The sequence below is a fragment of the Streptomyces sp. NPDC089424 genome, assembly GCF_044749345.1.
Classification (GTDB): domain Bacteria; phylum Actinomycetota; class Actinomycetes; order Streptomycetales; family Streptomycetaceae; genus Streptomyces.
Window position 1 is genome coordinate 54,832 of sequence record NZ_JBIVHU010000005.1, and the last position, 379,322, is coordinate 434,153.

The 379,322-nt window shown below is 72.1% G+C and carries 338 protein-coding genes, 1 tRNA gene, 4 pseudogenes and 3 riboswitches (1 of these 346 running past the window's edge); of the genes and pseudogenes, 137 read left to right on the plus strand and 206 right to left on the minus strand.

The window, feature by feature from the left end:
- On the minus strand, nt 1–565 hold the 5' portion of the coding sequence (locus tag ACIP2X_RS22835; RefSeq protein ID WP_401675959.1) for a class II aldolase/adducin family protein. Its footprint begins 200 nt before the window's first position; the window shows 565 of its 765 coding nt (coding positions 1–565); its start codon is at nt 563–565; its stop codon lies beyond the left edge, outside the window.
- Between the two features lie 318 nt (nt 566–883).
- Here ACIP2X_RS22835 and ACIP2X_RS22840 point away from each other — a divergent pair, with 318 nt between their 5' ends.
- From ACIP2X_RS22840 to cobI, 9 genes are all read left to right on the plus strand, one after another.
- Nucleotides 884–2,125 carry an anion permease gene (locus ACIP2X_RS22840; protein ID WP_401675961.1) on the plus strand — a complete coding sequence of 414 codons (1,242 nt, stop codon included), beginning with the start codon at nt 884–886 and terminating at the stop codon, nt 2,123–2,125.
- Between the two features lie 31 nt (nt 2,126–2,156).
- Nucleotides 2,157–2,378 (plus strand): hypothetical protein, encoded by a 222-nt coding sequence (locus ACIP2X_RS22845; protein ID WP_401675963.1) that lies wholly within the window; start codon nt 2,157–2,159, stop codon nt 2,376–2,378.
- 165 nt (nt 2,379–2,543) lie between these two features.
- A riboswitch (cobalamin riboswitch) is annotated at nt 2,544–2,688 on the plus strand.
- 99 nt (nt 2,689–2,787) lie between these two features.
- Entirely contained in the window at nt 2,788–3,738 is a 951-nt protein-coding gene (locus tag ACIP2X_RS22850) for a cobalamin biosynthesis protein (RefSeq protein WP_401675965.1), read from the plus strand.
- Nucleotides 3,735–5,246 carry a cobyric acid synthase gene (locus tag ACIP2X_RS22855; RefSeq protein ID WP_401675967.1) on the plus strand — a complete coding sequence of 504 codons (1,512 nt, stop codon included), beginning with the start codon at nt 3,735–3,737 and terminating at the stop codon, nt 5,244–5,246. Before ACIP2X_RS22850 ends, ACIP2X_RS22855 begins: the two co-directional genes overlap by 4 nt.
- Nucleotides 5,243–8,896, plus strand: a complete 3,654-nt coding sequence (gene cobN, locus ACIP2X_RS22860; protein ID WP_401675969.1) for a cobaltochelatase subunit CobN — start codon at nt 5,243–5,245, stop codon at nt 8,894–8,896. The genes ACIP2X_RS22855 and cobN overlap by 4 nt, the downstream gene beginning before the upstream one ends.
- Nucleotides 8,893–10,893 (plus strand): putative cobaltochelatase, encoded by a 2,001-nt coding sequence (locus ACIP2X_RS22865; RefSeq protein WP_401675971.1) that lies wholly within the window; start codon nt 8,893–8,895, stop codon nt 10,891–10,893. Before cobN ends, ACIP2X_RS22865 begins: the two co-directional genes overlap by 4 nt.
- Nucleotides 10,893–11,501, plus strand: a complete 609-nt coding sequence (gene cobO / locus ACIP2X_RS22870) for a cob(I)yrinic acid a,c-diamide adenosyltransferase (RefSeq protein ID WP_401675973.1) — start codon at nt 10,893–10,895, stop codon at nt 11,499–11,501. Before ACIP2X_RS22865 ends, cobO begins: the two co-directional genes overlap by 1 nt.
- The gene (locus tag ACIP2X_RS22875) at nt 11,495–12,865 is read left to right on the plus strand and encodes a cobyrinate a,c-diamide synthase (protein WP_401675975.1); all 1,371 of its coding nucleotides are present in this window, start codon (nt 11,495–11,497) and stop codon (nt 12,863–12,865) included. Before cobO ends, ACIP2X_RS22875 begins: the two co-directional genes overlap by 7 nt.
- A complete protein-coding gene (cobI, locus tag ACIP2X_RS22880) occupies nt 12,862–13,593 on the plus strand; it encodes a precorrin-2 C(20)-methyltransferase (protein ID WP_401675977.1) in 732 nt (243 codons plus the stop codon). Before ACIP2X_RS22875 ends, cobI begins: the two co-directional genes overlap by 4 nt.
- Nucleotides 13,594–13,604: 11 nt before the next feature.
- Here cobI and ACIP2X_RS22885 read toward each other — a convergent pair whose 3' ends face one another.
- Nucleotides 13,605–14,330, minus strand: a complete 726-nt coding sequence (locus tag ACIP2X_RS22885) for a ZIP family metal transporter (RefSeq protein WP_401675979.1) — start codon at nt 14,328–14,330, stop codon at nt 13,605–13,607.
- Between the two features lie 82 nt (nt 14,331–14,412).
- Between ACIP2X_RS22885 and cobM the strand changes: the two genes are divergently transcribed.
- Genes cobM through cobC form a run of 6 tightly spaced genes read left to right on the plus strand, consistent with a single transcriptional unit; the run spans nt 14,413 to nt 20,673 of the window.
- Nucleotides 14,413–15,231 (plus strand): precorrin-4 C(11)-methyltransferase, encoded by an 819-nt coding sequence (cobM, locus tag ACIP2X_RS22890; protein ID WP_401675981.1) that lies wholly within the window; start codon nt 14,413–14,415, stop codon nt 15,229–15,231.
- Nucleotides 15,228–16,463 carry a precorrin-6y C5,15-methyltransferase (decarboxylating) subunit CbiE gene (cbiE, locus tag ACIP2X_RS22895; RefSeq protein WP_401675983.1) on the plus strand — a complete coding sequence of 412 codons (1,236 nt, stop codon included), beginning with the start codon at nt 15,228–15,230 and terminating at the stop codon, nt 16,461–16,463. Before cobM ends, cbiE begins: the two co-directional genes overlap by 4 nt.
- On the plus strand, nt 16,460–18,133 hold the full coding sequence (gene cobJ, locus ACIP2X_RS22900; RefSeq protein WP_401675985.1) for a precorrin-3B C(17)-methyltransferase: 1,674 nt from the start codon (nt 16,460–16,462) through the stop codon (nt 18,131–18,133). The genes cbiE and cobJ overlap by 4 nt, the downstream gene beginning before the upstream one ends.
- On the plus strand, nt 18,130–18,717 hold the full coding sequence (locus ACIP2X_RS22905) for a precorrin-8X methylmutase (protein ID WP_401675987.1): 588 nt from the start codon (nt 18,130–18,132) through the stop codon (nt 18,715–18,717). The genes cobJ and ACIP2X_RS22905 overlap by 4 nt, the downstream gene beginning before the upstream one ends.
- Nucleotides 18,714–19,628 carry a sirohydrochlorin chelatase gene (locus tag ACIP2X_RS22910; protein ID WP_401675989.1) on the plus strand — a complete coding sequence of 305 codons (915 nt, stop codon included), beginning with the start codon at nt 18,714–18,716 and terminating at the stop codon, nt 19,626–19,628. The genes ACIP2X_RS22905 and ACIP2X_RS22910 overlap by 4 nt, the downstream gene beginning before the upstream one ends.
- Nucleotides 19,618–20,673: an Rv2231c family pyridoxal phosphate-dependent protein CobC gene (cobC, locus tag ACIP2X_RS22915; RefSeq protein ID WP_401675991.1), complete on the plus strand. Its 1,056-nt coding sequence runs from the start codon at nt 19,618–19,620 to the stop codon at nt 20,671–20,673. Before ACIP2X_RS22910 ends, cobC begins: the two co-directional genes overlap by 11 nt.
- A gap of 95 nt (nt 20,674–20,768) precedes the next feature.
- Here the strand turns inward: cobC and ACIP2X_RS22920 are convergent.
- Nucleotides 20,769–21,687 (minus strand): annotated as a pseudogene (locus ACIP2X_RS22920) (SCO1860 family LAETG-anchored protein).
- 299 nt (nt 21,688–21,986) lie between these two features.
- Here ACIP2X_RS22920 and ACIP2X_RS22925 point away from each other — a divergent pair.
- Complete coding sequence (locus ACIP2X_RS22925) at nt 21,987–23,231, plus strand: serine hydrolase domain-containing protein (RefSeq protein ID WP_401675993.1); 1,245 nt, start codon at nt 21,987–21,989, stop codon at nt 23,229–23,231.
- Nucleotides 23,232–23,273: 42 nt separating this feature from the next.
- On the opposite strand, the gene ACIP2X_RS22930 is transcribed toward ACIP2X_RS22925, so the two are convergent.
- From ACIP2X_RS22930 to ACIP2X_RS22945, 4 genes are all read right to left on the minus strand, one after another.
- Nucleotides 23,274–24,359 (minus strand): amidohydrolase family protein, encoded by a 1,086-nt coding sequence (locus ACIP2X_RS22930; protein WP_401675995.1) that lies wholly within the window; start codon nt 24,357–24,359, stop codon nt 23,274–23,276.
- A gap of 81 nt (nt 24,360–24,440) precedes the next feature.
- Nucleotides 24,441–25,214, minus strand: coding sequence for an amino acid ABC transporter ATP-binding protein (locus tag ACIP2X_RS22935; RefSeq protein ID WP_401675997.1), 774 nt, complete (start codon nt 25,212–25,214; stop codon nt 24,441–24,443).
- Nucleotides 25,211–26,047 carry an amino acid ABC transporter permease gene (locus tag ACIP2X_RS22940; RefSeq protein WP_401675999.1) on the minus strand — a complete coding sequence of 279 codons (837 nt, stop codon included), beginning with the start codon at nt 26,045–26,047 and terminating at the stop codon, nt 25,211–25,213. Before ACIP2X_RS22940 ends, ACIP2X_RS22935 begins: the two co-directional genes overlap by 4 nt.
- Complete coding sequence (locus tag ACIP2X_RS22945; protein ID WP_401676001.1) at nt 26,044–26,895, minus strand: transporter substrate-binding domain-containing protein; 852 nt, start codon at nt 26,893–26,895, stop codon at nt 26,044–26,046. The genes ACIP2X_RS22940 and ACIP2X_RS22945 overlap by 4 nt, the downstream gene beginning before the upstream one ends.
- Before the next feature lie 155 nt (nt 26,896–27,050).
- Between ACIP2X_RS22945 and ACIP2X_RS22950 the strand changes: the two genes are divergently transcribed.
- From ACIP2X_RS22950 to thpD, 6 genes are all read left to right on the plus strand, one after another.
- Complete coding sequence (locus ACIP2X_RS22950; RefSeq protein WP_401676003.1) at nt 27,051–28,172, plus strand: pyridoxal-phosphate-dependent aminotransferase family protein; 1,122 nt, start codon at nt 27,051–27,053, stop codon at nt 28,170–28,172.
- A gap of 45 nt (nt 28,173–28,217) precedes the next feature.
- Nucleotides 28,218–28,754, plus strand: coding sequence for a DinB family protein (locus tag ACIP2X_RS22955; protein WP_401676005.1), 537 nt, complete (start codon nt 28,218–28,220; stop codon nt 28,752–28,754).
- A 329-nt stretch (nt 28,755–29,083) separates the two neighbouring features.
- Nucleotides 29,084–29,608: a diaminobutyrate acetyltransferase gene (gene ectA / locus ACIP2X_RS22960; RefSeq protein ID WP_401676007.1), complete on the plus strand. Its 525-nt coding sequence runs from the start codon at nt 29,084–29,086 to the stop codon at nt 29,606–29,608.
- 97 nt (nt 29,609–29,705) lie between these two features.
- Nucleotides 29,706–30,989 carry a diaminobutyrate--2-oxoglutarate transaminase gene (gene ectB / locus ACIP2X_RS22965; protein ID WP_401676009.1) on the plus strand — a complete coding sequence of 428 codons (1,284 nt, stop codon included), beginning with the start codon at nt 29,706–29,708 and terminating at the stop codon, nt 30,987–30,989.
- 45 nt (nt 30,990–31,034) lie between these two features.
- Complete coding sequence (locus ACIP2X_RS22970) at nt 31,035–31,439, plus strand: ectoine synthase (protein WP_401676011.1); 405 nt, start codon at nt 31,035–31,037, stop codon at nt 31,437–31,439.
- 6 nt (nt 31,440–31,445) lie between these two features.
- On the plus strand, nt 31,446–32,336 hold the full coding sequence (thpD, locus tag ACIP2X_RS22975; RefSeq protein ID WP_401676013.1) for an ectoine hydroxylase: 891 nt from the start codon (nt 31,446–31,448) through the stop codon (nt 32,334–32,336).
- Nucleotides 32,337–32,411: 75 nt separating this feature from the next.
- Here the strand turns inward: thpD and ACIP2X_RS22980 are convergent, their stop codons facing one another.
- The 5 genes from ACIP2X_RS22980 to ACIP2X_RS23000 form a co-directional block, all read right to left on the minus strand.
- Nucleotides 32,412–33,464: an aminotransferase class V-fold PLP-dependent enzyme gene (locus ACIP2X_RS22980; RefSeq protein ID WP_401676015.1), complete on the minus strand. Its 1,053-nt coding sequence runs from the start codon at nt 33,462–33,464 to the stop codon at nt 32,412–32,414.
- A gap of 95 nt (nt 33,465–33,559) precedes the next feature.
- On the minus strand, nt 33,560–34,276 hold the full coding sequence (locus ACIP2X_RS22985) for a DsbA family oxidoreductase (protein WP_401676553.1): 717 nt from the start codon (nt 34,274–34,276) through the stop codon (nt 33,560–33,562).
- Between the two features lie 108 nt (nt 34,277–34,384).
- Complete coding sequence (locus tag ACIP2X_RS22990; RefSeq protein ID WP_401676017.1) at nt 34,385–34,993, minus strand: DUF1349 domain-containing protein; 609 nt, start codon at nt 34,991–34,993, stop codon at nt 34,385–34,387.
- Between the two features lie 96 nt (nt 34,994–35,089).
- A complete protein-coding gene (locus ACIP2X_RS22995; RefSeq protein WP_401676019.1) occupies nt 35,090–37,303 on the minus strand; it encodes a S1 family peptidase in 2,214 nt (737 codons plus the stop codon).
- Nucleotides 37,304–37,358: 55 nt separating this feature from the next.
- Nucleotides 37,359–37,850, minus strand: a complete 492-nt coding sequence (locus ACIP2X_RS23000) for a hypothetical protein (protein ID WP_401676554.1) — start codon at nt 37,848–37,850, stop codon at nt 37,359–37,361.
- 532 nt (nt 37,851–38,382) lie between these two features.
- Here ACIP2X_RS23000 and ACIP2X_RS23005 point away from each other — a divergent pair.
- Nucleotides 38,383–41,754: an ALF repeat-containing protein gene (locus tag ACIP2X_RS23005; protein ID WP_401676021.1), complete on the plus strand. Its 3,372-nt coding sequence runs from the start codon at nt 38,383–38,385 to the stop codon at nt 41,752–41,754.
- Between the two features lie 221 nt (nt 41,755–41,975).
- Here ACIP2X_RS23005 and ACIP2X_RS23010 read toward each other — a convergent pair whose 3' ends face one another.
- Nucleotides 41,976–43,505: an aldehyde dehydrogenase (NADP(+)) gene (locus ACIP2X_RS23010; RefSeq protein WP_401676023.1), complete on the minus strand. Its 1,530-nt coding sequence runs from the start codon at nt 43,503–43,505 to the stop codon at nt 41,976–41,978.
- A 149-nt stretch (nt 43,506–43,654) separates the two neighbouring features.
- On the opposite strand from ACIP2X_RS23010, the gene ACIP2X_RS23015 reads away from it, so the two are divergent.
- Both ACIP2X_RS23015 and ACIP2X_RS23020 read left to right on the plus strand, forming a co-directional pair.
- Nucleotides 43,655–44,428, plus strand: coding sequence for an IclR family transcriptional regulator (locus ACIP2X_RS23015; protein ID WP_401676025.1), 774 nt, complete (start codon nt 43,655–43,657; stop codon nt 44,426–44,428).
- Nucleotides 44,429–44,531: 103 nt separating this feature from the next.
- On the plus strand, nt 44,532–45,983 hold the full coding sequence (locus ACIP2X_RS23020) for a peptidoglycan D,D-transpeptidase FtsI family protein (protein ID WP_401676027.1): 1,452 nt from the start codon (nt 44,532–44,534) through the stop codon (nt 45,981–45,983).
- A 40-nt stretch (nt 45,984–46,023) separates the two neighbouring features.
- Here the strand turns inward: ACIP2X_RS23020 and ACIP2X_RS23025 are convergent, their stop codons facing one another.
- From ACIP2X_RS23025 to ACIP2X_RS23075, 11 genes are all read right to left on the minus strand, one after another.
- A complete protein-coding gene (locus ACIP2X_RS23025; RefSeq protein WP_401676029.1) occupies nt 46,024–47,481 on the minus strand; it encodes an NCS2 family permease in 1,458 nt (485 codons plus the stop codon).
- Between the two features lie 131 nt (nt 47,482–47,612).
- Nucleotides 47,613–48,974: an ABC transporter substrate-binding protein gene (locus ACIP2X_RS23030; RefSeq protein WP_401676555.1), complete on the minus strand. Its 1,362-nt coding sequence runs from the start codon at nt 48,972–48,974 to the stop codon at nt 47,613–47,615.
- 103 nt (nt 48,975–49,077) lie between these two features.
- Nucleotides 49,078–50,244 (minus strand): Gfo/Idh/MocA family protein, encoded by a 1,167-nt coding sequence (locus ACIP2X_RS23035; protein WP_401676031.1) that lies wholly within the window; start codon nt 50,242–50,244, stop codon nt 49,078–49,080.
- Nucleotides 50,241–51,143, minus strand: a complete 903-nt coding sequence (locus ACIP2X_RS23040) for a carbohydrate ABC transporter permease (RefSeq protein ID WP_401676033.1) — start codon at nt 51,141–51,143, stop codon at nt 50,241–50,243. Before ACIP2X_RS23040 ends, ACIP2X_RS23035 begins: the two co-directional genes overlap by 4 nt.
- Nucleotides 51,140–52,075 carry a carbohydrate ABC transporter permease gene (locus tag ACIP2X_RS23045; protein ID WP_401676035.1) on the minus strand — a complete coding sequence of 312 codons (936 nt, stop codon included), beginning with the start codon at nt 52,073–52,075 and terminating at the stop codon, nt 51,140–51,142. Before ACIP2X_RS23045 ends, ACIP2X_RS23040 begins: the two co-directional genes overlap by 4 nt.
- Before the next feature lie 104 nt (nt 52,076–52,179).
- Nucleotides 52,180–53,910, minus strand: a complete 1,731-nt coding sequence (araD, locus tag ACIP2X_RS23050; protein ID WP_401676037.1) for an L-arabinonate dehydratase — start codon at nt 53,908–53,910, stop codon at nt 52,180–52,182.
- Nucleotides 53,907–54,815 carry a dihydrodipicolinate synthase family protein gene (locus ACIP2X_RS23055; protein ID WP_401676039.1) on the minus strand — a complete coding sequence of 303 codons (909 nt, stop codon included), beginning with the start codon at nt 54,813–54,815 and terminating at the stop codon, nt 53,907–53,909. The genes araD and ACIP2X_RS23055 overlap by 4 nt, the downstream gene beginning before the upstream one ends.
- Nucleotides 54,812–55,534, minus strand: coding sequence for a GntR family transcriptional regulator (locus ACIP2X_RS23060; protein ID WP_401676041.1), 723 nt, complete (start codon nt 55,532–55,534; stop codon nt 54,812–54,814). The genes ACIP2X_RS23055 and ACIP2X_RS23060 overlap by 4 nt, the downstream gene beginning before the upstream one ends.
- 139 nt (nt 55,535–55,673) lie before the next feature.
- Nucleotides 55,674–56,273 carry a TIGR03086 family metal-binding protein gene (locus ACIP2X_RS23065; protein ID WP_401676043.1) on the minus strand — a complete coding sequence of 200 codons (600 nt, stop codon included), beginning with the start codon at nt 56,271–56,273 and terminating at the stop codon, nt 55,674–55,676.
- A 445-nt stretch (nt 56,274–56,718) separates the two neighbouring features.
- Nucleotides 56,719–57,882: a hypothetical protein gene (locus tag ACIP2X_RS23070; RefSeq protein WP_401676045.1), complete on the minus strand. Its 1,164-nt coding sequence runs from the start codon at nt 57,880–57,882 to the stop codon at nt 56,719–56,721.
- The gene (locus ACIP2X_RS23075) at nt 57,879–58,820 is read right to left on the minus strand and encodes a 5-dehydro-4-deoxyglucarate dehydratase (RefSeq protein ID WP_401676047.1); all 942 of its coding nucleotides are present in this window, start codon (nt 58,818–58,820) and stop codon (nt 57,879–57,881) included. Before ACIP2X_RS23075 ends, ACIP2X_RS23070 begins: the two co-directional genes overlap by 4 nt.
- Before the next feature lie 232 nt (nt 58,821–59,052).
- Here ACIP2X_RS23075 and ACIP2X_RS23080 point away from each other — a divergent pair, with 232 nt between their 5' ends.
- The 8 genes from ACIP2X_RS23080 (at nt 59,053) to ACIP2X_RS23115 (ending at nt 66,807) form a co-directional block, all read left to right on the plus strand.
- Entirely contained in the window at nt 59,053–59,886 is an 834-nt protein-coding gene (locus ACIP2X_RS23080; RefSeq protein ID WP_401676049.1) for an NAD-dependent epimerase/dehydratase family protein, read from the plus strand.
- Between the two features lie 303 nt (nt 59,887–60,189).
- Complete coding sequence (locus tag ACIP2X_RS23085) at nt 60,190–60,957, plus strand: DeoR/GlpR family DNA-binding transcription regulator (protein ID WP_401676051.1); 768 nt, start codon at nt 60,190–60,192, stop codon at nt 60,955–60,957.
- A 124-nt stretch (nt 60,958–61,081) separates the two neighbouring features.
- Nucleotides 61,082–62,452, plus strand: a complete 1,371-nt coding sequence (locus ACIP2X_RS23090) for an ABC transporter substrate-binding protein (RefSeq protein ID WP_401676053.1) — start codon at nt 61,082–61,084, stop codon at nt 62,450–62,452.
- Nucleotides 62,449–63,390, plus strand: a complete 942-nt coding sequence (locus tag ACIP2X_RS23095; RefSeq protein ID WP_401676055.1) for a carbohydrate ABC transporter permease — start codon at nt 62,449–62,451, stop codon at nt 63,388–63,390. The genes ACIP2X_RS23090 and ACIP2X_RS23095 overlap by 4 nt, the downstream gene beginning before the upstream one ends.
- Nucleotides 63,387–64,238 (plus strand): carbohydrate ABC transporter permease, encoded by an 852-nt coding sequence (locus ACIP2X_RS23100; RefSeq protein ID WP_401676057.1) that lies wholly within the window; start codon nt 63,387–63,389, stop codon nt 64,236–64,238. The genes ACIP2X_RS23095 and ACIP2X_RS23100 overlap by 4 nt, the downstream gene beginning before the upstream one ends.
- Entirely contained in the window at nt 64,235–65,224 is a 990-nt protein-coding gene (locus tag ACIP2X_RS23105; protein ID WP_401676059.1) for a zinc-dependent alcohol dehydrogenase family protein, read from the plus strand. Before ACIP2X_RS23100 ends, ACIP2X_RS23105 begins: the two co-directional genes overlap by 4 nt.
- A gap of 67 nt (nt 65,225–65,291) precedes the next feature.
- A complete protein-coding gene (locus ACIP2X_RS23110; RefSeq protein ID WP_401676061.1) occupies nt 65,292–65,513 on the plus strand; it encodes a hypothetical protein in 222 nt (73 codons plus the stop codon).
- Nucleotides 65,514–65,577: 64 nt separating this feature from the next.
- Nucleotides 65,578–66,807 (plus strand): TerD family protein, encoded by a 1,230-nt coding sequence (locus ACIP2X_RS23115; protein WP_401676556.1) that lies wholly within the window; start codon nt 65,578–65,580, stop codon nt 66,805–66,807.
- 360 nt (nt 66,808–67,167) lie between these two features.
- Here the strand turns inward: ACIP2X_RS23115 and ACIP2X_RS23120 are convergent, their stop codons facing one another.
- The 4 genes from ACIP2X_RS23120 to ACIP2X_RS23135 all read right to left on the minus strand — a co-directional run bounded on the left by ACIP2X_RS23120 (nt 67,168) and on the right by ACIP2X_RS23135 (nt 72,841).
- The gene (locus ACIP2X_RS23120; protein WP_401676063.1) at nt 67,168–67,740 is read right to left on the minus strand and encodes a TetR/AcrR family transcriptional regulator; all 573 of its coding nucleotides are present in this window, start codon (nt 67,738–67,740) and stop codon (nt 67,168–67,170) included.
- A gap of 81 nt (nt 67,741–67,821) precedes the next feature.
- Complete coding sequence (locus ACIP2X_RS23125) at nt 67,822–69,411, minus strand: TROVE domain-containing protein (protein ID WP_401676065.1); 1,590 nt, start codon at nt 69,409–69,411, stop codon at nt 67,822–67,824.
- A gap of 341 nt (nt 69,412–69,752) precedes the next feature.
- Nucleotides 69,753–71,198, minus strand: a complete 1,446-nt coding sequence (locus ACIP2X_RS23130; protein ID WP_401676067.1) for an alkaline phosphatase PhoX — start codon at nt 71,196–71,198, stop codon at nt 69,753–69,755.
- A gap of 206 nt (nt 71,199–71,404) precedes the next feature.
- Nucleotides 71,405–72,841, minus strand: coding sequence for a hypothetical protein (locus ACIP2X_RS23135; protein ID WP_401676069.1), 1,437 nt, complete (start codon nt 72,839–72,841; stop codon nt 71,405–71,407).
- Nucleotides 72,842–73,109: 268 nt separating this feature from the next.
- Here ACIP2X_RS23135 and ACIP2X_RS23140 point away from each other — a divergent pair, with 268 nt between their 5' ends.
- A complete protein-coding gene (locus tag ACIP2X_RS23140) occupies nt 73,110–74,936 on the plus strand; it encodes an endonuclease/exonuclease/phosphatase family protein (protein WP_401676071.1) in 1,827 nt (608 codons plus the stop codon).
- 16 nt (nt 74,937–74,952) lie between these two features.
- Here the strand turns inward: ACIP2X_RS23140 and ACIP2X_RS23145 are convergent, their stop codons facing one another.
- The 4 genes from ACIP2X_RS23145 to ACIP2X_RS23160 all read right to left on the minus strand — a co-directional run bounded on the left by ACIP2X_RS23145 (nt 74,953) and on the right by ACIP2X_RS23160 (nt 77,794).
- Nucleotides 74,953–75,696, minus strand: a complete 744-nt coding sequence (locus ACIP2X_RS23145) for an SRPBCC domain-containing protein (protein ID WP_401676073.1) — start codon at nt 75,694–75,696, stop codon at nt 74,953–74,955.
- Nucleotides 75,697–75,737: 41 nt separating this feature from the next.
- Nucleotides 75,738–76,349, minus strand: a complete 612-nt coding sequence (locus tag ACIP2X_RS23150) for an ArsR/SmtB family transcription factor (protein WP_401676075.1) — start codon at nt 76,347–76,349, stop codon at nt 75,738–75,740.
- A 558-nt stretch (nt 76,350–76,907) separates the two neighbouring features.
- The gene (locus tag ACIP2X_RS23155; RefSeq protein WP_401676077.1) at nt 76,908–77,405 is read right to left on the minus strand and encodes a DUF3618 domain-containing protein; all 498 of its coding nucleotides are present in this window, start codon (nt 77,403–77,405) and stop codon (nt 76,908–76,910) included.
- Nucleotides 77,402–77,794, minus strand: coding sequence for a phage holin family protein (locus tag ACIP2X_RS23160; RefSeq protein ID WP_401676557.1), 393 nt, complete (start codon nt 77,792–77,794; stop codon nt 77,402–77,404). Before ACIP2X_RS23160 ends, ACIP2X_RS23155 begins: the two co-directional genes overlap by 4 nt.
- Before the next feature lie 329 nt (nt 77,795–78,123).
- Here ACIP2X_RS23160 and dapA point away from each other — a divergent pair, with 329 nt between their 5' ends.
- A complete protein-coding gene (gene dapA, locus ACIP2X_RS23165; RefSeq protein WP_401676079.1) occupies nt 78,124–79,038 on the plus strand; it encodes a 4-hydroxy-tetrahydrodipicolinate synthase in 915 nt (304 codons plus the stop codon).
- A gap of 21 nt (nt 79,039–79,059) precedes the next feature.
- On the opposite strand, the gene ACIP2X_RS23170 is transcribed toward dapA, so the two are convergent.
- Complete coding sequence (locus tag ACIP2X_RS23170) at nt 79,060–79,296, minus strand: hypothetical protein (protein ID WP_401676081.1); 237 nt, start codon at nt 79,294–79,296, stop codon at nt 79,060–79,062.
- Between the two features lie 302 nt (nt 79,297–79,598).
- On the opposite strand from ACIP2X_RS23170, the gene ACIP2X_RS23175 reads away from it, so the two are divergent.
- Nucleotides 79,599–79,847 (plus strand): hypothetical protein, encoded by a 249-nt coding sequence (locus ACIP2X_RS23175; RefSeq protein ID WP_401676083.1) that lies wholly within the window; start codon nt 79,599–79,601, stop codon nt 79,845–79,847.
- Nucleotides 79,848–80,006: 159 nt separating this feature from the next.
- Nucleotides 80,007–80,906 carry an aminoglycoside phosphotransferase family protein gene (locus ACIP2X_RS23180; RefSeq protein ID WP_401676085.1) on the plus strand — a complete coding sequence of 300 codons (900 nt, stop codon included), beginning with the start codon at nt 80,007–80,009 and terminating at the stop codon, nt 80,904–80,906.
- A gap of 78 nt (nt 80,907–80,984) precedes the next feature.
- Here the strand turns inward: ACIP2X_RS23180 and dapD are convergent, their stop codons facing one another.
- From dapD to ACIP2X_RS23235, 11 genes are all read right to left on the minus strand, one after another.
- Entirely contained in the window at nt 80,985–81,974 is a 990-nt protein-coding gene (gene dapD / locus ACIP2X_RS23185; protein WP_401676087.1) for a 2,3,4,5-tetrahydropyridine-2,6-dicarboxylate N-succinyltransferase, read from the minus strand.
- A 53-nt stretch (nt 81,975–82,027) separates the two neighbouring features.
- Nucleotides 82,028–82,597, minus strand: coding sequence for a TetR/AcrR family transcriptional regulator (locus tag ACIP2X_RS23190; RefSeq protein WP_401676089.1), 570 nt, complete (start codon nt 82,595–82,597; stop codon nt 82,028–82,030).
- Entirely contained in the window at nt 82,597–82,917 is a 321-nt protein-coding gene (locus ACIP2X_RS23195) for a DMT family transporter (RefSeq protein ID WP_401676091.1), read from the minus strand. Before ACIP2X_RS23195 ends, ACIP2X_RS23190 begins: the two co-directional genes overlap by 1 nt.
- Before the next feature lie 106 nt (nt 82,918–83,023).
- Nucleotides 83,024–83,356 (minus strand): metal-sulfur cluster assembly factor, encoded by a 333-nt coding sequence (locus ACIP2X_RS23200; RefSeq protein ID WP_093546390.1) that lies wholly within the window; start codon nt 83,354–83,356, stop codon nt 83,024–83,026.
- Nucleotides 83,353–83,823, minus strand: coding sequence for a Fe-S cluster assembly sulfur transfer protein SufU (sufU, locus tag ACIP2X_RS23205; protein ID WP_401676093.1), 471 nt, complete (start codon nt 83,821–83,823; stop codon nt 83,353–83,355). Before sufU ends, ACIP2X_RS23200 begins: the two co-directional genes overlap by 4 nt.
- Before the next feature lie 16 nt (nt 83,824–83,839).
- Nucleotides 83,840–85,096, minus strand: coding sequence for a cysteine desulfurase (locus ACIP2X_RS23210; RefSeq protein ID WP_401676095.1), 1,257 nt, complete (start codon nt 85,094–85,096; stop codon nt 83,840–83,842).
- On the minus strand, nt 85,093–85,857 hold the full coding sequence (gene sufC / locus ACIP2X_RS23215) for a Fe-S cluster assembly ATPase SufC (RefSeq protein WP_401676097.1): 765 nt from the start codon (nt 85,855–85,857) through the stop codon (nt 85,093–85,095). The genes ACIP2X_RS23210 and sufC overlap by 4 nt, the downstream gene beginning before the upstream one ends.
- A 7-nt stretch (nt 85,858–85,864) precedes the next feature.
- Complete coding sequence (locus ACIP2X_RS23220) at nt 85,865–86,185, minus strand: bifunctional 3-phenylpropionate/cinnamic acid dioxygenase ferredoxin subunit (RefSeq protein ID WP_401676099.1); 321 nt, start codon at nt 86,183–86,185, stop codon at nt 85,865–85,867.
- Nucleotides 86,182–87,405 carry a Fe-S cluster assembly protein SufD gene (sufD, locus tag ACIP2X_RS23225; protein ID WP_401676102.1) on the minus strand — a complete coding sequence of 408 codons (1,224 nt, stop codon included), beginning with the start codon at nt 87,403–87,405 and terminating at the stop codon, nt 86,182–86,184. The genes ACIP2X_RS23220 and sufD overlap by 4 nt, the downstream gene beginning before the upstream one ends.
- Nucleotides 87,406–87,464: 59 nt before the next feature.
- Entirely contained in the window at nt 87,465–88,886 is a 1,422-nt protein-coding gene (gene sufB / locus ACIP2X_RS23230) for a Fe-S cluster assembly protein SufB (RefSeq protein ID WP_401676104.1), read from the minus strand.
- Nucleotides 88,883–89,620 carry a helix-turn-helix transcriptional regulator gene (locus tag ACIP2X_RS23235; RefSeq protein ID WP_401676106.1) on the minus strand — a complete coding sequence of 246 codons (738 nt, stop codon included), beginning with the start codon at nt 89,618–89,620 and terminating at the stop codon, nt 88,883–88,885. The genes sufB and ACIP2X_RS23235 overlap by 4 nt, the downstream gene beginning before the upstream one ends.
- A 219-nt stretch (nt 89,621–89,839) precedes the next feature.
- Between ACIP2X_RS23235 and ACIP2X_RS23240 the strand changes: the two genes are divergently transcribed.
- From ACIP2X_RS23240 to ACIP2X_RS23250, 3 genes are read left to right on the plus strand one after another with little or no spacing between them, the layout of a single operon-like run.
- Nucleotides 89,840–90,763 (plus strand): ABC transporter ATP-binding protein, encoded by a 924-nt coding sequence (locus tag ACIP2X_RS23240; protein ID WP_401676108.1) that lies wholly within the window; start codon nt 89,840–89,842, stop codon nt 90,761–90,763.
- Nucleotides 90,760–91,539, plus strand: coding sequence for an ABC transporter permease (locus ACIP2X_RS23245; protein ID WP_401676110.1), 780 nt, complete (start codon nt 90,760–90,762; stop codon nt 91,537–91,539). Before ACIP2X_RS23240 ends, ACIP2X_RS23245 begins: the two co-directional genes overlap by 4 nt.
- A 47-nt stretch (nt 91,540–91,586) precedes the next feature.
- Entirely contained in the window at nt 91,587–92,612 is a 1,026-nt protein-coding gene (locus tag ACIP2X_RS23250) for a heme A synthase (protein ID WP_401676558.1), read from the plus strand.
- On the opposite strand, the gene ACIP2X_RS23255 is transcribed toward ACIP2X_RS23250, so the two are convergent.
- The 4 genes from ACIP2X_RS23255 to ACIP2X_RS23270 form a co-directional block, all read right to left on the minus strand.
- A complete protein-coding gene (locus ACIP2X_RS23255; RefSeq protein WP_401676112.1) occupies nt 92,567–93,304 on the minus strand; it encodes a nucleotidyltransferase in 738 nt (245 codons plus the stop codon). The genes ACIP2X_RS23250 and ACIP2X_RS23255 overlap by 46 nt on opposite strands.
- Nucleotides 93,305–93,322: 18 nt before the next feature.
- The gene (locus ACIP2X_RS23260; protein ID WP_401676114.1) at nt 93,323–94,429 is read right to left on the minus strand and encodes an amidohydrolase family protein; all 1,107 of its coding nucleotides are present in this window, start codon (nt 94,427–94,429) and stop codon (nt 93,323–93,325) included.
- Between the two features lie 98 nt (nt 94,430–94,527).
- The gene (locus tag ACIP2X_RS23265) at nt 94,528–94,839 is read right to left on the minus strand and encodes a hypothetical protein (protein ID WP_401676116.1); all 312 of its coding nucleotides are present in this window, start codon (nt 94,837–94,839) and stop codon (nt 94,528–94,530) included.
- Between the two features lie 57 nt (nt 94,840–94,896).
- Nucleotides 94,897–95,850, minus strand: coding sequence for a heme o synthase (locus tag ACIP2X_RS23270; protein ID WP_401676559.1), 954 nt, complete (start codon nt 95,848–95,850; stop codon nt 94,897–94,899).
- 386 nt (nt 95,851–96,236) lie between these two features.
- Between ACIP2X_RS23270 and tkt the strand changes: the two genes are divergently transcribed.
- The 5 genes from tkt to pgl are packed head-to-tail and all read left to right on the plus strand — an operon-like array spanning nt 96,237 to nt 102,899.
- A complete protein-coding gene (tkt, locus tag ACIP2X_RS23275; protein WP_401676118.1) occupies nt 96,237–98,324 on the plus strand; it encodes a transketolase in 2,088 nt (695 codons plus the stop codon).
- A gap of 34 nt (nt 98,325–98,358) precedes the next feature.
- On the plus strand, nt 98,359–99,477 hold the full coding sequence (tal, locus tag ACIP2X_RS23280) for a transaldolase (protein ID WP_401676120.1): 1,119 nt from the start codon (nt 98,359–98,361) through the stop codon (nt 99,475–99,477).
- A gap of 4 nt (nt 99,478–99,481) precedes the next feature.
- Complete coding sequence (gene zwf / locus ACIP2X_RS23285; RefSeq protein WP_401676122.1) at nt 99,482–101,011, plus strand: glucose-6-phosphate dehydrogenase; 1,530 nt, start codon at nt 99,482–99,484, stop codon at nt 101,009–101,011.
- Nucleotides 101,008–102,120 carry a glucose-6-phosphate dehydrogenase assembly protein OpcA gene (gene opcA, locus ACIP2X_RS23290; protein ID WP_401676124.1) on the plus strand — a complete coding sequence of 371 codons (1,113 nt, stop codon included), beginning with the start codon at nt 101,008–101,010 and terminating at the stop codon, nt 102,118–102,120. Before zwf ends, opcA begins: the two co-directional genes overlap by 4 nt.
- Nucleotides 102,117–102,899: a 6-phosphogluconolactonase gene (pgl, locus tag ACIP2X_RS23295; protein WP_401676126.1), complete on the plus strand. Its 783-nt coding sequence runs from the start codon at nt 102,117–102,119 to the stop codon at nt 102,897–102,899. The genes opcA and pgl overlap by 4 nt, the downstream gene beginning before the upstream one ends.
- A 57-nt stretch (nt 102,900–102,956) precedes the next feature.
- Here pgl and ACIP2X_RS23300 read toward each other — a convergent pair whose 3' ends face one another.
- The 6 genes from ACIP2X_RS23300 to ACIP2X_RS23325 form a co-directional block, all read right to left on the minus strand.
- Entirely contained in the window at nt 102,957–103,673 is a 717-nt protein-coding gene (locus tag ACIP2X_RS23300) for a DsbA family protein (protein ID WP_401676560.1), read from the minus strand.
- A gap of 115 nt (nt 103,674–103,788) precedes the next feature.
- A complete protein-coding gene (locus ACIP2X_RS23305) occupies nt 103,789–104,628 on the minus strand; it encodes a carbohydrate ABC transporter permease (protein WP_401676128.1) in 840 nt (279 codons plus the stop codon).
- Nucleotides 104,625–105,983, minus strand: a complete 1,359-nt coding sequence (locus ACIP2X_RS23310; protein ID WP_401676130.1) for a carbohydrate ABC transporter permease — start codon at nt 105,981–105,983, stop codon at nt 104,625–104,627. The genes ACIP2X_RS23305 and ACIP2X_RS23310 overlap by 4 nt, the downstream gene beginning before the upstream one ends.
- Before the next feature lie 5 nt (nt 105,984–105,988).
- Nucleotides 105,989–107,314: an ABC transporter substrate-binding protein gene (locus tag ACIP2X_RS23315; RefSeq protein ID WP_401676132.1), complete on the minus strand. Its 1,326-nt coding sequence runs from the start codon at nt 107,312–107,314 to the stop codon at nt 105,989–105,991.
- Between the two features lie 13 nt (nt 107,315–107,327).
- Nucleotides 107,328–108,956: a glycoside hydrolase family 13 protein gene (locus tag ACIP2X_RS23320; protein WP_401676134.1), complete on the minus strand. Its 1,629-nt coding sequence runs from the start codon at nt 108,954–108,956 to the stop codon at nt 107,328–107,330.
- Nucleotides 108,957–109,125: 169 nt separating this feature from the next.
- Complete coding sequence (locus tag ACIP2X_RS23325; protein WP_401676136.1) at nt 109,126–110,397, minus strand: ABC transporter substrate-binding protein; 1,272 nt, start codon at nt 110,395–110,397, stop codon at nt 109,126–109,128.
- A 124-nt stretch (nt 110,398–110,521) separates the two neighbouring features.
- Here ACIP2X_RS23325 and ACIP2X_RS23330 point away from each other — a divergent pair, with 124 nt between their 5' ends.
- From ACIP2X_RS23330 to ACIP2X_RS23340, 3 genes are read left to right on the plus strand one after another with little or no spacing between them, the layout of a single operon-like run.
- Nucleotides 110,522–111,037, plus strand: a complete 516-nt coding sequence (locus tag ACIP2X_RS23330; RefSeq protein WP_401676138.1) for a PadR family transcriptional regulator — start codon at nt 110,522–110,524, stop codon at nt 111,035–111,037.
- On the plus strand, nt 111,034–111,786 hold the full coding sequence (locus ACIP2X_RS23335) for an ABC transporter ATP-binding protein (RefSeq protein WP_401676140.1): 753 nt from the start codon (nt 111,034–111,036) through the stop codon (nt 111,784–111,786). The genes ACIP2X_RS23330 and ACIP2X_RS23335 overlap by 4 nt, the downstream gene beginning before the upstream one ends.
- Before the next feature lie 11 nt (nt 111,787–111,797).
- Nucleotides 111,798–114,080 carry an FtsX-like permease family protein gene (locus tag ACIP2X_RS23340; protein WP_401676142.1) on the plus strand — a complete coding sequence of 761 codons (2,283 nt, stop codon included), beginning with the start codon at nt 111,798–111,800 and terminating at the stop codon, nt 114,078–114,080.
- A 30-nt stretch (nt 114,081–114,110) separates the two neighbouring features.
- Here the strand turns inward: ACIP2X_RS23340 and ACIP2X_RS23345 are convergent, their stop codons facing one another.
- From ACIP2X_RS23345 to uvrC, 12 genes and pseudogenes are all read right to left on the minus strand, one after another.
- Entirely contained in the window at nt 114,111–114,602 is a 492-nt protein-coding gene (locus ACIP2X_RS23345; RefSeq protein WP_401676144.1) for a DUF2087 domain-containing protein, read from the minus strand.
- Nucleotides 114,603–114,704: 102 nt separating this feature from the next.
- A complete protein-coding gene (gene pgi, locus ACIP2X_RS23350) occupies nt 114,705–116,354 on the minus strand; it encodes a glucose-6-phosphate isomerase (protein ID WP_401676146.1) in 1,650 nt (549 codons plus the stop codon).
- A 191-nt stretch (nt 116,355–116,545) separates the two neighbouring features.
- On the minus strand, nt 116,546–116,881 hold the full coding sequence (locus ACIP2X_RS23355; RefSeq protein WP_003957010.1) for an RNA polymerase-binding protein RbpA: 336 nt from the start codon (nt 116,879–116,881) through the stop codon (nt 116,546–116,548).
- Nucleotides 116,882–117,079: 198 nt separating this feature from the next.
- Nucleotides 117,080–117,310 (minus strand): preprotein translocase subunit SecG, encoded by a 231-nt coding sequence (gene secG / locus ACIP2X_RS23360; protein ID WP_365454130.1) that lies wholly within the window; start codon nt 117,308–117,310, stop codon nt 117,080–117,082.
- A 138-nt stretch (nt 117,311–117,448) separates the two neighbouring features.
- On the minus strand, nt 117,449–118,204 hold the full coding sequence (gene tpiA / locus ACIP2X_RS23365) for a triose-phosphate isomerase (RefSeq protein ID WP_401676561.1): 756 nt from the start codon (nt 118,202–118,204) through the stop codon (nt 117,449–117,451).
- A gap of 41 nt (nt 118,205–118,245) precedes the next feature.
- The gene (locus ACIP2X_RS23370) at nt 118,246–119,457 is read right to left on the minus strand and encodes a phosphoglycerate kinase (RefSeq protein WP_401676148.1); all 1,212 of its coding nucleotides are present in this window, start codon (nt 119,455–119,457) and stop codon (nt 118,246–118,248) included.
- Nucleotides 119,458–119,585: 128 nt separating this feature from the next.
- A complete protein-coding gene (gene gap, locus ACIP2X_RS23375; protein ID WP_401676150.1) occupies nt 119,586–120,596 on the minus strand; it encodes a type I glyceraldehyde-3-phosphate dehydrogenase in 1,011 nt (336 codons plus the stop codon).
- Nucleotides 120,597–120,820: 224 nt separating this feature from the next.
- Complete coding sequence (locus ACIP2X_RS23380) at nt 120,821–123,772, minus strand: M14 family zinc carboxypeptidase (protein ID WP_401676152.1); 2,952 nt, start codon at nt 123,770–123,772, stop codon at nt 120,821–120,823.
- Nucleotides 123,773–124,027: 255 nt separating this feature from the next.
- Nucleotides 124,028–125,017, minus strand: coding sequence for a DNA-binding protein WhiA (gene whiA / locus ACIP2X_RS23385; RefSeq protein ID WP_053762310.1), 990 nt, complete (start codon nt 125,015–125,017; stop codon nt 124,028–124,030).
- On the minus strand, nt 125,008–126,075 hold the full coding sequence (yvcK, locus tag ACIP2X_RS23390) for a uridine diphosphate-N-acetylglucosamine-binding protein YvcK (RefSeq protein ID WP_401676154.1): 1,068 nt from the start codon (nt 126,073–126,075) through the stop codon (nt 125,008–125,010). The genes whiA and yvcK overlap by 10 nt, the downstream gene beginning before the upstream one ends.
- Nucleotides 126,072–127,109, minus strand: a complete 1,038-nt coding sequence (gene rapZ / locus ACIP2X_RS23395) for an RNase adapter RapZ (RefSeq protein ID WP_401676156.1) — start codon at nt 127,107–127,109, stop codon at nt 126,072–126,074. The genes yvcK and rapZ overlap by 4 nt, the downstream gene beginning before the upstream one ends.
- Nucleotides 127,106–129,559 (minus strand): annotated as a pseudogene (gene uvrC / locus ACIP2X_RS23400) (excinuclease ABC subunit UvrC); the annotation flags it as partial. The gene rapZ and the pseudogene uvrC, both read right to left, overlap by 4 nt.
- Nucleotides 129,560–129,861: 302 nt before the next feature.
- Here uvrC and ACIP2X_RS23405 point away from each other — a divergent pair.
- The 3 genes from ACIP2X_RS23405 (at nt 129,862) to ACIP2X_RS23415 (ending at nt 132,905) form a co-directional block, all read left to right on the plus strand.
- Nucleotides 129,862–130,857: a hypothetical protein gene (locus ACIP2X_RS23405; RefSeq protein ID WP_401676158.1), complete on the plus strand. Its 996-nt coding sequence runs from the start codon at nt 129,862–129,864 to the stop codon at nt 130,855–130,857.
- A 108-nt stretch (nt 130,858–130,965) separates the two neighbouring features.
- Nucleotides 130,966–131,997 (plus strand): LacI family DNA-binding transcriptional regulator, encoded by a 1,032-nt coding sequence (locus ACIP2X_RS23410; RefSeq protein ID WP_401676160.1) that lies wholly within the window; start codon nt 130,966–130,968, stop codon nt 131,995–131,997.
- A complete protein-coding gene (locus ACIP2X_RS23415) occupies nt 131,994–132,905 on the plus strand; it encodes a carbohydrate kinase (RefSeq protein ID WP_401676162.1) in 912 nt (303 codons plus the stop codon). Before ACIP2X_RS23410 ends, ACIP2X_RS23415 begins: the two co-directional genes overlap by 4 nt.
- Before the next feature lie 67 nt (nt 132,906–132,972).
- Here ACIP2X_RS23415 and uvrA read toward each other — a convergent pair whose 3' ends face one another.
- Nucleotides 132,973–135,999 carry an excinuclease ABC subunit UvrA gene (gene uvrA, locus ACIP2X_RS23420; protein WP_401676164.1) on the minus strand — a complete coding sequence of 1,009 codons (3,027 nt, stop codon included), beginning with the start codon at nt 135,997–135,999 and terminating at the stop codon, nt 132,973–132,975.
- A 224-nt stretch (nt 136,000–136,223) separates the two neighbouring features.
- Between uvrA and ACIP2X_RS23425 the strand changes: the two genes are divergently transcribed.
- Together ACIP2X_RS23425 and ACIP2X_RS23430 are read left to right on the plus strand one after the other, a co-directional pair.
- Nucleotides 136,224–136,934: a maleylpyruvate isomerase family mycothiol-dependent enzyme gene (locus tag ACIP2X_RS23425; protein WP_401676166.1), complete on the plus strand. Its 711-nt coding sequence runs from the start codon at nt 136,224–136,226 to the stop codon at nt 136,932–136,934.
- A gap of 50 nt (nt 136,935–136,984) precedes the next feature.
- Nucleotides 136,985–137,641, plus strand: coding sequence for an MBL fold metallo-hydrolase (locus ACIP2X_RS23430; RefSeq protein WP_401676168.1), 657 nt, complete (start codon nt 136,985–136,987; stop codon nt 137,639–137,641).
- 229 nt (nt 137,642–137,870) lie between these two features.
- Here ACIP2X_RS23430 and aroQ read toward each other — a convergent pair whose 3' ends face one another.
- Nucleotides 137,871–138,344, minus strand: coding sequence for a type II 3-dehydroquinate dehydratase (gene aroQ, locus ACIP2X_RS23435; protein ID WP_401676170.1), 474 nt, complete (start codon nt 138,342–138,344; stop codon nt 137,871–137,873).
- Between the two features lie 102 nt (nt 138,345–138,446).
- Between aroQ and ACIP2X_RS23440 the strand changes: the two genes are divergently transcribed.
- Both ACIP2X_RS23440 and ACIP2X_RS23445 read left to right on the plus strand, forming a co-directional pair.
- A complete protein-coding gene (locus ACIP2X_RS23440) occupies nt 138,447–139,493 on the plus strand; it encodes a S66 peptidase family protein (protein ID WP_401676172.1) in 1,047 nt (348 codons plus the stop codon).
- Between the two features lie 95 nt (nt 139,494–139,588).
- The gene (locus ACIP2X_RS23445; RefSeq protein WP_401676174.1) at nt 139,589–140,872 is read left to right on the plus strand and encodes an MFS transporter; all 1,284 of its coding nucleotides are present in this window, start codon (nt 139,589–139,591) and stop codon (nt 140,870–140,872) included.
- Between the two features lie 9 nt (nt 140,873–140,881).
- On the opposite strand, the gene ACIP2X_RS23450 is transcribed toward ACIP2X_RS23445, so the two are convergent.
- The 6 genes from ACIP2X_RS23450 to ACIP2X_RS23475 form a co-directional block, all read right to left on the minus strand.
- A complete protein-coding gene (locus ACIP2X_RS23450; RefSeq protein ID WP_401676176.1) occupies nt 140,882–141,982 on the minus strand; it encodes a calcium:proton antiporter in 1,101 nt (366 codons plus the stop codon).
- A gap of 166 nt (nt 141,983–142,148) precedes the next feature.
- Entirely contained in the window at nt 142,149–143,147 is a 999-nt protein-coding gene (locus ACIP2X_RS23455) for a TerC/Alx family metal homeostasis membrane protein (RefSeq protein ID WP_401676178.1), read from the minus strand.
- A 241-nt stretch (nt 143,148–143,388) separates the two neighbouring features.
- The gene (locus ACIP2X_RS23460; RefSeq protein WP_401676180.1) at nt 143,389–145,383 is read right to left on the minus strand and encodes a TerD family protein; all 1,995 of its coding nucleotides are present in this window, start codon (nt 145,381–145,383) and stop codon (nt 143,389–143,391) included.
- A gap of 120 nt (nt 145,384–145,503) precedes the next feature.
- Complete coding sequence (locus ACIP2X_RS23465) at nt 145,504–146,082, minus strand: TerD family protein (RefSeq protein WP_401676182.1); 579 nt, start codon at nt 146,080–146,082, stop codon at nt 145,504–145,506.
- Between the two features lie 158 nt (nt 146,083–146,240).
- Nucleotides 146,241–148,391: an excinuclease ABC subunit UvrB gene (gene uvrB / locus ACIP2X_RS23470; RefSeq protein WP_401676184.1), complete on the minus strand. Its 2,151-nt coding sequence runs from the start codon at nt 148,389–148,391 to the stop codon at nt 146,241–146,243.
- Nucleotides 148,392–148,431: 40 nt separating this feature from the next.
- Nucleotides 148,432–149,292: an MHYT domain-containing protein gene (locus ACIP2X_RS23475; RefSeq protein WP_401676186.1), complete on the minus strand. Its 861-nt coding sequence runs from the start codon at nt 149,290–149,292 to the stop codon at nt 148,432–148,434.
- 281 nt (nt 149,293–149,573) lie between these two features.
- Here ACIP2X_RS23475 and ACIP2X_RS23480 point away from each other — a divergent pair, with 281 nt between their 5' ends.
- Nucleotides 149,574–150,455, plus strand: coding sequence for a glycerophosphodiester phosphodiesterase (locus ACIP2X_RS23480; RefSeq protein ID WP_401676188.1), 882 nt, complete (start codon nt 149,574–149,576; stop codon nt 150,453–150,455).
- Between the two features lie 56 nt (nt 150,456–150,511).
- Entirely contained in the window at nt 150,512–151,066 is a 555-nt protein-coding gene (locus tag ACIP2X_RS23485; RefSeq protein ID WP_401676190.1) for a methylated-DNA--[protein]-cysteine S-methyltransferase, read from the plus strand.
- Nucleotides 151,067–151,135: 69 nt separating this feature from the next.
- Here the strand turns inward: ACIP2X_RS23485 and ACIP2X_RS23490 are convergent, their stop codons facing one another.
- Nucleotides 151,136–151,564, minus strand: coding sequence for a VOC family protein (locus ACIP2X_RS23490; RefSeq protein WP_401676192.1), 429 nt, complete (start codon nt 151,562–151,564; stop codon nt 151,136–151,138).
- A gap of 99 nt (nt 151,565–151,663) precedes the next feature.
- Here ACIP2X_RS23490 and ACIP2X_RS23495 point away from each other — a divergent pair, with 99 nt between their 5' ends.
- Together ACIP2X_RS23495 and ACIP2X_RS23500 are read left to right on the plus strand one after the other, a co-directional pair.
- Nucleotides 151,664–152,572, plus strand: a complete 909-nt coding sequence (locus ACIP2X_RS23495) for a pseudouridine-5'-phosphate glycosidase (protein ID WP_401676194.1) — start codon at nt 151,664–151,666, stop codon at nt 152,570–152,572.
- Nucleotides 152,569–153,504, plus strand: a complete 936-nt coding sequence (locus tag ACIP2X_RS23500; protein ID WP_401676196.1) for a carbohydrate kinase family protein — start codon at nt 152,569–152,571, stop codon at nt 153,502–153,504. The genes ACIP2X_RS23495 and ACIP2X_RS23500 overlap by 4 nt, the downstream gene beginning before the upstream one ends.
- Nucleotides 153,505–153,532: 28 nt before the next feature.
- On the opposite strand, the gene ACIP2X_RS23505 is transcribed toward ACIP2X_RS23500, so the two are convergent.
- Nucleotides 153,533–154,327: a methyltransferase domain-containing protein gene (locus ACIP2X_RS23505; RefSeq protein ID WP_401676198.1), complete on the minus strand. Its 795-nt coding sequence runs from the start codon at nt 154,325–154,327 to the stop codon at nt 153,533–153,535.
- Nucleotides 154,328–154,617: 290 nt separating this feature from the next.
- On the opposite strand from ACIP2X_RS23505, the gene ACIP2X_RS23510 reads away from it, so the two are divergent.
- On the plus strand, nt 154,618–155,745 hold the full coding sequence (locus ACIP2X_RS23510; RefSeq protein WP_401676200.1) for a magnesium and cobalt transport protein CorA: 1,128 nt from the start codon (nt 154,618–154,620) through the stop codon (nt 155,743–155,745).
- A 30-nt stretch (nt 155,746–155,775) separates the two neighbouring features.
- Here ACIP2X_RS23510 and ACIP2X_RS23515 read toward each other — a convergent pair whose 3' ends face one another.
- The gene (locus ACIP2X_RS23515) at nt 155,776–156,204 is read right to left on the minus strand and encodes a CBS domain-containing protein (protein WP_401676202.1); all 429 of its coding nucleotides are present in this window, start codon (nt 156,202–156,204) and stop codon (nt 155,776–155,778) included.
- 140 nt (nt 156,205–156,344) lie between these two features.
- Nucleotides 156,345–156,977, minus strand: coding sequence for a uridine kinase (locus ACIP2X_RS23520; protein WP_401676204.1), 633 nt, complete (start codon nt 156,975–156,977; stop codon nt 156,345–156,347).
- Between the two features lie 101 nt (nt 156,978–157,078).
- On the opposite strand from ACIP2X_RS23520, the gene ACIP2X_RS23525 reads away from it, so the two are divergent.
- From ACIP2X_RS23525 to ACIP2X_RS23535, 3 genes are all read left to right on the plus strand, one after another.
- Nucleotides 157,079–157,810 carry a DUF2293 domain-containing protein gene (locus ACIP2X_RS23525; RefSeq protein WP_401676206.1) on the plus strand — a complete coding sequence of 244 codons (732 nt, stop codon included), beginning with the start codon at nt 157,079–157,081 and terminating at the stop codon, nt 157,808–157,810.
- 175 nt (nt 157,811–157,985) lie between these two features.
- Complete coding sequence (locus ACIP2X_RS23530) at nt 157,986–158,465, plus strand: DUF1772 domain-containing protein (protein ID WP_401676208.1); 480 nt, start codon at nt 157,986–157,988, stop codon at nt 158,463–158,465.
- Between the two features lie 107 nt (nt 158,466–158,572).
- Complete coding sequence (locus tag ACIP2X_RS23535; protein ID WP_401676210.1) at nt 158,573–160,060, plus strand: glutamate synthase subunit beta; 1,488 nt, start codon at nt 158,573–158,575, stop codon at nt 160,058–160,060.
- A 44-nt stretch (nt 160,061–160,104) separates the two neighbouring features.
- Here the strand turns inward: ACIP2X_RS23535 and ACIP2X_RS23540 are convergent, their stop codons facing one another.
- A complete protein-coding gene (locus ACIP2X_RS23540) occupies nt 160,105–160,650 on the minus strand; it encodes a carboxymuconolactone decarboxylase family protein (RefSeq protein ID WP_401676212.1) in 546 nt (181 codons plus the stop codon).
- A 47-nt stretch (nt 160,651–160,697) separates the two neighbouring features.
- Here ACIP2X_RS23540 and ACIP2X_RS23545 point away from each other — a divergent pair, with 47 nt between their 5' ends.
- A complete protein-coding gene (locus ACIP2X_RS23545; protein ID WP_401676214.1) occupies nt 160,698–162,110 on the plus strand; it encodes a PLP-dependent aminotransferase family protein in 1,413 nt (470 codons plus the stop codon).
- Between the two features lie 65 nt (nt 162,111–162,175).
- On the opposite strand, the gene ACIP2X_RS23550 is transcribed toward ACIP2X_RS23545, so the two are convergent.
- From ACIP2X_RS23550 to ACIP2X_RS23560, 3 genes are all read right to left on the minus strand, one after another.
- The gene (locus tag ACIP2X_RS23550) at nt 162,176–162,964 is read right to left on the minus strand and encodes an SAM-dependent methyltransferase (RefSeq protein WP_401676216.1); all 789 of its coding nucleotides are present in this window, start codon (nt 162,962–162,964) and stop codon (nt 162,176–162,178) included.
- A gap of 154 nt (nt 162,965–163,118) precedes the next feature.
- Nucleotides 163,119–163,394: a DUF397 domain-containing protein gene (locus tag ACIP2X_RS23555; protein ID WP_218513020.1), complete on the minus strand. Its 276-nt coding sequence runs from the start codon at nt 163,392–163,394 to the stop codon at nt 163,119–163,121.
- Entirely contained in the window at nt 163,395–164,255 is an 861-nt protein-coding gene (locus ACIP2X_RS23560) for a helix-turn-helix domain-containing protein (RefSeq protein ID WP_401676219.1), read from the minus strand.
- Nucleotides 164,256–164,566: 311 nt separating this feature from the next.
- Between ACIP2X_RS23560 and ACIP2X_RS23565 the strand changes: the two genes are divergently transcribed.
- The 3 genes from ACIP2X_RS23565 (at nt 164,567) to ACIP2X_RS23575 (ending at nt 167,844) form a co-directional block, all read left to right on the plus strand.
- The gene (locus ACIP2X_RS23565) at nt 164,567–165,226 is read left to right on the plus strand and encodes an ATP-binding protein (RefSeq protein ID WP_401676221.1); all 660 of its coding nucleotides are present in this window, start codon (nt 164,567–164,569) and stop codon (nt 165,224–165,226) included.
- Nucleotides 165,217–165,651: a hypothetical protein gene (locus tag ACIP2X_RS23570; protein ID WP_401676223.1), complete on the plus strand. Its 435-nt coding sequence runs from the start codon at nt 165,217–165,219 to the stop codon at nt 165,649–165,651. The genes ACIP2X_RS23565 and ACIP2X_RS23570 overlap by 10 nt, the downstream gene beginning before the upstream one ends.
- A gap of 330 nt (nt 165,652–165,981) precedes the next feature.
- Entirely contained in the window at nt 165,982–167,844 is a 1,863-nt protein-coding gene (locus ACIP2X_RS23575) for an ABC transporter ATP-binding protein (RefSeq protein WP_401676562.1), read from the plus strand.
- Between the two features lie 6 nt (nt 167,845–167,850).
- Here ACIP2X_RS23575 and ACIP2X_RS23580 read toward each other — a convergent pair whose 3' ends face one another.
- The 3 genes from ACIP2X_RS23580 to ACIP2X_RS23590 all read right to left on the minus strand — a co-directional run bounded on the left by ACIP2X_RS23580 (nt 167,851) and on the right by ACIP2X_RS23590 (nt 170,381).
- Nucleotides 167,851–168,027 carry a hypothetical protein gene (locus tag ACIP2X_RS23580; protein ID WP_401676574.1) on the minus strand — a complete coding sequence of 59 codons (177 nt, stop codon included), beginning with the start codon at nt 168,025–168,027 and terminating at the stop codon, nt 167,851–167,853.
- 157 nt (nt 168,028–168,184) lie between these two features.
- Nucleotides 168,185–168,874 (minus strand): DUF899 domain-containing protein, encoded by a 690-nt coding sequence (locus ACIP2X_RS23585; protein WP_401676225.1) that lies wholly within the window; start codon nt 168,872–168,874, stop codon nt 168,185–168,187.
- 118 nt (nt 168,875–168,992) lie between these two features.
- The gene (locus ACIP2X_RS23590) at nt 168,993–170,381 is read right to left on the minus strand and encodes an amidohydrolase (RefSeq protein WP_401676227.1); all 1,389 of its coding nucleotides are present in this window, start codon (nt 170,379–170,381) and stop codon (nt 168,993–168,995) included.
- A gap of 136 nt (nt 170,382–170,517) precedes the next feature.
- Between ACIP2X_RS23590 and ACIP2X_RS23595 the strand changes: the two genes are divergently transcribed.
- Nucleotides 170,518–171,459: an endonuclease/exonuclease/phosphatase family protein gene (locus ACIP2X_RS23595; protein WP_401676229.1), complete on the plus strand. Its 942-nt coding sequence runs from the start codon at nt 170,518–170,520 to the stop codon at nt 171,457–171,459.
- Between the two features lie 41 nt (nt 171,460–171,500).
- Here ACIP2X_RS23595 and ACIP2X_RS23600 read toward each other — a convergent pair whose 3' ends face one another.
- Complete coding sequence (locus ACIP2X_RS23600) at nt 171,501–172,280, minus strand: nucleotidyltransferase domain-containing protein (protein ID WP_401676231.1); 780 nt, start codon at nt 172,278–172,280, stop codon at nt 171,501–171,503.
- A 180-nt stretch (nt 172,281–172,460) separates the two neighbouring features.
- Between ACIP2X_RS23600 and ACIP2X_RS23605 the strand changes: the two genes are divergently transcribed.
- Together ACIP2X_RS23605 and ACIP2X_RS23610 are read left to right on the plus strand one after the other, a co-directional pair.
- Nucleotides 172,461–172,868, plus strand: coding sequence for a RidA family protein (locus ACIP2X_RS23605; protein ID WP_401676233.1), 408 nt, complete (start codon nt 172,461–172,463; stop codon nt 172,866–172,868).
- 2 nt (nt 172,869–172,870) lie between these two features.
- Nucleotides 172,871–173,320 carry a GNAT family N-acetyltransferase gene (locus ACIP2X_RS23610; RefSeq protein ID WP_401676235.1) on the plus strand — a complete coding sequence of 150 codons (450 nt, stop codon included), beginning with the start codon at nt 172,871–172,873 and terminating at the stop codon, nt 173,318–173,320.
- Between the two features lie 19 nt (nt 173,321–173,339).
- Here the strand turns inward: ACIP2X_RS23610 and ACIP2X_RS23615 are convergent, their stop codons facing one another.
- On the minus strand, nt 173,340–174,134 hold the full coding sequence (locus tag ACIP2X_RS23615) for a uracil-DNA glycosylase (RefSeq protein WP_401676237.1): 795 nt from the start codon (nt 174,132–174,134) through the stop codon (nt 173,340–173,342).
- Between the two features lie 117 nt (nt 174,135–174,251).
- On the opposite strand from ACIP2X_RS23615, the gene ACIP2X_RS23620 reads away from it, so the two are divergent.
- A complete protein-coding gene (locus tag ACIP2X_RS23620) occupies nt 174,252–175,205 on the plus strand; it encodes an RNA-binding S4 domain-containing protein (protein ID WP_401676239.1) in 954 nt (317 codons plus the stop codon).
- Between the two features lie 69 nt (nt 175,206–175,274).
- Here the strand turns inward: ACIP2X_RS23620 and ACIP2X_RS23625 are convergent, their stop codons facing one another.
- Nucleotides 175,275–175,781: a DoxX family protein gene (locus tag ACIP2X_RS23625; protein ID WP_401676241.1), complete on the minus strand. Its 507-nt coding sequence runs from the start codon at nt 175,779–175,781 to the stop codon at nt 175,275–175,277.
- 116 nt (nt 175,782–175,897) lie between these two features.
- The gene (locus ACIP2X_RS23630; RefSeq protein WP_401676243.1) at nt 175,898–176,596 is read right to left on the minus strand and encodes a class I SAM-dependent methyltransferase; all 699 of its coding nucleotides are present in this window, start codon (nt 176,594–176,596) and stop codon (nt 175,898–175,900) included.
- A 173-nt stretch (nt 176,597–176,769) separates the two neighbouring features.
- On the opposite strand from ACIP2X_RS23630, the pseudogene ACIP2X_RS23635 reads away from it, so the two are divergent.
- A pseudogene (locus tag ACIP2X_RS23635) lies at nt 176,770–177,036 on the plus strand (DUF6343 family protein); the annotation flags it as partial.
- A gap of 129 nt (nt 177,037–177,165) precedes the next feature.
- On the opposite strand, the gene ACIP2X_RS23640 reads toward ACIP2X_RS23635, so the two are convergent.
- From ACIP2X_RS23640 to rpsA, 4 genes are all read right to left on the minus strand, one after another.
- On the minus strand, nt 177,166–177,546 hold the full coding sequence (locus ACIP2X_RS23640) for a tetratricopeptide repeat protein (protein WP_401676245.1): 381 nt from the start codon (nt 177,544–177,546) through the stop codon (nt 177,166–177,168).
- Between the two features lie 73 nt (nt 177,547–177,619).
- Nucleotides 177,620–178,228 carry a dephospho-CoA kinase gene (coaE, locus tag ACIP2X_RS23645; protein ID WP_401676247.1) on the minus strand — a complete coding sequence of 203 codons (609 nt, stop codon included), beginning with the start codon at nt 178,226–178,228 and terminating at the stop codon, nt 177,620–177,622.
- 142 nt (nt 178,229–178,370) lie between these two features.
- On the minus strand, nt 178,371–179,309 hold the full coding sequence (locus ACIP2X_RS23650) for a PAC2 family protein (RefSeq protein WP_401676249.1): 939 nt from the start codon (nt 179,307–179,309) through the stop codon (nt 178,371–178,373).
- Nucleotides 179,310–179,579: 270 nt separating this feature from the next.
- Entirely contained in the window at nt 179,580–181,076 is a 1,497-nt protein-coding gene (gene rpsA / locus ACIP2X_RS23655) for a 30S ribosomal protein S1 (RefSeq protein WP_401676251.1), read from the minus strand.
- Nucleotides 181,077–181,394: 318 nt separating this feature from the next.
- On the opposite strand from rpsA, the gene ACIP2X_RS23660 reads away from it, so the two are divergent.
- Both ACIP2X_RS23660 and hrpB read left to right on the plus strand, forming a co-directional pair.
- The gene (locus tag ACIP2X_RS23660) at nt 181,395–182,255 is read left to right on the plus strand and encodes a class I SAM-dependent methyltransferase (protein ID WP_401676253.1); all 861 of its coding nucleotides are present in this window, start codon (nt 181,395–181,397) and stop codon (nt 182,253–182,255) included.
- A 70-nt stretch (nt 182,256–182,325) separates the two neighbouring features.
- A complete protein-coding gene (gene hrpB / locus ACIP2X_RS23665; RefSeq protein WP_401676255.1) occupies nt 182,326–184,848 on the plus strand; it encodes an ATP-dependent helicase HrpB in 2,523 nt (840 codons plus the stop codon).
- Here hrpB and ACIP2X_RS23670 read toward each other — a convergent pair.
- The 3 genes from ACIP2X_RS23670 to ACIP2X_RS23680 form a co-directional block, all read right to left on the minus strand.
- Nucleotides 184,838–185,830 (minus strand): DUF3068 domain-containing protein, encoded by a 993-nt coding sequence (locus ACIP2X_RS23670; protein ID WP_401676257.1) that lies wholly within the window; start codon nt 185,828–185,830, stop codon nt 184,838–184,840. The genes hrpB and ACIP2X_RS23670 overlap by 11 nt on opposite strands.
- Nucleotides 185,831–185,851: 21 nt before the next feature.
- Nucleotides 185,852–185,986, minus strand: coding sequence for an SPW_0924 family protein (locus tag ACIP2X_RS23675; protein WP_401676259.1), 135 nt, complete (start codon nt 185,984–185,986; stop codon nt 185,852–185,854).
- Nucleotides 185,987–186,133: 147 nt separating this feature from the next.
- Nucleotides 186,134–187,864: a lytic transglycosylase domain-containing protein gene (locus ACIP2X_RS23680; RefSeq protein ID WP_401676261.1), complete on the minus strand. Its 1,731-nt coding sequence runs from the start codon at nt 187,862–187,864 to the stop codon at nt 186,134–186,136.
- A gap of 240 nt (nt 187,865–188,104) precedes the next feature.
- Between ACIP2X_RS23680 and ACIP2X_RS23685 the strand changes: the two genes are divergently transcribed.
- On the plus strand, nt 188,105–188,962 hold the full coding sequence (locus ACIP2X_RS23685; protein WP_401676263.1) for a DUF4184 family protein: 858 nt from the start codon (nt 188,105–188,107) through the stop codon (nt 188,960–188,962).
- Between the two features lie 974 nt (nt 188,963–189,936).
- Here the strand turns inward: ACIP2X_RS23685 and polA are convergent.
- Complete coding sequence (gene polA, locus ACIP2X_RS23690) at nt 189,937–192,663, minus strand: DNA polymerase I (RefSeq protein WP_401676265.1); 2,727 nt, start codon at nt 192,661–192,663, stop codon at nt 189,937–189,939.
- Nucleotides 192,664–192,855: 192 nt separating this feature from the next.
- Here polA and ACIP2X_RS23695 point away from each other — a divergent pair, with 192 nt between their 5' ends.
- From ACIP2X_RS23695 to ACIP2X_RS23730, 8 genes are all read left to right on the plus strand, one after another.
- Nucleotides 192,856–195,135 (plus strand): FdhF/YdeP family oxidoreductase, encoded by a 2,280-nt coding sequence (locus ACIP2X_RS23695; protein WP_401676267.1) that lies wholly within the window; start codon nt 192,856–192,858, stop codon nt 195,133–195,135.
- A 105-nt stretch (nt 195,136–195,240) separates the two neighbouring features.
- Entirely contained in the window at nt 195,241–195,729 is a 489-nt protein-coding gene (locus tag ACIP2X_RS23700; RefSeq protein WP_401676269.1) for a PaaI family thioesterase, read from the plus strand.
- 57 nt (nt 195,730–195,786) lie between these two features.
- On the plus strand, nt 195,787–196,179 hold the full coding sequence (locus ACIP2X_RS23705) for a hypothetical protein (RefSeq protein ID WP_401676271.1): 393 nt from the start codon (nt 195,787–195,789) through the stop codon (nt 196,177–196,179).
- Nucleotides 196,180–197,082: 903 nt separating this feature from the next.
- Nucleotides 197,083–198,309 (plus strand): branched-chain amino acid ABC transporter substrate-binding protein, encoded by a 1,227-nt coding sequence (locus tag ACIP2X_RS23710; protein ID WP_401676273.1) that lies wholly within the window; start codon nt 197,083–197,085, stop codon nt 198,307–198,309.
- 114 nt (nt 198,310–198,423) lie between these two features.
- Complete coding sequence (locus ACIP2X_RS23715; protein ID WP_401676275.1) at nt 198,424–199,356, plus strand: branched-chain amino acid ABC transporter permease; 933 nt, start codon at nt 198,424–198,426, stop codon at nt 199,354–199,356.
- Nucleotides 199,357–199,363: 7 nt separating this feature from the next.
- Nucleotides 199,364–201,190 (plus strand): branched-chain amino acid ABC transporter permease, encoded by a 1,827-nt coding sequence (locus ACIP2X_RS23720; protein WP_401676277.1) that lies wholly within the window; start codon nt 199,364–199,366, stop codon nt 201,188–201,190.
- A 3-nt stretch (nt 201,191–201,193) separates the two neighbouring features.
- Nucleotides 201,194–202,084 carry an ABC transporter ATP-binding protein gene (locus ACIP2X_RS23725; RefSeq protein ID WP_401676279.1) on the plus strand — a complete coding sequence of 297 codons (891 nt, stop codon included), beginning with the start codon at nt 201,194–201,196 and terminating at the stop codon, nt 202,082–202,084.
- Entirely contained in the window at nt 202,081–202,797 is a 717-nt protein-coding gene (locus ACIP2X_RS23730) for an ABC transporter ATP-binding protein (protein ID WP_401676281.1), read from the plus strand. Before ACIP2X_RS23725 ends, ACIP2X_RS23730 begins: the two co-directional genes overlap by 4 nt.
- Nucleotides 202,798–202,878: 81 nt before the next feature.
- Here the strand turns inward: ACIP2X_RS23730 and ACIP2X_RS23735 are convergent, their stop codons facing one another.
- Complete coding sequence (locus ACIP2X_RS23735; protein WP_401676283.1) at nt 202,879–203,547, minus strand: ANTAR domain-containing response regulator; 669 nt, start codon at nt 203,545–203,547, stop codon at nt 202,879–202,881.
- A 99-nt stretch (nt 203,548–203,646) separates the two neighbouring features.
- On the opposite strand from ACIP2X_RS23735, the gene ACIP2X_RS23740 reads away from it, so the two are divergent.
- Nucleotides 203,647–203,732 (plus strand) — tRNA-Leu (locus ACIP2X_RS23740).
- A 69-nt stretch (nt 203,733–203,801) separates the two neighbouring features.
- Here the strand turns inward: ACIP2X_RS23740 and pyk are convergent.
- Nucleotides 203,802–205,232 (minus strand): pyruvate kinase, encoded by a 1,431-nt coding sequence (gene pyk, locus ACIP2X_RS23745; RefSeq protein WP_401676285.1) that lies wholly within the window; start codon nt 205,230–205,232, stop codon nt 203,802–203,804.
- A 202-nt stretch (nt 205,233–205,434) separates the two neighbouring features.
- Nucleotides 205,435–206,154 carry an SIMPL domain-containing protein gene (locus tag ACIP2X_RS23750; protein ID WP_401676287.1) on the minus strand — a complete coding sequence of 240 codons (720 nt, stop codon included), beginning with the start codon at nt 206,152–206,154 and terminating at the stop codon, nt 205,435–205,437.
- A gap of 158 nt (nt 206,155–206,312) precedes the next feature.
- Here ACIP2X_RS23750 and ACIP2X_RS23755 point away from each other — a divergent pair, with 158 nt between their 5' ends.
- Entirely contained in the window at nt 206,313–208,109 is a 1,797-nt protein-coding gene (locus ACIP2X_RS23755; protein ID WP_401676289.1) for a bifunctional metallophosphatase/5'-nucleotidase, read from the plus strand.
- Between the two features lie 31 nt (nt 208,110–208,140).
- On the opposite strand, the gene ACIP2X_RS23760 is transcribed toward ACIP2X_RS23755, so the two are convergent.
- The 6 genes from ACIP2X_RS23760 to ACIP2X_RS23785 form a co-directional block, all read right to left on the minus strand.
- Nucleotides 208,141–209,616 carry a lysine N(6)-hydroxylase/L-ornithine N(5)-oxygenase family protein gene (locus tag ACIP2X_RS23760; protein ID WP_401676291.1) on the minus strand — a complete coding sequence of 492 codons (1,476 nt, stop codon included), beginning with the start codon at nt 209,614–209,616 and terminating at the stop codon, nt 208,141–208,143.
- The gene (locus ACIP2X_RS23765) at nt 209,613–210,971 is read right to left on the minus strand and encodes a pyridoxal phosphate-dependent decarboxylase family protein (protein ID WP_401676293.1); all 1,359 of its coding nucleotides are present in this window, start codon (nt 210,969–210,971) and stop codon (nt 209,613–209,615) included. Before ACIP2X_RS23765 ends, ACIP2X_RS23760 begins: the two co-directional genes overlap by 4 nt.
- 123 nt (nt 210,972–211,094) lie before the next feature.
- Nucleotides 211,095–213,596, minus strand: a complete 2,502-nt coding sequence (pepN, locus tag ACIP2X_RS23770; protein WP_401676295.1) for an aminopeptidase N — start codon at nt 213,594–213,596, stop codon at nt 211,095–211,097.
- Between the two features lie 58 nt (nt 213,597–213,654).
- A complete protein-coding gene (locus tag ACIP2X_RS23775; RefSeq protein ID WP_401676297.1) occupies nt 213,655–214,230 on the minus strand; it encodes a two-component system response regulator in 576 nt (191 codons plus the stop codon).
- Nucleotides 214,231–214,367: 137 nt separating this feature from the next.
- The gene (locus tag ACIP2X_RS23780) at nt 214,368–214,718 is read right to left on the minus strand and encodes a chorismate mutase (protein WP_401676299.1); all 351 of its coding nucleotides are present in this window, start codon (nt 214,716–214,718) and stop codon (nt 214,368–214,370) included.
- 129 nt (nt 214,719–214,847) lie between these two features.
- Entirely contained in the window at nt 214,848–215,642 is a 795-nt protein-coding gene (locus ACIP2X_RS23785; protein ID WP_401676301.1) for a S1 family peptidase, read from the minus strand.
- Between the two features lie 164 nt (nt 215,643–215,806).
- Between ACIP2X_RS23785 and ACIP2X_RS23790 the strand changes: the two genes are divergently transcribed.
- On the plus strand, nt 215,807–216,703 hold the full coding sequence (locus tag ACIP2X_RS23790) for a hypothetical protein (RefSeq protein WP_401676303.1): 897 nt from the start codon (nt 215,807–215,809) through the stop codon (nt 216,701–216,703).
- Here the strand turns inward: ACIP2X_RS23790 and ACIP2X_RS23795 are convergent.
- Both ACIP2X_RS23795 and ACIP2X_RS23800 read right to left on the minus strand, forming a co-directional pair.
- Complete coding sequence (locus ACIP2X_RS23795; protein WP_401676305.1) at nt 216,700–217,620, minus strand: SDR family oxidoreductase; 921 nt, start codon at nt 217,618–217,620, stop codon at nt 216,700–216,702. The two genes, ACIP2X_RS23790 and ACIP2X_RS23795, sit on opposite strands and share 4 nt — an antisense overlap.
- A gap of 1 nt (nt 217,621) precedes the next feature.
- On the minus strand, nt 217,622–218,404 hold the full coding sequence (locus ACIP2X_RS23800) for an SDR family oxidoreductase (RefSeq protein WP_401676307.1): 783 nt from the start codon (nt 218,402–218,404) through the stop codon (nt 217,622–217,624).
- A gap of 85 nt (nt 218,405–218,489) precedes the next feature.
- Here ACIP2X_RS23800 and ACIP2X_RS23805 point away from each other — a divergent pair, with 85 nt between their 5' ends.
- Genes ACIP2X_RS23805 through ACIP2X_RS23820 form a run of 4 tightly spaced genes read left to right on the plus strand, consistent with a single transcriptional unit; the run spans nt 218,490 to nt 221,978 of the window.
- The gene (locus ACIP2X_RS23805; RefSeq protein WP_401676309.1) at nt 218,490–219,245 is read left to right on the plus strand and encodes an enoyl-CoA hydratase family protein; all 756 of its coding nucleotides are present in this window, start codon (nt 218,490–218,492) and stop codon (nt 219,243–219,245) included.
- A gap of 50 nt (nt 219,246–219,295) precedes the next feature.
- Nucleotides 219,296–220,156 (plus strand): CoA transferase subunit A, encoded by an 861-nt coding sequence (locus ACIP2X_RS23810; protein WP_401676563.1) that lies wholly within the window; start codon nt 219,296–219,298, stop codon nt 220,154–220,156.
- On the plus strand, nt 220,153–220,920 hold the full coding sequence (locus ACIP2X_RS23815) for a CoA-transferase subunit beta (protein ID WP_401676311.1): 768 nt from the start codon (nt 220,153–220,155) through the stop codon (nt 220,918–220,920). The genes ACIP2X_RS23810 and ACIP2X_RS23815 overlap by 4 nt, the downstream gene beginning before the upstream one ends.
- Nucleotides 220,920–221,978 carry an NAD(P)H-dependent flavin oxidoreductase gene (locus tag ACIP2X_RS23820; protein ID WP_401676313.1) on the plus strand — a complete coding sequence of 353 codons (1,059 nt, stop codon included), beginning with the start codon at nt 220,920–220,922 and terminating at the stop codon, nt 221,976–221,978. Before ACIP2X_RS23815 ends, ACIP2X_RS23820 begins: the two co-directional genes overlap by 1 nt.
- Here the strand turns inward: ACIP2X_RS23820 and ACIP2X_RS23825 are convergent.
- The 3 genes from ACIP2X_RS23825 to ACIP2X_RS23835 are packed head-to-tail and all read right to left on the minus strand — an operon-like array spanning nt 221,962 to nt 224,562.
- A complete protein-coding gene (locus tag ACIP2X_RS23825) occupies nt 221,962–223,119 on the minus strand; it encodes an acetyl-CoA C-acetyltransferase (RefSeq protein ID WP_401676316.1) in 1,158 nt (385 codons plus the stop codon). The genes ACIP2X_RS23820 and ACIP2X_RS23825 overlap by 17 nt on opposite strands.
- 26 nt (nt 223,120–223,145) lie before the next feature.
- Complete coding sequence (locus tag ACIP2X_RS23830; protein WP_401676318.1) at nt 223,146–223,760, minus strand: TetR/AcrR family transcriptional regulator; 615 nt, start codon at nt 223,758–223,760, stop codon at nt 223,146–223,148.
- Nucleotides 223,761–223,776: 16 nt separating this feature from the next.
- Complete coding sequence (locus ACIP2X_RS23835) at nt 223,777–224,562, minus strand: SDR family oxidoreductase (protein ID WP_401676320.1); 786 nt, start codon at nt 224,560–224,562, stop codon at nt 223,777–223,779.
- 73 nt (nt 224,563–224,635) lie between these two features.
- Between ACIP2X_RS23835 and ACIP2X_RS23840 the strand changes: the two genes are divergently transcribed.
- Both ACIP2X_RS23840 and ACIP2X_RS23845 read left to right on the plus strand, forming a co-directional pair.
- Nucleotides 224,636–225,775: an acyl-CoA dehydrogenase family protein gene (locus tag ACIP2X_RS23840; RefSeq protein WP_401676322.1), complete on the plus strand. Its 1,140-nt coding sequence runs from the start codon at nt 224,636–224,638 to the stop codon at nt 225,773–225,775.
- Complete coding sequence (locus ACIP2X_RS23845) at nt 225,775–226,731, plus strand: acyl-CoA dehydrogenase family protein (protein ID WP_401676324.1); 957 nt, start codon at nt 225,775–225,777, stop codon at nt 226,729–226,731. The genes ACIP2X_RS23840 and ACIP2X_RS23845 overlap by 1 nt, the downstream gene beginning before the upstream one ends.
- Here ACIP2X_RS23845 and ACIP2X_RS23850 read toward each other — a convergent pair.
- The 5 genes from ACIP2X_RS23850 to ACIP2X_RS23870 all read right to left on the minus strand — a co-directional run bounded on the left by ACIP2X_RS23850 (nt 226,715) and on the right by ACIP2X_RS23870 (nt 236,477).
- The gene (locus ACIP2X_RS23850; RefSeq protein ID WP_401676326.1) at nt 226,715–228,349 is read right to left on the minus strand and encodes a cytochrome bc complex cytochrome b subunit; all 1,635 of its coding nucleotides are present in this window, start codon (nt 228,347–228,349) and stop codon (nt 226,715–226,717) included. The two genes, ACIP2X_RS23845 and ACIP2X_RS23850, sit on opposite strands and share 17 nt — an antisense overlap.
- A gap of 101 nt (nt 228,350–228,450) precedes the next feature.
- On the minus strand, nt 228,451–229,176 hold the full coding sequence (locus ACIP2X_RS23855) for a vWA domain-containing protein (RefSeq protein ID WP_401676328.1): 726 nt from the start codon (nt 229,174–229,176) through the stop codon (nt 228,451–228,453).
- Between the two features lie 146 nt (nt 229,177–229,322).
- Nucleotides 229,323–230,786, minus strand: coding sequence for a glutamate synthase subunit beta (locus ACIP2X_RS23860; RefSeq protein WP_401676331.1), 1,464 nt, complete (start codon nt 230,784–230,786; stop codon nt 229,323–229,325).
- Complete coding sequence (gltB, locus tag ACIP2X_RS23865; RefSeq protein WP_401676333.1) at nt 230,779–235,374, minus strand: glutamate synthase large subunit; 4,596 nt, start codon at nt 235,372–235,374, stop codon at nt 230,779–230,781. Before gltB ends, ACIP2X_RS23860 begins: the two co-directional genes overlap by 8 nt.
- Nucleotides 235,375–235,745: 371 nt before the next feature.
- Nucleotides 235,746–236,477 carry a VIT1/CCC1 transporter family protein gene (locus ACIP2X_RS23870; RefSeq protein ID WP_401676335.1) on the minus strand — a complete coding sequence of 244 codons (732 nt, stop codon included), beginning with the start codon at nt 236,475–236,477 and terminating at the stop codon, nt 235,746–235,748.
- Nucleotides 236,478–236,725: 248 nt separating this feature from the next.
- On the opposite strand from ACIP2X_RS23870, the gene ACIP2X_RS23875 reads away from it, so the two are divergent.
- From ACIP2X_RS23875 to ACIP2X_RS23900, 6 genes are read left to right on the plus strand one after another with little or no spacing between them, the layout of a single operon-like run.
- A complete protein-coding gene (locus tag ACIP2X_RS23875) occupies nt 236,726–237,778 on the plus strand; it encodes an ADP-ribosylglycohydrolase family protein (RefSeq protein ID WP_401676337.1) in 1,053 nt (350 codons plus the stop codon).
- On the plus strand, nt 237,775–239,100 hold the full coding sequence (locus ACIP2X_RS23880; protein ID WP_401676339.1) for an ADP-ribosylglycohydrolase family protein: 1,326 nt from the start codon (nt 237,775–237,777) through the stop codon (nt 239,098–239,100). Before ACIP2X_RS23875 ends, ACIP2X_RS23880 begins: the two co-directional genes overlap by 4 nt.
- An 8-nt stretch (nt 239,101–239,108) precedes the next feature.
- Nucleotides 239,109–240,284, plus strand: coding sequence for an ADP-ribosylglycohydrolase family protein (locus tag ACIP2X_RS23885; RefSeq protein WP_401676341.1), 1,176 nt, complete (start codon nt 239,109–239,111; stop codon nt 240,282–240,284).
- A complete protein-coding gene (locus tag ACIP2X_RS23890; protein WP_401676343.1) occupies nt 240,272–241,639 on the plus strand; it encodes an ADP-ribosylglycohydrolase family protein in 1,368 nt (455 codons plus the stop codon). The genes ACIP2X_RS23885 and ACIP2X_RS23890 overlap by 13 nt, the downstream gene beginning before the upstream one ends.
- Before the next feature lie 19 nt (nt 241,640–241,658).
- Complete coding sequence (locus ACIP2X_RS23895; protein WP_401676345.1) at nt 241,659–242,855, plus strand: CaiB/BaiF CoA transferase family protein; 1,197 nt, start codon at nt 241,659–241,661, stop codon at nt 242,853–242,855.
- Nucleotides 242,852–243,679, plus strand: coding sequence for an HpcH/HpaI aldolase/citrate lyase family protein (locus tag ACIP2X_RS23900; protein ID WP_401676347.1), 828 nt, complete (start codon nt 242,852–242,854; stop codon nt 243,677–243,679). The genes ACIP2X_RS23895 and ACIP2X_RS23900 overlap by 4 nt, the downstream gene beginning before the upstream one ends.
- Before the next feature lie 67 nt (nt 243,680–243,746).
- Here the strand turns inward: ACIP2X_RS23900 and lgt are convergent, their stop codons facing one another.
- The 11 genes from lgt to hisI all read right to left on the minus strand — a co-directional run bounded on the left by lgt (nt 243,747) and on the right by hisI (nt 252,594).
- On the minus strand, nt 243,747–244,748 hold the full coding sequence (gene lgt / locus ACIP2X_RS23905; protein WP_401676349.1) for a prolipoprotein diacylglyceryl transferase: 1,002 nt from the start codon (nt 244,746–244,748) through the stop codon (nt 243,747–243,749).
- Nucleotides 244,749–244,843: 95 nt separating this feature from the next.
- Nucleotides 244,844–245,617 (minus strand): DsbA family protein, encoded by a 774-nt coding sequence (locus tag ACIP2X_RS23910; RefSeq protein ID WP_401676351.1) that lies wholly within the window; start codon nt 245,615–245,617, stop codon nt 244,844–244,846.
- Nucleotides 245,618–245,703: 86 nt separating this feature from the next.
- Nucleotides 245,704–246,522: a tryptophan synthase subunit alpha gene (gene trpA / locus ACIP2X_RS23915; protein WP_401676353.1), complete on the minus strand. Its 819-nt coding sequence runs from the start codon at nt 246,520–246,522 to the stop codon at nt 245,704–245,706.
- The gene (trpB, locus tag ACIP2X_RS23920) at nt 246,519–247,802 is read right to left on the minus strand and encodes a tryptophan synthase subunit beta (RefSeq protein WP_401676355.1); all 1,284 of its coding nucleotides are present in this window, start codon (nt 247,800–247,802) and stop codon (nt 246,519–246,521) included. The genes trpA and trpB overlap by 4 nt, the downstream gene beginning before the upstream one ends.
- A gap of 106 nt (nt 247,803–247,908) precedes the next feature.
- Nucleotides 247,909–248,073: a tryptophan biosynthesis modulator TrpM gene (trpM, locus tag ACIP2X_RS23925; protein WP_401676357.1), complete on the minus strand. Its 165-nt coding sequence runs from the start codon at nt 248,071–248,073 to the stop codon at nt 247,909–247,911.
- A 22-nt stretch (nt 248,074–248,095) separates the two neighbouring features.
- A complete protein-coding gene (trpC, locus tag ACIP2X_RS23930) occupies nt 248,096–248,905 on the minus strand; it encodes an indole-3-glycerol phosphate synthase TrpC (protein ID WP_401676359.1) in 810 nt (269 codons plus the stop codon).
- 143 nt (nt 248,906–249,048) lie between these two features.
- Nucleotides 249,049–249,465: a DUF2752 domain-containing protein gene (locus ACIP2X_RS23935; protein ID WP_401676360.1), complete on the minus strand. Its 417-nt coding sequence runs from the start codon at nt 249,463–249,465 to the stop codon at nt 249,049–249,051.
- A 109-nt stretch (nt 249,466–249,574) separates the two neighbouring features.
- Nucleotides 249,575–249,856: an HGxxPAAW family protein gene (locus ACIP2X_RS23940; protein ID WP_401676362.1), complete on the minus strand. Its 282-nt coding sequence runs from the start codon at nt 249,854–249,856 to the stop codon at nt 249,575–249,577.
- 155 nt (nt 249,857–250,011) lie between these two features.
- Complete coding sequence (locus ACIP2X_RS23945) at nt 250,012–250,662, minus strand: TIGR02234 family membrane protein (RefSeq protein WP_401676364.1); 651 nt, start codon at nt 250,660–250,662, stop codon at nt 250,012–250,014.
- 52 nt (nt 250,663–250,714) lie between these two features.
- Nucleotides 250,715–252,193 carry an anthranilate synthase component I gene (locus ACIP2X_RS23950; protein WP_401676366.1) on the minus strand — a complete coding sequence of 493 codons (1,479 nt, stop codon included), beginning with the start codon at nt 252,191–252,193 and terminating at the stop codon, nt 250,715–250,717.
- An 11-nt stretch (nt 252,194–252,204) separates the two neighbouring features.
- Nucleotides 252,205–252,594: a phosphoribosyl-AMP cyclohydrolase gene (gene hisI / locus ACIP2X_RS23955; RefSeq protein WP_401676368.1), complete on the minus strand. Its 390-nt coding sequence runs from the start codon at nt 252,592–252,594 to the stop codon at nt 252,205–252,207.
- A gap of 82 nt (nt 252,595–252,676) precedes the next feature.
- Here hisI and ACIP2X_RS23960 point away from each other — a divergent pair, with 82 nt between their 5' ends.
- Complete coding sequence (locus ACIP2X_RS23960) at nt 252,677–253,312, plus strand: TIGR03085 family metal-binding protein (protein ID WP_401676370.1); 636 nt, start codon at nt 252,677–252,679, stop codon at nt 253,310–253,312.
- Between the two features lie 21 nt (nt 253,313–253,333).
- Here ACIP2X_RS23960 and hisF read toward each other — a convergent pair whose 3' ends face one another.
- The 8 genes from hisF to hisD are packed head-to-tail and all read right to left on the minus strand — an operon-like array spanning nt 253,334 to nt 259,034.
- Nucleotides 253,334–254,089, minus strand: a complete 756-nt coding sequence (hisF, locus tag ACIP2X_RS23965) for an imidazole glycerol phosphate synthase subunit HisF (protein WP_401676372.1) — start codon at nt 254,087–254,089, stop codon at nt 253,334–253,336.
- On the minus strand, nt 254,086–254,490 hold the full coding sequence (locus ACIP2X_RS23970; protein WP_401676374.1) for a RidA family protein: 405 nt from the start codon (nt 254,488–254,490) through the stop codon (nt 254,086–254,088). The genes hisF and ACIP2X_RS23970 overlap by 4 nt, the downstream gene beginning before the upstream one ends.
- A complete protein-coding gene (gene priA, locus ACIP2X_RS23975) occupies nt 254,487–255,212 on the minus strand; it encodes a bifunctional 1-(5-phosphoribosyl)-5-((5-phosphoribosylamino)methylideneamino)imidazole-4-carboxamide isomerase/phosphoribosylanthranilate isomerase PriA (RefSeq protein WP_401676376.1) in 726 nt (241 codons plus the stop codon). The genes ACIP2X_RS23970 and priA overlap by 4 nt, the downstream gene beginning before the upstream one ends.
- Nucleotides 255,213–255,216: 4 nt before the next feature.
- Nucleotides 255,217–255,864 carry an imidazole glycerol phosphate synthase subunit HisH gene (gene hisH, locus ACIP2X_RS23980; protein WP_401676378.1) on the minus strand — a complete coding sequence of 216 codons (648 nt, stop codon included), beginning with the start codon at nt 255,862–255,864 and terminating at the stop codon, nt 255,217–255,219.
- Complete coding sequence (locus tag ACIP2X_RS23985; protein ID WP_401676380.1) at nt 255,855–256,019, minus strand: hypothetical protein; 165 nt, start codon at nt 256,017–256,019, stop codon at nt 255,855–255,857. Before ACIP2X_RS23985 ends, hisH begins: the two co-directional genes overlap by 10 nt.
- The gene (gene hisB / locus ACIP2X_RS23990) at nt 256,016–256,609 is read right to left on the minus strand and encodes an imidazoleglycerol-phosphate dehydratase HisB (protein ID WP_362992372.1); all 594 of its coding nucleotides are present in this window, start codon (nt 256,607–256,609) and stop codon (nt 256,016–256,018) included. Before hisB ends, ACIP2X_RS23985 begins: the two co-directional genes overlap by 4 nt.
- Nucleotides 256,606–257,712 carry a histidinol-phosphate transaminase gene (locus ACIP2X_RS23995; protein ID WP_401676383.1) on the minus strand — a complete coding sequence of 369 codons (1,107 nt, stop codon included), beginning with the start codon at nt 257,710–257,712 and terminating at the stop codon, nt 256,606–256,608. The genes hisB and ACIP2X_RS23995 overlap by 4 nt, the downstream gene beginning before the upstream one ends.
- Nucleotides 257,709–259,034, minus strand: a complete 1,326-nt coding sequence (hisD, locus tag ACIP2X_RS24000; RefSeq protein WP_401676385.1) for a histidinol dehydrogenase — start codon at nt 259,032–259,034, stop codon at nt 257,709–257,711. The genes ACIP2X_RS23995 and hisD overlap by 4 nt, the downstream gene beginning before the upstream one ends.
- A 184-nt stretch (nt 259,035–259,218) precedes the next feature.
- Between hisD and ACIP2X_RS24005 the strand changes: the two genes are divergently transcribed.
- The 3 genes from ACIP2X_RS24005 (at nt 259,219) to ybaK (ending at nt 262,140) form a co-directional block, all read left to right on the plus strand.
- Nucleotides 259,219–260,799 carry an oxidoreductase gene (locus tag ACIP2X_RS24005; protein WP_401676387.1) on the plus strand — a complete coding sequence of 527 codons (1,581 nt, stop codon included), beginning with the start codon at nt 259,219–259,221 and terminating at the stop codon, nt 260,797–260,799.
- Between the two features lie 71 nt (nt 260,800–260,870).
- Nucleotides 260,871–261,608: an LON peptidase substrate-binding domain-containing protein gene (locus tag ACIP2X_RS24010; RefSeq protein ID WP_401676389.1), complete on the plus strand. Its 738-nt coding sequence runs from the start codon at nt 260,871–260,873 to the stop codon at nt 261,606–261,608.
- A gap of 28 nt (nt 261,609–261,636) precedes the next feature.
- Nucleotides 261,637–262,140: a Cys-tRNA(Pro) deacylase gene (gene ybaK / locus ACIP2X_RS24015; protein ID WP_401676391.1), complete on the plus strand. Its 504-nt coding sequence runs from the start codon at nt 261,637–261,639 to the stop codon at nt 262,138–262,140.
- Between the two features lie 168 nt (nt 262,141–262,308).
- Here the strand turns inward: ybaK and ACIP2X_RS24020 are convergent, their stop codons facing one another.
- From ACIP2X_RS24020 to ACIP2X_RS24035, 4 genes are all read right to left on the minus strand, one after another.
- Nucleotides 262,309–263,007 (minus strand): AAA family ATPase, encoded by a 699-nt coding sequence (locus tag ACIP2X_RS24020; protein WP_401676393.1) that lies wholly within the window; start codon nt 263,005–263,007, stop codon nt 262,309–262,311.
- Nucleotides 263,008–263,041: 34 nt separating this feature from the next.
- Entirely contained in the window at nt 263,042–263,863 is an 822-nt protein-coding gene (locus ACIP2X_RS24025; protein WP_401676395.1) for an ABC transporter permease, read from the minus strand.
- 79 nt (nt 263,864–263,942) lie between these two features.
- A complete protein-coding gene (locus ACIP2X_RS24030) occupies nt 263,943–264,917 on the minus strand; it encodes an ABC transporter ATP-binding protein (protein WP_401676564.1) in 975 nt (324 codons plus the stop codon).
- Between the two features lie 186 nt (nt 264,918–265,103).
- Nucleotides 265,104–266,321, minus strand: coding sequence for an NYN domain-containing protein (locus ACIP2X_RS24035; RefSeq protein ID WP_401676397.1), 1,218 nt, complete (start codon nt 266,319–266,321; stop codon nt 265,104–265,106).
- Between the two features lie 235 nt (nt 266,322–266,556).
- Between ACIP2X_RS24035 and ACIP2X_RS24040 the strand changes: the two genes are divergently transcribed.
- Nucleotides 266,557–266,724, plus strand: coding sequence for a hypothetical protein (locus ACIP2X_RS24040; protein ID WP_401676399.1), 168 nt, complete (start codon nt 266,557–266,559; stop codon nt 266,722–266,724).
- A 100-nt stretch (nt 266,725–266,824) separates the two neighbouring features.
- Here ACIP2X_RS24040 and dnaE read toward each other — a convergent pair whose 3' ends face one another.
- Nucleotides 266,825–270,364: a DNA polymerase III subunit alpha gene (gene dnaE / locus ACIP2X_RS24045; protein WP_401676401.1), complete on the minus strand. Its 3,540-nt coding sequence runs from the start codon at nt 270,362–270,364 to the stop codon at nt 266,825–266,827.
- Between the two features lie 212 nt (nt 270,365–270,576).
- Between dnaE and ACIP2X_RS24050 the strand changes: the two genes are divergently transcribed.
- The 4 genes from ACIP2X_RS24050 to ACIP2X_RS24065 all read left to right on the plus strand — a co-directional run bounded on the left by ACIP2X_RS24050 (nt 270,577) and on the right by ACIP2X_RS24065 (nt 275,436).
- Nucleotides 270,577–271,929, plus strand: coding sequence for a DUF2252 domain-containing protein (locus ACIP2X_RS24050; RefSeq protein WP_401676403.1), 1,353 nt, complete (start codon nt 270,577–270,579; stop codon nt 271,927–271,929).
- A gap of 75 nt (nt 271,930–272,004) precedes the next feature.
- Nucleotides 272,005–272,703 carry a hypothetical protein gene (locus tag ACIP2X_RS24055; protein WP_401676405.1) on the plus strand — a complete coding sequence of 233 codons (699 nt, stop codon included), beginning with the start codon at nt 272,005–272,007 and terminating at the stop codon, nt 272,701–272,703.
- A gap of 144 nt (nt 272,704–272,847) precedes the next feature.
- Nucleotides 272,848–273,648 (plus strand): DsbA family protein, encoded by an 801-nt coding sequence (locus ACIP2X_RS24060; protein ID WP_401676407.1) that lies wholly within the window; start codon nt 272,848–272,850, stop codon nt 273,646–273,648.
- Between the two features lie 126 nt (nt 273,649–273,774).
- A complete protein-coding gene (locus ACIP2X_RS24065; protein ID WP_401676409.1) occupies nt 273,775–275,436 on the plus strand; it encodes an alkaline phosphatase D family protein in 1,662 nt (553 codons plus the stop codon).
- 16 nt (nt 275,437–275,452) lie between these two features.
- Here ACIP2X_RS24065 and ACIP2X_RS24070 read toward each other — a convergent pair whose 3' ends face one another.
- Nucleotides 275,453–276,022 carry a dienelactone hydrolase family protein gene (locus ACIP2X_RS24070; RefSeq protein ID WP_401676411.1) on the minus strand — a complete coding sequence of 190 codons (570 nt, stop codon included), beginning with the start codon at nt 276,020–276,022 and terminating at the stop codon, nt 275,453–275,455.
- Between the two features lie 107 nt (nt 276,023–276,129).
- Between ACIP2X_RS24070 and ACIP2X_RS24075 the strand changes: the two genes are divergently transcribed.
- Nucleotides 276,130–277,242, plus strand: coding sequence for a mechanosensitive ion channel family protein (locus tag ACIP2X_RS24075; protein WP_401676412.1), 1,113 nt, complete (start codon nt 276,130–276,132; stop codon nt 277,240–277,242).
- 99 nt (nt 277,243–277,341) lie between these two features.
- On the opposite strand, the gene ACIP2X_RS24080 is transcribed toward ACIP2X_RS24075, so the two are convergent.
- From ACIP2X_RS24080 to ACIP2X_RS24100, 5 genes are all read right to left on the minus strand, one after another.
- On the minus strand, nt 277,342–278,928 hold the full coding sequence (locus tag ACIP2X_RS24080; RefSeq protein ID WP_401676565.1) for a Na+/H+ antiporter: 1,587 nt from the start codon (nt 278,926–278,928) through the stop codon (nt 277,342–277,344).
- 82 nt (nt 278,929–279,010) lie between these two features.
- Nucleotides 279,011–279,478, minus strand: coding sequence for a GNAT family N-acetyltransferase (locus ACIP2X_RS24085; RefSeq protein WP_401676413.1), 468 nt, complete (start codon nt 279,476–279,478; stop codon nt 279,011–279,013).
- Nucleotides 279,475–280,419 carry an RluA family pseudouridine synthase gene (locus tag ACIP2X_RS24090; protein WP_401676414.1) on the minus strand — a complete coding sequence of 315 codons (945 nt, stop codon included), beginning with the start codon at nt 280,417–280,419 and terminating at the stop codon, nt 279,475–279,477. Before ACIP2X_RS24090 ends, ACIP2X_RS24085 begins: the two co-directional genes overlap by 4 nt.
- Before the next feature lie 49 nt (nt 280,420–280,468).
- A complete protein-coding gene (gene lspA / locus ACIP2X_RS24095; RefSeq protein WP_401676415.1) occupies nt 280,469–281,131 on the minus strand; it encodes a signal peptidase II in 663 nt (220 codons plus the stop codon).
- 97 nt (nt 281,132–281,228) lie between these two features.
- Entirely contained in the window at nt 281,229–282,491 is a 1,263-nt protein-coding gene (locus ACIP2X_RS24100; protein WP_401676566.1) for a TraR/DksA family transcriptional regulator, read from the minus strand.
- Nucleotides 282,492–283,457: 966 nt separating this feature from the next.
- On the opposite strand from ACIP2X_RS24100, the gene ileS reads away from it, so the two are divergent.
- Entirely contained in the window at nt 283,458–286,601 is a 3,144-nt protein-coding gene (gene ileS / locus ACIP2X_RS24105; RefSeq protein WP_401676416.1) for an isoleucine--tRNA ligase, read from the plus strand.
- Between the two features lie 203 nt (nt 286,602–286,804).
- Here ileS and ACIP2X_RS24110 read toward each other — a convergent pair whose 3' ends face one another.
- The 16 genes from ACIP2X_RS24110 to rsmH all read right to left on the minus strand — a co-directional run bounded on the left by ACIP2X_RS24110 (nt 286,805) and on the right by rsmH (nt 304,749).
- Nucleotides 286,805–287,998, minus strand: coding sequence for a DivIVA domain-containing protein (locus ACIP2X_RS24110; protein WP_401676417.1), 1,194 nt, complete (start codon nt 287,996–287,998; stop codon nt 286,805–286,807).
- A gap of 53 nt (nt 287,999–288,051) precedes the next feature.
- A complete protein-coding gene (locus ACIP2X_RS24115) occupies nt 288,052–288,336 on the minus strand; it encodes a YggT family protein (RefSeq protein WP_007448661.1) in 285 nt (94 codons plus the stop codon).
- An 80-nt stretch (nt 288,337–288,416) separates the two neighbouring features.
- Nucleotides 288,417–289,058, minus strand: a complete 642-nt coding sequence (locus ACIP2X_RS24120; RefSeq protein ID WP_401676418.1) for a cell division protein SepF — start codon at nt 289,056–289,058, stop codon at nt 288,417–288,419.
- A 129-nt stretch (nt 289,059–289,187) separates the two neighbouring features.
- Nucleotides 289,188–289,907 carry a YggS family pyridoxal phosphate-dependent enzyme gene (locus ACIP2X_RS24125; RefSeq protein ID WP_401676419.1) on the minus strand — a complete coding sequence of 240 codons (720 nt, stop codon included), beginning with the start codon at nt 289,905–289,907 and terminating at the stop codon, nt 289,188–289,190.
- A 6-nt stretch (nt 289,908–289,913) separates the two neighbouring features.
- Entirely contained in the window at nt 289,914–290,645 is a 732-nt protein-coding gene (pgeF, locus tag ACIP2X_RS24130) for a peptidoglycan editing factor PgeF (protein WP_401676420.1), read from the minus strand.
- Nucleotides 290,642–291,835 (minus strand): cell division protein FtsZ, encoded by a 1,194-nt coding sequence (gene ftsZ / locus ACIP2X_RS24135; RefSeq protein WP_401676421.1) that lies wholly within the window; start codon nt 291,833–291,835, stop codon nt 290,642–290,644. The genes pgeF and ftsZ overlap by 4 nt, the downstream gene beginning before the upstream one ends.
- Nucleotides 291,836–292,113: 278 nt before the next feature.
- Complete coding sequence (locus ACIP2X_RS24140) at nt 292,114–292,908, minus strand: cell division protein FtsQ/DivIB (protein ID WP_401676422.1); 795 nt, start codon at nt 292,906–292,908, stop codon at nt 292,114–292,116.
- A 26-nt stretch (nt 292,909–292,934) separates the two neighbouring features.
- On the minus strand, nt 292,935–294,032 hold the full coding sequence (gene murG / locus ACIP2X_RS24145) for an undecaprenyldiphospho-muramoylpentapeptide beta-N-acetylglucosaminyltransferase (RefSeq protein ID WP_401676423.1): 1,098 nt from the start codon (nt 294,030–294,032) through the stop codon (nt 292,935–292,937).
- A gap of 6 nt (nt 294,033–294,038) precedes the next feature.
- Nucleotides 294,039–295,397, minus strand: a complete 1,359-nt coding sequence (gene ftsW, locus ACIP2X_RS24150; RefSeq protein ID WP_401676424.1) for a putative lipid II flippase FtsW — start codon at nt 295,395–295,397, stop codon at nt 294,039–294,041.
- Between the two features lie 108 nt (nt 295,398–295,505).
- On the minus strand, nt 295,506–296,936 hold the full coding sequence (gene murD, locus ACIP2X_RS24155) for a UDP-N-acetylmuramoyl-L-alanine--D-glutamate ligase (RefSeq protein WP_401676425.1): 1,431 nt from the start codon (nt 296,934–296,936) through the stop codon (nt 295,506–295,508).
- Complete coding sequence (gene mraY / locus ACIP2X_RS24160; RefSeq protein WP_401676426.1) at nt 296,918–297,991, minus strand: phospho-N-acetylmuramoyl-pentapeptide-transferase; 1,074 nt, start codon at nt 297,989–297,991, stop codon at nt 296,918–296,920. Before mraY ends, murD begins: the two co-directional genes overlap by 19 nt.
- Nucleotides 297,988–299,403 carry a UDP-N-acetylmuramoyl-tripeptide--D-alanyl-D-alanine ligase gene (murF, locus tag ACIP2X_RS24165; RefSeq protein WP_401676427.1) on the minus strand — a complete coding sequence of 472 codons (1,416 nt, stop codon included), beginning with the start codon at nt 299,401–299,403 and terminating at the stop codon, nt 297,988–297,990. Before murF ends, mraY begins: the two co-directional genes overlap by 4 nt.
- Nucleotides 299,404–299,431: 28 nt before the next feature.
- Nucleotides 299,432–300,952 carry a UDP-N-acetylmuramoyl-L-alanyl-D-glutamate--2,6-diaminopimelate ligase gene (locus ACIP2X_RS24170; protein ID WP_401676428.1) on the minus strand — a complete coding sequence of 507 codons (1,521 nt, stop codon included), beginning with the start codon at nt 300,950–300,952 and terminating at the stop codon, nt 299,432–299,434.
- Between the two features lie 163 nt (nt 300,953–301,115).
- The gene (locus ACIP2X_RS24175; RefSeq protein WP_401676567.1) at nt 301,116–303,074 is read right to left on the minus strand and encodes a peptidoglycan D,D-transpeptidase FtsI family protein; all 1,959 of its coding nucleotides are present in this window, start codon (nt 303,072–303,074) and stop codon (nt 301,116–301,118) included.
- Nucleotides 303,075–303,079: 5 nt separating this feature from the next.
- Entirely contained in the window at nt 303,080–303,691 is a 612-nt protein-coding gene (locus tag ACIP2X_RS24180; protein ID WP_401676429.1) for a septum formation initiator family protein, read from the minus strand.
- Nucleotides 303,692–303,792: 101 nt separating this feature from the next.
- Nucleotides 303,793–304,749, minus strand: coding sequence for a 16S rRNA (cytosine(1402)-N(4))-methyltransferase RsmH (gene rsmH / locus ACIP2X_RS24185; RefSeq protein ID WP_401676430.1), 957 nt, complete (start codon nt 304,747–304,749; stop codon nt 303,793–303,795).
- A gap of 436 nt (nt 304,750–305,185) precedes the next feature.
- On the opposite strand from rsmH, the gene ACIP2X_RS24190 reads away from it, so the two are divergent.
- From ACIP2X_RS24190 to ACIP2X_RS24205, 4 genes are all read left to right on the plus strand, one after another.
- Nucleotides 305,186–305,734, plus strand: coding sequence for a beta-class carbonic anhydrase (locus tag ACIP2X_RS24190; protein WP_401676431.1), 549 nt, complete (start codon nt 305,186–305,188; stop codon nt 305,732–305,734).
- A 242-nt stretch (nt 305,735–305,976) separates the two neighbouring features.
- Entirely contained in the window at nt 305,977–307,014 is a 1,038-nt protein-coding gene (locus ACIP2X_RS24195) for an AAA family ATPase (RefSeq protein ID WP_401676432.1), read from the plus strand.
- On the plus strand, nt 307,014–308,390 hold the full coding sequence (locus ACIP2X_RS24200; protein WP_401676433.1) for a DUF58 domain-containing protein: 1,377 nt from the start codon (nt 307,014–307,016) through the stop codon (nt 308,388–308,390). The genes ACIP2X_RS24195 and ACIP2X_RS24200 overlap by 1 nt, the downstream gene beginning before the upstream one ends.
- Entirely contained in the window at nt 308,387–310,858 is a 2,472-nt protein-coding gene (locus tag ACIP2X_RS24205; protein ID WP_401676434.1) for a DUF3488 and DUF4129 domain-containing transglutaminase family protein, read from the plus strand. Before ACIP2X_RS24200 ends, ACIP2X_RS24205 begins: the two co-directional genes overlap by 4 nt.
- A 167-nt stretch (nt 310,859–311,025) precedes the next feature.
- On the opposite strand, the gene ACIP2X_RS24210 is transcribed toward ACIP2X_RS24205, so the two are convergent.
- The 3 genes from ACIP2X_RS24210 to ACIP2X_RS24220 all read right to left on the minus strand — a co-directional run bounded on the left by ACIP2X_RS24210 (nt 311,026) and on the right by ACIP2X_RS24220 (nt 313,289).
- Nucleotides 311,026–311,421, minus strand: coding sequence for a DUF3040 domain-containing protein (locus ACIP2X_RS24210; protein ID WP_365448555.1), 396 nt, complete (start codon nt 311,419–311,421; stop codon nt 311,026–311,028).
- A 276-nt stretch (nt 311,422–311,697) separates the two neighbouring features.
- Nucleotides 311,698–312,525 carry a methyltransferase gene (locus tag ACIP2X_RS24215; RefSeq protein WP_401676435.1) on the minus strand — a complete coding sequence of 276 codons (828 nt, stop codon included), beginning with the start codon at nt 312,523–312,525 and terminating at the stop codon, nt 311,698–311,700.
- A gap of 188 nt (nt 312,526–312,713) precedes the next feature.
- Nucleotides 312,714–313,289, minus strand: a complete 576-nt coding sequence (locus ACIP2X_RS24220; RefSeq protein WP_401676436.1) for an SAV_6107 family HEPN domain-containing protein — start codon at nt 313,287–313,289, stop codon at nt 312,714–312,716.
- Nucleotides 313,290–313,501: 212 nt separating this feature from the next.
- Here ACIP2X_RS24220 and ACIP2X_RS24225 point away from each other — a divergent pair, with 212 nt between their 5' ends.
- The 5 genes from ACIP2X_RS24225 to ACIP2X_RS24245 all read left to right on the plus strand — a co-directional run bounded on the left by ACIP2X_RS24225 (nt 313,502) and on the right by ACIP2X_RS24245 (nt 319,733).
- Nucleotides 313,502–314,380: an ATP-binding cassette domain-containing protein gene (locus ACIP2X_RS24225; protein ID WP_401676437.1), complete on the plus strand. Its 879-nt coding sequence runs from the start codon at nt 313,502–313,504 to the stop codon at nt 314,378–314,380.
- On the plus strand, nt 314,352–316,436 hold the full coding sequence (locus ACIP2X_RS24230; protein ID WP_401676438.1) for a YhgE/Pip family protein: 2,085 nt from the start codon (nt 314,352–314,354) through the stop codon (nt 316,434–316,436). Before ACIP2X_RS24225 ends, ACIP2X_RS24230 begins: the two co-directional genes overlap by 29 nt.
- 50 nt (nt 316,437–316,486) lie before the next feature.
- Nucleotides 316,487–317,116, plus strand: coding sequence for a TetR/AcrR family transcriptional regulator (locus tag ACIP2X_RS24235; protein ID WP_401676439.1), 630 nt, complete (start codon nt 316,487–316,489; stop codon nt 317,114–317,116).
- A 442-nt stretch (nt 317,117–317,558) separates the two neighbouring features.
- Nucleotides 317,559–318,173: a DUF4126 domain-containing protein gene (locus tag ACIP2X_RS24240; RefSeq protein ID WP_401676440.1), complete on the plus strand. Its 615-nt coding sequence runs from the start codon at nt 317,559–317,561 to the stop codon at nt 318,171–318,173.
- 69 nt (nt 318,174–318,242) lie between these two features.
- Nucleotides 318,243–319,733, plus strand: a complete 1,491-nt coding sequence (locus ACIP2X_RS24245) for a phytoene desaturase family protein (RefSeq protein WP_401676441.1) — start codon at nt 318,243–318,245, stop codon at nt 319,731–319,733.
- Nucleotides 319,734–319,759: 26 nt separating this feature from the next.
- On the opposite strand, the gene ACIP2X_RS24250 is transcribed toward ACIP2X_RS24245, so the two are convergent.
- The 6 genes from ACIP2X_RS24250 to ACIP2X_RS24275 form a co-directional block, all read right to left on the minus strand.
- Nucleotides 319,760–320,701 carry a hypothetical protein gene (locus ACIP2X_RS24250; RefSeq protein WP_401676442.1) on the minus strand — a complete coding sequence of 314 codons (942 nt, stop codon included), beginning with the start codon at nt 320,699–320,701 and terminating at the stop codon, nt 319,760–319,762.
- Nucleotides 320,702–320,757: 56 nt separating this feature from the next.
- On the minus strand, nt 320,758–321,681 hold the full coding sequence (metF, locus tag ACIP2X_RS24255) for a methylenetetrahydrofolate reductase [NAD(P)H] (RefSeq protein ID WP_401676443.1): 924 nt from the start codon (nt 321,679–321,681) through the stop codon (nt 320,758–320,760).
- A 125-nt stretch (nt 321,682–321,806) separates the two neighbouring features.
- Nucleotides 321,807–322,463: a thiamine phosphate synthase gene (gene thiE, locus ACIP2X_RS24260; RefSeq protein WP_401676444.1), complete on the minus strand. Its 657-nt coding sequence runs from the start codon at nt 322,461–322,463 to the stop codon at nt 321,807–321,809.
- 139 nt (nt 322,464–322,602) lie between these two features.
- Nucleotides 322,603–322,968 carry an Rv2175c family DNA-binding protein gene (locus tag ACIP2X_RS24265; RefSeq protein ID WP_004001914.1) on the minus strand — a complete coding sequence of 122 codons (366 nt, stop codon included), beginning with the start codon at nt 322,966–322,968 and terminating at the stop codon, nt 322,603–322,605.
- A 77-nt stretch (nt 322,969–323,045) separates the two neighbouring features.
- On the minus strand, nt 323,046–324,209 hold the full coding sequence (locus ACIP2X_RS24270; protein WP_401676568.1) for an NAD(P)/FAD-dependent oxidoreductase: 1,164 nt from the start codon (nt 324,207–324,209) through the stop codon (nt 323,046–323,048).
- 119 nt (nt 324,210–324,328) lie between these two features.
- Nucleotides 324,329–324,667, minus strand: a complete 339-nt coding sequence (locus ACIP2X_RS24275) for a hypothetical protein (protein WP_401676445.1) — start codon at nt 324,665–324,667, stop codon at nt 324,329–324,331.
- 52 nt (nt 324,668–324,719) lie between these two features.
- Nucleotides 324,720–324,832: riboswitch (TPP riboswitch) on the plus strand.
- Between ACIP2X_RS24275 and thiO the strand changes: the two genes are divergently transcribed.
- The 6 genes from thiO to ACIP2X_RS24305 all read left to right on the plus strand — a co-directional run bounded on the left by thiO (nt 324,829) and on the right by ACIP2X_RS24305 (nt 330,579).
- The gene (gene thiO / locus ACIP2X_RS24280; RefSeq protein WP_401676446.1) at nt 324,829–325,995 is read left to right on the plus strand and encodes a glycine oxidase ThiO; all 1,167 of its coding nucleotides are present in this window, start codon (nt 324,829–324,831) and stop codon (nt 325,993–325,995) included. Its footprint overlaps the riboswitch before it by 4 nt.
- Entirely contained in the window at nt 325,992–326,192 is a 201-nt protein-coding gene (gene thiS / locus ACIP2X_RS24285; RefSeq protein WP_401676447.1) for a sulfur carrier protein ThiS, read from the plus strand. The genes thiO and thiS overlap by 4 nt, the downstream gene beginning before the upstream one ends.
- 2 nt (nt 326,193–326,194) lie before the next feature.
- The gene (locus ACIP2X_RS24290) at nt 326,195–326,992 is read left to right on the plus strand and encodes a thiazole synthase (RefSeq protein ID WP_401676448.1); all 798 of its coding nucleotides are present in this window, start codon (nt 326,195–326,197) and stop codon (nt 326,990–326,992) included.
- 118 nt (nt 326,993–327,110) lie between these two features.
- Complete coding sequence (gene pknB / locus ACIP2X_RS24295) at nt 327,111–329,036, plus strand: Stk1 family PASTA domain-containing Ser/Thr kinase (protein ID WP_401676449.1); 1,926 nt, start codon at nt 327,111–327,113, stop codon at nt 329,034–329,036.
- 34 nt (nt 329,037–329,070) lie between these two features.
- Nucleotides 329,071–329,946, plus strand: coding sequence for a deoxyribonuclease IV (locus ACIP2X_RS24300; protein WP_401676450.1), 876 nt, complete (start codon nt 329,071–329,073; stop codon nt 329,944–329,946).
- A 156-nt stretch (nt 329,947–330,102) separates the two neighbouring features.
- Entirely contained in the window at nt 330,103–330,579 is a 477-nt protein-coding gene (locus ACIP2X_RS24305; RefSeq protein WP_401676451.1) for a DUF4396 domain-containing protein, read from the plus strand.
- 4 nt (nt 330,580–330,583) lie between these two features.
- Here ACIP2X_RS24305 and ACIP2X_RS24310 read toward each other — a convergent pair whose 3' ends face one another.
- Nucleotides 330,584–331,216, minus strand: coding sequence for a sulfite oxidase-like oxidoreductase (locus ACIP2X_RS24310; RefSeq protein ID WP_401676452.1), 633 nt, complete (start codon nt 331,214–331,216; stop codon nt 330,584–330,586).
- A gap of 197 nt (nt 331,217–331,413) precedes the next feature.
- On the opposite strand from ACIP2X_RS24310, the gene bfr reads away from it, so the two are divergent.
- Nucleotides 331,414–331,932 (plus strand): bacterioferritin, encoded by a 519-nt coding sequence (gene bfr / locus ACIP2X_RS24315; RefSeq protein ID WP_385388627.1) that lies wholly within the window; start codon nt 331,414–331,416, stop codon nt 331,930–331,932.
- 9 nt (nt 331,933–331,941) lie between these two features.
- On the opposite strand, the gene ACIP2X_RS24320 is transcribed toward bfr, so the two are convergent.
- Both ACIP2X_RS24320 and ACIP2X_RS24325 read right to left on the minus strand, forming a co-directional pair.
- On the minus strand, nt 331,942–332,187 hold the full coding sequence (locus tag ACIP2X_RS24320) for a bacterioferritin-associated ferredoxin (protein WP_401676453.1): 246 nt from the start codon (nt 332,185–332,187) through the stop codon (nt 331,942–331,944).
- Nucleotides 332,188–332,345: 158 nt separating this feature from the next.
- A complete protein-coding gene (locus ACIP2X_RS24325; RefSeq protein ID WP_401676454.1) occupies nt 332,346–333,698 on the minus strand; it encodes a class II 3-deoxy-7-phosphoheptulonate synthase in 1,353 nt (450 codons plus the stop codon).
- A 97-nt stretch (nt 333,699–333,795) separates the two neighbouring features.
- Here ACIP2X_RS24325 and ACIP2X_RS24330 point away from each other — a divergent pair, with 97 nt between their 5' ends.
- Entirely contained in the window at nt 333,796–333,852 is a 57-nt protein-coding gene (locus tag ACIP2X_RS24330) for a trp operon leader peptide (protein ID WP_401676569.1), read from the plus strand.
- 99 nt (nt 333,853–333,951) lie between these two features.
- Nucleotides 333,952–335,832 (plus strand): anthranilate synthase family protein, encoded by a 1,881-nt coding sequence (locus ACIP2X_RS24335; protein WP_401676455.1) that lies wholly within the window; start codon nt 333,952–333,954, stop codon nt 335,830–335,832.
- Here the strand turns inward: ACIP2X_RS24335 and ACIP2X_RS24340 are convergent.
- The 5 genes from ACIP2X_RS24340 to ACIP2X_RS24360 form a co-directional block, all read right to left on the minus strand.
- Nucleotides 335,784–336,779 (minus strand): 2-hydroxyacid dehydrogenase, encoded by a 996-nt coding sequence (locus ACIP2X_RS24340; protein WP_401676456.1) that lies wholly within the window; start codon nt 336,777–336,779, stop codon nt 335,784–335,786. The two genes, ACIP2X_RS24335 and ACIP2X_RS24340, sit on opposite strands and share 49 nt — an antisense overlap.
- Nucleotides 336,780–336,838: 59 nt before the next feature.
- Nucleotides 336,839–337,867, minus strand: a complete 1,029-nt coding sequence (locus ACIP2X_RS24345; RefSeq protein WP_401676457.1) for a 6-phosphofructokinase — start codon at nt 337,865–337,867, stop codon at nt 336,839–336,841.
- 134 nt (nt 337,868–338,001) lie between these two features.
- On the minus strand, nt 338,002–338,685 hold the full coding sequence (locus tag ACIP2X_RS24350) for a response regulator (RefSeq protein ID WP_401676458.1): 684 nt from the start codon (nt 338,683–338,685) through the stop codon (nt 338,002–338,004).
- Nucleotides 338,682–339,890: a MacS family sensor histidine kinase gene (macS, locus tag ACIP2X_RS24355; protein ID WP_401676459.1), complete on the minus strand. Its 1,209-nt coding sequence runs from the start codon at nt 339,888–339,890 to the stop codon at nt 338,682–338,684. Before macS ends, ACIP2X_RS24350 begins: the two co-directional genes overlap by 4 nt.
- Before the next feature lie 24 nt (nt 339,891–339,914).
- On the minus strand, nt 339,915–340,685 hold the full coding sequence (locus ACIP2X_RS24360) for a lysophospholipid acyltransferase family protein (protein ID WP_401676460.1): 771 nt from the start codon (nt 340,683–340,685) through the stop codon (nt 339,915–339,917).
- A 178-nt stretch (nt 340,686–340,863) separates the two neighbouring features.
- On the opposite strand from ACIP2X_RS24360, the gene ACIP2X_RS24365 reads away from it, so the two are divergent.
- The gene (locus ACIP2X_RS24365) at nt 340,864–341,643 is read left to right on the plus strand and encodes an alpha/beta hydrolase (protein WP_401676461.1); all 780 of its coding nucleotides are present in this window, start codon (nt 340,864–340,866) and stop codon (nt 341,641–341,643) included.
- Nucleotides 341,636–342,262 carry a hypothetical protein gene (locus tag ACIP2X_RS24370; RefSeq protein WP_401676462.1) on the plus strand — a complete coding sequence of 209 codons (627 nt, stop codon included), beginning with the start codon at nt 341,636–341,638 and terminating at the stop codon, nt 342,260–342,262. Before ACIP2X_RS24365 ends, ACIP2X_RS24370 begins: the two co-directional genes overlap by 8 nt.
- A gap of 32 nt (nt 342,263–342,294) precedes the next feature.
- Here ACIP2X_RS24370 and ACIP2X_RS24375 read toward each other — a convergent pair whose 3' ends face one another.
- The 6 genes from ACIP2X_RS24375 to ACIP2X_RS24400 all read right to left on the minus strand — a co-directional run bounded on the left by ACIP2X_RS24375 (nt 342,295) and on the right by ACIP2X_RS24400 (nt 347,343).
- Nucleotides 342,295–343,050, minus strand: a complete 756-nt coding sequence (locus ACIP2X_RS24375; RefSeq protein WP_401676463.1) for an endonuclease/exonuclease/phosphatase family protein — start codon at nt 343,048–343,050, stop codon at nt 342,295–342,297.
- 151 nt (nt 343,051–343,201) lie between these two features.
- Nucleotides 343,202–344,155 (minus strand): ROK family glucokinase, encoded by a 954-nt coding sequence (locus ACIP2X_RS24380; protein ID WP_401676464.1) that lies wholly within the window; start codon nt 344,153–344,155, stop codon nt 343,202–343,204.
- A 55-nt stretch (nt 344,156–344,210) separates the two neighbouring features.
- Nucleotides 344,211–344,732 carry a DUF5304 domain-containing protein gene (locus ACIP2X_RS24385; protein ID WP_401676465.1) on the minus strand — a complete coding sequence of 174 codons (522 nt, stop codon included), beginning with the start codon at nt 344,730–344,732 and terminating at the stop codon, nt 344,211–344,213.
- Nucleotides 344,733–344,789: 57 nt separating this feature from the next.
- Nucleotides 344,790–345,959: an ArsA family ATPase gene (locus ACIP2X_RS24390; RefSeq protein ID WP_401676466.1), complete on the minus strand. Its 1,170-nt coding sequence runs from the start codon at nt 345,957–345,959 to the stop codon at nt 344,790–344,792.
- Between the two features lie 64 nt (nt 345,960–346,023).
- The gene (locus ACIP2X_RS24395; protein WP_401676467.1) at nt 346,024–346,464 is read right to left on the minus strand and encodes an SRPBCC family protein; all 441 of its coding nucleotides are present in this window, start codon (nt 346,462–346,464) and stop codon (nt 346,024–346,026) included.
- A 123-nt stretch (nt 346,465–346,587) separates the two neighbouring features.
- Nucleotides 346,588–347,343, minus strand: coding sequence for a metallophosphoesterase (locus ACIP2X_RS24400; RefSeq protein ID WP_401676570.1), 756 nt, complete (start codon nt 347,341–347,343; stop codon nt 346,588–346,590).
- A gap of 379 nt (nt 347,344–347,722) precedes the next feature.
- On the opposite strand from ACIP2X_RS24400, the gene ACIP2X_RS24405 reads away from it, so the two are divergent.
- Nucleotides 347,723–349,519 (plus strand): AMP-dependent synthetase/ligase, encoded by a 1,797-nt coding sequence (locus ACIP2X_RS24405; protein ID WP_401676468.1) that lies wholly within the window; start codon nt 347,723–347,725, stop codon nt 349,517–349,519.
- 65 nt (nt 349,520–349,584) lie between these two features.
- Here ACIP2X_RS24405 and ACIP2X_RS24410 read toward each other — a convergent pair whose 3' ends face one another.
- Nucleotides 349,585–350,727, minus strand: coding sequence for a glycosyltransferase family 4 protein (locus ACIP2X_RS24410; RefSeq protein ID WP_401676469.1), 1,143 nt, complete (start codon nt 350,725–350,727; stop codon nt 349,585–349,587).
- A gap of 153 nt (nt 350,728–350,880) precedes the next feature.
- On the opposite strand from ACIP2X_RS24410, the gene ACIP2X_RS24415 reads away from it, so the two are divergent.
- Nucleotides 350,881–352,176, plus strand: coding sequence for a glycosyltransferase 87 family protein (locus ACIP2X_RS24415; protein WP_401676470.1), 1,296 nt, complete (start codon nt 350,881–350,883; stop codon nt 352,174–352,176).
- Here the strand turns inward: ACIP2X_RS24415 and ACIP2X_RS24420 are convergent.
- The 9 genes from ACIP2X_RS24420 to ACIP2X_RS24460 form a co-directional block, all read right to left on the minus strand.
- Nucleotides 352,145–352,570, minus strand: coding sequence for a VOC family protein (locus ACIP2X_RS24420; RefSeq protein ID WP_401676471.1), 426 nt, complete (start codon nt 352,568–352,570; stop codon nt 352,145–352,147). The two genes, ACIP2X_RS24415 and ACIP2X_RS24420, sit on opposite strands and share 32 nt — an antisense overlap.
- Nucleotides 352,571–352,580: 10 nt before the next feature.
- Nucleotides 352,581–352,955 (minus strand): helix-turn-helix transcriptional regulator, encoded by a 375-nt coding sequence (locus ACIP2X_RS24425; RefSeq protein ID WP_401676571.1) that lies wholly within the window; start codon nt 352,953–352,955, stop codon nt 352,581–352,583.
- A 128-nt stretch (nt 352,956–353,083) separates the two neighbouring features.
- Nucleotides 353,084–355,477 (minus strand): ATP-binding cassette domain-containing protein, encoded by a 2,394-nt coding sequence (locus ACIP2X_RS24430; RefSeq protein ID WP_401676472.1) that lies wholly within the window; start codon nt 355,475–355,477, stop codon nt 353,084–353,086.
- 117 nt (nt 355,478–355,594) lie between these two features.
- Nucleotides 355,595–356,005, minus strand: a complete 411-nt coding sequence (locus ACIP2X_RS24435) for a VOC family protein (RefSeq protein ID WP_401676473.1) — start codon at nt 356,003–356,005, stop codon at nt 355,595–355,597.
- Nucleotides 356,006–356,081: 76 nt separating this feature from the next.
- On the minus strand, nt 356,082–357,254 hold the full coding sequence (locus ACIP2X_RS24440; RefSeq protein ID WP_401676474.1) for a hypothetical protein: 1,173 nt from the start codon (nt 357,252–357,254) through the stop codon (nt 356,082–356,084).
- Between the two features lie 33 nt (nt 357,255–357,287).
- A complete protein-coding gene (locus tag ACIP2X_RS24445; RefSeq protein WP_401676475.1) occupies nt 357,288–358,310 on the minus strand; it encodes an NlpC/P60 family protein in 1,023 nt (340 codons plus the stop codon).
- Nucleotides 358,311–358,557: 247 nt separating this feature from the next.
- A complete protein-coding gene (locus ACIP2X_RS24450; protein ID WP_401676476.1) occupies nt 358,558–359,592 on the minus strand; it encodes an NlpC/P60 family protein in 1,035 nt (344 codons plus the stop codon).
- A gap of 240 nt (nt 359,593–359,832) precedes the next feature.
- On the minus strand, nt 359,833–361,182 hold the full coding sequence (locus ACIP2X_RS24455) for an NYN domain-containing protein (RefSeq protein WP_401676477.1): 1,350 nt from the start codon (nt 361,180–361,182) through the stop codon (nt 359,833–359,835).
- A gap of 35 nt (nt 361,183–361,217) precedes the next feature.
- Nucleotides 361,218–361,457, minus strand: a complete 240-nt coding sequence (locus ACIP2X_RS24460; RefSeq protein ID WP_356345526.1) for a hypothetical protein — start codon at nt 361,455–361,457, stop codon at nt 361,218–361,220.
- 173 nt (nt 361,458–361,630) lie between these two features.
- On the opposite strand from ACIP2X_RS24460, the gene ACIP2X_RS24465 reads away from it, so the two are divergent.
- Nucleotides 361,631–362,365 carry a rhomboid family intramembrane serine protease gene (locus tag ACIP2X_RS24465; protein ID WP_401676478.1) on the plus strand — a complete coding sequence of 245 codons (735 nt, stop codon included), beginning with the start codon at nt 361,631–361,633 and terminating at the stop codon, nt 362,363–362,365.
- The gene (locus ACIP2X_RS24470) at nt 362,362–362,643 is read left to right on the plus strand and encodes an Lrp/AsnC family transcriptional regulator (RefSeq protein WP_401676479.1); all 282 of its coding nucleotides are present in this window, start codon (nt 362,362–362,364) and stop codon (nt 362,641–362,643) included. Before ACIP2X_RS24465 ends, ACIP2X_RS24470 begins: the two co-directional genes overlap by 4 nt.
- A gap of 565 nt (nt 362,644–363,208) precedes the next feature.
- Here ACIP2X_RS24470 and ACIP2X_RS24475 read toward each other — a convergent pair.
- From ACIP2X_RS24475 to ACIP2X_RS24500, 6 genes are all read right to left on the minus strand, one after another.
- The gene (locus ACIP2X_RS24475) at nt 363,209–364,570 is read right to left on the minus strand and encodes an aminotransferase class V-fold PLP-dependent enzyme (protein WP_401676480.1); all 1,362 of its coding nucleotides are present in this window, start codon (nt 364,568–364,570) and stop codon (nt 363,209–363,211) included.
- Between the two features lie 170 nt (nt 364,571–364,740).
- Nucleotides 364,741–364,857, minus strand: a riboswitch (SAM riboswitch).
- A gap of 84 nt (nt 364,858–364,941) precedes the next feature.
- On the minus strand, nt 364,942–366,006 hold the full coding sequence (gene trpD / locus ACIP2X_RS24480; RefSeq protein WP_401676481.1) for an anthranilate phosphoribosyltransferase: 1,065 nt from the start codon (nt 366,004–366,006) through the stop codon (nt 364,942–364,944).
- Between the two features lie 136 nt (nt 366,007–366,142).
- Complete coding sequence (locus tag ACIP2X_RS24485; protein WP_401676482.1) at nt 366,143–367,780, minus strand: cytochrome bc complex cytochrome b subunit; 1,638 nt, start codon at nt 367,778–367,780, stop codon at nt 366,143–366,145.
- Nucleotides 367,777–368,826 (minus strand): Rieske 2Fe-2S domain-containing protein, encoded by a 1,050-nt coding sequence (locus ACIP2X_RS24490; RefSeq protein ID WP_401676483.1) that lies wholly within the window; start codon nt 368,824–368,826, stop codon nt 367,777–367,779. Before ACIP2X_RS24490 ends, ACIP2X_RS24485 begins: the two co-directional genes overlap by 4 nt.
- Nucleotides 368,823–369,635: a c-type cytochrome gene (locus ACIP2X_RS24495; protein WP_401676484.1), complete on the minus strand. Its 813-nt coding sequence runs from the start codon at nt 369,633–369,635 to the stop codon at nt 368,823–368,825. Before ACIP2X_RS24495 ends, ACIP2X_RS24490 begins: the two co-directional genes overlap by 4 nt.
- A gap of 64 nt (nt 369,636–369,699) precedes the next feature.
- Entirely contained in the window at nt 369,700–370,320 is a 621-nt protein-coding gene (locus ACIP2X_RS24500; RefSeq protein ID WP_365448445.1) for a heme-copper oxidase subunit III, read from the minus strand.
- Nucleotides 370,321–370,512: 192 nt separating this feature from the next.
- Here ACIP2X_RS24500 and ACIP2X_RS24505 point away from each other — a divergent pair, with 192 nt between their 5' ends.
- Nucleotides 370,513–370,914: a hypothetical protein gene (locus ACIP2X_RS24505; RefSeq protein WP_401676485.1), complete on the plus strand. Its 402-nt coding sequence runs from the start codon at nt 370,513–370,515 to the stop codon at nt 370,912–370,914.
- 93 nt (nt 370,915–371,007) lie between these two features.
- Here the strand turns inward: ACIP2X_RS24505 and ACIP2X_RS24510 are convergent, their stop codons facing one another.
- The 4 genes from ACIP2X_RS24510 to coxB form a co-directional block, all read right to left on the minus strand.
- Nucleotides 371,008–372,273: an Ig-like domain-containing protein gene (locus tag ACIP2X_RS24510; protein WP_401676486.1), complete on the minus strand. Its 1,266-nt coding sequence runs from the start codon at nt 372,271–372,273 to the stop codon at nt 371,008–371,010.
- Nucleotides 372,274–372,413: 140 nt separating this feature from the next.
- Nucleotides 372,414–372,812: a cytochrome c oxidase subunit 4 gene (locus tag ACIP2X_RS24515; RefSeq protein ID WP_401676487.1), complete on the minus strand. Its 399-nt coding sequence runs from the start codon at nt 372,810–372,812 to the stop codon at nt 372,414–372,416.
- The gene (gene ctaD, locus ACIP2X_RS24520; protein ID WP_401676488.1) at nt 372,809–374,542 is read right to left on the minus strand and encodes a cytochrome c oxidase subunit I; all 1,734 of its coding nucleotides are present in this window, start codon (nt 374,540–374,542) and stop codon (nt 372,809–372,811) included. The genes ACIP2X_RS24515 and ctaD overlap by 4 nt, the downstream gene beginning before the upstream one ends.
- Entirely contained in the window at nt 374,539–375,498 is a 960-nt protein-coding gene (gene coxB, locus ACIP2X_RS24525) for a cytochrome c oxidase subunit II (protein WP_401676489.1), read from the minus strand. Before coxB ends, ctaD begins: the two co-directional genes overlap by 4 nt.
- Nucleotides 375,499–375,815: 317 nt before the next feature.
- On the opposite strand from coxB, the gene ACIP2X_RS24530 reads away from it, so the two are divergent.
- Nucleotides 375,816–377,192, plus strand: coding sequence for a cysteine desulfurase/sulfurtransferase TusA family protein (locus ACIP2X_RS24530; protein WP_401676490.1), 1,377 nt, complete (start codon nt 375,816–375,818; stop codon nt 377,190–377,192).
- 21 nt (nt 377,193–377,213) lie between these two features.
- Here the strand turns inward: ACIP2X_RS24530 and ACIP2X_RS24535 are convergent, their stop codons facing one another.
- Entirely contained in the window at nt 377,214–378,188 is a 975-nt protein-coding gene (locus ACIP2X_RS24535) for a carbohydrate kinase family protein (protein ID WP_401676491.1), read from the minus strand.
- A 186-nt stretch (nt 378,189–378,374) separates the two neighbouring features.
- Between ACIP2X_RS24535 and ACIP2X_RS24540 the strand changes: the two genes are divergently transcribed.
- Both ACIP2X_RS24540 and ACIP2X_RS24545 read left to right on the plus strand, forming a co-directional pair.
- Entirely contained in the window at nt 378,375–378,584 is a 210-nt protein-coding gene (locus ACIP2X_RS24540; RefSeq protein WP_401676492.1) for a hypothetical protein, read from the plus strand.
- Between the two features lie 114 nt (nt 378,585–378,698).
- Nucleotides 378,699–379,322 (plus strand): annotated as a pseudogene (locus tag ACIP2X_RS24545) (hypothetical protein); the annotation flags it as partial.

A 379,322-nucleotide genomic window follows, 5' to 3' on the forward strand; every position in this document is an offset into this window, starting at 1 on the left:
CGGAGCGGCCGGCCAGCGCGCGGAGCATGTTCTCGGCCAACTCGTCCGTGCCGTAGGTCGCGTAGGGGGCGACGCGGACGGGGCCGCCGAGCGCCCCGGCCATGTAGTGGATCACCGGGAGTTCGGCGACGAGGGTGGAGACGGCGGTGGCGTGCACGGCGTGGGTGTGGACGACGGCGCGGGCGTCGGTGGTGCGGTGGACGGCGAGGTGCATGGGCAGTTCGCTGGTCGGCACGAGGGTTCCGCGCACCTGGCGCCCGTCGAGGTCGACGCCGGTGATGTCGTCCGGCGTGAGCCGGTCGTAGGGGACGCCCGACGGAGTGACCAGGACCGTGTGCCCCACCCGCACCGAGACGTTGCCGGAGGTGCCGACGACCAGGCCCTCGGAGACGGTCCGGCGCGCGGTGGCCACGAGCTCCTCCCAGGCCCGTGCCTCCTCGTCCGGTACCCCGTCGCCCGGCACCTCGCCTCGCTCCGTCCCGGCCGCGTCCGCCGCCTCGGCCGTGTCCCGCGCGTCGTCGGGAGCGCCCGGTGCCTCCCGCTGTTCCCACCGCTGTTCAGCCATGCCGCGATCCTGCCAGGCGGACCTCCGGCGCGTTCCGGCGCGGGCTTGTCGTGGCGGCGCGCCCGCGGGCGGGGCGGCCGCTTCGCACGGGGTGACCAACATCTCTTCGCGGGGGTCGCCGGCCCGGCCGAGGCGGTGCGCGCAGGGCCTGTGGCCGTACGGGGTACGGGGCCGGCGGCGCGGCGCGCGGGCCGAGCCCTCCAGGCGGTACAGGCACCCCCTTTCACGGACACCCACAAGCCCCTCCCAGTTCACCTTTCGTTCACTTGGGTTACCTACGTTCGTCCAGCCAATGACCTCGAAAGATTGCCTGGGTAAATGGAAGGCATCTCGCTGATCCTCGCGATTGTGGTGGTAACCGCTCTCGCGTTCGATTTCACGAACGGTTTCCACGACACCGCGAACGCGATGGCCACCACCATCTCGACGGGTGCCCTCAGACCCAAGGTCGCGGTGGCCATGTCCGCCGTCCTGAACCTGGTCGGCGCCTTCCTCTCCGTGGAGGTCGCCAACACGATCTCCAAGGGCCTGGTCGACGAGAGCGGCATCCGTCCCGAGGTCATCTTCGCCGCACTGGTCGGCGCGATCCTGTGGAATCTGCTGACCTGGCTGGTCGGCCTGCCGTCCTCCTCGTCGCACGCCCTGATGGGCGGCCTGATCGGCGCCACCGTCGCGTCGGCCGGCGTGGGTGCCGTCCACGGCGACGCGCTGGTCACCAAGGTGCTGATCCCGGCGATCGCCGCCCCGCTGGTCGCGGGCGTCGCGGCGCTGCTGGCGACCCGGCTGACGTACCGCCTGGGCCGCAAGGCCGAGGACAAGGCCTCCGCGAAGGGCTACCGCGCCGGCCAGATCGCCTCCGCGGGCCTGGTCTCGCTGGCGCACGGCACCAACGACGCGCAGAAGACGATGGGCATCATCACCCTCGCCCTGGTCGCGGGCGGCACCCTCGCCCCCGACTCCGACCCGCCCCTGTGGGTCATCCTCTCCGCGGGTCTCGCCATCGCGCTCGGCACCTACCTCGGCGGCTGGCGCATCATCCGCACCATGGGCAAGGGCCTGACCGACCTTCAGCCGCAGCAGGGCTTCGCCGCGCAGACCAGCGCCGCGACCGTCATCCTGGCCTCCTCCCACCTCGGTTTCTCCCTCTCCACCACGCACTCGGTCTCCGGTGCGGTGATGGGCGCGGGCCTCGGCCGCAAGGGCGGGGTGGTCCGCTGGTCCACCGCCACCCGGATGTTCGTCGCCTGGGGCCTGACCCTGCCGGCCGCCGCGCTGGTCGGCGCGATCGCCGAGTGGGTGACGGGCTTCGGCCCCTGGGGAACCGCTCTGGTCGCCGTCTTCCTGGTCGGGTCCAGCGCCGCGATCTGGAAGATCTCCCGCCGCGAGGTCGTGGACCACACGAACGTCAACGACGCGGACGGGGAACCGGCCGGCGTGGTGACGACCGCGATGGCCGCCGTGACGCCGCCCCCGGCGGGCACCCCGGCCGAGGACCTCACGGCCACGATCCCCCGGCAGGCCACGGCCTCGGAACCGACGCCCTCTCAGGCCTCGGTCTGAGCTCCCTGATACCGAAGGAAGCAGCACAAGCATGAAGATCGACTGGGCGGCCCTCGGCTCCGTCTTCGGCGTCAGCCTCGTGGTCACGGTGGCTCTGGTGGGCCTGTTCACCCTCGGTGTCACCGCGCTGTCGCGGCGCGAACGGGCGGCCGCGCAGGGCGAGTCGGCGGCGCTGGCGGTGACGGGCGCGTACGCCGCCTTCGCGGCGTGCGCGGCGGCCGTGGGATACGGGATCTATCTGATCGTGGCCTGAGCGCCCCGGTGTTCGAAGCGCCCTGCGCGGTGCCCTCCACGGGCTCCGGGCAGGGCGCTTCGTCGTGCGCGGGGACGGCGCGAGCGGCAGACGGGAGACCCGTGCCGCCGGTGGCGTGTGGGACTCAGCACACTTGCCCCGTCGCAGGTCAACAGCAAGTTGACGGCCGTTCCGGCCCCGTGGTGGACTTCCGGGGCCATGTACGGCGGCAGAAGAGGAAGCCCGGTGTGAATCCGGCGCGGTCCCGCCACTGTGACCGGGGAGGGAACTCCCCGGGAGCCAGGAACTCTCACCGCCGGTCTCGTCGAACCAGGGCGTGGACACCCTGAGTGAGGACATATCGCCATGCTCGGCCGCCAAGTGAGGTCCCGCACCAGGTCTCTGCCCGCCCGCACGGCCGGCTGAGCGCGTGCGTGCCGATCGCGTCTTCGCGTACGGCGCCGCCGCCGGCCTCCTCGGCGACCATGTGCTCGGCGACCCCCGCCGGGGGCATCCGGTCGCCGCGTTCGGGCGGGCCGCCGCCGCGGTGGAACGGGTGCTGTGGCGGGACCACCGCGGATGGGGCGCGCTGCACACCGTCGTGTGCGTGGGCGGCGCCGTCGCCCTGGGCGCCGCGGCCCACCGGGCGGTACGGTCCTCCCCCGCCGCTTCCGTCGCGCTGACCGGCGTCGCCACCTGGGCCGTCGTCGGCGGGACCTCGCTCGCGCGGGAGGCCCGGGCCGTCGGGCACGCCCTGGAGGCGGGGGACGTCGAGGCCGCGCGGGCCCGGCTGCCCCATCTGTGCGGCCGCGACCCGCAGGCGCTGGACGCGCCGGGGATCGCGCGGGCGGTGGTGGAGTCCGTCGCGGAGAACACGTCCGACGCCGTGGTGGGCGCGCTGGTGTGGGGGGCCGTGGGCGGGGTCCCGGGGCTGCTCGGGTTCCGTGCGGTGAACACGCTGGACGCGATGGTGGGGCACAGGTCGCCGCGCCACCGCCGCTACGGATGGGCCAGCGCACGGCTCGACGATCTCGCCGGGTGGCCGGGCGCCCGGCTGACGGCGTCGCTCGCCGTGCTGGCGGGCGGCGACGCGCGAGGTGCCGTACGGGCCTGGCACAAGGACGCCGCGCGGCATCCGAGTCCCAACGCCGGGCCCGTGGAGGCCTCGTTCGCGGGGGCGTTGGGGGTGCGGCTCGGGGGGACGTTGTCGTATGCGGGCCGGGTCGAGCACCGGCCCGTGCTGAACGGTGGGGGGCGTGCGGTGGAAGTCGGCGACATCGAGCGGGCCGTCCGGTTGTCCCGGCGGGTGGGCCGGCTGGCCCTCGGGGCCTGCGCGGCCGGAGTGTGGCTGCGGGGACGGCTGTCGAGGAGGCCGGCGTGAACGGGCGCGGGCTGCTGATCGCCGGCACCACCTCGGACGCCGGCAAGAGCGTCGTCACCGCCGGCATCTGCCGCTGGCTGGTGCGCCAGGGCGTGAAGGTGGCGCCCTTCAAGGCGCAGAACATGTCGCTCAACTCGTTCGTCACCCGCGAGGGCGCCGAGATCGGTCGGGCGCAGGCCATGCAGGCGCAGGCCTGCCGGGTGGAGCCGACCGCGCTGATGAATCCCGTGCTGCTCAAGCCGGGCGGCGAGAGCAGCAGCCAGGTGGTGCTGCTCGGCAGGCCCGTCGGGGAGATGAGCGCGCGGGGCTACCACGGCGGACGGCAGCAGGCGTTGCTCGGGACCGTGCTCGACTGTCTCGCCGAGTTGCGGGGCACGTACGACGCGGTGATCTGCGAGGGGGCCGGATCTCCGGCCGAGATCAATCTCCGGCGGACCGACATCGTCAACATGGGGATCGCCCGCAATGCCGGTCTCCCGGTGCTCGTCGTCGGCGACATCGACCGCGGCGGCGTCTTCGCCTCCTTCTTCGGGACCGTCGCGCTGCTGTCCCGTCAGGACCAGGAGCTGATCGCCGGGTTCCTCGTCAACAAGTTCCGCGGCGACGTCTCGCTCCTCGAACCCGGCATCGACATGCTGCACGGCCTCACCGGGCGGCACACCTACGGCGTCCTGCCCTTCCGCCACGGCCTCGGCATCGACGAGGAGGACGGGCTGAGGGTGTCCCTGCGGGGGGCGGTGCGCGAGTCCCAGGTGGCCGCCCCGGTCGGCGAGGACGTGCTGCGGGTGGCGGTGTGCGCCGTGCCGCTGATGTCCAACTTCACGGACGTCGACGCCCTCGCCGCCGAACCGGGTGTCGTCGTGCGGTTCGTGGACCGCCCCGAGGAACTGGCGGACGCGGATCTGGTGGTGGTGCCCGGCACCCGGGGGACCGTGCGCGCCCTGGAGTGGCTGCGCGAGCGCGGGCTCGCGCGGGCCCTCGTGCGCAGGGCCGCCGAAGGGCGTCCGATCCTCGGCATCTGCGGCGGCTTCCAGGTCCTCGGCGAGCACATCGAGGACGACGTCGAGAGCCGGCGCGGGCAGGTCGACGCGCTCGGAGTGCTGCCGGTGCGGGTGCGGTTCGCCCGAGAGAAGACGCTCACCCGGCCGGTCGGCGAGGCCCTCGGGGAGCACGTCGAGGGGTACGAGATCCACCACGGGGTCGCCGACGTCGAGGGCGGCGAACCCTTCCTGGACGGCTGCCGGGTCGGCCAGACCTGGGGCACGCACTGGCACGGCTCGCTGGAGTCCGACGGCTTCCGGCGGGCCTTCCTGCGCGAGGTGGCCGCCGCCGCGGGCCGCCGCTTCGTGCCGGCGCCCGGCACCTCCTTCGCCGCGCTGCGCGAGGAGCAGCTCGACCGGCTCGGCGACCTGATCGAACAGCACGCGGACACGGACGCGCTGTGGCGGCTCATCGAGTCCGGCGCGCCGCAAGGACTGCCTTTCCTTCCACCGGGAGCGCCCGCATGAGCACAGTGTTGTTGTTGTCCACCGCCGACACCGATCTGCTGGCGGCCCGTGCCTCCGGCGCCTCCTACCGGATCGGCAACCCGACCCGCGTGGACGCCGAGGGCGAGCTGCCCGCGCTGGTCGAGGGCGCGGACATCGCCGTCGTACGGCTGCTGGGCGGCAAGCGGGCCTGGGAGGACGGACTCGCCCGGCTGCGGGCGTCGGGGATCCCCACCGTGCTGCTCGGCGGGGAGTCCGTGCCGGACGCCGAGCTGATGGCCGAGTCGTCCGTGCCGGCCGGAGTCGTGGCCGAGGCACTGCGCTACCTCGTCGAGGGCGGGCCCGAGAACCTCACCGAGCTGGCGCGGTTCCTGTCGGACACGGTGCTGCTGACGGGTGAGGGCTTCGACGAGCCGCGGAAGATGCCGGAGTACGGCGTCCACGGCTCCCGCGCGTTCACCGAGGGCCGTCCGACCGTCGGCGTGCTCTTCTACCGGGCCCACGAGCTCAGCGGCAACACCGCGTTCGTGGAGACCCTGTGCGACGCGATCGAGGCGCGGGGCGCCAACGCCCTGCCCGTGTACTGCGGTTCGCTGCGCGGCGCGGACCCGGGGCTGTACACGCTCCTCGGGAAGGCCGACGCGCTGGTCGCCACCGTCCTGGCCGCGGGCGGGACGCACGCCTCGCAGGCGTCGGCGGGCGGCGACGAGGAGGCGTGGGACATCGGCAGGCTGGCCGAGCTGAACGTGCCCGTGCTGCAGGGACTGTGCCTGACCTCCTCGCGGGACGCCTGGGACGCGTCCGACGCCGCCCTCTCCCCCATGGACGCGGCGATGCAGGTCGCGATCCCGGAGTTCGACGGCCGTCTGATCACCGTCCCGTTCTCCTTCAAGGAGCAGGGCCCGGACGATGTGCCCGTGTACGTGGCCGACCCCGAGCGGGCCGGACGCGTCGCCGGGATCGCCGTACGGCACGCGCGGTTGAGGCACAAGCCGAACGCCGACAAGAAGCTCGCGCTCGTCTTCACCGCCTACCCGACCAAGCACTCGCGCGTCGGCAACGCGGTCGGCCTGGACACGCCCGCCTCCGCGGTGCGGGTGCTGGACGCGCTCCGGCAGGCCGGGTACGGGGTGAGCGCATACCCGGACAACGGCGACGAGTTGATCCACCTGCTCATCGAGGCGGGCGGGCACGACGTCGAGTGGCTGACCGAGGACCAGCTGGCGTCGGCGCCCGCGCGCGTGCCGCTCGCCGACTACCGGGCGTGGTTCGCCGAGCTCGACCCGGAGCTGCGGGAGGCCATGACCGAGGCGTGGGGCGAGCCGCCGGGTTCGCTGTACGTCGACGGGGACGACATCGTGCTGGCGTCCCTGCGGTTCGGGAACGTCGTCGTGATGATCCAGCCGCCGCGCGGCTTCGGCGAGAACCCGATCGCGATCTACCACGACCCGGACATGCCGCCGTCGCACCACTACATGGCGGCGTACCGCTGGCTGGAGAACTCCTTCGGCGCCGACGCCCTCGTCCACATGGGCAAGCACGGCACGATGGAGTGGCTGCCCGGCAAGGGCCTCGGACTCAGCGGCGGCTGCGCACCGGACGCGGTCCTCGGGGAACTGCCGCTGATCTACCCGTTCATCGTCAACGACCCCGGCGAGGGCACCCAGGCCAAGCGGCGCGGACACGCCACCGTCGTCGATCACCTGGTGCCGCCGATGGCCCGCGCGGACACCTACGGCGACCTTGCGAAGCTGGAGCAGCTGCTCGACGAGTACGCGCTCGTCTCGGACCTGGACCCGACGAAGGCACCGGCGGTCAGGGCCCAGATCTGGACGCTGGTCAAGGCGGCCGAGCTCCACCACGACCTGCATGTCGACGAGCAGCCCGGCGACGCCGACTTCGACGAGTTCGTCATGCACATCGACGGCTATCTGTGCGAGATCAAGGACGTGCAGATCCGCGACGGACTGCACATCCTCGGCGGCGGCCCGGTCGGCGAGCCGCGCGTGAACCTGGTCCTCGCGGTGCTGCGTGCCTCGCAGGTGTGGGGCGGCCGGGCGAACGCGCTGCCGGGGCTGCGGGCGTCCCTGGCCGAGCACTTCGGGCTGGTGGAGAAGGAGCTGCTGGCGGAGCCGGGCGCGCCGCTGAAGGTTCCGGTCGAGCTGAGCGACCTCGTCGAGGGCCCGTCCCGTACCGCCGCCGACGCCGTCGACCTGCTGGAGCAGCTGTGCCGGCGGCTCGCGGAGGGGATGGAGGAGCGGGGCTGGGCGGCGTCCGGGAGCGCGGCGCTGGTACGGGAGGTGGTCGGCACCGAACTGCCCGAGGCCGTGGCCGTGCTGGAGTTCGCCTGCGACGAGGTGGTGCCGCGGCTCGCCCGCACGACGGACGAGATCGGCCACATCCTCAAGGCGCTCGACGGCGGTTACGTCCCGGCGGGTCCGTCGGGCTCGCCGACACGCGGACTGGTCAACGTGCTGCCGACCGGCCGGAACTTCTACTCCGTGGACCCCAAGGCCATCCCGTCCCGGCTGAGCTGGGAGGTCGGGCAGTCGCTCGCCGACTCGCTGGTGCAGCGGTACCTCCAGGACACGGGCGCGTACCCGAAGTCCGTCGGCCTGACGGTCTGGGGAACCTCGGCCATGCGCACCCAGGGCGACGACATCGCCGAGATCCTTGCGCTGCTGGGCTGCCGACCGGTGTGGGACGACGCCTCGCGCCGGGTGACCGGGTTCGAGATCATCGGCCTCGGCGAGCTGGGACGGCCCCGCATCGACGTCACCGTCCGCATCTCCGGCTTCTTCCGGGACGCGTTCCCGCACGTCGTCGGGTTGATCGACGACGCGGTGCGGGCGGTCGCCGAGCTGGACGAGCCCGCGGAGTCCAACTACGTACGGGCGCACGCCGACGAGGACACCGCCGCGCACGGCGACCGGCGGCGCGCCACCGCGCGCGTCTTCGGCTCCAAGCCGGGCGCGTACGGCGCCGGGCTGCTGCCGCTGATCGACGCCCGCAACTGGCGCTCCGACGCCGACCTCGCCGAGGTGTACGCCGTCTGGGGCGGGTACGCCTACGGGCGCGGGCTCGACGGGCGGGCGGCACGCGGGGACATGGAGACGGCGTTCCGGCGGATCGCGGTCGCGGCGAAGAACGTCGACACCCGCGAGCACGACCTCGTCGACGCCGACGACTACTTCCAGTACCACGGCGGCATGGTCGCCATGGTCCGGCACCTCACGGGCGCCTCCCCCGAGGCATACGTCGGCGACTCGGCCACGCCCGACCAGGTCAGGACCCGCACCCTCGGTGAGGAGACGCACCGCGTCTTCCGGGCCCGTGTGGTCAACCCGCGCTGGATGGCGGCGATGCGGCGGCACGGCTACAAGGGCGCCTTCGAGATGGCGGCGACCGTCGACTACCTCTTCGGCTACGACGCCACCGCCGGGGTCGTCGACGACTGGATGTACGAGAAGCTCAGCGCGGAGTACGTCTTCGACCCGGAGAACCGCGACTTCATGAAGCAGTCCAACCCGTGGGCGCTGCGCGGCATCACCGAGCGGCTGCTGGAGGCCGCCGACCGGGGGCTGTGGGCGGAGCCGGACGCGGGGACGCTGGAACGGCTGCGGGCGACCTACCTCGAACTCGAAGGCGACCTGGAGGGCGACGACAAGTGAGCACCCCCTTTCCGTTCACGGCCGTCGTCGGACAGGACGACCTGCGCCTCGCACTGCTGCTGAACGCCGTGTCCCCGGCGGTGGGCGGCGTGCTCGTCCGCGGCGAGAAGGGCACCGCCAAGTCGACGGCGGTGCGGGCGCTCTCGGCGTTGCTGCCGCAGGTCCCCGTGGTCCCCGGCTGCCGCTTCTCCTGCGACCCAGCGGCGCCGGACCCGGCCTGCCCGGACGGACCGCACGAGCCCGGCGCCGGGGCCGCCCGGCCGGCCCGCATGGTCGAGCTGCCCGTCGGTGCCTCCGAGGACCGGCTGGTCGGCGCGCTCGACATCGAGCGGGCGCTCGCCGAGGGCGTGAAGGCCTTCGAACCCGGGCTGCTCGCCGACGCGCATCGCGGGATCCTCTACGTGGACGAGGTCAACCTCCTCCACGACCATCTGGTCGACCTGCTGCTGGACGCCGCCGCGATGGGCGCCTCGTACGTGGAGCGCGAGGGCGTCTCCGTACGGCATGCCGCGCGGTTCCTGCTCGTCGGGACCATGAACCCGGAAGAGGGCGAGCTGCGGCCGCAGTTGCTCGACCGGTTCGGGCTGACCGTCGAGGTCGCCGCCTCGCGGGAGCCCGACCAGCGCGTGGAGGTCGTCAAGCGGCGCCTCGCCCACGACGCCGATCCCGCTGCCTTCGCGGGCCGGTGGGCGGCCGAGGAGAGCGCCGTACGGGCGCGGATCGCGGCGGCGCGGGAGCTGCTGCCGTCCGTGCTGCTGGGCGACGGGGCGCTGCGGCAGATCGCGGCGACCTGCGCGGCCTTCGAGGTGGACGGCATGCGGGCCGACATCGTGATGGCCCGCACCGCGACCGCGCTGGCCGCGTGGGCGGGGCGGACCGAGGTGCTGGCGGAGGACGTGCGCCAGGCCGCGCTGCTCGCGCTGCCGCACCGGCGCCGGCGCAACCCGTTCGACGCGCCGGGCCTGGACGAGGACAAACTGGACGAGACGCTGGAGGAGTTCGCGGAGCCGCCCGCGCACCAGGACGACGACGATCCCGACCCCGACGGACCCGGCGGCGGTCCCGGCGGGGGCGGCGGGCAGCCCGACGGGGAGCCGCAGGGCGACGGTGCCGGGGCGCGGCCCGAGGAGTCGGCCGAGGGTGCGCCCGTCCCGTCCGGGGCCGGCGAGCAGTCCGCCGTACGGGCGGCCGAGCCCTTCCGGACCAAGGTGCTGAGCGTGCCGGGGATCGGGGAGGGCACCGCGGGGCGGCGTTCGCGGGCGCGGACGGAGCACGGGCGGACCACCGGGGCCCGGCGGCCGCGGGGGGCGCTCACGGCGCTGCATCTGGCGGCCACCGTGCAGGCCGCGGCGCCGCATCAGCGGGCGCGGGGACGGTCGGGGCGCGGCCTGGTGGTGCGCCGGGACGATCTGCGGCAGGCGACGCGGGAGGGGCGCGAGGGCAATCTCGTGCTGTTCGTGGTCGACGCCTCCGGGTCGATGGCGGCCCGGCAGCGGATGGGCGCCGTGAAGGGTGCCGTGCTGTCGCTGCTGCTGGACGCCTACCAGCGGCGGGACAAGGTGGGCCTGGTGACCTTCCGCGGTACCGGTGCCGACGTCGCGCTGCCGCCGACCTCGTCCGTGGACGCGGCGGCGGCCCGGCTGGAGTCGCTGCCCACGGGCGGCCGTACGCCGCTCGCGGCCGGTCTGCTCAAGGCGCGCGACGTGCTGCGCGTGGAGCGGCTGCGGGATCCGGCCCGGCGGGCACTGCTCGTGGTGGTGACCGACGGGCGGGCCACCGGAGGGCCGGAGCCGGTCGCGAACGCCGGGCGGGCGGCCCGGCTGTTCGGCGCCGACGGGGTCGCCTCGGTGGTCGTGGACTGCGAGTCGGGGCCGGTGCGGCTGGGACTCGCGGGGCAGCTCGCGGCCGAACTGGGAGGTACGGCGGTGACGCTGGAGGCGTTGCGCGCCGACGCCATCGCCGGGCTGGTGAAGGACGTACGCAGGAGGGCCGCGTAATGCCGCAGGGACAACCGAGTGTCGTGCCGGACGACGGACTGACCACGCGTCAGCGGCGCAACCGGCCGCTGGTCGTGGTGCACACCGGCATCGGCAAGGGCAAGTCGACCGCCGCCTTCGGGCTGGCGCTGCGGGCCTGGAACCAGGGCTGGCCGATCGGGGTGTTCCAGTTCGTCAAGTCGGCGAAATGGAAGGTCGGCGAGGAGAACGCGCTGCGGGTGCTGGGCGCCAGCGGCGAGGGCGGGTCCGTCGACTGGCACAAGATGGGCGAGGGGTGGTCCTGGGTCCAGCGGGACCTCCAGGGTGACAACTCGACCAACGAGGAGAAGGCCCGGGAGGGCTGGGAGCAGGTCAAGCGGGACCTGGCCGCCGAGACGTACAAGCTGTACGTGCTGGACGAGTTCGCCTACCCGATGCACTGGGGGTGGGTCGACGTCGAGGAGGTCGTGTCCGTGCTGCGGGACCGGCCCGGGGCCCAGCACGTGGTGATCACCGGGCGCAACGCCCCGCGGGCGCTCGTCGACTTCGCCGATCTCGTGACCGACATGTCCAAGGTGAAGCACCCGATGGACGCCGGGCAGAAGGGGCAGAGGGGCATCGAGTGGTGACGTCCGTGCCGCGGCTGGTCGTCGCCGCGCCCGCCTCGGGGAGCGGCAAGACCACCGTCGCCACGGGGTTGATGGCCGCGTTCGCCGCGCGGGGGCTCGCCGTGTCCCCGCACAAGGTCGGGCCGGACTACATCGACCCCGGGTACCACGCGCTCGCGACCGGGCGGGTGGGGCGCAACCTCGACGCGTACCTGTGCGGACCCGAGCTGGTGGCTCCGCTGTTCCTGCACGGGGCGCGCGGTGGCGACATCGCCGTGGTCGAGGGGGTGATGGGGCTGTTCGACGGTGCCGCCGGGGAGGGGGAGCTGGCGTCCACCGCCCATGTCGCCAAGCTGCTGCGGGCGCCGGTGGTGCTCGTGGTCGACGCGTCCTCGCAGTCTCGGTCGGTGGCGGCGCTGGTGCACGGGTTCGCGTCCTTCGACCCGGAGCTCCGGATCGGGGGCGTGATCCTCAACAAGGTCGCCTCGGACCGGCACGAGGAGTTGCTGCGCGAGGCGCTGGAGTCCGTGGGGGTGCCGGTGCTCGGGGTGCTGCGGCGGGTGGCCCAGGTGGACACCCCCTCCCGGCATCTGGGGCTGGTGCCGGTCGCCGAGCGGCGGCCCGCGGCCGTCGAGGCGGTGGCCGCCATGGCCGCGCAGGTGGAGGCCGGCTGCGATCTGGAGGCGTTGCTGGCGCTGGCGCGCGCGGCGGCTCCCTTGCCGTGTGCGGCCTGGGACCCGGCCGGGGCCCTGGGGGCTCCGCCCGCGAAGGATCCGGGCCCGCGCGTGCCGGTGGCCGTCGCCGGGGGTCCGGCCTTCACCTTCTCCTACGCAGAGCACGCCGAGTTGCTCGCCGCCGCCGGGGCCGAGGTCGTGGTGTTCGATCCGGTGCGCGACGAGCGACTGCCCGACGGCACCCGCGGACTGGTCGTGGGCGGCGGATTCCCCGAGGTGTACGCCGGGGAGCTGTCGGCCAACGAGCCGCTGCGCAAGGCCGTCGCGGCGCTCGCCGAGCAGGGCGCGCCCGTCGCCGCGGAGTGCGCCGGACTGCTGTACCTGTGCCGGGAGCTGGACGGGCAGCCGATGTGCGGGGTGCTCGACGCGGACGCGCGGATGTCGCAGCGGCTGACCCTCGGCTACCGGGACGCCGTCGCCGTGAGCGACAGTGTGCTCGCGCCGGCGGGGACGCGGATGCGCGGGCACGAGTTCCACCGCACGGTCGTCGAACCGGCGGCCGGGCCGGCGCCCGCCTGGGGGGTGCGCGTCCCCCGGCCGCGCGTGGAGGGTTTTGTGGAGCGCGGTGTGCACGCGAGTTTTCTGCACACGCACTGGGCGTCGGCGCCCGGTGTCGCCCGTCGGTTCGTGGAGAGGTGCCGGACGTCATGAGCAGCAGGCTGGTGGGAGTGGGGGTCGGGCCGGGCGACCCGGAGCTGGTGACCGTGAAGGGCGTGGGCGCCCTGCGCGCCGCCGCGCTCGTCGTCGTACCGGTCATGGACACCGGGGAGCGGGGGCGTGCCGAGGCGACCGTGCTGCACTACGTACCCGAGGAGAAGGTGGTCCGGGTCGTGTTCGCGCTGAACGAGCGGACCGACCGGACCCGCCGTGAGGCGGCGTGGGACGCCGCCGGTGAGCGGGTCGCCGGGCTGCTGCGCGAGCACGCCCACATCGCGTTCGCCACCATCGGCGATCCGAACGTGTACTCCACGTTCACCTATCTCGCGCAGACCGTCGCCGAGTCGGTCCCGGGCACCGTCATCGAGACCGTGCCCGGCATCACCGCCATGCAGGACCTCGCCGCGCGGTCGGGTGCGGTGCTGACGGAGGGGACCGAGCCGCTCACGCTGGTGCCGGTGACCGCCGGTGCCGCGGTGCTGAAGGAGGCGCTGAACGGGCCCGGGACCGTCGTCGCCTACAAGTTCGGCCGGCAGGCGGCCGAGGTCGCCGAGGCGCTCCGTGAGAGCGGCCGGCTGGAGGGTGCCGTGTGGGGGTCCGCGCTGGGGCTGCCGGAGGAGTCCGTCCGGCCCGCCGCCGAGCTCGACGGGGCGCCGCTGCCGTATCTCTCCACGCTCATCGCGCCCGCGCGACGCGAGGGTGGGCGGGGCGGCAAGCTGTGACGCTCCCCCGGTCATTCGGCGATGCCCACCACCAGCCAGATGAAGGCCGCTCCCCCGACCGTGCACAGCAGGGTCGGCCCCGCGGCGTGCTTGTGGTGGGCCTCGGGCAGGATCTCGGCGGCGGCCAGATAGAGCAGCGCCCCGCCGAACAGGCCGAGATAGCCGCCCAGTACGGGCTTCGGGATGGTCACGAGGAGGGTGCTCGCCGCTCCCACGACGGGTGCCACGGCGTCCGCGAACAGCATCGCGAGCGCCCGGCGCCGGGCGTTGCCGTACAGGGTCGTGAGGGTGAAGGTGTTGAAGCCGTCCGCGAAGTCGTGGGCGATCACCGCGAGCGCGACCGCCACGCCCATGCCCTCGCCGATCTGGAAGGCGGCGCCGATCGCCACGCCGTCCATGGCGCTGTGCGCGACCATCGCGGCGGCGGCCGTCAAGCCCACCTCGGGCGTGCGCTCGTGCTCGTCGGCGCCGTGCGCCGCGCGACGCGCCGCCAGCAGGCGTTCCACACCGTGGGCCAGCAGGAAGCCGGCCACGAACAGGAGCAGGGCGGCCGGCACGCCGTGCACCTCGGTGCCGGCCGCCGCGAGTGCCTCCGGCAGCAGGTCCATGCCGACCACACCCAGCATCAGGCCGCCGGCCAGGCCCAGCACGAGGTGACGGCGGTCCGTCACGCGCTGCGCCGTCCAGCCACCCGCCAGCGTCATCAGGAACGCGCCCAGCGCGACGAAGACCGCCATGTGCCCTTGCTATCCGATCAGCCCGCGCTCGCGCACATCCGGCCGCACGCGCGTTGACTTCCGTACGAGAGGACTCGAACCCATGGCCGAAGCCCCCACCGGCAAGGTGACCTTCGTCGGTGCCGGCCCCGGCGCCGCCGATCTGCTGACGTTCCGTGCCGCGCGCGCCATCGCCGAGGCCGACGTCGTGATCTGGGCCGCGAGCCTGGTCCAGGCGGAGGTCCTCGAACACGCCCGCGAGGGCGCCGAGATCCTCGACTCGGCGGCCCTGTCGCTGGAGGACGTCGTGGCCGTCTACGAGCGGGCGCGTGACGAGGGCCTGCGGGTCGCCCGCATCCACTCCGGCGACCCGGCGCTGTGGGGCGGCACCCAGGAGCAGGTCGACCGGTGCGCCGCGCTCGGCATCGCGACCGAGATCGTGCCCGGCGTCTCCTCGTTCTCCGCGGTGGCCGCGATCGCCGGGCGGGAGCTGACCATCCCCGAGGTGGCGCAGTCCGTCGTGCTCACCCGGCTCGGCGGCGGCAAGACGCCGATGCCGCCCGGCGAGGAGGTGCGTGAGTTCGCCCGGCACGGCACCACCATGGCGATCTTCCTGTCCGCGGCCCGCAGCGGGCAGTTGGTCCGGGAGCTGCTGGAGGGCGGGTACCCGACGAGCACCCCGGTCGTCGTCGCGTACCAGGCGACCTGGCCCGAGGAGCTGGTCGTCAGGTGCACTATCGGGACGCTGGAGGAGACGGTGAAGGAGCACAAGCTCTGGAAGCACACCCTCTTCCTGGTCGGCCCGGCCCTCGACGCGCACGGCACCCGCTCGCACCTCTACCACCCGGGCCACTTCCACGGCTTCCGCAAGGCCGACCCGGAGGCCCGCCGGGCGCTGCGCGAACGAGGTGCGAGCACGTGATCACGGTCGTCGGCACGGGCACCGGTGCGCCGCTGCCCGACGACGTGGCCGACGGCGCCGAACTGGTCGTCGGCGCGCGGCGCCATCTGGAGGCCGCCCGCCTGCCCGAGCGGGCCGAGCGCATCGTGCTCGGCCCGCTGGCGCCCGCCCTCGACGCCATCGAGGAGTACGTCGCGAAGGACCGGCGGGTCGTGGTGCTGGCGTCGGGGGACCCCGGGTTCTTCGGGATCGTGCGGGCGCTCGCCGAGCGGTTCGGGGCACGGCGGCTCCGGGTCAGGGCGGGTGTCTCGTCCGTGGCCGCCGCGTTCGCGCGCGCCGGGCTGCCCTGGGACGACGCGGTGGTCGTCTCCGCGCACGGGCGGGAGCTGCGGACGGCGGTGAACGTGTGCCGGGCGCGGCCGAAGGTGGCCGTGCTGACCGGGCCGGGGTCCGGTCCGGCCGAGCTGGGCGCGGCGTTGCGGGACGCCGGCCGGGTGCTCGTCGTCGCCTCCGCGCTGGGTGACCCCGCGCGGGAACGGGTGGAGCGGGTGACGCCCGCCGAGGCCGCGGCCCGGGACTGGGGGCCGGCGGTGAACGTCGTGCTGTGCCTGGACGAGCGGCGGGCGCTCACGAGCGTGCGCACCGTCGCGGGCCCCGCCGCGGGACCCGCCGGATGGGCCCTGGACGAGGACGCGTTCACCCACCGGGACTCGATGATCACCAAGTTCGAGGTGCGGGCGCTTGCCCTGGCCCGGCTCGGACCGCGCCTCGGTGACCTGGTCTGGGACGTCGGGGCCGGGTCCGGCTCGGTGGCCGTCGAGTGCGCGCGGCTGGGCGCCGCGGTCGTCGCCGTGGAGAAGGCGGCTGACGGTGCGCGGCGGATCCGGGCCAACGCCGAGGCGCACGGCGTCGACGTGCGGGTGGTGCACGGCACGGCTCCGGAGGTGCTCGCCGGGCTCGACGATCCCGACGCGGTGTTCGTCGGGGGCGGGGGACGTGAGCTTCCCGACCTCGTCGCGCGGTGCGCGCGGCGGGCGCGGCGGACGGTGGTCGTCGCGCTGGCCGCGCTGGACCGGGTGCCGGGGGCGCGCGAGGCGCTCACGGGGGCCGGGTTCACCTGTGACGGGGTGCTGTTGCAGTCCTCGCGGCTCGCGCCGCTGCCGGGCGAGGTGAGCCGTCTCGCGGCCACCAACCCGGTCTTCCTGCTGTGGGGCGTCCGGCCTCCGGCTCGTACCGAAGGAGTTGCTCAGTGATCGGCCTCATCTCCGCCACGGCGGCGGGAGCGGCGGCGCGGGACCGGCTGGCCGCGGCCTGGCCGGACCGGACGCGGGTGTACGAGGGTCCCGTGGGGGACGCCGTGCGGGCCGCGTTCGCGGAGTGCGGGCAGCTGGTGTGTTTCCTGGCCACGGGCGCCGTGGTGCGGCTGGTCGCCCCGTTGCTGGGTGACAAGGCGTCCGACCCCGGGGTGGTGTGCGTCGACGAGGGCGGCCGGTTCGCGGTGTCCCTGGTGGGCGGGCACGGCGGCGGCGCCAACGAACTCGCCCGCGAGGTGGGCGCGTTGCTGGGCGCCGAGCCGGTGATCACCACGGCGACGGACTCCGTCGGTCTGGCCGGCCTGGACACCCTGGGCCTGCCCGTGGAGGGCGCCGTGGCCGCCGTGTCCCGTGCCCTGCTGAACGGCGAACCCGTCGCCCTGCGCGCCGAGTCGGCGTGGCCGCTGCCCGCGCTGCCGGTCGCCGCGGAGGGGGCCCACGTCATCCGGGTGAGCGACCGTGCCCTGGAGCCGGCGGAGGGCGAGGTCGTGCTGCGGCCGCCGTCCCTCGTCGTCGGCGTCGGCGCCTCGAAGGGAGCCCCCGTCGACGAGGTGCTCGCGCTGGTCGAGGGCGCGCTGCGGGAGGCCGGTCTGTCCCCGCGCAGCATCGCCGAACTCGCCACCGTCGACGCCAAGGCCGAGGAGGCCGGGATCGTCGCCGCCGCCGCGCGGCTGGGCGTGCCCCTGGTGACGTACTCCGCGGAGCGGCTGGCGGCCGTGGCGGTCCCCAACCCCTCCGACGCCCCCCTCGCCGCCGTCGGCACCCCGTCCGTGGCGGAGGCCTCGGCGCTGCTCGGCGGCGGTGAACTCCTCGTCCCCAAGCGGAAGTCGGCGATGGCGACCTGTGCGGTCGTACGGCGGCCCGCGCGCGGCCGGCTCGCGGTGGTCGGGCTCGGGCCCGGGGCCCGCGATCTGCTCACCCCGCGTGCCGAGGCGGAATTGCGCCGCGCGTCCGTGCTCGTCGGCCTCGACCAGTACGTCGACCAGATCCGCGACCTGCTGCGCCCCGGCACCCGGATCCTGGAGTCCGGGCTGGGCGCCGAGGAGGAGAGGGCCCGGACGGCGGTCGAGGAGGCCCGCGCGGGACACGCCGTCGCGCTGATCGGCAGCGGTGACGCGGGCGTGTACGCCATGGCGTCCCCGGCGCTGGCCGAGGCCTGCGACGACATCGACGTGGTCGGCGTCCCCGGAGTGACCGCCGCGCTCGCGGCCGGCGCGATCCTCGGGGCGCCGCTCGGGCACGACCACGTCTCGATCAGCCTGTCCGACCTGCACACGCCGTGGGAGGTCATCGAGCGGCGGGTGCGGGCGGCCGCCGAGGCGGACATCGTCGTGACGTTCTACAACCCGCGCAGCCGGGGCCGGGACTGGCAGTTGCCCAAGGCGCTGGCGATCCTGGCCGGGCACCGGGCGCCGACGACCCCCGTCGGCGTCGTGCGCAACGCCTCCCGGCCGGACGAGTCCAGCCGGCTGACCACCCTCGCCGCGCTCGACCCGGCGACGGTCGACATGATGACGGTCGTGACCGTGGGCAACACGGCCACCCGGGAGATCGCGGGGCGTATGGTGACGCCGCGCGGCTACCGCTGGCAGCAGGAGGAGACCCGGTGAACCGTGTGGTCCACCCCATCGAGCAGGAGTCGTTCCGGCGGCTGCGCGCCCGGCTGGACACCTCGCACTTCCCGCCGCTGACCCGGGCGGTGGTGGAGCGGGTGATCCACTCCGCCGCCGACCTGGACTACGCCACGGACCTCGTGACGGCCGAGCCGGACCTCGAGGGGGCGTACCGCGCGCTGCACTCCGGCGCCCCCGTCGTCGTGGACGTCGAGATGGTCGCCGCCGGGATCACCCGGCGCGACACCGTCTGCCGGCTCAGGGACGCCCGCTCCGGTCCGGGGCAGACGCGCTCGGCGCACGCCGTGCGGCTCGCTTACGAGCAGGTCGGTCCCGGCGCGGTCTGGGTGATCGGCTGCGCCCCGACAGCGCTGGAGGAACTGCTGACCCTTCACGCGGATCCCGCGCTGGTGATCGGGCTGCCCGTCGGCTTCGTCGGCGCCGCCGAGTCCAAGGCGGCGCTGCGGGAGAGCGGACTGCCCGCCGTGAGCAACGTGTCCGAGAAGGGCGGCTCGGCGGTCGCCGCGGCCGCGCTCAACGCCCTGCTGTACCACCCCACTTCGTACGAGGAGAAACCGTGACCACCGCGCCGCCCGCCCTGCTCATCGCCGGCCACGGCACCCGGGACGACGCCGGAGCCGAGGCGTTCCGCGACTTCGTGCGGGAGCTGGGGCGCCGCCACCCCGAACTCCCCGTCGCGGGCGGCTTCATCGAGCTGTCCCCGCCGCCGCTGGGCGAGGCCGTGACCGAACTGGTGGAACGGGGCGTACGCCGTTTCGCCGCCGTGCCGCTGATGCTGGTGTCCGCCGGGCACGCCAAGGGCGACATCCCCGCCGCGCTGGCCCGGGAGAAGGAGCGGCACCCGGGGATCTCGTACACCTACGGCCGCCCGCTGGGCCCGCACCCGGGGCTGCTGGCGGTGCTGGAGCGGCGCCTGGACGAGGCGCTGGGCACCGGGGGGCGCAGGCCCGGCGACCGCGCCGACGTGACCGTGCTGCTGGTCGGGCGCGGGTCGACCGACCCGGACGCCAACGCAGAGGTGCACAAGGCGGCGCGGCTGCTGTGGGAGGGGCGAGGGTACGCCGGGGTGGAGACCGCGTTCGTGTCGCTGGCCGCTCCGGACGTGCCGAGCGGCCTGGACCGGTGCGTGCGGCTCGGCGCGCGGCGGATCGTCGTGCTGCCGTACTTCCTGTTCACCGGCATCCTCCCCGACCGGGTGCGGTCGCAGACGGAGGGCTGGGCGGCCGCGCACCCCGAGGTCGAGGTGCGTTCGGCGGACGTCATCGGCCCGGAGCCGGAGCTGCTCGACCTGGTGATGGAGCGCTACGAGGAGGCCGTGCGGGGCGATCTGCGGATGAACTGCGACACCTGCGTGTACCGGATCGCGCTGCCCGGCTTCGAGGACAAGGTGGGCCTGCCGCAGCAGCCGCACTTCCACCCCGACGACGACGGCCACCACCATCACCACGGCGCCCATTCCCATGCCCACTGACGGGCCCGACCTGCGCCATCACGGCGACGCCGAGGTCCGCGACGACGGCGCGGCCCTCGTCGACCTCGCCGTCAACGTCCGCGCGGACACGCCGCCGGCCTGGCTGCGGGAGGTGATCGCCGGCTCGCTGTCGGGGCTCGCCGCCTATCCGGACGGGCGCCGGGCGCGGGCCGCGGTGGCGGCGCGGCACGGGGTCGGCGCGGAGCGGGTGCTGCTGACGGCGGGGGCCGCCGAGGCGTTCGTGCTGCTGGCGCGGGCGCTGAAGGTGCGCCACCCGGTCGTGGTGCACCCTCAGTTCACGGAGCCGGAGGCGGCGCTGCGGGACGCGGGGCACACCGTCGGCCGGGTGCTGCTGCGCGAGACGGACGGCTTCCGGCTGGATCCGTCGGCCGTCGCGGAGGACGCCGACCTGGTGGTGATCGGCAACCCGACCAACCCGACGTCGGTGCTGCACCCGGCCGGCGTCCTCGCCCGGCTGGCCCGTCCCGGACGGACGCTGGTCGTGGACGAGGCGTTCATGGACGCGGTGCCCGGTGAGCGGGAGGCGCTGGCCGGCCGGACGGACGTGCCCGGACTGGTCGTGCTGCGGAGCCTGACGAAGACATGGGGTCTGGCCGGGCTCCGCGTCGGCTACGTCCTCGCGGCACCGGAGACCGTCGGGGAGCTGGAGCGCGCCCAGCCGCTGTGGCCGGTCTCCACCCCCGCCCTGGCCGCCACCGAGGCGTGTGTGGCGCCACGGGCGCTGGCGGAGGCGGCCCACGCCGCCCACCGCGTCGCGGCCGACCGGGCCCACCTGGTGGCGGGGCTGTCGCGCGTGCCCGGCGTCCGGGTCGTGACACCGGCCGAGGGCCCTTTCGTCCTCGTCCGCCTGCCGCACGCGGCCGCGGTACGCCGGCGGCTGCGCGCCCTGGGCTTCGCGGTCCGGCGTGGGGACACCTTCCCCGGACTGGGCGAGGAGTGGCTGCGGCTCGCGGTACGGGACCGGGTGACGACGGGTTCGTTCCTCCGCGCGCTGGAGCGGGCGATCGGGGCTGCGGAGGGCTGATCCGGTCGGCGCGCGCAGGGCGCGTCGGCCCCTGCCGAGCACGGCACGGACCGACGCGCCGGACGTCCCCCGAAGTTCCTCGGCCCCCCGTGGGCTCAGCCGCGGTTGCGGCGGGCCAGGGCGACCGCTCCCCCGCCGGCGACGAGCAGCGCGACCGCGCCACCCGCGATGTACGGCGTCATCGAGTTGCCGCCGGTCTCCGCGAGGCCGGCCTCCGCGGCTCCGCCCTGGGGCTCGACCTCGGTCACGGGGTCGGCGCTCGGCTCGGGCGCCTCCTCCTGCGGCCCGGCGGGCGCCGGCGGCGTCTCGCAGGTCGCCTCGGCCAGGGTCACGGTGCCCTGCACATCGGCCACGTCGAGCTTCAGCGGGTTGACGGACACGTTCAGTTCGAGAGCGGTGGCGGCCGCCGTACGGGAGGTCGTCTCCCGCTGGGACAGGTCCAGGCGCACCTCGCCCACGCCCGGTACCTCGACCTGTGTCGTGCCTCCGGCGGTGAGCGTCACCTTCTTGCCCAGCACCGTGACACCGGCCACGTCCGACTCGGCGACCGGCGCCTTCCCCGCCGCGCAGGTCGCGGTCGACGTGACGGTCTCGACCTCGATGACCGACAGCAGAGGAAGACCGGGCACGTTCAGCCGGGCATCGACGAGCCGGGTGCTGCCCTCCGCCGTCCCGTCGGCCACGGTGGGCCTTGGCCTGCGCGACGTCGGCGCGCAGCACGCTGAACGGCTTTCCGCCGTCGACGCCGTCCAACTGGGCGGTGAGCGCGGTCTTCTCGGCGCTGTGCGGGGCGTGCACCTCGTTGAGGGTGACCGCGAGCGGGACGTCGACGGTCTTGTCGACCAGCGAGACGTTGAGTCCGGTACGCAGGACCAGGGCGCTCGCGCGGCCCTCCTCGGGAGTCGCCTGCGCGGAGCCCGCGCCGGCCACGACCGCGGGACCGGCGGCGAGGACGGCGGCGGCCGCGAGCGCGACCGGACGGCGGGCGGGCATACGGAAGTTGTTTCTGTTCAAGGCGGTGGGACCCCCCGGAAGAGTGACGCTTGGGACTTCGCAAGGATTACGCACCGAGAGTGAACGGGCGGCGATCCTGCGTCACTTCACTCCATCGTGGGGTTTCTGCGAACGAGTTCGATTTCCCGGCACGGGTGTTCCCCGTCTACTCCCCGTCTACTCCCCGTCGGCTGCCCGTCGGCTGCCCCTCCGCACGCCGTCCGTGCTCCGACGGGCGACGCGGCACGAGCGCTCCTATGCTGAGGTGGAAGTGGCCCGGCTTGCGGGGCCCTCTCCCTCGGGGAGCTGGGAGTCAGCCCATGAGGCGCGCGTGCGGACGACTGCGCGGGGGTGCCGTGATCGCCGTGGCGGTGGGCGCGCTCCTCGCTCCGGTCTGCGGCGGCACCGCCCTCGGAGTGCCCAAGGCCGCGGCCCTCGCCGGACAGCCGTCTCCCGCCCCGTCCCCCTCGGACGGCTTCCGGATGCTCACCCCCGAGGTGAAGCGGCAGGTCGACGCGGCCGTGGAGAAGGTGATGCGCGACGCGGACGTGCCCGGCGTGACCGTCGGCATGTGGACCCCCGACAAGGGCAGTCATGTGCGCTCGTTCGGCGTCGCCGACAAGGAGACCGGCCGGCCGATGACGCCGGACCTCTACACGAGGATCGGCAGCGAGACCAAGACGTTCACCGTGACGGCGCTGCTGAAGCTGGTCGACGAGGGCAGGATCGGCCTGGACGACACCATCGGCACGTACGTCGAGGGCGTGCCGAACGGCGACAGGATCACCCTGCGCGAGCTGGCCGGGATGCGCAGCGGCCTCTACAACTACTCGCAGGACCCGGACTTCTTCAAGGCGCTGACGTCCGACCCCGAGCGGCCCTTCACCCCGCAGGAGCTGCTGGACTACGCCTTCCGGCACCCGGTGCTGTTCCAGCCGGGCGAGAAGTTCTTCTACTCCAACACCAACCTGATCCTGCTCGGCCTGGTCGTCGAGAAGATCAGCGGCCGGCCGCTGGAGGAGTACCTCCGGGAGAACGTCACGGAGCCCGCCGGCATGGACAGCACGCTGCTGGCGACGGACGCGGCGTTCCCGGAGCCGCACGCCCAGGGCTACACGGACCAGACCGCCGACGGGAAGGTGGCCGACAGCACCGACTGGAACCCCTCCTGGGGCTGGGCGGCCGGCGCGATGATCTCCACGCTGGAGGATCTGCGCGTCTGGGCACCCACCGTCGCCACCGGCGTCCTGCCCGACGGAAGGACCCTGATCAGCCCCGCCACCCAGAAGCAACGGCTCGACACGCCTCCCACCACCATCCCGGGCGCGGGGTACGGGCTCGGCATCTTCGACGTCCAGGGCTGGATCGGGCACAACGGCTCGCTGCCGGGCTACGAGTCGCTGACCATCTATCTGCCCTCGGCCCGGGCGACCCTGGTCGTGCTGCTGAACACGGACATCGGTCAGGGCGACACGGAGCCCAGCACGCTGTTCGGCGACGCGATCACGAAGATCGTCAGCCCGCAGCACGTCTTCGACCTGCCCGCGCAGCCCTCGGGACGCTGACCGTGGACGCGGGCGGATCCGGGCGGTGGCGGCCCGGCCCGCCTAGCCGACGATCCGCCCGTTGAGCACCACCCACCGCGGGGCCGCCAGCGCCCGCACGTCCTCCCGGGGGTCCGTCCCGTACACCACGAGGTCGGCCGGTGCCCCCTCGTCGAGGCCGGGGCGGCCGAGCCACTCCCTGGCCGCCCAGGTCGTGGCGGACAGGGCCGTCAGCGGGGGGATCCCGGCGGTGACCAGTTCCTCCACCTCGGCGGCCGCCAGACCGTGGGCCAGCGCGCCGCCCGCGTCGGTGCCGACGTAGACCGGGACACCGGCGTCGTAGGCGTCACGGACCGTGTCGTAGCGGCGTTCGTACAGCCGGCGCATGTGGGCCGACCACGCGGGGAACCTGGACTCGCCGCCGTCGGCGAGGGCCGGGAAGGTGGCGATGTTGACGAGGGTCGGGACGATCGCGACGCGGCGCTCGGCGAAGAGGGGGATCAGGTCCGCGGTGAGGCCGGTGGCGTGCTCGATGCAGTCGATGCCGGCCTCGACCAGGTCCTGGAGGGAGTCCTCGGCGAAGCAGTGGGCGGTGACGCGGGCGCCCAGCCGGTGGGCCTCGGCGATGGCGGCCTCGACGGCCCCCCTGGGCCAGCAGGCCGACAGGTCGCCGAGGTCGCGGTCGATCCAGTCGCCGACGAGCTTGACCCAGCCGTCGCCCCGGCGGGCCTCCTGGGCCACGTAGGCGACCAGGTCGTCCGGCTCGATCTCGTGGGCGTAGTTGCGGATGTAGCGGCGGGTGCGGGCGATGTGGCGTCCGGCACGGATGATCTTCGGCAGGTCCTCGCGGTCGTCGATCCAGCGGGTGTCCGAGGGCGAGCCCGCGTCGCGGACGAGGAGGGTGCCGGCGTCGCGGTCGGTGAGCGCCTGCTTCTCCGCGACGTCCCGTGGCACGGCGCCGTGCGCGTCGAGGCCGACGTGGCAGTGGGCGTCGACAAGGCCGGGCAGGGCCCAGCCCCGCAGCGTCCGCACGTCGTGCGCGCCCACGGGGCGGCCGTACGAGATCCGCCCGTCGATCACCCACAGCTCGTCGCGGACGTCCTCGGGGCCGACGAGGACACGGCCCCGGACGTGCAGCACTTCGCTCATGTACCGCACCCTAACGCCGCTCCGTGGGCCGCCTCCCGGCGTGGGTCTCCGTGATCGGCCGCGGGCGGTCCCGGGTGCCCCTCACGGGGCGTCGGCCTCCTCCACGTCCGCCATCGCCGGGTCGAGCAGCCGGGACAGGAAGTGGCGGGTCCGCTCGTGCCGGGGGCGGGTGACGACCTGCTCGGGGCTGCCGTCCTCGACGACCACGCCGCCGTCCATGAAGATCACCCGGTCCGCGACCTCGCGGGCGAAGGTCATCTCATGGGTGACGACCATCATCGTCATGCCGTCCTCGGCGAGCATCCGCATGACCGCCAGGACGTCTCCCACCAACTCGGGGTCGAGGGCCGAGGTCGGCTCGTCGAAGAGCATGACCTCCGGTCCCATCGCCAGTGCGCGGGCGATGGCCACGCGCTGCTGCTGGCCGCCGGAGAGGGAGGAGGGGTAGGCGTCCGCCTTCTCGGCGAGGCCGACCCGCTCCAGGTTCTCCGCGGCCACCTTCGCGGCCTGGGCCTTGCCGCGGCGCAGCACCCGGCGCTGCGGCAGGGAGAGGTTCTCGGTGACCGTGAGGTGCGGGAAGAGGTTGAACTGCTGGAAGACCATGCCGATCCGGCGGCGTGCGGCGTCGATGTCCACGTCCGGGTCGGTGAGTTCGGTGCCGCCGACGAAGACCTGGCCCTTGGAGGGTTCCTCCAGCAGGTTCACGCAGCGCAGCAGCGTCGACTTGCCGGAGCCGGAGGGGCCGATGACGCAGGTGACCTCGCCGTGGGCGATCTCCAGGTCGATGCCGCGCAGGACGTGGTTGTCGCCGAAGGACTTGTGCAGGTCCCGGATCTCGATCTCGGGTCGGCTCATTTCACGGCCTCCTGGGCCTTCGACTCCATACGGCGTACGACGAAGCCGAGCGGGATCGTGATCAGCAGGTAGCACAGTCCGGCGACCAGGATCGGCGTCGAGTTCGCGGTCTGGCTGGCCAGGTCGCGGCCGAACTTGGACAGCTCCCGCTCCTCCAGCGTGACACCGAGGAACAGCACCAGCGAGGAGTCCTTGAAGAGGAGCACCAGTTCGTTGGTGAGCGGCGGGAGGATGATCCGGAAGGCCTGCGGCAGGATGATCGAGACCATCGCGCGTGCCGGGGAGAAGCCCAGCGAACGGGCCGCCTCCATCTGCCCCTTGGGCACCGCCTGGATGCCCGCGCGGAACGTCTCCGCCATGTACGCCGCCGCCACCAGGCCGAGGGCGAGGGCGACCTTGCCGTAGGTGCCGCCGGGGATCTCGACGCCCGGGAAGGCGAGCGGGACGGCCACGCCGATGAAGATGAAGATCAGCAGGGCGGGCAGGCCGCGGAAGATCTCGATGTAGACGCCGGCGACCCAGCGGTAGGGGCCCACGGAGGACAGCCGCATCAGCGCGAGGACCATGCCGAGCACCAGTCCCACGGCGAAGCCGGAGACGGTGTAGAGCACGGTGTTCTTCAGCGCCAGCGTGATGACGTCCGGGAACATCTGCCGGGCGATGTCGCCCTGGGCGAACTGGTTGGCCAGCCGCCCCCAGTCGGCGCCGACCGCGAGAGCGATCAGGGCGCCGACGAAGAGGACGTACTGCGCGCCGCGGGACAGGCCGCGCTTCTGGCGGCGGGTGAGCCCCTTCCTGCGGGGCGCGGCCTCGACCTTGGTGGCGTCGGTCATGAGGCGGTCGGCGACGGGGAGGCGGCGGACTCCTCGTACGGGCCGATCCACTGCTCGTAGAGCTTCTTGTAGGTGCCGTCGGCCTTGGCGCCGGCCAGCGCCTTGTTGACGGCGGCGAGCAGCTTCGCGTTGCCCTTCTTCACCGTGATGCCGTACTGCTCACCGGTGTTGACCTGCTCGGCGACCTGGAAGGCGGAGGCGTTGGCCTTGTCCTTGAGCCAGCCCTGGACGACCGGGTAGTCGATGACGACGGCCTCGACCTGCCCGGTGCGCAGGCCGTTGACGACGGCGTCGGAGGACTCGAAGGAGACCGGGTCGAGGCCCTGGCTCGTCGCGTACTCCTCGCCGGTGGTCTGCGCCTGGGCGCCGACCTTCTTGCCCTTGAGCCCCGCGAAGGAGGTGATGCCGCTCTTCTTGTCGACCAGCACGGCCTGGGTGGCCTCGAAGTACGGGTCGGAGAAGTCGACGTTCTTCTTGCGCTCCTCGGTGATGGTCATGCCGGCGGCGGCCAGGTCGCACTCCCCTGAGTTGAGGAACGCGCCGGTCTTGAAGTTCTCGAACGGCGTGTCGAGGATCTGCTGCTTCACGCCGAGGTCCTCGGCGACCAGGTCGACGAGGGCGACGTCGAAGCCCTGCACCTTGCCGTCGATCTCCGACTGGAAGGGCGGGTACGGCAGGTGGGTGCAGGTGGTGAGCTGGCCGGCCTTGACGAGCTCGACCCCGCCGGCGGCCGTCTTCGTGCCGCCGGCGCCGTCGCCGTCCGACGAGCAGCCGGCGACCAGCACCAGCCCGGCCGTCGCGGTGGTGGCGGCCAGAATGCGGGCCCGGCGCCCGAGGACCGTGTTCACGGGGAACCTCCTGTGAGGGAACTGAATGTTCCGATTATAAGGAGAGCTTTGGGGTGCCCAAAACAATCCGTTGGCCGCGGGCCGGTGCCGCCTGAGAACCGACCGGTGATCGGGGGCCCGTTGGCCGGGCGGTTAGGCTCGACCACGTCGATCCCGTGACCGAAGAGAGCACCGCCGTGACCCACCCCTTCCTGGACCTGGCGCCGCTGAGCGCCGCGCACTTCGCCTCCGTCGAGGACCGGGTGGCCCGGCTGCTGGACACCCGGCAGGACGTCGTGATCATGCAGGGCGAGGCGCTGCTGCCGCTGGAGGGCGCGATCCGGGCGACCGCGGGTCCCGGGACGGTCGCGCTGAACGTGATCACCGGCCCGTACGGGCAGACCTTCGGCGACTGGCTGCGGGACTGCGGGGCGACGGTGCACGACCTCGCGGTGCCGTTCCACACGGCGGTCACGGCGCAGGACGTCCGGGACGCCTTCGCCGAGCACCCGGAGATCGACTTCGTGTCGCTGGTGCACGCGGAGGCGGCGACCGGGAACACCAACCCGGTCGCGGAGATCGGCGCGGTCGTACGGGAGCAGGGTGCCCTGTTCTACCTGGACGCCGTCGCCTCCGTGGGCGCCGAGCCGGTGCTGCCGGACGCGTGGGGCGTGGACCTGTGCGTGATCGGGGCCCAGAAGGCGATGGGCGGGCCCGCCGGGGTGTCGGCGGTGTCGGTGAGCGAGCGGGCGTGGGCCCGGATGGCGGCGAACCCGCGGGCACCGCGGCGCTCCTACCTGTCGCTGCTGGACTGGAAGGAACGCTGGGTCGACGCCGGCCGCAAGGCCCTGCTGCACGCGCCCGCGCAGCTGGAGATGCTGGCGCTGGAGGCCTGCGTCGAGCGCATCGAGACGGAGGGGCTGGAGACCGTGATGGCCCGGCACGCCTCCGCCGCGGCGGCGACGCGCGCCGGGGCCTCGGCCCTCGGCGGCGGTCTGGAGCCCTACGTCCACAGGGCCGCGGAGGCGGCGCCGGTGGCGACGACCCTGCGCACCCCGCCCGGCGTCGTGGCCTCGGAGCTGGTCGCGCGCGCCCTCGCCTCCGACCCGACCCTTCCGCTGGCGGCGGGCGGCGGCGCCCTGGCCAAGGAGATGATCCGCGTCAACCACTACGGCGCCGACGCCACCCCGCGCGCGGTCCGGGCGAGCCTCGCGGCGCTGGGAGCGGCCCTCACGGACGCGGGCCGGCCCACGGACCTGAACGCCTGCCGTCTCGCGGCCGAGCCGGCCTGGCGGTAGCAGGCTCCCCGAACGCCGGCGGGAGGCTCCTGGCATGCTCGGGACATGACTTCCGACACCCCCGCCGAACGCCTGACCCTTCCCGACGGACGGCCCGTGCCCTCCATGACCGGGGACGAGCGGACCATGCTGGAGGAGTGGCTCGACTATCACCGGGCCACGCTGGAGCTGAAGTGCCGCGGGCTGGACGACGCCGCGCTGCGGCTCGCCTCGGCGCCGCCCTCCTCGCTCACGCTGCTCGGCCTCGTGCAGCACCTCGCGGAGGTGGAGCGCAACTGGTTCCAGCGCGTGCTCGCCGGTCTCGACGTGCCGCCGGTCTACGAGGAGGAGACGGGGTACGGCCTGCACCCGGAGCGCGACCTCGGTGAGGCCCTCACGGTCTGGCGCCGGGAGATCGCGCGCGGCCGGGAGATCGCCGCGGGCCGGCCGCTGGACGACACCGGGCGGCTGACGGACGGCCCGCTGGAGGGCATGGCCGTGTCCCTGCGCTGGGTGCTCATCCATCTCATCGAGGAGTACGCGCGGCACAACGGTCACGCCGACATCCTCCGCGAGCGTATCGACGGAGTGACCGGAACTTGAATTCACAGCAATAAGCGAGCATTCTCCGGCCAACATTCCGTATTTCAATCCAGCGTAGCTTCCCGTATCCTTCTGCCCGCTTTCCCTGACCTTAAACGCAAAGATTTCGCGAACGCCGGGCGGTCCTTTCCGGGGAGATCCCGTGAGGGTCACATGGTTGTGACGCGTTACACATCGCGCCCGTTTCACCCCTCTTTGCCCGCATGAAATCGGGCATTTCACCAACTCCTCGCGTGAACACCCGCGCCCGCGCGATAACACATGCCAGGGCTCCACGTAAGCCCCGACGGCCATGCATTTTCAATTCGCGATGGGTAAATTGAATTTGCATGACTGCCGCACAAGCAGACCTGCACATAGACCGCCCGGTGGTGGCCGACGGTGCCGCTTTCTGGCGGCTCGCCAAGGAATCCGGAACGCTCGACCTGAACTCCGCCTACAGCTATCTGCTGTGGTGCCGCGACTTCGCCGGCACCTCGGCGGTAGCCCGCGCGGCCGACGGCGAGGCCGTCGGCTTCGTCACCGGATTCCTGCGGCCGGACCGCCCGGGCACCCTGCTCGTCTGGCAGGTGGCCGTCGACTCCGCACAGCGCGGTCGCGGACTCGCGGCACGCATGCTGGACACCCTGACCGCCCGGGTCGCCGCCGAACACGGCCTGACCTCCGTCGAGACCACGATCACGCCGGGCAACACCGCCTCCGAGCGGCTGTTCGCCTCGTTCGCCGCGCGCCACGACGCCCACATGGAGCGCGAGGTGCTCTTCGGCACCGACCTGTTCCCGGACGGTCCCCACGACCCCGAGGTCCTGTACCGCATCGGCCCGCTGACGCACCTGCCGCGGACCTCGGACTGACCCGCACCCGCGGGCACCACCCGGGCCGGCCCCCAGGCCCCCCTTGCTCTCGTCACGACCCCCCACACTCACCTGTCGCACAGAGGAGCGAATTACCGTGACCATCACCCAGCCCGACCTCAGCGTCTTCGAAACCCTGGAGTCCGAGGTGCGCAGCTACTGCCGCGGCTGGCCCACCGTCTTCGACCGTGCGCGCGGCAGCCGGATGTACGACGAGGACGGCCACGAGTACCTCGACTTCTTCGCCGGCGCCGGCTCGCTCAACTACGGGCACAACAACCCCGTGCTGAAACGGGCCCTGCTCGACTACCTGGAGCGGGACGGCGTCACCCACGGTCTCGACATGTCGACCACCGCCAAGCGCGGCTTCCTGCAGACCTTCCAGGACCTGGTGCTGCGCCCGCGTGACCTGCCCTACAAGGTCATGTTCCCGGGCCCGACGGGCACCAACGCCGTGGAGTCCGCGCTGAAGCTCGCGCGGAAGGTGAAGGGCCGCGAGGCGATCGTCTCGTTCACCAACGCCTTCCACGGCATGTCGCTGGGCTCCCTCGCCGTGACCGGCAACGCGTTCAAGCGCGCCGGTGCCGGCATCCCGCTGGTGCACGGCACGCCGATGCCGTTCGACAACTACTTCGACGGCCAGGTCCCGGACTTCCTGTGGTTCGAGCGCCTCCTGGAGGACCAGGGCTCCGGCCTCAACAAGCCGGCCGCCGTGATCGTCGAGACCGTGCAGGGCGAGGGCGGCATCAACGTGGCCCGCCCCGAGTGGCTGCGCGCCCTCGCCGACCTGTGCGAACGCCAGGACATGCTGCTGATCGTCGACGACATCCAGATGGGCTGCGGCCGTACCGGCGCCTTCTTCTCCTTCGAGGAAGCCGGCGTCGTCCCCGACATCGTGACGGTTTCGAAGTCCATCAGCGGGTACGGGCTCCCCATGTCGCTGTGCCTGTTCAAGCCCGAGCTGGACGTCTGGGAGCCGGGCGAGCACAACGGCACCTTCCGCGGCAACAACCCGGCGTTCGTCACCGCGACCGCCGCGCTGGAGACGTACTGGACCGACGGCTCGGCGATGGAGAAGCAGACCCGTGCGCGGGGCGAGCAGGTCGAGCAGGCCATGATCGCCATCACCGAGGAGAACCTCGCCGACGTCAAGGAGTACCGGGGCCGCGGCCTGGTCTGGGGCATGGAGTTCCACGACAAGGAGCGGGCCGGGCGGATCGCCAGGCGCGCCTTCGAACTGGGGCTGCTCATCGAGACGTCCGGCCCCGAGAGCGAGGTCGTCAAGCTGCTGCCCGCGCTGACCATCACGCCCGAGGAGCTCGACGAGGGCCTGCGGGTCCTCGCGCGCGCGGTCCGGGAGACCTCCCCGTCCGCCGTCTGAGACCCCTCACCACCATTCCGTTCACCTAGGAGGCATCGCACCACCGTGATCGTCCGTTCGTTCAAGGAACTCGAAGGCACCGACCGGCACGTGAAATCGGCGTCCGGCACCTGGGAGAGCAAGCGCATCGTCCTCGCCAAGGAGAGGGTCGGCTTCTCCCTGCACGAGACGGTCCTGTACGCGGGCACCGAGACGTCGATGTGGTACGCCAACCACGTCGAGGCCGTGGTGTGCGTCGCGGGCGAGGCCGAGCTGACCGACCACGAGACCTCCCGGACGTACACCATCACGCCCGGGACCATGTACCTCCTCGACGGCCACGAGCGGCACACGCTGCGCGTCAAGGAGGACTTCCGCTGCGTCTGCGTGTTCAACCCGCCCGTGACCGGGCGGGAGGACCACGACGAGAACGGCGTCTACCCCCTGCTCACCGAACCCGAGGAGGTGTGACCGGCCATGACGACCACCGTCACCGATCTGTACCCCAGCCGCGGCACCACCGAGGTGTCCACCCCCCGCAAGGACCCCGTCGTCTGGGGCACGCCCGGTACCCCGGGACCGATCGACCCGGCCGATCTCCAGTCGTACGAGCGTGACGGCTTCCTCGCCGTCGAGGAGATCATCACCGAGGACGAGGTCGCGGTCTACCGGCAGGAACTGGAACGGCTGGTCGACGACCCGGCGATCCGGGCCGACGAGCGGTCGATCGTCGAGCCGCAGTCCAAGGAGATCCGGTCCGTCTTCGAAGTGCACCGGATCAGCGAGGTGTTCGCCCGCCTGGTGCGCGACGAGCGGGTCGTCGGACGGGCGCGCCAGATCCTCGGTTCGGACGTGTACGTCCACCAGTCCCGGATCAACGTCAAGCCCGGCTTCGGGGCGAGCGGCTTCTACTGGCACTCGGACTTCGAGACCTGGCACGCCGAGGACGGCCTGGCCAACATGCGCACGGTGTCGGTCTCGATCGCGCTGACCGAGAACCACGACACCAACGGCGGCCTCATGATCATGCCGGGGTCGCACAAGACGTTCCTCGGGTGCGCGGGGGCCACGCCGAAGGACAACTACAAGAAGTCGCTGCAGATGCAGGACGCGGGCACGCCCTCGGACGAGGCGCTGACCTCGATGGCGTCGGAGTACGGCATCAAGCTGTTCACCGGCAAGGCCGGTTCGGCGACCTGGTTCGACTGCAACTGCATGCACGGGTCGGGTGACAACATCACGCCGTTCCCGCGCAGCAACGTCTTCATCGTGTTCAACAGCGTGGAGAACGCGGCGGTCGAGCCGTTCGCGGCGCCGGTGCGCCGCCCGTCGTTCATCGGGGCGACGGACTTCACCCCGGTGAAGTGAGCCTCGGCGCCCGAACCGCATGACCGGAGCCCGGCCCCCCTCGTGAGGGGGGCCGGGCTCCGGCCGTGCGGCGGGTCAGCCGGCCAGCACGTCGAGGATCCGGTCCACGTCGGCGGCCGTGTTGTACAGGTGGAACGAGGCCCGCAGATTGCCCGCCCGGCTGGAGACCTGGACGTCCGCGCGCGCCAGTTCCCGCGCCCGGTCGGCGAGACCCGGCACGGAGACGATCGCGGAACCGGGCGCGGGCGCGGCCTCGTGGCCGAGGGCGGCCATCCCCGCGCGGAAGCGGTCGGCCAGCGCGATGTCGTGGGCGTGCACGGCGTCCACGCCGAGCTCCTCGATCAGTTCGAGGGAGCGGCGCAGTCCGGAGTAGGTGAACAGGGCCGGGGTGAGGTCGAAGCGCCTCGCGGAGTGGGCGAGTTCGGTGACCGGTCCGTAGCAGCTGTCCATCGGGACCTCCCCGGCGACCCAGCCCGCCAGCACCGGCGTCAGTCCGGCGAAGTCCTCCGGGACGACGAGGAAGGCCGCCCCGTGCGGGCCGAGCAGCCATTTGTAGCAGGTGACGGCGGTGAAGTCGTAGGCACCCGCGTCCATGGGCAGCCAGCCGGCCGCCTGGGAGAAGTCGACGTACGTCCGTGCCCCGTGGGCGCGGGCCGCCTCGCGCAGCGCGGGCAGGTCGGCGACGCGCCCGTCGGCGGACTGCGCCGCGCTGACGGCGACCAGCGCGGTGCCCGGGCGGACGGACTCGGCGATCCGCTCCAGCGGCACGGCCCGCACCTTGAGGTCGCCGCGCACATGGAACGGGTTGAGGACGGAGGTGAAGTCTCCCTCGGCGGTGAGGACTTCGGCGCCCGCAGGCAGCGAGGCTGCGATCACCCCGGTGTGCGCCGCGACCGAGGCGCCGGCCGCCACCCGCCCGGCCGGGACACCGGCCAGCCGGGCGAACGCTCCGCGGGCGGCTTCCACGTCGTCGAACAGCGGGTCCACGGAACGGCCCTCGGCCCGCAGCCGCGCCGCCTCGTGCAGCGCGGTCACGGTGCGAGCCGGGAGCAGCCCGTTGCTCGCGGTGTTGAGGTAGGTGTTGCGCGGGGCGAACTCGGCACGGACCAGGCTCTCGAAGGTCTCCATGGCTCCACTGTGCGGCCGGGGAATCTCCCCGTCCATCGCGTATTTCTACGGGGAATCCCTAAGGGCCTCTTATGGACCCGGTCTGACCTCGGCCTTCACGCGCGAGGCGGTACCGCGCACCCGTCAGGGCCGCACGCGTCGGCCGCGCCGTCCTCGATCAGCGTCAGCGGGGAGCGCTCGCCCCATGCCTGGGTCAGCGCCCGCTCGAAGACCTCGGTGGGCTGGGCGCCGGACACCCCGTACTTCCGGTCGAGCACGAAGAACGGCACCCCGCCTGCCCCGAGCTGAGCGGCCTCCCGCTCGTCGGCGCGCACCTCGTCGGCGTAGGCCCCCGGGTCGGCGAGCACCTTGCGCACCTCGGCCTCGTCGAGCCCGGCGTCGGTGGCGATCCCCACGAGCCGCTCGTCGTCGTTGAAGACGGACCGCTCCTCGGCGAAGTTGGCCCGGTACAGCCGCTGGATCAGCTCGTCCTGGCGGCCGTGCTCCTTGGCGAGGTGGAGCAGCCGGTGCATGTCGAAGGTGTTGCCGTGGTCACGGTCCCGCGTCCGGTACTCCAGCCCCTCGGCCGCCGCCTGCGTGCCCAGGTTGTCCTCCCCGGCCTGCGCCTGCGCCGGGCTCATGCCGTACTTCTTCGCGAGCATCGTCAGCACGGGCTGCACGTCGTCCTTGGCCCGGCCGGGGTCCAGCTCGAAGGAACGGTGCACCACCTCGACCCCGTCGCGGTGCGGGAAGGCCGCGAGCGCCTTCTCGAAACGGGCCTTGCCCACGTAGCACCAGGGGCAGGCGATGTCGCTCCAGATCTCGACACGCAGGGTCACGGCACTCTCCAGGTCGTACGGCGGCGGAGTCCCTCTCCGCCGGTACGTGAACGTTCAAGAGCTCCCGTTCATTCCCGAGGGCGCCTCGGCCGGCCCGCGCGCTCAGCTGCCGTCGCGCAGCTCACGCGGCCAGAAGGGCCGGAACTCGATGTGGTCGTAGGTCACCACACACCCCTCTCCCATCGGCGACTGCGCCATGAACCCGACAAGGGCGGCGCCCGTCTCCTTCTCCCCGCCCAGCGTGAACAGCCGGACGAAGGTCCACCGCTCGCCGTCCCGGGAGGCGTGGAAGGCGAACGCGCGGCCGGTGCGGCTGACCCGCAGCCAGACGGAACTGCCCTCCACGGTGAAGGAGTTGGCGTCGTCGGAGTGGCCGCGGGTGACCACCGTGCAGACGGTCGGCACGGCCGGGGAGTACTCCAGGCAGAGCTTGGCCCACTCCCGCGCGCCGACGTGGACGTAGAGCACCCCGGCGTCGAAGGCCGCGTTGAAGCCGACCGTCACCCGGGCGATCAGCTGGAAGTCCCCCTCGGGCGCCCCCAGCAGCCGGGGCGCGTCGGCGACGGGCTCCAGCGCCTCCCCGGTGGGCGGCACGAACCGGTCCTGCCGCGCCCCGGCCCATCCGGTGAGCACACCGTCCTCAAAGGCCCAGTTGCCGTCGGGCCCGTAACTGCGCAGGGGAAAGGGCACTTCGGGAAGTTCCATGTCCATGGCCAGATCTTCTCAGAGCCCGGAAGGGGGACTTGGCCAGACATGACGGCGGCACCACCCCGACGCTCGGCGTCGGGGTGGTGCCGCCGGAGTGGGTTACCGCGCCGCGTAGCCGAAGCGGTCGCCGGCTGCCGGGAGGCCGCCCGCGCCGGGCTGGTAGGTCGTGACGGGGGCGACGGCGCCGCCGGCGGTCACGTTCGACAAGGGCAGGGCGTACAGGGTGCCGTAGGTGCTGGGGCCCAGCGGCAGGCCGACGTACAGCTTGGTGCCGGTGTAGCGGATGCTCGAACCCAGCTGCTGGTCGGCGCCGGGCGCGGTGGGGATGCCGTCGCCGTCACCGGCCTCCAGCCACCGGTCGTTGGCGCCCGGGGCGCCCAGCAGGGAGAAGGTGTGCACCGCGCCGGCCTTGGCCGCCGTGCCGATGGCCTCGCCGGGGGCGCCCACGGCCAGCTTCATCGTGGCGGTGGTGCTCAGGGCTCGCGGGGCGGTGTTGATCGCGGTCACGGTGGTGCCCATGCGGTCGCCGGCCTCCCCGGTGCCGGTCACGTCGTCCTCGCCGGTGCCCTGGGAGATGCCGTAGAGCTGGGTGACGGTGCCCGCGGCGGTGACACGGAAGGTCAGGGCGGTGCCGGCATCGGCCTTGGAGACGCCGTCGACGTCGAGGTCCTCACCGGGGGCGCCGACCGCGAGGATCGAGTCGGTGGCGGCGGCCGCGCCGGAGGGGCGGTACGGGGCCAGGGCCAGGGAGTAGCCGAACTGGTCGCCCGCCTCCGCGCCGCCGGAGACGGTGTCGAGGTCCTGGTCGAGCCCGAACTTCGGGGTGGGCAGGCCCGCGGCGGTCAGGGTGTGGCTGAACACCGCCAGGTTGCCGGCGCCGGCGTCCTCGCCGATGGCCTCACCGGCAGCGCCGACGGCGAAGAAGTTGGGGTCGGCCGCGACCGAGCCGCCGAAGCCGTCGTTCGCCTCCGCGCCGCCGGGCACGTCGGCGCTGTCCTGGTGGAAGACGATGCTGGTGGTGCCGTGGAGGTAGAAGGCGGCGCCGGCCTTCGCCAGGCCGCCGACGGCCTCACCGGGTGCGCCGCTGACCAGGAACGGCTTGCCGGCGGCGGTGACGCCGGCCGCGACGGAGTCGCCGAACCGGTCGCCGGCCTGGGCGAGGGCCGTGGCCAGGGAGCCGGCGCCGGAGCCCTCCTCGAAGTGGGTGTTCTTGACCGCGCCGGTGCCGAGGCCCCCCGGGGCGCCGTGCAGGACGTCGACCATGCCGGAGTCGGCCGCGCTGCCGATGTCCTCGGCCGGGGTGCCCACGACCAGGTCGGTGCAGCCGTCCTCGTTCCAGTCGACGGTGTCCAGGGACTCGCCGAACCAGTCGCTGGCCTCGGCGGCGCCGGGAACCCAGTCGAGGTCCTGGTTGATCTCGGCGGTGCCCTTGCCGCCGCCGTAGACGATCCGCACCAGGCCCGCGGCGCCGACCGCGCCGACGGTCGCCCGCGGGTCGGAGATCGCGATGTCCTCGACGCCGTCGCAGTTGAAGTCGGTGGCGCGGACGGCGCCGGTGGTGGAGTTCACCCAGGCGGCGAGGTCGTCGACGCGCGTGACGACGCCGCCTGTGCGGGTCTCGGTGGTGTCGATGCCGTAGCAGCCGCCCTGGTAGGACCGGCTGGCGAGCGCGGCCAGTTGGGCCGTGCCGCCGCTGCCGCGGACCAGCGGGCCGCCGGTGTCGCCCATGCACGCGGCCGTGCCGTTCGTGCCGGTGACCGAGGCGGTCGTGGCGGCCGCGGCGTCGACGGTGAAGGTGCCGGTGTGCAGGCTGAGGGGTGCCCACTCGGTCGCGGTGCGGCCGTAGCCGGCGAGGCCGAGGGTCTCCCCGGCGGTCGGCGCCGTGGTGGCCAGCGAGATCGGGGACACGTTGGTGACGGGGCGGTTGAGGCGGGCCAGTACCGCGTCGCGGTCGGTGCGCGGGACCAGTTCGACGATGTCGCGGGCGGCGCCTGCGGTGCCGGTGAGGTCGGAGCGGCCGATGACGGCGGTGGTCTTCGTGGCCGGCTTGCCGGCGGGCACGGACAGGCTCGTCGCGGGGTCGGCGGCGAAGCAACTGGCCGCGGTGAGCAGCCACTCGCGGTCGACCAGGACACCCGAGCAACCGCGGTCGTGGTCGCCGACGGTGATCTGCGCGGTGTAGGCGTAGGTGGTGTCGGCGGCGGGGACGGCGGGGCCGGTGACGGCGGCGGCGGAACCGGCCGCGAGCGCGGCGGAGCCGAAGGTCAGGGCGGCGGCCAGTGCGACGAGGCGCACGGATCTTGCGTAGGTCATGTGGTGGTTCCCCTGGTGGGTGGTGACGGATCGGGCAGGAGGGCTCGGCGGGGCGCTACTTGGAGGTCCGAAGCTCCAGGAGCGTCCACTCACGGGCCTGCTCGTCCGCGCTCTCGCCCACGGGGGTCCAGGTGTTCTTCGCGATGTCGTACGACTCCTGCTCGGTACCGACCGTCATGTCCGCCTCGGTCGTGTAGTCGTTGCCCCGGATGAGGTAGACGGAGGGCAGCTCCAGGGTCAGCCAGCCGGAGTTCCCCTTGACGTCGAAGCAGACCTTGCTCCGGTCCCGGGCCTGGACCTCCAACTGCCCGGTGCCGCTCGCGCAGTCGGCGAGCGTGATGTGGCCGTCGCCCCGCTTGAGCAGGATGTTCTTCTCGGTGAGGATCTTGTCCGCCTGCGGGTAGTCGAAGTCCTCGACCGCGTAACCCGGAGCCTCGTCGGCCACCGCGGCAGTGCCTGCCGGGGCGTTGGAACCACCGGGGAGGCCGGCCGCCAGGGCGGCCCATGCCAGGGCGCCGACCGCCGCGGTGCCGAGGGCGCGGGTCAGAAATCTCCCGCGTCGTTGCCGTATCGCAAATCGGCTCAGCTGCGCCGCAAATGTGGTGCGCGACTTCATCACTTTCCTCAAATCGTTGCTTCCAAAAAGATGTCCGTAACGTGGTTCAAGGCATGCGTGAAGGAATCGTCTTTCCCCCGTACAAAAGGCCCCCAAAAATTTGGGCAGCCGCCTTCCCCGCTCTATGCCACCTTGGTTCCCCGTCTTTGTCCACTCCGCCAACAGCCGCAAAACGGGCGGCAGTTGAGGGCGAGTTGTGACCCTCGCCACACAACTCCAATGGTTGTAGGGACTCTTGCAAAGAAACGACAAAGAAGCCGTACCGCGCACTTCTCGGACGCATTTCGTTCGCGGCCCCAAATTGATTGCGCGTCGAACGCGCGTTGGTATGGTCACGTCATTGCGCAGGCAACGCATACGCCTCACGGGGGCCACACATGACTGCCCGGGCATGCGGGGGAAGCCTGCCGTGTCAGTGATCGCCGATCTGCCGCACCGGCAGAGACCACGAGGGCAATTTCCTATGCAGACGATTTTCTGGAGTCGCAGACGGCTCCTCGGCTCGCTCGCCGCCGTCACGGCCGCCGCCGCCACACCCCTGGCGTGGACGCCCGTTGCCCGCGCCGCCGGGACACCGGCCACGACGGCCGACCCGCTCACCCTGCCGGACACCGAGCGGGCGAAGGTGGTCAGGGCATGGATGACCGGAGGCCGGGCCACCAAGGCGGCGGCCGCGGACGCGCTCTTCGGCACCGACGCCGACATCCAGGTCTTCCTCGGCCAGACCCTGCCGAGGGTGACGACGGAGGACGACCGCGTCGCGATCGCCGGCTACCTGGCCCGTTCCGGCAAGGGCCTGCGCCGCGAGGCCACCGCCGCGCTCGACGGCGGTGACAGCACCGTCGCCGCCTTCCTCCAGGGCGGATACGAGTCGGCGCTCCTGGAAGACCTCCAGGTCGCCGCCGCCACCCTGTCGGCCACCGGCGGAAAGGCCGTACGGCGCGAGGCGTCCGCAGCCCTGGACACGGGCACGCGCGCGGCGCTGGAGTCCTTCCTGACCGAGGGTCAGTACTCCGCCCGCCTGGAGGACTCGCAGCTCCTGGTCGCCACCATGCTGGTCAACGCCGGACCCGAGGTGCGGAAGTACGCCGACCGCGCCCTGAACGGCACCGCGACGGACATCCAGTGGTTCCTCGACACCGGCCAGCACATCGCGCGTGCCCGCGACCAGGAGAGGGCGACCATCGAGGAGCTCGTCGCCGTCGTCGACCGGGAGGGCAAGCGCGCCCAGGCCGAGACGGACCTCGCCGTCGAGGCGTCCGAGCGGGCCCTGGCCGCCGCGGCCGAGGCGAAGAAGGCGGCGGAGAGGGCCGCCGCCGAGGCCGAGGCCGCGAAGGAGGACGTGCAGAAATCCGCCGCGGCGGCCCGGAAGGCGGCCGGCGCGGCCAAGGGCGCCGCGAACGCCGCCCGTATCGCCATCAACGCCTCCAACGCGGCCGTGAACGCCTCCCGCCGCGCCTCCTGGGCCGCCACGGCCGCCTCCCAGGCCGCCTCGGCCGCCGGCGGAGCCGCGTCCCGTGCCTACAACGCGGCCATCGCCGCTTCCAAGGACGCGGGCAAGACCCAGGCGGCCAAGGACGCCGCGGTCGCGGCCCGCAACTCCGCCGCCAAGGCCCGTACCGCGGCCAAGGCCGCCGACTACGCGCGGGCCGCCTGCGCCCAGTCCGTCGGCGCCAGTGCCTCGGCCGCCTCCGCGGCTCGTAACTCGGCGGCCGCCGCCACCGCCGCCGCGCAGGCCGCCGCCGCGTCCGGAGCCGCCCAGTCGCAGGCCGCCGAGGCCAAGCGCCAGGCCGCCATCGCCACCGCCGCCGCCAACCGCGCCACCAACGCCGCCTCCAGCGCGCAGGCCCTCGCCAACACGGCGGCCTCCGCCGCGCGCGTCGCCCGGGACGCCGCCAACTCCGCCGCCGCCCACGCCGAGAAGGCCGCCGACGCCGTCGACGAGGCCGTGGCGAACGCGGGCAAGGCCATCGACTTCGCGAACAAGTCCACCGCCCACGCCGGCGAGGCCGTCAAGGCCGCCGACACCGCCACCCAGGCCGTCACGGACGCCGTCGCGGTCGCCCAGGCGGCCCGGAGCGCCGAGCTGGCGCGCCTGGAGCAGGAGCGGCTGCAGGGCCTGGACGAGGCCCGGCTGCTGGCCGAGATCGAGACGGAGGAGCAGGCCGAGTACGCGAACAAGCGGGCGCAGGACGCGCAGACCGATCAGGCGATCAAGGACCTGATCAGCGCGGCCGAGAAGGCCCTGTTCACGGACGGCGACCTGTCGCTCGCCGCCACACTGGGCCGCAAGGCCGCCACCGGGCTGCTCGAAGCCAAGGGCGCGTGGACGCGGGAGGCCGCCCAGTTCGCGCTCTCCGGCAGCGACGACGACATGTTCTCCTGGATCGACCTCGACCGGGCGGTCGCCCAGAACCAGGACGACCGCGAGACCGTCCTGTACATCGCCCAGGTGTCCAACCCCGCCATCGCGGCGGCCGCGCACGCGGCGCTGGCCAGCGGCAGCTCCACGGCCGTGGGCGACTTCCTCACCTCCGGCGTGATCCGGGCCTCGCAGGACGACAACCGGGTGCAGATCGGGCGCATCCTCGACCAGAAGCCCGGCCGGGCCGTCACCGAGGCGGCCAACGACGCACTGGACAAGAACACCCCGGAGGCGTTGCAGGACTTCTTCGACCGCACCTACCCCGCCGCCGTCCGGGAGGACGACGCGGTCGAGACCGCGACCTCGGTGGCGAACGGAGGCGACTACACCAAGGCGTACGGGGACGTGGCCCTGGAGGGGCCGACGTGGATGCGCCGGAACTTCGTCCAGGTGGTGCAGTACTCCTCGGCCCAGCTCGACCACGACTCCGCCACCCACGTCGCCGCGATCCAGGGGGCGATCGCCGCCGCGGCCAAAACGGCCTACGCGGCGCAGCAGACCGCGGCACTGGCGTCGCAGGTGGCGGCGACCGCACGCAACGCGGCCGAGGAGGCGCAGGACTGGGCGGACAAGGCCATCGCCGCGGGGGCGAAGGCCGGCCAGTACTCCGACCAGGCCCGGCAGAACGCCGACGCGGCGGACAGGTCGGCCGCGGACGCGCAGACCTCCGCGAACAAGGCCTCGGCTGCCGCGTCGACGGCGCGCAGCGCCTCCCGCTCGGCGAACTACTCCGCGAACAGGGCCATCGACGCGGCCCGTTCGGCCCTGAACTCCGCCTACAGCGCCCAGGCGTCCGCGGCGAGCGCGCGCCAGTCCGAACTCGAGGCCGGCCGGGACGCGGCCACGGCGGCCGCGGCGGCGAACCAGGCGCGCGCCATCGTCGTCCAGAAGCGTCAGGAGGAGGCCCGCGAGGCCGCCCGCGAGGCCGCCGAGAAGGCGCAGGAGGACCGGGACAACGGCAGAAACCCGGCCGACAGCGGCACCCACGACGAGGTCAACGAGAACGGCAGTGGCGGAGACAACGACGAGTGGTACTCGGACGCCGGCTGGTGGGCCGACGCCTTCAACTACGTGAGCATCGGCGCGGGCTTCATCTCCGCCGGCCTCGGTGTCGCCAGCCTCGTCTTTCCCCCGTTCGCGGTCGTCGGTGTCCCGGCCGCCGCCGTCTTCGGCGGCATAGCCATGGGCGCCGGCGCGCTGAGCACCCTGTTCACCGGCATCGAACACGGCTTCACCAGCAGCGAGTTCATGTGGGCCGCGGGCGGCACCGCGCTGAGCCTGGTCACCTACGGCCAGTCCAGGTGGATCACCCCGGTCGCCAAGAGGGTGGCCCCCGCGGTGAAGCGGGTCGCGGAGGAGGGCAAGGAACTGGTCTCCTCGATCACCAGCGGACTGTCGTCGATGTTCTGACGGCCGTCCCGGCGTCCCGGGCGGCCGCACGGGTCCCCCGCCCGGGACACCACGTCGGGTCGCCGCTCGTCGAGGCCGACGGGGCAATCCGTGCTGCCGGCCACTGCCGCCCCGACGGCCGCCGGGCCGGCAGTGGCCGGATCCCGGGCCGTCCCGCCGCGCTCACGCGCGGCGCCGGGTGGCGTTCCCGCTTCGGCGCTCCTTCTCGCTTCGGCCTCGCTTCAGCGCTCCAGACGGCCGTTGAACCGCCGGGGCAGGCCCAGCGGGTTGTCGTCCCGCAGTTCCGGCGGCAGCAGCGCCTCCGGTGCCCCCTGGTACACGACCGGCCGCAGCCACCGCTCGATCGCCGTGCCGCCGACGGAGGTGGACGTCGAGGTCGTGGCCGGGTAGGGCCCGCCGTGGTGCTGGGCCGGCGCCACGGCGACGCCGGTGGGCCAGCCGTTCACCAGGACGCGCCCCGCGAGCGGCGTCAGCTCCGCGAGCAGCTCCGGTCCCCGCCCCTGTCCCGCGGCCTCCTCCGCCGACAGCTGCACCGTCGCCGTGAGGTTGCCCGGCAGCCGGGAGAGCACGGCCGTCGCCTCGCTCTCGTCCTCGTAGCGGACCACGACCGTCACCGGCCCGAAGCACTCCTCCAGGAGCAGGTCGTGCGCCCCCTCCCGAACCAGCTTCTCGGCCGGCACCGTCAGGAATCCCGCGCTGACCGTGTGCTCCCCGCCGGCGCCCGGCGTCACGGGCGACTCGACGCCGTCGAGCGCGGCCCGCTCGGCGACCCCGGCCACGAAGTTGTCGCGCATCCGGTGGTCCAGCAGAACGCCCGCCTCGGTGTTGCTGACCGCCTCGGTCAGCGACTTCACCAGCCGGTCCCCCGCCGCACCGGAGGGCGCGAGCACCAGTCCCGGCTTCACGCAGAACTGCCCGACGCCCAGCGTCATCGAGCCCGCGAGCCCGCCGCCGATCTGCTCGGCGCGCTCCTCCGCCGCCGCCTCGGTGACCAGCACCGGGTTCAGGGAGCCCAGCTCGCCGTGGAAGGGGATCGGGACGGGGCGGGCGGCCGCCGCGTCGAAGAGGGCGCGCCCGCCGCGTACCGAGCCGGTGAACCCGGCCGCCGCGACCAGCGGATGCCCGATGAGCTCCACGCCCGCCTCGAAGCCGTGGACGAGGCCCAGCACCGCGTCGGGTATGCCGTGCTCCCGGGCGGCCCGGCGCAGCACCTTGGCGACCAGCTCGGACAGGCCCGGGTGGTCGGGGTGGGCCTTGACGACGACGGGGCAGCCGGCCGCGAGCGCGCTGGCGGTGTCACCACCGGCGACGGAGAAGGCGAAGGGGAAGTTGGAGGCCGAGTAGACGGCGACGACGCCCAGCGGCACCTTGTGACGGCGCAGGTCGGGGACGGGCGGGGTGGCGGTGGCGTCGGGGTGGTTGATGACGACGTCCAGGAAGGCGCCCTCGTCGACGATGTCGGCGAAGGCCCGCAACTGGTAGCAGGTGCGGGCGAGTTCGCCCGTCAGCCGGACGGGGCCGAGCGCGGTCTCGGCGTCGGCGGTCTCCACGAGTCCGTCCCGCGCCGCCTCCAACTGGTCGGCGGCGGTGCGCAGGAAGGCGGCCCGGACGGTCCGGTCGGCGAGGGCGCCACGGGTGGCGTGCGCGGCACGGACGGTGGTGTCCACCTCCTGGGCTGTGGCCTCCACCGCAACCTGTTCCCGCTGCTTCCCGGTACGGGGGTCGACACTCCAGACTGGTGCTGCTGCCACCGGGGTCCCTCCAGATGTCTTGCCGCAGTACGTACGTGATGCACCACGTCACGGACCAGCGCTGTTCGATATACTGAACGCTGTCTCTGATCGTGAATACGAGGGAGACTATAACTCTGGTTTCCCGTCGAACGAAGGGGTCAAGGGCGATGTCGGCAGCCGAGACAGGCGGCGGGGCGCAGGTCAAGTCCGCGGTGCGGACGGTGGAACTGCTGGAGTACTTCGCGGGGAGTCCCGGCATGCACTCGCTGGCCGCCGTGCAGGAGGCCGTGGGCTACCCCAAGTCGAGCCTGTACATGCTGCTGCGCACCCTCGTCGAACTCGGCTGGGTGGAGACCGACGCCACGGGCACGCGGTACGGGATCGGCGTCCGGGCGCTGCTCGTCGGGACGTCGTACATCGACGGCGACGAGGTGGTCGCGGTGGCCCGGCCCACCCTGGACCGGCTGTCGGACGACACCACGGAGACCATCCACCTGGCCCGCCTGGACGGCACCAACGTCGTCTATCTCGCCACCCGTCAGTCGCAGCACTACCTGCGCCCCTTCACCCGCGTCGGCCGCCGGCTGCCCGCGCACTCCACCTCGCTGGGCAAGGTGCTGCTCAGCACCTTCTCCGACGAGCAGGTGCGCAAGCTGCTGCCGGAGACGCTGCCGGCGCTGACCGAGAACACCATCACCGACCGCGAGAAGCTCATCGAGGAGCTGCACCTGGTACGGGAGCAGGGGTACGCCGTCGACCGCGAGGAGAACACCCTCGGGCTGCGCTGCTTCGGCGTGGCCATCCCCTACCGCACCCCGGCCCGCGACGCCATCAGCTGCTCGATCCCGGTGGCCCGGCTCACCCCCGCCCACGAGCAGCTGGTGAAGGACGCCCTGTTCGACGCCCGCGACCGCCTGACGCTGGCCACGCGCAGGCTGTGACCGGCCCGGCCCGGCCGCCGTGCATCCCGTTTTCTGAGGAGCGGATGAGAAAACGGGACGGAAGGGAACGTTCCGGCCGGTGCCGCTCGTCTTCCACAGCGGAATGAACAGGACGATCAGGCGGGCTGCGGTCTTCACGCTGCTCCTGGTGCTGGTGCTGCTGGTCAGGGCCACCTGGGTGCAGTTCTACAAGGGCCAGGCACTCGCGGACGACAAGGACAACCGACGGAACGCGATCGAGCTGTACAGCGCGCCGCTCGGCAACATCGTCGTGGCCGGCGACTCGGTGACCGGCTCGGCCCGGACGACCGGCGGCGACCTCAGATACAAGCGGACCTACAAGGACGGCGCGCTGTACGCGGCGGTGACCGGCTACAGCTCACAGGTGTACGGCGCCACCCAGCTGGAGGGTGTCTACCAGGAGCTGCTGGACGGCACCGACACCCGGCTCAAGACCGTGATGGACACGGTCACCGACAAGCGTGCCGATCCCGGTGACGTGATCACGACGATCGACCCGGACGCCCAGCGGGCGGCGTACGAGGCGCTCGGCGACAAGAAGGGCGCCGCGGTCGCCATCGACCCGAAGACCGGAAGGCTCCTGGCGGTCGTCTCCACCCCGTCGTACGACCCGTCGGAGATCACCGCGGGCAACTCGGAGGTCTGGACGCGGCTCACCGAGGACGACGAGGACAAGCCGATGACCAACCGGGCGCTGCGCCAGCCGCTGCCGCCCGGCTCCACCTTCAAGCTGGTGGTGGCGGCCGCCGCGCTGGAGGACGGGCTGTACTCCTCGGTGGACGAGAGGACGAAGAGCCCCGACCCGTACCCGCTGCCGCAGTCCTCCAGCAACCTCACCAACGAGAACCCGAACGCACCCTGTGAGGACGCGTCGATCCGGGTGGCGCTCCAGTACTCCTGCAACAACGTCTTCGGCAAGATGGCCGTCGACCTGGGCCAGGACAAGGTCCGGGAGATGGCCGAGAAGTTCGGGTTCAACGACAGCGAGCAGGACGTGCCGGTGCGCGCGTACGAGAGCGTCTACCCGAAGGACATGGACAAGGCGCAGACCGCGCTGTCCGGTATCGGCCAGTTCGACGTGACCGCGACGCCGCTCCAGATCGCCATGGTGTCCGCGGCGCTGGCCAACGGCGGCGAGCTGGTCGAACCGCACATGGTGTCCAGGATCACCGACCACAGCGGCGACGTGCTGGAGGACTACGACGACAACGCCTCCCGCAAGGAGATCGTCAGCTCGAAGACCGCCGAGCAGTTGCAGTCGGCGATGCAGACGGTCGTCGAGGAGGGCACGGGGACGAACGCGCGGATCTCCGGCGCCACCGTCGGCGGCAAGACGGGTACGGCCCAGCACGGCGAGAACAACAGCAAGACGCCGTACGCCTGGTTCACCTCGTACGCCAAGTCCGACTCCTCGGACAAGGAGGTCGCCGTGGCGGTGGTGGTGGAGCAGTCGGACGCGGAGCGCTCCGAGGTCAGCGGCAACGGGCTGGCCGCGCCGGTGGCCAAGGCCGTCATGGAGGCCGCACTGCGGTAAGGGGGCCGGGGGGGGACCCAGCAGGGTCGCCCCCGCCTCGTCACCCGACGCCGAGGAGCTGCTCGATCGGGTCGATCGCGAAGTACACCAGGAACAGCGCCGAGGTCCCCCACAGCAGCCAGTGGACCTCCTTGGCCTTGCCGAGCACCGTCTTGATGACGACGTAGGCGAGGAAGCCCGCACCGATGCCGTTGGTGATCGAGTAGGTGAACGGCATCACGGCGATGGTGAGGAACGCGGGAACGGCGATCTCGTAGCGGTCCCAGTCGATCTGCTTGACCTGGGTCATCATCAGGAATCCGACGGCGACCAGCGCGGGGGCGGCCGCCTGGAGCGGGACGATGGTGAGCAGCGGGGTGAGGAACAGGGCGAGGGCGAACAGGCCGCCGGTGACGAGGTTGGAGAACCCGGTGCGTGAGCCCTCGCCGACGCCGGCCGCCGACTCGATGTAGGACGTGGCGGACGAGGCGGACGCGGCGCCGCCGGCCACGGCCGCCGCGCCGTCGATGAGCAGGACGCGACCGAGATGCGGGACCTTCCCGTCCTCGTCGAGCAGCCCGGCCTCGGCGCTGACGCCGACGACCGTGCCCATGGTGTCGAAGAAGTCGGACAGGATCAGCGTGAAGATCAGCAGCACCACGGTGACCACGCCGACGCCGGGCTCGCTGAACGCGCCGAACAGGTCGAAGTCGCCGATCAGGCCGAAGTCGGGGCTGTCGACGACCTGGTCGGGCCAGGCGGGTGTGGTCAGGCCCCAGGTCTTGATGTCGGCCAGGGAGTCGACGACCATCGCGACGACCGTCATGGTCACGATGCTGATCAGGATGGCGCCCTTGACCCGGCGGGCGAGCAGTCCGACGGTCAGCAGGACGCCGAGGCAGAAGACCAGCATCGGCCAGCCCGTGAGCGTGCCGGTGCCGCCCAGCTGAACGGGCACGGTGGTGTTCGCGGCGTCCGGGATCCGGCTAACGAAACCGGCGTCGACGAAGCCGATGAAGGCGATGAACAGGCCGATGCCGACGCTGATCGCCTGCTTCAGTGCCTGCGGGATGGCGTGCATGACGGCCTCGCGCAGGCCCGTCACCACCAGGACGCAGATCAGCAGGCCTTCTACGACGATCAGGCCCATGGCGTCGGCCCAGCTCATCAGTGGGGCGATCTGGAAGGCGACGACCGCGTTGAGGCCGAGTCCGGCGGCGAGGGCGAGGGGCAGATTGCCGCCGACGCCCATGACGACGGTCATGACGGCGGCCACCAGGGCGGTGGCGGTGGTGAGTTGGACGGGGTCGAGCTGGTGGCCGTACTTGTCCTCGGCGCTGCCCAGAATGAGGGGGTTCAGGACAAGGATGTAGGCCATCGTGAAGAACGTGGCGAGACCGCCGCGTATCTCCTGGCCGACGGTGGAGCCCCGTTCGGAGATCCTGAAGAACCGGTCGACCCCGTTCCCCGGCGCCGACGGCCCACTTGGCCGGTCGGTCGCCTTCTTCAGTTCGGACATGACTGAACTCCCTGACGCCTGAATGATCGATGTACGAACGCTGGCTGGATTGTTCCTACACCCGACCGCTTTCAGGTTTTCCCCGTGTTACGGAATCGGCTTCGTCCGACCTGCCGGGGACGGCCCGCGCACTAGCCCTTCTGCTGCCGCCACTCCTCCTGGGCCTCGTTCAGCTGTCCGGCGAGCGTGTCCAGGAAGTCCCGCGCGCTCATGTCGCCCAGCAGCACCTTCTGGAAGTTGGGCTCGTTGTCGGCCTTGGAGATGGTGTTCCAGTCCGGCAGGTAGTACGGCAGCTGCACGATCGTCGTGGAGCCGTCACCGAGCGCCTGCGCGGCCAGCTTCGTCGGCTCGGCCCGCGAGATCCACGCGTCCTTCGCCGCGCCGGTGTGCGAAGGCACCTGCCCCGCCGTCTCGTTGAACTTCGAGTTCTGCGCGTGCGAGGTCGCGAACTCGATGAACTTCCACGCCGCCTCCTTGTTCCTGGAGGCCTTGAACAGCCCCATGCCGTCGACCGGGTTGGACACCTGCACCCGCTTGCCCCCGGGTCCCGTCGGATGCGGTATCCCACGGAACTTCCCGACGCCCAGCGCCTTCACGTGGTCCTGGTACGAGCCCAGGTTGTGGTGGAGCATCCCGATCGTGCCGGAGTCCCACTGCGCGACCATCTTGGTGAAGTCGTTGTTGAGGTCGGCGGCCGGGGTGACCTTCTTGTACAGCCCGGCGTACTTCTCCAGCGCCGCTACGTTCCTCGGGTCGTTCACGGTGGTCCTCTCACCGCTCCCGTCCCAGAAGGACGTGATCCCCGACTGCCCGTACATCGCGTCCAGGGCCTGGGCGATCGAGCCCGCGCCGCCCCGGATGGTGTACCCGAACTCGTTCCTGCCCGCGGCGGTGAGCTTCCGCGCGGCCGCGTAGAAGGCGTCCCAGGTGGTCGGCTGCGGCAGGCCGGCCTTCTCGAAGAGGTCGGTGCGGTAGTACAGCACGCCGTTGTTGGCGGACGTCGGGATCGAGTAGAGCGTGTCCTCGGCGCCGCCCGCCGCCCTCAGCGAGGTGACCATGTCCTCGTTGAGCTCGCCGTCCAGCGACGATCCGGCGAGCCGCTCGTCCAGCGGCTCCAGCGCGCCCTGCGCCGCGAACCCGGCGATCATGGCGGCGCCGACACCGCCGACGTCGGGCAGTCCGCCGCCCTGGATGGCGGTGTCGACCTTGGACTGGTACTCGGTGGCGGCGATGCCCACGTACTCGACGTCGATGTCCGGGTGCGCCTTCTCGAAGTCGGCGATGATCTCCTTCCAGATGTCGGTGCGGACACCGCCGTTGTTGTCCCAGAAGACGATCTTTCCGGTGCCGCTGCCCTCGGCTCCGCCGTCGCCGCTCGCCCCGCCACCGTCGTCACCGCAGGCGGTGACGGTCAGCGCGAGCACGGCGCCGAGGACGACGACGGTCGGGGTACGACGTCTGCCGGTGCTGTGACTGCGGATGCTGATCTTCATCTTCATCGGTCGGCTCTCCTTGTGAGGGGGACGTCGGATGTCTCGGTCTTCCGGACCGGCGCGGCGGCCCGTTCGCGGCTGGGGTGCCCGTCGGCGTGGCCGGTCATCGGGTGCTCGCCTCGTGCGGGGCGGCCCAGGGCGCCGCGAGTTCCGAGTACAGGGCGAGGGTGTCGGCGGCGGCCTCGACCACCGTCTCGACGCCGGGCACGACCCGCCGGTGCCCGCCGGGCACGAGCCGCCAGGCGGCGTCGGGCAGCGGGGCCGGGTCGGGCGCCAGCCGGATCGCCTCCACCACCCGCATGAAGGCGCCCGTCGCGTCGGGCGGGGCGAGCAGCGCGCTCCCGGCGGTGAGGTGGCCGACCAGGTTCTCCAGCAGGTCGGTGCGGCCGTACACGTACTCCTGCGGGCCCTGGCCGACCCGCTGGAGCAGCACGCGGTCCTGCTTGTACCAGAAGGTGATCCGGCCCCGGCTGCCGTGCACCACGACGTACGGTTCGCGCGGCCGCTCGGCGCACAGGGTGGCGGCGACGGTGACCGGTCGGCCCTGGGCGGTGGTGATCCGGACGCAGGAGGTGTCGTCGGCCTCGATGGCGTTGGCCCGCCACAGCTCGGTGACGATCGTCTCGACGTCCTCGGCGCGGGCGGCCCCCGCCAGGGCGAGGGCGGTGGAGACGGCGTGCGCCAGCGGGTTGGTGAGGGCGCCGTCGACGACGTCGGCGCCGTGCAGCCGCCTCCGGCCCGCCCACGGCGCCCGCCGGTAGTACGCCTCGTCGCGTGCCCACGCCCCGGCCCCGCCGACCCCCTCGAGGGTGCCGATCGCTCCGTCGGCGATCAGTTCGCGGATCGCGGGCAGGGCGTGCGAGCCCAGCGACTGGAACCCGATCTGGCAGGCGACGCCCGCCCCGGCCACCCCGTCGGCCATCCGGCGGAACTCGGCGTAGGAGGGGGCCGGTGGCTTCTCCAGCAGGACGTGGACGCCCCGGCCGGCCGCCGTCAGCGCCAGGTCGGTGTGGGTGGGGATGGGGGTGCTGATCACGGCGACGCGGGCTTTGGTGCTGTCCAGCAGGGCGCCGAGGTCGGCCGACTGGGCGGGGGGTCCGGCGCCGAACTCCTCCTCGGTGAGGGGAGTCGGCTCACAGATGCCGACGAGTCGGACAAGGCCCTCGTCCTGGAGGCGGCGGATGTTGGCCAGGTGCCACCGGCCGTGGCCGCGGGCGCCGGCGAGTACTACGGGTACGGCGGGTACGGCGGTGGCACACACCTCGCTCATCCCTTCACCGCCCCGGCGCTGAACCCGGTGATCAGCCACTTCTGGATGAAGGCGAACACGAGCACCACCGGCACCGCGGCGACGATGCCGCCCGCGGCCAGGGCCCCCAGGTCGACGCTGTCCGCGCTCATCAGGGTGTTCAGGCCGACCGGGATGGTCTGTTTCTGCTGGTTGTTGAGGAACATCAGGGCGAACAGGAAGTGGTTCCAGGAGTGCACGAAGGCGAAGGAGCCGACGGCGATGAGGCCCGGCCGCAGCAGCGGCAGCACCACGACCCGGAAGGCGGTCAGCCGGTCGCAGCCGTCGACCCAGGCCGCCTCCTCCAGGGAGTACGGCACGTTCTTGATGAAGTTGCTGATCAGGATCATCGACAGCGGCAGCTGGAAGACGCTCTCCGCGAGGATGACGCTGCCCAGCGAGTTGATCATCCGGAGCTCGGCGAAGATCTCGAACAGCGGCACCAGCAGCAGCGCGCCGGGCACGAACTGGGAGCAGAGCAGGCCGAGCACGAAGACCCGCTTGACCCGGAAGTCGAACCGCGCGAGCGCGTAACCGCCGGCCAGGGCGACCCCGGTGGTGAGCGCCAGCGTGGCCAGGCCGACGTACACGCTGTTCTGGAAGTAGGTGCCGAAGCCGCGCTCGGTCCACACCTTCTCGAAGTGGTCGAGGGTCATCGGCCAGGGGACGAGGGAGGTGGAGCCCGTCGGGCGCAGGGCGAAGAGCAGGATCCAGTAGAACGGGACGAGGGTGAAGACCAGGTAGAGCGAGAGCGGCAGGTAGATCTGCCAGCGCGGGGCCTCGTCCCAGGCGCGGCGGCCGCGCCCGGCCGGACGCCGCGGCCCGGGCACGGTGCGCCGGACGGGCGGAGCGGCCACGGTGGCCTCGTCGAGGGTGCTCACCTGGCCTCACCTCCGAACTTGCTCAGCCGCAGATAGGCGATCGAGCAGAAGAGCAGGATCACGAACGCGACCGTGGTCAGGGCCGAGGCGTAGCCGAAGTCGTGGCCGTCGACACCGGTGTTGGCGACGTGGAGGGGAAGCGTGGTGGTCACGCCGGCCGGTCCGCCGCCGGTGAGGGTGTAGAGCAGGTCGACGTTGTTGAACTCCCACACCGCGCGCAGCAGCGTGGAGAGCACGATGGCGTCCCTCAGGTGCGGCAGCGTGATGTGCAAGAACTGCCTGAGCCGGCTCGCCCCGTCGACCTCTGCCGCCTCGTACAGGTCCTTCGGGACGGACTGGAGGTCGGCGAGGATGAGGATGGCGAAGAAGGGCACGCCGCGCCACAGTTCGGCGACGACCGCCGCCGGGAAGACCGTGGAGGTGTCCGACAGCCAGCTGGTGCCGTAGGAGCCGACGCCGAGATCCGCGAGGTATCGGGTGACGCCTGTCTGGGAGTTGTAGAGCAGCACCCAGATCACGGAGGTCAGGACGCCGGAGACGGCCCACGGGGAGAAGACGAGGGCCCGCCCGAGCGCGCGGCCCGCGAAGGTCTGGTTGACGATCAGGGCGAGGGCGAGCCCGAGGAGCAGTTGGAGCCCGACCTCGACGACGACCCACTGGGCGCTGAAGACCAGCGAGTCCCAGAAGACCGGGTCCTCGGTGAAGGCGTGGACGAAGTTGTCGAGGCCCGCGAAGCCGTTCCGCCACGGCTTGGTCGGGTTGTACTCCTGGAGGCTGTAGTAGAAGACACTGAGCACCGGGTACGCGATGAAGCCCAGCATCAGCAGGGCCGCCGGGGCGATCAGCAGATACGGCAGTCCGCGCGGCGTGGCGGAGGTACGGCGCCGCCCCGGTGGCGCGGGCGGTTTCGCCACGGCTGCGGCGTGGGCCATGACAGTCTCTCCGTTCTGGGTGGGGCGCGGTGCGGCTCGGTGAAGCGCTTTCCGATCATCGTTCGAGATCTCGACCGCACGGTGCCGCGGCCGGGTTCGTGCCTTCAGCCCGCGTACGGGTCCCGCACCGTGCCCGGTCGGGCGAGGAACGCGAAGTCGCAGCCGGTGTCCGCCTGGGTGATCTGTTCGGTGTAGAGCGCCCCGTAGCCGCGCTCGTACCGCACGGGCGGCGGCGTCCACCGCGCCCGGCGGCGGGCCAGCTCGGCGTCGTCCACGTCGAGGCTCAGGGTGCGTGCGGGGACGTCGAGGGTGATGGTGTCGCCGGTTCTGACCAGGGCGAGCGGGCCGCCGACGTGGGACTCGGGCGCCACGTGCAGCACGCAGGTGCCGTAGCTCGTGCCGCTCATCCGGGCGTCGGAGATCCGCACCATGTCCCGGACGCCCCGCTTCAGCAGATGGTCGGGCAGCGGCAGCATGCCGTACTCCGGCATGCCGGGGCCGCCCTTGGGCCCGGCGCCCCGCAGCACCAGCACGCTGTCCGCCGTGATGTCCAGGGACGGGTCGTCGATGGTCCGCTGCATGGTCCGGTAGTCGTCGAAGACGACCGCGCGGCCGCTGTGCCGGAGCAGGTGCGGCGAGGCGGCGATGTGCTTGATGACGGCGCCGTCCGGACAGAGGTTGCCGCGCAGGACGGCGACGCCGCCCTCGGGCGCGACCGGGTTGTCACGGGGCCGGATGACGTCGTCGTCGTGCACCTGGGCGCCGGCGATCTGTTCGCGCAGGGTGTCGTGCGAGACGGTGGGCCGGTCCAGGTGGAGCAGGTCCGGGATGCGGGAGAGGAACCCGGGCAGGCCGCCCGCGAAGTGGAAGTCCTCCATGAGGTACTTCCGGCCGCCGGGGCGGACGTCGGCGAGCACGGGCACCGTGCGGGCGACACGGTCGAAGTCGTCGAGGGTGAGCCGGACGCCCGCCCGGCCCGCCATGGCGATGAGGTGGATGACGGCGTTGGTGGAACCGCCGAGGCCGAGGACGGTCGTGACGGCGTCCTCGAAGGCGTCGCGGGTGAGGATGGCGTTCAAGGTGCGGCCCTGGTGGACCAGTTCGACGATCCGCAGGCCGGCCGCGGCGGCCATCCGGTCGTGCCCGGAGTCCACGGCCGGGATGCTGGAGGCGCCGGGCACGGTCACGCCGAGCGCCTCGGCGGCGGCGGTGAGGGTGGACGCGGTGCCCATCGTCATGCAGTGGCCGGGCGAGCGGGCCAGACCGCTCTCCAGTTCGGCCAGTTCGCAGTCGCCGATGAGGCCGGCGCGCCGGTCGTCCCAGTACTTCCACATGTCGGTGCCCGAGCCAAGCACCTCGCCCCGCCAGTGGCCGGGCAGCATCGGCCCGGCGGGCACGAAGACGGTCGGCAGGTCGACGCTGGCCGCCCCCATGAGGAGGGCCGGCGTGGACTTGTCGCAGCCGCCCATCAGCACCGCCCCGTCGACCGGGTACGACCGCAGCAGTTCCTCGGTCTCCATGGCGAGGAGGTTGCGGTAGAGCATCGGGGTCGGCTTCTGGAACGTCTCGCTGAGCGTGGCGACCGGGAACTCCAGCGGGAAGCCGCCCGCCTGCCAGACACCCCGCTTCACCGCCTGGGCACGCTCACGGAGGTGCACATGACAGGGGTTGATGTCGGACCAGGTGTTCAGGATCGCGACGACGGGCTTGCCCAGGTGCTCCTCGGGCAGATAGCCGAGCTGGCGGGTCCGGGCGCGGTGGCTGAAGGAGCGCAGGCCCTCCGTGCCGTACCACTGGTGGCTCCTGAGCTCCTCCGGGAGCTTCCTGGCGGTCACGCCGACCACCCGGCGGCGAGGGCGGCGACCTCGGCGCGCCCGCTCGCCGGCAGCCGTCTGCTGGGCGGGCGGACGTCGGGGCGGCACAGCCCCAGGGACGCGAGGGCCTCCTTGACGACCGTGACGTTGTCCGCTGAGCCGTTCGCGGCGCGCAGTTCCTCGAAGCGGCGGATCTGCTCCCAGACCTTCATGGCGGCCGGGTAGTCGCCGGAGCGCAGCGCCTCGATCATGTTCAGCGAGACGGACGGGGCGACGTTGACCAGGCCGGAGGTGAAGCCCGTGGCGCCCGCGGAGAAGTAGGACGGGGCGTACGGCTCGGCGAGGCCGGCGACCCACACGAACCGATCGAGCCCCGCGTCCCGGGCGAAGGCGGCGAAGCGGGCGGCGTCAGGGACGGCGTACTTGACGCCGACGACGTTGGGGCAGGCGTCGGCGAGTTCGGCCAGGCGGGAGCCGTGCAGCCGCGCGTCGCGCAGGTACGGGACCACGCCCAGCTCCGGGACGGCCTCGGCGATCGCGCGGTGGTAGTCGACCCAGCCGTGCTGCGAGACGTAGGGGTGGACGGGTTGGTGGACCATCACCATCCGGGCGCCGTGCTCCCGGGCGTGCCGGGCGTCGGCGACGGCGGTGGGCACGTCGTGGCCGACGCCGGCCAGGACCACCGCGCGGTCCCCGGCCTCGGTGAGGGTCAGCTCGGTGACGAGGCGGCGCTCCCGCGGGGTGAGGGCGTAGAACTCGCCGGTGTTGCCGCCCGGCGTGAGCGTCCTGATCCCGCCGTCGAGCAGTCGCCGCAGCAGGGCGCGGTGGGTGTCCGGGTCGACGGAGCCGTCCTCGGCGAAGGGGGTCACCGGGATCGCCACCACGTCGGCCAGGGCCTCGCGCTGGGTCTCGAAGGCCGTGGTCATGCCGGGCCGCCCTCTCCCCGGGCCCCGGCCCCGGCCCCGGCCGCGACCCCGTCACCGTCACCGGCGTCGGCGTCGGCGTCGGCGTCGGCGTCGGGGAAGGCACGCGCGACGAACGAGGCGATGTGCGCGTGCAGGGCGCGCGCGGCGCCGTCGGCGTCCCCGTCCCGGGCCAGCCGGAGGATCTCCCGGTGCTCGGCGGCCTCCCGCTCCCAGGACGGGTCGGCGGCCCAGGCGACGGCGGAGACGAGGGCGGCCTGGTCGCGGACCTCGTCGAGCATCCGGCCGAGCAGGGGGTTGCCGCAGGGCAGGTAGAGGGCGCGGTGGAACTCCCGGTTGGCCAGGGACCGTTCGGCGGCGTCGGCGGCCTCGTCGGCGAGGGCGAGCGCGGCTGCCGCGGCGTCGAGGGCGGCACCACGCCGTACGGAGCGCCGCAACGCCTCCGGTTCCAGCAGCAGCCGCACGTCGTAGACCTCGCGCGCCATGTCCGCGTCCACCATGCGCACGGTGACGCCCTTGTACTGGCTCATCACCACCAGTCCGGTCCCGGCGAGCGTCTTGAGCGCCTCGCGCACGGGGGTCTTCGACACCCCGAACTGCGCGGCGAGGTCGGTCTCCACCAGGGCCTGACCGGGCGTCAGCCGACCGGTGAGGATACGGCGTTTGATCTCCTCCAGCACGTACTGCGTGCGGGAGGGGATCGGCGTGGGCACAGAGGTCATGCGCGCCTCTCGGATCTCGCGTATCACGTCTCATATATGACGTACGACGTATGACGCGTCGAAGGTAGGAGCGCCCCTGTGGTTCGTCAATGCCTCCGGCACAAGCAGGTCGACCGAGTTCGGCGACACCGACTCGGCGTCACCCGGCGCGGCGCCACCCCGGGTCCCGGCCGCTGAGCCCCACCGCCCGGTCCAGCAGCGGCGCGTCCCGCGGGACGGCGACGACGGGACCGAAGAGGCTCCCGTCGCGGTCCGTCTCCTCGGCCGCCGCGAGCAGGAAGCCGTACGACGCGCGCAACGTCGCCGGGTCCGGTGCGTAGGGCCGGCCGGTGGCCCGGGCCAGGTCCCAGGCGTGGATCAGCAGTTCGTCGGCCGCGATCACCCCCGCGAGATCGCCGGGCAGGTCGACGCCGCCCGCGCGGGTCATCCCGGTCCAGGCGGCCGGGTCGCGCCAGGCGTCGGCGAGTTCGTCGAGGACCTTGGGCAGTTCCTCGCGCCAGTCGGGGCCGACGTCCGGCAGGGCCTGGCCGGGGTCGGTGTCGGTCGTCGGGCCGAGCGCCTTGCGGCCGGCGTCCCGGAAGGCGACGGAGAGCCCCAGCAGGTGCCCCAGCAGGTTGCGCACCGCCATCTTGGGGCACGGAGTCGGGTCGTCGAGCTGTTCGTCGGTCACACCGGCGGCGATGTCCGCGACGATCCGGGTCTGCGGGCCGAGGTCGAAGGGGGTGGTCGGGTCGGTCATCGGGTGCTCCTCGAAGTGGGTCCTGGAGGGTGGACCCACCGCACCCGCGAAAGTCATCGGTCCCGGACCGGGCTCCCACCGCACCCGTGGTGGAAGCGGTCCTGGCCCGACTGCTCACCCGTGGCGGGAGCGTCCTGGCCCGACTCCTCCCCCACCGCCCGCCGCCCGTGCGAAGCATCGGTCCCGGACCGGGCTCCCACCGCACCCGTGGTGGGAGCGGTCCTGGCCCGAATGCTCACCCGTGAAGGGAACGCTCCTGGCCCGGCTCCTCCACCACCGCCCGCTGCCCGTGCGAAGCATCGGTCCCGGACCGGGCTCCCACCGCACCCGTGGTGGAAGCGGTCCTGGCCGGAATGCTCACGCGTGGTGGGAGCGGTCCTGGCCCGGCTCCTCCCCCACCGCCCGCTGCCCGTGCCGGACGGCCCCTCCTGCTCCTGACGCCGATTCAGTTCGCCCTCAGCGCCTCCCGTACCGCCGCGAGGTCGCCGTCCGACGCCAGCCCGGCGTGGTAGAGCCGAAGCTCCGTGGCCCCGGCGGCACGCGCGCGTGCGGCGTCCTCGGCCAGGGTCGCGGGGCGTCCGCCCATCCCGGAGACGACGGTGAAGTTGGCGGCGAGCACGGCGCCCTCGGGGGCCCGCTCGGCGAACGGCGTCAGTGGGCCCGCCCCGCCCGTGCACGGCACGACCACGCCGTCCGCGACGGACAGGATGTGGGCGGGGTCGACGCCCGCGTTGGCACCGCAGTGGTACGACACCGGATCCGCGTGCAGGAGGACCTGGAAGCCCTCGGGTGCGGCGGCGCGGACCGCCGCGACCGCCGCCTCCTGGAGGGTGCGTGCCCTCTCGTCGCGCCACGCGCGCGTGCCGGCCGCCCGGGTCTCGCCGAGCAGCTTTCCGACGCCCGCCCAGCCGCCGTCGGACGGCGCGCCCTGCCACACCGGTTCCAGCGCGGTGCGTACGGCGTCGGCCAGCCGGCCGGGGTCGAGCCCCTGGGCGGCGTAGCCGTCCCGGCAGGCGGGGCAGAAGCACAGCGACATCAGGTACTGGCCGGCGTCCCCGAGGGCGACGCCCGCGATCTTGTCGTGGGCGTGCAGATGGGCGAGGCCGTACCAGCCGAGGGACTCCAGCTCGGTGCCGCGCGCGCCCGGCCGTACGGCGGCCTCCGCGGCCAGTTCGACGAGGTACGCGCGCGTGGCGGGCTGTGCGATGCAGGGCGCCCAGGGATAGCGGTCGCCGTAGGCGTTGACGACGGAGGTGTCCGGGTGCTCGGCGCCCAGCCGGGAGCTGTGCGCGAGGACCACCCACGTGTGCACCTCCAGGCCGGTCTCCGCGAGGGCGGCGGCCGCCTCTCCGTACGCGTCGCCGGGCGCCCAGCCGCCGGCCGGGTAGGGGCGCAGGGGGCGGCCCTCCCAGCGGGCGCCGGCCGGGTAGAGCACGGCGGCGTGCTCGGCGGTGACCACGCGGTGGCGGGGGTGGCGGGGCGTGAGCGCGCGCGTGGAGTGGTAGGCGGCGGCGAGCGTCACCTGGTCCACGCCGAGCGCGGCGATCCGGGCCGGGGCGCCCGGGTCCCCGTTGACGTCCCAGGGGTAGAGGAACGCCGAGGCCCTCACCGGCCCTCCTCCAGCAGCGCGTGGCCGCGCTCGATCAGCTGGGCGAGCTGCTTGACGTGGTCCTCGCCCGGTTCGTGCAGCGGGGGCCGCACCTCGCCCACGTCGAGCCCGCGCAGCCGCACGCCCGCCTTGACCAGGGAGACCGCGTATCCGCGGCCCTGGGCGCGCAGTTCCACGAACGGCCGGTAGAAGCCGTCGAGCAGACGGTGGACGGTGGCGTCGTCACCCGAGGCGAGGGCCGCGTGGAAGGCGAGGGCGATCTCCGGGGCGAAACAGAAGACGGCCGAGGAGTAGAGCGGGACACCGACGGCGCGGTAGGCGAGCTGGGTCTGCTCGGCGGTGGGCAGGCCGTTGAAGTAGAGGAAGTCGCCGGGGACCTCGGTGCGTACGGCGCTCACGATCCGCTGCATCAGGTCCAGGTCGCCGAGGCCGTCCTTCAGGCCGATGATCCCGTCCGTGCGGGCGAGGTCGACGACGGTCTCGGGGGTGAAGACGGCGTTGTCGCGCTGGTAGACGACGACCGGCAGGGCGGTGGCCGACGCGAGTTCCCGGTAGTGCCGCAGCAGGCCCTCCTGGCCGGCGACCACGAGGTACGGCGGCATGGCGAGCAGTCCGTCCGCCCCGGCCCCTTCGGCGATCCGGGCGTAGCGCACGGCGAGCGCGGTGCCGTACCCGGCGCCGGCGACCACCGGCACGCGTCCCGCCGTCTCCTCCACCGCCGCCCGGACGCAGGTCTCGAACTCCTCCGGTGTGAGCGCGTGGAACTCGCCGGTTCCGCAGCAGGCGAAGACGGCCGCGGCCCCGGCCTCGACCCCCTGGCGGACATGGGCGCGATAGGCGTCGAGGTGCAGGGAACCGTCGGGTCCGTAGGCGGTGACCGGAAAGAACAGCGGCCCGCTGGGGACGCTGAGGCGGGCGGCGAGCGGAGGTGGCGTCACAGGCTCTCCAAGGTCCATATTCATGTTTCGCGTCCACATTCCTGAACATGCTCACGCTAAGGTGGCGACCTACGGGGGGTCAAGCAGGTCAACCCCCGATGCACCAGCGGATTCCCTCCCTCCGCGCGCCCCTTGACGGGCGCGGCCCCGCTCCTTAGCGTGTCCACGGATGTGAATTCCGTGCACACATACGGCCGCCCGGTCATGGAGCCCCTGCAAGGAGACCCCGAGAATGCCCGCTCCCCGCAACGCTCCCCGCAACGCCCCCCGCACCGTTCTGCTCACGGGCGCCGCCGGCGGGCTCGGCACCCTGATGCGGGACCTGCTCCCGGCACACGGGTACACGCTGCGCCTGCTCGACCTGCGTCCCGTCGAGGGCGCGCCGGAGGCGATCACCGCGGACCTGGCCGACCGGGCGGCCCTGCGCGAGGCCGTACGTGGTGTCGACGCGATCGTCCATCTCGCGGGCATCTCCCTGGAAGCTCCGTTCGAGAAGATCCTCAAGGCGAACATCGAGGGCACCTACAACCTGTACGAGGCGGCCCGTGAGGAGGGCGTCCCGCGCGTCGTGTTCGCCTCCTCCAACCACGCCGTGGGCTACACCCCGCGCCCCGAGGGCGACGACCCGCTCATCCCGATCGACGCCCCGCGCCGCCCGGACACCTTCTACGGCCTGTCCAAGTCGTTCGGCGAGGACCTCGCGCAGCTCTACTGGGACAAGCACGGCATCGAGACCGTCTCCGTCCGCATCGGCTCCTGCTTCCCGGAACCGACCAGCGTGCGCATGCTCTCGGTGTGGATGAGTCCCGCCGACGGCGCCCGCCTCTTCCACGCCGCCCTGACCGCCGAGAACGTCGGCCACACCGTCGTCTACGGCTCCTCCGCGAACACCCGCCTGTGGTGGGACCTGTCCACCGCACGCGCGCTCGGCTACGAGCCGCAGGACGACTCCGAGCCGTACGCCGAGGGGCTCGTCGCCGAGCAGGGCGAGCTCGACCCGGCGAATCCGGCGCACGCCTGCCTGGGCGGCCACTTCGTGACCGACCCGCCGATCTGGCCGTACTGACGAGATCTCAGCCATGGCAGGGGCGGACGGGCAGGAAACGGGCTCGCCCGCCCCCGCATCCGGGCACACCTCGGGCAACGGGTCAGCGGCACCGTAGGGGGCGCGGGGAACCGCGCGGCCAGCCACAACACACCTGCCGACGACACTCGGCCGCTGCCCGCACGACCGGTCGCGCCCAAGACCGAACGGGCACACCCGGGCACCATCACTCCCCTGACAGACCTGGTCACCACCTCGCACCCGCTGTAGAACTTCCCCACAGGGCCCGAACGGGCAGCGCAGGAGAGAAGGCGGGTGACAGCCATGAACAGAACCGCGGAAGAACGGCAGCGCGAGATCGTGCGCGCCGCGCGGGCAGCCGGCTCCGTCGACGTCACCGCGCTCGCCACCCTGCTGGGCGTGGCCAAGGAGACGGTGCGGCGGGATCTGCGCGCACTGGAGGACCACGGACTGGTCCGCCGCACCCACGGCGGCGCCTACCCCGTGGAGAGCGCGGGCTTCGAGACCACCCTCGCCTTCCGCGCCACCAGCCATGTGCCGGAGAAGCGCCGGATCGCGGCCGCCGCCGCCGAGCTGCTCGGGGACGCCGAGACGATCTTCGTGGACGAGGGGTTCACCCCCCAGCTCATCGCCGAGGCGCTCCCCGCGGACCGGCCGCTGACCGTGGTCACCGCGTCCCTGCCGGTGGCCGGCGCACTCGCCGAGCGGGAGGGGTGCTCGGTGCTGCTGCTCGGCGGCCGGGTCCGCCCCGGCACCCTGGCCACCGTCGACCACTGGACGACGAAGATGCTCGCCGGCTTCGTGGTCGACCTCGCCTACATCGGCGCCAACGGCATCTCCCGGGAGCACGGCCTGACCACTCCCGACCCCGCGGTCAGCGAGGTCAAGGCGCAGGCGGTGCGGGCCGCGCGGCGCACGGTCTTCGCCGGCGTGCACACCAAGTTCGGCGCGGTCAGCTTCTGCCGGTTCGCCGAGGTCGGCGCCCTGGAGGCGATCGTCACCAGCACCCTGCTGCCCACCGCCGAGGCGCACCGCTACTCCCTGCTCGTCCCCCAGGTCATCCGCGTCTGACCACCCGACAGCCCCCTCGACGGGCCCCTCACACCCCGTGATGCCCTTTATCTCCCGCTACATCCGCTATCCCCCTCTACCTACTTCCCTTTTCAGCAACTCCCCACATGTTCAGGAGCGATCCATGCGAACCCAGAGCCGACGGAGGCCGCGAGTCACGCTCGCCGCGGTCGCCGCAGGGACGCTGCTCGCCCCGCTGCTCTCCGGCTGCTGGGTCGGAGCGGGCGGGGCGGGGTCGGGCGGCGACTCGATCAACGTCCTGATGGTCAACAACCCGCAGATGGTCGAGCTCCAGAAGCTCACCGCCGCCCACTTCACCAAGGAGACCGGCATCAAGGTGAACTTCACCGTGCTGCCGGAGAACGACGTCCGCGACAAGATCAGCCAGGACTTCGCCAACCAGGCGGGCCAGTACGACGTCGCCACCCTCTCCAACTACGAGATACCGATCTACGCCCGCAACGGCTGGCTGCGGGAGATGGACTCCTACGTCGCCGACGACCCCGGCTACGACGAGCAGGACGTCCTCGGCCCCATGCGCCAGTCCCTGACCGGCGACGACGGCAAGCTCTACGGTCAGCCCTTCTACGGCGAGTCCTCCTTCCTGATGTACCGCAAGGACGTGTTCGAGAAGGCGGGCCTGACGATGCCCGCGCACCCCACCTGGACCCAGGTCGCCGACCTGGCCGCGCAGGTGGACGGCGCCGACTCCGGCATGAAGGGCATCTGCCTGCGCGGCCTGCCCGGCTGGGGCGAGGTCATGGCACCGCTGACGACCGTGGTGAACACCTTCGGCGGCACCTGGTTCGACGAGAACTGGACGGCCCGGCTCGACTCCCCCGAGTGGCAGAAGGCGACGAAGTTCTATGTCGACCTGGTCCGTGAGCACGGCCAGTCCGGTGCCGCCCAGTCCGGTTTCGCCGAGTGCCTCAACAACATGACCCAGGGCAAGGTCGCCATGTGGTACGACGCCACCTCCGCGGCCGGATCCCTGGAGTCCGCCGACTCCCCCGTCAAGGGCAAGGTCGGCTACGCCCCCGCGCCGGTCGAGAAGACCGACTCCTCCGGCTGGCTCTACACCTGGGCGTGGGGCATCCAGCAGGCGTCCCGCAACACCGACAAGGCCTGGCAGTTCGTCTCCTGGGCGTCCGGCAAGGAGTACGAGCAGCTGGTCGGCGACCGGATCGGCTGGTCGAACGTACCGGCCGGCAAGCGCGCCTCGACGTACGCCGACCCCGACTACCGCGCCGAGGCCGCCGCCTTCCAGGAGATGACGAAGGAGGCCATCGAGGGTGCCCGCCCGAACGACCCCGGTGTGCAGCCGCGGCCCGCCCCCGGCATCCAGTTCGTCGGCATCCCCGAGTTCACCGACCTCGGCACCAAGGTCTCCCAGGAGATCAGCGCGGCCATCGCCGGACGCCAGTCCGTCGACGCGGCCCTGAAGAAGTCCCAGCAGCTCGCCGAGCGCATCTCCGAGGAGTACGAGGGACGATGACCGCCACCACCACGGCCCCCGTGGCCGCGCCACCCGCCCCGACGAGGAACCGCGAGCCGTCGGACCGTCTGCGGGCCTGGGCCACCCGGGCGCCGCTCCTGCCCGCCCTGATCTTCATGATCGCCGTGACCCAGCTGCCCTTCGTGGCCACGCTGGTGATCTCCTTCTTCGACTGGAACGCCCTCTACCCCGACGCCCGTCGCTTCGCCGGCGTCGACAACTACCGCCAGGTCCTCACCGACGCGGACCTGCGCAGCTCGGTGTGGACGACGATCCTGCTGACCGTGACCGTCGTCGTGGTCAGCCTGCTCCTCGGCCTGTTGCTGGCGCTGCTGCTGGACCGCAGGTTCAAGGGCCGGGGCGTGGTGCGCACCCTCTTGATCGCGCCGTTCCTGGTGGTCCCCGTCGCGGCCGCACTCCTCTGGAAGCATGTGCTCTACAACCCCGAATACGGCCTGCTCAACGGGCTGTTGCACTATGTGGGCGGCCCACAGCCCGACTGGATCTCCGACACCCCGCTGCTCGCGGTCGAGGCGTCCCTGGTCTGGCAGTGGACCCCGTTCATGATGCTGATCATCCTGGCCGGACTGCAGAGCCGGGACCCGCAGCAGATCGAGGCCGCCCGGGTGGACGGGGCGAGCGACTGGCAGGTCTTCCGCCACCTCACGCTCCCGCACCTGCGCCGCTACCTCGAACTCGGCGCCCTGCTCGGCTCGATCTACATCGTCCAGAACTTCGACGCGGTCTTCACCATCACGTCCGGCGGCCTGGGCACCGCGAACCTCCCCTACACCGTCTACCAGAGCTTCTACCAGGCCCACGAGAACGGCCTCGCCTCGGCCGCCGGCGTCGTGGTGGTCATCGGCTCCATCGTCATCGCGACCTTCGCCCTGCGCGTGGTGTCGTCCCTGTTCCGCGAGGAGGTGAGCCGCGGATGAGCGGCAACGCCGTACGCGTCCGACGTGCCCCCCGTAAGGGCGCCGGCCTGGGCCTGGTGGCCTGGCTGGCCGGGATCGTCTTCTTCCTGCCCGTCGCGTGGATGGCCCTGACGTCCTTCCACTCCGAACAGGACGCGGCGACCAACCCGCCGTCCTTCGGCGCCGCGCTCACGCTCGACGGCTACCGCGAGTTCTTCGGCGCCGGCGGCGGGGCCAGCCCCTGGCCGTCCCTGATCAACTCGACGGTCGCGTCGGTCGCCTCGACGCTCCTGGTCCTGCTGCTGGCGCTCCCGGCCGCGTACGCGCTGTCCGTCCGGCGGGTGCGCAAATGGACCGACGTGCTGTTCTTCTTCCTGTCCACCAAGATGCTGCCGGTGGTGGCGGGCCTGCTGCCGATCTACCTGTTCGCCAAGAACGCCGGGCTGCTCGACAACATCTGGCTGCTGGTCCTCCTCTACACGTCCATGAACCTGCCGATCGCGGTGTGGATGATGCAGTCGTTCCTGGCCGAGGTCCCGGTGGCCGTGATCGAGGCGGCCCGGGTGGACGGCGCCCGCCTCCCCACGGTGCTGGCCCGCGTCATCGCCCCGATGGCCCTGCCCGGCATCGCCGCCACCGCCCTGATCTGCTTCATCTTCAGCTGGAACGAGCTGCTGTTCGCCCGGGTCCTCACGGGGGTGGTGGCCGAGACCGCCCCCGTCTTCCTGACCGGCTTCATCACCAGCCAGGGCCTGTTCCTGGCCAAGGTGTGCGCCGCGTCGCTCGTCATCTCCCTGCCGGTGCTCGCCGCGGGGTTCGCCGCCCAGGACAAACTGGTCCAGGGCCTGTCGTTGGGAGCCGTGAAATGAAGGCCGCCGTCATCGAGTCCGTGGGCAGGGCCGTCGTCACCGAGGTCCCGGACCCGACGCCCGGCCCGCGCGATGTCGTCGTCGAGGTCGCCGCGTGCGGCCTGTGCGGCACCGACCTGCACATCCTCCAGGGCGAGTTCGCGCCCAAGCTGCCGATCGTGCCGGGACACGAGTTCGCCGGCGCGGTGGTGGCGGTCGGCACCCAGGTCACCGAGGTGGCACCCGGCGACCAGGTGGCCGTGGACCCGTCGCTGTACTGCCACGAGTGCCGCTACTGCCGCGACGGCCACAACAACCTCTGCGAACGGTGGGCCGCGATCGGCGTGACCACGGCAGGCGGCGCCGCCCAGTACGCGGTGGCGCCGGTGGCGAACTGCGTCAAGCTGCCCGAGCACATCCGCACCCAGGACGCGGCCCTCGTCGAGCCGCTCTCGTGCGCGGTACGCGGATACGACGTCCTGCGCGCCCGTCTGGGCGCCCACGTGCTGATCTACGGCTCGGGCACGATGGGCCTGATGATGCTGGAGCTGGCCAAGCGCACGGGCGCCGCGAGCGTGGACGTGGTCGACCTGAACCCGGCCCGGCTGGAGACCGCCCGCCGCCTCGGCGTCACGGGGGCGGCGGCGGGCGCCGACGAGCTGGACCGGCCGCAGGGCTGGGACGTGGTGGTGGACGCCACCGGCAACGCGGCGGCGATCCAGGACGGCCTGGACCGGGTCGCCAAGGCCGGTACGTTCCTCCAGTTCGGCGTGGCGGACTACGCGACGCGCGTGAGCATCGACCCGTACCGCATCTACAACCAGGAGATCACCATCACGGGCTCGATGGCGGTCCTGCACAGCTTCGAACGCGCCGCGGAGCTGTTCGCGAACGGCGTCCTGGACCCGGACGTCTTCATCAGCGACCGGCTGCCGCTGACCAGCTACCCGCAGGCCCTGGAGCAGTTCGCCTCCGGGGTCGGCAGGAAGATCGTGGTCGTGCCGTAGCGGCCCGTGCCGGGGCGGCGCGAAAACGGGTGGGCCCGCAGGCCGTCCGGGCCCTACCCTGCCGCACATGCCCCCGCCACACGGCTTCCGCTACGACGTCCACACGGACGGCACGGTCGTGGTCACCCACCACGGCCGCGCGGCGGCCACCCTGCGCGGCCCGCGCGCCGCCCGGTTCCTCGCCGAGATCGACGCCGGCGACCCGCAGCTCGTCATGGCCCGCTGGACGGGAAACTACCGCCGTGGCAACGAGCGCGCCGCCCGCCTGCACCCCCGTCACCGCCGCTGACCCGATCGGCCGCACGGTAAGGGAACGGTAAAGCGGCCCCGGTCGTTCTCGGGTCATGACCGCTATGACCCCCGGCTCGAACATCCCTCTTTCCACCGCCCGCGTGACGGTGGACGTCGCCGCCCCGGTGCGGCTCGACGTATCGGGCCTGCTGCTCACCGCCGACGGCAAGGTGCGCTCCGACGACGACTTCATCTTCTACAACCAGCCCAGCGGCCCGGGCGTGACCTACCGCTCGGGCGGCGGCACGGCCCCCGACGCCATCACGGTCGACACCACCGCCCTCCCCCCGGGCATCGAGAAGATCGTCGTCACCGCGAGCCCGGACGCGGCGGGCCAGACCTTCCAGGGCGTCGAACCGACGGCCACGATCCGCAACGCCGACGACAACAGCGTTCTGGCCACGTTCACGCCCCCGCAGCTCGGCGCCGAGACGGCGCTGGTGGTCGTCGAGGTCTACCTGCGCAACGGCGTGTGGAAGGCCCGCGCGGTGGGCCAGGGCTACGCCGACGGCCTGGCCGGCATCGCGACGGACTTCGGCGTGTCGGTGGAGGAGCCGGCGGCCCCCGCGCAGCCGGTCGCCCCCGCCCAGCCGGTCGCCCCGCCGCAGGCCCCGATGCAGCCGCCGGTGGCCCCGCCCGCCCCCGCCATGGACCCCCGCATCGCCACACCGCCCGCGCCCCCGGCCGCCCCGCCGGCCCCGGCCCCGGGCGCCGGGAAGATCAACCTCGACAAGGGCCGGGTCAGCCTCCAGAAGAACCAGACGGTCTCCCTGGTCAAGGGTGGCCGCCCGCTGCTCTCCCAGGTCAAGATGGGCCTCGGCTGGGAGCCCGCCTACCGCGGCCGGGACATCGACCTGGACGCCTCGGTCATCGCGTACGGTCCGCAGCGCAACCACATCGACAGCTGCTACTTCGGCAAGCTCCAGATCGTGGGAGGCGCGATCAAGCACTCCGGCGACAACCTCACGGGTGAGGGCGGCGGCGACGACGAGGTCATCGTCGTCGACCTCGGCCGGCTCCCGCAGGAGGTCACCGGCCTGGTCTTCACGGTCAACTCCTTCTCCGGCCAGAAGTTCACCGAGGTCGCCAAGGCCTACTGCCGGCTGATCGACGCGGCCAGCGGCGAGGAACTGGTCCGCTTCGACCTCACCAGCGCCGAGCCGCAGACCGGCGTGCTGATGGCCAAGCTGATCCGCCAGTACTCCGGTGAGTGGGAGATGACGGCCATGGGCGACTTCGTCAAGGCCCGCACGGTCCGCAACATGGTCAAGCCGGCGGCCCAGGCCCTCTGAGCACCCCACCGGCACCGGCGGGCGCCGCCCCACCCGACGCCCGCCCGCGCCGCCCCACCGACCCTCACCAGTCGCCGTAACCACCCGCCGCGCCGCCCCACCAACCCGCACCAGTCGCCGTAACCACCGCCCGCGCCGCCCCACCCGCCTTCACCAGTCCCCGCAACCGCCCGCCGCACCGGCCCTGACCGGTCGCCGTGTCCACCGACCGCGCCGCCCCACCGGGCCTCACCAGCCACCGTGACCACCCGCCGCGCCGCCCCACCGACCCTCACCAGTCGCCGTAACCACCCGCCGCGCCGCCCCACCGACCCGCACCAGCCACCGTGACCACCAGCCGCGCCGCTCCGTCGGCCGGTCTCAGCGCCCCGGGCGCAGGCCCTCCGTCAGGAGGGTCAGGTAGCGCCGCACGTCCGGGCGCCCCCCGCCGGCGAGCTCCGACGCCGTGGCCAGGCCATGTGTCAGGCGCAGGATCTCGACCGGCTCGACGTCCTGGCGCAGGGTCCCCTCGGCCTGTGCCGCCCGCACCAGCCGCTCCGCGGCCGCGGTGAGGCGGGTTCCGCAGGCGGTGGCCACGGCCGACCCGTCACCCGTCACGGCCGTGCCCAGCAGGGACTTCAGCCCCCGCACCTGGATCAGCCCCAGGCCCAGTTCGCCCAGCCACTCCCCCAGCGCCCGCCCCGGCGGGCGCTCCCGCGCGATCTCGTGGGCCCGCAGCGCCAGCGCCTCGATCCGGTCCAGGTAGGCGGCCTCCAACAGCGCCTGCCGCGTGGGGAAGTGGCGGTAGAGCGTGCCGGACCCGACCCCCGCACGCTTGGCGATGTCGTCGAGGGACGCGCCCTCCCCGTGCGCGGCGAAGGCCTCCACCGCCGCCTTCAGCAGCCGCTCGTAGTTGCGCCGGGCGTCCGCACGCATGGGCTTGACCTGCGTCATCCAGCAACTCCTCGCACACCGGAGACCCTGGCCGCATGCTACTTCGCCCTGCCCCGCCCCGGAGCAGGACGCCCACGCCCCTCAGCCGGCCGAACCCCAGGGCCAGTCGGCGTCCCGCGCCGCCTCCAGCAGCGGCACCATCCGGAACGCCGCGTCCGACAGACCCCCGAAGGTGTGCCGGTTCCCCGTCCCGGACGGCCCGTGGCCCGCCCGGTACCCGGCCAGGTTCCAGGTGTAGACCGGCACGTCGGCCGGGACCTGGTCGGTCGGGTCGCCGTGCCGGTGGTGGGTGAACTGCTCGTCGGTGACGATCAGCACCCGGTCGTGCCCGCGGTAGTGCCGGCGCACGGCCTCCGTGGTGTCGGTGCCCCCCAGGTCGCCGAACCGCTCCAGCACCTTCAGCACCGACTCCCCCGTGCAAAACGGCACCGGGTCGCTGCTCGTCCCGAACTCGACGAGGTCCGCGTCCGCCGCCCGCAGCGCGACCGCCGCACCGAAGACCGCCGCCGCGTCGGCCCGGCTGAGCTCCGACCGGTCGGACAGCCGCGAGTAGAACATCGAGCCCGAGCGGTCGACGAGCACCAGCGTCCGCGCCGGCAGCGCGGGCACATGGGCCAGCGAGTGGCCGAGCGCCTGCTCCAGCGGGTACGACCAGCGCAGCGACGGCGCGTGCCGGTACGCGGCCAGGTACCGGAAGGGGAACTGCCGCGACCGTGCGACCTCGGCCGGGTCGCTGATCCGCGCCGCGACCCGCGCGGCGACCTCGTCGGACACCCCGGCCTCGTCGAAGTTGCGCAGGTTGCGCACCAGCGCCATGGCCCCCATGGAGGGGATGACGGCCTCCCAGGCCGCCCGGTCCATCGGTCCCTGGAGCCAGCCCGCCAGCGCCTCCCAGGTCATCCCGGCCGCCGCGAGCCGCTCGGCCCCGTCCGGCCCCGTGACGACCGCCCGCCGCTCCTCGACCGGCAGCGCCATCAGCGCGCGGTGCGCGACGAGGACACCCGCCGAGGCGGGCGGCACGGCCGTGTCCGGGTGGTGCCGGCGGTCCAGCGCGTACTTGAACAGCTCGCCCTGCCACGACTTGTCCGGGTCCGGCGCGGCGTGCACCAGGTTGAGGATGTCGCCGAAGCGGTACCCCTTCGCGGCGGTGTCGTACTTCAGCAGCGCCTTCCCGCCGTAGAGCCGCCGCACGGCGTCGGCGACACCGCGCTTCACCGGCTTGGGGATGTTCCGGCCGTACTGCGCAGTCCAGTAGGCGAGCAACTCGCCGGGCTCGTCGGGCCGCTGGAGCACGGAGTCGACGACCCGGCGGTTCGAGGGGCCCTCGGTCGCGCCGGCCTCCAGCCGTGCCTTCACGTACTCGGCGGCGCCCACGACGGAGGCGGTGCGCATCCGACCGGCGCCGCGCAGCCAGCCGAGCAGGCCGGCGGTCCACGCCGGGTCGGTCACGGCGAGCTCACGCACGAGACGCGCGAACCGGTCGTCGCGGTCGGCGCCGGTCTCGTAGAAGGTCTGCTGGGAGACGAAGTTGGAGACGGCGAGCAGGAAGAGCTCGGAGCGCGCGTCACGCTCCTGGCCGCGGCCGCCCTCGTGGCTGCGCAGCACGCGCCCGGTCGACGTGACCCGCGAGGTCGGCTGCGCCTTGGATGTCCTGGTGTTGAATCGCGCCATGGTGAATTCCCCCGAATTCCGTTCCGTTCGGAAAGGAGGCGCGGCAAGAAGGAGGGTGCCCGAGATCGAAGGGCGGCGACGGACTTGTCAGATGCTCCACCTGTTGAGCTACACCGACCCGTGGTCGATGACGGGATTCGAACCCGCAACCGTCCGATCCGAAGGAAGTAACCGTTGCCTGCGCACCGGGCACCCACCAAGAAGCCGCGCCTCCCGAGATCAAACCGGCGGCGGCGTCGATTCTTTGAAGAGAAGAAGTAGCCGCCGCCTACGCACCGGGAGGTGCGTGACGTCGTGATCTCACTGTAGGAGGCGCGGCGAGTGCCCGGCGAGTGAATTAATCAGCGCTTCTGGCGCTTCCAGGGGCCGTTGATGGCGAGCATGATGCCCGGTTCCTGGATGTTGGCGTACAGGGTCTTTCCGTCGGGCGAGAAGGTGACGCCGGTGAACTCGCTGAATTCGGGCTCCTCCTCGCTGCCGATGTTCAGGTCGTTGCGGGCGATCGGGTAGGTGCGGCCGCTGTCGGTCGCGCCGAACAGGTGCTGGACGCCCTCGCCGTCCTCGGCGATGATCAGCCCGCCGTACGGGGACACGGTGATGTTGTCGGGGCCGTCGAGGGCACCGTCCTTGGACGGGTCGGGGTTGACGCCGAGCAGCACCTTCAGGGTGAGGGTGCGGCGCTTGGGGTCGTAGAACCAGACCTGGCCGTCGTGCTGGACGGGGCTCTCCTCACGGGCGTACGAGGAGACGATGTACGCGCCGCCGTCCCCCCACCACATGCCCTCCAGCTTGCGGGCGCGGGTGACCTCGCCCGCGCCGAACTGCTCGCGCACGGCGACCGTCCTCGCGTCGCGGTCCGGGACGTCCACCCAGTCGACGCCGTAGACGGTGCCGATGCGGGTGGCGCGGGAGAGGTCGTCGACGAAGTGGCCGCCGGAGTTGAAGCACTTGGGGGCCTGGAGGACCCCTGCGTCGTCGGCGAGGGTGCGGAACCGGCCGGGCCCGTAGGCGAAGCCCTTCGGCGGGGTCCAGCGGTAGAAGAGGCCGTTGGGCTCGTCGGCGTCCTCGGTGAGGTAGGCGTGGCCGCGCCGCGGGTCGATGACGACGGCCTCGTGGTCGTAGCGGCCGAAGAACTTCAGCGGCTTGGGCGCGCGGTTGGCGCGCCGGTCGCAGGGGTCGACCTCGAAGACGTAGCCGTGGTCCTTGGTCATGCCGTTCTCGCCGGCCCGGTCGGAGTTCTCCTCGCAGGTCAGCCAGGTGCCCCAGGGGGTGGAGCCGCCGGCGCAGTTGTTCGCGGTGCCGGCGATGCCGACCCACTCGGCGACCCGGCCGTCGCGGTGCACCTCGACGACCGTGCAGCCGCCCGGGGCGGCGGGGTCGTAGACCAGGCCCTCGGTGAGCGGGACGGGGTGGTCGTAGTCGGAGCGGGGGCCGTCCATCTCGTGGTTGTTGACCAGGAGGGTGGTGCCGCGCGGGCCGGCGAAGGCGGCGGTGCCGTCGTGGTCGGCGGGCGTGAACTCGCCCGACTCCAGTCGGGTCCGCCCCGCGTAGGTGAGGATCCGGTACGAGAAGCCGGCGGGCAGGGCGAGGATGCCGTCCGGGTCGGGCAGGAGGGGGCCGTATCCGACGCCGCCGTGCTTCTCGGCGGACTCCTCGCCCGTGGTCTCCGTCTCGGCGGACGCGAGGGCGCCGGGCGCGCTGGAGAGGGCGCCGACGGTGCCCGCGAGGGCGACGCCGGTGCCGGCGATCGCGGTGGTCCTGGCGAAGTCCCTGCGTGTGAGCGACATGCTGTCTCCTGTGACGGGGGGATTGCCGTGGAGGGATGGGGCGGACCTCGGGTCGGCGCAACGGTGACGTCCGGCGGTGAACGCCGTTTGAACACCGTGCGACCGCGCAGGGCCCGCTTCCATGAATCCGTACGACCCGTCGCCGGCCGGCCACGCGAACCGGCCGGAACACCCGGCTTTCTCCCGCCCGTCGGGGCGGGGCGGCGTCAGCCCCCTTGCTGGGAGCGGGCCTTGAAGGCGGCCTTCCGGGCCTCCTTGGCGATCCTCTTGTCCGGGTGGATGCGCCCCATCGCCTCCAGGACGTCCGCGGTGGCCGGGTGGTCGACGCGCCAGGCCGCCGCGAAGAACCCGCTGTGCTGCTCGGCGAGACCCTCGACGAGAGCGCCCAGTTCCGCGGAGTCGCCCTCGGCGGCGAGCTGTGCGGCCAGGGTGTCCACGGTGAGCCAGAAGACCATCGCCTCGGGCGGAGCGGGTACGTCCGCACAGCCGTGCTCGGTCAGCCAGACGCGGGCGAGTCCGCCCAGCTCGGGGTCGTCCAGGACCTCCCGCAGGGCGGGTTCGGCCTCGGCGCCGACGAGGGACAGGGCCTGCTGGCAGCGCAGCCTGCGCAGCGGCGCGCCGTGGTCCGAGCCCCGGGCGGCGGCGAGCAACTCCCGTGCCGCGGCGAGGGATTCACGGCGGGTCAGCCACTGCTCGGTCTCGGCCTGCGCGGCGCGCGGCCCGAAGCCTGCCGTTCCGTCGAGCAGGGCGTCGGCGCCCTTGTCGGCCAGTTCGCCGACGGCGGGTGCGTCGATGCCGGCCTCCAGCAGCCGGGTGCGCAGCCCGTACAGACCGAGCGGGGTGAGCCGGACCATGCCGTAGCGGGAGACGTCGGTGTCGTCGACGGCGCCGGGCTCGTCCGCGTCGTCGGCGTCGGCGTCGGCCATCAGCGCCTCGTCGACCGGCTGGTACTCCACGAGCCCCACCGGTTCCAGCACGCGGAACTGGTCGTCCAGCCGCATCATCGCGTCGGACACCTGCTCCAGGACGTCGTTGGTGGGCTCGGCCATGTCGCCGGGCACGATCACCGAGGCGGCCAGCGCGGGCAGCGGCACGGGCGCGGGGCCGGGGCCGTCCTCGCCGACGGTCAGCAGATAGAGGTTGCCGAGCACGCCGTCGAGGAACTCGGACTCGCCCTCGGGGTCCCAGTCCAGGGTGGCGGGGTCGACCGGGCCGCCCTCGTCCATGGCGCCGAGCAGGTCGTCGAGGTCGGGCACGCTCGCGTCGGCGAGCACCGTCTCCAGGGCGCCCAGCCAGACGGCGAGCACGTCGTGCGGGGAGCCGCCGGTGAGCTGCGTCAGCTCCTCGCCCGCGGTGACCGTGCCGGCCTCCTCGTCGACGATCTCGATCAGTCCCGTGTCCACGGCGACCCGCCAGGCCTCGCTCGCCGACGCGGCCGCGTCGTCGCCACTCAGTCCGAGCGCCTGCGCGGCGGCCGGCAGCTGCTCGTCGACCAGTTGTCCCCCGGCGTCCACGCGGGTGTCGGGCCCGGCCCAGCGGGCGAGCCGCACGGCCCGCGACAGCACCGGCGTGGCCAGCGCGTCACGCGCCAGTTCCGCTTCGGAGGTCAGCCGCACCGGCGGCAGGGGGGAGCTGTCTGACATCGGGGGGATCTCCTAGGCGCCTCGAAGCCGTCGTACGACTCGACGACTCAGCCTAGACGGATTTGGCCCCATGCCGCCCGGTTCATCTCCCCGCCGGGTGCCGTACATGGCCGAAACCTTGACAAGTGCCCTGCCCGCACAGGAAATTGACGCGCGTAGAAATTGGGGGGACAAGTGTTCACTCCGTACCCGGTTTCTACGCGCGTCGCCTTCGTCCGCACGGTCCATCCTCGTCCTGGCGTCCACGTATGTCCCCGGAGGGATCCTCTTGCCGAGCAAGTCTTCCGCGCGCCTCGCCGCGCTCACCGTCGCCGCCGTCTGCTCCGCGGCGTCCACCGTCGTCATCGCCTCGCCCGCGCACGCGGAGGCGGTACGCATCCATGACATCCAGGGCACCACGCGGACGTCCCCGTACGCGGGCCGGCAGGTCACGGACGTGGCCGGAATCGTCACCGGCGTCCGCGGCTACGGCTCCTCGCGCGGTTTCTGGATCCAGGACCCGGCCGCCGACGCCGACCCGGCCACCAGCGAGGGCGTCTTCGTCTTCACCAGCTCCGCCCCGAAGGTCGCCGTCGGCGACTCGGTGACCGTGTCGGGCACCGTGTCCGAGTACGTGCCCGGCGGCACCGGCTCCGGCAACCAGGCCCTCACCGAGATCACCCGGCCGACGGTCACCGTCGTCTCCAGCGGCAACCCGGTGCCGGCCGCCACCGTGATCGACGCGCGGTCCGTGCCGAACGCCTACACGCCGGCCGGCGACCCGGCCGCGAGCGGCTCGGTGGGCGGCCTGACGCTGCTGCCGAAGAAGTACGCCCTGGACTACTACGAGTCCCTGGAGGGCATGAACGTCCGGGTCGCGGACACGCGGGTGGTCGGCGCGACCGACCCGTACACCGAACTGTGGGTCACGGTGAAGCCGCGCGAGAACACCAGCGAGCACGGCGGCTCGGTCTACGGCTCGTACGACGCGCAGAACACCGGCCGGCTCCAGATCCAGTCGCTCGGCGCGGTCGCCGACTTCCCGGACGCGAACGTCGGCGACGTGCTCGCCGGCAGCACCACCGGCCCGCTGGACTACAACCAGTTCGGCGGCTACACGCTCGTGGCCAGCGAGCTCGGCACCCTGAAGCACGGTGGCCTGGAGCGCGAGACGACCCGCGCGCAGCGGCGCGGCGAGCTGGCGGTGGCGACGTACAACGTCGAGAACCTCGACCCGTCCGACGCCACCTTCGAGGCGCACGCCGCCGCGATCGTGAACAACCTGCGGTCGCCGGACATCGTCTCCCTGGAGGAGATCCAGGACAACAACGGCGCGACGAACGACGGCACGGTCGCCGCCGACGGGACGCTGGCCAAGCTGATCGACGCGATCGTGGCGGCGGGCGGCCCGGCGTACGAGTGGCGTTCGGTCGACCCGGTGAACAACGCCGACGGCGGGGAGCCGGGCGGCAACATCCGTCAGGCGTTCCTGTTCAACCCCGAGCGGGTGTCCTTCACCGACCGCGCCGGCGGCGACGCGACGACCGCGGTGGGCGTGACGAAGGTGCGCGGCAAGGCGGCGCTGACGGCCTCCCCCGGCCGGATCGACCCGGCGAACACGGCCTGGACGAACAGCCGCAAGCCGCTGGCCGGCGAGTTCGTCTTCCGCGGCAAGACCGTCTTCGTGATCGCCAACCACTTCAACTCCAAGGGCGGCGACCAGGCACTGACCTCGCAGTACCAGCCGCCTGCCCGGAGCTCGGAGACCCAGCGCCACCTCCAGGCGAGCGCGGTGAACGCCTTCGTCAAGCAGGTCCTGGACATCCAGAAGAACGCCGACGTGGTCACCCTGGGCGACATCAACGACTTCGAGTTCTCCGACACGGTGGAGCTGCTCGAAGGCCGCGGCGAGCTGTGGTCGGCGGTCAAGTCGCTGCCTCGGGACGAGCGTTACTCGTACGTCTACCAGGGCAACAGCCAGACCCTGGACCAGATCCTGATCAGCCCGTCGATCCGGCGCGGCTGCGACTTCGAGTACGACAGCGTGCACATCAACGCCGAGTTCCACGACCAGATCAGCGACCACGACCCGCAGGTGCTGCGGTTCCGCCCGTAGCCGGTCGCGCGCCTCGTCAGGGCCGGCTGAAGACGCCCTTCAGCCAGCCCTGCCACGCGGCTTCGTCCGCCGTGGCGTCGGCGTCCGGGGCGAAGTCGTGCACGGACATGCCGACGACGTGGCCCCAGTGGTTGCGCCCGAAGAAGCGCAGCATCGCGTCGTCGGTGCGCAGGCCGATGAAGTACGGGTTGCGGAAGTCCAGAACGGCGTCGACGGGACGGTCCTCGGGTCCGCGCACCTGGACCCGCGCGCCCTCGGCGGCGTCGTCCGCCAGCCCGAGCGCCCGCCCGACCGTGGCGAGGGCGTCGGGCGCGCCGGACGTCCCGGGCCCGTCGAAGGTGGCGAACGCCGTGATCGGCCGGCCGCCGAAGGCCGTCAGGTACTGGCGCAGGGTGTGCAGGTAGAACTCGGTGTGCTTGCTCGCGCCGTCGTACTGGTTGTCCCAGTCGTCGACGAAGATCCCGCTGTGCACGTACCGCACCCAGGCCCGCCGTCCGCCGTCGCGCGGCTCGACGGTGTAGTCGAGCTGGTTCCGGCTCTGCTCGGAGATCCCCTCGACGTCCTCGACGCGGTTGACGTACCGGTGCGGCGGGTCCCAGGCGACGACCTCCGAGCCGAAGGGCCCCTTGCCGCCCACGCGCGGCTCCGGCGCCTCCATCGGCCACAGCCAGCCTCCGGTGCCGGCGGTGACGGCCTCCCACACCTGCTCGGGCGTGGCGTCGACCTCGAACTCTCGGGCGATCTCGAATTCCTTGGACATGGTGGCTCCTGAGTGGCGGCGGTACGGGGGTACCGGCTCTGCTAACTGTCGATTTCCGGGGCAGATGGCTGGGGCTTGACCGTGGGATGGACGGCCACGACGATCCGGTGGTCCCGGCCGCCCTCGGTGTCCGGGGCGTCGTACTTGTGGATCAGCGCGGTCACGCCCGCCGTCAGCTCCTCGACGAACGCCGCCCGGTCGGCGGCGGAGGCGAAGCGCACCTCGCCGTCCAGCGCGTATGTCGCGAGCCGCTTGCGGGCCTTGGCGGCGCCCGTGATCAGCGTCCCGACGTCCCGTACGAGCCGTGCGCCGAGGGCGAGCAGCCAGTGGGCGGACAGCTGGTCCCGGAAGCGGTCCGGATCGGGCTGCACGGCGGCCAGGGCGAGGGGCGAGATGACGTACGAGGCGGCACTCGCGCGCATCAGCCGCTCGGTGACGTTGCCCTTGCGGCGCTCTCCGGCGAGCTCGACCAGGCCGTGCCGCTCCAGCGCCTTCAGGTGGTAGTTCACCTTCTGGCGGGGCAGCCCCACCTGGCCGGCCAGCATCGCCGCCGAGGCGGGGCCGTCGGCGAGCCGCGCGAGCAGCTCGGCCCGGACGGGGTCCAGACAGACGGCTGCGGCCTCGGGGTCCTCGATCACGGTCACGTCCAGCATGGGTCCACCCTCCCACCGAAAACTTTTTTTGTCCAGACAGTTCGAGTTGTCGGTGGGGATCGTGTCGGGGAGGGGGTGGTCCGGCCGGCGGGGCGTGGTCGTCGCGCGTGCGGCCCCGTCGTCGTGCCTGCGGCTCGGCGCGAGAACGGGCTTCGCGGATGCGGCCCGGCGCGGAGAGGGGCGGCGTGCGTGAGGCCGGGCGTGGGACTGGCGTCGCGCGCGAAAGGGGCGGCGCGCGTGAGGGGCCCGGCGCGGGAACGGCCGTCGCGCGAGGCCCCGCGCGGGAACGGCCGTCGCGCGAGGCCCCGCGCGGGAACGGCCGTCGCGCGAGACCCGGCGCGGGAACGGCCGTCGCGCGAGACCCGGCGCGGGAACGGCCGTCGTGTGAGGCCCCGCGCGGGAACGGGCGTCGCGCGAGGCCCCGCGCGGGAACGGGCGTCGTGTGAGGCGCGGCGCGGGAACGGGCGTCGCGTGCGAAAAGGGCCGGCCGGTGTCTCCACCGGTCGGCCCCGCACGCGCGAACCGCTTCCAGGCGGCGCCACCGGGCGCCGCGCTCGCCTACCGTCCGCCGTGCCTGCGGCGTATCACCGCCGCCGCCACGGCCACCGCACCGGCCGCCGCGCCCGCGGCCAGAACCGGCCCGGGATGCCGCAGCCCGGCCAGGACGAGCGTGCGCACCGGCTGCGGGACGGCAGCGTGCTCGACGGTCTCGCTCGCCTTCGCGGCCTTCCCCTGCACGGCGTGGTTCGCCTTCGCGGCCCTGCCCTGCACGGTGTGCGTCGCCTCGACCGCCTTGCCCTGCACGACATGTCCCGCCTGGGCCGCCTTGCCCTGGACGGCGTGACCGGCCTGGGCCGCGGTGCTGCGCAGCTGGACCGTCATCGCGCCGGCCTTGTCCTTGAGGTCGGCGGCGCGCGCCTTGGCCCGCCCCTTGACGTCCGCCTTGGCGGCCAGTTCCTCGACGGTGTCGCCCAGCTGGCCGCGGGTCTGCTCGATCTGCCGGCGCAGCTCGTCGGGCCCCTTGGCGCCGGTGCCCTGCGTCGTCCTGTCTGTCATCGATGTGCCCTTTCCTTGATCTCCTCGACATCGGCCCTGACGCTGCCGAGAGTCACCTCGGGCGTGGGGGGTGCCGCACGGCGCAGCTGTGCGCGGCCGGTCGCGGCCAGTAGTGCGGCGAGCGCGAAGAGCACGCCCGTGACGATCAGCGCCGCGGCCCAGACGGGCAGCGTCAGCGAGAGCGCGGCGGTGGCCGTGGCGGCGAGGGCGAGCAGCCCGGCGTAGGCGACGGCGCCCGCGGCGCCGAGGAGTCCGCCACCACGGCCCGCGCGCCGGCCCTTCGCGGCCAGCTCCTCCTTGGCGAGGCTCACTTCCTGGCGCACGAGCTGGGAGAGTTGTTCGGTCGCCTGGCCGACGAGTTCGCCCACCGAGTGATGCTCCTCGGTCATGGGCTTGACGTCCGGGATCCCGGTCACGGTGTTCCGCCTCCTCTCGGTTCGGAACTCCCGGGTACCCGCACCGCCCCGCCCTATCCCTGCACCGCGCCCCCGCCCCGCGCCCGGCGCGCCGGTCCGGAACCGGCCGAGGCGGGCCGGCAACGGAACGGCTCCGCCGACGAGTTCGGCGCACCCGACCCGACCGCTCCCCGCCAGTCCGTGCCCCTCCCCACGGACCAGGCCACCCCTCACCCGATCCACAGCCCTGTCCACCATCCCTTATGAATACGTCGTAGAAGATTTAAGTGGAGCTACACGATCGGCGCGCCGACACTACTCTCATGACGAACCCCTCTCCCCTCGCCCCGCCCCTCGCCCCGCCCTTCGGCCGCACCCTCTGCGCGATGATCACTCCTTTCACAGAGGCGGGCGCGCTCGACCTCGACGGCGCGCAGCGGCTCGCCGGCCTCCTGGTGTCGCGGGGATGCGACGGGCTGGTGGTCAACGGGACGACGGGCGAGTCGCCGACCACGTCCGACACCGAGAAGGCGGCGCTCGTCCGGGCGGTCCGGGAGGCGGTCGGGGCGCGCGCGTCGGTCGTCGCGGGCGTCGGCACCTCCGACACCCGCCACACCGTCGAACTCGCCCTGCGGGCCGAGAAGGCCGGCGCCGACGGGGCCCTGGTCGTCACCCCGTACTACAGCCGTCCCCCGCGGGAGGCAGTGGAGGCGCACTTCCGCGACATCGCGGACGCGTCGGGCCTGCCGCTCATGCTCTACGACATCCCGGCCCGCACCGGCACCCGCATCGAGCCGGAGACACTGATCCGGCTCGCGGAACACCCCCGTGTGGTGGCCGTCAAGGACTGCTCGTACGACTTCCTCGGCGCCCAGAAGGTCATGTCCCGCACCGACCTGGCGTACTACGCGGGCTGCGACGAGCACATCCTCGCGCTGTACGCCGTGGGCGCGGCGGGCTGCGTCAGCACCGTGGCGAACGTGATCCCCCGTCACATCGACGCGATACTCGCCGCCTTCGACGCGGGCGACACGGCAGGTGCGGCCCAGGGCCAACGGCAGGCCACGCCGCTGATCGAGGCGATGACGGCGGCCGGCCTCCCCGGCACGGTCACCGCCAAGGCCCTCCTGAACGCCCTGGGCCTGCCGTCCGGCCCCGTCCGCCCGCCCCTGCGCCCCGCGGACCGCCCGACGACGACTGCCCTGCTGTCGGCGTACGGGGCTCTGTCCGCGCCCTGATGCTCCCGGCACTCGCGAGGTTCAACTGGCACCGTTCTCCGTCGTGCGCTCGTTGCCGATCAGCCGGAAGTGCTCCAGCACGTCCTCGGCGGGGTCGTCGACCTGCCCCAGGTTGACCAGCCCGATCCGCGGACCGTTGTGCGATCCCGTGTTGCTCTCGTCGGCGTGCGCGACGCCCGCCGGCAGCCAGCACACCGTCGCCGCGGCCACCACACCGGCCAGCCGACGCGCCACGATCCCCGCCCGCTCGTTCGTCATTGCTCAGTCCTCGTCTCACCGTCGCGGCATCCGACCGGACACCGGGTCCACCGAACTCATCTTCCGAAAGCCACCAAAGGTAACGGACGGTAATCCTTTTAAGTGATCGTCCCGCCCCCCAGTGACGCCCACCCCACCCCTTCACCTGCACCAACAGAAGACCCCCCGCCGACAGACTCACCACCCGACATCAGGTATGCACGAATGCGGAGAGTAATGCTCTGTGCGCGTGCTGGAGGACTGGGCCGAAGATCCAGCCTTGTATTCGCTCCCGCCGTCGGGCGCCGCATAGTGTGCCGCTCATGACCGCGTCGCCTGATCACGTCTCCAGCAGAGAAGATTTGGCCGCCTTCGTCCGTGCTCTCCACCAAAGCCATGCCCAGGAGGGCCCCTCATGGGAGAACCCAGACCTCGCGAGTTTCCTGGAAGCTCTCGCGGCCTGGATCGACGACGCGTGCGGCTGGTACGACGACGCCGGCCGTGACCTTCCTGCCGACGGTGATTGGACCTTCTTCGCACGAGCGCTGCGAGCCGCGACCAACTATGAATAGCGCGGGCCCGGTCTGCCCTCGGTGAAACGCAACGCATGGAGACAACGAAGCCATGGTGTCTGCGACCGTCCGCAAATTCGGTCGACAGGACGGGCCGTGAGGCACTGTCATGGCTTTGAGCGCCCGCCGCACGGAGCGGGCCGGCCGGAGGAGTTGGCCTTGGTGACCGCGGGAACTGCGGACCCTCGCCCGCACATCGATGAGGTACTGGTCAGGCGCCTGGTCGACGCTCAATTCCCGCAGTGGGCAGGGCTGCCCCTCGAGCTGCTCGACCCCGCCGGCTCCGACCACGTGATCTACCGGCTGGGCGAGGAGTTGTCCGTCCGGCTGCCCCGGCATGCCGGAGCGATCGGACAGGCCAGGAAGGAGGCCCGGTGGCTGCCCCGGCTCGCTCCGCACCTTCCGCTGGCCGTCCCGGTACCCGTGGGGGTGGGCGCCCCCGCCTTCGGTTATCCGTGGCCGTGGGCGGTGTCCCGCTGGCTGGACGGCGAGGTGGCGACCGTCGAGGCCCTGGCCGACTCCTCCGGGGCCGCCGTTGCCCTCGCCGACTTCCTGGCCGCCCTGCAGGGGTTCGCACCCGAAGGCGTCCCCGCCGAGGACGGAGGGGAAGACCTCACCGGCCGGCCGTTGTCCGAACGGGACCGTGCGACACGGGCCGCCATCGCCGACGTTGACGGCGTGTTCGATGCCGCGGCGATGACCGAACTGTGGGAGGCGGCGCTGAGCGCCCCGGGATGGGACGGCCCTCCGGTGTGGTTCCACGGCGACTTCCACACCGGCAATCTGCTGACCGTCGACGGCCGCCTCAGCGCCGTCATCGACTTCGGCGGCCTCGCCACCGGCGACCCGGCCCCTGACCTGATGATCGCCTTCACTCTGATGTCGCCCGACAGCCGGGCCGTCTTCCGCGACGCGCTCGGCGTGGACGACGCCACCTGGCTGCGAGGGCGCGGCTGGGCGCTGGCCACCGGCCTGAACGCCTACACGTACTACGCCGCCGTCGACCCCCGGGTCGCCGCGCAGACCACCCGGCAGATCACCCACGCCCTCATCGGCTGACAACGGCAAGGAGCGCCCTCCGGACCGGCCTCGGCCGGGGAAGGGCGCCCGTTCGCCCGTCGCGGCGGCCGGCGGCCGTCAGTTGTGGCTGTGCAGCACCTCGTTCAGGCCGCCCCACTCCGCGTTGTTCGGGCGGGCCTCGACCGTGCCGGAGACGGAGTTGCGGCGGAAGAGGATGTTGGAGGCGCCGGAGAGTTCACGGGCCTTGACGATCTGGCCGTCGGGGAGGGTGACGCGGGTGCCGGCGGTCAGGTAGAGGCCCGCCTCCACGACGCAGTCGTCGCCGAGCGCGATCCCGATGCCGGCCTCGGCGCCGACGAGGGAGCGCTCACCGATGGCGACCCGCTCCTTGCCGCCGCCGGACAACGTGCCCATGGTCGACGCGCCGCCGCCGATGTCGGAGCCGTCGCCGACCACGACGCCCTGCGAGATGCGGCCCTCGACCATGGAGGTGCCGAGGGTGCCGGCGTTGAAGTTGACGAAGCCCTCGTGCATGACGGTGGTGCCCGCGGCGAGGTGGGCGCCGAGGCGGACACGGTCGGCATCGGCGACGCGGACGCCGGCCGGGGCCACGTAGTCGGTCATGCGCGGGAACTTGTCGACACCGAAGACGCTCAGGTGCAGGCCCCGGGCGCGGGCGGCAAGGCGGACGGTCTCCAGGGTGTCGACCGCGACCGGGCCGAGGGAGGTCCAGGCGACGTTGGCGAGCAGGCCGAAGACGCCGTCGAGGTTGGCCTCGTTGGGCTTCACCAGGCGGTGCGAGAGCAGGTGGAGACGCAGGTACGCGTCGTGGGTGTCGAGGGGCTTGTCCTCGACCGAGGAGATGACCGTGCGGACCGCCACGACCTCGACGCCGCGCACCTCGTCCTTGCCCAGGGCCGCGACGCCGTGCTCACCGAGCAGTTCGGCGGTGCGCGCCTCGTCGAGGCGCTCGGTACCGGCCGGTCCGGGTTCGGCGGCCAGTTCGGGCGCGGGGAACCAGGTGTCGAGAACAGTGCCGTCGGCGGCGATCGTGGCAAGGCCGGCGGCCACGGCGCCGGTGGTGCGAGGAGCAGTCGTGTCGGTCATGAGGGCAACCTAACCGGCGGGGGCCCGCCGATGCGAACCAGCGGGGGGATGTCTCAGGTGGCGGGAGGGGTGGCGGCGCCGGCCCCGGGGCGGACGACCCGGCCCAGTACCTGTCGGGCCCACCCCTCGTCGTACGCGGTCCCCGTCAGCAGCACCTGCAGACAGATCCCGTCCATCAGGGCCAGCAGTGCCCGCGCGGTCCCGGGGTCCGTGCGGCGGGCCAGGTGGGCGCCCACCTCCTCGGTCCACTCGGCGGCGACGGGCCTCAGCGCCGGGCGGCGCAGCGCGGCGAGGTACAGCTCGTACTCCAGCTCCACCCCCGTACGGTCCCCCGCGAGCCACTCCCCGAGCAGCGCGGCCAGTTCGGCCGGCAGATCGGCCCGTGGGTCGGTCGGCGACTCGCGCCCGGCGACCAGCCCGGCGAAGCCCTCGTTGGCCTGCCGCAGCGCCGCGACCAGCAGGTCGTCCAGCGTCTTGAAGTGGTAGGTCGTCGATCCGAGCGGCACGTCGGCCTCCGCCGCGACGCTCCGGTGGCTCAGCCCGGCGATTCCCTTGGCGCCGACCACCCGGATCGCCGCGTCGATGATCCGCTGGCGCCGCTCGGGGTCGTAGCGGCGGCCCATCAGTGCGCCCCGCCCAGGTTGAGCACGACGACGCCCGCGACGATCAACGCGATCCCGGCGGCCTTGGCGGTGCTCATCCCCTCGCCCAGGAACAGCATCCCGATGACCGCGATCGCCGCGGTGCCGACGCCGGCCCAGATCGCGTACGCCGTCCCGACGGAGACCGTCTTCAGGGTCTGCGCCAGCAGCGCGAACGCGACGAGGTAGCCGAGAGCGGTGATCAGAGAGGGTCCCAGCCGCGTGAAGCCGTGGCTGTACTTCATGGCGGTGGTGGCGGCCACTTCGGCGGCTATGGCGCCGGCGAGCAGAACGAATCCCATGTGGACGAGGGTACACAACGCTGTGTACGCCCGTACATAACGGCGGGCGCAGAAGTGGCCCCCGGCGATACGCCGAGGGCCACCTCGAAGACCTGCGAGGACGGACTCAGACGTTGAACCCGAGCGCCCGCAGCTGGTCGCGCCCGTCGTCCGTGATCTTGTCCGGGCCCCACGGCGGCATCCAGACCCAGTTGATGCGCAGCTCGCTGACGAGGCCGTCCGTGGCGGACTTGGCCTGGTCCTCGATGACGTCGGTGAGCGGGCAGGCCGCGGACGTCAGGGTCATGTCGACGGTCGCCACATTGGAGTCGTCGACGTGGATGCCGTAGATCAGGCCGAGGTTGACGACGTCGATGCCCAGCTCGGGGTCGACGACGTCCATCAGGGCCTCACGGAGCTCCTCCTCCGAGGCCGGCTTCATCTCCACGGTCTCGCTCATGCCGTCTTCCTTTCGGCGTCGGCGCCGTCACCCAGCGCCTGGGCCGTCGCGTCCTTCCACGCCATCCAGCTCAGGAGGGCGCACTTGACCCGGGCCGGGTACTTGGAGACCCCCGCGAACGCGACGGCGTCCTCCAGGACGTCCTCCATCGCGTCGTCCGGTTCGATCTTTCCCTTCGACTGCATCAGCTCCAGGAAGGTCGCCTGGATCCGCTGCGCGTCGGCGAGCTCCTTGCCGACGAGGAGTTCGTTCAGCACGGAGGCCGAGGCCTGGCTGATCGAGCAGCCCTGGCCCTCGTACGACACGTCGCTGATGGTCGAGCCCTCGTACTTGACCCGCAGGGTGATCTCGTCCCCGCAGGTCGGGTTCACATGGTGCACCTCGGCGTCGCCGTCCCGAAGACCACGCCCGTGAGGGTTCTTGTAGTGGTCCAGGATGACTTCCTGGTACATGGAATCCAGTTTCACCGTTTCAGCACGCCCCTCAGCCGAAGAAGTTCCGTACGTGCTCCAGACCGTCGACCAGAGCGTCGATCTCGGCCGGCGTGGAGTACAGATAGAACGACGCTCGCGTGGTCGCAGGAATTCCGTAGCGCAGGCAGACCGGGCGCGCGCAGTGGTGCCCCACGCGGACCGCGATGCCCTGCTCGTCCAGTACCTGGCCCACGTCGTGCGGGTGGATGTCACCGAGGGTGAAGGAGATCGCGGCGCCGCGCTCCTCGGCCGTGGTCGGGCCGATGATGCGCAGGTCGGGGACCTCCGTCAGGCGCTTGACGGCGTACTCCGTGAGCGCGTGCTCATGGGCGAGGATCTTGTCCATGCCGATCGCGTTCAGGTAGTCGATCGCCGCGCCGAGGCCGACCGCCTGAGCGATCGGCGGGGTGCCCGCCTCGAACTTGTGCGGGGCCGGGGCGTATGTCGAGGAGTGCATCGACACCGTCTCGATCATCTCGCCGCCGCCGAGGAACGGGGGCAGGTCCTCCAGCAGCTCCTGGCGGCCCCAGAGGACGCCGATGCCGGTCGGGCCGCACATCTTGTGGCCGGTGAAGGCCACGAAGTCGGCCTGGAGCGCCTGCACGTCCAGCGGCATGTGGGGCGCGGCCTGCGAGGCGTCGATGCAGACCAGCGCGCCGACCTCCTGCGCGCGGCGCACTATCGCCTCGACCGGGTTGTGGGTGCCGAGGATGTTGGAGACCAGCACGAAGGAGACGATCTTCGTCTTCTCGGTGATGATCTCGTCGATGTTCGACAGGTCGAGCCGGCCGTCGTCGGTCAGGCCGAACCACTTCAGCTTCGCGCCCGTGCGCTGCGCCAGCAGCTGCCAGGGGACGATGTTGGAGTGGTGCTCCATCTCGGTGATGACGATCTCGGTGTCCGAGTCGACGCGGTAGGGCTCGTCGGCCCAGCCCAGCATGTTCGCCACGAGGTTGAGCGACTCGGAGGCGTTCTTGGTGAAGATCACCTCGTCGCGCGAGGGCGCGTTGACGAATTCCGCGACCTTGTCGCGGGCGCCCTCGTACAGCGCCGTGGCCTCCTCGGCGAGCACATGCACACCGCGGTGGACGTTGGCGTTGTAGCGCTCGTAGTACTCGTTCAGGGCGTCCAGCACCTGACGCGGCTTCTGCGAGGTCGCCGCGTTGTCCAGGTACACGAGCTTCCGGCCGTCATGGATCTGTCGGTCCAGGATGGGGAAGTCCTTGCGGATCGCCTCGGTGTCGAGGAGGCCCGGCAGCTGTGTCACGCGGATACGCCACCCTTCGTGTATGCCTCGTAGCCCTCGTTCTCCAGCTTGTCGGCGAGCTCGGGACCACCGGACTCGGCGATCCGGCCGGCCGCGAACACATGGACGAAGTCGGGCTTGATGTAGCGCAGGATGCGCGTGTAGTGGGTGATCAGCAGGGTGCCGACCTCGCCGGTCTCACGGACGCGGTTGACACCCTCGGAGACGACGCGCAGCGCGTCGACGTCCAGACCGGAGTCGGTCTCGTCGAGGATCGCGACCTTCGGCTTGAGCAGCTCCAGCTGGAGGATCTCGTGGCGCTTCTTCTCGCCGCCGGAGAAGCCCTCGTTGACGTTGCGCTCGGCGAAGGCGGGGTCCATGTTGAGACGCTCCATGGTCTCCTTGACCTCCTTCACCCAGGTGCGCAGCTTGGGGGCCTCGCCGCGGATCGCGGTGGCGGAGGTGCGCAGGAAGTTGGAGACCGAGACACCGGGGACCTCGACCGGGTACTGCATCGCGAGGAACAGGCCGGCCCGGGCGCGCTCGTCGACGGACATCTCCAGGACGTCCTCGCCGTCGAGGGTGACGGTGCCGGCGGTGATCGTGTACTTCGGGTGACCCGCGAGCGAGTAGGCGAGGGTCGACTTGCCGGAGCCGTTGGGGCCCATGATGGCGTGCGTCTCGCCCTGCTTCACGGTGAGGTCGACGCCCTTGAGGATCTCCTTCGTGGCGTTGTCGGCCTCGACGGTGACGTGCAGGTCTCGGATTTCAAGCGTTGCCATGGGTACCTCAGGACTCCTGGGTGAGGGAGACGAGTACGTCGTCCCCTTCGATCTTTACGGGGTATACGGGAACGGGGCGCGTCGCGGGGAGGCCGGACGGCTTACCGGTGCGCAGGTCGAACGACGACCCGTGCAGCCAGCACTCGATCTGGCAGTCCTCCACCTCGCCCTCCGAGAGCGAGACGTTCGCGTGGGAGCAGATGTCGTGGATCGCGAAGACCTCGCCCTCGGTGTGCACGAGGGACACCGGCGTGCCGTCGAGTTCCACCCGCTTCGGGGTGTCCTCCTCCAGCTCGCTCAGTGCGCACGCGCGTACGAAGGTGCTCATCCGACCGACGCCTCCAGCTCCTCGTCGATCTTGACCAGCAGTCGCTCCTCGATGTCCGGGACGCCGATCTGCTGGACCAGTTCGGCGAAGAAGCCGCGGACGACGAGACGGCGGGCCTCGTGCTCCGGGATGCCGCGGGCCATCAGGTAGAACAGCTGCTCGTCGTCGAAGCGGCCGGTGGCGGACGCGTGACCGGCGCCGACGATCTCGCCGGTCTCGATCTCCAGGTTCGGCACCGAGTCGACGCGCGAACCGTCCGTGAGGACCAGGTTGCGGTTCATCTCGTAGGTGTCCGTGCCCTCGGCCTTGGCCTCGATCAGCACGTCGCCGATCCACACCGCGTGCGCCGCGTCGCCCTGGAGCGCGCCCTTGTAGACGACGTTCGACTTGCAGTGCGGGGTGTTGTGGGTGACCAGGAGGCGGTGCTCCTGGTGCTGCCCGGCGTCCGTGAAGTACAGGCCGAGGAGCTCCGCCTCGCCGCCGGGGCCGGCGTACTGCACGCGGGGGTGCAGCCGTACGACGTCACCGCCGAAGGTGACGACCACGGACTTGAAGGAGGCGTCGCGGCCGACGAGGGCGTTGTGCTGGGCCACGTGCACGGCCTTGTCGTCCCAGTCCTGCACGGAGACGACGGTCAGCTTGGCGCCGTCCCCGAGGAGGTAGTCGACGTTGGCGGCGAGCACGGCGTCACCGGTGTGGTCGATGACGACGACGGCCTCGGCGAAGGCGCCCAGCTCGATGATCTGATGGCCGTAGGCGACCCCGCCCTCGCCGTGCACCGCGATGCGGATCGGCTCGGTCAGGACCGTCTCCTTGGGGACGGTGACGACCCCGGCCTTCTCGAACGCCGAGTACGCCTGGGCGGCCACGCGGTCCACCGGGGTGCCGGCCTTGCCGAGCCGCGCGTCGTCACGGCCGACGGTCTCGACGACGACGCCCGCGGGGGCCTCGACCTCGATCCGCACGCCGTCGCCGGCGGCGACCGCGGTGCCGTCGTGCAGGCCGCGCAGGCGCTCCAGCGGGGTGAACCGCCACTCCTCCTCGCGACCGTGCGGGACCGGGAAGTCCGTCACGTCGAAGGACGGGGGCGCGCTCATGCGCGAGACGACGGTCGACTCGGCGGCCACCGCGATCTGGCCGGCGGTGGTGCTGCCCATCGGTGGGGGTCCCCCCTGTCCGAGCGGAGTCGAGGACTTGGGGGCGTTCTGAGCCTCAGCCATGGCTGTCGGTCTGCTCTCTTCCTACGTCAGAAATCTGCTGCTGCTTCTGGGGAGGGCGGTCAGCCGACCGCGCCTTCCATCTGCAGCTCGATCAGCCGGTTGAGCTCCAGGGCGTACTCCATGGGCAGCTCCTTGGCGATCGGCTCGACGAAGCCGCGCACGATCATCGCCATCGCCTCGAACTCGCTCAGACCGCGGCTCATCAGGTAGAAGAGCTGGTCCTCGGAGACCTTGGAGACGGTCGCCTCGTGGCCCATGGACACGTCGTCCTCGCGGACGTCGACGTACGGGTACGTGTCCGAGCGGGAGATGGTGTCGACGAGCAGCGCGTCGCAGAGCACGTTGGACTTCGCGCCCGGGGCGCCCTCGCCGATCTCGATGAGACCGCGGTAGGACGTACGGCCGCCACCGCGGGCCACCGACTTGGAGACGATGTTGGACGAGGTGTTCGGCGCCATGTGGACCATCTTGGCGCCGGCGTCCTGGTGCTGCCCCTCGCCCGCGAAGGCGATGGACAGGGTCTCGCCCTTGGCGTGCTCGCCCATCAGGTAGACGGCCGGGTACTTCATCGTCACCTTGGAGCCGATGTTGCCGTCGACCCACTCCATGGTCGCGCCCTCGTAGGCGACGGCGCGCTTGGTGACCAGGTTGTAGACGTTGTTCGACCAGTTCTGGATGGTCGTGTAGCGGCAGCGGGCGTTCTTCTTGACGATGATCTCGACGACGGCGGAGTGCAGCGAGTCCGACTTGTAGATCGGCGCGGTGCAGCCCTCGACGTAGTGCACGTAGGCACCCTCGTCGACGATGATCAGGGTCCGCTCGAACTGGCCCATGTTCTCGGTGTTGATCCGGAAGTAGGCCTGGAGCGGGATCTCGACGTGCACGCCCGGCGGCACGTAGATGAAGGAGCCGCCCGACCACACGGCGGTGTTCAGCGACGCGAACTTGTTGTCACCGACCGGGATGACGGTCCCGAAGTACTCCTTGAAGAGCTCCGGGTGCTCCTTCAGCGCGGTGTCGGTGTCGAGGAAGATGACGCCCTGCTCCTCCAGGTCCTCGCGGATCTGGTGGTAGACGACCTCGGACTCGTACTGGGCCGCGACACCGGCGACGAGGCGCTGCTTCTCCGCCTCCGGGATGCCGAGCTTGTCGTACGTGTTCTTGATGTCCTCGGGCAGGTCCTCCCAGGACTCCGCCTGCTTCTCCGTGGAGCGCACGAAGTACTTGATGTTGTCGAAGTCGATGCCCGACAGATCCGAGCCCCAGTTCGGCATGGGCTTCTTCTCGAAGAGCTTCAGGCCCTTGAGGCGCAGCTTGGTCATCCACTCCGGCTCGGACTTCTTGTCCGAGATGTCGCGGACGACAGCCTCGCTCAGGCCGCGCTTCGCTGCGGCACCGGCTTCGTCGGAGTCGGCCCAGCCGTATTCGTACTTGCCCAGACCCTCGAGTTCGGGGTGGGCAGTCTCCGTGGGGAGAGTCATGCGGGGTTCCTCCCGGCCGTGCTTGCAGTGTTGTCGGACTTGGAAGTCTTGGGGATGAACGTCGTGCAGACACCGTCGCCGTGCGCGATGGTGGCCAGCCGCTGGACATGCGTCCCGAGCAGCTCGGCGAAGATCTCCGTCTCGGCCTCGCACAGCTGCGGAAACTGCTCGGCGACGTGGGCGACCGGGCAGTGGTGCTGGCACAGCTGTTCGCCGGTGGGCGCGCTGCGCGCCGTAGCAGCGTACCCGTCCACGCTCAGGGCCTTGGCCAGTGCTTCGGCGCGCTTGTCGGGGGCGGCCGACTCGACCGCCGCACGGTAGGCGCCCGCCTGGGCGGCCATCCGGGCACGGGCGAAGGCGGCGATGGCCTCGCCGCCGCCCTCGCGCTCGGCGATCCAGCGCAGCGCGTCGGCGGCGAGCTTGTCGTAGGACTGGTCGAAGGCGTCGCGGCCGCAGTCGGTCAGGGCGAACACCTTGGCGGGGCGGCCGCGTGTGCGCGCTCCGTAGACCCGCTGCTCACGCGCCTCGACCACGTCGTCGGCGACGAGCGCATCCAGGTGCCTGCGTACGGCCGCCTGGGTGAGTCCGAGCCGTCCGGCGAGGTCGGCGACGGTCGACGGCCCGTGGTCCAGGATGGATCGCGCGACCCGGTTGCGCGTCGAGCGCTCTCCGGTCGCGAGCTCCTCCTGAGGGGCCCCCGTGGGGGTCTCCCGAGCCTCGCCGACGTTTTTCACAACGCCATTGTTGCGTAATTCCTCAGAGCCTGACAAGCGGCGGCCGATCCGGCGGATGGTGCCCTGCGTCACTTAGGCATACCTAAGCTGACCTGCGAAAACGATCTTTGATCGATCAGATCACGAGCTCAGGGCCGGTCGTGACCCGGCCGCCCCGTCCGGAGGACTTCCCGCACCCGCCCGTCCGGGTGACCGGGCACGTACCTAGACTCTGGACCCATGCGAAGTGAGCCCGTGGTCCAGGTGCAGGCCCTGGTGAAGCGGTACGGCGACAGGACCGCGCTGAACGGCCTCGACCTGGAGGCCCGGGCGGGCGTCACCGCCGTGCTCGGTCCCAACGGGGCGGGCAAGACGACCACGGTCGAGATCTGCGAGGGGTACCGCAGACCGGACGCGGGCACGGTGCGCGTCCTCGGCCTCGACCCGGCGAGGGGCTCAGGCGCGCTGCGGCCCAGGATCGGCGTGATGCTCCAGTCCGGCGGCGTCTACTCCGGCGCCCGTGCCGACGAGATGCTCCGCCACGTGGCCCGGCTGCACGCGCACCCGCTGGACGTGGACGGCCTGATCGAGCGCCTCGGCCTCGGCAGCTGCGGCCGTACGAGCTACCGCCGCCTCTCCGGCGGCCAGCAGCAGCGCCTGGCGCTGGCCATGGCCGTGGTGGGCCGCCCGGAGCTGGTGTTCCTGGACGAGCCGACCGCCGGCCTCGACCCGCAGGCGCGCCGGGCCACCTGGGACCTCGTACGGGAGCTGCGCGCCGACGGAGTCTCCGTGATCCTCACGACCCACCACATGGACGAGGCCGAGCAGCTCGCCGACGACGTCGCGATCATCGACGCGGGCCGCGTCATCGCCCAGGGCTCCCCCGAGGAGCTGTGCCGCGGCGGCGCCGAGAACACCCTGCGCTTCACCGGGCGCCCCGGTCTCGACGTCACCTCCCTGCTCAAGGCGCTGCCCGCGGACTGCACGGCCGCCGAGCTGACGCCGGGCGCGTACCGGGTGGCCGGCAAGGTCGACCCCCAGCTGCTGGCGACGGTGACGTCGTGGTGCGCCCAGCACGGGGTGATGCCGGACCGCATCGCGGTGGAACGGCACACCCTCGAAGACGTCTTCCTGGAGCTCACGGGCAAGGAGTTGCGCTCATGACCACGGCGGCCGAGAACGGCACGTACGCCCCCCGGCCCGGTGCCGCCCCGCTGTCCCGCATGATCGCGGCGCAGGCGGCGCTGGAGACCCGGATGCTGCTGCGCAACGGCGAGCAGCTGCTGCTGACGGTGATCATCCCGACGCTGCTGCTCGCGCTCTTCAGCACCGTCGACATCGTCGACACCGGCGAGGGAAAGGCCGTCGACTTCCTCGCCCCCGGCATCCTCGCGCTCGCGGTGATGTCCACGGCCTTCACCGGCCAGGCCATCGCGACGGGCTTCGAACGCCGGTACGGCGTGCTGAAGCGGCTGGCGTCCTCGCCGCTCCCCCGCTGGGGCCTGATGACCGCCAAGACCGCGTCCGTGCTGGTGGTCGAGGTGCTCCAGGTGCTCCTGGTGTCGGTGATCGCGCTCGCGCTGGGCTGGTCCCCGCAGGGCAGCCCGTTCGCCGTGCTCCTGCTGCTGGTCCTCGGTACGGCGGCCTTCTCCGGGCTCGGTCTGCTGATGGCCGGCACCCTCAAGGCGGAGGCGACGCTGGCCGCGGCGAATTTGGTGTTCCTGCTGCTGCTCGTCGGCGGTGGGGTCGTCGTCCCGCTGGAGAAGTTCCCGGACGCCGCGCAGAGCGTGCTCGGCCTGCTGCCCATCGCCGCGCTCTCGGACGGGCTGCGCGACGTCCTGCGGCACGGGGCGGGGATGCCGTGGGGCGACCTGGGGATCCTCGCCGGATGGTCGGTCGTGGGACTGGCCGCGGCGGGCCGCTTCTTCCGCTGGGAGTAGGACCGATGCGGGACCCTCGTGAAAGCGTGCACAAGCCCGGGCCTACGATGGTCGGCGTGCCGAACGTGACCCCCTCCGACGCCGCAGCCGCCGTGCGCAACCCGCTCGCCTTCATCGCCGCGCGCTGGACCCCGACCTCCCGGACGGTCCGGCGGGCCGCGCTCGCCGCCCTCGTGATGGCGGTGCTCATCGTGGTCACCGGCGGCGCCGTCCGGCTGACCGGCTCCGGCCTCGGCTGCCCGACGTGGCCCAAGTGCACGGACGACTCCCTGACCACGACCCGCGAGATGGGCCTGCACGGCGTCATCGAGTTCGGCAACCGCATGCTGACGTACGTGCTGTGCGCGGCCGTCGGCTGGGCCATCATCGCGGCCCGTGCGCAGAAGCCGTGGCGGCGCGGCCTGACCCGGCTGGGCTGGGCCCAGTTCTGGGTCGTCATGAGCAACGCCGTGCTCGGTGGCATCGTCGTGCTCGTCGGCCTCAACCCGTACACGGTCGCGGCCCACTTCCTCGCCACCACGGCGCTCATCACGGTCGCCGCGGTGATGTGGCAGCGCGCCCGGGAGGGCGACGGGGTGCCGCGCCCGCTGGTCGGCCCGGCCGTGCGGCAGCTCGTGTGGTGCCTGGTCGCCGCGAGCGTGCTGCTGATCGCGGTCGGCACCGTGGTCACCGGCGCGGGCCCGCACGCGGGCGACTCCAGCGACGTGCCGCGGATGCCGGTGGACTGGGAGACCGTCAGCAAGGTGCACGCGGTCCTGGCGTGGATCGTGGTGACGCTGACCTTCGCGCTGTGGTTCGTGCTCAAGGCGGTCGGCGCCCCGCGCGCCCCGCTGCACCGCACCCGCGACCTCTTCCTGGTCCTGCTCGCCCAGGGCGTCATCGGCTACGTCCAGTACTTCACCGACCTGCCCGAACTCCTCGTCGGGCTGCACATGCTCGGCTCCTGCCTGGTATGGATCGCGGTGCTGCGCGTGGCCCTGGCGCTGCGCGAACGCCCGGCGGACCTCCCGGACGAGGCACCGGCCGCTCAGGAGTACGCCGCCACCAGCGCGTCGATGGCCGGTCCCAGGTAGTTCCGGGTCAGCTCGCCCCGCCGCGCCGCCCAGCCCGGCGCGGGCGGCGCGGGATCCCCGTACCGGCGCTCCCGGACGTCCTCGACCACCGCCTCGGGTGCCCCGAGACCGGGCAGCGTCTCCAGCGCCTCCCGCTTGGAGATCAGCCGCCCCTCGCGCAGGGTGACGGTCGCCCGGGCGAAGGTCGTCAGGCCCACGTCCACCCAGACGTCCTGGGTCCACAGCCCCGCCCGGCGCACGGCGGGGCGCCAGAACTCCCGCTGGTCGCGCACGACGAACTCGTCGAGCTCCGGGTCCGGCACGGGCGCCAGCAGCTCCGCCGGCGCCGGGCCGTGCAGCACGCGGCCGAAGGCGTGCAGCTCACGTCGGGTCACGGGGGTGACCGGGCGCCGCATCAACCGCCGGTGCGCCCAGGTGAGATGGGGCCGCCGGGAGTCGCGCGAGGTGCCCGGCGTCAGATAGCTGCAGTGCAGCCCGTCCGCGAGGGGCTCGGCACGCAGCCGGCTGTGCAGTGTCGCCACCCGCCAGGCGAGCACCGGCGTCACGGGCCGCGGCAGCACTGCGATCAGGTCGAGGTCGCTGCGGCCTTCCTGGTAGTCGCCCCCGGCGAGCGAACCGTGCGCCCACACGGCGAGCGGCCCGAGCGGCGAGAGCCCGGCGAGAAAGCGGTCGAGCAGGTCCTCGGTCGGCATCCGCCCAGTCTCCACAGCTCAGTCGAGGCCGTACACCCTGCGTGCGTTGCCCGCCGCGATCAGCCCCGCGACGCGCTGAGCGTCCGTCAGGGACCAGGCGCCCTCGGTGACCCAGGCGCCCAGGACGCGCGCGAGCGCCTCACGGAACAGCCGGGCGCCCACCACGTGCAGCTCGGGCAGCCCCTGGGCGCCGCTGGAGAAGAGGATCTTGCCGAAGGGGGCCAGTTCCAGGATCTCGGCGAGGACGGTGGCGGCGCGCGCGCCGGTGCGGACCAGGGCGGCGCCGGAGTCCGCGTAGACGTGCGGGAAGACACCGGCGAGGTGGGCGGCGTGCCGGTGGTACGGGTAGCCGTGCAGCAGGACCAGGTCGGTGCCGAGGCCCGCCGTCGCGCGGACGAAGTCGGTCAGCAGCACCGGGTCGGTGCGGTCGATGCGCAGGCCCGGCTCGCCGAGGCCGGCGTGCAGTTGCAGGGGCAGACCGGAGGCGACCGCGATCCACAGCAGATGCCGCAGCAGCACCGGGTCGCTCAGCTCCCCGCCGACCCGGCGGCCGGCCAGCCAGCGGCCCGCGGCACCCCGGACCTCGCCCGGCCCCGGCGGTTCCGGCGCGAGCGCGAGACCGTGCCGGACACCCGCGACGGAGGTGAAGGCGGCGGCGTGCACGGCGGCCCCGTGCACCGACTCGGCGAGGTTCGCCAGGAAGGACTCGACGGTGCCGGAGGTGTCGGCGACCTGTTCGGCCAGCAGTTCCAGGCGGACGACCTCCCGCGCCTCGGCGGTGGCGGTCGAGGCCATCTCGGTGGGTCCGGTGAGGTCGCCGGGCAGTCCGGTGTCGACGAGATACGTGGTGATGCCGGTGCCGCGCAGCAGCCGCCGGGCGGCCTCCAGCACGCCGAGCTCGCGCCGCCGGGCGAGATAGCGGGCGGGCGGGCAGTGCGGCTCCAGGCCGAGCAGCGGGGGGCACCAGCGGCGTACCGCGAAGCCGGTCTGGGTGTCGAAGAGGGTGGTGCCGGGGGCGGGCGGGCCCTCGGTGCGGGCCAGCTGGGCCTCGAAGGTGCCGAGACCCAGCTCCGTTCTCAGCACGCCATGGCAGTACTGGTCCACGAGGGACGGCGTTTCGATCATCCGGACTCCCGGGACTGGACCACGTACTCCTACGAGTCCTAACGGGTGAACCGGGTGTCAGGTGTTGCGTGCGTCGCGCCCCGTGGGAGGAGAGCTCGTCAGCCGCCGATCTGGATGCCGGCCATCCGCTTCCACTCGTACGGACCGGTCCTCACCTTGGCGGCGAACTCGCCGTCGAAGGCCTCGTGCACGGTGAGCCCGGACTGCCGCACCGCCTTCTCGGCGGTCTCGTACGACGGTGCCACGAGGTCGCCCCAGCCGCCGTCCTCGCCGACCAGCACGATCCGGGCCCCGCGCTCACCGAGGTAGGCGACCTGGGCCTCGGCGCCTCCGTGGGCCTTGGCGAAGGCGTCGATCCGCTTGGCCAGCCGGCTCACCCGGCGCTCGTCCACCTGCTGCGTGTCTCCCATGACCACGATGCTACCGGTGAGTAGCCAGGTCGGAAAGAGCGGGCCCGGCGCCGGAAGCTAGCGCAGGAAGGGGTCGACCGCCACGGCCACGAAGAGCAGCGACACATAGGTGATCGACCAGTGGAACAGCCGCATCTCCTTGAGCTTCCCGCCGGTCACCTCGGCCTTGGCCCGGTTCTGCAGGGCGTGCGCCTCCCACAGCCACCAGCCGCCGGCCGCCAGCGCGACCAGTGTGTAGAACCAGCCCGTGTAGCCGAGCGGGGTCAGCAGCAGCGAGACGGCGACCATGACCCAGCTGTAGAGCACGATCTGCCGGGCGACGACCTTGTTGGAGGCGATGACCGGCAGCATCGGCACGCCGACCCGCGCGTAGTCGTCCTTGACCTTCATCGACAGCGGCCAGTAGTGCGGCGGCGTCCAGAAGAAGATGACCAGGAAGAGGATGAACGGCGCCCAGGAGAGCGAGTTCGTCACGGCGGACCAGCCGATCAGCACCGGCATGCAGCCCGCGATGCCGCCCCACACGATGTTCTGCGAGGTACGCCGTTTGAGGAGCATCGTGTAGACGACGACGTAGAAGAGGAGGGCTCCAAGGGCCAGCCAGGCGGACAGCCAGTTGACGGCGAGGCCGAACAGCAGCGTGGAGGCGATCGCGAGGGCGACGCCGAAGGCCAGGCACTCCCGCGGACCGACCATCCCGGTGACCAGCGGACGCTGCGACGTGCGGTCCATCAGCGCGTCGATGTCCCGGTCGATGTACATGTTGAGCGCGTTGGCGCCGCCCGCGGAGAGATACCCGGCGAGGCAGGTGACGAGCACGAGACCGAGGTCGGGAACGCCCTGCTCGGCGAGGAACATCACCGGCACCGTGGTGATCAGCAGCAGCTCGATGATCCGCGGCTTGGTCAGCGCCACGAACGCCTTGACCCGGGCCCCGAACGGCCGGTGAGTCGGGCCCTGGCTCGTCCCGATTACCCCCGCAGGACGGGATTCAACGGCCGTCACGCACACCCCTGACAGAGACATCCCAGCAAGCCTGAACCGTGTGAAGTCCGGGTAAAGGCTCGCGCGTACCACGCCACTGTAGACGTTGCCCATACCGCGACCTTCGCGGGGGTGGGGTCGTGTTGGACGGCGTGCTCCGAGGCCCGCTCGCAGGTGCGCCGGGAGCGTCGATTGAGCAGTCGGATGAGCGGCTGCGTATTCACTTGCCGAATACGGAACGACCCGGTCGGGAGGCGGATCGACGACACTCCCGGCAGTCTGGAATCACTCGAAAAAACGCACGTTCTTACGGGGGTAGGCTCGTCAGCGGCCGGTGGGCGCCAAGTGCACCGGCAGCCGGTGTGCGTCGAGGACACCGGCCTTCGACATGTGGAGAGGAGCCCTGACCCAGGGTGAGCACCAAGCCGACCACCACAGACCTCGAGTGGACCGAGCTGGACCAGCGGGCCGTCGACACCGCCCGCGTCCTGGCCGCCGACGCCGTACAGAAGGTCGGCAACGGCCATCCCGGTACGGCGATGAGCCTGGCGCCTGCCGCCTACACCCTCTTCCAGAAGGTGATGCGGCACGACCCGGCGGATGCCGACTGGGTCGGGCGGGACCGTTTCGTCCTGTCCGCCGGGCACTCGTCCCTGACCCTCTACACCCAGCTGTACCTGGCCGGCTTCGGCCTGGAGCTGGACGATCTGAAGGCCTTCAGGACCTGGGGCTCGAAGACCCCGGGCCACCCCGAGTACGGCCACACCGTGGGCGTCGAGACCACCACCGGCCCGCTCGGCCAGGGTGTGGCCAACGCGGTCGGCATGGCGATGGCGGCCCGCTACGAGCGCGGTCTGTTCGACCCGGAGGCGGCCCAGGGCGAATCCCCGTTCGACCACTTCATCTACTGCATCGCCGGTGACGGCTGCCTCCAGGAGGGCATCTCCGCCGAGGCCTCCTCCCTCGCCGGCCACCAGCAGCTCGGCAACCTCGTGCTGCTGTGGGACGACAACCACATCTCGATCGAGGGCGACACCGAGACCGCCGTCTCCGAGGACACCGTCAAGCGCTACGAGGCCTACGGCTGGCACGTCCAGCGCGTGGCCCCGAAGCCCGACGGCGACCTGGACCCGCACGCCCTGTACGACGCGATCGAGGTGGCGAAGCAGGTCACCGACCGGCCGTCGTTCATCGCGATGCGCTCGATCATCGCCTGGCCCGCCCCGCACGCGCAGAACACCGAGGCCGCGCACGGCTCGGCGCTCGGCGACGAGGAGGTGGCGGCCACCAAGCGCGTCCTCGGCTTCGACCCGGAGAAGACCTTCGAGGTCTCCGACGAGGTGCTCGGCCACACCCGGCAGGCGCTGGAGCGGGGCCGGACGGCGAAGGCCGAGTGGGACAAGTCGTTCCAGGTGTGGCGCGACAACAACCCGGAGCGCGCCGCCGAGTTCGACCGGATCGCCAAGGGCGAGCTGCCCACCGGCTGGGAGGAGAAGATCCCGGTCTTCGAGGCGGGCAAGGGCGTCGCGACCCGTGCCGCGTCCGGCAAGGTGCTCCAGGCGCTGGGCGCCGTGATCCCCGAGCTGTGGGGCGGCTCCGCCGACCTCGCCGGCTCGAACAACACGACGATCGACAAGACCTCGTCCTTCCTCCCGGCGGACAACCCGCTGCCGGAGGCCGACCCGTACGGCCGCACGATCCACTTCGGCATCCGCGAGCACTCCATGGGCGCGGAGCTGAACGGCATCACGCTGCACGGACACACCCGTGTCTACGGCGGCACCTTCCTCGTCTTCTCCGACTACATGCGCAACGCCGTGCGCCTCGCGGCGCTGATGCACCTGCCGGTGACGTACGTGTGGACGCACGACTCCATCGGTCTCGGTGAGGACGGCCCGACGCACCAGCCCGTCGAGCACCTGGCGTCGCTGCGCGCCATCCCCGGTCTGAACGTGGTCCGCCCGGCGGACGCCAACGAGACCGCGATCGCCTGGCGCGAGATCCTGGGGCGCTACACCAAGGAGTACGGCAAGGGCGCCCCGCACGCCCTCGCGCTGACCCGGCAGGGCGTGCCGACGTACGAGCCCGATGAGGACGCGGCGCGCGGCGGTTACGTGCTGTTCGAGGCCGAGGGCGGCGCGCCCGAGGTCATCCTCGTCGCCACCGGTTCCGAGGTGCACGTGGCCGTCGAGGCGCGTGAGCAGCTCCAGGCCGACGGCGTGCCGACCCGGGTGGTCTCCATGCCGTCCGTGGAGTGGTTCGAGGAGCAGGACCAGGGGTACCGGGACAGCGTGCTTCCCCCGTCCGTGAGGGCTCGCGTCGCTGTCGAGGCGGGGATCGGCCTTACCTGGCACAAGTACGTCGGGGACGCCGGCCGCATCGTCTCCCTGGAGCACTTCGGTGCTTCGGCCGACGGCAAGGTCCTCTTCCGCGAGTTCGGTTTCACCGGCGAGAACGTGGCCGCGGCGGCGCGGGAATCGATCGCCGCCACCCAGCGCTGACGCTCATATACGACACGTAGGAGATGCAATTTCCATGACAGACGCACTGAAGCGCCTCTCCGATGAAGGCGTCGCGATCTGGCTGGACGACCTGTCGCGCAAGCGCATCACGTCCGGCAACCTCGCCGAGCTGATCGACCAGCAGCACGTCGTGGGCGTCACCACCAACCCGACGATCTTCCAGAAGGCGATCAGCAGCGGCGACGGGTACGAGCAGCAGCTCACCGACCTCGCCGCCCGCAAGGTCACCGTCGAGGAGGCCGTCCGCATGATCACGACGGCGGACGTCCGCGACGCCGCCGACATCCTGCGCCCGGTCTTCGACGCCACCGGCGGCAAGGACGGCCGGGTCTCGATCGAGGTCGACCCGCGCCTCGCGCACCACACCCGTGCCACCGTGGCCGAGGCCCGCCAGCTGGCCTGGCTGGTGGACCGCCCGAACACCCTGATCAAGATCCCGGCCACCAAGGCGGGTCTGCCGGCGATCACCGAGACGATCGGCAACGGCATCAGCGTCAACGTCACGCTGATCTTCTCGCTGGAGCGCTACCGCGAGGTCATGGACGCCTACCTCTCCGGTCTGGAGAAGGCGAAGGAGCGGGGTCTGGACCTCTCCAAGATCCACTCGGTGGCCTCCTTCTTCGTGTCCCGCGTGGACACCGAGATCGACAAGCGGATCGACGCGCTCGGCACCGACGAGGCCAAGGCGCTGCGCGGCAAGGCCGCCGTCGCGAACGCCCGCCTCGCCTACCAGGCGTACGAGGAGGTCTTCTCCTCCGACCGCTGGAGCCCGCTGGAGAACGCCGGCGCCAACAAGCAGCGTCCGCTGTGGGCGTCGACCGGCGTGAAGGACAAGGCGTACAAGGACACCATGTACGTCGACGACCTGGTCGCCCCGAACACCGTGAACACCATGCCGGAGGCCACCCTCTTCGCCACGGAGGACCACGGCGCCATCACGGGCGACACCGTCGCCGGGACGTACGAGCAGGCCCGCGCCGACCTGGACGCGGTCGAGCAGCTCGGGATCAAGTACGACGACGTCGTCCAGCTCCTGGAGGACGAGGGCGTCGAGAAGTTCGAGTCGTCCTGGATCGACCTGCTGAAGTCGACCGAGGCGGAGCTGAAGCGCCTCGCCCCCTCGGAGGGCTGACACCTTGTCCTCCCCCGGAGCGAACCCGCTCCGTGACCCCGCAGACCGACGGCTCCCGCGTATCGCGGGGCCGTCGGGCCTGGTCATCTTCGGCGTCACGGGTGATTTGTCACGAAAGAAGCTGATGCCCGCGGTGTACGACCTCGCGAACCGGGGTCTGCTGCCGCCGGGCTTCTCGCTGGTCGGGTTCGCCCGCCGCGAGTGGGCCAACGAGGACTTCGCGGAGGTCGTCCACGACGCGGTCAAGGCACACGCCCGTACGCCGTTCCGTGAGGAGGTCTGGCAGCAGCTCATCCAGGGGATGCGCTTCGTCCAGGGCACCTTCGACGACGACGACGCCTTCGAGCGCCTGCGCGCCACGATCGACGAGCTGGACAAGGCGCAGGGCACGGGTGGCAACTTCGCCTTCTACCTCTCCGTACCGCCGCGCTCGTTCCCGGCGGTCATCCAGCAGCTGAAGAAGCACGGGCTGGCCGACCAGAAGGGCGGCTCCTGGCGCCGCGCGGTGATCGAGAAGCCGTTCGGCCACGACCTCAGGTCGGCCGAGGAGCTGAACAAGGTCGTCCACGAGGTCTTCGCCCCGGACCAGGTCTTCCGGATCGACCACTACCTCGGCAAGGAGACCGTCCAGAACATCCTGGCGCTGCGCTTCGCCAACACCATGTTCGAGCCGATCTGGAACCGGTCCTTCGTGGACCATGTGCAGATCACCATGGCCGAGGACATCGGGATCGGCGGCCGGGCCGGGTACTACGACGGGATCGGCGCGGCCCGCGACGTCATCCAGAACCACCTGCTCCAGTTGCTCGCGCTGACCGCGATGGAGGAGCCCTCCTCCTTCGACGCGGACGCGCTGGCGGCGGAGAAGACCAAGGTGCTCGGCGCCGTGAAGCTGCCCAAGGACCTGGGCCGCTCCACCGTGCGCGGGCAGTACGCGGCGGGCTGGCAGGGCGGCGCGAAGGTCATCGGCTACCTCCAGGAGGACGGCATCGACCGCGGGTCGCTGACCGACACGTACGCGGCCGTCAAGGTGGAGATCGACAACCGGCGCTGGGCGGGCGTGCCGTTCTACCTGCGCACGGGCAAGCGCCTGGGCCGCCGTGTCACCGAGATCGCGGTGGTCTTCCAGCGTGCCCCGCACTCCCCCTTCGACACGACGGCGACCGAGGAGCTGGGCCAGAACGCGATCGTCATCCGCGTCCAGCCCGACGAGGGCGTCACCGTCCGCTTCGGCTCCAAGGTGCCCGGCACCTCGATGGAGATCCGGGACGTCTCCATGGACTTCGCGTACGGCGAGTCCTTCACGGAGTCCAGCCCGGAGGCCTACGAGCGGCTGATCCTGGACGTCCTGCTGGGCGACTCGAACCTCTTCCCGCGTACCGAGGAGGTCGAACTGTCCTGGCGGATCCTCGACCCGATCGAGGAGTACTGGGACAGCCACGGCAAGCCCGCGCAGTACCCGGCCGGCACGTGGGGGCCCGTCGAGGCGGACCAGATGCTCGAACGAGACGGACGGAGCTGGCGCCGGCCATGAAGATAGACCTCACCGACACCACGGCCAGCAAGATCAACAAGGCGCTCGTGCAGGGCCGCCGCGCCATCGGCACGCCCGCCGTCGGCATGGTCCTCACGCTGGTCGTGGTCACCGACGAGGAGAACGCCTACGACGCCCTGAAGGCGGCCGGCGACGCCTCGCGCGAGCACCCCTCGCGCACCCTCGTCGTCATCCGCCGCGTCTCGCGCAGCCCCCGGGACCGCACCCGGTCCCGCCTCGACGCCGAGGTGCGGGTGGGCGCGGAGGCGAGCACCGGGGAGACGGTCATCCTGCGACTGCACGGCGAGGTCGCCGACCACGCGCAGTCGGTGGTGCTGCCGCTGCTGCTGCCGGACGCCCCCGTCGTCGTCTGGTGGCCGGTCGACGCGCCGCTCGACCCGGCCGGGGACGCGCTGGGCGCGCTGGCCCAGCGCCGGGTCACCGACACCCACGCGGCCGAGCAGCCGGTACGGGAGCTGTCGGCCCGCGCCGACACCTACGCGCCCGGCGACACCGACCTGTCGTGGACCCGCATCACGCCGTGGCGTTCGATGCTCGCGGCCGCCCTCGACCAGGTCGTCTGCGAGGTCAGGTCCGTCGAGGTGGAGGGCGAGGAGTTCAACCCGAGCTGTGAGCTGCTCGCCATGTGGCTCGCGGACCGGCTGGACGTCCCCGTCCGGCGCTCGCTGTCCGCGGGCCCCGGGCTCACCGCGGTCCGCATGGACACCGACTGCGGGCCGATCGCCCTCGACCGCGCCGACGGCTCGCTGGCCACGCTGTCCATCCAGGGCCAGCCGGACCGTGCGGTGGCGCTGAAGCGGCGGGACACGGCGGAGCTGATCGCGGAGGAACTGCGGCGGCTCGACCCGGACGACACCTACGCGTCGGCGCTGCGCTTCGGGGTGGAACGGCTGCACGCCCCCGCGCAGCCCACCGCGCCGGAGCCGGCGACCCGGGACGAGGCGCCCGCCGAGGGGGAGTCGCCGGCCAAAGGAGACGCCCCCGACGACACGGCGGAAGCTGTCCCGGCTCCCGTCGAAGCCGCTGCGAAAGCGCCCGCGCAGGACGCGACGGCGGCGGAACCGGTGAAGAAGGCGGCGGCGAAGTGAGCACACCCCAACTGGTCGTCCACCGCGACAAGGAACTGATGGCGCAGGCCGCCGCGGCCCGGCTGATCACGAAGATCGTGGACGCCCAGGCCTCGCGCGGCACCGCGTCCGTCGTCCTCACCGGCGGCCGCAACGGCAACGGCCTGCTGGCCGCGCTCGCCGCCGCGCCCGCCCGGGACGCCATCGACTGGTCCCGCCTGGACCTGTGGTGGGGCGACGAGCGCTTCCTGCCCGAGGGCGATCCGGAGCGCAACGTCACCCAGGCCCGCGAGGCGCTCCTCGACTCCGTCCCGCTGGACCCGAAGCGCGTGCACGCCATGCCCGCGTCGGACGGCCCGCACGGCACGGACGTGGAGGCGGCGGCGGCCGCCTACGCCGAGGAACTGGCCGGGGCGGCCGTCCCGGAGAACCACGCCCCGGTCCCGACGTTCGACGTCCTGATGCTGGGCGTCGGCCCGGACACCCATGTGGCCTCCCTGTTCCCGGAACTCCCGGCGGTACGGGAGACGGACCGCATGGTGGTGGGCGTCCACGGCGCGCCCAAGCCGCCACCGACCCGCGTCACCCTGACCCTGCCGGCCATCCGCGCGGCCCGCGAGGTGTGGCTGCTGGCGGCCGGCGAGGACAAGGCGAACGCGGCGGCGATCGCCCTCTCGGGCGCCGGTGAGATCCAGGCTCCCGCGGCGGGCGCCCGCGGCCGCGCCCGCACCCTGTGGCTCCTGGACTCGGCAGCGGCTTCCCAGCTCCCGCGGTCCCTGTACCCACCGGCTTCGCCCTGACGGACACATGACGACGCCGGGCCCGCCGTACGGTGGCGGACCCGGCGTCGTCGCACGTCAGGGCGACTCCTCCGGGAACTCGTACTCCCGCCAGGCACCGGGGTCGTGCCGGACCTCGGCCAGGAGGTCGGCGAAGACGGCCCCGTCGAAGAGCACCCCGTTGTACTCGGTCGGAATGCGCACGTCGTTGATGACGGCGGTGGGGGTGCCCGGGCCCTGGGGCTCCTCCTTGCCACCGGCGCGTTCGTAGGCCTTCTCGGAGGCGGTCACGAAGGCGCGGTACTTCATGCCCCGCACGGCGGAGTCGAACGCCGGGCCGCGCAGCCCCTCGACCTGACCGGCCAGTTCGAGCAGCCGGGCGTCGGTGAAGCCGTCGACGCTCTCCTCGGGCTGGTGGGCGTAGAGCACCTCGTGGTACTCGGCGAACCTTCCCTCCTCCAGCGCCGCCCGCAGTGCGTTGACCGCCTTCTTCGAGCCGCTGCCGCCGACCCGGTCGTCGAGGAAGGAGGCGAGGGTGTACTCGGTCACCGCGTCCTTCAGCACGACGACGTCCCGCAGCCCCGGGCCCGCTCCGGAGGTCTCGAACTCCTCGCAGACCGGGCAGCGCGGATCCTCGTAGAGGCGGACCACGACGGCGGCGGACGGATCCCCGACCACGATGGTCGTGCCGTCCGCCGCCAGCTTCTCCGGCACCTCCTCCAGGCTTCCGTACGGCACTCTCCGTTCGCCGCAGCCCGCCAGCGACATGCCCAGCACCATCACGGCCGCCGCCACAGCGGTCACCGCACTTCTCTTCCCCACCCTGTGCACCCCTTGTCTCCCCTTGCGTCAGCGGGAGAGTAGGCGAACAGGTGACCGACGCGCACAGGATTTCCGGGCCGGCCCAGCCCTACTTGACCGACCCCGCCATCACCCCCTGTACGAAGTGGCGCTGGAAGGCGAAGAACACCGCCACCGGGACGATCAGGGAGACGAACGCGCCGGGGGCCAGGACGTCGATGTTGCTGCCGAACTGGCGGATCTGGGACTGGAGTTCCACCGTCAGGGGCTGGGAGGAGCTGTCCGCGAAGAGGAGGGCCACCAGCATGTCGTTCCACACCCACAGGAACTGGAAGATGGCGAGGCTGGCGATGGCGGGCCGGCCCACCGGGAGGATCAGGCGGGTGAAGATGCGCCACTCGCTGCCGCCGTCCATCCGGGCCGCCTCCAGCATCTCCTTCGGTATCTCGGCGAAGTAGTTGCGCAGCAGGAAGACCGCGAACGGCAGTCCGTAGGCGACATGGAAGAGGACCACGCCGGGGATCGTGCCGAACAGGCCCAGCTGGCCGAAGAGTTTGGCCACCGGGAGCAGGCCGATCTGGACCGGCACCACCAGCAGGGCGACCACCAGCAGGAACAGCGGCTCGCGGGCGGGGAAGTCCAGCCAGGCGAAGGCGTATCCGGCGAGGGCCGCGACGACGACGACCAGGAAGGTCGTCGGCACCGAGATCAGCACCGTGTTCCAGAACGCCTGCGTGATCCCGGAGTTCTTCAGCAGCGCGGAGTAGTTGTCGAAGGACAGCTGGCCGGGACTGGTGAACACCGTCCACCAGCCGCCCTTCGCGGTGTCCTCGGCGGACCGCAGCGACGACAGGAACAGCCCCGCCAGCGGGGTGAGCCAGATCAGGCCCACCACCACGAGGAAGGCCTGCACCAGGCTGTTGCCGAGGCTCCGGCGTACGGCGTTCATCGCTGGCTCCTTCGGAAACGGCGGACGTTGAAGACCATCGCGGGGACCACCAGGAGCAGCAGCAGGACGCCCAGCGCGCTGCCGAGCCCCTGGTCGTTGCCGCCGCCGAAGGACACCAGCCACATCTGCGTCGCCAGCACGGTCGCGTCCTCCTGCACCGGGCCGGGCGCGATGATGTAGACGAGGTCGAAGACCTTCATCACGTTGATCACCAGCGTCACGAACACCACCGTCAGCACCGGCGCGAGCAACGGCACCGTGATCTTCCGGAAGATCTGCCACTCGTTGGCGCCGTCCATCCGCGCCGCCTCCAGCGCGTCCCGCGGCAGCGCGGACAGGCCCGCGCCGATCAGCACCATCGCGAAGCCGGTCCAGATCCACAGGTACGCCCCGATGATCGCCGGTGTGACGAGTGCCGGGCCGAGCCAGGAGACGCCCTCGTAGGGCGGCGCGAAGTTCGAGGCCGGGAGCCGCACGGTGTACGAGCCCGCCTCCAGCCCCTCGAAGCGGAAGGAACCGTCCGACGCGGTGGTCGCCGTGGCGGCCGTCCCGCCGTCGCGCACCGCCTCGACCGCCATCTCGGGCAGCCCGCTCTCCTGCCGGTCGACGCGGCCCTGCTCCCCTCCCCCGCCGGGCGTGAAGTCCAGGTACACGACGCCGCGCAGCTCGCCGGGGCCCGCCTTCTGCCCGGCCGCCCGGTACGCGGGCTCCGCGCCGCCGGGCAGGTCACCCGGCAGCACCCCGACCAGGCCGAGCGCCACCGTGTCGCCCGGTGAGACACCCGCGCCGGTGCGGTACGCCCCGTCGGCCTCCTTGGTCATCCCCTGGCCGTCGCGCGCCCGCGCGGTCGGGTAGGACGACGTGCCCTCGAACGCGTCGTGCACGGAGACCACGGCGGCGTTCAGCACGCCCTTGTCCGGGTCCTCGTCGTAGGCGAGCCGGAAGATGATGCCGGCGGCCAGGAAGGACACCGCCATCGGCAGGAACAGCAGCAGCTTGAAGGCCGTGGCCCAGCGGATCTTCTCCGTCAGGACGGCCAGGACCAGCCCCAGCCCGGTCAGCAGCGTCGGCGCCACGACGACCCAGATCGCCGTGTTGCACACCGCCTTGAGCGTCGCCGGGTCGCGGAACATCTCCGTGTAGTTGTCGCCGCCCACGAACCGGGTGCCGGACGCGTCGAAGAAGCTGCGGCCGACGGAGAACAGCACGGGGTAGACGACGAGCGCGCCGAGCAGGAGCAGCGCGGGCAGGACGAAGAGCAGGGCGACGACCGGCCCCCGCCGCCGCCGGCGCCGGGCGTTCCCGGCACCGGCGGCGGCCGGGGGGCTCGCCTCTTTCACGAGCGTTGCGGTCATGGCCGTCAGTTCCCGTACGCCTTGACCGCCGCGGCCTCCAGCTCGGCGGCGGTGCCCTTCGGGTCGGCGGGGTCGCGCAGGAAGTCCTGGAGGATCTTCCACTCGCCGGCGCCCTTGGTGCCGCCGAAGGCCGCCGGTGCCTGGTCGGACATGTCGAAGCGGACCGAGTCGCCCGCGCCGACCAGGGACTTGGCGGTGGCCCGGGTGACGTCGTCGCCGTAGGAGGCGAGGTCGACGGCCTTGTTCGGGGACAGGAAGCCGCCCGCCTCGGCCCAGACCGCGGCGGCCTCGGGGGTCGCCAGGTACTCCAGCAGCTTCATCCCGGCGTCGGCGTTCTTGCCGTCCTTCAGGACGACGGCCGCGTCGCCGCCGCTGACGACCGGGGCCTCACCGCCGCCGACCGGCGGGAACGGGAAGAAGTTCGCGTCCTCGCCGATGGCCTTGCCGAACTGGTCCTTGGCGACACCGGCCACGAAGTCGCCCTCGTAGACCATGCCGGCCTCGGGCTTCGGCCCGAACACCTTCTCCACCGAGCCGGGGAAGTCGGTGTTCAGGGCGCCCTTCTGGCCGCCCGCGAGCAGCTGCTTGTCCTGGAACAGCTTGCCGAGGGTCGTCAGCGCCTCGACCACGGACGCGTCCGTCCACTTCAGTTCGTGCGCGGCGAGGGCGTCGTACTTCTCGGGGCCGGCCTGGGAGAGGTAGATGTTCTCGAACCAGTCGGTGAGCGTCCAGCCGTCCTGTCCGGCGACGGAGAACGCCGCGAGCCCGGAGTCGGAGACGGTCTGCCCGGCCTTCAGCATCTCCTCGTAGGTCTTCGGCGGCTCGACCCCGGCCTGGGCGAGGGCGTCGGGGCTGTACCAGACGGTCGACTTGTGCGCGGCCTTGAAGTACAGGCCGTACAGCGTGCCGTCGACGCTGCCGTAGGTCTTCCAGACGTCGGCGTAGTTGGTGCCCACGGACGTCTGGGCGGTCTTGGACAGCGGCTTGAGCCAGCCCTCCTTCGCGAACTGCTGGAGCACGCCCACCTGCGGGACCATCACCACGTCGGGGGCGTTGCCGCCCTCGATCTTGCTGCCGACGACGGTGGAGACGTTGTCACCGGTGGACACGAACTGGGTCTTCGCGCCGGTCTTCTCGGTGAAGGCGTCGAGCACCTTCTGGAAGTTCTCCTGCTCGCTGCCGGACCAGACGCCGGCCACGCTGACCGTCTGGCCGCTGAGCGCCTTGTCACCGCCGCCGGCCGCGACCGGGCCGCCGCCGCAGGCGGTCGCGCCGAGCGCCAGGACGAGCGCGGTGCAGCCGGTGAGCAGGGTGGTACGTCGTCGCATCATCGTTGATGTCCCTTCAGGGGGTGGGAGTTGACGAGGGTTCGGTGATCCACCAGACGGCGGTGGAGCCGGGCAGCACCCCGGCGTCCGGGCAGGGCCCGCTCGCCAGCAGGGGGGTGCCGGCGACCGGCGCGGGTGTGGGGGCCGTGCCGAAGTTCACGGCGCAGACCAGGTCGTCGCCGCGGACGAAGGCCAGGACGCCCGGCGGGGTCTCCAGCCAGCGCAGCGTGCCCTCGCCCAACTGGGCCAGCGAGGAGCGCAGTTGCAGGCCGTCGCGGTACAGGTGCCAGAAGGAGCGGGTGTCGGCGAGGGCCCGGTCGGTGGCGTGCTCGGCGAACCACTCCGGCTGCGGCAGCCACGGCTTGACGCCCTCGACGCCGGAGGTGAAGCCGAACGGGGAGGCCTGTCCCGACCAGGGCAGCGGCACCCGGCAGCCGTCGCGGATCCGGGCCCGGCTGCCGGTGCGGTGGAAGATCGGGTCGGTGAGCACGTCGTCGGGCAGGTCGACGACCTCGGGAAGGCCCAGCTCCTCGCCCTGGTAGATGTACGCGGCTCCGGGCAGCGCCAGCATCAGCAGCGCGGCGGCGCGGGCGCGGGCGGCACCGAGGCCGCTGCCCTCGGTGGCCGGTTCGCCGTAGCGGGTGACGGTGCGGACCTGGTCGTGGTTGTTGAGGACCCAGGTCACCGTGGAGCCGGTCCCGGCGATGTCCTGCATCGCCTCGGAGATGACCTTGCGGAAGGCGTCCGGGTTCCAGGGCGCGCCGAGCAGGTCGAAGAAGAAGGCCTGGTGCAGTTCGTCGGGGCGGACGTACAGCGCGTGTTCACGGGCGGTGGGCACGGACACCTCGCCGACGAGGAGGCGTTCGACGCCGTCGCGGGCGGCGTACTCGTCGCAGGTCGCGCGCCACCGCCGCCAGACGTCGTGCACCTCGGGCCGGTTCCAGGCGAGCGGGTTGACCGAGTCGCGGGTGCGGGCGTCGGCCTCCGGGTCCGGGGAGTCGGGCAGCTCGGGGTGCTTGTAGAGGCCGGCGGCCACGTCGATGCGGAAGCCGTCGACGCCGCGGTCGAGCCAGAAGCGCAGGGTCCGGTCGAACTCGGCGCCGATCTCGGGGTTGCGCCAGTTCCAGTCGGGCTGCTCGGGCGTGAACATGTGCAGGTACCACTGGCCGTCGGGCACCCGCGTCCAGGCGGGGCCGCCGAACATGGCGTGCCAGTTGTTGGGCGGTTCGGCGCCGTCCTCGCCGCGGCCGTCGGCGAAGTGGAACCGGGCGCGGGCGGCGCTGCCGGGCGGCGAGGCGAGGGCCTCGCGGAACCAGGGGTGCTCGCTGGAGCAGTGGTTCGGGACGATGTCCAGCAGCACCTTGACGCCCAGGCGCCGGGCGGCGCGCACCAGCAGGTCGAACTCGGCGAGGTCGCCGAACAGCGGGTCGACGTCGCAGTAGTCGGCCACGTCGTATCCGTGGTCGTGCTGCGGCGAGGGGTAGAAGGGGCTCAGCCAGATCCCGTCCACGCCGAGCTTCTTCAGGTACGGCAGTCCGGTCCGGACGCCGGCGAGGTCGCCGATGCCGTCTCCGGTGCTGTCGAGGAAGCTGCGGACGTAGACCTGGTAGATCACCGCGTCCCGCCACCAGTGGTGCTCGTTCAACCCATCGATCCATCTCTACGAGTGCAGCGGTTATGCATGCATGTTAAGTAGGGATGTCGCGCGAGTGTCAACGAATGGACGCAAGCTACCGTGGAGTTGGCTTGAGCATAAGGGGATCTACTCGGGCATTGCGGGCCCAGTTGAGATGTCCGCGTTACCTAACGGGTAACTATCGGCCGGAGGTGGCGGCGAGCTCGCGCGCCAGCCGTCGCACCGCGCCCCCGGGCGTCTCCCGGCCGTTCATCGCGTCGTGCACGACCGCCTGCACCACCAGGCTGACCTGGTCGTAGCGCGGGCTCTTGGGGCGCGGCGCCGCCGCGAGCACGCTCGCGCGCAGGGTCGGCAGGTAGGGGAAGTCCCGGATCAGCGCCGGGTCCTCGTAGAGCGCGGCCCGTACCGGCGGCAGCGCGCCGCGCGTGAGGACCTGGCGCTGGACCGGCTCGCTCGTGAGGTACGCCATCAGGCGCGCGGCCGTGTCCGGGTGCCGTGTGTGGCTGCTGACGGCCAGGTTGGAGCCGCCGAGCACACTCGTGCCGGGCCCGTCGGGTCCGGGCAGGGGCACGGCGCCGACCTTGCCGGCCAGCGGAGAGCCGGCGGCCGAGGCGGCGGCGTAGGCGTACGGCCAGTTGCGCAGGAACAGCAGACTGCCGTCGAGGAAGGCCTGTTTGGACTCCTCCTCCTTGTAGGTCAGCGCCTGCCGCGGGATCCAGCCCTCGCGGACGCCCCGGGAAAGGAAGCCGATGCCCTCGCGGGCCGCGTTCGAGTTCACGGTGACGCGTTCGCCCTCGTCGCCGAGGATCGTGCCGCCCGCCGAGTACACGGCCTCCGCCGCGTTGACGGTGAGGCCCTCGTAGGGCAGGAACTGCCCGGCGTAGCCGTCCAGGCCGTACTCCGGCGCGATGGTCCGCGCGGCCCGCTCCAGTTCGGCCCAGGTGCGCGGCGGCGGGACGCCCGCCTCGGCGAGGACGTCCTTGCGGTACAGCAGCAGCCCGGCGTTGGTGACGTACGGCACCGCGTACAGCCGCCCGTCGTAGGTGGCGGTGTCGACGACCGGGGGCAGGAAGGTGCCGAGCGGGAAGCGGTCGCGGGGCAGCGGACGGATCCAGCCGGCCGCCGCGAACTCGGAGGTCCAGGCGACGTCGATGTTGAGGACGTCGAAGCGGCCGCGGGAGCCGCCCCGGAGGTCGGTGATCATCTGTGCGCGGGTCTCGTCGGCGGAGTCCGGCAGTTCGACGAGCGTGACCTTCTCGGCGGGGTGGGTGCGGTTCCAGTCCTGGAGCAGGGGACCGAGATAGCCGGTGAGGTCGCCGGCGGTGGCCAGGGTGAGGGGCCCACGGCCGCCCGCCGGGCCGTCGTCGGCGCGGGCGCCGGAGGTGACGTAACCGGTCAGTACGACGACCAGGACGAGGAGGCCCCTACCGGCGGCGTCCATCCACCGCATAGGTTCCTCCCTGTACCGAGGCGACGGGCCCCTTCGCCCGGAGTCAGTCGCCATGTATACCTGTTAGGTATGGGCGATACTAGGGCGTGGAGCACAATGAGCGGACGCGAGGAGGAGAGCACGAGTGCGCCTGCCCCTCCTGGCACTCCTCGCGCGCGGACCGGCCCACGGCTACGAGCTCAAGCAGGACCTTGAGCAACTGCTGGGTGCCGCGTACCCTCAGCCGAACATCGGCCAGATCTACGTCACCCTCGCCCGGCTGGAGAAGTCGGGACTGATCGAGGGCGAGGAGATCGAGCAGTCGAACCGGCCGAACAAGAAGATCTACCACCTCACCGACGCCGGGCGGGAGGCGCTGCACGCCTGGTACGAGGAGACGGCCGACGAGCCGCGGGTCCGCGACGAGTTCTTCATGAAGCTCGCGCTCGCCCCGCAGACCGGGCTGGCCGACCAGATCGCACTGATCAACAAACAGCGGCGCCAGTATCTGAACACCATGCGCAGCCTGTCGAAGCTGGCCGCCACCGAGAACCGGGACAACCGCGTCGCCCAGCTGCTGATCGAGGGCGCGATGCTGCATCTGCAGGCCGACCTCGACTGGTTGGAGCGCTGCCAGGAGGAACTGGAGGAGCAGGAGTGAGCGAGCACCGTCCCACTCCGCTGCTGCGTGCCGAAGGCCTGGTGAAGACGCATCACGGCGAGGGAGCCCCGGCGCATGCGGTGCGCGGGGTCGATCTGTGCGTGGCGCGCGGGGAGTTCGTGGCCGTGACCGGCCCGTCCGGCGCCGGGAAGTCGACGCTGCTGCATCTGCTCGGCGGGCTCCAGCGACCGGACGCCGGCAGCATCTGGCTGGACGGCGAGTGCACGGACGCCTACGGCGAAGCGCGCTGGGCCGTGGAGCGCCGGCGGCGCATCGGGATCGTCTTCCAGTTCTTCAACCTGGTCTCCGACCTGTCGGTCGCGGACAACGTCGAGCTGCCCGCGCTGCTCGCCGGGGTCCCGCCGAAGCGCGCGCGGGCCGAGCGCGAGACACTGCTGGCCGAGCTCGGGCTGGACGGCAAGCAGCGCAGCATGCCGGGCGAGCTGTCCGGCGGTGAGCAGCAGCGGGTCGCGCTGGCGCGGGCCCTGGTCAACCATCCGCCGCTGCTGCTGGCGGACGAGCCCGCGGGCAGCCTGGACAGCCGGGGCACCCGCGAGGTGATGCGGCTGCTGTCCCGCTTCCACCAGCGGGGGCAGACCATCCTGCTGGTCACCCACGACGCCCGGCTGGCGAGCGCCGCTGACCGGGTCATCAGCTTCTTCGACGGACGCATCGCGGACGACGCGGAGCTGACCGGCGCCCCGTCGCGCCGGGTGGGGGCGTCCGGGGTGCTGGAGCTCAGGGACTGAGGCGGCGGGCGATGCGAGCGACCCTGCGCTGGGTGCACTCCGATCTGCGGGCGCACCGCGGAGAGGCGCTGTTCCTGGTGCTCGCGACGGCCGGCGTCGTCGCCTCGCTGCTGCTGGCGACGGCGCTCTTCGGCTACGCGACCAATCCCTGGCAGCGCGTGTTCACGCAGTCCCGGGACGCCCACGTGTGGATCCACACGGCCCCCTCCGCCGACGCGGGCGAGCTCTCGGGCCTCGACGGCGTGGACTCCGTCGCTGGCCCCTATCCCACCGAGTCCGCCACCCTCGCCGCCCGCGGCATCCGCGCCTCGGTCGAACTGCGCGGCTCCACCACGGACCCCGCCGACGGGCGCCCGCTGGTCACCGCGGGCCGGTGGCTGGACGGCGCGCACCCCGACGGCGTCGTACTGGAGAGCCGGCTGGCGCGCGCCCTGCTCGCCGAGCCCGGCGACGTCGTCGCCCTGCCGGGCACCGCGCGCACGCTCACCGTCGCCGGGATCGCCGACAGCGCCGAGCCGCGCTACCGCCCCGGCGAGCGGCCCGGCCTGGTCTGGGCGCTGCCGTCGGCCGTGCGCGCCCCGGACGGCGAGGTGACCGGGCTGCGCCTCGCGGATCCGGACGAGACGGACTACGCCGTCCAGCGCGCCGTCACGGTGCTCGGGGCCGGGGCGGTCAGCGAGGTCTCCACCTGGCAGCAGGCGCGCTCCGAGGCCCAGGGCGACACCCGGCTGCTCGGCCAGGTGCTGGGCCTGTTCGGGCTGGGTGCCCTGCTCGCCGCCGGGCTCGCCGTGCACGGCGCGATCGGCACCCGGATACGGGGGCATCTGCGGGACATCTCGGTGCTGAAGGCGATCGGCTTCACGCCCGGGCAGGTCGTCCGGGTCTTCCTGCTCCAGCACGTGGCGTACGCACTGCTCGGTGCGGTGGCCGCGGCCGCGCTGACCCAGACCCTGGGCGGCCGGATACCCGGCCGCCTCGGGGACGCGATCGACGTGTGGCAGGGGCTGCCGGGGCACACCGCGGCCCTGGCCGGCATACCCGCGGCGGCCGTGCTGTTCATCGCCGCCACCACCGGACTCGCCGCGTGGCGGGCCGGACGGGTGCCGCCGGTGCCGGTGCCCCGGAGCGCCGCCCCGGCCGCCGGACGGCTGTCGGGCCCGGCACGCGGCGCGCTGGGAGTACGGCTGTCCCCCGCGCTGGTCCTCGGCTGGCACAAGGCGTTCGCCCGCCGGCCGCGCACACCGGCCACCGTCGCCCGGCTGGCGCTGCCGCTGCTGCTGATCGTGGTCGCGATGAGCGCGTGGACCACCATCGACCGCTTCCACAGCAGGCCCGAGCAGGTCGGACTCGCCGCCGACCTCACCGTCCGCCCGGACCGCGAGATCGGTGACGACGAGGTGCGCTCCCTGCTCGGCCGTGACCCGCGGATCGCCGCCGCCCACCCGGGCGTCGAGGTGGCGGCGCTGGTGCCGGGCCAGACGGGCACGATCGCGCTGCGCGGGCTCGGCACCCGTGCGGATCCCTACCCGTACGCCTTGGCCGAGGGCCGCCCGGCGCTCGGCCGGGACGAGGCGGTGGCCGGACAAGGGCTGCTCGACCTGCTCGGCGTACGCGTCGGCGACTGGGTGCGCATGACCGTGGGCGACCAGCCCCAGATCCTGCACATCGTGGGCCGCAGCATCGAGCCGGAGAACGCCGGCCGGGTCATCTCCACCTCGCTCGACACCCTGCGCGAGAACGACCCCGAGCTGCGCCCCGCCCTCTACGAGCTGCGGCTGCGGCCCGGGGCCGACGCGCACGAGGTGGCGGGCGACCTGGCGACGGCCGCGGGCGGCCATCTGGACGTGCACGCCGTGCCCGATCCGGTCGACGGGCTGTCGTCGCTGCGCGGAGTGGTGCTGGGCCTGATCGCCGTGCTGGCCCTCATCGGGATCGTCGAGCTGCTCACCGTCATCGGCGGCACCGTCCGCGAGGGCGAGCGGGACCTGCTGGCGCTCAAGGCGATCGGCCTCACCCCACGGCAGATCACCGGGATCACCGTCACGGCCACCGCCTGCACCACTTTGATCGCGGTCCTGCTCGGCACGGCCCTGGGCCTGCCCCTGGCGCGCTGGCTGATCGACGCCCAGGGCAGCTCCAGCGGCATCGGCGCGGGCATCGCGCAGGGCCCGTCGCCGGGTCTGCTGCTGCTGTTCGGTACGGCCGCCGTCCTCGGCGCGGCCGCCCTCGCCGCCCTGCCCGCGACCCGCGCGGCCCGCCGTCGCCTCGCCGACACGCTCAGCGCGGTCGCCTGAGAGGCACGGACCCCGCGCTCGGGGGTCGCGTCAGGGGGTGAGCGCCGTGGCGCGGCGGTAGCTGCTGCCGTCGCGCTCGCGTACCAGCAGGCCGTTCTCGACGCAGTAGCGGCGCAGCGCGGACGTGTCGTCATGGACGGTGCGGAAGGCCTCGTTGACCTCACGCTCGGTGTATCCGCGGTCGGCGGCGAAGAGGGTCTCGGTCAGATGCTCCAGCAGTTCACGGCGCACGACCGGCCGGACGGGGATCGACGTCAGCCGCCCGTGGGCGAAGAACCCGGTCAGGCGCCGGGGCACACCGCTCTGCGCGGGCTCGGCGGGCCGGGCACGGCGGAAGACCGCCGGGTCGGCCTTCAGGGAACCGTCGGGCAGGCGCTCCACGAGCCCCGACGAGATCAGCCGTCCCAGGTGCCGGCGCGCGGCGGGAGAGTCCTCCTCGCGGGGCGGCAGGTCCTCCAGCACGATCCGGGCGTAGAGCTTCAGCCGTTCCGGGTCGGCGAGCGCGGCCATGAGCTGGTCCATGGTGAGTGGTGTCCTTCCGGCGGGTGACGGGCCGGAGCAGTGTCACCCGCCGGAAGCCGGCCGCGCATCCGCTTTTGCGTCCGCGCGGACCGGTCGCTTCGCTCAACGGCCGCGCAGCTCGCGGTACTTGGCGACCAGTGCCGTCGTGGAGGCGTCCAGGCCGGGCACCTGCGCGCCCTCGGTCAGGGCGGGTTCGACGCGCTTGGCGAGGACCTTGCCGAGCTCGACGCCCCACTGGTCGAAGGAGTCGATGTTCCACACGGCGCCCTGCACGAACACCTTGTGCTCGTAGAGCGCGACCAGCTGGCCGAGCACCGACGGGGTCAGCTCGCGGGCCAGGATCGTGGTCGTCGGGTGGTTGCCCTGGAAGGTCTTGTGCGCGACCAGTTCGTCGGGCACGCCCTCCGCGCGGACCTCCTCGGGCGTCTTGCCGAAGGCCAGCGCCTGGGTCTGGGCGAAGAAGTTGGCCATCAGCAGGTCGTGCTGGGCCTTCAGCTCCTCGCGCAGCTCGGCGACCGGCTCGGCGAAGCCGATGAAGTCCGCCGGGATCAGCTTGGTGCCCTGGTGGATCAGCTGGTAGTAGGCGTGCTGGCCGTTGGTGCCGGGCGTGCCCCACACGACCGGGCCGGTCTGCCACTGCACCTCGCGGCCGTCCCGGCCGACGGACTTGCCGTTGGACTCCATGTCGAGCTGCTGGAGGTAGGCCGTGAACCTCGACAGATAGTGCGAGTACGGCAGCACGGCGTGCGACTGGGCGTCGTGGAAGTTGCCGTACCAGATGCCCAGAAGCCCCATCAGCAGGGGCACGTTGGCTTCGGCCGGCGCGGTGCGGAAGTGCTCGTCGACGAGCCGGAAGCCGTCGAGCATCTCCCGGAAACGGTCCGGGCCGATGGCGATCATCAGCGACAGGCCGATCGCGGAGTCGTACGAGTAGCGGCCGCCGACCCAGTCCCAGAACTCGAACATGTTGGCCGTGTCGATGCCGAACTCGGCGACCTTCTCGGCGTTCGTCGACAGCGCCACGAAGTGCTTGGCGACGGCGGTCTCGTCCTTGAGGGCGGCCAGCAGCCAGGTCCGCGCGGAGGTGGCGTTGGTGACCGTCTCGATGGTGGTGAAGGTCTTGGACGCGATGACGAACAGCGTCTCGGCCGGGTCCAGGTCGCGGGTCGCCTCGTGCAGGTCGGCGCCGTCGACGTTGGAGACGAAACGGACGGTCAGCTCGCGGTCGGTGAAGGCGCGCAGCACCTCGTAGGCCATCGCGGGGCCGAGGTCGGAGCCGCCGATGCCGACGTTGACCACGTTGCGGATCCGCTTGCCGGTGTGGCCGGTCCACTCCCCCGAGCGGACGCGCTCGGCGAAGCCGGCCATCTTGTCCAGCACGGCGTGCACACCCGGCACGACGTTCTCACCGTCGACCTCGACCACCGCGTCCCGCGGCGCGCGCAGCGCGGTGTGCAGCACGGCCCGGTTCTCGGTGGTGTTGATCCTCTCGCCCCGGAACATCGCGTCCCGCAGCCCGAAGACGTCCGTGGCCACCGCCAGCTCGCGCAGCAGCCGCAGCGTCTCGTCGGTGACGAGGTGCTTGGAGTAGTCGACGAACAGGTCACCGACCTGGAGCGTGCAGCCCGTGCCGCGCCCGGGGTCCGTCGCGAACAGATCCCGCAGATGGGTGTCCGCGAACTCCTCACGGTGCTTGGCCAGAGCGGTCCACTCGGGTGTCTGATTCAGCCTGGTACGGCCGTCTGCGTTCATGGTCCCAACCTAGTTGATCAGGGGTGGACGTGAGCTGTCGTCGCGTCGTCGTGCCGTGCAACAACAAGTACGTCCCCCACGACCCCAGGTGTCAGCGGTGTCAGCGGTGACCGCGGTGTCGACGGTGCCGTCGATCCGGGGACCAAGCGGATCCGGCCGGGCACCGTGGGGTGCCCGGCCGGGTCCGACTTCTAGATCTCGCCTCGCAGTTTGGCGAGCGCCTCGGCGAGGATCGCCTCGCCGTCCGCGTCGCTGCGGCGCTCCCGCACATAGGCGAGGTGCGTCTTGTAGGGCTCGGTGCGCGGCGGGTCCGGGGGGTTGTCCCGGTCCTGACCGGCAGGGAAGCCGCAGCGCGGACAGTCCCAGGTGTCGGGAACCTGCGCGTCGCTGGCGAAGCTGGGCTGCGTCTCGTGCCCGTTGGAGCACCAGAAGGAGATGCGCAGACGGGGCGCGGACTCGCCCCGCTCGGCTTCGCCCATCGGCCCCGCCCCGACCCGGCTTCCTCGGATCGCGTTGCCACTTGCCACGGTCGTAACTCCCTGCGTGATGGTGCCGCGAAGCGAGTCGGCGTTTCGCTTCGCTGCGAGCGCCTCAGTCTACGTAAGGCCCAACGCGCGTCCAGTGATTGGAGTTACAACCCCCCACCTAGACGCACGCCCCATGATAGGCCGCGCTCTGCTGCGCGTACCGAACATGGGGCGTTACGTGCGAAACGCGTGGGCGGTTCAGTTGTTGATCTTCATCATGATGCCCAGCACGACGATGCACGCGAACCACAGCAGACCGACCACCAGGGTGATCCGGTCGAGGTTGCGCTCGGCGACGGAGGAGCCGCCGACGGACGACTGCATGCCGCCACCGAACATGTCGGAGAGGCCGCCGCCCTTTCCCTTGTGCATCAGCACCAGCAGCATCAGCAGCAGGCTGAAGACGATCAGGGCGATCGAGAACCCCAAAACCACGGCTGGACCAACTTCCTCGGAAACGGATGAACGACGGGGGCACAGCGTTTACAGCCATGCCCCCGCAAGGGTACGACGGATCGTCGCTACCGCCTACTCACTGATCGGCCGGGAGCCGAGTCGGTGGCCGGCTCACTGGTCGCGGAAGCGCACGATCTTGACGAACTCGTCCGCGTCCAGCGAGGCGCCGCCGACCAGCGCGCCGTCGATGTCGGCCTGCGCCATGATCTCGGCGACGTTCCCCGACTTCACGGAGCCGCCGTACTGGATGCGGACCTTGTCGGCCAGGTCCTGGGTGTACAGCTCGGCGATCTTGCCGCGGATGGCGGCGCAGACCTCCTGGGCGTCCTCGGCGCCGCAGACCTTGCCGGTGCCGATGGCCCACACCGGCTCGTAGGCGATCACGATCGTCTCGGCCTGCTCGGCCGGGAGACCCTTCAGACCGCCCTCGACCTGGGCCAGCGTGTGCGCGACGTGGTCGCCCGCCTCGCGCACCGCCAGCTCCTCGCCGACGCACATGATCGGCGTCAGGTCGTGCTTGAAGGCGGCCTTGACCTTGGCGTTCACCAGCTCGTCGGTCTCGCCGTGGTACTGGCGGCGCTCACTGTGGCCGATCGCGACGAAGGTGCACTTCAGCTTCGCCAGCATGGAGCCGGAGATCTCACCGGTGTACGCGCCGGAGTCGTGGACCGAGAGGTCCTGGGCGCCGTACTTGATCTTCAGCTTGTCGCCGTCGACCAGGGTCTGCACCGAGCGCAGGTCGGTGAAGGGCGGCAGGACGGCGACCTCGACGGCCTCGTAGTCCTTGTCGGCCAGGGCGAAGGCGAGCTTCTGGACGTGGGCGATGGCCTCGAGGTGGTTGAGGTTCATCTTCCAGTTGCCCGCCATCAGCGGCGTGCGCCCGGAAACATTTGATGCAGCCATCGGGGTCAGTCCTCCAGTGCGGCGAGGCCGGGGAGCGTCTTGCCCTCGAGGTATTCGAGGGAGGCGCCGCCACCGGTCGAGATGTGGCCGAATGCGCTCTCGTCGAAGCCCAGGGTGCGCACGGCCGCGGCGGAGTCGCCGCCGCCGACCACCGTGAAGCCCGGGGAGTCGAGGAGCGCCTGGGCGACCGCCTTGGTGCCCTCGGCGTAGTCGGGATGCTCGAAGACGCCCATGGGGCCGTTCCAGAAGACGGTGGCGGCGTCGGCGAGCTTCGAGGCGTACAGCTTGCGGGTCTCCGGACCGATGTCCAGGCCCTCCTGGTCGGCCGGGATGGCGTCCGCGGCGACTGTCGTGGGGTGGGCCGGAGCCTTGGTCTTCAGGTCCGGGAACTCGGGGGCGACCAGGACGTCGACCGGCAGGACCAGCTCGACGCCGTTCTTCTCGGCCCGCTCCATGTACTCCTGGACGACCGGGACCTGGTCCTGCTGGAGCAGGGAGATGCCGACCTCGTGCCCCTGGGCCTTGAGGAATGTGTACGCCATGCCGCCGCCGATCAGCAGGCGGTCGGCCTTGCCGAGCAGCTGGTCGATCACGGCGAGCTTGTCGGAGACCTTGGCGCCGCCGAGGGCGACGACGTAGGGCCGCTCCACGTCCTGGGTGAGCTTCTTCAGGACGCCGACCTCGGTGGCGATCAGGTGGCCGGCGTAGTGCGGCAGCCGGGCCGGGAGGTCGAAGACCGAGGCGTGCTTGCGGTGCACCGCGCCGAAGCCGTCGCCGACGTAGACGTCGGCGAGGGCGGCGAGCTGGTCCGCGAAGGCGGCGCGCTCGGCGTCGTCCTTGCTCGTCTCGCCGGCGTTGAAGCGCAGGTTCTCGATCACCGCGACCTGGCCGTCGGCGAGGGAGGCGACGGTGGCCTGCGCGGAGTCGCCGACCGTGTCGGTGGCGAACGCGACGTCGGTGCCGAGCAGTTCGCCGAGCCGGGTGGCGGCCGGGGCCAGCGAGAAGGCGGGGTCCGGGGCGCCCTTGGGGCGGCCCAGGTGCGAGGCGACGACCACGCGGGCGCCCGCCTCGGCCAGCGCCTTGACGGTGGGCAGCACGGCGCGGATGCGGCCGTCGTCGGTGATGGCGGTGCCGTCCAGCGGCACGTTGAGGTCGGCGCGGACGAAGACCCGCTTGCCGGCCACACCGTCCGAAAGAAGCTCGTCGATCGTCTTCATGAAGGGGCTCCTGGGAAGGGCTCTCGATACGAGTGGGCTGGGCGATCCGTACGCGAGTCAGGGCTCGGGCGGCGCGGCGTGCGCTGCCCGAGCCCTGTCCTCACATCAAGATGCCCGCGAGAAGCTGCTCAGAGCTGGTTGCCGACGAAGACCGTGAGGTCGACGAGGCGGTTCGAGTAGCCCCACTCGTTGTCGTACCAGCCGAGGATCTTCACCGTGTTGCCCTCCTGGACCATGGTCAGGGAGGAGTCGAAGGTGCAGGAGGCCGGGTCGCTGACGATGTCCGAGGAGACGATCTCGTCCTCGGTGTAGACCAGGTAGCCCTTGAGGTCGCCGTCCTCGGAGGCCTTCTTGAACGCGGCGTTGACCTCGTCCTTGGTGACCTCGCGCTGCAGGGTCACGACCAGGTCGGTGGCCGAGCCGGTCGGGACCGGGACGCGCATCGCGATGCCGTCGAGCTTGCCCTTGAGCTGCGGCAGGACCAGGGCGGTGGCCTTGGCGGCACCCGTCGTGGTCGGGATGATGTTCTCGGCGGCGGCACGGGCGCGGCGCAGGTCCTTGTGCGGGAAGTCCAGGATGCGCTGGTCGTTCGTGTACGCGTGGACCGTCGTCATGAGGCCCTTGACGATGCCGAAGTTCTCGTCGAGCACCTTCGCCATCGGCGCCACGCAGTTGGTGGTGCAGGAGGCGTTGGAGATGACGTGGTGGTTCGCCGGGTCGTACTTGTCCTGGTTGACGCCCATCACGATGGTGATGTCCTCGTCCTTGGCCGGGGCCGAGATGAGGACCTTCTTCGCGCCACCGGCGAGGTGCTTGGCGGCGTCGTCCTTCTTGGTGAAGATGCCGGTCGACTCGATGACGATGTCGACGCCCAGCTCGCCCCACGGGATGTCGGCGGGGTTGCGCTCGGAGAGCACCTTGATGGTGCGGGCGCCCACGGTGATCGTGTCGGCGGTGTGCGTCACCTCGTGCTTCAGACGCCCCAGGATGGTGTCGTACTTGAGCAGGTGAGCGGTGGTCGCGGTGTCACCCAGGTCGTTGACAGCCACGATCTCGATGTCAGCACCCTGCTCCAGCAGCGCGCGGAAGTAGTTACGACCGATGCGGCCAAAGCCGTTGATGCCTACGCGGATCGTCACGAACCGATCTCCTCGTTGGTACGCCGGCCGTTGATGCCGGCGAGCTGTATGGGATGTCCCCGACCGCCTACGACCCTACCTCCCCGCAGCCCCTGTGGTGACATCGAGATGGCCCATACACGGCAGGGCGGTCCGTACCCGTCAGTAGGGGTACGGACCGCCCGGTCCGTGCGAACGGATCACCCGATGTGACTACGGATGGTGTGCCGTCACGGACCCTCTGTTCAGCGGTCGAGCGCGGCGAGCGCCGACCGGATCAGGGCGCGGCGGTCGGCCGCCCCGGGGACGTGTTCCAGACCGAAACCGAGCAGCACCGTGTCCTCCGTGGTGACCGCTCCATATGTCTTGAACAGCTCTCCGGACAGACCCCAGTCCGTGACCACCGCCGGACTGCCCGCGGGCGGTCCGGCGGTGGTCCAGGCACCGAGCGAGGTCTCGAAGCCGTCGGTCTGCCCCGCCGTGCCGCCGATGACGACGGCGGCGTTGTCGGCCAGGACGCCGCGGCCGCCGGAGCCGGGGTCGGTGACGTAGCTGAGGGAGAGCTCGACCGTCTTGCCGGCGTAGGGGGAGAGGTCGAACTCGACCTGCTGCCAGCCGTCGGCGGAACCGGTGAAGCTGTTCCAGGCGCCGCTGGTCCCGAAGGGCGCGCAGCCGTCGGCCCCGAGGGTCAGGTACCGCTTCAGCGCCGGGTGGGCCTGGAGGAAGAACCCGGCCTCGCACTCGGTCGGAACCGCGGTGCCGGTGGCGCCGTTCTTCTCCGGGAGCGTGGTCCAGTCGTCGGCCCCGGCCGTGTGGGCCTCCAGCACGGCGTGGTCGTAGCCGGCCTCGGTGTCCCACAGCAGCCGGGTGCGCAGCGTGGGAGCCTCGGCCGCGGTCACGGAGGTGAGGTCGACGGTGCGGGTCAGGCGGTTCCAGGCGTAGTCGGAGTGCGTGACGGCGGCCATGGACGCGCCCTCGTAGGGGCCGTACGGATTGACGGTCCCCGGGTACTGGCCCGCGCCCTCGCTCGCGAACTGCGGGAAGGTCTCGACGGACAGGGTGTCGGAGGTGACGCCGAAGGATCCGGCGGTGTTCAGCGGGTTGCCGGGCGCGTCGCCGAGCGTGGCCGTGACGCCGCCGAGCGCGCCGGTGCCGGTGAAGCCGGTGACGGCCGGGAGGGACGTACGGGTGTAGGCGCCCAGGTAGTACTGGCTGAAGTCGTTCGACAGGGTGCCCCCGCCGAGGTCGACGGAGCCGCCGGCCGTCTCGCCGGCCTCGATCAGCCTGCCGCCCTCGTTGAGGAAGGCGCGCAGCTGAAGCTGGGTGGCGACGCCCGGACGGACGGCTCCGGTGTAGTGGACGACGGTGTCGAAGTGCGACAGCACGCCGAGCGCGTCCGGTGCGCCCTGGGTCGCGACGTCCCAGACGGCGGCCCGCTCCCCGTTGGCCTTGAGCGCGTCGACGTACGTCTGCGCATGCGTCGCGGCCGTGCCCTCCTCGGCGACGACGAGGACGTCGGCGCGCGGCCGTTCGGCGATCGTGTAGGTGAAGTGCTCGCTCGTGGTGGCCTTCCCGGAGCGCGTCTCGCCGGAGAACCAGACCTCGACCTCGTCCCCGGGCACGCCGTCGGCGACCTTCGCCCGGTACTCGTCGAAGTAGAGGTTGTCCTCACCGCCGTACGTCTCGCCGCCCTGCCAGGCCCGCAGCCGCATGTCGTGCGTACGGCCGCCGTTGACGCGGTACTTGAGCTCCTTGTCGCGCACGGACTTGCGCGCCACGACGGAGACCTCCTGGTCGGCGCCGCGCGAGTACGACGTCGTGAACGCCGCCGGGGTGAAGTCGGGCGCGTCCACGCCGACCGACGACCTGGGCTGGTCGGGCCGCGCGGCGGACTCGGCGACGGAGAGCGCGAACGGGACGTTCTTGACGAACTCCTGCTGGATCAGCTTCTCGTCGTCCGGGAAAGTGAAGATCGACTCGCAGTCGGCCGGGTTCCAGGCGTCGTCCGGGTCGACGTTCGAGACGGTCTGGCAGGTGGACATCTCCGGGGTGAACATCGCCGTGCCGTGGACGTTGGCCGCGTGGCCGTCCGCCTCGCCGTTGGTGGTGTACAGCTCGGAGGAGAGCTGGGGGTGGTAGCCGGGGATCGCGGAGTTGTCCGGCGTACCCGCGAGGGACTTGTAGAGGACGTCGTCCGGGGTCGGGGTGGCGACCTGCCAGCCGACGCCGTAGAGCAGGAGCTCGGCGGCGGAGTGGTAGTTGATGCCGTACTCGAAGCCGATCCGCCGTTCGAAGGCGTCCAGCGCCTTGGTCTCGGGCTCGGAGTTCGGGCCGGGGCCGCGGTAGGTCTGGCTGGTGGGCTGGGGGGACGAACCCTCGTCGTCGTAGCCCCACTTGTAGGCGAAGTTGCGGTTGAGGTCGACGCCGTCGCCGATGGTGTACGCGCCGTCGCCGTTGTTGTCCCGCATGTTCTTGCGCCACTGGCGGTCGCCGTCGGCGTGGTGCGTCCAGTCGTAGCCGTCGGGGTTGGCCGAGAGCACGAACCACAGTTCGGTGGTGTCGACGATGTTCCGGACGCGCTTGTCGGTGGCGTACTTGTCGAGGTAGTGGTGCATCAGCCGGCGGGTCATCTCCGGCGTGATCCACTCGCGCGCGTGCTGGTTGGAGACGTAGAGGACGGAGGGCTTGGCGCCGTCCTTGGTCTTCTTGGCGTTCTTGGTGAGCTTCAGGGCGAGGATGTCCTGGCCCTGGAGGGTCTTGCCGATGGAGACGACCTTGGTCAGGGACGGATGCTCCTGCCCGGTCCGCAGGATCTCCTCCTGGAGGTTGCCCTTGCCGCTGTACGGCCGGAAGACCCCGTCGCCGGCGGCGGCCACGCGTGCGCGTGCCTTCGCCGAGAGCTTGTGCTCGGTGAGGTCGACGCCCTGCCGCTCCAGCTTCTCGGCCTGCTTGTCGGTCAGGTAGACCTCGACGGTGGCGGTGCCCTTGTCCGGGATCTGTTCACCGAGTTCGTGACTGTCCTGCCCGGTGGCGAGCAGCAGGGGTACCTGCTGCCGGGTGACGTCGGCGCGGAAGACCTTGACCTCTTCGGCGTCCGGTCCGGACGCCTTGTCGTCGGCCTGTGCCGCGGGCGCCAGGGTGAGGCCGCCCAGCAGGAGCACGCCGGCGGCGAGGATCGATCTCGCTCTTCGTCTCATGAGCCCCCCTTGCGGTGGTTCGCCACAGTGGCGAATGGATGCCAGGCTCATGACAGATCATGGTCAAGTCAAGAGCGCATCAAAGGAGTTGAGTGCGCGGCCTCCCCGCTGCGGGGAGGCTGAGGCGGTCGTGAACGCCGGTGCCGGGGAGGACGGGCCGGTCGTGCGCGCCGGTGCCGGAGAGCGTGCGGCGGTCGTGACGCCGGTGCCGGGCCTGCCGGGGCAGGGAGCGGCACCGGTGAGTCCGACCCGGCGTCACCCGGCGAGATTGTCCGCCAGTTCCTCGCTGAGGTTCGCCTCCGTGCCCGGGATCCCCAGGTCCGACGCCCGCTTGTCGGCCATCGCCAGCAGCCGGCGGATACGGCCCGCGACGGCGTCCTTGGTCAGCGGCGGGTCGGCGAGCGCGCCCAGCTCCTCCAGCGAGGCCTGCTTGTGCTCCATGCGCAGTCGGCCGGCGGCCGCGAGGTGCTCGGGGACGTCGTCGGCGAGGATCTCCAGCGCACGCTGCACCCGGGCACCGGCGGCGACCGCCGCGCGGGCGGAGCGCCGCAGGTTGGCGTCGTCGAAGTTGGCGAGCCGGTTGGCGGTGGCCCGCACCTCGCGGCGCATCCGCCGCTCCTCCCAGGCCAGCACCGACTCATGGGCACCGAGCCGGGTCAGCAGCGCGCCGATCGCGTCACCGTCACGGACGACCACCCGGTCGACGCCGCGCACCTCGCGGGCCTTCGCGGCGATCGACAGCCGGCGGGCGGCGCCGACCAGGGCCAGCGCGGCCTCGGGACCCGGGCAGGTCACCTCAAGGGAGGAGCTGCGGCCGGGCTCCGTGAGCGAACCGTGGGCCAGGAAGGCCCCGCGCCAGGCGGCCTCCGCGTCGCAGGTGGCCCCCGAGACCACCTGCGGGGGCAGACCCCGGATCGGACGGCCCCGGCCGTCGACGAGGCCCGTCTGCCGGGCCAGCTGGTCGCCGCCCGCCACGACCCGCACGACGTAGCGCGAACCGCGTCGCAGACCACCCGGAGCCATCACGATCAGCTCCGAGCTGTGCCCGAAGATCTCCAGGATGTCCCGCTTGAGCCGCCGCGCCGCCATCGCGGTGTCCAGCTCCGCCTCGATCACGATGCGCCCGCTGACCAGGTGGAGGCCGCCGGCGAACCGCAGAATGGCGGAGACCTCCGCCTTCCTGCAGCAGGTCCGGGTGACGGGGAGCCGGGAGATCTCGTCCTTCACCGCTGCCGTCATCGCCATGGGCCGATCCTTCCATGCATCCGAAAAATACGGTCGTACGCGGCGGCCAGCAGCTCCGGGTCGTGCCGCGGAGTACCGTCCCTCCGGGCCACCGGTGCCAGCTCGACCGCGGCACCGAAACGCTTGGCGGCGTCGGTCAGTGAGTCGCGGTCGGGCACGGCGGCCTCGTCGGCCAGCACCACGTCCAGGGCGAGTTTAGGGGCGTGTCGTCCCAAAACCTCCAAATGACGCTGCGGGGAGAAGCCCTCGGTTTCTCCGGGCTGCGGCGCGAGGTTCAGCGAGAGCACCCGGCGGGCCTTCGTCTCCGACAGCGCGTCCAGCAGCTTGGGGACGAGCAGGTGCGGGATGACTGAGGAGAACCAGGAGCCGGGCCCGAGCACCACCCAGTCCGCGTCCAGGACCGCCTCGACGGCCTCCGGGACGGCGGGCGGGTCGTTGGGCACCAGGTGCACGGACTGCACCTCGCCCGGGGTGAGGGCGACGGTCGCCTGCCCGCGCACGGTGTCGATGTCCTCGGGCCGCTCCCGGTCGTGCCCCTTGACCAGCGCCTGCAACTCCAGCGGGACGGCCGACATGGGCAGCACCCGCCCGTGCGCGCCGAGCAGCTTGCCGACCAGGTCGAGCGCCAGGACATGGTCGCCCAGCTGCTCCCACAGGGCGACGATCAGCAGGTTGCCGACCGCGTGCCCGTGCATCTCGCCACCGGACTGGAAGCGGTGCTGGATGACCCGGGCCCAGGTCTGGCCCCAGTCGTCGTCGCCGCACAGCGCCGCCAGGGCCTTGCGCAGATCGCCGGGCGGCAGCACGCCCAGCTCGTCACGGAGCCGGCCGCTTGAGCCGCCGTCGTCGGCCACGGTGACGACGGCGGTGAGGTCGCCGGTGATCCGGCGCAGCGCGGCCAGCGAGGCGGACAGCCCCATGCCCCCGCCCAGGGCCACCACCTTGGGCTGGGTGCCCCGGCGGCGCGCCCGGGCACCCCGGGGCTCGGTGAGCCGGCCGCCACGCCCCTCGGGGGTGACCTTGCGCAGCCGGCTCAGCCGCAACGTACGTCCCGTCATTCCCGTCCCATGTCCCGGTGCACGACCACCGTCTCCACGCCCTCGGCCGCCAGGCGCGCGGCGAGCTTCTCCGACATCGCGACCGAGCGGTGCTTGCCGCCCGTACAGCCGACCGCGATGGTCACGTACCGCTTGCCCTCGCGGCGGTAGCCGGTCGCGATCAGCTGGAGCAGCTCGGCGTACCGGTCGAGGAACTCCTTGGCACCGGGCTGGTTGAAGACGTAGCCCGACACCTCCTCGTTGAGGCCGGTGAAGGGGCGCAGCTCCGGCACCCAGTGCGGGTTGGGCAGGAAGCGGCAGTCGACGACGAGGTCCGCGTCGACCGGCAGACCGTACTTGTAGCCGAAGGACATGACGGTCGCCCGCAGCTCGGGCTCCTCCTCGCCCGCGAACTGGGCGTCCATCTTGGCGCGCAGCTCGTGCACGTTCAGGCTGGAGGTGTCGATCACCAGGTCGGCGTCGCCGCGCAGCTCGCGCAGCAGCTCGCGCTCGGCGGCGATGCCGTCGACGATCCGGCCGTCGCCCTGCAGCGGGTGCGGGCGGCGCACCGACTCGAAGCGGCGCACCAGGGCCTCGTCGGAGGACTCCAGGAAGACGATCCGCCGGGTCACCCCGCGCGTGTCGAGGTCGGCGAGGGACTCGCGCAGATTGTCGAAGAAGCGCCTGCCGCGTACGTCGACGACGACCGCGATCCGTGCCACGTTGCCCTGCGAGCGGGCACCGAGCTCCACCATGGTGGGGATCAGCGCGGGGGGAAGGTTGTCGACCACGAACCAGCCGAGGTCCTCCAGGCACTTCGCGGCCGTCGAGCGGCCGGCTCCGGACATGCCGGAGATGATCACCAGTTCGGGGATGGCCGCCTCGGTGGCCCCGCCCGCCTCCCCGGCCGTGCCCGCCTGCGCCCCGTCGTTGCCCGCCTGCGCCGCGTCGTCCTGAGGCGCGTCGCTGCGGCTGCGTTCCTCGTCGGTCACCTTGTGGGATTCCTCGGGTTCCTGATCTCGCCGGTCCGTGGACTGCTTCTCGTGCTCGGTCATCTCTCCTGCCCCCGTCGCTCGTCCGGGGCGCCCGTGGGTACGGGCGCCCCTGGAGCACCCGCCGTCGTCCCGGGTGCGCCGTCTTCCACGTCATCCATGATCTCTCCAGTCGCCGTGTTCACGGCGGGTGCGGCCGGGGCCGTGCGGGCGAGTGCCGCGGCGATCGTCTCGGCCGTCTTGCGACCTATGCCTGGAACCTCGCAGATCTGGTCGATTGTCGCGGACCGCAGCTTCTTCACCGAACCGAAGTGCTTGATCAACGCCTGTTTGCGTGTCTCGCCGAGCCCGGGGACGTCGTCCAGGGGACTGGAACGGATGCGCTTGGCGCGCTTGCTGCGCTGGTAGGTGATCGCGAACCGGTGCGCCTCGTCGCGGACGCGTTGCAGCAGGTAGAGGCCCTCGCTGCTGCGGGGGAGGATCACCGGGTCGTCGTCGCCGGGCAGCCAGACCTCCTCCAGGCGCTTGGCGAGGCCGCACACGGCGATGTCGTCGATGCCCAGCTCGTCCAGGGCGCGCTTGGCGGCGGCCACCTGCGGCCGGCCGCCGTCGACGACGACCAGCTGCGGGGGGTAGGCGAAGCGCTTGGGCCGGCCGTCGTCCTCGGTGAGACCGCCGGCCAGGGGGGCGTCGCCGAGGGGGTCTTCTGCGCCGCCGCCCGCGAGCACGACCGTGCCGCGGTCGCGGGGGGCACCGTTCGCGCCGCCGGCCCCGACCGCCCTGGAGCCGTCCGCGTCGACGGGCAGGACGCCGTCCGTGTCCGAGCGCAGGACGCCGTCCGTGTCCGCGGGCAGGGTGCCGTCCGCCGACGCGGGCACGCGACCGCCCGTGTCGTCAGCCGGGGAGCCGTCCGCGTCGGAGGGCACGCGGGCATCCGCGCCGACAGGCCAGGAGCCGTCCGCGTCCTTGGGCAGGGAGCCGTCCGCGCCGGAGAACACGCGGGCATCCGCGCCGACAGACCCGGAGCCCTCCGCGTCCACGGGCAGGGCGCCGTCGGCAGGGGTGGTGCTGTCGGTGAGCGGGGGCTCGGCGTCGGCCCACTCCCCCGTCCGCTCCTTCTCGGCGAGGTAGCGCCGGAAACGGCGCGTGATCACCTCGCGCATCGAGCGCACGTCGTCCTGCCCGGCGAAGCCCTTGATCTGGAACCGGCGGTACTCGCTCTTGCGCTGCAGGCCGTCCTCGAAGACGACCATGGACGCCACCACGTCGTCGCCCTGGAGGTGCGAGATGTCGTAGCACTCGATCCGCAGCGGGGCGCTGTCGAGGTCCAGGGCGTCGGCGATCTCCTCCAGCGCGCGCGAGCGCGTGGTCAGGTCGGAGGCCCGCCTGGTCTTGTGCAGCGCCAGCGCCTGCAGGGCGTTGCGCTGCACGGTCTCCATCAGGTCCTTCTTGTCGCCGCGCTGCGGGATGCGCAGCGAGACGTTCGAGCCCCGGCGCACGGTCAGCCACTCCTGGACCGGCGCCACCGGCTCGGGCAGCGCCGGGACGAGGACCTCCTTGGGGACCGCGTCGCCCGTCTCCTCGCCGTAGAGCTGCTGGAGGGCGTGCTCGACCAGGGCGCCGGTGGTGATCTCCTCGACCTTGTCGGTCACCCAGCCGCGCTGGCCGCGCACGCGCCCGCCGCGGACGTGGAAGATCTGCACGGCCGCTTCGAGCTCGTCCTCGGCCACGGCGATGAGATCGGCGTCGGTCGCGTCGGCGAGCACGACCGCGTTCTTCTCCATGGCCTTCCTGAGGGCCTCGATGTCGTCGCGCAGCCGGGCCGCCCGCTCGTACTCCAGGTCCTCCGCCGCCTGCGCCATCTGCTTCTCCAGGCGGCGCAGGTACGTGCCCGTGCGCCCCGTCATGAAGTCGCAGAACTCCTCGGCCAGCTCCCGGTGGTCCTCCTCGGAGATCCGGTCGACGCAGGGCGCGGAGCACTTGCCGATGTAGCCGAGCAGGCAGGGCCGCCCGGTGCGGCGGGCGTTCTTGAAGACACCCGCCGAGCAGGTGCGCACCGGGAAGACGCGCAGCAGCAGGTCGACCGTGTCCCGGATGGCCCACGCGTGCCCGTACGGCCCGAAGTAGCGCACGCCCTTCTTCTTGTGGCCGCGCATCACCTGCACGCGCGGGTACTGCTCGTTCATCGTCACCGCGAGGTAGGGGTAGCTCTTGTCGTCGCGGTACTTGACGTTGAACCGGGGGTCGTACTCCTTGATCCAGGAGTACTCCAGCTGCAGGGCCTCGACCTCCGTGGACACCACCGTCCACTCCACGGACGCGGCCGTGGTGACCATGCTCCGGGTGCGCGGGTGCAGGCCGGCCAGGTCCTGGAAGTAGTTGGCCAGGCGCTGGCGCAGGCTCTTCGCCTTTCCGACGTAGATCACCCTGCGGTGCTCGTCACGGAACCGGTACACCCCGGGGGTGTCCGGGATGTCTCCCGGCCTGGGGCGGTAGCTGGAGGGATCGGCCATGTCTCACACCCTACTGGCGAGCGGTGACACTCCGGTGAGCCTGTGGACAACGCCCCTCGCGGTGCCGGGCCGCCCGGTGGACGACGGCCCGCGGGGCACCGGTCGAACCTCGGCCACGAGCACACCACGGTTGGGCTGCAGGTGTTGTCGAGGCATGGTCAACACGCTTCAATGCGGAGGAACTCGGGCCGGTGAACGGCGGCGTACCGATGTGAAGGCGGCCTGCCGCCGCCCGGGTGCCCCGGACGACCTGCGCGAACGGTCTGACCAGCCGTCGTGATCCAGCACAGAAAGGCCCCTGCATGCCGCACGCCACACCGCACGCGGACGTCGTCCCCGCGGACCTGGACACCGACCTGCGCGCCGAACCGGGCACGGAACTGGACACGGCCCTGCGCGGCGGCCCCTTCCACGTCGCGCTGCGCGCCGCGATAGCCGCCCGGGGGCTGCCGCTGCAGCGGGTGCAGCATCACCTGACGCGGTACGGGGTGAAGGTCGGCGTCACGAGCCTGAGTTACTGGCAGCAGGGCGCCCGCCGCCCGCAGCGCCCCGAGTCGCTGCGCGCCGTACGGGCCCTGGAGGAGATCCTCCAGCTCCCGGAGGAGTCACTGATCCGGCTCCTCGCCGAACCGGCCGACGAGCCCGGGTCCGCGCGCCGCCCCGAGGGCCGCTCCTACCGGTCCCTCGTCGAGGCCTCGGACGTCCTCGGCCGTCTGCTCGCCGAGCTGGACGCCCCGCTCGACGGCGGCCTGCACATGCTCGGGCACCACGAACAGGTGCGGATAGGGCCGCGCCGCGAGCTGCTGGGGCGCGAGTCGCACCACATCGTGCGCGCGCACCAGGAGGGCGTCGACCGCTTCGTGGCCGTGCACCACGGCGACCCGGGGTGCGCACCGGAGCGGACGCGTGTGCACGCTCTGGAGAACTGCCGTACCGGTCGCGTCCGTTGGGACCGTGAGACCGGCATCCTGGTCGCCGAGCTGCTCTTCGACACCCGGCTGCGGGCCGGTGACACCTTCCTCTTCCGCTTCGCCGTGGAGGACGGCACGGCGGGGGTGTCCCGCGAGTACCTGCGCGCCTTCGGACCTGCGGGCGGTCAGTACGCCCTCCAGGTGCGGTTCGACGCCCAGGCGCTGCCGGTGCGCTGTCACCGCTTCGCCCAGCACTCGGCGGCGGCGCCGCGCAGCGGTCACCAGGACCTGCCGCTGACCGGCCGGCACCACTCGGTGCACCTGGTGGAGCCGAGGGTGCGGGCCGGGATCGTGGGGATCGGGTGGGAGTGGGACAGCTTGACGTAAACGTTTGCGCAAGCGTTTACGTGCGTCGCCGGATGGGATACGGTCCCCGCCAGGAAGGGCTCGGCCGGAAAGGGCACGGCCAGGAAGGGCAGGCCACGAGGAGGCCCCATGGCGACGATGGCGGACGTGGCGCGCAGCGCCGGAGTCTCCGTGGCCACCGTCTCCCATGTGCTGAACGGCACCCGGCCGGTGCTCCCGCGGACCCGGCAGGCCGTCCTGGACGCCGTCGACCGGCTCGGCTACACCCCCAACACCCTGGCCCGCTCCCTGGTGACCTCCCGCACCCGCTCGATCGGGCTCGCGGTCTCGGCCGTCAGCAACCCGTACTTCACCGAGATCCTCCAGGGCGTCGAGGCGACCGCCCTCGAAGAGGGCTACGGCCTGCTCATCGCCGACCCGCACGAGGACCCCCGGCACGAGCGCAAGGTCGTCCAGCTGCTGCACGAGCGACGCGTGGACGGCCTGATCGTCGCCCCCTCCCCCTCCCCGCGCGAGCTGCTCTCCTACCTGCACCGGCACAAGGTGCCCACCGTGCTCCTGGACCGTGTGGTGGACGATCCGGCGAGCGGCACTCCGCGCTTCGACCAGGTCTGCGCGCGCGGCACGGAGCCGGTGACGAGCCTGGTCACGCATCTCGCGGAGCTCGGCCACCGCCGCATCGGCCTGGTCGCCGGCCGTCGCGGGCTGAGCACCACCGCCGAACGGATCACCGGGTACCGGCACGGGCTGGCCGCCGCCGGTCTCCCCCACGACGAACGCCTCGTCGCGCACGGCGACTCCGAATCGGCCGCCGGGGAGCGCGCCACCGCCGCCCTGCTCTCCCTGGCCACGCCGCCCACGGCTCTGGTCACCGCCAACAACGCCATGACCATCGGCGCCCTGCACGCGTTGCGCGCCCGGGGCCTGTCCGTGCCCGACGACATCGCGCTGTGCTGCTTCGACGACTTCGCCTGGGCGGATCTGTTCTCCCCCCGGCTCACCGCGATCGCCCAGCCCAGCAAGGATCTGGGCGCCCAGGCCGTGCGCATCCTGCTGGAACGCCTCGCCGCTCCGGACCGGCCCGCCCGGACCGTGCGGCTCCCCTGCACCTTCGTCCACCGCACGTCCTGCGGCTGCCCCGAGAAAGGACCCGACTCGTGATCGTCGTAGCCGGTGAGGCCCTGATCGACCTGGTACCGCAGGGCACGGGTGCCCTGGCCGGCCTTCGGCCCGCCCTCGGCGGCGGCCCGTACAACACGGCCGTGGCCCTCGGCCGGCTCGGCTCCCCCACCGCGTTCTGCTCCCGCACCTCCCGCGACGCCTTCGGGGAGGCCCTGCTGGACGGGCTGCGCAAGGCGGGCGTGGACGTCTCGGCGGTGCAGCGAGGCCCGGAGCCCACCACCCTCGCCGTCGCGACGATCGACGGGAACGGCTCGGCCGCCTACTCCTTCTACGTCGAGGGCACCGCCGACCGCCTGTTCGCGGTTCCGCAGGGCCTGCCGGCCGCCACCCGCGCGGTGTCGTTCGGCACGTGTTCGCTGGTCCTGGAACCGGGGGCCGGCGCCTACGAGACGCTGATGCGCACCGCCGCCGCGCAGGGCGTGTTCACCACGCTCGACCCCAACATCAGGGCGGGACTGATCCCGGACGCGGACGCCTACCGGGCGCGGTTCCTCGGCTGGCTGCCCTCGGTGACCCTGCTCAAACTCTCCGAGGACGACGCGGCGTGGCTGGGCGGCACGCCCCGCGAGTGGCTGGCGGCGGGACCGTCGGCGGTGGTGATCACCCGGGGCGGTGACGGGCTGACCGTCTTCACCCGGGACGGTGGGGAGCACTCCGTGCCGGGCGAGCGGGTCGACGTGGTGGACACGATCGGCGCCGGCGACACGGTCAACGCGGCCCTGTTGCACGGTCTGGCGGCCGGGAACGCCCTGTCCCGCGAGGCCCTCGCCACCCTGGACGCCGACGCGTGGAGGCGGCTCCTGCGTTTCGCCGCCCGCGCCGCGGCGATCACCTGCTCGCGGGCGGGCGCCGAACCGCCCTACGCCTCGGAGCTCGGCGAGTTGTGACAGGCACGACGAAGGGGCGGTGACCGGCGGGCACTTCCCGCGGTCACCGCCCCTTCGTATCCGTCTCTCAGGCCTTCCGGGCCCGCGTCGTCTTCTTCGCGGGCGCCTTCTTGGCCGCTCCGGCCGCCGTCTTCGCGGCCGTGTTGTTGACCGCCTTGGCCGTGGCCGTCCTCTTCGCGGGCGCCTTGGCCGCCACCGTCTTCCTGGCCGCCGCCTTGCGCGGCACCTTCACCGCGGCGGCGTCACTGATCCGGTCGGCGCCGAGGATCTCCCGCAGGAACTTGCCGGTGTGGCTGGTGGACACCGCGGCGACCTCCTCGGGCGTGCCCTCGGCGACGACGAGGCCGCCCCCGGCGCCGCCCTCGGGACCCATGTCGACGAGCCAGTCGGCGGTCTTGATCACATCGAGGTTGTGCTCGATGACGATGACCGTGTTGCCCTTGTCGACCAGGCCGGACAGCACCTTCAGGAGCTTGCTGATGTCCTCGAAGTGCAGACCGGTGGTCGGCTCGTCGAGGACGTAGACCGTGCGCCCGGTGGAGCGCTTCTGGAGCTCGCTGGCGAGCTTCACCCGCTGGGCCTCACCGCCGGAGAGGGTCGTCGCCGACTGGCCGAGCCGGACGTAGCCGAGGCCCACGTCGTGCAGGGTCCTCAGGTGCCGGGCGATCGCGGGGACGGCCTCGAAGAAGTCGAGCGCCTCCTCGATCGGCATGTTCAGGACCTCGGCGATGGACTTGCCCTTGTAGTGGACCTCCAGGGTCTCCCGGTTGTACCGCGCGCCGTGGCAGACCTCGCACGGGACGTACACGTCCGGGAGGAAGTTCATCTCGATCTTGATCGTGCCGTCGCCCGCGCAGTTCTCGCAGCGGCCGCCCTTGACGTTGAAGGAGAAGCGGCCGGGCAGGTAACCGCGGACCTTCGCCTCGGTGGTCTCGGCGAACAGCTTGCGGATGTGGTCGAAGACACCGGTGTACGTCGCCGGGTTGGACCGCGGAGTGCGGCCGATGGGCGACTGGTCGACATGGACGACCTTGTCGACGAGGTCGTCACCGTCGACGCGCGTGTGCCGGCCGGGCACGTTCCTCGCGCCGTTCAGCTCGCGGGCGAGGTGCGTGTACAGGATGTCGTTGACCAGCGTCGACTTGCCGGACCCGGACACGCCCGTGACAGCCGTGAACACGCCGAGCGGGAAGGACACGTCGATGTCCTGGAGGTTGTTCTCCCGGGCGCCGTGCACGGTGAGCCGACGGGTGGGGTCGAGGGGCCGGCGGATGTCCGGCAGCGGGATGGACTTCTTCCCGGAGAGGTACTGGCCGGTCTGCGACTCCGCGTTGGCGAGCAGTCCCTTCAGGGAGCCGCTGTGCACGACCTTTCCGCCGTGCTCGCCCGCGCCGGGGCCGATGTCGACGACCCAGTCGGCGACCTTGATGGTGTCCTCGTCGTGCTCGACGACGATGAGCGTGTTGCCCATGTCGCGCAGCCGGACCAGGGTCTCGATCAGCCGGTGGTTGTCCCGCTGGTGCAGGCCGATGGACGGCTCGTCGAGGACGTACAGGACGCCGACGAGGCCGGAGCCGATCTGCGTGGCCAGGCGGATGCGCTGGGCCTCGCCGCCGGACAGGGTGCCGGCCGCGCGGTTCAGCGAGAGGTAGTCGAGGCCGACGTCGACCAGGAAGCGCAGCCGCTCGTTGACCTCCTTCAGCACCCGCTCGGCGATCTTCTTGTCGCGGGCGCTGAGCTTCAGCTCGCCCAGGAACTCCGCGCAGTCGCTGATCGACATCGCCGAGACCTCGGCGATCGACTTCCCCATGATCGTGACCGCGAGGACGATCGGCTTCAGGCGGGTGCCCTCACAGGTGGGGCAGGGCACCTCGCGCATGTAGCCCTCGAAGCGCTCACGGCTGGCGTCGGACTCGGCCTCGCTGTGCCGGCGCTTGACGAAGGGGACCGCGCCCTCGAAGGGCGTGGTGTAGACCCGCTCGCGGCCGTACCGGTTGCGGTAGCGGACCTCGATCTGGGTCTTGTGGCCGTACAGCAGGGCCTTCTTGGCGCGCTGCGGCAGACCCGCGAACGGGATGTCCGTGCGGAAGCCGAGCGCGTCGGCGAGGGCGCCGATCAGGCGGCCGAAGTAGTCCTTGGTGTGCCCGTGCGACCAGGGGTGGATCGCGCCCTCGTCGAGGGACTTGTCCTCGTCCGGGACGATCAGCTCGGCGTCGACCTCCATGCGCGTGCCGATGCCGGTGCACTCGGGGCAGGCGCCGAAGGGAGAGTTGAAGGAGAAGGAGCGCGGCTCCAGCTCCTCGAAGGACAGGTCGTCGTACGCGCAGTACAGGTGCTCCGAGTACATGCGCTCACGCTCGGGGTCGTCCTCGGGGAGGTCGACGAAGTCGAGCACGACCATCCCGCCCGACAGGCCGAGCGCGGTCTCGACGGAGTCGGTGAGGCGGCGCTTGGCGGAGTCCTTCACCGTGAGGCGGTCGATGACCACCTCGATGGTGTGCTTCTCCTGCTTCTTCAGCGTGGGCGGGCTGGAGAGCTGGATCGTCTCGCCGTCCACCCGCGCGCGGCTGTACCCCTTGGTCTGGAGATCGGCGAAGAGGTCGACGAACTCGCCCTTGCGCTCGCGCACCAGCGGGGAGAGCACCTGGAAGCGGCTCCCCTCCGGCAGCTCCAGGACCTTGTCCACGATGGCCTGCGGCGACTGGCGGGCGATCGGGCGGCCGCACTCGGGGCAGTGCGGCTTGCCGATGCGCGCGAAGAGCAGCCGGAGGTAGTCGTAGACCTCGGTGATGGTGCCGACCGTCGAGCGCGGGTTGCGCGAGGTCGACTTCTGGTCGATGGAGACCGCCGGGGACAGACCCTCGATGAAGTCGACGTCCGGCTTGTCCATCTGACCGAGGAACTGGCGGGCGTACGAGGAGAGCGACTCCACGTAGCGCCGCTGGCCCTCGGCGAAGATGGTGTCGAAGGCCAGGGAGGACTTGCCCGAACCCGACAGGCCCGTGAAGACGATGAGCGAGTCACGAGGCAGGTCGAGCGAGACGTTCTTCAGGTTGTGCTCGCGCGCGCCACGGACGATGAGACGGTCGGCCACGCCGGTCCGCACCTTTCTTGAGAGAAGTGACAGGGGCGGGGCCCCCGTGCTTTCTCAGACTAGGGGGAGCCACTGACAACGCCGGTCGGATTCCCGGAGTGCATAACAATCCCCGGCTCTCCAGCATGCCCGACGCCACCGTCGACCTTATAGCACGTGCATTCGATTTACGGCCGGGGTTCACCGCCTTCACCCGAAGGAGTGGCGGGGCTAGGGTCGGCGTCATGACTGATCACGTGCGTGACCTGGCGTCTGTACGGGACGCGACGGAACGGCTGCTCACCGCAGCCGCCAAGCTGGACAACGCCGCTGTGACCGAACCGTCACGGCTCCCCGGCTGGAGTCGCGCCCATGTCCTCGCCCACCTCGCCCGCAACGCGGACGCCCTGGTGAACGTTCTCGAAGGCCGCCCCATGTACGTCTCCGGGGACGCCCGCGACGCCGACATCGAGCGGGACGCCCCGCGCCCCCTGGACGTCCAGCTCGCCGACGTCCGCGAGAGCGGCGACCGCTTCCTTGCGGCGGGCGCCGTGCCCGCCGACTGGTCGCGCACGGTGGCACTGCGCAACGGCGTGACCGACCCCGCCTCGCGGGTGCCGTTCCGGCGCTGGATCGAGGTCGAGCTGCACCACGTGGACCTCGGCATCGGCTACGAGCTGGAGGACCTGCCTGCGGAGTTCACGGAGCGGGAGATCGACTTCCTCGCCCACCGGTTCGCCGGCCACCCCGACGTGGCGCCCACCCTCCTGACGGACGGCACGCGCACATGGCGCACGGGCCGGGAGGCGCGCGCGGAGCGGGCGGCCGGCGCGGCGGAGGCCGGGGTCACCGTCACGGGCTCACCGGCCGGCCTCGTGGGCTGGCTCGCAGGGCGGCGGGACGGCTCCGGGCTGACCGTCGAGGGGGGTCCGCTGCCGTCGCTGCCCCCGTTGTAGAGACGCCGATCCCCTGCTCGCCGTACGCCTGCCGCCCTAGACTGATCGGCATGACGTACAGCGGACAGGTGACGGTCGGTGGCCCGGCGGACGTGCACGAGCTCAAGGACCTGATGATCACCAAGATCGCGGTGGGCCCGATGAACAACAACGCCTATCTGCTGCGCTGCCGGGCCACCGACGAGCAGTTGCTGATCGACGCGGCCAGTGACGCGCACTCGCTGCTCGGCATGATCGGTGACGACGGCATCGCGTCCGTCGTCACCACGCACCAGCACGGCGACCACTGGCAGGCGCTCGCCGAGGTCGTCGCGGCCACGGGAGCGCGCACCCACGCCGGCCGCGCCGACGCCGACGGCATCCCGGTGCCGACCGACGTCCTGGTCGACGACGGCGACACGATCCGGGTGGGGCGCGTGGAACTCACCGCCCGCCATCTCGTCGGGCACACGCCGGGCTCGATCGCCCTCGTTTACGACGACCCCCACGGGCACCCGCACGTCTTCACGGGCGACTGCCTCTTCCCCGGCGGCGTGGGCAACACCCGCAAGGACCCCGAGGCGTTCGCCAGCCTGATCCACGACGTCGAGACGAAGATCTTCGACGCGCTCCCGGACGAGACCTGGGTCTATCCGGGGCACGGCGACGACACCACGCTCGGCGCGGAGCGGCCGCATCTGCCCCAGTGGCACGCGCGCGGGTGGTGAGGCCCGGACCCCTCCGGACGCCCGGCGGTTCCCCCGGGGCGTGACCCGATCGGCGCGCGCCCCGTGTGAACGCCGCGCACGCGCCGGTGCCTTGCGCGCGCTCCCCCGGCGCGCGGTGGCACGGTCAACTGGGAGCAGCCCCGCGCGGGACGACGGCTTCCGCGCGGTATCGGGCCGCCGGTCCCCTCGTTCCCCGCCCTCGGCCGGCGGCCCGGGCGTCCTCCACCTGCTAGGCGTCGGCCTGTGCCGCCCCGGCCAGGGCCGCGACCCGCTCCACCCCGAACACGTACCCCTGGACACCGCACCCCGCGATGACCCCGTCGGCGCGCAGCGAGACGTACGAGTGGTGCCGGAACGACTCCCGCTGATGGATGTTGGAGATGTGGACCTCCACCACAGGCATGCCGTCGCAGGTGTTGAGGGCATCCAGGAGGGCGACGGACGTGTGCGAGTAGGCGCCGGGGTTGATGACGATCCCGCAGTGGTGGAGCCGCGCCTCGTGGATCCAGTCGACCAGCTCGCCCTCGTGGTTGGACTGCCGGAGGTCCACCGTGCCGCCGTGCGCGGCGGCGGCCTTGGCGCACAGCGCCTCGACGTCGGCAAGGGTGTCGGAGCCGTAGATCTCCGGCTGACGCTGCCCGAGAAGGTTCAGGTTGGGCCCGTTGAGGATCATGATCGGGGCGTTGGCCAGGGTGCGGGGCACGGTTCCTCCGGTCCGGTCGGGGTCGGGCGGCCCGCGAGGACCGCTGCTCGCACCCGGTTTATCACGGTGCGCCGACACCACGACCACTCGTAGCCTCCGGGCATGACCGCACCCGCGTACCCTCCCAAGCCGTCGCCCGGTGACCGGATCGCCGTGATATCCCCCTCCTCCGGCCTCCCGGGTCTCCTCCCGCTCCCCTTCGAACTGGGGCTGGAGCGCCTGCGCGAGGAGTACGGCCTGGAACCCGTGGAGTTTCCGGCGACCCGGAAGATGGGCTCGACCCCCCGGGAACGCGCCGACGACATCCATGCCGCGTTCGCCGACCCGGACATCAGGGCGGTCATCGCCTCGATCGGCGGGGACGACCAGATCACCGTCCTGCCGCTGCTCGACCGGGAGTTGATCCGGGCCCGTCCGAAGCCCTTCTTCGGGATGAGCGACAACACCAACCTGCTCGCCTTCCTGCGCACCTGCGGCATCGTCGGCTACCACGGGGCATCCGTGATGGCCGAGCTGGGCCGCCCCGGCGCCATGCACCCCCAGACCGCCGAGTCGCTGCGCGCGGCGCTGTTCACCTCCGGGCCGTACGAACTGCGGCCCGCGAAGCGCTGGCGTGACGTCGGCCGCGACTGGGCGGACCCGGCGACCTTCGACGCCGAACCCGAGACGCGGCCCGGCGACGGCTGGACCTGGGTCAACCCCGATCGCGTCGTGGAGGGCCGGAGCTGGGGCGGCTGCCTGGAGATCGTCGGCTGGCTGCTGATGGCCGACCGCGAGATCGCGCCCGACCTCGCGGAGTACGAGGGCGGGGTGCTGTTCCTGGAGACCTCGGAGGAGATGCCGAGCGCCGAGGAGGTCTTCCGCACGCTCAGGAACATGGGCGAGAGAGGTCTCCTGCGACGCTTCCCGGCCCTGCTGATGGGCCGTCCCAAGACGTGGTCCTTCGACCGCCCCCACACACCTGAGGAAGGGGCGCGTTACGCGGCCGCTCAGCGCGAGGCCGTACTGCGCGCGCTGCGGATGTACGCCCCCGACATGACGGTCGTCCTCGACGTGGACCTCGGCCACACGGACCCTCAACTCGTGATCCCGTACGGGGGCCTGATCCGCGTCGACGGCCCCGCCCGGCGCATCACCGTGACCTACTGAGGCCCGCCCCGCACCACCGCACGCCCCCGTAACCGGTCGTCACCGTGGGTAGTTGACGCGGCATGCAAGACGTACGCTCCGTAAGGGCACCTTCCATGCTGCGGCTCGCGGCCGCCTCGCTCGCCGGGACGGCCATCGAGTTCTACGACTTCTTCGTCTACGGGACGGCTGCGGCGCTGGTCCTCGGACCCCTGTTCTTCCCGACCTTCTCGCCGCTGGCGGGGACGCTCGCCGCCTTCGCCACGTTCGGCGTCGGCTTCGTGGCGCGGCCGCTGGGATCCGTGCTGTTCGGGCACATCGGGGACCGGTACGGACGGCGGCCGGTCCTGGTCGGCTCGCTCCTGATCACGGGGGCGTCGACGGTCGCCGTGGGCTGCGTGCCGACGTACGACGCGATCGGTGTGGCCGCTCCGCTGCTGCTGCTCGTCCTGCGGTTCGTACAGGGGCTCGGGCTCGGCGGTGAGTGGGGCGGGGCCGTACTGCTGACCGCCGAGCACGCGCCGGCCGCCCGGCGTGGGCTGTGGTCGAGCTTTCCGCAGATGGGGCCGCCGGTGGGCTTCGTGCTGGCGAACGGCGCGGTGCTGACGCTGTCGGCGACGCTGACCGACGCCCAGTTCGCCGCGTGGGGCTGGCGGGTGCCGTTCTGGGCCGCCGGTGTGCTGGCCCTGGTGGGGCTGTGGCTGCGCTCGTCGCTCACCGAGAGCCCCAGCTTCCTGGAGCTCGACGACCGCGCGCGCGTGCCGCTCGCCGAGGTCGCGCGCGACCACTGGCGGCTGGTGCTGCTCACCGCCGGCGCCCTCGCCGTGGGCTACGCGATCTTCTACGCCGTGACCACCTGGTCGCTGGCGTACGCGGCGGAACGGCTCGGGGTCAGCCGCACCGTCATGCTGACCTGCATCATGGCCGCGGTGGTGCTGAAGGGCGCGCTGACGCCGCTGGCGGCGGTGCTGGGCGACCGCTACGGGCGGCGGCCCCTGTGCCTGATCGGGTGCACGGCGGCCGTGCTGTGGATGTTCCCGATGGTCGCGCTGCTCGCCACCGGGGCCCCACTGCTGATCTTCCTCGGCTTCCTGGTGGCGCTGCTCGCCTTCGTCACGATGTTCGGGGTGATCGCCGCGTATCTGCCGGAGCTGTACGAGCCCCGGGTGCGCTGCACGGGTGCCGCCGTCGGCTACAACCTCGGCGGCGTCCTCGGAGGCGCGCTCACCCCGATCGCGGCGACGGCGCTGGCCGAACAGGGCGGCCGGGTGCCGTGGGGCGTGGCCGCCTATCTGACCGGCATCGCGCTGCTCAGCCTCGGCTGCTTCGCGCTGCTCCCCGAGACCCGGCCGCGGGCCGAGACCGTGGCGCCTGCCGAGGCTGAGCCGGCCACCGGCTGACCCCGGCCGCTACGGGTTGACCGCCAGCTCCAGATAGGCCACCAGGATCACCAGGTGGACGCCGCCCTGCAACGGTGTGGCCCGCCCCGGGACCACCGTCAGGGAGGCGACCACCACGGTCAGTGCGAGCAGCACCATGTGGGTCGGGCTCAGGCCGAGGACGAGGGGTCCGGAGAGCCAGATGGACGCCAGGGCCACGGCGGGGATCGTCAGGCCGATGCTGGCCATGGCGGAGCCGAGCGCGAGGTTGAGACTGGTCTGCACCCGGTCGCGGCGGGCCGAGCGCAACGCGGCGATGGTCTCGGGGAGCAGCACCAGCAGCGCGATGATCACACCGACGACGGCGTGGTCCATGCCGGCGTCCGCCACCGCCGCCTCGATCGTCGGGGACACTCCCTTGGCCAGGCCGACCACTCCGACCAGCGCGAGCAGCAGCAGTCCGAGGCCGGCCGAGGCCTTGCGGGTGGACGGTGCGGCGGCGTGGGTCTCCGCGGTGATCACCTCGCCCTCGTGGGTGATGGGGAGGAAGTAGTCGCGGTGCCTGATGGTCTGGGTCGCCACGAACAGTCCGTAGAGGATCAGCGAGGACACCGCGGCGAAGGTGAGCTGCACACCCGAGAAGCGGGGACCGGGCTCACTGGTGGTGAACGTCGGCAGCACGAGGCTGAGGGTGGCCAGCGTGGCGACCGTCGCGAGGGCCGCGCCGGTGCCCTCGGGGTTGAAGACGGCCGTGCGGTGGCGCAGCGAGGCCACGAGGAGGCTCAGGCCGACGATGCCGTTGCAGGTGATCATCACGGCCGCGAAGACCGTGTCCCTGGCGAGGGTCGCGCTCTTGTCGCCGCCGTCGGCCATCAGGGCGAGGATCAGCGCCACCTCGATGACCGTGACGGCGACGGCGAGGATGAGGGAGCCGAAGGGCTCGCCGACCCGGTGGGCGACCACCTCGGCGTGGTGCACGGCGGCGAGGACCGCGCCCGCGAGCACGACCGTCATCAGCACGGTCACCCCGGCCGGCACGTACCGGCCCCAGGTGAAGATCAGGAGGACCGCCGCTAGCACCGGCACCACGGACGTCCACCCACGGGACAGCGACGCGAGCCGAGCGATCATGCGGTGATCGTCCCAGAAGGGCCAGAACCTCGCATTCCGGCCAGGAGCGGAGGGGCTACGGCCGTGAGCAGGGCACTACGGCCGGGATCGGAGGACGACACACAGGAGCGGTGCCCGGCTCTCGCCGAGCACCGCTCCCGGTGTTGCAGTCAGGCGACCGGCACGGTCAGACGTCGACGCTGTCCTTGGACGCGCCCTCGCCACGCTCCTGCGCCTCCGCCGCCGCCTGCTTCCGCGAGGCCATCAGGCTCGTGATCGTCGTGACGATCAGGACGGAGCAGATCACGCCGAGCGAGACCGGAATGCTGATCTCGGGGACATGCACCCCGGACTCGTGCAGGGCGTGCAGCACCAGCTTGACGCCGATGAAGCCGAGGATGATCGACAGGCCGTACGACAGGTGGACCAGCTTCCTCAGCAGGCCGCCGATCAGGAAGTACAGCTGCCTGAGGCCCATCAGCGCGAAGGCGTTCGCGGTGAAGACGATGTACGGGTCCTGCGTGAGGCCGAAGATCGCCGGGATGGAGTCGAGCGCGAACAGGACGTCCGTGGTGCCGATGGCCAGCATCACGACCAGCATCGGGGTCATGACCCGCTTGCCGTTCTCCTGGATCCACAGCTTGGTGCCGTGGTAGCGGTCGGCCACGCCGAAGCGGCGCTCGGCGGCCTTGAGGAGCTTGTTCTCCTCGTACTCCTCGTCCTGCTCTTCGGCCCGGGCCTCCTGGATCAGCTTCCAGGCGGTCCAGATCAGGAAGGCGCCGAAGAGGTAGAACACCCAGGAGAAGCTGGCGATGATCGCGGCGCCGGCGGCGATGAAGATCGCGCGGAGCACCAGGGCGATGAGCACACCGACGAGGAGCACCCGCTGCTGGTACTGCGAGGGCACCGCGAACTTCGCCATGATCAGGACGAAGACGAAGAGGTTGTCGACGCTCAGCGACTTCTCGGTGATGAATCCGGCGAAGAACTCGCCGGCGGGCTGTCCCCCGCCGAAGATGAGCAGTCCGAGGCCGAAGAGTCCGGCCAGCGCGATCCAGACGGCGGTCCAGATCCCGGCTTCCTTGATCGATACGTCGTGGGGCTTGCGCCCGATGAAGAAGTCGACCGCGATGAGCGCGGCCAGTCCCACGATGGTCAGGACCCACAGGGTCACGGAAACATCCACTGCGCCTCCGGCAGTACATAACGGCGAACAGTCAGGTCAGCGTCGTCGCTGCCGGAGGTCTCTTCCACCCACAGGGGGCCGACGCCCCGGGATCTGGCCTGATCCGTATTGACGGGTACGCCGCAGTAGTCAGGGAGTACTCCCCTCCGCACGAACGACAGTACCCCAATCACCAAGGAAAGGTAAAGCGCAGGGCAAAGTAAAGACCAAGTTAAGGCCAAGTCCGCAGGTCAGGGGTCCTTTACCGATGCTTGGTACGAGCGGCCACGACCCGGTCGAGCACATGCTGGAGCACCCTGCTCCCGGGGGGCACCGACGACGGCTCGTACGTCCAGGCGTGACCCACCCACGGGTCGGCCAGGTGGTCGTCGGGCACCGGGGTCAGACGCAGCAGCGAACGCCACAGCGGGTCGAGCAGCGGCCCGTAGGCGGTGGCGTCCTCCCGGTCCGCAACCATCATGAGGTGCACGCCGACGGCCGGGCCCTCGTCGGCCAGGTAGCGCAGCTGGGTGACGGCCCGGTCGTCGAAGCCGTGCGGGAAGTCGTTGACCACCACCAGGTTCTGGGAGGTGTCGAAGCCCGGCGGGAGCGCGTCGGCCGCACCGCCGCGCACCGCCATCTGCACCAGGTCGACCCGCTGCGTGAGCGCGCCCAGGACGTCCGCCACACCACCGGCACCGACCGCGGGCGGCGCCGCCAGCACCCCGCTCTGCACGAGCGGGACCAGCGTCTGCGCGCCCGAACCCGCGGGGTCGATGACGTACACGGTGAACTCGCCCGCCGGATGCACGGCGAGCAACCGCGCCACGTGCGCCACCGCCGACTCCATCGCGAGGCGCTTCAGGTCGTGCGCGTCGTGGAACATGCCGTCGGACGAACCGGAACGCCCGCTGTCGATCCACAGACCGCGCTCCAGCGGCAGCCGGATCAGCATCGGGACGCGCAGCTCGGCGCTCTCCGGCAGATACAGATCGCCCAGCCGCAGCGCCATGGGCATCTCCATCGGCACGCGGTACCCGTGCCAGACGGGGTTGTCCCAGCGGGCGAAGGCCGGTGGCAGCGCGGGCTCGACGACGTCGGACTCCGCGGTCAGCTGGGCGACGTCACGGTCGAAGGCCTGCCGGGCCTCGTCGACGAGCGTGCTGTGCCGGGCCCGGGCCGCCTCACGCGCGGCGTCGGCCTGTCCGCCGATCCGGCTGCGCGGGTCGGACAGGACCGCTTCCAGCTCCTTGTCCATGCGCGACTCGGCGAAGTCGACGGCGCTGCGGTACGCGGCGGCGCTGCGGGCCAGGTCCTCGAACATGCCCCAGACCTGGTTGTACAGCCGCTCGTCCATGGACCAGCCGGTCGCGTCGCCCGCGACGGGCCGGGCAGGCTGACCGGGCGCCGCGGGGGGCGCGACCGGCGGGGGCGGTGGCGGCGCCGAGTTCCGGCGGCGCGGGTGGTTGTAGTCGATCGGGCCGCCCGCGGGCACGGACGGCTCGGTGAGGGCCGAGGGGTCGGCGGGCGTGGACGGGTCGGCGGTGGATCCTCCCGGGTAGCCCGTGCGTCCCGGGGTGGTGCCCTGCGGCGTCTGCGTGCCGTAGGGCGAGCCGCCCTGGTCCTGGCCACGGCCGGGCGCCGCGGCCTGGCGGGTGCGGTCGCCGTCCGCCGTACGGGGCGGGGGTGCCGCGACCGAGCGCGCCAGGCCCTGGGCGACCGCGTCGTTGATCGCGGCGGCGAGCTGGTGCGCCTGCGGCACGCCCTGGTCGGCGAAGAGCTCGGCGAGGCCGCCGGCGTAGCCCTGGCCGACGGCCCGCACCTTCCAGGCGCCCTGGCGGCGGTAGAGCTCCAGGGCGACCACGGCCGTCTCAGCCTCCAGGCCGGTGATGGTGTAGCTGGCGACCTCGGTGCCGTCCAGCCCGGTGACCGCGACGAAGGGGGCGGCCACCGCGCCGAAGCGCGTCGGCCCCCCGGCGCCGGTGGGCAGGGCGAGCAGCACGTGCACGCGGTGGACGCTGTCCGGCAGCGCGCCCAGGTCCACCGCGAGACGGTGCTCCGCCGCCGCCTGGCGGGGGACCTCCAGGCCCGGCAGCGTGGGCGTGCCCGGGTGCACGACCCGCTCCGTGTCCCCGACCTTGCCCTGCTCGTCGCTGAGCGTGGCCACGGCCACGATCGGCTTGCCGGCCGAGACCCTGATTTCCAGGCGGGCCTGGGAGAGCGGATGGTTCTGCCCCCGCACCAGCTCGGCCGTCATCGCCTCAATCCCCCTGTGTAGCTGTCGTCGTGGTGTGCCGCTTGCCCGAAGCCCCCCGGGCCCGTGGCCTCGAAGCCCCCGAGTCCTGCCTCGAAGCCCCCGGGCCCTTGCCTCGGAGCCTCAGAGGAGAGGCAGGACCGACGGCATCAGGTCCTGGAAGGTACGGCCGTTGGCCGGGGTGCCGAGGGCGGTCATGGACCACCCGGTGCCGGAGCGGTGCACCTTCGCCATGATCTGGGCCGTGTAGGCGCCGCCGCCGGCGAGGGTGTAGCGGGCGAGCTCCTGGCCGTTGGTCTCGTCGACGAGGCGGCAGAACGCGTTCTGCACCTCCTGGAAGGTCTGGCCCGTGAACGAGTTCACGGTGAAGACGATCTGGTCGATGTGGACCGGCAGGCGCTGCAGGTCGACGAGGATCGCCTCGTCGTCGCCGCCCTGGCCCACGCCACCGACGAGGTTGTCACCGGTGTGACGGACCGAGCCGTCGTCGCTCACCAGGTGACGGAAGAAGACGACGTCGACCGGCTGCTTGTCCGCGAACAGGACGGCCGAGGCGTCGAGGTCGATCTCCCGCGTGCGCGAGCCGAACAGGCCACGCCGCGGGGCCGCCTGCCAGCCGAGACCCATGCGCACCGCGGTCAGGGTGCCGCCGTCGTTCTTCTGCAGACTGATGGCCTGACCCTTGGTCATGTTGACGGTCACGCGCTGATTCCCCTCTCGAGCATTCCCCTGTTGCCGCGAAGCCGCGGATGACGAGCACCATACGCAGGGCCACTGACAGCGACGTACTCCGGTCCGCACTTTGTGTCGGTCTTGCAACACAGCAGCCGCGGCGAGGTCACCCCGGTCCCACCGGCCCGTCAGGCCAGGCCGGCCTCCCGCATCTGGCGCAGTTCCTTCTTCATCTCGGACACCTCGTCGCGCAGCCGCGCCGCGATCTCGAACTGCAGGTCGGCGGCGGCGGCCCGCATCCGCTCCGTCAGCTCCTCGATCTGCCCGGAGAGTTCCGCGGCGGGGCGGTCGGTCGGCACGGTCTCCTTGGCCTTGCCCTTGCCGCGCCCCGCGGGCTTCGCGTCCTTGACCGCGTGTTCCTTCAGGGAGGGCACGGGTGCCCTGGTGCCGCGGCCGTCCTTGCGGGACTGGCGGTACCCCGTGCCGAGCAGCTGCTCGGTGTCGACGTCCTCGCGCGCGATCTGCGCGACGATGTCGTTGATCTTCTTGCGCAGCGGCTGCGGGTCGATGCCGTTCGCCGTGTTGTACGCGACCTGCTTCTCCCGGCGGCGGTTGGTCTCGTCGATGGCCCTCTCCATCGCCGGGGTGATCTTGTCGGCGTACATGTGGACCTGACCGGAGACGTTGCGCGCGGCACGGCCGATGGTCTGGATCAGCGAGGTGCCGGAGCGCAGGAAGCCCTCCTTGTCGGCGTCCAGGATGGCCACCAGGGAGACCTCGGGGAGGTCGAGGCCCTCCCTGAGGAGGTTGATGCCGATCAGGACGTCGAACTCGCCCGCGCGCAGCTCCCGCAGCAGCTCGACGCGGCGCAGGGTGTCCACGTCGCTGTGCAGGTAGCGGACGTGGATGCCGAGCTCCAGGAAGTAGTCGGTGAGGTCCTCGGCCATCTTCTTGGTGAGCGTGGTGACCAGGACGCGCTCGTCCTTCTCCACACGCGTGCGGATCTCGTGCACGAGGTCGTCGATCTGGCCCTCGGTGGGCTTGACCACGACCTGCGGGTCGACCAGGCCGGTGGGCCGGATGATCTGCTCGACGACACCGTCGGAGCGGGACAGCTCGTACTGGCCGGGAGTCGCCGACAGGTAGACGGCCTGGCCGATGCGCTGCTGGAACTCCTCCCACTTCAGCGGGCGGTTGTCGAGCGCGGAGGGCAGCCGGAAGCCGTGGTCCACGAGGGTGCGCTTGCGGGAGGCGTCGCCCTCGTACATCGCGCCGATCTGCGGCACCGTGACGTGCGACTCGTCGATCACGAGGAGGAAGTCCTCGGGGAAGTAGTCCAGCAGCGTGTTCGGCGCGGAACCGGGCAGGCGGCCGTCGAAGTGCATCGAGTAGTTCTCCACGCCGGAGCACGTGCCGATCTGGCGGAGCATCTCGATGTCGTAGGTCGTGCGCATCCGCAGCCGCTGGGCCTCCAGGAGCTTGCCCTGCTTCTCCAGCTCGGCGAGCCGGTCGGCCAGCTCCTTCTCGATGTCGTTGACGGCCCGCTCCATGCGCTCGGGGCCGGCGATGTAGTGGGAGGCCGGGAAGACGTAGAGCTGCTCGTCGTCGCTGACGATCTCGCCGGTGAGCGGGTGCAGCGTGGACAGCGCCTCGATCTCGTCGCCGAACATCTCGATGCGGACGGCCAGCTCCTCGTAGACCGGGAAGATCTCGATGGTGTCGCCGCGGACCCGGAAGGTGCCCCGGGTGAAGGCCATGTCGTTGCGCGTGTACTGGATGTCGACGAAGCGGCGCAGCAGCTGGTCGCGGTCGATCTCGTCACCGACGCGCAGCGGCACCATGCGGTCGACGTACTCCTGCGGCGTACCGAGGCCGTAGATGCAGGACACCGAGGCGACGACCACGACGTCGCGACGGGTGAGCAGCGAGTTGGTCGCCGAGTGGCGCAGGCGCTCGACCTCCTCGTTGATCGAGGAGTCCTTCTCGATGTAGGTGTCCGACTGCGGGACGTAGGCCTCGGGCTGGTAGTAGTCGTAGTACGAGACGAAGTACTCGACCGCGTTGTTCGGCAGGAGCTCGCGGAACTCGTTCGCCAGCTGGGCGGCCAGCGTCTTGTTCGGTGCCATCACCAGGGTGGGGCGCTGGAGCTTCTCGATCATCCACGCGGTGGTGGCGGACTTGCCGGTGCCGGTCGCGCCGAGGAGCACGACGTCCTTCTCGCCGCCTTCGATGCGCCGGGCGAGGTCGGCGATGGCCGCCGGCTGGTCGCCGTTGGGCTGGTAGGGACTGACGACCTCGAAGGGCGCCACCGTGCGTTCGATGCTGGAAACGGGCCGCATGCCATCAACCGTACGACCCCCCACTGACAACGGGCTCCGATCAGCGGTTCTGCGGGGTGCGGGAGCCGGTGCGGGCCGGGGGCCGGCGGGTACGGAGCATGATCCGGCGGGTCTGGTGCGGCACGTGGGCCGGGACGCCGGGCTTGTGCTCGGGGAGCGGCCGGGCGGGCTTCCCCATGATCATCAACGGGTCGAACAGGACGACGACGCCCGCGAGGCACAGCAGGGCGAGCGGGCCGACCAGCATCGGGGCGAGGAGCGCGGCGGGCGCGGCGCCGGTGGCGGGCTCGGCGGTGCCGTGCACATGGACCTTGAGGGCCGCCATGCCCGTGTAGTGCATGCCGCTGACGGCGAGCCCCATGACCAGGCTGGCGCCCACGCTCCACAGGAGCCCCCTGACCTGCCCGGCGGCCCACAGGGCGGCGGTGGCGGCGACCATGGCGATGAGCACGGAGGCGGCGACGGTGACCGTGTTGTACTCCAGCTTCCCGTCGAGCTCCAGGCCGGCCATGCCCAGGTAGTGCATGGACGCGATGCCGAGGCCGGTGACGGTGCCGCCGGTGAACAGGGCGGTGCCGGAGGCGCCCCGGTAGCCGACGATGAAGATCCCGACGCCCACCATCAGGATGGCCACGCCCAGGCTGGCGTACGTGAACGGCTTGTCGTAGTGGATCGGGGCCTCGTGGACGGTGAAGCCCATCATCCCGATGAAGTGCATGGTCCAGACCCCGGAGCCGATCGCCAGGGAGCCGAGGGCGAGCCATGCGGGGCGCCAGGAGCCGCCCACCAGCAGGGCCCTGGTGGTGCAGCGCAGGCCCAGGGCGCCACCGAGGCAGGCCATGACGAAGGCCACCAGCGGTGTGACGAGGCCGTAGCTGAATCCGTCGACCGTGCCCTGCATGCGCGGCTGCCTTTCCGCCCCGTTCCGTCCCGGAACACTGTGAAATGCTCCCCCTCCCAGAACCGCCCGAGCGGTCAGGGTTGAGGCAGAGAGTATGACTCGCACCGGAATGGTCGAACGACTTTCCGGCAAAGAAACACGGCTCTGCCCCAGTTGTGCCGTACCCGTGAGTACTCGCGGGCAACTCCGTTCAATCTGTGTCCATCCTGTACCCCTCCGGCGTTGGCTCTCCGCTGCCACGGTGAACCCCTTCCGTGACCGGTTCGACGCGAGGAGTACGCATGCACGCGCGCGCAGTTGCCGCCACGACCACGGCGCTGCTGGGCAGCATCGCCGTGCTGTTCCCGGCCGACGGCGCCGCGGCCGACGGCGAGGGCGCCGCTGCCTCCCCCCTGGTGCTGGCCCACCGGGGTGCTTGCGCCCACGCGCCGGAGAACACCCTGGCCGCCGTCGACCGGGCCGCCGAGCTGGGCGTCGAGTGGGTCGAGAACGACGTGCAGCGCACCAAGGACGGCGAACTGGTGGTCGTGCACGACGACGTCCTGCGGCGCACCACCGACGTCGAGCAGGTGTTCCCCGGCCGTGCCCCGTGGCGGGTCGGGGACTTCACCGCCGCCGAGATCGCGCGTCTGGACGCGGGGAGCTGGTTCGGGTCGGACCACGCGGGCGCGCGCGTGCCGACGCTCACGGAGTTCCTGCGCCGCCTCGATCACCACGGCCAGAAGCTGCTCCTGGAACTCAAGCGGCCGGAGCTGTATCCGGGCATCGAGCGGGAGACCCTGAGGGTGCTCGCCGACGAGGGATGGCTGGACGAGGAACACCTGGCGGACCGGCTGATCGTGCAGAGCTTCGACCTGGACAGCCTGCGCACCCTGCACGGGATCGGGCCCGGCATGAGGACGGGCTTCCTCGGTACGCCGTCCCTCGCGCAGGTGCGGGACCACGCGCGCTTCGTCGACCAGGTCAACCCCTCCCACGAGTCCCTGACGGCCGACTACGTCCGCGCCGTGCGGTCGATCACCGGTGCGCACGGCAGGCCGCTGGAGGTCTTCACCTGGACCGTCGACGACGCCGCGACGGCCCGCAAGGTCGCCGCGTACGGCGTGGACGGCGTCATCACCGACCGGCCCGACGTCGTCAGGGACGCCCTCGCCCGGCAGTGACGCTGCGCCGCTCGCGGCGGGCGGGCGTTGTCGGTGGCGGGCCGTACCGTGGGCGCATGGACAGCCATGGGCAGTACCAGCAGCAGGTCGTGTGGGCCGTCGTCGACGCCGACATCGGTCCGTTGCTGCTGGCCGCGACCGGCCAGGGCCTGGTCAACGTCGTGTTCCACGCCACGGACCCGGTCCGCGACAAGGCGCTCGGCCGGCTGGCGTCCCGGCTGGGCGCCGAGCCGGTCGAGGCACCCGGCTCCCCGCTGCTGAGCGAGGCGATACGCCAGGTCCGGGAGTACCTCGCGGGCGAGCGCCACGCCTTCGAGCTGCCGCTCGACTGGTCGCTGATCTCGGGCTTCCACCGCGAGGTGCTGAGCGAGCTGGCGTCCGGCGTGCCGTACGGCTCGGTCGTCGGGTACGGCGACCTGGCGGGCCGGGTCGGCCAGCCCGGCGCCGCGCAGGCGGTGGGGACGGCGATGGGCGCCAACCCGCTGCCCGTGGTGGTGCCCTGCCACCGGGTCGTGGAGAGCGACGGCGGCATCGGCGGGTTCGGCGGCGGTCTGGAGACCAAGCGGAAGCTGCTGGCGCTGGAAGGCGTGCTGCCCGAGCCGCTGTTCTGAGACGCGTCGGGGCCCGCGGCGGGCCCCCTCGCGGGCCTCTCAGGCGTAGTGCGGCAGCGGGCCCCTGTCTCAGGCGTAGTGGCGGGCCTCGAAGAAGTTGCCGTCCGGGTCGCGGAAGTAGAAGTTGCGCCGGGCGTTGCCGCGGGCGCCGAACGAGTCGTGCCCCACGTCCGTCATCGGTACCGCGCGTTCCTCCAGCCGGTCGCGCAGGGCGTCGAAGTCGTGCTCGGGCAGGGCGAGGCAGACATGGTTGACGGGGTGCCCGGAGCTGTCCGCCGCCCCGGGGAGCATCGTCATGCGCTCCGCCGCACCCAGCGGCATGAGGTCGATGATCGTCTCGTCGTTCACCCGCACCGAGGGAAAGGGCACCCGTCCCGCGGCGAACTCGGTGAGCCTGACCGGCTCCAGACCGACCGCCTTCGCGTAGAAGTCGGCGGCGGCGAGGGGATCGCGCACCCAGAGGACGACGTGGTCGAGACGTGCCGTGTTGTCGGTCATGCCCCCAGGCTGGTGCCGTCCCGCACCGGCCGCAAGGGTTTGACGGCACGCCCCGCCCGCCAGAGATGAGGGAGGAGCGAACTGACAGGAGGCGGACGCGTGACGCTGGTGGTGTCCGAAGAGGTGCGGGAGGCGGTCCAGGCACGCCGGCCCGTGGTGGCGCTGGAATCCACGATCATCGCGCACGGGCTGCCGCGGCCACGGAACCTGCGGGTGGCGCTGGAGCTGGAGGAGGCCGTACGGCAGGAGGGGGCCGTGCCGGCCACCATCGCCGTGCTGGACGGGCTGCCCCGGGTCGGCCTGGACAAGGAGCAGTTGGAGCGGATCGCGAACGAGGACGGCATCCGCAAGCTGGGCCACCGTGACGTGCCGCTCGCGGTGGCGGCCGGGGCGAGCGGGGCGACCACGGTGTCCGCGACGGCGCTGCTGGCGGCGCTGGCGGGCGTGCGGGTGTTCGCGACGGGCGGGCTCGGCGGGGTGCACCGGCAGTGGACGGTGACGCAGGACGAGTCCGCCGATCTGGGCCTGCTGGCGCGTACGCGGATCACCGTGGTGTGCGCGGGCGTGAAGTCGATCCTGGACGTGCCGGCGACATTGCAGCGTCTGGAGACGCTGGGCGTGGCGGTGGCCGGGTACAGCACGGACCGCTTCCCCGGCTTCTACCTGTCGGACTCCGGGCACCCCGTGGAGTGGACGCTGGACAGCCCGCGGCAGGTGGCCGACGTGATGCGGGCGCAGGACGCGGTCGGCGGGCCGCAGTCGGCGCTGGTCGTGGCCAACCCGGTGCCGGAGGCCGAGCAGCTCGATCCCGTCCTGCACGCGCGGGTGCTGGAGGACGCGCTGCGCGCGTGCGAGGCGGAGGGCGTCACCGGACAGGCCGTCACCCCGTTCCTGCTCGACCACCTGGTGCGCCACACCGACGGCGCCTCGCTGAGCGCCAACCTGGCCGCGGTGCGCGGCAACGTGCGGCTGGCGGCGCGGATCGCGGCGGCCTGGGCCGGGGCGTGAGCGGGACGGGTCCCGGGGCGCCCGGCGGCGGGCTGCTGGTCGTCGGGGACGTGGTGACGGACGTCGTGGCCCGGCACCGGGGGCCGCTGGCCGCCGGCACGGACACGGCCGCCGTGATCCGGACACTGCCCGGGGGCGCGGGCGCCAACGTGGCCTGCTGGGCGTCCCATTGGGGCTGCGCGGACGTAAGGCTGCTGGGGCGGGTCGGACCGGACTCGGCGGTCTGGCACGAGCGGGCGCTGACCGCCGCGGGGGTCCGTGCCCAGTTGGTGGTCGACCCGCAGGCGCCGACCGGGACGGTGATCTGCCTGGTCGACATGGACGCCGCCGCCGAGCGGACGTTCCTCACCCACAGCGCTGCCTCGTTGCGGCTCGGCCCCGGGGACTGGTCGGACGCCCTGCTCGACGGCGTGGCGTGGCTGCACCTGTCGGGCTATCTGCTCTTCTCCGCGACCGGCCGGGAGCTGGTGGCGGTGGCCCTGGCGGCGGCACGCGCGCGTGGGGTGCCGGTCAGCACGGACCCTGCGTCGGCCGGGTTCCTCGTCGAACTGGGGGTGGACCGATTCCTCGCGCTCACCGACGGCGTGTCGGTGCTGCTGCCCAGCCGGGACGAGGCCTGCCTGCTCACCGGGCTGCCGGACGCGGCCGACGCGGCGGCGAAGCTGAGCCGTCATGTGCCGCTGGTCGTCGCCAAGCAGGGCGCGGACGGCGCGCTGGTGGCCCGCTCCGGCACCGTACACGCCCACGTCCCCGCCGTTCCGGCCACACCCCGGGACACCACGGGTGCCGGCGACGCCTTCACCGGGGCCTTTCTCGCCGCCCTCGTCGCGGGCGCCGAGCCGGAGGCGGCCGCGGAGCAGGGCTGCGCGGCGGGGGCGCGTGCGGTGGAACAGGTGGGCGGGCGGCCGCCGGTGGGACCGCCGGACCGGTGAGCGCGGGCCCCCACGCACCCGCCCGCCGCTACCCCTTGCGCCCCCACGCCGAGATCATCGGAGCCGCCGCCAGATCGATCGTGCCGGACGCGACGGCGGTCAGGTGCTGTTCGACGTCCTGGTCGGTGGCGAACCTCCCGGCGACGAGGTCGCCCCGCACCTGACGGACCGTCGCGGCCTCCAGGTCGGCGCAGGCCGGCGCCGCGACCGGGAAGTACGCGTCGGCCTCGACACGCACCATGCCGGACTCACGGAGCAGACGCGGCAGCGCGCGGCCGCCTGCGAGGTCGGTGCCCTGACCGGCGAGCAGCCGGTGCAGGCCCTGTCGCATCCGGTTCGCCAGCTGCTCCTCGGGGCCCTGCTCGTCGGGGCAGGTCAGGGGTTGCAGACTGTGGTCGACGTCCTCGACGAGCAGCCGGCCGCCGGGTCGCAGCGCCTTGACCATCGACCGCAAGGTCCGCCGACGGTCCGTCACCCGGACGAGGGCGAGCCTCGCGTGGACCAGGTCGAAGCCCTCCCCCGGCGGCTCCTCCTCGTTCACGTCGTGCACGCGCCGCTCGACCGGCGAGCGTGACGGCCCCGGGGCCCGCGCGCCGTCGGTGTCGGTCACGACGACCTTGCCGGTGGGACCGACCTTCTTGGCGAGCCACGACTCGACCGAGGAGCCGCCCGCGACCTCCCAGCAACGCCAGCCGGGCCCGACGCCGAGCGCTTCGAAGTGCCGGAACGTCGTCGGGTCGAAGAGGCCGGCGAGGGCGTCGGAGATCGAGACCACCCGGGGCCGGCGGCTGTCGGGCCGATAGCTGTTCTCGGTTAGCGTCATACCCTGATCATCCCACTTGTCCTACTTGTCCGAAGTGCTTGACGCTCCGGCGGGACACGTCCACTACGACATGTGGTCTACGGCGCGTCACCTCACCGCCGCCCGCGGCGAGGACCGTGGCGGCGACGGCCACGAGGGCCGGACCGAGGGGTCAACTCCCTTCGTCCACAGCCGGGAACCAAGCGGAATCAGGGCTTTCCACAGGCTTACCCGCTGCTCACGCGGTCCTGGCACACTGGCGCCAGGGGCGCAGGAATGCGGCGCGAGAGGATCCACGCGAGGAGATGCAGATGTCCATGGCAGGGAATCTGCGGAAGGTCACGGGCCTGGACAGGGTCGGCGGCCTGCGCAAGGTCGCCCGGCTGGCCAGGAGGCGCCGACGGGTCGACCTGAGCCACCCGGCGCGGTCCCCGCTGGGCTCCTCGGTGGTCAACTGCGTGGCCTACGAGGAAGGGAGCCGGCTTCCCCTCGGCGGCGACCTCGTCGACACGGTGAGCCGGGTGCGCAAGAACGGGGAGGGTTTCGTCTGGCTCGGCCTGCACGAGCCGACCGACCAGGAGTTCGCCGGCATCGCCGAGCTCTTCGACCTGCACCCGCTGGCCGTCGAGGACGCGATCGAGGCCCACCAGCGCCCCAAGGTGGAGCGGTACGGCGAGACGCTGTTCGCGGTGTTCAAGTCGGTCTGCTACGTCGAGCACGAGGAACTCACCGCCACCAGCGAAGTGGTGAACACCGGCGAGATCATGGTGTTCGTCGGCCAGGACTTCGTCATCACGGTGCGGCACGGCCGGCACGGCTCGCTGGGTCCGCTGCGCGAGGAGCTGGAGGCCGATCCCCACCAGCTCACCAAGGGCCCGTCCGCCGTCCTGCACGCCGTCGCGGACCACGTGGTGGACGAGTATCTGAACGTCATCGACTCCGTGCAGGCGGACATCGAGCAGGTGGAGACGGACGTCTTCGCGGAGAACGGCGCACGCGCGGACCCCGGCCGCATCTACCAGCTCAAGCGCGAACTGCTGGAGCTGAAGCGGGCGGTGGTCCCGCTCGGCCGACCGCTGCTGGACCTCGCCGACCGGCCGATGCGGGTGGTGGAGCCGGAGATACAGGCCTACTTCCGCGACGTCTCGGACCACCTGATGCGCGCCACGGAGCAGATCGCCGGGTTCGACGAGCTGCTCAACTCCATCCTGCAGGCCCATCTGGCGCAGGTGACGGTCGCGCAGAACGAGGACATGCGCAAGATCACGGCGTGGGCCGCGATAGTCGCCGTGCCCACGATGGTCTGCGGGGTCTACGGCATGAACTTCGATCACATGCCCGAGCTGCACTGGAAATACGGTTACGGCATGGTCATCGGCGTCATATCAGTGGCCTGCCTGGCCCTCTACCGTGGATTCCGGCGCAACGGCTGGCTGTGACCGACCGGTGCGGGTGAGGAAGGCCGACGGTCAGCGGCTCGCGCTCCGGGCGTAGACCCGCTCCGCCCAGGAGGCGATCTGGTCCTCCGTCAGGTGCTGGGCGAGATCGGCCTCGCTGATCATGCCGACCAGGCGCTTGTTCTCGATGACGGGCAGCCGGCGGATCTGGTGGTCCTCCATCTCCTGGAGCACCTCGCCGACGTCGGCGCTCGCGTCGATCCAGCGCGGAGTGCCGTGCGCCATCTCACCTGCGGTGATCTTGGACGGATCGTGCCCCATGGCGACGCAGCCGACCACGATGTCGCGGTCGGTCAGGATGCCGCAGAGCCGTTCGTTCTGGTCGCTGATGGGCAGCGCCCCGACGTTCAGCTCACGCATCAGCTGGGCGGCGCGGTCCAGGGTCTCGTGAGCGGGGATCCACTGGGCGCCCCGGTGCATGATCTCTCCGGCGGTGGTCATGGGGTACCTCCCGGTGCCGGACGGCCGGCGCGGCGCCGGACACACCGCTAGTCCCGGCGCCTTCATTCTCGTCGGGGCGTCCGGCGCACGCACCCGGGAGCGGCGGGACGCCGGGGCCCTGGTGCGGGAGCTCCGGGCGCTCATCCGCTCCACGCCGGGCGGCGCGGGTCGTCGGCCCGGACGAGGACGTCGGCCGTCCCGGCGGGGTCGGTCTCCTGCTCGTAGCGCTCGAAGGCGGGCAGGGTCCAGTGGGCGGCCTCGGGGGTGCGGCGGCGCAGGGCGCCCGCGGAGAGCAGGAGATGAACGGTCAGGTCGAAGGGGAACCAGTGCCGCAGCAGGAGGGGGCCGTGCAGCAACAGAATGCCGCCGGGCGGCAGTTGGACGTAGGGGCTGCGGGTGGCGCGGTCGGTGACCGGGTCGAGCAGGTCGGGCAGGACGCGCCCGTCGCCGCCCGCTTCGAGAGGTCCGAACACCTCGCGCCACAGGGCGCCGGTGTCGAACCAGCCGTCGTAGTAGGCGTCGACGTCCTGGTGCCCGTGCTCCAGGCGGACGGAGGCCGGGCGCAAGAAGCCCTCCGTGCCGACGGCCAACGAGGGGCGGCCGCGGGCGCGCAGGGCCTCGTGGACGCGCGCGGCGAGGTCTCCCGGGGCGGACGCCGGGGCGCCGTCGAAGGCGATGCGTGGCCAGGGGCTGCCGTCGGCCGGCGTCAGGTCGAGGAGGCGTTCGGCGAGGCGGTCGACGAGCCGGTCCCAGGTGATCGCTTCGAGTCGCACACCCCCATGATTACGGACGCGCCGGTGGTGGCGGACAGGGCCGCCGGACCGGGCCCGGCCGCGGTGCGTGGAAGCCGGTGGACCGTGGGAAGGAAGCGGGCATGGCCCTGCGCGTGACTCCCTCGTCGACCGGCGGCGGGACCGGGCTCCTCACCGGCTCCGGTACCGCTCCCGTCGTCATCCAGTCGCTGAAGAAGAAGCGGTGCGCCCGGTGCCGGCGTGGACCGCTGTCGCTGCTCGTCATGGAGGACGGCGCGCCCCGGTGCCTCCACTGCGCCGACCTCGACCACCTGGTGTTCCTTCCGCGCGGCGACACGGCGCTGACGCGCCGGGCGCGCGAGGAGAGCTCGCTGTCGGTGGTCGTCGTGCGGTTCAACCGGCGCAGGAGCCGGTACGAGCGGCAGGGCGTCCTCGTCGAGGAGTCCGGGCTCACCCGTGCCGAGGAGCGGTGCCTGGCCGACGCGGAGGCGCGCCGCAGACGCCGGGCGCGGGACGCACGGCGCAGGGCGGTGGAGGACTCGCGGTTCGCGGAGGCGTTCGCGTCGGAGATCCTGCGGCTGTTCCCGGGGTGCCCTGAGCAGCGGGCCCGGGCGATCGCGGCGTACGCGTCGCGGCGGGGCAGCGGGCGGGTGGGACGGTCGGCGGCCGGGCGGGCGCTGACGGAGAGCGCGGTGACGTCGGCGGTGGTGGCGGCGGTGCGGCATGTGGACACCCCGTACGACCAGCTGCTGATGAGCGGGGTGCACCGGTACGAGGCGCGGCGCAGGATCGCGGCGACCGTGCAGACGGTGCTGCGGGAATGGCGGGAGGCCGGGCTCGACTCCGTCGGGTGAGTGCTGGAGTCCACCACTCACTCGGCTCGACGCGGGCCCCCTTTCCTGGACGCTCGCGTATGGGCCTGCGGCGTCGAGGAATGGTCCGGGCCGGCGGGGCGGGATTCACTGAGGGGCAGCGGGGACGACCGGGGTGCCGGTCGGGCCAGGGGACGAGGTCGAAGGAGTGGGTGACGTGATCGACGGGCCGTACTTCGTGCTGACGGTCGTGGGGCTGCTCGGGGCGGGACTGGTGGCGGGGGTGTTCTGCGGCTTCTCCACGTTCGTGATGCGGGGGCTGGCGTCCCTGCCGCCCGCGCAGGGCGTCGCCGCGATGAAGGCGATCAACGTGACGGCGTTGCGGCCGCCGTTCATGGCCGTGTTCCTGGGATCGACGCTGGTCTGCGCGGTGATCGCGGTGGTGACCTTCGTGCTGTGGCCGCAGGACGGCGCGGTGGAACTGCTGGTAGGCAGCGCGCTGTATCTGTTCGGGTGCTTCGGGGTGACCGTGCTGGCGAACGTGCCGCGCAACAACGCGCTGGTCAAGGTGGAGGCGGGCACCGGGGAGGCGGCCGCGTACTGGCCGGCGTACGTGCGCGAGTGGACGGCGTGGAACCACGTGCGGACGGTCGCCGCCGCCGGGGCGGTGGTGGCGTACCTGCTGGCCCTCGTATGAGCCGCCGGCCGGGGCCCTGCGCGGGGGGCCTTCGGGACGTATCGTGGCCGAAAGGGTGCCGCCGATGACGTACGGCCCGTCGTACCCCGATGCAAGGAAAACCGGCCATGGCCGATCCCAAGGGTTTCATGACCACGCCCCGCCAGGAGTGGCCCAGGCGGCCGGTCGAGGAGCGGGTGCGGGACTGGCACGAGGTCTACGTCCCCGGGGCCCTCCTCCCCATCATCAACCAGCAGGCGGACCGCTGCATGGACTGCGGCATCCCCTTCTGCCACGAGGCGTGTCCGCTCGGCAACCTCATCCCAGAGTGGAACGACCTGGTCTCCCGGGACGACTGGCGGGCGGCGAGCGACCGGCTGCATGCCACGAACAACTTCCCCGAGTTCACCGGGCGGTTGTGCCCCGCGCCCTGCGAGGCGGGCTGCGTGCTCGCCATCAACCAGCCCGCGGTCACGATCAAGAACGTCGAGTGCGCGATCGCCGACCGGGCCTGGGAGGAGGGCTTCGCGCGGCCGAGCCCCCCGGACCGGCTGAGCGGGCGGACGGTCGCGGTGATCGGCTCGGGGCCCACGGGGCTGGCGGCGGCGCAGCAGCTGACGCGGGCGGGGCACACCGTCGCCGTGTACGAGAAGGACGACCGGGTCGGCGGGCTGATGCGGTACGGCATTCCCGAGTTCAAGATGGAGAAGCACCACCTGGAACGGCGGCTGGAGCAGATGCGGGCCGAGGGGACCAGGTTCCGTCCGTCGACCGCGGTCGGGCGGGACGTCGGGGCGGCGGAGCTGCGCTCGCGGTACGACGCGGTGGTGATCGCGACCGGCGCGACGGCGTGGCGGGAGCTGACCGTACCGGGGCGCGAGCTGGCCGGTGTGCATCAGGCCATGGAGTACCTGCCGCTGGCGAACCGGGTGTGCGAGGGAGATCTGGAGACCTCGCCGATGTCCGCGGCCGGACGGCACGTCGTGATCGTCGGCGGTGGCGACACGGGGGCGGACTGTCTGGGGACCGCGGTTCGCCAGGGCGCGGCGTCCGTGACACAGCTGGACATCTACGCCTTGCCGGGGGCCGAGCGGGACGAGGACGCGGAGCCCTGGCCGACGTACCCGAAGATCTACCGTCTCTCGCCGGCGCACCAGGAGGCCGGCGAGCTGCGCACCGCTCCCGCGGCGGACGCCGACGCGCGCCTGTTCGCGGCGTCGACGCTCCGCTTCTCGGGGGACGCGCAGGGGCGGGTCCGGTCCCTGCACCTCGTGGAGGTGGACGCGCGACGGCAGCCGGTCTCCGGATCCGAGCGCGTGCTGCCCGTCGACATGGTGCTGCTCGCGCTGGGCTTCTCCGGGCCCGACCGGGAGGACGGGCTCGTCGACCAGCTGGGCCTCGCGATGGAGCCGCGCGGCACGATCGCCCGGGACGCCGGGTTCGCGACCAACGTCCCGGGGGTGTTCGCCGCGGGCGACGCGGCGCGCGGGCAGTCGCTCATCGTGTGGGCCATCGCGGAGGGGCGCGCGGTGGCGGCGGCCGTCGACCGCTATCTGACGGGGAGTTCGGCGCTGCCGGCGCCCATCGGGCCGTACGACCGGCCGATGGTGGTGTGAGGAGCCCGCCCCCCGAGCCGCCCCCGCCCCCCGAACCGGCGCTGTCAGCGGCGCCGTTCGTCCGTGCCCGCCACCTTCGCCGTGGCCAGTGCCACCCGGTTCCAGGTGTTGATCGCGCAGATCAGGGCGATGAGCTGGGCCAGTTCCCGGTCCTCGAACAGGGCCGCGGCCTCGGCGTGGACGTCGTCGGGGACGCCCGCGTCGGCGACCATGGTCAGCGCGTCGGTCAGCGCCAGGGCGGCCTGCTCCTCAGCGGTGAAGAAGTGCCGGGCCTCGCGCCAGACGGCGACCATGTGCAGCCGGTCCTCGCTCTCACCGGCCCTGCGGGCGTCGTTGGTGTGCATGTGCAGGCAGTACGCGCAGTGATTGAGGTGCGAGGAGCGGATCTGGATGAGCTCGACGAGCGCCGGATCGAGGCCCTGGCGCGCCGCCGCGTCGAAGCCGACGAGGGCGCGGAAGGCCTGCGGGGCGGACCTGGCGAAGTCGAGGCGGGGCCGGGCGGTCGGGGTCGTGGTAGCGGCCGGGACCGGCGTGCGGGTCGCGTTCGTCGTGCTCGTCTTGTCCGTCGTGTTCGTCGTGTTCGTCGTCATGCCATGAAACCTACGGGCCGCAAAGACCGGCTGTAGGGTGCATTTCCATGGCAGAAACGTGGGTCAATTCCGCCCGAGGCATCGGCGCCGACCTGCACGTGGAGCTCGACGGTCCGGGCGGCCGCCGCGCCGCTCTCATCCGCGCGCTACGGGACGCCGTACGCAGCGGCCGGCTCGTCCCCGGCACCCGTCTGCCCCCGTACCGCTCGCTCGCCGCCGACCTCGGCGTCGCCCGCAACACGGTGGCCGACGCCTACGCGGAACTCGTCGCGGAGGGCTGGCTGACCGCCCGTCAGGGTTCGGGCACCCGCGTCGCCGAGCGGGCCGAGCCCCTGAAGGGCGGCACCCGGGTCGCGCGGAAGGCGCCCACGCGCGCGGGTGGCCCCCGGCACGACCTCCGTCAGGGCACGCCGGACGCGTCCGCCTTCCCGCGCGCGGCCTGGCTCGCCTCGTACCGGCGGGCACTTCAGCAGGCGCCCAACGAGGTGTTCGGGCCGGGCGACCCGGCCGGCCGGGTCGAACTGCGCGAAGCGCTCACCGAGTACCTGGCACGCGCGCGGGGAGTGCGCACCGCGCCCGGCCGCATCGTGATCTGCTCCGGTTTCGCGCACGCGCTGCGGCTGCTGTTCGGGGGCGGCGTCCTGCGCGGCCCCCTGGCCATCGAGGCGTACGGACTCGCCTTCCACCGGGAGTTGCTGACGTCCACCGGCGTGCGCACGGTCCCGCTTCCGCTGGACGAGGACGGGGCCCGCGTCGATCTGCTCGCGCGCGAACGGGGCGTGCTGCTCACGCCCGCCCACCAGTTCCCGACCGGCGGCCCCCTGCACGCCACGCGTCGGGCCGCCGTCGTCGACTGGGCACGCGCGCGGGGGACCGTGGTGCTGGAGGACGACTACGACGGGGAGTTCCGCTACGACCGCCGCCCCGTCGGCGCCGTCCAGGGCCTCGACCCCGAGCGGGTGATCCTCGTCGGCTCGGTCAGCAAGAGCCTGTCACCGGCGCTGCGGCTCGGCTGGATGGTCCTGCCGCAGCGGTACGTCGACGGCGTCCTCGCGGCCAAGGGCGAGCGGGAGGCGTGGGCGAGCGTCCTGGACCAGCTCGGTCTCGCCGACTTCATCACCACGGGGTCGTACGACCGTCATGTGCGCCGGATGCGCCAGCGCTACCGCGCCCGCCGGGACCGGCTCGTCGCCGCGCTCGCCGAGCACGCCCCGCACATCGAGGTCACCGGCGTCGCGGCCGGCCTGCACGCGGTGCTGCGGCTGCCGCCGGGCACCGAGCGGTCCACGGTCAAGGCGGCCGCCTGGCAGGGCGTCGCGCTCGACGGCCTCGACGCGTTCCGGCACCCGCGGACCGCGACGAGCGCGGGGGACGGCCTGGTCGTCGGCTACGCGACGCCCTCGGAGCACGCGTACGGGGCGGCACTGGACGCACTGTGCGGCCTGCTGCCGCCCCCGTGAGGGGGCCGGATCTGACACCGCTCGCGCCTGCTGCCGCCCCGTGACGAGGGCCGGACGTGACCCGCTTACGCCTTCCGTCCCACCGCGCCGTACCCCGGGATCACCCCGTCGTCCTGGCCCGGCACCGGTTCCCCCAGCTCGGGGCGCCATTCGGGCACGACCACGACACCCGGCTCCACCAGGTCCAGCCCGTCGAAGAACCCGGAGAACGCCTCCCGCGAGCGCAGCGCCAGCGTCACCCCCGCGGCCCGGAGCTGCTCGGTGGCCGCCGCGGACTCCTCCGGAGTGAAGTCGGCGGTGGCGTGGGTCATCATCAGGTAGCTGCCGGACGGGAGTGCGGACAGCAGCTCCGAGACCAGCTCGTGTGCGCCGTCCTCGTCGGGGACGAAGTGCAGCAGCGCGACGAGGGAGAGGGCCACGGGCCGGCTGAGGTCCAGGACCTTGCGGGCCCCGTCGATGATCGTGGCCGGATCCCGCACGTCCGCCTGGAGGTACTCGGTCACGCCCTCGGGCGTGCCGCGCAGCAGTGCCTCCGCGTGGGCCAGCACGATCGGGTCGTTGTCGCAGTAGACCACGCGCGCGTCCGGCGCGACGGCCTGCGCGACCTGGTGCAGGTTGGGCTCGGTCGGTATGCCCGTGCCGATGTCGAGGAACTGCCGTACGCCGTTCGCGGCCAGCCAGCGCGTGGCCCGGTGCATGAAGGCGCGGTTGACCCGCGCCATGACCGGCACCCGGGGGTCCAGGGCCAGCATCTGCCGGCCCATCTCCTCGTCGACGGGATAGTTGTCCTTGCCGCCGAGATACCAGTCGTACATCCGTGCGGGATGGGGCTTGCTGGTGTCGATCCCGGTCATGAGGCGCTCCGTGGGCGTCGTCGGTCGTGATGTGTGATCAATTCAGCACCAACATAAGGCAGTTGAACAAACAACAGGAGACAGGGGACAAGAGACGGGGGGCAAAAGGCGGGGGGCAAGAGGCCGGGAGGCAAGAGACAGGACACGGAGTCCGTCAGGACAGCAGGAAGTCCGCCTCCCCCGCCTTGGCACCCTCGATGAACGCGGTCATCTCGTCGGAGGTGTAGATCAGCGCCGGCCCGTCGGGGTCGGTGGACTGCCGGACGGCGATACGGCCGTCGGCGAGCTTCATCGCCTCCAGGCAGTTGCCCCCGTTGCCGCCGCTCCACGGCTTGTGCCAGCCCTCGCTGCCCAGTTCCCGGGCGGGCATGCCGTTGTAGATCCGCTCGGCGCGGACCCGCGGCCTGGGCTGGGACGTGATGCGATCCATTCACAGCTCCTTGCGGAGATCCTCGAGGATCTCCTTCGTGCGATGTGCCGTGGCGGCCTGCGCCGCCATGCGGTCCATGACCTCCAGGTGGGTGGCCACCTCGACGCGCGCGTCCAGGTAGACGGCGCCGGTCAGGTACTCGCTGTAGACCATGTCCGGAAGTTCGGGCACGGCGAACCGGAACAGCACGAAGGGCCCGTACGTGCCGGGGTGCGGCCCCGTCGCGAAGGGGGCGACCTGCAACGTCACGTTGGGCAGCTTCGTCGCGTCGAGCAGTCTTCCGATCTGGGCACGCATCACCTCCGCACCGCCGACCGGGCGGCGCAGCACGGTCTCGTCCAGCACGGCCCACATCCTGGGCGCGTCCGGGCGGGTGAGCAGGTCCTGGCGCTGCATACGCAGGGCGACGTGTCGCTCGATGTCCTCGGGCCTGGTCTGGCCGACGGCCCCCGATCTCAGCACGCCGCGCGCGTAGTCCTCGGTCTGCAGGAGTCCGGGCACGAAGTGCGGGTCGTAGCTGCGGATGAGGGAGGCGGCCCCCTCCAGGCTGACGTACATCGAGAACCAGCCGGGCAGGATGTCGTGGAACCGCTGCCACCAGCCGGGCTTGTTGGCCTCCTCGGCCAGCTGTACGAACGCCTCGGACTCGTCGTCGGGGACCCCGTAGGCCTTCAGGAGCAGTTGGAGGTACGGGATCTTGAGGGATACCTCGGCCGTCTCCATCCGGCGGATGGTGGCGGGGGCGACGCGCAGGACACGGGCCGCTTCCTCGCGTTTGATCCCGGCGCGTTCGCGCAGGTCGAGCAGGCGCCTGCCGAGGACGACCTGGCCGACCGTCGGCGCCGACCGGGGCTCGCTCACGCCCCACCTCCGCTCATCGCATCCCTGACCACTCGAACCCTGACAACCGCGCGATCCGCAGGGATCCCCCACTCGTCCGGGACCCGTCCGGGACTCATCCCGTATCAATCCCGTACGAATCCTGTACGAATCCCGACAGCCCAGCGGCGCCATTCGAAGATCTATTCGAAGGTCGGGGCCGACCTCGCAGATCTCAACTGGCGCCGCATCACATGCTGTTGCGAGCAGTGTGCCACGACCACTCGCCGCGTCACACAGCACTCTGCAATTTTCAGAGTGACACTTGCCAAGTTGTTCGCGACAGGGCGATAGTGGCAAGCGTGATTCCGTCCGTGCCCTTAGGAACAGACGCCACCGCGGGCCGCTTCGGCCTCGGTGCCCCTGGAGGTCCCTCCGCTCGCACCGGTGCGAGAGCGGGGGAGGCAGTCGATCCCTTCGGGTCCGCCGCCGAGCGCCGGTTCCGCTTCGAGCTCGCCGCGCATCCGGGTTCTCCCGCGCGGGCCAGACGGCTGACCCGGAACCGGCTGACCGGCTGGGCCGTGTGCGAGGACACCTGCGACACGGCCGCGCTGGTGGTGTCGGAGCTGGTCACCAACGCGATCCTGCACACCGCGAGCGACATCGTCGTCTGCGAGCTGCACGACGAGGAGGACCTGGTGCGCATAGCCGTGCGTGACCAGGGGTGTGCCACCGGTGAGCCCCACCCGACCCCGGCCAGGGCCGAGGAGGAGCACGGGAGGGGACTGCTCCTCGTCGACGCGCTCGCCCGCGCCTGGGGCGCCCATGAGAGCGGCTTCGGGCTGCTGGTCTGGGCCGAGCTGCCGCGCCAGGCCGACGCCGCGCGCGGCGACCTCGGCTGGGGCGCCCGCCCCAAGCCGGATACGTCCGGCGGCTCGGACGAGGACGACGACGAGGCGCACGCGCGCGTGCGCCGCCCGGCGAACGGTGAAAAGGGGACCGAATGGGTGTGACGGCCGCTCCCGGCGGACAGGCGCTCACCCTGGACACGCTGGTCCGCCTCGGCCGGGGACTGCGCAGGCCGGAGGCACCGTCGCTGCGGCTGTCCGTGCCGGACGGCATGACCGCTCCCCTGGGCTGCGACGCGGTGCAGGTGCCCGCGCGCTTCGGCCCGCTCGTCCTGCCCCGCCTCCCGCGCGTGGGCTGCGTCTACGCCGACGACGCGCACTGGTGGTGGCTGGTCCCGTCCGACTCGGACTACGCCCTGGAGTGGCCCGCGCCCGCGCGCTACGCGGCCGGCGCGCTGGTTCCCGAGACCCCCCGCCTGATCCACCGGCCCGACGGCACCCTCCCCTACACCCCGCCGATCCCGCTCTACCTGGCCCTGTGCCGCATCATCGGGACGGCGCCCAGCTGGTCGCGGGCGATCACCGCGTAGGGCTCCGCCGCGGGTCCAGGTCGGGTGGGCTCGCCGGACCAGGATCTCTCGGCCCCGGCTGCTTCCCGCGCCACCGGCGTACGCCCCCCGCTCGGCCGCCCCGCGCGACCCCTCCCCCGTGCGCCCCCGCCTCACGGCCCGCACCTCCACGCACCCGGGCGTACGCCCCCGCCCCCCACCCTGCGCCCTGCCCAGTCGCCGACCGTGCCGCGATAGTGGCCGTTCGTGCACGTTCGGGGGAGGTCGACCGTGGGGACGAGAGGCGGCGTGGGCGAGCCGGAGGTGTCCGAGTCGGAGCGACTGCTGTTCGGCGGCCCCCTCCGCTACGACATGGGCTGGAACCAGCACGCGGACGCCTTCCTGGAGCTCAGCTTCCGGGCCATGATCACGCGGATGCCCGCCCTGCTCGCCGCGAGCCTGCGGCTGGCCCGCCAGGCCGACCCGGGTGCCGCGCGGATCGTGCTGGCGGCCGAGGTGGGCCGGGGTCTGGCCCAGGCGGTGAGCCTGTTCGCCGTCAACAGCGTGCTGAGCGGGCTGATGGGCTCCGGCCCCATGGAGGACCGGCTGCGGGGCGCCGTCCCCGCGCTGACCGCCATCGCCGTCGTCCTGCTGCTCGGCGCGCTGCTGCGGGCGGCGTCGACGTACGCCACCGGCCGTCTCGAGCCGAAGGTGGAGCGCGTCGCCACCGAGCGGTACCTGGAGCGGGCCGCGGCCGTGGAGCTCGCGGCGATCGAGGACCACGCCTTCCACAAGCTGCTGGACACGGCCCAGTACGGGGCCTCCTCGGCCCGCCGCATGATCATGTACGGCACCCGGGTGGTGAACGCGATGATCTCGCTGGTCGCCGCGGCCGGCGTCCTCACCGTGCTGCATCCGCTGCTGCTCCCGCTGCTGGTGACGATGACGCTGCCCAGCGCCTGGAGCGCGCTGACCAACGCCCGCCGCCGCTACGAGTCGTTCCACACCTGGGTGCAGCACGCGCGCGCTGGTCACCTGATCAGCGGCCTGCTGACGGAACCGGGAGCGGCGCCGGAGATCCGGGTGCACGGTCTTGGCCCCTTCCTGCTGCGGCACTTCCGGGCGATGTCGGAGGCGGCGGAGGCGGAGCAGGCCAGGCTGGCACGGCTCGCGGCCCGCACCGGGCTGATCGCGGCGGCCTGGACGGGGCTCGCCACGGTGGCGACGTACGCCACCCTGGGCGGACTGCTGCTCGCGGGGGCGATGTCCCTGGCGGTGGCGGGCACGGCGGTGATCGCCGTCCGGACCGGCTCGGCGAGCCTGGAGACGCTCGTGCTGGAGATCAACCAGTTGCACGAGGAGGCCCTCTTCGTGGGCGATCTGGAGCGGCTGTACGTCGAGGCCGCCGAACGGGCGATCCCGGTCGGCGGCGCGGCCCTGCCGGAGGACCCGCGGGAGATCCGCTTCGAGAACGTCACGTTCCGCTACCCGGGTGACGCCACCCGCCCCGCGCTCGACGACGTCACCCTGACGCTGCCGCTGGGCGGCATCATCGCGCTGGTCGGCGAGAACGGCTCCGGCAAGACCACCCTGGTCAAGCTGCTCGCCGGGCTCTACAAACCCGACCGGGGCCGGATCCTGTGGGACGGCGTCGACGCGGCGACCGCGGACCGGCACCGGCTGGCGGAGCGGGTCGCGATGGTGGCGCAGGACTTCAAGCGGTGGCCGTTCACCGCCCGGGTGAACGTGGCCGTCGGGCGCCCCTCGGCGCCGGTGACCGAGGAGCGGCTCGCGGCGGCGGTGGCGGAGGCGGGCGCCGAGGACGTCGTCGCGGATCTGCCGCGCGGTCTGGACACGCTGCTGGCCCGCAACTTCAGCGGCGGGCACGAGTTGTCCGGCGGTCAGTGGCAGCGGCTCGGCATCGCCCGGGCGGCGTACCGGCGGGGCAGCATCCTGATCGTCGACGAACCGACGGCGGCCCTCGACGCCCGGGCCGAACTGGAGGTCTTCGACAAGATCCGCGCGTTGGCCGGGACCGGCCAGACGGTTGTGCTCATCACCCATCGGCTGGCGTCCGTACGCCATGCGGACCTGGTGCACGTGCTGGACGAGGGCCGGCTCGTGGAATCGGGAACTCCGCAGGAACTGCTCGCCAAGGGCGGTGTCTACGCGGAGCTGTACGGCTTGCAGGCCGAGCAGTTCACGATGCGGGCGCCCGCGCCGAAGGCGGGCTGACCCTGCTCACTCCGCGCCGTCGCCGCCTCGGACGATCACCAGGAACGTGTCCGTCGCGAGGTCCATCACGACCTCGGCCGGAAGTCCCTCCGAGCGACGCGCCTGCGCGAACTCCTCCGCCGGCCACGAGCCTCGCGGGCCGCCTGCGGGAAAGCGTTCGACCACCGTTCGCCCGTTCATCATCCTGCACCTCCAGAAAGCGTCGTACTTGTAGGAGTTAACGCCTTCGGAAGGGAAACCGCCTCGCCAAGTGACACGACTGAGACGTAGTTGACACTCGTTCACCGTTGGATGTGAGAACGGTATCGCCGGGTTTCCGCGTTTATCGTTACCCTCCGCTTCACTCCTCGTACTCATCGTGATAACGAATCCGTTCGCTGCCCGCGGGGGCCCCGAAAACCGACGCGCGCCCCTTGGGCTCCTCCCACTCCTCCTGCCGGCCCAGGGCCGTGAGGTCGAGGAAACTGGTGGTCGAGCCGAGCCCGTCGAGCCCGCGCTCATACGTCGAATAGGTGTGGAACACCCGGTCCCGGTCCCGCAGGAAACAGCTCACACCGGGCCGCTCGACAAGTTCACCCTCGTGCACCAGCGTCGCCTCGAAGTCGGCATTGAAGTCGTTGCCGTGCGACGAATACCAGGGCAGCGTCCAGCCCATCCGTGCCTTGAACGGGAGAATTCTCGTGTACGGCGCCCGCGACACGGCGGCGAACGTCGTCCCGCGCGCGTGGAGATGCGCCAGATGGCCCACCTGGTCGAGGAACGCGGAGCAGCTGCGGCAGCCCGCCTCCCATTCGGGCGCGAACATGAAGTGGTAGACGACGAGCTGCTGCCGACCCTCGAACAGGTCGAGGAGGGTGGCCTTTCCGTCGCCTCCCTCGAACACGTACTCCGTGTCGGTCTCCACCATCGGCAGCCGACGGCGCTCGGCGTTGAGCGCGTCCCGCGCGCGTGTGGCCGCCTTCTCCTTGAGAAGCAGTTCCTGACGCGCCCTGCGCCAGTCCTCGCGCGCGGCGATCTCCGGAAGCGACATGGCCCCTCCTGTGCAACGGTCCCGTTGCGTGTGGTGACCGGCGGACGGAGCGGAACTCATCGCCGATCCCCGAAATTTTTCGGGAGGTTTCCCGGGCCGGGTGGCGGAGGCCGGCGCGTCAGGTGTCGTACTCCTGGATACGGCGTCCGTGGCCGCGCTCGACCAGCGCGGGCGTCCGCGCGCGCAACTCCTCCACGACCGCCCCCACGTCCAGCGTCAGCAGCTCGCGGTCCCGCATCAGGACCCGGCCGTCGACGACGGTCGTGCGGACGTCGGCGGAGCGGGCGCTGTGCACCAGGGTCGCGGCGAGGTCGTGCACGGGCTGGGTGTGCGGGCCGCTGAGGTCGACCAGGACGAAGTCGGCGCGCCGGCCCGGGGCGAGGGAGCCGACGGTGTCCCCGAGGCCGACCGCGCGGGCGCTCTGCAGCGTGGCGTGGTGCAGTGCCTGACGCGCGGTCAGCCAGCGCGGGTCGCCCTCGGCCGACTTCTGGACGAGGGCGGTGAGCGCCATCGACTCCCAGACGTCGAGGGAGTTGTTGGAGGCGGCGCCGTCGGTGGCGAGGCCCACGGGGATGCCGAGGGCGCGCAGGGCACGTACGGGTGTGGTGGTGGGCCAGCCGAACTTCAGGTAGCCGCGGGGTGCGGTGGCGACGGCGATCCGGCCGCCCGCGCGCTCCAGCAGCGGCAGGTCACGGTCGAGGATGCCGGTGCCGTGCGCGACGAGCAGGTCGGTGTCGAGCAGTCCGGTGCGCTCCAGGACCCCGATGGGGGTGACGCCGTGCCGGGCCAGGCTGGTGTCGGTCTGGTCGCGGTTCTCGGCGGCGTGCAGATGCACGGGCAGGTCGTGGGCACGGGCGAGGACTGCGGTCGCGGCGAGGTCGGCGTCGTCGACGGTGTAGGGGGCGTGCGGGGCGAGGGCGGTGGTGATGCGGCCGTCGGCACGCCCCCGGTTGCGCAGCGCGAAGTCGAGGCTGCGCTCGCGCCCTTCGGGCCCCTGCGAGGAGAAGAAGGCCTCGCCCAGATGGGCGCGCATCCCGCACTCCTCGACGACGGCGGCCACCGCGTCCATCGTGAAGTAGTGGTCGGCGAAGCAGGTGACGCCGCCCCGGATCATCTCGGCGCAGGCCAGCCGGGCGCCCAACTCCACGTCCCGCTCGGTGAGATTGGACTCGACGGGCCAGACGACGTCGTTGAACCACGCCTCGGTGGGCAGATCCTCGGCGAGGCCGCGCAGGGCGACCATCGGGGCGTGGGTGTGGCAGTTGACGAGGCCGGGGAGCGCGACCTGACCGGTGGCGTCGATGCGCTCGACGGCCGGCAGATGCCGCACGGCGCCGGCGGTCGTGACGGACTCGACGACTCCGCCGCGTACGACGACCGCGGCGTCCTCCTCGAACCCGATCCGTTCCTGGGCGTCGTGCACGAGGACGGCGCACCCCGTGACGACGAGGTCCGCGGGGGCTGCCGCGCGCGGGCCGACGGGATCTTCCGCGGGAGAGGGCGTCATCCCGCCAACGTACGACGCGACCGCCGGGGCACGTGAAGTGAACGGCGCATCACGTCGCGGGTCTGTCCAGGAAGCGCGCGTGCGGGCACGCTGGCCTGGACCACAGACGTCGTCCGGCCTCTGAAAGGAGCCCGGCATGCTGCTCGGCACCTGGAACCTGGAGAACCTGTACCGGCCCGGCGGGCCGTACGGCCCCAAGGACAAGGCAGCCTACGAGACCAAGCTCGCCGCTCTCGCCGACGTGATCGCCGAACTCGACCCGGCCCTGCTCGGCGTACAGGAGGTCGGGGATCCGGACGCCCTGGCGGACCTGGCCGGGATGCTGGCCGGAAACTGGCACATCGCCCTGTCCGCACACGCCGACGGCCGGGGCATCCGGGTCGGCTTCCTCAGCCGTACGCCCATGGTGGTGCTCTCCGACACGACGGGGTTCCCGGCGCCGCTGCGGCCGGTGCAGGCGGACGACTCCGGGCCGGAGGTGGCCGCGGCGGGACGGGGCCTGCTCGCGGTGCGCGCCGGTGAACTGTCCGTCGCGGTGGCACATCTGAAGTCGAAGCTGCTGTCCTACCCCGACGGCCGCTTCCACCCCCGCGACGAGGGCGAACGCGCCCGCTACGGCGCCTACGCCCTGTTCCGGCGGACCGCCGAGGCGACCGCGCTGCGCGCCCTGGCCGACAAACTGCTGGCGGGCGACGGGCGGACCCGGGACGTGCTGGTCCTCGGCGACCTGAACGACGAGGCACAGGCGGCGACCACCCAGATCCTGCACGGCCCGCCCGGTTCGGAGATCGGCACACCCGGCTTCAAGGCGGCCGACAAGGGCGACGCCGCCCGGCTCTGGAACGTGGCGTCGCTGATCCCCGCCGAACAGCGGTTCTCGCGCGTCAACTCCGGCCGCCGCGAACTGATCGACCACGTGCTGTGCAGTCACCGGTTGGTCCGCCGCGTGACGGAGGCGGGCACGGGCCTGCCGGGCTCCAACCCCCCGACCCTCCCGTCCGTGGGCCCGGACCCGACGGAACGCCGAGGCGTGGCGGGCTCGGACCACGCACCGGTGTGGATCCGACTCGGCACCTGAGAGCCGGACACCGGCACGGGCACGGATGTCCGCGGTGAAGATCACTGACCGTGAGCAGCCTCCTCGAAGAGCGCCTCGGCCCGCCCGATCGCGCTCATGAGGGTGTCGCGATCGCGTCCCGCCGCCAGGGACGCGATCACGTCGTCCACGATCCGCAACCCGGCCCGGTCCAGCAGGCGTTTCTCGTTGGTCACCCACTCACCCCGTGCCGCCAGCACCGCGTGGCCCGTCTGTACGGCTGCCGTGGCGAGGGCGCCGGTGGTTTCGGTGAGTCGGGCCGCCGGGGCGTGGTGGGCCTTGGCGTAGGCGAGGGTGGCGCGGGCGGTGCCGTACCAGCGCCGGCTCGCCGTGCGGCGCAGTTGTTCCGGGTACGGGACCGGAGTCGGCACCTGTCCGCGCAGGGCCTGGTTGATCGCCAGTTCGGCGACGACCAGATAGGTGGGGATGCCGGCGAGATGGAACAGCAGTGGCTCCACCCGGAACCGGCCCTGCTCGGCCTCCGCCAGCTCCCGCTCCACGACGTCGAGGTCGCGGTAGTGGACGTCGACCCGCCGCCCGTCGATCGTGAGCCACGCGCCGCCGTTGAACACTCCTCCGCCCCACTCGCCGACCTCGGACACCTCTCCTTCCCAGCCGAGGGCCCGGAGGTCGGCCGGGTCGAAGGGACCGCGGTAGTAGACGGCCAGGTCCCAGTCGCTGTCGGGTCGGTGGGTTCCCTGGGCACGGGAGCCGCCGAGGGCCACCGCCCGGACGGTGGGGAGGGAGGCGAGGCGGTCGGCGGTGGTGTCGAGGAACGTGGTGTCGTCGGTCGGGGTGGGCATGGGCGCAGCGTACGGAGTCGCGAGCCACCGTTCCGAGAAATTGGGGTGCGTGCGCCGGTGCGGACGCGGATGATCGGCGGGTCGGTCGCCGAACGCCCGTGCGCCGGGCTCCGGTCGGCCGGTGTCCAAGGGCAGTAGCTGTACGCCCGTACACCCCCCGTCGACCTCAGGAGCGAGCACGTGATCAAGCGCGTCACCGTCCCCTCCCTCTTCCCTCCCCCCACCTACTCGCACGCCTCGGTGGTCGAGGCCGGAACGAACCTCGCCTTCCTGGCCGGGGCCGTACCACTGGACGCCGACGGCAAGCTTGTCGGAGAGGGGGACGCCGTGCGGCAGGCGCGGCAGGTGGTCGCCAATCTGGAGGAGCAACTGCATGCCGTGGGAAGCGACTTGGCCCACGTGCTGTCGACCGAGGTGTACGTCGTGAGCGGGGAGCCCGCGATGCTGTCCGCCGTGTGGGAGGTCGTCGAGGCCTCCGGGCTGAGCGCCGGTCCGCATTCGTCGACCCTTCTCGGGGTGGCCTGTCTCGGGTACACGGGACAGTTGGTGGAGATCACGGCCACGGCCGTCGTCCCCGACGGGTCCTGAGGGTGAGCCGGGTCGCGTTCCGCCGTGCCGTGGCGGCCGATGCCGGGGCCGCGGCCGACGTCTGGCTGCGGTCGTTCGCCGCCGCGTTGCCGACGGTCGTCCGCCCGCGCTCCGACGACGAGGTGCGCTCGCACTTCCGGCACGTGGTGGTACCGCTGCGGGAGACCTGGGTCGCCGAGACCGCGGAGGGCCTCATCGGCGTCATGGTGCTCGACGGCGACCAGCTCTCCCAGCTGTACCTCGATCCGGACTGGCGCGGCCGGGGCGTCGGGGACCGCTTCTTGGAGCTGGCCCGGCAGCGCCGCCCGCACGGCCTGACCCTGTGGACCTTCCAGGTCAACACCCCCGCCCACCGCTTCTACGAGCGCCATGGATTCGTCGCCGTCGAACGCACCGACGGCAGCGGCAACGAGGAGAGCGAGCCGGACGTCCGGTACGTGTGGCGGCCCTGACGACGGACGGCCCCTCCCGTCAGCTCCCGCCCGTCCCGGGCCGTCGGTCGCGCACGGCCAGGCCCGCCGTACGCCCCGCCTCGCTCAGCACGTCCCTCAGCATCTTCGGGGTGAGACGGCCGGTGAAGGTGTTGCGCTGACTGACGTGGAAGCAGCCGAAGAGGTCCAGGGCAGGAGGTCGGCCGGGGGGTGGGGCGGAGGCGGCGGGGTCGTCAGTGCCTTCCGCCTGCGCGGCCAGCCTCACCCGTGCGCCGTGCCCGAAGGCGGGCCTGGGTCGCGGCACCGTCCAGCCCGCCGCCGCGAACGCCGGCAACGCCGCTTGCCACCCGAAGGCGCCGAGCACGACCACCGCCCGCAACGTCGGCCGCAGCAGGCCCAGTTCCTGGACCAGCCAAGGCCGGCAGGTGTCGCGTTCCCCGGGCGTGGGCTTGTTGGCGGGCGGCGCGCAGTGCACGGGCGAGGTGACGCGCACGCCGTACAGTTCCAGGCCGTCGTCGGCCGTCACCGACGTGGGCCGGGACGCGAGCCCCACGTCGTACAGCGCCTCGTACAGCACATCCCCGGACCGGTCGCCGGTGAACATCCGGCCGGTGCGGTTGCCGCCGTGTGCCGCCGGGGCGAGACCCACGATCAGCAGCCGGGCGTCCGCCGGGCCGAAGCCCGGCACCGGGCGTCCCCAGTACGTCCAGTCCGCGAAGGCGGCGCGCTTGGTACGGGCCACCTCCTCACGCCAGGCGACCAGCCGAGGGCAGGCCCGACAGTCCGCGATCCGCTGATCGAGGCCGGCGAGACCGGCGGGGGCGCTGCTCTCCATGCGTCCACCGTAGATCCGTGCCCCGATGCCGTGTCGACCGCCTCGGTCGCCGCCCAGGGCCCGGGCCGGAGGAAAAGCCCTCCAGCGCACCGGGCCAGGGGGGCTAAGGTCGGTGGCATGGCTTCCGATCGCATGGACGAGGCGGGCAGCGGCGGGACCAGCCGGTACACGCCGGACGAGACCCCGGCCCCGACTCCCGCCCCGGCTCCGGCCCACGAACCTGCCCCTGGGACTTCCCGGACCCGAGAGGGCCAGGCCGGCGCGCGGACCCAGGCCTCCCCCGCGGAGCAGGCAGCCCCGGACGACCAAACCGTCCTGGAGGACCAGGGCGCCGCAGAAGATCAGGACGCTTCAGAGGCTCAGGGCGCCGACGACGCCCAGGCCGCCGCCGCGACCGCCGCGGCGATCGCCGCCGCACAGGCCGCCGGTCCGGCCAACGGCGAGAGCGTCCGCATCGACAGCTGGATCTGGTCCGTACGGCTGGTCAAGACCCGCTCCCAGGGCGCGGCGGCCTGCCGTGGCGGGCACGTGCGGCTGAACGGTGAGCGGGTCAAGCCCGCCCACGCGGTACGCGTCGGCGACGAGGTACGGCTCCGGCAGGAGGGCTGGGAGCGTGTCGTCGTCGTCAAGCGGCTGATCCGCAAGCGGGTCGGCGCCCCGGTCGCCGTCGAGTGCTACATCGACAACAGCCCGCCGCGTCCGCCCCGCGACGTCCTCGCCCCCGCCGGTGTCCGAGACCGCGGCGCGGGTCGCCCGACCAAGCGCGACCGCCGCGAACTGGAGCGCCTGCGGGGACTGGGCGGCCTAGGTGGCCCAGCGGTTCCAGGTGGGCCGGGCGGCCCGGGTGGATCGGGTGGATCGGGCGGGCTGGGTGGTTCTGGTGGCCTCGGAGGCGCCGGTGGCCGGGGAAAGCCGGGCGGCAAGGGCGGTCCCGGCGGTCGCGGCTCGATCGGGCTGGGAGGAGGCCTTGGCGGACTCGGGACACTGGGCGGCACGGGCGGGCTCGGAGGCGGTCCGGGCAGCGGCTCCGGCCGGCCGGGAGGTCGCGGCGGCCGTACCGGAGGGCGCTGACCTACGCCGTCGCCCCCTCGTCACCTGCGTCATCCGCCACCCCGCATCCCCGCTGCCCCGTCGTCCTCGTCACCCTCGTCGCCGCAGCATCCGCAGCAGCTCCGTGTTCTGTCCCCGCCGCGCCCAGGCGATCAGGGCGAGCGGCACCAGCAGGATCACCGGTGTCGCCGCGTTCTGCCCGTCGAACACCGTCAGCTGCGTGAGGAACGCGCCCACCATCAGCGCGCCCAGCGAGATCGCCGCGACGGACTGAAGTGGCCGCACCAACAGGGCGACGGCACCGGCCAGTTCCAGGACGCCGATGGTGTACATCCCCGCGTCGCCCCAGCCCATGTCGGCGAAGGTCCCCGTGGCAGAGGAGTGCGCGATCAGCTTGGGCAGCGCGCTCGCGGCGGCGTAGAAGAGCGCGAGGACCACCTGGAGGGCCCGCAGGGCGATACGGGCCCGCCGCCCGCGAGCGGTCGCGGACTCGGCCACCACGACGGACGAACCAGCGGCCGAGGCAGAAGCTGACGCAGCGGGTATGACGGACGCGCTGGACGCGACGGAGGCTACGGATGCGGTGGTCTCGGACATGGGGTTCTCCTGTGCGAAGCGGGGTGCGTTGCTGTCACAGGGAAAGACCCACCGCACGTCCGGAACTCATCGCCCGTCGGCCGGAATCCCGCTCACCACTTCGTCCGCCCCCCGTTTCAGCCCCCTTGCGCCGCCACGGCCTTCACCCACACCCGATCCTCCGTCAGGTACGCCTCGACTCTCAGGCCCGCCTCCCCCAGCGCGGCCTCGAACTCCTCCTTGGTGAGCGGCCGGGCCCGGAACGTCTGTGTCCACGCCGCGTCCGGGAAGTCGTACTCCGCGTGCACCGAGTTCGTGCCGTCACCGACCGGCTCCGAGGACACGATCCGCACGGTGAAGCCACTCGGGTCGACCCGCTCACGCGGCACGTTCGTGTGGTAGTCCTCGCCCTCCCGCTGGATCAGCACGCAGCCGCCGTCCGCGAGATGCCGCACGCAGGTCCGCAGCAGGCCACGCCGCACCTTCTCGTCCCCGCTGTTCACGAGGAACGACGCCAGCAGCACCGCGTCGAACTTCTCCCCCAGGTCCAGCTCCTCGATGGGGCCGCATATCGTGCGCGCCCCGCGCACGCGTTCCAGCATGTCCGGTGACTCGTCCACCGCCGTGACCGTGTAACCCCGCTCCAGCAGCGGGTGAGTCATCCGGCCGACCCCGCAGCCCAGCTCCAGGATGTGCGACCCGGCCGGCACCACGCCGGCGACGACCTCCGGCTCGTCCCCCACCGGAAGCCGTGAGTAGAGCTCGACGGCGCACCCGTCCGGCGTGATCGCCCCCGGTCCCGTCCCCTGATGTCCCGTTCGCATTTTCAGCTCCATGCCAGCCCAACGGCCCACCTCCGCACAGCCGTTCCCCCTCACCCGTGGTTCACCCGTTCGAGTGAGCGCACCGGTCACACCGGGCCGGGCCTCCTGCCAGGCGAGCCTCACGCCTCGGCAACCGCGTGCCTGGAGTACGGACGCACCGGAGAGTACGTTGCGAGTGAGGAGTGATGACCCCGATGCGAACGGGCAGTGAGCCGGCGACCGCGCGCAGTGCGCTGCGGGCGCGGTTCTGGCTGAGCGTGTGGGGGCTGGCCTGGGCGATCTTCGGAACGGTCGCCTTCCTGCTGGTCGGCCGCCCGGGCTGGGCCATCGCCTGCGGCGTGCTCTGGCTGGTGATCACCATCGATCTGGCGGTCATCGTCCGGCACATCCGCGAGGGACCGCACTTCCAGCCGGGCCGGGACGTCCCGCCCTACCGGCCGGTGGAGGGCCGCACGGTGCCACCCACAGACACCTCGGGCACCAGAGGCACCAGAGGCACCAGCAACACCGGAGACAACAGAGACGACGGAGACACCAAAGACGTCTGATCCAACCCGGACGCCTCAGACAGGCCGGCCGACCTACCCGTCGAACCGCGCGGCCTTCAGATACTCCGGATTCGGATCCAGCGCGGCCGCCAGCCGGAAGTGCCGCTTCGCCTGGTCGGGCCGTCCCTGCCGCTCATAGGTTCGGGCGAGTGCGAAGTGCGCGAACGCGTTGTCCGGCTCGCGCTCCAGGACGATCGTGAACTCGAGCTCCGCGGGGCGCAGTTGCGCGGCGGCGAAGAAGGCGCGGGCCCGCAGCAGCCGGGCCGCCGTGTTCTCGGGGTGGGCGGCGATCACGGGGTCGAGCAGCTTCACCGCGCCCCGCGGATCGCGCGCGGCGAGCAGCTGCTCGGCGGCGCGGTAGTCGATGACATGCGTCTCCGGCGAACGTCCGGTCGAACCGCTGGTCTCGGGCACGGCAAAGTCCTTCCCTTACTGCACCGATTCAACGCCCGCTCCCCTGGCCACTATTCCCCGGGGCACCTGCCGGTCACCCCTGAGAGGCGTGTGCCCGGCGGACCAGCTCCGCCCACACCTCCGTGACCCGCTCCCGCAGCTCCGCCAGCGGGACCTCGTTGTCGATCACGATGTCCGCGATCCGGAGCCGCTCCTCGCGCGTCGCCTGGGCGGCCATACGCGCGCGGGCGTCCTCCTCGGTCATGCCCCGCAGCCGTACGAGCCGGTCGAGCTGGGTCTCGGGTCCCGCGTCGACGACGATCACCAGGTCGTACAGCGACGCCAGGCCGTTCTCGGTGAGGAGCGGTACGTCGTGGACGACGACGGCGTCCTCGGCGGCCGCGGACTCCAGCTCACGGGACCGGGCTCCCACCAGTGGATGCACGATCGAGTTCAGGACGGCCAGCTTCTCCGGGTCGGAGAAGACGATCGAGCCGAGCTTCGGCCGGTCCAGGCCGCCTTCCGGTGCGAGCACCTCCCCGCCGAAGGCCTCCACCAGTGCCGCCAGACCGGGAGTGCCCGCCGCGACCACCTCGCGCGCGATGCGGTCCGCGTCGATCAGCACGGCTCCGCACTCCACCAGCAGCCGCGACACCTCGCTCTTGCCGGCGCCGATCCCGCCGGTCAGGCCCACCTTCAGCATGAGCGGAAGCTTAGGCCCTACCGGTGCCGGTACAGCCGGCCGGTGCGGATACGGCCGGCAGGTGCGGCGGCACCCACCAGCACCGAAGCACCCTGCTCAACGCCTCCTGCCCGGACACCCTGCGGCACGGCCACCGACCGCCTCAGTTCTCCCCTTCACGCTCCGCCAGGAACCGCTCGAACTCCTGCCCGATCTCGTCGGCGGACGGGATCTCCACCGGCTCGGCGAGCATGTTGCCGCGACTCTCCGCCCCCGCGACCGCGTCGTACTGGTGCTCCAGCCCCCGTACGAGGGCGGTGAGTTCCTCGTCGCCCTCCTGGACCTGCCGGTCGATCTCCGTCTGGGTGCGGTGGGCTTCCGTGCGCAGCGAGTGCGCGATGCCGGGCAGCACCAGCCCCGTGGCGGCGGTGATGGCCTCCAGCACGGTCAGCGCGGCGTCCGGGTAGGCGGAGCGGGCGATGTAGTGCGGGACGTGCGCGGCGACGCCCAGGACGTCGTGCCCGGCCTGCATGAGGCGGTACTCGACGAGGGACTCGGCGCTGCCGGGCACCTGGGCCTCGTCGAAGGGGCTGCGGTAGCCCGGTACGAGGTCCGTGCGGTTGCCGTGCGGGGTGATGCCCACCGGGCGGGTGTGCGGGACGCCCATCGGGATGCCGTGGAAGTTCACGGCGAGGCGGACGCCGAGGCGTTCCGCGATCTGGTCCACGGCCGCCGCGAAGCGCTCCCACTCCACATCCGGCTCGGGACCGGACAGCAGCAGGAAGGGTGCCCCGGTGGCGTCCTGGACGAGCCGCACGGCGAGCGTGGGCTCCTCGTAGTCGGTCCAGCGGTCGCGCTTGAAGGTCAGCAGCGGGCGTCGGGCGCGGTAGTCCACGAGCCGGTCGTGGTCGAACCGGGCGACCACCTGGTGGGGCAAGGCGTCGAGGAGCCGGTCGACGATCTGGTCGCCGGTCTCGCCCGCGTCGATGTATCCGTCGAAGTGATAGAGCATGACAAGGCCGGCCGACTCCTGGGCGAGCGCCATGTCGACGACGGCCAGCCCCTTCGGCTCCCACGTGTACAAACCCTGCGGATCAAGCACAGTGACCGCTCCTCCTCGTGTCCGTACTCGACAACGCCACCCACCGGACGGGCATTCCCGCGCGCCGCGCCAAGATCAGGGCAAGCCGAAGCCGGCGAACGCGTCGACGAAGGAGCCGAGTTCGCGCCCTCGAAGACACCGAGGACCCAGGCCACGGACACCAAGGCCCCGGCCAGGCGATGCCGACGCCCCCGGCCCGGGCAACACCAAAGGGCCCGTACCACGAAGGTACGGGCCCTTGGCTATCGGCTAAGCCTCAGCGGTGAGCGTTCAGCTCTGGCCGCCCGCCAGCTTCTCGCGCAGCGCGGCAAGCGCCTCGTCCGAGGCAAGCGCGCCGGAGTTGTCCGGGCCCTCGGAGGAGTACGAACCGCCGGACGCGGCCGGAGCCGCACCCGCCGCGTCGCCGCCCTCGGCCGCGGCAGCGGCGTCGGCCTCGCGGGACTTGATGACCTGCTGCTGGTGCTGCTCGAAGCGGGTCTGCGCCTCGGCGTACTGGTGCTCCCACGCCTCGCGCTGGGTCTCGTAGCCCTCGAGCCAGTCGTTGGTCTCGGGGTCGAAGCCCTCCGGGTAGATGTAGTTGCCCTGGTCGTCGTAGGACGCGGCCATGCCGTACAGGGTCGGGTCGAACTCGACCGTGGCCGGGTCGGCACCGAAGGCCTCGTTGGCCTGCTTCAGCGAGAGGCTGATGCGACGGCGCTCGAGGTCGATGTCGATGACCTTGACGAAGATCTCGTCGTTGACCTGGACGACCTGCTCCGGGATCTCCACGTGGCGCTCGGCCAGCTCGGAGATGTGGACCAGACCCTCGATGCCCTCGTCCACGCGGACGAACGCACCGAACGGAACCAGCTTCGTGACCTTGCCGGGCACGACCTGGCCGATCTGGTGGGTGCGGGCGAACTGCTGCCACGGGTCTTCCTGGGTCGCCTTCAGCGACAGGGAGACGCGCTCGCGGTCCATGTCGACGTCGAGGACCTCGACGGTGACTTCCTGGCCGACCTCGACAACCTCGGAGGGGTGGTCGATGTGCTTCCAGGACAGCTCGGAGACGTGGACCAGACCGTCGACGCCACCCAGGTCCACGAAGGCACCGAAGTTGACGATCGAGGAGACGACGCCGGAACGGACCTGACCCTTCTGGAGGGTCGTGAGGAACGTCTGGCGGACCTCGGACTGGGTCTGCTCCAGCCAGGCACGGCGGGACAGGACCACGTTGTTGCGGTTCTTGTCCAGCTCGATGATCTTGGCCTCGAGCTCCTTGCCCACGTAGGGCTGGAGGTCGCGGACACGGCGCATCTCGACCAGGGAGGCCGGGAGGAAGCCGCGGAGGCCGATGTCGAGGATGAGACCACCCTTGACGACCTCGATGACGGTACCGGTGACGATCCCGTCCTCTTCCTTGATCTTCTCGATGGTGCCCCAGGCACGCTCGTACTGGGCGCGCTTCTTCGAGAGGATCAGGCGGCCTTCCTTGTCTTCCTTCTGGAGGACAAGGGCCTCGATCTCGTCACCGACGGCGACGACCTCGTTGGGGTCGACGTCGTGCTTGATCGAGAGCTCGCGGCTCGGGATAACGCCTTCGGTCTTGTAACCGATGTCGAGCAGGACCTCGTCCCGGTCGACCTTCACGATGACGCCGTCGACGATGTCGCCGTCGTTGAAGTACTTGATCGTCTCGTCGATCGCGGCGAGGAAGGCTTCCTCGTTACCGATGTCGTTGACCGCTACCTGCGGGGTGGTGGCGGTGGTCTCGGTGCTGCTCGTCATGTGGGAAAGGGCTCCGGTACGGACATTGAAGTCGTAGGTACTGCTTACGCCGGGAGCCCGTTTCGCTCTGCAGAAGCCGGACAGCCAAGGAAGCGCTCCACCGGGAAAGGTGGCAGCGCCTCGACAACCGAGGGGACATACAACAGATGCGAGCGCAGCCTGCTACGTCTGAGGTGCGCAGGCCCGCAGCGCAACTTGTAGCATACGGGGGCAGCCGGACAGGGTCAATGCGCGAAGGCGCACACCCGGGGCGGATCACCCCATAACCGGCACAAAACCTGTCGCCTGAGGCCACGCGGGCCGTGAAGCGCCCCTCCCGTGACACCCCCGGGACGGGTTGGACGGCAGATTACGACGAGGGAGCCGATCATCCAAGAGCCGGAAGCGTTCGAGCCGGAAGCCACCCGGCGTACCGCGGATGTCACGGAGAGCGCCCGGGCCAACCGGGGCTGGTGGGACCGCAACGCGGACGAGTACCAGACCGAGCACGGCACGTTCCTCGGCGACGACCGTTTCGTGTGGGGCCCCGAGGGGCTCGACGAGGTGGAGGCGGAGCTGCTCGGCCCGCCGGAGGAGCTCAAGGGGAAGCACGTCCTGGAGATCGGCGCCGGCGCGGCCCAGTGCGCGCGCTGGCTGGCCGCGCAGGGCGCCCACCCGGTCGCCCTGGACATCTCCCACCGCCAGCTCCAGCACGCGCTGCGCATCGGCGGGGCGTTCCCCCTGGTGTGCGCCGACGCGGCCGCCCTCCCCTTCGCGGACGCCTCCTTCGACCTGGCGTGCTCGGCGTACGGGGCGCTGCCCTTCGTGGCGGACCCGAGGATGGTGCTCCGCGAGGTGCGGCGGACCCTGCGGCCGGGTGGCCGCCTGGTGTTCTCGGTGACCCATCCGATCCGCTGGGCGTTCCCGGACGAGCCCGGTCCCGAGGGGCTGAGCGTGTCGGGGTCGTACTTCGACCGCACGCCCTACGTGGAGCAGGACGACCAGGGCCGGGCGGTGTACGTCGAGCACCACAGGACGCTCGGCGACCGTGTCCGGGACGTCGTGGCGTCGGGGTTCCGGCTCGTGGACCTGGTGGAGCCGGAGTGGCCGACCTGGAACACCTCCGAGTGGGGCGGCTGGTCGCCGCTGCGCGGGAACCTGATCCCCGGCACGGCGATCTTCGTGTGCGAACGGGACTGAGACCCACTCCCTCCTGCCCGACCCCTCCCGCGCGCGGGAGGGGTCGCGCGGTCGTACGACACTGGGGCGCGTGATCCGTTACGACGCCCTGGACGCGCTGCCCGTACGTACCGCTCTCCCGCCTCTGCGCGAGGCCCTGGACGGGCACGGCACGGCCGTCCTGGTCGCGCCGCCGGGCACCGGGAAGACGACGCTGGTGCCGCTGGCGCTGGCGGGGCTGCTCGGCGAGGGGACGGCCCGGCGGGTGGTCGTGGCCGAGCCGCGTCGGATCGCGGCCCGGGCGGCGGCGCGGCGGATGGCCTGGCTGCTGGGTGAAGAGGTCGGCGAGCGCGTCGGCTGCACGGTGCGCGGGGAACGCGTCGTCGGGCCGCACACGCGCGTGGAGGTCGTCACGACCGGTGTGCTGCTGCAACGGCTCCAGCGGGACCAGGAGCTCGGCGGCGTCGACGTGGTGATCCTCGACGAGTGCCACGAGCGGCATCTGGACGCGGACACGGTGGCGGCGTTCCTGTGGGACGTACGGGAGGCGCTGCGGCCGGAGCTGCGGCTGGTGGCCGCGTCGGCGACGACCGACGCGCAGGGCTGGGCCCGGCTGCTCGGCGGCGCCCCCGTGGTCGCGGCGGAGGGCGCCTCGTACCCGGTCGAGGTGGTGTGGGCGCCGCCCGCGCGCCCCGTACGGCCGCCGCACGGCATGCGGGTCGATCCGGCGCTGCTCGGCCATGTGGCGGCGGTGGTGCGGCGGGCGCTCGCCGAGCGGACGGGGGACGTGCTGTGTTTCCTGCCGGGGGTCGAGGAGATCGCGAGGGTCGCCGGGCAGCTCGGGGACCTGGGCGACGTCGAGGTGCTCCAGGTGCACGGGCGGGCGCCGGCGGCCGTGCAGGACGCGGTGCTGGCGGCGGGGGCCCGGCGCCGGGTGGTCCTGGCGACGGCGGTGGCCGAGTCGTCCCTGACGGTTCCCGGGGTGCGCGTGGTCGTCGACGCGGGGCTGGCGCGTGAGCCGCGGGTGGACCACGCGCGCGGGCTGAGCGCGCTGACGACGGTACGGGCCTCGCAGGCGGCCGGGCGGCAGCGGGCGGGGCGGGCCGGGCGCGAGGCGCCGGGGGCCGTGTACCGGTGCTGGGCGGAGGCCGAGGACGCGCGTCTGCCGCGCTTCCCGGCGCCGGAGATCCGGGTGGCCGACCTGACGGCGTTCGCGCTCCAGGCGGCCTGCTGGGGCGATCCGGAGGCGTCCGGGCTGGCGTTGCCGGACGCGCCGCCGGCCGGTGCCATGGCGGCCGCGCGCGGCGTGCTGCGCGCCGTGGGGGCCGTCGACTCCGGCGGCCGGGCGACGGAACGGGGGCTGCGGCTGACCCGGCTGGGGCTGCACCCGCGGCTGGGTCGCGCCTTGCTCGACGCGGCCGCGGAGGTCGGGGCCGAGCGGTCCGCCGAGGTCGTCGCCCTGCTCAGCGAGGAACCCCCTCGGGAGTACGGGGACGATCTCGCCACGGCCCTGCGGGCCGCGCGGCGTGGCGGTGACGCCTATGCGGGCCGGTGGCGTGCCGAGGTCCGCAGGCTGCGCGGACTGCTCGGCGAGTCAGCCGGACCGCCCGCCCGTCGCCCCCGGCCGGCGGACGGGGACGTCGACGCGGTGGCCGCCGGGGTCGTCGCCGCCCTCGCCTTCCCCGAGCGGGTCGCCAAGGCGGAGGGCGGGTCGTATCTCATGGTCTCGGGGACCCGGGCCGAGGTCGGGGAGGCCTCACCGCTGCGGGGCGCGTCCTGGCTCGCGGTCGCGGTGGCCGACCGGCCCCTGGGCAGGGGGCACGCGCGTGTGCGGCTCGCCGCCGAGGTGGACGAGGGGATCGCCGGCTCGGCCGCGGGGGCGCTGCGCACCGAGGCGCAGGAGGTCCACTGGGCCGACGGCGATGTCGTCGCGCGGCGGGTCGAGCGGCTCGGGGCGGTGGAGCTGGCGGTGCGTCCGCTGTCCGAGGCGGCCCCCGGCCTCGTACGGGACGCGCTGGTGGAGGGGTTGCGGCGGGAGGGGTTCGGGCTGCTGCGGTGGTCCCCGGACGCGGAGGTGCTGCGGCTGCGGCTGCGCTTCCTGCGGACGCACCTCGGGGAGCCGTGGCCGGACGTGTCGGACGAGGCGCTGCACGCGCGCGTGCAGGAGTGGCTGGAGCCCGAGCTGAGCCGGGCGCGGCGGCGGGGTGATCTGGCCAGGATCGACGCCGGGGAGGCGCTCGCCCGGTTGCTGCCCTGGGCCGGTGGGGAGGCGGCGCGGCTCGACGAACTCGCCCCCGAGCGGATCACCGTGCCGAGCGGGTCCAGGATCCGGGTGGACTACGGGGATCCCGAACGGCCCGTCCTGGCCGTGAAGTTGCAGGAGATGTTCGGGGCGCAGAGGTCGCCCGTCCTCGCGGGGGTCCCGGTGACGGTGCATCTGCTCTCCCCCGCCGGACGTCCGGCCGCCGTCACCGCCGACCTGGCCTCCTTCTGGCGGGACGGCTACAAGGGCGTACGGGCGGAGCTGCGTGGCCGATACCCCAAGCACCCGTGGCCCGAGGACCCGGCCACCGCCGAGCCCACCCGGCACACCAACGCGCGGCTCAGGCGGTGACCGGTTCCGCTTCCGTCGTCCGTCCGGGGGCGGGGCCGGCGGGGCGGCGGGCACGGGCCTCCAGGTACAGGGAGAGGGTGAGCAGCAGGACGCCGAGCGTCAGAAAGCCCCAGGGCAGGTACGAGGTCAGCAGCAGGACGAGGGTGCGGTTGGAGTCGACCAGGTCCACGGTGTGGTCGATGTAGTCCTCGCGCATCTTCACGTGGCCGGCGAACGCCGTGACCCTGTCGCGGTCGCCGAGCAGGGTGCCGCCGCGGAGTTCCTCCTTGTGGATCTCCTCGCCGTAGACGGGGGCGCCGGTCAGTGGCTCCACCCAGAACTTGCGCACCGTGGTGTACCAGCGCGTCGTGCCCGTCGCGGCGACGGACTCGGGGGTGATGCCCGCCACGGGCATGACCTTGGGGAAGGGGACCTTCGTCCACGGGATCGTCTGCTCGAAGTAGTAGACCTCGACGCCGCGGAACGTCCGGGTGCCCTTGTAGTGGATGGGCGCGGTGACCCGTGCCTGCGCGTCGAAGTACTCGTAGTTCCGTTTCTCCGTCAGGAACGGCCACTTGAACTCGATGCCCTCCCGCCGGACGGGGTCGCCGTCGACCATCTCCCCGGTGGCGTGGACGGGTTCCTGGGTGTGGGCGTCGAAGATGTACCGCTCGGGGATCCGGGAGACCATCTCGCCGTCGGGGCCCTGGACGTAGGACAGGCCGTCCCAGACGACGACGTCGCGTCCCGCCGTCCGTTCGATCCGCTCGGATGCCTCCACGTTGCCCTTGAGGGTCTGCACGATGGTGACCTCGGGGACCTTGCGGGCCCGCATGGTGCCGTAGTCGAGGAGGGTGGCGTCCTTCGCCTCCAGGACCATCTCCTGGTACTGGTTCGGCGGGATCTTGGCCAGGCGCGGGAAGGCGTACCAGCGCAGCAGGGGGGAGAGCGCCGCGAAGAACACGGCGAGGGCGAGCAGTACGAGGCTGGTCCTGCGGCGCATCTCGGTCTCCCTCCGCCGGGGTCACGGGTGTGCGGGCACCGTCGTCAGCAGCGGTTTCGGGGAGGTCCCGCCCGTCGGCGCGCCCATGGCCGTGATCGTGAGCACCAGGGCGACGGCGACGGCGAGACCGGTCGCGGCGGCGATCAGGGCGCGCATGCGTGCCTCCGGACGAGCTGGAGCTGATAGTTCGTCAGATCCGGCACCGTAGCAACGAGCGGGCGAGAAGAGAACACGTCGCACACGACGGCGGCGCCCCGCCCTTTCGGGAGGGGCGCCGCCGTCGGGTGCGTGCGGAGCGGGGAGCTAGGCGCTCGGGGACGCCGACTCGCCGGTGCTCGGGGACGGGCTGGGCGAGGGCGTCTCGGCCGCCTTCACGTCGAGCAGGACGTTCAGCGTCGCTCCGCCCTCGGTGGTGAGGCGGAGCATGTACGCACCCGCGTTGTCGTCCGCGTACAGCTTGGGCAGCTTCAGCAGGCCGTTCGCGTCCGTCTCCAGGCCCGTGAGGGTGCGCACGGGATTGCCCTCGGCGTCCTTGAAGTACGGGCCCTTGTCGTTCTCGGTCGGGTCGAGCACCGACTTGATGAGGGTGGCGGTGACCGCCACGCCGTCCGCCGCGGCGCCCTGGTACGTCGCCTTCACCTCGACCTGGTCGGCGAACTCGCCGCCCACCGGGCAGGTCAGGGGCGCGTCACCGGTGCGCGCGAGGGCGTCCGCGGCACGGGCCGTGACGGTCGCGGTGTAGTCGACGCCGGGGACGGACCGGCCGACGACCGTGGCCCGCACGGTGAACGAGCCGGTCTTCTCGCCCGCCTTCAGCGCGGGCGCGACGGCGACACCCGCGGTGCCCGTGACCACGGTGGCGACCTTCTCACCGCCGGTGAAGGTGGCGTCGGTGTCGCCGGCGATCGTGAAGCGGACCCGCACCTTGGCGACGCCCTTGCCCACCTTGCTCTCGGCGCGGGTGCTGACCCGCTCGGCGAACGCGTCTCCCGCCATCGCCGTGAGCTGCGCGGTGCCCCCGTCCTCCAGGTGGTGCACCGTGTCGGTGGCGGTCGGCGGGGTCACCGGCGGCTTGGGCTCCGGCGGGGTGGAGGGCTCGCCCGACGGCGGCCTGGACGACGGCGGCTCGGGCGACGGGCTGTGCGAGCCGGTCCCGGGGTTGCGCGGCGGCGTGGGCGACGGGCTCGCCCCCGGTACGTCGCTGCGGTTCCCGGGCAGGGGGCCGGTGCCGTCGGGGACCTCGTGCGTGCCCTTGCGGTAGAACTCCAGCCAGGACAGGACGGTGTTCAGGTAGTCCGTGGAGTTGTTGTAGCTGAGGATCGCCCGGCGCAGGTCGTCGTCGGCGGAGAGGTCCCAGCCGAAACGGCACAGGTAGTGACCGGCGGCGAGGGCGGCGTCGTAGATGTTGTTCGGGTTCGCGGCCCCGTCGCCGTTGCCGTCGCGGCCCGCCCAGGCCCACGTGGAGGGGATGAACTGCATCGGGCCCACGGCCCGGTCGTACGTGTGGTCGCCGTCGAACGCGCCGTTGTCGGTGTCGCTGATGTGCGCGAAGCCCTCGCCGTTCAGCGCGGGGCCGAGGATCGGGGTGATCGTGTTGCCGGCGGCGTCGACGTTGCCGCCGCCCGCCTGGCCCGACTCGACCTTGCCGATCGCGGCGAGGAGTTCCCAGGGCAGGTTGCAGCCGGGCTTGGATTCGCCCAGGGCGGCCTCCGCCTTCTTGTAGGCGTCGAGGACGGTCGCGGGGATGCCCGCGGCGGCGTCGCCCGTGACGGCCGGGTCGGCGGTGGGGCCGACGGTGGGCGCGGGACTCGGGCTCTGCAGCGGCGGCAGGTCCGTGTAGTACGGCGAGTTGCCGGTCGCGCTCTCGTCCGTGACCGTGTCCGGCGAGGGCTGGGTGCCGGTGGTGCTCTGTCTGCCGGCGTCGTCGGTCTCGACCCCCGGGGCCTGGGAGGCGACCAGTGCCGCCGCCACAGCCGCCGCGACGGCGGTGTTCGCCGCGCCCTTGCGAAGCCTCCTGCCGAAATGCGCCGCCATGAAGTGAACCCCTCCCGTGGGCGCCCGAGTCGCCCGCATATGCCCTGTTGCCACCGCTCCGTCGACGCCGCACTCCCCGAACGTCAACCCGTGCGACCCTACGGCAACTTAGTTCGCGCGGTCACCCGTTCCCGCCTGCTCTTCACCGCTTGGCCATACGGCGTTGGGGCCGCGGCCCCGCACCGGGACGACGTGCGCTCACGGATACTGGGACGTCAACGCACGTCGTGGGGAGCACCCTTGCCGTTCACCCTCAGTCATGCGGCAGCCGTGCTGCCCGTCGTCCGCCCGGACGGAACCGGCCGTGGCGCACTGGTGCCGGCCGTGCTCGTCGCCGGGTCCTTCGCGCCCGACATGACCTATTACCTGGCGAGTGCGCTGTCCGGCGCGATGGAGTTCGGCGCGGTGACCCACTCCTTCGCGGGGGTGTTCACGGTCGACGTGATCATCGCCTGGGCGCTGGTGTGGCTCTGGCTGCTGGTGCGCGAACCCCTGGTGGCGCTGCTGCCGAGCCGCCGGCGGCGCCGGGTGGCCGCGCTCGTGCGCTGCGGGGCGCCGCGCGGGCGCGTACGGCCCGCTCTGGTGGCGCGGTGGTACGTGTCCGCCGTGCTCGGCGGGCTCACGCACGTCGTCTGGGACGCGTTCACGCATCCCGGCCGGTGGGGGATGCGGCTGTTCCCGGTGCTGGGCGAGGAGATCGCGGGCGCGCCGCTGTACTGGATCCTCCAGTACGGCGGTTCCGCGGTGGCCGCCGTCGTGATCGCCGTGTTCGTGGCGGTGGCGCTGCGGCGGACGCCCGCGGCCGAACCGGTGGGGGTTCCCGTGCTGCCGGCCCGGGACCGGTGGCTCGCCGCGCTGGTGATCGGCGGGTGCGCGCTGCTCGCGGCGGCCCATCGGGCGGCGCGGTGGTGGGCGTACTGGGGGTCCTCGGCCAAGCCCTGGGAGCTGATCCCGACGCTGTGCTTCGGCGCCGGGGCGGGGCTCGCGCTCGCGGTACCCGCGTACGCGGTGGCCGTGCGGCTGTGGCGGCCGGCTCGCGCCGCTAGCGATTCGGGAGGCGGCGGCAGGGAGCGGGACCGGAGCCGTCAGGGGGCTTGATCACTCCCGCGGCGGTGGGGAGTGGCGCGACGAACACGGTGAACGTGCGTGGTGGGCGCGGGGCGCGGGGCAGCAGGGTGAGGCAGAGGGCCAGGTAGCTGCGGGCCAGGTCGGCCCACAGGCGCCACGCAGCGGTGTCGCAGGGCCGGACGGCGGCGGTCTTGCGTCTCTCCCAGTCGACGGCGGCGCGGCGGCGGAGATCCCCCGCGGCGTGGCACAGGGCCCTCACCGGGCCCAGAGGGATGCGGGCGGTGCTTGCGCCGGGTGCGTGCGGCGGGGGCGCGGGCGGGGGCTGAGCCGGGGCCGTCCGGCGGCTGAGCATGCGTATACCCATGGCGGCATCTTGACGGGCGCGAGCACCGCGGGGCTTTTCCGCGGGGGCCACGCGGGTGAAGGCCTCTCCGAGGAGGGGGCGAGGAACGGGGCTCCGGGCGGAGCCCCGCTGGGGCGGCCGGGGGCCGCCGCGGGACGACCGGGCGGGGCTCTGGGGGCGGAGCCCCGCACGGGCAGCCCGACGCCGCCGCCGGACGACCCGAGCGGGGTCCGGGGCAGGGCCCCGCGCGGGCAGCTCGACGGCAGCCGCCGGACGACCCGAGGGGGGGTTCTGAGGCAGCGGGCCCCGCACGGGCGGCCCGAACGCCGCCTCCGGACGACCCGGGCGGGGTTCTGGGGCGGCTGGAAGCTTCCGCGGGACGACCCTCCGGGCGGGGTTCGGGGCGAAACCCCCGCGCAGGCGGCCGCAAGCCGCCGCCGGACAACCCACCCAGCGGGGAGCCAGGGCAGAGCCCCGCTGGGGCGGCCGGGAGCCGCCGCCGGACAACCCGAGCGGGGTCCGGGGCGGGGCCCCGCACGGGCGCCCGACGCCGCCGCCGGACGACCCTTCCGGGCGGGAATACAGGGCGGGCCCTCCGCGCAGGCAGCCGCAGCACGCGAACGATGCCTCCGGCAGACGCGCCGGAGGCTGCGGTGGGCCGCTAGTGCGCTGCCGACTCCCAGTCGGGTCCCACGCCGACCGAGACGTCCAGCGGTGCCCGGAGCTCCACCGCGCCCGCCATCTCGCGGCGGACCAGCGCCTCCGCCGCCTCGCGCTCGCCGGGGGCGATCTCCAGGACGACTTCGTCGTGCACCTGGAGGAGCAGACGGGACCGGAGCCCGGACTCGCGCAGCGCGTCGTCGACCTTGAGCATCGCGATCTTGACGATGTCGGCCGCCGTGCCCTGGATGGGCGCGTTGAGAGCCATCCGCTCGGCCGCCTCGCGCCGCTGGCGGTTGTCGCTGTTGAGGTCCGGCAGGTAGCGCCGGCGCCCGAAGAGCGTCGCCGTGTACCCCGTCGCCCGAGCCTCGTCGACGGCGCGGCGCAGATAGTCCCGCACGCCGCCGAACCGCTCGAAGTACGCGTCCATCAGGGCGCGGGCCTCCGCCGCCTCGATGTTCAGCTGCTGGGAGAGGCCGAAGGCCGACAGCCCGTACGCCAGGCCGTACGACATCGCCTTGATCTTGCGGCGCATCTCCGCGTCCACGGCCGTCGCCTCGACCGCGAACACCTGCGAGGCCGCCGTGGTGTGCAGGTCCTCCCCGGACGTGAAGGCCTCGATCAGGCCGGCGTCCTCGGACAGGTGGGCCATGACGCGCAGCTCGATCTGGCTGTAGTCGGCCGTCATCAGCGACTCGTACCCCTCGCCGACGACGAAGCCGCGGCGGATGGCCCGGCCCTCGTCCGTGCGGACCGGGATGTTCTGCAGGTTGGGGTCGGTCGACGAGAGCCGGCCCGTCGCGGCGACCGTCTGGTTGAACGTGGTGTGGATCCGGCCGTCACCGGCGACGGTCTTGATCAGGCCCTCGACCGTGACCCGCAGTTTCGCCTGCTCACGGTGCCGGAGCATGATCACCGGCAGTTCGTTGTCGGTCTGCGTCGCGAGCCAGGCCAGGGCGTCGGCGTCGGTGGTGAAGCCGGTCTTGGTCTTCTTCGTCTTCGGGAGCGCCAGCTCACCGAAGAGGACCTCCTGGAGCTGCTTGGGCGAGCCGAGGTTGAACTCGTGCCCGGCCGCCGCGTGCGCCTCCTTCACGGCCTGCTGCACCGCACCGGCGAACATCTGCTCCATTGCCTCCAGGTGGGCGCGGTCGGCCGCGATGCCGTGGCGCTCCATCCGGGCCAGCAGGGCGGAGGTCGGCAGCTCCATGTCGCGCAGCAGGTCCGCCGCCCCGACCTCGGCCAGCCGGCCCTCGAAGGCCTCGCCCAGGTCGAGCACGGCACGGGCCTGGATCATCAGCGCCTCGGCCTCGGCACCGTCGTCCGCGCCGAAGGCGAGCTGTCCGTCGGCCGCGGCGGCGGGGGCCAGCTCTCGGTGCAGGTACTCCAGGGACAGCGCGTCCAGGTCGAAGGAGCGGCGTCCCGGCTTGACCAGGTACGCGGCGAGCGCGGTGTCCATGGCGACGCCCTCGATGGTCCAGCCGTGCTCGGCGAAGACCCGCATGGCGCCCTTGGCGTTGTGGAAGACCTTGGGCCGGCCGGCATCGGCCAGCCAGGCCGCGAACGCCTTCTCGTCGGCCTCGTCCAGCTCGGCCGGGTCGAACCAGGCGGCCGCTCCCCCGGGCGCGGCGAGCGCCACCTCGGCGACCGAGCCCGCGCCCAGGGCCCAGGTGTCGACGGTCGCGACGCCGAGCGCGCCCGTGCCGTGCTCGGTGAGCCACGGCGTCAGCTCGCCCGTGCCCAGCACCGTGCCGTCCAGCTCCACGCCCTCCGTGACGACCGGCGTCGTCTCGGCCTCCTCGGCGCCCGGGTCGACGCCGAAGAGCCGCTCGCGCAGCGAGGGGTTCCTGATCTCCAGGGTGTCCAGCACCATCGCGACGCTCTTGCGGTCGTAGGGCGCGCGCGCGAGGTCGGTGACGGTCCTCGGCAGCTCCACCTGCCGCTCCAGCTCGGTGAGCCGGCGGTTCAGCTTCACCGCCTCCAGGTGGTCGCGCAGGTTCTGCCCGGCCTTGCCCTTGACCTCGTCGACGCGCTCGACCAGTTCCGCGAAGGAACCGAACTGGTTGATCCACTTCGCGGCGGTCTTCTCGCCGACGCCGGGGATGCCGGGCAGGTTGTCCGACGGGTCGCCGCGCAGCGCCGCGAAGTCGGGGTACTGGGCGGGCGTCAATCCGTACTTCTCGAAGACCTTCTCCGGGGTGAACCGGGTCAGCTCGGAGACGCCCTTCGTCGGGTAGAGCACCGTCGTGTGCTCGGAGACGAGCTGGAAGGAGTCGCGGTCGCCGGTGACGATCAGCACCTCGAAGCCCTCGGCCTCGGCCTGCGTGGCGAGCGTGGCGATGACGTCGTCCGCCTCGTACCCGTCGATCGCGAAGCGCGGGGCGTGCATCGCGTCCAGCAGCTCGCCGATCAGCTCGACCTGGCCCTTGAACTCGTCCGGGGTCTTGGAGCGGTTCGCCTTGTACTCGGTGAACTCCTCGGAGCGCCAGGTCTTGCGGGAGACGTCGAAGGCCACCGCGAAGTGCGTGGGCGCCTCGTCGCGCAGCGTGTTGGCCAGCATCGACGCGAAGCCGTAGATCGCGTTCGTCGGCTGGCCCGTCGCGGTCGTGAAGTTCTCCGCGGGGAGCGCGAAGAACGCGCGGTACGCCAGCGAGTGCCCGTCCATGAGCATCAGGCGCGGGCGGCTGTCGCCGGAGGTGCTGTCGGTCTTCTTCGCTGCTGTCTCTGCCACGTCCCCGATCCTGCCACGCCCCACCGACAGTCGGCCCCGGCCTCCCGCCGCGTACCGGAGAGGGAGGCCGGGCCCTGCCGGGTACCGGGGCGAGGGTGATCGCGTTCCCCGGGACCGGCCTCCCCCGCTGTCATCGCCACGTGCGAGGATCGGAGACATAGCTCACACGTGCTAGGCGAAGGAGAGCGGGCGATGGCAACGAAGCCGCCCAAGGCCGACCCGGTTCAGGACGCGCCGCAGGTCGCCGAACCGCAGCACGCGGCGGCCGGGCTCCCGGCGATCGGGCACACCCTGCGCATCGCCCAGCAGCAGATGGGTGTGCGGCGTACCGCGCTGACGCTGCTCAGCGTCAACCAGAAGGACGGCTTCGACTGCCCCGGCTGCGCCTGGCCGGAGCCGGACCACCGCCACAAGGCGGAGTTCTGCGAGAACGGCGCGAAGGCGGTCGCCGAGGAGGCCACCCTGCGCCGGGTCACCCCGGAGTTCTTCGCGGCGCACCCGGTGGCGGACCTCGCGCACCGCAGCGGCTACTGGCTCGGCCAGCAGGGCCGTCTCACGCACCCCATGTACCTGCCGGAGGGGGCCGAGCACTACGAGCCGGTCTCCTGGGAGCGCGCCTTCGACATCGTCGCCGAGGAGGTCACCGCCCTCGCCTCTCCCGACGAGGCGGTCTTCTACACCTCGGGGCGCACCAGCAACGAGGCCGCGTTCCTCTACCAGCTCTTCGCCCGCGAGCTGGGCACGAACAACCTGCCCGACTGCTCGAACATGTGCCACGAGTCGTCGGGCTCGGCCCTGTCGGAGACCCTCGGCATCGGCAAGGGCAGCGTCCTGCTGGACGACCTCCACCAGGCCGATCTGATCATCGTGGCCGGCCAGAACCCCGGCACCAACCACCCGCGCATGCTCTCCGCCCTGGAGCGGGCGAAGGCGAACGGCGCGCGGATCATCAGTGTCAACCCGCTGCCCGAGGCGGGCCTGGAGCGGTTCAAGAACCCGCAGACGCCCAAGGGCCTCACCAGCGGCTCCGCCCTCACCGACCTGTTCCTGCAGATCCGCATCGGCGGCGACCAGGCCCTGTTCCGCCTGCTCAACAAGCTGATCGTCGAGACCGAGGGCGCCGTCGACGAGGAGTTCGTCCGCGAACACACGCACGGTTACGAGGAGTTCGCCGCGGCCGCCCGGGCCGCCGACTGGGACGAGACGCTCACCGCGACCGGCCTGGACCGGCAGCGGATCCAGGAGGCGCTCGACATGGTGCTCGCCTCGCGGCGCACCATCGTCTGCTGGGCCATGGGACTCACCCAGCACAAGCACTCCGTGCCCACCATCCGCGAGGTGGTCAACTTCCTGTTGCTGCGCGGCAACATCGGCCGTCCCGGCGCGGGCGTGTGCCCCGTGCGCGGTCACTCGAACGTGCAGGGCGACCGCACCATGGGCATCTTCGAGCGCCCGGCACCCGCCTTCCTGGACGCCCTGGAGCGGGAGTTCGGCTTCGCTCCCCCGCGCGAGCACGGCTTCGACGTCGTACGGGCGATCCGGGCCCTGCGCGACGGCGAGGCGAAGGTGTTCTTCGCCATGGGCGGCAACTTCGTCTCGGCCTCCCCGGACACCGATGTCACCGAGGCGGCGATGCGGCGCGCCCGCCTCACGGTGCACGTGTCGACGAAGCTCAACCGCAGCCATGTCGTCACCGGCGCGCGGGCGCTGATCCTGCCCACCCTCGGCCGCACCGAGCGCGACCTCCAGGGCGGCGGCGAGCAGTTCGTGACCGTCGAGGACTCCATGGGCATGGTGCACGCCTCCCGCGGCCGTCTGGAGCCCGCGAGCGGCCATCTGCTGTCCGAGCCGGCGATCGTGTGCCGGCTGGCCCGCCGGGTGCTCGGCGAGGAGAGCGCCACGCCGTGGGAGGAGTTCGAGAAGGACTACGCCACGATCCGTGACCGGATAGCGCGCGTGATACCGGGCTTCGACGACTTCAACGCGCGCGTGTCCCGTCCCGGCGGCTTCGCGCTGCCGCACGCGCCGCGCGACGAGCGGCGCTTCCCCACGGCCACCGGCAAGGCCAACTTCACCGCCGCGCCGGTGGAGTTCCCGAAGCTGCCCGCGGGCCGGCTGCTGCTGCAGACGCTGCGCTCGCACGACCAGTACAACACCACGATCTACGGCCTCGACGACCGCTACCGCGGCATCAGGAACGGCCGCCGGATCGTGCTCGTGAACCCCGAGGACGCCCGCGAACTCCAGGTCGCCGACGGGTCGTACGTCGACCTCGTCGGCGAGTGGACCGACGGCGTGGAGCGGCGGGCGCCCGGCTTCCGGGTCGTGCACTACCCCACCGCGCGGGGCTGTGCGGCCGCCTACTACCCCGAGACCAACGTGCTCGTCCCGCTGGACGCCACCGCCGACGTCAGCAACACCCCGGCCAGCAAGTCGGTCGTGGTCCGTCTGGAACAATCGGCGACCGACTGAGCGTTTGCTCAGCAGGGCGCGCCGGATCGCGGCGCGCCCGACGACGGGGCGTCCGGCGACACGGACGCCGACGAGGACGCCGAAGACGAAACGGAGCCGGTCCCGATGGGCGAGCAGCACCAGGTGAAGTTCCCGCAAGAGGTCATCGACGAGTACGCGGCACTCGGCGTGGACCTGCCCGCCCTGTTCTCCGCCGGGCATCTGGGCACGCGGATGGGCGTGCAGATCGTGGAGGCCTCGGCGGACCGGGTCGTCGGCACGATGCCCGTCGAGGGCAACACCCAGCCGTACGGCCTGCTGCACGGCGGCGCGTCGGCCGTGCTCGCCGAGACCCTGGGCTCGGTCGGCTCCATGCTGCACGGCGGCATCTCCAAGATCGCCGTGGGCGTCGACCTGAACTGCACCCACCACCGCGGCGTCCGCTCCGGCCTCGTGACCGGCGTCGCCACGCCCGTGCACCGGGGCCGCTCCACCGCCACGTACGAGATCGTGATCAGCGACGAGGACGGCCGCCGGGTGTGCACCGCCCGGCTGACGTGCCTGCTGCGCGACGCCGGCCCGAAGGACGCCGACCGGGTGCGCACGGCGGGCTGACACGTCCCGGCTCCCGTGCCGTTGCCCGTCCGGCACGCGGCGCCGTAGCGTCGGCACATGGCAGCGGGAAGACCCACCCGACCGACGGCCCTGTGGCCGGCACTGCTGACCGGCGCGCTCCTGACGGGCTGCGCCGGTCCGGCCTCCGGCTCTCCCGCCGTACCGCCCGCCGCGGCCTCCCCGCGCACCACCCCGCCCGCCGAGGTGTGCGCCCGGATCATCACCCACTGGTCCCGGGAGGTCCTCGACGACGGCACGTACGGCGACTACCAGTCGATGGGCCTCTCGAACGGGCAGTACGAGATCCTGCGTGACGTCGTCGACGCCGCCCGCGCCGAGCGGCGGCGCCAAGGCCGGGCGGCGGCCGAGCAGTTGATCGGGCGTCAGGCACGTGAGCGCTGCGCCGAGCGGTACCGCGACGGCATTCCCACCGCGGGGCCGTGGAGTTGAGCGGCGTGGGCCCGGTCGAGCCGGGCGAGGGCACGCGCGCGTGGGAGCCGGCGCCGGCCCCCTCGGTCACCGGGCGTCCACGGGGACACGTCGTGCGGTGGTGCGCACGGCACCGCCGGGCCCTCCTCGCGTCCTGCGCGGTCACCGCCCTCGCGGCCGCCGGGGTCCTCCTGCACGCCACCCGCCCCGAGGTCCCGCCCCCGGCGGAGCCGCCACCCCCGTCCCAGACGGTCCACTTCGCCTACGTCGGTCCGCTCCCCGCCGGTGAGCCCGCCGTCGCCTTCCGCTTCACGGTGGCGGTGACCGCGCGCTACGGCCCGCCCGTGACGGTGACCCGGATAAGCCAGCCGTACGAGGGACTTTCCGTGACGGCGAATCCCCGTGCGCCTTTCCGTATACAGACCGGAATCCGGCACAAGCTCGAGCTCGCCATGAGGGTCACCGATTGCGGAAAAGTGCCGCGGAACGCCGGACTCCCTTTCCTGGATGTAACCCTGCGTAATACGCACGCAAGAGAAGTACACAGTTTCATCCTGGGTGAGCGCTATGCGCAAGACCTCTCGATCGCCCTTCAAGTAGCCTGCGGCAACAACTCCTTGCCATCACCAAACATCGAGAACACTCCTGATGGAGAGCGGGCAGTCCTGCACGTCTCATCATGCGGACTGGGCGAATCGGCCGGAATTCCGCGCTTCCACCCGCTCAGTACCGCTCTGCATTACGTCGTGTCATAACAAGAGCGTCACAGCCTTGGCCAGACTCTCCTCCACGTTCCCTGCACACGCTTAGAGTCACGGCCAGTCACCGCGCCGTCGGAATCGACGTCACTGGGCATCTCTTCGGCCCGAGCGCTCGACTCGGCGTCTTCCACGGGGAAGCGCCGCGCCAGGGAAAGGACTGATCGTGCGTCAACGTTCGCTCATCGCCATGACCGCCGCTCTGGCGGCGGGAGCGCTCACTCTCACCGCCTGCGGTTCGCGTGACGGGGACGGCGGCTCGGACTCCGGCGGCGGCACCACCGTCGTCATCGGTATCGACGCCCCGCTGACCGGCGACCTGTCCGCTCTGGGTCTGGGCATCAAGAACTCCGTGGACCTGGCCGCCAAGACGGCCAACAAGGAGAAGTACGTCGAGGGGGTGACCTTCAAGGTCGAGGCCCTCGACGACCAGGCGCAGCCCTCCGCCGGCCAGCAGAACGCCACCAAGTTCGTCGCGAACAAGGACGTCCTCGGTGTGGTCGGCCCGCTGAACTCCTCCGTGGCCGAGTCCATGCAGAAGGTCTTCGACGACGCCAAGCTCGTGCAGGTCTCGCCGGCCAACACCAACCCGGCGCTGACCCAGGGCCCGGACTGGCAGACCTCGAAGGCGCGTACGTACAAGTCGTACTTCCGCACCGCGACCACGGACGCCATCCAGGGCCCGTTCGCCGCGCAGTACGTCTACAACGACGCCAAGAAGAAGAAGGTCTTCGTCATCGACGACAAGAAGACCTACGGCGCCGGCCTCGCGGCCACCTTCTCCGCGGAGTTCGAGAAGCTCGGCGGCAAGGTCGTCGGCACCGAGCACATCGACCCCGAGACCAAGGACTTCTCGGCGGTCGCCACCAAGGTCAAGGCCGCCGGCGCGGACGTCGTCTACTACGGCGGCGAGTACCCGCAGGCCGGCCCGCTCAGCAAGCAGATCAAGGCCGCGGGCGCCAAGATCCCGCTGGTCGGCGGTGACGGCATCTACAGCGCCGACTTCATCAAGCTGGCCGGCGCCAGCGGCACCGGCGACCTCGCCACCTCCGTCGGCGCCCCGGTGGAGGACCTCCCCTCCGCCAAGGAGTTCGTCGCCAACTACGAGGCCGCGGGCTACAAGGAGGCCTACGAGGCCTACGGCGGCTACTCCTACGACTCGGCCTGGGCCATCATCGAGGCCGTCAAGCAGGTCGTCGAGGGCAACAACGGCGAACTGCCGGACGACGCCCGCGCCAAGGTCACCGCGGCCATGCAGGGTGTCACCTTCGACGGTGTGACCGGCAAGGTCTCCTTCGACGAGTTCGGTGACGCCACCAACAAGCAGCTCACCGTGTACTCCGTGGAGGACGGCGCCTGGAAGGCCGCCAAGTCCGGCACCTACGAGGGCTGATCCCCACCCGCACCACTTGACCGAGCCGCGCGGGGCGCTGCATCACTGGCGCCCCGCGCGGACTCGCATCCGGCCCCCTGTCGACGAATCATCCGAAGTCTCGGAGGACATGCGGTGAACGAACTGCCGCAGCAGCTGGTCAACGGCCTGCTACTAGGATCCATGTACGGGCTGGTCGCCATCGGCTACACGATGGTCTATGGCATCGTCCAGCTCATCAACTTCGCCCACGGCGAGATCTTCATGATGGGTGGCTTCGGCGCCCTCACCGTCTACCTGTACGTGCTGCCCGACGGCACGTCCCTCTGGGTGGCGCTCCCGCTGATGCTCATCGGAGGCATCATCGTCGCCGTCCTTGCCGCCGTGGGAGCGGAACGGTTCGCCTACCGCCCCCTGCGCACGGCCCCACGCCTGGCGCCCCTCATCACGGCCATCGGCCTCTCCCTCGCGCTGCAGCAGGCGGTGTGGGCCTGGTACCCCGACGCCCGCTCCGCCATCACGTTCCCGCAGATCCACGGCGGCCCCTTCGAGCTCGGCAGCGTCACGATCCAGACCGGTGACGTCTTCCTGCTGGTCGCGGCCCCGATCAGCATGGCGATCCTCGCCTACTTCGTGATGAAGACCCGCACCGGCCGCGGTATGCAGGCCACCGCGCAGGACCCGGACACGGCCAAGCTGATGGGCATCAACACCGACCGCATCATCGTGGTCGCGTTCGCCCTCGGTGCCGCGTTCGCCGCCGTCGGAGCCGTCGCGTACGGCCTCAAGTACGGCGAGGTCCAGTTCCGTATGGGCTTCATCCTCGGCCTCAAGGCCTTCACCGCCGCGGTCCTCGGCGGTATCGGCAACATCTACGGCGCCATGCTCGGCGGCCTGGTCCTCGGTGTGGCCGAGGCCCTGTCGACCGCCTACATCTCCGACATCCCGGGCATGGAACAGTTCGGCAGCCAGTCCTGGGCCAACGTCTGGGCGTTCGTACTCCTCATCCTCGTACTCCTGTTCAGGCCCCAGGGTCTGCTCGGCGAGCGCGTCGCGGACAGGGCGTGATCCACCGATGACCACACAGACCACAGCACCGGAGACCCCTCGCCAGGTCGACGCCGGCCACCACGCCGGACTCATCGGAATCCCCCCGCAGGCCGGTCGCGCCCTCGCCACCGCCGGTGGTGTCCTGACGATCGTCTCGACCTTCCTCGCCTGGACCTGGACGTCCGAGTTCCCCGGTGACCTCACCGTCTACGGCTACCCGGGCGGCCTCCAGGTCCTCGTCCTCATCGGCGGGCTCCTCACCACCGTGTTCGGCCTCGCCTCCTACGGCGTCAAGGGCCTGGGCTGGCTCACCCCCGCCGGCGCCGACAGCGCCCTGAAGCTGTCCGCGCTGGGCGCCTTCGCCACCGTCTGGTACACGATCATCGCGATCACGGTCCAGCTCGGCGGACTGGTCAACCTCGAACCCGGCGCCTGGGTCGCGGGGGTCGCCACCCTGGCCGCCGCGCTCGGCGCGTTCGCCCTGCCGTTCACGTGGCCGGACCGGGAACCGGCGGACCCCGAGGACACCGCCCAGGAGCGGCTGCGCCACCGTTGGCGGCACGGCTTCGCCGTCTTCAAGGCCTCCCTCGCCACCGGCCCCGCGACCCCGGCGCGCAAGCTGCCGGCGTACGCCGAGATCCTCGTCATCGTCGCGGCGCTCGCCCTCGGCCTGATCGTCTTCACGTACGGCATCGGCACCGAGTACGACGAGCTGTTCGTCGGCTTCCTCATCACCGCCGGCTTCGGCTTCGCCGCGGCCGCCAAGGCCGGCCTCGTGGGCCGCGTCTCGGCGCTCACCGGCAAGCACCGCAACGTGACGATGATCGGCGCGTTCGTCGCGGCGGCCGCCTTCCCGTTCACCCAGTCCGACGACCAGTACGCGACGATCGGCGTCTACATCCTGATCTTCGCCACCGTCGCCCTCGGCCTGAACATCGTGGTCGGCCTCGCGGGCCTGCTCGACCTCGGTTACGTCGCCTTCCTCGGCGTCGGCGCGTACACCGCGGCGATGGTCTCCGGCTCGCCCTCCTCGCCGTTCGACATCCAGCTGCCCTTCTGGGCCTCGGCGTTGCTCGGCGCCGCCGTCGCCATGGTCTTCGGCGTCATCATCGGCGCCCCGACCCTGCGCCTGCGCGGCGACTACCTCGCCATCGTGACGCTGGGCTTCGGTGAGATCTTCCGGATCACCGTCCTCAACATGGACGGCACCTCCGGCCCGGACATCACCAACGGCTCCAACGGCATCTCGTCGATACCCAACCTCAACATCCTGGGCTTCGACTTCGGCCAGGAACACACCTTCGCGGGCTTCACCATCGCGCGGTTCGCCAACTACTTCCTGCTGATGCTGCTCATCACGCTGGTCGTCGTGATCGTCTTCCGGCGCAGCAGCGACTCCCGCATCGGCCGCGCGTGGATCGCGATCCGCGAGGACGAGACCGCCGCCCTGGCCATGGGCATCAACGGCTTCCGGGTCAAGCTCATCGCCTTCGCCCTCGGCGCCGCGCTCGCCGGTCTCGCGGGCACGGTGCAGGCACACGTGACCTACACGGTCACGCCCGAGCAGTACCAGTTCGCCCACGTGGTCCCGCCCAACTCGGCGTTCCTGCTGGCCGCGGTGGTCCTCGGCGGCATGGGCACGATCAGCGGTCCGCTCGTCGGCGCCGCGCTGCTCTACCTCATCCCCGCCAAGCTCCAGTTCCTCGGCGACTACCAGCTCTTCGCCTTCGGTCTCGCGCTGGTCCTGCTGATGCGCTTCCGTCCGGAGGGGCTCATCCCCAACCGGCGCCGCCAGTTGGAGTTCCACGAAGAGACGGAAGCACCCACAGTCCTCAGCAAGGCAGGGGCCTGACCCATGACAACCGACACCATCACCACCGGGGAGACGGTCCTCGACGCCCGCGGCGTCACCATGCGGTTCGGCGGTCTGACCGCCGTCCGCGGCGTCGACCTCCAGGTCAACAGCGGCGAGATCGTCGGCCTCATCGGCCCCAACGGCGCCGGCAAGACCACCTTCTTCAACTGCCTGACCGGCCTGTACATCCCCACCGAGGGCGAGGTCCGCTACAAGGGCACCGTCCTGCCGCCGAAGTCCTTCAAGGTGACGGCGGCGGGCATCGCCCGCACCTTCCAGAACATCCGTCTGTTCGCCAACATGACGGTCCTGGAGAACGTGCTCGTCGGCCGCCACACCCGCACCAAGGAAGGCCTCTGGTCCGCGCTGCTGCGCGGCCCCGGCTTCCACAAGGCCGAGGCCGCCTCCCGCGAACGCGCCATGGAACTCCTGGAGTTCGTCGGCCTCGCGCCCAAGGCGGAGCACCTCGCCCGCAACCTGCCCTACGGCGAGCAGCGCAAGCTGGAGATCGCGCGGGCACTGGCCAGCGAGCCGGGCCTGCTGCTGCTCGACGAGCCCACGGCGGGCATGAACCCGCAGGAGACCCGGGCCACCGAGGAACTGGTCTTCGCCATCCGCGACAAGGGCATCGCCGTCCTCGTCATCGAGCACGACATGCGGTTCATCTTCAACCTCTGCGACCGCGTCGCCGTGCTCGTCCAGGGCGAGAAGCTCGTCGAGGGTGACAGCGCCACCGTCCAGGGCGACGAGCGGGTCGTCGCCGCGTACCTGGGCGAGCCGTTCGAGGGCGACCCGGGCACCGCCGAGGTGGCGGAGGTCGAGGCCGCCGAGGCACAGGCCTCCGGGCCCCAGGCCGACAGCACGTCGTCCGGCAAGGAGAACGACCGATGACCGCACTGCTCGAAGTCGAGGACCTCCGGGTCGCGTACGGCAAGATCGAGGCCGTCAAGGGCATCTCGTTCAAGGTCGACGTCGGCGAGGTCGTCACCCTCATCGGCACCAACGGCGCGGGCAAGACCACGACCCTGCGCACCCTTTCGGGCCTGCTCAAGCCGGTCGGCGGGCAGATCCGCTTCAACGGCAAGTCGCTGAAGAAGACCCCCGCGCACCAGATCGTCTCGCTCGGGCTGGCCCACTCTCCCGAGGGCCGGCACATCTTCCCGCGCATGACGATCGAGGACAACCTGCGCCTCGGCGCGTTCCTGCGCAACGACAAGCCCGGTATCGAGAAGGACATCCAGCGCGCCTACGACCTCTTCCCGATCCTCGGGGAGCGGCGCAAGCAGGCCGCCGGCACCCTCTCGGGCGGTGAGCAGCAGATGCTGGCGATGGGCCGCGCCCTGATGTCCCAGCCGAAGCTGCTCATGCTGGACGAGCCGTCCATGGGCCTCTCGCCGATCATGATGCAGAAGATCATGGCGACGATCGCCGAGCTGAAGTCGCAGGGCACGACGATCCTGCTGGTCGAGCAGAACGCGCAGGCGGCCCTGTCGCTGGCGGACCACGGCCATGTGATGGAGGTGGGCAGCATCGTGCTGTCCGGCTCGGGCCAGGACCTGCTGCACGACGAGTCGGTGCGCAAGGCGTACCTGGGCGAGGACTAGTCCTCCGGCGCCCTCGGCGCGTACGACGAGGCCCGCGTCCCCTGGTCGACAGGGGGCGCGGGCCTCGTTCCGCTCGTGGGCTCAGCCCTGGTCGGAGCTCTTGGCCGCCTTCTTCTCCGCGGAGTCCTCGATGACCGCCTCGGCGACCTGCTGCATGGACATCCGCCGGTCCATGGACGTCTTCTGGATCCACCGGAACGCGGCCGGCTCGGTCAGCCCGTACTCGGTCTGCAGGACCGACTTCGCGCGGTCGACCAGCTTGCGCGTCTCCAGCCGCTGGCTGAGGTCGGCGACCTCCTTCTCCAGCTCCTTCAGCTGCGTGTACCGCGAGACGGCCATCTCGATGGCCGGGACGACGTCGCTCTTGCTGAACGGCTTCACCAGGTACGCCATGGCACCGGCGTCCCGGGCGCGCTCGACGAGGTCGCGCTGCGAGAAGGCGGTGAGCATGAGGACCGGCGCGATGGACTCCTCGGTGATCTTCTCCGCCGCGGAGATACCGTCCAGCTTGGGCATCTTCACATCGAGGATCACCAGGTCGGGGCGGTGCTCCCGGGCCAGCTCCACGGCCTGCTCACCGTCACCGGCCTCGCCGACCACCGTGTAGCCCTCCTCCTCCAGCATCTCCTTGAGGTCGAGCCGGATCAGGGCCTCGTCCTCGGCGATGACGACTCGGGTCGTCAGCGGAGGCACGTGCGACTTGTCGTCTTCGGGCACGTGGGCGGGCTGGGGCGACTCGGGGGCGGTCACGGGGGCTCCTTGGTGCGGGCCGGCGAGTACTGCTGCGTATGCAGCCTACCTAGAGGCGGCGACCTGCGGTGACCCGGTATGCTTCCGTCAGCCGGTCCTGCCGGGTTGGTGGAATGGCATACACGGATGTCTCAAACACATCTGCCCGTGAGGGCTTGCGGGTTCGAATCCCGCACCCGGCACCACGAAATCAGGCGGAGACTCACCCACGGGTGGGACTCCGCCTTTTGTCACCTCGGACCTGGCGCGCGGGCCTAGCGCGCGGTCTCGCCGATGTGGTGCACCCGGACCAGGTTCGTGGTTCCCGTCTTTCCGGGGGGCGAGCCGGCCGTGATGACGATCGTGTCGCCGGGCCGGCAGCGGCCGTACCTGGTCAGCAGTTCGTCCACCTGAGCGATCATCGCGTCCGTCGAGTCCGCGTGCGGGCCGAGGAAGGTCTCCACACCCCACGTCAGGCTCAGCTCCGAGCGGGTCGCGGGCTCCGGCGTGAAGGCGAGGAGCGGGATCGGGGAGCGGTAGCGGGAGAGACGGCGGGCCGTGTCGCCGGACTGGGTGAAGGCGACCAGGAACCGGGCGCCGAGGAAGTCACCCATCTCCGCCGCCGCCCGGGCGACCGCGCCGCCCTGGGTGCGGGGCTTGTTCAGCTCGGTCAGGGGGGAGAGGCCCTTGGCGAGGATGTCCTCCTCCGCCGCCTCGACGATCTTCGCCATCGTCCGCACCGTCCCGACGGCGTACTTCCCGACGCTGGTCTCCCCGGAGAGCATCACCGCGTCCGTGCCGTCGATGACGGCGTTGGCGACGTCGCTCGCCTCGGCGCGGGTGGGCCGGGAGTTCTCGACCATCGAGTCCAGCATCTGGGTCGCCACGATCACCGGCTTGGCGTTCCGCTTGGCCAGTTTGATCGCGCGCTTCTGGACGATCGGGACCTGTTCGAGCGGCATCTCGACGCCCAGGTCGCCGCGGGCCACCATGATGCCGTCGAACGCCGCCACGATGTCGTCGATGGCGTCCACGGCCTGCGGCTTCTCGACCTTGGCGATCACCGGGAGGCGGCGCCCCTCCTCGTCCATGATGCGGTGGACGTCCTCGATGTCGCGGCCGCTGCGGACGAAGGACAGGGCGATGACGTCGAAGCCCGTGCGCAGGGCCCAGCGCAGGTCGGCCTCGTCCTTCTCGGAGAGCGCGGGGACGGAGACCGCGACGCCGGGGAGGTTGAGCCCCTTGTTGTCGGAGACCATGCCGCCCTCGACGACCTCGGTGTGCACCCGGGGCCCGTCGACCTCGGTGACCTGGAGGCACACCTTGCCGTCGTCGACGAGGATCCGCTCTCCGGGGGTGACGTCGCCCGCCAGGCCCTGGTACGTGGTTCCGCACGACTGCCGGTCGCCTCGCGCGCCGTCCTCGACGGTGATGGTGAAGGAGTCGCCGCGTTCAAGGAGTACAGGCCCTTCGGTGAAGCGGCCGAGCCGGATCTTCGGGCCCTGAAGGTCGGCGAGCAGCCCGACGCTGCGCCCCGTCTCGTCGGAGGCCTTGCGTACGCGCTGGTAGCGCTCCTCGTGCTCGGCGTATCCACCGTGGCTGAGGTTGAATCGGGCGACGTCCATTCCGGCGTCGACCAGTGCCTTGATCTGGTCGTACGAGTCGGTGGCGGGGCCCAGAGTACAGACGATCTTTGCTCGGCGCATGGTTCGAGCCTAGGCCTTACCGGCGGGTAGACAATTGGCCCGGCATGACTACTCAACAACCTTTGCGTGAAGGGGTGTTGACAAGTGTTGAATTGTGCATGGGTGCGCTCCTATGAGCATTTCGCAGCCCAGCCGCCTTTCCCGGTCGCATATTGGCCATGCACCGGTCAGGTATTCACTCAGGTCTTTTTTCCGAATTTCCTCACAGCCGAGGCGGCACCATGGTGAATCGGGCGTTGACCTGGGCGTGAACATGCTGCCGCTGGGGTTCGAGGTCGAGCGGTGCCGCGGCCGCGTCCTCGGCGGCCGCGGCGTAGGCGACGGAACGCATACGGCCGCTCGGGGCCGCCGGATAGGGCTGCGGGCTCTCGGCGCCGATGTCGGCGAGTTCCACCAGCGCCGACAGGGTCGTGCCGAGCGCGTCGGCGTATTCACGGGCGCGCTGCACCGCCTCACGGACGGCCTGCCGGCGGGCGTCGCGGTGGGCGGGCGAGTCGGGGCGCAGCGCCCACCAGGGCCCGTCCACACGGGTGAGGTCGAGGTCGGCGAGGCGGGAGGTGAGCTCGCCGAGGGCGGTGAAGTCGGTGAGCTCGGCGGTGACGTGGACGACGCCGTGATAGGTGCGGATGCGTTCGCCGCGCCCGTGCTTGGTGAGCTCCGGGGTGATGGAGAAGGCGCCGGTCTCCACCCGTTCCACGGCATCGCCGTAGGACTTGACCAGGTCGAGGGCGCCGGCGTTGCGGCGGGTGAGGTCGTCGAGCGCGGAGCGCCGGTCGCGGCCGCGCGCGCTCACCGTGATGCCGATGCGGGCGATCTCGGGGTCGACCTCCAGGCGGGCCTCACCACGGACGGCGATACGCGGAGCGTCGGGGGTCCCGTAGGGGACGGCGGGCTGCTGGGGTTCCTCGGCGGGTGAGGTCATACGTCCCACTGTGTCACCGCTCGCAGGGCGCGACTCCGGCCGGTCACCAGATCGCAACGTCCTGGGCCTGTCGGTGATGGTCATGTCCGGGTCAGAATCTACGCGCGTTGTTGTTCCAGACCGACGTTGTGGATCCAGACCGACCGGGAGTGCTGCACATGCCGTTGAACCGCCGGAAGTTCCTGAGGAAGTCCGCCGTGGCCGGGGCGGGGGTGGCGGTCGCCGGCGCGGCGACCGTACCCGCGCAGGCGGCACCGGCTCACGGGAAGCACCCCAAGCGGTACTCCTTCACCGTCATGGGCACCACCGACCTGCACGGCCACGTCTTCAACTGGGACTACTTCAAGGACGCCGAGTACACCGACACCGCGGGCAACGCCCAGGGCCTGGCCCGGGTCTCGACCCTGGTGAACCAGGTGCGCGAGGAGAAGGGCCGCCGCAACACGCTGCTGCTGGACGCCGGGGACACGATCCAGGGCACCCCCCTCACGTACTACTACGCGAAGGTCGACCCGATCACCGCCGAGGGCGGCCCCGTGCACCCGATGGCGCAGGCGATGAACGCCATCGGCTACGACGCCGTGGCGCTCGGCAACCACGAGTTCAACTACGGCATCGAGACGCTGCGCCGGTTCGAGCAGCAGTGCCGCTTCCCGCTGCTCGGCGCCAACGCCGTCGACGCGAAGACCCTGCGGCCCGCCTTTCCGCCGTACTTCATGAAGACCTTCCGGGTGCCGGGCGCCCCGCCGGTCAAGGTCGCCGTGCTCGGGCTGACGAACCCGGGCATCGCCATCTGGGACAAGGCCTTCGTGCAGGGCAAGCTGGTCTTCCCGGGCTTGGAGGAGCAGGCGGCGAAGTGGGTGCCGAAGCTGCGTTCGATGGGCGCCGACGTGGTCGTCGTCTCCGCGCACAGCGGCTCCTCGGGCACGTCGTCCTACGGCGACCAGCTGCCGCACGTCGAGAACGCCGCCGCCGAGGTGGCCCGGAAGGTGCCCGGCATCGACGCGATCCTGGTCGGCCACGCGCACGTGGAGATCGAGGAACTGCTGGTCACCAACGAGCGCACCGGCAGGACGGTCGTCCTGTCCGAACCGCTGTGCTACGCCGAGCGGCTCACGCTGTTCGACTTCGAGCTGGTCCTCGACAGGGGCAGGTGGCAGGTCGGGTCGGTCAAGGCGTCGCTGCGCAACGCGAACACGGTCGAGGACGACCCGCGGATCACCCGGCTGCTCGCGGACGAGCACGCGAAGGTCGTGGAGTACGTCAACCAGGTCGTCGGCACCGCCACCGCGACCCTGACGACGGTGGACGCCCGCTACACGGACGCGCCGATCATCGACCTCATCACCACGGTCCAGGAGGACGTGGTCAAGGCCGCCCTGGCCGGCACCGGGCACGCGTCGCTGCCGGTGCTCGCGCAGGCGTCGCCGTTCTCCCGGACGTCCGAGATCCCGGCCGGCGAGGTGACGATCCGGGACCTGTCGAGCCTGTACGTGTACGACAACACGCTGGTCGCCAAGCTGATGACGGGCGCGCAGCTGCGGGCGTACCTGGAGTACTCGGCGGAGTACTTCGTGCGGACGGCGGCCGGCGCGCCGATCGACGTGGACAAGCTGACCAACGCGGGCGGCCGCCCGGACTACAACTACGACTACGTGTCGGGACTGACGTACGAGATCGACATCGCCCAGCCGGCCGGGTCGCGGATCCGGAACCTGTCCTTCGGCGGTGCCCCGCTGGACGACGCCCAGCAGTTCGTGCTGGCGGTGAACAACTACCGGGCCAACGGCGGCGGCGCGTTCCCGCACGTGGCGTCGGCGCCGGAGCTGTGGTCGGAGTCGACGGAGATCCGCACCCGGATCGCGGAGTGGGTGACCGCCAAGGGCGTGCTGGACCCGAAGGACTTCGCGTCGGTGGACTGGAAGCTCACCCGGGACGGCACGCCGGTGCTCTGACCGCCGCGCCGGACCGGCCCTTCGGGGTGCGTCAGGTCCCGTCCCGCAGAGGGGTGAGCGTGCCCGGGTGCCGGGCGGGCGGGACCTGGGAGCGCTGCGGCTCCAGGCCGAAGCTGGTGAACGCGGTGCGGTGCGGCAGCGGGTACGGCTCCTTGCCGGTCAGCGCGTTGAGGATGGAGGCGCTGCGCCAGGCGGCGAGGCCCAGGTCGGGGCTGCCGACGCCGTGGGTGTGCAGCGAGGCGTTCTGGACGAATGCCGTGCCGGTCACGGAGGGGTCCAGGACCAGGCGGAACTCCTCGTCGATCCGGGGGCGTTCGCGGCTGTCGCGGCGCAGATAGGGGTCGAGGCCCGCGAGGAGGCGGTCGAGGGAGCGCTCGCGGTATCCCGTGGCCAGCACGACGGCGTGGGTGGTGAGCCGGGAGCGGGTGCCCTGCTGGATGTGTTCCAGGTGCAGCTCGACCTGGGTGGTGGCGATCCGGCCGGCGGTGCGGACCAGGACGCCGGGGGTGAGTACGGCGTCCGGCCAGCCGCCGCCCAGGTTGCGCCGGTAGAGCTCGTCGTGGATGGCGGCGATGGTGCCCGCGTCGATCCCCTTGTGCAGCTGCCCCTGCGAGGCGACGAGTTGCTCGCGGACCGGCTCGGACAGGGCGTGGAAGTAGCGCGTGTAGTCGGGGGTGAAGTGCTCCAGGCCGAGCTTGGAGTACTCCATGGGCGCGAACGCCTCGCTCCGGCCGATCCAGTGCAGCCGCTCACGGCCGGCGGGGCGGTGCCGCAGCAGGTCGAGGAAGACCTCGGCGCCGGACTGCCCCGACCCGACGACGGTGATGTGCTCGGCGGCGAGCAGCTCGGCGCGGTGCTCGAGGTAGTCGGCGGCGTGGATCACGGGCACGCCGGGCGCCTCCACGAGGGGCGCGAGCGGATCGGGGACGTGGGGCTCGGAGCCGATGCCGAGCACGATGTTCCTCGTGTAGGTGCGGCCGAGGGACTCGCCCTCCCCGTCGGCGTCGAGCTGGGTGAAGTCGACCTCGAAGACGTCGCGGTCGGCGTTCCAGCGCACCGCGTCGACCTGGTGGCCGAAGCGCAGCCCGGGCAGGTTCTCGCTGACCCAGCGGCAGTAGGCGTCGTACTCGCTGCGCCGGATGTGGAAGCGCTCGGCGAAGTAGAACGGGAAGAGCCGCTCGCAGCTTCTGAGGTAGCTGAGGAAGGACCAGGGGCTGGCGGGGTCGGCGAGCGTGACCAGGTCGGCGAGGAAGGGGACCTGGACGGTGGCCCCGTCGACCAGCAGCCCGGGGTGCCAGTCGAAGGCGGGACGCTGCTCGTAGAAGACGGCGTCGAGCTCGGCCAGGGGGTGGGCGAGTGCGGCGAGGGAGAGGTTGAACGGGCCGATGCCGATGCCTACCACGTCACGCGGGGCCTGGGATTCGTGGGACACCGCGTGCGCGGCGGCGTACGGGCTCACGTGCGCGGTGGCCTGCGGCGGGGTCGGCGGGTTCGTCGGGCGGGTCATCGGGGGGTGTGTCCTTCCACCAGGGTCAGGAGGGCGGCCAGGTCGGCCGGCCGGGTGCGGGGGTTCAGGAGGGTGGCCTTCAGCCAGAGCCGGCCGTTCAGCCGGGCGCGGCCGAGGACCGCGCGTCCCTGGCCGAGGAGGTCTCGGCGTACGGCCGCCACGGCGTCGTCGGTGGCGCCGGCGGGCCGGAACAGGACCGTGCTGATGGTGGGCCGGTCGTACAGCTCGAAGCCGGGGTGCGCGGCGATCAGCCCCGCCAGCTCCTCGGCGCGCTCGCACACCTGGTCGACGAGCGCCCCGAGCCCGTTGCGGCCGAGGCCGCGCAGCGTGACGGCGATCTTCAGGATGTCCGGGCGGCGGGTCGTGCGCAGGGAACGGCCCAGCAGGTCGGGGAGGCCGGCGTCGGTGTCGTCCGGCGCGTTCAGGTAGTCCGCGCGCTGGTGCAGACCGGCCAGGTCATGGCCGTCCCGGACGGTGAGCAGACCGGCGGCGATCGGCTGCCAGCCGAGCTTGTGCAGGTCGAGGGTGACGGTGTCGGCGGCGTCGAGGCCGTCGAGCCGGTGGCGGTGCCGTCGGCTGAACAGCAGCCCGCCCCCGTAGGCGGCGTCGACGTGCAGCCGGGCCCCGTGCGCCCGGCACAGGGCGGCGATCGCGGGCAGCGGGTCGATGAGCCCGGCGTCGGTGGTGCCCGCGGTGGCGGCGACCAGCACCGGGCCGGCAAGACGGGCGAGGGCCTCGTCGAGGGCGGCCGGGTCGAGGGTGCCTGCCGGGGCGGGGACGGTCACGGGCGCGGGCAGGCCGAGCAGCCAGGCGGCGCGGGTGAGCGAGTGGTGGGCGCCGGTCCCGGTGACGAGCTGCACGGTGCCGCCGTGCGCCTCGCGGGCGAGCAGCACGGCGAGCAGGTTGGACTCGGTGCCGCCGGTCGTGACGAGGCAGTCGGCGGCGCCGGTCTCCGCCGCGAGCGCCCGCGTGACCAGGGACTCCAGGGCGGAGGCGGCCGGGGCCTGGTCCCAGGAGTCCAGGGAGGGGTTGAGGACACCGGCGGCGAGGTCGGCGGCGGCGGCCAGGGCGAGCGGGGGGCCGTGCAGATGGCCCGCGCACAGGGGGTCCGCCGGGTCGGCGGCGCCCTCGGCGAGCGCCTGCACGAGCACGCGCAGGGCGTCCGGGTCGCCCTCGTCCGGCAGGACGTCCCCGAGCGCGTCCCGCATCCGCGCGGTGACCGCCCGCGGGCCGCCCGCGGGGAGCGGGCCGCCGCGTGCCCGGCCGCCGGCGGCCAGCGCGTCGAGCACGGTGCCGAGCAACGGCCGCAGGGCGCCCGGGCCGTCGGGGCCGGAGGCGAGGGGCGGCGTGGGCATGGACCCAGCTTGTACGCGGATGCGGCGACGCGCCCGAAACGTACCGGCAGAACGACCCGAAAGAGGGTACGTACGTGGCGTGTGCGTGTTCCCCCGCCACGAGGGACGGTCCGGGGGCCGGCGTCAGGGCCTGCGGTCGGAGCCGGCCGCCTCCCGCACGCGCAACGCGCGCGCCAGGTCGTCGAGTTGGTCGGTGAGCTTGCGGCGCAGCGCGGGCACCGGGTCCGCCGCGCGCAGGCACTCCTCGCCCAGGCGCAGCGTCTCGGGGTCGACGGCGTGGGCGGGGAAGGCCCAGGCGCCCGCCGCCTCGGCGATGGCCGGGCCGCGACGGGCCGCAACCGCGACGGCGTCCTCGTAGTAGCGCGGCACGTACTCCCTTACGAGGTCGGTCTGTTCGGGCTGCCAGAAGCCCTGGGCGGTGGCCTTGAAAAGGTAGTTGGACAGTTCGTCGTGGGTGAACATGGCCTCCCACGCCGTCCGCTTGGCCTGGGCGTCGGGCAGGGCGGCGCGGCAGCGGGCGGCGCCCTCCTGGCCGGTGGCGCTGGGGTCGCGGGCGAGTTCGGCGGCGATGGCGGCCTCGTCCGTCGCGCCTAGCACGGCCAGCCGGCCGAGTACGCGCCAGCGCAGCTCGGGGTCGAGCTCGGGTCCGCCGGGGACGATGCCGTCGGCGAGCCAGGCGGCGATGGTGTCGGGGTGCGCGGCGACGTCCACGAAGTGGCGGACGGCGAGCAGCCGCAGGCCCGGGTTGTCGCCGTCCTCGGTGCGGCGCAGCAGGTCGCGGCAGAGGGCGGAGAGGGCGGCCCCGGCGGCGGGGCGCTCCTCGGGGGTGAGGTAGCGGCCGGCGATCTGGCGGGCGCAGAAGTCGAGGACGGCCTGGACGAGCGCGAGGTCGGTCTCGTGGGGCAGGTGCGCGCGGGCCGTCTCCAGGTAGGTGGCCGGGGGCAGTTCGGCGTCGCGGACGGCGTCCCTGAGGGCGTTCCACACCACGGCGCGGGTGAGCGGGTCGGGCAGGCCGGACAGCGCGTCGCGCACCGTCCGGAAGGACCGCGTGTCGAAGCGGACCTTGGCGTAGGTGAGGTCGCCGTCGTTGAGGAGCAGCAGCGCGGGGCGCTTGCCGACGGGGCGGTCGCCGGTGTCCGGGACGTCGAGGTCGAGCCGTTCGCGCAGGACGAGGCGGCCCTCGTCGCCGAGGTCGTGGTCGTAGAGGCCGACGGCGACGCGGTGCGGGCGGCTGCCGTGGTGGTCGACGGTGAGCGCGCAGACGCCGTTGTCGCCGCTGGTGATCCGCGGGGTGAGGGTGTCGACGCCGGTGGTGCGCAGCCAGGCCGCGGCCCAGGCGTGCACGTCGCGCTCGGTGGTGGCGGCGAGCGAGTCGATGAAGTCGGCGAGGGTGGCGTTGCCGAACCGGTGCCGGGCGAAGTGGGTGTTGATGCCGGCGAGGAAGTCCTTCTCTCCGAGCCAGGTGACGAGCTGGCGCAGGGCGGAGGCGCCCTTGGCGTAGGAGATGCCGTCGAAGTTGAGCAGGGCGGCGGCGGTGTCGTCGACGGACTCGGGGGCGACGGGGTGCGTGGAGGGTCGCTGGTCGGCGTCGTAGCCCCAGCCCTTGCGGACGACGCCGAACTCGGTCCAGGCGCCGAGGAAGCGGGTGGCCTCGCCGAGCGTCTGGTAGCCCATGTACTCGGCGAAGGACTCGTTCAGCCAGATGTCGTCCCACCACCGCAGGGTGACGAGGTCGCCGAACCACATGTGGGCCATCTCGTGGGCGATGACCATCGCCCGGGTCTGGCGTTCGGTCTCGGTGACGGCGGAGCGGTAGACGAAGTCGTCGCGGAAGGTGACCAGGCCCGGGTTCTCCATGGCACCGGCGTTGAACTCGGGGACGAACGCCTGGTCGTAGGAGTCGAAGGGGTACGGCTCCTCGAACTTCTCGTGGTAGCGGTCGAAGCAGGCGCGCGTGACGTCGAGGATCTCGTCGGCGTCCGCGTCGAGGTACGGCGCGAGGCTGCGGCGGCAGTGGATGCCGAAGGGCAGGCCGCGGTGTTCGGTGCGCACCGTGTGCCAGGGCCCGGCGGCGACGGCGACGAGGTAGGTGGAGATCGGCGGGGTCGGCGCGGCCCGCCACACGCCGCCGCTGTGCGCGGTGATGCCGTTGGACAGCACGGTCCAGCCCTCGGGCGCGGTCACCGACACCTCGAAGACGGCCTTCAGGTCAGGCTGGTCGAACGCGGCGAAGACGCGCTGCACGTCGTCCAGGAACAGCTGGGTGTAGACGTACGTCTCGCCGTCGGTGGGGTCCGTGAAGCGGTGCATGCCCTCGCCGGTGCGGGAGTAGCGCATGGCGGCGTCGACGCGCAGCTCGTGGTCGCCGGCGGCGAGGTTCTTCAGGGGCAGGCGGTTGCCGTCGAGGCTCTCGGGGTCGAGGGGCTGTCCGTCCAGGGTCACCGAGCGCAGCTCTGCGGGCTTCAGCTCGACGAAGGTGTCCGCCTCGGTTCGCGCGGTGAACCCGATCACCGTGCGGGAGTCGAAGGTCTCGTCACCCGCTGTCAGGTCGAGGTCGACCCGGTAGTGACGGACGTCGAGGAGCTGGGCACGGGTCTGCGCTTCGTCGCGCGTGAGTACGGACATGGATCACATGCTGCCTGATGCCGGTGACGGCAGGACAGGGGCGGGCGGTTCCGGGTGGCTACGTGTGGTCCTGCGTCGGCGCCGCCGACCCGCGCCGGTCGCGCTGGACGGGCAGGCGTGCGCCCGGTTCCTCCGGTTGCGCCGCGGACTCCTCGGCCGCCGGTGAGCCCCCGTGCGCCCGGCGGCGCCCGCGCTCCCGCGGCCGGTCCAGGGCGCGCAGCTCGCGGATCTCGCGCTCCAGGGCCTGGTGGCGCTGGTGGGCGTCGTAGAGGTAGCGGACCTTGGTGCGCAGCGCCCAGGGGTCGACCGGCTTCATCAGCAGGTCCGCGACGCCGAGGCCGAAGGCGGTGGAGGTCAGCTCGTGGTCCGCGCCGTAGCCGGTGAGCAGGACGACCGGGATGTGCTGGGTCTGCTCCAGGCGGCGCAGGTAGCGCACCACGTCCAGCCCGCTGACGCCGGGCATGCGCACATCGAGCAGCAGCAGGCCGACGTGGCCGCGGAGCACCTGTTTCAGCGCCTCGTCCCCGCTGATGGCGCGGCCCAGGTCGTAGCCGAGCGGGGCCAGGGCGCTCTCCAGCGCGTACAGCGTGTCCTCGTGGTCGTCGACGATGAGGATCTTGGCGTCCGACCCCATGCCCGAACTCCCTCCGGCGTGGAGTCCAGAGTATGCGAGGTGCTGACGGGGAGTGGCGGCCGGTTGACGATCAGTGCAGGGCGCGGGGCGCACCGGCCGGACCGCGCGCCGGCCGGTGGCGGCCGTGTTCGCCGAGGTCAATCGGCTGCCGGGGGCGCGGCGTTCGCGGTGTCCTCGGCGATGCGCTCGTGGTGCCTGATCACTTCGCCGATGATGAAATTGAGAAATTTTTCAGCGAATCCGGGGTCGAGCTTGGCGCTCTCGGCGAGGGAGCGCAGGCGGTCGATCTGCCGTGCCTCGCGGGCCGGGTCGGCGGGCGGCAGCCGGTGCAGGGCCTTGAGGCGGCCGACCTGCTGGGTGCACTTGAACCGCTCGGCGAGCATGTGGACGACGGCCGCGTCGATGTTGTCGATGCTGTCACGCAGCCGGGAGAGCTCCTCGCGGACGGCCGGGCCCACGTCACCGGGGGTGGTGTTGCTGGTGGTCATGGGCGCCCACCCTACGCGGCGGGCGGCCGCTCCAGGTCGCCGTCCTCGCCGCCGACCTGGAGGGGCGCGGTGCCGAAGGAGTGTTCGGTGGACCCCCGGCACGCGCCGCCGCCCCACCGAACCGCCGTCCTACAGCGCGCTCGCGGCCCGGGCTATGTCCGCCGCGAAGTGGCTGACCTCGGTGTAGACACCGGGGACGCCGGAACGGGCGCAGCCGTCGCCCCAGCTGACGATGCCGACCTGGATCCACTTGCCGGCGTCGTCCTTGCGGAACATGGGGCCGCCGGAGTCACCCTGGCAGGTGTCGATGCCGCCGCTCTGGTAGCCGGCGCACAGTTCCTCCGTGCTCGTCAGGCGGCTGCCGTAGTGCCACTTGCAGGCACGGTCGGTGACGAAGGGCACCGAGGCCTTCTGGAGCTTGGTGGTGCCGGTGTTCGCGCCCTCGCGGGTGTCGCCCCAGCCCGCGATGGTGAAGGTGCCGCGGTTGTAGCGGTTGGTGGTGGCGATCTTCAGCGTGGGCTTGTCGATCGGCCGGGCGAGCTTGATCAGCGCCCAGTCCTTGCCGACGCCGTTGTAGCCCGGCGCCACCTTGACCTTGGTCGACTTGACCTTGATCGCGGCGGCGGAGTTGAGGTCGGCGACGCCCGCGGTGACCGTGATGCGGGTGTTGTTGCCGGAGCCCTCCATGCAGTGGGCGGCGGTCAGGACCACGTCCTTCTTGTAGAGCGCACCGCCACAGCCCATCGAGAGGTGGACCATGAACGGGAACTCGTTCTGTACGGCGGGCTTGCCTCCGATGACGCGGGTGTCCGCGGCGTGCGCGCTGACGGGCTGGAGGCTGGCGACCGCGAGAGCGACGGCACCGGCCGCCGCGGCTCTTTTGGCCAGGGTCAGACCGCTTCTCGTCGTCGCGTTATGGGTCAACGTACTTCCCTTCGTGGCGGATTGAGCGGCTCGCCAGTATGAAGATCGGGCCGCCGCGGTGACAAGGACTGATCTCACGCGGGACCCGCGCAACCCGTCGAGCGAAATTCCGCTCTCTCCCTCGTAGAGTGGAACCGGGTTCACGGCGTCTTGGGGGTACGGGCGTGGCGAACGACGGACCGGTCGAGCACGGCTACCCGCACCTGGAGACGGTGCGGGCCGCCGTGACGGCGCTGTACAGGCGCTTGTCCTACGACGGGATCCAGACGTTCGGGGTCAGTGTCCTGCCGGCCGACGTGGCCTTCTGCGACACCGACGACCTGTATCTGGGCGCCCAGCGCGTGGCCCGGGAACTGGTGAGGCACTACCGGCTGCCGGACGCCCGCCTGATCGTCAGCTTCCGCGAGATGCAGTACGCGGCGAACGTCGAACTCACCGCGGGCCCCGAGTACTTCGTGGAACTGAACGATCGGTTCCGCACCCACCGCCGGGACATCGGCGCGGCGCTCGCACACGAGATCATGCATGTCTACCTGCATCGCCTGGACCTGTCGTTCCCCGGCACGCGCGACAACGAGATCCTCACGGACACGGCGACGACGTACCTGGGCGCGGGCTGGCTGCTCCTGGACGCCTACCGGGAGGACGCGGACTCCAGCCAGAAGCTCGGCTATCTGACCCCCGAGGAGTTCGGGTACGTCCTCGCCAAGCGCGCCCTGGTCTTCGATGAGGACCCCTCGCCGTGGTTCACCAGCCCGCAGGCGTACACGGCCTACGTCAAGGGCATGACGCTGGCCCGTCACGACGAACAGCAGCCACCGCTCACCGCGGCGGGCTGGGCCGGCCGCCGCCGCTACGCCCGCGACCGCCGCCACGCCCAGAGCCGCCACACCCCGACCGGCCCGCCGGGCTCGCCGTACGCCTTCTCCCCCGACGCCGACGGCCCGCTGCGGGTGTCGTTCCCCTGCCCCACCTGCCACCAGCGGATCCGGGTGCCGGTGCGCGGACGGGTGCGGGCGCGGTGCGCGCTGTGCCGGTCGGTGCTGGAGTGCGACACCTAGAGGGTGGTGGCGCCGTACACCGGTGCGGGTGTGCGGGAGCCTGCCAGCAGTTCCCGTACCACCTGGTCGAGTTCGGCCACGTGCCAGCGGGCCCCCTTGTCGGCGGTGGGCCCCGGACGCCAGCCCTCCATCACGGTGATCCGGCCGCCCTCCGTCTCGAACACCCGGCCGGTGACGCCCGCGCTCGCCGCGGAGCCCAGCCAGACGACCAGCGGGGAGACGTTCTCCGGAGCCATCGCGTCGAAGCCGCCGCCCGGCGCCGCCATGGCCGCGGCGAAGGTCCGCTCCGTCATCCGGGTACGCGCCGCCGGGGCGATGGCGTTGACCTGCACGCCGTACCGGGCCAGCTCCGCCGCCGCGACCAGGGTCAGCCCGACGATCCCGGCCTTGGCGGCGCTGTAGTTGCCCTGCCCGACCGAGCCCAGCAGCCCGGCCCCGCTGCTGGTGGCGACGATCCGGGCCTCGGGCGTGCGGCCCGCCTTCGCCTCGGCCCGCCAGTGCGCGGCGGCGTGCTTCAACGGCAGGAAGTGCCCCTTGAGATGGACGCGCAGGACGTCGTCCCAGTCGTCCTCGTCCAGGTTGACGAGCATCCGGTCGCGCAGGAAGCCCGCGTTGCCGACCAGCGTGTCGAGCCGGCCGTACGTCTCCAGCGCGGTCCCGATCAGTGAGGCGGCGCCCTCGGTGGTGGCGATGTCACCGGCGTGCGCGACGGCCTCGCCGCCCACCGCACGGATCTCGGCGGCCACCCGGTCGGCCGGACTGCCGGCGCCGGGGCGGCCGTCCAGCCCGACCCCGAGGTCGTTGACGACGACCCGTGCCCCCTCGGCGGCGAAGGCGAGCGCGTGCGCCCGCCCGAGCCCCCGGCCGGCCCCGGTGACGACCACGACGCGCCCTTCGCACATGCGGCTCGCGCTCATCTCATCCCTCCTGAGGGTTTCCGTGGGCGGCGGCGTCCAGGAAGGCGGGGCGCTCGCCGCCGCCATGCACCTCCAGGCCGGCCCCGCTGATGTACGACGCGGCGTCCGACGCCAGGAACACGGCGGCCGCCCCGACGTCGGCCGGTGCGGCGAGCCGGCCGAGCGGAACCGTGCGGGCGACGGCGGCGACGCCCTCCTCGCCGCCGTAGTGCAGATGCGACAGGCCGGTGCGCACCATGCCGACGACGAGCGTGTTCACCCGTACGTCGGGCGCCCACTCCACGGCCATCGAACGGGCGAGGCTCTCCAGCCCGGCCTTGGCGGCGCCGTACGCGGCCGACCCGGGTGACGGCCTGCCACCGCTCACGCTGCCGATCATCACCACGCACCCCCGCGCCCGCCGCAGGTGCTCGTACGCGGCGAGCGACGCGGTCAGCGGGGCGAGGAGGTTCAGCTCGACGACCCGGGCGTGCCGTTCGGCGTCGACGTCGGTCAGGAGCCGGTACGGCGTGCCGCCGGCGTTGTTGACGAGGACGTCGAGCCGGGGCAGGGCGGCGAAGAAGTCCCGCACGGCGGCGGGCTCCCGCAGGTCGAGGGGGACGAACCGGGCGCCCGCCACGGGGACCTCGGGCGGCCGTCGGGCGCAGGTCACGACCTCGGCGCCGGCCTCGGCGAAGGCCCGCGCGATCCCGGCGCCGACCCCTCGCGTGCCGCCCGTGACGACGACGGTCCGGCCGAGGAGCTCGGGCGACCGCGGACTGTCCACAGGGTCGGTGTTGTCCACAGGGGCTCCCCCGCTGAATCGGCGGCTGCTAGCTTCGAGGCGTCACACCTAACAAATGTTTGGTGGAAAGGTAGCTGATGCGGCCATGGGTGTCTCCACCTCGTCCCCGGAAATGGGGATCTGCGTCGTCACGGTCGACTTCCCCCCGGTGAACGCGCTGCCGGTGCACGGCTGGTACGCCCTGGCGGACGCGGTGCGCACCGCCGGGCGGGACCTGGGCGTCCGCTGCGTCGTGCTGACCGCCGAGGGGCGCGGCTTCAACGCGGGGGTGGACATCAAGGAGCTGCAGGCACGGGGCTCCGACGCCCTGCTCGGTGCCAACTCCGGCTGCGCGGAGGCCTTCGCGGCGGTGTACGAGTGCGAGGTCCCGGTCGTGGCGGCCGTGCGGGGCTTCTGCCTCGGCGGCGGCATCGGGCTCGTGGGCAACGCGGACGCGATCGTGGCGAGCGAGGACGCCGCCTTCGGCTTGCCGGAGCTCGACCGGGGCGCCCTCGGAGCGGCCACGCACCTGGCCCGCCTGGTCCCGCAGCACCTCATGCGCGCGCTGTACTACACCTCCCGCACGGCGAGCGCGGCCGAGCTGCACGCGCACGGCTCGGTGTGGCGGGTGGTGCCGGGTGCGCAACTGGACGCCGCCGCCCTGGAGCTGGCCCGCGAGATCGCCGCGAAGGACGGCCGGCTGCTGCGCCTCGCCAAGGCGGCGATCAACGGCATCGACCCCGTCGACGTGCGGCGCAGCTACCGGTTCGAGCAGGGCTTCACCTTCGAGGCCGGCCTCAGCGGGGTCGCGGACCGGGTGCGGAGCACGTTCGGTACGGCAGGGAAGGAGGAACCGCAGTGACGTCGACCGCGGCAGACAAGGCCGACAAGGCAGACAAGGCCGACAAGACGATGCGCGCCGACGAGGCGGTGAGCCGCCTGGAGAGCGGCATGACCCTCGGCATCGGCGGCTGGGGCTCGCGGCGGAAGCCGATGGCACTGGTCAGAGCGCTGCTCCGCACCTCCGTCACCGATCTCACCGTGGTCTCCTACGGCGGCCCGGACGTCGGCATGCTCGCCGCCGCCGGCCGGATCCGCAAGCTGGTCGCGGCGTTCACCACCCTCGACTCCGTCCCGCTCGAACCGCACTACCGCGCGGCGCGTGAGCGTGGGGCGTTCGAGCTGATGGAGATCGACGAGGCGATGTTCCTGTGGGGACTGGAGGCCGCGGCGAACCGGTTGCCGTTCCTGCCGGTGCGGGCCGGGATCGGCTCGGACGTCATGCGGGTCAACCCCGCTCTGCGCACGGTCACCTCGCCGTACGACGACGGGGAGACGTTCGTGGCCATGCCCGCCCTGCGCCTGGACGCGGCGCTGGTCCACGTGAACCGCGCCGACCGGCGGGGCAACGGGCAGTACCTCGGCCCCGATCCCTACTTCGACGACCTGTTCTGCGCGGCGGCCGGGGCGGCGTACGTCTCGTGCGAGCGGATCGTGGACACGTCCGAGCTGACGAAGGAGGCGGCGCCCCAGACATTGCTCGTCCCCCGGCACACGGTGACCGGTGTGGTGGAGGCCCCCGGCGGCGCCCACTTCACGTCGTGCGCGCCGGACCACGCGCGGGACGAGGCCTTCCAGAAGCACTACGCCACCACGCCCTGGCCGGAGTTCGCCGCGCGGTTCCTCACCGGGGACGAGCGGGCGTACCGCTCCGCCGTCGACGCCTGGCACGAGGAGACCGGCGGGCGTCCGCGCGACGAGGAGCGCTCATGAACCCGGCGACGCCCGTGCCCGCTGCCGCGCCCGTCCCGGCGCCGACCCGCGCCGAGTACTGCGTGATCGCCTGCGCCGAGGCCTGGCGCGGTGCCGGTGAGGTGCTCGCGAGCCCCATGGGCCTGATCCCCTCCCTCGGCGCCCGGCTCGCGCGGCACACCTTCGCCCCCGACCTGCTGCTCACCGACGGCGAGGCGACGCTGGTGGACGCCGAGGGCAGCACCGAGGGCTGGCTGCCCTACCGCCGGCACCTCACCCTCGTCACCGGCGGCCGCCGGCACGTGATGATGGGCGCCGCCCAGATCGACCGTTTCGGCAACCAGAACATCTCCTGCGTCGGCGACTGGGCCAAGCCGGCCCGGCAGCTGCTCGGGGTGCGCGGCGCGCCGGTCAACACGCTCAACAACCCGACGAGTTACTGGATCCCGCGGCACTCCCGCCGGGTGTTCGTGGAGCGCGTCGACATGGTGTGCGGAGTCGGCCACGACCGCGCCGCCCGCCATCCGGAAACGGCCCGCTTCCACCGTCTGGGCCGGGTCGTCTCGAACCTGTGCGTGCTCGACTTCGCGACCCCGGACCACTCGATGCGGCTCGCCTCCCTGCATCCCGGAGTGAGCGTCGAGGAGGTCGTGGCGGCGACCGGCTTCGCGCTGACGATCCCGGCCGAGGCAGCGGCGACCCGCACGCCCACCCCGGACGAGCTGCGTCTGATCCGCGAGGTGCTCGACCCGGCAGACGACCGGGACCGGGAGGTGCGGGCCTGATGGAGACGGCGTTCACCAGGCTGGTCGGCGTACGGCACCCGATCGTGCAGACCGGGATGGGCTGGGTCGCGGGCCCCCGCCTGGTCTCCGCGGCGGCGAACGCGGGAGCGCTGGGCGTCCTGGCGTCGGCCACGATGACGCCCGACCGGTTGCGCGAGGCGATACGGGAGGTCGGGGCGCGCACGAGCGCCCCCTTCGGGGTCAACCTGCGCGCGGACGCGCGGGACGCGGCCGACCGGGTGCAGATCATGATCGAGGAGGGGGTGCGGGTCGCGTCCTTCGCCCTGGCCCCCTCACGTGACCTGATCACCGCCCTCAAGGAGGCCGGCGTCGTGGTCGTCCCCTCGGTCGGCGCGCGCCGGCATGCCGAGAAGGTCGCGGCGTGGGGCGCGGACGCGCTGATCGTGCAGGGCGGTGAGGGCGGCGGGCACACCGGGGAGGTGGCGACGACGGTGCTGCTGCCGCAGGTGGTGGACGCCGTGGACATCCCGGTGGTGGCGGCCGGCGGCTTCTTCGACGGGCGCGGGCTGGTCGCGGCGCTGGCCTACGGGGCGGCGGGCGTGGCCATGGGGACACGGTTCCTGCTCACGTCGGACTCGACCGTGCCGGACGCGGTGAAGGCCAGGTATCTGGCGGCCGCCGTCCGGGACGTCACGGTCACGACGGCGATCGACGGCCTGCCCCACCGGATGCTGCGCACCGATCTGGTCGACGCCCTGGAGAGGTCCGGCCGGGCCGGCCGGCTCCTGCGGGCCGTCCACCGCGCGGCCGGCTTCCGGCGGATCTCGGGTCTCACCTGGCGCCGGATGCTCCAGGACGGCCTCGCCATGAAGCGGGGCAAGGACCTGACCTGGAGCCAGGTCCTGCTGGCCGCGAACACGCCGATGCTGCTGAGGGCGTCCATGGTGGACGGCCGGACGGATCTCGGGGTCATGGCCTGCGGCCAGGTCGCCGGGGTCATCGACGACCTGCCCTCGTGCGCGGAGCTGGTGGAGCGGATCACCGAGGAGGCGGAGGCGGCGCTGAAGTCCCTGGAGGTGCTCAGACCCGCTCGATGATCGTCACGTTGGCCTGACCGCCGCCCTCGCACATCGTCTGCAGCCCGAACCGCCCGCCCGTGCGCTCCAGTTCGTGCAGGAGTGTGGTCATCAGCTTGGCGCCGGTCGCGCCGAGCGGATGGCCCAGGGCGATCGCGCCGCCGTTGACGTTGACCTTGCCGGGGTCGGCGCCGGTCTCCTTGAGCCAGGCCAGGACGACGGGCGCGAACGCCTCGTTGATCTCGACGAGGTCGATGGCGTCGAGAGTGAGTCCGGTCTTCTTCAGTGCGTGCGCGGTGGCCGGGATGGGCGCGGTGAGCATGCGGATCGGGTCCTCGCCGCGCGCCGACAGATGGTGGACGCGCGCCCGCGGCGTCAGCCCGTGCTCGCGCACCGCCCGCTCCGAGGCCAGCAGCAGCGCCGCCGCGCCGTCGGACACCTGCGACGAGCAGGCGGCGGTCACCGTGCCGCCGTCGACGACCGGCTTCAGCGCGGCCATCTTCTCGGCCGAGGTGTCGCGTCGCGGCCCCTCGTCGACGGACACGCCCGCGCAGGGCACGGTCTCGCGGGCGAAGCGCCCCTCGTCGATCGCGCGCACCGCCCGCCGGTGCGAGCGCAGCGCGAACTCCTCCTGCTCCAGCCGGCTGATCCCCCACTTCGCGGCGATCATCTCGGCCCCGGCGAACTGGTTCACCGGCCGGTCGCCGTACCGCGCGCGCCAGCCCTCGCTGCCCGCGAACGGGCCCTCGGTGAAGCCGAGCGGCTCGGCGGCCTGCCGGGTGGCGTAGGCGATGGGGATCTGCGACATGTTCTGCACGCCCCCGGCCACCACCAGGTCCTGCGTCCCGGACAGCACGGCCTGCGCGGCGAAGTGCACGGCCTGCTGCGAGGACCCGCACTGCCGGTCGACGGTCACGCCCGGCACCTCCTCGGGCAGTCCGGCCGCCAGCCAGCAGGTCCGCGCGATGTCCCCGGCCTGCGGCCCCACCGTGTCCAGGCACCCGAGGACGACGTCCTCGACGGCCGCGGGATCCACGCCGGCCCGCGCGACCAGTTCCCTCAGCACATGCGCGCCCAGATCGGCCGGGTGGACCGCGCCGAGCCCTCCCCCGCGCCGTCCGACGGGCGTGCGGACCGCTTCGACGATGTAGGCCTCGGCCATGGCGACTCCCCAGCAAGATCTGCGAGTTATGTGCGTACGGCGATCCCGTCCAGCACCATCGACAGGTACTGCCGGGCGATCTCCTCCGGGCTGTGCTGTCCGCCCGGCCGGTACCAGGACGCGGCGACCCACACGGTGTCCCGCACGAACCGGTAGGTGAGCCGGACGTCGAGGTCGTCCCGGAAGACCCGGTCGGCGACCCCGCGTTCCAGCGTGGACAGCCACGCCTTCTCGAACTTGCGCTGCGACTCGGCGAGGAACGCGAACCGTTCCTGGGCCGCCAGTTGCCTGGACTCCTTCTGGTAGATCGCGACGGCCGCGCGGTGCCGGTCGATCTCCCGGAACGACTCCGTGACCAGTGCCCGCAGCGTCTCGCGCGGCCCGAGCCCGGCGTCCAGGACGGTGTCGTAGCCGTCCCAGAGCTCGTCGAGGAAGGTGCGCAGGATCTCCTCCAGCATCGACTCCTTGGAGTCGAAGTGGTAGTAGAGGCTGCCCGCGAGCATGCCCGCGTGGTCGGCGATGGTCCGGACGGTGGTGGCGTTGTACCCCTGTTCGGCGAAGACCTCGGCGGCGGTGCGCAGGAGTTCGTGGCGGCGCTCCGGCGCGGAGGCGGTCACCTGGGGGTTCTTCTTGGTCGGCACGGCACCCATTGTGGTCCTAGGGGTGCTGGCTGCTGACGGAGACGACCTCTCCGGTCAGGTAGGAGGAGTAGCCCGAGGCCAGGAACACGATCACGTTGGCCACCTCCCAGGGCTGCGCGCAGCGCCCGAACGCCTCGCGCGCGGTGAGTTCCGCGAGCAGTTCGGGGGTGGTCACCTTCGCCAGGTGCGGATGCAGGGCGAGGCTCGGCGCGACGGCGTTGACCCGCACCCCGTACTGCGCGGCCTCGATCGCCGCGCACCGGGTCAGCGCCATCACGCCGGCCTTCGCGGCGGCGTAGTGGGCCTGCCCGGCCTGGGCCCGCCAGCCGACGACGGAGGCGTTGTTGACGATCACACCGCCGGTCGCCCGCATGGCGCGCAGGGCCGCCCGCGTGCACCGGAACGTGCCGTTCAGCGTCACGTCGAGCACGCGGGACCACTGCTCGTCGGTCATGTCGACGAGCACCGAGGTGCCGCCGAGTCCGGCGTTGTTGACGACGACGTCCAGCCGTCCGTGCTCCGCCACCGCCCTGTCGAACAGCGCCCTGACCTGTGCCTCGTCGGTGACGTCGCAGGGCTGCGCGGCGACCGACCCCGCGCCGAACCGCGCGGTGAGGGCGGCCTCGTGCTCCTTCAGCCGGCGCGTGTGGGCGTCGCTGATCAGCACGCGCGCGCCCTCCTCCAGGAACCTGCGCGCGGTCGCGCCGCCGATCCCGGCGCCCGCCGCCGCGGTGACGACGGCGCTGCGCCCGCTGAGGAGACCGTGCCCGGGCTCGTACGCCGGAGTCTCGACGTCTGTCATGGGCCCACGCTAACCTACCAAACACTTGTTAGGGAAGAATCCGGGGAGCGGGAACGCAGGGAGGGAGGCGACCGTGGACCTCACGCACTCCGCCGCCGACGAGGCCTTCCGCGCCGAGGCGCGCGCCTGGCTCGACGTCCATGTGCCGCGCACGCCGCTGCCGTCGCTGGAGACCGCCGAGGGCTTCGCGGCGCACCGCGCGTGGGAGGCCGAACTGGCCGCGGACCGCTGGTCGGTCGTCGACTGGCCCGAGGAGTTCGGCGGCCGGGACAGCGGGCTCGTCCGGTGGCTGCTCTTCGAGGAGGAGTACTACGCGGCGGCCGCCCCGGCGCGCGTCGGCCAGAACGGCATCCACCTGCTGGCCCCCACCCTCTTCGCCCATGGCACGCGGGAGCAGCGGGCCCGCGTCCTGCCGCCGATGGCCTCGGGCCGCACCGTCTGGGCGCAGGCGTGGTCGGAGCCGGAGGCGGGCTCGGACCTCGCCTCGCTCACGTCGCGGGCCGACCGCACCGACGGCGGCTGGCTGCTGTCCGGCCAGAAGACCTGGTCCTCCCGGGCGCCCTTCGCGGACCGCGCGTTCGGGCTGTTCCGCAGTGAGCGGGACACGCCCAAACCTCATCAGGGTCTGACGTATCTGATGTTCGACCTGCGCGCGCCCGGTGTCACCGTCCGCCCGATCGCCCGGCTGGACGGCAGGCCGGCCTTCGCCGAGCTGTTCCTGGACGAGGTCTTCGTCCCCGACGAGGACGTCATCGGCGAGCCCGGTCGGGGTTGGTATGTCGCCATGTCGACAGCGGCCAACGAACGTGGCCTCACCCTCCGTTCGCCGGGGCGCTTCCTGGCCGCCGCCGACCGCCTGCACCGGCTGTGGCGGGCCGCGGGCAGCCCCGCCGCCACCCGCGCGCGGGTGGCCGACGCGCTGATCGGCGCCCGCGCCTACCAGCTCTTCACCTTCGCCGCCGCCTCCCGCTTCCTGGACGGCGAGCCGCTGGGCGCGGAGTCCAGCCTGAACAAGGTGTTCTGGTCGGAGTACGACATCGCGCTGCACGAGACCGCCCTCGATCTGCTCGGCCCCGAGGGCGAGCTGGCCGGCACCCCCTGGTCCGAGCCGTACGTCTTCGCCCTGGCCGGCCCGATCTACGCCGGGACCAACGAGATCCAGCGCGACATCGTGGCCGAGCGCCTGCTGGGCCTGCCGAAGGGGCGCCGCTGATGCGCTTCCTCCTCGATTCCGAGCACCGCGCCTTCGCCGCCTCCCTGGACGCCCTGCTCACATCGGCCGACACCGCCCGCGTGGTGCGGGACTGGAGCCGCGGCGACCCCACCGGCGGACGCGCGCTGTGGTCCCGGATCGCCGAGGCGGGCGTCTTCGCGCTGGCCGTGCCCGAGGAGTACGACGGGCTGGGCCCCCGCCCGGTGGAACTGGCCGTCGCCTTCGTGGAGTTGGGCCGGCACGCCGTCCCGGGCCCATTGGTGGAGACGGTCGCGGCGGCCGCGCTGCTCACGGAACCGGCCCTCGCGGGGCGCTTCCTGCCGCCCCTCGCGGCGGGCGCGACGATGACGACGCTGACACCGGCGGGCGGCCCGTACGCACTCGACGGCGACGCGGCCACCACCTGTCTGGCCCTCACTCCCGAGGGCCTGCGCCTCTCCCCCGGCCCCGCCGCTCCCGTCCGCCCCTCCATGGACCCGGCCCGCCGTCTCACCGCCCTCCTCCCCGGCGGTGAGCTGCTCTCCCCCGCCCCGCCCGTCGAACAGGCCGTCACATGGGCGCGGCTCGCCACGGCCGCGCAGGCCCTCGGCGTGGGCCTCACGCTGCTGGAACGGACCGTCGCGCACGTCCGGCGGCGCACCCAGTTCGGTGTCGCCGTCGGCTCGTTCCAGGCGGTCAAGCACCGGCTGGCCGACGCCAGGATCGCCCTGGACTTCGCCCGTCCGCTGCTGTTCGGCGCCGCGCTGACCATGGACCCCGCCGACGTGGCCGCGGCCAAGGTCACGGCGTGCCGGGCGGCGTACACCACGGCCCGCACGGCGCTCCAGCTGCACGGCGCGATCGGCTACACGGCGGAGTACGACCTGTCCCTGTGGCTGACCAAGGCACGGGCCCTGCTCGGTGCCTGGGGCGGCCCGGACGAGTGCCGGGACGTCGTCCTCAGTGCCCGCGCGTGATCTCCCGGTACTCCTCCGGGGTCGGCTTCGGGATCTGGCTGTCGGGTCCGAACATGGCCCGGGCCAGCCGGGCGCGCACCCGCTGGGAGACGGTGACGGGACGCCGCACACCGTTCGCGTCGACGCGCGGCCCGATCTCGTACGGCGGCTGCTGCTCGTGCTGGGTGAGGGTGTGCCGGTCGGCCTGACTGAGGGGCTCGTGGACCTCGACGTACTCGCCGTGCGGCAGCCGCTTGATGGTGCCGGTCTCCCGGCCGTGCAGCACCTTCTCGCGGTCCCGGCGTTGCAGACCCAGGCAGATGCGCTTGGTGACGACGAAGGCCAGAACCGGCGCGGCGAAGAAGGCGATCCGCACGAACCACGTGATGGCGTTGATCGACAGATGCAGATGGGTGGCGACGATGTCGTTGCCGCCGCCGATCAGGCACACCACGTACAGGGTGAGCCAGGCGACGCCGAGGCCGGTGCGGACGGGGGTGTTGCGCGGCCGGTCCAGGAGGTGGTGCTCGCGTCGGTCGCCGGTGATCCAGGCCTCGATGAAGGGATAGACGCCGATGGCGGCCAGGATCAGCGGAAAGAGCATGAAGGGGATGAAGACGCCGAGGACGAGGGTGTGCCCGCCGAGGTCGATCTCCCATCCCGGCATCACCCGGATCAGCCCCTCGGAGAAGCCGAGGTACCAGTCGGGCTGGGCGCCGGTGGTGACGAGGTCGGCGCGGTAGGGGCCGAACGCCCACACGGGGTTGATCTGCGCCAGTCCGCCCATCATCGCGAGCACGCCGAAGACCAGGAAGAAGAAGCCGCCGGCCTTGGCCATGTAGACCGGCAGGAAGGGCATGCCGACGACGGACCTCTCCGCACGGCCGGGGCCGGGGTACTGAGTGTGCTTGTGGTAGAAGACCAGGATCAGATGGGCCACCACCAGGCCCAGCATGATCCCGGGCAGCAGCAGCACATGGATCGGGAACAGCCGCGAGATGATGTCGTGGCCCGGGAACTCGCCGCCGAACAGGAAGAACGCCACGTACGTCCCCACGATCGGGATCGACAGGATGGCGCCCTGGGCGAAGCGCAGGCCGGTGCCTGAGAGCAGGTCGTCGGGGAGCGAGTAGCCCGTGAGACCGGTGATGACGCCGAGCAGCAACAGGGTCCAGCCGAAGACCCAGTTGACCTCGCGGGGCTTGCGGTAGGCCCCGGTGAAGAACACCCGCATCATGTGCACGAGCATCCCGGCGACGAAGACCAGGGCCGCCCAGTGGTGGATCTGCCGGATCAGCAGGCCGCCGCGGACGTCGAAGCTGATCTCCAGGGTGGACTCGAACGCCCGGGTCATCACGATGCCGTTGAGCGGCGTGTAGGACCCCTCGTACACCACCTCGGCGCTGCTCGGCTCGAAGAACAGCGTGAGGTAGACGCCGGTGAGGAGGAGGACCAGGAAGCTGTAGAGGCAGACCTCTCCGAGCATGAAGGACCAGTGGTCCGGGAACACCTTGCGCATGTTGGCCTTGGCCAGCGAGTAGAGCCCGAGGCGCCCGTCGGCCCAGTCGGCCACCTTCTCGCCCCGCGCCGGGGAACTCCCCCTGCCGCGCGCCGTGTTCACCGAACCCGCGCCGTCCATGCGTCGCCGCCCTCCCCGTCGGATCACCCTCAGGGTGACAGTGACAGGGCGGAGAGCTCAAGCCAAAGGCGCACGAAAGATCTCGGCCGGACCGGGGCGCCTCAGCCGGCCGTCACGATGCCCCGCTCCCGTGCCGCCGCCAGCCACTGGGGGAACTCGCCCACGAGACGGTCGTACAGCTCGGCGTCGGACACCTGGCGCGGGTCCTCACCGGCGTGGAAGAACCCGGCGTTGTCGACCACCCGCCGCTGCGGCACGGGCAGTTCGTCGAGCTTGCGCAGGAAGTCGAACTGCTTGCTGTGCGGATCCCCGAAGCCTATGAACTGCCAGAACAGCGGGAGTTTCGCCGCCTTGCACAGGAACTTCTCGGCGGCCGGCCGGTTGATGGGGCCGCCGTCGGTCTGGAAGACGACGAGGGCCGGGTCCCGGGAGCCGCTGTCGAGATGGTGGTCGATGACGGCGTCCATGGCCAGGTGGTAGCTGGTCCTGCCCATGTGGCCGAGGCCCGACACGATCCGCTCGATCCGGCCCTGGTGGTCGGCGAGCGCGATCTCGGTGACGGCGTCGACGTCGGTGGAGAAGAAGACCACGGGCACCCTCCCGTCGTCGTCCAGGTGCGCCGAGAGCCCGAGCACCCGGTCGGCGAGCGCCTGCACGCTGCCGTCCTGGTAGTACGGCTTCATGGACCCCGAGTAGTCGACGACGAGGTACACCGCGGCCCGTTGTCCCTCCAGACCGTGCTTGGCCAGCGAGACCGCGGCGCTCTTGTACAGGTTCACGAGCGCGGGCGCGCTCTGTTCCACCTTGGTGAGACTGATGGCTGCCACGCGGCGAGACTACGGCACAACTGACGGCGCCCGCCCTGTCGTCCGGTCGGGGACTGGCGGGCGGGCGCCGTCTCGGGGGTGTCTGGGGAACCCCCAGACAACCAGCCCGTACGCCGTTGTACGGGACGTCTTCTTCGGCCGGCGCGTCAGACCATCAGCGCGCGGTCGGTCGGGCGGATCGGGGCCGGGAGGTCGCTGGCGCCCGTGAGGAAGCGGTCCACGCCGCGGGCGGCCGAGCGGCCCTCCGCGATCGCCCACACGATGAGGGACTGGCCGCGACCGGCGTCACCGGCGACGTAGACGCCCGGCACGTTGGTCTGGAAGTCGGCGTCGCGGGCGATGTTGCCGCGCTCGTCGAGGTCCAGGCCGAACTGCTCGACCAGGCCGTTGTCGCGGTCGGTGCCGGTGAAGCCCATCGCCAGCGTGACCAGTTGGGCGGGAATCTTGCGCTCCGTGCCCGGCTGCGAGGTCGGCCTGCCGTCGACGAACTCGACCTCGACCAGGTGCAGCCACTGGACGTTGCCGTCCTCGTCGCCCTCGAAGTGGGTGGTCGATACGGCGTAGACCCGCTCGCCGCCCTCCTCGTGCGCGGACGTGACCTTGTACAGCATGGGGAAGGTCGGCCACGGCTGCCGGGCTGCGTCGCGGTCCTCGCCGGGGCGGGGCATGATCTCCAGCTGGGTGACGGAGGCCGCGCCCTGCCGGTGGGCGGTGCCCACGCAGTCGGCGCCGGTGTCGCCGCCGCCGATGACGACCACGTGCTTGCCCTCGGCCGAGAGCGGGGTGGTGACGTAGTCGCCCTCCTGGACCTTGTTGGCCAGCGGCAGGTACTCCATCGCCTGGTGGATGCCCTGGAGTTCCCGGCCGGGGACGGGGAGGTCACGGGCGGTCGTGGCACCGGCGGCGATGACGACCGCGTCGTAGCGCTTGCGCAGGTCCGTCGCCTTCAGGTCACGGCCGATCTCGACGCCGGTGCGGAAGCGGGTGCCCTCCGCGCGCATCTGCTCGATGCGGCGGTTGATGTGCCGCTTCTCCATCTTGAACTCGGGGATGCCGTAGCGCAGCAGGCCGCCGACGCGGTCCGCCCGCTCGTACACCGCCACGGTGTGGCCGGCGCGGGTCAGCTGCTGGGCCGCCGCCAGACCCGCGGGGCCGGAGCCGATCACCGCGACCGTCTTGCCGGACAGGCGCTCCGGGATCTGCGGGGCCACGTCCCCGGTCTCCCACGCCTTGTCGATGATCGAGACCTCGACGTTCTTGATGGTGACCGCCGGCTGGTTGATGCCGAGCACGCACGCCGACTCGCACGGGGCCGGGCACAGACGGCCCGTGAACTCCGGGAAGTTGTTCGTGGCGTGCAGACGCTCGGACGCGGCGCCCCAGTCCTCGCGGTAGGCGAAGTCGTTCCACTCGGGGATCAGGTTCCCGAGCGGACAGCCGTTGTGGCAGAACGGGATGCCGCAGTCCATGCAGCGGCTGGCCTGCTTGCTGATGATCGGCAGCAGCGAACCGGGGACGTAGACCTCGTTCCAGTCCCGGACGCGCTCTTCGACCGGGCGGGACCTGGCGACCTCGCGGCCGTGGTTCAGAAAGCCCTTCGGGTCAGCCATTGATCGCCGCCTCCATCATCTTCTCGGTGATCTCGGACTCGGTCAGACCGTCTCGCTCGGCGGCGTCCTTGGCGGCGAGCACTGCCTTGTACGTGCTGGGGATGATCTTGCTGAAGCGGTCGACCGCGGTGTCCCACTCGGCCAGGAGCTTCTCGGCGACCGTGGAGCCGGTCTCCTCCTGGTGGCGGCGCACCACGTCGTGCAGCCACTGCCTGTCGGTGTCGTCGAGGGCCTCCACGGCCCCGACGTTGCCGACGTTGACGTTGTCGCGGTCGAGGTCGATCACGTACGCGATGCCGCCGGACATGCCGGCCGCGAAGTTGCGGCCCGTCTCGCCGAGCACCACCGCGTGGCCGCCGGTCATGTACTCGCAGCCGTGGTCGCCCACGCCCTCGGAGACCACCAGCGCGCCGGAGTTGCGGACGCAGAAGCGCTCGCCGACCTTGCCGCGCAGGAACATCTCGCCGCCGGTCGCGCCGTACGCGAGGGTGTTGCCCGCGATGACGCTGTACTCGGCGAGGTGGTCCGCGCCCCGGTCCGGGCGCACGATCACACGGCCGCCCGACAGGCCCTTGCCGACGTAGTCGTTGGCGTCGCCCTCCAGGCGCAGCGTGATGCCGCGCGGGACGAAGGCGCCGAAGGACTGGCCGGCCGAGCCGGTGAAGGTGATGTCGATGGTGTCGTCGGGCAGGCCCGCGCCACCGAACTTCTTCGTCACCTCGTGGCCGAGCATGGTGCCGACCGTGCGGTTGATGTTGCGGATGGCGACCTGGGCGCGCACCGGCTGGGCGTCGGCGGCACCGGCCGCGGCCAGGGCGTCGGCGGCGAGCCTGATCAGCTCGTTGTCGAGCGCCTTCTCCAGGCCGTGGTCCTGCGCGATCAGCTGGTGGCGGACCGCGCCCTCGGGCAGTTCGGGCACGTGGAACAGCGGTTCCAGCTCCAGGCCCTGGGCCTTCCAGTGGTCGACGGCGCGCGTGACGTCGAGGGCCTCGGCGTGGCCGACGGCCTCCTCGATGGTGCGGAAGCCCAGCTCGGCCAGCAGCTCGCGGACCTCCTCGGCGATGAACTGGAAGAAGTTCACCACGTACTCGGCCTTGCCCGTGAAGCGCTCGCGCAGCGTCGGGTTCTGGGTGGCGATGCCGACCGGGCAGGTGTCCAGGTGGCAGACGCGCATCATGACGCAGCCCGAGACGACGAGCGGCGCGGTCGCGAAACCGAACTCCTCGGCGCCGAGCAGCGCGGCGATCACGACGTCGCGGCCGGTCTTCAGCTGGCCGTCGGTCTGGACGACGATCCGGTCGCGCAGGCCGTTGAGCAGCAGCGTCTGCTGGGTCTCGGCGAGGCCGAGCTCCCAGGGGCCGCCCGCGTGCTTCAGCGAGGTCAGCGGCGAGGCACCGGTGCCGCCGTCGTGACCGGAGATGAGCACCACGTCGGCGTGCGCCTTGGACACACCGGCGGCGACGGTGCCGACGCCGACCTCGGAGACCAGCTTCACGTGGATGCGGGCCTGCGGGTTGGCGTTCTTCAGGTCGTGGATCAGCTGGGCCAGATCCTCGATGGAGTAGATGTCGTGGTGCGGCGGCGGGGAGATGAGCCCCACGCCCGGCGTGGAGTGCCGGGTCTTCGCCACCCACGGGTACACCTTGTGGCCGGGCAGCTGACCGCCCTCGCCGGGCTTGGCGCCCTGGGCCATCTTGATCTGGATGTCGTCGGAGTTGACCAGGTACTCGCTGGTCACGCCGAAGCGGCCGGAGGCCACCTGCTTGATCGACGACCGGCGGGCCGGGTCGTACAGGCGGTCCGGGTCCTCGCCGCCCTCACCGGTGTTGGACTTGCCGCCCAGCTGGTTCATGGCGATGGCGAGCGTCTCGTGCGCCTCGCGCGAGATCGAGCCGTAGGACATGGCACCGGTGGAGAACCGCTTGACGATCTCGCCGGCCGGCTCGACCTCGTCGAGCGGGACCGGCTGCCGGCCGGACGCGAAGCCGAACAGGCCGCGCAGCGTCATCAGGCGCTCGGACTGCTCGTTCACGCGCTCGGTGTACTTCTTGAAGATGTCGTAGCGGCCGGTGCGCGTGGAGTGCTGGAGGCGGAAGACCGTCTCCGGGTCGAACAGGTGCGGCTCGCCCTCGCGGCGCCACTGGTACTCGCCGCCTATCTCCAGCGCGCGGTGCGCCGGGGCGATGCCCGAGGCCGGGTACGCCTTGGCGTGCCGGGCGGCGACCTCCTTGGCGACCACGTCGATGCCCACGCCGCCGATCTTCGTGGCGGTGCCGTTGAAGTACTTCTCCACGAAGGTCTCGTCGAGACCGACGGCCTCGAAGACCTGGGCGCCACGGTAGGAGGCGACGGTGGAGATGCCCATCTTGGACATGACCTTCAGCACGCCCTTGCCGAGCGCGTAGATCAGGTTGCGGATGGCCTTCTCGGCCTCCAGGCCCGGCAGGAAGGTGCCCGCGCGGACCAGGTCCTCGACGGACTCCATCGCCAGGTACGGGTTGACGGCGGCGGCGCCGTAGCCGATCAGCAGGGCGACATGGTGGACCTCGCGGACGTCACCGGCCTCGACCAGCAGGCCCACGTGGGTGCGCTGCTTGGTGCGGATGAGGTGGTGGTGGACGGCCGCGGTGAGCAGCAGCGAGGGGATCGGGGCGTGCTCGGCGTCCGAGTGCCGGTCGGACAGCACGATCAGCCGGGCGCCGTTCTCGATGGCGCCGTCGGCCTCGGCGCAGATCTCCTCGATCCGCGCGGCGAGCGAGTCACCGCCCCCGCTGACGCGGTAGAGCCCGGAGAGCGTGGCGGCCTTCATGCCGGGCATGTCGCCGTCGGCGTTGATGTGGATCAGCTTGGCCAGCTCGTCGTTGTCGATCACCGGGAAGGGCAGGGTGACCGAGCGGCAGGAAGCGGCCGTCGGCTCGAGCAGGTTGCCCTGCGGGCCGAGGGAGGAGCGCAGCGAGGTGACCAGCTCCTCGCGGATCGCGTCCAGCGGCGGGTTGGTGACCTGCGCGAACAGCTGGGTGAAGTAGTCGAAGAGCAGGCGCGGGCGCTCGGAGAGTGCCGCGATCGGCGAGTCCGTGCCCATCGAGCCCAGCGGCTCACCGCCGGTCTTGGCCATCGGCGCCAGGATGATGCGCAGCTCTTCCTCGGTGTAGCCGAAGGTCTGCTGGCGGCGGGTGACCGAGGCGTGGGTGTGCACGATGTGCTCACGCTCGGGCAGATCGCTCAGCTCGATCTCGCCGGCCTCCAGCCACTCGGCGTAGGGGTTCTCGGCGGCGAGCTGGGCCTTGATCTCGTCGTCCTCGATGATCCGGTGCTCGGCGGTGTCCACGAGGAACATGCGGCCGGGCTGGAGGCGTCCCTTGCGGACCACCTTCGCCGGGTCGATGTCGAGGACGCCGACCTCGGAGCCGAGGACGACGAGGCCGTCGTCGGTGACCCAGTAGCGGCCGGGGCGCAGACCGTTGCGGTCGAGGACGGCGCCGACCTGGGTGCCGTCGGTGAAGGTGACGCACGCCGGGCCGTCCCAGGGCTCCATCATCGTGGAGTGGTACTGGTAGAAGGCGCGCCGGGCCGGGTCCATGGAGTCGTGGTTCTCCCACGCCTCGGGGATCATCATCAGCACCGAGTGGGGCAGCGAGCGCCCGCCGAGGTGCAGCAGTTCGAGCACCTCGTCGAAGGACGCCGAGTCGGAGGCGTCGGGCGTGCAGACCGGGAAGACCTTCTCCAGCTTCCCGGGGGCGCCGAACAGCTCGGAGTACAGCTGCGACTCCCGGGCCCGCATCCAGTTGCGGTTGCCCTTGACGGTGTTGATCTCACCGTTGTGCGCGACGAAGCGGTACGGGTGCGCCAGCGGCCACGACGGGAAGGTGTTCGTGGAGAACCGGGAGTGCACGAGCGCGATCGTGGAGGCGAACCGGCGGTCGGACAGGTCCGGGAAGAACGGCTCCAGCTGGCCGGTGGTCAGCATGCCCTTGTAGACGATCGTCCGCGCGGACAGCGACGGGAAGTAGACGCCGGCCTCGCGCTCGGCGCGCTTGCGCAGCACGAAGGCCTTGCGGTCCAGTGCGATGCCCTCGGACGCGCCGTCCGTCACGAAGATCTGCCGGAAGGCGGGCATCGTCGAGCGGGCGGTGGCGCCGAGCAACTCGGGCGCGACCGGCACCTCGCGCCAGCCGAGGACGGTCAGGCCCTCGTCCGCGGCGATCGTCTCGATCCGTGAGACGGCCTCGTCGGTGCCGTCCTCGGGCAGGAAGGCGATACCGACGGCGTAGCCACCGGCCTGCGGCAGTGCGAATCCAGCCACCTCGCGGAAGAAGGAGTCCGGCACCTGGGCGAGGATGCCCGCGCCGTCACCGGAGTCCGGCTCGGAGCCGGTGGCCCCGCGGTGCTCCAGGTTGCGCAGCACGGTGAGCGCCTGTTCGACCAGCGCATGGCTCGCCTCACCGGTGAGGGTGGCCACGAAGCCGACGCCACAGGCGTCGTGCTCGTTGCGGGGGTCGTACATACCCTGCGCAGCAGGGCGAGCATCCATGAAAGACCAGTTCCGGCCATTCGCGGAGTGCTGGGACGGCTGGCGCGGCGTACGCATCGGCTCTCCCGTCGTCAAGTGGCATGTTCAAGTGCCGAGGGACGACGCTGGCCCTCGCGTGAGATCAAAATTTCGTGCAGGTTACATGATGGAGCGGATCTCGGGAACCGGATAGACCATTCCAACATGCGGACTTCTCGCGAGGGTGCGCGACGAAGGCACCGCGGCTCGGCGGCAGCAGATTATGGGGGGCCGGGGAGGACAGATCCTTGTCCGTCGGCCCGGTAGAAGGGCGAGCAGCGCCGCTCGCCCCGTGAGTGCGCCAAAGGCCTCATTGCCCACAGCGCTTACGGCTCATGCCCGGCGATTACGCACTCGAAACCAGGCGGTAACGGCTACTTATGCGGCCCTCCGCATAAAGCCCGGAGACCCTATCCTACGGCCGTTCCGAACAGACTGCCCAGGGCATACGTCACACCGGCGGCCGCACCGCCGAGGGCGAGCTGCCGCAGCCCGCTGAACCACCAGGTCCGCGCCGTCACCCTCGCCACCACGGCACCACATCCGAACAGCCCGAGCAACGCGAGCAGCACCGCGGGCCACAGCACCGTCGCACCGAGCAGGTACGGCAGGACGGGAAGCAGGGCCCCGAGTGCGAAGGAACCGAAGCTCGACACCGCCGCGACCAGCGGCGAGGGCAGATCGCCCGGATCGATGCCGAGCTCCTCGCGGGCGTGGATCTCCAGCGCCTGCTCGGGATCCTTCGACAGCTGCCGGGCCACCTCGCGGGCCAGCTCCGGCTCGACGCCCCGGGCCTCGTAGAGGTGGGCGAGCTCGGCCTCCTCGTCCTGCGGGTGCTTGCGCAGCTCGCGGCGCTCGACGTCCAGCTCGGCCTCGACCAGCTCACGCTGCGAGGCCACCGAGGTGTACTCGCCGGCGGCCATCGAGAAGGCTCCGGCGGCGAGGCCCGCGAGGCCGGTCAGCACGATCGTCTGCTGACCGACCGCGCCACCCGCGACACCGGTCATCAGGGCGAGGTTGGAGACCAGGCCGTCCATCGCGCCGAACACGGCGGGGCGCAGCCAGCCGCCGTTGACGTCCCGGTGCGTGTGGTTGTCGCGATGCGCCTCGTGCAGCGCGGCCTCGGTCTCGATGATCGCCATGTCGGGTCCCCCAGAAGAGCAAACTTGGATGCGTTCTACTTTTTGACATTACCCAGCCTACGCCCCGGATTTCACCCCCGCCAGGAAGGAAAGGCTCGTCTAACCTGCGGCTTTACCCTTTCTTGCTCATTCGATTACTGAACCGCTCAAATGTCGACCGGGTGACACTGAGGCGCGTGAGGCTGCGCGGCACACCGCACCGGGGACAGTTCCGCAAAGGGTTCAACGCCCTGAGAGGAGAGGCCGCGATGCCATCGATCGCCCGCGTTCCCTCGGAACCGGCCCCCGGGGAGGCCGACGCACTACGGTCCCGGGCCCGCGGCGCCCTGCTCGGCCTCGCCGTCGGCGACGCCCTGGGCGCCCCCGCCGAGAACATGAAGCCGTCCGAGATCCGCGCCCGCTGGGGCCGTATCACCGGCTACGTCGCCGAGCGCCCGTCGGGCACCGACGACACCGAGTACGCGATCTTCTCGGGCCTGCTGCTCGCCCGGCACGGCTCCGCGCTCACCCCCGCCCATGTGGAGGCGGCCTGGCACGCCTGGATCGCGGACCGCGCCGAGGGCCAGTTCCGGGGCGCGGGCTTCAGCGAGCGCGGCACGCTGGAGAACCTCCGCCGCGGCCTCGCCGCCCCCATCTCCGCCCAGCACCGGCACGCCTGGAGCGACGGCCTCGCGATGCGCGCCGCGCCGTTCGGGGTGTTCGCCGCCGGCCGCCCCGCCGAGGCGGCCCGTCTGGTCGCGATCGACGGCTCGGTCAGCCACGAGGGCGAGGGCATCTACGGCGGCCAGGCGGTCGCGGCCGGGGTCGCGGCGGCGATGGCGGGCGCCCCGGCCACCGCCGTGGTGGCCTCCGCGCTCGCCGTCGTGCCGGACGACTCCTGGACCGCGCGCTCCCTGCGCCGGGCCGTGGTCGTGGCCCACCGCGGCGAACGCGCGGTGCGCTCGGCCGTGGTCATCGGCGGCTACCCCTGGACCGACCTGGCCCCCGAGGCCGTAGCCCTGGCCTTCGGGGCCTACGCGGCGGCCGACGGCGACTTCAAGGAGGCGGTGCTCACGGCCGTCAACATGGGCCGGGACGCCGACACCACGGCCGCGGTCGCGGGCGCCCTGGCCGGAGCCTCGCAGGGCGAGTCCGCGATCCCGCAGGAGTGGGCTGCGGCGATCGGCCCGGCGCGGGGGAGCTGCCTGCCGTCGATGGCCGGCCACCACGTGCTGGAGGTCGCGGACCTGCTCACCCCGGAGGACGACCGCCCCCACCGGGCCGGGCGGGCGACGGCCGCGCCGGGAGGGGCGGTCCGATGAGACCTCCGGCCCCGTGGGACGAGACGGCCCCCCTGACCCTGGACACCCCGCCGACGTCGACGGACCTCGAAGAGGCCCTGACAGGCCACCCGGACCCCGAGCCCACAGACACCGACACCGACACCGCCGACGCAACCCGCACGGGCGGTGCGGTCGAGCAACCCAGGGCCGCGGTCGCAGCCGACGCCGAGACGGCACCCCACCCCGCAGGCAGCAGGATCGAGGGCCTCCTCCTGGGCCTGGCCGCGGGCGACGCCGCCGGCTGGCCCGCCGCCCGCCACCGCGCCGCCCGCATGCCCGAATGGACCCGGCGCCTCACCCGCGAACTCGACACCTTCGCCGAGAACAACGCGACGACCACCCTCCCCGTCCCCATCGCTCTGAACCAGCCCCCCGAGCCCCTGCGCCTCGGCCCCTCCGACGACGCCGAGTGGGCGGCCTTCGCCGCGGAGGCCGTGCTGCGCGCCGGCGACGACACCGTCCTCGGCGACCTCAGCCGGGAACGCCGGGTCCGGGCGGCCATCGACCTCACCTGGAACTCCGTGGCCAGCGAGGTCGCGGCGGCGGCGATGCGTGCCCCCGAGATCGAGTCCGCCGTCCTCCCGCTGCGCGCCCGCATCTCCGTCCGGGCCGGCCTCGGCAACCTCGCCGCCGGCCTGCGCCCGCCCGCCACCGGCCACGACAACCCGCACTACTTCGACGACGCCGCCTGTGTCCGGGCCTGCGTGCTGGCCGTCGCCCACCCCGGTGACCCCGCGCTCGCCGCGTCCCTCGCGGAGTTCGACGCCCGCTACACCCAGGACGGCGACGGTGTGCACGGCGCCCGGGCGATGGCGGCCGCCGTGTCCGTCGCGCTCACCGGCGCGAGTCCGCACGCCTGTGCGACCGCGGCACTCGCCGAACTACCCGAAGGGACGGAGATCGGGCGCAACGCCCGCCACGCCCTGAAGCTCGCGGCGGAGGCCGTCAGCGCCTTCGCGCTCATCCCCCTCCTGGAACACCAGATCGTCGACCACGTCTACAGCTACGGCATCGCCGCCGCCGAGACCGTCCCGGTCGCCCTCGCGCTCACCGTGGCCTCCCGGGGCCGGATCGCGGAGGCGGTGCCCGCCGCGGCCTGCCTCTCGCGCGTCGCGGACTCGGCCCCGGCCCTCGCGGGTGCCCTGACCGGCGCGCTCGGCGGCGGCGCGGCGATCCCCGGCACCTGGCGCGAGACCTGCCGGCACCTCTCCGGCTGCGTACTCCCCCGCCTCACCGGCACCGACCTGGTGGAACTCGCCGAACTCCTGGAAGCCGCACAACCGGCCCCGCCAGGGGGATGATTCGGCTCATGACCCCCAAAGGAGAAGAAAGCCGAGCAGACTCCCTCAGTCAGCGGATCACCGGCGCCCTGGTCGGCGCGGCCGTCGGCGACGCTCTCGGCGGCCCCGTCGAGGGCTACTCCCCCGACCAGATCACCGAGCGCCACGGCGGCCGCGTCCACGGCATCGTCGGCCCCTGGAACGGCGGCGCCTGGCGCACCGCCCGCCCCATCGCGCCGTACCACAAGGGCGACGGCCACGTCACCGACGACACCTTGATGACCCATGCGCTGGTACGGGTCTACACCGAGGTCCGCGACCACCTCGACGCCTATGCCGTCGCCGACCACCTGGTCCCGGACCTGATCACCACCCCGCGCTGGATCCCGGAGCTGGAGGCGCAGGCACTCCCCCTGCAGCGCATCTTCCTGGCGGAGAAGTGGCTGGTGGCACGGATCCACTACGGTCACGTCGACCCCCGGGAGGCGGGCGTCGGCAACATCGTCAACTGCGGGGCCGCGATGTACATGGCCCCGGTCGGCCTGGTCAACGCGGCCAACCCGGCCGGCGCCTACGCCGAGGCCCTGGACGTCGCGGGCGCCCACCAGTCCTCGTACGGCCGCGAGGCGGCGGGCGTCTTCGCGGCGGCGGTGGCGGCGGCCTGCGTCCCCGGGGCGACACCGGAGTCGGTGGTGGCGGCCTGCCTGGAGCACGCGAAGGACGGCACCCGGGCCGCGATCGCGGCGGTGTGCGAAGTGGCGGGCCGGTACTCGGACTTCGAGTCCGCGCTGACTCCGCTGCGCGAGGCGGTGACCCCGTACGACACGGTGGGTCCCGACTACCGCGCCCCCTCGCTCGGTGCCCGCCGCCCCTCCCGGCTGCACGCCATCGAGGAACTGCCCGTCGCGCTCGGCATGTTGCTGGTCGCGGGCGGCGACTACCGCCAGGCCGTCCTCGGCGCGGTCAACTACGGCCGCGACTGCGACTCGATCGCGACGATGGCGGGCGCGCTGGCGGGGGCCCTGGGCTCCCCGGTGCCGGACGAGTGGTCGAAGACGGTGGCGGAGGCCAGCCGCCTCGACCTGTGGGAACCGGCGCGCGCGCTCGGCGAGGTCACGGCGGAGATCTTCCAGCGGGACGTGGAGCGGCGCCGTGCCCACGAGGAGTCGTTCACCGCGCTGGGAGGCAGCGGATGCTCCGACTGACCTGGGTCCAGCCCGAGGACCTGCTCGGCCACGAACTCCGCCAGGCGCACCAGGACGGCCGCCGCCCGACCGCCGTCGAGAGGCGCTGGAAACTGGCGGGCGGCCCCGACGCCCCGGTCCGGGCGGGCGCCTCTCCCCAACCGGCCTCCCGCTACCTGCGGCAACTGGCCGAGGACCTGCTGGACGAACTGGCGGACCTGCCCAGCCGGCTCCAGGACCGGGAGCCGACGGGACTGGCGAGGATCAGGTCCCTGTGCCCCGACTGGCCGTCGCCGGACCGCGCCGCCGGAGTGCAGGCCGGCCTGGAGGCACGCCTGCACGCCGCCTGGCTGGGCCGGGCCGTCGGCTGTCTGCTGGGCAAACCGGTCGAGAAGCTGCCCCTCACGGGAATCCGCCAACTCGCCCGCGCCGCCGGCAACTGGCCCCTGGCCGCCTACTTCACCGCCCGGGGAGTCCCCCGGGCGCTCCTCGACACCTACCCCTGGAACCGCCGCTCGGCCGGTACCTCGCTCGCCGAGAACATCGACGGCATGCCCGAGGACGACGACCTCAACTACCCCCTCCTCAACCTCCTCCTGCTCCAGCGGCGCACCAGGGACTTCACCACCGCGGACGTGGCGGGACTCTGGCTCGACGAACTCCCCGCCGGCCGCGCCTTCACCGCCGAACGCGTCGCCTACCGCAATCTCCTCACCGGCATCGAGCCCCCGCACACCGCCCGCCACCGCAACCCCTTCCGCGAGTGGATCGGCGCCCTCATCCGCGCCGACCTGCACGGCTGGACCAACCCCGGCGACCCCGCCGCAGCGGCCGAGCAGGCACACCGGGACGCCACGCTCAGCCACACCGCGAACGGCGTCTACGCGGCGATGTTCACCGCCGCCACCATCGCCACCGCGGCCACCGGCACCGCCGACGTCCACACCAGCCTGCGGACCGGACTCGGTGTCGTCCCCCCGCACTCCCGCCTGGCCGAGGCCGTCCGGCACGCCGTCGAACTCGCCCGGTCCCACGAGGACTTCGACACGGTCGTGGACGAACTCCACACCCGGCACGCCGCCTACCACTGGGTGCACGCCGTGCCCAACACCGCCCTGATCGCCGCCGCCCTCACCCACGCGGACGGCGACTTCACGGGCGCCGTCTGCCGTGCCGTCTCCGGCGGCTGGGACACCGACTCCAACGGGGCCACCGCCGGCAGCGTCGCCGGCCTGCTCGCGGGCACCCCCGCCGCTCTCCCGGACCACTGGACGGCCCCCCTCAAGAACCGCCTCGCCACCTCCACCGCGGACTTCGACGGCACCGGCTTCGACACGCTGGCCCACCTCACCCTCCTGGAGGCGACCCGCCCATGACCCGTACCGAGTGCACGACATGACCACGCCCACCCCGCCGCTCGGCGGCCTCCGCGTCCTCGACCTGGCCACCCTCTTCGCCGGCCCCCTCGCCGCCACCCTGCTCGGCGACTTCGGCGCGGAGGTCGTCAAGATCGAGCACCCGAGGAAACCGGACCCCTCCCGCGGCCACGGCCCCGCCAAGGACGGCATCGGCCTGTGGTGGAAGCACCTCGGCCGCAACAAGCGCACCATCACCCTCGACCTCTCCAAGCCCGGCGGCCAGGCCACCCTGCGCCGCCTGGTCGCGGAGGCGGACGTCGTCATCGAGAACTTCCGCCCGGGCACCCTGGAGAAATGGGACCTCGGCTGGCCGGAGCTGTCCGCCGTCAACCCCCGCCTGGTCCTCACCCGCGTCACCGCCTTCGGCCAGTTCGGCCCCTACGCCCATCGCCCGGGCTTCGGCACCCTCGCCGAGGCGATGAGCGGCTTCGCCGCCATCACGGGCGAGCCCGACGCGCCCCCGACCCTCCCGCCCTTCGGCCTCGCCGACTCCATCGCCGGACTGGCCACGGCGTACGCGGTGATGGCCGCCCTGGCCGCCCGCGACCGCACCGGCGAGGGCCAGGTCGTCGACATGGCGATCATCGAACCGATCCTCACGGTCCTCGGCCCGCACCCCCTCTGGTACGACCAGCTCGGCCACGTCCAGCCCCGCACCGGCAACCGCTCCCAGAACAACGCCCCGCGCAACACCTACCGCACGGCCGACGGCAGTTGGGTCGCGGTCTCGACCTCGGCCCAGTCCATCGCGGAACGCGTCATGCGGCTGGTGGGCCGCCCCGAGCTGATCGACGAGCCGTGGTTCGCCACGGGCGCCGACCGCGCCCGGCACACGGACGTGCTCGACGAGGCGGTCGGCAGCTGGATCGCCGAACGCCCCCGCGAGGAGGTCCTCGCGGCCTTCGAGAAGGCGGAGGCGGCGGTGGCCCCGATCCAGGACGTCCGCGACGTGATGACCGATCCCCAGTACGCGGCCCTGGACACGGTCACGACGGTCGACGACCCCGACCTGGGCCCGCTCCGTATGCAGAACGTCCTCTTCCGCCTCTCCGCCACGCCCGGCTCGATCCGCTGGGCGGGCCGCCCGCACGGCGCGGACACCGACGAGGTGCTCACCGAACTGGGCCTGACCCCCGAGGAGCTGACCGCCCTCCGTGCGGAGGGCGCCCTGTGACCACACCACTGACCTGGCTGTACGCCCCCGGTGACCGCCCCGACGTGGTCGGCAAGGCCCTAGTCGCGGGCGCCGACGTCGTCGTGGTCGACCTGGAGGACGCCGTCGCGCCCGAACGCAAGGACTACGCCCGCGCCGCCACCGCGGAACTGCTCTCCGAGCCCCGTCACCCCACACCGGTGCACGTCCGCGTCAACGCCCTGGACACCCCGTGGGCCGACACGGACCTGAAGACGCTGGCCGCCCTCCCCGGCGTGGCGGGACTGCGCCTGCCCAAGGTGGCGTCGCCCCGCCACATCACGGAGGCGGCGGGCAGGACGGACGCCGACGGCAGCCGGCCACCCCTGTACGCGCTGCTGGAATCGGCCCTCGCGATCGAGCACGCCTACGCCATCGCCTCCGCCCACCCCGCGCTGCGCGGCATCTCCCTGGGCGAGGCCGATCTGCGGGCCGACCTGGGCGTGCGGTGCGACAGCGGGCTCGACTGGCCGCGCTCCCGCGTCGTCAACGCGGCGCGGGCGGCGGCCCTCGCCCCGCCACCCCAGTCGGTGCACCCCGACGTCCGCGATCTGGAGGGGCTCGCGGCGACCTGCGCCCACGGCCGGGCCCTCGGCTTCATGGGCCGGGCGGCGATCCACCCCCGCCAGCTCCCGATCATCGAACGGGCCTACCTCCCCACCCCGGAGGAGATCGAGAAGGCGCGGACCATCCTCCGGGCGGCGGCCGTCAACAGCTCCGCCCAGGCCCTCCCGGACGGCACGTTCATCGACGCGGCCGTGGTCGGCGAGGCGACCCGGACGCTGGCGCTGGCCCAGCGCGACTGACGCCCCGGAACACGACGAGGGCGCCCGGCGGAACTCCGGGCGCCCTCGGACGTGTACGACGCGGTCGTCAGGTCTTCTTCGTCGCCGTCCCGGCCTCGTCGGCCTCGGCCTCGTCCCCGGCCGTGTCGGACGCACCGTCACCGTCGGTCTTCTCCGCCGTCCGCGTCTTCTCGGCATCGCCGGACTCGCCGCCCGCGTCGGTCTCGTCCGCCGCGTCGGCCTCCCCGGCCCCGGCTCCGTCACCGACGGCGGCGGGATCCGGTTCCACCACGGCCTCACGGCCCGGCCGCTTCTTCGCGGACACCACGATGTAGACGACGGCCAGCACGAAGACCAGCAGCGCGGTCCAGTTGTTCAGCCGCAGCCCGAGGATGTGGTGGGCGTCGTCGACGCGCATGTACTCGATCCAGAACCGGCCCGCGCAGTACGAGGCGACGTACAGCGCGAACGCCCGGCCATGACCGAGGTTGAACCGCCGGTCGGCCCAGACCACCAGCACCGCGACACCGATGCACCACAGGGACTCGTACAGGAACGTCGGATGGTAGTACCCCGGCACCCGCCCGTCCGCCGTGGACGTGATGTGCAGCGCCCAGGGGAGGTCGGTCTGCCGCCCGTACAGCTCCTGGTTGAACCAGTTGCCCCAGCGCCCGATGCCCTGCGCGAGCGCGATACCGGGGGCGACGGCATCGGCGTACGCGGGCAGCGGGATACCCCGCCGGCGGCAGCCGATCCACGCGCCGACCGCGCCCAGCGCGATCGCGCCCCAGATGCCGAGGCCGCCCTCCCAGATCTTGAAGGCGTCCACCCAGTCACGGCCCTCGCTGAAGTACAGCTCGTAGTCCGTGATCACGTGGTAGAGGCGGCCGCCGACCAGGCCGAACGGCACCGCCCAGACCGCGATGTCGGCCACCGTGCCGGTGCGCCCACCACGGGCGATCCAGCGCTTGTTGCCGTACCACACGGCCACGAAGACGCCGAGGATGATGCAGAACGCGTAGCCGCGCAGCGGGATCGGGCCGATGTACAGCACTCCGCGCGAGGGGCTGGGGATGTAGGCAAGTTCCATGGCAAGGTCGACGCTACCGTGCCGGGCAGGCCCGATGTCGAGCAGCCCGGCAACGGCTCCATAACAGGGCCGCGGCGGCCCGGTGGGCGCGTGCCTCAGCCCTTGGCGGCCTCCTGCACCTGCTGCTTCAGCTTCTCCGGCGTCATCGTCTGGTCCTGGTAGATGTTCTTGCCGTTGAGCAGCACGGTCGGCGTGCCGCTGAAACCGCCCTTGCCGAAGGCGGCGCTGGACTTGTCGACCCAGCTGTTGTGCCGGCCGTCCTCGACGCACGTGCGGAACGCGGGCGTGTCCAGTCCCTTGACCTTCCCGGCCAGTTCGATCAGCTTCGCGTTGTCCGCGAAGGCGTCGTCGGTCTCGGGGGGCTGGTTGTCGTAGAGCACGTCGTGGTACGCGGTGAAGTGGCCGGCGTCCTGCGCGCAGGCGGCGGCGTTGGCCGCGTTGCGGGAGCCGGTGCCGCCCATGTTGCCGTCGATGATCGTGGCCAGCCGGTAGTCCACCCGCAGCTGGCCGGCGTCCGTCAGTTCGTGGATCGTCGAGCGGTAGGTCTGCTCGAAGGACTGGCAGGCCGGGCAGCGGAAGTCCTCCCAGACCGTGAGCGTCGATTTGGCGTCGCTCCTGCCGACCGGGATGGCGAGGTTGTCCTCGCCGTTCGCCCCCGAGGGGGCCACGACCGGGCCCGCGCTGTCGCCGGTGTCCTTGCCGGCGTTCGCGGCGACCACGCCGATCACCGCGGCCAGGCCCAGGACGCCGACGACCGCGGTGCCGACGATCAGCGTCCGCCTGCGCTTATCCGCGGCCTTCTGCTTGTCACGCTCGACCGCCAGCCGCTCACGGGCGGTGCGCTTTCCGTCACGGTTCTTCTCGCTCACACCCCGCAGAACGAACCGGGGAGGCGCACCGCGCCTCCCCGGTCCCAGGTCCACCCGTACGAGGGACCCGGGAGTCCTCGGGGCCGCTACGCCTGTCCCCGCACGCCCTTGGCCAGGTCGCCGGCGAGCGCGCGCACCGCCTCGATGCCGGCCGCGTCGTCCGGCGCGTCCAGCATCCGCTTGACGAAGGCCGAGCCGACGATGACCCCGTCGGCGAAGCCGGCCACCTCGGCGGCCTGCGCGGCGTCGGAGACGCCGAGCCCGACGCAGACCGGCAGCTCGGTGCCCGTGGCCCGGGTGCGCCGCACCAGGTCCTGGGCCTGCGTGCCGACCGTCTCGCGGGTGCCCGTGACACCCATCAGCGAGGCGGCGTACACGAAGCCGCTGCCCGCCGCGGTGATCTGCGCGAGCCGCTCGTCCTTGCTGCTCGGCGCGACCACGAAGACCGTCGCCAGGCCGTGCTTCTCGGCGTGCTCCCGCCACAGCGCCGACTCCTGCACCGGCAGGTCGGGCAGGATGCACCCGGCGCCGCCCGCCTCGGCGAGCTCGGCGGTGAAGCGCTCGACGCCGTAACGGTCGATCGGGTTCCAGTAGGTCATGACGAGGACCGGCTTGCCGGTGGCCTCGTACGCCTCGCGGACCGTGCGCATGACGTCCGCGATCTTCACGCCGCCGCGCAGGGCGATGTCGTCGGCGGTCTGGATGACCGGGCCGTCGAGCACGGGGTCGCTGTGCGGCAGCCCCACCTCCACGACGTCGGCGCCGCCGTCGAGGACGGCCTTGATCGCCTCGATGCCGCCGTCCACGGTCGGGAACCCGGCCGGGAGGTAGGCGATCAGGGCGGAGCGCCCCTGCGACCTGGCGGCGGCGAGGGCGTCGCTCAGCAGCCGGATGTTCCCGCTCACTTGGCGTCCCCCTCGATCTCGGCGGTGCCGGAGGCGTCCTCGGCGACCTCGGCGTCGGTGTCGTACAGCCCGAAGTAGCGGGCGGCGGTGTCCATGTCCTTGTCGCCGCGGCCGGACAGGTTGACCACGATCAGCCCGTCCTCGCCGAGCTCCCGGCCGACCTCCAGGGCCCCGGCGAGCGCGTGCGCGCTCTCGATGGCCGGGATGATGCCCTCGGTCCGCGAGAGCAGGCGCAGTGCCTGCATGGCGGCGTCGTCGGTGATCGCGCGGTACTCGCCGCGGCCGATGTCCTTGAGGTAGGAGTGCTCGGGGCCGATGCCGGGGTAGTCGAGTCCGGCGGAGATCGAGTACGGCTCGGTGATCTGGCCCTCGTCGTCCTGGAGGACGTACGAGCGTGAACCGTGCAGGATGCCGGGCTCGCCCGCGGTCAGGGTGGCCGCGTGCTCGCCGGTCTCCACGCCGTGCCCGGCGGGCTCGCAGCCGATGAGGCGTACGTCGGCGTCCGGGATGAAGGCGTGGAACAGGCCGATGGCGTTGGAGCCGCCCCCGACGCAGGCGACGGCGGCGTCGGGCAGCCGGCCGGCGCGCTCCAGCAGCTGGCGGCGGGTCTCGACACCGATCACGCGGTGGAAGTCGCGGACCATGGCGGGGAAGGGGTGGGGGCCGGCCACGGTGCCGAACAGGTAGTGGGTGTGGTCGACGTTGGCGACCCAGTCGCGGAACGCCTCGTTGATGGCGTCCTTCAGCGTGCGGCTGCCGGACCGCACGGCGATGACCTCGGCGCCGAGCATGCGCATCCGGGCGACGTTCAGTGCCTGGCGCCTGGTGTCGATCTCGCCCATGTAGATCGTGCAGTCGAGGCCGAAGAGGGCGCACGCGGTGGCGGTGGCGACGCCGTGCTGGCCGGCACCGGTCTCGGCGATGACGCGGGTCTTGCCCATCCGCCGGGTGAGCAGGGCCTGGCCGAGCACGTTGTTGATCTTGTGGGAGCCGGTGTGGTTGAGGTCCTCGCGCTTGAGGAAGACCCGGGCACCGCCCGCTTCCGCGGCGAACCGGGGCACCTCGGTGAGGGCGCTCGGGCGGCCGGTGTAGTTGACGAGCAGGTCGTCGAGCTCGCGGGCGAACTCGGGATCGGCCTTGGCCTTGTCGTACTCGACGGCGACCTCGTCGACGGCGGCGACGAGGGCCTCGGGGATGAACTTGCCGCCGAAGGAGCCGAAGTAGCCCTCCGTGCTGGGGAGCTGACCCAGTGGGTCGGGGATGAAGAAGTTGCTGGGCATGCGTGGGCCTCACGGTGAGTGCGCGGAAAGGACACTGAGCGCCGTGGGGGCGGGGGTGGTGCGTCGATGCGGACGCGCCGTGGCGCGTCGCCCGTTCCCCGCGCCCCTAAGAGGCCTGCTGCCATCGACGGCCGTTGACCTGGCCGGGTTCGTCACCGATGACGTAGCGCACCCGGCGGCCGTGCACCCGGCGGGCGGGGGCGCGGCAGCCTCGCGGGCGGCAGCCGCGCGCGAGGCGGGCGTGCCGGTCCTGGGTCGTCATGGTCGTCATCGCGGCCAAGCCTACCGGCGGGTCAGCCCCGGCCGTGCCGCAGCGCCGGGTGGGCGCCCGCCGCGACCAGGTCGGAGACCGCCGTCCTCGGGTCCTTGCCGGTGACCAGGGACTCGCCGACGAGCACGGCGTCCGCGCCCGCGTTGGCGTACGCGATCAGGTCGTGCGGGCCGCGGATGCCGGACTCGGCGATCTTCACGACGCCCTCCGGGATCTCGGGGGCGACCCGCTCGAAGGTGCCCCGGTCCACCTCCAGCGTCTTGAGGTTGCGGGCGTTGACACCGATCAGCTTGGCGCCGGCGTCGACCGCGCGGTCGACCTCGTCCTCGTCGTGCACCTCGACGAGCGGGGTGAGTCCGATGGACACCGCCCGCTCGATCAGGGACTCCAGGGCGGGCTGGTCGAGGGCGGCGACGATCAGCAGCGCGAGGTCGGCGCCGTAGGCCCGGGCCTCCCACAGCTGGTACGAGGTGACGATGAAGTCCTTGCGCAGGACGGGGATGTCCACGCGCGCGCGGACCGCCTCCAGGTCCGCGAGGGAGCCGCCGAAGCGGCGCTGTTCGGTGAGGACGGAGATGACGGCCGCGCCGCCGGCCTCGTAGTCCGCCGCGAGGCCGGCCGGATCGGCGATGGCGGCCAGCGCGCCCTTGGAGGGGCTGGACCGCTTGACCTCGCAGATGACCTTGACGCCGTCGCCGCGCAGGGCGGCCAGTCCGTCCTTGGCCGCGGGGGCCTTCGCCGCGCGCTCCTTGAGCTCGTCGAGGCTCACGCGCGCCTGCCGCTCCGCGAGGTCGGCACGGACTCCGTCGATGATCTCGTCGAGCACACTCACGCGAGTGGCCCCCTTCCAGACGGTTGACTGTCGAAGCGGCACCGAAGAGGAAAACCGGTGGTCACTGCGATGGTATCCGGAGCCGGGCGTTGGCCTCACATCCGGTTGACGGCGGTCCCACTACCTGGACATCCGCCAGTTGATCAAGGGTGGAGCCAGCCACCGAAGGGCAGGTTCCGGACAACCGTGAAGAGCAGCAGCAACGCGCCCACGGTCCACAGGGCCGCGGGCGACGGATCGCACCGCGTCGGACGCCCGCGCGCCGCGCGGACCACCCATACGGTCCACAGCGCGGCGCAGAGCAGGAAGCCGGCGACGGCGACGGCGTTGGCGTGCAGCGCCGCGGGCAGGTCGCCGTGCACGAAGGCGTGCGCGCTGCGCAGGCCGCCGCAGCCGGGGCAGTACAGGCCGGTCACGCGCAGCAGGGGGCAGACGGGGTAGTGGCCGGGCTCGTTGGGGTCCACGGCGCCCACGTAGGCGAAGGCGGCGGCGACGGCCGCGAGGACGCCGACGGGGGCGGCCAGCCGTCCGGTCCGGGTGCTGCGGCTGTCGGCGTGCATGCCCCGCATTGTGCCCGGCCCGCCCACGGACGTGCGCGAGGGGCGGACCCGCGCGGTGCGGGTCCGCCCCTCGACGAGGTCGCGACGGAGGAAAGCCGTACGGGAAGGATCAGCTCTCGGCGGCGACCGGCTCGCGCGTGGTCACGGCCGGGGCGGGCCGGGTCACGTCGCCGGTCATCTTGAGCGGCTGCGCCTTGGGCGCGCCGAGGCCCATCGCGCGCATGATCCCGCCGATGACACCGCCCAGGGCGATGATCGCCATGCCACCCCAGAAGCCGAGCGGGTTGTCCATCACCATGAAGGCTCCCGCGACGCAGAAACCGATGAAGATGATCATGACACCGGTCCAGGCGGCGGGGGTGTGACCGTGCCCGTGGCTGCTGTCCGCCATTGCTTGCTCCTCGTTGCTGTATGCGTGTGTGAGCCTGACGCTCGACATTCATTGTCCCGTACCCGCGCGCCCTTCAGGCGCCGGGGGCTCATCCCGGGTGCGTCTCTTTCGCCACACCAGGGCGGGCTGTGACGCACCGGGCAGGGGCCCGGAGGCTACGCCGGGCCGGTGCCCGTCGGATCCTCGCCGCGGTCCAGGGCCTTCCAGAGGTCCTCGGGCCGGTCGGGGTCCACCGCCGGGGCGCTGGGGCGCGGCCGGGGGGCGCCGCCGCGCTCGTAGCGGCCGGACATCGCGGGCCACAGGCGGCCGTAGCGCAGGGCGAGCAGCCCGGCGAGCAGGATGAGGGCGCCGCCCACGGCCGCGGCGTACGGCCACGCCGTGTGGGTGAGGGCCTCGACGCCCGCGGAGGTGTCGCCGGAGGCCTGCGCGGCCTTCTCGTCGAGCGCGGAGCTGTCGGAGGCGCCGTACAGGGCGGCGGCGACGGTGCCGGCGCCGCAGAGCGCGAGCAGCCCGGCCACCAGGAAGCGGCCGGCCCGGCGGACGGCGAAGACGGCGACGAGCGCGGCGAGGCCCACTATGGCGAGGGACGCCGGGACGCCGGTGACGTCGCTGCCCCGGGCGGTCAGCGGGAAGGCGCCACCGGCCACCGACGCCGTGCCCTGCGACCACTGCTGACGGGTGGCCAGCAGCGCCACGGCCGCCCCGAGCGCACCGCTCAGCAGGGCGAGGGCAAGACTCCGGCGCCCGGCGCGCGCGTCGCCGGGGGCTTCGGAACGGGGGTGAGGAACAGCAGTCACGTACTCCACTATCGCCTGCCCGGGCGGTGCGGCGTCACCCGGGGTTCACGTGAGAAGCGCCCTATTGTGCGAGCCGGTTCGCCGTGTGGACCGCGCGCAGGACCGCCGCCGCCTTGTTGCGGCACTCCGTGTCCTCGGCGACCGGGTCGGAGTCCGCGACGATGCCCGCGCCCGCCTGCACGTACGCCGTGCCGTCGCGGAGCAGGGCGGTGCGGATGGCGATCGCGGTGTCGGAGTCGCCGGCGAAGTCCAGATAGCCGACGCAGCCGCCGTACAGCCCGCGCCGGGACGGCTCCAGTTCGTCGATGATCTGCATCGCGCGCGGCTTGGGGGCGCCGGAGAGGGTGCCCGCCGGGAAGCAGGCCGTCAGCACGTCGAAGGCGGTGCGGCCCGCCGAGACGCGGCCCGTGACCGTGGAGACGATGTGCATCACGTGCGAGTAGCGCTCGACGGACATGAAGTCGACGACCTCCACCGAGCCGGGCTCGCACACCCGGCCGAGGTCGTTGCGGCCGAGGTCGACGAGCATGAGGTGCTCGGCGCGCTCCTTGGGGTCGGCGAGCAGCTCCTCGGCGAGCGCCTGGTCCTCCTGCGGGGTGGCGCCCCGCGGCCGGGTGCCGGCGATGGGGTGCACCAGTGCCTGGCCGTCCTCGACCTTGACCAGCGCCTCGGGCGAGGAGCCGACGACGTCGAAGCCCTCGAAGCGCAGCAGGTACATGTACGGCGAGGGGTTGGTGGCGCGGAGCACCCGGTAGACGTCGAGCGCGCTCGCCGCGCACGGCGTCTCGAACCGCTGCGACGGCACGACCTGGAAGGCCTCCCCGGCGCGGATGCGCTCCTTGATGTCCTCGACGGCCGCCTGGAAGTCGGGGCCGCCCCACAGGGCGCTGTACGGCGGCAGCTCGGAGGGCGGCAGCACGGCCGGCGGCTGGGCCACGGCCCGCGTGAGGTCGGCCTCCATGGCGTCGAGGCGGGCCACGGCGTCGGCGTAGGCCTCGTCGACGCCGGTGTCGAGGTCGTTGTGGTTGATCGCGTTGGCGATCAGCAGGACCGAGCCCTCCCAGTGGTCCATCACCGCGAGGTCGCTGGTGAGCAGCATGGTCAGCTCGGGCAGCCGCAGGTCGTCGCGCTCACCGGGACCGATCTTCTCCAGGCGGCGGACGATGTCGTAGCCGAGGTAGCCGACCATGCCGCCGGTGAAGGGCGGCAGGCCCTCCTGGTGGGGCGTGTGCAGGGCCTCGATGGTGGCGCGCAGGGCGGCCAGCGGGTCCCCGTCGACGGGCACGCCCACGGGGGGCTCGCCCAGCCAGTGCACCCGGCCGTCGCGCTCGGTGAGGGTGGCGGCGCTGCGGACACCGACGAACGAGTAGCGGGACCAGGAGCGGCCGTTCTCCGCGGACTCCAGCAGGAACGTGCCGGGGCGCTCGGCGGCGAGCTTGCGGTACAGCCCGACCGGGGTGTCTCCGTCGGCGAGGAGCTTGCGCGTGACGGGGACGACGCGGCGGTCGCAGGCCAGCTTGCGGAAGGTCTCGAGGTCCATGGCGGCTGACCTTACTGATCCCGGGCGGGCACGCCGTGGTCGGCGTCCGTGAGCAGCACGTCCGCGTCGAAGCAGGTGCGCGCGCCGGTGTGGCAGGCGGCGCCGACCTGGTCGACCTGGACGAGCACGGTGTCGGCGTCGCAGTCGAGGGCGACGGACTTGACCCACTGGAAGTGGCCGGAGGTGTCGCCCTTGACCCAGTACTCCCCGCGGCTGCGCGACCAGTACGTGCAGCGTCCCGTGGTCAGCGTGCGATGCAGGGCCTCGTCGTCCATCCAGCCCAGCATCAGCACCTCGCCGGTGTCGTACTGCTGGGCGATGGCGGGCAGGAGCCCGTCCGCGCTGCGCTTGAGGCGCGCGGCGATCTTCGGGTCGAGGCGACCGGAGGGAGAGCTGGTCATGGGTGCCATTGTGCCGCGCCGCGCCGACAGCCCCGGGCGCCGTCCACTGTGCGGTACGGATACGCGGTCGTAGGCTGACTTCATGTCGACCTTTGCCAAGCGTGAACGGCTTCTCCTCGCCGACCTCTTGGAGACCGCCGGTCCGGAGGCCACCACCCTGTGCGAGGGCTGGCGGACCCGGGACCTGGCCGCGCACGTGGTCGTGCGCGAGCGCCGCCCGGACGCCGCCGGCGGACTGCTGATCAAGCAGCTCGCGCCCCGCCTGGAGAAGGTGATGGAGGAGTACGCGGACAAGCCCTACGAGGAGCTGATCCAGCTCATCCGCTCGGGCCCGCCGCGCTTCTCACCCTTCCAGCTCAAGCAGATCGACGAGATGTCGAACACCATCGAGTTCTACGTCCACGCCGAGGACGTGCGCCGCGCCCAGCCCGACTGGACCTCCCGCGAGCTCGACCCGGTCTTCCAGGACGCCCTGTGGTCCCGGCTGGAGCGCACGGCCCGCCTGATGGGCCGCTCCGTGGTCACGGGCCTGGTGCTGCGCCGCCCCGACGGCCAGACGACGGTCGCCCACCGCGGCACCCCGGTCGTCACGGTGACGGGTGAGCCGTCGGAGCTGCTGCTGTTCCTCTACGGCCGGCAGAGCGCCGCCAAGGTGGACGTCGACGGCGACGCGGACGCGATCGCGAAGCTGGAGGAGGGCAAGCAGCTCGGCATCTGAGACCCCGGCCGGCGGCCGGGGTCACCGTACGGGGTGGCCGGCCGTCCGCAGGGTCTCCTTGACCTCGCCGATGCGCAGGTCGCCGAAGTGGAACACCGACGCCGCGAGCACGGCGTCCGCGCCCGCCCCGATGGCCGGCGCGAAGTCGGCCAGCCTGCCCGCGCCGCCGGAGGCGATCACCGGCACGGTGACGTGCCGGCGGACGGCGGCGATCATCTCCAGGTCGTAGCCGTCCTTGGTGCCGTCCGCGTCCATGGAGTTGAGCAGGATCTCGCCGGCGCCCAGCTCGGCGGCCCGGTGCGCCCACTCGACCGCGTCGATGCCGGTGCCCTTGCGGCCGCCGTGGGTGGTGACCTCGAAGGAGCCCGCGTCGGTGCGGCGGGCGTCGACCGACAGCACCAGCACCTGGCGGCCGAAGCGCTCGGCGATCTCGCGGATGAGGTCGGGCCGCGCGATGGCCGCCGTGTTGACGCCCACCTTGTCGGCGCCCGCCCGCAGCAGCTTGTCCACGTCCTCGGCGGTGCGTACGCCACCGCCGACCGTGAGCGGGATGAACACCTGCTCGGCGGTGCGGCGCACCACGTCGTAGGTCGTCTCCCGGTCGCCGGAGGACGCGGTGATGTCCAGGAACGTCAGCTCGTCGGCGCCCTCGGCGTCGTACACCTTGGCCATCTCGACGGGGTCGCCCGCGTCGCGCAGGTTCTGGAAGTTGACGCCCTTGACGACCCGGCCGTTGTCCACGTCCAGGCAGGGGATGACTCGGACCGCCAGGGTCATGACCGCTCGGCTCCTCTGTATGCCTCTACTTCGACCTCGACCAGGATGCGCGGGTCCACGAAGCCCTCCACCACGAGGAGGGTGGACACCGGCCGCACCGTGTCGAAGAGTTCCCTGTGGGCCCGGCCCACCTCGTCCACGTCCCGTGGGTGCGACAGGTACATCCGGGTGCGGATCACGGACCCGACGCCGAGCCCGAACTCGCCGATCGCCTCGATCGCGCCGGTGAAGGCCACCTTGGCCTGTTCGTACGGGTCGCCCTCGCCGTACAGCACGTCGCCCTTGAAGGACGTCGTGCCGCCCACCAGCACCCGGTCGCCCACCGCGACGGCGCGTGCGAAACCGTAGGACTCCTCCCAGGGGCTCCCGCCCCGCACCCGCCGCACGGCATCCGATGTCATGACGCCACAGCCTCCAGGGCCTCTTCCAGGGTGAAGGCCTTGGCGTACAGGGCCTTCCCGACGATGGAGCCCTCGACTCCGAGGGGCACGAGCTCGGCGATCGCCCGCAGGTCCCGCAGCGAGGACACCCCGCCGGAGGCCACGACCGGGCGGTCGGTCACCGCGCAGACGTTCTTCAGCAGGTCCAGGTTCGGGCCCTGGAGCGTGCCGTCCTTGGCGATGTCGGTGACGACGTACCGCGCGCAGCCCTCCTTGTCGAGGCGCTCCAGCGTCTCGTAGAGGTCGCCGCCGTCCCGGGTCCAGCCGCGACCGCGCAGGGTGGTGCCGCGTACGTCGAGACCGACCGCGATCCTGTCGCCGTGCTCGGCGATCACCTCGGCGACCCACTCGGGGGTCTCCAGGGCGGCCGTGCCGAGGTTCACGCGGGTGCAGCCGGTGGCGAGGGCGGCGGCCAGGGTGGCGTCGTCGCGGATGCCGCCGGACAGCTCCACCCTGATGTCCATCGCCCCGGTGACCTCCGCGATCAGCGCGCGGTTGTCGCCGGTGCCGAAGGCGGCGTCCAGGTCGACCAGGTGCAGCCACTCGGCGCCCGCCCGCTGCCAGGCGAGGGCGGCCTCCAGGGGGGAGCCGTACGAGGTCTCCGTGCCGGACTCGCCGTGCACGAGGCGGACGGCCTGGCCGTCGCGGACGTCGACGGCGGGGAGGAGTTCGAGCTTGGCCATGTCTCTACAGGGTTCCGATCCAGTTGGTGAGCAGCTGCGCGCCGGCGTCGCCGGACTTCTCGGGGTGGAACTGCGTGGCCCACAGGGCGCCGTTCTCGACGGCGGCCACGAACGGCTTGCCGTGCGTGGACCAGGTGACGAGCGGTGCGCGCATCGCCGGGTTCGCCGTCTCCAGGGTCCAGTCCTGGACGGCGTAGGAGTGCACGAAGTAGAACCGGGCGTCGGCGTCCAGGCCGGCGAACAGCTCGGAGCCGGCGGGTGCCTCGACCGTGTTCCAGCCCATGTGCGGCACGATCTCGGCCTGGAGCGGCTCGACCGCGCCGGGCCACTCGTCGAGGCCCTCGGTCTCGACGCCGTGCTCGATGCCCCGGGCGAAGAGGATCTGCATGCCCACGCAGATGCCCATCACCGGGCGCCCGCCGGCCAGCCGGCGGTCGACGATCCAGTCGCCGCGTGCCTCGCGCAGGCCGGTCATGCAGGCGGCGAACGCGCCGACGCCCGGCACCAGCAGGCCGTCCGCGTTCATGGCCTTGTCGAAGTCACGCGTTATCTCGACGTCGGCACCCACGCGCGCGAGGGCGCGCTCGGCCGACCTCACGTTGCCGAAGCCGTAGTCGAAGACGACGACGCTTCTCGACGCGCTCAATTCCACACCTCCAGCCGCAGGACGCCCGCGACCAGGCACATCGCGGCGCCGATGGAGAGCAGCACGATCAGGCCCTTGGGCATCTTCTGCTTGACGAAGGAGAAGATGCCGCCGACCAGGAAGAGGCCGACGACGATCAGCAGCGTGGAGGTGCCGGTCACAGCGCGCCCTTCGTCGACGGGAGGATGCCGGCCGCGCGCGGGTCGCGCTCGGAGGCGTAGCGCAGGGCCCGGGCCAGCGCCTTGAACTGGCACTCCACGATGTGGTGCGCGTTGCGCCCGTAGGGCACGTGCACGTGCAGCGCGATCTGCGCCTGGGCGACGAAGGACTCCAGGATGTGCCGGGTCATCGTCGTGTCGTACTCGCCGATCATCGGCGCCATCTTCTCGGGCTCGGTGTGCACGAGGTAGGGGCGGCCGGACAGGTCGACGGTGACCTGGGCGAGGGACTCGTCCAGCGGGACCGTGCAGTTGCCGAAGCGGTAGATGCCCACCTTGTCGCCGAGCGCCTGCTTGAAGGCGGCGCCCAGCGCGAGGGCGGTGTCCTCGATCGTGTGGTGCGAGTCGATGTGGAGGTCGCCCTCGGTCTTCACGGTCAGGTCGAACAGGCCGTGCCGGCCGAGCTGGTCGAGCATGTGGTCGTAGAAACCGACCCCGGTCGACACGTCGACCTTGCCCGTGCCGTCGAGGTCGATCTCGACGAGGACCGATGTCTCCTTGGTCGTGCGCTGCACGCGTCCCACGCGGCTCATGAACTCTGCTCCTTCTTCAACTCACGGACCGCGTCGAGGAACGCGTCGTTCTCGTCCGGCGTGCCGGCGGTGACCCGCAGCCACCCCGGAACTCCGTTGTCCCGGACCAGGACGCCCCGGTCGAGGATCTTCCGCCAGGCCTCGTGGGCGTCGGCGAACCGGCCGAACTGCACGAAGTTGGCGTCCGACTCGATGACGTCGTAGCCGATCGCCCGCAGTTCGCCGACCAGTCGGTCCCGCTCGGCCTTCAGCTGCTCGACGTATCCGAGCAGGGTGTCGGTGTGCTCCAGGGCGGCCAGCGCGGTCGCCTGGGTGACCGCCGACAGGTGGTAGGGCAGCCGGACGAGCTGCACGGCGTCGACGACGGCCGGGGCCGCGGCCAGATAGCCGAGGCGCAGGCCGGCCGCGCCGAAGGCCTTGGACATGGTCCGGGAGATCACCAGATGCGGGCGGCCGTCCAGCAGCGGCAGCAGGGACTCGCCGTGGCTGAACTCGACGTACGCCTCGTCCACGATCACCATCGAGGGCTTCGCCGCCTGCGCGGCCTCGTAGAGGGCCACCACCGTCTCGCGCGGGACCGCGTTGCCGGTGGGGTTGTTGGGGGTGGTGACGAAGACGACGTCGGGCCGGTGCTCCGCGATCGTCCGCGCGGCGGCCGCGGCGTCGAGCGAGAAGTCGGGCTGCCGGGGACCGGAGATCCAGCCGGTGCCCGTCCCGCGCGCGATAAGACCGTGCATCGAGTACGAGGGCTCGAAGCCGAGGGCCGTACGGCCCGGTCCGCCGAAGGTCTGCAGCAGCTGCTGGATGACCTCGTTGGAGCCGTTGGCCGCCCAGACGTTGGCGGGACCGACCTCGTGGCCCGAGGTCGCGGTCAGGTACGCCGCGAGCCGGGTCCGCAGCTCCACCGCGTCCCGGTCGGGGTAGCGGTTGAGGTGCCGGGCCGCCTCGCGCACCCGCTCGGCGATCCGTTCGACCAGCGGCTCGGGCAGCGGGTAGGGGTTCTCGTTGGTGTTCAGCCGTACGGGCACGTCCAGTTGGGGCGCGCCGTAGGGGGACTTGCCGCGCAGCTCGTCCCGTACGGGGAGATCGTCGATGCCAGTCACTTGCTCTCCGGTACCTTCCACCCGAACCTCGCCTTGATCGCCGCGCCGTGCGCCGGCAGGTCCTCCGCCTCCGCCAGCGTCACCACGTGGTGCGCGACCTCGGCCAGCGCCTCCCGCGTGTAGTCGACGATGTGGACACCGCGCAGGAAGGACTGCACGGACAGCCCCGAGGAGTGGCAGGCGCAGCCGCCGGTGGGCAGCACGTGGTTGGACCCGGCCGCGTAGTCGCCGAGCGAGACCGGCGCCCAGGGGCCGATGAAGATCGCCCCGGCGTTGCGGACCCGGTCGGCCACGGCGGCCGCGTCGGCGGTCTGGATCTCCAGGTGCTCGGCGCCGTAGGCGTCGACCACCCGCAGGCCCTCGTCGACGCCGTCGACCAGGACGATCGCGGACTGCCGGCCCTTCAGGGCCGGGACGATCCGGTCGTCGATGTGCTTGGTGGCCGCGACCTGCGGCTCCAGCTCGCGCTCCACCGCGTCCGCCAGCTCCACGGAGTCGGTGACCAGCACGGCCGCCGCCAGCGGGTCGTGCTCGGCCTGGCTGATCAGGTCGGAGGCGACGTGCACAGGGTCGGCGGTGGCGTCGGCCAGCACGGCGATCTCGGTCGGGCCGGCCTCGGCGTCGATGCCGATCCGGCCGGTGAAGAAGCGCTTGGCGGCGGCGACCCAGATGTTGCCCGGGCCGGTGACCATGTTGGCGGGCGGGCAGGACTCGGTGCCGTAGGCGAACATCGCCACGGCGGTCGCGCCGCCGGCCGCGTACACCTCGTCGACGCCGAGCAGCGCGCACGCGGCGAGGATCGTGGGGTGCGGCAGCCCGCCGAACTCGGCCTGGGCCGGGGAGGCGAGCGCGATCGAGCCGACACCGGCCTCCTGGGCGGGCACGACGTTCATGACCACGGAGGACGGGTAGACCGAGCGGCCGCCGGGCGCGTAGAGGCCGACCCGGTCGACCGGCACCCACTTCTCGGTGACGTGGCCGCCGGGCACGACCTGGGTGGTGTGGCCGGCGCGGCGCTGCTCACGGTGGACCAGGCGGGCACGCCGGATGGACTCCTCCAGGGCCGCGCGCACGGCCGGGTCGAGCTCCTTGAGCGCGCGGGCGAGCGCCTCGGCGGGCACCCGCACCTGCTCGAGCCGGACGCCGTCGAACTTCTCGGCGAAGTCGATCAGCGCCGCGTCGCCCCGATGATGCACGGCCTCGCAGATGGGACGCACCTTCTCGAGGGCGGCCGCGACGTCGAAGTCGGCTCGGGGCAGCAGGTCGCGCAGGGCGGGACCCTCCGGGAGGGCGTCGCCGCGCAGATCGATTCGGGAGATCACACACCCAATTCTCGCAGACCCGGACGCGGCGCCGTTCGCACGTATCAGTGGCTGATACGAGACCCCGCTCACGCTCCGTGCCAGGACCCGGAAGATCGCCTTCACCCGGCGTGTTCGAGGCGTCACCCAGCGGGCATGAACGGCAGTACGAAACCGAGGAGCGGCAGGGGAGGGAGGGAACACCGTGACCGAGGGGGCCGGCGTCCGGGACGGGGACCTGCCCGACGACCTGAACGCCGCCGAGGCCGGTATGTGGCAGGCCTTCCGCAACGGCAGCGTGTACGACCTGAGCAGCGGGGACGCCGTGGTGGACGATCCGCACGGCGGGCAGCCGTGGGGGCCCGGGCGGACGGTGCGGGCCCGCATCGTGTGCTGGCTGCTGCTGGACGGGCCGCCCGCCCTCGCCGGCCGGGTGGCCGCGCTGAAGCTGACCGGCGTGCGGATCAGCGGCAGCCTCGACCTCGCGGGCGGCGCGGTGGTGCCCTACGTCGAACTGCGCGGCTGCTGCTTCGAGCGGGAGATATCGATGCCGGAGGCCCAGTTCAGGACCGTACGGCTGGTGAACTGCGCGGTGCCGCGGCTGGAGGCGGCGCGGGTGCACACCGAGGGCGATCTGCATCTGCCGCGCTGCAGGTTTCCCGGCGGCGTCCGGCTGACCGACGCGCACATCGGCACGGACCTGCTGCTCAACCAGGCCGTCGTCCACCGGGACCGCACGGGCCGCTCGATCTCCGCGGACGGCATCACCGTGGGCCAGGACCTCCAGGCCGAGATGCTGGAGTCGCACGGCGAGCTGAGCCTGCGCAGCGCGAACGTCGGCGTCTCGCTCAGCCTGCGCGGGGCACGGCTGCGCAACCCGTACACCCGGCACGCGCTGAACGCCCCGCAGCTCACCGTGGGCCGCACGCTGTACCTCTCCCCGGCCGGCGTCGGCTCCCCGCAGCTGGCCGGACGCACCCCCGCGCGCGGGACCCGCATCCAGCACTTCGAGTGCCAGGGCGGGGTGCGCCTGGACGACGGCCGGTTCGGGGACGCGGTCGACCTGGAACGCGCGCGGTTCACCTTCACCGACGACCAGGAGCTGTCCCTGCGCCGGGTGCAGGCGCCCGAGCTGCGCTTCCTCGGGGAGCGGCCGCAGCGCGGCAAGGTGGTGCTGTCCGGCGTCCGGACGATCAACCTGGTCGACCGGGCGGGCAGCTGGCCCGGCATCGGCAATCTGGCCATGCGGGGCTTCGTCTACGAGAACCTGGTGCCGCAGGGGTCGTTCCCGCTGGCGCGGCGGCTGGCGTGGGTGGCCGCCGCGACCGCCGAGTACCACCCGGAGCCGTACGAGCGGCTCGCCGCCGTGCTGCGCGCGAGCGGGGAGGACGAGGACGCCCGCGAGGTGCTGCTCGCCAAGCACCGGCGGCGCCGGGAGACCCTGCCGCCGGCCGGGAAGCTCTGGGGGTACGCGCAGGACCTGGCGGTGGCCTACGGGTACCGGCCGGGGCGGGCCGCGGTGTGGATGGCGGTGCTGTGGGCGGCGGGCTCGCTGGCCTTCGCGTCCGCCGGGCGCCCCCGGACCGGCAGCAGCACGGGCGAGCCGCCGTGGAATCCCGCCCTGTTCGCCCTCGACCTGCTGCTGCCGGTCATCGACCTGGGCCAGATGGGTTTCTGGCATCTGGACGGCGGCTGGCAGTGGCTGGCCGCCGCGCTGGTCCTGCTCGGCTGGATCCTCGCCACGACGGTCGCGGCCGGGGCGACACGGCTGCTGCGGCGCAATTAGCGGGCCCCGCGCCGCCCGGGGAGCGGGCGGGGCGGACGGGTACGGTCCGGCGACCATTAGGCTCTAGCGTCGTGACCACCGTCCGGCTGCCGCTCTTCCCCCTGAACACCGTGCTGTTCCCGGGGCTGGTGCTCCCCTTGAACATCTTCGAGGAGCGCTACCGCGCCATGATGCGCACCCTTGTGAAGACCCCCGAGGACGAACCGCGCCGCTTCGCCGTCGTGACCATCCGCGACGGCCACGAGGTCGCGGCGAGCGAGCCGGGCCTGCCCGACCCGACGGCGGTGCCCGAGCGGGGCTCGGCGGCCGGCTTCGGCGCCGACCCGGTGAAGGCGTTCCACGGCGTGGGCTGCGTGGCCGACGCGGCGACGATACGGGAGCGGGCGGACGGCACCTTCGAGGTGCTGGCGACCGGGACGACCCGGGTGCGGCTGCTGTCGGTGGACGCCTCGGGGCCGTTCCTCACGGCGGAGCTGGAGGAGCTGCCGGAGGAGCCGGGCGACGAGGCGGGGGCGCTGGCCGAGGGGGTGCTGCGGGCGTTCCGGCAGTACCAGAAGCGGCTCGCGGGAGCGCGGGAGCGCTCGCTGTCGACGGGCGACCTGCCGGACGAGCCGTCGGTGGTGTCGTACCTGGTCGCGGCGGCCATGATGCTGGACACCCCCACCAAGCAGCGGCTGCTCCAGGCGCCGGACACCGCGTCGCGGCTGCGCGACGAGCTGAAACTCCTTCGCTCCGAGACGGCGATCATCCGTACGCTGCCGTCACTGCCGGCGTCCGAGCTGACGCGGGCACCGACGAGCCTGAACTGACCCGCGAACGACCTGGGGAACAGCCCGGATGGCGAAGAAGCCGAAGAAGAACCAGCAGTCCGGCGGCACGCCCGCCACGGTGGCGCTGACGGCGGCGGGCGTGGACTTCACGATCCACGCCTACGACCACGACCCGTCCCACCCCTCCTACGGCGAGGAGGCGGCGCAGGTGATGGGGGTCTCGCCGGAGCGCGTCTTCAAGACGCTGGTGGCGGACGTGGACGGCACCCTGACGGTCGCGGTGGTGCCGGTAGCGGGCTCGCTGGACCTGAAGGCGCTGGCGGCGGCCGTCGGCGGCAAGAAGGCGTCGATGGCCGACCCGGCCCTCGCGGAACGCACCACCGGCTACGTCCGGGGCGGCATCTCGCCCCTCGGCCAGCGCAGGAAGCTCGCCACCGTGCTGGACGGCTCGGCCGCCGCGCACGCCACGATCTGCGTCTCGGCGGGCCGCCGGGGCCTGGAGGTGGAGCTGTCGCCGAAGGACCTGGCGAGGCTCACGGAGGCGACGCTGGCACCCATCGGGCGCGCGTGACCCCTCGACGGGATGTCCTTTCTCGGTTAAGGAGACAGGACATGTCGAAGAAAACCCGGAAACGCAAGTGGCGCATACGCAAACGCCGGGCCAACCACGGCCGGCGTCCGTCGTAGCGGCCGAGGCCCGGCAACCGGGCCCGCGGCAGCCGATGTCCCGGCCGGTGAGTTACGGGGTCCGCCCGTGCGGCCCGTACCCCGCCGGCTCGGGATCCCGGGGCCCGAACAGCGCCGTCAGGCCGAGGTGCACCAGCAGCGCCGAGAACGACCAGGCCAGCAGCGCCCCCTTCGCCGCGAGTTCCAGCGGCGCCGAGAACGTCACGCCCTTGCCCACCTCCTTGGCGTGCGCCAGCACGTCGTCCCCGGGCCCGAGCCAGACCCCGAGCCGCCAGGCGAGCAGCGAGCCGAGCAGCCCACCGAGGCCGAGCGCGACCACGAGCGGCACGCCCCCGCGCCGCCGCACCAGGAACACCAGGACCGCGCTGAGCACGCCGAACGCCAGCGCGAGCAGAGTGAACGTTCCGTCCACCCCGATCGACTGCTCCCCCTCGGTGTCCTTGAGGAAGACGACCCAGGTCCCGCCGACCACGTCGCCGACCAGCGGCACCCGAGGCGCCAGCCAGTTCCACAGCACCCCGAGCAGCACTCCGCACAGCGCCAGGACCACCGTGATCACGGCGGCCTCCCGCACCTCGGTCTTCATCCCGGGCCCGTCCTCACCCTTGGTTCCCTGGGCGCTTGCGTAGGCATGCGGGTGAGCGACGGCGTGAGGATGCGCGCCCGCCCCGTGCCCGGCCCCTGCCGGGGGCCACGCATGGTGCGCGGACTGTTCATGCGGCGGCGGAGGCGGCGTCAACGGTGCTGTCACCCTGACATCGTGCCAGGCCTGTCCGTGGCGCGCGTCACCGGACGGCGGCCCGGCGGTACGCCCAGGTGGCGACCGCCAGCGAGATCACCCCGACCCCGGCGCACACGGCGAGGTCCGCGGCCACCCGGGCCCAGTCGGGCTGCGCGGCGAAGGTCCGCGCGTAGGCCTCCACGCCGTACGTCGAGGGCAGCAGATCGCGGGCGAACCGCACGATCTGCGGCATCCGGTCCGGCGGCAGCACGCCCAGCAGCAGCGCCGCGGACATCCCGAGCTGTCCCAGCAGGGTGGCCAGCTCGGGCCGCGGCGCGAGCAGTCCGAGGGCTGCCCCGAGCCCGGCCAGCGCGGCCCCGGCGAGCGGGATCACGGCCAGCAGCACCCACAGGTTGGCCATCGGCAGCCCGAACAGCACGCAGCCGAAGACGGCGGTCACCATCGTGCCCGGCACGGTGAAGGAGGCGTACGCCCCCGCGGCCCCCAGCACCACCGCGGCCGGCGGCACCGGCAGCGTGGCGTAGTGGTCGAGCCCGCCGGTGGCCCGCAGCTGCCCGAAGTACTGCGCGAGGAGGTTCAGCGCGACGAACGCGACGACCACGATGGACGAGCCGGCGACCACGGCGTGCGCCTCGCTCCCGCCGTCCACCACGCCCCGCATCATGATCATGATGCCGACGGACTGGAAGGTCGCCACGAACAGCAGCGGGATCCGCGCCACCCGCGCCCGGGACAGCTGCGCCCGGTAGACCGCCGCCAGGGACGGCCACAGCCGCGCGGGCGGTGCGAGCTCGGCCGCGCCCCGGGCCGCTCCGTCGGCGGCCAGGACACTGCCCGGCAGCACTTCTGCGGGTACGACACTCACGTCGCGCTGCTCCCCTTCCCCGGTTTCACTCCGGCGTCTCCCCCGTTCCGTACGGATGCGACGGCTCGACGACTCAGGCTCATGCCTTCACCAGCCCCTGCCGCGCCGCCCCGCCGAGTGCCATGTACACGTCCTCCAGGCTCGGCGTGGTCAGGGTGAAGTCGTCCAGCGCGGCGAAGGCGGCCCCGCCGGTGACCGTCGAGACGACCGCGCGGGCCTCCTCGGGCGCCAGCCGCAGCGTCCAGCGCCGTCCGGACTCCACGACCCGGTCCCGCAGCGCGGCCACCTCGGGCACGTCCAGCGGCGCCCGTTCGCGCCACACCAGGTCGACCCGCACCTCACCGGCGACCTGCTCCTTCAGACCCGTGGGCGTGTCGCAGGCGATCACGCGCCCACGGTCCAGGACGGCGACCCGGTCGAGGACGGTCTCCGCCTCGATGACGTTGTGGGTGACCAGCACGACCGTGGTGCCGCGCTCGGCCCGGCGCCGGTCCACCGCCGACCACACGGCCCGCCGCGCCACGGGGTCCATCGCGGCGGTCGGCTCGTCCAGCACGAGCAGCGGCCGCTCCCCCACCAGGGCCGCGGCGACACAGGCCAGCCGGCGCTGTCCACCGGAGAGCTTCTTCAGCGGCCGCCCGGCGATCGCGGTGAGTCCCAGCTCCTCCAGCACGGCGTCCCGCTCGTCCCGCGCCGGCCGCGCGTCCAGTCCGCGCAGCCGCGCGGTGGTCTCGGCGGCGAGGGCCACGGTCAGTTCGTCGAGGGCGGTGGACTCCTGCCCGAGGTAGGCGAGGATCCGCGAGGCCCGCTCGGGGTGGCGCACGATGTCGTGGCCGAGGATCTCGACACTGCCCTCGTCGGGCCGCATCAGCCCGGTCAGCTGGCGCACGAGGGTGGACTTGCCGGCCCCGTTCGGGCCGAGCAGCCCGAAGATCTCGCCCCGGCGCACGTCCAGCCGTACGTCGTCGGTGGCCCGGACCTCCGGGGTGCCGGGCGCCCCGCGCCGGCTCCGTACCGCCGGATAGGTCTTCGTCAGCCCACGCACCGCGCACACGACCTCACCACTGTCCCGGAAGGCCCCTGCCGCGCGCGTACTCACAAGGGACGAGCCTACGGGGTCCGCACCCCCGGCACGCTCCCGGGTCGGCCTACGCCACGAAAACCGCCTCTGAGCATGAATCCCCCGCAACGGCACACGCCCACGGCGGCACCGGGCCCCGCCGCACCCGCCCGGGCGGCCTCACTGCTCCGCGGCGGGGGCGGGTTCCGCCGCCGTGCGGACGTCGATCTCCCGCCAGAAACCGGCCCGGATCGCGTACCGGTCGTGCTCGTCGATCTGGTCGTCCTTGTGGGCGAGCAGCCCGAAGCGGGCGGCGTAGCGCAGCAGTTCCCCGTCGATCCGGTGCGGGACGCGCGGGTACATCCCGGACAGCTTCTGCAGGTGGGCCTGGTCGCCGAGCCGGGACATCCACCGGCGCGCGAACACCTGTCCGACCTCGTACGGGTCCCCGCCGACGGTCGTGATGTCCTCCTCCCGATCGGCCCACCGCTGCTCGGCCGTGGTCAGCTGGGCCAGCGTCGGCATCGAGGCGATCTCGGCCGGCTCCGCGGTGCCGCCGGGGCGGTCCACCCAGCCCTTGTCTGAGGACCAGCGCAGGGTCGCGGTGGCGGGCTGCGGGGGCTGCGGGCCGTGGGCGCGCAGCGCGGCGAGGTCCTTGGGCGTCGGCACGCCCTTGGGGGCCGGGACCCGTTCCTCGGCGCCGTTCTGCGCGGCGGCCGGGGCGGTGCGGGGCGGCTGGTCGACCGGCCGCTCGGCGGCCGGGGCGAGGGGGGAGTCGGGCAGCGGCGCGGACAGGATCGCGGCGATCTCGGGCCGGGGCGCGGGCGGCGGCGCGCAGATCCCGCCCAGTTCCTTGGCGCGTACGGCCTTGGTGATCCACGTCCGGTCGAGCACCCGCCGCTCGTCGGCCTCGGCGACGAGGTCCTCCGACTGGTTGTAGTCGCCGTCGGCGGCCTGCACGGCCCACAGGTGCACGGCGACCCCGTGCTCCTTGGCGGCCATCATGCCCGGCAGCAGATCGCCGTCGCCGGTCACCAGGACGATGTCGGAGCAGGCGCGGTTGCGGGCCAGCTCGGTGAGCTCGGCGTGCATCGCGGCGTCGACGCCCTTCTGGTTCCACCTGCCGTCGCTGCGGGTGAGCGCCCCGAGCCGCACCGTGACCCGGGGCATCACCCGCAGACGGCGGTGCTCGGGCTGCGGCACGCGGTCGGGGGCGCCGTCGAACCAGTAGATGCGCAGCAGCGGCCGTTCCGTGTCGGACTCGGCGCGTTCGCGCAGCCCCTGGATGAGGGCGGTGTGATCCACGGTGATGCGGGACCGTGAGGGCTCCCCGGCGAGGAGGCTGGCGGCGGCCCCCAGCAGATACCCGGCGTCCACCAGGACGACGCAGCGGTCCACGCGACTCACCCTCTTCCCGGGAGGTTTGCTTCGGGCTTCCTTCGAGTCTGCCCGACCACACGGGGGTTAACGGCCCGAACTCGATCTTCGGCGTGGCGTTTCGGGGATTCCCGCGCCCCTCCCGCACCGACAAGCCCTGTCACAGACGGTAATTGTCCGACATGCGATCGTTATCGGCATATGTGAATCTGGTCCCGGCCCTGGCCCCTAGATCCCCCTCAGGAGGCAGATCACCATGGCCAAGAACAAGAACCGTGACCGTAAGCAGCAGCAGACCGGCCGTGCCACCCGGCAGCCGGAGCAGCAGCAGTCGGCGGAGCCCATGTCGGAGCAGCAGGCCGCGCAGCCGTCGCCGATAGACATGGCCCGCAAGGGCCGGCAGAAGCGTTTCGGCCACAACTGACATCCGCACAGCGGGTCGTTGCGGCCCCCGAGGATGACGAGGGGCGCGTCCGGGATCGGACGCGCCCCTCGGTCATGTCGCGCACGGCGGGAAGGCGGCCTCAGCCGGCCAGGCAGGACGGTCCGAGCAGCACCTTCAGATCGCCGAACAACGCCGGATCCGGCTTCACCCGGTGCCGGTCCAGCCGCAGCACGGTCGTCTTCGTCGGCCCCTGGAGCTTGATCCGCACCTCGCTGTCGCCCTTGTGATGGGTGAGGATCTCACCGAGCCGGCTGATCATCGGCGGGGTGACCCGGGTGGCCGGGATGGTGAGGACCACCGGCGCGTTGGTGCCGGCGTTCGACAGGTCGGGGACCTGGAGCTCCATCGCGACCAGCCGCGGCACGTCCTCGCGCTTGTCCAGGCGGCCCTTGACGAACACGACGGCGTCCTCGACGAGTTGGGTCGACACCAACTGGTAGGTCGCCGGGAAGAACATGCACTCGATGGAACCGGCGAGGTCCTCGACGGTGGCGATGGCCCAGGCGTTGCCCTGCTTGGTCATCTTGCGCTGGAGGCCCGAGATGATGCCGCCGATGGTGACGACCGCGCCGTCCGCGTGCTCACCGCCGGTGAGTTGGGCGATGCCCGCGTCGGCCTTGTCGGACAGCACGTGCTCCAGGCCGAAGAGCGGGTGGTCGGAAACGTACAGACCGAGCATCTCCCGCTCCTGGGCGAGCAGATAGGTCTTGTCCCACTCCTCGTCGGTGAAGACGACGTCGAGTCCGAAGCCGGGCTCGTCGCTCTGCTCCTCGCCCATGCCGCCGAAGAGGTCGAACTGCCCCTCGGCCTCCTTGCGCTTGACCGCGACCACATTGTCGATCATCGGCTCGAAGTGCGCGGTGAGGCCCTTGCGGGTGTGGCCCATGCTGTCGAACGCGCCCGCCTTGATCAGGGACTCCGTGGTGCGCTTGTTGCACGCCGTCGCGTCGACCTTGTCGAGGTAGTCGGGGAAGGAGGCGTACTTGCCCTTGGCCTTGCGGCTCTTGATGATCGACTCGACGACGTTGGTGCCGACGTTGCGCACGGCCTCCAGGCCGAAGAGGATCACGTCGTCGCCCTGGGCCGCGAAGTTGTGCACCGACTCGTTGACGTTCGGCGGGAGCACCTTGATGCCCATGCGCCGGCACTCGTTGAGGTAGACGGCCGACTTGTCCTTGTCGTCCTTGACCGAGGTCAGCAGGGCGGCCATGTACTCGGCGGGGTGGTTCGCCTTGAGATAGGCGGTCCAGTACGACACCAGGCCGTACGCGGCGGAGTGCGCCTTGTTGAACGCGTAGCCGGCGAAGGGGACCAGCACGTCCCACAGCGCCTGGATGGCCTCGTCGCTGTAGCCCTTGTCGCGGGCGCCCTTCTGGAAGAGGACGAAGTTCTTGGCCAGCTCGTCGGGCTTCTTCTTGCCCATCACGCGGCGCAGGATGTCGGCCTCGCCGAGCGAGTACCCGGCGATGATCTGGGCGGCCTTCTGCACCTGCTCCTGGTAGACGATCAGGCCGTAGGTGACCGCCAGGACCTCTTCGAGGGGCTCCTCCAGCTCCTTGTGGATCGGGGTGATCTCCTGGAGCTTGTTCTTGCGCAGCGCGTAGTTGGTGTGCGAGTCCATGCCCATCGGGCCCGGACGGTACAGCGCGGAGACGGCGGAGATGTCCTCGAAGTTGTCGGGCTTCATCAGGCGCAGCAGCGAACGCATCGGGCCGCCGTCGAACTGGAAGACACCGAGGGTGTCGCCGCGCTGGAGGAGTTCGAACGTCGTCGGGTCGTCGAGCGGCAGGGACAGCAGGTCGAGGTCGATGCCCTTGTTGGACTTCACCATCTTGACGGCGTCGTCCATGATCGTCAGGTTGCGCAGGCCGAGGAAGTCCATCTTCAGCAGGCCGAGCGACTCGCACTGCGGGTAGTCCCACTGCGTGATGGTCACACCGTCCGTGTGCCGCACCCAGATCGGGGCGTGGTCCACGATGGGCTCGCTGGACATGATCACGCCGGCCGCGTGCACGCCCATCTGCCGCACCAGGCCCTCGACGCCCTTGGCGGTGTCGATGACCTTCTTCACGTCCGGCTCGTTCTCGTACATCCCCCGGATCTCGCCCGCCTCGCTGTAGCGCGGGTGCGAGGGGTTGGTGATGCCGTCGAGGTCGATGCCCTTGCCGAGGACGTCGGCGGGCATCGCCTTGGTGAGGCGGTCGCCCATCGCGTACGGGTAGCCCAGCACGCGCGCGGAGTCCTTGATGGCGTTCTTCGCCTTGATCTTGCCGTAGGTGCCGATCATGGCGACCTTGTCGGCGCCGTACTTCTCGGTCACGTACCTGATCACCTCGACGCGCCTGCGCTCGTCGAAGTCGATGTCGACGTCGGGCATGGAGACGCGCTCGGGGTTCAGGAACCGCTCGAAGATCAGGCCGTGCGGGATCGGGTCGAGGTCGGTGATGCCCATGGCGTAGGCGACGATCGAACCGGCCGCGGAGCCTCGCCCCGGACCGACCGCGATGCCGTTGTTCTTGGCCCACATGATGAAGTCGGCCACGACGAGGAAGTAGCCCGGGAACCCCATCTGGATGATGACGTCCATCTCGTACTCGGCCTGCTTCTGGCGGTCCTCGGGGATGCCGCCGGGGAAGCGGCGCTCCATGCCGCGGCGCACCTCCTCCTTGAACCAGGTGACCTCGGTGTACCCCTCGGGGATGTCGAACTTCGGCATGAGGTTCTTGGCCTCGAACATGCCGTCCGTGTCGACCATCTCGGCCACGAGCAGGGTGTTGGCGCAGCCCTCCTGCCAGGCGTCCGAGGAGTCGATGGCGTACATCTCCTCGGTGGACTTCAGGTAGTAGCCGGTGCCGTCGAACTTGAAGCGGTCGGGGTCGGAGAGGTTCTTGCCGGTCTGGATGCACAGCAGCGCGTCGTGGGCGGTCGCCTCGTGCGCGTACGTGTAGTGCGAGTCGTTGGTGACCAGCGGGGGGATGCCGAGCTTCCTGCCGATCTCCAGCAGGCCGTCGCGGACCCGGTGCTCGATCTCGATGCCGTGGTCCATCAGCTCCAGGAAGTACCGGTCCTTGCCGAAGATGTCCTGGTAGTCGGCGGCCGCCTTCAGCGCCTCGTCGTACTGGCCGAGCCGCAGCCGGGTCTGGAGCTCGCCGGAGGGGCAGCCGGTGGAGGCGACGATCCCCTCGGACCACTGGGAGATCGTCTCCTTGTCCATCCGGGGCCACTTCTGGAGCCAGCCCTCGGCGTACGCGTCGGAGGACAGCCGGAAGAGGTTGTGCAGGCCGGTCTTGTTCACGGCCCACATCGTCTTGTGGGTGTAGCCACCCGAACCGGAGACGTCGTCGCGCTTCTGGTGCGGCTGGCCCCACTGGATCTTGCGCTTGTTGCGCCGGGACTCGGGGGCGACGTACGCCTCGATGCCGATGATCGGGGTGACACCCGCCTTCTTCGCGCTGTGGAAGAAGTCGTAGGCCCCGTGGAGGTTGCCGTGGTCGGACATGGCGATGTGCGTCATGCCCATCTCGTTGCACGCGTCGAACATGTCCTTCAGCCGCGCGGCACCGTCCAGCAGCGAGTACTGGGTGTGGACGTGCAGGTGCGTGAACGGCGGCTTCGACACGGTTTCGGCCTCCAAGGAAAACGAACGTCGACGGGGGTCCGACAGGCTGCGGACAGTCTGGGGACAGCGTCGAAGTCTATGCCCCGGCTCTGACACGCGACGGGCACTCCCGCGTACCTTCGTGCGTTGGAGGGTGACGGACCGGCGCGCCGCCGGGCGCGCACCGTCCGTCCCACAGGTCACGCACGACCCGCACCAGGAGGCACCCAGCGATGTCGTTCCCGCAGCTCGACGAGGAGCACCGCGGCGAGGAGATCCTCGCCGTCTTCGACACCGCCTTCGGCGAGCTGCTCGCCGCCGACCCGGCCGCGTTCCGGGTGAAGTTCCGGAAGATGGCGGCCTCGGCTTTCGCCTTCTACCGGGGCACGGCCTGCCTCTTCTACCACGACCTGGACGCCGAGGGCGCCGCGCGCGGCGACGGCGGGATATACACCGGCCCGTTCCTGGACGAGCGCACCTCGCGCGTGTGGATCCACGGCGATCTGCACGCGGAGAACTTCGGCACGTACATGGACTCCAACGGCCGGCTGATCTTCAACGTCAACGACTTCGACGAGGCGTACGTCGGCCCCTTCACCTGGGACCTGAAGCGCTTCGCCGCCTCCATCGCCCTCATCGGGTACGCGAAGGCGCTCAGCGACGAGCAGATCACCGAGCTGGTGACGATCTACGCGACGGCCTACCGCGAGCGGGTGCGCGCGCTGGCCACCGGCGCCAAGAGCGACGAGGTCCCGCCGTTCACCCTCGACACGGCCGAGGGCCCGCTGCTCGACGCGCTGCGGGTCGCCCGCTCGCTGACCCGGTTCGGACTGCTGGACTCGATGACCGAGATCCGCGACTTCGAGCGCCGCTTCGCCCCGGGCGGCGGCTCCATCGAGCTGGACGCGGCCACGCGCTACAAGGTGCTCGCGGCCTTCGACGGCTACCTGGAGACGCTTCCCGAGTCCTCGCTGGCCCGCCCGGACTCCTACCGGGTCAAGGACGTCGTCGGCCGGCGCGGCATCGGCATCGGCTCGGCCGGCCTGCCGTCGTACAACATCCTGCTGGAGGGCAACAGCGACGCCCTGGAGAACGACGTGGTCATCTACGTCAAGCAGGCCCAGACCCCGGCCGTCTCCCGGCACATCACCGACCCGGCGATCCGCGACTACTTCCGGCACGAGGGGCACCGCACGGTGATCTCCCAGCGCGCGCTCCAGGCGCACGCCGACCCGTGGCTCGGCTGGACCGAGCTGGACGGGGCCGGCCAGCTGGTCGCCGAGGTGTCGCCGTACGCCGTCGACCTGGACTGGGGCGACATCGACGACCCGGAGGAGATCGCCGCGGTCGTCGCCGACCTGGGGCGGTCCACGGCCACCATGCACGCGGCCGCCGACGACGACTCGGGCCACTCCGACCTGGTGCCGTTCTCCACGGAGCGCGCCATCGACGCGGCCCTCGCGGGCGACGAGGGCGGCCTCGCGCCGCTCCTGGTCGACTTCGCGCACAGCTACGGCGCCCGCGCGCGTGCCGACCACCAGATCTTCGTCGACCTCTTCCGCAACGGCCGGATCCCCGGCCTCTGACCCACCGGCCGCCCAGGACCTCGCAGGGACCCTTTAGGAGTCCCTTACGGGAGTCCGTGACACACTCTCCCCGCTATGGACATATCCGGGACACATCTCAGAGCCGTACGCGCGGCGCTGTTCACGGCGATCGTCGTGACCCTCAGCACCGCGTCGCACGTGCTGCTGTCCCGGGCCCCGCTGCCGCTCGGCACGGTGGCGGCGATCGCCGCCGCCGTGTTCGTCCTCGCGTACGCGCTGGCCGGCCGTGAGCGCGGCTTCGGCCGCATCGCCGCACTGCTGGTCCCGCTGGAACTGGCCGCCGACACGGTGTTCACCGCGGGCCAGCACGCCTGCTACGGCCGGGCGGGCGGCCCGATCGCGGGCCCGCTGCGCTCGGTCGGCCTGGACGTGCTGTGCGGCGGCGGCGAGGTGGGTTCGCCGCTGGCGCGGATGGCGGGGACCACGGGCACCGACCGGGTCGCCTCCGTCCTTGCGCACGCGCACCCCGGGACCGCCTGGCTGCTGCTCGGCGCCCATGTCGGCGTCGGCCTGCTGGCGGCGGCCTGGCTGCGCCGGGGCGAGCGCGCCCTCGCACAACTGCTCGGCGCGATGGCCGCGACCACGTTCCGGCCGCTGCTGCTGGCGGCCGCCGCCCGGACGGTGCGGCCCGCCGCGCCGGCCCCCCGGCTTCCCCGCCCCACGCGCCGCACGGCGCCTGCGCGCGATCTGCTGCTCACGCACTCCCTGGGACGACGTGGCCCGCCGCGCGTCGCCGCCGTCGCCGCCACCTGACGGACCCACCGTCCGGCGAGGCCCGCGCGGCACCGCGACCCGAAGGCTTCGGGCGAACGCCTGCCGCGACCGGCGACGCACGTCCAGTCCCCCACCCGAGCAAGCGCACGCGATCCGTGCGCGTCCCACACGGAGAACACCACCATGAGCAAGCGGAACAGCCAGGCGGCGAAGACGGCGGCCCGGGAGCGGCTGCGGGTCGAGCGCGAGCGTGAGGCCAAGCGCGCCAAGGCCAGGCGGCAGATCATCGTCGCCTGCTCGGTCGTCGGCGTCCTCGCCGCGGCCGGCGGCATCGGCTACGCCGTCGTGCAGAACAACCAGCCGAGCAAGTGGGAGGCGGCCGCCGACGCCAAGGTCGTCGCCCCGGCCAACACCTCCGGCAAGGACGGCACCACGGTCCTCGTCGGCGACTCCACCTCCGACAACGTGATCCACCTCTACGAGGACCCGCGCTGCCCGGCCTGCGCCTCCTTCGAGCAGACCGTGGGCGAGACCGTCAACAAGGGCATGGAGGACGGCACCTACAAGCTCTCCCTCACGCTCGGCACCTTCCTCGACGGCAACCTCGGCGGCGAGGGCTCCAAGAACGCCCTGAGCGCGCTCGGCGCGGCGCTCAACGTCGGCCCCGAGGCGTTCCTGGACTACAAGGCCGCGCTCTACTCGTCCGAGTACCACCCCGAGGAGTCCTCCGACGAGTTCGCCGACGACAGCTACCTGATCAAGGTGGCGGACACGGTGGACGCGCTGAAGAACAACAAGAAGTTCCAGGACGCCGTCGAGAAGGGCACGTACGACGCCTGGGCCATGCGGATGAGCGACTCCTTCGACAACACGAAGGACGTCAAGTCGACCCCGACCATCAAGATCAACGACAAGGTGATCGAGAACCCGAGCTCGGTCGCCGAGTGGGAGAAGGCGCTCAAGGACGCGGGCGTCACCAAGTAACACGACGTCAGGCGGTAACGCCGTAAGAAAGCGCGAAGAACGAGCGGGCGAACTCTTCCCGGTTCGCCCGCTCTTCGCGTACCCGCGCCTTACCGAAAGCGCTACCGATCAGTAATCTGATCGCCCGTGACCAGTCGAAACAGACCCGACACGGGCCTCAACTCACCTGCTCCGCGCCGCCGTACGGTCGTCAAGGCGGCCGCCGCCGGAGCCGTTCTCGCCGCCCCGCTGGCCGGCGCCCTGCCGGCCCTCGCGGCCACCGAGACCCCCGCCTTCCTGCACGGCATCGCCTCCGGTGACCCGCTCCCGGACGGCATCCTGCTGTGGACCCGCGTGACGCCCATCGCCGAGGCGACCCCCGGCTCCGGACTCGGAGCGGACGTCACGGTCAGCTGGACCGTGGCCACGGACAAGGCGTTCACGCACATCGTCGCCACGGGTTCCACCACCGCAACCGCCGCCTCCGACCACACGGTCAAGGCCGACATCCGCGGCCTGGCGCCCGCCACCGACTACTGGTTCCGCTTCTCGGCCTCCGGCGTCGACTCCCCGGCGGGGCGCGCCCGCACCGCCCCCGCCGCCGACGCGGCGGTCGCGAACCTCCGCTTCGGCGTGGTCTCCTGCGCCAACTGGGAGGCGGGCTACTTCGCCGCCTACCGCCACCTCGCCGTCCGCGGCGACCTGGACGCCTGGCTGCACCTCGGCGACTACATCTACGAGTACCCGGCGGGCGAGTACGGCACCCGGGGCACCTCCGTGCGCGCGCACGCCCCCGCGCACGAGATCACCACCCTCGCCGACTACCGCATACGGCACGGCCGTTACAAGACCGACCCGGATCTCCAGGCCCTGCACGCGGCGGCCCCCGTGGTGGCCATCTGGGACGACCACGAGATCGCCAACGACAGCTGGTCCGGCGGCGCCGAGAACCACACCGAGGGCGCCGAGGGCACCTGGGCGGCCCGCCAGGCCGCGGCCAAGCAGGCCTACTTCGAGTGGATGCCGGTCCGCCCGGCCGTCGCCGGCACCACCTACCGCCGGCTGCGCTTCGGCAAGCTCGCCGACCTCTCCCTGCTCGACCTGCGTTCCTTCCGCTCCCAGCAGGTCGGCCTCGGCAACGGCGACGTCGACGACCCGGACCGCACGCTCACCGGGCGCGCCCAGCTCGACTGGCTGAAGGCGGGCCTGAAGTCGTCCGACACCACCTGGCGGCTGGTCGGCAACTCGGTGATGATCTCGCCGTTCGCCATCGGCTCGCTCTCCGCCGAGCTGCTCAAGCCGCTGGCCAAGCTGCTGGGCCTGCCGCAGGAGGGCCTGGCCATCAACACCGACCAGTGGGACGGCTACACCGACGACCGCCGCGAGGTCCTCGCCCATCTGCGCGCGAACGCGATCCGCAACACGGTCTTCCTGACCGGCGACATCCACATGGCGTGGGCCAACGACGTGCCGGTGAACGCCGGCACGTACCCGCTGTCGGCGTCCGCCGCCACCGAGTTCGTGGTCACCTCGGTCACCTCCGACAACCTGGACGACCTGGTGAAGGTCCCGGAGGGCACCGTCTCCGCCCTCGCCTCGCCGCTCATCCGCGCCGCCAACCGGCACGTCCACTGGGTGGACACCGACCGCCACGGCTACGGCGTCCTGGACATCACCGCCGAGCGCGCGCAGATGGACTACTACGTCCTCGCCGACCGCACCAAGGCCGACACGAGGGCTTCCTGGAGCCGCTCGTACCGGACCCGCAGCGGCACGCAGAAGGTGGAGCGCACGTACGACCCGGTGTAAGCCGCCGGCAGCCGCGTCAGAGACTGTCGAGGAAGCCGAGCGCCACCCGCCAGGTGGCCTCGGCGGCCTCCGCGTCGTGGTCCGGCAGCTCGGGGTCGGTGTACAGGTGGCCGGCCCCGGCATACCGGTAGACCTCCACGTCCGCCCCGGCGCGGCGCATCTGCAGGTACCAGGCGCTCAGCCAGTCGTCCGTCTCGAACGGGTCCGGCTCGGCGACGTGCAGCTGCACCGGCAGGTCGTCCACCGAGGTGTTCGGGGCGAGGTCCGAGGTGCCGTGCAGGAGCAGCAGTCCGCGGGCCCGCTCGTCGCCGAGCGCGAGGGTCTGTGCGACCGAGGCACCGAACGAGAACCCGGCGTAGACCAGACCGCGTTCCGAGTAGGGCGCGGCGGCCAGCACGGCCCGCTTCAGCAGCTCGTCCTTGCCGACCTCCTCCTTGAACGCCATGCCCTCCTCGGCCGTGGCGAACGTACGTCCCTCGAAGAGGTCCGGCGTCCACACCTCGTGACCGGCCGCGCGCAGCCGGTCCGCCGCGGCGCGCACCGCGGGCGTGAGGCCCCAGGTCGAGTGAAACAGCATGATGTTCATGAGGCCATGGTGCCAGCCGGATACGACGGCGCAGATCCGGGGCAGTACCCCGATCCGCCAGGAAGTCACATGTTCACTGCCCCCGATGACTGGTTACGTTCGAGGACATGGAGAACCTGCTCCGCCCCCTGATGGTCATCGGCGGCTCCGTCGTGCTCGGCCTGCTCATCGGGTGGGCCACCGACCTGCTGCTGCGCAAGGCCGACCAGCGGCATCCGGAGACCCCGCTGTGGGGTCTGCTGCGCCGTGGCCGCATCCCCTTCCAGCTCGTGCTGTGCGCCGCCGCGCTCAGAGGCTCCTACGACGAGGCGCAACTGCTGGAGGAGCACCGGGTCGGCATCGGCCAGACGCTCACGCTGGTCCTGATCGGTTCGGCGTCCTGGCTGGTGATCCGGATCGCGGCGGCGGTCGTCGAGACCTCCTACTCGCGCTACGCCAACTCCCGGGCCCGGCGTGACCCGGCCCGGGTCCGCCGGGTGCGCACCCAGGTGACGCTGATCATGCGGGTGGTCGCGGCGGTCGTCGGCGTGGTCGCCGTCGCGTCGATGCTGCTGACGTTCCCGGCGATGCGCGCGGCGGGTGCCTCGCTGCTGGCCTCCGCCGGAATCCTCGGCATCGTCGCCGGTGTGGCGGCGCAGTCGACGCTGAGCAACATGTTCGCGGGACTGCAGATCGCGTTCGGCGACATGGTGCGCATCGGCGACACCGTCGTGGTGGACGGCGAGTGGGGCACCGTGGAGGAGATCACACTGACCTACCTCACGGTCCGCACATGGGACGAGCGCCGGATCACGATGCCGGTGTCGTACTTCACGTCCAAGCCCTTCGAGAACTGGTCGCGCGGCACCCCGCAGATGACCGGCATCGTCTACTGGCACCTCGACCACACCGCGCCCGTGGCCGCGATGCGCGAGAAGCTCCGCGACATCCTGCGCGAGTGCCCCGCCTGGGACGGCCGCAACTACGGCCTGGACGTCACCGACACCACGCCCAACACCATGGAGGTACGGGCCCTGGTGACGGCGAAGGACGCCGACGACGTCTGGACGGTACGGGTCACGGTCCGCGAGCGGATGATCGCCTGGCTGATCCAGGAACACCAGTACGCCCTCCCCCGCGTCAACACGGCGGACGCCACGCCCCCTCCGGGGCGCAACGGCCACCGCCGCTCCCCCGACGGCCGGCGGGCGGTGGAGACGCCCAGGCCGGACCGCGGCTGACGGGGGCGCACGAGTCGGGCTCGCCCCTCTCCCGGCGGGAGGCGGGCGGTGCGTGGGCGGGAGTGGGCGGGAGACCGCCTCCCGCCCACGCATCCGCGCTCACCGCAGACTGCGCACGTCCAGCTGCCGCAGCACCCGGTCCACCACCTCCGGGTTCGCCCCCACCTCACTGCGCGCCGCCAGCACCTCGTGCCGCGCCGCGCTCAGCATCTCCCCCTCGATCCGCCGCAGCCTGCGCATGCGCCGGGCCCGCTGCTCGTGGCCCTCCCGCCGCTCGTCCTCCCCCAGCTCCGGGCTGATCCGCCACCCGATGTCCGCGGCCCGCCGCAGCATCCGCTCGGACACCTCGTCCGGCAGCTCCTCCACGTCCTCGATCTCCCGCAGCCTGCGCTTCGCTGCCTTCGCGGCCCGCACCGCCAGCGCCCGCTCGAACTCCTGCTCCTGCGCGGTGTCCGCCTGCACGCCGAGCCGCCGCACCAGCCACGGCAGGCTCAGCCCCTGGAGCACGAGCGTCGCCATGATCACGCCGAACGCGACGAACACGATCTCGTCGCGGTGCGGGAACGGCGCCCCGCTCTCCGTCCGCAGCGGGATCGCGAGCGCCAGCGCCACCGACGCCACGCCCCGCATCCCGGCCCACCACATCACCACGGTCTCGCGCCAGCTCGTCGGGATCTCCTCGTCGTAGTCCCGCCGGGCGTGCAGCCGCTTGGTGAGCCAGGTGGCCGGCAACAGCCAGGCCAGCCGCACCAGTACGACGACCACCACGACGGCCGCCGACCACCCGAGCAGCTCGCCCCACCGCCCGGAGGCCGTACGGATCGCGTTGTGCAGCTCCAGCCCGATCAGCCCGAACGCCACCCCGGTGACCAGGGTGTCGACGATGTCCCAGAAGGTGTGCCCGGCGAGCCGCGTCAGCACGTCGTCCGGATCGCTCGCGTACTCGGCGAGGAACAGCGCGGTGGTGAGGACCGCGAGCACCCCGGACCCGTGCAGTTCCTCGGCCAGCACGTAGGAGGCGTAGGGCACCAGCAGCGTCAGGCTGATCTGGAGGGTGGCGTCCCCGAGCACGTCCATCAGCTTGTTCGCGCCCCAGCCGAGCGCGAGCCCCACCGCCACCGCGACCACCGCGGAAAGCACCAGCTGGCCACCGGCCTCCCACGGCGAGAACGTCCCGCTCACCGCGGCCGCGATCGCCACGTGGTAGAGCACGATGGCCGTCACGTCGTTGAAGAGCCCCTCACCCTCCAGGATCGACACCAGCCGCCGGGGCAGCCCCAGTTGCCCCGCGACGGCGGTGGCCGCGACCGGGTCGGGCGGCGCCACCAGCGCCCCGAGCGCCAGGGCGGCGGCCAGGGGCAGCCCGGGCACGACCGCGTGGGCCACGGCGGCCACGCACACCATGGTGACGAACACCAGCGCCACGGCCAGCAGGAAGATCGGCCGGACGTTCGCCGTGAACTGCCGCCAGGACGTGCGCCGTACGGCCGCGTAGAGCAACGGGGGCAGCAGCAGCGGCAGGATCAGATCCGGCGGGATCTCGACGTTCGGCACGAAGTCCAGCAGCGCCAGCACGATGCCCAGCAGGGTCATCAGCACCGGCGCCGGCAACCGCAGCCGGTCCCCGACCGGGACGCTCACCACGGCCCCGAGCAGCAGCACGAACAACAGGGCCAACTGATCCACGGTCAGCACTCCGAGATCGGAACGGACGAAACCCCCGCCCTACGGTCAGGCCCCGCGCCGCACGGTCACGCCGCGCCGGACGTCAGAGCGGACGCCGCATGGAGCGGTGCGGTATCCCCGCGTCGGGGAACTCCGGGCCGTAGGCCACGTATCCGAGCCGCTCGTAGAACCCCAGGGCGTGCGTCTGCGCGTGCAGATCGACGGCGGCCAGTCCCTGCGCGCGGGCCGCGTCCTCGATGGCCCGCACCAGCGCGGCGCCCACGCCGAGCCCACGGGCCTCCCGGGCGACCGCGAGCCGCCCGAGGGCCCCCACCGACAGGTCGCCCCCGGTCTTGCCGGCCGCCGCGGCGCCGTACAGCAGCCGCCCGGTCCCGAGCGGCACGCCGTCCTCCCGCACGGCCAGCACGTGCAGCGCGCCGGCGTCGTACGCGTCGTACTCCACGTCCTCCGGCACGCCCTGTTCGGCGACGAAGACCTCCTTGCGTACCGCGAAACACGCCTCGCGGTCGGCCGCCTCCTCGGCGACCCGCACGACGTACCCGATGCTCATCCGTAGGTCTCCTCGCGCACCTTGTCCAAAGCGTTCTGCAGGTCCTCGGGGTAGTCGCAGGCGAACTCCACCCACTCGCCGTCGCCGGGGTGCTCGAAGCCGAGGCGGACGGCGTGCAGCCACTGCCGCGTCAGACCGAGCCGCTTGGCGAGCGTGGGGTCGGCGCCGTACGTGAGGTCGCCGGCGCAGGGGTGCCGGTGGGCGGCCATGTGGACGCGGATCTGATGGGTGCGGCCCGTCTCCAGCTTCACGTCCAGCAGCGAGGCGGCGCGGAAGGCCTCGATCAGGTCGTAGTGCGTCACGGAGGGCTTGCCCTCGGCGGTGACCGCCCACTTGTAGTCGTGCTGGGGGTGGCGGCCGATCGGCGCGTCGATGGTGCCGCTCGTGGGGTCGGGATGGCCCTGGACGAGGGCGTGGTAGCGCTTGTCGACCGTGCGCTCCTTGAACTGGCGCTTGAGCGAGGTGTACGCGCGCTCGGACTTCGCCACCGTCATCAGACCCGACGTGCCGACGTCGAGGCGGTGCACGATGCCCTGCCGCTCGGCGGCACCGGACGTGGAGATCCGGTACCCCGCGGCGGCCAGGCCGCCGATGACCGTCGGGCCGGACCAGCCCGGGCTCGGATGCGCGGCCACCCCGACGGGCTTGACGATCACGACCACGTCCTCGTCGTCGTGGACGATCTCCATGCCCTCGACCGGCTCGGCCACCACCTGCACCGGAGGGGCCGCCTGCGGCATCTCGACCTCCATCCAGGCGCCGCCGCGCACCCGCTCGGACTTGCCGACCGCCGCGCCGTCGACCAGCACCTTGCCCGCCGCGGCGAGCTCCGCGGCCTTGGTACGGGAGAAGCCGAACATGCGGGAGAGGGCGGCGTCGACGCGCTCGCCCTCCAGGCCGTCCGGCACGGGCAGGGTACGGATCTCGGGAATCGTGCTCACCCGTCGAGTATGCCGGACGGGTCCGACACCGCTGACCGGAGGCTGTTGATCAGTCCTTGTGGACGGTGCCGTCGGGGTCGAGGCCCTTGAAGGAGAGCAGCACGATCAGGATGCCGCCGCACACGATCGCCGAGTCGGCGAGGTTGAAGACGGCGAAGTGCTTGGGCGCGATGAAGTCGACGACCGCGCCCTTGAAGACCCCCGGGGAGCGGAAGATCCGGTCGGTGAGGTTGCCGAGCGCACCGCCGAGCAGCAGGCCGAGGGCGATCGCCCAGGGCAGGCTGTAGAGCTTGCGGGCGAGCCGGGCGATCACCACGATGACGACCGCCGCGATCACCGTGAAGATCACGGTGAAGGCCTCGCCGAAGCCGAAGGCCGCGCCCGCGTTGCGGATCGCCTCGAAGCGCAGCCAGTCCCCGATGACCTCGATGGGCTCGTGGTGCTCCAGCTCGGCGACCACGATCATCTTGCTGATCAGGTCGAGGGCGTACGCGAACCCGGCGACGGCGAAGAGCACGGCGATCCGCCGCCTGCCGCGGGGCCGCTCGGCCGGAGCGTCCCCCTCGTCGGTGCCGGACCCGCCGGCCGGGGTCCGTTCCGCCTCGGCACCGGGCCGGTCCTGCGGCGCGGCGTCGTCGCCGGGCCGCTCCTGCTCGGCCCGCGCCGCGTCCGGGGTGCCCGGCGTACCGATGATGCGCTCCGCCTCTGCCACGTGAGTCCCTCAACCTAGGTGCCTGACTGAGCACGAGGGTACGGCACGCCGCCGACGGCGCACGTGCTCAGGAGGCATCCGGAGGGCAATCGGCGGATCAGTAACGCCGCTCCTGCTTCTGCTTGCACTCGACGCACAGGGTGGCCCGGGGGAAGGCCTGCATACGGGCCTTGCCGATGGGGTTGCCGCAGTTCTCGCACAGGCCGTACGTGCCCGCGTCGAGGCGTTGCAGGGCGTGCTCGGTCTGGGTGAGCATCTCGCGCGCGTTGGCGGCCAGGGCCAGTTCGTGCTCGCGCGTGATGTTCTTCGCGCCGGTGTCGGCCTGGTCGTCCCCGGCGCCGTCCCCCGAGTCGCGCATCAGGCCGACCAGGGACGACTCGGCGTTGGCGATCTCGGCGCCCAGCCGCTCCATCTCGGACGTCAGCTCGGCGCGGGCCTCCTCGACCTCTTCCGGGGTCCAGGGGTCTTCACCGGGGCGCACCGCGAGGTCGCCCGGCTCCGCCGCGGCGACGCGCGCCTTGGGGACAGCCGTCTTCGCCGCCGCGGCTTTCCCAGGGGTCTTCTTCGCAACCACCGTCGTGGCTCCCGTCTGCTTCGCGGCCTGCGCCGCGCCCGCCTTCTTGCCCGAACCCCGCCCGCCCGCCCCTGGCGGGGCGTGCTCCTGCCCGGCCCCGGTCTCCGCCGCGGCACCAGCCGCCGCGCCCCCGGTTGCCGTCACCTTCGCGCCGACCTCCTCCTCGTCCCCCGCACGCGCGGAGTCGGCCCTCTTCCGGGCCCCACCCGCCTTCGCGGACGCCACCTTCCTACCCACGACCTCGTCACCGGCCACCGTCTCCCGGCCCCCGGCCTTGTCACCGGGCACCGCCTTCTTGGCCGCGGCCTTCTTCGCGGCCTTCTTCGCGGCCGGCTCCTTGGACGCCGGGGCCTTCTTCGCGGCCTTCCCGGGCCCCGAAGCCTCCTCGGCGACGGCTTCCGCAGGCACCGCGGTCTTCCTCGCAGCAGCCTTCTTGGCGGCGGCCTTCCTCGGCTCCGCCGCGGTCTTCTTGGCGGCCGCCTTCTTCGGCCCCCCAGCCTCCGCGGGCACCGCGGCCTTCTTCGCCGCCGGCTTCTTCCCCACCGCGCCGGTGGCCTCGGCAGTCTTCTTAGCGGCCGCCTTCCTCCCCACAGCCTCAGCCGCCGCCGCATCCTCCCCGGCGACCGCTTTACTCGGCACCGCGGTCTTCTTCGCCGCCGGCTTCTTCCCCACCGCGCCGGTGGCCTCGGCAGTCTTCTTAGCGGCCGCCTTCTTCCCCACAGCCTCAGCCGCCGCCGCATCCTCCCCGGCGACCGCTTTCCTCGGCGCCGCGGTCTTCTTCGCCACGGTCTTCTTCGCGACGGTCCTACCGGCGGCAGCCTTCTTCGCCGCCGTCTTCTTGGCCGGGCCTTCCCCGGTGACGGCGTCGGCCTTCTTGGCGGCGGCCTTCTTCGTGGTCGCCTTCCCGTCCCTCACACTCGCCGCCGACCCCACCGCCGAGGCCCCCGAGTCCTCCCCGTCCGGCGACGTCCCCCCGCCCATCCCCGCCGAGGCCACGCCCCGTAGCTGCTTCACGCTCTCCACGGCCTTGTCGACCGCGCGCTTCGCCGCCGAGGCCATGCCCTGCGCGCCCGTCCTGCCGTTCGCGCCCTTGGCCGCCCCGCCGGGGGCGTGCCTCGACCTGCCGGACGCCGACTGCTCTGCGGCGGTCTTTTTCGCCACCATGGCCGCGGCCCCTTCACATATTGTGATCTTGCACGCGAATCGTGCTGGGACGATAAATCGACGCGACGCCCGCGGCAACGGGGCACGCCGCCCGAATCGCCCACCCCGCGACCGCCACGCGCCCGGCATGCATGCGTTGTGCCCAGCTCCCCGCGGGGTAATCCGCCAAGCCGGACATCACAGGATCCGACTTCACATAATTGACCAATCGGGTCAAAATACACCCACATCATCGCCGCGCAAAATACGGGCGGCCCCGCTCCGCCGGGCGCCGTACACTGGGCGGAGCGAAAGGCGTGGATGGGGACGAGTAGCGGCGTACGCAGCCCAGAGCGACCCGGGGACGGTGGAAGCCCGGGGGCGAGCGCGACGTGAAGATCACCCCGGAGCCGCCGGAAGAAAGCCCCGCTCACGAGCGAGGGCCGTAGAACCGGTGTCGCGACCCCAATGAGGGGGCTCACCGACGCACACCCCGCGCCGGCGAGCCAAGGAGGGTGGTACCGCGGGAGCGCGCCAAAGCGGCGTAGGAAGTCGGAGCTCTCGTCCCTCCGGACGGAAGGCAGCAAGTCCGCCGGAGGAAGCTCGCTGATGACAACGCCGACGTACCGCCAGGTGCCCGCCCAGGTCGACCTGCCCGCCCTCGAGCACGCCGTGCTCGACTTCTGGCGCGAGCAGAAGATCTTCGCCAAGAGCCTGGAGCAGTCCGAGGGCCGCCCCGAGTGGGTGTTCTACGAAGGCCCCCCCACCGCGAACGGCATGCCGGGCGCCCACCACATCGAGGCCCGCGTCTTCAAGGACGTCTTCCCCCGCTTCCGCACCATGCGCGGCTACCACGTGGCCCGCAAGGCCGGCTGGGACTGCCACGGCCTGCCGGTGGAGCTCGCGGTGGAGAAGGAGCTGGGCTTCTCCGGCAAGAAGGACATCGAGGCGTACGGCATCGCCGAGTTCAACGACAAGTGCCGCGCCTCCGTGCTCCGCCACACCGACGCCTTCTCCGAGCTGACGACCCGCATGGGCTACTGGGTCGACCTCGACGAGGCGTACGTGACCATGGAGCCCGAGTACATCGAGTCCGTCTGGTGGTCGCTGAAGGAGATCTCCAACAAGGGCCTCCTCGTCCAGGACCACCGCGTCGCCCCCTGGTGCCCCCGCTGCGGCACCGGCCTGTCCGACCACGAGCTGGCCCAGGGCTACGAGACGGTCGTCGACCCCTCGGTCTACGTCCGCTTCCCCCTCACCTCCGGCCCCCTCGCCGGCGAGGCCGCGCTCCTGGTGTGGACGACCACCCCGTGGACCCTCGTCTCCAACACCGCCGTGGCCGCCCACCCCGACGTCACCTATGTCGTCGCGACCGACGGCGAGGAGAAGCTCGTCGTCGCCGAGCCGCTGGTGGGGAAGGCCCTCGGCGAGGGCTGGGAGACCACCGGCGAGACCTTCACGGGCGCCGAGATGGAGCGCTGGACGTACCGGCGCCCCTTCGAGCTGGTCGAGTTCCCCGAGGGCACCGAGGCCCACTTCGTCGTCAACGCCGAGTACGTCACCACCGAGGACGGCACCGGCCTCGTCCACCAGTCCCCCGCCTTCGGCGAGGACGACCTCAAGGTCTGCCGCTCCTACGGCCTGCCGGTCGTGAACCCGGTGCGCCCGGACGGCACCTTCGAGGAGGACCTCCCGCTCGTCGGCGGCGTCTTCTTCAAGAAGGCGGACGAGAAGCTCACCGAGGACCTCGGCGAGCGCGGCCTGCTCTTCCGGCACCTGCCGTACGAGCACAGCTACCCGCACTGCTGGCGCTGCCACACCGCGCTGCTCTACTACGCGCAGCCGTCCTGGTACATCCGCACGACGGCCGTCAAGGACCGCCTGCTCGCGGAGAACGAGCGGACCAACTGGTTCCCGGACACCGTCAAGCACGGCCGCTACGGCGACTGGCTCAACAACAACATCGACTGGGCCCTGTCCCGCAACCGCTACTGGGGCACCCCGCTGCCGATCTGGCGCTGCGAGGACGACCACCTCACGGTCGTCGGCTCCCGCGCCGAGCTCACCGAGCTGACCGGCACCGACCAGTCGGGCCTCGACCCGCACCGCCCGTTCATCGACGACGTCACCTTCGCCTGCCCCGAGTGCGAGAAGACGGCCACGCGCGTCCCGGAGGTCATCGACGCCTGGTACGACTCGGGTTCGATGCCGTTCGCGCAGTGGGGCTACCCGTACAAGAACAAGGAACTCTTCGAGTCCCGCTACCCGGCGCAGTTCATCAGCGAGGCCATCGACCAGACGCGCGGCTGGTTCTACACGCTGATGGCGATCGGCACCCTGGTCTTCGACAAGTCGTCGTACGAGAACGTCGTCTGCCTCGGCCACATCCTCGCCGAGGACGGCCGCAAGATGTCCAAGCACCTGGGCAACATCCTGCAGCCGATCCCGCTCATGGACCAGCACGGCGCGGACGCGGTCCGCTGGTTCATGGCGGCCGGCGGCTCCCCCTGGGCGGCCCGCCGCGTCGGTCACGGCACCATCCAGGAGGTCGTGCGCAAGACCCTCCTGACCTACTGGAACACGGTCGCCTTCCAGGCGCTGTACGCCCGCACGTCGAACTGGGCCCCGTCCGCGGCCGACCCGGCCCCGGCCGACCGCCCGCTGCTCGACCGCTGGCTGCTGTCCGAACTGCACGCGCTGACCGACCAGGTGACCCAGTCCCTGGAGGCCTACGACACCCAGCGCGCCGGCAAGCTGCTCTCCGCGTTCGTCGACGACCTGTCGAACTGGTACGTGCGCCGCTCCCGGCGCCGCTTCTGGCAGGGCGACAAGGCGGCGCTGCGCACCCTGCACGAGGTCGTCGAGACGATCACCAAGCTGATGGCCCCGCTGACCCCGTTCATCACCGAACGGGTCTGGCAGGACCTGATCGTGCCGGTCACGCCCGGGGCTCCGGAGTCGGTGCACCTGTCCTCCTGGCCGGAGGCGGATCTGACCGCCATCGACCCGGAACTGTCGCGGCACATGGTGCTGGTGCGCCGCCTGGTGGAGCTCGGCCGGGCCACCCGCGCGGAGTCGGGCGTCAAGACGCGTCAGCCGCTGCGGCGCGCGCTGATCGCCGCCACGGGCTTCGACGCGCTCTCCCCCGAACTGCACACGCAGATCACGGAGGAGCTGAACGTCGAGTCGCTCGCGTCGCTGAGCGAGGTCGGCGGCTCCCTGGTCGACACGACCGCCAAGGCCAACTTCCGCGCGCTGGGCAAGCGGTTCGGCAAGCGGGTCCAGGACGTCGCCAAGGCCGTGGCGAACGCCGACGCGGCCGCGCTCTCCCTCGCCCTGCGCGAGGGCACGGCGTCGGTGGAGGTCGACGGCGAGACCATCACGCTGGCCCCCGACGAGGTCATCATCACGGAGACCCCGCGTGAGGGCTGGTCGGTGGCCTCGGACTCGGGCGCCACGGTCGCCCTCGACCTGGAGATCACGGAGGAGCTGCGCCGCGCGGGCCTCGCGCGGGACGCGATCCGCCTGATCCAGGAGGCCCGCAAGAACAGCGGCCTCGACGTCTCCGACCGCATCGCGCTGCGCTGGACCGCGACCGACCCGGCGCTGATCGCCGCGCTCGGCGACCACGCCACGCTGATCGCCGAGGAGGTCCTGGCGACGGACTTCGCGCAGGGCGAGGCGGACGACAGCTACGGTGCCCCGTTCACGGACGAGCCGCTGGCGCTGACGTTCCGCCTGCGCAAGCAGTAGCACCCGCGCCGAAGGCCCGGGCCCACCGGAGAATCTTGGTGGGCCCAGGCCTTCGGCATGGTGTGCACCCATACAACTGCGCCCACATCCGAACACACACGGCAAATACCGTGAACACGCGTAGCACAAGGGCGGGGCCCCGGATCGGAATCCGGGGCCCCGCCCTATGAACGCTGCCGACGTCTACGCCGTACTACCGACCGTCAGTTGTCGTCCTCGTCGATGAGGAACCCGCGCATCGGCGAGGGGGCCTGACCCATCGGCGAGGGGCCCTGCGGCCGCACCGGAGCCATCGGCTGGGTCATCGCCGGGGACATCTGCTGCTGGCCACCGTAGGACGGGCCGGCCGGCGAGGGGCCGCCACCCATCGTCGGGTTGCCGCCGTAGGACGGGGCACTCGCGCCGGCCGGGGCCATCGAGGGCGCCGGGGACGGCGGGAGGGACGCGGTCGCGGGGGTCCGCGGCGGGGCGAGCGAGTCGTCCGCCTGGGTCTCCAGCTGACGCAGCTGCGACTCCAGGTAGGACTTCAGGCGCGTGCGGTACTCCCGCTCGAAGCCGCGCAGGTCCTCGACCTTGCGCTCCAGCGTGGCGCGGGCGGACTCCAGCGAGCCCATCGCGACGCGGTGCTTCTCCTGGGCGTCCCGCTCCAGCGCGTCGGCCTTGGCGCGGGCGTCCCGCTCCAGGCCCTCGGCGCGCGAACGAGCCTCTCCGACGATCTTGTTGGCCTCGGAACGGGCCTCCGCGATCGCCTGGTCGGCGGTCTGCTGGGCAAGCGACAGGACGCGCGCGGCGCTGTCGCCACCGGGGCCCTGACCGGGCATACCGGGGCCACCCATCGGACCGCCCATGGGACCCGGGCCCATCTGGCCCTGCATCGGTCCCTGGCCCATCGGTCCCTGGCCCATCGGACCCTGACCCATCGGACCCTGACCCATCGGACCCTGACCCATCGGGCCGGGACCCTGCGGACCCTGACCGCCGGGACCGGCGGGCAGCTGCGGGGCACCGCTCGGCAGCTGGGGCGGGCCACCCATGGGGCCACCCATCTGCTGCTGCGGCGGGCCCGATATGCCGGCGGGTACCGGAGCGCCGGGACCGCGCATGCCCTGCTGCGGCATACCCTGCGGCGGCATGCCCTGCCCGGGCATGCCCTGCTGGGGCATCCCCTGCTGCTGGTCCTGCCCCTCCGGGGGCTTGCGCATGTTCTGCTGGTTCTGCGCGGCGGCACGGGTGGCCGCGGCCAGCTTGGCGCGCAGGTCCTCGTTCTCACGCAGCAGACGGGTCAGCTCGGCTTCGACCTCATCGAGGAAGGCATCGACCTCGTCCTCGTCATAGCCTTCTCGGAGGCGGACGGTCGTGAACTGCTTGTTCCGCACGTCCTCGGGGGTCAACGGCATCTCTTCACCTCAACGTAGTCGTCGGCATTCGGCAAGACCGTAGTTCACATCGCTCACAGCCGACTCACGATCGAGATCAGGATGTAGACGATGATCATCAGTACGAAGAAGGACAGGTCGAGCGCCACGCCCCCGAGACGCAGCGGCGGAATGAACCGCCGCAGAAGCTTGAGCGGTGGATCAGTGACAGTGTAGGTGGCCTCCAGAACGACCACCATCGCCTTGCCGGGTTGCCATGAGCGGGCGAACTGGAAGACGTAGTCCATGACCAACCGGAAGATGAGCACGATGAGGAAGCACATCAGCGCGATGTAGACGACATCCAGGACCACGCTCATGACCCTTGCTTCCCTCTCCCCTGATCCATGCTCTGGGTACTGCTCGGTGATGCTTGTACTGATGTTTCCGGTCGTACGTCTCAGCTCTGGTTGAAGAACCCGCCCTCTGCGATGCGGGCCTTGTCCTCCGCCGTGACATCGACGTTAGCAGGAGACAACAGGAACACCTTCTGCGTCACCCGCTCGATACTGCCGTGAAGACCAAACACCAAACCCGCCGCAAAGTCGACAAGTCGCTTGGCATCTGTGTCATCCATCTCAGTCAAGTTCATGATCACCGGGGTGCCCTCACGGAAGTGTTCCCCGATGGTACGGGCTTCGTTGTAGGTCCGCGGGTGAAGCGTGGTGATCCGGTACGGCTCTCGTTCCGACACGACCTTGGGCATGATCACCGGTGCGTTCTTCTCCAGGCTCTGACGTTCTTGTGTGATGGATGCCACGGGCGCGATGCGCGCCGGACGTCCGGATTCCGCGGGAAGCGAAGCGGCGTGGGCGACCGGCTCGCGCTGCGCCGGAGGCTGCACCATTCGCACCGGTTCGTCCCTTTGGGACTGATGTGCACTGTGAGACTGGTGCGACGACTCGTGGCGCCGGTGGTCCCGCTCGGGCTCCGGGTCGAGTTCGGGTTCGAAGTCGTCGTCGGGGTCGAATCCCCGGCCGTCGTACCCATCGTCCTCCACGAGGCCGAGGTAGACCGCCATCTTGCGCATCGCGCCGGCCATGCTCTGAGTCCTCCGCTCTGTGGTGGATCGGCTGACGACTGCCAAGTGCCCGCGATCCACGAGGTCGTTACGCCCGCCCTGCGACGGCAATGACCATATTTTCTGCTGTGGTCCGACTTCTTGGCGACGTTACCCGAGCCTGGGGCGGACTCCGAGTACCGCGGTGCCGACGCGCACATGTGTCGCTCCGGCGGCCACGGCCTGTTCGAGGTCCGCACTCATCCCTGCCGAGACCATGGTGGCAGCCGGATGGGTCCGGCGCATGTCAGTCGACAAATCCATCATCCGCTCGAACGCCGCCAGTTCGCGTCCCGCGAACTCCCCGGTGAGCGGCGCGACGGTCATCAGTCCGTCCAGCCGCAACCCCGGCGCCCCGGCCACGAGGTCGGCCAACTCCCCGACGCCGCCCGGGGCCACACCGCCCCGCTCCCCCCGCGCGCTCTCGCCCGCGTCGAGCGCGACCTGGATCAGGCACCCGAGCTCGCGCCCGGCGCGTACGGCCTCCTTGGACAGAGCCGTGACCAGCCTGGAGCGATCCACGGACTGCACGACGTCCGCGTACCCGACCACGGAGCGCACCTTGTTGGTCTGCAACTGACCGACGAAATGCCAAGTAAGGGGCAGATCCGAGCATTCCGCGGCCTTCGGTGCCGCGTCCTGGTCCCGGTTCTCGGCGACATGGCGCACGCCGAGCTCCGACAGGATCCGCACATCGGCCGCGGGGTAGGTCTTGGTGACCACGATGAGGGTCACCTCCTCGCGCCGCCGCCCGGCGGCCGCGCACGCGGCGGCGATGCGCTCTTCCACATGTGCCAGATTCCTGGCGAGTTCGTCCTTACGGTCCGTCATGTCCGATCAGTCCAGCCACACATAGCCCGCGAGCCGACCGGTCGTGCGGTCGCGGCGGTACGAGAAGTGATCGCCCGACTCCAGCGTGCACACGGGCGACTGCTCCCGGTCACTCACCCCGAGCCGGGCGAGCTGGGCGTGCACTCCGGCGGTCACGTCGACCGCCGGCGTGCCCCAGCTCGTCTCGGCGTACGCCTCCGGCTCGACGGCGGCCACCTCGGCACGCATCGCTTCCGGCACCTCGTAGCACCGGCCGCAGACGGCGGGGCCGGTGCGGGCGACGATCCGCTCCGGCTCGGCACCCAGTTCCATCATCGCGCGTAGCGCGGCCGGGACGACCCCGGCGACCATGCCGGGACGGCCCGCGTGGGCGGCGGCGGCGACCCCGGCGACGGGGTCGGCGAGCAGGACGGGTACGCAGTCGGCGGTGAGGACACCGAGGGCCAGGCCCCGCTGCCGGGTCACCGTCGCGTCGACCGAGGGGATCTTCGCCGCGGAGCCCCAGGGTCCGTCGACGACGGCCACGTCGTCGCCGTGCACCTGGTTCATCCAGACGACCCGTCCGGGGTCGAGCCCGAGGGACTTGGCCGCCAGCTCACGATTGGTCCGTACGGCTTCGGGGTCGTCCCCGACCGCCCCGCCGAGGTTGAGCTCCTCGTACGGAACGGCGCTCACCCCGCCCCACCTGTCGGTGAAAGCGAAGTGCGCGCCGTTCACGGTCTCGCGCTGTCCTATCACTTCAGGAAGTCCGGTACGTCCAGCTCCTCGGCCGCGCTGTCCGAGTAGGCGCGCGACGGCGGCACCGGCGGGGGCGCCTGGATCTCGCTCACCGGCTCGGGCGCGGGCTCCGGCTCCTCCTTCGGCTTGACGCTGCCGAGGGCGCCGAACGACGGGCGGCTCTCGGTCTGCTGCCGTGCCGGAGCCGGCTCCTCGCGCTTGGCGGAGGACGAGCCGAGGACGGTGTCCCGGCGGGCGGGGGGCTGGCCCCCGTCGAAACCGGCCGCGATCACGGTGACCCGCACCTCGTCGCCGAGGGCGTCGTCGATGACCGCGCCGAAGATGATGTTGGCCTCGGGGTGGGCGGCCTCGCTGACCAGCTGGGCGGCCTCGTTGATCTCGAACAGTCCGAGGTCCGAGCCGCCGGAGATGGACAGCAGCACGCCCCGGGCGCCGTCGATGGACGCCTCCAGGAGCGGCGAGGAGATCGCCATCTCGGCCGCGGCCACCGCGCGGTCGTCGCCGCGGGCCGAGCCGATGCCCATGAGGGCCGAACCGGCCTCCGACATGACCGACTTGACGTCGGCGAAGTCGAGGTTGATGAGGCCGGGGGTGGTGATGAGGTCGGTGATGCCCTGGACACCGGAGAGCAGGACCTGGTCGGCCGACTTGAAGGCGTCGAGGACCGAGACCTGGCGGTCCGAGATGGACAGCAGCCGGTCGTTCGGGATGACGATGAGGGTGTCGACCTCTTCGCGGAGTTCGGCGATGCCGTCCTCGGCCTGGTTGGCGCGGCGCCGTCCCTCGAAGGTGAACGGGCGCGTGACCACGCCGATGGTGAGGGCGCCCAGCGAGCGGGCGATGTTCGCCACGACGGGCGCGCCGCCGGTGCCGGTGCCGCCGCCCTCTCCGGCGGTCACGAAGACCATGTCGGCCCCCTTGAGGACCTCCTCGATCTCCTCGCGGTGGTCCTCGGCGGCCTTGCGGCCGACGGCCGGGTTGGCTCCGGCGCCTAGTCCGCGGGTGAGTTCCCGGCCGACGTCGAGCTTCACGTCGGCGTCGCTCATCAACAGCGCCTGCGCGTCGGTGTTGATGGCGATGAACTCGACACCCTTGAGACCGACCTCGATCATCCGGTTGATGGCATTGACACCACCGCCGCCGACACCGATGACCTTGATGACTGCGAGGTAGTTCTGCGGTGCTGCCACGTCGAAGGCCTCTCGCCTCGAATTACGTGCCGTCGTCTCGCGGTGCCCCGCGGTCCGACGACTGATGCCGAATGGGACGGTCCGTAACGCCGACCCGAACCCTAACGCTGAAGTTTAGGGTTACCAGTGTGTGTGTTCCCTGGAGTCTTCTGAACAGGACACTAAGTCGACAAGTGGCGCACGTTCAACGAACACGCCGAACCTCCCGTTTTTCTTTTCACCCTATGTGATCAGCCGTAGCGCTGCCCAACCAGGGTGCTGGCCTGCGCTGATGTGCGTCAACTCCCTGATGACGCAGGGGCGGTGGGAACGCTGACGTCGAAGTGCCGGGCACCGGAGGCGGCTTTCATGAGGGCGGTGAGACTACGGGCCTTCGCCCGCCCCTTCTCGCCACTCCCCCACTCGACCGTGCGTCCGCCGGTCAACTCCAGTGAGATGTCGTCGAAGGAGCGGACCTTGACGACCCGGGTGTCCTGGGCGACCGCCGGGGGAATCGCGGCGGTGACCCGGACCGCCTCGCGCACCAGGCGCCGCTCCCCGAAACGCCGGTGACTGGGCGCGGCCGAACCCGACCGGGACACCGTCAATTCCAGGAGCGGAACGCCTTTCGGGGTCTCAGAAACCGTGGCGAAACGGACACCCTCGTCGTCCACTTCGATGAACTCGCGGCCCTTTTCGACGAGCAGGACCGGGGTCCGCTCGGTCACTTTGAGACTGATTCCATGCGGCCAGGAACGCACCACCCGAACCGCGTCAATTCGGGGCAATTTCCGGCGCAGCCGCGTCTCGATCCGGTCGGTGTCGACGGAAATCAGCGGGGCGCCGACCGGTACGTCGGCGGCCTCACGCACCTGCGTGGGCGTCAGGACGCCGGTCCCGGAGACGGTGACCCGCTCCACGCGCGTCCACTGCGCGCCGTACAGGAGCCAGCCGACGCCGGCGCCGAGGAGAATCAGGACAAGCCCAAGAATGATGATCGTACGAAGCCTGGGCAGCCCCAACCTCCGGACGGGGGGCGGGCCGGACGTCTCCTGCTGGCGTGCACCGCGCTCGGCGGTGGTCGGTCCGGCCACGCTCCCTGCCTTCCGTTCAAACGTGCCTAGCGCTGTGCACGGTGGGCGGCGATCGCCTCGTACACCATGCCGACGAGGATTTCGTCGGCGTCCCGGCGGCCGAACTCACCGGCGGCGCGGGACATCTCGTACAGCCGGTGCGGGTCGGCGAGCACGGGCAGGACGTTCTGCTGCACCCACTCCGGGGTGAGTTCCGCGTCGTCGACCAGCAGGCCGCCGCCGGCCTTGACCACCGGCTGGGCGTTCAGCCGCTGTTCGCCGTTGCCGATGGGCAGCGGGACGTAGGCGGCCGGCAGTCCGACGGCGGAGAGCTCGGCGACGGTCATCGCGCCGGCGCGGCAGAGCATCATGTCGGCCGCGGCGTACGCGAGGTCCATCCGGTCCAGGTAACTTACCGGGATGTACGGGGGCATCCCCGGCATCTGGTGGACCTGCGGCAGTTCGTTCTTCGGGCCGACCGCGTGCAGGATCTGGATCCCGGCCTGCTGGAGCCACGGGGCGACCTGCTGGACCACCTCGTTGAGCCGCCGGGCGCCCTGCGAGCCGCCGGTGACCAGCAGCGTGGGCAGGTTGGGGTCGAGGCCGAACATCGCGCGGGCCTCCGGACGGGCGGCGGCCCGGTCCAGGGTGGCGATGGAGCGGCGCAGCGGGATGCCGATGTAGCGGGCGCCGCGCAGCTTGCTGTCAGGGGTGGAGACGGCGACCTGGGAGGCGTACCGGGAGCCGATCTTGTTGGCGAGGCCGGGGCGGGCGTTCGCCTCGTGGATCACGATCGGCACGCCGAGCCGCTTGGCGGCCAGGTAGCCGGGCAGGGCGACGTAGCCGCCGAAGCCGACCACCGCGTCCGCCTTGGTGCGTTCCAGGATCTGCTCGGCCGCCTTGATCGTGCCGCGCAGCCGGCCCGGGACGGTGATCAGCTCGGGAGTGGGCTTGCGCGGCAGGGGGACGGCCGGGATCAGCGCCAGCTCGTAGCCGCGTTCCGGGACGAGCCGGGTCTCCAGGCCGCGCTCCGTGCCGAGGGCCGTGATCCCCACCGTCGGGTCCTGCCTGCGCAGCGCGTCCGCGAGGGCGAGCGCGGGCTCGATGTGGCCGGCGGTCCCCCCACCAGCGAGTACGACATGCACCGAAATTCACCGCTCTCCGGACGAGCGCGCCGTGGCGCGCCGTCGCATCGTGTTCCAACTCCGGGGACTCCGATTGGACGCAGTACCCCCGGCCCCCCGTTTTCTACCAAAGCGGGGTTGCCGCATCGCAAGCGCCGCCCGCGCAGCGGGCTCGTCGCGCGCGAAGGCGATCAGCAACCCGATGGCGAACATGGTCGGCAGCAGGGCGGATCCCCCGTAGGAGAACAGCGGAAGGGGGACTCCGGCGATCGGCAGCAGGCCGAGCACCGCACCGATGTTGATCACGGCCTGGGCCGTGATCCAGGTGGTCACGCCTCCCGCGGCATACCTGACGAAGGGGTCCTCCGTGCTTCCGGCCACGCGGATACCCGCATAGCCTAGAGCGGCGAACAGGGCGAGCACCGACAGCGTCCCCGCCAGGCCCAGTTCCTCACCGGTGACGGCGAAGATGAAGTCGGTGTGCGCTTCGGGGAGTTGCCCCCATTTTTCCACACTCGCGCCCAGTCCGGAACCGAAGAGTCCGCCGGAGGCCAGGGCGTAGATGCCGTGCACGGCCTGCCAGCAGGAGCCGTCGGGGCCCATCTCGGTGGCGCCGATGCAGCGGAACCGGTCGAGCCGGTTGGAACTGCTCTGGATGAGGATCACGCCCAGCACCGCGGCGACCGCCAGCACACCGACGAACAGCCGGGTCGGGGCGCCCGCCAGCCACAGCAGCCCGAACAGGATCGCCGTGAGGATGATCGCGGTGCCCATGTCGCCGCCGAGCATGATCAGGCCGAGCAGCATGAAGGCGACCGGCACCAGCGGCACCAGCATGTGCTTCCACTGCGCGAGCAGGTTCTTGTCCTGCTTGCGGGCGAGCAGGTCCGCGCCCCACAGCACCAGCGCGAGCTTGCCGAACTCGCTGGGCTGGAGCTGGAAGGAGCCGCCGAGGGAGATCCAGTTCTGGTTGCCGTTGACCGCCATCCCTATCCCCGGCACCTGCACCAGGGCCATCAGGAAGACCGCGCCGGCGATGATCGGGTAGGCGAGCGCCCGGTGCAGCTTCACGGGCATCCGGGAGGCGACGTACAGCAGCACCGCGCCGATGACGGCGGCCAGCAGCTGCTTGCGGAAGAAGTACGACCCGGGCAGGGACATCTGCAGCGCGGTGATCTGGGAGGCCGAGTAGACCATCACCAGGCCCAGCACGGTGATCAGCAGACTGCCGCCGAGGATGAGGTAGTACGCGGTCAGCGGCCGGTCCCAGGCCCGGCGCACGCGGATGTAGATCCGTACCGCGCGGTTCTCCCGTGGCGGACGGGGGGCGTCGGACACACGGACGGGTCGGGGGACCGGAGGACGTCCGGTACGGCTGCCGGACATCAGCGGCTCCCACCGGCGGGGAGCCGTAGCCGGCCAAGAGCGAGCCTCATCCGAGTCACCTGTCCCTCCAAGGGTCCCCACAGCACCCGCCGTGGCCGAGACCCGCCGTCAGGCGCCCGCGCCGAGTTCGCGAACCGCCTCCGCGAACGCGTCTCCTCGCTTGTTGTAGTCGGCGAACATGTCCATGGAGGCACAGGCAGGTGCCAGAAGCACCGTGTCTCCGGTGACGGCCAGGCGCCGCGCCTCCCGGACAGCCGCGAGCATCGCCCCAGTGTCGGTCCGGTCGAGGTCGACGACGGGTACTTCCGGCGCGTGTCGCGCCAGGGCTTCCCGGATCAGGGCGCGATCGGCGCCGATGAGCACGGCCCCGCGAAGCCGCTTCGCCGACTTGGCGACCAGTTCGTCGAAGGCCGCGCCCTTGGCCAGTCCGCCCGCGATCCACACGATCGACTCGTAGGCCGCCAACGAGGCCTCGGCGGCATGGGTGTTGGTGGCCTTGGAGTCGTCGACGTAGGCCACCCCGTCCACGTCGGCGACGTGCGCGATGCGGTGGGCGTCCGGGGTGAAGGCGCGCAGACCGTCCCGCACGGCGCGGGCGGGCACGCCGTAGGCGCGGGCGAGGGCCGCCGCCGCAAGGGCGTTGGCGACGTTGTGCGGGGCCGGCGGGTTGACGTCCGAGACCTCGGCCAGCTCCTGGGCGTTCTTGTGGCGGTCCTCGACGAAGGCGCGGTCGACCAGGATGCCCTCCACGACGCCGAGTTGGGACGGCGCCGGGGTCCCCAGCGTGAAGCCGACGGCCCGGCAGCCCTCCTCGACGTCCGCCGCGCGCACCAGGTCCTCGGTGGCCTTGTCGGCCGCGTTGTAGACGCAGGCGACGCGATTGCCCTCGTAGACGCGGCCCTTGTCGGCGGCGTAGGCCTCCATGGAGCCGTGCCAGTCGAGGTGGTCGGGAGCGAGGTTCAGCACGGCCGCGGAGTGGGCGCGCAGCGAGGGCGCCCAGTGCAGCTGGTAGCTGGACAGCTCGACGGCGAGGACGTCGTAGCGCTCCTCGCCGAGCACCGCGTCCAGCAGCGAGACGCCGATGTTGCCGACGGCGGCGGTGCGCAGTCCGGCCGCCCGCAGGATCGAGGCGAGCATCTGGACGGTCGTGGTCTTGCCGTTGGTGCCGGTGACGGCGAGCCAGGGGGCGGCGTCGGGGCCCCGCAGCCGCCAGGCCAGTTCGACGTCGCCCCAGACCGGGACCCCTGCCTCGGCCGCCGCCGTGAATAGCGGCTTGTCCGGCTTCCAGCCCGGCGCGGTGACGATCAGCTCGGTGCCCTCGGGCAGGGTGGCGCCGTCGCCGAGGCGGACGGTGACGCCGAGCGCCTCCAGCTCCGCGGCCTGGGCCCGGGCGCGCTCGTCGGCGCCGTCGTTGACGACGGTGACGTGCGCGCCGAGGCCGTGCAGGACCTTGGCCGCCGGGACGCCGGAGACGCCGAGCCCGGCGACGGTGACGTGCTTGCCCTTGAGCTCCGAGGAGGTCACTTTTCCGCTGCCCATCCCGCATAGAAGAGGCCCAGTCCGACAATCACACAGATGCCCTGAATGATCCAGAAGCGGACCACGACGAGGACTTCGGACCAGCCCTTGAGTTCGAAGTGGTGCTGCAGTGGTGCCATCCGGAAGACGCGCTTGCCGGTGAGGCGGAACGACCCGACCTGGATGACCACCGACATGGTGATCAGCACGAAGAGACCGCCGAGGATGGCCAGCAGCAGCTCCGTGCGGGAGCAGATGGCCAGACCGGCGAGGACACCGCCGAGCGCCAGGGAGCCGGTGTCACCCATGAAGATCTTGGCCGGCGAGGTGTTCCACCACAGGAAGCCCAGACAGGCGCCCATGAGGGCCGAGGCGACCACGGCGAGGTCGAGCGGGTCTCGCACCTCGTAGCAGGCGCCCGGGTTCGTCAGGGTTCCCGCGTTGGCGCAGGACTCCTGGAACTGCCAGACGCCGATGAAGGTGTAGGCGCCGAAGACGAGCACGGAGGCGCCGGTGGCGAGGCCGTCGAGGCCGTCGGTGAGGTTCACGCCGTTCGACATCGCGAGGATCATGAACAGCGCCCAGATGACGAACAGCACCGGGCCGATCGTCCAGCCGAAGTCGGTGATGAACGACAGCTTGGTGGAGGCCGGGGTGTTGCCGCGGTTGTCCGCGAACTGGAGCGACAGCACCGCGAAGGCGATACCGACGATCAGCTGGCCGGCCATCTTCGCCTTGGCCCGCAGACCCAGCGAACGCCGCTTGACGATCTTGATGTAGTCGTCCAGGAAGCCGACCAGACCCATGCCGGCCATCAGACCGAGCACCAGCAGACCGGAGAAGGTCGGCGGCTTGCCGGTGATCACCTTCGACAGGAAGTACGCGGCGATCGTGGCGAAGATGAAGGCGATACCACCCATGGTGGGGGTACCGCGCTTGCTGGCGTGCTCACGCGGACCGTCGTCGCGGATGTACTGGCCGTAGCCCTTGCGGGCCAGCAGCTTGATCAGCAGCGGTGTGCCGACCAGCGTCAGGAACAGGCCGATGACGCCCGCGAACAGGATCTGATTCATCATCGGGCGGCGACCTCACCCTCGGCACCCGTGGCGAGCAGCGCCTCGGCGACACTCTCCAGCCCGACCGAACGGGACGCCTTCACGAGGACGACGTCCCCCGGGCGCAACTCGCTGCGCAACAGGTCGACCGCCGCCTGTGCGTCGGACACGTGCACCGACTCCTCACCCCACGAACCCTCGTTATATGCGCCCAGTTGCAGCCAGGCGGCTTCCCTGCCCCCGACCGCGACGAGCTTGCTGACGTTGAGCCGGACGGCGAGCCGCCCGACCGCGTCGTGCTCGGCGAGCGCCTCGTCCCCGAGCTCGGCCATCTTGCCGAGCACCGCCCACGTACGACGCCCCCTGCCCATGGCCACCAAGGCGCGCAGGGCGGCCCGCATGGACTCGGGGTTCGCGTTGTAGGCGTCGTTGACGACCGTCACGCCGTCCGGGCGCTCGGTGACCTCCATACGCCAGCGGGAGAGGGAGTCTGCCTCGGAGAGCGCGGTGGCGATCTCTTCCGCGGACATGCCCAGCTCATGGGCGACGGCGGCCGCGGCGAGCGCGTTCGACACGTGGTGCTCACCGTACAGGCGCATGGTCACATCACTGCACCCGGAGGGTGTGTGAAGGGTGAAAGAGGGCTGGCCGGAGTCCGTCAGACGCACGTTCTCGGCCCGTACGTCCGCTTCGTCGGCCTCTCCGAAGAGGACCACCTTGGCCTTGGTGCGCGAGGCCATGGCGCGTACGAGGGGGTCGTCGGCGTTGAGGATCGCGGCGCCGCCGTCCTCCGCCGGCGGCAGCGCCTCGACCAGTTCGCCCTTGGCCTGCGCGATCTGTTCCCGGCCGCCGAACTCGCCGATGTGCGCGGTGCCGACGTTCAGCACCAGGCCGATTTTCGGTGGCGTCAGGCCGGTGAGGTACCGGATGTGGCCGATGCCGCGCGCGCCCATCTCCAGTACCAGGAAGCGGGTTTCCTCGGTGGCGCTGAGCGCGGTCAGCGGCAGCCCGATCTCGTTGTTGAACGATCCGGGCGTCCACACCGTCGGCGCCTTGCGCTGGAGCACCTGCGCGATCAGGTCCTTGGTGCTGGTCTTGCCCGCGGAGCCGGTGAGCGCGACGAGGGTGGTGCCGAGCTCGCGCACGACGTGCCGGGCGAGGGCGCCGAGGGCGCTTGGGACGTCGTCCACGACGATCGCGGGCACGCCGACGGGACGCGACGCGAGTACCGCGACCGCGCCCGCCCCGACGACCTGTGCCGCGTAGTCGTGGCCGTCCACGCGTTCGCCGACGAAGGCGGCGAACAGGCTGCCGGGCACGACCTCACGTGAGTCCCGGACGACCGGTCCGGTCACCTGTGCCGACGGATCCGGTATGTCGTGCGTCTGCCCGCCGACGACTTCTGCGATCTCGGCGAGGGAGAGGGCGATCACAAGTTCATCCCCTGGGTCTTCTGGATTTTCATCCCTGGGTCTTCCGGATTGCTTCGCGCAGAACCTGGCGGTCGTCGAACGGACGGACCACCCCGGCGATGTCCTGGCCCTGCTCATGGCCCTTGCCCGCGACCAGTACGGTGTCCCCCGGCCGCGCCCGGCCGACGGCGGCGGCGATGGCGGCGGCCCGGTCCTCGAACAGCAGCACCTCCCCGCGTTCGTGCGCGGGCACCGTCGCCGCGCCCTGCAGCATGGTGGCGAGGATCGCGAGGGGGTCCTCGGAGCGCGGGTTGTCGGAGGTCAGTACGGCCGTGTCGGCGAGCCGGGCCACGGCCGCGCCCATCGGCTCCCGCTTGGTGGTGTCCCGGTCGCCGCCGCAGCCGAGCACGACGTGCACCTGACCCTTGGTGACCTTGCGCAGCGCCTTGAGGACGGATTCGACGGCGTCCGTCTTGTGGGCGTAGTCGACGACCGCGAGGTAGTCCTGGCCGGCGTCCACCCGCTCCAGGCGGCCCGGCACCCCCGGCACGGCGGCGACGCCGTCGGCGGCGGTCTGCGGGTCGAAGCCGGCGGCCGCGAGCGCGACGATCGCGGCGAGGGTGTTCGCCACGTTGAACGGCCCCGGCAGCGGCGACCTGGCACGGATCCGCGCGCCGTCCGGACCGACCACGGTGAACGGCGAGTCCAGCGGGCCGACCTCGACGTCCTCGGCGCGCCAGTCGGCGTCGGGGTGGCCCTCGGCGGAGTAGGTGACGACCGGGACGCCGGCCTCCCGGGCGAGCCTGCGGCCGTACTCGTCGTCGACGTTGACCACGCCGAGCCTGCTGCGCTCCGGCGTGAACAGCTGCGCCTTGGCCCGGAAGTAGTCCTCCATGTCGGAGTGGAACTCCATGTGTTCCGGGCTGAGGTTGGTGAAGACCGCGACGTCGAAGACGCAGCCGTCGACCCGGCCGAGGACCAGCGCGTGGCTGGAGACCTCCATGGCGACCGCCTCGACCCCGCGTTCCCGCATCACGGCGAACAGGGCCTGCAGATCGGTGGCTTCGGGCGTGGTGCGCTCGGACTTGATGCGCTCGTCGCCGATCCGGGTCTCGACCGTGCCGATCAGACCGGCGCTGCGGCCCGTCCTGATCCCGCCCTCGACCAGATAGGCGGTGGTGGTCTTGCCGGAGGTGCCGGTGATGCCGATCTGGAGCAGCTCGCGGCCCGGGTGGCCGTAGATCGTCGCCGCCAGCTCGCCCATCTCCGCGCGCGGGTCGGCGACGGTGAGCACCGGCAGCCCGGTGGCGGCGGCGCGCTCGGCGCCGGCCGGGTCGGTCAGCACCGCGGCGGCGCCCAGACCGACGGCCTGGGTGACGAAGTCGGCGCCGTGCACGCGGGCGCCGGGCAGCGCGGCGTACAGGTCTCCGGGGCGGACGGCGCGCGAGTCATGGGTGATCCCCGTGACCGCGGCGGCTCCTTCCGGGGCGGTGACACCCAGCTGATCGGCGAGCTCCGCGAGGGGTGTGGCGGAGACCCGTTCCGGCCTCGGCGGTCCCGGGTAGGTCACGGGAACGTCCTTCTGAGTGGTGGGGGACTGATCAGCGTGTGGCACGGCGGTGAGCGTACCGGGCGCACCCGCTCCGGAGCGAAGTGAGGGGCGGGGGCTGCTCTGGTTCCCGGGATCGGGGGTGATCGTTGTCACGGATGGTTCCTGGGGGTGCTCGTGCTGCTCAGGGTTTGAAGGTGACCGGGAGCCTCGCGGGCCCGGCTCCCGTCGGCGGGACCTGGAGGGTCTTCAGGGCGAACTCCATCACCTGCTTGAAGACGGGGCCGCAGATCTGGCCTCCGAAGTAGCTGCCCTTGGTGGCGTTCTGGATGGCGCAGTAGACGGTGACGCGGGGCTTGTCCGCGGGTGCGAATCCGGCGAAGGACGAGGTGTAGCCGCGGTACTTGCCGGTGTCCGGATCCACACGGTTGGCGGTGCCGGTCTTGCCCGCGACCCGGTAGCCGGGGATGCGCGCCTTGGTGCCGGTGCCCTCCTCGTCGTCGACGACCGACTCCAGCATCCGGGCGAGCGTCGTGGCCGTCTTCTGGCTCACCACCCGTGTCCTGTCCGGTTCCTGGGCGGGCGTGAAGCGTCCGTCGGGTCCCTTGGTGCCGCGTACGAGCGTGGGTTCGACGCGCATGCCGCCGTTGGCGATGGTGGAGTACACGGAGGCCGCCTGCATCGCGTTGATGGACACGCCCTGGCCGAAAGGAATCGTGTACTGCTGCGACGTCGACCACTGGTCCGGCGGCGCCAGGATGCCCTTGGTCTCGCCGGGGAAGTCCAGTCCGGTGTAGCCGCCGATGCCGAACTTCCGCAGGTACGTGTGGAGTACCCGGTTGGCCTCCGCCTGCGTCCTGCCGAGCTGCCCGGTGGCCAGGATGGTGCCGATGTTGCTGGACTTGGCCAGCACGCCGTTGAGCGTCAGGTACCAGGTCGGGTGGTCGATGTCGTCCTGGAACAGCCGGTCGCCCCGGTGCAGCCGGTTGGGCACGACGACGTGCGTCTGGGGCGTGGCGACGTTCTCCTCCAGCACGGCGGCCATCGACATGACCTTGGCGGTGGAGCCGGGCTCGAAGGCGTCCTGGAGCGCCGCGTTGCCCATGGCGGCCGCGTCGGCCGTGGTCAGGTCGTTGGGGTCGAAGCCGGGCGAGTTGGCCATGGCGAGGATCTCGCCGGTGCGGGTGTCCTGCACGATCACGTAGCCGCGGTCCGCGTCCGACTCCTCCACCTGCTCGGCGATGGCGTTCTGCGCGGCCCACTGGATGTCGCGGTCGATGGTGAGCTCGATGTCGGAGCCGGGCACCGCGGGCGTCTCGGTGGAACCGACCGTCGGCACCTGGAGGCCGCCGGACTGGGCGTAGCGGATCTTGCCGTCCTCGCCGGCCAGCTGCTCCTCCAGCTGCTGCTCGACACCGCCGCCGCCCTTGCCCTCGGCGTTGACCCAGCCCAGTATCCCGGCGGCCAGGTCGCCGCCCGGGTACACCCGCTTGCTGCTGGGTTCGGCGAGGACGCCGCCGAGCACGTTGACGGTGCTCCTGTCGGTCTCCGCCTTCGCGGCCAGCGCGGTCCTCAGGTCCTTGATCTGCTTCCAGACCTGCGGGGTCTGCCGCGTGGCGAGCCTGACGTAGCGGAGCTTGCCGTCCTTGGGACGCAGCTTGCTCGTGAGCTCGGCCTGGTCCGTGCCGAGGATCGGCGCGAGGAGCGCCGCCGCCTGCTCGGGCGCGTCGTCGATCTTCAGCTGCTCGCGGGTGAACAGCGTGGGGTCGGCGGTGATGTCGTAGGCGTCGACGCTGGTCGCCAGGGCCACGCCGGTGCGGTCGGTGATCTCGCCGCGCTGGGCGGCGAGAGTGTGCACGACATACCGGTTCTGCTGCGCCTTGGCCGCGTAGGCGCTCGCGTCGACCGCCTGCACCTGGAGCAGCCGGACGACGAAGACCATCATCACGAGGGTCAGCGCGAAGCCGATCAGGCGCAGCCGGGGGCGGGGGCTGCCGAGCCGGAGGGCGGGCGGGGCCGCGGGACGGGGCCGGCCGGGCCCGCGGGCCGGGCGGGCGCCGGGACCGGGGCGCCGCCGGCCCGCCGGGTGGTCGGGCCGCGCGGGTCCGGGCACGCGGCGGCGCGGCGGTTCCCTGTCGGTCACTTCCGTCACCTGCCGGAGGGTGTGGGCGGGAGGGGGGCGGGGGGGCCGGCGGGCGCCCGGGAGGACGCGCCGCCGGGGGTGCCGGTCGGTGCTGCCGTGCGGGTGGCCGGGGGCGTCGGGGTGGTGGTCGCGGCGGCCGTGGGGGCGGTGCGGGTGCCCATGGGCGCGGGTGAACCGGACAGGGTGGGCGCGGGGCCGGTGGCCATCGCCTCGGGCGCGAGGACGAGGGGGCCCTGCGCGGAGGCCGGTTCGGCGGCGACGGCGGACGGGACACCCTTGACGGTGCCGTCGGGGTCGAGGAAGGCGGGGTCCGAGCCGGGGACCATGCCGAGTTCGCGGGCGCGCCGCTGGAGGGCGTGGGGGGCCGAGTACGCGTCGATGTCGCGCTGGAGGGCCTGCTCCTCGTCGGTGAGGTTCTTGGTCTCCTTCTGGAGGTCGTCCAGCTGGAACGACCCCTCGCTGAGCGCGGAGTTCAGCACCAGCAGGCCGATGAGGCCGCCGCCGAGGAGCAGGACGACGAGCAGGACGAAGGGCGTCCGCGCGGCCTGCGCCCGTCCGGTGGGGAGCAGCTGCGCGAGCCGTGCCGCCCTTCCCCTCAGTTCGGGTTTCCTGCTCACTCACCCTCCCCTGGCGCGGATGCCGGACCCGGTCGTGCGGTGAGGGGGGACCGGGGACCCGCTGCGGGGTCCGCAGCCGAGCCCCCGCCCCGTCGGCTGCCTCACGAGACGTCCTCCCTGATCCGCTGGGCGGCGCGCAGTCGCGCCGGGGCCGCCCTGCGGTTCTCGGCGACCTCCTCCTCGGTGGGAAGTTCGGCACCACGGGTGAGCAGCTTGAGCCGGGGCTGGTACTGCTCGGGCACCACCGGCAGCCCGGGCGGCGCGGTGGTGGCGGCGCCCGCCGCGAAGACCTGCTTGACCAGCCGGTCCTCCAGCGAGTGGTACGACAGCACGGCGATCCGCCCCCTGACGTCCAGCGCCGCGACCGCCGCCGGGATCGCCCGCTCCAGCACGGACAGCTCGCCGTTGACCTCGATGCGCAGGGCCTGGAAGGTGCGCTTGGCCGGGTTGCCGCCGGTGCGCTTGGCGGCCTGCGGCAGCGCGTCCCTGATCAGCTCCACCAGCCGCGCGCTGTTGCTGAACGGCTCCTTCTCGCGCTCGCGCACGACGGCGGCCACGATGCGCTTGGCCTGCTTCTCCTCGCCGTACGCCCGCAGGATCCGCACCAGCTCACCGGCCGGGTAGGTGTTGAGGACCTCGGCGGCGCCGACGCCGGTCGACTGGTCCATGCGCATGTCGAGCGGGGCGTCCTGCGCGTAGGCGAAGCCGCGGTCGGCCTCGTCGAGCTGCATGGAGGAGACCCCGAGGTCGAACAGGACGCCCTGCACGCGCGCGATGCCGAGCCTGTCCAGCACCTCGGGCAGCTCGTCGTACACGGCGTGCACGAGGTGGGCGCGCTCCCCGTAGGGCGCGAGCCGCTCGCCGGACAGGCGCAGCGCCTCCTTGTCCCGGTCCAGGGCGACGAGGCGGGCCTCGGGGAAGCGGGCGAGGAGCGCCTCGCTGTGGCCGCCGAGGCCGAGCGTGCAGTCGACGACCACGGCTCCGGGCCGCTCCAGGGCGGGTGCCAACAGGTCCAGGCACCGCTGGAGCATCACCGGGACGTGTCGACTCTGGCTCAAGGGGCCCTCTCAGGTCCGGCGGGCCGCACGTACTGCCGGGTCCCCGTCCTCCCCCAGCGAGCTGGGGGACCCCCAGTGAAGGGAAGGCCTGCCGGCGCCGGAGGCGTCAGCCGGCCGGGAGCGGTGGAGGCCGAGCCGTACGTACGCGCCGCGCACGTGGGAGATCTCCGGCGGCCACGCCGGAATCCGGGGAATTCGCTGCAGCGGGGAGAGCCTCGCCTCCCGCTTCGCGTCACTTTAGTCCACCCTCTGTCCCGGTCAATCAACCGGCCTGCGCGTCGCGGCGGCCGTCGGCGACGACCCGCGCGCCGGCGGGGATCACTCGGAAGGCCGCACGGCGCCACGCGTGTGGGTTAGCTCACATCAAGGCCCGATGACGTTCTTTGTCCTGCCGCACAACAGGACCCGCCCGTCCGTGACCAGTACCGTCATCACCATGACGACTTCTGCATCGGTTCCCGCCGGCCCTGAGGACGCCATAGCCGGCGTCGGCACCGTCACCGACCGTCTCGTCGAGGCCAACGAGCGCTACGCGGCCGCCTTCGGCGACCCGGGCATGGACGCCCGCCCGGTCCTCCAGGTCGCGGTGGTGGCCTGCATGGACGCCCGGCTCGACCTGCACGCCGCACTCGGCCTGCAGCTCGGCGACTGCCACACCATCCGCAACGCGGGCGGCGTCGTGACCGACGACGTGATCCGCTCGCTCACCATCAGCCAGCGCAAGCTGGGCACCCGCAGCGTGGTCCTCATCCACCACACCGGCTGCGGGCTGGAATCCCTCACCGAGGACTTCCGCACCGAACTGGAGGCGGAGGTCGGCCAGCGTCCCGCCTGGGCGGTGGAGTCCTTCAAGGACGTCGACCAGGACGTCCGGCAGTCGATGCGGCGGGTGCGCACCTCGCCGTTCCTGCTCCACACCGACGACGTGCGCGGCTTCGTGTTCGACGTGCGGACGGGCCTGCTGCGCGAGATCGACCCCGCGTGACCGTCGCCCGGGGCTCTCGTTCTTCGGGATCCCCGGGCACAGGGCAGAACAAATTGCCGTAAGACCCGACATATCGCGGCCAGTTGTCCACAGTCGAGTGACACGAATCGGTAACGGCAGCAAGAATGCGGGTGGCGGCGTCACGCGGGACCATTCACGCGTGGTGTCCGTGTTTCGGGGTGGGCCGGATACGCATCGCAGAGCGTCGGCCCGTAAGAAAGTAACGGGCCGAGGAGGGCCGGGTGACGACCTATGACGATCGAGCGAGCCTCACTGATCTGACTGCCACCGCGGATCGGGTCCGCAGTGCGGTGGAAGAAGTGATCGAGGGCAAGCCCGAGGTCGTGCGGCTTTCGCTGACCGTACTGCTCGCCGAGGGGCATCTTCTGATCGAGGACGTCCCCGGCGTGGGCAAGACGATGCTGGCCAAGACGCTGGCACGGTCCATCGACTGTTCGGTGCGGCGTATCCAGTTCACGCCCGACCTGCTGCCCTCGGACATCACCGGGGTGTCCATCTGGGACCAGCAGCGCCGGGACTTCGAGTTCAAGCCGGGCGCGATCTTCGCCCAGATCGTGATCGGCGACGAGATCAACCGCGCCTCGCCGAAGACCCAGTCCGCGCTGCTGGAGTCGATGGAGGAGCGCCAGGTCACCATCGACGGGCAGACCTACGAGCTGCCCAGCCCCTTCATGGTGGTCGCCACGCAGAACCCGGTCGAGATGGAGGGCACCTACCCCCTCCCCGAGGCACAGCGCGACCGCTTCATGGCCCGGGTCTCCATCGGCTACCCGAGCGCGGAGGCCGAGCTGGAGATGCTGGACGTGCACGGCGGGGTGAGCCCGCTGGACGACCTCCAGCCGGTGGCGCACGCGCACGAGATCGTGAAGCTGATAGAGGCGGTGCGCGGCGTCCACGTCGCCGAGAGCGTCCGGCGGTACGCGGTGGACCTGGTCGCGGCCACCCGCAACCACCCCGACCTCAGACTCGGCGCCTCGCCGCGCGCGACGCTGCACCTGCTGCGCGCGGCGAAGGCCTCGGCGGCCCTCTCCGGCCGGGACTACGCCCTGCCGGACGACGTCCAGGCCCTCGCGGTGGCCGTGCTGGCGCACCGCCTGCTGCCCACCGCGCAGGCCCAGCTCAACCGCCGCACGGCGGAGCAGGTGGTCCAGGAGATCCTGCAGCGCACCCCCGTGCCCTCGACACCCCAGCAGAACGCCTTCGGCGGCCTCGGCCACGGGGCACAGGCGTACGGCCAGCAGCCGCCCCGGAGGCTGTGATGACCGCCCCGGCGGCTCCCGGGTCCACCGACGCCGCCCAGGGCGACAAGGGCGGACCCCGCACGGCCCTGTCCGGTCTGACCACCCGCGGCCGGTCCTTCCTCGCCGCCGGGATCGCCGCCGCGGTGTGCGCCTACGTCCTCGGCCAGAGCGACCTGCTCCGGGTCGGCCTGCTGCTGGCGGCGCTCCCCCTGGTGTGCGCGACGGTGCTGTACCGCACGCGCTACCGGGTGGCCGGCAGCCGCAGGCTCGCCCCCGCGCGCGTGCCCGCCGGTGCCGAGGCGCGGGTCCATCTGCGGATGGACAACGTCTCCCGGCTGCCGACCGGACTGCTGATGCTCCAGGACCGGGTGCCGTACGTGCTCGGCCCGCGCCCGCGTTTCGTGCTCGACCGCGTGGAGCCGGGCGGCCGCCGCGAGGTGTCCTACCGCGTCCGCTCCGACCTGCGCGGCCGCTATCCGCTCGGCCCGCTCCAGTTGCGCCTGACCGACCCGTTCGGGATGTGCGAGCTGACGCGGTCCTTCTCCACGTACGACACCCTGACGGTGATCCCGCGCGTGGAGGCGCTGCCTCCGGTGCGGCTGACCGGCGAGGCGAAGGGGTACGGCGACGGCCGGCTGCGCTCGCTGGCGCTGGCCGGCGAGGACGACGTGATCCCGCGCGGGTACCGCTACGGCGACGACCTGCGCCGTGTGCACTGGCGCTCCACCGCCCGCTACGGCGAGCTGATGGTGCGCCGCGAGGAGCAGCCGCAGCGCGCGCGCTGCACGGTGCTGCTGGACACCCGGGGCGTCGCCTTCGCGGGCGCGGGCCCCGACTCGGCCTTCGAGTGGGCCGTCGCGGGCGCCGCGTCCGTGCTGGTGCACATGCTCGAACGCGGCTTCTCGGTCCGGCTGTTGACGGACACCGGCACGTCGGTGCCCGGGGAGGGCGCCGACGGCTTCGCCGGTGCGAGCCAGGAGTCGGCGGACGCGGCCGGACTGATGATGGACACCCTCGCGGTGATCGACCACTCCGACGGCACGGGCCTGTCGCGGGCGTACGACCTGCTGCGCGGCGGGCACGAGGGGCTGCTGGTGGCCTTCTTCGGCGACCTCGACGAGGAGCAGGCGGCGGTGGCCGCCCGGATGCGCCAGCGCACCGGCGGCGCGGTCGCCTTCGTCCTGGACAGCGCGGACTGGGTGCGGGAACCCACCGACGTGCCCGGCCCGTTGACCGGTGAGGAGGACCGGCTGCGGATGCTGCGCGAGGCCGGCTGGACGGCCGTGCGGGTCCCGCGCGGCGCGCCGCTGCACGAGCTGTGGCGCCAGGCGGAGCGGGAGCGCACGGGCGTCGTGGCGGCGGGCGGCACGGCCGGCGGGGAGGGGTGGTCATGAGCGGGCAGGCGCGGATGGCGCTGTGCGCCACGGCGGCGACGCTGATGGCCGCGTGCGCGCTGCTGCCCCTGGTCGACCAGGTGTCCTGGTTCCTCCAGGCGGCCGTCCTGCTGGCCCTTCAGACAGGGGTGGGCGCGGCCGCCCGGCGGGTGCCGCTGGCGCGTCCGCTGACGGTGACCGTGCAGACCCTGGTCACGCTGATGCTGCTGACCCTGGTCTTCGCCCCGGAGTACGCGATCATCGGGGTGATCCCGGGCCCCGACGCCTTCGTGCACTTCGCCGACCTGCTCCAGCAGGGCACCCAGGACGTCGGGCGGTACGCCATCCCGGCACCGCTGTCCGTCGGCATCAAGCTGATGCTCGTAGGCGGCGTGCTGGTGATCGGGCTCGCCGTCGACGTGCTCGCGGTGACCTTCCGCAGCGCCGCCCCCGCCGGGCTCCCGCTGCTCGCGCTGTACTCGGTGGCCGCGGGTCTGTCCGACGGCGCCGGCGGCTGGGTGTGGTTCCTGATCGCGGCGGCCGGCTATCTGATGCTGCTGCTCGTGGAAGGACGCGACCGGCTGTCGCAGTGGGGCCGGGTCTTCGGCGGCGCGCAGCGCGGCCGTGGCGGGGAGCCGAGCGGTCCGGTGGCGCCGGTGCGCGCGGGGCGGCGGATCGGTGTGGTGGCGCTGGGCATAGCCCTGGCCGTCCCGCTGGCCCTGCCCGCTATGGACGGCGGCCTGCTGGACCCGGCCGGGACGGGTGTCGGCACGGGCGGCCAGGGCGGCGGCACGATCTCCGCGGTGAACCCGCTGGTGTCCCTGCGCGACAGCCTGAACGTCGAAGAGGACCGCACGGTCATGACCCTGCGCACCAGCACGGGCGACCTCTCCAACATGTATCTGCGGATCGTGTCCCTCGACGACTTCGACGGCACCACCTGGAAGCCCTCCCGGCGGAACATCGTCGCGGTGCCCGACGAGCTCCCGACCCCCGCGGGCCTCGGCCCGGACGTCCGGCGCGCCGAGGTCCGCACCCGGATCGCTGCCTCGGACTCGTACGCCCAGGACTGGCTGCCGATGCCCTATCCGCCGAGCGGCGTGGAGGTCGACGGCAACTGGCGCTACGAGCCGGTCGGCATGACGCTCGTCGGCGACCACGGCCAGACGACCCGCGGCTCCACCTACGAGGTCACCAGCCTCGACGTCCGGCCGACGGCGGAGCAGCTGGCCTCGGCACCGGAGCCGCCCTCGGTGCTCCAGCGCGAGTTCACCCAGGTGCCGGACTCGCTGCCGGGCGTCGTGTCGCGCACGGCCCGCGAGATCACCAGCGAGGCCAAGAACCCCTACGAGCAGGCGGTCGCGCTCCAGGACTACTTCGCGGTGAGCGGCGGCTTCCAGTACGACACCGAGGTGCAGGCGGGCAGCGGCTCGCAGGCGATCGCCCGCTTCCTGCGGGACAAGCGGGGCTTCTGCGTCCACTTCTCCTTCGCCATGGCGTCGATGGCCCGCACGCTCGGCATTCCGGCCCGGGTCGCCGTGGGCTTCGCGCCCGGCACGACGCAGGCGGACGGCACGGTGACGGTGGGGCTCCGGGACGCGCACGCGTGGCCCGAGCTGTACTTCGAGGGCGTGGGCTGGACCCGCTTCGAGCCGACCCCGAACCGGGGCTCGACGCCCTCGTACACCCAGCCCGAGGTGCCCAGCGACATCCCCGACCTGCCGGAGGCCTCGCAGCCCGCGGACACGGCCCCCTCGGCCGAGCCGTCCGCGAGCGCCAGCTGCGCGGAACAGGACCGGCGGGACCAGATGTGCGGCGGAGCGCTGCCGCTGGACCCGGGCTCCTCGGACGACGGCGGCCGGCCATGGTACGAGACGGCGGGCTGGACGCTGCTGGTGGCCGCGCTGGTCGTGGTGCCGCTGCTGCCCATGCTGTGGCGGCTCAGACGACGGTCCGTGCGGCTGGCCTCGGCCCGGCACACCGGCTCCGCGCCCCCGGGTGCGGACGGTGGTGACGACGTCGCGGTGAGCACCCTCGCCGTGCAGCCGGACGAGCGGTACGCCGCCGAGAGCGCCGCCGGGCATGTGCTGGCCCTCTGGCGCGAACTGACGGACACCGCCTGGGACTACGGCATCGCGCCGGACGACGCGCTGACCCCGCGCAAGGCGGCCGCGCGGATCGTGCGGCTCGGCCATCTGGACGAGCCGACGTCCCGGTCGGTGCACCGGGTGGCCACCGCCGTGGAGCAGGTGCTGTTCGCACCGGAGCCGCGCGCGGAGTCCGGGCTGGCCGACGACGTGCGCGCGCTGCGGGGGGCGCTGCGCTCCCGGGCCGGGTGGCGGACCCGGGTCCGCGCGGTCGTCGCCCCGCGTTCGGCCGTTCGCGCGCTGTGGGACCTCAATGATCGGTGGCTTGCGATGAAGGGCCGCGTGGCGGCCGGCTGGTCGGCGGCACTCGCCCGCCGCCCGTTCGGCCAGCAGAGCGGCTGAGAGGACCCGACGGAACGAGGTGAGGGGGCCGGCACCCGGTGGGTGCCGGCCCCCTCACGTGTCCGCGGTGCCCCGGCGCCGTGCGTCTGCCCATGTCACGGCATGCGTGAGGGGTTGCCGTCCGGTGGACGGCAACCCCTCACTCACGTCGTGGGAGCGTTCGGGAGTCAGTGGCCCTGTTGCTCGTCGCGGCGTCGCTGCCAGCGCTGCTCGATGCGATCCATCATCGAACGCCGCTGACGTCCTTGACGGCCGGCGTGGGGGGCTCCCGCGGCGGGCTGCTCGCCCGGCTTGGGGGCCTTGCGCCAACCGGTCACGGCGAGTACCGCGCAGCCCAGCATGACGAGGAAGCCCACCACGCTGAGCCAGACCTGCTTGGCGACCATTCCGGCCATGAGGAGCGCGATACCTACGAGGAAGCCCGCGACCGCCTGGTAGACCCGTCGCCGGGTGTACGTACGCAGCCCGCTTCCCTCAAGCGCTGTCGCGAACTTGGGATCTTCGGCGTACAGCGCTCGCTCCATCTGCTCGAGCATGCGCTGCTCGTGCTCTGAGAGCGGCACGGAGTCCTCCTCATCGTGCAGTCGCCGGGGCGACCCGGGGGGTCCCTTCAGGATAGGCAGGGAATCGCCCCCGTGAAACCCGCCCCTCTGCGCCAATTGGCCAACCGGAACCCGCCATGGCCGGACCGGCCCGCTGAGATTGACATTCCCCGGCGGCCGACCCGTCATGCCGGGCGGTCTCCCTCGATCATACGGCGACAAGGCCCCGATCGGGGGGCCTGTGGCGTACTCCATCCGCAAGCAACGCGCTGATCAGCGGCGTCTCACAGGAGGCGCTCAGGCCCCGGTGGGCACCCGCGTCTCACCCAGCACATGAAGCTGCGTGGCCACCGCGTGGAACGCGGGCAGCTCGGCCGCGGCGGCCTCCAGCTTGAGCAGGGCGTCCATGGCGCCCGGCTCGGTGTCCACCAGGACGCCGGGCACCAGATCGGCGAAGACCCGCACCCCGTGCACGGCGGCGACGGCGAGGCCTGCACCCTCGACCAGCCCGGTGAGCTGGTCGGCGGTGAAGCGGCGCGGCATCGGGTCACCCGAGCCCCAGCGGCCGTTCGGGTCCTCGAGGGCCTGCTTGGCCTCCGTGAAGTGCCCCGCGAGGGCGCGCGCGAGCACGGCGCCGCCGAGGCCTGCGGCGAGCAGGCTGAGGACGCCCTCGGGCCGGAGCGCGGCGACCGCGTTGCCGATGCCCTCGGCCGGGTCGTCCACGTACTCCAGGACGCCGTGGCACAGCACCGCGTCGTAGCCGGCCCGCTCGACCACGTCGAACAGGCCCCGGGCGTCGCCCTGCACGCCCTTCACCCGGTCGGCGACGCCGGCCTCGGCGGCGCGGCGCTCCAGGGCGAAGAGCGCGTTCGGGCTGGGGTCGACGACGGTGACGCGGTGCCCGAGGCCGGCGACGGGCACCGCGAACTTGCCGCTGCCGCCCCCGGTGTCGAGGACGTCCAGCGACTCCCGGCCGGTGGCCTTGACCCGGCGGTCCAGGGCGTCCCGGAGGACGTCCCACACCACGGCGGTGCGGAGCGCGGTGCGCGGACGAGGAGGGTCGGAACGCAGCGACGCCCCTTGCGGGTGACGAGGGGAGGCGGGCGGGCGCATCGGGTCCGACACGGCAGTTGACTCCTCGGCGCGGCACCGCCCTCGTGCGGGGCGGAGCGAACGGGCTGCCTCCCGCCCGGGACGCGGGGTGGAAGGCTTCAGGCGCCTTCCACCCTATTGCCTCCGGCGCGGCGGCCGGTCATCGCGTTCGGCGCATGTTCCTCCTGACCACGCGTGGTTTCGGCGGCGGCACACGGCCCTCAGCCGGCGTCGGGCATGCCGTGGTGACGGTCCGTGGAGGGGCCGCGGTCCTGGACACCGTCCGCGTCCGGGCGGGGCTGCGGGAGGACCGGCTGGAGCACCAGCATCCGCTCGACGAGACGGAGGAACATCGCCACGTCGCGTATCAGGTCGTCGGCGTCCCGGCGGCCGGCCGCGCCCTGGATGCCCGCCTCGGCCCGGGCACGGCGCCGGGCCCCCGAGGCGAACAGGGCGCTCCATTCGGTGAGCTCCGGCGCTATCTCGGGGAGCACTTCCCAGGCGCTCCTGATCCGGGCCCGGCGCCGGGGGCTGGTCTCCGGCCGGCCCCGCGCGGCCAGTACGGCGGCGGCGGTGCGCAGGGCGGCGAGGTGGGCGGTGGCGTAGCGCTCGTTCGGCGTTTCGAGGGCTGCTGCCTCTTCGAGCCCGGTGCGGGCCTGGGCGAGCAGGTCGAGGGCGGCGGGCGGGGCCGAGGCCCGGCGGAGCACGGGGTGCACGTCGCCCGCCGGACCGGTCAGTGAGGGGGCAGGGCCGGATGCGCGGCGCCGACGGGCGGCGGCTGCGGACGAGTTGGCCATGACGAACCTCCTGTCGTCTTGGTGACGGCACGCCCTCATACGGGGTGCCGTATGTGCCCATCGTGGGGTATGGCACTGACAATCCGTTCTGACCTGGTCTTTTGCTTCGATCGAAGGTTCGGGTTACTTTTGCACTGACCAGTCAGTTCAAAAGTCGGTTCGGCAATCGGCTCAAGTAGTCCGGATCATCTGGGGGCACTGTGGGGGGAACCGTGGCGGGACTCGCCGTCACCACCCGCGACTTCGGGCTGGAAGGGCCCCGTGGCTGGGCCTTCCGCGGCATCTCCTTCACGGCGGAGCCAGGCTCGCTGATCGCGATCGAGGGCCCGTCCGGGTCGGGGCGCACGAGCCTGCTGCTCGCGCTCACCGGGCGGATGAAGGCGACCGAGGGGGCGGCGGAGGTGGGCGACGCCCGGCTGCCCCGGCAGATGGCGGCCCTGCGCGGGGTCAGCGCGCTCGCGCACGTCCCCGGCGTCACCGACCTCGACCCGGCCCTGACCGTGGGCGAGCACCTGCGCGAAAGGGCACTGCTGCAACGCCGCTTCGGCGGCTCGCTGCGAGGTCTGCTGCGGCCGCGCGCGGAGCGCGCCGAGAAGGCACGGCTGCGCATCGAGACCGCGTTGGGCGCCGCCGGACTCGACCGGGAGGCACTGCCCAAGGGCTCGCGGACGGCCGTGCGCGACCTGGAACGCGTTCAGGCGCTGCGGCTGTCCGTCGCGCTGGCGCTCGTCGGGCGCCCGCGGCTGCTCGGGATCGACGACACCGACCTCAAGCTCTCGGACGCCGAGCGGGCCGAGGTGTGGGCGCTGCTCAGGTCGCTCACCGAGGCCGGGACGACCGTGGTAGCGGTGTGCAGCGAGGCGCCCGGGGACGCCGTGGTGCTGTCCACCGGGCGGACCGGGGGCGACGTACCGCGGGAGCCCGGCGCCGAGGGCGTACGCGAAGGCGACGCCGACGGCGAGTCCGCCACCGAGTCCGACGACGCGGCGGCGGACGGCGGAACGGACCCGGAGGGCGCCGGCGATGTCCCGGACGCACGCGACGACGTGAAGGAGGCGGCGGATGCGTTCGCCGAGGCTGGCCGCGCTTGAGCTGCGGCGGTTCGGCCGGGGGAGGCTCCCCCGGGCGGCCCTGGTGGCGCTGCTGCTGCTCCCGCTGCTGTACGGCGCGCTGTACCTGTGGTCCTTCTGGGACCCGTACGGCCGCCTGGACCGGATCCCCGTGGCGCTGGTCAACGACGACAAGGGCGCGACCGCCGACGGGAAGCGGGTCGAGGCGGGCGACGACATCGTGGCGGGCCTGCGCGACAGCGAGGTCTTCGACTGGCGCGAGGTGAGCGCCGAGGAGGCGCGCGCGGGCGTCGAGGACGGCAGGTACTACCTGTCGCTCACGATGCCGGCCGACTTCAGCGGGCGCATCGCCTCCGGTGCGGGTGACTCCCCCGAGACGGGCGCGCTCCAGGTCCGCACGAACGACGCGAACAACTACATCGTCGGGCAGATATCGCGGACGGTGTTCAGCGAGGTCCGCACGGCGGCGTCCACCAAGGCGTCGCGGTCCTTCCTGGACCGGATCTTCATCTCCTTCTCCGACATCCACGGCGAGACGGTGAAGGCGGCCGGCGGCGCCGACAAGCTCAAGAACGGCATCGGTACGGCCGAGCGGGGTTCCAAGGACCTCGCCGACGGGCTGAAGGAGGCCAAGGACGGCAGCGGGGACCTCTCCTCGGGCCTGACGAAGCTCACCACCGGCGCGAGCGACCTCAAGGACGGTTCGGCGCGGGTCGCGGAGGGCACGCAGACGCTCGCCGACCAGGTCAACGGCATCGCGGACAAGCTGGGGCCCTTCCTGGAGGACAACGAGCGGACCATCGGCGACACGGCGCTGCTGGTCGCCGACTCCTCCGCCGCGATCCGCGACAACCTCGGCACGCTGGTGAAGCGGGCGCCGGCCGCCGCCACCGGGGCCCATCTGGCCTCCGACACGCTGAGCGACATCCACAAGAGGCGCTGCGAGACCCCGGTGCTGCCCGACCCCGCCTGCTCCGACCTGGCGAAGGCCATGGACTCGGCGGGCGACGTGGCGACGATCGCGGACGACCTCAATACGGTGATCAGCGGCTACGACGGCGACATGGACGCGCTGGACGGGCATCTCGCCACGCTGGAGACGCAGGCCCGCGCGCTCGCCCAGGACGCCCCCCACCTGTCGGAGGACCTCGACGAGGCCGTCGCGAAGATCAACAAGCTGAACGAGGGCGCCGGGAAGGTGGCCAAGGGCGCCGAGGCGCTGCACACGGGGCTGGGCACCGCCCGGACCGGCGCGGTCGACCTCGACGCGGGCGTCGGCGAGCTCAAGACGGGCGCGGACGATCTCAGCGGGGGCATGTTCAAGCTGGTCGACGGCTCCGTGAAGCTCGCGGACGGGCTGCACGACGGCGCGGAGCAGATCCCCGACTACGACGAGCGGGAGCGCGACGCGCGTACGCAGGTCATGGCGGACCCCGTCCAGCTCGCCTCCAGGTCGCTGCACGAGGCGCCCAACTACGGCACGGGTTTCGCGCCCTACTTCATCCCGCTGTCGCTGTGGGTGGGCGCGATGGTGGCCTACATGCTGATCGCGCCCCTCAACCGCCGGGCGCTGGCCACCGGCGCATCCGCCTGGCGGATCGCGCTGGCGGGCTGGCTGCCGGTGCTGGCGATCGGCGTGCTCCAGACGGTGGCCCTGATGTCGGTGCTGCACTGGGCGGTCGGGCTGGAGATGGTGCGGGCGGCCGGGACCGTGGGCTTCCTCTTCCTGGTGACGGCGTGCTTCGCGGCGATCGTCCAGTGGCTGAACGCGCGCTTCGGCGCCGCCGGCCGGATCCTGGTGCTGGCCCTGCTGATGCTCCAGCTGACGTCCGCCGGAGGCACCTACCCCGTGCAGACCAGTCCGGGCTTCTTCAACGCGCTGCACCCGTTCCTGCCCATGAGCCATGTCGTCGAGGCGCTCAGAAGGCTCATCACGGGTGGGGGTCTCGGTCCCGTGTGGCAGGCCTGCGTGGTGCTCGCCGCGTTCACCGTGGGGGCCCTCGCGCTGACCGCGCTGTCGGCGCGCCGCCGCCAGGTGTGGACGCTGGACCGGCTGCACCCGGAGCTGAGCCTGTGACCTCGTCGGCTGCGCCCTGCAACGATGCCGTTCCTGTGACAATCAGGGCCATGGAAAGCAGCAGCGCCACGTCGGGGGCGAGTACCCGCCGCGAGGCGACCCGGCAGAAGCTCTACGAGGCGGCGGTCACGCTCATCGCGGAGCAGGGCTTCTCCGCGACCACGGTGGACGAGATCGCCGAGCGGGCCGGGGTCGCCAAGGGCACCGTGTACTACAACTTCGCCAGCAAGTCCGTCCTCTTCGAGGAGCTGCTGCGGCACGGAGTGGGTCTGCTCACCGCCTCCCTGCAGGAGGCGGCCGAGCGGACGGCGAAGGACGGCGGCACCAAGGTGGCCGCGCTGGACGCGATGATCCGGGCCGGGCTCGTCTTCATCGACCGGTACCCGGCCTTCACGCAGTTGTACGTGGCCGAGCTGTGGCGCACCAACCGGGCCTGGCAGTCCACGCTGCTGGTGGTCCGCCGGCAGGCGGTGGCCGTCGTCGAGGGCGTGCTGCGCGAGGGCATCGAGCAGGGCGAGTTCAGCGAGGAGATCGATGTGCCGCTGACGGCGGCGGCGCTGGTCGGGATGGTGCTGGTGGCCGCGCTGGACTGGCAGGCCTTCCAGCCGGAGCGTTCCCTGGACGACGTGCACGCGGCGTTGTCGCGCCTGTTGCAGGGGCGGGTGAGCGGGCGGCCGTAGGCGCGGGCGGTCGGAGGGGCGGATGAGCGGGCGGTCGGAGGGGCGGGAACGGAAGGCGCCGGTCCGGATCGTGGCCGCGTCCCCTGCGGGCCACGCCGAACCGGCGCTTCCTCGTGCTCCCCCGTGCTCCCCCGTGTTCCCGTTCCCCGTACCCCCGTCTCCGTTCCCCCGTCGGGCCCCGTACGGTCGTTCCTCCCCGGGCTCCCCCCGTGTCTCGCTCCCGCCGACGCGCGCCGGCGGAAGGAGCGGTCCAGGGCCTCGCCGTTCCGCCGCCCCGTGTCGGCGGTGCCGGCGAGGGCCCCCTTTCCGTGCCCCCACTCTCTCGTTCGCGCCGGTGCGGCCCCATCCGCGCGCGTACTCATCTCCGCCGCTGAGTACGCGTACTCAGTCGTCCGTGTCCGTCCCCAGGACGCGCGGCCGCCCCGTGGTTACGATCGCGTCCGTGTCGGTACTCCCTCTCGTCTTCACCAGCGGCTGGGCCAGCGGCGTCAACGCGTACGCCGTGGTGCTGCTGCTCGGCTTCTTCGGTGCGACCGGGCTGAGCGACGAGGTCCCCCAGACGCTGCAGCGCCCCGAGGTGCTCATCACGGCGGGCGTGCTGTTCCTCTGCGAGGCGGTCGCCGACAAGATCCCGTACGTCGACTCCGTGTGGGACTCGGTGCACACCCTGATCCGGCCCGCCGCGGGCGCCTGGGTCGGGGCGCTGCTGGCCGGACAGAGCGCTTCGCTGTCCGAACTGGCGGCGGGCGCCATCGGCGGTTCGACGGCGCTGGCCAGCCATGCCGTCAAGGCCGGGACACGGATGGCGGTGAACGCGTCACCGGAGCCCTTCAGCAACGTGATCATCAGCATCGCCGAGGACCTGGGTGTCGGCGGCCTCGTGACGTTCGCGGTCTTCCACCCCGAGGCGGCGGCGATCATCGCGGCGATCCTGCTGGTCGCCGGGCTGATCACGCTGTACTTCCTGGCCTCCCGCATCCACCGCTTCCTGCGCCGCAGGGCACAACGCCGGGAGGAACGGCGCATGGCCCGGCACGAGGGCGGTCCGCCGGGGTGACGCCGGGTGTCCGCCCCCGGTCGCAGACCCGGTCACGGAGTGTCAGTGCGGGCCGATAAAGTCGCGGTCATGGCACGGATTGCGGTGATCGGCGCGGGGATGGGCGCCATGGCGGCCGCCGCGCGGCTGGCCGTGGCGGGCCACCGGGTGACGGTGTACGAGCGTACGGAGACCTACGGCGGGGCGGTGCGCCGGCGGGAGCGGGACGGGTTCGCCTTCGACACCGGCCCCGGCGTGCTGCCGTTGCCCGCCGTCTGGCGGGACCTGTTCCTCAAGACCGGCAAGGAGCCGCTGGAGGCGTGCGTCGAGCTGGCGCAGGTCGATCCCTCGGCCCGGCACGTCTTCGCGGACGGCACGGAGCTGTCCGTGCCGAACGCCTCGCGCGCGGGCGTCGTCGCCGCACTCGACGAGGCGCTGGGCTCGGGCGCGGGCGACCGCTGGGGCGACTTCCTGGTGCGGGCCCGCGAGGCCTGGGACCGTACGCGCCGGCCCCTCCTGGAGGAGCCGCTGTGGTCGGACTGGCCGGTGCTGGCCGAGCGCGAGCCCTACCCCTCGGTCCCGCACAAGAAGCTGCTGCGCACCCGCCGGGCCGGCACGCTCGCCGAGGTCGGCGCCTGGGAGCTGCGCGACCCCCGCCTGGTCGCCCTGCTGGAGGGCCACGCGCTGGCCTACGGCCTCGACCCGCGCGTGGCACCGGCCGGCGCGGCCGTGCTGCCGTACATGGAGCACGCCTTCGGCACCTGGTACGTGCGCGGCGGCATCCGGGAACTGGCGCGCGCGGTGCACGAGCGCTGTCTTGCCCGCCGGGTCGAGTTCGTCTTCGGCGCCGAGGTCACCGGACTCCTTGAGAAGGACGGTCGGGCGACGGGAGTGGAGCTGGCCGACGGGACGGCGGCGGAGGCGGACTTCGTGGTCGCCGGTGTCGCGCCCGGCGCCCTGCCGGGCATGCCCCCACGGCCCGCGGGCGAGGTCGCTCCCCAGCACGGGCTGCCCAGCCGTCTGACGGTGCTGCTCGCGCTGCGGGGCACCCGGCCGCAGGGCACTGCGCACCGCACGGTGGTGCACACCGCGGACCGGGACGGCGAGTTGGAGGCCGTCTTCGGCACCGGACCGGCGACCCGGGGTGCGCGGCCCACGGTCACCGTCCTGCGCCCCGACGATCCGCGGCTGGTCCCGGACTCCGGCCACGAGGCGGTCACCCTGACGGCCACCGTCCCGGCCGCGGCCTCGGCGGAGAGCTGTGCCGAGCGCGCCGAAGCCGTGATCACCGCCGCCGAGCGCGCGATACCGGACCTGCGTTCCCGGCTCCTGTGGCACGAGCCGTACACCCCGGCCGACATCGCCGGGGCGACCGGCGCGCGGGGCGGCGCGATCCCGGCTCCGGCGCTGGCGGCGGCCGGCGGCGCACTGCTGCATCCGTCCAACAGCACCGCACTGCCGGGCCTGTTCACCGTCGGCGGCTGGTCCCACCCGGGCGGCGGCCTTCCGCACGCCGGGATGTCGGGAGCGCTGGTCTCGGGACTGATCGTGGAGGGACCGGACTTCAGCGGCTCCCGGTGAGGAGGCGCTGACGCCCGCTCAGCGACTCAGAACCGGTACCGCTCGTCGTACCCGTTCCCCTGCTGCGCCTGCCCGTCGCCCTGGTACGGATACGGCTGCTCCGGCGGCAGCTCGCCCCCGTACGGGTCGTCGGCACTGCGCTGCTGCGGCACCCACACGCCGCTGGCCGGGGTCTCGCCGCCGTAGCCGCCGTTGGCGTACTGGTCCTGGCCGTAACCCTGCTGGCCGTACTGCTGCTGGTCGTACCCGGTGTCGTACGAGCCGCTGTAGGTCTGGGTCCCGATGTACGGGTCGGAGTAGGCGGCGTACTGCTGCTGCCCGCCGGTGTCGTAGCCGTACTGCTGCTGGCCGTAGCCCGCGTAGCCGTCGTAGGCGTAGGCCTGGTCGGTGGACTGGGCGGTCGCGGCGTACTGGTCCTGGGTCTGACCCTGGCCGGCGTGGGTGCCGGTGTCGGCGTACACGCCGTAGGAGCCGGTGTCGTCGGGCATCGGCTGCGGCTCGTACACGGAGGTGGTCTCGGCGGCCGTCGCGGCACCGGGACGGGCGGGCGTGAAGACGTCGTCACGCTCGTAGTCGTCCTGGCCGTATCCGGCGCCGCCCTGCTCGTACGCGCCGTCGTCGTCGCCGTGACCGGACGCCGCGAGGTCGGAGACCTCCAGCGACGGATCCTGGTGCTCGGGCTCACCGCGGCGGCGCTTGCTGCCCAGGCTCGGACGCCCCGTGACCGCCCAGCCGGCGGCGAAGCCACGGCGGAACGACAGGGTGACGTAGGTCTGCCCGACCGCGAAGGCGGCCGCGCCCAGTCCGATCACGATGACGGACGGGATCAGTACGCCGACGACCACACCGAGGAATCCGGCGAAGGCCAGCAACCGCCAGCGCAGCCGCGCCTTGTACTGCAGCAGCACCTCGCCGAGCAGCCACAGCGCGACGATGCCGAACGCGATGTAGAGGACCGTCCAGCCCATGTACGCCCCTCTCCCAGTGGCCGTTACGCAGTGTGTCGTATGAGCGTGCGACCGGTCTAGGCCCGCGGTGGGTGGTGCAGGCCCAGGTTCTCGTAGATTTCCAGGGTCGCCGTGGAGTTGTTGAGCGTGATGAAGTGCAGACCCGGCACTCCCTCGGCCAGCAGCCGTGCGCAGAACTCCGTGGCGAACTCGATCCCCAAGGAGCGTACAGCGGACGGATTGTCTTTCGCTGTGAGGATCCGCTCTTTCAGAGTGGACGGAATGTGGGCGTTGCTGAGCTGCGGCAGCCGCTCCAGCATCCGCACGCTGGTCACGGGCATGACCTCGGGGATGACCGGGGTCGCGCAGCCCGCGGCGGCCACTCGGTCACGCAGTCGAAGGTAGGACTCCGGCTGGAAGAACATCTGTGTGATCGCGTAGTCGGCGCCGGCCCGGCACTTGTCGACGAAGTGCCGCACGTCCGTGTCCCAGTCGGCGGAACGCGGGTGCATCTCGGGGAAGGCCGCCACGCCCACGCAGAAGTCGCCCGACTCCTTGATGAGGCGGACGAGTTCGGCGGCGTAGGCCAGGCCCTTGGGGTGCGCCACCCAGTCGCCCATCGGGTCGCCGGGCGGGTCGCCGCGCAGGGCGAGCATGTTGCGGATGCCGACGTCGGCGAACTGGCCGATCACATTGCGCAGCTCGCCGATCGAGTGGTCGACCGCCGTGAGGTGGGCGACCGGGGTGAGCGTCGTGTCGGCGACGATCTGCTGCGTCTCCTTGACCGTGCTCGCGCGGGTGGAGCCGCCGGCACCGTACGTCACGGAGACGAAGTCGGGAGCCACCGCCTCGACCCTGCGCAGCGCCTCCCACAGGCTGCGCTCGCCCTTGGCGGTCTTCGGCGCGTAGAACTCGAACGAGTACGTCGTCTTGCCGGCGGCGAGCATGTCCCGCACGGTGCGTGCGCGGTCAGTCCTGGTGGACGCGGTTCCGAGGGCCATACGGGCAGGTTAGCCAGGGGGCGCCGGTCCCCCAACCGGATGCAGCAAATTTGCCCGGATTGTCGGCTTGTTGTCCATCCCTTGGACACCCTGCCGTCACATGGGCCCCGCCATCGGCGGCCGCCTCAGGCGCCCCGCAGACGCTTGGCGAACTCCGCCGCCGCGGCGCCCGGATCGTCCGCCTCGGTGATCGCGCGGACGACGACGGCCCTGCGGGCTCCCGCGTCGAGGACCTCGTCCAGGTTGCCGAGGTCGATGCCGCCGATGGCGAACCAGGGACGCTCGGTGCCGAGCGCCGCCGTGTGCCGGACCAGCCCGAGGCCGGGGGCGTGGCGGCCGGGCTTGGTGGGGGTGGGCCAGCAGGGGCCCGTGCAGAAGTAGTCGACGCCCTCCTGGACCGCCGCCGCCTCGGCCTCGGACTCCGCGTGCGTGGAGCGGCCTATGAGGACGTCGTCGCCGAGGATCGCCCGGGCCGCGGGGACGGGGAGGTCGCCCTGGCCGAGGTGGAGCACATGGGCGCCGGCGGCATGGGCGACGTCCGCCCGGTCGTTGACCGCGAGCAGCTTGCCGTGCCGCGCGCAGGCGTCGGCGAAGACCTCCAGGTGGGCGAGCTCCTCGGCGGCCTCCATGCCCTTGTCGCGCAGCTGCACGATGTCGACCCCGCCGGCGAGCACGGCGTCCAGGAACGCGGGCAGGTCGCCCTGGCGCTCACGGGCGTCCGTGCACAGGTAGAGGCGGGCGTCGGCGAGCCGGGCGCGAGCGGTGGCGGCGGTGTCGGACATGGATGGGTCCCCCCGTGGATCGGTACCTCTGGACGTGCCTGCCGGTGGCGTACGGGCCCCGCCGGGCGCGGTCGGCCGGGGGCCGGGGCCCTCGGACCACGGCCCGTACGCCGGTCAGGCTCTTTCGGTCGCGCAGGGATCAGACGGCGAGCGCCTGGGCCCGGCGCTTCACCTCCGTGCCGCGGTTCTCGCTGAGCGCCTGCGCGGGCGTGCCCGGCAGGCTCGGGTCGGGGGTGAAGAGCCACTCCAGCATCTCTTCGTCCGTGAAGCCGTCGTCCCGCAGGAGCGTCAGGGTCCCGGACAGGCCCTTGACCACCTTGTCCCCGTCGATGAAGGCGGCGGGGACGTGCAGCGCGCGGTTCTCACCACGGCGCACGGCGATGAGCTGGCCCTCCTTGACCAGCTGCCGCACACGCGTCACCTCGACGCCGAGCATCTCGGCGATGTCGGGGAGGGTGAGCCAGGCGGGGACGAGAGCATCGATCTTTGCGTCAATCTCGGTCACGGGAACAAGCCTGCCATCCTCCACCGACAGTCGGAAGTCAGCCCCGCCCACCGACCCCGCTCACCTGCGACGACGCGTTACGCCGTGGCCGCCTTCAGGGGGCGTGCCGGGTCGGCCAGCAGCTCCGGGTCCATGACGGTCCCGGCCTCGATCAGCCGCCTGCCCTGCGCCAGGTCCCGCGGGCGGCCCACCGCGAGCAGCGCGGCCAGCCGGCCCTCGCGCAGCCAGCACACCGACCAGGCGGGCCCGGCGGGGTCACCGCGCCACACGACGGCGTCGGCGGGCGCGTGGTGCCCGACGTACTGCACGAACCGCCCGAACTGCTCGGACCAGAAGTACGGCACCGGGTCGTAGACCTCCGGCGCCTCGCCGATGACGTTCGCCGCGACCGTGCGGGGGCCCTGCAGGGCGTTGTCCCAGTGGTGCACCATCAGCCGCTCGCCGTAGCGCCCCGAGGGGAAGGACGCGCAGTCGCCGACCGCGTAGACGTCCGGTGCCGAGGTGCGCAGGTGGTCGTCGGCCACGACCTCGCCGTACCAGCCGAGCTCGATGCCGGAGCCGGCCAGCCAGCGCGTGGCGGGCCGGGCGCCGATGCCGACCACGACGGCGCCGGCGGGGACCCGCGAGCCGTCGTCCAGGACGACGGCGCCGGGCTCGACGCGCAGCACGCGCGCGTGGGTGCGCAGCACCGCGCCGCTGTCGGCGTACCAGGCGCTCATCGGCGCGGCCACCTCGGCGGGCAGCGCTCCGGCGAGCGGGCGTTCGGCGGCCTCGACGACGGTCACCGCGCAGCCGGCCTCCCGGGCGGCGGTGGCGAACTCCGCGCCGATCCAGCCCGCGCCGACGACCACGATGTCGTGCTGCCGGGCGAGCACGGGCCGCAGCCGCTCGGCGTCGTCCAGGGTGCGCAGCAGATGCACGCCCGGGACACCCTCCGCGCCCGGCAGGGTGACGGGCTCGGCGCCGGTGGCGAGGACCAGCACGTCGTAGGGCACCGGCCCGGACCCGGTGTCCAGCTCCTGGTCGGCGAGGCGGACGCCGGTCACCTCGCGCCCCAGGTGCAGCTCGATGCCCAGCGCCTCGAAGTCGACGTCGAAGGCGGAGCCCTCGGCCTTGCCGAGCAGGACCGCCTTGGACAGCGGCGGCCGGTCGTACGGCTGGTGCGGCTCGGCGCCGATCAGCGTCACGGTGCCGGTGAATCCCTGTTCCCGCAGGGCGACCGCGGTCTGCACCCCGGCCATGCCCGCGCCCACGACGACCACGCGCCGCGCCTGTGCCCTCGTCTGCTCGCTCACCTGATCACCATAGACAACTGACAGTTTGTCAGTAAGAGGGAGGCCCCGTGGCCTTCTGCACACCGCTAGCGGATCTGCTCGACCACGCTCGTCCCGCTGCCCGGCTGCGACTCCCACTCCCAGCTCTCCTCCAGCCGCACCCGCCCGTCGGGCAGTTCCACGACCGTCGAGACGCAGTGCCCCGAGGACGTCGTCCCGTCCCGCTTGAGCTGCACGTACCGGAAGTCCAGCCGGTCGCCCTCGCGGGTGCCGACCAGATAGCCCCGGACGACGTCCCCGCCGGCGTACTCGGCCCGGATCTCGCCGTCCTGCTCGTGGTACGTGAACCGGGTGCGCGTCCCCACCTGTCCCGGGGCCTGGTCGGCGACGGGGGCGAGGACGAGGCCGTCCAGAGAGCGGGGCATGCCGGGAGGCTCCCTTACAGAGGCGTACGGGCAAGAGCTAGGGTGGCCACCGTAGAGCACTCGCGGGAGCCCGGACGTACCGGGCTGAGAGGGAGGCTGGCCGGCCTCCGACCGTACGAACCTGATCCGGGTCATGCCGGCGAAGGGAGGGGCTGAAGCCCGTGTCGTCCTCCGCACGTACGTCAGACGTCCTCGTCATCGGGGGCGGAATCATCGGCCTGGTCACGGCCTGGCGGGCCGCGCAGCGCGGACTCGCCACCGCCGTGCTGGACCCCGAACCCGGCGGCGGCGCCGCCCAGGTGGCGGCCGGCATGCTGGCCGCCGTCACGGAACTCCACTACGGCGAGCAGACCCTGCTCGGCCTGAACCTCGCCTCGGCCCGCCGCTATCCGGACTTCGCGGCCGAGCTCACCGAGTTCACCGGGCAGGACCTCGGCTACCGCCGGTGCGGCACGCTTGCCGTCGCGCTGGACGCCGACGACCGCGCCCACCTGCGCGAACTGCATGCCCTGCAACAGCGGTCCGGGCTGGAGTCCGAGTGGTTGTCGGGCCGGGACTGCCGCCGCCTGGAGCCGATGCTCGCACCGGGTGTGCGCGGCGGGCTGCGGGTGGACGGCGACCACCAGATCGACCCGCGACGGCTCGCCGCCGCCCTGGTGACCGCCTGTGAGCGGGCGGGCGTGGTCTTCCACCGGGAGTGGGCGGAGCGGCTGCTGGTCGTCCGGGAGCGGGCGGCGGGCGTCGTCACGCGCGCGGGGACCGAGGTGGCCGCCGGGCGGGTGGTGCTGGCCGCCGGGAGTCTCAGCGGGCGGCTGGCGGGGGTGCCCGACGCCGTGGTGCCGCCGGTGCGGCCGGTGAAGGGACAGGTCCTGCGGCTGACCGTGCCACCGGCGCACGCGCCGTTCCTGAGCCGCACCGTGCGCGCGATGGTGCGCGGGAGCCATGTGTACCTGGTGCCGCGTGAGAGCGGCGAGCTGGTCGTCGGCGCCACCAGCGAGGAAATGGGCTGGGACACCACGGTCACCGCCGGGGGCGTCTACGAGCTGCTGCGCGACGCGCACGAGCTGATCCCCGGCCTGACCGAGTTGCCCCTGACGGAGACCCGCGCGGGTCTGCGCCCCGCCTCGCCCGACAACGCGCCCCTGCTCGGCCCGACCGGACTCGACGGCCTGCTGCTGGCCACGGGCCACCACCGCAACGGCGTCCTGCTCACCCCGGTCACCGGTGACGTCATGGCACACGTCCTGACCACGGGTGAACTCCCGGACGAGGCCCGCCCCTTCACGCCGAAGCGCTTCAGCGCCGCACTCACGGAGCAGCCCGCATGATCATCTCCGTCAACGGGGAGCCCCGCCGGATCACCGACGGCACCGCTCTCGACGCCCTTGTCCGCAGTCTGACCGCGGCGCCCTCCGGTGTGGCGGCCGCCCTCAACGAAACCGTCGTCCCGCGCGCGCAGTGGCCCGTCACGCCCCTCTCCGAGGGTGACCGTGTCGAGGTCCTCACCGCCGTCCAAGGAGGCTGACCATGGCCGACGATCCCTTTGTCCTCGGGGGCACGACCTTCACCTCGCGGCTGATCATGGGCACCGGGGGCGCGCCCAGCCTGGACGTGCTGGAGCGCGCGCTGGTCGCCTCCGGGACCGAGCTGACCACCGTCGCGATGCGGCGCGTCAACCCCGATGTGCACGGCTCCGTGCTGTCGGTGCTGGACAGGCTCGGCATCCGGGTGCTGCCCAACACGGCCGGCTGCTTCACGGCCGGTGAGGCCGTGCTGACCGCCCGTCTCGCGCGTGAGGCGCTCGGCACCGACCTGGTCAAGCTGGAGGTCATCGCCGACGAGCGCACCCTGCTGCCGGACCCGATCGAGCTGCTGGACGCCGCGGAGACACTGGTCGACGACGGGTTCACGGTGCTGCCGTACACCAACGACGACCCCGTGCTGGCGCGCAGGCTCGAGGACGTGGGGTGTGCCGCGATCATGCCGCTCGGCTCGCCGATCGGTTCCGGGCTCGGCATCCGCAACCCGCACAACTTCCAGCTGATCGTCGAGCACGCGCGCGTGCCGGTGATCCTGGACGCCGGGGCCGGTACGGCTTCCGACGCGGCGTTCGCGATGGAGCTGGGGTGCGCGGGTGTGATGCTCGCCTCAGCCGTGACCCGGGCGCAGGAACCCGTGCTGATGGCCGCCGCGATGCGCGGCGCCGTCGAGGCGGGGCGGCTGGCCCGGCGCGCGGGGCGCATCCCCCGGCGGCACTTCGCGGAGGCCTCCTCGCCCGTGGCGGGGATGGCCGCGCTGGATCCGGAGCGGCCCGCCTTCGGGTGATCCCCTACCACGTGGCCGGGGGCGGGCGCGTCGGACACGTCACAGGTCCGCTGCAGTACCGCCCCGATGCCACGCGAAGCGGCGAGCGGTGTCGGTGACGGCTCGTACACTCGCCTGCGTGGACACGACCCTTCAAGACCCTCTGGTCGGGCAACTGCTCGACGGCCGTTACCGCGTCGACGCGCGGATCGCGGTCGGCGGGATGGCCACGGTCTACCGAGCCGTGGACACCCGCCTCGACCGCGTTCTCGCGCTCAAGGTGATGCATCCGACCCTGGCCGCCGACGGCTCGTTCGTCGAGCGCTTCATCCGCGAGGCCAAGTCGGTGGCCCGGCTCGCCCACCCCAACGTCGTCCAGGTGTTCGACCAGGGGGCGGACGGGTCGTACGTCTACCTGGCCATGGAGTACGTCTCCGGGTGCACCCTGCGGGACGTGCTGCGTGAGCGCGGCGCGCTCCAGCCACGGGCCGCGCTGGACATCCTGGAGCCGGTCCTGGCCGCGCTGGGCGCCGCCCACCGCGCCGGGTTCGTGCACCGGGACATGAAGCCGGAGAACGTCCTCATAGGGGACGACGGCCGGGTCAAGGTCGCCGACTTCGGACTCGTGCGGTCCGTGGACACGGTCACCCAGACCACCGGGTCGGTCCTCGGCACCGTCTCCTACCTCGCCCCCGAGCAGATCGAGCACGGCAGCGCCGATCCCCGCGTCGACGTCTACGCCTGCGGCGTGGTGCTCTACGAGATGCTGACCGGCGGCAAGCCGCACACGGGGGACTCCCCCGCCCAGGTGCTCTACCGGCATGTGCACGAGGACGTCCCGCCGCCCTCGGCGGCCGTGCCCGGACTGGCGTACGAGCTGGACGAACTGGTCGCCGCGGCGACCGCCCGCATGCCGGACCTGCGCCCGTACGACGCCGTGGCGCTGCTCGCCCGGGTCCGTGAGGCGCGGGCCGCGCTCGGCGCCGAGGCGCTCGACGTGGTGCCCCCGCAGGCGGTGGCCGCGGAGCACGACAACGCCGACGACCGGACGAGCGTCATCCCGCGCGCGCTGACCGCGCTGCGGCAGCTGCCGGTGAACGAGGACGACGACGAGTCCCGGTACAACAGGACCAGCCGGCTGGAGTCGGCGCCCCTGGACACCCCGCGCCGCCGGCCCCGCCCCCGGCGCACGCTCGTCACGCTCGTCGCCTCGGTGCTGCTGGCACTGGGCCTCGGCGTGGGCGTCTGGTACATCAACTCCGGCCAGTTCACCGAGGTCCCGCCGCTGCTGGCGAAGACCGAGGCGCAGGCCGAGGACCGGCTCGCGGACGCCGGCCTGGAGGTCGGGCAGGTCGAGCACGCCTACAGCGACACGGTGAAGCGGGGCACGGTGATCAGCACCGACCCGGCGCCGGGCGCCCGGATCCGGCACAACGACTCCGTGACGCTGACGGTCTCCGACGGCCCCGAGACGGTGAAGGTGCCCGACCTCTCGGGCTACCGGCTGGACAAGGCACGCACCGTCCTCAAGGACGGCGGTCTGGAGCCGGGCATGGTGACCCGCGAGTTCAGCGAGGACGTCCCGCGGGGCTTCGTGATCAGCTCGGACCCGGCGACGGACACCGAGACGCGGGCCGGCACGGCGATCGCGCTCACCGTCAGCAAGGGCGCGCCCGTCGACATCCCGGACGTCACCGGCAGCGGGCCGGGCGAGGCCAGGGAGCAGCTGCTGGAGGCGGGCCTGAAGGTGCGCGTCGCCGCGGAGCGGATCAACTCCGAGCACGAGGCGGGTCAGGTCGCCCGGCAGGACCCGGGCCCCGGCGGCGAGGCCGCCGAGGGCGACACGGTGACGCTGACGCTCTCCAAGGGCCCCGAGATGATCGAGGTCCCGGACGTGGTGGGCGCCGGCGTGGACGAGGCCAAGCGCGAGCTGGAGAGCGCCGGTTTCGAGGTCGAGGAGGACCGCGGCCTGCTCGGCCTGTTCGGCGACACGGTGCGCAAGCAGTCCGTGAAGGGCGGCGAGACCGCGCCCAAGGGGTCGACGATCACGCTCCAGATCCGCTGACGGGGGCGCTCGGGGCGCGTGACACCCTGAACGGGTGAAGAGTCAGCACCCCGGCCCCTCCCGCAACCCCGTCGGCGGGCACGTCCCCGTCGCCGGCGGCCTGCACTCCGTGGGCCTCACCTACGCCCACGACCTGAAGGCCGAGGCCGTGCAGGTCTTCGTCGCCAACCCGCGCGGCTGGGCCACGCCGGCCGGTGACCCGCGGCAGGACGAGGCGTTCCGCGCGGCGTGCGCCGAGGAGTCGATCCCGGCCTACGTGCACGCGCCGTACCTGATCAACTTCGGCTCGCACACGGAGGCCACCGCCGAGCTGTCGGTACGGTCGCTGCGGCACTCGGTGCGGCGCGGGCGGGCGATCGGCGCGCTCGGCGTGGTCGTGCACACCGGAAGCGCGACCGGCGGCCGGGAGCGGTCGGTGGCACTGCGCCAGGTGCGGGAGTACCTGCTGCCGCTGCTCGACGAGCTCACCGACGACGACCCCTACGTCCTGCTGGAGTCCACGGCCGGCCAGGGCGCCTCGCTGTGCTCACGCACCTGGGACTTCGGGCCGTACTTCGAGGCCCTGGACGCCCACCCGAAGCTGGGCGTCTGTCTCGACACCTGCCACATCTTCGCCGCCGGGCACGACCTGACCGGACCGGACGGGATGCACCAGACGCTGGACCTGCTGGTCGGCACCGTCGGTGCGGGCCGCCTGAGGCTGATCCACGCCAACGACTCCAAGGACCTGGTCGGGGCCCACAAGGACCGGCACGAGAACATCGGCGCCGGCCACATCGGCGAGGACCCGTTCCGCGCCCTGATGACCCACCCCGCGACCGAGGGCGTACCGCTCATCATCGAGACGCCCGGCGGCAAGGAGGGGCACGCGGCGGACGTGGAGCGGCTGAAGAAGCTCCGGGACGGCTGAAGAAGCTCCGGGACGGCTGAAGTAGCTCGGGAACGGCCGGGAAAGTCGTTCCCGCCGAAGCGTCCCCACACGTTCCTGGAATACCCCCTGGGGGTATATGGTTCCCCCTCGTGTTCCCGCTCGACGCGGGAACCCTCACCGACGCAGGGGGCACGAATGCAGCACGCCGACGCACACGCACACCACGCCCACACCCCGTCCGGCTGGCCCATGGCCGTGCAGGCCACCCTGCACTGCCTCACCGGCTGTGCCATCGGCGAGGTGCTCGGCATGGTCATGGGCACCGCGCTCGGCTGGGGCGACATGGCGACCCTGGCCCTGGCGATCGCGCTGGCCTTCTTCTTCGGCTACGCCCTGACCCTGCGCGGGGTGCTCAAGGCGGGCGTCGGCCTGCGGGCCGGCATCCGGGTGGCGCTGGCCGCGGACACGCTGTCGATCGCCGTGATGGAGCTGGTCGACAACGGCATGATCGCGTTCTGGCCGGGCGCGATGGACGCGGGACTGGACACCGCGCTCTTCTGGGTCGTCCTGGCGATCGCCCTCGCGGTCGCCTTCGTGGTCACGGTCCCGGTCAACAAGTGGATGATCGGGCGGGGCAAGGGCCACGCGGTGGTGCACCAGTACCACCACTGAGCCGTCAGAGCTCAGGGCCCTCCCCGGGCTCCTCCTGGTAGGAGTAGCGCTGCTCCTGCCAGGGGTCGCCGATGTTGTGGTAGCCGCGCTCCTCCCAGAAGCCGCGGCGGTCGGCGGTCATGTACTCCACGCCGCGCACCCACTTGGGGCCTTTCCAGGCGTACAGGTGCGGCACGATCAGGCGGAGCGGGAAGCCGTGCTCGGCGGTGAGCAGCTCGCCGTCCTTGTGGGTCGCGAAGATCGCGCGCTCCGAGGTGAAGTCCGCGAGCCGCAGATTGGAGCTGAAGCCGTACTCCGCCCACACCATCACATGGGTGACGTTCGAGGCGGGCGGCGCGAGGTCCACGACGGTCCGGGCGGGGATCCCGCCCCACTCCGCGCCGAGCATGCTGAACTTGGTGACGCAGTGCAGGTCGGCCGTCACGGAGGTGTACGGCAGAGCCGTGAACTCCTCGTGGGTCCAGCAGCGCTTGTCCCCGTCGGCGGTGGCGCCGAAGACCCTGAACTCCCAGCGCTCGGGCCGGAACTTGGGCACCGGGCCGTAGTGCGTGACCGGCCATCCGCGCTGCACTCGCTGCCCCGGCGGGAGCTCGAACGATGCCGTTGCTGCCGATTCGCGCTCCTTCGGGTGACCCATGACTCCATCCTGACAGACGGTGGACGGTACACAGGACCAGCCTCGTACCGAATCGGATGACTCGAACAATCCGGTCAAGCAGGACCAAGCATGCACTTACTTACTAAGTACGCACTTACTGGACGATCTTCGACACCCGGTGCAATCATGCGGCGCAACCTCCAGTTTCGACCTCCCGACGTGGAAGGAGCCCCTTCATGCAGGGCGACCCCGAGGTGCTCGAACTGCTCAACGAGCAGCTGACCGCCGAGCTGACCGCGATCAACCAGTACTTCCTGCACTCCAAGCTGCAGGACCACAAGGGGTGGACGAAGCTCGCCAAGTACACCCGGGACGAGTCCTTCGACGAGATGCGGCACGCGGAGGTGCTCACCGACCGCATCCTGCTGCTGGACGGGCTGCCCAACTACCAGCGGCTGTTCCACGTCAGCGTCGGCCAGACGGTGACCGAGATGTTCCAGGCGGACCGGCAGATCGAGGTCGAGGCCATCGACCGGCTGCGGCGGGGTGTGGAGGTCATGCGCGCCAAGGGCGACGCGACCTCGGCCAACATCTTCGAGGCGATCCTCGCCGACGAGGAGCACCACATCGACTACCTGGACACGCAGCTCGAACTGATCGACAAGCTGGGTGAGTCGCTCTATCTGTCGACCCTGATCGAGCAGAGCCAGCCGGACGCCTCCGGACCGGGCACGGGCGGCTTCTCCACCCACTAGCGCCGGGGCTCAGGCGGCCTCGGCGGTCACCTGCGCCACGTCGGTCAGGGGCGACCTGCCCTGCTCGGCCAGCTCCCGGCGCGGGCAGCTGCCGCGACCGAGGAGCGCCTGGATCCGGCGTACGCAGCCGCCGCAGTCCGTGCCCGCCTTGCAGGCCGAGGCGATCTGGCGAGGGGTGCAGGCACCGTCCTCCGCGTGCTTCTTGACCTGCTGCTCGGTGACACCGAAGCAACTGCAGACGTACACGCGGTTCACCTCCCGCCGGGTCGGTTCGTGGCGCTCTCCCCGTGAATCGGTGAGGCTAACCTAACCTTACCTGGCACACCCGGGCGGCAAAAGTGGAGGGGCGCGGATCATTTGTGATCCGCGCCCCATCGCGTGCGCCGACGGCAGCCGGTTCCGGCCGCCGGGTCCTACTGGTCCCGGTACATCTCCGCGACCAGGAACGCCAGGTCGAGCGACTGGCTGCGGTTCAGCCGCGGGTCGCAGGCCGTCTCGTAGCGCTGGTGCAGATCGTCGACGAAGATCTCGTCGCCGCCGCCCACACACTCGGTGACGTCGTCACCGGTGAGCTCGACATGGATGCCGCCCGGGTGCGTCCCGAGCCCCTTGTGCACCTCGAAGAAGCCCTTGACCTCGTCGAGCACGTCGTCGAAGCGGCGGGTCTTGTGGCCGGAGGCCGCCTCGAAGGTGTTGCCGTGCATCGGGTCGGTCACCCACGCCACCACCGCGCCGGACGCCGTCACCTTCTCGACCAGCTCGGGCAGCCGCTCGCGGATCTTGTCGGCACCCATCCGGACGATGAAGGTCAGCCGCCCGGGCTCCCCCTCGGGGTCGAGACGCTCGATGTACCGCAGCGCCTCCTCCGGAGTGGTCGTCGGGCCGAGCTTGATGCCGATCGGGTTGCGGATCTTCGAGGCGAACTCGATGTGCGCGTGGTCCAGCTGCCGGGTGCGCTCACCGATCCACACCATGTGGCCGGAGACGTCGTACAGCTGCCCGGTGCGCGAGTCGACGCGGGTGAGCGCGGACTCGTAGTCGAGCAGCAGCGCCTCGTGCGAGGAGAAGAACTCGACGGTCTTGAACTCCTCCGGGTCGGCCCCGCAGGCGTGCATGAAGCTGAGCGCGTTGTCGATCTCGCGGGCGAGCTGCTCGTAGCGCTGGCCGGACGGGGACGACTTCACGAAGTCCTGGTTCCAGGCGTGCACCTGGCGCAGGTCGGCGTAGCCGCCGGTGGTGAAGGCGCGCACCAGGTTCAGCGTGGAGGCGGACGCGTGGTACATCCGCTTCAGCCGCTCGGGGTCCGGGACGCGCGCCGTCTCGGTGAAGTCGAAGCCGTTGACGGAGTCGCCCCGGTAGGTCGGCAGCGTCACGCCGTCGCGGGTCTCGGTCGGCTTGGAGCGCGGCTTGGAGTACTGGCCGGCGATCCGGCCCACCTTCACCACCGGCACGGAGGCGGCGTACGTCAGCACGGCGCCCATCTGGAGCAGCGTCTTGAGCTTGCTGCGGATCTGGTCAGCGGACACCGCGTCGAAGGCCTCGGCGCAGTCGCCACCCTGGAGGAGGAACGCCTCTCCCTTGGCGACGGCCGCCATCCGGGCGCGCAGCTGGTCGCACTCGCCCGCGAAGACGAGCGGCGGATACGACTCGAGGTCCGCGATCACTGCGCGCAGAGCCTCGGTGTCGGGGTACTCGGGCTGCTGCGCCGCGGGCAGGTCTCGCCAGGTGTTGCCAGCGCTCGCGCTGGTCTTAGCGTTCACGGTCACGACCTCAACACTACGGGGTGCCGTGCGGCCGTTCTGCCCGTCGCCCAGGAAATGAGACACGGGTGACGCTCCGTGGACATGGGGTAAGGTGCGGCACATGCACGCGCACTCGATCCAGAACTGGTGGTGGACCGCTTCCTCGGCGGCCCACTGACTGCGCGTACGCAAGACTTCGCGAAGGCCGCCCGAGGGGCGGCCTTCTGCGTGTGCGGAGCCCGTTCCTCGAACCGATCACATCGACGGAAGAGGAACCATGGACCTGGCACAGCTCGCGCACGGCGACCGCCCCTTCGCCCTGCTCCGCCGCCGCACCCCGGGCCACCACCACGACACCGTGGAACTGCTGCTCGGACCGGTGACCGCCCACGACCGCCTCGCCGACCTCCCCGGGGAGAGCCTCGCGCTCGTCCCGCACCGGCAGATCCGCGAGCGCGGATTCGACGTCCGCGACGACGGCACTCCCCTGCTGGCGCTCACCCCCGAGGAGACGTACGGCATCCCGCTCGCCGAGGCGCTCAAGCAGCTGCCGGCGCACGAGGTGCGCGTCGAGGGCGGCGGCTTCGACGTCGAGGACGAGGAGTACGCCGGGATCGTCGGGCGGGTGCTGCGGGAGGAGATCGGGCGGGGCGAGGGCGCCAACTTCGTCATCCGGCGGACGTACGAGGGGCGGATCCCGGGGTTCGGCCGGGCCGACGCGCTGGCGCTGTTCCGGCGGCTGCTGGTCGGGGAGCGGGGCGCGTACTGGACGTTCCTGGTGCACACCGGGGAGCGGACCCTCGTCGGGGCCAGCCCCGAGGTGCACGTGCGGATGTCCGGCGGCACCGTCGTCATGAACCCGATCAGCGGGACGTACCGCTATCCCGCCGAGGGCCCCACCCCGGAGCACCTGCTCGCCTTCCTCGCCGACGGCAAGGAGATCGAGGAGCTGTCGATGGTCGTCGACGAGGAGCTCAAGATGATGTGCACGGTCGGCGACATGGGCGGCGTGGTGGTCGGGCCGCGGCTGAAGGAGATGGCGCACCTCGCGCACACCGAGTACGAGCTGCGCGGCCGGTCCTCCCTGGACGTGCGGGAGGTGCTCAAGGAGACCATGTTCGCGGCGACCGTCACCGGCTCGCCGGTGCAGAACGCCTGCCGGGTCGTCGAACGGCACGAGGTCGGCGGGCGCGGCTACTACGGCGGGGCCCTGGCGCTCCTCGGCCGGGACTCCGGCGGGGCGCAGACCCTCGACTCCCCCATCCTCATCCGCACCGCCGACATCGACGCGGCCGGACGGCTGCGGGTGCCGGTGGGCGCCACGCTCGTGCGCGGCTCGGACCCGGCCAGTGAGGTCGCGGAGACGCACGCCAAGGCGGCGGGGGTGCTGGCGGCGCTGGGCGTGCGCGCCGGGCGACCGCGGGCGCGGGCCGCGCGGCCGGTGCTGGCCGACGATCCCCGGGTGCGGGCGGCGCTGGACGGGCGCCGGGCGTCCCTCGCGCCGTTCTGGCTGCGGATGCAGGAGCCGACCGCGGACCTCACCGGGCACGCCCTGGTCGTGGACGGGGAGGACACCTTCACGGTGATGCTCGCGCACGTGCTGCGCTCCTCGGGGCTGACCGTCACCGTCCGCCGCTACGACGAGCCCGGACTGCGCGCGGCCGTACGCGCGCACGACGGGCCCCTCGTCATCGGGCCCGGCCCCGGCGACCCGTCCGACCTGGGCGATCCGAAGATGCGCCTGCTGCGGGAGCTGACCGCCGAGGTGCTGCGCGACCGTCGGCAGGGGGTGCTCGGCGTATGCCTCGGGCACGAGCTGATCGCGGCGGAGCTGGGGCTGGACATCGTGCGCAAGGAGGTGCCCTACCAGGGGGCGCAGACGACGGTCGACCTGTTCGGCAGGGCCGAGACCGTCGGCTTCTACAACAGCTTCGTGGCGCACTGCGACGACGCCGCGACGGCGGAGCTGGCCGCGCACGGCATCGAGGTCGCCCGCGCCGGCTCCGGGGAGGTGCACGCGCTGCGCGGGCCCGGGTTCGCCGGGGTGCAGTTCCACCCGGAGTCGGTGCTGACGCTGGACGGCGCCGGCATCCTGCGCGAGCTGATCGGTCAGCTGCGCGGCACCAGGACGTTCTCCGAGCGGCGGCCGGCGAGGTAGTCGAGGACGTTGCGCACCGTGGCGTCGACGATCTGGCCGACGGCGTCCTCGGTGTAGTAGGCCTGGTGGGACGTGACGAGGACGTTGGGGAAGGTGACGAGGCGGGCGAGGGTGTCGTCCGCCACGGCCTGCAGGGAGTTGTCGAGGAAGAACAGCCCCGCCTCCGCCTCGTACACGTCGAGACCGACTCCCGTGAAGCGGCCCGCGCGCAGTTCGTGGACGAGTGCCGCGGTGTCGACGAGGCCGCCGCGACTGGAGTTGACCAGGATGGCGTCGTCCCGCATCGCCTTCAGGGCGTCCGCGTCGATCAGGTGCCGGGTCTCGGACATCAGCGGGACGTGCAGGGTGACCAGGTCGGACTCGGCGAGCAGTCGCTCCTTGGGGACGTAGGCCATGCCGAGCCGCCTGCACTCGGGGTTCTCGGCGATGTCCCAGCCGAGCAGCCGCATGCCGAAGCCGTGCGCGATCCGGGCGAAGGCCTCGCCGATCTTGCCGGTGCCGATGACGCCGGCGGTGCGGCCGTACATGTCGCGGCCCATCAGTCCGTCGAGGCGGAAGTCGAAGTCGCGGGTGCGGGTGGAGGCCCGCACGACGCGCCGGTTGACGGCCAGGGCGAGGGTCCAGGCGAACTCGGCGACCGCGTAAGGGGAGTAGTACGACACCCGGGCCACGGTGATGCCGAGCCGCTCGGCGACGTCGAGGTCGATGTTGTTGAAGCCCGTCGAGCGCTGGGCGACCATCCGGGTCCCGCCGGCCGCGAGGGCGGACAGGACGGGCGCGCCGAGGTCGGCGTTGACACTGGTGGAGACGATCTCGTGGCCGGCGGCGATGGGCGCCGTGTCCTCGGTGAGGAAGACGCCCAGGCAGTGGATGTCGTGGTGGCCCCGGAACGCCCGCTCGATCAGCGGCTTCTCGTCGGCCTGCACGCCGAAGGCCAGGATCTCCACGGGGTCTCCGTTCTGTACGGGTATGGGCCGAATATAGACCCATACCCGTACGACGCCGGTCAGCCGAAGAAGACCCCGACCTCCTCGTACAGCGTCAGGTCGACCGTCTTCAGGCGGGCCGTGGCGTCGGCGATCGGGACCCGGACGATGTCGGTGCCGCGCAGGGCGACCATCGAGCCGAAGTCCCCCTCGCGGACGCAGTCGATGGCGTGCAGGCCGAAGCGGGTGGCGAGCCAGCGGTCGAAGGCGCTGGGCGTGCCGCCGCGCTGGACGTGCCCGAGGACCGTCGTGCGGGCCTCCTTGCCGGTGCGCCGCTCGATCTCCTTGGCCAGCCACTCGCCGACCCCGGACAGCCGCACGTGCCCGAAGGAGTCGAGAGAGGTGTCCTTGAGCACCATGTCGCCGTCCTTGGGCATGGCCCCCTCGGCGACGACGACGATCGGCGCGTAGGACGCCTTGAACCGTGACGTCACCCAGGCGCACACCTGGTCGACGTCGAAGCGCTGCTCGGGGATGAGGATGACGTTGGCGCCGCCGGCCAGGCCCGAGTGGATGGCGATCCAGCCGGTGTGCCGACCCATCACCTCGACCACCAGGACGCGCATATGGGACTCGGCGGTGGTGTGCAGGCGGTCGATCGCCTCGGTCGCGATGCCGACGGCGGTGTCGAAGCCGAAGGTGTAGTCGGTGGCGGACAGGTCGTTGTCTATCGTCTTCGGGACGCCGACGCAGGGCACGCCGTAGTCGTCGGACAAGCGCGCGGCGACGCCCAGGGTGTCCTCGCCGCCGATCACGATGAGCGCGTCGACCTCCTGCTTGGCGAGGTTCTCCTTGATCCGGGCGACGCCGTTCTCGTGCTGGAACGGGTTGGTGCGCGAGGAGCCGAGGATGGTGCCGCCACGGGGCAGGATGCCCCGCACGGCCGGGATGTCCAGGCGCATGAGGTCGCCTTCGAGCGGACCGCGCCAGCCGTCCCGGAAACCGACGAAGTCGTAGCCGTACTCCTGCACGCCCTTGCGGACGACGCCCCGGATGACGGCGTTGAGCCCGGGGCAGTCGCCGCCTCCGGTCAGTACTCCGACCCGCATGGAAATGTCCCTTCGCCGCGGTTGCCGTGTGCCGTACGAGCACGCTAATGGTGACTCAGGTCACTACGGCATGGCCCGTAAGGGCAATTCCGGTGAGTCGGCGTCAGGTTGGCGCGGGCCGGGGCGGCCCCGCCTCACTCCTCGTCGAGGCCGCGCTCTATCGCGTACCTGACCAGTTCCACCCGGTTGTGCAACTGGAGCTTGCCCAGGGTGTTCTGGACGTGGTTCTGGACGGTGCGGTGGGAGATGACCAGCCGTTCGGCGATCTGCTTGTAACTGAGGCCCTTGGCGACCAGCCGCAGCACCTCGGTCTCGCGGTCGGTCAGCCGGGGGGCCTTGGGCTCGTCGGCGCCCGGCGCGGCGCCCGGCGCCGGGTCGGAGGCGAGGCGCCGGTACTCGCCGAGCACCAGGCCGGCCAGGCCCGGCGTGAAGACCGGGTCCCCGACGGCCGTACGGCACACCGCGTCCAGCAGTTCCTCGGTGGACGCCGACTTCAGCAGATAGCCGGTCGCGCCGGACTTCACGGCCTCCAGCACGTCGGCGTGCTCCCCGCTCGCCGACAGCACCAGCACGCGCAGCGCCGCGTTGTGCGCGACGAGTTCCTTGCAGACCTGGACGCCGGGCTTGGCGGGCAGGTTGAGGTCCAGGACGAGGACGTCGGGCGCCGCCGCCTTGGCACGGCGCACCGCCTGCTCGCCGTCGCCGGCGGTGGCGACCACCTCGAAGCCGGCCTCGGCGAGGTCACGGGCGACGGCGTCGCGCCACATGGGGTGGTCGTCGACCACCATCACCTTGATCGGGCCCTGCTGTGCGCTCATCGCCACCCCCGTGCCATCTGCTTCGGTACCTTCAGCTCTACTTCCGTGCCCTGTCCGGGCGTCGAGATCAGCTCGGCCGTGCCGCCCAGGTCGCGCAGCCGGCCCCGGATGGACAGCGCCACCCCGAGCCGGCCCTCGCCCTCGGCCTGCGCGAGGCGGCCCTCGGGGATGCCGGGGCCGTCGTCGCGCACCGTCACGATCACCGCGTCGGGTTCGTCCTCGACCAGGATGAAGGCCCGCGCGTCCGCGCCGGCGTGCTCCCGGACGTTGTCCAGGGCCGCCGACACGGCGGCGGCCAGCTCCCGCGCGGCAGGCGAGGGCAGCCGGACCGGCGCGCCGGGCTCGGCGAGGCTGACCCGGGCGGCGGCGAACGGGGCGAGCAGCGTGCGCAGATCGACGGGGCCGTCGTCGTCGGGTTCCTCCACGGCGCGTACGACCGCCCCCTCGGCGGCGTCCTCCGACACCCGGGAGACGGGCAGCAGGCCACCGGAGACAAGGGTGCGCAGGGCGACCTCCTGCTCGCCGGCGAGGCGTCCGAGTTCGGCCGCCTCGCCGCCGATGACCGCGCCGCGCCGCTGCACCATCGCCAGCACCTGGAGCACGCCGTCGTGGATGTCCCGGGCGAGCCGCTCCCGCTCCCGGGTGGCGGCCTCGATCTCCAGGGCCCGCGCGAGGGTGCGCTCGGAGGCGCGGGCGACCTCCACGACGTAGCCGATGGCGATGGAGGCGACCCAGACGAGGAGCACGTTGTGCACGGTGTCGCGGGCCGGGCTGCCGCGCTGCACCAGGTTGGCGGCGGCCACCAGGCTGGAGGCGACGGCCGCCCAGCGCCAGCCGCCCTTGATCGCGAAGGCCAGCACCGAGCCGGCGGTCCATATCGTCGGCAGGGTCGGGCGGCCGTCGGCGATCCGCTCCGGGGTGTCCGCGACCAGGGTGAGCAGGATGCCGGTCAGGGCGACGGTGAGGTCAGCGGTGAGAAAGCGCTTGGTGCACCGCGCGGCGCCGGATACCAGGGGCAGGGTGGCCAGGGTCCACACGAACAGGACGGTGAAGTAGCCGACGGCGACCCAGGGCCGGGCGAACTCCTCGTAGGAGGTGGCGAACACCCCGATCGCGTACAGCATGGTCAGTACGCGGTAGCCGGCGAGAGCACGCCACAGCGGCTGCTCGACCGACATCCTCATGACCCTCTCGCGCGCGGCCATGTCCCCCCACCCCCGGTTCGGCCGTCACTCCTGGTCGGCCTGGTCCTTTTCCTTCTGCGCCTGGTCCTTCTCGGCCTGCGCGAGCGCCGCCCTGGCGGCCTTGGCCGCCTCCTTCTCAGCCTTGGCCGCGTCCGCGATCTGCCGCTTGGCGGCGGTCGCGTACATGTCCACGTACTCCTGGCCGGAGAGCTTCATGATTTCGTACATGACCTCGTCGGTCACCGCCCGGAGCACGAACCGGTCCTGTTCCATGCCCTGGTAGCGGCTGAAGTCCAGCGGCTTGCCGATGCGGATCCCGGGCCGCATCAGCTTCGGCAGGACCTTGCCCGGCGGCTGGATCTTCTCCGTGTCGATCATCGCGACCGGGATGACGGGCGCTCCGGTGGCCAGGGCCACCCGCGCGAGCCCGCCGGGCTTGCCGCGGTAGAGGCGGCCGTCGGGCGAGCGGGTGCCCTCCGGGTAGATGCCGAACAGCTCCCCCTGCTCGATGACCTCTATCCCGCTCCTGATCGCCGCCTCCCCAGCGCCCCGGCCTCCGGAGCGGTCCACCGGGAGCTGGCCCACGCCCTTGAAGAACGCGGCCGTCAGGCGCCCCTTGACCCCGGGGGTGGTGAAGTACTCGGCCTTCGCGATGAAGGTGACCTTGCGGTCGAGCACCGCGGGCAGGAAGAACGAGTCGGAGAACGACAGGTGGTTGCTCGCCAGGATGGCGGGGCCCTCGGCGGGGACGTTCTCCAGGCCCTCCACCCAGGGCCGGAAGACGAGCTTCAGCGGTCCCCCGATGGAAACCTTCATCGCGCCGTACAACAACCGAGTGCCTCCTGTGTCTGTCGATGAGACCTTAACCCGGCCGCACGGCGGGGGCCTGCCCGCCCTGGGACTCCGACGGCCCTGGTCGGTGTCGGTGCCGTCGCGTACGGTGAAGCAACCTGAACTCTTCTCACGCCCCTCTCACATGAACAGGAGACCGAAGGTGCCGGTCCTTCCTGGAGCCGAGCCGTACCGCCACGACGGTGGAGAAGTCGGCGTCCTGCTCTGCCACGGCTTCACCGGTTCCCCCCAGTCACTGCGCCCCTGGGCGGAGTACCTCGCCGAGCGCGGTGTGTCCGTCTCCCTGCCGCTGCTGCCCGGGCACGGCACGCGATGGGAGGACATGGAGCTCACGGGCTGGCAGGACTGGTACGCCGAGGTGGACCGCGAGCTGCGCGCGCTCGGCCGCCGGTGCGCACAGGTGTTCGTGTTCGGCCTGTCGATGGGCGGCGCCCTCGCGCTGCGGCTCGCGGCCCGGCACGGGGTCGCGGTCAGCGGTGTCGTGGTCGTCAACCCGGCGAACAAGGTGCACGGACTGTCGGCGTACGCCCTGCCCGTGGCCCGCCATCTCGTGCGGTCGACGAAGGGGATCACCAGCGACATCGCCCGGCCCGGCGGCGTGGAGGTCGGCTACGACCGCGTCCCGCTGCACGCCGCGCACTCCCTGCGGACCTTCTTCAGGGTCGTCGACGGCGAGCTCCCGCAGGTCACGCAGCCGCTGCTGCTGCTGCGCAGCCCTCAGGACCATGTGGTGCCGCCGGCGGACTCGGCACGGATCCTGAGCCGGGTGTCCTGCACGGACGTGCGCGAGGTCCTGCTGGAACAGAGCCACCACGTCGCGACGTTGGACAACGACGCGGACCGGATCTTCGAGGAGAGCCTCGCGTTCATCGGCCGGCTCGCACCCAGTGTCGGCAAGGAAGGGACGGCCGCAGGTGGCTGAGCACGACTCCGACCGCGAGGACCGCGAGGAGCGGGAGGATCGGGAGGGCCGCGCCGGGGACCCGCGCGAGCCCGCTGAGCAGCACGTTCCCTTCGACGAGGACGCCGCCTGGGCGGCGATCGTCGCCGGCTTCGGGGAGGAGCCGCCGGACCCGCCCGGCGCCAAGCCCTTCAAGTCGGTCGAGGACCTGGCGCTGCTGGAGCCCGAGACGAACGACGGCGGCGGCGAGCCGGCCGGCCGGGAGCCGGAGCCCGAGAAGGAGACGCCGGAGCCGCTCGGCAGCTCGGTGACCTTCGCGCCCGGCGTGGGCGGCGGGCCCCGGGACTACACGACGCCGGAGCCGTCCGAGGACGACTTCACCGCAGACGACGAGGGCCACTTCGTACCGCCGGAGCCGCCACCGCTGCCCACCGCCGACGCCACGGCGAAGTTCGCGTGGCTGGGCGTGCTGGGCGGTCCGGTGCTGCTTCTGCTGGCGGTGCTGCTCGGCTGGGACATGACCTGGTGGCTGACCACGCTCGGCATCGGCGGCTTCCTGGGCGGTTTCGCGACGCTGGTGATGCGGATGCGCACGGACGAGGAGGACGACGACGACCCCGGCCGGGGCGCGGTGGTCTGACCCCGCTCACGCGGCCGGGACTCCGGCGCCGCTCACGCGGCCGGGACCCTGAGGGCGGCCAGGACCGGAAGATGGTCCGTGGCCGCCCTCAGGTCTGCCTCCGTCACCCCCGGCTGCCCGTGCGGGACACCGCAGCCGAGCACCTCGATCCCCTTGGTCGCGAAGATCGCGTCGATGCGCTGGTGGGGGTCGGCGGGTGTCGAGGTGTACTCGCCGCCCCAGGGCGCGGTGGCCCAGCAGTCCTGGAGCCCGTCGGCCAGGAGCCGGAAGGTGCGGCCGCCGGGGCGCTCGTTGAGGTCGCCGCCCGCGATCACATGCTCCGTCCCCAGGCCGGCGAGCCGGTCCAGGAGCATGCCGCCCTGTGTGTGGCGCTCGTCCTCCTGGAGCGAGAGGTGGCAGCTGAGCACCCCGAGGCGGGTGCCGGCGAAGCGGACCACCGCGGTCGAGAAGCCACGCCGGTGCAGTCCGGGGGTGAGCGGCAGCAGCACGTCCTCGGTGCGCTCCACGGTGGCCCGCGGTGAACACAGCAGCGCCGGGCCCGCGGCGGTGGCCCCGCCCGCCAGGACCATCCGGCCGGAGGCGGCGGCGAGCCGGGCCAGCTTCTTGCGCCAGCGGAAGAAGCGGGGGGCCTCCTGGATCAGGACCAGGTCGGGGTCGCAGGCGGCGACGACGCGGGCGAGCGCGGCGGTGTCGTCGCGCATCGAGCGGATGTTGTAGCTGAGCACGCGGAGGATCACGGAACCGTCGTCCTCGGTGCGGGAGTTGGGGAGCGGCGAGGAGGTTGCCATGCAGGTCAATCTAGTGCGGACCGGGGTGCTCGGCGCCCGGCGACCCGGGGCGCGGGGGCCGTGTGCGGCCGCCGGTGGTGCGGCGGTCGCGCACGGACCCCGCACCCAGGTGGGCACGGCAGGCACGGTCGGGGTGTCCCGAGACGGCGGGTCACATGATCGGGTCGGGCTCCCGGGCCAGGTCGGCGGCGCCCACCAGGCCGGCCTTGTTGCCCAGCTGCGCGGCGATCACCTCGGCGACCGGGCGCCAGTTGCCGCCGACCAGCCACCGCTTGTAGGACTTGCGGATCGGGTCCAGGACCAGCTCGCCCTCGTCGGACAGCCCGCCGCCGACGATGAACGCGGACGGGTCGAAGAGCGAGGCGAGGTCGGCCAGGCCCGCGCCGGCCCAGCGCGCGAGTTCGCGGTAGGAGTCGACGGCGACGGGGTCGCCCTGACGGGCGGCCATGGAGATGTGCTTGCCCTCGATGCCGTCGGGGCTGCCGTCACCGAGGCCGAGGAGCACCTCGGCGTTCTCCGGGGTGGCGTTGGCGCGCTGCTTGGCGTACCGCACGAGGGCGCGGCCGGAGGCGTACTGCTCCCAGCAGCCCTGCGAACCGCAGCCGCACAGCAGCCCGTCCGGCACCATCCGGATGTGGCCGAACTCGGCGGCCACGCCGAAGTGTCCGCGGCGCAGCTTGTTGCCGATGATGATGCCGCCGCCGAGGCCGGTGCCGAGCGTGATGCAGATGACGTTGCGGTGGCCCTTGCCCGCGCCGAACTTGTACTCGCCCCACGCGGCGGCGTTGGCGTCGTTCTCCACGACGACGGGCAGCCCGGTGCGCTCCTCGACCTTTTCCTTGAGCGGCTCGTTGCGCCAGTCGATGTTGGGCGCGAAGTAGACCGTGGAACGCTGCCGGTTGACGTATCCGGCCGCGCCGATGCCCACGCCCACGATCTCGTGCCCCGCGCGTGCGCCCTCCACCGCAGAGGCGATGGCGTCCACGATGCCCTCGGGCGTGCCCGGGGTCGGCACCTTGTGGGTCGAGAGGATGTTGCCTTCCTCGTCTACCACGCCGGCCGCGATCTTCGTGCCGCCGATGTCGACGCCGATGGTGAGTCCCATGAATCCCTCAGTTCCGGTCGAGCCCCGCTACGGCCAACCGTACCCGAGCAGAGGGTCAGTCCAAGTCGATGCGCTGGCCCGGACCCGTGCCCTCACCGGGGTCGCGAGGGGTCTCGTCGAGGTTCTTCAGCTCGTCGGAGGCGCTCGCCGCGTCCGGGCCGGCCGTCCAGCGGCGCTCCTGGGCCTGCACCGCGGAGCGGTAGGCGGCGAGCAGTTCGTGGCCGGCCGAGGCGAGGTGGTCGAAGACGTCCGGGTTGCGCTCGATCACCGGTTCCACGGCGGCCCTGGCCTGCTGCACGACCTGCTGCACCACCTGCTGGGCGGCGGGCCCGGCGACCGCGCCGAACAGCGGCGCCTGCAGTCCGGAGAGCTTGTCGGCGACGGTGTCGACGAGCCGGCGCAGCTCCTCGGCGGCCGAGCCGGGCGGCGGACCGCCGTGCTGTTCCCGGCGGCGGGCCTTCTCCGCCTCCAGGTCCTCGGCGCACGCGGTCGCCCACGCGTCGGCGTCACCCGTGGGCAGCGGCTCCTCGGCCGGCTGGTCCTGAGCGGCGTCGGGGAAGGGGCGCTCTTCGCTCATGGCGGGCTCCTGACTACGTCTTGTCCCTACGACGTTACCCGAACCGGCGCGGCGGTTTCACGGCGTCCGCGGCCACAGCTCGGGGTCCGGCGTGAACCGGATGCGCAGTTCCCCCTCGCGCAGCCCCGCCCCGGCGACGGCGCAGCGGCGCAGGGCGGACGGCAGCCGCAGGACACGGCGGAACGGGCCCGCGGTGACGACCACTTCGTCGCCGCGCCGGACCAGGTCGAGCTCCTCGCGCACGGCGCCGGGGAGCGGCAGGCGCCAGACGAGCACACCGTCCTCGGCGAGCCGGTCCTCGACGGGGAACTCCCGCTGGGCGGGGGCGGCCCGGAGCACGGGTGCGGCCAGGGCGGCGAGGTCGTCGGTGCCGCGTGGATCGTGCCCGAGGTGGGGGACGGCGTGCAGGTCGTGGACGGTGCGCCAGTCGTCGAGCGCCTTGCGCTGCTGGGCGAGCGGCCCGGCGAGCCAGCCGCCGCCCTCCTCCTCGGGGAGCACCCGGTTGGCGATCAGCGCGTCCGGGCGCAGGCCGCGCAGGGCGAGGCCGAGGGCGGCGGTGTGGACGGCGTCGGCGCCGGCCGGGGAGGGGTCGGCGACAAGCCGTACGGTCGTGTCCCGATCGGCCAGGACGGCTTCCACGGCGGCGAGTTCGAGGTCCCAGCGGGCGGCGGTCTCGTACAGCCGGTCCGCGGGCATCGGCACACCGGCGAGCCGGCCGAGGACGGGGCGCAGGGCGCGGGCGGCCTGCCGCTCGGGCGGGAGCAGCCGGCGCAGATAGCGGCGGAGTTCCTCGGGGAGGGCGAGGAGGGCGAGGGCCGCCGGGGTGGGCGGCAGGTCGACGACGAGCACGTCGTGCGCCTCGGCGAGGGCGGCGTCGCGCAGGGCGCGGAGCACGGCGAGTTCTCCGGCGCCGGGCAGCGGGGTGAGCTCGTCGGGTTCGAGCGGGCCGGCGCCGAGCAGGTCGAGCAGTCCGGAGGCGCGGTCCTGGAGCCGGGTGAGGTCGTCGCGGAAACCGGCGGCGGGGTCGGGCCGCCAGGCGGTGAGGCCGGGGACGACCGTCACGGGGGCCGGGCCGGTCGCGGTCCCCAGCGCGGCCCCGAGGCTGTCGCCGCGGTCGGTGCCGAGGACGAGGGTGCGGACGCCCTGACGGGCGGCGGCGAGCGCGGTGGCCGCGGCGATGGTGGTACGGCCGCTGCCGCCGGGCCCGGTGATCAGGATGGTGCGCATGAGGGTGAACCGTACCGGGGTGGGGGCGGCCCGGCCGCGTGCGGCCGACGGCGTGGTGGGAAAGCTACCGGCCGGACTCCACGCGCTTCTTCAGGCCCGCCAGCGCGCGGTCGGTGATCACCTTCTCCGCCTTGCGCTTGATCATCCCCAGCATCGGGATCTTGACGTCCACGGTGAGCTGGTAGGTGACCTCGGTGCCGCCGGCGCCGACCGGCTTGAGGAGGTAGGAGCCGTCCAGGGAGCGCAGCATCTGGGATTTCACGAGCGTCCAGGAGACCTCGTGCTCGCCGGTCCAGGTGTACGCCAGCGTCTGGTCGTCCTTGATCGCGCCGGCGTCCATGACCAGCCGGACGTGCTCGGCGCGGCCCTGGCCGTCGGTCTTGAGGACCTCCGCCTCCTTCACCTCACCGGTCCAGTCCGGGTAGCGGGCGAAGTCGGCGATCACCGCCATCACGTCGGCCGGAGCCGCCTCGATCTCGATGCTCGAGCTGGTGTGTTCCGCCATCGCCGTGGCTCCTCCGAACGCGGTCGGGCAAGAGGTGGTCGTGCGCACGTGTGTGCAGCGTGAAGGCTACCGCGCGGGACACCCCCCGCCGTCACCGCTGCCTGCGCCGACCGGCCCGAAGCCTCACCACTCCAGGGCCCATGGACGTCCGGTGCTCGCGAAGTGCCCCACGTTCACGCACTCGGTGGCCCCGATCCGCATCCGGGCGGCGAGCGGCTGGTGGACGTGCCCGAAGAGGGAGTAGCGGGGCCGTGTGCGGCGGATGGCGTCGAGCAGCGCCCGGCTGCCCCGCTCGAAGCGCCGCGCCACCGTGTCGTAGACCAGCTCCGGCACCTCCGGCGGGATGTGCGTGCACAGCACGTCGACCTCACCGACCGCCTCGACCTTCGCCGCGTACTCCTCGTCGCCGATCTCGTACGGCGTGCGCATGGGTGTGCGCAGGCCGCCGCCGACGAAGCCGAAGACGCGGCCGCCGATCTCCACCCGCTGGCCGTCCAGCACGGTGGTGCCCGGTCCGGCGTACTCCTCCCACAAGGTCGGCATGTCGACATTGCCGTAGGTGGCGTACGTCGGTGTCGGGAACGCCGCGAACATCTCGGCGTACTGCTTGCGCACCGCCCGCTCGATCACCGCGGCCCGGTCCTCCCCCACCCCGCCCCACAGCCGTGCGCCCAGCTCACGCGCCTCCTCGAAGCGACGGGCGGTGCGCAGGGCGACGATGCGGTCGGCGTTCTCCACGCCGAACAGGTCGGGGAAGATGCCGCGCGAGTGGTCGGCGTAGTCGAGGAAGAGGACCAGGTCCCCCAGGCAGACGAGCGCGTCCGCGCCGTCCCCGGCCCGTGCCAGGTCACGCGCGTTGCCGTGCACGTCGCTGACCACATGGATCCGCGTCCTGCGGTCGCCGGCTGGTGTGGGTGCCATGGCGATCAAGGGTAAGCGTGTGCGGCAAACGTGAACAGTGGCGGCCGGACCTGCGATTACTCGCCAGTCGGGAAGGCCGTCGACTACTGTGCGCGCAGGAGCACCAACAGAAACATCGTTGACGCACCAACTGTGTGACGCAGCGAACATCTCGACGGCCCCCCTGTCCGAGACGCCATACCGGCGGGTAACGTCCGGGCAGTCCAGTCGTGCTCAGGAATTCAACCAGCGGGATCCACCGGCTTCCGCCGGTTCCTGAGCACCCTGCCCGAGCCTTGGACCGGACCGTCGCATCACACAACGTCGTGGCGCCGGCGCCCTATGAGGAGCAGCAGTCTTGCGCGAGTTCAGCCTTCCGGCTTTGTACGAGGTCCCCTCGGACGGCAATCTGACGGACATCGTCCGCAGAAACGCCGCGCAGCATCCGGACGTCGCCGTGATCGCCCGCAAGGACGGCGCGGCCTGGCGGGACGTGACGGCCGCCGTCTTCCTCGACGAGGTCCGCGCCGCCGCCAAGGGCCTGATCGCCTCGGGCGTGCAGCCCGGTGACCGGGTCGGCCTGATGTCCCGCACCCGCTACGAGTGGACGCTGCTGGACTTCGCGATCTGGAGCGCGGGCGCGGTCACCGTGCCGGTCTACGAGACCAGCTCGCCGGAACAGGTCCAGTGGATCCTCGGCGACTCGGGCGCGACCGCCTGCATCGTCGAGACGGACGGCAACACGGCCGCCGTCGAGTCGGTGCGCGACGCGCTGCCCGAGCTCAAGCACCTCTGGCAGATCGAGGGCGGCGGCGTCGAGGAACTCGGCCGCCTCGGCCAGGACGTCAGCGACGCGGCGGTCGAGGAGCGCAGCTCGCTGGCGAAGGCCGACGACCCCGCCACGATCGTCTACACCTCCGGCACGACCGGCCGCCCCAAGGGCTGTGTGCTGACCCACCGCAGCTTCTTCGCGGAATGCGGCAACGTGGTCGAGCGCCTGCGCCCGCTGTTCCGCACCGGCGAGTGCAGCGTGCTGCTCTTCCTGCCGCTCGCCCATGTCTTCGGCCGGCTGGTGCAGGTCGCCCCGATGATGGCGCCGATCAAACTGGGCTGCCTCCCGGACATCCAGAACCTCACCGACGAACTGGCCGCGTTCCGGCCGACGTTGATCCTCGGTGTGCCGCGCGTCTTCGAGAAGGTCTACAACTCGGCCCGCGCCAAGGCCCAGGCCGACGGCAAGGGCAAGATCTTCGACAAGGCCTCCGACACGGCCATCGCGTACAGCAAGGCGCTGGACACCCCCTCCGGCCCCTCGATGGGCCTGCGGATCAAGCACAAGGTCTTCGACAAGCTCGTCTACGGCAAGCTGCGCGCGGTGCTCGGCGGCCGCGGCGAGTACGCCATCTCCGGCGGCGCGCCGCTCGGCGAGCGGCTCGGCCACTTCTTCCGCGGGATCGGCTTCACGGTCCTGGAGGGGTACGGCCTAACCGAGTCCTGCGCCGCCACCGCGTTCAACCCCTGGGACCGGCAGAAGATCGGCACGGTGGGCCAGCCGCTGCCGGGCTCGGTGGTGCGGATCGCGGACGACGGCGAGGTGCTGCTGCACGGCGAGCACCTGTTCAAGGAGTACTGGAACAACCCGGGTGCCACCGAGGAGGCCCTCGCCGACGGCTGGTTCCACACCGGCGACATCGGCACCCTCGACGAGGACGGCTACCTCGCGATCACCGGCCGCAAGAAGGAGATCATCGTCACCGCGGGCGGCAAGAACGTGGCGCCGGCCGTGATCGAGGACCGGATCCGGGCGCACGCGCTGGTCGCGGAGTGCATGGTGGTCGGCGACGCGCGGCCGTTCGTGGGCGCGCTCATCACCATCGACGAGGAGTTCCTCGGCCGCTGGGCCGCCGAGCACGGCAAGCCGGCCGGCTCCACCGCCGCGTCGCTGCGCGAGGACCCCGACCTGCTGGTGGCGATCCAGTCCGCCGTCGACGACGGCAACGCGGCGGTCTCCAAGGCGGAGTCGGTGCGCAGCTTCCGCGTCCTGGGCTCGCAGTTCACCGAGGACTCGGGGCACCTGACGCCCTCGCTGAAGCTGAAGCGGCACGTGGTGGCGAAGGACTTCGCGACCGAGATCGAGGCGATCTACCGGAAGTAGCGGGGCGGCTGACACTCCGTCACGGCGCGGGTCCCCAGGTCGACGGGGCCCGCGCCGTGCCGTTCCTACAGCAGTTCCTTCAGGCGCTCGGCGAGCAGGTCCCAGCGCCACTTCTCCTCGACCCAGGCGCGCCCCCGCTCCCCCATCCGGCGGCGCAGCTCGGCATCACCGAGGAGCGTGACGATCCGGTCGGCGCAGTCCTCCACGGAGCCGCCGCGCACGACCCATCCGGTCTCCCCGTCGAGGACGGCGTCGGGCGCGCCACCGGAGTCCCCGGCGACGACCGGCAGCCCGGTCGCCGACGCCTCCAGGTAGACGATGCCGAGCCCCTCGACGTCGAGCCCGCCGCGCCGGGTGCGGCACGGCATGGCGAAGACGTCGCCGGCTCCGTAGTGGGCAGGCAGCTCCGACCAGGGCACGGACCCCGTGAAGACGACGGAGTCCTCGACCCGGGTCTCCCGCGCCAGCTTGCGCAGCTCCCCCTCGTAGGGCCCGCCCCCGACGATCAGCAGCACGGCCTCCGGCTGCTTGGCCAGGATGCGCGGCATGGCGAGGATCAGCGTGTCCTGCCCCTTGCGCGGCACGAGCCGGGAGACGCACACGACGACGGGCCGGTCGGTGAGCCCCAGCCGGGCCCGTACGCGGTCGCCGCCGGAGCCCGGGTGGAAGGTCTTCTCGTCGACACCGGGCGGCAGTTGGGTCATCCGCCCGGCGGCGTCCGGGGTCAGCGCCCCCGCGATCCGCGAGCGGGTGTACTCACCGAGATAGGTGAGGGTGTCGGTGGAGTCGCCGATCCGGCGCAACAGCTGCCGTGCGGCGGGCAGTTGGGCCCATCCGGCCTCGTGTCCGTGGGTCGTGGCCACCAGCCGCTCGGCGCCCGCCCGCCGCAGTGCCGGCGCCATCAGCCCGAGCGGGGCCGCGGCGCCGAACCACACCGACCGGCATTCGTGCGCGCGCAGCAGGGCCGCGGCCCGCCGGGTCACGGCGGGCGTCGGCAGCAGCATGGTCGTCCGGTCGCGTACGACGGTGAAGGGCTGCTCGGCGTCGAAGGCGGCGGTGGCCTCGGCTCCCTCGCGGCCCCGCTTCCACGTCGAGGCGTAGACGACGAGCCGGTCGGGATCCAGCCGGAGCGCCATGTTGTGCAGAAACGCCTGGATGCCGCCGGGTCTGGGCGGGAAGTCGTTCGTCACGATCAAGGTCTTGCGCATCAGCGCCGACCCTACCGAACGCACTCTCGCGGCTCGGCACGGCCGCGCTGCGTCGCTCCGGCCCGGACGGGCGGGGGATCATGGGCCCCGTCGGACGACGGGCGGCCCGCGCCCCATGCGCCGGGGACCGCAGCGAGACGAACAGGGGCGCAGGTGGACAGGACGGACGGAACGCGATCCGTGACCGGACTTCTCGCGCTCTGGGCGCCGACCCGGCTGCTGCTGCTCCTGTTCGTCCTCAAGGTCCGCGTCTTCCCCGGCCCGGACGTCACCGGCGACGTCTCGGTGATCTACCAGGGCTGGTACGAGGTGCTGCGCACCGGGACGTTCCCGCTGGACGACGTCACCTGGCAGTACCCGCCCGCGGCCGCCCTCGCGATCCTCTCCCCGGCGCTGCTGTTCTTCCTCGACTACGCGCACGCCTTCTTCGTCCTCGTCCTGCTCGCGGACCTCCTCGTCCTCGCCCTGCTGGTCACCGCGGGCCTGCGCCCCGGCCGGACGCTGCGCGGCGCCTGGGTGTGGGTGGCGGGCGTCCCGCTGCTCGGGCCGACCGTGTACGCGCGCTACGACGTGATGGTCACGGCCGTCGCGGTGGCCGCGCTCCTCGCGGGTGCCCGCCGGCCCCGTCTGATGGGGGCGCTCGCGGCCTTCGGGGCGATGCTCAAGGTGTGGCCGGTGCTGCTGCTGATCGGCGCCGTGCGGCGCCGCGCGTGGGTCGCGGCGGGGCTGACGGCGGGGACGCTGACGGCACTGTTCGCGCTGGCCATGCCGGGGGCCTTCGCGTTCCTGACCTTCCAGCGGGACCGGGGCACCGAGGTGGAGTCGCTCGGCGCCCTGGTGTTCCACGTGGCACGGCACTTCGGCTGGGAGGGGCAGGTGCTGCTCAACTACGGCTCGGTGGAGTTCCTCGGCCCCTACGTCGACGTGGTCAGCACCGGCGCCCTGGTGCTGACCGGCGTCGCCTTCGGCTGGCTGCTGCTGTGGCGGCTGACGGCCACGGAGTTCCTGCCGCACACACCGGCGGACGCCGCCTTCGTGGCGGTGCTGATGTTCACGACCACGAGCCGGGTGATCAGCCCGCAGTACCTGGTGTGGCTGGTCGGGCTCGCGGCGGTCTGCCTGTGCCGGCGCGGCTCCGGGATGCGCGTGCCGGCCGCCCTGGTGCTGGCGGCGTCTGGCGTGACGACTCTGGAGTTCCCGCTCTGGTTCTCGCACGTCGTGGCCGGCGACCCGCTCGGCGTCACGCTCCTGTTCGTGCGCAACGGCCTGCTGGTGCTGGCCACCGTCGTCGGTGCCCGCGCGCTGTGGCGTGCCGCGGTGCCCCGGCGGCAGGAGCCGTTCGCCCGCGAGGACACCGACGACGAGGGGGCGGTCCCGGCCCGGGAGGGCGACTCCCCGATCGGGGCCCGCCGAGGGGTCACCTCCCCGACTTCGCCAGGGGCTGGTTGAAGCGCAGCAGGTTGCCTGCGGGGTCGCGGAACGCGCAGTCGCGGACGCCGTAGGGCTGGTCCATCGGCTCCTGGAGGACCTCCGCCCCCGCGCCGCTGATGCGCTCGAAGGTGGCGTCGCAGTCCTCGGTGGTGAAGATGACGCCCCGCAGCAGGCCCTTGGCCATCAGCTCCGCCAGGGCCTGCTTGTCGGCCGGGGAGGTGCTCGGGTCGGCGGCGGGCGGTTCCAGGACGACACTCACGTCGGGCTGCGTGGGCGACCCGACGGTCACCCAGCGCATTCCCTCGAACCCGACGTCGGCGCGTACCTCCAGGCCGAGCACGTCACGGTAGAAGGCGATCGCCTTGTCATGGTCGTCGACGGCGATGAAGCAGGTGGAAAGCGTGAGATCCATGCAGCCGAGGCTACGGCCGATCGGCGCGGCCGGCTTCTCCGTTCCTGACCGGCCGGGTGTAGATCTTGGCGATGCAGGCCGGGATGGCGGCGCCGTCGTCGTGGCCGCGGGCCCGGTAGGCGCTCGGGGTCTCGCCGACGAGTTCCGTGAAGCGCGAGCTGAACGACCCGAGCGAGGTACAGCCCACCGCGAAGCACACCTCGGTCACCGAGAGGTCGCCCCGGCGCAGCAGCGCCTTGGCCCGCTCGATGCGGCGGGTCATCAGATAGCTGTACGGCGTCTCGCCGTAGGCGGCGCGGAAGCTGCGGGAGAAGTGCCCCGGCGACATCAGCGCGTCCCGCGCCAGCGCCGGGACGTCGAGCGGCTCGGCGTAGTCGCGGTCCATCCGGTCGCGGGCCCGCCGCAGCCGCACGAGGTCGTCGAGCTCCTGCCGTCTCACCCGCCGAGTCTCGCACAGGACGCCGTCCCGGGTGACGGGCCGAACCGTCACCCGGGGCTCCACGGCCGGCACGGTCAGCCGCCGACGTAGGCCGCGAGGTGCTCACCGGTGAGGGTGGAGCGCCGGGCCACCAGGTCGGCCGGCGTGCCCTCGAAGACGACCTTGCCGCCGTCGTGGCCGGCACCTGGGCCGAGGTCGACGATCCAGTCGGCGTGCGCCATGACCGCCTGGTGGTGCTCGATGACGACGACCGACTTCCCGGACTCCACGAGCCGGTCCAGCAGGCCGAGCAACTGCTCGACGTCCGCGAGGTGCAGACCCGTGGTCGGCTCGTCGAGGACGTATACGCCGCCCTTGTCGGCCATGTGCGTGGCCAGCTTCAGCCGCTGCCGCTCGCCCCCGGACAGCGTGGTCAGCGGCTGGCCGAGGGTGAGGTAGCCGAGTCCCACGTCGGCGAGCCGGTCGAGGATCTTGTGCGCGGCCGGCGTCGCGGCCTCGCCGGAGCCGAAGAAGTCCTCGGCCTCGGTCACCGACATCGCGAGCACCTCGCTGATGTCCCGTCCGCCGAGCCGGTACTCCAGCACCTCGGCCTGGAAACGCTTCCCGTCGCAGTCCTCGCAGGTGGTGGCCACGCCGGCCATCATCGCCAGGTCGGTGTAGATGACACCGGCGCCGTTGCAGGTGGGGCAGGCGCCCTCGGAGTTGGCGCTGAACAGCGCGGGCTTGACGCCGTTGGCCTTGGCGAAGGCCTTGCGGATCGGGTCGAGCAGTCCGGTGTACGTCGCCGGGTTGCTGCGCCGGGAGCCGCGGATGGGGCTCTGGTCGACCGAGACCACGCCTTCGCGGGCCGGGACCGAGCCGTGGATGAGCGAGCTCTTGCCGGACCCGGCGACGCCGGTGACGACGCACAGCACCCCGAGCGGGATGTCGACGTCGACGTCGCGCAGGTTGTTCGCCGTCGCGCCGCGGATCTCCAGCGCGCCCTTGGGGGTGCGCACGCTCTCCTTGAGGGAGGCACGGTCGTCGAGGTGGCGGCCGGTGACGGTGCCGCTGGAGCGCAGGCCCTCGATGCTGCCCTCGAAGCAGACGGTGCCGCCCGCCGTTCCGGCGCCGGGGCCGAGGTCGACGACATGGTCGGCGATGGCGATCGTCTCCGGCTTGTGCTCCACGACGAGCACCGTGTTGCCCTTGTCGCGCAGCCGCAGCAGGAGTTCGTTCATCCGCTGGATGTCGTGGGGGTGCAGGCCGATGGTGGGCTCGTCGAAGACGTAGGTCACGTCGGTGAGCGAGGAGCCGAGGTGGCGGATCATCTTCACGCGCTGCGCCTCACCGCCCGACAGGGAGCCGGACGGCCGGTTCAGGGAGAGGTAGCCGAGGCCGATCTCCACGAACGAGTCGAGGGTCTGCTGGAGCGCGGCGAGCAGCGGCGCGACCGAGGGCTCGCGCAGGGCGCGGACCCATTCGGCGAGGTCCCGGATCTCCATCGCGCAGGCGTCGGCGATGCTGATCTTGTCGATCTTCGAGGACCGGGCGCCCTCGCTGAGCCGGGTGCCGTCGCACTCGGGGCAGACGGTGAAGGTGACGGCCCGCTCCACGAACGCCCGGATGTGCGGCTGCATCGCCTCCTTGTCCTTGGACAGGAACGACTTCTGGATCTTGGGGATCAGACCCTCGTAGGTCAGGTTGACGCCGTTGACCTTGACCTTCGTGGGTTCGCCGTAGAGGAAGGCGTGCATCTCCTTCTTGGTGAACCGGCTGATCGGCTTGTCCGGGTCGAGGAAGCCGGACTGCGCGTACAGGCCCACGGTCCAGACGTTGTCGGACTTCCAGCCGGGGATCGTGAATGCGCCCTCGGAGATGGACTTGGAGTCGTCGTAGAGCTGGGTGAGGTCGATGTCGGAGATCGTGCCGCGGCCCTCGCAGCGGTTGCACATGCCGCCGGTGCGCTCGAACGTCGCCTTCTCCGCCTTGGTCTTGGCGCCGCGCTGCACCGTGATCGCGCCGCTGGCGCGCACGGAGGCGGTGTTGAAGGAGTAGGCGCTGGGCGGGCCGATGTGCGGCTCGCCGAGGCGGCTGAAGAGGATCCGCAGCATGGCGTTGGCGTCCGTGGCCGTGCCGACGGTGGAGCGGGGGTCGGCGCCCATCCGCTGCTGGTCGACACTGATCACGGTGGTGAGCCCGTCGAGCACGTCCACCTCGGGACGCGCCAGCGTCGGCATGAAGCCCTGCACGAAGGCGCTGTACGTCTCGTTGATCAGCCGCTGCGACTCGGCGGCGATGGTGTCGAACACCAGCGAGCTCTTGCCCGAGCCGGACACTCCGGTGAACACCGTCAGCCTGCGCTTGGGGATCTCGATGCTGACGTCCCTGAGGTTGTTCTCGCGCGCGCCGTGCACCCGGATCATGTCGTGGCTGTCGGCGGCGTGCGGCACGGGCGACTGCGTGTTCTTTCTCGTGGGCATGCTCATCTCTCCATCCTTCGGGGCGGGCCGCCGTCGCGGGCGTCGCCTGGCTCGATCCAACCAGCTTCGGGCGTCACGCGGGGGCGTGCTTCTCCGGCCTGGGCATCCGTGCAGGTCACCGGCTCAGCGGAGTTCCCGGATCCGGATCAGGTTGCCCGCGGGGTCGCGGACGGCACAGTCCCGCGGGCCGTACGGCTGCTCGAGGGGCTCCTGGACGATCTCGGCGCCCCGGGCCCGCAGCCGGGCGAAGACGGCGTCGAGGTCGCGGGCGGCCAGCAGGATCCCGGCGTAGGTGCCCTTGGCCATCATCTCGGCGACGGTGCGACGCTCGTCCTCGGTGACACCGGGGTCGGCGGCCGGCGGCTGGAGCACGAGGGAGGTGCCGGGCTGCCCGGCGGGGCCGACCGTGATCCAGCGCATCCTCTCGTGGCCGACGTCGGCGCGGACCTCGAAGCCGAGGGTGTCCCGGTAGAAGGCCAGTGAGGCGTCGGCGTCCTCGTGCGGGAGGAAGCTCGCGTGCAGGGAGATGTCCATGCCCGTCACGCTAGGCGGGGCCCGGACCGGGACGCTTCTCGATTCCTGACCGCTTCCGGGCCCCGGCCGGCCCGCCTCAGGCGAGCTGTGCGCGCAGGTACTCCTGCCACATTCCGGTGAACTCCCCCGGCGTCGTCCCCAGCACGTCCGCCAGCGCGGTGTCGAGGCCGTCGGCGCCCACCGCCCGGTAGAACTCGCCCAGCCGCCCCTCGCCCCACCGCTCCGCGATGAGCCGGCCGGCCAGCCAGCCGCCCTCGTAGGCCTGGGCCAGCGCGTTCGCGTCACCGGTGAAGCCGAAGGCGGCGTCGTCCGGCAGCCCGGCCGGGACGTCCCCCGCGGCCACCGCGCGGGCCAGCTCCGGCGCGGCCTCGGCCGGGGTGCGGCCGGTGTCGCGGTAGCCGACCCAGTCGGCGTACCCCTCGGAGAGCCACAGCGGGGTACTGCTGCCGGTGTGGGCGCGGGTGGCGACATGGGTGGTCTCGTGGGTGAGGACCACCTGCTTGCCGACGGAGCCCAGCTCCCCGTACGCGTCGGGATTGACGATGATCCGGTCGGCGGGCGCCGTCGGCGCTCCCGTCTCGCCGGTCGTGACCGCCGCGATGCCCCGGTACGAGGAGGCGGGCGAGCCGAGCAGGGCGGCCATCGCCGCGAGGGACCGCGGCACGAGGACGACGACGCGCCCGCTCCAGTCCGTCCCCCAGGCCCGCGAGACCGCGGGCACGGCCCGGTCCCCGAGGTCCGCGTAGGCCTCCAGCGTCTCCCGGGACTGGCCCGCCCCGAGCACCAGGGTGTGCGTCCCGCGTACGGCCGTCACCTCGCCCCGGTCCCACAGTTGCTCGGGCGCCTGCGGAGCGGGCCGCTCGGAGGTGACGGACCACCGCCCGTCCGCGTCGCGCCTCAGCGCCAGGGTGCGCCTCGCCGACACGGGTGCCCTGTCGAACCCGTCGATCCGGTAGCGCAGTTCGGCGTCGGCGCTCGCCCGGCCGCCGGTGCGGTGCAGACCCGTCACCCGGTACGACCAGTCCGCCAGCGGCAGGTCCCGCACCGCCGCGAACCCGGCCGCCGAGCCGGTGTCGCGGTAGCCGCTCTCGTCCCGGCCGAGGACCGCAGCGGCCCGCCGGTCCAGCAGCCGCTGCACGTCGTCGCGGGCAGTGTCGGCGACGGGGCCGCCCCCGCAGCCGACCAGGGCGACCAGCAGCAGGCAGAGCGCCACCACCGAGGAACCCGACGCCCGCCTTCGACCCGCCACGTTCCCGATCGTACGGGTGCCGGCACCGCCGGGTCAGACCCTGGTGACCCCCGAGACCGGCATCATGCCGACCGGGTCGTAGCGCACCGGCGCGCCCGGGTAGGGGGCGTGGACGACCTGCCCGTTGCCCATGTACATCGCGACATGGCTCGCGTCGCCCCGGTAGGTGATCAGGTCGCCGGGCCGGACCTGGGAGAGCGGGACCTGCCGGCCGGCCGCGCGCTGGGCCTGCGAGGTGCGCGGCAGCGCGACCCCGGCCTGGGCGTAGGACCACTGCATCAGGCCGGAGCAGTCGAATCCGCTCGGCCCGGACGCGCCCCAGACGTAGGGCCTGCCGAGCGCGGCGCGGGCGGCGGCGACCGCGGCGGCGGCCCGGCCCGAGGCGGGGGCGGCCTCGCCGGGTTCGGGCATGTCGTGGCGGCCGGAGCGGGACGCCCGGTCGTAGGCGGCGCGCTCGCTCTCGGGAAGGGCGTTGAGCAGCTCGCGGGCCTCGGCGAGCTTCTTCTCGACGGTGCGCTTGTGGGAGGCGACGGCCGTGCGGCTCCGGTCCAGCTCGGCGAGCTTCTCGGTGGCCTGGCCGCGCTCCTGGGTGAGGCCGCGCATCGCCTCCTGGAGCTCCCTGAGCTGCCCGGCCTGGTGCACGGTGATCCGGTCCAGGGCGGCGGCCCTGGCGAGGTAGTCGTCCGGGTCGTCGGAGAACAGCAGCGCGAGGGAGGGGTCGAGTCCGCCGGTGCGGTACTGCGCGCCGGCCAGCGAACCCAGCGCGTCCCGCAGGGAGTTGATGCGCTCCTGCTGGCGGGCGATCCGGTCCTGGGCCCGGCCGACCTCCCCGCGCAGCGCGTCGGCACGCTCGTCGGCCTTGTTGTAGGCCTCGGTGGCCTTCTCCGCCTCCGCGTAGAGGCGGTCCACCTCGGAGCGCGTGTCGTCGTGCGGAGCGGCGTGCGCCGGTACGGCGGAGAGAGCGGCCGCGGCGGCGGACAGCACGCCGACGGCGAGACGGGCCACGCAGGCGCCCCGGTCGAACCCGGACGGTGCAAGGCGGCGATGGGACCCCACGGGAAGCCGCGCTCCTTCCACTGGCGGACAGGAAAATCCCCCGACCCCGGGCGGCGGCCCGGTGGTGGGGGAAACGCGGCAGACAGTAGCCCCGCCGTGGGGCGGGGGCCAAAGACGTCGGCGGGCACACAACGTGACACCCCGCCGCTGACGCAGGTCACCGGCGGGGTGCGGGGTCACAGCCCGTTCCCGTAATTCGCTCGAACGGGCGGTACGGGGTCCTGATCGCGAAGGGGCCCGGAAGGCCTCAGATCCGGACGCCGAACTGGTACGGCATGTTGTTGATCGACTCGTAGCGCACGACGGTGCCGCTGCGCGGGGCGTGCAGCACCTGGCCGTTGCCCGCGTAGAAGCCGACGTGGTGCAGGTCGCCGTAGAAGATGACCAGGTCGCCGACCTGGAGGTCGCTCTGGGAGTAGATCCGGGTGCCGGCGTTGGCCTGCGCCTGCGAGGTGCGCGGGATCTGGATGCCGGCCTGGGCGAAGGCCCAGGAGGTGAGGCCCGAGCAGTCGAAGGAGGACGGGCCGGAGGCGCCGTAGACGTAGGGCGAGCCGATCACGCTCTGGGCGGCGCCGTACGCCGAGGAGGCGCGACCGGTGGCGGGGGCGCCCGAGCCACCGAGGGCGGTGCGCTCGCTGGCCCGGCTCGCCCGGTCCTCCTCGGCCGCCAGGGCCGCCTTCTCGGCGGCGGTCAGGGAGTTGAGCAGCTTCTGCGCCTCGGCCAGCTTGCCCTGCACCTGGCTCTTCTTCTTGCCGAGCTCGCTGCGGGTGGTGGCGAGGTCCTTGAGCTTGTCCGCGGCCTCGGCGCGGTCCTGCGCGAGCTCGCGCTGCTTCTCCTGGATCTTCTTCAGCGAGTCGACCTGCTGGGCGCTCAACTGGTCGAGCGTGGAGGCCTTGTCGAGGTAGTCGTCCGGGTCGGCGGAGAGGAAGAGCTGCAGGGCGGGGTCGATGCCGCCGGAGCGGTACTGGGCGCTGGCCATCGAACCCAGGCCGTCGCGCAGCTCGTTGACCTCTTCCTGGCCGCGGGCGACGTTGTCCTGGATGGTGGAGATCTCCTTCTGGAGCTTCTCCTGCTTCTCCTTGGCGCCGTTGTACTTCTCGGTGGCCTGCTCGGCCTCCTCGTAGAGCTTGTCGACCTTGGCCTTGACCTCGTCCTTGCTCGGCTTCTCGCTCGGCGCGGCATTGGCGGCCTGGGAGCTGAGGGCGACGGCAGCGGCGGCTGCGGTGGTCAGCACGGTCACGCGCGTGCGACTCGGCTGCTTGGGTCGACGGTGGGACGCCACGGGGGCAATCTCCTTCTTGTGAGTGATCACCCGATCGGAGGTTCGAGGCCAGACCCTAGTGACCCAGCTGTGATCAGATCAAATCCTCACATGAAAAATCTCGGTGACCGACCGCATCCTTTACCTACAACTCACGTGCAGTGATGCATGTTGACGCTACGTTGCGTGACGGTCCCGTCAATTCGGGCATTCCCGGGGCATATTGCGCGGTTGGTGTTTAGGTTGCGGAAGGGGCGCGCGTCAACTGCGCGAGAGCCGCTTCAGAAGCACCGCGGAGGCCACCGGCCGCGCCCCCGCACGCGCCACCCCGTCGGCCACCTCACGGTCGGTCGAGACGACGATGACCGGCCGCCCGGGCGGCTCGGCGCGCACCAGTTGGCGGATCAGCTCGTCGGCGGTGACGCCCGGCTTGGAGAACAGCACCCGCACACCCCGCGGCGGCGCCAGCAGCACCGGCGCGGCCAGTTCGGCGCCGTCGAAGACACATGTCACCTCGGCTCCGGACTGCGCGGCGAGCTGCGAGAGCTGCCCGAGCAGCCTCAGCCGCTGCTTCTCCAGGGGCATTTGGGGATAGCCGGTCTTGGTGACGTTGTAGCCGTCGACGACCAGATGGGCCTGCGGCAGCGCGAGGAGCTGGTCGAGCACCGCGGGGTCGCTGTCGGACAGCGCCCGTGCGGCGATGTCCTTCGGGGTCATTCGTCCCGGTTCGACCGCGTCCACGGTCTCGGCGGGGCGGACGGAGACGGGCGGCAGCGCCAGTTCGCGCCGCAGCCCCTGCGCCGCGTCCAGCACCGTGTCGAGCAGCAGCCGCACCCGCATGTCCTCGACGCTGCGCCCCTCACGCGCGGCCCGCCGGGTGGCCTCCAGGACGGCCTCGACCTCTCCCAGCCGCGCCTTGAGCCGCCGCGTCTCGCTCTCCGCGGCGGACACCTGGATGTGCCCCTCGGCGCGTACGGCCTCCATCTCGCCCTGCACCTTGCGCAGCGCCGCCTCGCCGCGCTTGACGTCGCTCAACGCGGCGCGCAGCTTGCGGTGAAGCGATTCGGCTTCCTTGCGGGCGCTGTCCAGCTCGGCGCGCAGCCGCTCGGTCTCGGTCCGGGTGTGGTCGCGGGCGGCGGCGAGTTCGGCGCGCAGCCGCTCCAGTTCGGCGCGGCTCTCCTCGTCGGCGCGCTCGGCATCCGCCCGCTGGGCCTCCTCGCCGGCGGCCGCGACCAGCTTCACCCAGCCGGTCGGGCGCAGCACGTAGGCGGCGGCCGCCACGTCCAGCGGGTCCGCGGCCGGGGGCGGCGCTCCGGCGGCGAGGGCGCCGGCCAGCTCGGGCTGGGCCTCGCGCAGCTTCTCCCCGATGCGCTGCCGGAAGAGCGGGTCGGTCTCCAGTGCCGCGGCCATCGCGTTGCCGGCGAACTTGGCCCGGCGATTCGGGGCGAACCGGGCGTACTGCCGCAGCTGTGCGGGGAGTTCGGCCATCGTCAGCCCGCCGAAGCCGTCGGAGACGATCTGCACGACCCTCCGGCGCACGCCGTCGGGCAGCGGACGGTCGAGCACCTCAGCGGCGCCGTCGCCCGGCCCCCCGCCTGCGGTCTCCACCATCCGTCACCCCACTACACCTTCGGGACCGGCCCCTGTCAGGAGTCGGCGCCCGGCCTGTCCACGAGTTCCACCTGATCCACGGCGTTGCACCACCGGCACCGCACCGACTCGATGGTCTCACTGACCACCTCGCGTTCCTCGACCTTCGGCTCACCGGCGAGGTCGAGGTGCACGTACTCGACGACCTTCGAGGAGCGCGTCACGTCGAAGCGCGTCAGATTGCCGCAGAGGGTGCAGCGCCACCGCGTGGTGTCCGTCGGCAGGGGGACCGTCATCGTGGCTGTTCGCTTTCCTTCTAGTTTCGGTGATGCGTGGTTTCCGTGCTGCGCCAGTTTCCCTGGAGCGTGTGGCTCGTAACCCTACGGCCTGGCGGGTCCTCGACGCCCGTCCGTCCCGGGCGGCGAGGCGGTCTGCGCGGTTGCGTCCACTTACGTCATGCTCTGTGTCCATGATCAGCTTCTGGAGCACGGCGGGCCGCCTGACGGGCCCCCGACGGCAGGCGCCGGTGATGTACGCACTGATCGTCCTGTGCTGCCTGATCTTCCTGATCGGACCCGCCTCGGGCCTGAATCCGGTGTACGGCCTGGGCGACGAGCTGCTCGCCGCGCAGCGGGCGTACTTCCGCCGCTGGGGGGTGGTACCCGCAGAACTGTTCGATGGTTCCCCCCGGGCCCTCCTCACCCCGGCGACGGGCCTCTTCGTGCACGGCACCTGGGTGCACCTGCTCGGCAACATGCTCTTCCTCTACGTCTTCGGCGTGATGACCGAGGAACGGATGGGCCGCGTCGAGTTCACCCTCTTCTACCTCGGCTGCGGCTACCTCGCGCTGCTCGGGTACGCCGTGGCCAACGCCGACTCCGAGCAGTCCCTGGTCGGCGCGTCGGGGGCGATCTCGGCGGTCCTCGGGGCCTTTCTCTTCCTCTTCCCCCGGGCGCGGGTGACCAGCCTCCTGCCGTTCCTGTTCTTTCTGCCGCTGCGGTTCCCGGCCTGGGTGGTGCTGCCCTTCTGGGTGGCCCTCCAGTGGCTCGCGGCCGGCCAGGCGTCCAGCGGCCCGGGGGTGGCCTATCTGGCCCACCTCGTGGGCTTCGGCCTGGGCTTCGCCTACGCGTGGGCGCGATTCGGGCGTAGGACTAGAGTGAAGGCCGCCCCTGCTCCGGCCCCCGAGGGAGAGAACCAGCCGTGATCACCGCGATCGTCCTCATCAAGACCAGCGTGGACCGGATCCCCGAGATCGCCGAGCAGATCGCCGCGCTGGACTCCGTCAGCGAGGTCTTCTCCGTCACCGGCACCTACGACCTGATCGCCATGGTCCGGGTGAAGCAGCACGAGAACCTCGCCGACGTCATCCCCGGCAGCATCAGCAAGATCGCCGGCGTGGAGGCGACGGACACCCACGTGGCGTTCCGCACGTACTCGCAACACGACCTGGAAGCGGCCTTCGCGATCGGCCTGGACAACTAGGGCCTGCCGCCCGGATCGATGCTCCGCCTCGACGCCCTCCTCCGCCTCGCGGCTGCACCCACCGGACCCCGCTCACCGACGCCTGCGAACCACCGTCGATCCTCCGCGACCTGGTCCGGACGACCCGCGGGAGGGCTTGCGGGCGGACGGCCCCCGCCCCGTCGGTGCCGAGCGGCGGAACGCCGAGCAGGAGGCCGCCCCGGCTCACGCCACGGACGCGGAGTCCGGCAGGCGTACAGGCGCCGGCGAACCACCCTCGAAGCTCCGCGGCGTGATCCACCTCCGCCGACGCTCCGCCACCCGGGCCGGACGACCCGCGGGAGGGCGTACGGCCGCACGGCCCCCGCCCCGACGGTGCCGCGCGCGGCGGAACGCCGAGCAGAAGGCCGCCCCCGGCTCACGCCACGGACGCGGAGTCCCGCAGCCGTACCGGCGCCGACGAACCACCGACGATGCTTCGCGACCCGGGCCGGACGAGCCGCGGGAGGGCTTGCGGGCGGGCGGCCGCCGCCCTGTCGGCGCGACGCCGGGCGGGAGGCCGGCCGCCCGGCGTGGGGGCTGTGGATCAGACGGCGGGGACGCAACGGCCTTCCACTGTGCGGTAGTTCCACTTCGCGCCGTTCCGGACCAGCTCGCGCGCCGCCCCGACGAACCGCTCGACGTGCTCGTCCGGCGTCCCCGCGCCGAAGCTCACCCGGACGGCGTTCAGCGACTTCTCCCCGGGAGCGGCCTCGGGCGCGCCGCACTCGCCCTGGGTCTGCGGGTCGCTGCCGAGCAGGGTGCGGACGAGGGGGTGGGCGCAGAAGAGCCCGTCGCGGACGCCGATGCCGTACTCGGCGGACAGGGCGGCGGCGAAGTGCGAGCTGTTCCAGCCCTCGACGACGAAGGAGAGCACCCCGACGCGGGGCGCGTCGTCGCCGAACAGGGAGAGGATCCGGACCTCGGGAACGTCGGCGAGCCCCTCGCGGACCGTGCGGATCAGGTGCTGCTCCCGGGCGACCAGGGCGTCCTGACCTGCCTCGGTGAGGGCCTTGCAGGCCGACGCGACGGCGTAGGCGCCGATCACGTTCGGGGAACCCGCCTCGTGCCGGGCGGCGCTGTCGTGCCACTCGACGTCCACCCCGCCGTCGGCCCGCCGGGCGACCGTGCGGCTGGCACCGCCGCCGGCGAGGTACGGCTCCGCCTCGCGCAGCCAGTCGGCGCGGCCGGCGAGCACTCCGGAGCCGAACGGGGCGTACAGCTTGTGCCCGGAGAAGGCGACCCAGTCGACGTCCAGCTCCCGCACGGAGACCGGGTGGTGCGGCGCGAGCTGGGCGGCGTCCAGCACGATCCGCGCGCCGTGCGCGTGCGCGGCCGCGGCGAGCTCCCGCACGGGCCACAGTTCGCCGGTGACGTTGGAGGCGCCGGTGACGCAGACCAGGGCCGGGCCGTGGGACCCCCGCCCGGCCAGCGCGCGCTCCAGGGTGCGTACCGCCTGCTGAGGGGTGCGCGGCGCGTCGAGGTAGGTGACGTGCGCGTTCCGCCAGGGCAGCAGGGACGCGTGGTGCTCGGTCTCGAAGACGAAGACCTGGCAGCCGGCGGGGAGGGCGCCGGCGAGCAGGTTGAGCGAGTCGGTGGTGGCGCGGGTGAAGATCACCTGGTCGTCGTCACGGCAGTCGAGGAACTCGGCGACGGTCCCGCGGGCGTTCTCGAACAGGTCGGTGGAGAGCTGGGACAGGTAGCCGGCACCGCGGTGCACGCTCCCGTAGTACGGCGCGTAGGCCGCCACGTCGTCCCAGACGCGCTGGAGGGCGGGGGCACTGGCCGCGTAGTCGAGGGCGGCGTAGGTGACCTCGCCCCCGGTCACGAGCGGGACGGTGACATCCCGCCCCAGAACTGGCAGCGGGGCACAAACGGACTGGTCGGCGGCAGCGGTGAAGACGGACATGGGTGCACTCCCGTGAGGCGGACGGACACCACCACGCGAGCGGCACGCTCCAGCGCGGAGGCGGAAGAAAGAAGAAACAGGGCGATGCGGAGGCGGGGCTCTGCGGCCCTATCGCATTCGGTTGCTCACGGAAGGCTCCCTCGACGACCAGGACCCCTGGTGACGCGAGGGGTCCGCGCTTGTCGTAGGCCTTGCTGCCTACGACCTGGTCTTCACCCGGGGCACCCCGCCACGGACGGAGGGTTGCCGGACAGCCGGCCGGGGCCTTTCAGCTGTCGCTCATGACCTGGTACAGCATCTTGCCACATGATCTTCGGCTCGCAAGGCGCGGTCCAGGATCCGGACCGCGCCCCGCCGCACCGCCGGTGGCGTCAGGCGTTGCTCGCCGCCACCCAGCGCTCCAGCACCCGCCCGGCGGCACCCGAGTCGATCGCCTCCGCCGCCCTCGCCATCCCGGCCCCGATCCGCGCGGCCAGCGGCTCGTCGCCCGGCTCCAGCGCCACCAGCGCCGCCGCGGCGTTCAGCAGCACGGCATCCCGTACGGGGCCCGGCTCGCCGTCCAGCAGGCGCCGGGCGACCTCCGCGTTGTACGAGGCGTCCGCGCCCCGCAGCGCCTCCACCGGCACCAGGTCGATGCCGACCTCGCGCGGGTCGAAGGCCTCCTCGGTCACCTCGCCGTCGCGGACCACCCAGACCCGGGACGTCGACGTCGTGGTCAGCTCGTCCAGCCCGTCGTCGCCGCGGAAGACCAGCGAGGAGTTGCCGCGCCCGGCGAAGACACCGGCGACGATCGGCGCCATCCGGGGGTCGGCGACACCCACGGCCTGCGCCTTGACCTTCGCCGGGTTGGTCAGCGGGCCCAGGAAGTTGAACGTCGTCCGGATGCCGAGCTGTCCGCGGGCCGCCGCCACGTGGCGCAGCGCCGGGTGGAACTTCACCGCGAAGCAGAAGGTGATCCCCGCCTCCTCGGCGACCTCGGCGACCCGCTGCGGCGTCAGTTGCAGATTGACGCCCAGCTTCTCCAGCACGTCGGAGGCCCCGGAGGCGGACGAGGCGGCCCGGTTGCCGTGCTTGACGACCTTCGTGCCCGTACCGGCGACCACGATCGCCGACATGGTGGAGATGTTGACCGTCTTCGCGCCGTCGCCGCCGGTCCCGACGATGTCGACCGTCGCGCCCGGCACCTCGATGACGTTCGCGTGCTCGTACATCGTGCGCACCAGCCCGCTGATCTCCTCGACGGTCTCGCCCTTGGCCCGCAGGGCCACCGCGAATCCGGCGATCTGCGCGTCGGTCGCCTCGCCGCGCATGATCAGGTCCATCGCCCAGGCGGTGTCGTCCGCGCTCAGGTCGCGGCCGTCCAGCAGGCCGTTCAGCAGGGCGGGCCAGGAGCGGCCCGCCGCGGTGTCGCCTCCAGCGGGGGTCACAGCGCTCATAAGCCGCTCCTGGTCCAGTCCCGTCGTACGGGACACGTGTCTCGAACTGGGTCCACCCTATCCAGCCCCGGGCACGGCGAAGGGCCCCGTCCGAACACCGGACGGGGCCCTTCGCCGTGGCGTGGCGAGTCAGCGATCAGTGGTGGCCGTGGCCGCTCGTGATCTCCTTGTACTCATCGACGGTGGGCTTGGGGATCTGGGCGTCCTCGCCGTAGTAGGCGTTGCTGAGCTTGGCGCGCAGCTTCTCGGGCCCCGTCACCTTGCGCTCGACGCCGTTCTCGTCGACCGCCGGGCCGATCTCGGCCGGCTGGTACTGCTCGTGGGCCGTGAGCGTGTACAGCGCCTCCTGGCTGAGCGGCTCGTGGACCTCGATGAACTCACCGTGCGGCAGGCGCTTGATGGTGCCGGTCTCACGGCCGTGCAGCACCTTGTCCCGGTCCCGGCGCTGCAGGCCGAGGCAGATCCGCTTGGTGACGACGAAGGCGAGGATCGGTCCGGCGAAGAAGCCGATCCGGACGAACCAGGTGACCGCGTTGATCGACAGATGGAAGTGCGTGGCGACGATGTCGTTGCCACCGCCGATCAACATGATCATGTAGCCGGTGACCCAGGCGACACCGAAGGCCGTACGGGTCGGGGCGTTGCGCGGGCGGTCCAGGATGTGGTGCTCGCGCTTGTCGCCGGTGACCCACGACTCGATGAACGGGTACAGGGCGATCACGCCGAGGAACAGCCCGAACAGGACCAGCGGGATGAACACGCCCAGGACCAGTGTGTGGCCCCAGAAGTTGATCTCCCAGCCGGGCATGGCCCGGACGAGTCCTTCGGCGAAGCCCATGTACCAGTCGGGCTGGGCGCCCGTGGAGACCTGGTCGGGCCGGTACGGGCCGAGGACCCAGATCGGGTTGACCGAGGCGATGCCGGCCAGGGCCGCGATGGCACCGAAGACCAGGAAGAAGAAGCCTCCGGCCTTGGCCGTGTAGACCGGCAGCAGCGGCATGCCGACGACGTTCTTGTTCGACTTGCCGGGACCCGCGAACTGCGTGTGCTTGTGGTAGAAGACCAGGATCAGGTGGCCGACCACCAGACCGAGCATGATGCCCGGCAGCAGCAGGATGTGGATCGAGTAGAAGCGGGCCACGAAGTCGGTGCCCGGGAACTCCCCGCCGAACAGGAACATCGAGATGTACGTGCCGACGATCGGCATGGACAGGATCGCGCCCTGGGTGAAGCGGACACCGGTGCCGGAGAGCAGGTCGTCCGGGAGCGAGTAGCCGGTGAAACCGGTGAACATGCCGAGGACGAACAGCAGGAAGCCGAACAGCCAGTTGATCTCACGCGGCTTGCGGAACGCGCCGGTGAAGAACACACGCATCATGTGCACGAACATGCCGGCGAGGAAGATGATCGCCGCCCAGTGGTGGATCTGCCGGATCAGCAGACCGCCGCGCACGTCGAAGCTGATGTCCAGGGTGGAGGCGAAGGCCTCCGACATCAGCTGGCCCTGCAGCGGGACGTAGCTGCCGTGGTACTCCACCTCGTTCATCGACGGGTGGAAGAACAGCGTCAGGTACACACCCGTGAGGATGATGATGATGAAGCTGTACAGGCAGATCTCGCCCAGCATGAAGGACCAGTGGTCCGGGAAGATCTTGCGCATGTTGGCCTTGGCCAGGGAGTAGATCCCGAGCCGGCCGTCGGCCCAGTCGGCGACACGTTCGCCGGCCGGCGCCTTCCCGCGAGAGCGGGAATCGGAGGTGGTCGTAGTGCTCATCCGCGCTCCCAGAATGCAGGACCGACGGGCTCGTCGAAGTCGCCGAGCGCCTCGAGGTAACCCTCGTCGTTCACACCGATCCGCAGCTGCGGAAGGGCGTGGCCGGCGGGGCCGAAGATGACCCGGGCACCGTCGGACAGGTCGAAGGTGGACTGGTGGCAGGGGCACAGCACGTGGTGCGTCTGCTGCTCGTACAGCGAGATCGGGCAGCCCACGTGGGTGCAGATCTTCGAGTACGCCACGATGCCCTCGTGCGACCATTCGAGCTCGCGCTTGTCCTTGATGTCGCCCGGCTGGAGCCGCACGATCATCAGGGCCGCCTTGGCGATCTCGTTCTGGAAGTCGTGGTCGTGCTCCTCCAGGCCCTCGGGCTTGGCGAACGTGAGCGAGCCGACGGCGACGTCCGAGGGACGCAGCGGCTCGTTCGTGTTCATGTTGACGAGGAGCTTGCCCTTCTTCCACAGGGTGTGGCGGAGCTTGTCCTCGGGCAGCGGGCCCAGGTCGCGCAGCAGGACGATGCCGGACAGCGGCACCAGCGTGAGCGCGCCGAGCATCGTGTTGCGGATCAGCTTGCGACGGCCGAGGGCGGACTCCTTGGCACCCTGCTTGAAGTCCGCGTGGACCTTCGCGCGGACCTCGGGGGTGGCCTCGATCGGGTGACGCTCGTCCGCGATCTCCACGTCGGACATCAGGGTGCGGGCCCAGTGGACCGCACCCGCGCCGATGCAGAACAGCGCGAGACCGAGGGTCAGGCCGAGCGCGAGGTTCAGGGCGCTGACGTGACCGAGCGGCCAGACGTAGACGGCCTTGTCGACCGGCACCGCCACGAACGCGGCGATGAAGGCCACCGTGGCCAGCATCGACACCGTGAACAGCATGGCCACCGTGCGCTCGGACCGCTTGGCGGCCCGCTCGTCGATGTCCTGGATCCGGTGCTCGTGCGGCGGCAGACCCGGGTCTGCGAACGGGTTCTTCTCGTCGGCGACGTCGACCGCGCCGGCCCGCTCGGCGGGCAGCTTCTCTTCTGGAATGTCTTGGCTACTCATGACTTCTTGGCCTTTGCGGTCCGGGCGGCGACCCACACGGCGACGGCGATCAGGCCACCGAGGCCGAAGATCCAGCCGAACAGGCCCTCGCTGACCGGCCCGAGGCCGCCCAGCTCCAGACCGCCGGGGCTCTCCGTGGTGGAGCTGTTGACCGCCTCCAGGTACGCGATGATGTCCTTCTTGTTCTGCTCGGACAGCGTCGTGTCGGGGAAGGAGGGCATGTTCTGCGGGCCGGTCTGCATGGCCTCGTAGATGTGCTTCGGGTCGACGCCTTCCAGGGACGGCGCGTACTTGCCCCTGGTGAGCGCACCGCCCTTGCCGGTGAAGTTGTGGCACTGCGCGCAGTTGGTGCGGAAGAGCTCGCCACCCTCGGCGATGTCCGCGCCCTCCGTGCCGTACTGCTCCTTGGTCGGGATGTTCGGGCCGGCGCCGAGCGAGGCCACGTAGGCCGCGAGCTGGTCGATCTGGGCCTGCGTGTAGATGACCTTCTTCGCCGGCACCTGGGCGCCCTGCGAGGTCGCCGCCGGCATACGGCCGGTGCCCACCTGGAAGTCGACGGCCGCGGCGCCCACGCCCACCAGGCTGGGACCGTCGGAGGTGCCCTGACCATCGGTGCCGTGACAGCTGGCGCAGCCGACGGCGTAGAGCTTCTTGCCCTCGTCGATGGCGAGGGACTGGGCCGTTTCGTCGGCCTGCGCCTTGTCCGCGGGCGCGAACACGGCGTACAGCCCCCCAGTGGCCGCCAGCGCAAGGAGTAGGACGACGACCGCCGCCAGCGGATGGCGTCGTCGTGCGGAGAGCTTTTTCACGGATTACCCCGGTGTCAGGATCTTCTGCGTCGAGTCTTCTGGAATGCGCGGGAGCGGGTCCCGGCTACTTGATCATGTAGATCGTGGCGAAGAGGCCGATCCAGACGACATCGACGAAGTGCCAGTAGTAGGACACGACGATGGCGGCGGTCGCCTGCTCGTGGGTGAACCTCCGAGCCGCGTAGGTACGGCCGAGGACCAGCAGGAAGGCGATGAGTCCGCCCGTCACGTGCAGGCCGTGGAAGCCGGTGGTCAGGTAGAAGACCGAGCCGTACGGGTCGGAGGAGAGCGAGAGGCCCTCGTGCTTCACCAGCTCGGTGTACTCGAAGACCTGGCCGCCGATGAAGATCGCACCCATCACGAAGGTGACGATGAACCACATCCGGAGCTTCTTCACGTCACCGCGCTCGGCGGCGAACACACCGAGCTGGCAGGTGAGGGAGGAGAGCACCAGGATCGTGGTGTTGGTCGCCGAGAACGGGAAGTTCAGGGCAGAGGCCTTCTCGTGCCAGAACTCGGGACCGGTCACCGATCGCAGGGTGAAGTACATCGCGAAGAGGGCCGCGAAGAACATCAGCTCGGAACTCAGCCAGATGATGGTTCCGACGCTGGTGAGGTTCGGCCGGTTGACCGACGGGTGCGCGTGCCCGGTATCTACTGTCGTTGCTGTCGCCACGACCGACATTATGTCGGTCGCTTATCCCGCCCTCACTCCGGGGGGTGCCGTTCGGAGTGTCCGCAGCGTGTGTACTGCCCGGATGGCCCAGGGAAGGCGTGTGCGAACCGGTGTTGACGAGGTGTTCAAGGGAGTAGCATCCGCCGCATCGGGCCGTTCCGTCCCGGCCCTCGCGTACGACGCCGACGTCTCGGAGGAAGCATGCAGCCGACCGCCACGGTGCTGGTCTACAGCGACGACTCCAACACCCGCGCCCAGGTGCGGCTGGCCGCGGGCAAGCGGCCAGCGCCGGACGTCCCGGTGGTGGAGTACGTGGAGTGTGCCACCCCCGCCGCCGTCCTGACGGAGCTGGACAAGGGCGGGATCGACGTCTGCGTCCTGGACGGTGAGGCCGTGCCCATGGGCGGCATGGGCCTGTGCCGGCAGATCAAGGACGAGGTCTTCGCCTGCCCGCCGGTGCTCCTGCTCATCGGGCGGCCGCAGGACGCCTGGCTGGCCACCTGGAGCCGCGCCGACGCCGCGGTGACGCTGCCCGTGGAGCCGGTGGAGTTCGCGAACGCCCTGGCCGCCCTGCTGCGCCGGAAGAAGCTGGCCAGCGCCTGAGAGCGCGGAGGCGACAGGCCACCCGGGGCCGGGCCCCGGGTGGCCTGTCGCATGCTTTCCCCGCGCCCCTGAGGGGCGTTGCTCCGCCGGGCCTCAGACGGTCTGGGGCTGCAGCCTGACGCGTTCCGTCTCGTCGGGGCCCTCGGGGCTGCCGGTGACCAGGGCACTGCCCTTGCGCCAGTTCGCCCACTCGACGTTCCAGTCGCCGAAGCCGTTGCCGAACGGTTCCATCGTCTTGCCGTAGGAATTGACGACCTGCACGATGTCGCCGGGGCGCACGGTCTCGTAGAACCACGAGGCGTTGCTGGTGTTCATCCCGACGCAGCCGTGGCTGACGTTGGCCGAGCCCTGGTCGCCGACGGACCACGGGGCGGCGTGCACGTACTCGCCGCTCCAGGTCACCCGGGTGGCGTAGTAGACGGGCAGGTCGTACGACTCGGAGGTGCCGTCGGCGATGCCGACGGTGGTGCCGCGCATGCGTACGAAGTACTCCTTGCCGATGACCACCTTGACCCCGTTGCGGGTCTCGAAGCCGGGCTTGCCCATGGTGATCGGGAGGGTGTTGATCTCCTTGTCGTTCTTGAAGACCGTCATGTGGTGGCTGGCGCCGTCCGCGATGGCGACGATCTTGTCGCCGGTGGTGATCTTCAAGGGCTTCGCCGTACCGCCCCAGAGCCGATCGCTGATCTTGATGCCGTCGAGGTTGCTGCGCACCTGCAGGGTGGCGTTGGCGGGCCAGTACTCCTTGGGCCGGTAGTGGAGCTTCTTGTCGTCGACCCAGTGCCAGGAGCCCTCCACGACGATGTTGGAGTCGACCTTCAGGCCGCGTTCGACGATCGCGCGCTGCGCCTTGTCCTTGACGGGCTGGCTCAGGTCGGCGGTGATCGGCTGGCCCACGCCGTACTTGCCCGCCTCGGGGCCGAAGGTGACGGCCAGTCGCTTCTGGGTACGCGGCTTGCCGGTGTCGAAGGTGACGACCCGTCGTCCCGGGGCCCCGTCCTCGTCCTCGGTGCTCACCCGGACCGTGTAGTGGGCGTCGGCGGCCAGCGGGGAGGTGCTGTGCCAGCGGCCTCCGTCGGCGGAGAGTTCGCCCGAGACATGGCGCCCTGCGGCGTCCACGGCCGTGACGTCCGTGATCCGGCCCTCGGAGCCCTCGGAGGTGATCTCCAGGGGCTTGTCCGGGTCCGCCTTCTTCCCGGCCTTGGTGGGGCCGTTGAAGGAGATGTGCTCGGCCGCGTCGTACGGCGTGGCGGACAGCGGGTTGCCGTCGTCGCTGCTGCAGGCGGTGACGCCCGCGCCGAGGGCGATCACCACCAGCGTGCAACCGGCGATTCTGCGGGTGCGCGAGGAGTGGCTCATGGCTTCACGCTAGGAAGATTCGTCAATCTCGGCGCGGTGAGTCATCCGTACGAGGGACACCCTTGGTGTGAAACGTGGAGAACGAAGGAGCCCGGACCCTCCTGACGGAGGATCCGGGCTCCTTGAGCGCTCGGCGCGAGCTACTGGGTGCGGTTCTCACCGCGGTAGTACTCGAAGACCCAGCCCCAGATGCCGATCAGGATCAGCGGGGCGGAGAAGTACAGCAGCCACCAGCCGACCGCGACACCGAGGAAGGCGAGCGCGCCACCGATGCCGAGGGACAGCGGCTGCCAGCTGTGCGGGCTGAAGAAGCCCAGCTCGCCCGCGTCGTCCGCGACGTCGGCCTCCTTGTTGTCCTGGGCACCCACGTCGACCCGCCGGGCAGTGAAGCCCAGGTAGAAGCCGATCATGATGGACAGACCGAAAGCCAGGAAGAGGGCCGTGGTGCCGGCCGGCTCCTTCGACCACAAGCCATAGACGATCGCCATGGCCAGGATGAAGACGCTCAGCCACATGAACATCTTGCCCTGGATCTTCACTTACCGGCCTCCTTGCTACCCGCCAGGGCGCTGGCACCGTGGCCGCCGTGGCCGAGCTCCTCGAGCGCGGCGATCTCGGGGTGGTGCAGGTCGAACGCCGGGGACTCGCTGCGGATCCGCGGCAGGGTGAGGAAGTTGTGCCGCGGCGGCGGGCAGGAGGTGGCCCACTCCAGCGAGCGGCCGTAGCCCCAGGGGTCGTCGACGCCGACCGGCTTGCCGTACTTGGCCGTCTTCCAGACGTTGTAGAAGAACGGCAGGACCGACAGGCCGAGCACGAACGAGCTGATCGTCGAGATCGTGTTCAGGGCGGTGAAGCCGTCGGCCGCCAGGTAGTCGGCGTACCGGCGCGGCATGCCCTCGGCGCCCAGCCAGTGCTGGACCAGGAAGGTGCCGTGGAAGCCGATGAACAGCGTCCAGAAGGTGATCTTGCCGAGCCGCTCGTCGAGCATCTTGCCGGTCCACTTCGGCCACCAGAAGTGGAAGCCGGAGAACATCGCGAAGACGACGGTGCCGAAGACGACGTAGTGGAAGTGCGCCACCACGAAGTACGAGTCGGAGACGTGGAAGTCCATCGGCGGCGAGGCCAGGATGACACCGGTCAGACCACCGAAGGTGAAGGTGATCAGGAAGCCGGTCGCCCAGAGCATCGGGGTCTCGAAGGACAGTGAGCCCTTCCACATCGTGCCGATCCAGTTGAAGAACTTCACACCGGTCGGGACCGCGATGAGGAACGTCATGAAGGCGAAGAACGGCAGCAGCACACCACCGGTGACGTACATGTGGTGCGCCCACACCGTCACGGACAGACCCGCGATGGCGATGGTCGCCGCGATCAGGCCCGAGTAGCCGAACATCGGCTTGCGGGAGAAGACCGGGATGACCTCACTGATGATGCCGAAGAACGGCAGCGCGATGATGTACACCTCTGGATGCCCGAAGAACCAGAAGAGGTGTTGCCATAGCAACGCCCCGCCGTTCGACGCGTCGAAGACATGGGCACCGAACTTGCGGTCCGCCTCCAGGGCGAACAACGCGGCCGCGAGGACCGGGAAGGCGAGCAGGACCAGGACACCGGTCAGCAGCACGTTCCAGGTGAAGATCGGCATGCGGAACATCGTCATGCCGGGCGCGCGCATGCAGATGATCGTGGTGATGAAGTTGACCGAGCCGAGGATGGTGCCGAAGCCGGAGAAGGCCAGACCCATGATCCACATGTCGGCGCCCACACCCGGCGAGCGGACCGCGTCCGACAGCGGGGAGTAGGCGAACCAGCCGAAGTCGGCCGCGCCCTGGGGGGTGAGGAAGCCGGCCACCGCGATGAGCGAGCCGAAGAGGTACAGCCAGTAGGCGAACATGTTCAGCCGCGGGAACGCCACGTCGGGCGCGCCGATCTGCAGCGGCATGATCCAGTTCGCGAATCCGGCGAACAGCGGCGTCGCGAACATCAGCAGCATGATGGTGCCGTGCATCGTGAACGCCTGGTTGAACTGCTCGTTCGACATGATCTGCGTACCCGGACGGGCGAGCTCGGCGCGCATGAAGAGCGCCATCACGCCACCGATGCAGAAGAACGCGAACGACGTGACCAGGTACAGCGTGCCGATCGTCTTGTGGTCGGTGGTCGTCAGCCACTTCACGACCACGTTGCCGGGCTGCTTGCGCCGCACCGGCAGCTCGTTCTCGTACGAGCCGGCCTCGGCGGCACCCGCGGGTTCGTTGAGGATGCTCACAGTTGGTTCGTCTCCCGGTTCTTCTCGTGAGGCGTCTGCTCGATGCCCGCGGGAACGTAACCGGTCTGCCCCTTCTTGGCGAGGTCCTTGAGGTGCTGCTCGTAGCGCTCCGGAGAGACGACCTTCACGTTGAACAGCATCCGGGAGTGGTCGACGCCGCACAGTTCGGCGCACTTGCCCAGGAAGGTGCCCTCCCTGTTGGGGGTCACCTGGAAGGCGTTGGTGTGGCCGGGGATGACGTCCTGCTTCATCAGGAACGGCACCACCCAGAAGGAGTGGATGACGTCACGCGAGGTGAGCACGAAGCGGACCGTCTTGCCCTCGGGCAGCCAGAGGGTGGGGCCCGGGTTGCCCGTCTGCGGGTTCCGCTCCCCGGGCGTGCCGCAGGCGTAGACGCCGCCGGCGTCGGCCGGGAACTCCTTCTTGTAGCGGTCCGGAATGGCGGCCAGTTCCTTGGACGTCTTGGCGTCCCCCGTGGAACCTTCGACATTCTCGATGTAGTTGAAGCACCAGCTCCACTGGAAGCCGACCACGTTGACCGTGACGTCGGGCTTCTTGGACATGTCGAGGAGCTTCGTCTCGTCGCGCGCCGTGAAGTAGAAGAGGACCGAGACGATGATGATCGGGACCACCGTGTACAGCGCCTCGATGGGCACGTTGTACCTGGTCTGCGGAGGAACCTCGATCTTGGTGCGGCTGCGCCGGTGGAAGATGGCACTCCACAGAATGAGGCCCCACACCAGCACGCCGACGGCGAGCGCGGCAGCCCAGGAGCCCTGCCACAGGGAGAGGACGATCGGCGCCTCTTCCGTGGTGGGGGTGGGCATACCAAGGCGGGGGAAGTCCTCCCATGTGCAACCGGTGGCGGTCGCCAGGACCAGGCCCGCGGTCAGTGCCTGCAGCAGCTTCCGCCGCATCGGGCGCCGCGGCGAGCGGTCGGAGCCGTTGGGACTCACGTAGCGCCTTCCCGAGAGTCTCGCCCGCGCTGTCGGCTGCGGCCTTCTCGCTGGTCGGTCGCCGCCCTGCGTCGGGCAGGGGTTTGGATGTTTATGCGGACCAAACCCTAGCCGACGGTCTCCGGGGGTTCGCGGGGAGGGTGCCCGAACGCGCCGCCGGGTCAGCCGAAGGGGTCGGTTGCCCGGCTCTGGGCTACTTCTGACGGTGGGTTCGGGGCGTCCGGCGACCCGGACCAGCGGGTTTTTCGGCGGGCGCGGACCGTCGCCCGCTCCGTGGACGCTTCCCCGCGCCCCTCCGGGACGCTTAGCGTTGCCGTATGTCCTACTTCGACGCCGCCTCCTCCGCCCCCCTCCATCCCGTCGCGCGACAGGCCCTGCTGGCCTCCCTCGACGAGGGGTGGGCCGATCCGGCGCGGCTGTACCGCGAGGGGCGGCGGGCCCGGATGCTGCTGGACGCGGCGCGGGAGGCGGCCGCGGAGGCGGTGGGGTGCCGCGCGGACGAGCTGGCGTTCACCCCCTCCGGAACCCGCGCCGTGCACATGGGGATCGCGGGTGCGCTGGCCGGACGTCGGCGCGCCGGGCGTCACCTGATCGTGTCAGCGGTCGAACACTCCTCGGTGCTCCATGCGGCGGAGGTGAACGAGAGGGACGGCGGCACGACCACACAGGTCGCGGTGGGCCGGGAGGGCGCGGTGCGCGCCCAGGGGTACGCCGAGGCGCTGCGCCCCGACACCGCGCTGGCCTGTCTGCAGTCGGCCAACCACGAGGTGGGGACCGTGCAGCCGGTGGCCGAGGTGGCGTCCGTGTGCCGGGCGGCCGGGGTGCCGTTGCTGGTGGACGCGGCGCAGTCGCTGGCGTGGGGGCCGGTTGCGGGCGACTGGTCGCTGCTGACGGCCAGCGCCCACAAGTGGGGCGGCCCCTCGGGGGTGGGGCTGCTGGCGGTACGCAAAGGGGTGCGCTTCGCGCCGCAAGGGCCCGCCGACGAACGGGAGTCGGGGCGTGCCGCCGGTTTCGAGAACATCCCGGCGATCGTCGCGGCGGCGGCCTCGCTGCGGGCCGTGCGGGCCGAGGCGGCCCAGGAGGCACTGCGGCTGCGGGAGCTGACGGAGCGGATCCGGACGCGGGTGCCGGAACTGCTGGGGGACGTCGAGGTGGTGGGCGATCCGGAGCGGCGGCTGCCGGGGGTCGTCACCTTCTCCTGTCTCTATGTCGACGGGGAGACCCTGCTGCACGAGCTGGACCGCGCCGGTTTCTCCGTCTCGTCCGGATCGTCCTGCACGAGCAGCACGCTGACGCCGAGCCATGTACTGAAGGCGATGGGCGTGCTCAGTGAGGGCAACGTGCGGGTGTCGCTGCCGCCCGGGGCGGCGGAGGAGGACGTCGAGCGTTTCCTCCAGGTGCTGCCCGGGGCGGTCACGGCGGTCCGGGAGAAGCTCGGGGCGCCGGCGCCCCGCACGGTCGTCGAGGACGACGCGCTCGTCGTGGACGCGCTGGGCAAGCTCTGCCCTCTCCCCGTGATCGAGCTGGCCAAGGTCATCGGGGAGGTGCCGGTGGGCGGCACGGTCCGGGTGCTCGCGGACGACGAGGCGGCCCGGCTGGACATCCCGGCGTGGTGCGCGATGCGGGGCCAGGAGTACGTGGGTGAGGAGCCGGCGGACCGGGGAACGGCCTACGTGGTCCGCCGGCGGGCGTAGGGCCTGTGGGACAGGCCCTGGTCAGCGCAGGTGGGTGCGGACCTCTTCGGCGGCGTCATGGCCGTACGCCTTGGTGAAGCGGTCCATGAAGTGGGCGCGGCGCAGGGCGTACTCCTGGGTGCCGACCGTCTCGATCACGAGCGTGGCCAGCATGCAGCCGACCTGCGCGGCGCGCTCCAGGCCGACGCCCCAGACCAGGCCGGACAGGAAGCCGGCGCGGAAGGCGTCGCCGACGCCGGTGGGTTCGAGCTTGCGCTCCTCCTCGGGGCAGCCGACCTCGATGGGGTCCTCACCGGCCCGCTCGATGCGCACGCCCCGGGCGCCGAGGGTGGTGACGCGGTGGCCGACCTTGCCGAGGATCTCCTCGTCGCTCCAGCCGGTCTTCGACTCGATGAGGCCCTTCTCGTACTCGTTGGAGAAGAGGTACGTCGCCCCGTCCAGCAGGATCCGGATCTCCTCGCCGTCCATGCGGGCGATCTGCTGGGAGAAGTCGGCGGCGAACGCGATGTCGCGGGAGCGGCACTCCTCGGTGTGCCGGAGCATCGCCTCCGGGTCGTCGGCGCCGATCAGGACCAGGTCGAGGCCGCCGACCCGGTCGGCGACGGTCTTCAGCTCGATCAGGCGGGCCTCGCTCATGGCGCCGGTGTAGAACGAGCCGATCTGGTTGTGGTCGGCGTCCGTGGTGCACACGAAGCGGGCGGTGTGCAGGGTCTCGGAGATGCGTACGGAGGCGGTGTCGACGCCGTGCCGGTCCAGCCAGGCGCGGTACTCGTCGAAGTCGGCGCCGGCGGCGCCGACCAGGATCGGCCGGGTTCCGAGCTGGCCCATGCCGAAGGCGATGTTGGCGCCGACCCCACCCCGGCGGACATCGAGCTTGTCGACCAGGAACGACAGCGAGACCGTGTGCAGCTGGTCCGCGACGAGCTGGTCGGCGAAGCGGCCGGGGAAGGTCATGAGGTGGTCGGTGGCGATGGAGCCGGTGACTGCGATGCGCACGGCGTGGAATCTCCCGGGTGGAGGGGGTTGACGATTCACGCTACCCGGTTGCGGTGACGCCGTTGAAGTGGATGGCCGGATGGGCGCGAAGTACCGGCCGGAAGGGGGGTGGGCGGCGCCCAAACGGCGAAAACTACCCGATAGTAGATCTTTCTTCACCTGCCACTCCGTGCCTACGGTGCCGCTATGACGAAACTCGACGCTCCGGTTCCCGCCCCCGTCGACCTGGAGGGTGACCTGGCCGCCCTGCGGGGCGACTGCGCCCGGATGGTGCCGCACTGGTCGGCTCCCGACCGGCACGCCGCCCGTCCGGTCCCGCCGTCGCTGATCCACGGCGTGACCGTGCCGCCGAGGTCGGCCCGTCTGCTGGACGCGATGTCCGACTACGGCGACTGAGCCGGCTCGCGCGGGAACCGCGCGCTCCCCTGCTGCGTCCCATCGCTGTCCCCCGTGGAGGGGATACGGGATACGACCCACCAGCGTGAGCTGTGCAGCCGAAGGAGCGATGCGGTGAACACCGAGCGACCCGACAACGACGACGGCGTCGCGGCCGGGACCGGCGCCGCCGAGCAGGACGCGCAGGTCACGGGGGAGACAGAGGTCGTACCGACCTCGGAGGGTGACGCCGAACCGGCCCCGGACGCCGCGCAGGCCCGGACTCCGGACGAGACGGAAGCCCCGGACGCGGACACTGAACCGGCGCCGGGCGACACGCAGGCCCAGGCCCCCGACGAGGCGCAAGCTGCCGAGCCCCAGGAGCCGCCGGCCCCGGACGCGGACGCCACCGAAGCCCCCCGGCCGGACGAGGCGGACGCCGAAGCGGCGCCGGACGCGGACGGCCCGCAGGCCCAGGTTCCCGACGACGCGGAAGCTGCCGAGCCCCAGGACCCGCCGGCCCCGGACACGGACGACGCCGAAACCCCCCGGCCGGACGACGCGGCAGCACCGGACGCGGACGCCGAACATGCACCAGAGGCAGACGGGCCGCAGGCCCGGACCCCCGACGAGGCACAAGCCGCCGAGTCCCAGCACCCTCCGGCGCCGGACGCGGACGGCCCGCAGGCCCAGGTTCCCGACGACGCGGAAGCTGCCGAGCCCCAGGACCCGCCGGCCCCGGACACGGACGACGCCGAA

Coding starts and splice junctions, on each gene's coding strand:
- ACIP2X_RS22840 (WP_401675961.1), top strand. CDS start 884: ATGGAAGGCATCTCGCTGATCCTCGCGATTGTGGTGGTAACCGCTCTC.
- ACIP2X_RS22845 (WP_401675963.1), top strand. CDS start 2,157: ATGAAGATCGACTGGGCGGCCCTCGGCTCCGTCTTCGGCGTCAGCCTC.
- cobN (WP_401675969.1), top strand. CDS start 5,243: ATGAGCACAGTGTTGTTGTTGTCCACCGCCGACACCGATCTGCTGGCG.
- cobO (WP_401675973.1), top strand. CDS start 10,893: ATGCCGCAGGGACAACCGAGTGTCGTGCCGGACGACGGACTGACCACG.
- cobI (WP_401675977.1), top strand. CDS start 12,862: ATGAGCAGCAGGCTGGTGGGAGTGGGGGTCGGGCCGGGCGACCCGGAG.
- ACIP2X_RS22885 (WP_401675979.1), bottom strand. CDS start 14,330: ATGGCGGTCTTCGTCGCGCTGGGCGCGTTCCTGATGACGCTGGCGGGT.
- cobM (WP_401675981.1), top strand. CDS start 14,413: ATGGCCGAAGCCCCCACCGGCAAGGTGACCTTCGTCGGTGCCGGCCCC.
- cobC (WP_401675991.1), top strand. CDS start 19,618: ATGCCCACTGACGGGCCCGACCTGCGCCATCACGGCGACGCCGAGGTC.
- ACIP2X_RS22925 (WP_401675993.1), top strand. CDS start 21,987: ATGAGGCGCGCGTGCGGACGACTGCGCGGGGGTGCCGTGATCGCCGTG.
- ACIP2X_RS22930 (WP_401675995.1), bottom strand. CDS start 24,359: ATGAGCGAAGTGCTGCACGTCCGGGGCCGTGTCCTCGTCGGCCCCGAG.
- ACIP2X_RS22935 (WP_401675997.1), bottom strand. CDS start 25,214: ATGAGCCGACCCGAGATCGAGATCCGGGACCTGCACAAGTCCTTCGGC.
- ACIP2X_RS22940 (WP_401675999.1), bottom strand. CDS start 26,047: ATGACCGACGCCACCAAGGTCGAGGCCGCGCCCCGCAGGAAGGGGCTC.
- ACIP2X_RS22955 (WP_401676005.1), top strand. CDS start 28,218: ATGACTTCCGACACCCCCGCCGAACGCCTGACCCTTCCCGACGGACGG.
- ectA (WP_401676007.1), top strand. CDS start 29,084: ATGACTGCCGCACAAGCAGACCTGCACATAGACCGCCCGGTGGTGGCC.
- thpD (WP_401676013.1), top strand. CDS start 31,446: ATGACGACCACCGTCACCGATCTGTACCCCAGCCGCGGCACCACCGAG.
- ACIP2X_RS22980 (WP_401676015.1), bottom strand. CDS start 33,464: ATGGAGACCTTCGAGAGCCTGGTCCGTGCCGAGTTCGCCCCGCGCAAC.
- ACIP2X_RS22990 (WP_401676017.1), bottom strand. CDS start 34,993: ATGGACATGGAACTTCCCGAAGTGCCCTTTCCCCTGCGCAGTTACGGG.
- ACIP2X_RS22995 (WP_401676019.1), bottom strand. CDS start 37,303: ATGACCTACGCAAGATCCGTGCGCCTCGTCGCACTGGCCGCCGCCCTG.
- ACIP2X_RS23005 (WP_401676021.1), top strand. CDS start 38,383: ATGCAGACGATTTTCTGGAGTCGCAGACGGCTCCTCGGCTCGCTCGCC.
- ACIP2X_RS23015 (WP_401676025.1), top strand. CDS start 43,655: ATGTCGGCAGCCGAGACAGGCGGCGGGGCGCAGGTCAAGTCCGCGGTG.
- ACIP2X_RS23020 (WP_401676027.1), top strand. CDS start 44,532: ATGAACAGGACGATCAGGCGGGCTGCGGTCTTCACGCTGCTCCTGGTG.
- ACIP2X_RS23025 (WP_401676029.1), bottom strand. CDS start 47,481: ATGTCCGAACTGAAGAAGGCGACCGACCGGCCAAGTGGGCCGTCGGCG.
- ACIP2X_RS23030 (WP_401676555.1), bottom strand. CDS start 48,974: ATGAAGATCAGCATCCGCAGTCACAGCACCGGCAGACGTCGTACCCCG.
- ACIP2X_RS23035 (WP_401676031.1), bottom strand. CDS start 50,244: ATGAGCGAGGTGTGTGCCACCGCCGTACCCGCCGTACCCGTAGTACTC.
- ACIP2X_RS23045 (WP_401676035.1), bottom strand. CDS start 52,075: ATGGCCCACGCCGCAGCCGTGGCGAAACCGCCCGCGCCACCGGGGCGG.
- ACIP2X_RS23055 (WP_401676039.1), bottom strand. CDS start 54,815: ATGACCACGGCCTTCGAGACCCAGCGCGAGGCCCTGGCCGACGTGGTG.
- ACIP2X_RS23060 (WP_401676041.1), bottom strand. CDS start 55,534: ATGACCTCTGTGCCCACGCCGATCCCCTCCCGCACGCAGTACGTGCTG.
- ACIP2X_RS23065 (WP_401676043.1), bottom strand. CDS start 56,273: ATGACCGACCCGACCACCCCCTTCGACCTCGGCCCGCAGACCCGGATC.
- ACIP2X_RS23080 (WP_401676049.1), top strand. CDS start 59,053: ATGCCCGCTCCCCGCAACGCTCCCCGCAACGCCCCCCGCACCGTTCTG.
- ACIP2X_RS23085 (WP_401676051.1), top strand. CDS start 60,190: ATGAACAGAACCGCGGAAGAACGGCAGCGCGAGATCGTGCGCGCCGCG.
- ACIP2X_RS23090 (WP_401676053.1), top strand. CDS start 61,082: ATGCGAACCCAGAGCCGACGGAGGCCGCGAGTCACGCTCGCCGCGGTC.
- ACIP2X_RS23095 (WP_401676055.1), top strand. CDS start 62,449: ATGACCGCCACCACCACGGCCCCCGTGGCCGCGCCACCCGCCCCGACG.
- ACIP2X_RS23100 (WP_401676057.1), top strand. CDS start 63,387: ATGAGCGGCAACGCCGTACGCGTCCGACGTGCCCCCCGTAAGGGCGCC.
- ACIP2X_RS23105 (WP_401676059.1), top strand. CDS start 64,235: ATGAAGGCCGCCGTCATCGAGTCCGTGGGCAGGGCCGTCGTCACCGAG.
- ACIP2X_RS23110 (WP_401676061.1), top strand. CDS start 65,292: ATGCCCCCGCCACACGGCTTCCGCTACGACGTCCACACGGACGGCACG.
- ACIP2X_RS23115 (WP_401676556.1), top strand. CDS start 65,578: ATGACCCCCGGCTCGAACATCCCTCTTTCCACCGCCCGCGTGACGGTG.
- ACIP2X_RS23120 (WP_401676063.1), bottom strand. CDS start 67,740: ATGACGCAGGTCAAGCCCATGCGTGCGGACGCCCGGCGCAACTACGAG.
- ACIP2X_RS23125 (WP_401676065.1), bottom strand. CDS start 69,411: ATGGCGCGATTCAACACCAGGACATCCAAGGCGCAGCCGACCTCGCGG.
- ACIP2X_RS23130 (WP_401676067.1), bottom strand. CDS start 71,198: ATGTCGCTCACACGCAGGGACTTCGCCAGGACCACCGCGATCGCCGGC.
- ACIP2X_RS23135 (WP_401676069.1), bottom strand. CDS start 72,841: ATGTCAGACAGCTCCCCCCTGCCGCCGGTGCGGCTGACCTCCGAAGCG.
- ACIP2X_RS23145 (WP_401676073.1), bottom strand. CDS start 75,696: ATGTCCAAGGAATTCGAGATCGCCCGAGAGTTCGAGGTCGACGCCACG.
- ACIP2X_RS23150 (WP_401676075.1), bottom strand. CDS start 76,349: ATGCTGGACGTGACCGTGATCGAGGACCCCGAGGCCGCAGCCGTCTGT.
- ACIP2X_RS23155 (WP_401676077.1), bottom strand. CDS start 77,405: ATGACAGACAGGACGACGCAGGGCACCGGCGCCAAGGGGCCCGACGAG.
- ACIP2X_RS23160 (WP_401676557.1), bottom strand. CDS start 77,794: ATGACCGAGGAGCATCACTCGGTGGGCGAACTCGTCGGCCAGGCGACC.
- dapA (WP_401676079.1), top strand. CDS start 78,124: ATGACGAACCCCTCTCCCCTCGCCCCGCCCCTCGCCCCGCCCTTCGGC.
- ACIP2X_RS23170 (WP_401676081.1), bottom strand. CDS start 79,296: ATGACGAACGAGCGGGCGGGGATCGTGGCGCGTCGGCTGGCCGGTGTG.
- ACIP2X_RS23175 (WP_401676083.1), top strand. CDS start 79,599: ATGACCGCGTCGCCTGATCACGTCTCCAGCAGAGAAGATTTGGCCGCC.
- dapD (WP_401676087.1), bottom strand. CDS start 81,974: ATGACCGACACGACTGCTCCTCGCACCACCGGCGCCGTGGCCGCCGGC.
- ACIP2X_RS23190 (WP_401676089.1), bottom strand. CDS start 82,597: ATGGGCCGCCGCTACGACCCCGAGCGGCGCCAGCGGATCATCGACGCG.
- ACIP2X_RS23195 (WP_401676091.1), bottom strand. CDS start 82,917: ATGGGATTCGTTCTGCTCGCCGGCGCCATAGCCGCCGAAGTGGCCGCC.
- ACIP2X_RS23200 (WP_093546390.1), bottom strand. CDS start 83,356: ATGAGCGAGACCGTGGAGATGAAGCCGGCCTCGGAGGAGGAGCTCCGT.
- sufC (WP_401676097.1), bottom strand. CDS start 85,857: ATGGCAACGCTTGAAATCCGAGACCTGCACGTCACCGTCGAGGCCGAC.
- ACIP2X_RS23220 (WP_401676099.1), bottom strand. CDS start 86,185: ATGAGCACCTTCGTACGCGCGTGCGCACTGAGCGAGCTGGAGGAGGAC.
- sufD (WP_401676102.1), bottom strand. CDS start 87,405: ATGGCTGAGGCTCAGAACGCCCCCAAGTCCTCGACTCCGCTCGGACAG.
- sufB (WP_401676104.1), bottom strand. CDS start 88,886: ATGACTCTCCCCACGGAGACTGCCCACCCCGAACTCGAGGGTCTGGGC.
- ACIP2X_RS23240 (WP_401676108.1), top strand. CDS start 89,840: ATGCGAAGTGAGCCCGTGGTCCAGGTGCAGGCCCTGGTGAAGCGGTAC.
- ACIP2X_RS23245 (WP_401676110.1), top strand. CDS start 90,760: ATGACCACGGCGGCCGAGAACGGCACGTACGCCCCCCGGCCCGGTGCC.
- ACIP2X_RS23250 (WP_401676558.1), top strand. CDS start 91,587: ATGGTCGGCGTGCCGAACGTGACCCCCTCCGACGCCGCAGCCGCCGTG.
- ACIP2X_RS23255 (WP_401676112.1), bottom strand. CDS start 93,304: ATGCCGACCGAGGACCTGCTCGACCGCTTTCTCGCCGGGCTCTCGCCG.
- ACIP2X_RS23260 (WP_401676114.1), bottom strand. CDS start 94,429: ATGATCGAAACGCCGTCCCTCGTGGACCAGTACTGCCATGGCGTGCTG.
- ACIP2X_RS23265 (WP_401676116.1), bottom strand. CDS start 94,839: ATGGGAGACACGCAGCAGGTGGACGAGCGCCGGGTGAGCCGGCTGGCC.
- tal (WP_401676120.1), top strand. CDS start 98,359: ATGACAGACGCACTGAAGCGCCTCTCCGATGAAGGCGTCGCGATCTGG.
- opcA (WP_401676124.1), top strand. CDS start 101,008: ATGAAGATAGACCTCACCGACACCACGGCCAGCAAGATCAACAAGGCG.
- ACIP2X_RS23305 (WP_401676128.1), bottom strand. CDS start 104,628: ATGAACGCCGTACGCCGGAGCCTCGGCAACAGCCTGGTGCAGGCCTTC.
- ACIP2X_RS23310 (WP_401676130.1), bottom strand. CDS start 105,983: ATGACCGCAACGCTCGTGAAAGAGGCGAGCCCCCCGGCCGCCGCCGGT.
- ACIP2X_RS23315 (WP_401676132.1), bottom strand. CDS start 107,314: ATGATGCGACGACGTACCACCCTGCTCACCGGCTGCACCGCGCTCGTC.
- ACIP2X_RS23325 (WP_401676136.1), bottom strand. CDS start 110,397: ATGCGGTGGATGGACGCCGCCGGTAGGGGCCTCCTCGTCCTGGTCGTC.
- ACIP2X_RS23340 (WP_401676142.1), top strand. CDS start 111,798: ATGCGAGCGACCCTGCGCTGGGTGCACTCCGATCTGCGGGCGCACCGC.
- ACIP2X_RS23345 (WP_401676144.1), bottom strand. CDS start 114,602: ATGGACCAGCTCATGGCCGCGCTCGCCGACCCGGAACGGCTGAAGCTC.
- pgi (WP_401676146.1), bottom strand. CDS start 116,354: ATGAACGCAGACGGCCGTACCAGGCTGAATCAGACACCCGAGTGGACC.
- tpiA (WP_401676561.1), bottom strand. CDS start 118,204: ATGGCGGGCAACTGGAAGATGAACCTCAACCACCTCGAGGCCATCGCC.
- ACIP2X_RS23370 (WP_401676148.1), bottom strand. CDS start 119,457: ATGAAGACGATCGACGAGCTTCTTTCGGACGGTGTGGCCGGCAAGCGG.
- ACIP2X_RS23380 (WP_401676152.1), bottom strand. CDS start 123,772: ATGAGACGAAGAGCGAGATCGATCCTCGCCGCCGGCGTGCTCCTGCTG.
- whiA (WP_053762310.1), bottom strand. CDS start 125,017: ATGGCGATGACGGCAGCGGTGAAGGACGAGATCTCCCGGCTCCCCGTC.
- yvcK (WP_401676154.1), bottom strand. CDS start 126,075: ATGACGGGACGTACGTTGCGGCTGAGCCGGCTGCGCAAGGTCACCCCC.
- rapZ (WP_401676156.1), bottom strand. CDS start 127,109: ATGACCGAGCACGAGAAGCAGTCCACGGACCGGCGAGATCAGGAACCC.
- ACIP2X_RS23405 (WP_401676158.1), top strand. CDS start 129,862: ATGCCGCACGCCACACCGCACGCGGACGTCGTCCCCGCGGACCTGGAC.
- ACIP2X_RS23410 (WP_401676160.1), top strand. CDS start 130,966: ATGGCGACGATGGCGGACGTGGCGCGCAGCGCCGGAGTCTCCGTGGCC.
- ACIP2X_RS23425 (WP_401676166.1), top strand. CDS start 136,224: ATGACTGATCACGTGCGTGACCTGGCGTCTGTACGGGACGCGACGGAA.
- ACIP2X_RS23430 (WP_401676168.1), top strand. CDS start 136,985: ATGACGTACAGCGGACAGGTGACGGTCGGTGGCCCGGCGGACGTGCAC.
- ACIP2X_RS23440 (WP_401676172.1), top strand. CDS start 138,447: ATGACCGCACCCGCGTACCCTCCCAAGCCGTCGCCCGGTGACCGGATC.
- ACIP2X_RS23445 (WP_401676174.1), top strand. CDS start 139,589: ATGCTGCGGCTCGCGGCCGCCTCGCTCGCCGGGACGGCCATCGAGTTC.
- ACIP2X_RS23450 (WP_401676176.1), bottom strand. CDS start 141,982: ATGATCGCTCGGCTCGCGTCGCTGTCCCGTGGGTGGACGTCCGTGGTG.
- ACIP2X_RS23460 (WP_401676180.1), bottom strand. CDS start 145,383: ATGACGGCCGAGCTGGTGCGGGGGCAGAACCATCCGCTCTCCCAGGCC.
- uvrB (WP_401676184.1), bottom strand. CDS start 148,391: ATGCGGCCCGTTTCCAGCATCGAACGCACGGTGGCGCCCTTCGAGGTC.
- ACIP2X_RS23475 (WP_401676186.1), bottom strand. CDS start 149,292: ATGCAGGGCACGGTCGACGGATTCAGCTACGGCCTCGTCACACCGCTG.
- ACIP2X_RS23480 (WP_401676188.1), top strand. CDS start 149,574: ATGCACGCGCGCGCAGTTGCCGCCACGACCACGGCGCTGCTGGGCAGC.
- ACIP2X_RS23485 (WP_401676190.1), top strand. CDS start 150,512: ATGGACAGCCATGGGCAGTACCAGCAGCAGGTCGTGTGGGCCGTCGTC.
- ACIP2X_RS23490 (WP_401676192.1), bottom strand. CDS start 151,564: ATGACCGACAACACGGCACGTCTCGACCACGTCGTCCTCTGGGTGCGC.
- ACIP2X_RS23505 (WP_401676198.1), bottom strand. CDS start 154,327: ATGACGCTAACCGAGAACAGCTATCGGCCCGACAGCCGCCGGCCCCGG.
- ACIP2X_RS23510 (WP_401676200.1), top strand. CDS start 154,618: ATGTCCATGGCAGGGAATCTGCGGAAGGTCACGGGCCTGGACAGGGTC.
- ACIP2X_RS23515 (WP_401676202.1), bottom strand. CDS start 156,204: ATGACCACCGCCGGAGAGATCATGCACCGGGGCGCCCAGTGGATCCCC.
- ACIP2X_RS23525 (WP_401676206.1), top strand. CDS start 157,079: ATGGCCCTGCGCGTGACTCCCTCGTCGACCGGCGGCGGGACCGGGCTC.
- ACIP2X_RS23535 (WP_401676210.1), top strand. CDS start 158,573: ATGGCCGATCCCAAGGGTTTCATGACCACGCCCCGCCAGGAGTGGCCC.
- ACIP2X_RS23540 (WP_401676212.1), bottom strand. CDS start 160,650: ATGACGACGAACACGACGAACACGACGGACAAGACGAGCACGACGAAC.
- ACIP2X_RS23545 (WP_401676214.1), top strand. CDS start 160,698: ATGGCAGAAACGTGGGTCAATTCCGCCCGAGGCATCGGCGCCGACCTG.
- ACIP2X_RS23550 (WP_401676216.1), bottom strand. CDS start 162,964: ATGACCGGGATCGACACCAGCAAGCCCCATCCCGCACGGATGTACGAC.
- ACIP2X_RS23555 (WP_218513020.1), bottom strand. CDS start 163,394: ATGGATCGCATCACGTCCCAGCCCAGGCCGCGGGTCCGCGCCGAGCGG.
- ACIP2X_RS23570 (WP_401676223.1), top strand. CDS start 165,217: ATGGGTGTGACGGCCGCTCCCGGCGGACAGGCGCTCACCCTGGACACG.
- ACIP2X_RS23575 (WP_401676562.1), top strand. CDS start 165,982: ATGGGCTGGAACCAGCACGCGGACGCCTTCCTGGAGCTCAGCTTCCGG.
- ACIP2X_RS23580 (WP_401676574.1), bottom strand. CDS start 168,027: ATGATGAACGGGCGAACGGTGGTCGAACGCTTTCCCGCAGGCGGCCCG.
- ACIP2X_RS23585 (WP_401676225.1), bottom strand. CDS start 168,874: ATGTCGCTTCCGGAGATCGCCGCGCGCGAGGACTGGCGCAGGGCGCGT.
- ACIP2X_RS23590 (WP_401676227.1), bottom strand. CDS start 170,381: ATGACGCCCTCTCCCGCGGAAGATCCCGTCGGCCCGCGCGCGGCAGCC.
- ACIP2X_RS23595 (WP_401676229.1), top strand. CDS start 170,518: ATGCTGCTCGGCACCTGGAACCTGGAGAACCTGTACCGGCCCGGCGGG.
- ACIP2X_RS23600 (WP_401676231.1), bottom strand. CDS start 172,280: ATGCCCACCCCGACCGACGACACCACGTTCCTCGACACCACCGCCGAC.
- ACIP2X_RS23615 (WP_401676237.1), bottom strand. CDS start 174,134: ATGGAGAGCAGCGCCCCCGCCGGTCTCGCCGGCCTCGATCAGCGGATC.
- ACIP2X_RS23620 (WP_401676239.1), top strand. CDS start 174,252: ATGGCTTCCGATCGCATGGACGAGGCGGGCAGCGGCGGGACCAGCCGG.
- ACIP2X_RS23625 (WP_401676241.1), bottom strand. CDS start 175,781: ATGTCCGAGACCACCGCATCCGTAGCCTCCGTCGCGTCCAGCGCGTCC.
- ACIP2X_RS23630 (WP_401676243.1), bottom strand. CDS start 176,596: ATGGAGCTGAAAATGCGAACGGGACATCAGGGGACGGGACCGGGGGCG.
- coaE (WP_401676247.1), bottom strand. CDS start 178,228: ATGCTGAAGGTGGGCCTGACCGGCGGGATCGGCGCCGGCAAGAGCGAG.
- rpsA (WP_401676251.1), bottom strand. CDS start 181,076: ATGACGAGCAGCACCGAGACCACCGCCACCACCCCGCAGGTAGCGGTC.
- ACIP2X_RS23670 (WP_401676257.1), bottom strand. CDS start 185,830: ATGCGCCGCAGGACCAGCCTCGTACTGCTCGCCCTCGCCGTGTTCTTC.
- ACIP2X_RS23675 (WP_401676259.1), bottom strand. CDS start 185,986: ATGCGCGCCCTGATCGCCGCCGCGACCGGTCTCGCCGTCGCCGTCGCC.
- ACIP2X_RS23680 (WP_401676261.1), bottom strand. CDS start 187,864: ATGGCGGCGCATTTCGGCAGGAGGCTTCGCAAGGGCGCGGCGAACACC.
- ACIP2X_RS23695 (WP_401676267.1), top strand. CDS start 192,856: ATGGCAACGAAGCCGCCCAAGGCCGACCCGGTTCAGGACGCGCCGCAG.
- ACIP2X_RS23700 (WP_401676269.1), top strand. CDS start 195,241: ATGGGCGAGCAGCACCAGGTGAAGTTCCCGCAAGAGGTCATCGACGAG.
- ACIP2X_RS23705 (WP_401676271.1), top strand. CDS start 195,787: ATGGCAGCGGGAAGACCCACCCGACCGACGGCCCTGTGGCCGGCACTG.
- ACIP2X_RS23720 (WP_401676277.1), top strand. CDS start 199,364: ATGACCACACAGACCACAGCACCGGAGACCCCTCGCCAGGTCGACGCC.
- ACIP2X_RS23725 (WP_401676279.1), top strand. CDS start 201,194: ATGACAACCGACACCATCACCACCGGGGAGACGGTCCTCGACGCCCGC.
- ACIP2X_RS23730 (WP_401676281.1), top strand. CDS start 202,081: ATGACCGCACTGCTCGAAGTCGAGGACCTCCGGGTCGCGTACGGCAAG.
- pyk (WP_401676285.1), bottom strand. CDS start 205,232: ATGCGCCGAGCAAAGATCGTCTGTACTCTGGGCCCCGCCACCGACTCG.
- ACIP2X_RS23750 (WP_401676287.1), bottom strand. CDS start 206,154: ATGACCTCACCCGCCGAGGAACCCCAGCAGCCCGCCGTCCCCTACGGG.
- ACIP2X_RS23755 (WP_401676289.1), top strand. CDS start 206,313: ATGCCGTTGAACCGCCGGAAGTTCCTGAGGAAGTCCGCCGTGGCCGGG.
- ACIP2X_RS23760 (WP_401676291.1), bottom strand. CDS start 209,616: ATGACCCGCCCGACGAACCCGCCGACCCCGCCGCAGGCCACCGCGCAC.
- ACIP2X_RS23765 (WP_401676293.1), bottom strand. CDS start 210,971: ATGCCCACGCCGCCCCTCGCCTCCGGCCCCGACGGCCCGGGCGCCCTG.
- pepN (WP_401676295.1), bottom strand. CDS start 213,596: ATGTCCGTACTCACGCGCGACGAAGCGCAGACCCGTGCCCAGCTCCTC.
- ACIP2X_RS23775 (WP_401676297.1), bottom strand. CDS start 214,230: ATGGGGTCGGACGCCAAGATCCTCATCGTCGACGACCACGAGGACACG.
- ACIP2X_RS23780 (WP_401676299.1), bottom strand. CDS start 214,718: ATGACCACCAGCAACACCACCCCCGGTGACGTGGGCCCGGCCGTCCGC.
- ACIP2X_RS23795 (WP_401676305.1), bottom strand. CDS start 217,620: ATGAGCGCGAGCCGCATGTGCGAAGGGCGCGTCGTGGTCGTCACCGGG.
- ACIP2X_RS23805 (WP_401676309.1), top strand. CDS start 218,490: ATGGGTGTCTCCACCTCGTCCCCGGAAATGGGGATCTGCGTCGTCACG.
- ACIP2X_RS23810 (WP_401676563.1), top strand. CDS start 219,296: ATGCGCGCCGACGAGGCGGTGAGCCGCCTGGAGAGCGGCATGACCCTC.
- ACIP2X_RS23815 (WP_401676311.1), top strand. CDS start 220,153: ATGAACCCGGCGACGCCCGTGCCCGCTGCCGCGCCCGTCCCGGCGCCG.
- ACIP2X_RS23820 (WP_401676313.1), top strand. CDS start 220,920: ATGGAGACGGCGTTCACCAGGCTGGTCGGCGTACGGCACCCGATCGTG.
- ACIP2X_RS23825 (WP_401676316.1), bottom strand. CDS start 223,119: ATGGCCGAGGCCTACATCGTCGAAGCGGTCCGCACGCCCGTCGGACGG.
- ACIP2X_RS23835 (WP_401676320.1), bottom strand. CDS start 224,562: ATGACAGACGTCGAGACTCCGGCGTACGAGCCCGGGCACGGTCTCCTC.
- ACIP2X_RS23845 (WP_401676324.1), top strand. CDS start 225,775: ATGCGCTTCCTCCTCGATTCCGAGCACCGCGCCTTCGCCGCCTCCCTG.
- ACIP2X_RS23850 (WP_401676326.1), bottom strand. CDS start 228,349: ATGGACGGCGCGGGTTCGGTGAACACGGCGCGCGGCAGGGGGAGTTCC.
- ACIP2X_RS23860 (WP_401676331.1), bottom strand. CDS start 230,786: ATGGCTGACCCGAAGGGCTTTCTGAACCACGGCCGCGAGGTCGCCAGG.
- gltB (WP_401676333.1), bottom strand. CDS start 235,374: ATGCGTACGCCGCGCCAGCCGTCCCAGCACTCCGCGAATGGCCGGAAC.
- ACIP2X_RS23870 (WP_401676335.1), bottom strand. CDS start 236,477: ATGGCGATCATCGAGACCGAGGCCGCGCTGCACGAGGCGCATCGCGAC.
- ACIP2X_RS23875 (WP_401676337.1), top strand. CDS start 236,726: ATGCCATCGATCGCCCGCGTTCCCTCGGAACCGGCCCCCGGGGAGGCC.
- ACIP2X_RS23880 (WP_401676339.1), top strand. CDS start 237,775: ATGAGACCTCCGGCCCCGTGGGACGAGACGGCCCCCCTGACCCTGGAC.
- ACIP2X_RS23885 (WP_401676341.1), top strand. CDS start 239,109: ATGACCCCCAAAGGAGAAGAAAGCCGAGCAGACTCCCTCAGTCAGCGG.
- ACIP2X_RS23890 (WP_401676343.1), top strand. CDS start 240,272: ATGCTCCGACTGACCTGGGTCCAGCCCGAGGACCTGCTCGGCCACGAA.
- ACIP2X_RS23895 (WP_401676345.1), top strand. CDS start 241,659: ATGACCACGCCCACCCCGCCGCTCGGCGGCCTCCGCGTCCTCGACCTG.
- lgt (WP_401676349.1), bottom strand. CDS start 244,748: ATGGAACTTGCCTACATCCCCAGCCCCTCGCGCGGAGTGCTGTACATC.
- trpB (WP_401676355.1), bottom strand. CDS start 247,802: ATGCCCAGCAACTTCTTCATCCCCGACCCACTGGGTCAGCTCCCCAGC.
- trpM (WP_401676357.1), bottom strand. CDS start 248,073: ATGACGACCATGACGACCCAGGACCGGCACGCCCGCCTCGCGCGCGGC.
- ACIP2X_RS23935 (WP_401676360.1), bottom strand. CDS start 249,465: ATGCACGCCGACAGCCGCAGCACCCGGACCGGACGGCTGGCCGCCCCC.
- ACIP2X_RS23940 (WP_401676362.1), bottom strand. CDS start 249,856: ATGGCGGACAGCAGCCACGGGCACGGTCACACCCCCGCCGCCTGGACC.
- ACIP2X_RS23950 (WP_401676366.1), bottom strand. CDS start 252,193: ATGGACCTCGAGACCTTCCGCAAGCTGGCCTGCGACCGCCGCGTCGTC.
- hisI (WP_401676368.1), bottom strand. CDS start 252,594: ATGACCAGCTCTCCCTCCGGTCGCCTCGACCCGAAGATCGCCGCGCGC.
- ACIP2X_RS23960 (WP_401676370.1), top strand. CDS start 252,677: ATGTCGACCTTTGCCAAGCGTGAACGGCTTCTCCTCGCCGACCTCTTG.
- hisF (WP_401676372.1), bottom strand. CDS start 254,089: ATGACCCTGGCGGTCCGAGTCATCCCCTGCCTGGACGTGGACAACGGC.
- ACIP2X_RS23970 (WP_401676374.1), bottom strand. CDS start 254,490: ATGACATCGGATGCCGTGCGGCGGGTGCGGGGCGGGAGCCCCTGGGAG.
- priA (WP_401676376.1), bottom strand. CDS start 255,212: ATGGCCAAGCTCGAACTCCTCCCCGCCGTCGACGTCCGCGACGGCCAG.
- hisB (WP_362992372.1), bottom strand. CDS start 256,609: ATGAGCCGCGTGGGACGCGTGCAGCGCACGACCAAGGAGACATCGGTC.
- ybaK (WP_401676391.1), top strand. CDS start 261,637: ATGGCGAAGAAGCCGAAGAAGAACCAGCAGTCCGGCGGCACGCCCGCC.
- ACIP2X_RS24040 (WP_401676399.1), top strand. CDS start 266,557: ATGGCCAAGAACAAGAACCGTGACCGTAAGCAGCAGCAGACCGGCCGT.
- ACIP2X_RS24050 (WP_401676403.1), top strand. CDS start 270,577: ATGTCGTTCCCGCAGCTCGACGAGGAGCACCGCGGCGAGGAGATCCTC.
- ACIP2X_RS24055 (WP_401676405.1), top strand. CDS start 272,005: ATGGACATATCCGGGACACATCTCAGAGCCGTACGCGCGGCGCTGTTC.
- ACIP2X_RS24060 (WP_401676407.1), top strand. CDS start 272,848: ATGAGCAAGCGGAACAGCCAGGCGGCGAAGACGGCGGCCCGGGAGCGG.
- ACIP2X_RS24070 (WP_401676411.1), bottom strand. CDS start 276,022: ATGAACATCATGCTGTTTCACTCGACCTGGGGCCTCACGCCCGCGGTG.
- ACIP2X_RS24075 (WP_401676412.1), top strand. CDS start 276,130: ATGGAGAACCTGCTCCGCCCCCTGATGGTCATCGGCGGCTCCGTCGTG.
- ACIP2X_RS24085 (WP_401676413.1), bottom strand. CDS start 279,478: ATGAGCATCGGGTACGTCGTGCGGGTCGCCGAGGAGGCGGCCGACCGC.
- ileS (WP_401676416.1), top strand. CDS start 283,458: ATGACAACGCCGACGTACCGCCAGGTGCCCGCCCAGGTCGACCTGCCC.
- ACIP2X_RS24110 (WP_401676417.1), bottom strand. CDS start 287,998: ATGCCGTTGACCCCCGAGGACGTGCGGAACAAGCAGTTCACGACCGTC.
- ACIP2X_RS24115 (WP_007448661.1), bottom strand. CDS start 288,336: ATGAGCGTGGTCCTGGATGTCGTCTACATCGCGCTGATGTGCTTCCTC.
- ACIP2X_RS24120 (WP_401676418.1), bottom strand. CDS start 289,058: ATGGCCGGCGCGATGCGCAAGATGGCGGTCTACCTCGGCCTCGTGGAG.
- ACIP2X_RS24125 (WP_401676419.1), bottom strand. CDS start 289,907: ATGACGGACCGTAAGGACGAACTCGCCAGGAATCTGGCACATGTGGAA.
- ftsW (WP_401676424.1), bottom strand. CDS start 295,397: ATGTCCGGCAGCCGTACCGGACGTCCTCCGGTCCCCCGACCCGTCCGT.
- murD (WP_401676425.1), bottom strand. CDS start 296,936: ATGGGCAGCGGAAAAGTGACCTCCTCGGAGCTCAAGGGCAAGCACGTC.
- mraY (WP_401676426.1), bottom strand. CDS start 297,991: ATGATGAATCAGATCCTGTTCGCGGGCGTCATCGGCCTGTTCCTGACG.
- ACIP2X_RS24190 (WP_401676431.1), top strand. CDS start 305,186: ATGACGACTTCTGCATCGGTTCCCGCCGGCCCTGAGGACGCCATAGCC.
- ACIP2X_RS24200 (WP_401676433.1), top strand. CDS start 307,014: ATGACCGCCCCGGCGGCTCCCGGGTCCACCGACGCCGCCCAGGGCGAC.
- ACIP2X_RS24205 (WP_401676434.1), top strand. CDS start 308,387: ATGAGCGGGCAGGCGCGGATGGCGCTGTGCGCCACGGCGGCGACGCTG.
- ACIP2X_RS24220 (WP_401676436.1), bottom strand. CDS start 313,289: ATGGCCAACTCGTCCGCAGCCGCCGCCCGTCGGCGCCGCGCATCCGGC.
- ACIP2X_RS24230 (WP_401676438.1), top strand. CDS start 314,352: ATGCGTTCGCCGAGGCTGGCCGCGCTTGAGCTGCGGCGGTTCGGCCGG.
- ACIP2X_RS24235 (WP_401676439.1), top strand. CDS start 316,487: ATGGAAAGCAGCAGCGCCACGTCGGGGGCGAGTACCCGCCGCGAGGCG.
- ACIP2X_RS24245 (WP_401676441.1), top strand. CDS start 318,243: ATGGCACGGATTGCGGTGATCGGCGCGGGGATGGGCGCCATGGCGGCC.
- ACIP2X_RS24250 (WP_401676442.1), bottom strand. CDS start 320,701: ATGGGCTGGACGGTCCTCTACATCGCGTTCGGCATCGTCGCGCTGTGG.
- metF (WP_401676443.1), bottom strand. CDS start 321,681: ATGGCCCTCGGAACCGCGTCCACCAGGACTGACCGCGCACGCACCGTG.
- thiE (WP_401676444.1), bottom strand. CDS start 322,463: ATGTCCGACACCGCCGCCACCGCTCGCGCCCGGCTCGCCGACGCCCGC.
- ACIP2X_RS24270 (WP_401676568.1), bottom strand. CDS start 324,209: ATGGCCGGGGTGCAGACCGCGGTCGCCCTGCGGGAACAGGGATTCACC.
- ACIP2X_RS24275 (WP_401676445.1), bottom strand. CDS start 324,667: ATGCCCCGCTCTCTGGACGGCCTCGTCCTCGCCCCCGTCGCCGACCAG.
- thiS (WP_401676447.1), top strand. CDS start 325,992: ATGATCATCTCCGTCAACGGGGAGCCCCGCCGGATCACCGACGGCACC.
- ACIP2X_RS24290 (WP_401676448.1), top strand. CDS start 326,195: ATGGCCGACGATCCCTTTGTCCTCGGGGGCACGACCTTCACCTCGCGG.
- ACIP2X_RS24305 (WP_401676451.1), top strand. CDS start 330,103: ATGCAGCACGCCGACGCACACGCACACCACGCCCACACCCCGTCCGGC.
- ACIP2X_RS24310 (WP_401676452.1), bottom strand. CDS start 331,216: ATGGGTCACCCGAAGGAGCGCGAATCGGCAGCAACGGCATCGTTCGAG.
- bfr (WP_385388627.1), top strand. CDS start 331,414: ATGCAGGGCGACCCCGAGGTGCTCGAACTGCTCAACGAGCAGCTGACC.
- ACIP2X_RS24335 (WP_401676455.1), top strand. CDS start 333,952: ATGGACCTGGCACAGCTCGCGCACGGCGACCGCCCCTTCGCCCTGCTC.
- ACIP2X_RS24345 (WP_401676457.1), bottom strand. CDS start 337,867: ATGCGGGTCGGAGTACTGACCGGAGGCGGCGACTGCCCCGGGCTCAAC.
- ACIP2X_RS24350 (WP_401676458.1), bottom strand. CDS start 338,685: ATGAGCGCACAGCAGGGCCCGATCAAGGTGATGGTGGTCGACGACCAC.
- macS (WP_401676459.1), bottom strand. CDS start 339,890: ATGGCCGCGCGCGAGAGGGTCATGAGGATGTCGGTCGAGCAGCCGCTG.
- ACIP2X_RS24360 (WP_401676460.1), bottom strand. CDS start 340,685: ATGAAGGTTTCCATCGGGGGACCGCTGAAGCTCGTCTTCCGGCCCTGG.
- ACIP2X_RS24375 (WP_401676463.1), bottom strand. CDS start 343,050: ATGGCAACCTCCTCGCCGCTCCCCAACTCCCGCACCGAGGACGACGGT.
- ACIP2X_RS24380 (WP_401676464.1), bottom strand. CDS start 344,155: ATGGGACTCACCATCGGCGTCGACATCGGCGGCACGAAGATCGCGGCC.
- ACIP2X_RS24385 (WP_401676465.1), bottom strand. CDS start 344,732: ATGAGCGAAGAGCGCCCCTTCCCCGACGCCGCTCAGGACCAGCCGGCC.
- ACIP2X_RS24390 (WP_401676466.1), bottom strand. CDS start 345,959: ATGCGCACCATCCTGATCACCGGGCCCGGCGGCAGCGGCCGTACCACC.
- ACIP2X_RS24395 (WP_401676467.1), bottom strand. CDS start 346,464: ATGGCGGAACACACCAGCTCGAGCATCGAGATCGAGGCGGCTCCGGCC.
- ACIP2X_RS24410 (WP_401676469.1), bottom strand. CDS start 350,727: ATGCGCAAGACCTTGATCGTGACGAACGACTTCCCGCCCAGACCCGGC.
- ACIP2X_RS24420 (WP_401676471.1), bottom strand. CDS start 352,570: ATGGATCTCACGCTTTCCACCTGCTTCATCGCCGTCGACGACCATGAC.
- ACIP2X_RS24425 (WP_401676571.1), bottom strand. CDS start 352,955: ATGGACCGCGACTACGCCGAGCCGCTCGACGTCCCGGCGCTGGCGCGG.
- ACIP2X_RS24430 (WP_401676472.1), bottom strand. CDS start 355,477: ATGAGCATGCCCACGAGAAAGAACACGCAGTCGCCCGTGCCGCACGCC.
- ACIP2X_RS24435 (WP_401676473.1), bottom strand. CDS start 356,005: ATGGACATCTCCCTGCACGCGAGCTTCCTCCCGCACGAGGACGCCGAC.
- ACIP2X_RS24455 (WP_401676477.1), bottom strand. CDS start 361,182: ATGGTGGAGACCGCAGGCGGGGGGCCGGGCGACGGCGCCGCTGAGGTG.
- ACIP2X_RS24460 (WP_356345526.1), bottom strand. CDS start 361,457: ATGACGGTCCCCCTGCCGACGGACACCACGCGGTGGCGCTGCACCCTC.
- ACIP2X_RS24465 (WP_401676478.1), top strand. CDS start 361,631: ATGATCAGCTTCTGGAGCACGGCGGGCCGCCTGACGGGCCCCCGACGG.
- ACIP2X_RS24475 (WP_401676480.1), bottom strand. CDS start 364,570: ATGTCCGTCTTCACCGCTGCCGCCGACCAGTCCGTTTGTGCCCCGCTG.
- trpD (WP_401676481.1), bottom strand. CDS start 366,006: ATGAGCGCTGTGACCCCCGCTGGAGGCGACACCGCGGCGGGCCGCTCC.
- ACIP2X_RS24485 (WP_401676482.1), bottom strand. CDS start 367,780: ATGAGCACTACGACCACCTCCGATTCCCGCTCTCGCGGGAAGGCGCCG.
- ACIP2X_RS24490 (WP_401676483.1), bottom strand. CDS start 368,826: ATGAGTAGCCAAGACATTCCAGAAGAGAAGCTGCCCGCCGAGCGGGCC.
- ACIP2X_RS24500 (WP_365448445.1), bottom strand. CDS start 370,320: ATGTCGGTCGTGGCGACAGCAACGACAGTAGATACCGGGCACGCGCAC.
- ACIP2X_RS24505 (WP_401676485.1), top strand. CDS start 370,513: ATGCAGCCGACCGCCACGGTGCTGGTCTACAGCGACGACTCCAACACC.
- ACIP2X_RS24510 (WP_401676486.1), bottom strand. CDS start 372,273: ATGAGCCACTCCTCGCGCACCCGCAGAATCGCCGGTTGCACGCTGGTG.
- ACIP2X_RS24530 (WP_401676490.1), top strand. CDS start 375,816: ATGTCCTACTTCGACGCCGCCTCCTCCGCCCCCCTCCATCCCGTCGCG.
- ACIP2X_RS24540 (WP_401676492.1), top strand. CDS start 378,375: ATGACGAAACTCGACGCTCCGGTTCCCGCCCCCGTCGACCTGGAGGGT.